The sequence below is a fragment of the Pseudomonas sp. 3296 genome (assembly GCF_031456615.1).
GTDB classification, from domain to species: Bacteria; Pseudomonadota; Gammaproteobacteria; order Pseudomonadales; family Pseudomonadaceae; genus Aquipseudomonas; species Aquipseudomonas mucoides.
Genome location: NZ_JAVDUY010000001.1, coordinates 1 through 454,281 on the forward strand (window position 1 = coordinate 1; position 454,281 = coordinate 454,281).

A 454,281-nucleotide genomic window follows, 5' to 3' on the forward strand; every position below is an offset into this window, starting at 1 on the left:
CCAAAAAGCCAGCGACCACTGTCCAGTAGGATCAGTGTAGAACGCAGTGTTTCTAATCCAATGGGCCGCGGAGCGCCGGGGAGGCGGTTTTTTAATATCGATTTTTCCCGTTCAAGGCGGGCAATCCGGGCTTCCAGTTCCTGGATTTTCTGCTGTTCCGGGGTCAGCGCTTTGCTCTGCGGAGTGACGCCTTGGCGCTCCTGCTGAACCTGATCAACCCAACGGCGCAGGGCCGACTCGCCGACGCCGAGTGAACGGCTGGCTTCGATGTAGCTGTAGTTTTGCTTCAGCACGAGGTCGGCAGCCTCGCGTTTGAACTCAGCAGAAAAGGAACGGCGTTGTTTGGTCATCTGACACCTCGATCGGGCGAGCATTCTCGCCTAAATGGGTGTCCGGTTTCATTAGACCACTACAGGTGCACCCCCTTGAAGACTGCCGCTTTATTGAACTTCGGTTATTGGAGCGTAATTATCCCTGAAAACCAAAAGGGGGCAATCAATTAGCCACCCCCCTTTCTCTAATATTCGACGAGTAAAATGACTTATTCTTTTAGGATTTTTCTCTTCTCGTGTTATTACAGCTTATCGGAAAAATCACTCCACCCGCCATTGCATCCACACGTACAACGCCCCCAGGCTGATGATTCAATTTCTGCATATTCTCGATCCACGTCGGAGGTGAGTTCCGGTTGTAGTGGTCAACGGGCGGGGCACTCCTACAACTCTCTTCAACTTTACGCTTATAAGCTTCGAAGTCGCCATTCATTTTAAAACTCCTTTCGTTTGTTGAGCCTCTATTATTTCTCTATTTTTTAACCTGATACACTGTCAGAAATAACAGGCACAAGAAACATCTTCTTATAACTAAACTCTTTTTCATTACTTAACTTGAGAACAGCAAGGGGAAAGAAAGGGCGAGACTGTTTCTCTGACGAGTTCCCACAAACCTATCCCAATGTCTGTGCTGTTGATGTACCTCGTCTCGCAACGTGAACTCAGGTCTCTCCAAGGTTTTTCGATACTTTGAGCTGCGACCGCTGCGCCTCCACAACGACAGCACCCGCCCCGCAGAGGGATCGTCCTAACCCCTTCGCCTCAACCTTATCCAACGCCTGATTCACCGCAGTGTTGACCAGCAGGGATTCGGTGTCGTACTTGGAGCCTGCTCGCGATGACGATGTGTCAGTCAGCATCCATGTTGGATGTGCAACCGCCATCGCGAGCAAGCTCGCTCCCACAGGATTTGTGTTTTTTCTGATGGGTATTCAGGGGGCTTCAATAATTTGTGTACCGTCGTTTTGGCCGTACCGCACCCATTTCAAGATCATCGCTGCCGCTGATTTACCGCATTGCCGGATCGGCCCGGCAGCATGCGCGTCAGGGTGTTGTCGCGTACCCAATAGTGATGAAACAGCCCCGCCGCCGCGTGCAAACCGATCAACCAGTAACCGGCGCTGCCGAGCAGTTCGTGCCAATGCCTGAACTGCCGGGCCAGATCAGGATCAACCGCCACCAATGACGGCAGGTAGAACCCGAAATAAGGCATCGGCTTGCCGCCGGCCGAGAGCATCAGCCAGGCCAGCAGCGGGGTGGCGATCATCAATCCGTACAATGCCAGATGCATAAGGTGCGAAATACCGGTCTGCCACAGGGGCAATGCCGGGGTGATGGGCGGACGAGGCGTGAGTCGCCCCAGCAGCCTCACCCAGACCAATATGAAAATGCTCAACCCGAACAGACCATGAAACCCCAGAAACAGGCCCTTCAACGCATGCCCGCGGGGGAGCATGCCTTTGAGCTCGATACTGGTGTAGACGCCGACAAACAAGCCCAGCATCAGCCAGTGCATGATCATCGACAGTTTTCCATAGCGAGGTGCAGCTGAGTCGCGAGTCATAAGGGGCCTCGTAAAGTTGTTGCCGGCTGGCGAGTCATTCGCCTTACCTGGGTCCGATGTGTCACCGAACTGACTGGCCGCACACTGCCTGCCAAGTCTTAAGGCAGTCTGAAGACCGGTGCCCTCCTCCTTTTTCCACCTTCAGATTCTCTTAAGCAATGCCTTCGATACTCTTCCTCAATTGACCCGTGGAGGCGTCTTCCCATGCCCGATTTTGAGTGGAACATCGCGCTCCCCCTGCGTTTCGGCCAATCCGAAACCGAACAGATGAGTTTGCACAGAGCGCTGCCGGACGAGCCCCGCCGCCCCCTCTTTGAAGACTTTATCCAGCAACGCTTTCGCAAGGCCCACGGTGCCGACATCCGTCATTTCATGCCCGAACTGTTCGGCATGAGCAACGCGGGGGGCGAACTTTGTGCGGTGGCCGGGATTCGTCTCGCGAGTCTTGGGCAGTTGTTTCTGGAGCGTTATCTGGACGAATCGATCGACCCGCTGATCAGCGCGGCCGCCGATTGCCCCGTGGACCGTGCCGGCATCGTCGAAGTCGGCAACCTGGCCGCCAGTGACACCGGCAGCGCACGGATGAGCATCATCGCCATCACCTACCTTCTGGCCATGGGTGGCCTGGAATGGGTGGCGTTCACCGGCAATGTCGGTCTGGTCAACAGCTTTCATCGCCTGGGCTTGAAACCCGTGACGCTGTGCGCCGCCGATCCCGAGCGGCTGGGTGATGAGCGCCACCACTGGGGCAGTTATTACGAAAGCAAGCCCTGGGTACACGTGGGCAACATCCGCGCCGGCTTCATTCATTTGCACAACAGCGGGATGTTCAGTCGCCTGGGGTTGCCAACGTCCAACGAGGAGTCCAGCCATGTCGCCTGAAACCGAACGGTTCAAACAGACCCTGCGCAACCATGCCGAACGCACGCCCGGTGCGATTGCCTTGTGGGGCGATCAGGTGAAGGTGGACTACGCCACGCTGTACGCCGAAGTGCTGACTCGCCAGCAGCGTCTGCGCGATGAACGCGTCAGGGTGCTTGCGCTGGCCCTGGACAATGGCGTGGACGCAATGCTCTGGGACCTGGCCGCGTTGTTCGAAGGCCTGACCTGCCTGACGTTGCCACCGTTTTTCAGCCCCGCCCAGCGCCGCCACTGCCTGGAACAGAGCCACGCCGAACGGGTAATTGCCGAGCCGCAGCTGGAGGCCGAACTGCAGGAGGCCGGCTACGAGAAAGCCGACGGGTTCTGGTGCCGGAGCTTCAAGGACCCGAACCGCCTGCCCGAGGGAACCGCCAAACTGACCTTCACCTCCGGCACCACGGGTACGCCCAAAGGCGTGTGCCTGAGCGCGGAGAGTATTTTGACGGTCGCTCGCGAACTGGATCAGGCCAGCAAACCCACCGACCCGCAACATCACCTGGCGTTGTTGCCCTTGGCGATCCTGCTGGAAAACCTCGGTTGTTATGCCGCGTTGTATGCCGGCGCAACCTTGAGCGTGCCCAGCCAGAAATCCCTCGGCATTCAAGGGGCCAGCGGAGTGGACGTGCCACAGCTGCTCGGTTGCCTGGCCGCCCGCGCCCCCGAGAGCCTGATCCTGGTGCCGCAGCTGTTACTAATGTTGGTCAGCGCCGCCGAGCAGAAAGCCTTCAACCCCGGCACGCTGGTTTTTGCCGCAGTGGGTGGCGCACGGGTGTCCGAGGAGTTGCTGCACCGTGCTAGACGTATCGGCCTGCCGGTTTACGAAGGCTACGGACTGTCGGAGTGCGCCTCGGTGGTGTGCCTCAATCGTCCCGGTGCTCGCCGTTCCGGCAGCGTGGGCCAGCCCCTGCCCCATGTAGAGATTCGCTTGGCCGAGGACGGCGAAGTGCTGGTCAAGGGTTCGACGTTGCTGGGCTATCTGGGCGAAGCACCGCCCTCCGATGATTGGTGGCCGACCGGTGATCTCGGCGAATTCGACCCCGAAGGTTTTCTCTACCTCAACGGGCGCAAGAAACATCAATTCGTCACCAGTTTCGGGCGCAACGTGAACCCGGAGTGGGTCGAGTCCGAATTGACCCAGCGCCGCCACATCGCCCAGGCCTTCGTCTACGGCGAAGCCCTGCCCTACAACCATGCGCTGCTCTGGCCCTCGCGCCCGGACTGCACCGACGACGAACTCGCCGCCACCGTCGCCCAGGCCAACGAAGCCTTACCCGACTACGCCCAGGTCCATCACTGGACCCGACTGGATCAACCCTTCACTCCCGCCAATGGCTTGCTCACTGCCAATGGCCGACTGCGCCGCGACGCCATCGTCGAGCGTTACCGGGCGCAATTGTCTGAACCTGCATTTTCCGAGGAATCCGCATCATGAGTTTTTTCGACCGGCTGCAAGAAGCCACGCAACAAGAACGCCATGCGCTGTTCAATCTGCCGATCATTGTCGACGCCCTCGAGGGCAAGGTCAGCCTGGAAAGCTACCGCGCCTTCCTGGCGCAAGCCTATTACCACGTACGCCACACCGTGCCGTTGATGATGGCCTGCGGCGCGCGTCTGCCATTGCGTCTGGAATGGCTGCGCAAAGCCGTTTGCGAATACATCGAGGATGAATACGGCCACGAACAATGGATCCTCAATGACATCGAGGCCTGCGGTGGCGACAAGGTTGCGGTGCGCGACGGTCATCCGAGCCTGCCCATCGAGTTGATGGTCAGTTTTCTCTACGACCTGATTGCCCGGGACAACCCGGTCGGCCTGTTCGGGATGGTCAACGTGCTGGAAGGCACCAGCATCGCCCTGGCCACTCACGCCGCCGGCAGTATTCGCGAGCGGCTGGACTTGCCGGAAAGTGCCTTCAGCTACCTCAGCTCCCATGGCTCCCTGGATATCGAGCACATGCAGACTTATCGCCGCCTGATGAACACCCTCGATGATCCGGCCGACCAGGCTGCGGTCATTCACGCGTCCAAAGTGGTGTACACGCTGTACACCGACATGTTCCGTGGCTTGCCACGCGACGGGGAGACATTGCATGCGCCTGTCTGAAGCTCGTGTAGTACTCACCGGCGCCAGCGGTGGCATCGGCCTGGCGATCGCAACCGCCCTGTGCGCCAGCGGTGCCCGAGTGCTGGCGGTCGCGCGGCAAGAGGCACCGTTGGCACCGTTGCTGGCGCGCTATCCGCAGCAGCTGTGCTGGATCGGCGCGGACCTGACCGTCCTCACCGATCGGCGCAAGGTGTTGGCTGCTGCCCAAGCCATTGGCGGGATCAACCTGTTGATCAACGCCGCCGGAATCAATCACTTCGCCATGCTCGAACAACTCGAGGACAGCGAAATCCACGCAATGATGGCGGTCAACATCAGCGCGCCGATCTGCCTGACCAAACTCTTGCTGCCGCTGCTCAAGGAAGCCGAAAGCGCGATGGTGGTGAACGTCGGCTCAACCTACGGTTCCATCGGCTACCCCGGCTATGCCAGCTATTGCGCCACCAAGTTTGCCCTGCGCGGGTTTTCCGAAGCCTTGCGCCGGGAACTGGCGGACACCCGCGTCAACGTGTTGTATGTCGCCCCGCGCGCCACCCGCACTCGTATGAACAGTCCGGCGGCGCAGGCCTTGAACGATGCGCTCAAGGCCAACGTCGATGATCCGCAAACGGTCGCGGCTGCCGTGATCCATGCCATCGCCGGTGATCACCGCGATTTGTACCTGGGCTGGCCGGAGCGTTTTTTCGTGCGCCTGAACAGCCTGCTGCCCCATCTGGTGGACAAGGGCTTGCGCAAGCAATTGCCGCTGATCCGTCGTCTGAGCGAAAAACCTGACAACGAGCACTTGAAACCATGAAAAAAGTCATCGCTTGCCTGCTACTCGGCGCCTTGAGCCAAAGTGTCTGGGCCCTCGACCCCGCCGACCAGCAACGCCTCAAGGGCATCCAGCAAAGCTGGGCGCACATTCAATACGAAGTGCCCGAAGCGCAACGCACTGCAGCGTTTGAACAACTGGCGGCCCAGGCGTCGGCGTTCACCCAGCAACGCCAGTCGGTGGCAGAAGCCTGGATCTGGTCCGGCATCGTCAAAAGCAGTTGGGCCGGTGCCCAGGGCGGCCTCGGTGCGCTGAGCAAGGTCAAGGCAGCAAAAGCCGATCTGGAAAAAGCCCTGACCCTGGACCCGAAAGCCTTGCAAGGCTCGGCCTATACAAGCCTGGGCGCACTGTATGACCGAGTGCCGGGCTGGCCCATCGGTTTTGGTGATTCGGACAAAGCTGAACAGTTGCTCAAACAGGCCTTGCAACTCAACCCGGACGGCATCGATAGTCTGTACTTCTGGGGCGATCACCTCTACCGTCAAAAGCGCTACAACGAAGCCAAAAGCGCGCTGCAGAAAGCGTTGCAGGCAGCGCCAAGGCCTGGACGGGAAACCGCCGACGCAGGGCGACGCAAAGAGATTGAAGCGTTGCTGGTGGACGTGAACAAGAAACTCGACTGACAGGAGTTCGTGTGCGCTTATTACTGATCGAGGACGACGTTGCCCTCGGCGAGGGCATCCATCAGGCCTTGGGCCGCGAGGGTTACACCGTCGATTGGCTACAGGATGGCGCCAGCGCCTTGCACGCGCTATTGAGCGAAACGTTTGACCTGGCCGTGCTCGACCTCGGTCTGCCGCGCATGAACGGGCTTGAGGTATTGCGGCGCTTGCGTGACAGCGGTTCCAACCTGCCGGTGCTGATCCTCACCGCGCGCGACGCGACTGAAGACCGCATTGCCGGGCTGGATGCCGGGGCCGACGATTACCTGATCAAGCCCTTTGACCTGGCAGAACTCAAGGCGCGCTTGCGGGCCTTGCTGCGCCGCAGTGTCGGGCGCGCGCAAATGCTGATCGAGCACGCCGGCATCAGCCTGAACCCTGGCACCCAGCAAGTCAGTTATCACGGCGAACCGGTAGCACTGACGCCCAAGGAATATCAGCTGCTGCACGAATTGCTCTCGCCGCCAGGCCGGGTCATGACCCGCGATCACCTGATGCAGTTGTTGTATGGCTGGAGCGAGGAAGCCGAAAGCAACACCCTGGAAGTGCATATCCACCACTTGCGCAAAAAATTCTCCACCGACCTGATCCGCACCATTCGCGGTGTCGGTTATCTGGTGGAGGAGCGTCGATGACGTCGATTCGACGCCGCAGCCTCACGCTCATCATTGGCCTGATGCTGGTCGGCGTCGCGGTGATCAGCCTGTTCAATCTGCACGACAGCAATCACGAAATCGCCGAAGTCTATGACGCCCAGCTCGCTCAAAACGCCCGGCTGTTGCAAGGCGTGATGCGCATGCCCTTGGCCAACAAGGAACACGCCGACCTGTATCAGGCCTTCAATAAAGCCTTGGGCGAAGCAGACCCCAGGGTCGACGGCCATCCTTATGAAAGCAAATTGGCGTTTCAGGTCTGGAATCGGCACGGCGAAGTGCTGGTGCACACAGCCAGCGCGCCCTCTTTCAGCACACCGCCAGCGACACCCGGTTTCAGTGATGTGATCGACCTGAACAACCGCCATTGGCGCGCGTTCCTGCTGGATGACAAACATAATGAGCTGAAAATCTGGGTCGGCGAACGGGACGACGTGCGCGCGGACCTGGTGGATCGGATCATGCGCCATACCTTGTGGCCCAATGTACTGGGCAGCTTGATTCTGGCGGTGCTGATCTGGATCGCTATTGGCTGGGGTCTCAAGCCCCTGGAAAACATGGCGGCGACGTTGCGGGCACGGCACAGCGGCTCGCTGGAACCGTTGCAACTGACCCCGCTGCCCAGTGAACTGGAGCCGATGCAAGCAGCGCTCAATCGCATGCTGGCGCAGATTCAGGAAGTGCTGGCCCGCGAACACCGCTTCATCGCCGATGCCGCCCACGAAATGCGCACGCCTTTGGCGGTGCTGCGGGTCCATGCGCAAAATCTGCTGGAGGCTGGCACCGAAGAAGAGCGCCGTGACTCGCTTGAGTTTCTGATCGCCGGCGTCGACCGCACCAGCCGCCTGGTCAACCAATTGCTGACCATGGCTCGCCTGGAACCCAAAGCCACGGCGCCGCTGCAGCACGGCATCGACCTGGCCGAAATTGTGCGCGGCAGCCTGGCTCAGCTGACGCCCTGGATACTGAGTAAAAATCTTGAGCTGGCCTTCGACGTCCAGGACCGCCCCTTCAAAGTGGTGGCCGACGCTGCCGCCATCGACATCGCACTGAACAACCTGATCAGCAACGCGGTAAATTTTTCCCCTGATAAAGGCGTGATCACCGTGCAGTTAGGTCAGGCCGATGGCTTCTATTTGCTGAGTGTCGAGGATCAGGGCCCTGGCATTGATGAAGCGGACCGCGAGCGGTTGTTCGAACGGTTTTACAGCCGCGGCAATGTACAAGGCGCGGGACTGGGGTTGACCATCGTCAACACGATCGCGACCCGGCTGGGCGGACACATCACGCTGGTCAACCGACCGGAAGGCGGGTTACGTGCGACGCTGGCTATTCCGGATAGCTCGCCACGCACGTCTTTACCGCACATGACACGGGAGTTGCCTCCCACCGTTTAAGTAAGGTCTCGCGAGTATGAGATGACGCAACCGATCGGCTTTGTACTCAATTAGGTGAATAGAGCCCACTCTAATCTGAGTTTGCGGCTGGAACCGCTCTCAACGAGCCTTAGTGCCGACCCGATGCGATGTGGAGCCGGCAGCTGCTCGCAATGACCGAGTCAAGTCGGACTTCTGTGTCATTTGCTCAGGTACTCGTCAAGCTTTACAGCGCTGGTTTGTCACTGCGCGCCTTGAGATTGGCTTTGAGCTGTTCGCTCATCGGCATATTCAGATTCATTCCTTTTGGAGGAATCGGTGATTGAAACCACTTGGTGTACAGCCTTGCGAATTCGCCCGACTCCATGAGGCGGGTGATGGTGCCATCGACCAATTGCTTGAATTCAGGATCATCTTTGCGAAGCATGCAGCCGTAGGGTTCGACTTGCAGCGCATCACCCACGACTTCGTACGAATCGGGATTTTTGGAGTTCGCCATGAGGCCAAACAGCAGAATATCGTCCATGGCAAACGCCACGACACGATCATTTTCAACCAGCGCCAAGGAGTCGTCATAGTCTTTGCCCAAGACGACCTGTATGTCTAGATTGTTGTCGGCACTGTATTGGCGGAGAACCTTCTCGTTCGTGCTGCCGACGGTGCTGGCGACCGTCTTCTTTGCGAGATCGGCGTAGTTCTTTATGCCGGAGGTCTTCTTGGTCAATAGGCGCGTGCCGGTGTAGAAATGACTAATTGCAAAAGCCACGTCCTTGCCACGCGCAGCGTTGTTGGTGGTGGATCCGCACTCCAGATCGTATGTGCCATTAACCAGCAACGGAATGCGGGTTTGCGAAGACACAGGAATGTAAGCCACTTCCAAGTTCGGCCTCTTGAGCTGCCTGCGCACATCATCAACGATGGCATCAGTTAAATCGACTGAGAAACCCACCGCTTCGGTAGGACCGATCAAGTAGCTGAAAGGTATCGATGCCTCCCGGTAAGACACGGTGATTTTGTTACTGTCGGCAATTTTTTCGAGTGTCTGCGAGTTGGCGGGAGATGCAAGGGCAGACAAGCCTGCGGCGAGGATTGTCGTTGCTACGAAATATGAGGTTTTCATCGGACACCCTTTAAAGTATGAAAAAGGCAAAAACATCTCAAAAACACACTGAAAACCGTAAAGGACGTGAGCACCCATTTCCGCCGTGTCTACGAAACGTTATTGCAAACACTACGCCCAGGTACGGTAGATACGTTGAGCCAGATCAGAAAACCGAGTCATGTGCGAAGTCGCGCGAACTCCATCGCGACGTTCAGGCGCAGAACAGGTAGTTTTTATTTTATTAATACCGCTCGGATTGCCGGCGCGTCAGCTTCAGACGTCACGCTGCCGATTGGAGTATTGGGGTTGGAAACGAGGGAAGATGTTTCGCTGACACTTAGGCGCATCTGAAGCCTGGGGCTTAACGTATCGATCGATAGGGCGCGCCGGGCGAAAAGCCGCGTAGCGCCGGGTTAGGCCAGACCTTGAATGTCTGCGCCCCAATCAGTCGAGTGAGAAACCTGAAACCCTCTCCAACTGCGTCTTTTTCCAAGGCCAGAATCTGTGGCGGCAGGTGCGTGATCTGATGAATCTCGACTTTTTTCATGCATCGACCGGTTGAATCCACAACCTTTTGCGGCCGTTGGCAAACCCCACTGAGTGCCCTCAATCCACTACAGATCCCGAGCCCAGGTCTGGCTGACGAGGTCTTTACCGAAGCTGTGTACCTGTTCCTCTTCGAGTAAATGGAAACCGGCTTTTTGATAGAGCTTTCGGGCTTCGGAAAGTGCGCTGATTGTCCAGAGCATCATGCTTTTGTAACCGGCGTCCCGTGCAAAACGGAGACTTTCTTCGAGCAATCGATTGCCGATGCCCATGCCTCTGGCACTTGCATCCACGTACAGCATCCGCAATTTGGCGGTCGTCTCGTCATGTCTGACGACAAAGACCGAACCGATGACCTTGTCATCTTTTTCCGCGATCCAGCATCGCTCGCAGGACGGATCGAATTCACGAAGGTATTTGGCGACTATTTCTGCAACCAGTGCTTCGAACTCCGAATTCCATCCGTATTCGCGGGCATAAAGTTCAGCTTGCTGCTGAACGACAATTCCCATATCACCTGGCTTGGGATCGCGTAGGAGGTAGGAGCGATCTCTGTCGCCCAATAGCGTCTGTATCCGTTTCATGGCTTGAGTCAATTGCTCTTGCTGTGGCTCAGGCAAGCCTTGCAGCATCACTACGACCTCTTCACGGGCGGCTTGCTCGAGCGAGGCCAGCGTGGCGCGACCAGAATCGGTTAGCTGGATTTGCGAGGCTCGGGCATCGCTTGCCGAGCGAGTCCTGGCAATCAAGCCTTTTTTCTCGAATCCACCGATGACCCGGCTGACGTAACCGGCGTCCAGGCCGAGCAACTGGCAGAGGTCTGAACTCTTCAGGCCAGCGCTGGCGCCCAATTCATAAAGGATGCGAGCCTCGGTCAACGAAAATTCGGCCTGAAGCAAATGCTCTTGCAGTGCGCCAATCTGGTGTGTGTAAAACCGGTTAAAGCGACGTACTGTTTCGGCGCGCTTAATAATGGCTGCGGACATGAGAATCCCAAAATAGTTGCTTAAGGCAATTATATGGTTGACTAAGGCAGTCATGTCAATCCTGCGATGGTCAGCTACGATGATCGCTTCTGGCCCTTATTTGCCTGTCACAACCGCAGCCGACTGCTGCTGGATGCGATGAGCCGCCCGAGGTTGTATTCCGAGATTGCTCATGAGCGATTTACCTGCGAGAGGTCGGCTGACTCATTTGCATTGCCCCACACGTCCTCAAACCTGAAATGGCTTTTAGCTGTCTGTGCCTGTCTCTCATCTCAAACATCACCGATTTTTTGAAATAACACCCCCCATGTATTGATTCAAATCGCGCAGATCTTTAATGCTCCATGAGTACGGCGATAGCTTTACACCGTTCTCTCGTAACGTTTTTGGAATTAAGTCTCCATTGGGACGAAGTATTATCGATGACACAATCACGCCCGGATAATCATTTAATCGTTTTTTGAAAGCGGAGGTTGTTAGATCAGGTGTAGGAGGATTGCTTTTATTAGCCAATGGCCCTGTAGCTTTGAGATCTATTCCGTGACACATGGCGCATCGCTGTAAATAGAGGTTTTTTCCATTAACATTTTCAGCGAAGGATAGTGATGTTTGAGCTAACGACAACCCCCCTAGAAAAGTGATGAATAATAGTTTCATGGTTTTTATCTTCCTTGATGGAATCAGCGTTGACTGGGTGCGATTGGTGGGTGCGCTCTGTGGCGAGCAATCAGTTTCCCGCCACAGAGGGGCCGTGCTTACTCCTTCACTTCAACCTTATCCAGCGCCTGATTCACCGCCAGTTCCCCCAGCATGACCACCTGCGTAATCCCCAGCAGCGTCTTGCGGTGTGAGTTCTCCAACAACGCCGCGAGATTGCTGAGCATGGTGGTCGCCGAGCCCAGTGATTCGCTGGCGTTGACCAGCAGGGATTCTGAGTCGCACTTGGGGTTGGCGAGGAACATCGGTTCAGGTTCGTGGGTGCTGGCCATGATCTGGGCGGCCGGGTTGAGGTAGTGGTCGAGGGCGCGTTCGGCCGCTTCGTGGAGTTTTTTCGAATCGATAGATTCGTAGGGCGATGCCGGATCGGTGTCGGGCGGGTTGGGTGTTGGTTTGAACATAGATGAAACTCCTGGAAGAACTATTGAGGAGCCATCACCCTTCGCTACCAAACGAATGGTGGTGACCATACACAGGTTGGTAGACCGGTCCAGGAACCCGGCGCTCCCGAGGGAGCCCTGCGCATGGGCACCATAAAAAACAGAGATTAAAACGATCTCTGTAAAAGGTGGCGCTATACGCCTGGACATACTGGGCTACCAAACCCGATCACTGTTTTTCAGTGACCCAGCCACGATAGAACCCGCGCCCCAGACGCACAAGCCGGCGGATTCTGTCTTACCCGTAGGCGATGGCGCAAGGCGTTGTAGCCTTTGGCTGGTAACAGGAGGCTTCGTTTAAACGGGCGGGAATTTCGTTGTTTAAGCGCCAGACAAATGAAATCCCTGTGGGCGCGAGCAAGCTCACTCCCACAGGGTTTTGTGTTTTGTTTGAGGGATCGGGGGGGCACAAACATGCCCTGCCCCCCTGCCCGGTCACTTCTTGTTGGCGGCCAGATAGTGCGCGACCAACGCATTGGCATGGCCATGGCCCATGCCGTGTTCATCTTTCAACCACGCCACGATTTCCATGTGCCTCTTGTCGCTCACTGTTCCGAGCAACGCCAGCCAGTGGCTAATCGGCTGCCCATACTTTTTCTCCATGGACGGGAAGTACGACGCCGGTCCTTTTACTTTTGTCTCTTCGGCCATGTTGCAAGCTCCCTTTATCACGACGGAGTGTCGGATAACGCTCCTTGTCGTCAGGCCATAGAGTGGCCGCGATTGGCTATCCCAGCAACAACCCCTGCTCCGCCTCACACAACCCCACCACATAGTCCCAAACCACCCGCAGCCGCACCGACTTGTGCAACTCGCGCCGGGTACTGATCCAGTAACTTCGCTCAATACTTTCGTCCGGCAACAACGGCACCAGGTCCGCATCTGCACTTGCCATGTAACAAGGCAACACCGCAATCCCCAACCCGGAGCGCGCTGCCTGTTGCTGGGCGATGACGCTGGTGCTGTGAAACACCACCCGTGGATTGCGGCAGAAGCTATTAAGGAACATCAATTCCTGGCTGAACAGCAAATCGTCGACATAGCCGATCCAGGCATGGCGCCCGAGGTCTTCGCGGCTGCGCAATGGCGGTGATCGGTCGAGATACGCCTGGCTGGCGTAGAGCCCCAGTCGATAGTCGGTGAGTTTGCGGGTGACCAGCATGTCGGCGGCCGGGCGTTCGAGGTGGATGCTGATTTCGGCTTCGCGGTTGAGGATGCTGACGAAGCGCGGCACCGCCACCAGTTCCACTTCCAGCCCCGGATAGCGCTCGAACAAGCCGTTCATGCGGCTGGCGAGAAACATAATGCCCAGCCCTTCCGTGACGCCGACGCGAATCTTGCCCAGCGGCGCGGTGGACTGGGTGATTTCTTCCTGGGCCAACAACGCGACGTTTTCCATGGCTTCGGCGTGCTTGAGCAGCGCTTCGCCGGCCGGGGTCATTTCGTAACCCTGGGCATGCTGAACGAACAGCGCCGTGCCGAGGCTCTTTTCGATGGCCTCGATGTGCCGCGCGACTGTGGCGTGGGTGGTGTTCAAACGACGGGCAGCGGTGAGCAAACGCCCGCTGCGCTGCAACTCGAGAAAATACCGCAGGTCATTCCAGTCGAACATGATCCGTCCTTGAGGCAATGCTGTTTAAAAACGCACAGCGGCTGCGCAAAAACTAACATTCTTTTGACGAAAGCGAACAACTAGGATGACCGACAACAAGAACAACAAGACGAGGTCAGGGATGAAGACTCTCCTGGATGAATTCGACTACATCGTGGTCGGCGCCGGGCCGGCCGGGTGTTTGCTGGCCAATCGACTGTCGGCCAACCCGCAACACCGGGTGCTGCTGCTCGAAGCCGGCGGCCGCGATAACTATGCGTGGATTCACATCCCCGTGGGTTACCTGTTTTGCATCGGCAACCCTCGCACCGACTGGTGTTTCAAGACCCAGGCGCAAGCCGGCCTGCAAGGTCGCGCCCTGAGTTACCCACGCGGCAAAGTGCTCGGCGGCTGTTCTTCCATCAACGGCATGATCTACATGCGTGGCCAGGCCGGCGACTACGACCGCTGGGCTGCCGATGGCAATCCGGGCTGGAGCTGGAACGACGTGTTGCCGTTGTTCAAAAAGAGCGAAAACCATTTTGCCGGCGACTCCGAGTTTCACGGCGCCAGCGGCGACTGGCGGGTCGAGCGGCAGCGGCTGTCGTGGCCGATTCTGGACGCCTTCCGCAACGCTGCCGAGCAAAGCGGCATTGCCAGCATTGATGATTTCAACCAGGGCGATAACGAAGGCTGCGGCTACTTTCAGGTCAACCAGAAGGCCGGGATCCGCTGGAACGCGGCCAAGGCATTTCTCAAACCGGTCCGCCATCGCGTCAATCTCACCGTGCTGACCGACGTCGAAGTGGACCGCGTGTTGCTGGAAAACGGTCGCGCTTCAGCGCTGATAACGCGCTGGCAAGGTCAGGCGAAAACCTTCAAGGCGCGCAAGGAAATCGTCTTGTGCGCCGGCTCTGTCGGCTCACCGGGCATCCTTCAGCGCTCGGGGATCGGTCCGCGTCCGCTGCTGCAAAAACTTGGGATCGGCGTCGCCCATGAGCTACCGGGGGTGGGCGGCAATCTGCAGGATCACCTGCAATTGCGATTGATCTACAAACTGGAAAATGCGCGAACGCTGAACCAGATCGCCGGCAGCGTGTGGGGCAAGATGGGCATGGGTTTGCGCTACCTTTATGACCGCAGCGGCCCGCTGTCCATGGCGCCGAGTCAACTGGGGGCCTTCGCCCGCTCGGGACCGGAACAGACCTCGGCGAATCTCGAATATCACGTGCAGCCCTTGTCGCTGGAGCGCTTCGGCGAGCCGTTGCACCCCTTCCCTGCTTTTACTGCCTCGGTTTGCGATCTGCGGCCGCAGAGCCGTGGCCGAGTAGACATCAGTTCTGCCAGCCCGCAGGACGCGCCAGTGATTCAACCCAACTATTTGAGTCACCCGGAAGATTTGCGCGTGGCGGCTAATGCCATTCGCCTGACCCGGCGCATCGTTGCTGCGCCGGCGCTGCATGCGTTCAAACCGGTCGAGTATTTGCCCGGTGACCGTTTGCAGACTGAAGAGGAATTGCACGAGGCGGCTGCACAAATCGGCACGACCATTTTCCATCCGGTGGGTACTTGCCGGATGGGTAATGACGCGGAAGCGGTGGTGGATGCCGAGTTGCGGGTCCGGGGTATTCCCGGTTTGCGTGTAGCTGATGCCTCGATCATGCCGCGCATTACCTCGGGCAATACCTGTTCGCCGACGTTGATGATTGCTGAAAAAGCCGCCCAGCTAATCCTCGAATCAACAGCCAACACCATTCCTGCAGGAGCGAGCCTGCTCGCAATGACTGACTGAGATTCAACATCTATGGTGACTGCTACACCGCTATCGTCGGAACGCCGCCCGGAGCCGGCTCACGCCTACAAGGGTAATGAGCTTGGCTTGTGAGCATTGAGCTCTACATGGAACACGCAACACCAGTGGAACAACAAAAACAATCACTGTGAGGGATACCGATATGTCAGAACATGTTCAGACCCTGGAAGCCGCGCCCGTCGCGGCGATCACCCACGACACCCGCAAAGTCATCTTCGCCTCGTCACTGGGGACGGTGTTCGAGTGGTACGACTTTTTCCTCTATGGCGCCCTCGCGGCGGTCATCAGCAAACAATTTTTCGCCGGGGTCAACGACACCACGGCGTTCATCTTTGCGCTGATGGCGTTCGCCGCAGGCTTCATCGTGCGGCCTTTCGGGGCGTTGGTGTTCGGTCGGTTGGGGGACATGATCGGTCGAAAATACACCTTCCTCGCAACCATCGTACTCATGGGCCTGGCGACGTTCTGCGTCGGCTTGCTGCCGACCTACGCGAGCATCGGCATCGCCGCGCCGATCATCCTCGTGGTGCTGCGCATGCTTCAGGGTCTGGCCCTGGGCGGTGAATATGGCGGTGCGGCCACCTATGTCGCTGAGCATGCACCGATAGGCAAACGCGGTTTCCACACCAGCTGGATTCAGTCCACGGCGACCCTCGGTTTGCTGCTCTCGCTGCTGGTGGTGCTCGGTTGCCGCTACTTCACTGGCGACCAGTTTGAAGTCTGGGGCTGGCGCATTCCGTTTCTGTTTTCCATCATTTTGCTGGGCATCTCGACCTGGATTCGCCTGAGCCTGCACGAGTCGCCGGCCTTCGTGAAAATGAAAGAGGAAGGCAAACTCTGCAAGTCGCCGCTGCGTGATTCCTTCGGCAAGTGGGAAAACCTAAAGGTCGTGTTGATTGCCCTGTTCAGCATCAACGCCGGGCAAGCGGTAACCTTTTACGCTGCGCAGTTTTACGTGCTGTTTTTCCTCACCCAATTCCTGAAGATGGACCCAGCAGTGGCCAATGGCTTGCTGATCGTCAGCGTGATCATCGGCGCGCCGTTCTTCATCTTTTTTGGTTGGCTGTCGGACAAGGTCGGGCGCAAACCGGTGCTGATGATCGGCCTGCTACTGGCCACCGCGCTGTATTTCCCGATCTTCAAATCCCTGGCGCATTACGCCAACCCAGCCATTGACCAGGCCAGCCGTCAGGCACCGATTACCGTATTGGCCGACCCGGCGACGTGTACGTTCCAGTTCGACCCGGTGGGCAAGGCGAAATTTGATAGCCCGTGCGACAAGGTCAAAACCTTCCTGGTCAAACAAGGCCTGCCTTACGCGAGCGCCGAAGCACCCGCAGGCAGTGGCGTACAGGTCAGTGTCGGTGATGTGAAAATCGACGGTTACGACGAAGCGGCCCTGCGTGGCGCGGTGACACTGGCCGGCTATCCGTCGCAGGCTGACATGCAGCAAATCAACAAGCCGATGATTGTGGCGCTGATCGTCGCGCTGATCATCATCAGCGCCATGTGCTACGGCCCGCTGGCGGCGCTGATGGTCGAACTGTTCCCGACACGCATCCGCTACACCTCGATGTCGCTGCCCTATCACATTGGCAATGGCTGGTTTGGCGGGTTCTTGCCGACCGTGTCGTTTGCGTTGGTGGTCTACACCGGCGACATCTTCTACGGGCTCTGGTACCCGGTGGTGATTACCGCGGTGAGCCTGGTGGTGGGGATGATCTGTTTGCGCGAGACCAAGAACGTCGATCTCGATAAAAACTGACCGGGCGTTGTGGCGAGGGCCTCCCTCGCCACACCCTTTGGCGAAACGATCCTCAGACCTCGGAATCGAGCAACTCGAATTTCACCTGATCCGGGTAGAACGCCACGTAATTGCGAATTTGATCGACGGATATTTTAGGGTTCTCATAGCTCCAGACCGCATTCGCGCCTTCATGCCCCGGGACTTGCAAGCTGAAATAAGTGGCATCGCCCTTGTAGGGGCAATAGCTGGTGTGGTCGGTGCGGGCGTAATACTTTTCGTCGATGTCCTCTCGCGGCACGTAGTAGACCGGCGGGTAATTGGCCTCCAACAGCACCAGGGCACGCGCGGACGCGGCGACCTGAATGCCATGAAACTTCACCAGCAGGCAGCCCGGCTGCTCGGCGATGGTGATGACAGGACTGGGACCGGAGCTTTTCATGGAATACGTTCCTCATGACGGTGATGAACCTGGGAGCGTGGCCCGCCCTTGATGGCGTGCGCAGTTGCCCCGAAACCTGAGACCACAACTGTCAGGTATAACCCAAAATTCGGCATCGCCACGGCCCCGCAGCCGAACGGGCCGTTTTGACCGCCGCAACCCGACGCAACAGCTTTGCTGTACATCCATACAGATAAAGATTGATCCGGCGCTCATCACCGGCCATTCTGTGCGCCTCTTGCACACTTGATGAACGATGGTGGTTATGCGGCTGTACCTCTGTGAAAAACCTTCCCAGGCCAAAGACATTGCAGCCGTGCTCGGCGCCAAGCGTCGGGGCGATGGCTGCTGGCTGGGAACAGACGTCACGGTGACCTGGTGCATCGGCCATTTGCTGGAAACGGCACCGCCGGACGCCTACGACGCGCGCTACAAACGCTGGGTACTGGCCGACCTGCCGATCATTCCCGAGAAATGGAAGATGACCGTCAAGCCGCGCACGGCCAGCCAGTACAAAGCCGTCAAACGCTTGCTCGGCGAGGCCGATGAGCTGGTGATCGCCACCGACGCCGACCGCGAAGGCGAGATGATCGCTCGCGAACTGGTCGAGCACTGCCGCTATCGCGGGCCGATTCGCCGGTTGTGGCTGTCGGCGCTGGACGATGCGTCGATCCGCAAGGCACTGTCTGCGCTGAAACCGGGGGTCGAAACATTCAGCCTTTATCATTCGGCGCTGGGCCGCTCCCGGGCCGACTGGCTGATTGGGATGAACATGAGCCGGTTGTTTACGTTGCTGGGCCGTCAGTCCGGTTATCAGGGCGTGTTGCCGGTAGGTCGGGTGCAGACGCCGACCTTGCGGCTGGTGGTGGACCGCGATCGCAGCATTGCCGATTTCGTCCCCGTGGCTTACTGGGCCATCGACGTGCAGCTGCTGCATGAGGGCACGGCGTTCACCGCTCAGTGGCGCGCGGCGTCCGACGCTTGTGATGATCAGGATCGCTGCCTGAATCAGGGCCTCGCGCAAAATGCGGCTCAAGCGCTTGCCAGCGCAGCGACTGCGCGCGTGATCAAGCTGCGCACCGAACGCATGCGTGAAGTCGCGCCGTTACCGTTCGATCTGGGCACCTTGCAGGAAGTCTGCTCGAAGAAACTCGGGCTCGGCGCCCAGGAAACCCTCGACATCGCCCAAGCACTCTACGAAACCCACAAAGTCATCACCTACCCGCGCAGTGATTGTGGTTTTCTGCCGTTGAGTCAGCACAGCGAGGCGCCGGGCATTCTCGCCGCGTTGCGTCAGGCCGACCCGTCCCTGAACGCGCTGAACGATTACCTGGAGCCGCAACGGCGCTCCCGGGCCTGGAACGATGCCAAGGTCACCGCGCACCACGGCATCATCCCGACGGCAGCGGCGAAGAATCTGGAACGGCTGGTGGGCAAGCAACGGGCGGTCTACACACTGATCCGCGCCCGTTATCTGGCGCAGTTCCTGCCCAATCATGAATACGACCGCACCCAGGCCGACTTCAACTGCGCCGGTGAAGCCCTGCGTGCCGTCGGCAAACAGATCGTCGAGCCCGGCTGGAAACGTGCCCTGCCGGAAGCCCTCGCCCCTGCCAAGGGCCGTGAGGCGCCTGCGCCACAAACATTACCGGCACTGGCCGAGGGACTGGATTGCGCAGTCGCCGATGTGAAGCTCAAGGACCTGTGGACGCAGCCACCCAAGCCGTTCACCGAAGGCGACCTGATCAAGGCCATGAAGAACGTGGCCAAACTGGTGGAAGACCCGCTGCTCAAACAGAAGCTCAAGGACACCACCGGCATCGGCACCGAGGCGACACGCGCCTCGATCATCCAGGGCTTGCTCGACCGTGGTTACCTGATCAAGAACGGCAAAGCGCTGGCCGCTACCCCGGCAGCTTTCAGCCTGATCGATGCGGTGCCGCGCGCGATTGCCGACCCCGGCACCACCGCGATCTGGGAACAGGCGCTGGACATGGTGCAGAGCGGCGAAATGAGCCTGGAAGAGTTCGTCACCAAACAGGCGGCGTGGATGAGCAAACAAGTCGCCCGTTGCGCCGGTTTGAGCCTGACCATCAGCGGCCCCGCCAGCCCGGCCGGGCGTGGTGCCGCACCGTGGAAGAAAAAACGCAAACCGGCGACACACAAACCCTCGACGGGCAGCAAACGCGCCGCGAAACCGACAAGCAAGGCTTGATGGCACTTCGAACGGACCGGGATGGTCTAGTGTTCTTCAAGCCCGGCGACTGCCTGTTCTGAAAAGACATCGCAGCCTCGTTTCACTCGACAGCTGCTACAGGAATTATATTTATGATTATCGTGCATCACCTGAACAACTCCCGCTCCCAGCGCATTCTCTGGCTGCTGGAAGAATTGGCGATTCCTTACGAGCTGAAACTGTATCAGCGCGATCCGAAAACCAATCTTGCCCCGCCGGAACTGAAAGCGATCAATGCGCTGGGTAAATCGCCGGTCATTGAAGACGGTAAGCAGAAGCTGATCGAGTCCGCAGCGATCATTGATTACCTGATCCGCCGTCATGGCCAGGGTCGCCTGCAACCCGATCCTTCCACCCCTGCCTACGACGAATACGTCCAGTGGCTGCACTTCGCCGAAGGCTCTGCGATGTTGCCGCTGATGCTGAACCTGTACGTCGGACGCCTCGGTGAAGCCGGGGCGCCGCTGCATCCACGCATCAACTCGGAAGTGGCGAACTATCTGGGCTACCTCGACACCGCACTGAGCCAGTCCGATTACCTGCTCGGTGACGAGTTCAGCGCCGCCGATATCCAGATGAGCTTCATCGGCGAGATCGCCCGGGCCCAAGGCAAACTGGCCAACTACCCGCATGTAGCGGCCTGGGTCCAACGCTTCCAGGGGCGCCCGGCTTACATTGCTGCGCTGAAGAAAGGTGGCCAGTATGACTTCGCGCCGCACTGAGTGATCCTGACAGGGACACGGATGGCCCTGCGTAACCTGGAGCGCCCCGCAATGCCTTCGATAGAACTGCACGCCGCCCAGCGTGACGACTTCGACACCCTCGAAAACCTGATGCAGTTCTACGTCTACGACTTCAGCGAATGGCTACCGCTGGAACTGGGTGAGCATGGTTTTTTCAACATCCGGCCCAAACTCGATTACTGGCGCAAGCCCGCGACCCGAGCGTTTATGATCCGGGTCGGCGGCGAGCTGGCCGGTTTCGTGACCGTGGATGACAACACCCATCTCGACGGGGCCGAGTACAACATCGGTTACTTTTTTGTCAGTCGGCGCTTCCGTGGCCAAGGTGTCGCGAAGTTTGTCATTTCCGCCCTCTTGAGGCAGTTCCCCGGTCAATGGCAGATTTTCCACATCGATGCGAACCCGCCTGCACGGGGGTTCTGGGCCAAAGTGATGCCTGATCTCACGGGCAATCAATTCACCCTGCATCAGCAGCCAGTAGACGGTTACCCCTGCACGTTCTACCGCTTCCAGAGCCCGCAGCCGTTGGCCTGAGGGGCGTGTCCCGGCCTCGTTTTTTCATTCCAATCCGTTTTGTCCGACAATATGTAGTGACTGAAAAAAATCACTACATAACGGTTGACGCCTCCGTTTTGCCCTTGCATGATGCAGACATCTCCCCGATCGGGAGTACAGCAACATGTTTGAGCAAGCTCGTCTGACCGCCGAGCTGTTTTTCCCGGATACACGCTGCCCACAAGGCAGATTGAAGAAGCTGACCTGGCCCGAACGTCCAGTACAAGGACGAGAAGCGCTGGCGATCAATCCTCATGAAGCTTGTGGCCGACCCTGAAAAGTCGGCAGTGGCCTCCAGGTATTCGCTGCTTCTCTTCGTTGTGACGCTAACGCGTAGCAGTTATTCAACACGACTACATGCAACAGACGCGAGACCCGTTGAATTCGACGGCCGACCGCTGACGTCCTGGTTTCGGTGCCAGGGATCAACTAACCGATGGGCTACTTGTATTAGCGAACCAACTTTGAAAGATCACCAAATGGTCAAGGGGCAAATTATGAATCTGAACAATCAACCTTCTATCGATGAACTGGCTCGTCTGTTCGCGGCGCAAAAAGACAGCCACGACAGCCACATTCTGTGGATCAGCAAATCGGGCCAGGTTCATATCGACTGCCTGTCGCCTCACGCTCATGAAGCGGAGTTCGACCAGAACAACCAGAACCTGCTCGCCCGACTGAAGATGTACCGTCGCGGCCAGGGCTATGTCGGCAAGAAAGCCGCGGCCGACAAGGACTTCATCGGTAATGTTCTGCAAACGCTGAAACAGGCATGGGCTTCGCTGCAGAACCAAAACGAAGTTCGGGTGATTGATCGGTTCTACTAACAAACTGACTCACTGATAAAAAAGGGCCTGCTCCCATTAAAGAGCAGGCCCTTTTTTGTGCCTGAGTGTTTTACAGCTCCAACACCAGATTCATAAACGCCACCGACGCCGCGCTGTGGTAGTTGTTTCTACGACGCAACAATGCCGCCCCGCGGGTTGGCGCCTCCCCCAACAATGGAATCTTGCACAGGGCACGCTCCTGGCTGGCGATGGCTTCCGGCAGGATGGTGGCAATTGCCGTGTGCCGAATGACTTCCAGCAAGGTGCTCACAGAATTGACCTCGATCACCACCTTCGGCGTGATCTGCTCCTGGGCAAAATACGCATTGATGCGGGTGCGGGTGATGAAGTCCGGGGTCAACAGCGCGAACTCCAGTTGAGCAAGTTCTTCAGCGGGCAATGCGCGCTGGCTGTCATACAACGGATGATCGCGCCCCACCATCACGCCCAACGTCTCGGTAAACGCCGGGATCGACTCAATGTCGGCATTTCTGACTTCATTGAACGCGATGGCGATGTCCAGCGAGTCATCCGCCAGCCCCGCTTCAATGTCATCCATCGACAGCTCGAAAATCTCCAGATGGATATTCGGAAACCGCGCCACGTAATCGCGCACCAGCGGCCCCACCAGATACGCCATGAACGTCGGCGTCATCGCCAGGCGCAAGGTGCCGCGGGACAAGTCCTTCACGTCATGCAGCGCACGCTTGCCGGCCTCCAATTCCACCAATACGCGACGAGCGCACTCGATGTAGGCCGCGCCGGCATCGGTCGGTTTGACCGTGCGCGAGGTGCGGTCGAACAGGCTTACGCCCAGGGTTTCTTCCAATTGCCGGATTTGCTGGGACAAGGTCGGCTGCGACACATGCAACGCCTCGGCGGCCCGGGTGAAGCCGCCGTAGTCGGCGACCGCCAGCAAATAGCGCAGATGTCGTAGCAGCATGGGCATTCCATCTATAGGCAGGGCTTATGCACAGCATTGTATATAGATCTTGGACGCTATGGATCAATCGGCAGAAGATGGCTTCACACCCAAGCAACACCACGCCGACAGGAGAATCACCATGCAACAGTCCCACGCCTACAACGACCCAAGCCTGGCCCTGACCACCTCGATCCTCGATGCCAAGGCCCGCAAGAATCTGTCCTGGCAGGACTTGACCGACGGCACCGGCCTGGGCCTGGCCTACGTCACCGCCGCCCTCCTCGGTCAGCATCCATTGCCCAAAGCTGCTGCCGAAGTGATCGGCGACAAGCTGGAACTGGACGCCGATGCGGTAGCCCGCCTGCAGATCATCCCCCTGCGCGGCAGCCTTTCCGGCGTCCCGACCGACCCGACCATTTACCGCTTCTACGAAATGATCCAGATCTACGGCACCACGCTCAAAGCCCTGGTTCATGAGCAGTTTGGCGACGGCATCATCAGCGCGATCAACTTCAAGCTCGACATGAAGAAAGTCGAAGACCCGGAAGGCGGCTCCCGCGCGGTGATCACCCTCGACGGCAAGTTCCTGCCACTGCGCCCGTTCTAAGTTGAGACCGGCCCGCACTACGGCGCGGGCCACCCCCACATCACGCATGAGGACATCCGCATGAAAGCGCTCATCGACGGTTTTTTGAAGTTCCAGAACGAAGCCTTTCCACAACGCACCGACCTGTTCAAACACCTGGCCACCACCCAGCATCCCGGCACGTTGTTCATCACCTGTTCCGACAGTCGTGTAGTGCCCGAATTACTGACCCAGCAAGAACCCGGTGAATTGTTCGTCATCCGCAACGCCGGCAACATCGTGCCCTCCTACAGCCCTCATCCGGGCGGTGTGTCGGCCACGGTTGAATACGCGGTCGCAGTGCTCGGTGTGACCGACATTGTGATCTGCGGCCATTCGGACTGCGGCGCCATGACCGCCATCGCCAAGTGCACATGCATGGATCACCTGCCGGCAGTCAGCGGCTGGTTGCAGCACGCCGAATCGGCGAAAGTCATCAACGAATCCCGCCCTCACACCAGTGATGCGGCGAAGATCAGTTCAATGGTCCGGGAAAACGTCATTGCGCAACTGGCCAACATCCAGACACACCCGAGCGTGCGCCTGGCGCAGGAAAAAGGCCTGTTGAATTTGCATGGCTGGGTCTACGACATCGAAACCGGTTCGATTGACGCCCTGGAGGCCAGCACCCGCACCTTCGTCTCGCTGGCGGAACATCCGACGACGTGCGCGGTGTACGGCAAAGCGGTCGCAGCCGCTTGATGATCAGCCCTTGCGCAGCGCTCCCGATCCCGGAAGCGCTGCTGACAGGGTCATTGGTCGTCTGACGAACGTGGCCGCTGCTCAGCGCTCTCCTCAGCGTTGGGCGCTTCGGGAAAACTGCCGGGTTTGAACACGTGTGTCAGTAATTCCCGGGCATCGACGTCGACCACACCTTGAACCGAGCGGGCCAGTGCCACCGCCTGTTCACATTGCCGATGGGTGTTGACCCGACCACTCAACGCCACGGTGCCCGCATGGGTTTTGACGTGAATGTGCATGGCGAGGGTGGGTTCGCCCATGGCCAGGGCCGACTTCACCCGGGCCGTCAGCCAGGTATCGTGAGCGACCGATTCCAAGTGATGGGAATATTGCTCGAAGGAACGGAGTTTCATGATGGATCCCTCTTTCAGAACGAAGGAGCAAACACCTTAATTATAGTGTGCCCCCTCGCCTGCGGTCGGATCCCTAGCGCTTGACCGACAGATCGGTCTGCGTCATGCGGCTGCGAATGGTGAACACACCGTCTCCCGAGAGAATCGCGCTGCGCGCAAACAGTCGACCACTCTCCCAGTTCGAAAGCCCCAACTCCGGCTTGTTCAAGGCGTACTGTCCGTCGACCCAACGCGTGATGCCATTGCCGACAAATGGCGCGTTGACCGCGTTGTAGAAGCGCTCATGCGCCGCGTCATCCTCACTGATCAACGACACCGTGAACTGCGGGCTATAGCGGTTGAACAAGGCAATCGCACGGTCCAGGTCATCGACGATCATCAGGCTGACTTCCGGGGTTTCTTCCCATTCCCACTCGCGGCCCAATTGCTCCTCCGGCAGTGGCTCGGCCATGGCTTCGGTGCGGTAGCCTTCGGCGCGGTACACCTCGACGCTCGCGCTCAACCATTGCGTCGACAAACACGCCTCGCTGCCCTCGACGATGTGCAATTTGCAGCCCTGGCCCCGTGCAGTGCCGGCCTGTTGCAACGCATCGAGAAACAGCGGCACCAGATCGGCGGCGCGGTCGCGCTGGATCAAGCAGACGTTGAGGGTGTTGCAGACCTTGCGGTCCAGGGAATTGCGCACCACGGCGGCGAAGCGCTTCGCGTCGGCGTGCTGGTCGGCGATCAGCCAGGCACCACCGGTGCCGTGCAGGCTGACGGCGGTGCCCGCTTGTTGGGCGATGCTGCCCAATTGGCTGACCGCACGCCCCGAACCCCGCGCCACGGCCAGGGACAGACGCCGGTCGGCGAACATCGCCCAACCGGCCGCGTGATTGACGCTTTCCACCAGCGACACCGCGCCGACCGGCAATCCGGCGTCGCTCAGCGCCGGGTTCAGCGCATGGGTGACGATGGCCTGGGCGGTGCCCAACGCATCGCTGCCGATGCGCAGCACTGCGGTGTTGCCTGTGCGCAAGACACCGGCGGCATCGGCGAACACGTTCGGTCGACCTTCGAAGACAAACGCGACGATGCCCAGCGGCGACACCACTTGCTCGACTTTCCAGCCGTCATGTTCGACGCAACTGATCACTTTGCCGCGCGTGGCCGACGCATCGCGCCACGCGCGAAGACCAGCGATCATGTCGCGGCGCATGCGTTCATCGGCCAGCAAGCGCGTGGTTGAGCGTCCACGGGCTTTGGCGCGCTCGATGTCAGCGAGGTTGGCGGCCGCGATCAAGCCCCAGCATTGCGGGGTTTCCAGACGCTGGGCAAACAGGTCGAAGAAGTGGCTGATCGCTTGATCCGACACCGCCGACATCGCGGTGAAGGCTGCTTCTGCGCGCTCTATCGCAACGCTGGCCGCTTGCTGGTCCGCCACCGGGATCAGCAACAATTCGCCGCTGACCTGTTCCACCAGCAGGTGGTCGCCGGGCTGGAAGCGTGCGGCCAGTTCGGGGCTGACGACCGTGACACGATTACCGGCAAAAGGAATCGGCGTACCAGCGACTAGACGTTCGAGCACAAGAGACATGAAGCGGTTTCACCATGCAGGGGGCGGCCGGAAAATGTATAGGAAATTTTCCGGAGCGTCATTAATCCTGCCCGTTAAAACACTGACCAGCCAATCCGCTGGCTCAGCAGTTCCAGCGCGGCCATCCCGGCCAGGGAATTGCCCGCGGCGTTCAGTTCCGGCGACCAGACGCACACCGTGAATTGCCCCGGCACCACGGCGACAATCCCGCCGCCAACCCCGCTCTTGCCCGGCAAACCCACGCGATAGGCAAAGTTGCCGGCCTCGTCGTACAGCCCGCTGGTGGCCATGATCGAGTTGACCTGTTGTGTCTGGCGCGCAGTGAGGATCTGTTCGCCGCTGTGCTTGCAGAACCCGTCGTTGGCCAAAAAGCAGAACGCCCGGGCCAGGTCGATACAATGCATGCGCAACGCGCAGTGGCTGAAGTAGCTGCGCAACACGGATTCGACATCGTTGTGAAAGTTGCCGAACGACTGCATCAGGTAGGCCATGGCGGCGTTGCGCGCGCGGTGCTGGTATTCGGACTCGGCGACTTTGCCATCGACCATGACCTGCGGATTGCCGGACAGCCGACGGACAAAATCACGCATCGACAACGCCGGGGCGGCAAAGCGCGATTGGTTGATGTCGCAGATCACCAGGGCGCCGGCATTGATGAAGGGATTACGCGGACGGCCGCGCTCGAATTCCAGCTGCACCAGCGAGTTGAAGGGCTGACCGGAAGGCTCGTGACCCAGACGTTCCCAGATCGCCTCACCGGAGTGTTCGATGGCCTGCACCAGGCTGAAGACCTTGGAAATACTCTGCACCGAGAACGGCGTCTCGGCATCGCCCGCGCAGTACAACTCACCGTCGTTGCTGTACACGGCAATGCCCAATTGATTGGCCGGCACGGTGCCGAGGGCAGGAATGTAGTCCGCCACCTTGCCCTGCCCGATCAGCGGCCGGACAGCGTCGAGGATCTCGTTCAACAGCGCTTGCATGCGAGGTTCCAAAGTCACGCCCCATGGGATTGCGGGGACACTGAGGCTAGACGCTGCGCGTCGGCCAGGAATCACAGCGGCCTCACCCCAATCCAAAGCCCAACGCAGCCCACTGCAGAAGTGAGCCTGCAGGGGATTTGCGGTGGCTGTGTATCACCGTGTGTACAGACCCGCCCCTGACACACCCCGCCCCTAAAACCCCGCCCCAACGACACATCGCAGATACACCTGCTTGGTCAACTACAGCTGTTGATTGGCCAAGCCGATCAAAGCACTCAACTCACTCAAATGTATGGAGCATCACCATGTTCAAGCTCTCCACTTCTTCCCTGACCCTCGGCCTGCTCATCGCTGGTGGCCTGGCTTTGTCGAACGTCGCTTCGGCCTCCGAATCCGAAGCGTTCAGCATGAAACAACTGGCCCACGGTTACAGCCAGGTCCAGGCCGACACCGCTGAAAAAACCGCCGAAGGCAAATGTGGCGAAGGCAAGTGCGGTGCCGCTGAGTAATCCCCTTGCGCGGGGCACACGATGCCCCGCATTCCTGACCTGACGGAGATCAAGCCCATGAACACTTCAATCTCTTCGGCCGTGAAAGGCCTGCACCTGAACCTCGACCGTGCCGGTAGCTGGCTCGCGCCCCTGACCTTGCGGTTGTTCATCGCCTGGGAATTCTTTGAGTCGGGCCTGGAAAAATGGAACGGCGAAAACTGGTTTGCCGACATCCAGGACCGCTTCCCGTTTCCGTTCGACCACGTACCGTCGACGCTGAACTGGGAACTGTCGATGTGGGCCGAGCTGATTTGTGCGCTCGCGATCCTGGTAGCACTTGGCACGCGGGTATCGGCGATCATCCTGACCGTGGTCACCATTGTCGCCACCGCCGCGGTTCACTGGCCGGCCGATTGGTCTACATTAAGTGAGCTTGCCCAGGGTTACGCCATCAGCAATAAAGGCCACGGCAACTTCAAACTGCCGGTGATCTACCTCGCCGCCCTCCTGCCCTTGCTGCTCTCGGGGGCCGGCAAGCTGAGCCTCGATACGCTGCTCGCGCGATTTTTCTGGCGCCGTCACAATCGCTGAAATGCTACCGTGACACGCTTCACCTTCCACCTCACTTGCGTAGACAGGAGCCACCATGAGCGTGACCACCCAATGGATCGAGATCGACAGCGACGACGGTAAATTTGGCGCTTACCTGGCCATTCCGCATACCCAGCGTGGCCCGGGGATCGTCTTGATCCAGGAGATCTTCGGCGTCAACGAGCATATCCGCTCCGTCGCCGAGCAATACGCCGCTGATGGTTATCTGGTGATCGCGCCGGACCTGTTCTGGCGCAACGGCCACCGCATCGAACTGAACTACGACGAAGCCGGCTGGAAACGCGCCGTCGAGTTGATGAACGCCACCGACATCACCAAGGCCCAGGCCGACATCAAACTGGCCATCGACACCCTCGATACCCAGCCGGGTCTGGATGGCGGCATCGCCTCCATCGGTTACTGCTTTGGCGGCCTGCTGTCATACCTCACCGCCACCAACGGGCTGGTGGATGTGGCCGTCGCCTACTACGGCGGCGGCATCCAGAATCACCTGGACCGCGCCGACGACATTGAAGTGCCTTTGCTGATGCACTTCGGTGAACAGGACAGCCACATTTCCCTCGAAGCCGTGGAGAAAATCGCCGAACGTTTCGACACCAACGACAACGTGGAAATTGTCGTGTACCCGGAAGCCGAACACGGCTTCAACTGCTCGCACCGCGACAGCTACAACCAGCGCGCAGCGGCTGAGGCGCATGGCAACACGTTGATCTTCCTGGCCCAGGAACTGTAGAACTGCCCTCCACGGAAAAGGCCCCTTCATCGATTGATGAAGGGGCCTTTTTTGTACCTCGCGTTTACCCGATCACACGGCTTCCGGTTGACCGGTGACCGCCAGTGCCGGCTGAGTATTGCGCTCATGAACATGGCGATGCGGTGTGCGGTCGATGTTCAGGCTGAGGATTTCCGGACGGCTGTAGTGACCGCGGCCATCCATTTGACGTTTACGAATCTCGATCTGGAACAGGTCGATGTCAGCAATCACCTCGCCTTCGCCTTCAGTCAGCGCGCCGACGACTTCACCTTGCGGGTCGATGATCGCCGTGTAGCAACCGCCCGAGATCGGGCCGATGGCGCAACCGGTGTCGGCCATGATTTGCGCTTGCTGTTCCGGGTACAACCAGGCGGTCGAGTTGACCACGAAGCACGCAGACTCCAGCGCATGCATGCGGATGCTGACTTCCATCTGCCGGGTGAACCGCTCACCGGCGAACGAACCGGGGTACATCGAGGCGTGGATCTGTTCGCCATCTTCGATCAAGGCATATCGGGCCAGCGGGTTGTAATGTTCCCAGCAGGCCAGTTGACCGATGCGGCCGACCGCGCTGTCGATGGCACGCAGGCCGGAGCCATCGCCCATGCCCCAGATCATGCGCTCGTGATAGGTCGGCGAAATCTTGCGACGCGCCTGAATCAGCGTACCGTCGGCATCAAACAGCAGCTGCGTGTTGTACAGCGTGCTGCCATCGCGTTCGTTGACGCCGATGGACACCACCATATTGGCTTCCCGGGCGGCTTTGCCGATTGCATCGGTGGTCGCCGACGGCACGACCACAGCCTGATCGAGCAACTTATAGTGCTCGGAACCCATTTCGAAAGGCGACTGCACAAAGGAAAAGTACGGGTAATACGGCACAACGGTTTCCGGGAAGACGGCGAACTGCACACCCTTCTCGCCGAGTTCGCGAATTTTGTTAACGACCTTCTCTACGGTGCCTTCACGGCTGTAGAGCACGGGTGCGATTTGGACGGCAGCGGCTTTGACGATGGTCATGGCGGTGATCTCACTGAGGGAATGGGCTTCAACGAGATCAAGATTACGACAATCATATTTTGTCTTGAATGTCGAATACACCACCTTTTAGGACGCGACTCGATTCGCCCGCTGGATGACCTGCGGCGGTTGGCCGAAGGCGCGGATAAAGGCCCGACGCATACGCTCCCGGTCACCAAAACCGGTCTCGGTGGCGACCACATCGATGGCATGACGGCCGGTTTCCATCATCAACCGTGCGGCTTCCACACGAAGGTTTTCGATGGCTTTGGCGGGCGATTGACCGGTTTCGGCATGGAACACCCGACTGAATTGCCGAGGGCTCAAATTCGCTGCGCCAGCCAACTCTTCCACCGACAACGCAGATTTCAGGTGCTGTTTGGCGTAGGTCAACGCCGCCTGAATGCGATCGGTCTTCGGCTCCAATTCCAACATCACTGAGAACTGCGATTGCCCACCCGCGCGGCGGTGATACACCACCAACTGCCGAGCCACCGTGCGCGCCACCCGGGCACCGAGGTCCTTTTCCACCAGCGCCAACGCGAGGTCGACACAGGCGCTCATGCCGGCGGACGTCCAGAGGTTGCCGTCGTTGATGAAGATACGGTCCTCTTCGACCAATACCTTTGGAAACGCCCGTTGCAAGGCCGGCGCATGACACCAGTGCGTGGTCGCCCGCCGACCATCGAGTAAACCCGCCTCGGCCAGCGCAATCGCACCGGTGCAGATCGACCCCAGCCGCCGGGTGGTTTCGCTGGCACGGCGCAAAAACGCCACCATGCCTGGCGACGTGGGCCGGATCAGGTTGTCGCCCATCACCAGCAGCGTATCGAACGCGCGTTGATCGAATGCCTGGGTTTCCACGCCGAATCCGGCGGAGGTCAGTACCGTGCCGCCGTGCTCGGACAACAGGGAAAGGCTGTACAGCGGCTCTTCGGCGATGTTGTTGGCCAGCTCGAAGGTGGCGCACATGGCGAGGCCGAGGACCTGGAAGCCGGGGTAGACGATGAGTCCGATATGGTGCATGGGCGGCTGATCCCTTTTGACCTTAATGGTGGCATAAGTAGGTTCAGGTCGGTTCATGGCACTGTATACCTGTCGAGGCCGCGCTTGGTCAACTCGAAAATCTTGTCCAACTTCGGCGCTGGTGTATTACCAGCATTACAACTTACCCGACGAATATAAAACCATCGCCTTAGTTACGGGCAACTCAATAAGAAATGTTCAACTGCCGATGGACTATTTCGAAATTTAATGTTGGATCCATAGCGCTGCTTGGCATTAAACACAAACAGACCACTCCCCTTAATCGACTCAATCATAGGTCCTTTTTCGCACCATTCAAACTTTTATCGCGCTCAATCCCACGTACTAGGCGCATCGGCATATCAACCGGTACAACTGCGCTTAACTCCTTAGGCACCTAGGTGGGCGGCACTACTACTTAAACCGTAGCAACGATGCGATTCAGGCCGTGGCAAACCCGATATTTTTTAGAGCTATACATAACATTGCACGTTCGGCCTACATCAAGAGGCGCAGGGCCATGGACAATAATAACAATTCAGGTACTAACCTGGCATTCTGGGTGCCCGGCAGTGCGGTTATCCTGAGTTTGGTGATATCGACATTCGCACTCACGCGCGAACCATTCCTTGAACCGCGACCTATTGGCGCGCAGTTTCAAGCGCAATTGCCGATTGAAGCACGTCTGTGGCAGGACCCGTTTGATGCACTTGAGAGGTATCGCAAGAAACTGTCTGCCACTAATAAAACGGAAGCGGATAAGTTATGCAGCCCCACAATTGCACTGGAAGGCGACACTTCCCCTGACATCATGGTGGCACTGGTTGAGGGTGGGCCGTACGCCGACGAAGTCGAACAGCGTCGACGCATTCGCTATGCGCTTCTGGCGGGGCTGAAAAACTCACACCGGGTGCCCGCCGAAGAGCAGTATATCCACTGCTTAAGAATTGCAGATGACTTTTCGATCCACGATCCTGGGGCGACTAATTTCGTGGATGTTCCTTATGAAAAATTCATATCGAATCCACTCGACCCTCAGGAAAAAGTTGAAGGCGTTCCCCCACCACCAAGTCAGACAATAGTTTTCTGGTTGAAACAAGATTTGCTGCGTTCGCTACCACTGCAAAACCTGGAAAAAATGCGCAGAATTTTGGCCTGCAAAACAGGCTCGACACTAGCCTGTGACACATATTCCGAAGAGCGCACCGTTCTGAAGGTTATCGGCCCCGCAACCTCAACTACCCTGAGTTACATGTATCAGGAGGAAGCCAATGGCAAGGCAACGCGCGATATTGAGATCTACTCGCCTTTGGCCACCGCAGACAATGAAATACTCAAGAAAAGTATCAAGTCTCCCGAGAAGGAGCCACCAAACAAACTGCCGATGAAGTTGCTGCGCACCGTCAGCGACGACGGCACCATGACGCAATTGATGCTGGAGGAACTAAAACTGCGTCATGTCGATCCAGCCACCGCCTTGCGCTGCAACAAAGGCAGCTTGCAGCGAGTCGGGTCGACTTGCGCTGAGACCAACTGGCCGCGTGCCGACCGTGTCGCCCTAATCTCTGAGTGGGACAGCTTCTATAGCCGAGCACTCATTGAGAGTTTCAAGGCTCAAGTAGCCGATGATGCCAACCTACGGGACGACAAAGAAAAGGCAGTAATCAATCAGTGGATATTGCGTTTCAGCTATTTACGCGGGCTGGACGGACGTCTGCCAGAGGAAGCCGCTAGCAATGATAAGACGGCGAATACCGACAGTAACAAAAACAACAAGGACGCGAACAAAATTGATCTCAGCCCACTGGAAAAAGCCGACGGCAATTCTCAACTCGATTACTTGCGGCGCCTGGCCGATCACATCGCCAACGAGGACGCGACCTACCGCCGGAACGGTGAAAGTGGTATCGGCGCCATCGGTATATTGGGCGTCGATGCTTACGACAAATTGTTGGTTTTGCAGGCGCTCAAGAGTCGAATGCCTTACAAGCTGTATTTTTCCACCGACCTCGACGCGCGCATGTTGCAACGCGGTCAGGCGGAAACAACCCGCAACCTGATACTCGCGGCACCCTATGGACTGACCCTGACACGCGCCTTACAACAAGATGTACCGCCGTTTCGAGACAGCTTGCAGAGTTCAGTGTTTGTCTCTGTCTTAGCCGCACTGGCGCCGCAATCTTTCGACGCCAAACGAGCGAAGTTCGACTACTCCAAATCGGAAATGCTCTCGCCGGGCATCTATGAAGTGGGCATTAGCGGCTTCATCCCGCTAGCCAGCCAGCTCACTGCTTTGCGCCCTGCCAGTTGCGAGGCGCCGACGCTACTCTCTCGGTCGGATCGAGGTGTACGCCCGCACGATCTTATGGCGTTGCGGTGCCTTCAGGACCCGTCGCCACCGCCCTACCCTGAAGCCTCTCAGTCAGCACGCGATCAATTCAAAAATACTCAATCATTCTTCTGGGCCGGGCCTCTGACGTTCACCCTGCTTTTGATTACGGCACTCATCGTCTGGTGGTGGATAGAAGTTCCGCAGCCCGCACCCGAGAACCCGCAAATTCTGGAAAACCCGCAAGACAACAAGCGCGAAACGGCGCTGGACTGGGTGCGAGGCATACCCATGACGCTGTATATGGTGGCGGCGCTCAGTGCCTTTATCGCCACCCGTTCCTGGCATGTGGAGTTCCTTTGGATCACGTTCGTTTTGATCCTGCTGGGGATTATCTCGTCGAACCTTACCCGCCGCTCCGACCGGCAATTAGCGTCTGTCAAAACCCCAGCCGGCACCGATATCAAAGGCCTGCCGACCGCCTCGGCCTGGTACATCGTGGTTCCGCTCGTCGTATTTGTCCTCGCTCTGATGTTGGCTTATCAGATGCGAAGCGCGTTGACAGAGAACGGGTTGGGAGAACCGATGTTCCTGTTTGAAGGTATCAGTGCCTGGCCAACCGTAGCGCTCCGACTGCTGGCAGCGCTGATATCACTTTCTGCATTGGCGTGGGGTTGGCGCAACTTGCGGGTCAACAGAACGGAGATCGAAGCCACCTACCATTTACACCTTCATATGCGTAAATATCAGATGAGCCTGTGGGGACAGGTTTTACACTTCTATCGCAGAAGCAAAAACATGAGCCTGCGTCGCTGGAGCAACGACCTGGGGCACTGCCTGCTGCAGATTTTTTTTCCATTGCAAAGTGCCAATGACGAGTGGTCAAAAAACTGTTCAAGCGCCCAGGCCACCTGCGTAGACGGGCGCAAAATGATATCCATTGCCCGCTTCTGGGGGGAACACTGTGTATGCGGTTCATTCGGTGCCCGAATGCTGCGGGCCTTACTGGTGACCTGGATTTTCCTTGTGGTTACCAGCGTGCTGTTTGTGGTGTGGCCAATGGAACGGATCCCCGTTCGCGGCGATTCAATCATATGGATGTTGACGTGGCTGGTGCCAACCGTGTTGTTCCAGTTACTGGTGTTCTGGGTGGTGGATGCCAACTTGCTGCTGACACGATTTATTCGCCACCTCAGCGACCATTATGCCGTCTGGCCCGGAACGTTACAGCTCGAACATAAGGAGATCTTTGGCGTACTCAAGCACCCTTGTATTGACGAGTGGATGGACTTGCAACTGATCGCCAAACGCACTTCGGCTGTCAACCGACTGATTTATGCGCCGACGGTGGTCATGTTGATTCTATTGGCGTCGCGCAGCACCGCATTCGATAACTGGCCGACACCCCCCAGTATTGTGATTACTTTCCTGCTGACGGCACTGATCCTGCTGGCGTCCGCATTATCTCTACGTCGCGCAGCCGAAAAAGCACGCACCGTTGCTTTGCGGCGTGTTGATGCCTATCTGCTGGAAACGCCAGAAACGACGCCGTATTACGACAAGTTTCAGATGATCCGCGACCGCATCGCCACGCTCAATACAGGCTCGTTCTCCCGCTACTCCGAAGACCCGCTGATTCGTGCGCTGTTGCTGTCGCTGACCGGCATCGGGGGTTCAGCCATTGTCGATGCCTTGAACTACGCCAAGTTCTGACCGCCGATAAGGGGGCGCTCCTTCGAACGCTCCCCGAACGGTCACAGCTGGTTGGCCACCGCCATATTCACAAATTGCGTATCAAACCGCAGCTTGATGTTGTTCTTGTCACCCAACGTCGAGCCATCGGCGAATTGCATGCCCACGGCATCGGCGCTGGTCGCCGCCTGGCCGAGCAAGCCCTTGGCAAAGGAGAAGGTGCGGACCTTGTCCATGGTGTGGCGGATCGCGTCGGAATTGGCGAATTCGAACGCCGTGCCCGGCGTGTAGAACAGCATGGTTTGCGTCAGTTGATCTTCGTAGCCTTTGAGGTCGGTGCCCGAACGTTCAGCCATCGAGGTGCGCGCGGCGATGGCTTGCCCGTTGTCGCCAGACATCAGTTGCAGCGTTTCGAACCAGGCACCGACCAGCGCCTTGCCCAGTTCCGGGTTGGCTTTCAGGGTCTCGGTGTTGACCGCCATCATGTCGATGATCTCGCCCGGGATTTCCTTGGAGGTGAACACTTCCACCGCCGTCGGCGACTGTTTCATCACCATGCTCAGTTGCGGGTTCCATAGCGCCGCAGCGGTCACGCCGGGGGTGGTGAATGACGCCACGGCATCGGCGTCCGAGGTGTTCATGATCTTGATGTCCCGCTGCGACAGGCCATGGATGTCCAGGGCCCGGGACATCAGGTAGTCGGAGACCGACAGCTCCACCAGGTTGACCTGTTGGCCCTTGATGTCGGCGAAGGTCTTGCCGTGTTTGAGCACGATGGCATCGTTGCCGTTGGAATAGTCGCCGAGGATCAGGCCGGTGGTGTCCACGCCGTTGGCACTCGGGATGGTCAGGGCGTCCATGTTGGTCATGCCGCAGGCGTCGAACGCGCCAGCCGCGTATTGGTTGATCGATTCGATGTAGTCGTTGAGCTGCACCAGTTCGATCTTGATCCCGTACTTCTTCGCCCACTTGTCGATGATCCCGTGTTCACTGGCGTAACCCCAGGGCATCCAGCCGGAATAGATCGACCACGCCACCTTGAACTCCTGCTTTTTGTCCGCCGCCGAAGCGCCGAACGCGAGACAGGAGACGGCCAGCAACACCGCTGAGAAACGGTAAAACACGCACGAGAATGCCTTCATGGAAACCTCACGGGTTATGAAATGAGTGACGCGTTGATGTCAAACGAGCGGCTGGGTGTAGCGGCTCAAGGTCGGGGATTCACGTTCGTACCATTGCGCGGCGCTGGCGGTGAATCCGGTGGTTTGTGCGTAACTGATGTCGGGTTCCAGGGTGTCGATGACGAACAGGCGTTCGCGGACAACGCCATCGACAGTGACTAATTGCGAGACGTGCTTGCCGTCGGCCAGCCGCTCGAAACCCTCCATTGAAATCAATGGCTGACCGACACGCCCGGCACAGGTGGAAAGCGACACTTTGTAGCCTGTTTCGAGAGAACCTTCGGCCACCGATGTCTCAAAGTTGAACGCACGCTTGAGCCATTGCGGGTCTTCACCATGGCGGGCGACCAGATCCCGCAGCGGCTCGCCATCGGCACGGGCATCCAGCGGTTCAGCCCGGCCCAGCACCAACGCCGCATGCTCACCGCAGACGATCAAACCACCGCCACGGTGCAGCACAAAACCGCTCAGCACGTCTCGTTCCTCAAGCAAACGCAAGCCGATCAACGCACCCGGCTTTGATACCTGGAGTCGCCAGTCCTCGACATAGGCACCACAGGGGGAAAACTCGATCATGCAGTTGCCGATACGCTTGAGCACGCCGGGCTCGGGCCAACGGTTATGCAACTGAAACGAGGTGTCGGTGTGCCAACTCAACACGTCGCCTTGCCATGAACACAACGCTTCCCAGCCTTCGTAATTGGCCAGGGTCTGCAGTTCTTCGGCACTGCATTCCAGCAGCGGTTTGGCCGGCACTTGTTGACCCTCCAGCGGCAAGCGCAGATCGATGGTGAAGTGGCGGCTTTGAAACCAGCAGACGTGGGTGCACACGTCGGTCAGGCCGTCAGCGAAACTGATCGACCGGCGTTTGTAGAAGCCGAGCATCCAGTCCGGTACGCCACCAGCGGCGGGTTGCGGATATTGGGTAACAAGATCCAGCAGATTCATTTCAAACCTCCCCCGCCATGGCGGCACGACCGAACGAAGACAACCCCTTGGCGCCATCGGGCAAGCTCAACTCGCCGGCGGCCAGTCGCTGTTTGAGGTAGCGGAAGGTCTGCAGGGTTTGCGCGTAGAGGTGATCGCCGCAGACGTGAGGCCCATAACGGCTGGGGGTTTGCGGGTCGAGCAACTGGGCGATGGGCGCTATGACCGTGTCGTAGTCACAGGCGCAAAACATAGGGAAGGCGTAGCGCTCCTGAGCGACTTTTCGCACCCGGTGAGCGGTGGCGACGTAGCGACCGTTGCTGAGCACTTCCATCATGTCGCCGATGTTGATCACAAACGCACCGTCCACTAACGGCACGTCGATCCACTGCCCTGCCCCGTTCAACACTTCGAGGCCCGGTGCGGTCGGCAGCAGAATGGTGAAGCATTCGTAATCGGTGTGCGCGCCGATGCCGGGACGATCCACCGGGGCATTCGGTGAGAAGGGATAGTGGATCAGGCGCAGTTGGCTCGGCGGGTTATTCACCCGTTGGCTGATGGCGTTTTCCGGCAGGCCCAGCGCCAGTGCGAAGCCGCGAAACAAGGTGAGGCTGAGGTTGAACACCGCGTCGTAGTAGGCCTTGATGTCGTCCTTGAAACCCGGCAAGACCGGCCAGCGATTGGGCCCGAGCATCGGCCGTCGCCCTAATGCCGGTGCGTAATCGAAGCCGACGTCGAAGGCTTCCTTGTGGTCGATAGTTCCTTCGACAAATTGCTCCTCGCCTTCGGGCACATAGCCGCTGTGGTTGCTCGACAGGCCGATGTAGTCCTGCATTTTTTGCTCGGTCGACTGGGCGAAATAGTCCGCTGCCCGTTGCTTGAGCCGATGGATGATCTGCGAGTCGATACCGTGCCCGGTCACATAGAGAAACCCGGCTTGCGATGCGGCGTCTCCCAAGGTGGTCGCGGCTTTCAAGCGTTCGGGTTCAAGGCTCGAAAACAGCCCGCTGATGTCGACGAGGGGCAAGGTTTCGAAAGCTGAATGAGGGGTAATTCGAGGCATGGGCGCCATAAGTAACCTCCTGATGATTAGTCAAAATGTCACCTGGTCGTCCAGATATCGCACAGCCGTGAGGCCTCCGGGTCGTCCCGGATCAATCGCACCGAAAAAGGTGCGCTGTGACAGGAGCAATGTGCATGCCACGTTTGCGCCCGACCTGCATCACAGCGCTATCTCATTGATTTGAAAGCACCGGTTTCCATACAGGGAAGCCGATGGCGCTCGGCGCGCGATGTAAAAAAAGCACCAGGATGGGGCAATGGACTTCCCCTCGTTCCGGCGCTTTAATCGCAGGCGGACTTCACAGCACAACAAGGGATCACCATGCTCGATATTTCCATGCAGGACCGCGCCGCACCGGATGGCGTGTGCTACGGCTGCGGCAGCCGCAATCCTCACGGGTTGCACGTCAAGAGCCACTGGCACGAGGACGGCGTCCACGTCGTCGCCGAGCATCTGCCCGAGGCCAAATACTGTGGCTGGCCGGATCTGGTGTATGGCGGCTTGATTGCAATGTTGGTGGATTGCCATTCGAACTGGACGGCCATGGCGTATCACTACCGGGCCGAAAACCGCGAGCCGGGCTCCCTGCCGCGCATCGACTGCGTCACCGGCAACCTGGGCATCAAGTTCATCAAACCGACGCCGATGGGCGTTGCGCTGACCTTGCGCGCCAGGGTTGAGGGCGAGGTCGGACGCAAGACCCGCGTCATCTGCGAGGTGTACGCCGACGGCGTGCTCACGGCGGTGGGCGACTCAGTGTTTGTCCGGGTCGATACCGGGCAACTGGCCGCCGCAGCGCATGGTCGCGAGGTTTAAGTGCTGTGAGCCTCAGGGTCGGCCGAGCTACTTCGCCGACCCGTCATGGGGCTTGTAGAACACGAACAAACCGATGCTCGCCGTTTTTATGTACTCCTTGGCCCAGACCGGTTTCACCGTCTTGTCGTGGAAATACATCGCGCCGCCGGTGCGATCCGGCAGCTGCTTGTTCAGCGCCTTGCGCGCGATTTCCTTGGCCAGCGCGTATTGGGTCTCTTCCTGAACCGAGTCCGATTTCCCGTCGCACCACCAGGAGAACTGGCAGCTCTTGGTTTCGGAACCTTGCTTGACCACTGCGCACACCGTATCGGGAAAACCCTCGTGGCCGAGGCGGTTCATCACCACGTTGGCCACCGCTTCCATGTCGGCCGTGTCCTTGCCTTTGGCTTCCCAGTAGATGGAGCGCGCCATGCAGGTAATGGCGTCGTCCAGCGGCGCCGTGCCGGCCGGGTCGACGGCCTGGACTTCGGACTGGGTGATGGCCTCGGACTTGGGCACCGGCACATTGCTGCTCTTCTCGGCAGCCTTCTGCTCAAGCACCTGCGCCTTGTCTTGCGCGACCTCCTTTTTTTGTTGTTGATCGTCCGCCATGGACTGACCGGCTAGTAGACACAGAGCGAGAAACGCGGCGATGTATTTGGCGGGCATGGTGCAAACACTCTGGAAGGTGTCGGATTAGGGTAGTAGCCAAATCATATCAACTACTACGCAACAAACTGCAAAAAGCCATTGCCTTGTACGGGGGGAGTTCGCGCATCATGGGCGCAGTCCGTCCAAGGGGGTTTCCATGCACGTCTTTTCATCCGCTATGCGCTTGTCGGTGTTGTCGTTGGGTCTGGTGCTTGCCGCAACGGCGATGGCGTCCGATGAAACGCAACTGGTCGATTCGATCAACGCCTTTCGCAGCCTGCCGCAGAGTTGCGCCGGTCAGGTCTCGCCGGAGTTGCCACCATTGACCAGCGATCCGCGCCTGATTTTGCCGGCCAGCGGACAGGTCGACTTGCAGCAGGCCATGGTGCGGGCGTCGTATCCGATGCTCCATGTGCAAGCGATATCCCTGACCGGCCCGCGTGATGCGCAAGCGGCAATGATGGCGATACAGGAAAGCTTTTGCCAAGTGGTGCTGAACCTGAAATTCGTCGACATCGGTGTCAGCCGCCAAGGCAACGACTGGCGCGTCGTGCTCGCCCGCCCGCTGTTGACCGCGCGCCTGGGTGATGCCGCCACCGAAGGCCAGAAGCTCTTGGTCGAACTCAACGCCGCGCGCAGTAAACCCCGTCAGTGCGGCGCCCAGCCATTTGCCGCGACCACGCCGCTGGCCTGGAACGCCACCCTCGCATCCGCCGCCGAAACCAACTCACGGGCCATGGCCAACGGCAACTATTTTGATCACAAGGACCGCGACGGCCGCACGCCGGGGGACCGCGCAGAACTGGCGGGTTACAACTTTCAGCAGATTGGCGAGAACATTGCCGCCGGCCAAGACACCGTGCGCAAGGTGGTCGACGGCTGGCTGGCCAGCCCCGGTCATTGCGCCAACCTGATGAACCCACAGTTCAAGGAACTCGGCGCGGCGTACGCGAACGATCCAAAAAGCGATGCCGGCATCTACTGGACGGCCATGTTCGGTACCCAATAAGGACGATGATCAGAGCGGTGATTCACCGCTCTTACAACGTTTGCTGGCTGTTGCCGATGGTCTTGGCTTTTTCGATGGCCCAGGCCACTGCGTCATCGAAGTCCAGCAAATGTGGGGACGGATGGTGGTCCTCTTCTATTACCGAGCCGTCTGGCCGGTACACCCCGATGAGCATTTTCAGGGAGCCGTCCCCCAGTATCTCGGCTGTGACCTTTATCGAGCATCCGTTGGAAAGCTTCTCCTTGTGATTCAAATGGCGTTCAGTCATCGCGCTCTCCCTCTCGTGGTGAGTGGATCGGGTCAGGCATCCTTCTGAGCGTAGTAGAAGTTCGCCCGGGAACATGGCCGGCCCCGGCCCGTTTCAACAGCGACGAACCTCCCAAGACAGCGGCGTAATGCCACCTATACTGCATTTCACCAACCCCGCCCGGGGCCTGCGCTACCCACAATAACAAGCAGAGGTGGAACATGGTCTGGCAGCAAATCTACGACCCCTTCGGTAACCCGGTCATTTCAACGCTCATGGCCGCCGTGCCGGTGGTGGTGATGTTGGCCTCCCTGGCGTTTTTCCACATCAAGGCACACATGGCCGCGCTGCTCGCGCTGGCGTCTGCGTTGCTCATCGCGATCTTTGCTTTCGGCATGCCGGCCAACATGGCGGGCTCGGCGGCGCTGTTCGGCGCGGCCAACGGCTTGCTACCGATCGGCTGGATCGTACTCAACATCATCTTCCTGCACCGACTGACCACCGAGAACGGCTCGTTCAAGGTGCTGCAGGATTCCCTGGCGCGCATCACCGACGACCGGCGCCTGCAATTGCTGCTCATCGCCTTCTGCTTCGGCGCGTTTTTCGAAGGCGCGGCCGGTTTTGGTACGCCCGTGGCGGTGACCGGTGCGATTCTGATCGGACTGGGCTTCTCCCCGTTGGCGGCGTCTGGCCTGGCCTTGATCGCTAACACGGCGCCGGTCGCGTTCGGCGCACTGGGCACACCGATCATTACGCTGGCCAAAGTGACCGGGCTGGACGAAATGGAACTGTCGATGATGGTCGGTCGACAACTGCCGTTTTTCTCGGTGCTCGTACCGTTCTGGTTGATCTGGGCCTTCGCCGGTTGGCGCAAGATGCTGGAGATCTGGCCGGCGATCCTCGTCGCAGGGGTCAGTTTCGCCGTGCCGCAATTCCTCGTGTCCAACTACCACGGCCCGATGCTGGTGGACGTGATCGCCGCGCTGATTTCCATGGCCTGCCTGACGGGTTTCCTCAAGGTCTGGAAACCGGCCACGGTACACACCTCGGCCGCCCTGACCGGGCGTGTCGACAACTCGAAAATCGATGCCGAACATGAGCAACCACCGGCGGCCGACGGGACCTTTTCCGGCGATGCGAAACCAGCGGTGATGCGCGCCTGGATGCCGTGGATCATCCTCACGATCTTCGTCTTCGCCTGGGGCACCCAGGGTTTCAAAAACATGTTCGATACCCGTCCGGCAATCGATCCGCAAACCCAGTCGGTCAAGCTCGACCCACAGGGTAAACCGCTGCGCGAAGCCAACCCTGTTTTCGCGCCAGTCCTGACCTTCACCACTTTGCACCTGCAAGTCGAGAAAGTGCCGCCGGTGGTGCCGGCACCGAAAACCGAAGAGGCGATTTACAAGTTCACCTGGTTCACCGCCACCGGCAGCGGCATCTTGCTGTCCGCCATCCTCGGCGGGCTGCTGATGGGCTACTCGATCCCACAACTGGCTCGCCAATACCTGCGAACGCTGTGGGTGGTGCGCTACTCACTGATCACCATCGCGGCGATGCTGGCACTGGGTTACCTCACGCGTTACTCGGGACTGGACGCGACCATGGGCCTGGCCTTCGCCGCAACCGGTATTTTCTACCCGATGTTCGGCACCCTCCTCGGCTGGCTCGGCGTGGCATTGACCGGCTCGGACACCGCGTCCAACGTGTTGTTCGGCGGCTTGCAACGAGTCACGTCAGAACAGCTCGGGATCAGCCCGGTGCTGATGGCGGCGGCGAACAGCTCTGGCGGGGTCATGGGCAAAATGGTCGACGCGCAGTCGATTGTGGTCGCGTCCACGGCAACGCGCTGGTACGGGCATGAAGGCGAGATTCTGCGCTACGTGTTTTTCCACTCGATCGTGCTGGCGATTCTGGTCGGCGGGCTGGTGACGTTGCAGGCGTATGTCGCGCCGTTCAGTCACATGGTGGTGGGTGGGCATTAGTCCCACGACACACCGTTTGCCACAACCCGGACGAATGGCCCGGGTTGTGGGTCAAACGCTGCTTTACTGATTCAGATCCTGAATACACGGAAAGCGCCTTGATGGAACGCCTTACCGCCAAAGACTTCGCCCCCGAATTGCTCGAACTCTACGACTACTACGTCCATGGCAAGATCAACCGCCGAGCATTTCTTGATCGTGCGGCGCTGTTCGCCTTGGGTGGATTGACTGCCAGCGCACTGCTGGCTTCCCTGAGCCCCAACTACGCGCTCGCCGAACAAGTGGAATTCACCGACCCGGACATCCTGCCCGAATACATCACCTACCCTTCGCCCAAGGGTCACGGCAACGTCCGCGCCTATCTGGTGCGCCCGACCAAGGTCAGCGGCAAAGTCCCGGCGGTGGTGGTCGTGCATGAAAACCGTGGGCTCAATCCCTACATCGAAGACGTCGCCCGCCGCGTCGCCAAAGCCGGGTTCATTGCCCTAGCCCCTGACGGTTTGAGTTCGGTGGGCGGTTATCCCGGCAACGATGACAAGGGCCGCGAACTGCAGGCGAAGGTCGATCCGGAAAAGCTCATGAATGATTTCTTCGCCGCCATCGAATGGCTGATGAAAAACGACACGAGCACCGGAAAAGTCGGCATCACCGGCTTCTGCTATGGCGGTGGTGTCGCCAACGCGGCGGCCGTGGCATATCCGGAACTGGCGGCGGCCGTGCCTTTTTATGGTCGCCAGCCAAAGGCTGAAGACGTGCCCAGGATCAAGGCGCCGTTGCTGCTGCATTACGGCGAACTGGACAAAGGCATCAATGAAGGATGGCCAGCCTATGAAGCGGCGTTGAAGGCCGCAGGCAAAACCTATGAAGCCTACATTTACCCCGGCTGCAATCACGGCTTTCATAACGACTCGACGCCCCGCTACGATGAAGCCGCCGCGAAACAGGCGTGGGACCGCACGGTGGCGTGGTTTCACAAGTACCTGGCTTAGGTATCAATTCCTTCGATCTTTTACATCACGAAGCCGAATTTTTTATTTGTCCCCGGCCTATTCAAGATGTCGCCATCTCGGATAAGTCGGACGACACCCTCATGAACCTGAATTTTGCCTTTGCCTGCTTCATCGTCGTGTCATTTGCGATTGCACTGGGTCATGGCTGAGCTCAGGCATCGACCTGAATCACTTCAATACCCCACCGCTGATAATCCTCAACGTTGCCCGACGCCACCTGTTGCTCGGTGATTAGCGTGTGGAGGCGATTGCACGGTGCAACCACAAACGGCTCCACCGCCCCCAGTTTGTCCGCCATGGTCACCGCCACTACGTGAGACGCGCTATTGAGCATCGCCTGTTTCACCGGCACCTCATCGAAATGCAGCGAGCTGATGCCGACTTCCGGGTGAATCGCGCACACCCCAGTGAATAACAGATCAGCCTTGATCCCCTCGATCAGCCTCAGGGTTTCATGGCCGCTGGCCGACATTGTCGCGGGATTAAGTTGCCCACCAGCAAGAATCACTTTGACGCGTTTGTAGTCGGCCAACGCGATAGCGATCATCGGCGACGCGGTAATTGCCGTGATGGCAATGTCCGCCGGCAGGGACCGCGCGATCTGCAACGTGGTGCTCCCTGAATCGAACAGCACAATCTGGCCATCCTTCACCCGGCGCGCGGCGAGTTGCGCCAGGCGCGTTTTCACCTCATCGGTTTCACCGACCCGGGTGAAGAAATCCTTGCCGGTGTCTTTAGGACGCGGCAACGCCCCGCCATGCACCCGTTGCACCAGTCCTGCGCTGGCGAGCTCTGACAGGTCACGGCGGATGGTGTCCTCGGACACGGCGAAATGCTGGCTCAACTCAGAAGCCATGACCTTGCCGTCGCGTTCAAGTATCAGGAGGATTTTCTGCCGGCGCACGGAAGGTAGCTCGGATACAGCGTGCTGATCTTGCATGTTTATGCCTGTTTTTGCGTGTTTTCGCGAGATTAGCCAAGCCACCGGAAAAACACAATCGAGTCGGCGATTGATTAGGTTTCTGGCAAACTTCCACGGCGCCTTCGTCCAGAGCAGCCATGCCCCATGCTTTTCGCCCTTGTCTCAAACGGTTCAATGCCCACGCCTGTCCACCCTGCGGTGACAGTTCCCTGCCCACCGAGGAAATGCTGCGCCGGCTGGACGCGACCCGGTTGCGCTACACGCCCGGTGACGGCTGGGGCTATTCCAACGTTGGTTACCTGTACGTGGCGAACATCATCGAACGCCTGAGCGGTCTTGCACTGGAAGAAGCGTTGACCCGAATGGTTTTTTCACCCCTCGGTTTATCAGGTATACGCCTCGCCACAACGCCTGCCGACCTGCAAGACGTGAACATGGGCACCGCGCCAGCGTACGACCCGGGCTGGGTTTATCACGGGCTGTTGGTTGGCCCGCTGGATCAAGCCGCTGTTTGCCTTGATCGTCTACTGACCGGCCAGACCCTGCCGCCGGCGTTACTGCGCGAGATGCAGACGGCTCGCACGCTTGGCGGGCCGATAGCCGGGCGTCCGTGGGTTGCGCCGGGTTACGCGCTTGGCCTGATGCAAGGCGCGGTCGAGGGTGGGCTAGTATTAAGCGGACACACCGGCGGCGGACCGGGCAGTGTGATCGCGGTTTATCGTTGCGGTGAAGGTGATCACACCGCGAGTTGCGCGGTGTTTGCCGAAGGTGGTGCCGAAGGAGCGGTCGAGGCAGAAGCCGTGAGTCGCTTGCTGAACGCCGTCATTCAATAGACCGAATAATCGGGCGCGCGACTAATGTTATAAGTCCACGCTTGGCAACCCGGCAGTGCCAAGCGGTAAACTTCCATGAAAAAGATCGCCCGACGAGGTGTACGCTAAAAACCTGCTTAAGAGCAGGTCCGACTATATGTCAGCGCAAAAGAACATATCGTTCAATTACAACACCGACTACGAAGCCACCACCAAAAAGAAGCAGAAACGTGCACTACCCGCTTCGCACAACCGTCATCAGCCGCCCAGACAAGATGCGCAACACTCGCGCCAGCGGATTTGTCGACATGGAAATACTGTTTGACGGAAAAACCTGACCCTGTTCGGCAAAAACGTTAACACGTATATGCAAGTGGAAGTGCTTGGCACCCTGGGTAATTTGATTGATGTACTCAGGAAAAAAATACGACCGGCCTTTATCCGGATCGCCCAAGGTGAGCGCCCCTGCTCCTGCCGCTATGTCATCACCTCAAAACCGGTGGAGGGTGGGCCGCCGTTCAGCATTCGATTGAGTGACCGGAGAACCGGGGCTGATAACAGATCGCGATAACTCCAAACACTTTTCCGGACTGCAATACCCAGCAAAAATACATGCAAACGCACGCACAAAAAATAGTGCACGCTTAAACCTCTCAGAAACTTATCAAACTTTGTTACATCAACTTAACAACTGACTCAACTCCATTACACCTATTTAAAGTATAAATATTTACGTGTGTTGACGGACTCGTAAAACGCGCCTCTTATTAATGTCTGAGCGAAAACCATCGACTCTCGCACTTGGCATAAGTGCGCCATCACGAAAAGGAAACTTATCATGCTCATTATCGACACCCCCTACAACACCACATCAAAACTGCGCAACCTGGCGAAAGAAAATGTACAAACCATTATTCGTTACTACAACTTCAGCAACTCGAGAACGTTCCCTGACAAGTGTTTGACGCTTATTGAGGCGCAATCAATTTGTGCACAAGGAATGAACATCGCCGTGGTATTCCAACAGCGACAAAACAACGCCGACGACTTTTCCGAAATCAAAGGTTATGAGGCGGGACGCAGAGCCTACCGCTATGCCCACAACGACATAGGCCAACCTGACGGGTCAGGCATCTATTTCTCCGTCGACTTTGATGCCAGCGCCAACGAAATCACCAGCAACATCGTCCCGTATTTCCAGGGAGTGCAGCGGGCGTTCAACGAGGTTTCCGGCGGCCAGCCAGCTTATCGGGTCGGTGTCTATGGCTCGGGCGCTACTGCCAGCGCGTTGTCCAAAAGCAACTTGTGCTCACTGATCTGGCTGGCGATGTCTTCCGGGTTTCGTGGCACGAAGGAGGCGATAAAGAATGGCGCCTATCACATTCAGCAAAAAGCCCCGGCGGCGAAACTGGGCGGCCTGGACCTCGACTTCAACCTGATCAACCCCCAACACACCGACGACTTCGGGGCGTTCGTGCTTGCGGTCGAATCGTCGACCGATACGCTACCTCCGGTTGCCGCCACTCACGAAGTGATAGCGCGCACAAGTCTAAGGCTGCGTGGTGGCCCAGGAACCGAGTACAGCGTAGTGAGTAGCTTGAAGCCCGGTCAGCAAGTGATCGCCAAACCGGCCAACACCGAGTGGTCGAGTATCGACCTTCAAGGTGATGGCCTGATCGATGGATTTGCCGCGTCGGCCTTTCTGAAAGAGTTGAACTGAACACCAGCCAAGGTTTAGTTACTCGCCACCTGCGCCACGTTGCCGGAGGTCATCAACGCCTTCAGCGAAGCATCAAACTGCTTCAGCGCATTCACCTGCAATTCGGTTTGCCGGTCGATCTGCGCAGCAATGTCCGGCGCCGCTTTGCCGTGCACCCAAACCGAAGGCATTTGTTGTGCGCGCGAGCCTTCGGCCTGGCCGATGTACTGCAGATTCGCATCGTAGAACTTGGCCATGAAACGCGCTTCGACCTGATTATTGCGCTTGGACACCAGGCGGCTGTAGGTGTCCAGCATCACCACCACGTCGGGGTGGGCTTGTACCAATGCGTCGAGGTTGTCGTAGACCGTCACAGAACCGAACTGTTTTTGCAGCGAGCCCATGAGCCAGTTGATCGCCAGTTTCGGATCGGAGCTGTTGACGAACGCGCTGCTGATGCGCGAATCCAGCTGCGGGTTCTTGGCGCCATTCACCGCCACCGCATGGTATTGCTCAAGGTATTGAAGGGTGTTGACGGTGTTTTCGCTGTAGAGCACGCCCACTGACTGGGCATGTTGCAGGCTGGCGGTGCTGTCCGCTACAGGGGGGAAATGGCAAGCCGGCTCAGCCGCGTAGGCCGGCACGGTGGCGGCGACGCTGCCGGTGAATACGGCGACAAAAGCCAGCAAGGTAGACATTCTCATCGCACAGGTTCCTTCAAAGGCGAATTCGGTATGTGGCTATCCTCCTCCCATGGCGGAAAAACAGAACTTGCATTCCTTGATGGTGATTATTGATTAAACCAATGGTGGGTCGATGGGCCTGGTCTACGCTGGTCTGATGTCCCTGTTTCCCCAACCACGGAGCCCAATCGTGCATCGGATTTCTACTACCGCCCTCGCATTAACGCTGCTCTTCACACTTTCAAATCCTGCCGCTGCGGACACCCCGGCCCTGAATGAAGCGCGCACCTTGGTCGCCAAAGCGCACATGGGCAGCAACCTCCCGGCCATCGCCCTGTCGACGGCGAAGGCAACGGTGTCCTGGTCGATGATTGCCGAGAAGCTGGGAGCTGATGACGCCAACCGCATCGTCTCCGAAGAAATCACCGCGTTGCTGCCCAAGTACCAGCCCGAATGGGACGAGAACCTGGCGCGGGCTTATGAGAAGTCATTCTCCGAAGAAGAACTGTCATCGCTCGTCGCTGATGGTCCGGCCTCGCAATACGTGGAAAAAGTAAAAGCCCAGCAAGCCACCGTCGGTGGAGAGATGCGCTCGACGTCGGAGCCGATTGTGGTGGCGCTGGTGACCGAGGCGCTGAAGGCAACCATGGAAAAACGCGTGCCGTAAAGCGGTCTACGCTGCTTCAGGTACGCCACTTCCCACGCGTACCTAGGGAGAGACCGCCATGCTACGCACCTTGCTGACCGCCTCATTGCTGCTTGCACTCAGCCTCCCGGCACTGGCCGGGATCACTCCGTTCCCCAGCGCTTTTCATACCCAGGACATCACGGTCGAGGGCGTCAAAATCCACGTGCGCGTCGGCGGCAAAGGGCCGGCCGTGGTAATGCTGCATGGTTTTGGTGACACCGGCGACATGTGGGCGCCACTGGCGGCGGACCTGGTCAAGGATCACACCGTGGTGGTGCCGGACTTGCGCGGGCTCGGGCTGTCGGCGATCCCGGAGAGCGGCTATGACAAGAAGACCCAGGCCGGCGACGTCCGTGGAGTGTTGGCGGCGCTGGGGATCGAGCATTCGGTAGTCATCGGCCATGACATCGGCACCATGGTCGCCTTCGCCTACGCCTCGCGTTATCCGCAACTGACCGATCGCCTGGTGGTGATGGATGCGCCGGTGCCCGGCATTCCGCCCTGGAACGACATCGTCCGCTCGCCGATGCTGTGGCATTTCGACTTTGGCGGACCGGACGCTGAGCGTCTGGTGGCGGGTCGTGAACGCATCTACCTGGACCGCTTCTGGAACGAATTTGCGGGCGACCGCAGCAAAGTCGATGAGGCCACCCGTCAGCATTACGCCAAGCTTTATGCCCGCCCCGGCGTGATGCACGCGGCCTTCGCGCAGTTCCGCAGCATTCGTCAGGACGCGGTGGACAACGAAGCGTCGATGAAGACACGGCTGACCATGCCGGTACTGGCCATCGGCGGTGAAAAATCTTTTGGGGCCAATGAAGCCATCGTGATGCGCAACGCCGCCGACAACGTCATCGAAGTGGTGATCCCGGGCGCCGGGCACTGGCTGATGGAGGAAGCGCCGGCGGCGACCATTCAAGCGATACGCGCTTTCATTGCGCCGTGACGGCGTCGGTTGATACGCCATTGTTACGTGGCTGATTCCGACGATCTTCACGCTGTTACCTTAGCGACCGTGTTGTCACTTCTGCGGGGCCTGGCCGGCCAATAGAGTAGTGCCTTCGGTGTGCAGGCACGGACGTTCGGCCCGGCTGCCCGCCGATCCCCCCATCACGGAAGAGGTGACATCATGAGTTTCGTCATTGTTGAAAAAAACCAGAGCAGCGTCCCTTCGGAAGCAGATCTGAGAAAGGCCATGGTCGAGTCCGGCGGCAAGCCGGGTGACGTGACCGGCGACAACGCCAGCCGAAAAATGACCTATACCGGCCTGGTCAATCACACGGTGTTCGAGAACAAGCTGATCGAGGTCGCCAAAGGCAAACGCACCAGCTGGAACTTCACCTTTGCTGACGCAACGGTGAGTGCGGCCGCGCACTGAGGCCACGGCGGGGCGGTCGAAAGGCCTCCCCGCTGTTTCATCGCTTGATACTCCGCCGTTACACGCGCTGTTACCTGCCGGGCTGGAACCGTGTTGATGAGCCCTCCGGCTGTAACGCCAAGACACTTCGCCGCCCCGCTCCGCCCGCCTACAGTGAAGCCGTCGATGTGCTCAATGAGCCATTGATTGCCCGACACACCACACCAAGGAATAGGGAAACCATGAGCAAATCCATTGCAGTAAGCGAGCATCAACAAACACTTCATGACAACGTGCAGGCCGCCATCAAATCGCTGCTGGCCGCTCCAACAGCCTTGAAAAGCACTGACTACGCCAAGGTCCTGACATCGACGCTGGCGGCCACTCAAAAATCGGTCAAAATCCAGATCGCCGCCGGCGACCTGACTACGCTGAAACAATCAGGCTATAAGTTGTGTTTCGCCAAGAAGGTCGGTAACGAAGCCTACAATGTGGTCTGGCAGTCCTATGTCCAATACCTGAGCAACAACACCTTCAGCTGGACCCCGCAGTATCAGCTGTTTGGTTCCAATACGTTCCAGGCCAACGTGCAAGTGGAAGTCTCGACCAACATCGTCACGATTGGTCTGGGTCAACAGTCAATACTCGACAATTCGGGGTTGATGGGCCCGGCGACGAGCGGCGGCCCTGACACGTCGATCACCCTGATCAACAATTACGGCAATATCCACCCTGGCGTCAGCCAATTGTCCACCGGCATCGATGGCAAGCAGGTCAGCACCCCGATCTACGTGGCCTCCAACCCAGTGGTCCTCGGCTCTACGGCGCTGACCCCGATCGAAACCCTATTGGTGTGGTTCGAACAGAACGTGCAGACCAGCACCATGTTCAGCACGTCGCGCTCACAATCCGTCGAAATCGACCTGACGTTCGACAACAATGCCACCCGCCTCTACTCCGGAGGCAGCTGGACCGTCGTGTAAAACCTGCAACCGGGGCAACCTCGCGGTTGCCCCGTCTACTCAAGCGTCACTGCCGCCACGGGCGAAATACCCCGTCAACGATTGGCAAATCGACTCCGCCAGATCCTCCTGCGTGGCGATGCCGTAAGGTCGATTGCGATCAAACTGTTCTGACCAGCGAATCCGCCCCTGTGCCACATCAATCAAGCGCACCGAAGCCCGAACCCGGGTCGACTCAACCCGCACACTGCCCTCCAGTGAATAATTGCCGCGCCCGGCCCGCACCAGGTCCGAGGCTTTGACGCTGCTGCGTGGCACCTTCATCAATACGTGATTGCCATGGCTTTGTGTCTGCTCGAACGATTCGAACAGCCTGCAGCTCAGCTCTTCACACAAGCCCCGGGCAAAGTCGTCGCCGTCGCGGGTGATGCAGGTGAACGGCTGAATCTGTAACACCGGGTGGCGCGCCGCGATCGCCTTGGGCCGAAGTCGTTGATAGGCGAGGCGATAACATCCAGCCGGAAGGCTCAGGTGTATCGGGTCTTGCTGACCGCTGGTGGCGTAATGCGCCGCAAGTTTGCGGCGCAATCGCCCCACCTGCACACGCACCACCGGATCGTCGCCAGTGCAGTAAATCGCCGGATCACGGCGAAACACCGCCAGGCCGATGGCGTGCTCAGTGAGCGCAGTGTTCGGATGTTGAAGGTCATGATCGACCAGGAAGCGCAGCAGATCGCCCATCCGCCTGGACTTGGCAAACACCGGGCTGGCCAACAGCTGCGCCAGCACCCGCTCCATTTCTTCACGATCAAGTGGCTCGGGAACACCCTCGGCACTTGAATTGCCAACGTGCTTGATTACCATTGCCTGCCTCCGTGCAGGTTATCGACAATCACTCGCCACCTCTTTTTGAGGTGGAATGGATACTGAAGTCGTACTCCTTGAACCTCTGCAATGCCCCCGCCGGGGAAGGCTCGGACGCTGCAAGGTCGAAGCTTAGCAGCCGTAACGCAACGGCGAGGAGATTGTGTCCGCTGCTACAGGGATCGCATCTGATATGTGGTTTTTTGCCGGTTCTGTCTCTGTACTGCCACCCGCGCCGGTCCGACAATGACCAGCGGACCACTACAGTTTGTTAAGATCCACGCGCATTTTTCGTCTGATACATCAGCCGCCCAAGATTTCACGTCGCGACACAGGATTTTCCCCCATGAATACGTTGTATACCCGTCGCACTGTCCTGCGCGGCATGAGCCTGTTGAGCCTCGGCCTGCTGGCCGGTTGTGATGACAGCAGCAAGCTGTCGTTCAAGTACGGCAAGGACCTCAGCGACAAGATCATGGGCCGGACCTTCAAGCTCAAGGACGTCGATGGCGAAACCCGGATGCTGACCAGCTATCGCGGGATGATGCCGATGATTTTCTTCGGTTTCACCCAATGCCCGGCCGTCTGCCCGACCACCCTGGCCCGCGCCGCCCAGGCGAAAAAACTGATGGGCCGCGATGGCGAAAAGCTCCAGGTGATCTTCATCACCCTCGACCCTGAACGCGATACGCCGCAGATGCTCGACAAGTACGTCAAATCCTTCGACCCGACGTTCGAAGCGCTGCACGGCACGCTGGAAGAAACCGCAGCCACCGCCAAGGAATTCGGCGTGTTCTTTGAAAAAGTCCCGAACGGTGACAGCTACACCCTCTCCCACACCGCGACCAGCTATGTCTTCGACTCCCGAGGCAATTTGCGCCTGGGCCTGTCCGCGTCCCTTACCGCCCAAGAGTGCGCAGAAGACCTGCTCACCGTCATGGAGGTCTGTTAATGACTGCACCATCCTTCCAACGCATCAAACAACTGGCCCTGGGCCTGTCGCTGATTGGCCTGGCGTTCCAGGCGTCGGCGCAAACCGAGGTTCACGACGCCTGGGTTCGCGCGACCGTTGCCGGCCAACCGTCGACCGGCGCCTTCATGACCGTGAAAGCTGACAGCGACAGCACCCTGCTGAGCGTTCAGTCCCCGGTGGCAAAAACGGTACAGATTCACCAAATGAGCATGAAAGACGATGTGATGAAAATGGGCAGGGTCGAATCCGTCGCGCTGCCGGCCGGCAAGCCTGTGACCCTGGATCCCCACGGCTACCACGTGATGCTGATTGACCTGACCGCCCAGGTGAAGGAAGGCGATAAAGTCCCGCTGACCCTGACCGTGAAAAACGCCAAGGGCGAGCAGGAAACCATCGAAGTGCAAGCCGAAGCGCGGGCTCTCGGCACGATGGATCACAGCAAGATGCATTAAGGCCCCGGCCTATGGTTGCAGCGGATCAAAAATCGAATTGAACCCTGCGGCCCATCGCGTTTTCGAAATCCTATAGCGCCCGACTTCGACGACGTCAGGCGCCATGGGAGAGGAAATCCCGATGAACACCCGACTTCTGCTTCTGCACGCCTGCCTGAGCCCCGCGCTGGCCATGGCTAAAAGCTGCCACCAGCAAGGACAAAAACTGCACCTCGCTGAACATCCCCGATAACGCGCAGGTCACGACGTACTACTGCTGTGCCGAACACCTGAGTCAGGCGAAGATTGACTGCGAATCGGGCGGCGGGCACTGGAAAGCGCAGTAGCCATTCGACACGCCTCCTGCCAAACCCGCTGCCCAGGCGGGTCCGGGCGCTCTGCCTCAGTTATTTATACTCAAATGCCAGCTTAATAATATTTTACCGATACCAGGGTGATCCCTAGTCTTGACCCCAAGAGATGGCAGGCCATTAGCGACCTGAATCCCACTTCGAAGGGTAAAGAGATGACCACAGAAAAAACAAAAACAGACACGCTGATCGTTGGCGCCGGTCAGGCTGGCGTGGCCATGAGTGAACACCTGAGCAAACTCGGCGTGCCGCACCTGGTGCTGGAGCGCAACCGCATTGCCGAGCGCTGGCGCACCGGGCGTTGGGATTCGCTGGTGGCCAACGGTCCAGCGTGGCACGACCGTTTTCCAGGCATGGAATTCGATGACCTGAGCCCCGACGGCTTTGCCCCGAAAGAACGTGTCGCCGACTACTTCGAAGCCTACGCCAAGAAATTCAACGCCCCGGTGCGCACCGGCGTGGACGTGCTGAGCGTCAAGCGCAATGTCGGCCGCCCAGGCTTCACCATTGAAACCTCCGACGGCGTGATCGAGGCCAACCGTGTGGTGGCGGCCACCGGGCCGTTCCAGAAACCGGTGATTCCACCCATCGCGCCAAAAGATCAGCCATTCATTCAGATCCACTCGGCCGATTACCGCAACCCCGAGCAACTGCCGGAAGGCGCTGTACTGGTGGTGGGTGCCGGTTCGTCGGGCGTGCAGATCGCCGATGAATTGCAGCGTTCGGGCAAGCAGGTCTACCTCTCGGTCGGTGCCCACGACCGCCCGCCTCGCGCTTATCGCAACCGGGATTTCTGCTGGTGGCTGGGCGTGCTCGGCGAGTGGGATCAGGCGGCGATGAAACCCGGCCGGGAACACGTGACCATCGCGGTCAGCGGTGCCCATGGCGGCAAGACTGTCGACTTCCGTGGCCTTGCCCATCGCGGCATGACCCTGGTCGGCCTGACCCAATCGTTCAATGGCGGCGTGGCGACGTTCCAGCCGAACCTGGCCGAGAACCTGGCGCGCGGTGACGAGAACTATCTCGCGCTGCTTAACGCTGCCGATGCCTACATCGAGCGCAACGGCCTGGACCTGCCGGAAGAACCTGAAGCACGCATTACTTTCCCTGATCCGGCGTGCGTGACGAATCCGATTCTTGAGCTCGACCTGGTCAAGGCCGGCGTGACTTCGATCATCTGGGCCACCGGTTTTGCCACCGATTACAGCTGGCTCAAAGTGAGTGCTTTCGACGACAACGGTAAGCCGCAGCATCAGCGCGGTGTGTCGAGCGAGCCAGGGGTCTATTTCCTCGGCCTGCCGTGGCAGTCGCGTCGTGGGTCTTCGTTCATCTGGGGCGTTTGGCACGACGCGAAATACGTGGCTGATCACATCGCCATCCAGCGGTCGTACCTCGACTACCACGATGCGGCGCAGCGTCAGGCTGAAGCCGTGCCGGTCGCCCATAAAACCACTGTCAGCGCTTAATACTTTTTTCAGGAGCTTCACATGGCCACGCCAACCCACACCCGAATTCGCATGTTCAACACCAAGCAAACCTACCCGAACCAGAGCCTGGACAATGATTTGTGCCAAGCCGTGCGGGCCGGTAATACCGTTTATGTTCGTGGCCAGGTCGGCACCGATTTCGAAGGCAACCTGGTCGGCCTGGGCGACCCGCGTGCGCAGGCCGAGCAGGCGATGCGCAACGTCAAACAGTTGCTGGAAGAGGCTGGCAGCGACCTGAGCCACATCGTAAAAACCACGACTTACCTGATTGATCCGCGGTATCGCGAGCCGGTTTATCAGGAAGTGGGCAAGTGGCTGAAGGGCGTGTTTCCGATTTCGACCGGGTTGGTGGTGTCTGCACTGGGGCAACCGCAGTGGTTGATGGAGATTGATGTGATTGCGGTGATTCCTGAGTAAGACCGAGTCGCGGCCTTCGCGAGCAGGCCCGCCCAGACACAGCAACAGCCAAGGGTTTAACCAAGGAGCAAAACCATGACCTTCTCCATCGCCGCCCGTTGCCCCGAAACCGGTCAGTTCGGCATCGCGATCAGTTCCTCCAGCATCGCTGTCGGCGCTCGTTGCCCCTGGCTGCTGCCGGGTGTCGGCGCAGTCTCGACGCAAAACATCACTCTGCCCTCACTCGGCCCCGAAACCCTCGCCCTGATGGAGCAAGGCCTCGCACCGGCCGAGGCGCTGGACACAGTCCTGACCCGCAACGGCTACAGCCAGTACCGGCAAATCACCGCCATCGACCACCTCGGCCGCACCGCACATTTCAGCGGCGCGCAGACCCTGGGCAATCACAACGCGGTGTCCGGTGAACACTGCGTGGCGGCCGGCAACATGCTCGCGGACCGCTCGGTAATCGAGGCGATGGTTGAAGCGTTCGAACATGGTGAAGGCCAGCTGGCCGACCGCTTGCTCGCTGCCATGAAAGCCGCGATTGCCGCCGGCGGTGAGGCCGGGCCGGTGCATTCGGCGGCGATGATCGTCGTGGGTGAACTGACGTGGCCGATCATCAACCTGCGGGTCGACTGGGCCGACGAAAACCCAATCGGTGAGCTCGAGAAACTGTGGGACGCCTATCGCCCACAAGTTCAGGACTACATCGACCGCGCCCTGGCCCCGGACAAATCCCCTGGCTACGGCGTCGCCGGTGACGACCGATGAGCCACAGCCGCGAGTTGTTGCAGACGCTGGTGGCGTTCGACACCACCAGCCGCGAGTCCAACCTGCAGCTGATCGAGTTCGTGCGCGACTACCTCGCGGGCTTCGATGTGCCGTGCGAGCTGGTCTACAACGAGCAACACAGCAAGGCCAATCTGTTCGCCACCCTCGGCCCGGCGGATGTGCCGGGCATCGTGCTGTCGGGGCACACCGACGTGGTGCCCGTCGACGGCCAGCCGTGGACCGTGGCGCCGTTCGAACTCACCGAGCGCGACGGCAAACTCTACGGTCGCGGAACGGCGGACATGAAAGGCTACATCGCCTGCGTGCTGGCCCTGGTGCCATCGCTGGTGCAGGCCACGCTACGCGTACCGGTGCACATCGCGCTTTCTTATGATGAAGAAGTCGGCTGCCTCGGTGTGCGTTCGCTGCTGACGGAACTGGAACAACGTCCGGTCAAACCGATGCTGTGCATCATTGGCGAACCGACCGAGCTGAAACCGGTGCTCGGGCATAAAGGCAAACTGGCGATGCGGTGTGATGTTCACGGGCAAGCGTGTCATTCGGCGTATGCGCCGCTGGGGGTCAACTCGATTGAATATGCCGCTGAGTTGATTGGTGAGCTGGGGCGGATTGGCAACCGGCTCAAAGCGCCGGAACTTCATGATGCGCGATTCGATCCGCCGTTCAGCACCGTGCAAACCGGGGTGATTTCGGGTGGCAAGGCGTTGAACATCGTCCCCGCCGATTGCCGCTTCGACTTCGAAATCCGTGCCCTGCCCTCGTTTGATCCCAATGATGTGGCGCAGGAACTGAAGGCCTATGCCGAGCAACAAGTGTTGCCGCGCATGCGGGCCGTGAGTGAACAGAGTGAGATCCGCTTCAGTGAGCTGTCGGCGTACCCCGGTCTGGCGACCGATGCGCACAGCGAAGCGGCGGAGTTGATTGCCGCTTTCTCCGGCTCCCGGGAATTCGGCACCGTAGCCTTCGGCACCGAAGGCGGCCTGTTCGACGCAGCAGGCATCCCCACCGTCGTCTGCGGCCCCGGCAGCATGGACCAAGGCCACAAACCTGATGAATTCGTCAGCCTTGAACAACTCACCGCTTGCGATGCGATGCTGCAACGGATGCTGCTGTCGATCAGCTAGCAAAGCATCCGAACACACCAGAAATCCCTGTGGGAGCGGGCTTGCCCGCGATGAGGGCCTGACAGTCAATATTAAGTTGGCTGACAGACTGCCATCGCGGGCAAGCCCGCTCCCACAGTATCGCATCCGTAACGCCCCCTATTCTCCTCAATTTTCCAGCGACCAACCGGCATACTTTTTTTAACGTCTATACCCACAATCTTACTAATTTATCTCTCCCCGCCCACCGCCCATCATCAACTCCAACAAGAAAAGCGCAGCCCTCGTGCAGCGCTCACCGAAGTACGTCCACGTACTCACATTGCCTTGGAGTTCGTCATGGTTACCGCTGCAACAACCTCCGCCCCGCTCATTGAAAAACACACCATCGGCTACGTGCCGCCCGAAGATCGTCACGGCAAAACCCGCGACCTGTTCACCCTCTGGTTCGGCGGCAACATCGCGCCACTGCCCATCGTTACCGGCGCCCTCGGCGTGCAAATGTTTCACCTGAACCTGGTGTGGGGCATCGTCGCCATCCTCGTCGGCCACCTGGTCGGCGGCGTGCTGATGGCCCTGCACTCGGCGCAAGGCCCGCAGATGGGTATTCCGCAAATGATCCAGAGCCGCGCCCAGTTCGGCTCCCTCGGCGCCCTGCTGGTGGTGCTGATCGCCGGCATCATGTACATCGGTTTCTTCGCCTCTAACATCGTCCTCGCCGGCAAATCCCTGCACGGCGTGGTCGACAGCGTGCCGGTGCCAGTCGGCATTGTCATCGGTGCCCTCGGTTCCGGCATCATCGGCATCATCGGCTACCGCTTCATCCACGTGCTCAACCGCATCGGCACCTGGGTGCTCGGCGCCGGCATCGTGCTGGGCTTCGGCTACATCTTCACCCACGTGCAGACCGCCGACTTCCTCACCCGCGGCAGCTTCAACATCTCCGGCTGGCTCGCCACCGTCTCCCTCGCCGCACTCTGGCAAATCGCCTTCGCACCCTACGTCTCCGACTACTCGCGCTACCTGCCCGCCAACGTGCCCGTGGCCGCAACGTTCTGGACCACGTATCTGGGCACCGTCCTCGGCTCCAGCCTCTCGTTCATCTTCGGCGCCGTCGCCGTGCTCGCCACACCGGTCGGCATGGACACCATGGATGCGGTCAAACTCGCCACCGGCTCCATCGGCCCGTTAATGCTCGTGCTGTTTTTGCTCAGCGTCATCAGCCACAACGCCCTCAACCTGTACGGCGCCGTGCTGTCGCTGATCACCCTGGTGCAAACCTTCGCCTACCGCTGGATCCCGACCGCCAAAAGCCGCGCCGTACTCTCGGTCATCGTCCTCGCCGCCTGCTGCTTCGCCGCCGTCGGCGCCTCGGCCAACTTCATCGGCCACTTCGTCGACATGGTGCTGGTGCTGCTCGTGGTGCTGGTGCCGTGGACCGCGATCAACCTGATCGACTTCTATGCGATTCACAAAGGTCAGTACGATATTGGTTCGATCTTCAAAGTCGATGGCGGGATCTATGGCCGCTACAACCCGCAGGCACTGTTGGCCTACGCGATTGGCATCGTGGTGCAGATCCCCTTCATGAACACGCCACTCTACGTCGGCCCCATCTCCGAACACATCAACGGCGCTGACTTGTCCTGGCTGGTAGGCCTACTCATCACCTCCCCGCTCTACTACTGGCTAGCCAACCGCGACACGGCCTACAAACGCCGGTTGTCGAGTGGGAAACTGGCCACCAGTCTGTAATTGGAACCCAATCCCCTGTGGGAGCGGCGGTGCGACGATTCGACTTGCTCGCGAAGAGGTCCTGACAGTCAACATCCCTATCGACTGCCATACCTTCGCGAGCAAACCCGTTTTCGCTTCACCCGCCCTTCCACAAAACCCGAAATTAAATGAACCCCGCCCACACCCACCCACCTAACTGAATGACTATCAGGAGGGTGACCAATGCAAACCGAAACCATCTGGATCGTACTCGCCGCAATTCTTGTGCTGGTCGAGATATGGGCAATCAACAAAGTGCGAAAAGCCGAAGGCAAATCCAGCAACAAACTCGTATGGATGGTGGTAATCGTGTTTGTACCGCTATTCGGGCTGATAGCGTGGGCACTGGCGGGACCGAAACACACCGATCACAACCCACACTCACCGCAGGCCAGACAATGAGGTTGGATACTGTGCGGTAAGGATTTTTGAACTGCGCAAACGCAAAGAACAAAGCCCCGATGATTCGGGGCTTTGTTGTTTCTGACTGGCTCAAAGCACAAATTGCTTTTGCAGGTATATCTGATATCTGCTTCAGGTCTCAACAGCGGTTGTTGATGGCTGCCCTTTACAATCACCGCTACCATCTCGGGCACTATCCCCCTACTGGAAAAGCGCGATGAAACAAAAATTCCTTATACGCTTGATGTTCGAATGGGGTGGCGGGGTGCTGTGGTGCGGGAACGAAACCGCACGCGAACAATTTTCGGTAGGCCCAATTGAAGATCAGCTACCGCTTACTGACGAAACCCGAACGTCTCTGAATGAATTGACACGCTGGCATGACACATCTCTAAATTGGGACTACCCACCAGATCCCGGCCCTTGGGAATCAGCGGAGTACACACGGTTCGATTCTGCGGCGCACGCCCTGCTCGCTATTATCCAAATCGAACTTGGATCTGATTTCGAAGTGGTTTATGAAAAGCTATGAATGAAGCCATGCCTCTCCGGTCAACGGCCTCCAGCTACGCTTAATCAGCACGCCACCGAAGCTGCTTTTCTTGGATTTTCACCTCCGAAAATCGTGTGGGAAATCACCCTCTGTGACGAGGGAACTTGCTCCCGATGGGAGGCGAAGCCGACCCAAACCCTGCCGAACCATTAAACAACACCCGCCCCTCGTAGCAGCTGGCGAAGCCTGCGTTCGGCTGCGCAGCAGCCGCAAATCCGGCGTGCACTGCCCACCTGAAACTAAACAAACTCTGAATACACGTCAGCTTCTCAACCAAACGCGGTTCACGCTATCAGCCACAAAATACGGATTTTGGTCCTACACCCCTGTTTGCAGACACCCAAATCGCCCCCTATATTCGACCCGTCGCTGACCGCAGTTAGCGATTGGGTTTCGCAGCCCTACAGAATAGAATCAGCCGGCACCGTCATAAGACACCCAGGCGAGCTTCGCCTGCGTCGCAGTTTATGGCGGCTGTGCGTGGGAGACTTTCGAGTCTGCCGGGTTTGATTCTTTCCTGGTCTGCGAACCCGCGCACAGTTGCCACCCATTTTGTATCGCAGCAAAAAGGTGGCAGTTCATTCCCTTCATAAAGAATCTTATCCAATGACAATGAACAATCCGCCTCGCCGCTTCACCCCCATGTCCCAATTCGCCACCGACTACCCCGTCCTGCTCATCGACAGCGATGCACCACTCCAAGAACTCCATAACTGCGTCAGCGAACGCCTCAGCGCCGTCCTCAAGTACCTCAACCTCATGGCCTGCACCAGCCTCCCCGACTACGCGGAAAACGACATTAACACCGTCACCAACATCGCCCGGATCATGATCCAGGATGTGAGTGATGTGTTTCGCGTGATTGAGCAGCGTGGGTTTGATACCTCCAAAGGCCAGTGATCGAATTTCAACCCCCAAAAAAAACCCGCGTTGATGCGGGTTTCTATTACTTGATCATGTGCTGTAGTTCCAGATCTTGAACTGGGGTGCTGGATTCAGAGGATTGTGACAGGCGACAATCGGCCAGAAGCAAACGGTCAACCTAGGTTTTCTTCTGGTCAAAGGAGGGGGTCGAAGTGTTATCGCATGCTGGGAGTAAAAAGTTGCTTGAAAGCGCCCTCCTCTTTAGCCACTCAGAGACGGGCTGAAGGAGATACAACTTGAAAGGCTAGCATCTGTACTTTAGCTGAATACTCAAATTTTTTATGATCAGCTGCATCTGCACAATCAGTCTATTTCTGAAGTGAGATTTTTCAGCTCTCGAGCGGCTAATGCGTTCAGTCGTAGGCATTGTTCTTCTCTCTGGTGCTGATCCAAGAATCCATGCATTAGCCGTTCGCCGGTTCGAGCGTCTACGATTAGAAGATAAAATATTTTACGGCTCTCGCCAGCCGTGGGCCGCTTCTGTACAACAAAGAAATTTCCATGACCCAAGCCTCCGCTTTGCACTAACAGTATCACTGCTAAATATGAGTTTAGGTTATCCCAAAAGGTAGGAAGTCGTCGGCTTCAATCGCTATGGACCAAAACCTGTCAGTCAAGAACCCGCGAAAACTCAGAGGTGACTTGATCTGCGCTAAGAATTTGGAGATCATAGGCATATTGCCACTACCGGCATAGGTGAGTTGACTTATAGCCCCGGAAGTTCTGAGCTATAGAGATAAACCTAACAAATCATAACTTTATAATTTGACATTAATACTAAGGAAGGAAAAATGTTCGCTGGATTTGATTTAACCGTAGATCTTGAAAATTTTGAAGCCTATGTAAACCATGGCAGATCTATTCAAAACGCACACAAAAAATCCTTTGAATCCAAATTAGATAGCTTTAAAGACGCTGATGGTGTTTTGGAAGCAGACAAGATTATTGAAGAATGGTTTCCACCGGTTGAAGATGCGCAAGTTTTTCTTTCGCATTCTCACAAGGATGAGGAGGGAATCATTGGTCTCTCTGGATGGCTTAATGCTAAATTAGGATTGAATTGCTTTATTGATTCATGCATATGGGGCTATTCAAATAAGTTATTGCGACTTATTGATAACGCTCATTGTTACAATGATGACAAGAGTTTTTATAATTACTCAGATCGAAACAGGTCTACTAGTCATGTCCATATGATGCTTTCTACGGCTCTGAGCAAGACGATGGACACCTGTGAAAGTATTTTTTTTGTCAACACTCCAAACTCCATTCAAGTTGACAAATACATCAAGGGGAAAAGTAATACAGATTCTCCATGGATATTTTCAGAAATAGCTATGACGAAACTATTACGTCGTAGAACCCGAGAGTCGCATAGACGTACTATGGCCATCGCGCTTGACTCTATAACAGGCAACCAATCATTTGAGTCAATAGAAGAAAGATCGTACATCAATTTTCCTGTGGATATTTCACATCTTAAATCAATTTCTGATATGGATCTGAGAAAATGGGCTAAACTTCAGTCCGAAACACCTAAGAAATACTCTCTAGACCATCTGTATGAGCAAAAATTTGGAGGAAACCTTCTTGGATAAGAAAATTGAATACCTGACATCTTTTCAAGGTGTTATTAATCGATGGCAGCGAATTCATTTCTTGGATAAAAGGTGAAAGACCTATTTGTAAATAATCCGCCCCTTTACTTTGTAGAGCAGGATAAAACCATGTCCAAGGAATGCTTCTTTAGCTTTCATTACAAACCCGACAACTGGCGCGTATCACAGGTAAAACAAATAGGCGCCATTAGTGAACAACCCCTACTCACCTCCAACAAATGGGAAGAGATAAAGCAAGAGGGGGATAAAGCCGTCGAAAAATGGATTGCCGACAACATGAAGGGTAAAGAGTGCTTAGTTGTACTTGTCGGTGAAAACACTGCGGGTCGACGCTGGATAAAACATGAGATTAAAAAGGCCTGGAAAGATGGACTAGGCATACTCGCTATTTACATTCACAACTTGAAAGATTCAAGCGGAGGTCAAGCAAAAAAAGGTTCAGATCCATTTGCCGGCCTCACTGTAGATGGAGAAACAGTTAAAGGCACGATTTACGACCCACCGTATTCCACTAGTACATATGTGTATGATCACATCAAAGAAAACATCGAAGAGTGGGTCAGCAAAGCGATTAAAGCCCGATAAAACGACCCCAATACTGCGCCTAAATTTTAGGCGCTTCTTAAAATTGGTTTTACACCCAAGGAGGTGTACTTGCCACGTAGAACGTTTTTCTCCTACCACTATGTACCTGACGTATGGCGTGCATGGAACGTCCGAAATAGTTGGGTCGTGAGAGACACAGAAGAAATAAGTAGGGGTTTTTTTGACAGTAGTGTTTTCGAGGCATCAAAAAAAGAAAGCGACGACGCACTTAAAAAATTTCTTCGCAATGGTTTAGAGAACACTTCAGTTACCTGCATTCTCGCAGGTACCGATACATGGAACAGACGGTGGGTTCGATACGAAATCGCACGCAGTATAATAAAAGGAAATGGCTTGCTTACTGTTTACATACATGGAGTGCAGAATGCAGCAAAACAAACATCAGTAAAGGGAGCCGACCCTCTAGCCCAAATGGGCCTATATAAAACTGAGCGAGGAATTTTTCTTGCCGAATGGAAAGGTGGAAAATGGATTCCTTACTCAGATTACACTCTCGCAATCCCAGAGAAAGATCTGCGATTTGCAGCACCCAAGTCCACTAGTGTCGTTCAACTCTCAAAACATTACATGAGTTATGACTTCACATCACAAAATGGTAGAAAGGACATTGGCGGCTGGATCGAAACTGCAGCAGGACTCGTCGGACGCTGACTTTAAACTTTTCCTTTTTAGCCTGACTAAAAATTTTGATCATTAGAAAAATGCAGAACAGAGAAAACAACTTAATTCTGGAAACATAAAATGACACAATGGGCATACCAAATAATTGTCATGGGAAGTCTGGACTCTCGTTTAGATCTATTGAAATGTGCAGTTCACGCTCGAGCCAAAGATCTGGGAATCAGTGAAGAAACTCTTATATTTCTAACATCATCTACTTTCAACTCATATGACAGAAAGAAACCGGCTATAGGTGTTTATTTTGGACACAAAGAAAAGTCCATGCCACCCTTTTTAAACAAACTAATGCAAGACTCAATAGTCATTGCCCCCATAGCGTCTGCTGCAGACGCAATAGAAGATGAAATACCAGAACAACTAAAGCACATAAACGTGTTAATACTTCCAGCAGATGGATCAAAATCATCCCGCCTTGTCTCGTTGATTTTCGAGACCTTCCGACTTCTCAGAAAAGATCGTGGAATTTTCATTAGCTATCGGCGCAAAGGCTCCCAACCCCTTGCAAATCGCATCTACGAGAATCTGGACAAACGAGGCTTTGATGTATTTATAGATGTTAGATCTGTACCTCCCGCCGTGGACTTTCAGGCCGAATTATGGCACCGAATGTCTGATGTTGACGTTATCGTTCTGATAGACACGCCGGGTTTTCGAGAAGGGCGCTGGACCAAAGCTGAATTAGCACAAGCAAATCTCCTAGGCATTCAAACCCTTCACCTTCTTTGGCCAGGACAATTAGAGGATAACTTCTATGCATTCAGCAGGTATATGAAGTTGGAGCCTGGTGATTTCAGTGGAACTACACCTGGACGAGGGGCCAGCATAAAAAAATCCACAATGGAACGAATTTGCGATAGAGCAGAGGATTTGAGAGCAGAAGCAATGGCCTTGAGACATGCACATCTTGTCGACAACTTTTGTGACGCGGCACGGGATCTTAAGTTAGTCCCTACTGTTCAACCCCAGCGTTGGATATCGTTAGAGACTCAAGGAAAAAATCTTGCGGTAGTTCCTGCGGTTGGTAGACCCACATCCGATCGTATCAATGCGATATTCGACTCAATTTCAGAGCAAAAAAAATCAAGCGAATCAATTTGGGTAATTTACGATAGTAGAGGGTTACACGACAATTGGGTCAAACATCTTCGATGGCTCGACTCACATTTACCTATTCGTACAGTTAGCATGGCTGATGCGCCAGCGGCATTGAAGGAGTGCCTGTCATGATCGAAATATTTTTGTCCGCTAGCGTACCGTTACCTGACCGTAATCGTGACTTCTTTGATACAGCGGATGTGTTTTTAATCCGAGAGGCAATTAGGGCATTGATTGAGGTTATTCTTCCAGTTGGCCGGATTACATTTGGTGGCCACCCGGCAATAACCCCCCTAATCTCGTTATACGTTGAACACTGCAAATTGGAAAAAGACAGGCTTACAATATTTCAAAGCTCCTTCTTTCAAGGTCAAATGCCCATAGAGAACAATGATTTTTGCGACGTCCGAGTCATTCCAGCAAAGAAAAACCACCTACAACTAAGTCTTGCCGCAATGCGGAAAGCAATGATTACCAGCCAAAAATTTCATGCAGCTGTTTTTATCGGCGGAATGGAGGGGGTTAAAGTGGAAGAAGCACTATTCAGGAAATATAATCCCGATGCAATTGTCCTACCGGTACCAGCAACTGGTGCCGCCGCAAGAATGCTTTTTAACGACGGAAAATATTTGCCGGAACTAGATAATGAAATATCATTTGCCAGTATGTTTAGGCGCAATCTGTTGCCAAAACCTTAATGAAACATTGGAAATGGCACCATTACCAATACAAATGTTTTTCTGTTGCAACACTAAGGTGGAGATTTGTTCAGAAATACTTTCTTCGCTTTCGAAAAACAAATCCGCCCACTTTTTATTATTGTGTTGACTCTCAACAAACTACCCAAAGAGAAAATCCATACGGAACCTCCGACCCCGAGCTGTCTTTGCAAAAATGGCTTTTTACGGACAATGTCGACGCAGAGCAAGAATAATGTCAATATGACTTCGCTCATACCCGTTTTTCTGCAAAAGAGATATTTTAATGCTGTCACTGTCGAAATTTGATGTTTTAATCACGCTGTTAGTGGTTATTTTATCCAGCCTCATTGTGGGACAATCTATTAACTTAGGCTGGGGACTTCCGCTGGGAACTACACTTACATGCTTTATTGCGGCTCTAGGCTTTGGAGTTACCATATATCAATCCTATGCAACAAGAAAACACAACAGACTATTGGTTAAGCCTCACCTAACATTCAATAGCCAGTTCAATAGTACAACTTTAGATGGTCACTACACCTACACTCTAAAAGTGAAAAATGTTGGATTGGGACCATCTATTATAGACAGATATCTAATAACTTTAGGTGACGCAATCGAGCTTGATGGACATACCGTATTCGAAAGATTTGTGACTTTAGTAAATGAGCACTTTCAAACCAAAGGTTTGGCGCACTGCGTGGCAGGCTTCCTTCATGATGAGCATGCAATAGAAAAAGGGGAAGAAAAAATACTTCTTGAGGTTAGCTTTCCAAAGAGCGACATGTCCTTTATCAAAGGAAGAGAAAAGGCGAAACTATTTACGAACCTAATTAACACAAAAATCCAGTATCGCTGCCATTATGGGAATAAATTCGAAATCTCCAAGAAGTTTACTTGAGTTAGAGCAAGACAAAAAATTAAAAAAGAGGAGGATCTATTTTAAGAAGGGGACGAAAAAAATAAATTCGCCCCCCCTTTTTATGCCTGAAGATAACGGTAACAGATATATCTTTAAAGAGGTCTGCCACCTTCCCTCTAGAATACTATTTTAAAAAAAACGCACAATCAACATCCTCAAATGTTTTCTTTTTAAAGCCAGGCACGTCTTTAAGCTGATCGTAGAATATTTTCCAATCATAGTTCGAATAAAATACAGGCTCAGAAAAATCCATTCCCTCAAGAAGATTGCGTCCATATTCGGAGGAGCAGTGTTCTGCAGACTCTACAATCTCTTGCTGGTAGTCAAACCCCTCTAACCCGCTGGGTTTGAACAGCATATTTTTAATCGAGCCCAAATCGCCTAACATATGATCTGGATTATATTTTTCATAAAGAAGATGCTTGCTCAAGTCCATGAACATCCTCCCTTTTATCGTTGGTAAAGCTAACACGGTTTGATCAGGTCTCTGAACTAGTCCTAACGCCGACAACATTGTGATGATTTCCCTCGTGGGACCATCAGACCGATAGCCGATGGAGCTTTTAAAAGTTGGCGTATGAATCAAACCATTTTTTATTATTTCATCGAGAACGGCGTACTTTAAACCAATTGGACCATTATGATTAGCAAAAACTCGAACATCCGACTTGATAAGCCTTCCAAAAACAGTTGCAAACAAAAGATCTTTGCATACAATCTCAGATATATAGTTAGACATCCACCTCTGCTCTTCTTGTTTGTCCGCGTCAAACTCAGATGGGAGGTAAATAATCTTTAATCCTTGAAGTAGAGGACTTAAAGCCTCATCCCCTCGATAATTTGAGATAATCTCAGAAATTTTCAATCGATGCTTGGTAGTGTCCTTAGCAAAATACACTTTTATGGGTGCATTTCGGTCATGGAGTAAGCTCATGAGGTCTTTGTGTACACCTTCCGAATGGGACCATAGCACTTGAGATACAAGCGGCCTCCTACAGTCTCTCTCGAGCACACACGCATAATCATATTTTTTTCGATCAGCTTCAAGGACACCGAAAAGCTTCGTTTTAGCATAAAAACTTAAAACGGAGTCAAGCTCCTCAGCAACAAACTGGTGTTCAGCGGATACCGGCATATTCTATTTCTCGCGCTTATACTGATAAAGAGGGTTAAACATATTGTTTTGAATACTATTCAACCCCCGTATTATTCAGTTCCGCAATCAAAAATTCGCCGGCGTATTCGCACTAATAATCTCAGCCTCATCCGCCCCAATATTCCGAAACCGATGCGGCAGCGTCGTCGGAAAGTAATACCCATCCCCGGCATTCAACACGCTAATCTGCCCATCAACCGTCAACTCAACCGTTCCCCGAGTAACCAACCCACACTCCTCCCCTTCCGAATGCACAATCGGCTCTTCCCCCGAACTCGCCCCAGGCGCGTATTGCTCGCGCAACAGGCGCATCTGTCGACTCGGCACCGAAGCGCCAATCAGCAGCAACCGCAGCCCATGACGGCCGAGATCTGGCTGTTCGTTGGCGCGGAACACGTATTGGTGCTCACGCGGCGGCTGATCAAAGGTAAAGAAGTCCGCCAAAGACATGGGAATGCCTTCAAGCAGTTTTTTGAGCGAGCTGACGGAAGGACTGACGCGATTCTGTTCGATCAGGGAGATGGTGGCATTGGTGACGCCGCTACGCCGGGCCAGCTCGCGCTGGGACAGTTTGTAGCTTTCGCGTACTAGTTTGAGTCGTGAGCCCGTGTCCATGACAGCCTTATGCGAAGAATACTTAAGGGTTATGGGGGTGGATGGCGGGCGACTTTTGGCCGCGAGAGTACCGCTTCCCTGTCCCGGAAATTTGAAAGGCGGGTATTAAATCACGTTTGGGGGTGTTGCTCAGCAGGTTCGATAACTGGTTAGTGAAAAAGCTGAGGGTGTACATGTCAGACCGTTTGGCAATGTGGGTTTTGGGGGTGTCAGGCGGCTTTGATGGTGGCTGATTTGCCGTCATCGCGGGCAAGCCCGACTCCCACATTTTGATCGGTGGTGGGAGCAGAGCCTGTGTCGGGGCTTAGATCCCGAACCGATCACGCAGTGCGTAGTACGCGGCGCCCATGGCGGTGAGCGGGGCCTGGAAGGTGCGGCCGCCGAGCATTGGCATGTGCGGAAGCGAGGCGAACGCGTCGAAGCGTTCGGCGTCGCCACGGATCATTTCCGAGATCAGTTTGCCGGCCAGGTGCGAGCAGGTGACGCCGTGGCCGCTGTAGCCTTGCATGTAGTAGGCGTTTTTCTCGATGCGGCCGAATTGTGGCATGCGCGACATGGTCAGCAGGAAGTTGCCGGTCCAGCGGTAGTCGATTTTCACGTCCTTCAGTTGCGGGAAGGTCTTGAGGATTTTCGGGCGGATCAGTTGCTCGATGTCGTCCGGTTCGCGTGCGCCGTAGACCACGCCGCCGCCGTACAGCAGGCGGTTGTCGGCAGTCAGGCGGTAGTAGTCGAGCAGGTAGTTGCAGTCTTCGACGCAGTAGTTGTTTTTGATCAGGCTGCGCGCAACCTTTTCGGACAACGGTTCGGTGACGACGATTTGCGAACCGCACGGCATGCTTTTGCTGGTCACGCGATTGTCGAGGCCTTGCGGCAGGTAGGCGTTGCCGGCGATCAGCAGGTATTTGGCGCGGACCACGCCTTTGGCGGTGCGCACGGTGATCGGTTCGCCGTAGGTGATTTCCACCGCCGCCGATTGTTCGTAGATCTTGCCGCCCAGGCCGATGATGGCCGAGGCTTCGCCGAGGGCCAGGTTCAGCGGGTGAATATGGCCGCCCTGCATGTCCAGCAAGCCGCCGACGTAGGCATCGGAACCGACTTCACGCTTGATGTCCGCCGCGTCGAGCATTTTCAGGTTTTTGTTGCCGTAGCGCTCCCAGCTCTTCTTCTGCTCGGCCAGGCCTTTGAGTTGTTTCTTGTTCATCGCGGCGAAGATGCCGCCCGGCTTGTAGTCGCACTGGATGTCGTAGTGCTGTATGCGCTGACGGATGATGTCGGCGCCTTCGAAGATCATGCTGCCAAGGATTTCAGCGGTCTTGTCGCCGTAGCGCTCTTCGATCACATCGACGTCGCGGCTGTAGGAGTTGACCAGTTGGCCGCCGTTGCGACCGCTGGCGCCGAACCCGACTTTGGCGGCTTCGAGGACGGTCACACTGTAGCCCGCTTCCGCGAGGAACAGGGCCGAGGACAAACCGGTGTAGCCGGCGCCGATGATGCAGACGTCGCATTCCACCAGCTCTTCAAGCACCGGGAATTCGCCGGTGAAGTTACGGGTGGCGGCGTAGTAGCTGTTTACATGTGTTGTTTGTTTCATAGGTTTCTCCGATGGCCGCTGGCATGTGCCGGCGACCGTCGCTTTTTTTATAGGTGTTAGAGCTTGATCCAGGTCGCTTTGAGTTCGGTGTATTTGTCGAACGCGTGCAGCGATTTGTCCCGACCGTTACCCGACTGCTTGTACCCACCGAACGGCGCGGTCATGTCGCCGCCGTCGTACTGGTTGACCCAGACGCTGCCGGCACGCAAGCCGCGAGCGAAGGTGTGGGCCTTGCTCAGGTTGCTGGTCCAGACACCGGCGGCGAGGCCGAAGATGCTGTCGTTGGCGATGGCCAGGGCTTCTTCAGCGGTGTCGAAGGTGATCAGCGACAGCACCGGGCCGAAGATTTCTTCGCGGGCGATGGTCATGGCGTTGGTCACGCCGTCGAAAATCGCCGGTTCCACGTACAGGCCGCCGGTGCTTTCGAGGGTGCGGCTGCCGCCGGCGATGAGTTGCGCGCCCTGGTCTTTGCCGACCTGGATGTAGCGCAACACGTTATCCAGTTGACGCTGGTCGACGACCGCGCCGACGGTGGTTTCCGGGTCCAGGGCGTGCCCCGGTTTCCAGGCTTGCAGCGCTTCCACCAGCAACGGAATGAACTGCTCGCGAATCGAACGCTCGACCAGCAAGCGTGAACCGGCGGTGCAGACTTCGCCCTGGTTGAAGGCAATCGCACCGGCGGCTGCTTGTGCGGCGGCGCGCAGGTCCGGCGCGTCGGCGAACACCACGTTCGGGCTCTTGCCGCCGGCTTCGAGCCAGACGCGTTTCATGTTGCTTTGCCCGGCGTAGATCATCAGTTGCTTGGCAATCGCGGTCGAGCCGGTGAAGGCCAGCACGTCGACGTCCATGTGCAACGCCAGCGCCTTGCCGACGGTGTGACCGTAGCCCGGCAGAACGTTGAACACGCCTTTTGGAATGCCGGCGTCCAGTGCCAGTTGCGCAATGCGAATGGCGGTGAGCGGCGACTTTTCCGATGGCTTGAGGATGAACGAGTTGCCGGCAGCCAGGGCGGGAGCGAACTTCCAGCTGGCCATGATCAACGGGAAGTTCCACGGCACGATGGCCGCGACCACGCCCGCAGGTTCGCGGGTGATGAGGCCGAGTTGGTCGTGCGGCGTGGCGGCGACTTCGTCGTAGATCTTGTCGATGGCTTCGGCGCTCCAGCGGATCGCGTTGGCGGTCGCTGGAATGTCGATGTTCATCGAGTCGTTGATCGGCTTGCCCATGTCGAGGGTTTCGAGCAGGGCCAGTTCTTCCTGGTTGGCCAGGATCAGGTCGGCGAAGCGGATCAGGGTGCGCTTGCGCTCGGCCGGAGCGAGGCTGGCCCAGATGCCGGATTCAAACGTGCGGCGCGCGACGGCGACGGCCGCATTGGCGTCGGCTTCGTCGGTGCTGGCGACGTTGGCCAGGAAACGGCCGTCGACCGGGCTCATGCACTCAAAGGTGTCGCCGCTGAGTGCCGGGCAGTATTGGCCGTCGATGAATGCACGGGCTTCGATGGTGAGGGACTGGAAGCGTTGTTCCCAGTCGCTGCGAGTGTTTGTCATGGTTGTGACTCGACGCAGGGGATTTGTTCGATTGGCGAGCAAACGCTCGCCCATCAAAATTTGGTAATCCGCTCCCCTGTAGGAGTGAGACCGGCTTGCCGGCGATAGCGGTGGATCAATCACCATCATTATTGAATGTGATGACGCCATCGCGAGCAGGCTCACTCCTACAGGGATTGGGGTAGGTCTTTAGACCGTGTGCAAGTACCAGTTGTACTCAAGGTCGGAGATAGAGTTCTCGAACTCGGCCAGCTCGCTTTCCTTGCACGCCACGAACACGTCGATGTACAGCGGGTCGATGTAACGGGCCATGACTTCGCTGTCGTCCAGCTCGCGCAGTGCATCGCGCAGGTTGTTCGGCAGGCTCTGCTCGTTCTGCTCGTAGCTGTTGCCTTCCACCGGGGCGCCCGGCTCGATCTGGTTGGTCAGGCCGTGGTGAATACCGGCCAGCACCGAGGCCATCAGCAGGTACGGGTTGGCGTCGGCACCGGCGACACGGTGTTCGATGCGCACCGAATCCGGCGAACCGGTTGGCACACGCACCGCCACGGTACGGTTGTCGATGCCCCAGCTCGGGGAGTTCGGCACGTAGAACTGCGCACCAAAACGACGGTACGAGTTGACGTTCGGGCAGAGGAACGCCATCTGCGCCGGCAGGGTCTCGAGCACACCGCCGATCGCGTGTCGCAGCGCGGCGTTCTGCTCGGGATCCTCGCTGGCAAAGATGTTGTTGCCTTCTTTGTCGAGAATCGAAATGTGCACGTGCAAACCGTTGCCCGCCTGACCCGGATACGGCTTGGCCATAAACGTGGTGTCCATCTCGTGGTCGTAGGCGATGTTCTTCACCAGACGCTTGAGCAGCACCGCGTAGTCGCAGGCCTTGATCGGGTCGTTGACGTGATGCAGGTTCACTTCGAACTGCGCCGGGGCGCTTTCCTTGACGATGGCGTCGGCAGGAATGCCCTGCTCTTTCGCGCCTTCGAGGATGTCTTGCAGACAGTCGACGTATTCGTCGAGGTCGTCGATCAGATACACCTGGGTCGACACCGGACGCTTGCCCGATACCGGCGAACGTGGCGATTGCGGACGACCGTTCACGTTGTCCTGGTCGATCAGATAAAACTCGAGTTCGAAGGCTGCGCAGATGGTCAGGCCCAGGTCATCGAACTTGCGCACGATATTGGCCAACACTTCTCGCGGGTCGGCAAAGAACGGCTGGCCTTCGAGTTCGTGCATGGTCATCAGCAACTGAGCGGTTGGGCGCTTCTGCCACGGCTCAATGCTCAGGGTACCGGGGATGGGGAAGCAGATTCGGTCAGAGTCGCCGATGTCCAGACCCAGGCCGGTGCTTTCCACCGTGGAACCGTTGATGTCCAGAGCAAACAGGGACGCCGGCAGGTTAATGCCTTTTTCGTAGACCTTATGAAGACTGGTGCGCTCGATGCGCTTGCCGCGCACCACGCCGTTCATATCCGCAATCAGAAGGTCGACGTACAAAACCTCAGGATATTTCTTAAGGAATGCGTTTGCTTCGTTGAGTTGAACGGCACGCAGAGGGACCGACATGATGCACCTATTTTTTAGCTGTTAATTATTATGTTCACTACCCTTTCACGAGCCCAGTCAACCCGAACGGCAAAGTGAAGTCAATAGCGAACACCAGAGCCTTCAACCTTTATTTTCGGGCCTTTTTAGGGGACGAGAGTGCCAGATCAGCCTTGAGCACCGCGTAAACGCTGAGGATCAGACGCGTGGCGTTTAGAATTTTTTACATGAGAGTTGTTAATTAAAATCAACAAGGCTAAGCTCCGGAAAAGCTCGTTCAAGTGTGAAACTTCGAGGTGATAAAAATGGCATTCAAGCCATTGATCGGCGTTACTGCATGCGTCAAACAGATTGGCCTGCACCCCTACCACATCAGCGGCGACAAGTACTTGCGTGCTGTCAGCGTCGCGGCGCTGGGGCTGCCTGTGGTCATACCTTCCCTGGGCGAATTGACTGAAATCGAGGATGTGCTCGCGCATCTCGACGGTCTGTTGCTGACCGGCTCTCCTTCGAATGTGGAACCTTTCCACTATCAAGGCCCGGCCAGCGCTCCCGGCACGGATCACGATCCGGCGCGGGACGCCACGACCCTTCCTTTATTACGTGCAGCCATTGCGGCCGGCGTGCCGGTGCTCGGCATCTGCCGGGGCTTCCAGGAAATGAACGTGGCGTTTGGTGGCAGCCTGCACCAGAAGGTCCACGAACTGCCGGGCATGCTCGATCACCGCGAGGCAGACAGTCCTGAGCTGGCGGTGCAATACGCACCGGCGCATGCGGTGACCGTGCAACCGGGCGGTGTGTTCGAAGCGCTGGAGTTGCCCGATGAGTTCAGGGTCAATTCGATTCACAGCCAGGGCATCGACAGACTCGCCCCCGGTCTGCGTGCCGAAGCGATTGCGCCGGACGGTTTGATCGAAGCGATCTCGGTGGAGCACAGCCCGACGTTTGCCGTCGGCGTGCAATGGCACCCGGAATGGCAAGTGCTCACCCATCCTCCTTATTTGAGTATTTTCCAGGCGTTCGGCGATGCGTGCCGGCGACGGGCCGCGCAGCGTAAAAGCCGCTGACTGAATAAACAAACAACCGATTACTGCCCCCGCGAGTCAGACGGGCGTGCCTTCGCGCGCCCGCCCCTCGCGACAGCAACACTGCGATAACAACAAGTACTACCAGGCAGCCAGGACGGCGGCGCCGAATAAGCCCAGGCGGTACGGGCCAGTGAATCCAACGCAACACCCCTACAGGGGGGGCACTGCCGAATTCACTGAAATCGTACGGCTCAGGCTTGCAATCAACTATTAAGTCAGGCCGCGTTGGCCCGACGACTGAAACCTGTTGGGAGTTTCACATGGCAAACGCCTCCAGCATTTACAGGAAGGCTCTTGAAGGTCACCAGACATCGAAAAAGGTGTTGGTGAAAGTCGACCGCGTCACCAAGAAATTCGACGAAACCTGCGCAGTAGATGATGTCTCACTCGAGATTCATCAAGGCGAGATCTTCGCCCTGCTCGGCGGTTCCGGTTCCGGCAAATCGACCCTGCTGCGCATGCTCGCAGGCTTCGAGCGCCCGACCGATGGGCGGATTTTCCTCGACGGCGTGGACATCACTGACATGCCGCCGTACGAGCGGCCGATCAACATGATGTTCCAGTCGTACGCCTTGTTCCCGCACATGACCGTGGCGCAGAACATTGCCTTCGGCCTCAAGCAGGACCGTTTGCCCGCCAGCGAAATCGACGCCCGCGTTGAAGAAATGCTGCGCCTGGTGCACATGACCCAATACGCCAAACGCAAGCCGCATCAACTGTCCGGCGGTCAGCGTCAGCGTGTGGCCCTCGCCCGCTCCCTGGCCAAGCGTCCCAAGCTGTTGCTGCTCGACGAACCGATGGGAGCGCTGGATAAAAAGCTGCGTTCGCAGATGCAACTGGAGCTGGTGGAAATCATCGAACGCGTCGGCGTGACGTGCGTGATGGTGACCCACGACCAGGAAGAGGCCATGACCATGGCCCAGCGCATCGCGATCATGCACCTGGGCTGGATTGCGCAAATCGGCAGCCCGGTCGACATCTATGAAGCACCGGTCAGCCGCATGGTCTGCGAGTTTATCGGCAACGTGAACGCCTTCGACGGCACCGTGGTGGAAGACCTTGAAGGTCACGCGATCATCCACAGTCCGGACCTCGAGCAGAAGATTTACGTCGGTCACGGCGTCAGCACTTCGGTGCAGGACAAGTCGATTACCTACGCCATCCGCCCGGAAAAAATGCTGGTCAGCACAGTCAAGCCCGAGAACCGCTACAACTGGTCCAAAGGCAAAGTGCATGACATCGCCTACCTCGGCGGTCACTCGGTGTTCTACGTCGAACTGCCAAGCGGCAAAGTCGTGCAGTCGTTCATGGCCAACGCCGAACGCCGTGGCGCGCGTCCGACCTGGGACGACACCGTGTACGTGTGGTGGGAAGACGACAGCGGCGTGGTACTGCGCTCATGAAAACACTCAATCAGCAGTTCATGCGGCTGATGCCGAGTGGTCGAAAGCTCGTCATCGGGGTTCCTTTCCTGTGGCTGTGCCTGTTTTTCCTGTTGCCGTTCTTCCTGGTGATGAAGATCAGCTTCTCGGAAGCGGCGCTGGCCATTCCTCCTTACTCGGAGATTTACACCTACGCCGAACAGAAGTTTCAGCTGTTCCTCAACGTCGGCAACTACCTGTTGCTGACCGACGATGAGCTGTACCTCTCGGCCTACCTCGGCTCGTTGAAGGTCGCGTTTTTCAGCACGCTGATGTGCCTGGTGATCGGTTTCCCGATGGCCTACGCCATTACCAAGGCCAACAAGGAAACGCAAAACGTCCTGATGCTGTTGATCATGATGCCGACCTGGACCGCGATCCTGATCCGCGTTTACGCGTGGATGGGCATCCTCAGCAACAACGGCCTGCTTAACGCGTTTTTGATGTGGACCGGGCTGACCGATCACCCGATCGAGATCCTCAACACCAACACCGCCGTCTATATCGGCGTGGTGTATGCGTATCTACCGTTCATGGTGTTGCCGCTGTACGCCAACCTGGTCAAGCACGATCAAAGCCTGCTGGAAGCGGGTTCGGATTTGGGTTCCAGCAACTTCAACAACTTCTGGAAAATCACCGTGCCGCTGGCCAAGAACGGCATCATCGCCGGTTGCATGCTGGTGTTCATTCCGGTGGTCGGTGAATTCGTGATCCCGGAACTGCTGGGCGGCCCGGAGACCCTGATGATCGGTCGCGTGCTGTGGCAAGAGTTCTTCAACAACCGCGATTGGCCGGTGGCGTCTGCCCTGGCGGTGGTGATGCTGTTGATCCTGATTGTGCCGATTCTGCTGTTCAACCGCAGCCAGGCCAAAGAGATGGAGGCACGGGGATGAAACGTTTCGGTTTTTCAAAAATGATGCTGGTGTTCGGCTTGTCGTTTATCTACCTGCCGATGCTGATCCTGGTGATCTACTCGTTCAACGCCTCGAAACTGGTGACGGTGTGGGGTGGCTGGTCGTTCAAGTGGTACGCCGGCCTGCTCGACAACACCCAACTGATGGGCTCGGTGGTGCGCTCGCTGGAAATCGCCTGCTACACGGCGGTGGCCGCGGTCGCACTCGGTACGCTGGCGGCGTTTGTCCTGACTCGCGTTACGCGTTTCAAGGGTCGCACGCTGTTTGGCGGCCTGGTAACGGCGCCGCTGGTGATGCCGGAAGTGATCACCGGTCTGTCGTTGTTGCTGCTGTTCGTGGCGATGGCGCAGTTGATTGGCTGGCCGCAGGAACGTGGCATCGTCACGATCTGGATCGCCCATACCACGTTCTGTGCGGCGTATGTAGCGGTGGTGGTGTCGGCGCGCTTGCGTGAGCTGGACCTGTCCATCGAAGAAGCGGCCATGGACCTTGGGGCCAAGCCATTCAAGGTGTTTTTCCTGATCACCATTCCGATGATCGCACCCTCGCTGGCAGCCGGCGGCATGATGTCGTTTGCCCTGTCGCTGGATGACCTGGTGTTGGCGAGCTTCGTGTCGGGACCGGGCTCGACGACGTTGCCGATGGAAGTGTTCTCGGCGGTGCGCCTGGGCGTGAAGCCCGAGATCAACGCCGTGGCCAGCCTGATTCTGCTCGCCGTTTCGATCGTGACCTTCATGGTCTGGTACTTCAGCCGCCGCGCTGAAGCCACCCGCAAACGTGCGATCCAGGAAGCGATGGACCAGACCGCCAGTGAATCGTGGCAGCAACCGAACAAGCAAATGGCTGGAGCAACGGCTTAAGACCGTTGTTGAGTTAACTGTGGCGAGGGCGCTTGCTCCCTCGCCACAGGTTTTGTGTTCTAAATAAAAAGAATGGAGTTGTACCGATGAAAATGTTTGGCAGGACTCTGCTGACACTGTCCTTATTGGGCGCGATGGCTACCGGCGCCCAGGCCAATGACAAGGTACTGCGCGTCTACAACTGGTCGGATTACATCGCCCCGGACACCGTCAAGAAGTTCGAAGACGAGACCGGCATCCGCGTGACCTACGATGTGTTCGACAGCAATGAAACCCTTGAGGCACGCCTGCTCGCAGGCAAATCCGGCTACGACATTGTTGTGCCGTCCAACAGTTTCCTGGCCAAGCAGATCAAGGCTGGCGTCTATCAGACGCTGGACAAATCGAAGCTGCCGAACTGGAAAAACCTCAACCCGGTCCTGCTGAAAAATGCGTCCGCCAGCGATCCGGATAACGCTCACGCCTTCCCGTACATGTGGGGCTCGATCGGCATCGGTTTCAACCCGGCCAAGGTCAAGGAAGTGCTCGGCGCCCATGCACCGACCAACTCCTGGGACTTGCTGTTCAAACCGGAAAACGCGGAAAAGCTGAAAGCCTGTGGCATCAGCTTCCTCGATTCGCCTACGGAAATGCTCCCCGCCGCCCTGCACTACCTGGGCTACCCGGTGAACTCGCAGGACAAAGGCCAGATCGCCGAAGCTGAAGCGCTGTTCATGAAGATTCGCCCGTCGGTGGCGTATTTCCATTCGTCGAAATACATCTCCGACCTGGCCAACGGCAACATCTGCGTGGCGGTCGGTTATTCCGGCGACGTCTTGCAAGCCAAGGCCCGCGCGCAGGAATCGGGCAACGCGGTGAAGATCGACTACAGCATCCCGAAAGAAGGCGCCGGCAGTTTCTATGACATGGTCGCCATTCCCCGGGACGCGGCGAACGTCGAGAACGCCTACCTGTTCATGAACTTCCTGATGCGCCCGGACATCATTGCCGAGATCACTAACAACATCGGCTACAGCAACGCCAACGCGGCGGCGACGCCGTTGGTGGATGAAGCGATTCGCGACGATCCGGGTTCGTATCCGCCGCAAGCCGTGATGGCGACGCTGTATGCGATTCCGGACATGCCGATCGGGATTCAGCGGGTGATGACCCGGGGCTGGACGCGGGTCAAGCTCGGGAAGTAATCGCTGAATGTAAGACCGCCATCGCAACACAAGACTCAACCGTTTTCCGTTCCCGCAGCGCCTTACCACCGCTGCACGCTCCCTGCAGCAGAACGGCCTCACCTGGCTTCCTCGGTTAAGGTGAATTTGGGCGCCCTCCTCGGGCGCCTTTTTTTAGTCGGGCACCAGCGGCCATTCGGCCAATGCCCGATAACGCCCCTTATGCGATTCAAACAGCACAAAACGATCCGCCCGCAGAAAAAAATCCGGCGGCGTCGCGGACTCAGGCACCGGCACCCGATAGTCACGCATCAAGGTCAAATGCGGCCGAAACTCCTTCGCCGTTTCCTCCAGCCCAAACGGCAACATCGCCTGCTCCAACGCATACACCAGCCGCAACAACTGCGGCGGCGCCTGCTCCGGCGCGAGCACCAACACCCCGGCCCTGCGCCACACATCCAGCCGATCAAGCAGCACCCTCAACGCCACACCCGGTACGTGAACCTTGGCGGCGGCCGTGCAGATCTCGCCGATCTGCGCCACGCCGACAGAACCCAAAAACAACAACGTCAGGTGAAAGTTAGCCGCCGGCACCGGCCGCCCGTTGCGCAGTTCAAGTGCGCCGCGCCACTGGGCAATCGCCTTGCGTTGTTCGGGCGGGCAGTTCAGCGCAAAAAACAGCCGTTTGAGCGGTTCATGGGATTCGTCGTTCATGCCTGGCACCTCCTGACATGCACGTTATAGTTGAACCAACCGAAAACAACGGGAGGGGGCCATGCGGCAGATCATCAGCAAAGAGCCATGGTGGGCGATGCCACCGCAACCGGGGCAGGATGAATCCGAGCTGGAATGGGGCTGGCTGGTTCACTATAGCGAAGGTGAGCCACGTTTCGAGTTCGTCAGGGAGCGGCCGACGGATGACGAAATCCGTCATCGCAAGAGTTGCCGGATCACCCCGAGCGCGGAGTGATCCGGTGGGGTTGTGTCAGGACTGATAGAGGATGTTGAAGCCGCCGAAGATCATGCGCTGACCATCGAACGGCATTGAATTGACGTCCGGTTGCATGCGCGGGTCGGCCATCATTTTTTGCATGCCGGCGTTACGGGTCGCTTTGTCTGGCCAGATGACCCAGGAAAACACCACGGTTTCGTCTTCCTTGAGTTTCACCGCCATCGGAAACGAAGTCACTTTGCCGTCCGGCACATCGTCGCCCCAGCACTCAACAATGCTCAAGGCACCGTTCTCCTTGAAAATCGCGCTGGTGAGCTCGGCGTGCTTTTTGAATTGCTCGCGCTTGGCGGTCGGTACGGCAATCACACAGCCATCGACATAAGACATGGTCATTCTCCTGCGGGGGGTTGAGGGTCGATCTGCTGGTTAGTCGATTGCGTCGGGCTCCAATCGACCTCACCGCCGGGCGAACCGACCGACGGTGGTGCGGCGGTTGCCGCCAGGTTGCCCTCGATCTGACCTGCCATGTAGAGCGTCCCCGCCATCACGCCGGTCGTCGGATTCTGCACCAGCTTCAGCCAGGCCTTGTCGAACGTGTTGCCCAGGCTGCTGCGAATCAGCGCCTCGCTGTCGGGGCGGTCGGCGGCCTGAATGAGCGCACGAATCCCGGCTACGCCGACGGTAATCAAGCCCCCGGCCAGCTTGCCGGCCGCTGCGGCCACGGCGCTGGCCGCCCCGCGCGGGGCCATTTCCGCCTCCATGCGCTGACTGGCGCGCTTGGCCACAGGCGCCATGGCGGTGTCGGTCGAGCCGACGCCCTTGTCGCCGCCAGCCTTGTGAATCTTGTCGATCAGTGCGGCGTACGCCGGCAGAGAGCTCAGCGGTTCCGTACGGACGACTTGGTAAAGCGAAGCATTGCGCGCGGGTGGCGGCCCGAGGGCGATAGCGGGGATTTTCTGGATTCGGCCATTGAGCTGGGCTATGGGAATGCCATGACGCTGGGAAATTTTCTGCAACTCTTCCTGAAGAATGTCCACGTAAAACGCCGTGGCCTGGCCGAGAATCGCATCGGGATCAATTTCTACCGCCACCGGCGCCAGCACGCGTTGCTGGTACTGTTCCAGCAAATACTCTGCCAGGCGCTTGGCAGAGGCATCCTGTTCGCCCTTGGCGCTGATGGTGTACCAGCTGACCTTCATCGACAGCCATTCCTGGGTCCAGTAGCTGCTGAACCAGGGGATGAAGTTTTCTTCGGTCAGTTGGTAGACGCGAGTGCGCCAGTAGTCCATGGCTCCGCGCGAGTAGATTCGGGTCTGTTCGGTGGCCGATTGAGAGGCTTCGACGATTTCGCGATCCACCTGGTGCCACGTGCTGTCGGACACCACTACAACCCGCTCCACCACGGGCGCACGCACAGGCATGGCGCACCCCGCCAACACCACCAACACGGCGACGATCAGCGAACGCAGGTTCAAGATCGCGGTTTCCTACAGTCGCCCTTGGGCAGAATGCCCGGAACTCAAAGGCCTATTGGTTTGAGTATAGGTAGCGCTGTTTGTTCGCCGGGGTGGGATGGCAGGTTTTAGAACCCCATCATTAATGTTGATATTCACCATCGCGACGAATGCCTTCCGCAATAAACCCCTCTGGCGCACGATCACTCCATCGCAACTCAACGCCCACATCGGAGGGCCACATCATGTTGATCCATCTCCTGACCTGCCTGGCCCTGACGGCCGTTTCGCTGACCCTGTTTTCCCGTTTCTTCCTGGACATCGGTCAGACCGAGGAGCAACCATCATGATCCACTCCGTGAGCCTTTCCGTGAGCTTCCCGGTGTTCGGCAACAACTACTACGCGCAGCAATTCGTGTCGCGCAAAGAGCTTTCACTGGTGTTTGACGAAAATTTCGAAGCGTTGCTGATGCCGGCAGCCGCCAACCACTTCAACAACGAAGTGGTCGGCCTCAACGATCAGTTCCGCTTTCTCAATGACGTGCTGGTTGAACACCTGCTGGAGATCGAACTGGCCCAACGTGCGCCCCGTTCGTCACGTCAGTTTACGTTCTAGGAAGCCACGGGCCGGCGTACGGCCCGCACCTTTGCGCTGTTGCCCCCGCCGCAGAAAAACAGCTTGCCACCGTCCGACTCAAGACCTGATACCCCCACGCCTGGTGGCATGTCGACAGCCTCCAGGACCTTGCCGGTGATCGGGTCGATCCGCCGCAACTCACTCTGATCCTCCTCCCACGTGCCGTGCCACAGATCGCCGTCCACCCAGGTCACGCCGGTGACAAAACGGTTGGACTCGATGGTGCGCAGAATGGCCCCGGTGTCGGGGTTGATCTGATGAATCCTGCGCGCCCGATACTGGCCAACCCACAGCGTGCCCTCCGCCCACGTCAGCCCCGAATCGGTGCCCGCGCCGGGCGCCGGAATCGTGGCCAGCACACGGCCGCTTTGGGGATCGATCTTGTTGATGTGTTCTCCGGCAATCTGGAACAGATGCTCGCCGTCAAACGCGGTTCCCGCGTCTGCGGTGATATCCAGCGAACGCAGCGGCTTGCCACTGTCCGGGTCGAGGGCGTTGAGTTTTTCGCCAGACGCGAACCAGATGTGCTGGCCGTCAAACGAGACGCCGTGAACGCTGTGGACGCCGGGAAACGGGCCGTATTCACGGATGATTTCAGCAGTTGAACGTTTCATGGTTGCATCCTCTTCACTGGGTGTGTGGAGTGGAGCCTAATCACCCGGCAACAAAGCCGTGAGTAACAAAGTCGTCGCGAATCCCGGCATCGGTGGCATCATCCAGCGACGTGCGCGGCCACGGCCAAACGCCTGCACTTTGCCGGCGACCGCCAGCGAATCAAGCGCCCGTTGCACACTGCGCTGACCCATGCCCAGCGCCATCGCCAGTGCCGAACTCGACCACGACTCGCCGTCCGCCAAAAACGCCAACAGCGCCGCGTGCTGTTCTTCAACCGGTCGCGCCAGCACAATGACGTCCGGCGACATCAGTGCAAAGCCGCGCTTCGTCGCGGTGATCGCGGCCAGTGGTCGAAGCGCCGCACGCAGCCGTCCGACTTCGACGCGCAATCGCGCGCGGTGGGAGTCGTCACTGAGTTTCAAGCGAAAAGCGTAGGCGATGAGTGCCTCGCGGGGAACATCGCGCGGCCAGGCTTCGGCCAGCATCCGGGCGAGGGAGAACAAAACCGGGCGCTTGGCCAGCGACACCGACATACCGGCGCCGCGCACCGTGTAACGACACGCGTCGACCACCAGCGATGTTGAGGTCAGCAGCGCTTCAATTTCATCCAGCAGCAACGGTCGCGCCTCGCCTCGGCTGATTAACCGGGCAGCGGGAGCGTTGAGGGCATGAGCGACGCTCTCGACTTCTGCGCTCAGCGCCGGGATCCCCGCCTCGCCCGCGAAGCGTTCGGCCCGTTCCAATGCAGACCGCGCCTTTTTGATCTCCATTCGGCGCATGGCGATGCCGGCCACCAACAATTCATGGGCGGCGCGCAAGGCTGGCGGCAAGGGCGCAGGGTCCAGCTGGGCGAGTCGATCCTCGACCTGATCGAGATGACCGATCAACAATAAACGCCGAATCTCCAGATAGCGCGCGTGAGCCGCGTTCACCCAATCGCCATGGGCTTCCAGCGTTGCCCGCGCGGCGTCGAGAGCCTTTTCCGGCCAGCTCAAATCGCGAGAGGCCAGGGCAATTTCGGCCTCCGCCACCACACAGCGGGCTCGGGCCATGGGCTCTTTGGGACCAAATGCGCGCGCGGCCCGTTTGACCAATGCCTTGGCCCGCTCCAGATCGCCGAGCTGCGCCATGGCGATACCGCGCAGTGCCAGCGCCGACGCATCTTCGCGCAGGGCCACCCGGTTCAACGCCCCGAGGGGATCACCCGCGGCCAATGCACGCGCGGCGGCGGTGATCAGTGAGTCCATGTGAATCGCGCCACGGTGGTCACTCCCTTCGTTGGATGTCCGCTGGTTAGTCTATCTCACGATTCTGAAACCCTGTGGCGAGTGCGTTTGCCGGCCTGCGTCCACTCGCGCGGGCTGACCCCGGTTTTTCGGCGAAACGCCCGGGCCAGTGCCGAGGGGCTTTCGTAGCCGACCTCATCGGCGATCAGCGCAATCGACTTGCCTTCGCGCAAGCGTTTCTGCGCCAGGCTGATGCGCCAGTTAACGAGATAGTCGACCGGTGTCTGCCCTACCACCCGACGAAAATGCTCGGCAAAGCTGGCGCGGGACATGTTCGCCGCCGCTGACAGTTCGGCCACAGTCCAGGACTTTTGCGGCGCGTCGTGCATCAGGCTCATGGCCCGTGCCAGTCGCAAATCGGCGAGGCCGGCCATCATGCCGGGGCTCTGTTCGCGGTCGCTGAGGATATGCCGCAGCAGCTGGATCACCAGTAATTCGAACAGTCGATCCATCATCGCTTCACGGCCACAGATGCCGCCGAAGGCTTCGCTGAATAGCCAATCCAGAGTACCGGCCATCGTCGGAATACTGTCGAGTTTGAGCAGCAGGAAATCCGGCAGCGCGGCCGCCAAGGCATTGCCGGCACCCCCGTCGAAATCCAGCGATGCGCACACCAGCTGGGCGCCCGAGGCTTCGCTGGCGAATAGACGGTGACGGTAGGGTCGCGGGAAAAATATCAGCGTCGGTTCGGTGAGCACCTGGTCGGGCTCATCGGCCAATTTCAGCGTCACTTCGCCGGCCTGCAACAGGTGAAGGTGGCCAGTGGACTGGTCACCATCAAACACCACGGAGCCGCAAAAATGCCCGCTGTAGAAGCTCCCGGCACTGACGCCGAAGTGGGTGAGTAACGTGGACAAGCGATCCATGGAACGGCTCCCGGGTGAACATCTGGACGATCTGTCGCATATCCTCGACGATTTGCACCCTAAAAGCCAGCGTCGCCCCATAGCATAGACCCCGTACCCAGCGCACACCGCGCTTGAATCGACGGAGCAATACCCATGAGCCGCATCACCGCCCTGAGCCTCGAACACGCTACTGACACCACCCGCCCACTGCTGGAAGGCGTACAGAAAAAAATCGGCTTTTTGCCGAATGTCTTCAAAACCCTGGCGCACGCCCCTGCGGTACTGGCGGCCTACCTGCAACAAAGCGCGACGCTGGGCAAAACATCCCTGAGCGCGACGGAAAAAGAAGTGGTGTTCCTGGCCACCTCGCAAGTCAACGGCTGCGATTACTGTCTGGCGGCGCACACGCTGTTTGCCGGTAAAGCCGGGCTGTCTGCGCAAGACATACTCAGTGCCCGACATGGCCAACTGAATGCCTACGCCACCCTCGCCCAACAAATTACCGAAAGCCGTGGCCACCTCAGCCTCGAACAACTCGACGCCGCACGGGCAGCCGGCATCACCGACGCCAAGATCGTCGAAGTAGTGGGCCACATCGCAGCACAAACCCTGACCAACTACCTCAACAACCTCGCCCTCACCGAGATTGACTTCCCCGCCATCGATGCGTAAGCGCGGCCACTAAATTCAGGAGTATCGACGATGAACAACGTGACGATCTACACCACCGACACCTGCCCCTATTGCCGCAACGCCAAGGCGCTGCTGGCCAGTAAAGGCATCGCGGCCGAGGAAATAAACGTCCAGTCCAGCCCCGGCAAGTTCGAGGAAATGCTCAGCCGCAGCGGTCGACGCAGCGTGCCGCAGATTTTCATCGGCGACACCCATGTTGGCGGCTTCGATGACCTGGCCAAGCTGGATCGTCAGGGCGGTTTGCTGTCGATGCTGGCCTGAAACCCGCTGCCCGTGCACGACCTGGAAGACGGGGCGTGCCGGGTATTCTCTAAATTCTTTATAGGTTGTACGATGACCGACGAGTCACCCTTCCCATAACAACAAGGAAACACCTATGAAGAACGTCAAATTACTGGTCGGTTTTCTATGCCTCTTCAGTGGCTACGTCGCCGCCGCCCCGGCGCTGGGCGAGAAAGAGGTCGCCAGCGCCGTCGACCATCTAACACAAGCCATGCTGCACAAGAACATTTCCGAACTTAAAGCCCTGACCGCCGAGAACCTGACCTACGGGCATTCCAGCGGCAAGGTTCAGGACAAGACTGACTTCATCGCCGACATCGAAACCGGCAAAAGCGCGTTCAAAACCCTGGAAATGCAAAACCAGACCATCAACGTCTCCGGCGATGTAGCACTGGTGCGCAATCATTTCTCGGCACAAGCGCTCAAGGGCACCGAAGTGATCCCGACCGAAATCGAGAACTTCCAGATTTGGCAGAAGAAGGATGGCAAATGGCTGCTGGTTGGCCGCCAGGCGTTCCGCATCTAACTTTCCATAGATAAAAAAATCCCGCTCAAGGTCGCTTGAGCGGGATTTTTCATTGGGACGCTATCAAGCCACCGGAATCATCGGATCCGCTGCGGCCAATGCGGCGGCACGATCAGCGGCCGGTGGGTAGATCCACACGGTGTTGATCTGCGTCTTCAGGTTTTTACCTTCCTGCTTGACCAGTTTGATTTGACGATCCCAACCCTCGGTATAGACCGCGCCCCAAGCGCCCAGGTCCAGGCACGTCACGTACTTGGGCTGGCTGTACGGCGTCGGGTCCACGCCCAGGATCTGCGCCGCCACGTTGTTACCGGCGTGACGCCCCAGCGAGATGGCGTGCTGGCAGGTCATCATCGCGAAGTTGCCGATGTCGTCACAGGCCGCGTAAGCCACATCACCCGTGGCAAAGATGTCGTCCTGGCCGATGACTTTCAGATGGCTGTCCACGTGCAGACGGCCTTGGCCATCACGCTCGGCAGGGATTTGCTCGGTCAGCGAGCTGGCGCGCACACCGGTGGTCCAGACCACGGTTTTGGCCTCGATGCGCTGGCCGTCGGCCAGGGTCACACCGTTCGCGTCGACCGCCGCCACCGACGACTTCACGCGCCATTTCACCCCCAGTTCAGTGCTCGCCTCGGCAATTGACTGGCTGATTTCAGCCCCCATCGAAGCCCCGACCTTCTCGCCACGGTCGATGATGATCACTTCAATGTCGGCGCCCTCACCGAGAATTGCCCGCAGACGCGCCGGCATTTCCGTCGCCGTTTCAATCCCGGTGAAACCGCCGCCAGCGACGACCACGGTATTGCGGGCTTTACTTTCTGGCTGGTTGGCCAGGGATTTGAGGTGGTTTTCCAGACGCACGGCGTGTTCGATCTGGTCCACATCAAAGGCATGCTCGGACACGCCCGGGGTGTTCGCCTGGGCCAGACGGCTGCCGGTCGCCAGAACGAGTTTGTCGTAGCTGAGGCTCTGGCGGGTGCCTGAAGCATCGGTGTAACCGACACTTTTCTGCTGCACGTCGATGGTCTCTGCGGCGCCCTTGACGAACTTCACACCGACCGCATCGAACAGCTCACCGAGCGGTGCAGCCAGTTGATGAGCATTCGGTTCGTAAAAGCGCGGACGCACGCGCAGCTCGGCCTGAGGCGCCAGTACCGTGACCTCTACGCCGTTGTGATCATGCAGGTCGAACAGGCGTGTAGCGCTCAACGCCGTCCACATGCCGCCGAAACCTGCGCCGATGACCAGAATGTGCTGTTTCATGGTTTTAACTCCGAGGATGACCAAAGACTGAACTCGTTGCCGAGCTGATAACGGCGACTATAGTGATCCGAGTTACAGTATGCAAGATCCTTTTTCCATGGTTGTCATCATCCACTTCGATACCTCGAAAACCCCGACAACAGCTTTTATCTATAAGCAACACAGGGCAGACAGGGACAAACATGCATTCTTGCCCGCCTCACCATCGGCTGATAACATTGGCGACTCATTCAGTCGGAGATCCCGATGTCTCTTTACAGTGCGGGCGTTGAATACGGCATTCATTGCCTGATTTTTCTGGTAGGCGATTACGGCGACAGCCGTGAGGCGAGCGTGCGCGACCTCGCCGAACTGCAAGGCGTGCCGCTGGATTACCTGGCGAAGATCTTCACCCGTCTGGCCAAGGCCAAACTGGTAGTGGCCACCGAAGGCGTGCGCGGCGGGTTCAAACTGGCGCGGCCGGCGGACGAAATCAGCGTGCTGGATATCGTCAACGCCATCGATGGCAAGAAACTGATCTTCGATTGCCGCGAGATTCGCGGGCGTTGCGCCTTGTTCGACGGCGCCCCACCGACATGGGCCCTCGACGGTCCTTGCTCGGTACACGCAGTGATGATGACCGCGCAAAAACGCATGGAAGAGGCGCTCGCCCAGCAGACCATTCTCGACCTCGCCAGAAGAGTCGGACGCAAGGCCCCGGCCGAATTCGGCGAGCAGTTGAACACCTGGATGAGTGATCGGCGGGAAAAGAAAACCGCCAGCAGTGTGGCGGTTGAGGACCCGCAGATCATCCCGACGACCGATCTCTCGGACTGACGATTCAGCTATGGGCAAAGCGGATTGGAGCGCTCTATGATTAGGGCCCATGACGACCCCTGTTTCGATCCGCACCCCCTGCCCGCCCGGCGCCTGCACCTGCGGGCGTGACCCGCTGCTGGAAACGCCGGGGGCGGACGTGCGCATCCTGTTTCTGACCCGCCCGGAAGAAAAGCGCCTGCTCGACCGCCTGGAAAACCTCCAGAGCCTGGCCGACCTCGAACGCCTGCAACAGCGGATGTTCGAGCAACTGGGCATCCGCGTCGAGATCACCCCCAGCTTCAATGAAGTGCGAACCATGCGCGGCATCGGCATCACCCTCGGCGAGCAGCCCGGGCTGTGCCGCAGAACCCGCCAGTCAATCCCCGCTGCCATTCGCCGTGGCCTTGAGAAGCGCCCGGAAATCGCCTACGACATCCTCAACGCCAACGATTTGTTGCGGGACGCCTGACTGTCGCGGCGCAATTCAGGAATCCAATGACCGAGCAACGCGATCACGGGGGTGTCACCACGGTGTAATACACCCCGTTGGCGCCATAGGCGGGTTGCAACCAGGCATTGCCGCATTGGTAGTACGTGTTCTGGGAAAAAGTCTGCAAATGACATCCGGGAGGCAGGCTGGCATAGGTTTGGCCCAAGGGCATGCTCGGCGGTCCTGAAGCAACCATCCCGGCGTTATAGCCAGCGCTAAAATCGTCGGCGTCGGCATTCTCGTCGGCCACCGTTCCTGCAGCCTCACCCACCGCCACGCCCGTCGCAACGGCGGCTGCCGGATTGACTCCGCCGCCGCAGTAATAACAGCCGCTGCTGGCGATCACAGCGGCGGGCGGATGATAGTAGGCCGTCCCGTAAGGAACTGACTGGTAAGCGCCTCCCCCATAAGCGGGGCCCCGGTAAGCCGTCGTGCCATAACCGTCGGCGTGGTCGCCATAAGCGTTGGCGCCATTTTCACCTTGTGCATGCCAGGCCCCCTCCCCGCCGGACGCTGTTCCACCTTCGGCCCCCGTGCCCGACCAGGACCCATCGCCACCGGACGCCGAGCCGCCGCGATCGGTTTCGCCACTCCAACTGCCATCGCCGCCCGAAGCCGAGCCGAATTCGCCGGATCGACTCCATGACCCCCCTCCGCCGTATCCCCCTCCAAAACGACCGGCGTGAGACCAGGCTACCGCCTCGTTACACACCAGCGCGGCGACTAGCAGCCCCGCGAACTTCAAGGTAGATCTGTTCATGATTCAACCTCCTCGTTCAGGGTTTTGTGACCGGCTCTTTAACGCCTTGCGGGGCACGAAGGCTGGGTGGCGGGGCAAACTTGATACGGTGCGCCGATTCGATCTGGTCGGGTTTGAAGAACGTCGCAGGCATCGCCGAACTGAGCTTCCAGTCACTGAAATCGACCTGATGCCGGGATCGGCTCGGGTCATCGAGAAACTCTGCCCGCAACCGGCGCGGGAGCTTGTCCTCGGTACCGATCCAGGCTTGGACGAACACGGTGTCGCTGGTGTAGGCAATCACATCAGTGGTGGTGTCGCCGACCACCGTGGACTGGCCGACGTAAAACGCCATACGCATGTCCCTGGACAAGTCTTTATACGGATCAGCAACGATCACGTCGGTAAACGGAAAATAGATGGCGGCGCGCTTATACGCAGCCTCCAGCGTTGCATCGATGGTCGGCGGCGCATCGACTTGTGCAAGCAGGTTGTCTTTTCGCTCATAGGCATAAGCTTGCTTGCCGTCGTAATAAAACTCGGTGGCCGGACCGTCGCCCGAAGTCAAGACACGCAGGCGATCCGGGCGCTGTTCATTGACCAGCGCCACCGTGCTGTAGGCCAGGGCCGGCCCCAGCCGGCTGGGCTTTTCGTAGGTGGTCACGGCTTTGAAACTCAGACCCTGAGTGCTGGTCAGCCGGGCGCTCATGGCCTTGAGAACATCCAGCGCTTTGGGCTCCAACTGCGCCGTCGGTGCATCGACGGCTGGTGTCTGGCCGGCATACAACGGGGGCGTGAACGCCGCGATGACAACGCTGATCGAGAGCCAGCGAACAGGCTGTTGGCGGGTGGGCATCGGATGTTCTCCGCAGAGAGAGGTCAGGCGTTGAACGCCTCGTGACGGATGTGACGTCGCCTATCAGCAAAGCCCAGTTTTATGGCATCCGCCATTCCATCGAAAAAATAGCGGGCCGAAACGAACGTAAACAATCAGCGAAGTCAACAATTGCTGGATATTTGGCAATTGCTACCTACGCTCTCCGCAGAGGTATATGGATTTCGAGAGCCGGTGAGCGCTGGCCGGCTGTTTCACGACCGAACATTGGGCTTCATCGATGGAGCACGCACCACCATGAACCTGTCCTGCAACCTGCTCCTTTGCACCGCATTGGCTGGGCTCCTGCTCGGCGGCTGCACCTCGAAAGTCACCGAGACGACGCAGTACTCCGGCTACCTGTCGAACTACAACAACCTGCAGGAAGTGGAGACGCCCAGCGGTGGAACGGCGATGCGCTGGGTGAGCCCGTCGTGGAACCCGAATGCGTACGACACCATTGCGTTCAGGACGCTGGAGTTTTATCCCGCGCCCAAACCCAATGAGCAGGTCAATCAGAAGACCCTGACCGACCTGCAGAACTACATGTCCAGCAAGGCCAAAAGCGTGCTGGGCCAGAAGTACCGCAGGGCGTCTAGCGCGGCCGCTGCACCGGCCGGGTCTCACCCGCTGGTCCTGCGTGCGGCAATCACGGGCGTCAGCGCTTCGAACGAAGGCATGAAGTGGTACGAGGTGATGCCGATCGCGGCCGTTATCGGCGCGACACAGGCCGTCACCGGCCACCGGGATCAAGATACTCATCTGTTTATCGAAGCCGAGTTTATTGACGCGAGAACCCATCAGCCCATGGTCAAAGTGGTGCGCAAGGTATTCGGCAGTCAACTGGAAAACGAGAGTCAGAAAATCACCGCCAAGGACTTTAAAGACGCAATCGACAAACTGAATGCTGATCTGCGGGCGTTCGTTCGCAGTTGAGTCCTGTTCCAAACCACTCCTGATAACGAGGATCGAAGCATGAAAACTGTCCTGTCCTGGATGACTGTCACATTAGCGATGGTGTTGATCAGTGCCTGTGCCGCCGTGGGATCAAGCGGTGGTGGTGCTGGTGAAATGGAGATTCGCTCAGGAAAGATCGAGCAGATAACCCTCACACAGATGCAGACCAATCACGACAGCGGTGTTGGCGCAGTGCTCGGTGGCCTGGGCGGGCTCGGCATCGGCAGCCTGATCGGGCGTGGCACCGGTCGCGATGTCGCCATGGTTGCTGGCGCGCTCGCCGGTGCGGTTGGCGGTAATTACGCCGAGAAGAAAAAGTACGATCAACCGGTCGAGGCGCAGCAGATCATCGTGCGGGTCAAAAGTGGCGTGCTGGTATCGGTGACCCAGCCGATCAATCCCTCCCTGGGTAAAGGCATGAACGTTTACATCGAAGGCTCAGGCAATGATGCCCGGGTGGTGCCGCAAGGCAGTTGATCTTCCCGGCTGAACACGAACAGGCTGGCGTCCAAAGCGTAACTTGATGACGCACATCAACACATTGCCGAATAAATCGCATTGTTGAGCCGGCCTGGACTGTTTTCGCATGTCCGTTTCTGGATATTTCACGATCCTTACCTACGCTGTTCGCGGGGGATCCAATATTTCAGTGAGGCCGGGGGGGCTTCTCTCCGAGTGCTAACGCCCTGCAAAGGAACTCGACATGAACCGGAAACAATTATCCTCCGTACTCGCCGTGCCTCTACTGTTGTCTGCGATGTCTATTGCCGGCATGTCTCACGCCGCCGATAAGCCACCCAACATTCTGGTGATCATGGGCGACGATATTGGCTGGTCCAACATCGGCGTCTACAACCAAGGGATGATGGCCGGTCGTACACCCAATCTCGACCAGCTCGCCAATGAGGGCATGCGCTTTACCGATTATTACGCCGAGGCCAGTTGCACGGCCGGGCGCGCCAACTTCATCACCGGTGAACTGCCGATCCGTACTGGCATGACCACCGTCGGCCAAGCCGGTTCGCCCATCGGTATTCCTGCCGAAGCCGTGACCATTGCGACCACCCTGAAAGCCATGGGTTATGCCACCGGCCAGTTCGGCAAGAACCACCTGGGCGACTTGAACGAATTCCTGCCCACCGTCCACGGTTTCGATGAGTTCTTCGGTTACCTCTACCACCTCGATGCCATGGAAGACCCGGCGCACCCCAACTATCCGCAGGAACTGCTGGACAAGGTCGGGCCGCGCAACATGGTCCACAGTTGGGCCACCACCACCGATGACACCACCGTGATGCCACGCTGGGGCAAGGTCGGCAAACAGAAAATCGAAGACGCCGGCACGTTGTATCCGGACCGGATGAAAACCGTCGACGAAGAGATTCGTGACAAGACCTTCAGCTTCATCGACAAGGCCAAGCAGGACAACAAACCGTTTTTCGTCTGGTTGAACCCGACCCGCATGCACATCGTTACCCACCTTTCCGACAAGTACGAAGGCATGCGCAATGCAGAAAACGGCTGGTCGGAACAGGAAGCCGGCATGGCTCAGCTCGATGACGTCGTTGGCGATGTCATGGCCAAGCTGAAAAAAGACGGGCTGGATGACAACACCATCGTTATTTTCACCACCGACAATGGTGCGGAAAACTTCACCTGGCCGGACGGCGGCACCACCCCGTTTGCGATGGGTAAAGGCACGGTGATGGAAGGCGGTTTCCGGGTACCGGCCATTATCCGCTGGCCGGGCAAAGTGCCGGCCAACCAGGTCGCCAACGGCATCATCTCGGGCATGGACTGGTTCCCGACCCTGGTCGCGGCAGCGGGCAACCCGAACATCACCGCAGAACTGCTCAAGGGCAAACAACTGGGCGATACCACCTACAAGGTGCACCTCGACGGCTACGACCAGACGCCGATGATTACCGGCAAAGGTCCGTCCAACCGGCATGAAATCTTCTACTTTGGAGAGAGCACCCTCGGTGCGGTGCGCATTGATGATTACAAATATCGTTTCATTGACCAGCCAAGTGCATGGCTGGGAGCAAAAGTTGCGGTGGACGTGCCGTACCTGACCAACCTGCGACTCGACCCGTTCGAGCGCATGGGCTGGGCGGACAATGGGGCCGCGCAAGGTTCGACGCAGTACTTTGACTGGTTCAAGTTCCAGTTCTGGCGTTTTGTGTTTGTCCAGCAACAGGTGGCCAAACTGGCTGAGACCGCCATCGAGTTCCCGCCGATGCAAAAAGGCGCGAGCTTCAACCTCGACTCGGTCAAAGCCAAGATCGAAGCGGCCCGGGCAGCCATGGGCAAGTAAACAGCCGAATCCAGGGTAGCTGGCGTCAGCTACCCTTGTTCGAAGGGATAATGCTGGGGGAAATCCATGACAACAAGAACAGTTGCTTTACCCACTTTCACCCTCCTTGCGCTGTGCTGCCAGCAAGCCTGGGCCGGGGGCATCATGCTCTACGAAATCGGCACGGATAACGCCGGCCTGGCCAACGCCGGCGCCGCCGCCCGCGCTCAAGGCCCCTCGACCATCGCCAATAACCCGGCGGGCATGAGTTACTTGCCGGGCACGCAGATCACGGGCGGTTTGCAAGTGCTTTACGGTGACCTGTCCTTCGATCGAGATTCCGGCACCAACACCCCCGGCAGCGGCAGCGGCAATGCCCTCGACCCGATTCCTGGCGGCAGCTTCTTTATCACCCATGAACTCGACGATCACTGGAGCATCGGTTTCGGCCAGTACGGCGATTTCGGTCTGGCGGTCAATTACGACAACGACTGGTCCGGCCGCTACTTCGCGCAAAATTCCAGCCTGCTGGGTTTGTCCCTGGTGCCCAGCGTGGCGTATCGCTTCAACGAGCAATGGTCGGTCGGTGTGGGCGTCAAGGCCATGTACGGCATGTTGCAGGCAGACACTGCCATCGACCGCTCCCCCTTGGGTCTCACCGACCGCACGGACGGCCAATACAAGTACAAGGATGGCACTTGGGGCTATGGCGCCAACGTCGGGGTGATCTACGCCCCGCAAGCCGGCACGCGCATTGGCCTGACTTACACCAGCCAGGTCGATCTGGACTTCGAAGATCGACTGAATGTGAAAGGCGATGGTCGTTTGCTGGATCGCATCAACAACACCAATACCAAACTCGACATAACGGTGCCGCAAACTGTCACCTTGAGTCTGTATCAACAACTGGATCGGCAATGGGCCTTGCTGGCCTCGGCCAACTGGCAGGACTGGTCGGAGTTCGGTGACATCGGGGTACAGGTCGACACCACGGCAGCAGGGGCGCAATCAAAAACGGTCGATGCCGGCTTCAAGGACACCTGGCACCTCTCCCTTGGCGCGCAATACCAGGCCACCGAACAATGGTTGTGGAACGTCGGCGTGGCGTACGACAGCAGTGCCGTTTCCGACAGCCATCGCAGCGTCATCGTGCCAATGAACGAAAGCTGGCGCATTGCGACAGGAGCCACCTATGCTCTTAACAAAGACACCGACGTCAATGTCAGTTGGGCCATGGTCTGGCTGGGTGACATGCCCGTCGAGCAGACCAAAACCGTTTCAGGCAATCGAATTTCCGGTCAATTCGACAACGCCTGGATACAAGCGCTGACCGGGAACATGACTTGGCGTTTTTGATGTGTAGTTAATGAAAAAAAAAATGACTCAAACCATGGAGTAAACACCACTATGAATCTGTCCCGAAACCTGTTCATCGGTGCTGCACTGACCGGCGTGTTGCTAAGCGGTTGTACTTCAAAAGTCACGGAGAAGGAGCAGTACTCCGGCTACCTGTCCAGTTACAACAACCTCAAAGAAGTCGAAACACCAAGCGGTGGCACGGCGATGCGCTGGGTGAGCCCGTCGTGGAACCCGAATGCGTATGACACCGTGGCGTTCAGCAAGTTGGAACTCTATCCAGCGCCGAAACCCAATGAACGAGTGAATCAGCAGACGCTGACCGATATCCAGAACTACATGACCAGCAAGGCCAAAGCCACGCTGGGCACCAAATATCGGATTGTGAGCAACTCGGCGTCGGCACCGGCCGGTTCCAGAACCTTGATCCTGCGTGCAGCCATCACCGGGGTCAGCGCCTCGAACGAAGGCATGAAGTGGTATGAAGTCGTTCCAATCGCTGCCGTCGTCGGCGCGACACAGGCGGCGACCGGTCACCGTGACCAGGACACCGAGCTGTACATCGAGGCTGAGTTTGTCGACGCCAATACCAATCAGACCGTAGGCCGGGTTGTGCGCAAGGTCTTTGGCACCACACTGGAAAACGAAAGCCAGAAAGTCACTGCCAAGGATTTCAAAGTGGCCATCGACAAGCTGAACTCCGACTTGTGGGCGTTCATCAATAAAAAATAACCGTTTATCAAGCAACAAAGAGAAACGACCAGCGCCCCATTAAAGGGGCGCTGGCATTTCAAACACCGATTATTTTTTCATCCCCACCCGCCTTCGCATCTCGGCCGTAATCGTCTGCCGGGTTTTCCTGAGGTCCGCCCATGGCTCATGGCCCACTTCGGCCAGGCGTTCATGCACGTTGTGCACGTTCCACTGATTGCCGCCCTTGAGTTCAGCCACCTCCTCGCGAAAGATCGGCACCGACACCGGCAACCCTTCACGGGTGCGCGCTGCGTAAGCGCAAATGGTGGTGGCGCCCAGACCGTTGCGCAGGTAATCGATGAAGATCCGCCCTACCCGGTTCTTCGGTCCCGACACCGCGGAAAACCGTTCCGGCAATAACTTGGCCATGTGGCTGACAATCGCATGGCTGAAGTCCTTCACCTCGTCCCAACCGAGCTTGCGGGTCAGCGGCACCACCAGGTGGATACCCTTGCCGCCGCTGGTTTTGAGAAACGCTTTCAATCCCAGCTCATCGAGCACCGACAACGTTAGCTGTGTCGCCTCGACCATGCTTTTCCATGGCAGTGCCGGGTCCGGGTCGAGGTCGAGCACGAAGCGGTCGGGCCGGTCGAGGTTGTCCGCGGTGGCATTCCAGGTGTGCAGTTCCACGGTGCTCATCTGCACGGCGCCGATCAGCGCTTGGGCGTTGTTGATGATCATCACCGGTTGGCCGGTGAGTTCCTTGTCCAGCGTGGTGATGCCCGCAATGGCCAGGCGCTCGGCGTTTTTCTGGAAAAACAGTTCACCACCGATCCCGTCCGGCGCACGCACCAGCGCCACGGGACGGTCCTTGAGCTCTGGCAATATCCATTCGGCAACACCGGCGTAATACTCGGCCAGTTGCACTTTGGTGGTGCCGCTGGAGGCGTCGATTACCCGGTCAGGATGAGTGATGCGCACCTTGCCCTCGCCCAGGCCGATCTGCGACGGCGCAGGTGAATCGGTTTTCTTTTTCGCCGCAGCGGAGTTTTTTTTCTCTGGGGTCTTCACCACGTTCGGGCGCTCCTCAGTGATGCTCTCAGCGGGTTTGTCATCGCGCAGGCCATGGAACACTGCATGGCGCACCGAGCCTTCCTTGGTCATCTCGGCGAAGGCCACTTCCGCCAATAGAGTGGGTTTGAGCCAGTGCACGCCCTTGGCCTCGAAACCGGTCGGTGGATTGACCACCGACGGTTTCTTCGCCAGCAACGGTTTCAGCTGCGCGTAGATGCGTTTGAGGGTCGTCTCGTTGAACCCGGTGCCGACCTTGCCGGCGTAACGCAACTTGCCGCTGTCACGATCATGCAAGCCGAGCAGCAATGCACCGAACGCGTTGCGCGAACCTTTCGGGTCGGTGTAGCCGACCACCACGAATTCCTGGCGGTGTTTGCACTTTAGCTTGATCCAGTCGCTGCTGCGCCGGGACACGTAAGGCGAACCCAGTCGTTTGCCGATCAGCCCTTCCATCTGCATCTGGCAGGCGCTGTTGAGCAAGGCCTCCGGCGCTTCGCCAAACGAATCCGAGAAGCGCAACAACGGGTCGTGATTGGCGTTGAGCACAGTCGCCAGCGCCACCCGGCGCTCTTCGACCGGCACCTCGCGCAGGTCCACGCCGTTGAGGTAAGGCAGGTCGAACAGGTAGTACAGGATGTTGGCGCTGGCACCGGCGTCGAAAGCATTTTGCAGCGCTTGAAAGTCCGGCACGCCTTGTTCGTTGGCCACCACCATTTCACCGTCGAGCCAGGCCGATTCGAGGCCAAGCGCCGCTAACGCTTGGGCTTGCCGAGGTAATTTGTGGGTCCAGTCGTGACCGTTGCGGGTGAATAGCTTGATGTCGTCGTGATCGATACGGGCCATGATTCGGTAGCCGTCGAACTTGATTTCATAACTCCACCGGCCGTCCGGGGCCTTCTCCACTAGCGTGGCCAGTTCGGGTTTAAGCTGGTCGGGCAGTGGGGCTTTGCGGGCGCCCGTGAGCGGCGCCGATTTTACTTTGGGTACAGCCCTGCGCGCGGGTTGCTTGACGGGTTGGGGGTTAGCTGCAGACTTCGGTTTTTTAGCGACGATGGCCCGGTCACTCAGCACGCTGTCGGGCTCGGCCGCGACCACGTCGTAATCGCTCTCGGGTTTGGCCGCGCTGTCCTGGTGTTTGATCAAAAACCACTGCTCCTGCTTGCCCGGCATGTGCGTGCGCACCAGGTTCCAGAGCCCGCCGAGCTTCTCGCCTTGCAGCTCGAACTTGAGCTTGCCCTTGGCGTAGGCCTTGGCCGGATCCTCCTGCGGGATCCACACGCCACGGTCCCAGACAATCACATCACCCGCGCCGTAGTGCCCTTCCGGGATACTGCCCTCGAAGGTCGCGTAGTCCAGCGGATGGTCCTCGACGTGGACCGCCAGGCGCTTGACCTTGGGGTCGAGCGACGGGCCTTTGGGCACTGCCCAGCTTTTCAGGGCGCCATCGAGCTCAAGGCGAAAGTCGTAATGCAGGTGTGAGGCGTCATGCTTCTGAATGCAGAATTGCAGCGCGTGATCTTTCGCGGCTTTTTTACCCCGGCGTTGGTTCGCGGCGGGTTCAGAGGTCGCCGAAAAATCGCGCATGCGGTTGTAGTCGTCGAGGTTCTTGTTCATGGCGCACCTGCTGCTGACTCAACAATTCCTCCGATACCGGGGCCGGCTCGCGTGACGGTCAGCGCCACCACCGCAATCCGTTCCACCCGTTGATAGCCCGGGGTCAGCAACTCTTCGCCGAACACGTCGGGATCGAGCTCGCGGTAAGTCCAGCCGAACATCGGCGACTCAAGGCGCGGGGTCAGCGCTTGCAGGAAAGGATCGTGGCCATCGATCATCGCCACCCCGGTGTACAACACCAGCGAACCACCGGGTGCCAATCGATTCAAGGCTTGCTCGACAATGCGCAGCGACAGTTGCGCACCGAACGCACCGCCGCCATGTCGGTATGCGCGCTCGGCCGGATCGGCCATGTAGGGCGGGTTGGCGACGATCAGGTCGAACTGACCGTCGACGTCTTGCAGCACATCGCTGGTCTCGACGCTGACATTGGCCACTTCGGCGAGCGCGGCATTGATCGTGGTCAGGCGCAGCGCCAACGGGTTGATGTCCACGGCCAGCACTTCGGCTTCCCGGCGTGCGCGGGCAATCACAATCGCGCCGACCCCTGCACCACAGCCGATGTCCACGGCGCGCCGGATCGGGGCGAAATTCTGTTGCAGATGGGCATGGATCAGTTGCGCAAACCGGTAGGTGTCTGGTCCGAAGAACACCGCGTCCGCCGCATCGGTGGGAAAGGCGGAGTGCACAAACAGCAGGTCATCCAGGTTCGACCAGCGCACCCGGCTTTTCAGATGACCGTTGCCTTCCTCGAGCACGCCAGCCCGTTGCAATTGAAGCTGCTCATCCGCCGACAACAGACCGGGCTCGAACGGCCGCGACCAACCGAACACATCGCGCAGGGTCTGAGCCTGTCGCCCGAAGGAACGATCAAGCACACGCTGATGCGTCAGCGGTGTCGGTGTGATGAATCGATAGCCGTCAGCCTGCAAGCGGCGTCCCAGTTGCAGTAACGCCAGGTCGGCAGCGCTCAGGTGTTCTTCCTGATTCATGCAAGGCTCCTTAGCGAAGGCTGGACTTGAGCTCGATAAAACGACGCGTGGCCAGCAGACCGGCGGGATGCGCGTGGCGCTGCGCCGACAGCCACGGGATCAGCACTTGCATCTGTTCGGCAGCGGGTCGTCCCCCCAGCGCGGACTGCAGGCTCTGAACATCCGGATCGCTGGCCGGCAATTGCGGTTCGACGTCGTCGTGTTGGCTGCGACGATAGGCCGGTGGTGGGCATTCGGGTGTCCAGTCGCCGGCAATCCAGTCGTGCAGCAGCTGTTTTTCATAAGGGCTGAACACCCCGAACATGGCCGCGCCGTCACCTTCGATCAACTGCCAGAAACGGCTGGTTTGCGGGTCCTGGTGACGCTTGATCCAGCCCTTGTTTTCCAGGGCGGCGAGGAAACCGGGCAACCGCTCGGGCGCCGATAACCACTGGTTGACGGTCTTGCCTTCAAATCGGCAGTAGTCGGAATGCATGTGCTGGCCAAACGGGCGTTTGCGTTCCAGCATGCCCAACAGTTCGCGGTAGAGGTCGAACGATTCGATGATCGCTCGACTCCCCTGCCCCAGATCATTCAGCCGATAGCCCAGCGCCACCCGCCGTAAAAACTCGTCACGATCACCTTCCAGCGGCATCAGTTGCGATATTGCCTGTACGGCTTTGTGCGCGTGGCCGGTGCTGGCGTTGTCGATGGTCACGTGGAGCGTGAAGTAAAACGGATCGATGCCGAGTTCGGCGAGTTCATAAGCGCTGATCAGCAGGTGCAGCGGCAGTTGTTCATAGCCCAGGTTATAGCCGATCACCTCGGGCAGGCATTCGTCGGCGCACTCACCCAACGCCAGCTGAATCGCGCCTTGCAGGTAATACTCGTCGGCGATGACGCCGCTGCCCTGCAAACCCAGATCGGCCAACAGCCTTTGATAAATCACCACATGGTTCTGCGCCGGGTTGCCGTCGCCCAACTCTTCCAGATAAGTGCAGATCAGTCCGTCGAAACGCGGATCGCGCCAGTGGTGCAGCAACCCGGACAGCCAGGCACCGTCGACCAGTTTGGTGGGGGCAACCGCTTGCAGGAAAAACAGGGCGTGAGCCTTGTTGCTGAAGAACTGCCGCCGGCCTCCTGCTTTGCGGGCTTTCAGGTACTCAGCATATTGGCGGGCCACTTCGGCAAAGCGTCGTTCGACGAAGTCTTGCAGGGCCGACAGGTCTTGCGGCATGTCCTGCGCAAGGTTCTCTGCATGCTGGAGTTGTGCGTGCACAAATGTGCGCGCAAGAGGCTGGGCATTATCGCTCAGCAGCAACTGCTCGTAGGTTTGCTTCAGGCTGCCAACGGCAGTCATTGCCTGCGCCTGGGCAGGCCGGGAGTGGAATCGTGTCAGGGCAGTCATGGGCGCATCTCTCGGTCTATGGCCAGTGGCAGGACGTTCAGCAACACGTCTCTACATCAGCAGAGCGACGGCGCCGGAAAAAAATTCAATCGGCGTTGAAATTGCCCGGACAGACGGGCCTGTGGCGCAGTTCTGAGGGTCGCGTCAGTGAATATACTCAGCAGGTGTGGGTTCATCCTTCGGAGAGCAATCATGCGAACGGTTCATGTCATCGAGTCGGCAACATCGCCGGCTCCGGTGAATGTCGTCGGCGAGAAAATCACGATCCTGGCGGGCGGTGATTTGAGCAAACCCTTTGAAATGCACATCCAGGAAGGTGTGCAAGGGGGCGGCCCGCCACCGCACTTTCATCCGTGGGACGAGGCGTTTTATGTAGTCGACGGGCAGGTTGAAGTGACGGTGGCGGGTGTGTCCAATACGGTTTCGGCCGGGGAGTATGTGCATATTCCCGGGGGGGTGATCCATGCTTACAAGAACATCAGCGCGACGGCGAAGATGATTGGTGTGGTGTCGGATCCGCGTGGTGGGCAGTTTTTTGCGGCGGTGGATCGGCTCAAAGTGCCTGAAGACCTGCCCCGGATACTTGAGATTGCCGAGTCGTATGGCGTGAAGTTTGTGGTCGGTTGACCGCGTTATCGTTCTTCGCGAACAGGCTCACTCCCACATTTGACCGCGTTCTATCTGAAGTACACGGTCAAATGTGGGAGTGAGCCTGCTCGCGAAAGCAATCTCATGAATAACACAGCTTTTGAGGCTGCCTTGTCAGGCAGCTCCACCCCTGGCCTGCTGCTCCAGATGCACCTGTAATTCAGGATCTATCTTCAGCGCCCCGGCCAGTTCATCCAGATAATTACGCTCAGCCTCCCCCTGGTCATTCACCAGCATCACACTCGCCAGGTACATCTCCGCCGCAATCGCCGGATCAGTCGCCGACACCGCCACTTCGTTGGCATCCAGCGGTCGGGCGACCTCTTCATCCAGCCATTGCTGAAGGTCCGGGTCATCGGTGTGTTTGCCGATTTCAGCGCTGATCATCCCCTTCTCGGCGTCATCAATCCGGCCATCGGCCTTCGCCGCCGCAATCAATGCGCGCAGCACCGCATGGCTGTGATCTTCGACTTCCGGACCGGACAACAGATCCACCGTGCGCGGTGCCTGTTGCGGGGCAGAGGCCTGACTGCGCTGCCAGGCCTGATACGCCTGAAAAGCCATCATCCCCAGCGACGCCAGCGCTGCATAGTTAGTGCCGCCACCGGAGCGAGTCTGGGTCGAACCACCCATCGGTGAACCGCCGCCGAGCAAACCACCGAGCAAGCCGCCCAGGCCGCCACCGCCAGCACTTGAGCCGACCCCGCCGCCCATCAGGCCACCCAGTAACCCGCCCAGTCCGCCGAGCGGGTCTTGCGACGACGCGCCACCGCCGCCCTGCTGAGTCATCGAGCCCTGGCCGGCCCGCAGTAATTGTTCGAGCAAATCGCTGGTGTTCATGACGACGTCCTCATCAAACGAAAGTGACCCGGTCAGGCAACGATAGACCTCGCCTGCCAATGCGCCACCACCGTTGGGCTGACGTCAAACCTGCTCGCCCCAATGAATACGCCGGTTTTTTCCGGGGTATTGGCTAAGATTTACAGACGGTGAACCTTATCGCCGAATTCCCGGTCGATACCTGCAACCCGATCCCGTTTGCCGACACCCCCCACTTGAAGGGGTGATAACAGGCTTGCTTCACTTTTTTGGAGAACGCCCCTGTGATTTCGACCCTACACATTGCCAGGCTCAAAGCATGGGGCGCCCATGGTTTTACCGCGACCGGCGTGGTAACCGCCTTTCTCGCCACCCTGGCGCTGCTGGAGAACCAACCGACCAATTGCCTGCTGTGGCTGGGCGTTGCACTGATCGTCGACGGGCTGGACGGCGCACTCGCGCGCAAGGTCAATGTGCAGTCGGTGCTGCCCAGTTTCGATGGCTCAATCCTGGACCTGGTGATCGACTACCTGACCTATGTGTTTATTCCGGCGCTGTTCATCTACCGCTACATCCCGCTGCCGGACTACACGCTGCTGCTGACCGTGTCGCTGATTCTGGTGTCGTCGCTGTTCTGTTTCTGCAACGTCAACATGAAGAGCAAAGACAATTACTTCCAGGGCTTCCCGGCCGCGTGGAACGTGGTTGCGCTGTGCCTGTACATCATCGCCCCGTCACCCTGGATCACCTTGCTTACGGTCATCGGCCTGGCCTTGCTGACCGTAACCCGGATGAAGTTCCTGCACCCGTTTCGCGTGCGCCGCTTCATGCCGATCAACATCGCCGTGACGGCGATCTGGCTGCTGTGCAGTCTGTCCCTGGTGATCAATCATCCGGTCATCAATCCGATGGTGATGGGGCTCTGGCTGCTGATGTCGGCTTACTTTCTGGGGATTTGCATCTGGCGCACGGCACTGGAGTGGTTTGACGGCTCGCGTCACTCGTAACCCGCCATGGCCATTCATATCGTTCGCCTCGGCTCACCTCGCACGCCCGATGAAGGCCTGCGCCTGGGTACGGTCCGCCGCCCGCCTCGCGGCGTACCGAAGGCCGAGTTTGCCAGCCGGGATTTTTATGACGTGTGGCAGCCGCTGCTGTCGCCCAGTGCGGAATTGGTGGCCGAGGCCAAAGCGGCCACCGACGACAAGGCCTGGGAAGCCTTCAGGCGCAAGTTCAAGGCTGAAATGAACCACCCCGCGCCGAGCCAGTTACTGGACCTGCTGGCCGCCCTCTCCCATCAAACCTCATTGGCTGTTGGTTGTTACTGCGAAGACGAAGCGCACTGCCACCGCTCGGTACTGCGCGAACTGCTGACGGCCCGAGGCGCCAGCCTCTCGTAAATCTCAAAAACACCACAATTCCCTGTAGGAGTGAGTCTGCTCGCGAAAGCAGTCTGTCAGCCACATCAATGTTGACTGTACCGCCGCCATCGCGAGCAGGCTCACTCCTACTTTTCATCTAAGCCAAATCAGCGTTTTGTGATGACTACTTCCAGGTATTCACTGGGCACCACCAGCGATTTTTCTCCCGCCCTGTTCATCCGGTTGATCAGTTCGGTCAGGTCACTCTCAAATGCCTTGGCACCTTCAGGAGGCAGCGCCGCGAAGGCCTTGTGGAGCGGGCCGTACCAGTTGCGAAAGACGTCGATGAAATGCGCCGCCGAGCGATAACGGAAGTTGAAGGTCCGTCGCGTCACCTGGACCAGGAAATTGCGCTCATCGAAGTGCGAGTGCAGCCAGGCTTCGGAGCCCCAGTTTGAGGGCGGTTGCGCGCCCGCTGGTGGCGGCAAATGGCGGCCCAGGGTCTTGAACATCTGGCCGACGAAACCTTCCGGCGTCCAGTTGGCCAAGCCGATTCGCCCGCCTGGGCGACAGACTCGCGCCAGCTCGGTGGCGGCTTTGGACTGGTCGGGCGTGAACATCACGCCGAAAGTCGACAACACGGCATCGAAGCTGGCGTCCTCGAATGGCAACGCTTCGGCGTCGGCTACCTGAAAGGTCACTTCCAGGCGTTCTGCCCGGGCCCGGTCCTCTCCACGTTCCAGCAAGGCGCCCACATAGTCAGTCGAGGTGACGTGACAACCTCGACGTGCCGCGGCGAGTGTCGCGTTGCCGTTGCCGGCGGCGACGTCCAGCACCCGCTCGTCACAGAGCAGGTCGCAGGCTTCGGCCAGCTGCTCGCCGACAATCTGCAACGTGGTGCCGATGATGGCGTAGTCGCCGCTGGCCCAGGAGGCCATCTGGCGGTTTTTCAGGGCAGTGAGATCAATCGGTGTACTCATGAAGTCTGCTCCGTACGGATGGCAACCGACCGCGGCCTATTCCGCCGTGGTGGGATCGATAATGGTTGCCACTTGGGAAATACGATTGGCCGGGAAACCACTGCGGGTGGCGTGTTCCTTGATGAGTGCTTCGCTGGGTGAGATGTACACGCAGTAGAGCTTGTCACCGGTGACGTAACTCTGAAGCCACTGCAACTCAGGCAATTCACGCAACACGTTGCAAGACTTTAGCGCGGCAGCTTTCAAATCCCGTTCTGACAGTGTTCCTGCGCCGGGGATCTCGCGTTCTATGACGAACTTAGGCATGGCAACCTCTCATTCTTGTTATTGATGACAGGGTCGTTAGTGGCCCTGTGAGTCAACTATCACCCCGGCGCACGCTCGCGTCCTGCCCGATCGTCGGCCAACCTTGTCCGATCGTCCGGAGGTTGGCCACCTTGCAGCGACAGGCTCACAATCAATGCGATCCATACACCGGAAAACCTCCATGGACGCTCTGTCCCAAACCTTGCGGGTCGTACGCCTGGTCGGCGCGATTTTCATCAATGCCCGGTTCACCGCGCCCTGGTGCTACCAGTCGCCCAGCGCCGACACGGCGGCGCCATTTCTGGAGCCCGGTGCCGAACGCGTGGTGATCTTCCACCTGATCACCGAGGGCGAGTGTTACGTCGAACTCGGGGATGATCCTCCGTTGCTGCTGACGGCTGGCGATGTGGTGGTGTTCCCGCAAGGTGATGCCCATCGCATGAGTTCCAAACCGGGACTTCCTCCAGCCAAAGGTGCGCGACTGGACGTGGTGCTGGCGCGCCGTCCCCGGCAATTGAGTTATGGCGGAGGCGGTGCGGTGACGCGCTTGGTGTGCGGTTATCTGGCGTGCGATACGCGACTGGCCGGCATGTTGCTGACCGGGCTGCCGGCGGTGGTCCGGGTCAACGTGCGTGGCTCGAACGCCGGCATGTGGCTGGAGTCTTCCGTTCGTTATGCCCTGGCGGAAGCCCGCTCGCCGAGGCCCGGTGGCGAAGGTGTGCTGGCGAAACTGGCCGAGGTGCTGTTCATCGAAGTGCTGCGCCTGCACATGAACGAACAGGGCGAAGGACGGACCGGTTGGCTGGCCGGGGTCGGTGACCGGATTGTCGGTGCCGCGTTGAACGCACTGCACAACAAACCCTGTCACGCCTGGACGCTGGATGAGCTGGCGCGTACGGCCGGTGCCTCACGATCGGTGTTGGCCGAGCGCTTTCAGCAGTTGGTGGGGAGTTCGCCAATGCAGTACCTGACGCAATGGCGGATGTTGCTGGCGGCCAACCTGTTGCGCAGCAGTAACAGCTCATTGATGCGCATTGCCGAAGAAGTGGGTTACCAGACCGATACCGCGTTCAGCCGGGCCTTCCGTCGTGAGTTCGGCGCACCACCGGCCGCGTGGCGGCGCAGTCAGGGAAAAAAACCAATGGCCCACGGCGCGGAGCCTGTGAGCCATTGATTTGATCGCTTACGCCGCCGGGGCTTTCGCCTCTTCCAACAGTTGCTGGATCATCCTCTCCTGCGTCTCGTAGCTGCCTTCGCCGAAGTGGGTGTAACGCACCTGGCCCTTGGCATCGATCAGGTAGTGAGCGGGCCAGTACTGGTTATCGAAGTTGCGCCAGATCGCGTAGTTGTTGTCGATGGCCACCGGGTAGGTGATGCCGAGCTTCTTCACCTGATCCTTGACGTTGTCGATGATGCGCTCGAAACCGTACTCCGGGGTGTGTACACCGATCACCACCAGGCCGTCCTTCTCGTATTTCTTCGCCCAGTCCTTCACATACGGCAGCGTGTGCTGGCAGTTGATGCAGTCGAAGGTCCAGAAATCCACCAGCACCACTTTGCCTTTCAGCGATTCGTGGGTCAGGGCCGGCGAGTTGATCCATTCGACGGCGCCGTTCAGCGACGGCATGGCGCCTTGGGCGTTATCCATCGACGAGTCCGCTTTGACCTTGCTGACGAAGTAGTCGACGACTTTCGGCACGGTTTCCAGCACGCCTTGTTCGAGGCTGCTGACGCCTTCGGACGAGGTGCCGGCGAGCAGGGTTTTGTCAGCGCCGGTGGAACTCACAGCCGCAGCCGCCAGCACCGCAACACCAGCCCCCTTGCGCAGCCAACCGGTGACCGGGATCGACGCTTTCAAGCGATTGACCAGGCCGCGACCGGCGAAGATCAAAGTCCCCAGGGACAGCGCGCTGCCCAGGCCGTACGCCAGCAGCAACAGACTGGTCTGCGCATTGGCGCCTTGCAGCATGGCGCCGGTGAGGATCACACCGAGGATCGGCCCGGCGCACGGTGCCCACAGCAGGCCGGTGGCCACACCGATCATCACCGAACTCAACGGGCCGGACATTTTGCGGGTGTCGGGGTCAAGGCGATTGCCCAGTGCCACGAACGGACGGGCCATCCAGTCACCGATCCGGGCCGATATCAGCGACAGGGCAAACAGCACCATCACGAACAGGGCGACATGGCGACCGGTGTTGTTGGCTTGCACCACCCACTCACTGCTGACCACAGCCAGGCTGGAGATCAGGGCGAACGTCAGGACCATGCCGCCGAGGGTCAGCAGGATGGAGGAACGGCTACGTTTGACCCCGGCGAACAGGAACGGAACGACCGGCAGAATGCAGGGACTGAGCACGGTCAATACGCCGCCCAGGAAAGCGATGAGAAACATAGGATCACCTTGAAATAATGAAGGGCGACACAACACACATCCCTGTAGGAGCGGGGGTTTTCAGGCAGTCTGGTTATCCAGTTGCTGACCCTGCGGAGTCCGGCTGCCGCCGTTCTCTGCAACCATCTGCCCCTGCGGCGTACGGCTAAAACCATCCTCGGCCAGAAAGGCGTTGGAATCCTTGTGCGCCACCGGCGTCAGCTGGAAGCAGGTGGCGCTGCCACAACTGTTCTGTTCAACAGCAGCATTGGCATGGGCGGCGGCGCCGGCGATGGAGAAGGCAATGGCGGTCAGGTAGCGGCTTACGTTGTTCATGGTGTTCTTCCTGTTTCAAAGGGGATGGGCACTGGGTGAGCGCAGCAATCAGTTGTCCGAGTTGCAGTTGTCAGCCACTTTGCGGTAGTCCAGAACCTGGGTTTTGTTCTGCGAATCCAGGTAAGTCAGCTGTGCATCCACCACGCCGCAGACCGGGGTCGCATCCTGCTTCAGCGACACGACCTTCTTGATGTCCAGATGGGTGCCGTAGGTGTAGGTTTTGGCTGTAACGTCTGCTTCGGCACGGGCCGACAAGGTGCAGATGTTCAGGGCAGCAAACAGGCAAGCGGCGTAGATGGCTTTAGTGTTCATGGCGGTTTCCTCAAGGCTTCAATGGGTCGGTCGTTCAATTGAGCCGAGGCGGTGTGGTTTGCCTCGATGGAACCTATTAGAAGCCCGCGAGGTATCTGGTCTGTGTCGAGAACAGACGCGTATAAATCGGTACGTATCAAAGCCGCCCCCTGATACACAGCGATACAAAACCCCTGAAAAACCGTGTTTTTGCGTCTGCGTGTATCCGCCGCCAAGCCAGATACACTGCAATACAAAGGGTGGCGGGCAAGCGGGCCAAGGCTCGATAGACTGCGCGACATCCCCCATTTACAGAGGCAAGGCCCCCATGGAACACGTCGATCACATTCTCATCGTCGACGATGACCGCGAGATCCGGGAACTGGTAGGCAACTACCTGAAGAAGAACGGCCTGCGCACCACAGTCGTCGCCGACGGCCGCCAAATGCGTGCCTTTCTTGAAACCACGCCGGTGGACCTGATCGTGCTCGACATCATGATGCCCGGCGACGACGGCCTGATGCTCTGCCGCGAATTGCGCGCCGGTAAACACAAGGCCACGCCCGTGTTGATGCTCACCGCGCGCAACGACGAAACCGACCGCATCATCGGCCTGGAAATGGGCGCCGATGATTACCTGGTCAAACCATTTGCCGCCCGCGAATTGCTCGCCCGCATCAACGCTGTGCTGCGCCGCACGCGCATGTTGCCGCCAAACCTGGTGGTGACCGAAAGCGGCCGGCTGCTGGCCTTCGGTCGCTGGCGCCTGGACACTTCCGCCCGGCACCTGCTGGACGAGGACGGCACCATGGTGGCGCTCAGTGGCGCCGAATACCGACTGCTGCGGGTCTTCCTCGATCACCCGCAACGGGTGCTCAATCGCGATCAATTGCTGAACCTGACCCAGGGCCGCGACGCTGACCTGTTCGACCGTTCCATCGACTTGCTGGTCAGCCGCTTGCGCCAGCGCTTGCTGGACGACGCCCGCGAACCGGCCTACATCAAAACCGTGCGCAGCGAGGGCTATGTGTTTTCGCTGGCAGTGGAAGTCATCGGTGCGCCCTCATGAACCTGGCAATTCTCTGGCCCCGTACCCTCGCTTCGCGGCTGTCGCTGATCTTCCTGATCGGCTTGATCCTCGCCCAGGCGCTGTCCTTCGGCGCGCAGTATTACGAGCGTTACGAAACCGCGAAAACCACCATGCTCGGCAACCTGGAGACCGACGTCTCGACCTCCATCGCCATCCTCGACCGCTTGCCGGCCACCGAACGGGCGAGCTGGCTGCAGCAACTGGAACGGCGCAACTACCGCTATTTGCTGGATGAAGGTTCGCCGGGCACCGCCATGCGCGACACGCCGATTGCTGTGACCTCAATCAAGGACGCCATCGGCAAGGACTACCCGATGACCGTGACCGACATCCCCGGCCCGATCAAACATTTCCAGGTCCACCTGAAACTGGCCGATGGCAGCCCGGTGACCATCGACGTACGACCGGCGATGGTGCCGCTGTCGCCGTGGCTGCCGTTTGTGTTGCTCGGTCAATTGGCGCTGCTGATCGCCTGCACCTGGCTGGCCGTGCGCATCGCCATCCGTCCGCTGACCCGCCTGGCCCAAGCCGTGGAAACCCTCGACCCCAATACCCACGCCGTGCACCTGGACGAACAAGGCCCGACCGAAGTCGCCCACGCGGCCAAGGCGTTCAATGCCATGCAGGCACGCATCGCCGCGTACCTCAAGGAACGTATGCAACTGCTGGCGGCGATTTCCCACGACCTGCAAACCCCGATCACCCGCATGAAACTGCGCGCCGAATTCATGGACGACTCGGTCGAAAAAGACAAACTGTGGAACGACCTCGGCGAGATGGAACACCTGGTGCGCGAAGGCGTGGCCTACGCGCGCAGCATTCACGGCTCGACCGAAGAAAGTCGGCGCACCGACATGGACTCATTCCTCGACAGCCTGGTGTTCGACTATCAGGACATGGGCAAAGACGTGCAACTGGGCGGCAAAAGTGAAGCCGTCATCGATACTCGCCCCCATGCATTGCGCCGGGTGTTGGTGAACCTCACCGACAATGCCCTGAAGTTCGCGGGTGCGGCCGAACTCAAGGTAGAAAGCAAAAACGGCAGCCTGTCGGTGAAAGTCATGGACCGCGGGCCGGGCATTGCCGAGGAAGAGCTGGCACAGGTGATGGAACCGTTTTACCGGGTGGAAAATTCACGCAACCGCAGCACCGGCGGCACCGGGCTTGGGCTGGCGATTGCCCAGCAACTGGCGTTGGCCATCGGTGGATCGCTGGTATTGAGTAATCGTGAGGGTGGGGGATTGTGTGCGGAGCTGAAGTTGCCGATTCGACCTGTCAGTCAGTAAACAGGCGCAGGGACACAGGAAAGCCTCTATATTGTGGGGCGCTGCCGGGCGATTTGCCCCTGCGGCGCATCATCATGAATAGGGATATCGGTAAATGGATGACAACAGAAGGCCCATCAAGACACGTTCGGCGGGCTGGGCAAAACGCATCACCGACCGGTTGGTGAAACGCGACATTTCCCCCAATCAGATCTCCGTCGCCAGCATGGCTTTTGCGCTCGCCGGGGCAGCGGCTCTGAATATCGATAACGGCCTCATCGGCTCGATCCTCTGCGTCCTCGGCATTCAGTTGCGCCTGCTGTGCAACCTGTTCGACGGCATGGTGGCCATCGAGGGCGGCAAGAAGTCCGACATCGGAAGCCTCTACAACGAATTCCCCGACCGCATTGCCGACAGCCTGCTGATCATCGGCCTCGGCTATGCCATCGGGCACGGCGACCTCGGATGGTTTGCCGCATTGGCCGCGGCGCTCACGGCGTATGTTCGCGTGTTTGGCGGTTCGCTGGGCCTCAAGCAGACCTTCATCGGCCCCATGGCCAAGCAGCATCGAATGGCCGTGATGACTGCCGGGCTGCTGCTGAATGCGTTCGAAGCCACGATGTATGGCACGCACTACGCACTGTTGATCGCGCTGGTGATCATCGCCGCCGGATCCGCCGCGACCTGTGTCACGCGAACCCTGGCCATCTCGCGTCAGCTCAAGGGGAATCTCCATGTGGATCAGTAATGCGCTGATTTCAGTGCTGCGTTTCCTGATCGGTGTCACCGCCCGCTGGGAAAGCCCGCCGGACCTGACCCGCCAGCGCATCTATTTTGCCAATCACACCAGCCACATGGACACGCTGGCCATTATCGCCGCCCTGCCCCCCGAAGCCCGGGTCAATGTGAAACCGGTGGCCGCCGCCGACTACTGGGGCAAAAACCGCTTTCTGCGCTACATCTCGCAGAAAGGCCTGAATGCCGTGCTGATCGACCGCAACCCGACACCGGGGACCAATGTGCTGGAGCCGATTTTCGATGTGGTGCGCGCCGGCCATTCGATCATCATCTTTCCGGAAGGCACGCGCTCCAACCAGGCCTTGCCCGGGGAATTCAAATCCGGTCTGTACCGATTGGCCGAGGCGTTCCCGGAAGTTGATCTGGTGCCCATCTACCTGGAAAACTTGCACCGCTCCATGCCCAAGGGCAAACACGTGCCGCTGCCGATCATCTGCACTATCCGCATCGGCGACCCGATGCCACGGTTCGTCGATGAGGAAAAACAGGTGTTTCTGCAACGGGCGCGTGACGCCATCGTGAGGTTGTCGGCATGACGCTCGAACAAAAGTTTTTGTGGTTCTTTGGCGCCATCGCCTGCCTGCTGGCGGTGGCTTCGATTATTGGTCGCGTGCTGGCTAAACGGGCGAAAACCGAGGGCTCGATCTCGACCATCGAAAACCTCAATCAGCGCGTGAATGCCTGGTGGGGGATGGTGATCATCTTCTTCGTCTCCTACCTGCTGGGCGGGAATGCGACGGTTATTCTATTCGGCTTCATTTCGCTGTTCGCCCTCAGGGAATTCATCACCCTGACGCCCACCCGCCCCGGCGACCATAACGCGCTGTTCTCGGCGTTTTTCATCCTGATCCCGCTGCAGTACGTGTTGATCGGCACGCACTGGTATTCGCTGTTCACCCTGTTGATTCCGGTGTACGCCTTCCTGCTGCTGCCGGCGATTGCGGTGCTGAGCCAGGACACCGACAGCTTTCTGGAGCGCGCGGCCAAGATTCAATGGGGGGTGATGATTTGCATCTACTGCATCAGCCACGCCCCGGCCCTGTTGCTGCTGGACCTGCAAGGGTTCACCGGGCAGAACGCGTTGTTGCTCTTCTATCTGGTCTTTGTCGTTCAGTTGAGTGACGTGTTGCAGTACGTGTTCGGCAAGCTCTTTGGCAAACACAAAGTCGCGCCGTTGGTGAGCCCGTCGAAAACCGTTGAAGGTTTGGTGGGTGGCGGCTTGTCGGCCACGCTGATCGGCGGGTGCATGTTCTGGATGACGCCGTTCAATTTCTGGCAGTCGTTGCTGATGTCGCTGGTGATTGTGGTGATGGGGTTTCTCGGTGGGCTGGTCATGTCAGCGATCAAACGCAGCCTGAGCGCCAAGGATTGGGGAACCATGATCAAAGGGCATGGCGGCATGCTCGACCGGATGGATTCAATCTGCTTCGCGGCACCGATCTTCTTTCACCTGACGCGGTACTTTTTCTCCGTGTAAGCCGCACCGCCAATGATCGTTCCCACGCTCCGCGGGGAACGATCATGCCACCCCCAAAACTCCTTCCCCATGCATCTGGCGCAACAACGCCGCGCCACTGTCCATGAATTCCGCCGACCCGCGCGCACCCGCCTCGACCGCCAGCTCTTCCAGCTGCGCCTGTCCATTCAGGTCGGGAAACGCCTCGATCCGCTGCAACAGCCGCCACGCCAACGGGCTCAGTTCGGAAAACTTCACACTCCAGTCTTCCGCCCGGCGCACCAGTAACAACGTCGGCTGAGCAGGTGCTGCCTCGGGTTGAAAATCCGGCCCCACCCCCTGCACCGGCCAGGCATACGCCAGCGGCCACGCCAGTGGCGAAACCTGTAACGGTCGCTCCAGGATCAACGCCGCATCGCTCGGCGCCAACGGCTCGGCATCGGACTGCTGCAGCGCCATCTCGACCCATTCGTAATGCGCCAACTCGACCATGAACGGCGGCCAGGTGCCCTTGCTCAATGCCTGCGGATCAGCCGCGAGAAAGCCGATAAATTCCTGGGCGATCTCGCCGAATTTCGGCGTCTGTGCACGGTGGTCCCGCAGGAAAATTCGCACCAGCGTGCGCCACTGCTCATCACCGATTATCTTGATCAGCACCGGGAACGTCCCGCTGAGCAACGTCGACAGGTTGGCGAAAATCAGGTCGCGATACACCTGTGCCCGCGCGGCATTCATTTCACCGGGCGGCGCGCAGTGCTCGGGATCGCGCAGGTAGCGGCCCAGGGTGGTTTGCTGTTCCAACAGGCTGGGCTTATCCACGGTTCACCCCCTCGGTTTGCAAGCGGCGAATGGTCTGCAATTCGGCCACCAGTTCAGAAAACGCCGGGAAGTTGAAATCCCGCTCCAGCAGCGTCGGTTGCGCGCCGAACCGGGCATACGCTTGCGCCAGCAACGACCAGACCACCGGTTTCACCGGGGCGCCGTGGGTGTCGATTTTCAAGGTGTCGGATTCGTCGAAATGCCCGGCCACGTGCATGCCCGCCACCCGGCCTGAATCGACATTGGCCAAAAAGGTCAGCGGATCGAAACCGTGGTTGATCGAATTGACATACACGTTGTTGACGTCGAGCAGCAGGTCGCAATCGGCCTCGCGCAACACCGCGTTGGTGAAAGTCACCTCATCCATGTCCTGCTGCGGCGCGGCGTAATAGGAAACGTTTTCCACCGCCAGGCGTCGGCCGAGAATGTCCTGGGCCTGACGGATACGCGCCGCCACGTGGTGCACCGCTTCTTCGGTAAAGGGCAGCGGCAGCAAGTCGTAGAGGTGACCGTCATCACTGCAATAACTCAAATGCTCGCTGTACAGCGGCACCTGGTGCTGGTCGAGGAACACCCGGACTTCCTGCAAAAAAACGACATCCAGCGGCGCTGGACCGCCGAGGGACAGCGACAAGCCGTGACAGGACAACGGAAAACGCTCGGCCAGGGCGCGCAGTGCATGGCCATGGGCGCCGCCGATGCCGATCCAGTTTTCCGGGGCGACTTCCAGAAAGTCGAAATCACCGGTACGGGCGGCCAAAAGGTCTTTCAATAAACCGCGACGCAGGCCGAGCCCGACGCTGGCCTGGGTGGGTGTGGAAGAGGTCTGCATGGTGTCGATCTCAATGATTGCCAAAACGGAATCACAGTTAATCGAAGCGCTGTATCGGGGCTGTGTTCGGTTGCGGCAGAAAATCTGGGTGGATGTATCAGCAGCGGGTCTGTACACACTTTGGTACAGACCCGTGAGTGGGCGTTATGCCAGGTCGTATTTCTCGCGCACCAGGTGACCGATGCCGATCCGGTCCAGCACGGTCATCGGGCACAGGAAGGTCACGCGCACGGTGCCGGGCAAGCGGCTGATGTCAATGGAGCCGGTAATGGTCGCGCGGTTAAGCACTTCGTCATACGCAAGGCCGGTGACCGACGCCGCGCGTTTCAGGCCGTTTTCCACGGCGACGTTGAGGTTTTCACCGCTGCCGATAAAGGTGATCGGGCCGCTCTGCTCGATCTCGTGTTGCCCCCAGCGCTCGCCCAGTTCGCGGACTTTCTGCCGTTGTTCGGCAGTCATCGGCCGGGCCATGGGCGGCAAGTCGTCAAGGTTTTGCAGGAGGATCGGGCCTTCCAGCGTCAGGTGCTTGATCACGTCCACCTGCACTTCGGTTTCCCCGGAGCAATCGGTGGCATGCCCGGCGATCTCGCCGTTGCCCTGCTGGGCATGCATGTCACCCATGTACACGCCGGCGCCCGGTACTTTCACCGGACAGATCAGCACGCAGCCTTCGCGGATCGAGTTGGTGTCCATGTGGCCGTCGGTTTTTGCGGCGTGCAGTTCTTCACGGGTCATGCCAAAACGGTGCGGAGCATTGATAAGGTATTGGCCGAAATCGGCGCAGTTGTGCGAGTCCGGCAAGTCACGGGACGGCGTGGTGCCGATGTTGCCGAGGAATGGGCGCATGTGCGCGGCGACGCCGGGGATGTCGGCGCGGGCCAGCGACAGGATCGAGTGCTGGGCGGCGAATTCCGGCAGTGCCGACATCTCGGACGCATTGCCCGCCAGTCGGTTGGCAACGTCCTGATTGACGGTCAGGCTGATCTGATTTTGCGCATCGAACACAATCACGTAGCCGTGGCTGAAGCGAAACGCGCTGACTTCGGCGCCGCAGTTATTGCAACGAATGGAGTTTTCGCCGATGCCTTCGACGTGGCTGGCCGGGTGGTCGGTGCCGCACTTGGAGCAGAATTTGGAGACGAATGGATCACCGTTGTAGCGCCCCTCGACAAAACTCATGACCCCGGACGACGTCGCCAAGGAGGTCACGCGCATGCTTTTGATCTTGATCGCCACCGCATCGCCGACTTCGGCACCGGCGATAGCCACTGGTTGCGTGACTTCGTGACCACCTTCGAAGGCCGGCGTGATCATCGGCCCCCAGCAGCCCGGTGGCGTGCCGGTGATCAGCGTGCCACCGTCGGCCAGCGGCCCGAGCATGGGCTGGCTTGGGCCGATGATGCCTTGGGTGTAATGGTCGACGCGCAGGCGATTGACGGGGTTGGTTTCAGACAGGAGCGTAGTCATCAGGGGGTTCCCTTCACGGAGTGAGAGAGAACAGTTCATCTCAGCTTTGTATCCGGGCTGTGTTCAGCAATGGCCGGGAATGAAGTGGAATGTATCGGGACAGCGGTCAGATACAGTGCGATACACAGCCCCCCCCTGTGGAAACCCGGATCCCTTATGGGAGCGGTGTCAGGGTGGGGAATGGGGCTTTCGTCGCTCCAGGACGTAGCACCCGGGCCACGAACTAAACTTAATTCACCCAGGACGTGCATCGGCGTCCTGTTCATTCCCACGACCACCGCCCAGAGGCGAATGCCTCGATCAATGCAGCCTCTGGACCGTGATCCTGCCAAAGGAGCACACGTGATGGACGAGGCCAGACTCAATGATTTCATGGGCAAACTGGTGAACGACATGGGCGGCGCGGCGATGCTCGCCAACGTCATCCTCGGCGAGGAACTCGGCCTGTACCGGGCCATGGCCGACAGTCAGCCGATCAGCCCTGAAACACTCGCCGATAAAACCGGCTGCAACCCCCGCCTGGTGCGTGAATGGCTCAGCGCCCACGCGGCTTCCGGTTACATGGAACACCGCGACGGCCAGTTCCGCTTGCCCGAAGAACAAGCCCTGGCCCTGGCCATCGAGGACTCACCTGTCTATATCGCCGGCGGCATCGGCGTGGTTGCGTCGTTTTTCCATGACAAGGACAAACTGGTCAACGCCATGCGCGGCGACGGCGCCCTGCCCTGGGGTGATCACCATCCGTGCATGTTCAGCGGCACCGAACGGTTTTTCCGCCCCGGCTACAAAGCGCACCTGATTGCCGAGTGGTTGCCGGCCCTTGAGGGCGTGGTGGCCAAACTGGAGGCTGGCGCGAAAGTCGCGGACATCGGCTGCGGGCATGGTGCGTCGACGGTGATCATGGCCCAGGCGTTCCCAAGCTCGCGGTTCGTCGGTTTCGACTACCACGCCCCTTCCGTCACCGTCGCCACCCAACGTGCCGAAGAAGGTGGCGTGGCCGGCCGGGCGCGGTTCTTTCAGGGCACCGCCAAGAGCTATCCTGGCGGCGACTATGACCTGATTTGCTACTTCGACTGCCTGCACGACATGGGCGACCCGGTGGGTGCGGCCAAACATGCCTATGAGTCGCTGAAACCGGACGGCACGGTGCTGTTGGTTGAGCCTTTCGCCAATGATTCGCTCGACGACAACATTAACCCGGTGGGCCGACTGTTCTACGCCGCCTCGACGTTCATTTGCACGCCGAACTCGCTGTCCCAGGAAGTCGGTCTCGGGCTCGGCGCCCAGGCCGGCGAAGCGCGGTTGCGCAAGGTGTTCACCGAGGCAGGGTTCAAGACATTCCGGCGCGCCACTGAAACACCGTTCAACCTGATTCTGGAAGCGCGTAAATAAACCTCAATCTTCACCCGGACAGCCGCGCTGTCCGGGTGATCGGTCTGCTACGCTGCACACTCTCAAGGCCCTTCCCGGAGTGTTGAACATGCTCGACAGCCTCCTGCGCGAACAACTCGAGCAGCTTCGGCAACTCATGGCTGAACAGCCGTTCGTGGTGCTGACCGGTGCCGGCATCAGTACCCCGTCAGGCATTCCGGACTACCGCGATAACCAGGGCGTGCGTCGCGGCCGGCAACCGATGATGTATCAGGAATTTCTCTCCGCCCCGCAATCGCGTCGACGTTATTGGGCACGGGCCATGCTCGGCTGGCCGCGTGTGCGTCTGGCGCAGCCGAATGTGGCGCACGAGGCGTTGGCCAATTTGCAAAGCAAGCAACAGATCAGCGGCCTGATCACCCAGAACGTCGACACCCTGCACGATCAGGCCGGCAGTCACGATGTGATCGAACTGCACGGCAGCCTGCACCGGGTGCTGTGCCTGGATTGCGGACTACACAGCGAGCGGGACGTCATTCAGCGATTGATGGAAGCGCACAATCCTTACCTGGCCGGGGTCGATGCGGTACAGGCGCCGGATGGCGACACCTTGCTGGATGCGGCATTCGAAGCGCGGTTTCAAGTGCCACAGTGCCCGCATTGCAAAGGCGAGCGGATGAAACCGGACGTGGTGTTTTTTGGCGAAAACGTGGCACAGGTGACGGCGGCCAAAGCGATGGCAGCGGTGGAAAAGGCGGCGGGGTTGCTGGTGGTGGGGTCTTCATTGATGGCGTACTCCGCGTTTCGGCTGTGCCGGGCGGTAGCGGATCAAGGGAAGCCGTTGATTGCGATGAATCTGGGCAAGACACGGGCGGATGACCTGCTGGATTTGAAGATTGAAGGCTCGTGCGAACAGCTTTTACCCCTGCTGGCCCAGCGCCTGAACACTTAACAACTGAAGAAGCTCGCTCCCTTTAGATTTGTGTTGGCTATCCAGCCGGTGATCAGTGCGTGGAGATGGGTTGGCCGAGTTCTTCCTTGAGGATATCGAACAACGCCTGCGCCGCCGCCGACAGCTCACCGCCAGGCTGGGTCAACACGCCGATGGCCCGCTCCACCACCGGATCGCGCAGGGGGATGCACTTCGCACCGAGCTCTTGCATCTGCCCCGCGCACAGCGCCGGCACCGCGCTCACGCCCAACCCGCTGGCAACCATCCGTCCCACCGTGGCCAACTGATGGCTTTCAAACTCCACTGGCAGTTTCATCCCCCGCGCCTGTAAGTGTTCCTCCAGCATCACCCGCACCGTCGACGGTCGCTGCAAGGTGATGAACGGCTCCTTGAGCAGCGTTTGCCAGTCGATATCATCATGCTCAACCAGCGGCGAATCCTTGGGCACAATCGCCACGAAACGGTCCATGTACAGCGGAGTAAACGCCAAAGACGAACTCTGCGTCGGCTCGAACGCCACGCCCAGCTCGACCTGGCGGTCGCGGACCATTTCCAGCACTTGCTCGTTGATCACGTCATTCACCGTGACGTTGACCTTGGGATAACGCGCGCGGAAGGTCTTGAGGATCGGCGGCAGCAGGTTGCCGGCAAACGACGGCATCGCGGCCAGGGTCACGCGGCCGCGCTGGAGGGTGAAGCGCTGGCGCAGTTCGTCCTCGGCATTGTCCCAATCGGCGATCAACCGGCGGGCCAGCGGCACCAGCGATTCGCCCTCGGCGGTCAGCGCCACGTTGCGCGTGTTGCGGGTGAACAAGCGCCCACCCAGGCCCTCCTCCAGCGCCTTGATCGTCAGGCTCAACGCCGATTGCGACAGGTGCAAGCGCTCGCAAGCCACGGCAAAACTCAGGCTCTGGGCCACTGCCAGGAAGGCGCGGATCTGCTTGACTGTCATGGCCGGTGGCTCCAACGTAATACGGATGATCGATTGGTGAGTTTTATCTATCAATCCACCTTAAAAATCAACTTAACAAATGAATACAACAGCGAGACACTCCCTCCCATTCGGCTAGCCAGCCGCCCACAAAGAATAAAAGAGGTGCATATGGCAGGTTTCGACAAGCGCGTGAGTTCCTACGAGGAAGCTCTGGCAGGTCTGGAAGACGGCATGACCGTGATCGCTGGCGGCTTCGGCCTGTGCGGGATCCCGGAAAACCTGATCAACGAGATCAAACGCAAAGGCACCCGCGACCTTACCGTGGTATCCAACAATTGCGGCGTCGACGGTTTCGGCCTCGGTGTGCTGCTGACCGACCGCCAGATCCGCAAAGTAGTGGCCTCCTACGTCGGCGAAAACAAGCTGTTCGAAGAGCAACTGCTCAAGGGCGAAATCGAAGTCGTCCTGACCCCCCAAGGCACCCTCGCTGAAAAAATGCGCGCAGGCGGCGCCGGCATCCCGGCATTCTTCACAGCCACCGGCGTTGGCACCCCGGTTGCCGACGGCAAGGAAGTCCGTGAATTCCATGGCCGCAAGTACCTGATGGAAGAGTCCATCACCGGTGACTTCGCCATTGTCAAAGGCTGGAAAGCCGACCATTTCGGTAACGTGATCTACCGCCACACCGCCCAGAACTTCAACCCGCTGGCCGCCACCGCCGGCAAGATCACCGTGGTCGAAGTCGAAGAAATCGTCGAACCCGGCGAGCTGGACCCGGCGCAGATCCACACCCCTGGCATCTACGTCGACCGGATCATCTGCGGCACGTTCGAGAAGCGCATCGAACAGCGCACCATCCGTAAGTGATCCCCTGCCCCCGGACCGAATGAAGGAATAACAACAATGGCACTTTCCCGCGAACAAATGGCTCAACGCGTCGCCCGCGAAATGCAGGACGGCTTCTACGTCAACCTGGGCATCGGCATTCCGACCCTGGTCGCCAACTACATCCCTGAAGGCATGGAAGTCATGCTGCAGTCGGAAAACGGCCTGCTGGGCATGGGGCCTTTTCCTACTGAAGAAACCATTGATGCCGACATGATCAACGCCGGCAAACAAACCGTGACCGCACGCACCGGCGCGTCGATCTTTTCCTCGGCCGAGTCGTTCGCGATGATCCGCGGTGGCCATGTCGATCTGACCGTGCTGGGCGCCTTCGAAGTCGACGTGCAAGGCAACATCGCCTCGTGGATGATTCCCGGCAAACTGGTCAAGGGCATGGGCGGCGCCATGGACCTGGTGGCGGGCGCAGACAACATCATCGTCATCATGACCCACGCCTCCAAGGACGGTGAGTCCAAGCTGCTGGACCACTGCAGCTTGCCGCTGACCGGCGCCGGTTGCATCAAGCGCGTATTGACTGACCTTGCCTACCTGGAAATCGAAAATGGCGCATTTGTCCTCAAGGAACGCGCACCTGGCGTCAGCGTCGAGGAAATCATCGCCAAAACTGCGGGTAAACTGATCGTCCCGGACCACGTTCCGGAAATGCAGTTCGCTGACCAGTGAGGAATCCTTCCATGCAAGACGTCGTCATTGTTGCCGCCACGCGTACCGCGATCGGCAGTTTCCAGGGCTCCCTGGCCAATGTTTCTGCCGTAGATCTGGGTGCTGCGGTCATCCGCCAGCTGCTGGCGCAAACCGGCCTGAACCCGACTGAAGTCGATGAAGTGATCATGGGCCAGGTCCTGACCGCCGGCGCCGGGCAAAACCCTGCGCGCCAGTCCGCGATCAAGGCCGGCCTGCCGTTCACCGTGCCGGCCATGACCCTGAACAAGGTCTGCGGTTCGGGCCTCAAAGCCCTGCACCTGGCCACCCAGGCCATTCGCTGTGGCGATGCCGACGTGATCATTGCCGGCGGCCAGGAAAACATGAGCCTGTCCAACTATGTGATGCCGGGTGCTCGCACCGGTCTGCGCATGGGTCACGCGCAAATCGTCGACACCATGATCAGCGACGGTCTGTGGGATGCGTTCAACGATTACCACATGGGCATCACCGCCGAGAACCTCGCCGAGAAATACAGTCTGACCCGCGAGCAACAGGACGCCTTCGCCGCCGCCTCCCAGCAAAAAGCCACGGCCGCCATCGAAGCCGGGCGTTTTGTCGATGAGATCACGCCGATCCTGATTCCTCAGCGCAAGGGCGATCCGCTGTCCTTCGCCACGGATGAACAGCCGCGCGCCGGCACCACCGCTGAAGCGTTGGGCAAGCTGAAACCGGCGTTCAAAAAGGACGGTTCGGTGACCGCCGGCAATGCTTCGTCATTGAACGACGGCGCCGCTGCCGTGATCCTGATGAGCGCCGACAAAGCCAAGGCCCTCGGCCTGCCAGTGTTGGCGACAATCGCCGCTTACGCCAACGCCGGCGTAGACCCGGCGATCATGGGCATCGGCCCGGTGTCGGCCACGCGTCGTTGCCTGAGCAAGGCCGGTTGGTCCATCGACCAACTCGACCTGATCGAAGCCAACGAAGCCTTCGCCGCGCAATCGCTGGCGGTGGCCAAGGACCTGGAATGGGACTTGAACAAGGTCAACGTCAACGGCGGTGCTATCGCTCTGGGTCACCCGATCGGTGCATCGGGCTGCCGTGTGCTGGTGACCTTGCTGCATGAAATGATCAAGCGCGACGCCAAGAAAGGCCTCGCCACCCTGTGCATCGGCGGTGGTCAGGGCGTGGCATTGGCGATCGAACGAGCGTAAAGCGTTCATCAGACTGCACGGGGACCCACGAAGATCCGCTGCAGCCTGGCAACACCCCCGACGCGATTCACATCGCGTCGGTTCTACCGCCTACCTTGCGTGTCAGGCAAATTTCACCAGATTCAAGGTCGGCAGCGGGCCGCCTGGAAACTGCGTCAATCGTGCGCCAACGCTCAATTCCCCCAGATCAATCCCGAAGAATCCCAACTGATCAATCAGCGCGGCCACTTGGGCTTTTGCCTGGGTGTCATCTCCCGAGAAAAACAGGGCTCTACGACCGCCCTCCGCCGCCGGATCGCGCTCAAGCAGACGCGCCTGAAGGTGATTGAACGCCTTGACTACCCGCGCACCGGGCACCCATTCAGCGAACACTTCGCTGGACATCCGCCCGTTCAGATCAACGGCCTTGAACGACGGCGCTTCAATCGAGTTGTTCGCATCAATGACAATCCGACCGCCGAAATCCGGCAGACCGCCCAACGCCGCCGGCAACTTCGACCAATTCACCGCGACCAGCACAATCGGCTGCGCGGCCGCTTCTTCACGGGTACCGGCACGCGCCGTCGGCCCGAGTTCTTCTACCAGCGAAGCCAGGGTTTCCGGGCCGCGACTGTTGGCGATGACCAATTTAATGCCTTGACGCGACAGGGCTCTGGCAAAGGCTGCGCCGATGGCACCGGCGCCGATGATTCCGATAGTGCTCATGAATATTCACTCCGAGGGGGGTTGTCGTTGGGGTGAATACTGCGCTTGCCATTAGCGCTTGATTAGCCGGTAATGCCTTGAATGATTTTCAAGCATCACTAGCAGGTGTCACTCATGGAAACCCTCGCCAACCTTGAATCCTTTGTGCGCAGCGCCGAAACCGGCAGCTTTTCCGCGGCGGCACGGTTACTGGCGCTGACGCCGGCCGCGGTCAGTCGTAACGTGGCGATGCTTGAGCGAAACATCGGTGTGCGGCTGTTCCAGCGCTCGACCCGCAAGCTGTCGCTGACCGAAGCCGGCGAGGGATTTCTGGCAAACATTGGCGGCAATCTGGAGGCGTTGCAGGCGGCGATCAATGCAGTGAGCAGCGACCGGGGCGAACCGGCCGGCGTGCTCAAAGTCAGCCTCGCACCGACGTTTGGTATCGGCCATGTGCTGCCATTGCTGCCGGCCTTCCTTGAGCGTTATCCATTGATCAAACCGGAATGGCACTTCGAAAACCGTCCCGTGGATTTGATTGCCGAAGGCTACGACGCGGCCATCGGCGGCGGCTTTGAACTGACACCTGGTGTGGTCTCGCGCACGCTGGCAGCAGCGGATGTGGTGGCGGTGGCGTCCCCCGTTTACATGGCGGGACGAGCGTTGCCGGACGATCCTACGCAGTTGTCCCGATTCAACGGCATCGTGATGCGCGGTAGCCGCACCGGGCGAATTCGGCAGTGGGTCATGCAGGATTGCGCAGGTCATGAAGTGCCGGTCAGTCTGAACGAAACCATTGTGCTCAATGACCCGGCGGCCATGCGTGAAGCGGCGCTGCTCGGTTTGGGTGTGACGTTGCTGGTGTTGCCGGACGTCAGCGGCCACCTCCAGCGTGGCGAACTGGTGCGCTTGCTACCCGACTGGCACGCGGACGCGGGACCGATTTCGCTGTACTACCCGAGCCGGACATTGATGCCGGCCAAGACCCGGGTGTTCATTGATTTTGTGGTTGAAGCATTTCGAAAGTAGAGCGCGATGAGGCCAGCCCAATCACCCCAGAAACTGCAGAATCAACCAGCTATTCGCCCCGCTGATCACCACAAACAACCCCCACGCCAGCACCCGAGTTGGCCAGCGATTCACAAACGTTCCCATCAAACGGCGATCGTTGGTCATGCGAATCAACGGGTACAACGCAAACGGCAACTGCAAACTCAACACCACCTGACTCAACACCAGCAACTTGCCAACCGCACTGTCGCCCATCAGCCAGACCCCGATGAACGCCGGAATCAGCGCCAGCCCACGGGTGATCAAGCGCCGTTGCCAGCACGGAATCCGCAGGTTCAGGAAACCCTCCATGATCACCTGCCCGGCGATGGTCCCGGTGAAAGTCGAACTCTGCCCCGACGCCAGCAGTGCCACGCCGAACAACACGCTGGCCAACGCCCCGCCCACCAGCGGGTCCAGCAAGTGATAGGCGTCCTGGATGTCCACCACATCGGTATGCCCGGTCTTGTGGAACGCGGCTGCCGCGAGGATCAGGATCGCCGCGTTCACCAGCAGCGCCAACGCCAGCGAGCCGATGGTGTCGATGCGCGCCAGGTTCACCGCGTCCTGCTTGCTGGCCAGGTCCTTGCCGATCAGTCGGGTCTGCACGATCGAGGTGTGCAGGTACAGGTTATGCGGCATCACCGTGGCCCCGAGAATGCCGATGGCCAGGTACAGCGGCGCGGCATCGCCAATCGCCGAGAGTGACGGCGTGAAGCCTCGCGCCACGTCTGGCCAGTAAGGTTTGATCAGCAGCAACTCGACGAAGAAACACACGCCGATGGTGCTCACCAGCACCAGCATGATTGCTTCCAGACGACGGAAACCGCGGTTTTGCAGGGCCAGCACCAGCAGCGTGTCGAACGCCGTCAGGGCAATGCCAAACGTCAGCGAGCACCCGAGTAATAGATGAAACGCCAACGCACAGCCAAGCACTTCGGCAAGGTCGGTGGCGATGATCGAGATTTCCGCCAGCACCCACTGCGTGCGTGCCGTGCGCGGGCTGTAGCGCTCGCGGGACAATTGCGCCAGATCGCGCCCGGTAGCGATGCCCAGGCGCGAACACAAACACTGCACCACCATCCCCGCCAAGCTCGCCAGCAGCACCACAAACAACAGGCTGTAGCCAAAGCGCGAGCCGGACTCGATGGCGGTCGCCCAGTTGCCCGGGTCCATGTAGCCGATGGATACCAGCAAGCCAGGACCCGCAAAACGCAGCATTCGTTTGAAGAATGAGGCGTGAGGATCAACGGCCACGCTGCCCGCCACTTCCGGCGGGCAAAACGGCGCAGTGGCAACTTTGGGCAAACTGAATTTCACACAAACATCCGTCGACAGGTCAAAAAGCGCAGCTTAGAGGTTTCAGGCCATGCGCCCAAGGGGCAAATACCCGGGTATCAGGCGCCGTGGCGGCGGAAGAACAAGGTCACCTGGCCCAACTCAACACCGAACTTGGTCATGGCTGAGCGATTGGCCATGGTGTTTTCGTCCAGCAAGTACATCCAGTCGTCGAAATGCACTTGGTAGACCTTGTCGTCCACCGGCAGGCTGAGTTCATAGCGCCAATGCAACGCGTTGCCGGCGACCTCACCGTGGGACTCGCCGACCACATCGCCGGCCGTACCGCGCCAACGGCCAGGGCCGTCTGGGTACAACGTCCAGACTCGGGTCTGCCTGGTGCCATCGCTGTAGGTAAAGGCTTCATGCATGATCAGGTTCTGGCCGTCCATTCGGCTGTTGATCAGCACATGAAAGCGCTTGATCACCTCGCCCGAGCGCTTCTGGAACATTCCCCAGCCATCCACTTGCCCGACGAAGAACCCGGGTAGATCGAGCTTGGGGTTCTGCTCGCTGTAGCGCTGCACATCGACGCCGCAACCGGCCAGGCAGACGCAAAACACCAGCAGCAGATTCTTCAGCATGTCATGCACCTCAAGGTTTGGCGCTGCCCAGCAACTGCTGGCGCAACTCGGGATTACGTGTACGTGGGTCGAGCCAGATATCGAAAAAGGCCCGGGCGAATTGCGGGTCCTTCACTTCGTGTTGCGGCTGCTGGCCGACAAAGAACCACGCGCCCTGCCCAGGCAAATAAACGCCGGTAATGCGGGTGCCGGCCTTTACATCGACAAACGACTGTTGCATCTGCACCTTCCAGCGCTCGAGTTGCTCAGTGCTGACCGAGGCGCCGGACAACCGCTTGATTTCATCGACACTGGCCTGTACCAGATCATCTCGGGAAATGCTGCGCTGATAGATCAGTTCCAGGGCAAACGGCTGGTCCGGCGACAAGGGCCGGCCCGCACTCCAGAGCCGAGCGTTGTAAACATCGAACCCGAACACCCGAAACTCGCCGGTGCCGATAATCTGCGCACCGGGCAATGCCTCCTGCCAATTGGCCAAGGCCTGGGTGCATGACAATCCCAGGAACAACACACCGTGATACAAGCACAACCGGAGTCTGTTCATCGCGTTTTTTTACCTTGGACACCTGCTAAAAACTTATACGCAAAGCATAGTTTTGTACAACTATTTGAGCCTAAAGCTTTGTATACAAAATCTCCTCATTCTTAGAGCAATTCAGCTTGCTCGATGCTAACGTTGCCGTCTCTCTCAGGAAGGAGACGTGTGCGTGCTGATGCTCAAACTGCTGGTGATTCCAGGATTTTTGTTGCTGATTTCTCTCGCCGGTAAACGCTGGGGGCCAAGCGTGGCCGGTTGGCTGTCCGGGCTGCCGGTGGTGGTCGGGCCGATTCTGTTCTTCCTCGCCATCGAGCAAGGCGAAGTGTTTGCCGCCCGGTCGGCGACGGCCGCGTTGTCGGCGATGTTCGCGATGATTGCCTTCTGTGTGACCTACGCCCAGGTTGCCCAGCGCGCCAATTGGCCGTTGGCGCTGCTGGTGTCACTGTCCGTCTGGGCCTTGGCGGCCGTCATCCTGTCGCTGATCCCGCCGTCCCTGGTGTTTTCGGTCATCGCCGCGGCGACAGCGCTGCTCGCTGCGCCTTACCTGTTCCCCAAGGTACAGCCGCTGGTGTCCGGCCCGGCGCCGAAGTCCGATAAATTGCTGCTGCGCATGATGGCCGGCGCCCTGCTCACCCTCGCGGTTACGTTGCTGGCGAGCACCGTCGGCGAACGCTGGAGCGGTTTGCTCGCGGTGTTCCCGGTATTGGGCAGCGTGATGGCGGTGTTTTCCCAGCAAACCCGGGGCCCGGCGTTTACCGCCGCACTCCTTCGAGCAACAGCGACCGGCATGTATTCGTTCGCGGCGTTTTGTCTGGTGTTGGCGTTGGCATTGCCGCACATGGGGCTGAGCGCGTTTGCCCTCGGCGTCGCGGTTTCAGTGGCGATGCTCGGGGTCACCCGGCAATTGTTGGCACGCCCGGTCAAGCCGACGACCGCGCCTGGACGATCCGCGATCAACCGCTAAGCTCCTTTACAGCTGCGGGCCAGGATGTCGCCCGATCACCGTGCTGAAGGACCAGACATGAATCACGCCACGCTCCAGGTGCGCACTGCCCGTTCAGCCACCGCCATCGGCGTTATTGCCATATTCCTCTGGTCCTGCCTCGCGTTGCTGACCACCCTCACCCAAGGCATTCCGGCCTTTGAGCTGATGACGCTCGGTTTCGGCGTGGCCTTCGCAGCGAGCGTGGTCATTCTGGGGCGACGCGGCATCGCCGGCTTCAGCAGCTGGCGACAACCCTGGGCCGTTTGGGCGACCGGGTTCAGCGGAATCTTCGTCTATCACGCGCTGTATTTTTTCGCACTCAAAGCCGCCCCGGCCGCCGAGGCCAGCCTGATCAACTACCTCTGGCCACTGTTGCTGGTGTTGTTGTCGGCGTTCTCGGCCGGAGAAAAGCTGCGCAAGCGTCAGATGCTCGGCGCGCTGCTGGGGCTTGCGGGCACGGCGTTCATCATGCAGCAACACACACCGACGGCGGGTGCAGCCATGCCGGTGGCCGGGTATCTCGCGGCGTTTGGCTGTGCGCTGATCTGGGCCGTTTATTCAGTGTTCAATCGACGCTTCAGCACAGTGCCCAGCAACACCATCGGCGGTGTCTGCGGCCTGGTGGCCATCGGCGGGCTGATCTGCCATCTGCTGTTTGAAACCACGGTCTGGCCGGATGCCGGTCAATGGGCCGCGATCCTCTGCCTTGGCCTGGGACCGGTGGGCCTGGCGTTTTTGGCCTGGGACCACGCCACCAAGCACGGCAGTCTGGCGACGTTGGGGGCGCTGTCCTACCTGGCGCCGCTGATTTCCACGCTGCTGTTGATCACCGTGGGCGACAGCCAGGCCGGTCCGATCCTGATCGTGCCCGCGCTGTTGATCATCGGTGGCGCGGTGGTTGCCACCACCCGATCCTCCGAGAAAGCTGTCGCAACACGTTCGATAACGTCGAACGAGTAAAGCAACAACCTCGTACGTCAATCGAACAGGTTTCCCTCAACATCAGCCTCAGTTCACAACCCACCCGACTGAGGCCTGCACCATGAAATTCTTTTTCCACCCTTCGCCGAATCCGATGAAAGTTGCCCTGCTGCTTGAAGAGCTGCAAACGCCTTACGAGTTGATCGGCGTCGACACCTTCAAGGGCGAGCAACACCTGCCAGCCTTTTTGGCGATCAACCCGAACGCCAAGGTTCCAGCACTCGTTGACGGTGATGCCACGGTATTTGACTCCCAGGCGATCCTGCTGCACCTGGCGCAAAAACATCAGCGTTTCCTGCCGACCAACGCTGCCGGCAATGCCGAACTGCTGTCGTGGCTGATGTTCATCGCCACCGGCCTGTCGCCGTTCTCGGGGCAAGCCGTGCATTTCCTGCACCACGCGCCGGAAGACCTGGCCTATGCGAAAAACCGTTACCTGAAAGAAGTGGAACGTCACTACCGCGTACTCGACCAGCGCCTGGCCGATCATCAATACCTCGCCGGCGATACCTACAGCATCGCCGACATGGCGCTCTGGGGCTGGGCCAACTACGCGCCGTACATCCTCGGCGAAAACGGCCTGGCGGCGTACCCGAACGTCAAGCGCCTGTTCGATGAAATCAGTGCCCGCCCGGCCGCTCAGCGTGCCCACGGTTTGAAAGAGAAACTGGTGCTCAAGGCCGAGTTCGACGAAGAAACCCGTCGCAACCTGTTCCCGCAGAACCAGGCCTGACGTTCCAGATAGCAGTTATCCGTCGCGCCGCTGGGTGTAAACCGTTGCCGCGCTGGAATGCTTCACAAACTCCATGGGATGATCGCCCTCAAAGCGCGATCATCCCTGGAGTTTTTTGCATGTCACTGTTGAGTAGAAAAGCCGTTGTCCTGTTGCTGACGGCGGTTGCCAGTCTGGGCGCGTTGAATGCACAGGCCGCCAAGGCCACGGCCACCACGCCTTCGTCCTCGCAGAAAGTCTCGATGCTGGGCGGCAAGTTCACCTTCTCCCTGCCCAAGGGCTTTATCGCCAACACGCTGCCAGCCAGCCCGTCTGGCGCCAGCGGCACCATGTACACCAACGAAACCACCAAGACCGTGGTGATCGCCGCTGAAAACAACCTGCCGGCAGACGTCACCGTCAAAGACAACGACAGTGCGTTCCTCGATGGCACGGCCGCCGATTTCGAAGCCGCACAACTCAAAGCCCTGCCGGACTTCAACAAGCTCAGCGAAAAAAGCCTGACGCAAAAAGCCTCAGGCCTGGGATTGCGTCAGGTTGACAGCACGGCCACCCAAGGTGGCGGCATGACCCTTAACACCACGCTGATGGCGGCGTCGGGTAACCGCATGGCGGTGGTTCAGGTGATTTCCCGTCCGGGTGACATGGCCGCGCACGAGACGTTGATCAAACAGATCGTCACCGGCAAATAAACCTCAGGGATTGAAGCGCTGCAGCCAAGCGTTCAAATCCTCAATCTCGGCCTCACTGATGTTGTGGCCGAGCCCTTCGTAGCCATGAAACTCAGGCTTGAGGGACAGGCTCTTCAGCAGGTTGTCGGCGTCTGTACCGTCCTTGTACGGCAGGCGGTTGTCCTCTTTGCCGTGACCGATGAAGATCGCCAGCTTCTGGCGACTTTCATCCGGTTTGAGCGCCGATTTGAGCACCGGCAGAATCCGCCCGCTCAACGCCGCAATCCCGCCGACTGCCTCGGGGTGACGCAACGCCACTTCGTAGGACATGATCGCGCCCTGGCTGAACCCCACCAGGAACACCTTCTGCGGTTCGGTGTGATATTTCTTCGCCGCTTGGGCGATGAAATCCAGCAGCACCTGGCCGCTGGACTTCAAATCGCCAGTCTTGCCGTTATAGGCGCCCTCGCCCTTCTTGGTAAACCACTGGTAGCTGCCCTCCTCCAGGGTCATTGGCGCGCGCACCGACAGGTAGGTGTAAGTCGCGGGCAGATCATCCTTGATGCCGAACAAGTCCTGCTCGTTGCTGCCGTAACCGTGGAGGAAAATCACCAGTGGCTGGTGTTGCGACTCGGGGTTGGCTTGTTCCAGATACTTGAGGGGCAGATCGGTTTGCAGCGGGGTTTGAGCGTGGACTGTGGCGGATGCCAGAAGCGTCAGCATGGCGAGAAATTTCAACATTTGCCTTCCTTTACAGGGAACAGGATTCGGGGGTGAGCCTAGCACTGTGAGCCTTGATACATCAGGTGTTGCTGGTGGCCCCATCGCGGGCAAGCCCGGCTCCTACAGGAATCTTTGTTGAATCACAGAGGTGTGTTCAACACTGATCCCCCGTGGGAGCCGGGCTTGCCCGCGATGAGGCCCTTGGAAGCACTAGAGATTGCGCAGTTAATCGTTAATCAGTTTCCCAACCCGAATCGGCTCGCGCCCCGCCACTTTCGCCTGCCACGTCCCCGGCTGCGTATACCGCCCGCGATCAATCGCAAACAACACGCCGCTGGTCCCGGCGCGCACGGTGGTCGCCCGGTCATTCAACGGGTCGACCACTTCAAACAGTGCATCGCCGCGCTCCACCCATTCACCGGCATTGCGCAGGAAACTCACCACTCCGTGATGCGGCGCGAACAGGTACTCGGTGCCTTCGAAGGGCATGCCTTCACAGCATTCGCTCGGTGCCGCCGGCCATTCGCCCTTGATGAATCCCTGCTCGGCCAGAAAACCGAGGATCGCCTCGCAGTTAGCCTGAGCCTGATCAACCCGCGTGTCGCCCATGCTGCCCAACTCCAGCGTCGTCGCCAGGTTGGCCGGGGGAATAGCGGCGTCAGGAAACGCCCGCGCCAGACGCAACCATGGCGAAGAACACGATTCGTCGAACGAGCTGCCGCCGGAATCTTCACACAACAACGCCACGCCAGCTTTCAGCCGCGCAGCCAGGGATTGCCACTGCGGCCAATGCTGTGGCAAGGCATAGATATGAATCGCCGCGTCGAAATCACAATGCAGATCAAGGGTGATATCGGCATCACACGCATGGCGCAACAGCAAGCGGTGCATGGCTTCCAGTTGCGAGGCCGGTGCCGGCAGCCCATCAAGTACCTGGCCCATGGTCTGGCGAATCAGGGCGATGTTGGCCTGCGCATCGTCGCCCAATCGGTCACCGATCAACGCGGCCACCGGTGCGCTGAGCTCGACAAACGAGCGGTTGAAGTTCTTGCCGCTGCCCAGTTCAAAGCGGCCCATGTGGCTGCCTTGCAGGTGCTGATCGAGGCCGATCGGGTTCGCCACCGGTACCAGTTCAATCACGCCTTGCAGTTGGCCTTGGGTTTCGAGTTCGGCCAGGCGTTTCTTCAACTCCCACGCGGTGCGCATGCCCGGCAGTTCGTCCGCATGCAGACTGGCCTGGATATAGACCTTGCGCGTGCCCGCGCCGTAGCGAAATACGCTGAGGGTTCGTTCGGTACCCAGGTGGCTCCAGGGCAGGGAATGGTCGGTGCGTTGCATGGATAAACTCCTGAAATCTGAACAGTGAGATCCCCCTGCTCTCTGTTGCTAGAAAGAATGCGCAAAAAAAAATGGCAACCGCGTCAACGGTTGCCACTTTTTTGAACGGCGCGATTACTCGCCGTAAACGTCAAACTTGAAGTACTTGTCCTGCACTTGCTTGTACTTGCCGTTGGCGCGGATTTCGGTGATCGCCGCGTTGAACTGCTCGGCCAGGGCGGTATCGCCCTTGCGCACGGCAATGCCGGCACCGCCACCGAAGTATTTCGGATCGTTGTATTCCGGGCCTACGAAGGCGAAACCTTTACCGGCGTCGGTTTTCAGGAAACCGTCGTCCAGGTTGACCGAATCGGCCAGCAGCGCGTCAACGCGGCCAGAGACCATGTCCAGGTTGGCTTCCTGCTGGGAACCGTAGCGAACCAGCTGAATCCCGGCCGGCACCAGCACTTCGGTGGCGAAGCGGTCGTGGGTACTGGCGCGCAGCACACCGACTTTCTTGCCTTTGAGATCGGTCAGCGGGTCCTTGACGTCAGTACCTTCCTTCATCACGAAGCGCGCTGGCGTGTGGTAGTACTTGATGGTGAAATCGACGTTCTTCTTGCGGTCGTCAGTGATGGTCATGGACGACAGGATCGCGTCGATTTTCTTCACTTTGAGTGCCGGGATCAGGCCGTCGAATTCCTGCTCGACCCACGTACACTTGACTTTCATCTGCTCACACAGCGCATCGCCGATGTCCACGTCGAAACCGGTCAGTTTGCCGTCGGGGGTTTTCATCGAGAATGGCGGGTAACCGGCTTCTATACCGATGCGGATCGGCTTGGCGTCATCGGCCACAGCGGTCAAGGACAACATCGACAGTGCCAGGGCACCGAACATCACTAGCTTTTTCATTTATTACTCCCGTGTGCGGAGACTTTTATTGGCAGCTTACGATTGGCTTTCGGCCGGTGAAAACCGAAGTGGTCGGCAGTCTAGAGTGGCTTCAAATGGGCAAATTGTGTTTAAGCGACAAATACTTACAGAAAAGTGGCTCGCGTAATGGAGTCCCTTGAAGTGTGCGCCACCGCAGTGCACAGACTGTAGGACAAGTCCTTTAATCAGACAAAACCTACACACAAAAACGACAGGGAATCCTGATGCCAACATTGAACCTGATCCAGCACCACCCCGCCGAAGGTCCGGGTGCGATTGCTGAATGGGCCACGTCCCGAGGCTTGACGCTGAACGTCTTTCGCGCCGACCTCGGCCAATTGCCGCCAGTGAGCGCGACACCGGTGATGGTGTTGGGTGGGCCCTATGAATCCAACGCCGGACCGCTCTGGCTGGAAGCCGAACGGCAGTGGCTGGCGGGCAGCCTGAATCAGGGCGCTCCGGTGTTTGCGATTTGCCTGGGGGCGCAGTTGTTGGCGTTGAGCCTGGGCGGACAGGTGCGGCGGATGGATCGAACCGAAACCGGCTGGACTGAGGTGACGTTCGCCGATGGCCAGCGGCTGAAGGTGCTGGAGTGGCACGAAGACGCAATTGATCTGCCGCCCGGCGCGCAATTGCTCGCCAGCAGCGCCCAATGCGAACAGCAGATGTATCGGGTGGGGCCGATGCGTGTGGGGTTGCAGTTCCATCCGGAGTGGAATGCCGAGTCGGTGGCGATGCTCAATGAGCACTTTGGTGAGGCATCACCGTTGCCTCGGGGTGAACAGGACAGCGCCGCCTACACCGCCGTATATGACTGGTTGCAGGCGACGCTGGATGGGTGGTGGACCGCTTCGTCCGCTATGCGCAATGGTTGATCAACATTCACACCCTATGGCGGTCGAGGCAGGCCGCTGCACCGCCACACTCAACTCAAACCCTTCGTCCAGCCACCCCGTCACTCCGCCGATCATTTCCTTGACCGGGTAACCCAGCGCCGCAAGCTTCACAGCGGCCTTGTTGGCGCCGTTGCAATGCGGGCCCGCGCAATACACCACGAACAAACTGCTTTTCGGGTAAGCCGCGAGACCTTCAGCGGTCAGTAATCGCCCCGCAATATTGATGGCGCCCGGCACATGACCGCGTTCGAACGCCAGCGGACCGCGAACGTCCACCAGCACAAAATCCACTTCGCCGGCCTGTTGGCTGGTGTGGACGTCGGAACAGTCGGTTTCGAAAGTCAGGCGGTTGCTGAAATGCATCAAGGCAATGGCCGAAGGAGCGGCGGGGATTTCGCGAACCAGGCTGGTCATGTTCTGTACTCCATAGTGTGTGGGCGTGAGAGGACTTTATCCGCCCGCCACTTGCCGCTACAGTGGCGCACAAGACACTCACCGGGAACTTTCCGCCAAATGCAGCCTAACCCTGGATTGGTCGCGATTCTGGCCTACGACGGCCTTTGTACTTTCGAGTTCGGCATTGCCGTGGAGATTTTCGGCCTGGCGCGGCCAGAGTTCGACTTCCCGTGGTACGAACACCGGATTGTCGCCGTGGACCAAGGCCCGATGCGCGCCATGGGCGGCATTCAGGTGCTGGCCGATGGTGGCATGGAGCTGCTCGAAGAAGCCCGGACCATCATCATTCCCGGCTGGCGCGACCGTCATGCGCCGGTGCCCGAACACTTGCTCGACGCCTTGCGCAAGGCCCATGCACGTGGGGCGCGATTGCTGTCGATCTGTTCCGGGGTGTTTGTGCTGGCGGCGACCGGTTTGCTCGACGGTCACGGCGCTACCACCCATTGGCGCTACACCACTGAACTGGCTGAACGTTTTCCGCACATTCTGGTGGACCCGCAGGTGTTGTATGTCGATGCCGGTCAATTGATTACCTCGGCCGGCAGCGCGGCGGGCATCGATGCCTGCCTGCACCTGGTGGCGCGGGATTTCGGTACGCAAGTGGCGAACACGGTGGCTCGACGGCTGGTGATGTCGCCGCAACGCACCGGCGGCCAGGCGCAGTTTATTCCGACACCGGTCAGCCCGACGCCACGCAGTGACGTGTCACGCGTCATGCAATGGGCACGGGAGCGCTTGCACCAGCCGCTGGAGGTTCGTGAACTGGCGAGCGAGGCGGCGATGAGTGAGCGGACGTTTCTGCGCCGGTTTACCGAAGCCACCGGGATGTCGCCCAAAGCCTGGTTGCAGCATGAGCGACTGGCGCGGGCCCGGGAGTTGCTGGAGGGCACCGGGCACAATACCGATCAGATTGCCGAGCAGTGCGGGTATCGGTCGGTGGAGAGTTTTCGGGTGGCGTTTCGGGGGGTAGTGGGGGTGCCGCCGTCGGTGTATCGGGAGCGGTTTGGGCGTGGGGGCATGGCTGGCATTTGAGCTGACCTTCAGGGCCCCACTGATTTCAAGGCTTGCGCAGCAGATAGGTATCCATAATCCACCCATTCGCCAATCGAGCCGCCTTGCGCACCCGCTCAATCTCATCCGCTACCTCTTCAAGCTTGCCGCTGATCAACCTCTCATCCGGCGTCCCCAAATAAGCACCCCAGTAAATCACGGTCTGCTGATCAGCCACCTGTCGGTAGGCATCTTGCGCATCCAGCATCACCACCACACTGTCCGCGTCACTCACCTGCCCCGCAGCCAAACGGCGCCCGGTGGTGATTTCAATCGAGCGACCAATGCGATTCAACGGCACCTTATGCCGCGCTGCCAGTGCCTGGACGCTGGTGATGCCGGGGATCACCTCGAACTCGAACACACAGCGCCCCGTCGCCAGGATCGCCTGCAAAATCCGGATCGTGCTGTCGTACAACGCCGGATCGCCCCACACCAGGAAACCGGCGCATTGCTCGTCAGTCATTTCCTCGTTGATCAGCCGTTCGAAGGTCAATTGCTTGGCCAGGTTGAGGTCTTCGACACTGCTCGTGTAGTCCACCTCACCGCGCTCACGCTCGGGGCTGTGGGCTTCGACGAAGCGATAGTCGTGATCGGTGATGTAGCGTTCGCAGATGTCGCGACGCAGGTTGATCAGTGAATCTTTGTCCTGGCCCTTGTCCATCAGGAAAAACACATCGACGAGATTCAACGCCTTCACAGCCTGCATCGTGATGTAGTCGGGATTGCCGGCGCCGATGCCGATGACCAACAGTTTTCTCATCACAGCACTCCTTGGGCATCAGTGCCGAGCAAGCGCAGGCGCCAGCGGCCGGTGAACCGCAACTCAATGGCTGACAAAGGTTCGACGTCAATCTGGTTGAACGCCGCCCCCTGCAATACCAGGGTGAGCGCAGCGCGAATGACAAACGGATGGGTGACCGCAACAACATGCCCCGGAGTGGCCTCAAGGGTGTGCAGCCACTGCGCCACGCGCTGACCCAGTTGCGCCACCGACTCACCGCCATGGGGCGCCGAGGTTGGGTCATCGAACCAGGCCTGGAGCGCCTCGGGCTGCGACGTTTGCAGGTCATCAATGCGCACGCCCTGCCACTGCCCGAAGTCGCAATCGCTCAATGCATCGATCACTTCAACTTCATCGCCAAACAGTGCGGCCGTTTGTCGGGTGCGCAATTCCGGAGCGCAGAGCAAACGCGGTATCCCTTTGAACGCATGACGACGCGAACCCTTCGCCGATTGCCAATCCAATTCCAGCGGTTCGTTCGTAGGAAAACGCGCCAATTTCTGTGCGACGGTTCGAGCGTGACAGATCAAGGTCAAACGGGTTGTTTGCACGGATTAACACCCTGGCGATGAAACGGAAACGGCAACGCGCCGACGATATTCGCCTGATTGTGCCGCAAGAAGCCCGATTAAGGGCGTTCGTTTCAGCCGGCCCACAGCGCTTGCCCGCCTGATGAACCAGTGTAATTCGGCAATCTCCGACACAGATTCCGGCGATTGCCTACAAGCGCTGTCGAATTCCATGTAGCTCCTTTAGCACGAGGTTTACGCACTGTTTTCGGGCTCAAAAAAGGCGTGGAAAAATTCACTAGACTTGTAGGCTCGGCTACATAAATACTGCTTTCGCAATTTTTGAAATGAAACCGACATCGCCATCCAGCAGGAGCCCGGATGCCCACCTTCAGAGACCTGATCACCGACGCTGGCCTGGAGCTGACGTCGTCGGAACGCAAGGTCACATGCGCCTTGCTGGCGCCGTACCGGCGTAACGGGCTCAGCCCTCTCTTGCAACCACGTCCTCACCTGCAACAAGTCCATCTGCACTGGCCCCGCCTCTTTACGCGCCCTCCCCGCGCCATAGCCTTGGGACTGACCTATTTTTTTTGCTCAACAAAACCGGCCTCCGTACGGTGCTGTCCGAGCCGAGCAACGGCTTGAAATAAGAAGGCCGGCGTCTGACAACAAATCAGCCGATCGCTGCTTCAACGCGTGGAAACCGACAGTGATAGTCAGGTTCGGAACACATCGCCGAACCCTTTGATACAGGAGTACATCCATGCTGGTCTTACGCCCAGTCGAGTTAACCGACCTGCCCCAGTTACAACAACTCGCGCGCGACAGCCTGGTGGGCGTCACGTCGTTGCCGGACGACACAGAACGCCTGCGCCTCAGGATTCTCGATTCCTGCGCCTCATTCGAAAAAGACGTTGAGGCACAGGGCCCGGAGAATTACTTCTTCGTGCTGGAGGACCTGACGACCCAACGCCTGGCAGGTTGTTCGGAGCTCCTGGCCACCGCCGGCTTCAACGAGCCGTTCTACAGCTTGCGCAACCGCCACTTCACCAGCGCCTCTCGGGAACTGAACATCGAACATGGCGTGCCGGCGCTGTCGCTGTGCCAGGACCTCAACGGTCACACCTTGCTGCGCGGCTTTCACATTGATACTACGCTGGTGCGCACTGCATTTTCGGAGTTGCTGTCACGGGCACGGCTATTGTTCATCGCCGCCCATCCGCAGCGCTTTGCCGACGCGGTCATCACCGAAATCGTCGGTTACAGCAGCGATGAGGGGCAATCTCCGTTCTGGGACGCGGTGGGCAAACACTTTTTCGACCTGCCTTACACTGAGGCCGAACGGCTGTGCGGACTGGAAACCCGGACCTTCCTCGCCGAACTGATGCCGCAGTACCCGATCTACGTGCCGATGCTGCCCCAGGCGGCCCAGGACTGCATTGGCCGGATTCACCCGGATGGCCAGGAGGCCTTCGATATTCTTGAGCGCGAAGGCTTTGAAACCAACAGCTACGTCGACCTGTTCGACGGTGGCCCGACCCTGTATGCGCGCACCTCGAACGTGCTCTCCATCGCCCAAAGCCAGACCCGCACGGTGAAACGGCGCTTATCCATCGATGCACGCGGTCGTTACCTGGTGAGCAACGATGCGCTCGAAGGCTTTCGCGCGATCGTCGTCGAACTGGATGTTGTAACCGGGCAACCGGTGGGGTTGAGCGCCGAGATGTGTCAGGCCTTGAACGTGACCGATGGCAGCCCGATCCGGCTGATCGCCTTGTGAGCATCACCCGGCCCCGTGCCCAACGACAGCGCCCGAACTGGCGCAAAGAAGGAGCTGCATCATGATTGTCCGCCCGGTTCGCGTCACCGACCTGCCCGCCTTGATGGATCTGGTGCAACAGGCCGGCCCCGGGTTCTCCACCCTGCCGGCCAACGAGGATCGCCTGGCACACCGGGTGCGCTGGGCCCAGCGGACATTCGCCGAACAGGTGGAGCGTGCAGATGCCGATTACCTGTTTGTGCTGGAGGATGACGATCAGCAAGTGGTCGGCGTCAGTGCAATGTCTGGCGCCGTGGGCCTGCGTGAACCCTGGTACAACTACCGGGTGGGGCTGACTGTCAGCGCTTCGCCGGATCTTGGGATCGCGCGGCAGATTCCGACCTTGTTCCTGAACAACGAAATGACCGGCCAATCGGAGCTGTGCTCGCTGTTCCTGCGTCACGATCAACGCCAGGGTACGAACGGCCGGCTACTGTCGCTGGGACGGCTGCTGTTCGTCGCCGAGTTCCCACAATTGTTCGGCGACAAACTCATCGCCGAACTGCGTGGCAGCGCCGACGAGCACGGCTGTTCACCGTTCTGGGACAGCCTTGGCCGACACTTCTTCAAAAAGGAATTCAGCTACGCCGACCACCTGTCGGGGCTGGGCAACAAATCCTTCATCGCCGAACTGATGCCACGCCAACCGCTTTACACCTGCCTGCTGACTGAGCAGGCCCAAGCGGTGATCGGCAAAGCGCATCCGAACACCGTACCGGCGATGAAGCTCCTGAATGCCGAGGGCTTTGCCCACCAGGGTTATATCGACATTTTCGACGCCGGGCCGGTGATCGAAGCGCCGGTGGCGAAAATCCGTAGCGTGCGCGACAGCCAGGCGCTGGTACTGGCCATTGGCACACCCGACGAACAGGCCCCGGTGTGGCTGATCCACAACCGCCGCCTGGAAAACTGCCGCATTACCGTGGCCAAGGCACGCCTGGTCGGCAACAGTTTGGTGGTCGACCGCCTCACCGCCAAACGCCTGCAACTGCAACCTGGCAATTCGGTGCGTGCGGTGCCTTTGTTGAAGCAACAGCAGCAGGCTGTGGCGGCGTAACAGTGTCGCCACGGTTTTAATAATCAATGTAAACCAAAATCCGCCATAGCGGATCAGCCCACCATAAATATCCATTAACAACTGACAACATCAACTAACAACTACTAAATTGCCTTTAGTGGTCGCCCTCCCCATACTAAAAACACAAACCGGCCACATTAAACGAGCCCACCACGCAACGCCCTATAGACAATTGATCTTACGCCCCGGTATTTCGCACAACCTCAAACCAGCTGATCGCCCCACCCCAAAGAACCGAAGCAGAATACTTCATGATCAAGACACTTTTAAACGCAACCTTATCACCCAATGAACTGATAACCACTTTAAAAACACTGGACACATCCGCTGAACTTCATAAGTTAGTCAGCGTGCTGCACAACACGTCTGAACACCCTCATGAAACATCTAAAAGCGCGACGATCATGAAGTCAACAAACACCCTCACCGGAACATTGACACTGTACTGCAACGACAGTGGAAACATCAGTCTCAAAGTACCTGATCGCGCACCGCCGTCACCGCAGCTGTACACCGTTCCAGGCAACAGCGTTTTGTTTGCCATCAACGACCAGTCATTTCCTGTCCAGCTCTATGGAGTAGAAGCCAACAATCTGATACTTGGAAAGCAGGTCATTGTCGACGCCAACAACCCGTTATTCATCGACGGCACGAAGGTCCTGTTCGACAGCAACCCCACGGGCGACGGGCACGCGACATTCATTGGGAGTATCAACCTGCCAGATAAAAGCGCAGATATCGGGGTATTTGATCGTGCCTCTCGACACAAAATCGCCTGGTTTCCCCATGACGATAGCGCCGCACGCTACCTGGTGAGCCTTGAATTACTTGAAGCGGCGCAGGATCCAGGGGCAGGCAAAGTGGCCGAAGAATTGATTTATCACTACCACCCCGCCGTCGCGTGGAAGGCATTTCAGGTCATTCATAAAATCGATCCGCAAGCCGCACTGCATTTCGTACCACTGTTGAGAAACCTGCAAAACAGTCGCCTGAATGTTTTACTCGAACAACAGAGTGAAGCAGCATGAAGCTGAATACATTTGTTGAGCGAATGGCGGCTTACGATCTAGAGCGAGACAAGCCACAAATAATAGAAGACTTACGTCAACTGAGTACCAACCGTACCTTGCTGAGCGAGCACCTTTACAACATTATTCAGCAAGAAGGTTTCAGCACACGCAACAGTATCTATAGCGCTTATGCTTTTGTTCTGTATTACAACGACCTGTTTACTGTTCGTTTGGGTTTTTGGTCACCGGTCTCTTCTCAAGACGAAAGTGAAACGTTCATCTACGATTTGAACCACACCCACGACTTTGAAATCTATGCCATGGGTTACAGCGGCGACGGCTATATAACCGTGACCCGAAAAATACTTGATGACACACCGATTCGCGTGAATGCAAGACCGATACTCGGCGAAGAGCGAGTACTTAAACTCGCACCCGGCGAGGTCCTGCACATGCTTCCACTACAGGAAATACACAAGCAGCTCCCCCCGAAAACAATGTCCGCTTCGTTGAGTTTACTGATCCATCCTCAACGATCGGTTAAAAACGAAGAAGCGTGGTGCTTCGACGAAAACTACATACCGACTTATCCCGGTATTGCTACGCAGGAAACAGCGTTCTTTGAAAAAACGCTGGCACTGCTTAATAGTGGTAGTCATTCGCTACCCGATAAAAACCAAAGGAAGAAAACATGAACAAGCCAACGAACAACTGGAATGAAACCCCGCTGCTGCGTGCAGGTACCAACGTGATCAACACTCCCGTCGAGACTACCAAGCAATCCCCGTGTGGCGAATTCGTGCTTCGCTATAACGTGGGTAACATCCATGAAATCAAGCAAATCTGGAACGTGACGGCTAACGGCTGAACGCGCCACCGTTAAACATGCCGCAAGCTGCAGACCGATCAGGTCTGCGGCCTTTTTCTGAACGCACCGACGAAAAAACCGGCATCCCTGTAAATTCGTCATCATTTGCCCCCCGCCCCCGTGATAGCCTTTTGTTCCTTCGGCGTTGACACTTTTGCTCAAGCCCTTCCATTCCAATTGCAGTGGTGGAACTCGTATGTCCAGGCTTTCCCATCAAGATTTGCGCCGTAACTTTCGCGAATTGTTCGCTTCCAACACCTGCTATCACACGGCTTCGGTCTTCGACCCGATGTCGGCCCGCATTGCCGCTGACCTGGGTTTTGAAGTGGGAATTCTGGGCGGCTCCGTCGCATCGTTGCAGGTGCTGGGCGCCCCCGACTTTGCGTTGATCACCCTCAGCGAGTTCGCCGAACAGGCCACGCGCATTGGCCGCGTCGCGCAACTACCGGTCATCGCCGACGCCGACCATGGCTACGGCAACGCGCTCAACGTGATGCGCACCATCGTCGAACTCGAACGCGCCGGCATCGCCGCCCTGACTATTGAAGACACCTTGCTGCCGGCGCAATTCGGCCGTAAATCCACCGACCTGATCGGGGTCGCAGAAGGCGTCGGCAAGATCCGCGCCGCGCTGGAAGCCCGGGTTGATTCGGAAATGGCGATCATCGCCCGCACCAACGCCGGCATTCTGCCGATCCAGGAAATCATCAGCCGCACCCAGCAATACCAAGCCGCCGGGGCGGACGGGATCTGCATGGTAGGCGTGCAGGACTTCGATCAACTGGAAAAAATCGCCGAACACCTGAGCGTGCCGCTGATGCTGGTCACCTACGGCAACCCGGCGCTGCGCGACGACAAACGCCTGGCTGAACTGGGCGTGCGGGTGACCATTGACGGGCATGGCGCTTACTTTGCGGCGATCAAGGCGACATACGACAGCTTGCGCGAGCAGCGGCAGATCTTTACCCAGGCGTCCGACTTGAGCGCCACGGAGCTGACGCATACGTACACGCAGCCTGAGGACTACATTCGTTGGGCCGAAGAGTTTATGCGTGTGAAGGAGTGACGGTTCAGGCGGTTTATTTGTATTGCCTGTTATTGCCCTTTCGCGAGCAAGCTCGGCTCCCACAGGGTATTGGACCGGCCTTCAGACGGGGTCGAGCAGTTCACGATAGGGCTTGCCATTGGTGCGGCAGATCACGCGATTGCGGCCCGTGGCCTTGGCTTCATACAACGCCTGATCCGCATCGTTGAGCCATAACGTCGCATCGGTGTGCGCCGAACTGAAAGCCGCCAGGCCAATACTCAAACTGACTTTCAACGCCGGACTCTGCTCGTAACCCAACGTGGCAAAGCGGTCGCGCAGAGCCTCCATCGTCGCAGCGGCGCTGTTCAACGGCATATCGGGCAGGATCACGCAGAACTCGTCGCCGCCATAGCGCCCGGCCACATCGGCGACACGCAGGTTCTGCTTGAGCATTTTGCTCAACTGGCGCAACACGATGTCCCCGGCGACGTGGCCGTAAGTGTCATTGATCGCTTTGAAATGATCGATGTCGATCAGCGCAATCGCCCCGCCCTGCTGCAGGCGTTGGCAGCGCTGGAATTCGACTTCGAGTTGATCCTTCCAGGCGCCATGGTTCAGCAGGCCGGTCAGGCTGTCGGTGCGGCTCAGGGCCAGCAACTCACGCTTTTGCAGACCCAGAGTAGTGGCCTGACGGAAGCAGATCCAGCCCAGCGCCATGGGATACAGAATCAGCAGCGGCATGCAGGCGAACATCTGCAACGGTGTTGTCGACGGAATGAACGCCGGGGTAAACGCCAGCCATCCAACCCCCATCCCGAGAATCTGCGCGACGGTGCCTACCAAGAGGAATCGCATGCCGCCGATGGCGACGTTGTTCATCGCCATCATCGACAACGTTGCAACGCTGGGCAGTGGATTGAACTGCATGGCCGCCACCCAAAAACCGCCGAGAAAGGCATCGACGAGGATGTTGCGGTGTTCGGCGTGAAACGGCACCTTGGCCCGACGTGCCCACTGATAAGCAACGTGCGGCCACACCACGCCATTGAACAGCATGAGTCCCCACACCCACGGTGCCGGGTCGAGTGGGTACATCGCCGCGCCCACGCACAACAGTCCCAAGGCCAGGCCCAGGGTTCGCGATGTATAAAGCCTCCTGGCCAATGAAAGACCTTTCCCCGCTTTTGCCATAGGGCCTCTGCGCCACTCAACGGAACCGGATAACACCGGGCTTGCAGGTGCGTTTGAAGTCTATCAGGGCGACGTTAAATAGCCATCACCGGTGAGCGGTCTGAATACCGGGGTATTGCCATGAGGCGAGTCCTCAATGTTTGGCTATACATGAAGGGAGGGTTCAATCAATAACTCCAAAAAAGGAGGCCCATGCAGACTTTTCAAGTGTTGATCATCGGCAGCGGTTTTGGCGGTCAGTGCGCGGCGATCAATTTGCTCAAGGCCGGCATCGACGATTTTCGCTTGCTGGAACGGCGGGACTTTTTTGGCGGCACCTGGTGCCAGAACACCTACCCCGGCGCCGCTGTGGATGTGCCCTCGCCCCTTTATTCGCTGTCCTTTGCGCCCTATCGCTGGACGCAAATGTTCGCCCAACAGGCGGAACTGCACCACTACACCCAGTACGTGGTGGAACACTTCGGCTTGCGCGACAGGGTCGAGCTGGAAGCCAATGTCGAACGCATCGAATGGGATGACGCCAGCAAACGCTGGGCCGTGCACACCGGCATCAAAGGCACGTTTTACGCGCAGTTTCTGATTAACGCGACAGGGCCGTTGAGCCAACCGGTCGTCCCGCACTTCGAAGGTATGGAACGCTTTCAGGGCAAGAGCTTTCACACCAACAACTGGGACCATTCCTACGATTACCGGCAAAAACGCGTGGCCATCGTCGGCAGCGGCGCCAGTGCCGCGCAGGTCATTCCGACGATTGCCCCGGACGTCGCGCACCTGCATGTGTTCCAGCGCACGGCGCACTGGGTATTGCCCAGGGCTGACCGCGCGTTTGGTCCTTTCCAGCGTTGGCTGCTGGGCCTGAAACCGGCCTACAAACTGCTGCGTTGGATGATCTACTGGCAGTTCGAAACCCGGGTGATTGCCTTCAAATACTCGAAACCGGCGATCCGCATGGTTCAGCATCAGGCCTTGCGCTTTCTCAAGCGCCAGGTGCCCGACCCCGAACTACGCCGAAAACTGACACCGGACTTCACCATCGGCTGCAAACGCGTGCTGGTCTCCAGCACCTACTACCCGGCGCTGAGCCGCCCCAACGTAACGTTGCACAGTCGCGAACAGGGCATCACTTCCATCGATGAAACCGGCATCGTCACTCAGGACGGCCAGCACATCGACCTCGACCTGATCGTCTGGTCCACCGGTTACGACGCCACTGACGGGGTGATTTCCTACCCCGTCACCGGCAAACACGGCACACGACTCAAGGACGTCTGGGCGCAGTACCCGCGGGCCTATCTGGGCACCAGCCTGCCGGACTTCCCGAACCTGTTTATCGTCACCGGCCCCAACACCGGCATTGGCCACACCTCGGCGCTGTTTATCATCGAATCGCAGATGAATTACATCCTCGACTGCATCCGTACGTTAAAAGCACAGGGTTTACGCAGTATTGAAGTACGCCCCGAAGCGGAACGTACCTACACTGAAATGATCCACAGGGAAATGGAGCGCACCGTTTGGAAGTCTGGAGGCTGTCACAGCTGGTATCAAAGCAAGAGCGGTCATGTGATCGCCATGTTTCCGGGGTTTAGTTTCAGCTATCACCGATTGACCCGGGCCTTGAAACCGGCCGACCACATTCTGTCCTGATCACGTTTAAGGAAGTCATCCGATGCTTCTATTGGTCGTCATTATCGCGGTTATCGTGGCCTGGAGCTGGTTGAGCTACCCGACCATCGGTTATTGGCTGTACGACTGGAACATGGCGATCGAGGCCAAGCTGTATCGGCTGCACAAGATCGTCGTGCCGATCAATGAAATGACCGTCTCGACCTGGCAAGGCGGGCCGTATGAGGCGTCCAGCAGTGTGCTGATGCTGCACGGCTACAGCGCCGACAAAAACCTGTGGTTGCGCTTCGCACGGCATTTTGTCGGCACGCATCGGGTGATCATTCCAGACATTGCCGGCCATGGCGAAACCGGCTTCAAGGCCGGTGGCGGCTATGACATTGCGTTGCAAGCCAAGCGGATGATCCAGCTGCTCGACGTCTGCGGAGTCGAGAAGGTGCATGTGATCGGCAACTCCATGGGCGGCTACATCGCGGCGTGGCTGGCGGCCACCTACCCGGACCGGATCGCCTCTGTGGCGCTGATCGACCCGGCCGGCGTCACTGCGCCCGAGGCCAGTGATCTGGAGCGACACCTGGCCAAGGGGCACAATCCTTTCCTGATTCATTCGCGGGAAGAGTTTCGGCGTTTCTACGCCATGACCATGGCCGAACCGCCATGGGTGCCCGGCGTGGTGCTGGACGCCGTTGCCCAGCGCTATGAGCAAAGCCGCGATGAGCTGGAAGAAATCTTCAACGACTTCCGCGCCAGCCCGCCGATGGAACCCAAACTGGCCGACATCAAATGCCCGGCGCTGCTGCTATGGGGACACAAGGACCGTTTGATCGACGTCAGCAGCGTGGCCGTCTGGAGCAAAGGCATCGTCGATCTGCGAGTGCATATCTGGGACCACGTCGGGCACATGCCGATGGTCGAACAGCCGGCCAATACCGCACGTCTGTATCGCGAGTTCCTGGGATCACTGCGCACCGAAAGCCGCTCGCACCTGTAACCCGGCCCTGTAGCAGCAGTCCTGGGGAGAATGAAGTCCGTAAGATTCTTCGTTTGTCGGCGCCGCTGAAGGCTGCGATCTTTTCGCACATCCTTTACGTCACCGCGCCGGGAATTTCTTTCATGAGCCAGTCACCCTTCGTCAGCCCTGACCTGATCCGTCAACGCTTCTCCAAAGCGATGTCCGACATGTACCGCGAAGAAGTGCCGCTGTACGGCGCACTCATGGAGCTGGTGGAGCAGACTAACCAATACGTGCTGGACAACGACCCGCAGATCGCCCGTCAGCTGAACAGCACCGGCGAAATCGAACGCCTGGATCTGGAACGTCACGGTGCAATCCGCGTCGGCACCGCCGCAGAACTGGCCACGCTCGCCCGTTTGTTCGCCGTGATGGGCATGCAACCGGTGGGTTATTACGACCTGACCCCGGCCGGCGTGCCGGTGCATTCCACGGCGTTTCGCGCGGTGCATGAAGACGCGTTGCAAGTCAGCCCGTTCCGCGTATTCACTTCATTGCTGCGTCTGGAGCTGATCGAAGACCTGGAACTGCGCGCCTTCGCCCAGTCGGTGCTGGACAAGCGCCAGATCTTCACCCCGACAGCGCTGGCCCTGATCGAACGCGCAGAAACCGAGGGCGGCCTTACCGAACAAGAAGCGCAGCAGTTCGTCGAACAGGCGCTGGAAACCTTCCGCTGGCACCACAGCGCCACGGTTACCGCCGAGCAATACCAGAAACTCAGCAACCAGCATCGCCTGATCGCCGACGTCGTGGCCTTCAAAGGCCCGCACATCAACCACCTGACCCCGCGTACGCTGGACATCGACATCGTTCAGGCGCAAATGCCTGCCCACGGCATCACCCCTAAAGCGGTGGTCGAAGGCCCGCCCCGCCGGCAGTGCCCGATCCTGCTGCGCCAGACCAGTTTCAAGGCGCTGGACGAGCCGGTTGGGTTCACCGATCAAGCTGAAACCCGTGGCAGCCACAGCGCGCGTTTCGGTGAAATCGAGCAGCGTGGTGCCGCGCTGACACCCAAGGGACGGGCGTTGTACGACCGTTTGCTCAACGCCGCTCGGGACGAGTTGAAAGACTTCCCCAATGAAGCCAATGCCGCACGCTACAACGCGCTGATGACGCAGCACTTTGGCGAATTCCCTGACACGTACGAAGGCATGCGCCGACAGGAACTGGCGTACTTTCGCTACTTCGTGACGGAAAAAGGCCTGGCGGCGGATGCGCTGGAATCATTGTCGCTGGAGGATTTGCTGGACGGCGGGTATCTGCGGGTCGAACCGCTGGTGTATGAGGACTTTCTGCCGGTGAGTGCGGCGGGGATTTTCCAGTCGAACCTGGGAGACGCGGCGCAAACCCACTATGGCGTGCATTCGAATCAGCAGGCGTTTGAACAGGCGCTGGGACGATTGACGATTGATGAGCTGGGGTTGTATGCCGAGACGCAGCGGCGCTCGATTGAAGAATGCTATGCCACGTTGGGGCACGCTATTTGAGACACACCACATGTAGCCGCTGGCGCAGCGTGCGCCAGCGGCTAGAGGTTTAGCGGAGCTTCGCCAACAATGCTTCGGCGCCTGCCTGCGAAGACGCCGGGTTCTGCCCAGTGATCAGCAACCCGTCCTCAACCACATAGCTCGCCCAGTCATCACCCTTGGAATAAATCCCGCCCTTCTCCTTCAGCATGTCTTCCACCAGAAACGGCACGACCTTTGTCAGTTGCACCGCTTCTTCCTCCGAGTTGGTAAACCCCGTCACGCGCTTGCCTTTGACCAACGGCTGTCCGTCCGTGCCTTTGACCCTACGCAACACACCCGGTGCATGGCAGACCGCCGCGACCGGTTTGCCGGCCTTGATAAACGCTTCGATCAGCGCAATCGAATAACTGTCTTCGGCCAAATCCCACAGCGGACCATGACCGCCGGGATAAAACACGGCGTCGTAATCCTCAGGTCTCACCGTGCTCAGCACCGCCGTAGACGCCAGCGCCGCTTGGGCGGCAGAGTCTTTGCGGAAACGATGGGTGGCTTCGGTTTGAAAGTCGGGCTCGTCGCTTTTCGGGTCCAGCGGTGGTTGGCCACCCTTGGGCGAGGCCAGGGTCAGCTGAGCACCGGCGTCCTTGAAGGCGAAATACGGAGCGGCGAATTCTTCCAGCCAGAAGCCGGTTTTCTTGCCTGTATCACCCAATTGATCGTGGGACGTTAAAACCATCAGGATTTTCATGTCGTTCTCACTCCGTTTCAGGGTTGTTCGGACGCTCGACGGCGCTGTTTTTATGGACCTTGCGGCCGGCCCATTCGTTGCACCGGATGTCAGGCGCCGTTGACGGGTGGCGCAAGGCCGTTATGCGCAAGAAGTTGCGCACTGATCCTTCAGAAATGTCCTGCCTTGCGGCTGATCGCCCGGCCTGGCAGGCCCTCCAGCCGAGTGCGCAAGAAGTTGCGCAGTGGTGTGCAAGTTCTTGCGCACATTCCTTTGGGTTCCAAGATGAAAATCTTTTCCTTCGTGATAAAACCAACTCAAACCACTGATTTATATAACGTTAACCGTTTATGGCACGGACCTTGATAACAGTCAGGCACCCACCGGGCGATACACGCCTCCCGGGCACCCTAAATTTTTAGCAAGGAGCACACCCATGGCTACACCAGCGTACATGTCCGTCACTGGCGAAAAACAAGGTCTGATCACCGCCGGCGCATTCACCGCCGACTCGGTTGGCAACACCTACCAGGAAGGTCACGAAGACCAGGTCATGGTTCAGGCTTTCAGCCACGACGTGATCATCCCGCGTGACCCGCAATCCGGTCAGCCAACCGGTCAGCGCGTTCACAAGCCAGTGGTGATCACCAAGGTCTATGACAAGTCCTCGCCACTGCTGCAAGCCGCTCTGACTTCCGGCGAGCGCATGAGCGAAATCGTTATCCAGTGGTACCGCACTTCGGCTCAAGGTACCCAAGAGCACTACTACACCACCAAACTGGAAGACGCCATCATCGTCGCCATCAACAACAAAATGCACAACTGCCAGGACCCATCGAACTCCCACTTCACGCACCTGGAAGAAGTGCAGTTCACCTACCGCAAAATCACCTGGACCCACGAAGTTTCCGGTACTTCGGGTTCCGATGACTGGCGTCTGCCGGTCGCCTAAATCAGGCCGACCGTCTCAAGCATCGGCCAGCTCTGCTGGTCGATGTTGTTTTCGCCCTTCCAGAATTTTTGCGTCTGCCGAGGCCTTTTCGGCCATTGGCGCACGCCGCAGCACTGCACGAGGAACAAGGGATGTTCGCGCCGGCCAATCAGACTCACTTTGCCCTGACCATCGAAGGTCTATCCAGCGATTTGCAGGTGCTGTCCTTGCAAGGCCGGGAGGCGATCAGCCAACCGTTCGTGTTTGAGGTGGAGCTGGTCAGTGAACAGCCGTCCCTGGACCTCGAAGCCCTGCTGCACAAACCGGCCTTTTTGCAGCTCTCGCCGGACGGCAGCGGCATTCACGGCCAGATCTACCGGGCCGCCCAGGGTGATTCCGGCAAACGCCTGACCCGCTACGCGGTGACCCTGCGCCCGCAATTGTCCTACCTGGCGCACCGCATCAACCAGCGCATCTTCCAGAACCTCAGCGTGCCGAAAATCATCGGCAAAGTCCTCGAAGAGCATGGTATCCAGAGCAACGCCTACGAATTCAACGTCGGGGCGATTTATCCCGAGCGCATCTACTGCGTTCAATACGATGAATCGGACCTGCAGTTCATCCAGCGCCTGTGCGAGGAAGAAGGTATCCACTACCACTTTCAGCACAGCGCCACCGCCCACAAACTGGTGTTCGGCGATGACCAGACGGTGTTCCCGAAACTCGCCCCCGTGGCCTACCAGCAAGACTCCGGCATGGTCGCCAACGACCCGGTGATCAAGCGCTTCGACCTGCGCCTGGAAACCCGCACCAGCCGTACCACCCGCCGCGACTACGACTTCGAAAAACCACGCCTCACCCTCGAAAGCGAAAACCGTGGCGACGCCCTGCCCGACCTCGAAGACTACGACTACCCCGGCCGCTTCCTCGACCGCGAACGCGGCAAGCACCTGGCCAAACGCGCCCTCGAACGTCACCGCAGCGACTTCCAGCTCGCCGAAGGCAAAAGCGATCAGCCGATACTGGTCAGCGGCCATTTCCTGGCCCTGACCCAGCACCCGAAAGCCAAATGGAACGACCTGTGGCTGCTCACCGAAATCCTCCACGAAGGCAAACAGCCGCAAGTGCTGGAAGAGTCGGTCACCAGCAGCACGACTAACCTCAAGGACGATTTCCATCAGGGTTATCGCAACCGCTTCCAGGCCACCCCGTGGGACGTGCCGAATCGCCCGCCGCTGCATCATCCCAAGCCCCGCATCCTCGGCAGCCAAAGCGCCGTGGTCACCGGACCTAAAGGTGAAGAGATCCACTGCGACCAGTACGGCCGCGTCAAAGTGCAATTCCACTGGGACCGCGAAGGCCAGGCCGATGACAAAACCAGCTGCTGGCTGCGCGTCTCCTCCGCCTGGGCCGGCGCCCACTACGGCGGCATCGCCATCCCGCGCATCGGCATGGAAGTGCTCGTCACCTTCCTCGAAGGCGACCCCGACCAACCGCTGATCAGCGGCTGCCTGTACCACAAGGAAAACGTCGTCCCCTACGACCTGCCGGCGAACAAAACCCGCAGCACCTTCAAGACCCTGAGCTCCCCTGGTGGCGGCGGTTACAACGAACTGCGCATCGAAGACAAAAAGGGCCAGGAACAAATCTTCCTGCACGCCCAGCGCGACTGGGACGAAAACGTCGAACACGACCAGAAAATCCGCGTCGGCAACGAACGCCACGACACCGTCGAGCAAAACAGCTACAGCGAATTCAAGGCCGAAGAACACCACACGGTGTATGCCGATCGCAAAGTCGAAGCCCGGGCGAATGACCACCTGACGGTGGGCGTGAATCAGCACATCAAGATCGGCACCGGGCAATTCATCGACGCGGGTCAGGAAATCCACCTGAGCAGCGGCATGAAAGTCGTGCTTGAAGCGGGCAGTGAGTTGACGCTGATCGGGGGTGGCAGCTTTATCAAGATCGATGCTGGCGGCGTGACCATGAGCGGGCCGGTGATCAACATGAACTCCGGGGGTGGGCCGGGTAGCGGGACGGGGGCTGCGCCGTTGTTGCCGGGGGTGTTGAAGCAGGCGGATGCGGATAAGGCCGGGCAACTATTGGTCCCTGCGCAACGGCAAGCTTTGATGCAGAAGAAGCCGATCTGCGCGATCTGCGAGAAGGCCAAACTGGAGGCGCAAAATGCTTAAGTCCGAGTGGCCGCTGGAAAATGGGTTGCCTCAAGGATTGCCGTGGAATGGCACGGTCGGTTTGCTGCTGGATGGCGTCAGCGTCGAAAAACTGCCCCAGCACCTTTATCAATGGTCGGACGATCCGATTTTTGAGCCGCTCTACCTCGGTACCCCGTGGGCTGAATTGGGTGACGTTTCGCCGTGTCTGGTTCAGATAAAAGCGCAGAACAATCCCATCCTCGCGAAATTTCTGGCTGAGTCCCGCCAGGAATGGGGCTACATGGTGTTCAGCGATCAACCCTGGGCACAAATGGTCGAGCACTTCCGCTGGCTGACCAGCGTCATGCATCCTCAGGGTGAAGAAGTCCTGCTGCGCGTCGCCGACCCTGCCGTGGCCCACGCATTGCTTAGCCACGCCGAGAGCATCAAGGACCCTACCCTGTTCGGTCCTTGCTCGCAGATCGTCTCCGCCGATGCGGCGCTGGGTTGCTGGCACATCAACCAGCAACCGGGCAAAGCAGCCGAGCCAAATCACAGCAAACGCTACCGCTTGAGCAACGAACAACTCAGCCAACTGGATGAAGTGAATTTTCGGAGCATCGTCCTGCGCCTCGACCAACACATGCACGAATACTTTCCGACCTATCAGGCACAATCGACGCCGTTGCAGCGCTGGGAACACCTGCACGCATTGGCATCGACCTCGTACGATCGCGGCTTCAACACCGAACTCGACATCACACTTTATGCCAACATTCACGGGTTTCTCGGTGAGCGAGCGCTGGAGGAGCATCCAGATCTGGATGCAATACTGAAGACCCCTTCGGAACAAACGCCCGCTCAGCGACTCGAACGGGTCGCTGATATTGCCCAGGAACGGGCTGAAACCCCGCTGAGGAGCCAAGGATGACAACGCCAACATTGACCGGCAAAAGCCCGAACAACGTTGCAAAAAGCCGGGACGACGGCAAGTGTGCCATGGGCGGCTGCTCGCTGATGAAGGCTAAAATCCAGCTCATCCCACTGCGTTACGGTCTAGTCGAACGACTAGACCCATCCAGCGCACTGGCGATGCCGTACAAAACCACTTCTCGCCCACTAGGCATTCGCTTGATGCGCGACGGCTGGCTCTACGTCATCGTCGACAAAAAACCTCAAGCCGTCATGCACGAATACCGAATCCAGAACGGCATCGTGACCCAACTGCTGTGGGAAAAAGGCGAAATCACCGCCAACAAACGCGAAAGCAACGTGGGCGAAGCCGTGCTGGTCTTCCCGCGTTTGAGCAAGCTCTATGTCAACTACTCCGAGGTGCAATGGACCGCCGCCAAATGCGCGCAGGTCAGCAAGCACAAGTCTGAACGTGAGTACTTCATGCAAAAGGTCGATCTCACCAATGCAGACCCTGAGAAAGGCGCAGCTAATCTACTGACTCCAAGTCAGGCGGAAAGGTGGATTGCGGAGATTGCAGAACAGCCGAGTAAAGGTCCAGCGCCGACGGGCGTCAAACCCGAAGAAAGCAAAGACTATCTCTGGGAGCAAGCATCGCACTTCAAAAAGACTCAGCTGGGCGCACTGAAAAAACAGGTCAAGGCAGAAAACGAGCGTGACCATCTGTATATGGTCATACAGGATGACATCGGTGTACTGCGCGACCTCGCCGAACATCAGGATTTGGTAACTGGATGGATCAGTGACTGGAGTGATGCGGAGGCAAACCAAAAGAAGTATGTATTTGGTTGCTACATCGAATCCTTATACACAGTCACCGGCGATACCATCCTGAATGCCGCCCAAGGCGACCCGCGTTTTGCCAAACTCAAGGACGAAACAAGCGAAGAACAACGGCAATCCATCGTCGACTACGTCAACGTTAAAAATCAAACCCAGTATTCAGGCGCTGGTACGCATCGTGGGGCTATTGCAGCTTCAAAGTCGCGGATGCGTACGAGTCTTGGACCTTTGCATTCCAAGTACGAAGACCTGATCGAGACTATCGAAGAAAATGCGGATGACGCGCTCGAGGGCGCAAAAATGGGACAACAGGGCATCAACGACCTGATTGATCGGCCCGCTATGGAAGCCTTTCTGAAACAGCAACGCGCCCAACTCAGTCGTTGGAACAAACGGCTGGACCTGATCAGTGACGATCGCGCAAATCTGATCAGTGAAGAACGCTTCCAACGCTCAGCCTGGTATTTCGATCCCAAATTTGGCGATCAACTCGACACAACTCTCGCTACTGAATATGCCTGTATGAGAGACATTTGCCGGACAGACAAAGCGACTGAAAAGCTTGCCGATCTGATCGAGAAACAGCCGGGTTTTACCGTACCAACCTTCTTCACATTGAGCTTGACTGATCAGAAGGACATGCACGCAAAGGTCACATCGTTCATCAAGTCCCTGCGCGATACCTATATGGCCAAGGACGACTATCAGGGTGCGCAGGCACTCAGCGGAAAATTTGGCAATTTGCTCACGCAGAATCTCGCAGCAGCAATGCAATTGAGTGAAAACGGCATTGTGCTCGGTCAGTTGCGCGACACGGCGTATGAGCCGGCAAAGCAATTGCGCCTGGCAGGAGCGCTGGATGAGGCAATGCAAGCGCTACGCAGTGGCCAGCCGCTAGATCCAGCAAAAGTATTGCGCCGAATTCCTGGCTCGGCCTGGATAGATGTTCTGCGAGCCTTCGGTAAGGGAGGTATTACGTTGGAGTTTGCCTCTGCGAATCAAATTGCCACGTTCAAAGCTGATATAGCCAAACTGACAGATCTGCGCCAGCAAATGACCTCGCTGAAAAATCAGATTCGGCAAACCCTGGCTGATGAACGTAAAGGAAGGTCACCAAAAGGCGGTTACAAAACCTTGGTATCTCGCCGCAAAGCCATTCAACAGACTGTCGCTCCCCTTGAAGGACGGATAGCTCAGGCCATGAGTCCTGTTGGTGACGGACCGGGCAAGGCTGCCTTCAAGATTAAAGGGCTTAACAATGCTCAGGTGCTTGAGTTTGAGCGGATGGCCGATGACTATCGGCTCAAGCGTCCTTCCAAGGGAATAAGCAAGGCGGTTTTCGCATCAGCTGGAGGGGATTTGTTTTCTTCAGCTGCAGCGGTTCTGCAAATCATCAGCTTTGCGACTGTTTATGGTGAATTTGCTAGAAAAAAAGAGGCGGATTTCTCCGATAAGTTGGCTGTAGCAAATGCTCTTTTTTCAATGTTTGGGGGGGCAATTGCCGCGGCCCAAGGAATTGCCATTACTGGCCTTTCTGTCGCAATTGAAAACTATGCGAGTGCCGCCGCTAAAATCGGATTAGCCTCCAAGTTAGGCAAAATTACAGGCGTATTGGGGCCGTTTTCATACCTTTTTGGCGCTATTGCCGCAGGCACCGGTTTGTACGGTGAAAAAGGGTCTGCCGCAAGGTGGACCGAAGCTTTACGGTCAGGCGATGGCGCCAAGCTAGCTGGGGCTAGCATGACGCTGGCTGGAGACTCCGGCCAACTAGTTGTCAATGGCTGGGCAACCGCACGAACAGTTCAATACACTTTTGAAGCTATGACGAATGTAAGCCAGGCGCGCGCTCTTGCATGGGTTACGGCTGGTGGTAAGTTGCTCAGCGTCGCCGCACGTGCCAACCTGATTGGCCTAGTCCTGACAGGACTCCAATTAGGTGGTGAATGGCTATACAACCGTAATAATAAGACCGAACTGGATAAATGGCTGCTTAAAGGTCCTTGGGGCAAGCAGAGCGAAAACCGAAGTCTTGCGGAGGAGCGTTTGATGTTAGCAAATATTACTGCCGCTCCACAGATAGCCCTACAACAAGTAAACAGCAAGCCAATGGCCGTCTTGAGCGTGCCGGGGATGACAGCCAATGATCTAGAAGATGTCAGTCTCGGCCTCAGTGCTTACTGGCTAACTAACCAACAGCGCAATGACTGGGAAGCGTGGAGCGAACCATTGCTGTATCAACTCAATCTGCTAGGTGCTCCGGGCGAACCTCTTAAGCTCGGCTTGGAAATATTCCAACACGAAGCTAACGCCCAGCATGGCCTTTCCGTCGTTTTACGCTACCACCCCGTAGCCGGTGATAAATCTTTCCGAGAGAAGCGATTCGAAACCACGACCCTAAACGCGCAGAATGGCAAGCTGCTTCAATCAGTATCTGTGTTAAGGACGCGTACCACGAATGCCCCTTGGTTGCTAGTAACTAGCGACTCCCTGTAGTGGCCTAAACCGCCTACATTTTTTCGGTTGAATTGCATGCCATCCAAACCTGAACAGCAAGTCGAACTTGACCTCAAAAATCACCGCCCCACGGCGGGTGAAACTCGACGTTTTGCCACAGGTGAAGCATTATTTTTCTCACCGCTGCCAGTTCCGACCGGGCAAATCCCAAAGGATCTCGGCGGAAGTTTTGTTGAAGTCAACGACACCTATCTGGACTTGGGTAGCAGCAATCTCACCAAGTCTTTCCAAGCACGATTAGCTGTGTCACTCCCAACAGTCGTAGTTATCGTTTGTCTATTTGTTCTCCCAACATTGATGGGCTTCGCAGCATTCATAAACCCATTCGGCAGAAGCTTCTGGTTTTACTTCAACGATTTTTTTGAGTTCGGAATATCACTAGCGCTCTGGTGTGGAGGGGGAGCAGCGCTGATTGGCCTGTACGCGATTATCAGCACCACAAGGAACAAAGCCCGCGCCAGACCCATCCGATTTAACCGTCAACGCCGAGAGGTCTGTTTCTTCCCGAATGGCTCCGACGAAGCCGTGATCCAGCCTTGGGAAGACACGGTTGCGTGGATCTCAGTCAGCACCGGATTCACTGGAGTAGGCGTAATCAGTAGCTACACCTTTGGCATGGCCCTAGATAATCCCAAGGCCGATACGGTGCACTTTCTCACACAGGAGGTCATGACTCCTGTTCATGGACTGGGCAAATGGGAAGCCATACGTGCCTACATGGAAAAAGGACCGGAGTTCTGCCCTGGTAAAGCACCCTACGAGGGTCGCCACACCTTCGATAAAGAACGACAAGACATGCACGAGGAATACCAGCACAACGAACGTTCCGCATTAGGAGTTGGTTGGTGGTACCTGACACACCTGATCACTTGGTGGCGCTTTCCATACTGGGTGGCGGAGTGGGACCATCGTTTCAGTATGAAGTCTCTACCTGATTCCATTGCTGAGTGGTCCAAACCTCTTCCGTCTGAACAATGGGCCAAACCAAGCCCAGCGCTTAAAGAGCAAAGCTCGAAAATCGAAAAAGCCTTTGCTCAAGGGCAGGATTTTATGACGTACTTCAAGGCAAACCTAAACGAAAGCAAGGCAGAAGAATCAACAAATAGCTGAGCTATATGATTGCCAAAAATCAGGTGGCCCGATAACCGTTAGATCAAGTCTGAGCTTTTACAAAACTGGAAGACGCCATCATCGTCGCCATCAACAACAAAATGCACAACTGCCAGGACCCGTCGAACTCGCACTTCACGCACCTGGAAGAAGTGCAATTCACCTACCGCAAAATCACCTGGACCCACGAAGTATCCGGTACTTCGGGTTCCGATGACTGGCGTCAGCCGGTCGCCTACGCGCAAAGAAGACTTGCAAGGTCAGTTGGCAACAGTGCAGCAGGCACGTGATTGGTATCAGCGTTATACGCCAAAAGTTTCGCTTGGGGGCAACTACCTGGAGAGCAACTGGAAACAGCTGCAAGCCAAAAAAGTACTCGAATTGAACGCCGAGATTGAATCACTGCGAACCAAGATCGCAGCGCAAGGAAAGGCCGAAGCCGGCGACAGTTCCACCAGCGCCAACAGCGCTGCGCCGGACATCAAGCATGGCAAGGGAAAAGCCACCGAAAGCCAAAAAGGTCGACAAGTAAAAACTAGCATTACCGTTATCGAAGTCATCTCGTTCAGCGACCCAAGCCGCCGGCACTACATACCGATGAGTTACCGGGAACAACTTGACTGGAAAGTGAAGGTCAGCACGAAGGTAATGCAGGGCAAGCCACTCGATAAAAACCTGGCTAAAGAGCTGTTCAAGGACATCAAGTCCGCCGTCAATGAAAGCCGAAAAACCAGCCCCCTTGGTAGTCTGGAAGCCAAGTTTACGAGCTGGACGAGCAAAGACGACAACCTGCTTAATGCCCTGCATAAAGAATGCTCCTGGACCTCCAATCAGGCAGACTCGGCGAAATACGCCGTCTCCGCCGAAGCCCACGCCTTCCGTTTCGCCGCCACCGCCAGCGCCGGCATCAACAGCTGGGAGCCCGGCAAAGGCAACATCGAAGTGGGCGTGAAAGGCAGTGCAGCGATCTCGCTGGCGGAAGGCTCTGTTGCGCTCAAGAGTTTCTTCCCCGATCAAGGCGGTTACGTGGTACGGATGCCTTACCGCAATGCCGAGGGCAAAGAAGTGGTGAGTGACATCGGCATTTTCCGCCTTGACGGCAAGGTCGAATTGTCGTGCTTCGCCGGGGCGACAGCCCAAGGCCAGGCTGGCGTCAAAGCGCAATATAAACCCAAAGAAGTTGAGGCGTCGGGGGCTACAGCGTTGCTCAGCACGCCGAGCATTGCGGTGGATAAAAAGCGCGGAGGCAGCGTAGGTTTGAAGGGCAACGCCTTCGCCGGTGTACAAGGTGGCGGCACAGTGACCGGAACGTTGAAGTGGCTTGATCCAGCCAAGCAAGGGGGCGGCAAAATTGTCGCGGGCCAGGCGAATGATAGTGGCAGTACAGACTGGGCGAGTCTGGTTGAGGTCAAGGCTGAAGGCAATGTGGCGCTTGGCGTTGGAGCAGGTTTTGATTTCAGCATTATCATTCGAAGTGATCGCTTGGAAATTAACTGCGAGGCCAGCCTGGTATTTGGTCCAGGGGCCGGTGGTGGTTTTGGAACGGCGGTCGATTTAGAGCAGGTCGGTAACCTGGCATATGTGTTTTGCAGTGCATTGTCGAAAGCGGATTTTCACTACCAGCTTGCGGTGACTCAGGATGCTTTCAATTACATGGCCAGGGGTCTATTCCAAATTGCAACTAATCCAGGGCAAGCAGCGGGCAAGGCATTTGAGGATGGATCCCGTAGCATGGGCCTTTGGTGGAAACAACGTGAGGCTACTAAACAGGAAGCACAAAATTTGGCGAGGTATCTGCTCAGAAACCAAGCCATTAACGTGAATGACAAAAAAATCCCGCTCAAGATGCTGCCACCAGAAACCATTGGACCGATGGTATATCTACTAACCGAAAGCTTTGTTGAAAGCTGGGCTGAAGACCAGCAAAAGGCAGTCGTATTATTGCTGTCTCATTTGCACAGCTGGCGGCACTTCTTCGAAGTATTAGAACACTGCTCGAAGGGTGGTGAAAAAGTCCTAGCCATGGATAGCCTGAGTCGTATCAATGCCCTACTAGATGGACAAGAACAACGCGAATTCAATAAGTTTATCGGAAGCTTAGCGGTCAACGACAATACTTCATCGCGTTCAGGTGGCATGCTGGCGTGGACGCCGGGTCCATCATGGCGCAAAGAAGATGTATTAGTCGCCGCACGACGCAGTAATCTGTTTGACGGCTTGGCTTGACTCTACAATTTAAATAATGGCGCCACTGGCGCCCTTATTATTTATCTAGCTATAGCGGTTTACCTGACTGAATAGCGCAGCGAAAACCAGTGCCTGGATAGTACGCTTTTTGGATAGGTTTATCTGGCCAACGCCGTACGATAGGAGCAGCAAATAAAGGGGCCTCTGGATAATTCGAGCCACGCTTTACTTTCTCTGTTCCCGTCGCAGGTCCTTGCGGATTCTCTAGAGGTGAGTTTTGATAATAATCTTTACCGTACCAGTCATTAACCCAGTCAGTAGCATTACCTGACAAATTGTATATACCTAAAGGATTTGGGGTGAATCTGTTAACAGCAAACGTCTCGCCTCCGCCTTCTACTGGAAAGTTTTTCCCATAGTCTAGACTACCGGTATCTGTAGGAAACAGCACATGCTCGCCACGGTTGCGGGCGGCATACTCCCATTGTGCTTCTGTGGGCAAGTCTATTGGATAACCGCTCAATTGGCCAACCCATTGACAGTAATCCTTGGCCTCCTGCCAGCTTTTTGTAGGAGCCGGTAAATTCGGCGCATACATATTTTGCAGATCCGCTCTGTCTCGGAATTTTATATCAAACACCGGCTTACCCTGCGCGGTAAAAAACAGGTCAAAATCACCTAAGTTAGTTTGAAACTTCGATAGATAATAGCCACTTAGTTTTACCGGATGAACAAAGTCGTCGTTACCATCTGGGCTGATATTGCACATCTGCTCAGGATCTTGCCCACAAGGCCAAGTACACACATCCTTTTCGTCGTACTCACAAATCCAACCGAAGTCTCCCATATCAAACTGACCACCCTCGACAAACACCATATTGTCGATGGACTGCACGACGGTGTTGAGTACCTTGCCGCGCAGTTCGCTGGATAGATCAGGGTACGTCTTCGCAATGGTGGCAGCGATGGCGGATACTTTCTCTGGCGCAAGACTCTTGCTATTTGGCAAAGGACCGGATTCCGCCTCGCAACCGACTAAAAACATCATGGCTGGCAGGGCAAGTACGAGCTGACGTAGCACTGGAAATATCCTTATAAAATGCGACAAAGGCCGAACATTAACATCCCCGCCCTTACAACAAAGTCCCACACAAAGCCTTTCAAAATGTCGGTAATTACCAGGACGTTTCATCAACCGCGAGCGCGGCAAATATTTAGCGAAGCGCAACCTGGATCGTCACCGCAGTGACTTCCAACTGGTCGAAGGTAAAGCGATCAGCCGTTGCTGGTCAGTGGCTACTTCCGAGCCCTGACCCAACACACGAAAATCAAGTGGAACGAACTGTGGCTGCTGACCGACGTCCTCCAAGGAGGCCTCCACTATCAATGGGACGCAGCGAACCGCCTCGCGCAAATCACCCTGCCCGGTGGTGCAACCCGTGCGTTCACCTCTAACGCTTACGGCAAAGTCACCGCCGAACGCGATGAACTGGGCCGCGTCACCCGTTACGAGTATGCGGATAACCTGCATCTGGTCAGCCGCAGCATCAACCCGGACGGCAGCCAACTGCGTTACCACTACGACAACTCGCGCCTGCTACTCAGCGAGATCGAAAACGAACGTGGCGAGCACTACCACCTCGGTTCCTACCCTAACGGCCTGATCCAGCAGGAAACCGGCTTCGACGGTCGCCGCACCGCCTACGAGTACGACCTCAACGGCCAACTGCTGAAGAAAACCGAATTTGGCGACGACGGCAGCGAACTGATTACCGAGTGCCAGCGCGACGCCGCTGGGCGCTTGCTGGTAAAAACCCTGGCCGATGGCGAAGAAATTCACTACAGCTACGATGCATTGTGTCGCCTGGTAAACGTCGACGACGGCCACTGGCCTCTCGCCTACGAATACGACCTGCAAGACCGCCTGATCACCGAACACCAGGGTTGGGGCACCACGCGTTACGAGTACGACAAACTCGGCCAACTGAGCCACTGCCGCCTCCCCGACGGCAGCAAACTCGACTACCGCCACCAATCCGGCGGTCGCCTGAGCAGCATCGACCTCAACGGCTCGCGCCTGACCCCGATGCCAATGGCAACCTTGCGGGCATCGACGACAGCCGCAAAGGCAATCGCAGCTACCACTACGACCCGCTCGACCGACTGATCAACGTCCGCGGCCCCCCCCCGGAAAGCTTTGCCCACGACCCGGCGGGCAACCTCCTGGGCCAGGGCAACCAGCCAACCGCAAACCTGGCCAACGTCAAAGGCAACCGCCTGCTCATGCAGGGCGACCGCCACTATGATTACGACGCCTACGGCAACCTGGCGTCGACCCAAACACCGCCAACCCCATCAGCCACGTCTTCACCATCCTCCCCAACATCGATACCGAAGCCCTGCTCAGCCACGCCTGCGAAACCCTCGCCTCCCTCAACGTCCTCACCACCGACCTGGCCTGCAAACTCGAAGGTTCACACCGCAGCCTGGCGCTATCAATCCAGCAACTGGCCGTAGTAGTAGGTGAATTGTTGGTAAACCGTGCGCTGGACAATCTAGACCCTCCTGACGACGCCTCCAAAGCCCCACAAAGCACCGAATCTTGAGAGAAGGAGGCCCAACCATGGCTCGATACATGCCCATCACTGGCATCGACTGCCTGATCCCTCGCCTGCGATACGGAAGCGCCCCTCGATGTGTTGCACGACACGGCGGCATACCGAATCCGCAGCGTGACTCAACTGGTGGAAACTCTATCCTTGGGTGATTCGCTCAAGGGCGACAACGCGCTACTTCAGGACTTCGCCCGGGTCATTGCAATTCGATTACACGACGGCTGCGATCTGCTGGACGTCATCGGCCGACGTTTACAAAAACAAGCCACATAAAAAAACGGGCGATCATACGATCGCCCGTTTTTTATATATATTCATTGCCAACACTTCAAAGGAAGGTGTCCGCCCAGTGCTATGGCCTCGGCATTCCATGCACTGGTAAAGAGCCGTGACACTGGGCGAACGGGGGCATTTTAATAGAAGTTTTCGAATATGTCCGCTTAGCGAACATGAAATTTTCAAACACAATGTTTAACAAAATGTCGGTTGCAATACTATTTAAACCGCCACCAAAACTCACCACCTAGAACATTAAAACTGATTGTTCTTGTACAAAAAACTTATACAAGAACAATCATTTTATAGAGTCAATACTCAGCTTTTAGGGGCGTGAGTATGCACTTGCAGGATGTCTGTGTAGATGAGGACAACGGTTTGACCGACTTTCAGGTCTTTGAGTTTGGCTTGAACTTCCGGTCTTACGACATCAACCGTTTTGGATTTACCCTTCGGACCTTCGAAGGTCACCTGGTTTTTCTTCAGGTCGATGTGGGTGATTTTCAGCTGAACTTCAACCTGGCGGTAAGCTTCACCAGCCGGTTTGGCGGAACCTGGCGCTGCGCGAACGTCGCCCGTGCGTTCGGCGGAACCTGGCAAGGCCTTCGAGACGTCGGTATCGAGGTAGGCCGCTTCAGCGTGGGTGACATTGATATCGACTTGATCGCCGGCTTTCAAGTTGCCAAGGTTTTTCGCTTTGTCGGTCAGTTGTACAGAAACTTCTTTACCTTCCGGCCCTTTGAGCACGACTTGATGGTTTGCGGCGTCGACCGAGACGACAGTGGCGGTGGTCTGATCCTCTAACACGACGCCAGCCAGCGGAATATCGGCAGCCATGGCGCCGAGGCTGACAGCGGACAGCAAGGTAGCGAGGGTGATGGCTTTGGTCAGTGCATGGAGTTTCATAGGCGATACATTCCTTGGTAATAAAGGGCAGCAGACCGCTCTGGCTCAGGTGTCAGCGCGATGTGTGCAGATGAGCATAGACGGTCTTCAAAGAGTTTTTGCAGTTTCTTGCCCCGTGGGCTCGTTGTGGTCGGTGCTTTTTCCACTTTCCTTGCGCCAAGTCAGCCAAGTGTCGCGCAAGGCATCACTTTCTCGTTCTTCGGGGCCGCCTCAGGCTTCAGGATCATCGACTTCCCGGGCGACGTTCACGGCCGGCGAGTCTTTGTGCGATTGTCCGGCTTTGGCCTTCAAGTCTTGCCACTGCTGGAGGTCGATGGCGCCCTGCCCCAGCAAGTCGTCGGCCACCCGCAGCAGTTCGGCGTAATGGGCGTCGGGGGATTGTTGCCAGTAGGCTTTGTCGTCGAACAGGCGTTGCCATGAAGCAAGGTCTGGCGGTTTGAGGTCGTCGCTCATGGTGGGCTCCAGTGAACGGGCTTGTTAACGTAGGAGGACGTCGATCAGCCGAGAGTTCCGCCTCAATAACCGGTCATTTCCAGATAGCCCTGCCCGCCATGGCTGCCGCTCAGTAGCACCGGCCCTTCCCAATACGGAATGCGTAAATCCATCCATGCGTTGGGGTTGAGGGCATTGAGGGTGATGTCGAGGTGCTTGCCGGGGATTTTGATCGACCAGCGTACGGGCATCTGACGGCCAGCTATCTTGGCGGTGTCTTGCGGTGTGAGGCGGATGTCGTCGGCGTGCAGCGGTTGAGTCTGCCCGTCGGCGTCAATCCAGGTGCCGGTGAGGTAAGGCTCGCCGTTCTTGTTGCGCATGCGGTAAAGCATTACTTGTTCACCGCTGTCGAGGTGCAGAGAGAACCAGTCCCAACCGGTCTGGTTGGCGGTCAGCGGCTGGCTGCTCCACTCGCGGTCGAGCCAGGCCGGGCCAGTGACTTGATAGATTTTACCCTCGATGTCCAGCGAGCCACTGGCCTGAAAAAACGGCTGGCTGTAGTAGTACGACGCCTGGCCCTGTTCGGATTTCTGGCTGAAACCTTTGTCGCCCTGAAGCACCGGCGGGCGTGTGGACATCAGCCGAAGTTGGTAACCGAAATCCTTGTCCCGCGCACTGAGTTGAACATCCGCTAAAGGATCAGAACCCTGACTGCTGAAACGCCAGTCATCGATCCAGGCATTCAACGGCGCCACGCTCACGCCCGCCTGACCGACGCCGCCACGGGCGTAGCGTTCGGCCGCGTGATGCACCGTCGCCGAGGTCACGGCCGCGTGCCCCAGCCAGATCGTCTGGTTGGCCCAGCCCGCCACTTCGGGCGCGGCTTTCAGGGCGCTGCGAAACAGCGTCCATTGCACGCCGAATTCGCGGCCCTGCGCGTCCTTGAGGTTGGCGGTGACGTACCACCACTCGATGCGAAAACCGTCATGGGGCCCGTGATCCGCCGGGAAGCTGAACACCCGACCGGGCACTACCGGGGTAAATGCTACCGCCTCGCCCCCGAGACCGGCGAAGCCTTTCTCGACAGGCGCGGGGTTGTCGCAGCCACTCAATAACATCAGCAGCAGCAAGCCGAGTTTAATTCTCATGAGCAAACGTCCTCAGCAGGTCCGCCGGTTGCGTGCGGTACAGCGAATACAACGGCCACGCCGACGCCAGCAACGTCGCGAACAACGCCAGCCCCATCAACTGCAGCAGTTGGACCGGAAACACGCGCAACGGCAGGCGCCAGCCAAACGCCTGGACGTTGATCACAGCATCGAGGCACCACGCCAGCGCGATCCCCAGCGGCAACGCCAGCACCAGCGTCAACACCGCCAGCAGCCAGGTTTGCCCGAGGTTGAGCAGCATCAATTGCCGGCGCGTCACACCCAGCGCCCACAGCGGCGCCAACTGCCCGAGGCGGCTTTGGCTTTGGGTCAGCAGGCTGATGAACAACGCCACGCCCGCCACACACAGGGTCAGGCTGTTGAGCGCAGCCGTGGCAGCGAACGTGCGTTCGAACACTTGCGTCGACCAGCCCTTGAGGCGCGCCTGATCGACAATGCGGTTGTCGTCGAGCGCGAAACGCGCCTGCAACGCGCTGACAAACGCCGGGATCAATGCCGGCTCAATGCGCAGATTAAAACGGTTGGGCGCCTGCTGTGGCCAGCCGTGCAGCAGGTGGTTGACGTTGACCAGCAAGTGGCCCTTGGGATTGCCGTAATCGGCGTAGATCCCGACGATACGCGGCGACCACGGGCCGCCCGGTGTGGGAATCGTCAGGTGATCACCGAGGCGCACCTTCAGGCGTCGGGCCAGTTGCTCGCTGAGCATCAGCGCGTCGTCCTTGGCCAGTCGATCCCACGGGTTGTCGCCCAAGGCTTCCAGCAGCGGCCAATGCTGACGATAGGTCGGGTGATCGATCACGCCAAAAATGTCCGCCGGCCAGCCCTGCAACTGGATCGACACCTGCCAGCTGGGCAGTACCGCCGAGAGTTGCGGTTGTTGTTTGAGCCAGGTGTTCAGCTCGCGGGACTGCGCCGGGGTTTGCGGATTGACGTAGAGCTCGGCGGTCAGGCGTTGTTCGAGCCAGTTGCTGAATGTCTCGCGGAAACCGGCGGTCATGCTGCCGGCGCCGATGTTGGCCGCCAATGCCAATAGCAGAGCCATCAACGCCAGGCTCAGGGCCGGTAGTTGCTGACGGCAATCGGCGATAAACCATTGGCCGAGCACCGAATGACTGCGCTGCATCACCAGGTTGAGCACGGCATTGAGCAATACCGGCAGCGCCAGTGCGGCACCGAGCAACAGCGCCGCCATCAGCACAAATCCGCTGGCCAGGCTGGCGCCCCAGATCAAAGCGCTAAGCGCAATCACCGCAGCCGTCGTCGCCATCCAACCCTGGCGCCGCAACCAGTGTGCGTGCGCCTGATGCCAGGCTTGGGGATCGGCCAGCGCCAGCAACGGCAAACGCGCCGCCCGCAGCAGGCTGTTGGCACCGGCCAGCAAGGCACCGAGCAAACTCAGGCCGACACCGCTGAGCCACCACCACGGGCTGAGGCTCAACTGCCCCGCCACTTCAGCGCCGTACAAACCGCGCAGGCTGGCGGCGACATCCGGCAACAGCACACTGGCCAACAGGTAGCCGCTGACCACACCGGCGAGGCCACCCACTAGCGCCAAACCGCCAAGTTCAACCGCCAGACAGATGATGAGCATGCGCGCGCTGACGCCACAGGCGCGCAGGGTTCTGAGCAGGCCTCGGCGTTGTTCCAGCGCCAGGCCGATGGCCGCGTGGACGATGAACAGGCCGACCACGAAGGACAGAAAGCCCAAGGCGTCGAGGTTCAGGTGAAAGCTCTCGGTCAGGCGCGCGAGATTGTTCTCCTCGCCGCTGGTCTTGAGCTGGAGTTGATCCTTGAACGCGTCGGGCAGCGCAGCGCTGTAATCTTTCGGCAACAGCAAGCGCGACAGTTGATCCGGCAGACCGAGAATCTGCTGGGCAAAGCCAATGTCCACCAGCAACACGCCGGGGGCCATGTCCGTTTGAGCGTGCAGCGGTGGCAGCGGCTCACCGCTCGAACTCAGCGGACGCTCACCTTCCTGCAACCCCAAGGTTTTCAGGGTCTGCGGCGAGATCCAGGTACTGCCCGGCGCACTGAAAAACTCGACAACCTGCTCAATCGGCAGCGCCTGCCCCGCCACCGATGAGCCGGCCGGCAGCGACACCGGTTCAATGCCCATCAACTGCAAGCGCTGCTCTTCATGGCCCTTGAGCGTCACCCGTCCTTGCAGCACTGGCGACACCGGCCAACCGGCACGGCGCAAGTCGACAAACAACGCCTGAGAAAACGTCCCGCCTCCCGGCGCACTGAGACTGGCTTGCGGTTCGCCGCCGATCAACTGACTGGCCCGCGCATAGCTTTCTCGCGCCTGACTGTTCAAAGCCTGCACGCCCGTGAGCAAACTGGTGGCGAGCCACAACCCCGTCAGCACGCTGAAAAATTGCACCGGGTGCTGCCGCCAATGGCTGAGCAGCGCCCACAATGTCTCGCGAAAAACCCGCACCTCAGCGCTCGTCCGTGCCAGCCAGGCGACCACCGTGCAACACCACTTTTTCCGCCAGCCGCGCCGCCACCCGTGGGCTGTGGGTGACCATCAATAACGTGGTGGACGTGTCGTCGAGCAATTCCAGGAGTAACTTCAACACTTCGTCGCTGGTGGCCTCATCGAGGCTGCCGGTGGGTTCGTCGGCCAGCAGCAATTTCGGCTGCGAGGCCAATGCGCGGCCCAGTGCGACGCGCTGCTGTTGGCCGCCGGACAGTTGCTCCGGATACCGCCGCAACAAATCGCTCAGCCCCAAGCGTTGCACCAGATGCGCCTGCCAGCGCGGGTCATGGCGCCCTGCCAACCGCGCCTGAAACGCCAGGTTGTCCTCGACCCGCAGGCTTCCGATCAGGTTGAACTGCTGGAACACCAGGCCGATTTCGGTGCGCCGCCAGTGGGCCAGTTGCCCTTCGTTCATCTGTTCCAGCCGCTGCTCACCGCTGCGTATGCTGCCCCGGTCGACCTTGTCGAGCCCGGCGATCAGGTGCAGCAACGTGCTTTTACCGCTGCCCGACTCGCCCATCAGCGCCAGGCTGCTGCCGGGTTTCAGGGTCAGGTCGACGCCTTGCAGCACCGGCAGCGGGCCTTGCGGGGTGGCGTAGCTTTTGAAGACGCCTTGGACCTGAAGCATGGGTAATTCCATGAAGAAACGTGAGGCAAGGATAGCGGCCCTGCATGGTTTTTGTCCGCTGACGATTGTCGCCCGCCCTGGCCGGGGCCCTACCCTCGGAGGCTGGTCTAACCATAACGATAAAAAACGGAGACGCCATGCCTCGTTTCACCTTGAGCCCTCGTGGCTTGCTCGCTTGCCTGATCACCGTGTGCCTGACGCAACCGGTTTACGCCGTCGATGAGCCTGCCAATGCCAGTGCGATCACCACTACTAACAATGCCGCCGTGCTGCAACACTTGCCCTTCAGTGACCGCACCGATTTCGAGTCGGTCAGCAAAGGCTTGATCGCGCCGTTCAAAGGCCGGGTCAAAGACGCCTCCGGCAAGGTCATCTGGGATATTGCGGCGTACGACTTTCTCGCCAAGGATCAGTCCCCGGCCTCGGTCAACCCGAGCTTGTGGCGCCTTGCCCAACTCAGCGCCCACGCAGGCCTGTTCGAGGTCAGTCCGAAGATTTATCAGGTGCGCGGCCTCGACGTAGCCAACATGACCATCATCGAAGGTGACGATGGCCTGATCATCATCGACCCGCTGACCATGGCCGAAACCGCCAAGGCGGCGCTGGCGCTTTACTACCAGAACCGTCCGCAGAAACCGGTGGTGGCGGTAATTTACAGCCACACCCACGTCGACCATTTCGGCGGCGTGCGCGGGGTGATCGACGAGGCCGACGTCAAGGCCGGCAAGGTCAAGGTGTTCGCGCCGTCCGGCTTCATGGAGCACGTGATGAGCGAGAACGTCTACGCCGGCAACGCCATGAGCCGCCGCGCGCAGTACCAGTTCGGCAGCCTGTTGCCCCGTGGCGAGAAAGGCCAGGTCGATTCCGGCATGGGCAAGAGCTTGCCCACCGGCGGCACCATCACGCTGATCGAACCCACTGACCTGATCAGCAAGGAACTGGAAACCCGCACCATCGCCGGCATCGAGGTGGAGTTCCAGCTGACGCCGGGCACCGAAGCGCCGTCAGAAATGAACCTCTACCTGCCGCAATTGCGCGCCCTGTGCATGGCGGAAAACGCCACGCAGATGATGCACAACATCCTCACCCCGCGTGGCGCGCAAGTGCGTGACGCCAAGGCCTGGGCGCAATACCTGGACAGCAGCCTGGCGCGTTACGGCGACAAGAGTGACGTGTTGTTCGCCCAGCACAACTGGCCGACCTGGGGCGGTGAACGGATTCGCACGTTTCTCGCCGATCAGCGTGACATGTACGCCTTCCTCAACGACCGCACCTTGCACCTGTTGAATCAGGGCCTGACGCCGATGGAAATCGCCGAGAACATGCAAAAGCTGCCCGGCGATCTCGACCAGAAGTGGTACACCCGGGGTTACTACGGATCGCTGAGCCACAACTCGCGAGCGGTGTATCAGCGTTACATGGGTTTCTACGACGGCAACCCGGCCAACCTCAATCCGCTGCCACCGGTGGAAACCGCCAAGCGAACGGTCGAGGCGATGGGTGGCGGCGCGGCGGTGGTCGAGAAAATACGCGCGGCGATGGCCAAGGGTGACTATCGCTGGGCTGCGCAATTGGGCAATCAGCTGATGTTCGCCGAACCGGACAACGCGCCGGGCCGTAGCGCTCAGGCCGATGCACTGGAGCAATTGGGTTATCAAAGCGAGAACGCGACCTGGCGCAACATGTACCTGACCGGGGCGATGGAATTACGCAACGGCGTGCCGCAGCATGCCGGCAGTTCGGTATCGGTGGACATGGTGCGGGCAATGACCCCGGACATGTTCTTCGACTACCTGTCGATTCGTCTCGACAGCGAAAAAGCCGTGGGTCATGACCTGACGTTGAACTGGACGTTTGAGGACCAGAACAAGGACTTCAACCTGACGTTGCGCAATGGCGTGCTGACCCACCGTAACGGGCTAAACCCGGCGGCGGATGCGAGTGTGAGTTTGAGCAAGGCGACGCTGGAACAGATCAGCCTCAAGCAACTGGACTTCCCGACGGCGATACAGAAAGGGTTGATCAAGTTGCAGGGGAACGGGAAGAAGCTTGGGGAGCTGCTGGGTAGCCTGGACAGCTTTAGTCCGCAGTTCAATATCGTGACGCCTTAAAACCGCAATTATGATCGTTCCCACGCTCTGCGTGGGAATGCAGCAAGGGACGCTCCGAGTCCCAACAGCGTGACGCAAAGCGCCACAGGAGGCATTCCCACGCAGAGCGTGGGAACGATCATTACACTGGAATCACTTCGACCGCGGGCATCTTCCAACGCTGCTCAATCACTTCCCGCCCCGGCCCATACAACCGCAACACCAGCGTAAACGCCCCGCTCGCCGGCGTCGGCAGCCAGTTGCTCTGATGTTGTGGCGCCGAAGGTTGCATCACCAGCGTCACCCCACCGTCCGTATCAACCAGTAACTGATCGCGACTGCTCAAGCAATATCGATCAATGGGATTCGCGACCAACTGCCGATCCGGCAAGTCATACAGCGTCAACGACCAGAACTCACTGGCGGGCGGCAGTTGCCCCGGCGCAAACCGCAGGCGATAACGCCGCCCGCCCTGTAATGACTGTCCCTGATTGTCCTGGCGGCTGCCGGTGTAGAACGCCTCTTCGACGCTGTTGCCGTAGATGCCGACGTTCGCGGCGACCGCTCGATTCAGGTAGTTGCCGTGCAGCGCTTCGCGGGTGCCAAACAGGCCCAGCGTGGTGCGCACCTGGCTCACCGCTGTTTGCAGTTGCACCTGAGCATTGGCGATGCCGGCGATCAACGCCTGCCGGGTTTCCATCGGCAACGCGGCGGCATCGAAACCCTGACCCGGCACAATGCCGATGCGGGCGAAGCGTGCGCGCAAGGCCTGCTCGGAGGGTTGGGTCGGGCAAAGTGTGAGGATCTGATTGAGCGCCGCGATGAACGAGGGCCCCAATCCGGTCTTGCTGTCCCACGCGGGCCAATCGATTGCGGGCGCCGCGAGCGGCGCCGGACTGGCGGTGTACTCATGCAACGGACGCAAACGGTATTGCTGCTGCAACGCGCGAACTGCCGGCAGGTCATCGGCGTTTTTCAGGCCGGTGCGCCCGAGCACCATGACAATTTCGGTCTCGCTGCGCAGCACGGCTTTGATGCCAGGCGGTGTCGAACCTTGCCAATCAGGCCCGGCGATCAGGTAATCCCCCGCTTCGCGCCCGGTGCTTAGCACACCAACGTAAGCGAAATTGTGCGTGTATTGATCCACCAATTGGTGCACGTAATAACGGTCGTCATCAACCGCCGGCACGCTCAACACTTGCGGTTCGCTGCGCAGGTCGAGCCAGGCCCAGGAGTACGGTGTGTCGTTGTTCGGCGTGACGATTTCGCGGTTCTTCGGGGTGTACAGCTCGCTGTAGTGACGGAAGCGATTGAAGCCGCCGACGTATTCCGGTGCAGCGGGATTGAGCAGCTGTTTTTCCAGGGTCTGGTAGTGCATGAGCATCGGATAGGCGTAGATCCATGCCTCCTGCGCGATGGCTCGAAGGTCATCGGATTCTGCGGCCAACAACCAGCGCGGCAACATCAGACTGGCTCCCAGAACACCCATGCTGCCCAGCACTCGACGACGGCTGAAGATCAGGTTCATGGCTCAACCCTCGCAATCGTCGGCAACTGATAGCTGCCATCCAAAGCGCCGGCCTTAGGCAGATACAGACGCAGCAACAGATTGAACGGGCCTTGGGGTGTCGGCAGCCAGTTGCCTTGTTGTTGCGTAGGCGCGGCGGATTGCAAGGTCAGCGTCAGCCCGCCATCAGCGTCGTAATGCAGATCGGGGCTGCGGTCGCCAAGGGCATAACGCTGAATCGGATTGGCCGCGAGCAATTGGGTTTTGCCGTCGTACAGGGTCAATGACCAGAAGGCATTCACCGGCGGTAATTGCCCGGCGGGAAAATGCAGACGATAAGCTTTGGTGCCATCCAGCGTCTGGCCCTGGGCATCGTGCAACGCCATTGGGTACACCGCTTCCACCGGGTCGTTGGCGTAAATGTAGCGCCAGGCGACCGCCGCACGGGTCAGGTCGTCATCGCCGAACTTGCCGACGTTGGTCGGTGAACGAAACCAGCCTTGCTGCTCCACCGAGACCTGGCTCGACGCCGTACGGACCTGTTCGCGGCCGGCCTCGGCACCTTGGGCAATCGCTTCGCTTAAATCCGCTGGCGGTTCGAATGCGGCGCCGGGTTCCACCCCGATGGCGGCGAATCGCTCAAGTTTCGCGCGTTCCGCCGGCGTCCATTCGTGCAGCGGCGCCAGGTTATTGAACGTGCTGAACAGCGCTTGGGCCGGGCCGTGTTTGGTGTCTTGATAGGCGGGCAATTGCAGCGGTGGCAACGCGTCGGGGGCTGCGCTTGCGATCACTTTGGACAAAGGTTGCAGCGCGTAGCCCATCAACACGTTTGCGGCGTCTTGCTGATCGGCTTCACCTTTGACTTCGGTGCGGCCGAGCAGGAATACCAGGCGACTCGGCGAGCGAATCACGCCGCTGAATCCCTTCGGCATCTCACCTTGCCAATCCGGCCCGGCGATCAGGAAGCGCCCCGCTTTGCTGCCGGTGGCACGGGTGCCGATGTAGTCGAGGTTGTCGGTGCGCATGTCGACCAGTTGAAAACTGTAGTAGCGCCCTTCCACGGCTGGCACGTCCAGCACCATGGGTTCGCCGCGCAAGTCGAGCAAGGCGCGGGAATAGAAAGTGTCGTTGTTGGGCGATACCACTTTGTTGTCCTGCGGGCCGAGCAATCGCGGCTCGCTGTAGAGCCGGTTGAATGGCAACTTCGCGGCGATGGCAGTGAGCACTTTGTCGTGCTCGACGGTGGCGTAGGCGAAGACATACGCCTCTTGCGCCAGCGCCTTGGCCTGAGGTGAATCGAGGGTGGCAGCATGAACGTTGCCCAGGCTGACGCCCAGGGCCAGAGCGGATATCCAATAACGCACGGCAGATCTCCTGATAGATTTTCAAAACAACGTTGTTCCCTTGTAGGAGCGAGCCTGCTCGCGATGAGGGGGCGTCAGCCGATGAATGTGTTGACTGACACACCGCTTTCGCGAGCAGGCGCGCGCCCACAATGAACTTGCGGGGACGCCTGATTACTTCGCCCAACGCCGCAGGTCCGAGGGGGTGTAGTCATCGGTCTTGGCTGCGAACCCGACCCGCATCGGTTCGGTCTCTTCGTTGGCCAGGCCACCGGCGTAGTAGCGGCCGGAAATCAGGTCATACGAGGTTTCCAGCACGTTGTAGGTGAAGCCGTGGTCGTACTGCTGAATCGCATGCAGCTCACCGCTGCGCCACAGTTCGCCGCGGCTGTCGTACTGGTCCGACTGCGCGATCTGCCAGCTGTCCTCGTCCACATAGAACCGGCGTTTGGCGTAGATGTGCCGGGCGCTCGGCTTGAGCGTGGCTTCTACCACCCACACCCGGTGCTTCTCGTAGCGCGCCAGGTCCTGATTGACGTGATTGGGCTTGATCACTTCGTCGTACTTGAGGCTGTGGCTGCCGATTTTGTAGCTGTTGTACGGGATGAACAGTTCCTGTTTGCCGATCAACTTCCAGTCAAAACGATCCGGCGCACCGTTGTAGCCGTCGATGTTGTCGGCGGTGATCAGGCCATTGCTGTAACGGGCGCTGTTGTCATAGGCGATCATCGGCGCGCGACGCACCCGGCGTTGGCCCGGCAGGTATTGCCACGCCGAACGCGGCTCGGCGACCTGGTCGATCGGCTCGTGCACCAGCACCGCTTCTCCGGACAAACGTGCCGGTTCCAGCACGCGACTCTTGAACATGAACAGAATGTTGGCACCCTGCTCCAGCCCGCCCACGGTGTCGGCGAAGTTGATCAGCGACTGGTTGCGCACGTAACTGGTGGCACCGTTTTCACGCACCAGCGCCGAGCTGCTGATGCGCTCATAACTGCCGCCGCGATAGCGGGTCATGTGGTTCCACATCACCTCCAGGCCTTCGGTGGGCAGCGGAAACGGAATGCCGCGCGCGTAATCGTGCAAGCCATTACCGCCATCGGCCATGCTGGTTTTAGCCACGTTGTCGCGGCTCTGCGCCAGGATGTCCTTGGGCAGGTTGGCGCTGCGGTGCGTCGGGTAGATGTTCATCTTGTAGCTGTCGGGAAAGCGCTTGAACAACGCGATCTGACCGGGACTGAGGAACTTCTGATACTGCGCGACATTCTTCGAATCGATGGTGAACAACGGCTTCTCGGCCGCATACGGGTCACTGTAGCCGCCCTTGCTGTCGACGGTGCCGGCGTTGCTCGCCAGGCCGCCGGTCCAGGCCGGAATGCTACCGTCGGCGTTGCCTGCCATTTCCGAACCCATGGGGGTCAGGGTTTTGCCCAGCGCGGCGGAATCGGTGCCTTTGGCCTGGGCCAGGCCGACGGTGCAGGCCAGCGCCAGCACGCATAATTGCATACGCATAACGGTTCTCCTTAGAAGTCTGCCTTGAAGCTGACGGATGCGAAATCGCGGTCATCGAGGGTGCTGTAGTCGTTGGAACCGAAGAAGGCGTTGTAGGCCAGTTCCACGCTGTAATCGTTCATATAGACGCCGGTCAGGCTCACGCCCAACGCTTGCTGGCCTTCCTGGAACGGCCCTTGGGGATCGTAGGAATAACCTGAGACGTCATGCCGCCAGTTGACCGCTGGAATCAGGTTGATGCCGGGCAGCACGTCGCTGTATTCGAGGCTGGCGCGCAGGCGGTAACCCCACGACCACTCGGTGGCGAAACCTTTGTCGGTGCAGTACTGATTGGTCACGCCCGAGGCCACGGTGTTGCACAGCGTGCCGTTGCGCGGTGCACTGCGGCCAAACGCGGCGTTGCGGCCCAGACGCTCATCGCCGAGGTCGTCGATGTGCACCACGCCAGCCTCGCCGAACAGGCTCAGGCGCGTGGCGCCCAGCACGTTGTCGAAGGCCTGGGTGGCCGAGCCGGTCGCTTGCCAGACACCTTTGCGCACCCAGCCGTCGTAGGTGCTGCCGCCATTGGTATTGAACCCTGGCGGTAACTGGACCCACGAACTGCCGCCCGCCCCGGAGATCACCGCCACGTTGATGTCCGGCGCATTGATCGCCAGAGGCATGTTCGGCCGATAGCTCAACTCACCGGCCAGGGAGATGCCGCTGTTGGGTTCGACACCGTTCAGGCTGATGCCATACAGGTGAATGTTTTCCGGAAACGCCGCCGCATAACTCGGCGCCTGGACGCCACCGGGGAAAGTCCCGGGCAGGCTGGTGTTCTTCGCGTTGAGGGTGAAATACGGCAGGCGCGAGTGATAGTTGATGTAGTAGATCGCCGCTTCGGCATCGTTCAGCGAATGGATGATGTTGCGCAAGGCGAAGCCGAACTGGCCGTTGTCCGACGGCGACTCATTACCTCGCGAAGTGGCGTACAACCCCGCGGCCTGCATCTGTTGATCAGTTTGCACCTGGCTCAGATACAGCGGCCCGCAGCCTTTCTGGATGGCGTCGCTGCTGGCGAAGAATGTGCCGCATCCATCGAGTACGCTTTCGCGCCAGTTGTACTGATAGAAACCTTCGAGGTTGAGGCTATCGGTCAGGCCGAAGCTGAAGGAAACCATCTCCACCGGCAACTGGCCTTCCTTGATCTCCACACCCGGGCGGTTGAACGCCGAGATGTCCAGCGGGTTGATCACGTTGATGCCGTTCTGGATCAACAACGATTCGCCCCATGACAACACCTGGTTGCCGACCTTCAGGTTCAACGGCCGATCGGCCACCTGGAAATCCTTCCAGACGTAGGCGTCGAGCGTCTTGAAGCCCTGGAACTTCGACAGGTCGTCCCAGCCCGAATCGTCGAAATCCTTGAAGCGGCCGTTACGGGTTTCGTAGGCGTGGTCGTACCAGTATTTGAAGCGAATGAACGCGCCCTGCCCCTGGCCATCGAGACTGAAATCGGTGAGGCCCTTGAAGTTCTGCGAGATGGGATCGCCCTTCTCGAAATTCAGCCGGTTGTCGTCGGCGCTGACGCTGGTGCCGTTGGCGTGCACGCCTTGGGCTTGTAACGCGTTGGCGCGGGTCATCAGGCTATGGTCGGGATTCTGCGTCGACCAACTGCTGCCCAGGGTCAGCGTGGTTTTGGTCGACAGGCTCCAGTCTTCGTTGATGTCAAAAGCAGTGGCCTGCGCGGGCCCGGTCAAGACAGCAAGAATCGCCAGCGCAAGCGGTTGCGGGCGGGGGTGGCCAAGCCGGTGAAGTCGGGGACGGACTCCGGCTGTGGCCGAGCTTTTTCTTATCATTATTAGGCTCCGGTCAGGATTACTCAGCCCGGACACGGTGCCCAACAATCAATCCCGACACGCAAGCGATGGCCGACAAAAAGTAATCATCACGACCACATCCCCTGCTACAAGGTTTCCGGTGTGGTTACAAGGAGAGCCGAAACTGTTTGGGGGTGATGCCGAACTGTTTGCGAAAGGCCCGGATGAAGTTGCTCGGCTGGCGGTAACCGAGGCGTTCGGCGATGCGTTCGATGGGTTGATCGCCGGACGTCAGCCAGTGCCGCGCCATGTCCAGGCTGTCGCTGCGGGTGGTCTGCGCCACTGTGGTTTGCCAGGTGCGCAGCATGCTTTGATGCAGGAACGGATTGGCCCCCAGCAATGGTTCATCGAGGCAAGCCAACGGCAATGTCAGGCACAGATGCGGCCCTTCTTGCACGTTGATGCCGACACTGCGCAACCACTCGCCGGCGGCTTGTTGAGGGGTCAGGCATACGTCGACAAACACTTCCCCCGGCGCTCGTCCTAGCCGTCGGGCGATGTTACGCACCAGGCTCAAAGTCGCCGCATCCAGACCAAAGAAGTGCGGCGGAAGGTCGGTCCCGCGCAGGTGCAAGCGGGCCTGCCCGCCAGCCTCCTCCAGCTCGGCGATCACGTAGTTGGTGACGCGCGGCAGGTACCCGGTGAAACAGGCAAGGCTGTCGCGCAGGGTCGCGGCGGAGTCCAGCAAAATGTTCAAACCCTGCAAGCAAGTGGTCGCCATTCCGTTAACCAGATCGCACCCAAATGTCGCGCCCGCGCCCTGACGCTCGCACTCGCCCCACAGCTTTTCGACCAGGTGCGCCGGGATGTGCAGCCCCTGCTCGTCAAGCCACGACTGGCTGATACCGGCCCGCTCCAGCAATTGGTCCGGGCACAGGCCGGATTGCTGGGCGTGACTGAGAATGGTGCGGGTGAAGGCGCTGGAAGCGAACGATTGATCAGGCATGACACGCTACGACGAGTAAACAGGGTTGTAGTTATGCCAGCGGTCGTGATATCGATCAAATGCATTAAAAGTATTCACAGAATGCAGGAGACGCATAATGGACTTACGCCAGCTTCGCCACCTCGTGGCCCTCGCCGACTACCGCAGTTTTGGTCGCGCCGCCGAAGCGATCAATCTCAGTCAACCGGCGTTCAGTCGCAGCATCCAGACCCTGGAAAGGGACCTCGATTGCGCGTTGGTGGAGCGCAGCAGCCGCGAGTTTCGCCTGACCGGCCAGGGTGAACTGGTGCTGCAACATGCCCGGCGCCTGCTCGCCGGCAGCCAGGCGTTACACAACGAACTGACGCAATACAACGGCCTGACCGGTGGCGAACTGCACTTCGGCAGCGGCCCTTACCCAGCGCAACTGTTGGTGCCCGAAGCGCTGGCCGAATTCATCCAGGCGCACCCGGCGATTCGTACCAGTTTCCACCTGGGCGACTGGGAGCAACTGGCGCTGTGGCTGCGCGAGCAGCAGATCGAATTTCTGGTGGCTGATGCCCGATACTTCACCGGCGATCCGCAGTATCAGGTGCAACCGCTGCGCCCCCGGCGCGGGCGCTTTTTCTGTCGCACCGGTCACCCGTTGGCCGCACGTGAAAACCTGTCGCTCCGTGCCCTGCTTGACTACGCCGTGGTCGGCACACGGATTCCGCCGATGATCCGCAAGATCCTCGCCGACGTGCAAGGCGAGCCGGACTTCAACCCCAGCGTCGAATGCGCGCAATTCGATGCGATTCGCCGGGTGGTCATGCATTCCGACGCCGTCGGCATCGCGACCATGGAAGCCCTCGCCGAACTGGCCGCTCAGGGGCACATCCACTTGCTCGATTTTGCCGACATCCCCCGCGACGACCCTGGCCTGCAATTGCACTACGGCATCGTCAGCCGACCGGGTCATTCCCTGACGCCAGCGGCGCAGGCGATGGTGGAAGCGATTCTCGCGGTGGATCAGCGGTTGCTTGCGGTGGACACCGCATAACCTGTAGGAGTGAGCCTGCTCGCGATGAGGCCATCACATTCAACATCATCGTTAACTGATACACCGATATCGCGAGCAGGCTCACTCCTACAGAGGTTCTGTGGTGTTTTTGAGTCAGGCACGGCGCGCAAACGCCAGCATCGCTCGCGGTTCACCCAGCGCGCGCAGCAGGCAATGCATCGCCTCCTCCCGGCTGCGTTCAAAGCGATAACGGCCCTCGATGTACAGCGCCAGTTTCAGCTCCACCGGTTCATCCAGCGGCAGCGGCACTTGCTGCAACCCCAGCGCCGTGGCAACACGGCTCGGCAGGCTCATGCCGAAGGGTTGCCGATCGGCGATCAGCTTCGCGGCCAGGGTGCTTTGCGTGTTCACCGCGATCGTTCGGCGCAGGCTTTTCAAACCGAGGTGCAGGTCCACCGGGCTGAGGCCATCGCGGCGGCTGGAGATCTGAATCTGCGGTTGCTCCAGATAGGCTGGCAGAGTCCGCGGCGGGTCCTTGAGCGCGGCGCCGTAGGCAAACACATAATGGTCGGATGGCAACACCTGCTTGTGCAAACCGGCGAGCCCGGCCAGCGGTTGGTCGATGTCGATAAGGATGTCGAGTTTGCCGCTGGCCAGTTCCTGCAGGGCGTCGCGACGGCGCGGCTGGAAGTAGCGCACCTGCCAGTCGGCCTGGGGTGATTCGAGCAAGGCATCGAGCAGCACCGGTTGCAGGCAATCCAGGCAACTGATGCGCAGCAACGGATTGTTCTGCCGCGCCGCCGGAATCATCCGTAACCCGTCGCGCAATGACTCCAGGGCTGCGCGCACAAAATCCGCGAGTCGGTGCGCGACCAGCGTCGGGGTCACGCCGAGACGACTCTTGATGAACAGCGGATCGCCGCACAATTCACGCAGGCGGCGCAGGGCATTGCTCATGGCCGGTTGCGACAGGCACATCACTTCAGCGGCGCGGGTTACGCTGCGTTGCTGGTAAATGGCATCGAAGGCGAGCAGCAGGTTCAGGTCGAGCTGGCGTAAATCAAGCATGGTCTTGCTCCGGCAAATCGCTTAACGTCGAGCAGCCTAACCAGAGTCCAGGAACACGCTGTGAGCCCTACATGACAAAAAGCGATCAGCCACTGCGCCATCAACCAACACCCAATGCGTTTTATGCGCCGACCTTGCTGCCAGCCATCGAAGAATTATTGGCCCGAGGCATTTCCCGGGAAACCATCGAAAAGTTGTTTCGCCGCAGCCTGTTCGAATTACGCACGCCGTTCATGCGCATCCCGCTGCTGCTCTCGCGGCGCTTCTGGGCCTTTGCCCTGGAGCAGAGCGGCGACCCGCTGGTGGGTCTGGCGGCGGGTCGACGTTTCGTTTCCACCGCCACCAATGGCCTGACCTACCTGTTCGACGTAGCGGCGTCGCTGGAAAGTGCCTGCGTGTATTTCGAGCGGTTTTTCCCGTTCTTCAATGGGCATTTCCAGGCGCAGATCATGCGCGATGAAACAGGCATCGAGTTACGCTTGCTCGACTGCGGCAGCCTGAAAGCCGGTGCGCCGACCACCGATTACATCCTCGTCAGTCTGTGCAGCATGCTGCGCCGAAAGTTTCTCGCCAGCGGACTGGAGCGTGACCCGGTTTTAGGCGTTGGTCTCGCCTGGCCAAAGACCGCCAATCCGCACGCTCACGAACAAGCGTTCCGCGCTCCGGTGCAATGGGCACAGGCGCATCATTCGATTCGCCTGGACCCGCAGCTGTTCGTGACCGCGCTGACACCAGGCAACCATGAACTGGAGCAGACGCTGGTGGACTTGCTCGAACAGACCCGGCGCAACAGTGAGCCGACGTTGCTGGAGCAAGTCAGCGACCATTTGATCGCCGACCTTGCCAGCGCCAACTGGCAACGGTTTTGTGCCGACCATCACTTGCTGGAACGCACCGCAGCACGTCGTCTGAAAGCGTTGGGCTGGAGTTTTTCGGAGTTGCTTGATGAGTACCGTCGCTGCCGGGCGGAAGATTTGTTGCAGGCAGCGGAGCTGGAATTGGTGGAGATTTCGGATCGGCTGGGGTACGGCGATGTGCAGAGCTTCAACCGCGCATGTTTGCGCTGGTTGGGGTGTGCGCCGGGGGTGTATCGGACGCGGTGGGCGCAGCCTTCGGATTTGCATTGAATGGGGCGACGCCTTCGCGAGCAGGCTCACTCCTACATTGGATTTGTGGCGTTCACCCCCCCCCTGTAGGAGTGAGCCTGCTCGCGATGAGGCCCGCCCAGACAACAACAAAACTTACTGCCCCACCGCCACACCCGTCGGCGCCTGCGACGGCGTCACAATGCTCTTCAAATCAATATGCTTCCACTCCGGCTTCGCCCCCAGCCGCGCATTGAACCGGTAGTTGAACGTAAATTCATCAGCCGTCGACACGCTCAACGGTTTTCCGTAAAGCGCCTCAACCCCCGCCAGGTCATACCCCATCAACTGCAACAGCGTCGGGAAGATGTTGTAGTGACTGGAGCGATCCTTGTTCGCGGCCAATTGCGCAGACCAGTCCAGGGTTTTCAACCTGCTGCCCTGAATCACCACCAGCGGCACCAATCCCTCTTCCTCCACCGGGTCACCGCCGCAATGGGTATTGAGCCCCGGATTGCCCCGCTCATGCAGGTCCTGCCCGTGGTCCGAGGTGTAGATCAACAGCGCATTGCTCAAGTCAGCCTGGGCGAACACCCGTGAGAAAAACTCCCCGACGTTCCACAGCAAGGTGTTCTTGTAGGCATTGCGGTACAGCAGCCAATCATCCGGCTGACCGTTAAACCCGTCACGCTTTCCGGTATCGGCCACTTCGACAAACTGCCCGCGCGGCAAGGTCGGACGGTACGCCATGAACCCGTCCGGGTATTTATCGTGAACCGGAAAATGCGCGCCGACCTTGTTGATCACCACCAATTCCGGCTTGCCGTCATTGAGCAGGTCAACCAGTTTGGCCGCCGCCGCCATGTCGCGATCACGCACGCTGGTCTGGTCGAATTGCACGAACTCGTCGATGTCCTTTTTCTCGGCGTCGTTCATCAGGTTCTGCAAATTACCGCCGGTACGCTGGGCATCGATGTAAACGGTGCGCAGGCCGGCCTTCCTGGCGTACTGCCAGATCGACGGCATCGTCGTGTTGATGCGCATGTAGTCGGCGCGAGTGCCGCCGTAGCGCAACGTGACGTTGGTGTCGGCGCTGCAGTTGGCAATCGAGGCGGCATACCCGTAGTTGAAAATATCGACACCCGCGCGCGGCTCCTTGAGGTTGCTGTGCACACCGAACGGCGCGTTGATGTCCAGGTAATTGCCGGAAATGCTCTCGTCGATGATCAACACGATGTCGTGACCCACCGGTTGATCGTTGCGCGCCAGGCTCACCGGCTCACGCGGGCCGACGGTGTTGTGCAGGGCTTCATAGGCAAACAGGTTCAGGTAGGCCAGCGGCGTGTACATGATCGGCAACCCCCGGGCGCCCTCGCCGGCCCGCACGAACAACACCGCGCTCAGCAGCAGCACCCCCAGCACCGGCGCTGCCACCATCAATGCACCGGGTAACGGCATGCGCCGACGCGGTTTGAGGCCGATGCCGAACAACAGCAGCATGCCGCCGAGCAGGCCACTGATGATTGCATCACGGTACTGGTAGATCGCTTCCTGGATGAAGCCGCCCGAATACACCAGCGACACGAAGCTGCTGTAGGTCAGGTAATCGGCCGTGACCCGCGTATAGACATCGAAAAACACCGCCGACACGAACATCACCAGGGCGAACAGATGGCGGACCAGCGTCTGCCGGATGTACGCCGTCATAAACAGCGCCACCGTCAGCGCGATAAACATGCCGCCAAAAAGAAGCACCGGAAAACCGATGCCCATCGCACTTAAACGTTCGAGGTAATAGTCGTAGTTCTTAACTAAATAGAGAACTAACAGTACTTCTTTGAGATATCGAATCATTCTCTTTAGGTACTCATGAAGGGCTTTTGGCCAATAGATTGTCGGCCATTTTTTGACACTAGCACCGGGCCATCAAAGCGCAAGAATTGTCGGACTTTTACACAAAGCGTCAAAAAAACGTTGACTCAAATCTGACACACTTGCGGGGAAAATTCCCCGGACTTTCAAGGCACTAGACCGTCCATCGTTTTCTTCAGGTCCTTAAAAACCCCTCAAAACCGCGACAAATCCAGCACCGACAAGCACTTGATGGCATTTGGCCCCCAAAATGGGGGTTTGGCTACCACAAGAGAATGTCATTTTGCTGACACGCTTTCCCAACGCTGGGCTATACCCCTTTTGACAGTCTTATTTTCGTTATCTCAACCGTCTTACGAGGCACGCCAATATGGACGTGAGCGTATTTGGTACGGGCTATGTTGGCCTGATACAAGCAGCGGCACTGGCCGATGTCGGACATCGCGTCCTGTGTGTCGACATTGATCCAAATAAAATAAAACAACTGCAACAAGCAGTGCCACCGATCAGCGAACCGGGGCTTTCCAGCACGCTGGAAGAGAACATCAAGGCCGGTCGGCTGCTGTTTACCACCCAGGCCAGCGATGCGGTCGAACACGCCGAGCTGATTTTCATCGCCGTGGGTACGCCCGCCGATGAAGACGGTTCTGCCGACCTCAGCCATGTGCTGAGCGTCGCTCGCCAGATCGCCAACCATATGGAGGCCGATCGCACCTTCATCATCAAGTCCACCGTGCCGGTCGGTACCGCGGACCAGGTGGCCGCCACCGCCAACGAAGAACTCAAGCGCCGTGGCAAGAGCGCGCTGAATGTGCGGGTGGTGTCCAACCCGGAGTTCCTCAAGGAAGGCAGCGCCCTGGCCGACTGCATGCGCCCGGACCGGATCATCGTCGGCACGCTCGACGATGAAGCCCGCAGCCAGATGAGCGAACTCTACGCGCCGTTCTGCCGCAACCATGAAAAGCTCATGTTCATGGACAACCGCAGCGCCGAGCTGACCAAGTACGCCGCCAACGCCATGCTCGCCACGCGCATCAGTTTCATGAATGAACTGGCCAACCTCACCGAACTGCTGGGGGCTGACATCGAAGCGGTGCGCCGGGGCATCGGTTCCGACCCGCGCATCGGTTACCACTTTATCTACCCAGGCTGCGGCTTCGGTGGCTCGTGCTTCCCCAAAGACCTGCGCGCCCTGCTGCACACGGCCGAACAAAACGGCATGCCGCTGCGCCTGTTGCGCAGTGTCACCGACGTCAACGACACCCAGCGCCATATTCTCTTCGGCAAGCTCAAGGCACAGTTCCCGAACGGCCTCGCCGGTAAATCCATCGCGATCTGGGGCCTGGCGTTCAAACCCAACACCGATGACATGCGTGAAGCGCCCAGCCGTTACCTGATGGAAGCCCTGTGGGCCGAAGGCGCGACGGTACAGGCCTATGATCCGGAAGCGATGTCCGAGTGCCGGCGTCTCTACGGCTATCGCAAAGACCTGCATTTGTGCGCCACCCGCGACGACACCCTGGAAGATGCCGACGCGCTGGTGATCTGCACCGAGTGGAAGAACTTCCGCGTGGTCGACTTCGACCTGCTGGCGAGCAAATTGCGTTCGCGGGTGATCGTCGACGGTCGTAACCTGTACAACCCGGAGCACGTCGCTGCAGCGGGCTTGCACTACAGCGGTATCGGTTTGCGACACATTGCACCCGAGGCGCCGCGCCCATGAAGATCCTCGTCACCGGAGCGGCCGGTTTTATTGGTGCCCATTGCGTGTTGCGGTTATTGCGCGATGGGCACCAGGTGTTCGGCCTCGATAACTTCAACGATTACTACGACCCGCAACTCAAGCGCGATCGCGTCGATTGGGTGAAGGAGCAGGTCGGCCATTTCCAGCTCGCAACGGTGGACCTGGCCGATACGTCGGCCATCGAAGCCCTGTTCGCCCGTGAAAAACCCGAAGTCGTGATCCACCTCGCCGCCCAGGCCGGGGTGCGTTACTCACTGGAGAATCCTCGGGCCTACCTCGACAGCAATTTGAGTGGCTTCCTCAATATTCTCGAAAGCTGCCGCCGGCACCCGGTTCAACACCTGATCTACGCCTCGTCCAGTTCGGTGTACGGCGCCAACCAGCACACGCCGTACTCAGTCCAGGACGGCGTCAATCACCCGCTCTCGCTGTATGCCGCGACCAAGAAAGCCAATGAACTGATGGCCCACAGCTACAGCCACCTGTTTGGCATTGCCTGCACCGGGCTGCGGTTTTTCACGGTGTACGGGCCATGGGGCCGGCCCGACATGTCGCCGATCCAGTTCGCCCGCGCCATCGCCGAGGGCCAGCCGCTGAAGCTGTTCAACTACGGCCAGCATCAGCGCGACTTCACTTACATCGACGACATCATCGAAAGCATCGCCCGTCTGATCGATCGCCCACCGCAGGCCAACGCTGAATGGGACCGCGAGCAACCGGACCCGGCCAGCAGCATGGCACCGTGGCGCATTTACAACATTGGCGGCCAGCACCCGGTGGAACTCAAGGACTACCTGGCGCTGCTGGAAAAACACCTTGGACAACAGGCCATCGTCGAGTTGCTGCCTTTGCAGCCGGGCGACGTCCTCAATACCTGCGCCGACGCCACTGACCTGGCGCGGGCTACCGGATTTCAGCCTTGTATCGAGCTGGATGAAGGACTCGGGCGTTTCATCGCCTGGTTCCGCGATTACTACCAACTGCCTATCGCCCACGCGCCGCTTGCGGCTGAATTTCAGCGGAGGACTCTATGACTGGACATGAAAAAGGTGTGCCCCTCAAACAAATGCGCAGGGACAAACGCCTCGATCCCGAGCACCGGATTCGCATGGATGCCGCGATTCACATGCAGGGGCGTGGCTGGATGACTGGCCGTGACGGCGGTCGACCCTGGACGTTGTCACGCACCAACCGGGTGGTCGCCTGCCTCGGTGCGTTGATGATTCTGGTGTTGATTTCGCCGGTGCTGCTGGGCCTGGCGCTGGCGATCAAGTTGAGCAGCCCGGGGCCGGTGATGTTCGTGCAGAAACGCACCGGCTACCGCGGTCGTGCCTTCGGCATGTACAAATTCCGCACCATGGTGGCCAACGCCGAGGAGCTCAAGGAGTCCCTGCGGCACCTGAACAAACACGGCGCCGACGCCATCGACTTCAAGATCGACAAGGACCCGCGCATCACCGGCATCGGCGGTTTCCTGCGGCGCAGCAGCCTGGATGAACTGCCGAACCTGTTCAATGTAGTAACTGGCGACATGCGCCTGGTGGGCCCACGGCCTACTTCGTTCAACGCCTACCGCTACAAGGATAACCACCTTGCACGCCTGAGCATCTACCCCGGCATGACCGGCCTGTGGCAGATCTCCGGGCGCAGCAATATCGACTTCGACCAGCGCGTTGAGTTGGATCTCAGCTATATCGCCGAGCAGAGCCTCTTGCTTGATCTGAAGATCCTGTTGAAAACCCCCTTCAAAGTATTCAGCGGCCACGGAGCGAGTTAAATGGACGGTTCATCAACCAAAAGCCTGAGCATCGCCAACCCGAGCGAGTCCAACCTGACTTCGACCGTGCTGGATCAAGATCTGCGGATCCTACTGCTGACCGCCGCCAACCCCGGTGCGGGCACCACCACCAGCGCGCTGGCACTGGCCAGTCAACTGGCCCAGATGAGCAGCGGCCAAGTGCTGCTGGTCGACGCCAGCCAGTCCTCGAACAACCTCACCCAGCAACTGGGGTTGACCAAGGAACGCGGCTTTCGCGACTTGATGTTCAACAACCAGAGCCCGCCGATGCTGCAGGACTGTGTGGTGAACGTCGCCAGCCTGCCCTTCGACATTTTGCCCAACGGCCGTTATGCCCGCGGCAATGAACACCTGACTGCCGAAAGCATGAGCCCGTTGCTCGATCAGCTCGGCAGCCAGTATCGCTTTGTGGTGATCGACGCCGACGCGGTGTATTCGGCCGCCGACACCCTGGTCATCAGCACGCAGGTGGACGGCGTGATCATGGTCGTGCGCGCGGAAGACACCCGCTGGGAAGTGGCACAAGCCGCGGTCCAGCGCCTGACCCAGGCCGGCGCGAAAATGGTCGGCAGCGTGTTCAACCGTCGCAAGTACTACATGCCGAAATGGCTGTACAAAAACCTGTAAGCACCCAGAAAAGGATGACGCCATGAACGCCAGAATGCTTGTCCTGCTGTTGCTGCCGCTTGCAGGTTGCACCAGCAATTCGACCGAAACCCAAATGCCGGTACAGATCCTCACGGCCTCTCCGGCCAACGCCCAGGCCACCGACATGCCCAAGGTCGAACAGACCTTGCGGCCACAGGACGTGCTGGACGTGATCTTCCACATCAGCACCAGCGGCTCGGACGCCTACCGCATCCAGTCCGGTGACCAGATCGGCCTGAACTTCACCGCCGCCAGCCAGCTCAACGGCAATCAACTGGTGTTGCCTGACGGCACCATCGAACTGCCAGGCGCCAACACCTCGGTGAAGATCGCCGGGCTGTCGAGCGAGCAGGCGCGTGAGGAAATCCAGCGGGCCTATCAGCGCAAACAGTTGTTCCAGCCCAACCGCAACCAGTTGACCGTGCAAGTGATCAGCCCGCTGAGCAACGAATCCAACCTCAAAAGTGCCCTGAACCACCCCGCGACCGGCATGAGCCGGGAGATCACCGTGGGCACCGACGGTTATGCCAGCTTCCCGGAAATCGGCGCCGTGCCACTGCAAGGCATGACCGTCAATCAACTGGAAACCTTTCTCAACAAACGCTACGCCGATCTGCCAGGACGGATGACCGTCGACGTGCTGCTCAAGTCCACCGCCGGCAACGAAATCTATGTGCTGGGCGAAGTCGGCCAACCGGGTTCCTACCCGATTCGCCGGCCGGTCTCGGTGCTTGAAGCGCTGACCCTGGCGCGTGGCAGCAATGCCAAGGCGCAGCTCGATTCGGTGGTGATCATGCGCCGCAACGGCAATCAGGTTAAGGCCGTGCGTTATGACGTGGAAAAAGCCCTGGCCGGCGACGCCTCGCAAATCGCCTACCTGCAACCCGACGACATGCTGTACGTGCCCAAGACCAAACTGGCCAGCGCCGGTGAGCTCGCGCGGCAACTGGCAGACGTCGTGTTGTTCCAGGGTGTGGGCTTCAGCTTCGGCTACCGCGTCGACAACAAAGACAGCAATAACAACAACTGACTCTCAGGTGACCTGACATGAATCCAAAGGAAAACTACCTGCACGAGTTCTTCAGGATCTTCTTCGCCAACAAGCAGTTGGTGAAGCGCGTATTCCTGGTCTTTGCAGTGATCGCCCTGGTCTTGCCGCTGGTGCTCAAACAGAGCTTCGACATCACCGCGCAAGTCATCGTGCAGTCGAAAAAACTCTCCCAGGGTGACGCCACCACGTCACTGACCGTGGACAACGCCACCTTCATTCCACCCTCGCTGGCGGACATGGAAACCGAGAGCAATATCCTGCGCTCCCCGGCCCTGATCCGGCAGACCATCAGCGAGTTGCGCGACAAGGGCGAGTACACCCCGGCCCCCGGCGTGTTCAATACACTGGTGCTGCAACCGATCAAACGCTTCATCACCTCGCCACTGCGTGAGTACGTGATCAACCCGGTGAAAACCGCGTTGGGCATGGAAACCGATCCGGTGCGCGACACCACGCTGGATACGTTGACCCAGGAAGCCATCGACAAACTGAAGATTGAAACCCTGCCGGGGTCCAACGTGATCTCGATCATCTACAGCTTCGGTGATCCGCATCAAGGCACGCAGTTTGTCGCGGCCTTGCTGCAAAACTACCTGGCCAGCCGTCAGGAACTGCAATCGATCGACCTGCCACAAACCTTCTACGAAACCAAGAAGCACCAATATCAGGTGCGCCTTGATGGCCTGGAAGGCACCCGACTGGCGTTGCTCGAAGGCGTCGGCTCGTCCGATCCGAAGGAAGAAATCACCTTCCGCCTCAATGCGATCAACACCGAGGAGCAAGCGCTCAACCTGTATCAGGACCGCCGCCTGCAAAGCCAACGCTGGCTCGACTATCTGAAAACCAGCCTGGCCGCCGCCAGCAATAACAAGCTCAACGACTACACCTTCCCCTACACCTTCACCACTACCGTGGATAACGTGGCGTTTGAAGATCGCGAGATCAAACAAATGGGTGAGGCACTGACCAATCAGGTCAGCCGCTACATGAACGACCTGGCGATCTTCCAGCCCAACAGTGAACCGATGCTGCTGACCCGTGAGCAGATCAGTCGCACCCGGCAGCAGTTTTTGAAAGTGGTGAGCAACCGGATTCAGGAACGCACCAACGACCTGGCAATTGTCAGCTCGGTGATCGACCAGAAGACCGCGCGCATTGCCGAGTTCAAGAACCGCATCCACCAGTTGCAGGAAACCCAGAGCAAACTGCGGCAGATGGACACCGAGATCGATGCCTTGCACGCCGCGTTCTCGACCTACGCCCAACGCTTTGCCGAAAGCAGCACCGCTCGTTCGCTGGACAACGACCTGTCCAACGCCCGTGTCCTGAGCCCACCATACGAACCGACCGAAGCGGCGTTTCCCAAGCCGTTCCTGATCATCCCGTTCGGCTTGCTCACCGGCCTGCTGCTGGCGATTGCCCTGGTCTACGTGCGTGAGTTCTTCGATCACCGCTTCAAGGCGCCTGCGCAAATCACCCACGAACTGGGCTTGCCGGTGCTGTTGGTGATCAACGATCAAAGCGTGGAGCCGATCAACCCACACAAGAACTGGTCCGTGCCACGCCTCGTGCATTGGGTGCGCAATTGAACGCGCCGCTCAACCCTGCCACCGCCCTGCCGATCATTCATTTGCTCAGCAGCGGTGGGTTCTATGGGGCTGAGCGGATGCTGCTCGACCACTGCCTGGCGACGCCGGGGCAGCACCAGGTGCTGTTTCTCGATGCGCCGCCAGCATTGATCGCCCGGTTTCGCGAGGCCGGGGTGGATTGCCGTGGTTGCGCCGGGCTGGGGGAGTTGCTCGCGCATTTACGTCAGCGCCGTGGGGAAAAACCGCTGATCAATACGCACAATTTCAAAGGCCTGTTGTTTGGCTGGGTCGGCGCGACGTTGTTGCGTGTGCCGCTGGTGATCACCCAGCACGGGTTCACCCCGCGCAGCCGCAAGCAGAAGTTCTACACCTGGCTGAGCCTGCAACTGTGCCGCACGGCTTCGGTGAATCGCGTGGTTTGCGTCGCCGAAAGCATCGCCACGCTGTGCCGACAGGCCAGTGTGCGGGCCGACAAGTTGCAGGTGATTCCCAATGGTTTGCCCGCCGCTGCCACGTTGTTGTCGCCCAACACTGATCGTCAGCGTTGGCTGGCCGGATACGTCGGGCGCCTGAGCAGTGAAAAAGGCCCGGACCTGTTTCTCGACGCGCTGATCCCGTTGTGTCAGCAACACCCGCAACTGGACGCCGTGATGCTCGGCGACGGTCCGGAACGGGAAACGCTGCTGGCACGGATCAACACCGCCGGTTTGCAAACGCGCATCACCTTGCCGGGTTATCAGACCGACATGGGGCGGTGGTGGCGCCAACTCGATGCGCTGGTGATCAGCTCGCGCACCGAAGGCACGCCGATGATTCTGCTTGAAGCGATGCAGGCCGGCGTGCCGGTGGTGGCGTTTGGCGTCGGCGGTATTCCCGATGTGCTGCAAGACCGGCACAACGGCTTGCTGGCAACCCCCGCCGACAGTGCCGCCCTCGCCCGCCAGATCGACACCTTGCTGATGGAACCGGCACTGGTTGCGCAATTGATCGACAACGCAAAACGTACCCAACTGGATCGTTACGACCTCAAGGCCCTGGCCGAACGCTGGTCGCAGCTTTATATCCGTACTGCACGGGAGGCACGCGCGTGATATTTCCGCTCTCGATCGTCAGTCTGCTCGGCCTGGTCTGCCTCGGTTTGCTGGCCAGTCCTTATCCTTTTCTGGCGCCGGGAGCGGTGCTGGGTCTGGTCGGTGTTGCATTGCTGTACCGCAAACCCACGTGGGGTCTGATCGGCATCGCGGCGCTGGTGCCGTTCGAAGGGTTCTTCAAGGACAGTTCGCTGTCGGGCACCAAGTTCCTCGGGGCTTCGCTGGCGGTGATCCTGATGCTGCAACTGGCCCTGCGGCAGATTCCTTCCGAGCGCTTGCGCAGTAATACCTGGCGCTACCTGATCTGGTTTCTGGTGCTGTACCTGCTCAGCCTGCTCAACACCGATGACATGGGCATGTCGTTGGGGCATCTGCGCGAGTTGAGTGTCGGCCTGATCCTGTTTGTAATTACCCTGCTGATTGGCCGCGAATTGAACCTGGACCTGTTCGCCAAACTGGTCACCGCCAGTGTCACGATGACCTGCGTGCTGGCGATGTTCTCCAGCAAATATCAGGACCAGGGACGCGCCGCCGGGTTGCTCGAAGACCCGAACGCCTTCGCCATGCTGATCGCCTTCGCCGTGCCGCTCGGCCTGTGGCTGGTGATCCGCAGCCCGAACCTGTTACATCGTCTGGTCTGGGGCGGTTGCTGCCTGCTGTTGCTCGGTGGCATGACCAAGACCGAATCGCGCTCCGGGCTGGTGGTGTTGTTTCTCAGCCTGATGATTGGAGCCTGGCACTACCGCACCGAGTTGACGCGTATCCGCCCACGGCACCTGGGGTTTGCCATGCTCGCCGTGGTGATCGTGATTCCCCTGGCCATTTATGCGATGCCCGCCGGTTACGTCGCCCGCATCCAGTCCCTGAGTATCTTGAGCGCAGGGGCCAAGAGTCAGGACGAATCCCTCGGCCGCCGTGCCTCGTACATCGTGGTCGGCAGCGCGATGATCCGCGAGAACCCGCTGCTCGGCTCCGGCCCCGGCACCTTCCCGCTGCACTACGCCACCACCGGTTACGCCAAGGCGTTTTCGGCCAACCGCAAAATCGGCGACCTGTACCGCCGCGCCCACAACACCTACCTGGAAATCTTCAGTGAACTGGGGATTCCCGCCGGCCTGTTGTTCGTCGGCATGCTCGCCCTCGGCTTGTACAACCTGATCCGCGCCCGGCGCATCTGGATGCAGCGAGCCAACCGGGAGCAAGCGGACTTGATGACGCACCTGGCAATGAGTTTTCTGTCGTTGACCCTGTTCCTGATGTTCCTCAGTGCGCCGAACCAGAAGTACGTGTGGATCATGCTCGCCCTGACCAGCGTACTGCGTGTGAAAGCCGAAGAAAGCCCGCCACGGGAGGCCAAGGCATGAGCCGAATCAGCATTGTGATTCCGATGTACAACGAAGCGCGCCACATCGCCCGCACCTTGCTCGCAGCGCAAAAAGCCGCCCACGCGGCCGGCCTCGATTGCGAGCTGATCGTGGTCGACAACGGCTCGCAGGATGAAGGCCCACAGATTGCCCGGCAGTTCGGTGCGCAGGTGCTGATGCAGCCAGGAATCCTGATCGGCGCCCTGCGCAATCGCGGCACAGCCATCGCCACCGGTGAGTGGCTGGCGTTTATCGACGCCGACGTGGAGATGCCCGAAGACTGGCTGACAAAACTCATCGCTCTGGAAAGCAAGGGGCAGGCCGATGTGTTCGGCCTGGATTTGCACACCCCGGCCGCAGCACCGTGGTACGCCACGGCCTGGCAACGTCGGACATTGCGCCCTGCGACGCAGAGCCTGCGCAAGGTGGATTGGCTGCCCAGTTCCAACCTGTTGATGCGTCGCAGCTGGTTCGACAAGGTCGATGGCTTCAGCGAAAGCCTGCGCACCGGCGAGGACAAGGATTTCACCCTGCGCTTGCACGAGGCCGGCGCGCGGATCCTCGCGGTCAATGAATGCGTGGCCCTGCATTGGGGTTATGAAATGAATTGGCGCGAATGGATGGGCAAGGAAATGTGGCGCCAGAGCAGCCACGTGCAACTGCTTCGCACCCATGGCGCGAGCCTGCGACTGCTGCGCTTTCCGCTGTTGTCGCTGGGGGCCTGGTTCCTCGATTTGCTGGCGATCTCTGCCCTGTGCGACGGCTTCCCGCATCACGCCGCGGTCATGGTGGGCATCACCACCGTGCCGGCGCTGATCATGAGCCTGCGCCAGAGCCGCAAACACCGCGACGTCGGCCTGACCCTGCAACTCTGGGGCCTGCACTGGGTGCGCCTGCACCTGGCCGGAGCAGCGCTCGTTCTCAGCCTGTGTCATTGGAATGCCAGGAGGCCCGCCCGTGGCTGAATTCATTTTCTGGTTGTGCCTGCTGCTCCCGGTTTACGCCTACCTCGGTTATCCCTTGTTGCTGACGCTGCTGTCGCCCATGTTCGCGGCGCGGCGTCATGGCGCGCCGGAGCCGATGAGCGTGAGCGTAGTGATTGCCGCGCATAACGAAGCGCGGCACATCGAACACAAGTTGCGCACCCTGCTCGCCCAGGATTATCAGCCGGCCTCGCTGCAGATCATTCTGGCCAGCGACGGTTCGACCGATGACACCGTGGCCTGCGCGCGCAATGTGATTGACCCGCGCATCACCGTGCTCGACCTGCCGCGCCAGGGCAAAGCCGCGACCCTGAATGCCGGCGTGGCGCTGAGCAACGGCGACATTCTGGTGTTCACCGACGCCGACAACCAATGGTCGCGCGACACCCTCGGCCATTTGCTCGCGCCGTTGAGCGATCCGCAGGTCGGCGCCTGTGCCGGGCACATGGTGATCCCCGTGACGGGCGGTGGCCTGAGCGTCGGCGACAGCCTGTATCGGCATTACGAAGGCTGGCTGCGCCGGGTCGAGAATCGCACCGGGTGCATGGTTTCCGCTGACGGCGCGTTGCTGGCTTTGCGTCGCGAGCTGTTCCAGAACGTGCCGGCGGAGGTCAACGACGACTTCTTCATCAGTACCTGCGCGCCGGTCGCGTTCAAACGCATCGTCTATGTGCCGGAGGCGCAAGTGATCGACCAGGGCGTCGATGAGGCCGACAAGCAATTCCGTCGCCGCCAGCGTGTCACCGTCGGCGGCCTGCAAAGCCTGGCGCAGCGCAGCGAGCTGCTCAATCCGCTCAAGCATGGCCTGTATTCGATTGCCTTGATCAGCCACAAGCTGATCCGGCGTCTGGCACCGATCCTGTTGTTGCCGTTGCTGCTGAGCAATTTCTGGCTATGGGACGACCACGGTTTTTATCGCCTGAGTCTGATCGCGCAACTGATCGGTTATGCCATTGCCATCGCCGGTCTGCTGGATTCGCAACACCGCTTGCCCAAGCCCTTTCGCCTCGCCGCGTACCTGCTGGTGACGCTGGCCGGTATGAGCATCGGCCTGTGGCAGTTCCTGCGCGGCCAACGGTACGCCCAGTGGAACCCCGAACAGAATCGTTGAAAGGATTGAGCCATGGCGATCAAACAACTCTTAAAGCGCACCAGTGGTTGGCTCTACCTCAACTCGCCGGTCGGACGTCATCAGCTGCAAGGCGCCGGGGTGATTTTGATGCTGCACCGGGTGCTGGCCGACGATCAGGCCGCCGCCCTGCCCCACCGCAATGAATTGTGCGTCGGGCCCAAGGCGTTCGAGCACTTGCTGGCGTGGCTGAAAAAACATTTTGACTGCGTGCCGTTGATGGAGATTCTGCACCCGGGAAAAGTCCGCTCGGACCGGCCGAAAATCACCCTGACCTTCGATGACGGCTGGCGTGACAATGCGGTGAATGCCTACCCGCTGCTGCAAAAATACCAGGTGCCGGCGAGTATTTTCCTCTCCACCGACTTCATCGGCAGCCGTCAGCGGTTCTGGTGGGAAAGCATCGGTGAAACCTTGTGGGGCAGCCACGGTGAACCCGCCCGAGTGCGCTTGATCGAGTCTCTGCAACAGGCCGGCCGGCCCTTGCCGGTGCCGTTCGCAGAGCTGAATGAGGAACGCCGCAGCCTGGCGTTGCTGCATTTTCTGCAAAGCCTGAAAAGCCTGAGCCCGATGACGTTGAACCAACTGACCGATGCCTGCCCGGACGAGTCGTTGCCCCAGGCGCTGGACTGGCATCAGGTGCGTTCGCTGGAAGCTTCCGGGTTGGTGCGTTTCGGCCCGCACGGTGCCAGTCACGCAATCCTTACCGGCCTCGACGATCAACGCTTGCACGAAGAGCTGAGCCGCAGCCGCGATGCCCTGCAACACGGTTGCAACCGGCCGTTGCCGGTCTATTGCTACCCCAACGGCGACAACGATGCGCGCGTGCGCGATCAGGTCGCCTTGCATGACTTCCCGTTTGCATTGGGCACCGGCACCGGGATTTATCGCGGCAGCGAAGACCCGTTGAACCTGCCGCGTTTCGGCGTCAGCCAACGCGTGGCGCGCAATCCACAACTGCTGTCATGGCGTTTGTATCGCGGGGCCCGCCCATGAGCCGTAGTCATTACCTCAAGCACCTCGCCCTGAGCATGGGCACCAAACTGGCGATGATTGCGCTGCGCTTGCTGCGCAACGTGTTACTGGCGCGAATTCTCGGCCCCAGCGAGCGCGGTTTGTTTGCCCTGCTCAGCACCCTGCCCGACCTGATCAGCGCCGCCACCAGCGGCGGGCTGAACTCGGCGGTCGGGTATCAAGCGGCCAAGCAGCGGCCGATGGGTCTGTTGCTAAGCCAAGTGTTGGTGTTCGGCTGTCTGCTGGCGGCAATGTTGACCTTGCTGGTGGTGGCGCTGGTGCGCGAATTCGGCAGCGAACTCGACATCACCACGCAACTGGGCCTGCTCGCCTGGCTGCTGTTGCTGGCGGTGCCGTTGACCGTGCTCAAAAGCGGGTTGCTGACACTGCACAACGCCTCGGGCGGCGTGGTCGCGTTCAACGCCTTGCGCCTGGTGGAATCCCTGGCGCCGCTGTTGCTGTTCCTCGCACTGTTCTGGATGTGGAAAGAATCGGCCCTGGAAGCTGCGCTGATCAGTTGGCTGGCGGGGATCAGCCTGGTGGTGCTGGCGGGGTGGGTCTGGCTCAAACGTGATCAGCCGCTGAAGTTGCAATGGGACCGCGCCAGCCAGAACGAACTGCTGCGCTACAGCGCTCGCAGCCATCCGGACCTGTTGTTCCAGCAAGTGATCCTGCGTTCCGATTACCTGTTCATCGGCGCCCTGCTCGGCAGTACCGCGCTCGGTCATTACGCCATGGCCAGCGCCGCCGCCGAGTTGCTGCTGATCGTGCCGGAAGCGGTCACCACGCCGCTGATGAAACGCCTGCTGCAACAGGAGGAAGGCATCGACAAGGTCACGCCGCTGGCGCTGCGCCTGACCGCGACGGTGATGCTCGGCGCCTGCCTGACCATGGCGGTGATCGGTGAATGGCTGATCGTCACGCTGTTCGGTGCGGCGTATCAACCGGCGTATCCGGCGTTGCTGGCATTGCTGCCGGGCCTGCTCGGCCTTTGCTATGCAAGCATCCTGCGCCTCGATCTGCTGGGCAAAAACCGCCCCGGCACCATTTCATTGTTGATGGGCCTCGGCGCCCTGCTGAATCTGGCGCTGAATCTGGTCATGATCCCGGCGTACGGCATCGTCGGCGCGGCAGCCGCATCGTCCATCGCTTATTTGGCGGTGACCATCGCGCTGCTGGTCATGTACTGCCGCTTGAGCGGTGTGTCGGTCTGGCAAACCCTGATCATTCTGCCCAGCGACGTGGCACCTATGCTGCTGATGTTGCAACGGAAATCGGCATGAGGTATTTCGCGCTGCTGATGAGCCTGGGTCTTTCCTTCGACGCCTACGCCGGGCCGATGCGCTGGGCGGACATTCGCGACGGCAGCCTGTACCTGCAACCGGAGCGTCCCGACACGCTGACGGTGCGCTGGACTCCGGCGTGGCAAGCGGATGCCAACGAAGAACAGCTGTACCTGCTCGACGGCAAAGGCAAGCTTCAGGCTGAACGCAAGATTGCCGCCAGTGAATTGAGCGGCACCCAGAGCTGGCCGTTGGCGCCGAATGCGGCCAGCTATCAACTGGAGATTGCGGGTTACAGCTTTCGCCGCTACAAGGTTGAACACGACGACAGTACCGTGGCGCTGTTCGCCCCGGCCAAGGTGCATTTCAGCGCCGAAACCCATGACGGCGACGAGTTGTTTTTCAAGGTCGCGCCAGGTGAACACGCGGTGCTGGCCGGTAAGTTCCACGGCGGCGTCAGCGTCCTGCAAGCGCAACGGGTGGGCGACGGCAAACAGGTGTCGGTGGCGCTAAAACCTTATCGGGCCTATTGGCAGTTCGACCAGGTCGAGTTACCGGTCACCTCAAACGAACAAGTGTGGCGCCTGCGCCTGCAAGGCAGCGGCAAAGTCGCGTTCTGGCTCGACGGCACCGCCAACCTGTTCGCGCAGGACCCGCAGCAGCTCAAACCGTTGCGCGAAGACGCAGGTGATGTGCACCTGACGCTGGGCAAAGACGTGCTCGGCCCGACACCAAACCTCGGCATCGCCCTGCCCTACGTGATGCCGCCGCCCTCCAGTTATGCGGTACTCGATGCGCTCAAGCCGCAAGCCGGCGCTTACTACACCTTTGTCGACGTCACCGCGAAAAAGCCGCAGTACGAAGATGCGTTCCGCCAGGTGTATCAGGACCGCTTCGGCATTTATCAGGACATCACGCTGTTGGCCGGCAGCCAGCGCCAGGCAGATTTGCGCGCCGACACCATGAGCAACGCGGGGCTCGACGCCTGGCTCGCCTCGACCCGCGCCCTCGGTGGCAAGGGCACGCACTACATCGGTTTTGCCGATGAACCCAATCTCAATTATTCGAGCTACGCCCAGTACCAAAGCATCTTCAACAGCATGGCCCGGCAAGTGCGCAGCAACCCGGACAATGCCAAGGCCGGTGTGCGTATCGCCATGCCGGCCAGCTCACGGTTGGTCAATGGCCCGTTTGCCGACAACGCCGCCGACAAACGCGGGATCGATTGGGCTCGGCGTTTGCTGGCGGAATCGGGCGATAACGTCGATGCCCTCGCTTGGCACGAATGGATGATTCGTGACTTGCTGGCGACCCGGGTCTACCGTGACAGCGTGCGCCGCGCCGCCGATCTGGTTGGCCTCGATGGCAAGGGCCGGCCACGCAAAGCCCTGTTGCTGGACCAGACCAACATGTCCAGCGGCTCCAGCCTGAGCCCCTACGATCAAGACACCCATTTCGCCTCGCTGTGGTGGGCGTCCGTGGTCATCAACTCGTCCCAGGACGGTTTGCTGGAAATGCTCAACTGGTTCCAGGCCGCCGATGAACCGAACTATCCCAAGGGCATGTTGAAAGTCCTCGGCGACGATCACTTCGAATTGAAACCGGTGGGCTTTGCCCAACAGTTCATTCAGCAACACTGGCTCGCCAGCGTGATACGGCTGGAGAACACCGCCTTTGAAGTCGATGCACTGGCCATGGCCACTGACGATCAACGCAGCCTGTTGGGGGTCAACAAAGGCAAGCGTTTGCAGCATGTGAGCCTGACTGGCACCACTTGCCCGCAGCTCAAAGGCTCATTGCGTTACTTCGGCGCGGACAACCGCAGCCGTGATGCGCCTTTCAACTGCCAGAACGGGCGCGTCAGCTTCGACTTGCCAGGGGAAACCCTGTTCGCTCTGAGCTGGAGCGCCTCATGAACATCCTGGATTGCTTTGTCGCGCCGGCCCTCGCCGCGCGATGCATTACTCCCAACACGGCCAACACCGTCAGGAGACATGACATGAATGTTTTGCACAAACTCAGAGAACAGATCAAACAGAAAGGCCTGAGCGCCACGTTCAAAAAAGTCTGGAAGCATTACGTGTTCTTCCACGAAGAACTGTTGTGGATGGAGCGCGACCTGGTCAGCCCGGTGCCGCCACACAAGCTGCGGCCGTACCCGCCATTGCGGGTGGAAACCATTACCGCGCAGAACGCCGTGGCGTTCACCCGCTACTTTGGTGACCGCGTAGAGACCATGGCCGAACTGGCCCGCGAGGGCTACACCGGGCACATGCACCTGGACGATAAAGGCGATGCAGTGGCGTTTATCTGGGGCGCGGCGCGCGACTATCACGACAAGCACTACTACGGCTGCTGGTTCCCGGTGAAGGAAGGCGAGTTCTTCGAATTCGGCGGCGAATTGACCCGTGCGTATTGGGGCACCACGCTCTCGGTGGACGTGCAACTGGAACTGTGGAAAGCCATGCAGGCGCAGGGCTGCAACAAGGTGGTGGATGTCTGCGAGTCCCACAACATTCCTGCCCTCAAGCTGCACATGCGCATGGGGTATCAGGAGCAAGGGCGGATCATGAACGTGTACAGCCTGTTCGGCTGGCGCTTCTTCCGCGAAACCCGTTACACAGGCTCGCGTCTGGATGCCTTGCGCAAACCGGCCCGTGAACCTGTCCCAGCCTCGGCGACCTGACCTTATGGCGGCACGATTGGAATGGCGCACATCACTGTGCGCCGCTGACTTCCCGGCAGCGGCTTACGAAGCGCTGCGTCTGCGGGTGACGGACCACACGCCGTTCAACACGCTGGCCTGGATGGCCGCGTCTGAACAGGCTTTGACTGCCGGGCAGCACCTGCACGTGCTGCTGGGCTGGCAAGGCAATGAGTTGCAGTTGTGCCTGCCGCTGGTGGCGTCCGTCGAGCGGTTCGCCGGGCTGCCGTTTCGGGTGCTGCATCATTTGGGTTATCCCCTCGCCGACCGCCTCGCCTTGCTCACGAACCTGGACGCCGAGGATATGCGCAAGGCCTTGGTCGAGATTCGTCGACGGCTGCCCCATGCCTTGCTGCAACTCAATGAACTCCCGGAACCCGTTGGCGAGGAAAGCGTGCTGACGCAATGGATGACCCACAGCTCGACCGGCGAACGCCGACTCAGTTGCCGGGTGCCGGTGCACCTGATCAGCGAGGCCGACCATCAGGAAGTGTCCGGCGACCCGCGCTACAAACTGCGGCGTGCGCGTAAACGCATCGCCGCGTGTGGTGCTCAGGTTCGACGGATCACCCCGGACGCCTTGACCATGGGCCCGTTGCTGCAGGCCATCAGCGAAGTCGAAGCGGTGAGCTGGAAAGGTGACGAAGGCGTCGGGATTTTCTCTGACGAGCGTCATCGACAATGGATGGACCGCGCCTTCACCGCCCTCGCCGAACAGGGGCTGGTGCGGGTGGTGGTGCTGGAACTGGACGGCCGTTGCATCAGCTACCGTCTCGGGTTGCTGGAGCAAGGTCGGCTGTACGACTACAACCTGGCCTTTCTGCCGCAATACGCCGATCTGGGCAGCGGCCGGGTGCTGCTTGAAGAATGGATTCGCTGGGGGCTGGACGAGAACTGGCGCTGGATCGATGCCTCGCGGGTCAGCCTGGAAAACTCCAGCCATCAACTGCACGAACGCATGACCGGACAGCTGGAGCACTGGCGCTGGAGTTTCTATTCCTGGCGACCCAGCGGTCTGGTATTGGGCCTGGCGTTGCGCTTCTGGCAGCGACTCAAACCGGCCTGGCAACAGTGGAAAGCCCGGCGTGCGGCAGCAGCGGTAAAACCCGCTCCGGTTGCCGCGCCAGTCGCCAAAGCCGTCGAGCCGGCAAAAACCATCATGGAGAGCGAACATGCCTCGCCAAGTCATAGTCAACGCTGACGATTTCGGCCTCAGTGCCTGCGAAAACGCGGTGATTCTCGGGGCCTTTCAGGCCGGGGTCATCAGTTCCGCCACGGCCATGGCCAACATGCCGGCCTTCGAAGCGGCGTGTGTCATGGCACGGCACCCGATGCTCGAAGGGCGGATCGGGCTGCACTTCAACCTCACCTACGGGCGGCCACTGAGCCAGTCGATTCTGGATCGCAGGACGTTCTGCGACAGCGCCGGCGTGTTCGACCTCAACCTGCCCCGCCACCGTCTGTGGCTCAGTCGGCGGGATCGTGCGGCGGTGCTCGAAGAACTCGAAGCGCAATGGCAGCGTTGCCTGGATAACGGTGTGCGCCCCAGTCATCTGGACTCCCATCAGCACGTACACAACATTTGGCCCATTGGTGAAATCGTTGCCCGTTTCGCTGCCCGTCAAGGGGTGCCCGTACGACTGGCGCGCAACCTGGGACAAAACCTGAGCCTGCCCAAGCGCGTATTCAAGGAGCTGCTCAATCGGCGTTTAAGCAATCTGGCCGGTGCCACCGCTGACTATGTGTGCACCCCGGTTGATCTGCGCAATGCGGCGCCACCGCTGGATGGGTTGCTGGAGATTGTCGCGCACCCCAATCAGCTCGGTGCCGATTTTGGCGATGCTTATCTGGATCAGGGCGAGTCGTTGAGTGCCCTGCTGGAACAGCGTTTGCCGGGTGTGGAGCGAGTCGCCTACACCGTGGTGGGCAAGTCGTTCAGTGAGCGTGCGGAGGCGGTAATGGAATAAAAGCCGCGCGTTTTTTGACGCCTGAAATTGTGTCTGAACTGTTACTCACACTGAAACAAAAAAGTTGGAAATGGCGACTCTGCGCTATGCCCACACTACTTTCATCCACGCAAGACCATTCCTTCGTCAAGGAGGGCTTCATGAACGCACTCGACAAGCTTCGCGAACGCATCAAACAAAAAGGTCTGAGCCGCACGTTCAACACACTGTGGCAGCGTTACGTGTTTTTCCATTGGGAACTGTTGTGGATGGAGCGCGACCTGGTCAGTCCCGTGCCGCCGCACAAACTGCGGCCCTACTCGGGCTTACGCAAGGTGATCATCACCCCGGAAAACACCACGGCATTTGCCAAGCATTTTGGTGACCGCGTCGGCACCATGGCCGAACTCGCTGCCGAAGGTCATACCGGGCACATGTACCTGGACGACGAAGGCCATGCCTGCGCGTTCATCTGGGGCAGCACCCGCGACTATCACGACCGTCACTATTACGGCTGCTGGTTCCCGGTCAAACCCGGTGAGTTCTTTGAATTCGGCGGCGAAATGACCCGCGCCTACTTCGGCACCAGCCTGTCGGTGGATGTCCAGGTCGCCCTGTGGGAAGCGATGCAGGCGCAAGGCTGCAACAAGGTGGTGGACGTCTGCGAAACCCGCAACATCCCGGCCCTGAAACTGCACATTCGAATGGGGTATCAAGAACAGGGGCGCGTGACTCACGTCTATTGCCTGTTCGGCCGGTGGCGCTTCTTCCGCCAATCCACCTACACCGGCTCACGCCTGGACCCACTGCGCAAACCGGGCCGGCCAGTGGTGACGAGTGCGGCGCAGGTTTGATGTTTGCTTGAGTGCAGCGGTGTCAGTGACACCGCTTTCGCGAGCAGGCTCACTCCTGCATTAGGGGACCTTCACCAGACATCAGTGACATCTGAACGACCTTCTGCCATGGTTCACAGCATTGTCCATTTGCAGTCTGTGATCACAGTACGCCAACAATGGGGGTCCGTCTCATGAGCAAAGCGTCCTACATTCCGCCCAAGGTCTGGAAAAACAACGCCCCGTCTGGCGGCGAATTCGCCAACATCAACCGGCCAACCGCCGGACCGACCCATGACAAGACCTTACCGGTCGGCAAGCACCCGTTGCAGTTGTACTCACTGGCCACGCCCAATGGAGTGAAGGTGACCATTCTGCTGGAGGAGTTGCTGGCGCTTGGGCATGTCGGCGCGGAATACGACGCCTGGCTGATCCGCATCAACGACGGTGATCAATTCTCCAGCGGCTTTGTCGAGATCAACCCGAACTCCAAGATCCCGGCATTACTGGACCATAGCGCGAAGCCGCCCATCCGCGTGTTCGAGTCCGGTTCGATCCTGCTGTATCTGGCGGAAAAATTCGGCGCTTTCCTGCCCACCGATGTGGCAGGACGCACCGAAACCTTGAACTGGCTGTTCTGGCAAATGGGCGCGGCGCCCTACCTGGGCGGCGGCTTCGGGCATTTCTATGCCTACGCGCCGGAAAAACTCGAGTACCCGATCAACCGCTTCACGATGGAGACCAAGCGGCAGCTGGATGTCCTCGATCGCCGACTGGCCGAAAGCCCCTACCTGGCGGGCGATCACTACACCATCGCCGATATTGCGGTCTGGCCTTGGTACGGCCAACTGGTGCGGGACAAGGTGTACTCGGCGGCCGAGTTTCTGTCTGCACACGAATACACCCACGTGCAACGCTGGGCGCAGGAGATTGCCAAGCGACCTGCGGTCCTGCGCGGGCAGCGCGTCAATCGTACGTGGGGCGATGAGGCGAGCCAGGTGCCCGAGCGGCATGAGGCTGATGATTTGAACCCGTGAAAAGCCGGGCTTTCGGGTTTGATGGCTGACAGATAAACCGTGTCGCGGCCATCGCGAGCAGGCTCACTCCTACAGGGGATTTTTTGCGGACACAAAATCTGTGCCTGATGAAGATCCAGTGTAGGAGTGAGCCTGCTCGCGATGGAGCCAAAAGCGGCACTACTTCTCTTGGCGCTTCACCACCAACGAAAAACACATCGGTAACTGCGCCGTCTGCCGCTCATACCGGTCATACAGCTCCTCCCGATTCGAGTGCGGGTACTCCTTGAAGTGGCTGATCTGCAATCCTGCATCGAGGGCACCGGTGAAGATGTCCCCCAGGGTGTGAACAAACCAGTAGGACGCCGCTGCCGGCTGTTCGACCTTGCCTTGGTACACAATCGGCTGATTCTGCACAAACGGTTCGCTGCGAAAATACGAGCTGTCCGGGCGATACGGATCGGCCGATTCGGGGTCGAACATTTCAAGGAACGGATGGGTTTCGTACACCACCAGCGCCCCGCCCGGCTTGAGGGTTTGCGCGACATGCTGCATGAACTCGCCGATGTCCGGCATCCAGTTCAACACGCCGATGGTGATCAGGGCCACGTCGAAACGCTGATGCAACGAGGTCGGCAAATGATGGATATCGGCTTCGATAAATTCGGGCTGATGGGGTGAGCGCGACGCCAACTCCCGCGCCTGATCGAGAAACGCTGCCGACTGATCGACGCCCACCACGCGGCGGGCACCCAGCGCATACAGCGAGAGACTTTCGCGGCCGTTGTTGCAGCCCAGTTGCACCACGTCCCCGCCATCGACGCCCACCTGTTCCAGCACGCCGGTCAGGGTCGCATCCAGACAGGAAAAATCCCTCTGACCCACGGCAGTCACCATCTCGTGCCATTCGCGGGTGTCTTTGTGGTGTCGGGCGGAGTCGTTCCACGCCTCGCGGTTGCTGGCGATGGCTTGTTCTTGTGTCGGCATTTCCATTGCACGCTCCAGATTCGGGTCTTGATGGATCGGCCCAAGTCTAGATCGGAGCGCTGAAAAAACCTGTTGGAATCTTGTAAATCGGGCATAACGAACGCCTGCCCGTACGACAGCTATAGTTAATGGCCTTGGGGAGTTGCGCGAAAATCGACTACACAGGTGTTGCCATGAAAAAAACCGATCTGATGCTGTTCACTGTCTGCCTGACACTGACGAGCGTCGCCCACGCAGGCGAGACCCTGCCGCTGACCACCGAATACAGCAGTGACTTCAACTATTACGGGGGCGACCAGCCCTTCGCCCACCCCGCGCCTCCCTCCGCGATCATGGTACCGCCAGGTTCATATACCTCGACCTCGCCAGGGGACTTCATACCGATTTCAAGCCAGCATGTGTTCCACGATTCACTTTTGCCGACAATCGCCAGTGCCCGAGTTCAGGTGTTCATTCGCACGTACGATGCCGATCTCAACGTGTACGTGAACGAGGAAGTCCTGAACCCGAGTTGCACACTCGAATGCCTCAGCCAACAAGGCCCGAGGTTGGAATAAGGCCTACCACTGGCGTTTATCCGGACGTGCCAGGCCAAGTTTTTCGATCCGGTAACGCAGCATGTCGCGGCTCAGGCCCAATAGCCGAGCGGACTTGGTGACGTTCCAGTCGGTCTTGTCGAGCATCTTGCGCACCATGTCACGCTCGACTTCCGGCAGGTTCATCGACTCCGTGCCGCTGTAGACCGGACGCGGTTCGTGGTGTTGCGGCTCATGCTGATACAACGGCGGGTCGTCCACCAGGCTCAGGCAGACGTTCAACTGGTGCGCGGCGATGGTATCGCTCTGGGCCAGCAGCACGGTTTGCTCGAGCATGTTGCGCAGCTCGCGCACGTTGCCTGGCCAGCTGTAGCTGAGCAGCAGCTCTTCGGCCTGATCGCTGAAATGCAGGTTCGGCTTGCCATAGCGTTTGCCGTGGATCGACAGGAAATGCCGGGCCAGCAGCAGGATGTCTTCGCCACGGGCATACAGGCGCGGCACCTTGATGGAAATGATCCGCAGACGGAAGAACAGGTCACGGCGGAACTTGCCCTGCTGGACCATTTGTTCGAGGTTGCAGTTGGTGGCGCTGATCACCCGCAGATCGACCTTGCGCTCCTTCACCGCGCCGACCCGGCGAATGGTCCGGTCTTCCAGCAGCTTGAGCAGTTTGGCTTGCAGCAGCAGGTCCATTTCACCGACTTCATCGAGAAACAGCGTGCCGCCATCGGCCGCTTCCACCAGGCCGGTCCGGCGGTCCTTGGCGTCGGTAAAGGCGCCCTTCTCGTGGCCGAACAGTTCCGACTCCACGAGGTTGGACGGGATCGATGCGCAGTTGAATTCAATGAACGGGCCTTTGCTGCGCGGGCCGTCGAAGTGCAGTGCCCGCGCCACCAGTTCCTTACCGGTGCCGGTCTCGCCTTCCACCAGCACCGGCGGCAGGTCGGCGTTGGCCATGCGGCGCTCGGCGTCGAGCAATTGGGCGATGGTGTTCTTCAGGTAGTTCATCGGCGCCGATTCGCCGATCAAGGCCTGCACGCCGGACTTCTGCGCCTCGCGTTCCTGATAGAACGACAACGTGCGCTCCATGCGATCCGTGGCCAGTGCCTTGTCGAGCAGCAGCTTGAGCTCGGGCAAGGCCACCGGTTTGGTGACGTAATGAAAAGCGCCCTCTTTCATCGCCACCACGGCATCTTCGACATTGCCGTAACCGGTCATCATGATCACTTTCAGATCCGGCGCGCTGATGCGCAGCTTCTGGATCAGATCGTGACCACTCATGCCCGGCAACGAGTTGTCGGTCAGCACCACGTCGGGGGCGACTTTACTCAATTGCTCCAGTGCATCTTCAGCAGAATGGCAGACCGTCACCTCGAAGTCTTTGCGCTCCAGGTAGGTCTGAATATTCTCGGCGAGGATTTCGTCATCCTCGACCAGCAATATGCTGTGCTCCATATTCCCCTCCCGTTGCCACTTTAAAATTGAGACAGACGCGGGTTCCCTCCTGCTCCTGGCTGGTCAGGTCGACCGAGCCTTCGAAACGCTCCATTATTCGTTTGACCAGGGCCAGGCCGACGCCCAGCCCGCCTTGTTTGGTGGTAAAGAACGGCTTGAAGACCATCTGTTGCTGCTGCTTGCTCATGCCTTTACCGGTGTCACTGAGGGTCATGCGCACATGGCCCGGTTGTGGCTGTTCGATGTCGACGGTCAAGTGGCCGCCCTTGGGCATGGCTTCGAGGGCGTTGGCAAACAGGCTATTGAGAATTTGCGTGAGCAGCACCTGTTGGCTGACGACCGGTGGGCAGGTTTGAGGTGTGAAGTGCACCTCCACGTTCGAACGCTTGATCAGCGCATCGAAGGCACTCAGGGTGTCATCGATGGCCAGCACCAGGTCGACCGTTTCGTAGTCATCATTCATGGGCCGCAGCGATACCAGCAATTCCCGCACCCAGCGCGACATGCGATCGACCTGGTTGATGATGTCACCGATGTTCTTCTGCGCACTCTGGCTGGCGATTTCCTGGGCCAGTTCGGCGCTGGAGCGAATGTTCGCCAGCGGATTGCGCAAACTGTGCGCCACCGCCGAAGACATTTCCCCCAGCGCGACGAAAGTCTCATTGGTAATCAGCTGCTTTTGCTGGCTCTGCAGCAACGTTGCAGCCCGGCGAACAATCCAGAACAACCCGAGGTAAATGACCAGGCCGCCAAGCACTGTCGCGATCCAGATTGCCTTGAAACCACGCTGGATGCGCTCCACAAGGTCCATCGGTTCCTTATAGATCTCGACCATGGCGATCACTTTGCTTTTGTCGGCATTGAACATCGGAATGTAGTTCTCAACGAACAGGTACTTGGGCTCGCGCAACAGCATCTGTTCGGGACGTTCCTCGTCGATCTGGTGATAGCTGGTAGAGACGGTTTCCTTCATTTCAAAGGACTCATCCAATTCTTCATCGCCTTCGACGCGCATGCCGATCATTTGTGGATTGGTCGACCAGACCACCGTGCGATCCAGGGCGTACACCACCGCCAGCAGCGTGTCCGGCAAGTGTTCGACATGATCGAGAAACTCTATGCGGGCGGCAGCACGGGCGCCTGGATTGACGTCTGAATAGGCGTTGTCATCGCGCGGATCGAGCATTTCGCCCATGGTTCTTGTCAGGGTGATGCCCGCATGGCGGATTTCCGCATCACCGATGGCCTGGATGAATTGCGCGGTCAGCATGGAGTCACGTTCGATGCTCTCATCGACGACAAAACGCGTGGACACATAGCCCAGACCCAGCGCCACGGCAGCGATGATCAGAAAGCTGCCCAGGGAAAACCAGCGCAGCAGATTGAACTGTCCCAACCGGTTTTGGCCCTTTGCTGGCGGCGTGACCGGCGCAGGTTCTTTTTGTTGTTCTATTGTCGGCATTAGGGGTGTCCTGGATGCTCGTATCTAGCCTGTTCAGCCATGTCACGGATCAGTGTAGGTCGCATTGAAGGTGCCTGATGACCCAATGATAGTATTTCGCCGCTATTGCGCCTGTGCTGCTTGCAAGGGCTGCTGGCGCTCGGTTTCTTCCTGCAAAAAATCCACAATCGACTGCGCGGATTTCTCATCCAGACGCAGGTTGGGCATCGGGATTTTGTCGAAGCGTTCAAACAGCTCCACGGCAATCGGGTCTTTCTCCTTGAGCATGCTGTCCGGCTCGCGAATCCAGCGGTTGAGCCAGGCCGGGTCGCGTTGACGGGTCACGCCGATCAAGTCCGGGCCGATGCTGCGCATGCCGAGGCCTTGCCCGTCCATCGGGCCCAGGCTGTGACAGGACGCGCAACGGGTGCGAAACAATTCTTCGCCGTTGCTCGGTGGGCGAATCTGCGGGGCGTTGGCGTAGCTTTCTTCAGCGCTGGCTTTTTTCCAGTTCTGCAAGGTGTTGGCCAACTGGTCGGCCAGAATCCACGGGTTCTCGAACGGTGAGGCTTTCATCCAGCGACCGGTGCTCTGGTTACCGACGATCAGGCTCAGGTTGTGGTCCTTGCTGCGTCCGTTGTCGACGCCTTCAATGAACAGCCCGAGTTTCTTGCGCAGCTCAGTGACGTCGGCAAATTCCCCGGTGAGGAATTTCCAGCCCGGCCCGACCTTGAAGCGCTGCGCATAGGCCTTGAGCACTTCGGGTGTATCGCTCAAGGGATCGATGCTGATGGAGTAGAAAAAGATGTCCTGGCCGACCCGGTCGCCGAGCAGCTTTTGCACCTGGCGCAGGCGCGCGGTCTCCAGTGGGCAAGAGTCGCTGCATGAGGTAAAGATGAAGTTGATCACCACCACCTTGTCCTTGATCAGGTCATCGAAAAAATGCACCTGCTGACCGTCCTGGTCAGTCAGCAGGGTGTTGGGGAAATAGTCGCCGCCCCAGGGTGTCGCCGATTCCGTCGGCGACAGCACACCCTCATGGGCCAGCAGTACCTGACTGACCAGCAGACAGGTGACCAGTACCAGAATCAGGTGCATGCCAAGGGCGCGGGAGCGCGGCGTGTGCACGTTCATGTCGGCTCCCTCGCGGCGTTTCATGGTTTGACGACCACTTTTGGGCCGAAGCCGTCGCCGGTACGGAAGGTAGGCAGCGCGGCGGAGTTGACGTAGCGCACACCATCCCAGCTCGGCAGCGGTGTGGGCATCAACTGAAATTGCCCGGGTTTCTCAATGTCCCAACGCAGCAGCATCGAGTTGTCTTCGTGCTGGGTGTTGTGACAGTGCTCCATGTAGGTCCCGGCGAATTCGCGGAAGTTGATCGCCATCTCGACGTTATCCAGGCCATCTTTTTCCGAGCCGATGCGGTACACATCCTTACGTGCCCATTTTTCCCATTCCGGTGGCGCCTTGCCGCCGCGACTGAGGATGATCCCCTCCTCGAAGTGCACATGCACCGGGTGACTCCAGCCCGTGCCGCCGGCCTTGATATTCCAGACCTCCAGGGTGCCGAAACCCGCAGCACCGGCATCGGTCGGACCGTTGGCCAAGTGAGTCGCCGTGTTCAAGCGCCTTGGGTCCATGTGGAAGCCGAAGCCGCCGTCGGTCTTGACCGTCCACGGAGCTTCATCGGTGCCGTCGGAACGGCCGAAGGTAAAGGTCCGGTGAAGTGCCTGGGCCAGCAGTGCCTTGTCGGCAGCGTTGTCGCGATGGATCTTCAGCGGGATCATCACCAGGCCTTCAGCTTTGCCCGGTTTGGCCGGTTCGTAGGCTGCAGGGTCCATCGCCAGGTCTTGACCGGTGTAGGCCTTGACGTTGAGTTGCAACACCTTGCCCACCGCAGGGTCGCCCTTGTCCCACATCGGCCCTTTGCTGGTTTGCTTGATCACCGCTTTGTAATTTTCAGAGAGCACGTCGGCCAGCGACACCGGTTCTTTCGGGCCTTTGCCATCGTCGTGGACCAGCAGGTTGACGAAGAAAATCTTGTCCCCCGGCTTGATCCCGTTCTTCGCGAAGTTGACGATGATGTCGAAGCGCTCGGCGATGCCCTGGGTGGGGAGAATCGCGTTGTGGTTCTGTTTATCGCCGTCGGCGTCGAGGTCCATGGAGCCATCGAACGGCACGCTGTGTTCCATGATGTTGCCGTCGTTGGCAATCATGTGGAACGGCACGCGGGCATAGGACACACCCGAACCTTTAGGCCCTTGGAACTCACCGCTGGTGCCCTTGATTTCACGCACCAGCGCCAATTTGTAGTAACGCGATACCGAACCGTTGAGCATGCGGAACCGATAGCTGCGGGCGCGCACATCCAGGGTCGGTTTCCACTGCCAGTTGACCAGCACCTGGTCACCGAGGAAGCCGTCGGTGTTGAAGGGGTTGAACCACAGCTGACCGTTCTGATCCCAGGCCTTGTCGGCGAACACCAGGTTGACGTCATAGTCGCGGTTACCCCACGGCAAGGCACTGCCGCTGGGGAAACGCAGGTTGACGCCATCGTTCACCGATTCGTTGCCACGGTCCAGGGCGCTGTAGTAGTTCATCATCGCCGCGTTGCCCTTGTAGACGTTCTGCGCGGTGAAATCGAGCATGTGGTCGTGGAACCAGTGGGTGCTCATGGTTTCGCGCCAGTCGCCACGGATCTTGATCGTGCCGTTCTCACAGGTCTTGCGGCTCGGGCTCATGTCGTTAGTCCACAGCGTTTCACCCGGCGAGCAAGGGAATGCCGCGCGAGGATCATGAGCGTCGGTGTTGATGGTGTCGTAACCGGCCAACTGGATCGGCCAGCGATAGTCGTAATACTGCCCGGGGAAGAAAAACGCGTTGGCATAACCATCGCTTTCCGCCGGGGCGTGACCGTTGTGTTCGTGGGTACTGATGGTGTGCAAGCCAAAGCCCATGTTGGCGGCGGGGTCGATTGGCAAGCCGTTGTAGTGACGCATCAGTACCGGTTGGCCGTAACGCACCATCAGCAATTTAGGCGGCAGCGTGCCGTCGAAGGTCCACACCGAGTTGTGGTTCTGCACCGGCATGTTCGGGTGGAAACGCGGATCGACGCCTTTTGAGGTGCCATCGGTGGCCGGCACACCGGCGACGTTGTGATACAGGCCACCGGGGCCGAACTCGCCCACGGCGTAGTGGTGCATTTGCAGGCTGTCACGCCAACCGCTGTTGAGCCTCGCCCCGGTTTGAACGGTTTTGTAGGCCATTTGTGGGTAGAACTCGTTCCAGCGCTGATGCGACCAGCCTTTTCCTGGTGGACGACCTTCAGCCGACGAGCCGATATGACGGTTGAGGAACACTTCGATCTGCGCCTGCCACGGGTTGCGATCCACCACGTTGGAATACTGGCTGGGGAACGGTGTCAGCCCCGGTTGACGCATGAAGGCGTCGAGCGCCGCGCTCGGTGGTGCACTGCGGGCGGCATTGGTCGGGTCCTGTTGTGGCAACGGGCCTACCGCTGCCGGCGGAAAACCCAGCGGCGCCGCGGGAGTAGTGGGGTCGAGTTTTTCCGGGCCGAACTCTTCGAACAGCACCAGTTGCTGAGTGAATGGCTGGGCGCCAAACAACGGGCTCGGCTTGCCATTGGTGGGGTAGTTGAAGCTGGTCTGCACCGCCGGCGGCAGGACATTTTCCTGCCGCGTGGTCATGCGGGTGCCTTTGACACCATCAGGTAGGTCGAAGGAATCTTCGTTGGCCTCCGGCATGGTCAAAATGGCATTCAACGCCGTGGCTTCGTCAGCCGGTTCGTCGTAGTAGGCCGAAGGGTCGGACGGTTCTGGCTGTCGCTCGTCATCAATCGGGCTGGCACGCAGATTCGCTGTGCCCAGCGTCATCGTCAGAAGGACGCCCAGAGGCGTCAACAGGCCAAACCACTTGAAGGGATAACGCGCTTTTGTGTCCATCACCAGCCGCCTCGAAGTCATGAAGGGGGTGATGGGGGTTTTGCAAGGAGCTCGCCAGATTTGTAACTGATTTATACGAAAGTATTAACACCCTAAAAAACAATGGCTTATCAACATCAATTTGCCATGCCTCGAAAAACGACTGGGTCCTGACACCCGCTAACGGGGAAAGTTCACACCCAGTTTCAGGGGAATCGTTTAAACGACAAACGGACGGTCGTGCCCTCGCCTTCACGGCTGTTCAGGGTCACCGCGCCACCGAAACGGTCCATGATGCGCTTCACCAGAACCAGCCCGACGCCCAAGCCACCTTGCTTGGTGGTGAAAAACGGCCGGAACGCCATGCTGCGCTGCTCCTCGTTCATGCCTTTGCCAGTGTCGCTGACGCTCACACAAATACCTTTGGTATCGGTCGGTTCCAGCAAAATCGTCAACGTGCCGCCCTTATCCATGCTTTCCAGCGCATTGGCCAGCAAGCTGTTGAGGATCTGCGTCAGCTGCACCTGCTGGCTCCACACCATCGGTGTTTCCTTCGGCTCGAACACTACGTGAACATTAGCCTTGGCGATCTGATGCTCGAAGGCGAGCAGGCTGTCATGCAAGCAGGCAACCAGGTTCACCGACTCTGCTTCGTCATTGAGCGGTCGCAAAGACTGCAGTAATTCCCGGACCCATTTCGACATGCGGTCCACCTGACCGATGATGTCGTTGATGTTCTTGTGGGCCGGGCCACTGTCAAACTCAAGGGCCAACTCGGCGCTGGAACGAATGGTCGCCAACGGGTTGCGCAAACTATGGGCAACCGCCGAAGACATTTCCCCGAGGGCGACAAGGGTTTCGTTGGTGATCAGTTGTTTTTGTTGCGTGGCCAACAGATTCGCCGCCTGCCGCACGATCCAGTACAAGCCCAGGTAGATCAACCCGCCACCCAGGGCCGTGGCCAGCCAGATCAAGGCCAGGCCGCGTTCCATACGCTCGATCAGGTCCTTGGGCTCCTTGTAGATTTCGACCATTGCGGTGACGTTGTTGCGGTCGGCGTCGAACAGCGGGATGTAATTCTCGATGAAGATGTAGTCCGGCTGCGTGACGAACTTCTGCTCCATGCGCGCCTTGTCCACGTTGTGATAGCTGGCGGACACCGGGGTCTTGGAGCCGAATGCCTGATCGAGGTCCTCGTCGGCATGGATCGTGGTGCCCATCAATTCAGGGTTGGTGGACCAGATCACCATGCGGTCCGGGGCGTAGATGTTGGCCAGGATCACATCGGGCAAATGCTGGATGTGATCGAGGAACTCACCCCGGGCACTGGCTCGGGCCTGCGGGTCGACATCGGGGAAATCCTTGTCTTTGCGCGGATCGAGCAACTCGCCCATGGTCCGCACGTGAGGAATGGACACATGGCGCACCTCGGCCGAGGCAATCGCTTCAATGAACTGTGAGGTCAGCAACGCATCACGCTGCACGCTCTCGGTAATCACAAAACGGGTGGACACTGCGCCCAACGCCACAGCCACCGTGCCGATCACCGCCATGCTGATCAGCGAAAACCAGCGCAGCAGGTTGAACGGCTGTTTGCGCGAACTCAGGCGAAAGTCGCCCTCTTCTTTGAGCAGGGCTGTGGCTTGAATAGTCATGGACGAGGTTCCCGGGTACTCCCTATAGGGTTATAGCCCACTGCCCGATGTTTGCCCGGCTTCGGGTTTTGTCCCCCACTTTCCCCGTTTGCCCCACTGCCCCCATAGCCCCCCAAAACTGGGGACAGTCGCCCGCTTCAACGTCCGGCACGATTTTGCTGCGCCAGTGCCACAGGCTTTCACTGCGGGCCTGAGGCGGCGGTTTTCAAAGATTGGTATGGAAGTTGCCGAAGCCCTCTCAACTGACCCACCCCCAGGGGGCAGGTCTTCTGATAGAGGGAATACTCATGCACCCTTTACTGTCCAAAACCACGATCGCCCTGATCGTGTCCGCTCTGGCCCAAGGCGCTGCGCAGGCGGCGCTGTTTGCAGTCGACACCGGACCTTACCTGCCCGCCAACGGCAATTTCGCCGCCTGGTATCAAGACACGCACGGTCGCACCCTTGATCTGTGCCTGTCCAAGGCCGTCAGTTCCAGGGTGGCCAGCACACCAGGCGCCCCGACCTACATGTGCTCGTTGATCCCCACACCGGGTGTTTTCGACGACACCCAACCGATGGTCTTCCCGACCAACTTTCCCGACGAAGCGTTCTGGGCGACCGGCGAAACCACCATCGTCGATGCAACCCGTGGCATCGACCTGACCTATGTCTCTGCGGTTGAAGCAGCCTTCAGCGGCGGCGACCCGGTGGAAGGCGACCAGATCAGCTTCGCACGTATCCGCATCCGTATCGATGTGCCCACGGCCGGGACCTACGTCGTGACGCACCCCTATGGCGTCGACGTGTTCACCGTCGATACTCCCGGGCGCAGGGCGATCAACATGACCAGGGACATCGGCATAGGCGCAGCGAAAACCTACGACGGCGCGCTCAAGGGTGATATCGGACCGTTCCTGCGCAGCGTCAACGGCCCTTACACCGAGACCAACCCGGTCACTGGTGCCGCCGAACAATTCGTTGGCGACCCGAACCTCACGGAAGCCGTCACCGGCAGTCCGTTCAACACCAACTACGTGCGCATCGAAGGCCCCAATGGACTGGACCTGCGCACCGACCTCTTTGCCGTCTCCGGCAAGCTGTCGACGGTGGTCCGGCCAACCCCGGTCATCGCCCAGCGCAGCACCTACTCACGGCATGCCGGTACCAGCGCACCGGTGGCTCAGCAAGACGTCTTCGTCATGGCTCCGCCCGCACCGGCGACGGTGACCCTGGACAGCAACAACCCGGTGTTGAACTTCACCGAAGCCGACAGTACCGGCCATTGGTACGCGCAGTCGTCGACCAATCCATCGTTGCCGAACACCCTGCAAGTGACCGCCGACAACCACCTGGCCATCGCCAGCAGCACGCCGACGACCCTGCCCATGCCCCTGAGTGACCTGGTGGTGATTTCCCGTGCCGAGTACAGCCTGAACAACGGCCAGATCACCATCGTCGCCTCGACCAGTGATGAAACCTCGCCACCGGTGCTCACCGCCACCTCGGGTACCGGGGCCGCCATCGGCGCGCTCAGTGGTGATGGTGCCGTGAAAAGCCTGGCCACCGGCATCTCGCCGATTCCGCCAGCCCAGGTTCGGGTGACGTCATCCAATGGCGGCAGCGACACCGAAGAAGTGGTCATCGTGCAATGAACGCTCACATGCCCAGATCCTCATCAGGAGGCATCATGAACAATTGGCCACGCCTGGCGCTCAACGCCCTGGGACTGACTCTATCGCTGTCCGGCAGTGCTTTCGCGCAACTCGCTGCCGTCGACCCCGGCCCCTATACCTTTGCCACCGGGAAATTCCCGATCTGGTACCAGGACAACAATCTGCTGTCGATGGAGCTGTGCCAGTCCAAAGCCGTCAGCTCGCGGGTAGGCGCCTCTGTACCGCCAGCCTACATGTGCACCCTGCTGCCGGCACCGGGCATTTTCGACGACACCCAGCCGATGGTGTTCCCGGATAACTGGCCAGACGAATCCTTCTGGTTCCTCGCCGAGACCACCATCCCCAACAACGCCGCAGGCTACGGGATGGACGCCTACGTCGCCGGGATAGAAGCGGCATTTGCCGGCGGGAACCCGCTCGACGGTGATCAGATCAGCTTCGCGCGGATCCGTATGAGGATCAACATTCCCGTCGCCGGCACCTACACCATCACCCACCCTTACGGCGTGGAAACGGTCAACGTCACCACCCCCGGCCGTCGTGCGATCAACATCACCAGAGACGTCGGCGTCGGTGCGCCAGGGGTCTTCAGCGGTGCGGTCAACGGTGCCATCGGGCCATTCCTGCGCAGCGTCAACGGCCCCTACACGGAAGTGAACCCGGAAACCGGCGCCGTCGAAACCTTCGTCGGCGATCCGAACCTCACCGAAGCCGTGACCGGCAGCCCCAACAACACCAACTTCGTGCGCATCCAGGGGCCCGCCGGGACTATCGAGACTAGCCTCTTCACCCTGTCCGGCAAAGTGCTCGACAGCCGCGCGCAAACACCGGTGGAAATCAGCCGCGCCACGTACCGGCGCACCGGCGGAACGGGAGGCAACAGCACCCGCGTCGAAGTCTTTGGCAAAGCCGACAACGGCTCGGCCCTGTGCTTCCGCGAAAGCATCGCCCTGGTCCCCGGCCCGCCTGTTTCGCCTTGTCAGACCACCATGGTCGGCGATAACAACGGCCAGTTCTTCGGCCAGCACCTCCTGGCCAATGGCGCCGTGCCTCCGGTCGTCGTGATCACCGCCACCAACCCGACCGGTTCGACCCGTCCGACCTCCGTGTCGAGCAAACTCAGCGATGTGGTGAAAATCCAGACCGCCCGCTACAACTGGAGCAATCACAGCCTGCTGATCGAAGCCACTTCCACCGACGAAGTGGGCATACCGGACATGGTCGCTCAGGGTTATGGGCGGCTGTCGAAAAACGGCACGCTGCAACGCCTGACCGTTCCGGATCTGCTGCAGCCACCGGCCACCGTGACGATCAAGTCGGCCGCGGGCGGCAGTGACACCGAGCCGGTCGTTGTAGTCGGTACCGCACCGGATACCGGTCAGAACCAGGCGCCGATCGGCGTTGCCGATGTGGGCAGCACCACCTTTGGCGTGCCGGTCACCCTCAACGTGCTGGCCAACGACAGCGACCCGGACGGCAACACACCACTGAGCGTCACGGCACTGGCACAACCGGCCGCTGGCCAGGGCACCGTGGCATTGGCCGTCAACAATGTGGTCTATACCCCGCCCGCCGTCGTCAATGCACCGTTGACCACGACCTTCACCTACAAGGTTCAAGACGCCAAGGGCCTGGCCTCGACCGATCCGGTGACCGTGACCGTCACGGTGGCGCCTAACCAGCCGCCGGTGGCTGTCAACGACAGCGTCTCGACCCAGGCTGCACCCGTCACGATCAACGTGTTGGCCAACGACACCGACCCTGAAGGCAACCTGCCGCTGGCCGTCGCCAGCCTCACCCAACCGGCAGCAGGACGCGGCACTGTTGCCATCAACGGCACGGCGATCACCTATACGCCTCCGGCTACGGTGCTGCTGCCTTTCACCACGACCTTCACCTACGTCGCCCGGGACAGCTTCGGCGCCCTGTCGGCACCGGCCACGGTCACCGTGCAGGTGTCGCCACCGCTGGTCCTTGAAGTCTTCAACGTGACGGCTGCCACGGTCACCGCCCGTGCCGGCAACCGCTTCACCTGGAACTTCGCCGGTACCTCGTCGACGATCGTCGGCAACACGGTCACCGTCCAGGTCACCACACCGGCCGGGCTGGTCACCCTGGGCTCCGCCACCGTGGCGATTACCGGACGCTGGACCCTGACGGTCACCAACACCACGGTCGCCCCATCGCTCAACCCGACGGCCACCATCCGTTCAACCCCGGGCTCGGTGCGCAACGTCTCCGTCACCGTGCAGTAAACGCTCGCCCCACCGACCGCAATGGCCGGTGGGGCAAGCCCTCAACCAAGGACTCAGCCATGAAAACGTCGACCGCCACCCTGCTCTGCCTGCTTCTGCTTTGCAGCAGCGCGGGTGTGCGCGCCGATGACTTGATGGACAACAACGACCTCGGTCCCGGTGGCGACCTGGGCGAGTTGCCCCCACCGGTTGGCCAGCACGCGCTGATCGACCAGAACGGCCAGGCCAACATCGCACTGGTGCAACAGAACGGCCAGTCGTTGCTCGGCAATATCGTCCAGTCGGGCAGCAATCAGGAGGCTTACATCCTGCAACAAGGCAACGACCTGATGGCCATGATCAACCAGCAAGGTTCCGGCAACGATGCCTCGATCACACAAACCGGCAGCCACAACCGTGCGCAGATTTCCCAGAACGGCAATAACAACGACGCCAGCATCGTCCAGGCCGGCACGGGGCTCTCCAGCGCCGTGACCCAGTCCGGGAACGGCATGAGCGTCTCCGTCAAACAATATCGCTAAAGCGCTGCACCACTTGGAGGTTCCATCATGTTCAAATTAATGCCCCTCACCGCCGCCATACTGGTCATCCTCAGTGCCCAGGCGATGGCCGACGACAGCACGTCCATCCAGAACCAGAACGGCGATGCCAACATCGCCAACGTGAAACAGACCACGGCCAGTTTCAGCACGTCCACCCAGCAACAGGCTGGATCGGGCAACGATGCGGCGACGTTGCAGGACAATGCCAGCAGTACCATCGAACAGACCCAGGTCGGTGACTACAACGCCGGTTATGGTGAGCAACTGTACGAAAACGGCAGCACCATCACCCAGCAGCAAGTCGGCACGTTCAACACCAGCCATGCCAGTCAGTCGATTGGCGTGGGCGCCAGCCAGGCACTGCAACAACAACTGGGCAACGGCAACTTCTCGTTTATCTATCAGGACAGTCAGGACGGCTCCACCGGCACGACCTTCCAGCAAGGCGACAACAACGAGGCCAACATCGAACAGATGCAGTTGGGCGTGGAAAACACTGCGTCCATCATCCAGCTCGGCAACACCAACTACGGCACCGCCGAGCAGGTGTTTCACGTGGGTGGCCAAATCAACATCAACCAGTCGGGCAACGATAACTATGCCTATGGCGATCAACGCAACGGACTGGGCGGCACGATAAGCATCAACCAGCTCGGCGATGGCAACGGCAGCGAAGTCTGGCAAGACAGCCAGACCGCCAGCCAGACCACCATCAATCAGATGGGGCAGACCAACGAAACCGTGGTCGACCAGAGCTTCGGCCAAAACAACGTGGCGACGGTGCTGCAAGTCGGCGACCTCAACGCGATCTATGCCGACCAGTTCGAATCCCTCGGCTCGACCGTCGCGCTGTATCAAGCGGGCACCGGCAACGTGCATTTCACCTACCAAAGCGGCAATAGCCATGTGCTCAACGCCAATTCGGTGGGGACTGGCAACAAGGTCTACGCCAGCAACTGGAAAGGTCCGCAATCGGGTGGTCAGTTTGGCAGCAACCAGCGTGCGACCGTCAATCAGGTGGGCACCAACAACGTCGCCAACTTCACCCAGAACGGCGCCGGCCACATCATGACTACCAACCAGTCCGGCACCGGCAACTCCACCAAGGTCAGCCAGGCTGATTCGTACAACGAGCTGTATTTCGACCAGAACGGCAGCGACAACATCCTCATCGCCGACCAGCGCGGCACCACCAACCTGGCCCAGGGCAGCAGCAACGGTACTGGCAACAGCACCGAGTTCGACCAGTCGGGCAGCGGCAACCAGGCCTACACCACACAGCTGTATGGCAGCGACAACATGATCACCGTCAAACAGGCGGACACCATGAACGTCGCCTATGTGACCCAGGGCGGCACCGGCAACATTGCCAGTGTTGATCAAAGCGGCGTAAGCCAGACGGCGACCGTGCAGCAGTTTGGTAGCGCCAACCAGGCAACCGTGTTGCAGCAATAATCGCAAGGCGTAAAAAACCGCGGCCTTTGGTGGAGGGTCGCGGTTTTTTTTGTGTGTGCCTGGTGGGGATGGGGTGGTGGTTAGGCCGCTATCGCGAGCAAGTCGAATCGTCGCACCGCCGCTCCCACATTTCGATCGGGGTTGGCCTGAAAAATTGGTGGAGGTCCTACAGCCGCGGCGGTTGTAGAGGAGGATTCCGACAGGTTGTGTCGGTTGTCGTGTCAGAAGGCCGGGAGATAGGCTTTGCCCGTCGCTGCAAATTCAGCGACCGGGTTTGGTCGCCCAGGTTTAGAATGGCGCACTTTTTGTGCTTGCTTCATGGCGAGCTGTGCGTGGGAGGGCTCCGGCCCTGCCGGGTTCCATTCCCTGGTCGACCAACCTGCGTACAGTTTGCCACCCCACTGCTTGGTCGCAGTCGTGGCGAACTCCCTATTTTCGAATGGAGCTTCACCATGATCAAAGAAACACCAAATCCCCCGGAAACCGACGACGTTTCCCCCTACGAATCCGTCGATTCCAAAAAATTCCACGACGCCGCCGAACGCGCGTTGAATCACTACCTCAACCCCGCGGCCCTTAAATCACCACCCACCCGCAAACCCAGCACCATGTTCATGCTTGCACCAGACCTCAAGGACGAAGACCTGCTGGCCCACACCTGTGAAACCCTGGCCCAGGCCAGCGTAATGGCCGGCGATTTTGCCAGTTATCTGGAAGGCCCACACCGCAACACCGCCATGGCCATCCAGCAAATCGTCATGCTCGCCGAACTGGCGGCGAACAGGATGATGGATAACCTCGAACTGCCCAAATCCTCGCCACATCGCTAATCCTCCGGCAGAAATCCATCCCCCTGTAGGAGTGAGCCTGCTCGCGATGACGGTGAGTCAGTCGGCTTCACTGTTGAATGTGAGTCCGCTATCGCGAGCAGGCTCACTCCTACATTTGGATTGGGTGCATCTGGTAGAGATTGGTCGGCTGTCAGGCCGCCATCGCTGGCAAGCCAGGCTCCTACAATTGATTGGCGTACAGCCCTTGCTCCTCACCACTCAACAGGCCGAGCGTTAGCTCGCCTGCAGCTTTTGATCTTGATTCACCCGCCCCTTCGGGAGGCTGAGTGGAGGTGTGCATTCGGGGAGTGGCGCGCAGCGCCGTTCGACGCAGTCGAACACGCTGCATGTAGGTCGTCGCGAAGCCAACCTGCGGGCTGTGTCCCCGGATGGATACCGGAGCGAAGGAACGCCGAGCCTAAGCGAGGGGCCGGACGCTCGGGGCGAGCCTTTTTGGTTCCTTTTGTGGCGTTTGACAAAAGGGACTCGCTGTAAGAGCGAAACCATAAGCGGCCTTTACCGCAGGAATGGATATGTACACTGAGGAAGAGAATGGTCGGCTATCAGGCCGCCTTCGCGTGCAGGCTCGCTCCCACAATTGAGACCGGGTACATCAGGGGAAAACCAGGTCGGCCCGAAGGCCGCCTCGGTTTACTCACTTTCAGGATCAACCTTGGACTGGGTCAGGTACCGGTCAAGCGTCGCATCGGCATCCGGCGTGTTATCACCTGCTACCTGCCACAAATGCCGCTCGATCCCCTGCGCCAGCAAATGCCCGACCGCCGCCTCGATCGCCGACAACACACACAACTGCGCCGGCTCGTTCGTGGTGTAGCCGACTTCCGCCTCGAGCAACTTCTTGAACTCGATAAACTTGAACACCCCGGCACTACGGCTCACCGAGTAGATCGTCTTGCTGGTCATCACGTTAGCCAACACCTGCCCACTGCGAACATCCACCGCTCGCAAGTTCACCGTGACCTGATCCACCCGGTACTCCCGGGAAATATCGATCCCCAGATAACGCGCCCCTTCCCCGCCACTGCGCACGTTGGTGTCATAGGCAATGATCCCGCCTTCAAGCATCATGTTCGCCGCTTGCAGCGGAGGCAATTCACCCTGGATATTCACCGGCGTATTGGGCTTTTTCTGCGAAGCGCGAATGATCTTGCGCTCGGTCAGCAAGTTCTGCAGCCCTTCGCGCTCCAGCACCACAAACCAGCCGCTGGCCTGCAACGCATCCATCAACATGCTCGCCGCGCCCTGGGTCACGCTGGTTGAAAACGAACTGGCCGGGGTCGGTTTGTATTGCCCGGTCTGGTCACGAAAACCGTACACCACCGCCATCAACCGGCCCTTGGGTCGAGGCATGGCCAGCAAGTCGTAATAGGTCGACGCCCGTGGTGTCAGGGTCGGGGTCTTGGTGTCCTGCTCGGCCGACATCGGCTCGCGCAAACCACACCCTTGTAAGGTTGCCAACATCAGCCCTAGCGCAATTATTTTTTTCATTTCCCTCACTCCCCATCGACCCAAAGCCCTTTAAGGGGCGAGGCCATTCACCTGGATTTCCGACACTTCGCCGGTCGCTCGGTCCGTCACTTCAATGGTCAGTGCACCGGAGTCGTCGACAACGTTGACAATAAAAGCGTCGGTAGAAAGGCTCCCCGAATTACCGGAGGAAATGTTGTCCAGCACTTGCCCCAGCAATCGCGATTGCAGCTGACTGGTGAATCGCTCCAGGGCTGTTGTCCCGGCCACGGCGGTACGGTTTTTCAGGTCCGGATCGTCATAGTCGTTCTGCGCCTGGGCGTTGTTGAGTAGCCAGGTGCCGTTCAACGGGTTGCCGCCAAACGAAGGGTTGATGGGCGTGTACACCAGCTCCGTGGCCTGGACCAGGCTGGCGCTGCCAAGCCCGAGCAGTAAAATGCCGGTGCACTGCAAGAACGTTTTCGTTTTCATAATTCGTCCCTCTCCAGGTCCGTGGTGTCTTGCAACAAGGCCTCCAGCTTCTGCTGGGCTATCTGTGCGCGAACCATGTCGGCTGCCTGGTAGGCGTCCTCCTGGAGGTCCACGGTGTTCGGCGGCAAGAAACGCCGATAAACCAGTCGCTGCCGATATTCCACGGTCACCAGGCTGCCCCAGCGAGCCGAAGGTCGTTCACGTACCACCAGGTTGAAATCCATCGGGCTGGTGGCGCGCAGACGCTCACTAAACGAGTAGTAAAAGTCGTGGCCGATGTGCGAGATCGTGTCATCGACAATGAAGCCGAGCATTTCCTCTTCTTCGCCGGCGCTGGCGAAAGACGCTACACACGTGAGGATCAGTACAGCGAGCCAGTGTCTGTTCATGGCGACAGCCCCTGAGGCCGTGCGGACTGGCTTTTCGGCGGGCCGGACGTACCGTCGAGAAAGGCCTTCTCGGCCACGAACTGCCAGTCTTTGTAGCTGGCCATGCCAGCGAAATCCGACCATTGGCTGGGGAAATCATTCTGCTTGAGCGGCGTATCCGTCGAGGGGCTGTTGAGGCCGGTGATGCGCCCGTCGAAACCGCGCATCAGCGTCCACTCGCCCCCGCCAATCGGGTCCGGGTACAGCTGGCGCAGATGATGTTTGGGCGAGGGAAAACGCTCGTCCTGCAGCAGGTCCGCCAGCTCTTTCGGGTACTGCGCCAGGCCTGGCGAACTGCGGTAGTAGCTGCGCAGTGCCTGGGCGTATTGGGTGCCGACCCACAGCAACTGACGCTCCCGATCGCGGCGCGAAGCGGTTGCCCACAACTCGCCGGCACTGGCCAGGCCCATGCCCATCACCATGATCAGAAACAGCACGCCCAGGTAGGTGAACCCCGCCTCGTCAGCCGGTTTACCACTCGGAATAAAGGCTGCCATCACGCGCCCTCCCTGTGGCTCCACTTTTGATATCGGCCACCCCGCCCGCCACGCCATCCGGCGGCGCGACCAGCACCCAGGTGTCTTTACGCTCGGCAATCGGGTCCATCGGCGCGTTGCGCAGGTAACGCTGTTCGATCAGTTGATCGAGGGAATCGGGGTAGCGTCCGGTGTCGCCGTAGTAGTGATCCAATGCTTCACGCATGGCCGACAGGCTCTGACGCAGTGTGGTTTCCTTCGACGTTTCGAGGCTGTTGAAATAACGCGGCAAGGCGATGGTCATCAGCGTCGCGATGATTGCCATCACCACCATCAGTTCCAATAAGGTAAAGCCCTTTTGCCGACGCATATGCTCACCACTCCCGGTAGGCGATGCCGTTGAGCCCCTTGCCCCGGGCCTTGGAGTAAACGTCAAAGACGTCTTCACCCTCCCGCGGGTTTTGAGCCGTGCTGTCGTAAGAGCGCAGGCCCCAGCCACCTTCGTCGTCACGCTTGACCGCCGTCAGCGGGTCATGGGGCACGCGGCGCAAGAAGTAGAACTTGGCACCCTTGGCGCTGCGCACATCGCGCACGCCTTCGACCAGCACTTGAAGATTGGGTGGATAGCCGCTGCTGTTCAGCGACTTCTCGATGTAGCCGGCGTCAAAGGCGCGCTTGTAGGCGTCGATGGCGTCGCGAATCTGGTACAGCGCGGTGCGCAAGTCCTGCTCTTTGCCCCGGCGCACCACGGTCTCGGTCAGCGGCGCGGCCATACCGGCCAGCAGGCCGATCAGGGCCAGCGTCACGACGACTTCGATCAAGGTAAAACCGCGTTGCGAGGCGTTCATGATCAAGGCTTCTCAACAGTGACTTGAGGGGTGGCGGAAGCCACCGGCCGGCCGACGCTCACTTCGGTGGTCACGCCAGGCACCGAGCGGTCGATGTGCTCGTTCTGAATCTGTGGCTCCATCCGGCGATCCGGCGCCTGGATGTGCATGCTGGTTTCGGTGCCGGTAGGGAATTCCATGTCCGACGGGCTCTGGTACGGCAGGTTGCGCACGATCCGTGGGGTGATCGACAGCACCAGCTCGGATTTGCCGACGGTGTCCTTGTTGCTGCCGAACAAGCGGCCAAGGCCCGGGATGTCGCCAAGACCGGGGATCTTGTTGCCCGTGGCGCCATGGTCGTTGCGCACCAGGCCGGCGAGGATCTGCGTTTCGCCGTCATGCAGACGCAGCGTGGTCTGGGCGTTGCGGGTGTCGACCTGAACCGGAATGGTGCCCTGGCGGGTCGGTTCCAGCGGCGTGGCGTTACTGACTTCCAGGGCGATTTTGATCGCCACTTCATTGTTCAAGTGCACGATCGGCTGCACTTCCAGCTTCAGACCGACGTCGAGGTAGGTGACGCTTTCGGTGATCACCGGCCCTTGGGTCGACGGCACCGAGGTCGCACTGATGATCGGCACGCGCTGACCAATGTGGATGCGCGCCTGTTCACGGTTGCTGACGCGAATCACCGGGCTGGCCAGGGTGTTGATGTCGTTGTCCTGGGCGTTGATCTTGGCTTGCGGCGACGGCGAGATGGAGATCCGACTTGAGTCGATACCTTTGAGTTGATCGAGGATCGTCACCGGCGAACCGTCGGTGTTGATCACGCCGAAGGTGTTCGGCCATTGCAGGCCAAGGTCGAGAATCCGTTGGCGGGCGACTTCCATCACTTCCACTTCCAGTACCACTTCCGGGTTGGACTGGTCTTGCGATTGCAGGAGCTTTTCGGCCATGCGCACAGCGTCTTCGGTGTCGCGCATGGTCAGGGTGTTGAGGCGCTCATCGACGAACACGTCACGGGTCTTGAGCATGGTCTTGATCATGTTCAGCGCGGTGTTGGAATCAATGCTGGTCAGGTAGAAGGTACGCATTACCAGCTCTTGATAGTCCTTGAGCTTTTGCGGCGAGTCCGGGTAGATCAGCAAGGTGTTTTCGTTCACCACTTTCTGGTGCAACTGGTTCTGTTGCAGCAGCAGTTCCACGGCGTCTTCGATGCGCACGTCACGCACGAAGATCGTGGCTTTCATGTCCGGGCGCAGGTCCTTGTCGAAGATGAAGTTCAGACCGGCCACCTGGGACAGCACTTCGAAAATGGTTTTCAGGTTGGCGTCGCGAAATTCCAGGGTCACCGGACGATCCAGACGAGTACGCAGTTGTGGGTACGGGACTACGTTGCGGCTCTGCACCAGGCGGATGTTGCCTTGCAGTTCCAGAGCACCTTCATTCTTGGGGTCGAGTTCGAGGATCTGTTTGACCTGGCGTTCGGCGCCGTAGATGTCGCCGCGACGCAGGTCGCCACGGGCCAGTTCGAGTTTTTCATCCATGCTGCGCAGGTAGTCGAGCTGGCTCAGCGCGTCCTGGGCGCGACGGTTGTGCGGCTCGATGTTCAGTACTCGACCGTAAGCCATGCGCGCCGAGGGGAAATCACGTTGGGCGCGGGCCATGTCGCCCTGGCTCAACAAATTCGTGACCGCCAGCGCGCGTCCGCTGTTGAGGGCCAGGTGCAGTTCGGTGTCGCGAGGGTCTTCACGCAACCCTTCTTCGATACGGGCCAGACCGGCTTCGTACTGCCCCGATTCGATCAGTTGGGAAGCTTCCTGATTCGCGAGCTGCGCCGAACTGCACGCGGCCAGCGCTGCAGCGATGCAGACACTCAACAGCAAACGGGATGTGTTCATTGCGCGCTCCCCACAGACAAGGTCTGGGACAAATGCAGAGGCAAGTAGACAAAACTGAGTTCCACATCGGAAATCCGCTCGATCCGCCAGGTTTCGTCGATCACATCCCCTTTGCGTACGACGTATATTTTTTCGCCGTTCTGCAAAAACACTTGCAGGTCGGAACGGTCATTGAGCTTGCCAATGAACTGGAAAGGCATCGGCGGTACGCTGGGGGCCTGTACCACCGGGGTCTGGTTGACGGGTTTTTCGGTGACGCTGGCCAGGGTCGGTGCGACCTTCCAGCTGCGGGCGGTGAACAGGTCACCGGACGGGCTGAGGTCCTTGATCACCGCCGGTTTGCCATTGGCTACGGCAGCCGGCAGCGTGCCGGTTTTGCTTTTGACCGGGGTGGTCGAGGCGGCGACAGACTCGTCGCCCTCATCGATTTTCTGGAAATATTGAGGGCCCCAGGCCAGTCCCGCGGCCACGCCGAAGAACGCCATCCAACCCAGTACGCGCTTGGTATTCATCATGACCTCGACAGGTAAAGGGTCATGCGGATCCGCCCGGTCAGGTCGGTGTCGGCGATCTTCTTGCGCTGGAACTCCACGTCTTCCACCACCACCGCTGGCAACTGGCCGAGCAAGGCGTGCAGGAAGCGCCGCAGTTGCGGATAGCTGCCGCGAACCGGCAGCAAGATCTGATAGCGGGCCAGGTGCGTCTTGGGGTCGATGCCCAGTGAATACTCACCGCGCGACAGGGTGATGTGTTCCTGGCTGGCCAGCGCGTAGATCTTGTCGATGGCCACGGTGGCCTGCGGTTGCGACGGCAATTTGCTGCGGAAGTCATCCAGTTGACGCTGCGGCACCACCGGGGGGGCGACGCTGCCGTCTTCAACCTTGGCCAGGTACTCGCCGGCTTCACGGGTCTGCTGGCTCAGCTGTTGCAGCGCTTGCCAGTCCGGCAGCAAACCGCCCAGGCCATACACCAGGCCGACCAGCAGCAGCGCCATGCCAGCCAGGCCCGGAATGCCCAGGCCTTGCAGGTATTCGTGGACGATCAACTTAGGGATTCGCATCACCGATCTCCCAACTGGCCGACAGGTTGAATTGCACCGGGTGTTCCGGCACGTTGGCGACGATTTCGTGGCTGAGCAGCGACACGTCGGACAGCTCGTCGCTGGCTTCCAGACGTTGGTGGAATTCGAGCATGGCTTCCAGATCCCGCGCCTCGGCACTGATGCGCACCTGGCCTTTGCGCGCATCCGGGGTCAGGGTCAGCAACGCGACGTTGTCGCGCGGCATGGCTTCGAGCATGGCGAACAGCCGTTCCCAAGGCCGGCGCAGCTGCTGGGAAACTTTGCGCATTTCGGCCAGGTTCTGTGCCTGCTCACGGGTTTCGGCCGGGGTCAGGGAAACCTTGCTGCCGTTGTCGCCGGTGAGTGCACGCTGGGCATGTTGCAGATGCCCTTGTTGTTGCGAGGCCTCTTCGTCGAGGTGTTGCTGGACGAAGAAACACACCAGCGCCAGCGCCACGCCACCGGCCAGCAAGCTCCAGCCCAATGGGCCGGAACGGCGACGCGGCTGGAAGTCGAGCATCAGCGGGCGCATGTCAGGCCACCGCCCGAGACATCACGTACAAACTGTCGCGTACGGCTGTCTGGTCTTCTTCAAGGGTGCGCAACTGCACGCCCGGCACGTCGGGATGCGAGTCGATGCGCGCCGGTGCGTGCAGGTAGACGCTGAGCGGCCGTTCGCTGGTGGAAGCCTGCAATTGGCTTTCACGGCCGATCAGTGCGGTCAGTGCAGCATCGCTGTCACTGCTGCCCACCGAACGCACCGCCGCCCACTTCCCTTCCCGTGCCAGCAGCAGCACGCTGCGCACCGGCTCGGCGACCACGAACAGAAAGTCGCCACCGTCAAAGCTCTTGTCGAAATGGTTAAACGCGGCCATCAGGTACGGCTGCACCGAACGCAGGCGCATACCGCGACCGCTGACCAGGTTGCGCAGGCGCGTCAGCAAGTCTTGCGGCAGTGCAGTGGCGATCCGGTCGTAACCTGCTGGCTCGGCCGACAGCACCATGCTCCAGGGCTGCGTTGGTACGCCATAAAGGTCTTCGAAGCACAGTTGAGCAAAGCCGAGCAGTTCGTCGGGGCTGCTGATTTCTTCGCTCCAGGGCACCAGGCAGAAACGGCTGAAGTGCCCGGAGATCACCACACACAGCTCCGCGCCGGCCTGCGCATGTTCGCCGAGCAAACGGTCAAGGGTTTCGAGGGCGACGGCCCAGGCATGGAAGCCTTCGTCGATGAAGCCGACGCTGCCCAGCCAAAGGGTGTCGCTGCCGCGGCGTTGGCCGAGGCCGACACCACTGGCGCCGAGCACGGCGATATACCGATCACGAGACAAAAGTGACACGATTGATCTCCTCGAGCGTGGTACGCCCCTGTTGCACCAGTTCCAGGGCCGACTCGCGCAACAGCCGCAAGCCACGTTTACAGGCGTGGGCCTTGATCTTCGAAATGGGTTGGCGCTCGACAATCATTTGCCGCAGTTCGTCGTCCAGGTGCAGCAGCTCGGCGATCGCACTGCGCCCGCGATACCCGGTGCCCCGGCAGTGGCCGCAGCCCTTGCCATGCACAAAGTGATAGTGGCCGACGTCTTTTGGATCGAGGCCCGAGGCAAGCAATTCGTCGTCGGTGGGGGTGACCGGCGCGCTGCAACTGGCGCAGACCAGGCGGATCAGCCGCTGCGCCAGCACCGCGTTGAGGGCCGACACCAGGCTGTAGGGATCGATTTCCATTTGGGTGAAACGGCCGATCACGTCGAAAACGTTGTTGGCGTGGATGGTGGTGAACACCAGGTGACCGGTGAGTGCCGATTGCACGGCGATTTGCGCGGTGTCCGGGTCGCGGATTTCACCGACCATGATCTTGTCCGGGTCATGGCGCAGGATCGAGCGCAACCCTCGGGCGAAGGTCAGGCCTTTCTTTTCATTGACCGGAATTTGCAGCACCCCCGGCAGTTGATATTCCACCGGGTCTTCGATGGTAATGATCTTGTCCACGCCGTGGTTGATCTCGGTGATCATCGCGTACAGCGTGGTGGTTTTGCCGCTGCCGGTCGGACCGGTCACCAGCACCATGCCGTAGGGTTCGGCGGCCAGGCGCCGCAATTGGCGCAGGGTTTCCTCTTCAAAACCCAGGGCCTGCAATTGCACGCCACTGACTTTGTCGGCCAGGTCCTGTTTGTCGAGGACCCGCAGCACTGCGTCTTCGCCGAAAATGCTCGGCATGATCGACACCCGGAAGTCAATCTGCCGGCCGCTGATGCCGATCTTGAAGCGACCGTCCTGGGGCACGCGTTTTTCGCCGATGTCCAGTTCAGCCATGACCTTGACCCGGGAAATGACCTGCTCGGCGAACTCGCTGCCCTGGATTTTGCTGATGTTGTTGAGCACGCCATCGATCCGGTACTTGATCACCAGACCGCTGCCGGTAGTGCCCAGGTGGATGTCACTGGCGTGCATTTTCAAGGCGTCGTAGAGGGTCGAGTTGACCAGTTTGACAACGACGCTGGCGTCTTCGCTGATGCTGGTCAGGGACAGGCTTTGCAGGTTGTCGATTTCAACGCCGGTGTCGGATTGGGCATTGAGCGATTCCACCGCATGGAAGCTTTCTTCGTGACGCGCCAGGTAGGCTTTCAGGTCGTCGGCATGCACCAGGTACAGCGGCGCACCGTGCAGGCAATCGTCGATCCAGGCCAGGCGCGCAGTATCGAAGGGGTCGGCAAACACGCCAATGACCGCGTCTTCGTGACGCAGCAGGATGAATTCGCGCTTGAGGCATTGGGCCAGGGTGACCCGGTCGAATACCGGGATGGCCTTGAACAGGCTGTCGGTGTCGAGCACCGGATAATGCAGGGTGGTGCCGAGGCACTGGATGAAGGGCATCGGGGCCAGTTCGCACAGCACCCCGAGGGCTTCCAGTACCCGTTCGCCGGTACTGGTGGCTCGAGCCCGGGCCTGGGCCAGTTGCTCACTGGAAAAACGAGACGGTACACAGTCCAGCAACGCCGGTTCGACGGCAAGGGATAGACGGTCCATGGCATGCTCTCCAACGCCCGGGGCTTTGAGCCCTGTCGGCGCGGCGAGTCATCGCGGCGGGTGCCGGAACGTCTGGTCGCGCCAATTACTCCCCGGTGAGCAGTTGTTCGTCGTCTGGCGCCATGGAGGCCGATGTACTTCGTCGGCGATCTGCAAGCACCCAACTCCCGTCGTACAACTGCAGCGGGAAACTCTCGGTCCTGCTCTGGCGTCGTTCGACGAATCCTTCGGAGGTGCTCACGCCCGTTCTGGGTTCGCGCTCCATCCCTAGAAGGTCACAGACTGCTCGGGCCAGTTCCGCCAATGGAAACGGTTTGAACAGGATATGGCTGACTCCCAGTTGCCGGGCCCGCTCACAGACTTCAGCGGTGGGGTGCCCGGTAATCAGCACAAAATGGCACTTCCTGTTCTGGCGGACAGCATCGAGCACCTCAAAGCCTTCCATATCGGGCAAGCGGTAATCGAACACCATCACATCGGGTGCAAATTTTTCGGCTTCGCCGATGGCCTTCGCACCGTCGTTCGCTACCAGGACATCCAGCCCTTGCGCCGCCAGATAATCCCGGAGGTTTTGTGCAAGCAGCTGTTCGTCTTCAACAACCAGTATTTTGTTCAACAAGGTGGACTCCTTGAAACCGCAGGTCCGATATTCGTGCCTGGGAGTACGCGCCTTAATTAGGCTAACGCACACTTCATGCCAGACTGAGTGCCGCTTTTTGGTCAACACATCGCGTTGATTTCCATGACAAAACCTTTTCGCTCGCAACCCCCGTCCCCCAAAGACGGGGAAGCGCCCGGATTTGCACTGAAGCTTTCCCCACATTTGGGGGACAAGCTTCAATCATCGTCAATCCGTTCGATTCGATTGTTTGATCGAAGCTGCGCCAGAACTTGCAAGCGTGCTTGAGCCTGTTGCTGTCGGGCAAGGTAAGCCCTGACCATTTCAAGCCCCTGCGTTTCTGAGACATCGGTTGCCTCCAAGTGGTTCTGGAGATAAATCAAATGCCAGCCCAACGGCGTACGCACCGGTTCGCTGACGGCCCCCGGCGTCAGGGCGAAGGCCACCGCTTCGAACTCGGGGAGCATGCGCCCACGAGGAAAATAGCCCAAGTCCCCGCCTTCGCTGGCCGAAGCATCTTCGGAGCCGGTCTTGGCGACACTGGCAAAGTCCTCGCCCTGGCTGATTTTCGCGCGCATCTCTACTAAGCGTAGCCGCGCCGCTTCAACTGTGGCGGCATCGGCGCCTTGCGACACTTTGACCAGGATGTGCCGGGCCTGGATTTCTTCGGGCCGGCTCATGTCGGCGCGGTGTTCTTCGTAAAACGCCCGGACCTGTTTTTCATCCGGTGTTCCACCTGCCTGCACGAGCTCGGCAAAGACCTGCTGGGCCGCCAGTTCACGGCGGGTGTATTCAGTGAAACTGGCTTCATCAAAACCGGCGTCCTGGAGCCGGCGGGCAAACACCTCGGGGCCGCCGATGGCTTGTCGGGTCTGGTCAACCTGGCGTTGCACGTCGGCATCGCTGATCACCACGCCGCGCTTGAGGGCTTCTTGCCACAACAGTTCCTTGTCGATCAAGGCGTCCAGCGCTTTCTGCCGCAGCTGCTTATAAGCCTTGGGGCTGCGAATGTTGCCCACCGCCCTGCCCTGATCCTCGAGGAATTCGGCGAAATAGCGCTCCAGGCGAAACTCGGAAATCTCCTCGCCATTGACCCGCGCGGCGGCCGGGCCGTTGTTGCACCACGCGACCGGGACCCACAGTGTCAGCAGCATCAGCGCAATGTTGAGTTTCATGATCGGCCTCCGGTCAGGGCATGGCAGCAATGGGTTTGTAGGGTGCAACCACAAAGAAGCGCTGGTCGGGCAATTCCACCGTAACGACGTGGGCACCGCTCAAGCCCAGACGGCGGCCCGGGCCGAAGTTGATCAACGGGGTCAACCCGGTCTCGAAATCATGCAAGCCTTCCAGGGCATTGATGAGCTTCTCGCGGCTGGCGTCGCGTCCGGCCTGCTTCATGCCTTCGCCGAGCAGCAGCATCGAGCTGTAGGCACCCACTTGCAGCACCGCGTGCTGACCGCCCAGCCCCTGGTTTTCGCGCAATTGCGTCAGCGCCAGGCGCCCGGCCAGTGTCCAGTCGCTGGGCACGAACGGGTAGGCCAAAAACAATCGTCGGGAAAACCCGCTGGGCATTTGCAACACGTCACCGGCCACCTGATTCGAGGCGGCGAACAGATAAGGCACCTGCCCCGCTTTTTGCAAACGCTCGGCCAGACGACTGAAACCTCTGCCACTGCCCAGGTAAAACACCGAGCGAGAACCCAGCGGCAGTTCGTCTTGTGCCTCGTCCCAGGCTTGCAACCGCACCTCTTGCCAGCCGTGATCCTGCAAGTATTGACCGAGGTCCTGCGCCGCCTGCCGCTGGCTCGGTTCGTCTGGAAAGGTAATCAGCGTCGGTCCCTTGAGCACACGCAAATTGGCGGTACCGTAGTCGGCCAGGGCGATCAACTGTTCGCGCAGCCCCGGCAACGGTTCAAAGATTTGCCGACTGGCCTGCGCCATGCCTTGTAACGAGAGCGGCCCGATCAGCGGAATCCCGGCCTGTTCCAGGCGCGCCGCCAGGTCCGCATCCAGCGCTGGCGCCAGCGGTGAGATCAGGGCGAACACTTGTTCCTGTTCGATCAGTTGCTCCAGTGCCCGCTCGGCACTGGCGCGGTCCGGGCCAGGGTCGAGGATGGTCAAACTCACTTGCCGACCATGAATGCCACCCGCCTGGTTAATGCGTTCCACGCTGCCCTTGAGTACCGCCGCCACCGTGGCGCCCTCATCGGCCAGCGGCCCTTGACTCGGCAATAAGGTGCCCAGGTGCAGACTGTCAGCGGTCAAACCGGGGTCGCGGTCATCGGCCACACGCTTGAGGTAGGCCGTGAGGTTGCGCTGGTCCTTCATCGACAGCACGAACCGCGGCATCGCCGGGTCGAGTCGGTTGTTCGCCGAATCGCGACCTTCGGCAATGGCTCGGGCCAACGCGCCCTCGGTGTAGGCCGGGTAGTTGCGGCCGTTGACTTGCTCCTGGCCATAGCGGCTGGAGAGCCGCGACCAACTGATGTCCGGCGGGCGCACCCCGCCTTCCGGCCGTCCCTGACCGTCGGCGCCATGGCAATTGGCGCACGGCAGGCTGCTGGCCGGCAAGATCATGTCGGCCGCGCCAACCCGCGCCATCACCGGTTCACCGCTCTCGGACAGCCCCTCGCGGTACAGGCGTTTGCCCGCACTTTCGCTGGGGGTGAGCGCTAGCGCATGGGCGGTGCAATGCATGCCGCCCAGCAGTAGCAGGCCGAGGACCAGGGACGTTTTCATGGCGCGTTCAACGACCGGCCACGGGCATGGTCAGCAACTGCAAGCGCTGAGCAATGGCGGCGGCCGGGGCATCGGGACGGATTTTGCTCCAGCGCTTGTTCGCCACGTCACCGACGATCAACTGCGTGGAATGCTGTTCGGGGGTTGGCACGATCTGGCCGATACGACTCAGGACAAGGTCCATCTGCGCCTTGTCGCCAGTGAGAAAAAACCAGTGGGGCCCATCGACGCCCTGTTTCAAGGTGTAAGCCTTGAGTACCGCCGGCGTATCGCGCAGCGGATCACTGGTAAGGGAGATAAAGGTGATGCCATCGGCCTTGTCGCCCAGCAACTCACGCACCTCCTTGAGCTTGCGGGTGATCAGCGGACAGGCATCGTTGCAGCTGGTGAAAATCACGTTCAGCAGCACCACGCGGTTTTGCAGCGCGTCACTGTAGAAGCGCAGGGTTTCGCCGTTCTGATCCTGCAACGGCGTGTCGGTGAACCAGGTTTTCGCATCATGCGTGCCGGTTGCCGGTTGCGCGGCGGCCACCGCCGGCGCGGGTTCTTCGTGCCCTTCGTGGGCAAATGCCATCAAGCTGACGGTGCAAAAGCACAGCGGGAAGAGGATCTGGGCGAGCACTCTCATGGCTGTTGCTCCATGGCAATGGCGGTGTGTTTGGCGTGGGCATTGCGCTGGCCACTGATTTTCTCGACTTCGCGGGTCAGCACGGTCGGGTCGGTGAAGCCGTAGTAGCGCGTCCAGTGACGGCTGTTGCCATCGCCGACGAGGATCAATGGCTGATGGTTCTTGAAGTCGCCACTGAACGACCCCAGGCCCTTGAGGGTTTCAGTGATCGACTGCGAACTGCCGGTGAGCCAGCTCCAGCCCGGACCGTTCTGGAAATTGCGGGCGTAGTCGTTCAGGCGTTTGGCATCGTCGCGCTGCGGGTCGACGCTGATCGACACCAACTGCACCTCGCCACCGACCCGCGCACCGAGTTGTTTTTGCACCTTGCCCATGATCGAGGACACCACCGGGCAGACCGTGGTGCAACTGGTGTAGATGAAGCTCATGACCACGATTTTGTTGCTGATCAGGTCCTTTTCCAGGCGCACTGATTTGCCGTTCTGGTCCACGAGTGCCACGTCGGCGAACTTGACCTGTGCGCTTTCGGACGTGGCGGGTTTGGCTGGCATGTCGTGCCCGGCGTGCTCGTCCGCCGAATGCGCCAGGGCCTGACCGATACCGGCCGCCAACAGGCAGAACGTCAGCCATCCACGGTGTGCGATACGGTTCATGTCGGTGCCCTCTTCAGTTCGCAGTGCCGGGCAGAACCCGGACGCTGGCAAAGGTCTTGTCGTCGAAACTCACACCCAGCGACGCTGCACGAACGTGCAAGTACCACGCGCCGTTCTGGTCCAGGGTCACCGGGGCTTCATAGATTCCGTTGCCCACGTCGAGGGCCGCTACTTCCTGCGCCCGTGACGTCGGCGCACGGAAGTAGCGCACCTGAACATCCTTGACCCCGCTGCGCCGGGTCTTCTGCTGGCCCTGGACGATGCGAAAGCGCACCACATAAGGACTGCCGAGGGTGGCCGTGGACTTGTCGAGCATGAACTCCACTTTGGGTACGCCGGGGTGTTGGGCGATTGCCGGGTCCGGCTCAACCAACGCGGTGAAGCAATGAATGATGTTCGGTTGATTGAGCAGGAACGCCACGTCGAAACGCCCGGCCGACGGCAACTTGATCCGCGCGCTGTACAGCCCCGGTTCGACCTCGCGCAAACTGCGGTCGATGACCATCGCCGCCCGCGCCACTTGCCCGCGATTGGGGTATCCGGACATCGGCGCGTTCATGCCTTCGGCGTAGAAGTAAGTGGTGTTGTCCACCGGGTTGACCACGAACACCGCGTTGTCGTCACGCGACACCGCCAGGCTCGACGCCAGCGGCAGATCACCGGCCAGCCGTGGTGCTTGCGGCCCCGCTTCGAAACCCTGGCTGATCGGCGTACGTCCCTGGCCCAGCGACGACAGGTTGATCATCGTGACCTTGGCCGACGCCAGACCGCGGACATACGCATAGGCCTTGGTGAACACCACTTGATAGGGCTCGGCCGACACGTCCAGTTCATGGATCAGCGAATCGGTGGCGGCGTCGATCACCGAGGCCTGGTTCTCCAGGGTGTTGAGCACAATGCCGAAGCGACCGTCAGCGCTGAAGCCCATCGGCCCCAGGCCCTGCTTCGCCTTGATCACCCGGCGCACCGCCAGGCTGGCGCTGTCGACGACGGTCACGGTGCCGTCCCGGCCATCGGCGACGTACACCGCCTGGGACAGCGGCGAGTACGCTACTGACAGCGGGTGCGAGCCGGTCTTGAGTTGCTTGCTGACGGTCAGGCTGGCGATGTCGATGATGCTCAAGGTGCCGTCGTCGCGGTTGGTGACGAAGGCAAAGCGGCTGTCCTTGCTGAAGGCGATTTCGTGATGCCCGGCCCCGGTGGCCAGGTGTTTGAGGGGCTTGAGGCTGCGGGTGTCGATCACCGTGACGCCGGACTCGTCGGCGGTTGACGCGTTGTTGCCGACCCACAACAGACGCTCATCCGGTTGCAGGGCCACGCGCACCGGGTTGCTGCCGGCGCTCACCGACTCCAGCAATTTGAATTGTTCACTGTCGATCACCGCCACTTCCCCCGCCGTTGGCATCGACAAAAACACCCGTTTGTTGTCCTTCGGGGTGACCCAATCCATCGGCGGTTGTTTTAGATCGATCCGGGCCATGGTGCTGGTGATGCCGCCCACCGACACCGACGGATCGACCACTGAAACACTGGCATCGCGGTTCATCACCAGCAGGAAGTAGCTGTTCAGATCCAGCAGCGGCCGCGCGCCAATGCTCGATTTGAGGAACACCCCGACCCGGGATTTGCAGCTTTGCTCGCGGCCCTGGGCCTGGTCGGCGGCAACGGTTTCGGGGTCGAGCCAGGCGCCAGGGTTGACGCCAGACAATGGCTGGCCCGAAGTGCTGTCCTTGACCCGGAACTTCACGTCGGCAAACTCGCCTTCGCGCAGTACACCGTCCTTGGCCAAAGGCTTGACCTCAAGCGCCACCGACACCCCGTCACGGGAGAGACTCTGGCCGCTCCAGGTGTTGGGCAGGGCGACTTCGCTGAGCATGCTCGGCGGCACGGTGCGCCACACGCCCAGGCTGATCAGCGCGACGCCTAAAACCAGCGCACCACTGGCGATTCTGATGGTCCTGTTCATCCCACTCTCCCCTTCAGATCAATTACTGCCCCACCGAGCCCCTGTGGGAGCGAGCTTGCTCCCACAGGGTTGATGTCGTTCCCATCCCCTCGGTCTACGGCGCCGGTGCCGGTTCGGGTTCGTTGGTCACCCGCAGCAACCCCCACAGCCCGGCGGTATTGCCGTAGCCGGCGTAGTCACGGAACAGGTAGTCGCCCGGTATCGCATTGCTGCCCCCGGCGCTCGGGTGCATGAAGCTGAAGTGCGCCGCCGGCAGGATGCTTTCGTGGGCGCCGATGTACATCGACATCGGGTTGTAGCCGAACCGCACCGACCCCACGCCCGGCGTCATCATCGGGTAACCGCCGGTGTCGCTCTTCTCCGACTGGAACGGGTTGACCGACCAGACGTGACCGTCCAGCTGGAACGTCGAACCACGGCTGCCACCGGTAGGCATCAGGATGTGGGTGCGGAACGGTTGCCCCGGCTTGGCATACAGCACCGGTGTCTGCGGATCGCCCCCCACCAGCGCGTTGCTGTAGGCCATGTGCGCGTTGGGCACGTCGCCGTAACCGTTGCCATCGGCGTGACCGAACGGCGCGTCCGGCGGCAGGCCGAAGCGGTACCACATCGGTTCGGTTTTATAGTTGATCGCCATGCTCGAGTTGTCCTGCGGATCGGTCGGCACACCCGCTTCCGAGGCAATGCCTTCCACCGGCCGGCCATTGGCCCAACGCATGTTGAGCGCCTTCTGCCAGACCATCGCGAAGTCGCGGTAGATGGTTTGCCCTGGCGCAGTGACCGTCGCATTGACCTTGCGCGCGTCCTCAACCCAGGTCGCACCGATCGGCAGGATGCTCATCGCGCCACCGAGGCCTTTTTGTGGCTGCTTGATCACGTCCGCCGGCGTGAAATTCAGCCCGCCGAATTCCACCGCCGTAGCGTTGATGTTGTCGACGCTGCGGCCCAGTTGCGTGATCGGCTTGCCTTCACGCTCCAGGTGTCCGGCGTAGTACTGATAAGTACGCGTCGGGTATGCACCGGTGTTGCCAACACGTGGCGGTACGGTCTGGATCGGGTTGGTGCCGACGTTGGTGCCGTCGGATTTGGTGATGTCGTACGCCAGCAGTTGAGCGTGCAAGCCCACCGTGCTGGACGGGCGCATCAGGTTGTTGCTGAAGGTGGTCGAACCTTCGCTACCGTTGCGGTCACGCTTGACCATGCCCATCACGGAAGCGGTCTGGACCAGGTCCGGCATCACGCTCGGCAAACGGTTTTCCAGCGTGATGTTGATGCAGTCACCGGCCGCCGCGCGCAGCACCAGCGGTTCGACAGGCACACCGGGTTTCAGCTTGCCGGTGATCGGGTCGAGGTCGGATTTGCGCACGTACAGAATCGCGGTCGGGTCATGCAGCGGGCCGCTTTGCCCGCCGATGGTGAAGGTCGTCCCATCCTGGGGATCGTTTACCGTGACCTGTGGAATGCTCACCGCTCGGGAGTTGTACACCAGCGTACCGCCCGCCGGATTCAACGGCCCGCCAACATGCTGGCCGAGGCCCGCCGGGTCCGCCATGGACAGGTTCAGCGGATTGCCAAGGATGTCGTTGGCCAGCGCCGCGACCACTTCATAGTTGCGTTGCACGGTGGGCCGGGTGCCGATGCCGTTCGGGTTGGCTCCATACCGCGGGCAGGCGCCATCGAAGGCCACGGTGTTGCGCATGCCCGCCGGTTTCGGGTTGTTCGGCAGCGCGAACAGGTCGTTGCGTTGCGCGGTGTAGTTGCGCATCACACCCCAGATTCCGCTCCAGTAACCTTCCAGGGAGGCGTCCATCGAGTACAGATAGTCCCCGGTGGTCGCCGCCGAACTGGACAACATCGAGACCGGTGCAATGAAGCCCATCTGCTCGGAGATCCCGATCATCTGCGACGAGCGCCAGCCGGAGTTGGAGCTGTTGCCGAAACCGGAACCGCTTTGCAGCCACTTCACGCCGTGCAGGGTCACGTTGTGCTCTTCTTCATGACCGCCGGCATGCACCCGCAGCCGCACGTTGTCACCGGTGTAGGTGCGCAGCATCGGCGTGAACGGGTCACCCGGTTCCGCGCCGCCCTTGTTGATGTGCGGCGGGAACAGCGTAGTGCCGCCGGTGGGGCCGGTGGCGGCAGTGACCAGGTTGGGCGCCAGGTTCATCGCCGGGATCGCCCGGTCGGTGCGGCTTTGCATGGCGTACGCCAGGTCGCCACCGAGGCCGTCGGCCTGCATGCCGCGCTTGCCGTCCGGGCCGACCTTGTTCGGGTCGTACACCCGCAGGGCCAGCGGTTCGTTGCGGTAATTGACCACGAACATGCCGGGGTCATCCACCGAGATGGCTTGCGGGCACGGCCGGCTTGGGCAGCCAGGCGACAGCCCGCCGCGGGCTTCAACCACCTGCTCAAGCAGGGTCTCGGCTTCCTTGCGCACCGGCGGGTTGATCGCGTAGCGGAAGCTGTCGGCGGTGGCCGGGAAGGATTGCGCATCCGGCACGCCATTCGGCCCGGCGCCCACGTACACACCGGCTTCATAGGCGTGCTGGAAGTCGCTGTATTCGAGGAAGAACTCACGGAAGCTGTCGTTCTTGCCGTCGCCGTCCAGGTCACCGGTAGAAATCACCGCTTGCCACGAGGTCGGCCCGCCGTCCTGCCGCGCACCGCTGTACAACGGCTCGCCGGTTTCGGCGTGGAACCAGGTGGAACCGGCCGGTTCTGCCAATACGGTGGCGTACAGCCCGATCTGTTGGTGCGTCGATGGGCCCAGGTGGTCGTGGGTGAAAATGGTCCCCAGGCCACGGTCGACGCCTTTGCTGTTGACCACCGGATCGACGAACCAGCGCTGCATCGCCGTACGCGCGCCCACCCAATCAGCCCGGCCATATTGACCAAAGAACGGATGCTGCTTGGCTACCGGGCAAGTCGGTGTGCCGTCACGCGGGTCGGTGCCCTCGCATTGGTTGAACAGACGGATTGCGTGGATGCGTTCTTGCACCGCGCCGGGGGAAAGCACGCCGTCTTCATAGTTCCAGCCGTTGGCCGAACCGTCAGCAGCGGTCAAGTCCCATTTCGGCAGGTGGATGTGCTGGCCGATCACGTCAGTCGGCGTACGCACCTGATAGTCATCCATCTCGTAGATCGCCGGCACGAGGTTGGTTTGCTGGTACTGCACACAGTCGAAGGTGTTCATGCGCATCACCAGCGGTTCTGGCGGACGCTGTTTGGTGATCACCGGCCAGGCGTCTTCCCACAGCGCCAGGATGCGCGCTTGCGGGAAGTGGTAGCCGACCTTGTTGTACACCGCGTCGAACTGGATGTTCGCGGCCTTATAGATGCGCGGACGGTCGGCGGTGAAGGTCGAGGAACCGGTAAACGACAGCCCGTCGACCCGTTCGCCGCTGTTGAACTCGCCGGTGCCGGCGCTGGCGGTCAGGCGTTTTTGCCGATCATCCATGCACGGTTCGTAGTACGGCGCACCCGCCATCGGCAACGCGCCGTTGGTGCGGAAGTTGCGCGCCACCACTTGATTGCCTGGCAGCACGGCGAAGCTCGGGTGGTCCTTTTGGGCGTGGAACGCCATGGCCGCCTGTTCCACTTCAGTGCCCTCTTCGGGCATATAAATCGGTTTGGCGCGGGTCACTTCCTTGGAGAAATCCAGCGACGTGGTGACGGTGTGCGCCTGACCACCCGAAGAGAACCCGTCCAGTGAATGCCGCCCCAGACCACCGTCCCAACCACCGGACTGCGCCGGATCGAGGTTGGCCCACAAGGCATTGCCGCTGGTTTTCAGGGATTGCGCCTTGGCGGCGTCGAGCATGTCCAGCGGCGGGGTTGGCGGGCGTTGGCCGACCGAACTTTCCATGCCGCCGATCCAGAACGGATAGCCCGGGTTTTTCAGGCTGCCGTCGGCATTGCGGTTGGCTTCACTGCGATCCACCAAGGCCAGGGAACCGATGGCTTGAGCACCACCGCTACCACCGTGATGTTCGCCGTCGTCGCCCTCCTCGTCATCGCCCTGACTGGCCACCAGGGTTTCGCTGATCTTCGGTACGACCGCGACTTTGCCCGGCATCGGCGCCATGGCTTTGCCCGGTAGCGGCACGACCGCAGGAATCGGCGTGCCGGCAATGATCTCGCCATCCGGCAAGGCCCGTGCGCCCGCCGCCGGTTTACCGCTGCGCAACGCGTAAGGTTCGCTGTGATAACCGTCGTTGCCCTGTTGGGAGACTTCGAGTCTGGTGCCTTCCTCGAACACATCGTGCACCCGCCACATGCTCCACATGCCTTGGGCAAAGTGCGGATAGAAGTGGCAGTGATAAATCGCATCGCCGGCCACGCGGTTGCGGTTGCCCGAACCACCGTTGGCGATTTCATAGGTGTAGCCGGCGCCCGGACCAATGCCTTGGGCGTCGACATAGTCGGAGTTATCGTCGTTGGGGTTGAACAGCCACTGATGGCCGTGCAGGTGGAAGATGTGCTGCTCGTGACCGTTGTGGGTGTTGCGGAATTTGACGAAGTCGCCGATGTAGCTGTGGTTGACGTTGGACGGCTCGGACGGATACAGCGCCATGGTCGCCTTGACCCCGACCTGATCGGCGCGTGGCGTTTCACCCGGAAGAATGTTTTCCAGGCCGACGTTGGCCGGTACGTCCACCAGCATCGCCACGTCCCCCACGGTGTGGGAACTGAGGAAGAATTCTTCATAGGCGCAGGACAGGCAATCGTGCATCGGCCCCACGCCCAGTCGGTTGGCCACCACCTCTGCGCCCATGCCACCGGAGCCGTAGTTGATCATGAATCCATCGCGGGTCGGCTCCAGCACGTGGGCCATCACCGGGTCCGCCCAGTACGCCGGGAATGCCTGGGTCGCAGCCACTTCATCCTGGAACTGCGAGGCGAAATCGCGGAACGGTTCCAGCCGGTTAGGCAGCGCCGGGTTGCGTTTGCCGATCGCTTCCAGCGGATACGTCGCGGGCGGGAAGCTGCCATCGGCGTTGCTGCCCATCACGATCGCATCGCTCTCGCTGGAGATGATTTCACTGCCATCGACCATGCTGATGATCGGCGTGCCGGCCTTGCCTTCACGGATCCACGGTTCGCGCTGCGGGTAGCGCGCCTGGTAATCGACAATCGGCTGGCCGGCCGGGGTGCGGCCGGTGCTGGCCAGGCGCATCTCTTCTTCGGTCAAGGTGTTGCGATAGGTACGGCCACCTTTGGGCACCACCACCACTTCACCGAACAGGCCGTTGGCGACGTTGCCCGCATCACCTTCACCCCCAAATGTGGCGCCACGGCTGCTGGCGGCAAACGCCCCCTCACGCTCGGCGTACAGGGTGTAGGACCGCGTGGCACCGGGCGGAATCAGCGTGTTGGCATTGCGTCCGGTGAAGGACGCGATGTCGTCAATGCTGTTGACCGCTTGCAGGCCGTTGACCTGGAAGCCGACATGGCGGTCAGTGACTTGCTCATCGACCTTGAACTGATCGGCATTACCGGTTGCCCCCCCTTCTGCGCCCTCGACTCCGGTCTCTTCGTGCTTGCCGGGGTTGGCCTGATACGCCAGCAAATTCTGCAGATTGATCGTCAGGCAATCACCGGCGGCTACACGCAGCACCAAGGGACGCGGACGCTTGTCGGGACGCAACGAGACTTTGCCCGGCACTGCCGCGCCCCCCTGGGCGAGGGGCATGTTGTGGTCGTCGACCACGTCGCGGCGCAGGGCGAACATCATGCCGTTGGCGTTCTGTGCGCCGAGGCGGTTGAACATCAGCGGCTGATCCAGTGCCACGACGTTCGCCACCAGATTGCGTTCGCAACGGGCGGCCGCCTCGGCCATCTCGATGCCAAACAAGGGCGCGAAAAACAACAGCAGATTAATCAGGTAATGAGCGTGGGGTATGCCGGACATGATCACGGACCTCGCATTGGGTGCTCACAAGGAACAATTCTCGACAAGTGCGTTGGAGCAATCCCCATGCCAAGAATAATTTCTTTATTTTTCATATAGTTACTTTGACGACTTGATAACTCGGGGGATATTCCCCACTAATTCCCCACTTTTCTGCCGGGGCCATCATTCCCCACTGTTGGGGCAAGCCGGCACGGGGTTTCGACTACAACGGCGCGTCCACGGCCAGGCCCTGCAAACGCCGGTATTGGCGCAGGACATCCGGCACGTAGCGCTGGGTTTCGGCGAACGGCGGGATCGCCCCGCCACGGCTGAGCACCGCTTGCGGGCCGGCGTTGTAGGCCGCTACCGCGAGGGCAATGTCGTTGTCGAACAGGGTCAGCAGACGCTTGAGGTATTTGGCGCCGCCCTGGATGTTGGCCTTCGGATCGTAGACATCCTTGACCCCCATCTCCCGCGCGGTGTCGGGCATCAACTGCATCAACCCGCCAGCGCCTTTGGCGGACGTTGCGTCGGCGTTGTAGCGGGACTCGGCGCGAATGACCGCGTGTAACAGCGCCTCCGGAACTTCATTGGCCTTGGCAGCCGCCGAGACCAGCTCGGCGTAGGGTTGCGCGGCGATCATCTGCGGTTGCTGGTCGAGGCTGACGACCGCTGCGGTGGGCTCGTGAATGACCCGTTCATAGGTGCGGCCGGGGCGGTGAACGTTGGACAAAACGTAGCTGCCCTTGGCGTCCACGGAAACGAAGACATCGGCCTGTGCGACGCTGGTCAATAGCAGGCATCCGAGCAATCCAGTGGTGAGTGTTTTCATTGTTCTACCTCCCCTGGCCGGCCCCGAAAATTGGGGGTAATGCCCCACTGGCCGATCGTTAATCAGCCATACGCAAGCACTGTGCCGTAAGCGTGAAAGGCCGTAGCACGGGAGGTTCAGAAGGTTGCCAGGGGCTTTGCATGGCAATTGCATAAGCCTTTATCGCGACCCTTCTGCCGACTGTGTGAGGTCATCATGAATCAACGTCTGTGCTGTGCCCCGCGTACGCAACGCGGGTTCACCCTGCTCGAACTGCTGGTGGTGCTGGTGGTGCTGGGGCTGTTGGCCGGCATCGTCGCGCCGAAGTATTTCGCCCAACTGGGCCGTTCCGAAGTCAAGGTCGCCAAGGCGCAAATCGAAGGCCTGGGCAAGGCGCTGGATTTGTATCGCCTGGAGGTCGGGCACTACCCGTCGACCGAACAGGGCTTGCAGGCGCTGGTCACCGCGCCGAGCGATGAAACCCACTGGACCGGACCTTACTTGCAGAAAAAATTGCCGCAGGACCCGTGGGGCCGTAACTACACCTACCGCTATCCCGGCGAAAACGGTGAGTACGATCTGCTGTCCATGGGCAAGGACGGGCAGCCCGGTGGCGAAGGCGAAAACGCCGAAGTCACCAGTTGGCAATGACGGGGGAAGACCATGCGCTTTCATCTCAAAGCCGTGGGCAAGGCCGGCGTGGTCTCGATGACGGTCGAGGCCCCCGGTCACAGCGAGGCTCGGCGCATCGTCGAAGACCAGGGGTTGCGGGTGGTCAGCCTGCATGCCGAACGGCACTGGCGCGCCTTGCGTCTGCAACACCGAGAGACCTTCAACCTGGTGTTGTTCAGCCAGGAACTGACTACCCTACTCAATGCAGGCCTGCCGCTGATCGATGCACTGGAAAGCCTGGCCGAAAAAGAAAGCGCGCCACAGGCCCGCAAAACCTTGAGTGAGCTGGTGCGCTTGCTGTACGAGGGCAAATCGTTCTCCCAGGCACTGGGTCAGTTGTCGGCCATATTCCCGCCGTTGTATGTGGCACTGGTGCAGTCCAGCGAGAAGACCGGCGCCGTGGGCGAAGCCCTGGGCCGCTATGTCAGCTATCGCCAGCGCATGGACGAGGTTCGGCAAAAAATCGTCAGCGCGTCGATCTATCCCATGCTGTTGCTGGTGGTGGGCGGTGGCGTGGTGTTGTTTTTGATGGGTTACGTAGTGCCGCGTTTCAGTCTGGTGTTTGAAGGCCTGGGGTCGAACCTGCCGTGGCTGTCGCAAGTGTTGATGACCAGCGGCATGTTCCTCCACGCGCATCAGGGCGAATTCTTCGGCGGGTTGCTGGCGATCATCGTTGCCCTCGCCTTCCTCCAGCGCCAACCGGCCTTTCGTCGGGGCGTGGACCGCCTGATCGAAAAACTCCCGGCGATCCATCAACGCATCTTCATGTATGAACTGGCGCGCTTTTACCGTTCGTTGGGGATTCTGCTGCAGGGCGGCATTCCCCTCGTCACCGCCATGGGCATGGTGCGTGGTTTGCTCACCGTGGCTTCGCGCACGCGCCTGGACGAAGCCTGCGAACGGGTGCGCGAGGGCCAATCGCTGTCGGCCGCGCTGGAGCTCAATCACCTCGTGACCCCGGTGTCATTGCGCTTGCTGCGCGCCGGCGAACAGTCCGGCAACCTCGGGCAAATGATGGAACGCAGCGCCGACTTCTACGACGAAGAAATCAGTCGCTGGCTCGAATGGTTTGTCAGGTTGTTCGAACCGCTGCTCATGACGTTTATCGGGTTGTTGATCGGGGTCATCGTGATCCTGATGTACATGCCGATTTTCGAGCTCGCCTCCAGCATTCACTAAGGCTCTGGAATGGGGGCGAGCACCACGTTGCGTTTTTTGTTGACGCTTCAACTGAATAAATCTGAACGCTGTGGTGTTCATCTACTGAATCGAGCAGCACGTTGCATTGTTCATCAACGTTCCAACCCTGAATAAGACGGAGAACGACATGCACATCAACAAGCTTTTACTGGCAGTAGCTATTGGCGCGGTCTTGTCGGCGTCCACCGTATTGATACCGGACAGTCTGTCCAGTATGTCGACTGCTCAGGCCAAGGATGGTGGTGGCGGCGGAGGGGGTGGTGGCGGCGGTGGCGGAGGTCATGGCGGCGGCGGCGGAGGCAATGGCGGCGGTGGCGGCGGTAATGGTGGCGGCGGCGGAGGCAATGGCGGCGGTGGCGGCGGTAATGGTGGCGGCGGCGGCAACAGCGGCGGTCACGGTGGAAGCGGCAGTGGCGGCAACAGTGGCAGCGGCGGTAATAGCGGCAGCAGTCACAGCGGCAGCGACCATGGCCCGGGCAATGCCGGCAACACAGCCTCCTCCAACTCCGGGCGCAGTGGCACGCACGCCGAACCTGGCGACGATCATGGCGTTCATGCCAACGGTGAAGTCGGCGATGACCATGGTGTTCATCGCTCCGGTGAAGTGTCCCACAACCAAAACGGCGTTCATCGCTCCGGTGAAGTGTCCCACAACCAAAATGGCGTTCATCGCTCGGGTGAGGTATCCCACAACCAAAATGGCGTTCATCGCTCGGGTGAGGTATCCCACAACCAAAATGGCGTTCATCGCGCCGGTGAAGTGGGCGACGACCGTGGCGTACACGCCAACGGCGAAGTCGGCGACGACCGTGGCGTCCATGCCAACGGCGAAGTCGGCGATGACCGTGGTGTCCATGTCAACGGCGATGACAAAAGGACCTGATAACCACTAAGCCCTGGTCATCCACACATCAACTGTGGGAGCGAGCCTGCTCCGGGCGGCGTTCCGACGATAGCCATCTGTCATTCAACATTGCTGTCGTCTGACACTCCGCCATCGCGAGAAGGCTCGCTCCTACAGGGGGAACTGTGTGTGAGGCTTAGAGCCCACCTTCAGATTGATCCAGTCGTTCGCGCAAAAACTCGATCAACGCCTGTACTGGGCGCGAGCTCTGGCGGTGCTGCGGATAGACGGCCGACAACTTCAGTGGCTCAGGCCGAAACGCGTCCAGCACCGGCACCAGCCTGCCGTCCTTCAAGGCTGCACCGACGATAAATGTCGGCAAGTAGGTAATCCCCATCCCGGCAATCGCCGCGTCCTTGAGCAACTCCCCGTTGTTGACCCGCATCCGGCCCGTGACATTGACGGTCAGCGGTTTGCCCTGCCCTTCGAAACGCCATTGCACCTGACGATTGTGGCCATACGGCAGGCAGTCATGGCCGTGCAGGTCTTCGGGTTTGAGCGGCGTGCCACGTTCGGCCAGGTACGTCGGGCTGGCGCAGTACACACGCTGGATCGAGGCGATGCGTCGGGCGATCAGCGTCGAGTCTTCGAGAATGCCGATGCGCAACGCCAGGTCATAGCCCTCACTGAGCAAGTCCACCGGGCGATCACTCAGGTCCACTTCCACGGTGACATCACGATATCGCTGCAAGAACACCGGCAACAGGCAGCCCAAATGCGCCACCGCAAACGACAGAGGTGCGCTGATGCGAATCGTGCCCCGTGGCTCGGTGGTCTGCCCGGCGATGCCCTGCTCCACCTGCTCGACTTCACCGAGCAGGCGCAAGGCCGACTCGTAATAACTCTGCCCCAGCGGCGTGACGTCCAGCCGCCGGGTCGAGCGATTGAGCAAGCGCACGCCCAGGCGCTCTTCCAGTTGCATCAAGCGCCGGCTGACGAACTGCTTGGACAGCCCCAATTGATCAGCCGCCGCGGTGAAGCTGCCCGAGTCCATGACCTGGCAAAAAATACGCATGTCTTCGAATGGGTTCATTGTCGCGCCCTGGTTGACAGTTAAACACTTTATAGCTGCTTTTTCGCCTGCAGGCATCCTATTAATCTGTGTCCACGGTGTTGCTCAGGGCCTGAACCACAGCCATCAGCAACCTGAAAACTCAGGTACTCAACGTCTAAAAACTTAAAAAGGATTTGCCCATGAACATCCTCAAAAAAACCCTGACCGTTTCCCTCCTCGCCCTCTGCGTCGGCAACGCATTTGCAGCCGGCAGCCCTGGCGTCGAACACAACACCCAAGCTTTCCTCGAAGCTCTCGCCGCCGGTGGTGGCAAGCCGCTTGAGCAACTGAGCCCAAAAGATGCCCGAGCGGTGCTGGCGGGTGCGCAGAGTTCGGTGAAGGTTGATCTGTCGGGTGTTGAAGTCAGTGACCGCGCAATCAGCGTCGATGGCCAGACCATCAACCTGAAAATCGTGCGTCCGGCCAAGGTCAAAGGGCAATTGCCGGTGTTCATGTTCTTCCACGGCGGCGGTTGGGTGTTGGGCGATTACCCGACTCACCAGCGTTTGATCCACGACCTGGTGGTCGGCTCCGGCGCTGTCGCGGTGTATGTCGACTACACACCGTCGCCGGAAGCGCACTACCCGACTGCGATCAATCAGGCCTACGCCGCTACCCGCTGGGTGGCCGAGCATGGCAAGGAGATCGGCGTCGATGGCAAGCGTCTGGCTGTAGCGGGCAACAGCGTCGGTGGCAACATGGCGGCGGTCGTGGCCTTGATGGCCAAGGAACAGAAAACCCCGGCGCTGCGCTTCCAGTTGTTGATGTGGCCAGTGACCAACGCTCGGTTCGACACCGGTTCGTACCAGCAATTTGCCGAAGGCCACTTCCTCACCAAAGGGATGATGAATTGGTTCTGGGACAACTACACCAGCGACAGTGCCGAGCGTGCGCAGATCCATGCCTCGCCGTTGCAAGCCAGCGCCGAACAGCTCAAAGGCTTGCCCGCTGCCCTGGTGCAAACCGCTGAGTTCGACGTGTTGCGTGACGAAGGTGAAGCCTATGCCCGTCACCTCGACGCCGCCGGCGTACCGGTCACCGCCGTGCGGTACAACGGCATGATTCACGACTTCGGCCTGCTCAACCCGCTGAGCCAGATTCCGGAAGTCAAAGCGGCGGTTCGCCAGGCTGCACTGGAACTCAAGACTCATCTGAACTGAGCCCCCTTGAAGGAGCCTGCCCTCGTGCAGGCTATTTCCTGTCTGCCCTTTTGAAAACGGAGTTGCCCCATGTCCTTTGTCCTGGGTCATCTGTTGTCGTGGAGCTCGGGGCCGATCAAGAAAGGGGGGTTCCTGAGCTGGCTGCAAACACGATAGGCAAAAAAATGCCCGCTCATTGCGGGCATTTTTTGTGCGGCGAGGCTTACTTCGACGTCAGCACCGAATAGCTGTTCATCAAATTGCGATAGTTCGGAATGCGCGGCGACAGCAGATTCGCCAGGCCTTCCATGTCGTTGCGCCAGTCACCTTGCAGCTCGCAGGCCACCGAGAACCAGTTCACCAGTTGCGCACCCGCGGCCGCCATACGTGCCCATGCCGCTTGTTGCACGGTTTCGTTGAAGGTCCCCGAGGCGTCGGTAACCACGAACACTTCAAACCCTTCCGCCAGCGCCGACAGCGTCGGGAAGGTCACGCAAACATCCGTTACCACACCGGCAATGATCAATTGCTTGCGACCCGTGGCTTTGACGGCTTTGACGAAGTCTTCGTTGTCCCAGGCGTTGATCTGGCCTGGACGCGGGATGTACGGCGCGTCCGGGAACAGCTCCTTGAGCTCCGGCACCATCGGGCCGTTCGGGCCATTTTCGAAACTGGTGGTGAGGATGGTCGGCAGCTTGAAGAACTTGGCCAGGTCCGCGAGGGCCAGGACGTTGTTCTTGAATTCGTTGGGCGAGAAATCCTGAACCAGCGAGATCAGACCAGTCTGGTGGTCGACCAGCAAGACAACGGCATCATCCTTGTTCAGGCGTTTGTACGGAACGTTGCTCATGTGAAACTCCTCGGTGGATGGGTATTACGTCGGGCGCCGACACAGTCCATCGGCGCTTTTTGTGATCGTCAGAACGCGAAGCACGAACAGCCAAAGGCGCCCCAGAAACCGGCAAAATCACTGACCGGCGCGTTCGACAAGCGCGCTTTTTCATGGCTGTGGGCATGCACGCCGCACGGCCCGCTGCAATGGTGAACCTGTGCCTGCATCGGCGAGGTCGGACGCCAGTGGCCCGGGACCTTGACCACCGGCGACCAGTCCGGCAGCACCGGTACGCTGGCCGGCCCGAGTTTTTCGAAGTCACCGGCGGCGTACACCACCTTGCCGCCGACCACGGTCAACACCGACTCGATCCACTTGATCGCTTCTTCGTCGACGCTGAAATAGTCCGCACTCAATGCCGCCACGTCCGCCAATTGACCGACCTTGATCATGCCTTTCTTGCCCTGCTCGGAAGAGAACCAGGCGCTGCCGTGGGTAAACAATTCCAGCGCGGTCTGCCGGGACAGGCCTTCGGCATGCAGCTCAAGCCCTCCCACTGTCCGGCCGCTGACCATCCAGTACAACGAGGTCCAGGGGTTGTAGCTGGACACTCGCGTGGCATCGGTGCCGGCACCGACTGGCACGCCTTCGGCCAGCATGCGCTTGATCGGCGGCGTCGCTTCGGCGGCTTTGGCACCGTAACGCTCGACAAAATATTCGCCCTGAAACGCCATGCGGTCCTGAATCGCGATACCCCCGCCCAGCGCCCTCACCCGCTCGATGTTCTGCGGGGTGATGGTTTCAGCGTGGTCGAAAAACCACGGCAAACCATTGAACGGAATGTCGCGGTTGACCTTCTCGAACACGTCGAGCATGCGACTGATCGATTCGTTGTAGGTGGCGTGCAAACGGAATGGCCAACGCTGTTCCACCAAGTGGCGCACTACCGGCTCGAGTTCGTCTTCCATGGTTTGCGGCAGGTCCGGACGCGGTTCGAGGAAGTCTTCGAAATCCGCCGCCGAGAACACCAGCATTTCCCCGGCGCCGTTATGCCGAAGGTAATCGTCGCCCTGGTGCAGGGTCACGCTGCTGGTCCAGTTTTTGAAGTCGGTGAGTTCTTCCTTGGGCTTCTGGGTGAACAGGTTGTAGGCGATACGGATGGTCAATTGCCGGTCCTTGGCCAACTGCTCGATCACCTGATAATCGTCCGGGTAATTCTGGAAACCACCACCGGCATCGATCGCGCTGGTGAGACCGAGACGATTGAGTTCGCGCATGAACTGGCGGGTCGAGTTGACCTGGTACTCCAGCGGCAACTTCGGCCCCTTGGCCAGCGTCGAGTACAAAATCATCGCGTTGGGCCGCGCGACCAGCATGCCGGTGGGCTCGCCGTTGCTATCGCGCACGATCTCGCCACCCGGTGGATTCGGCGTATTGCGGGTGTAGCCGGCGACGCGCAACGCGGCACGGTTGAGCAAGGCGCGGTCGTACAAATGCAGCACGAACACCGGAGTGTCCGGTGCCGCCTGGTTCAGTTCTTCGAGGGTCGGCATGCGCTTTTCGGCGAACTGGAATTCGTTCCAGCCACCAACCACGCGCACCCATTGCGGCGTTGGCGTGCGGTCGGCCTGATCCTTGAGCATGCGCAAGGCATCGGCCAGCGACGGCACCCCTTCCCAACGCAGTTCGAGGTTGTAATTGAGGCCGCCACGGATCAGGTGCAAGTGCGAGTCGTTGAGGCCGGGGATGACGCAGCGGCCCTTGAGATCGATGACCTGCGTGCCCGAACCGCGCAGGGCCATGGCCTCGGCATCGGTGCCGACCGCGACAAAACGGCCGTCGCTGATCGCCACGGCACTGGCGAGCGGGTTTTCACGGTCAACGGTATGAAATTGGCCATTGAACAGAATCAGATCGGCGTTCATCGCGTTTCCTTGGGCTGAGGGGAAGGAGATAACCAGGGCGCGAACAATCGGGTCGCCATGGGCATGAACAGGTACACCACCGACAGCACGATGGTGAGCGTGATCAGGAACGTCGCTACGACGTAATTGGAGAGAACGGCGTTGAGTTGTAGCAGCGGTCCCCAGATCAGCGGCACCAGCAAGGTGTGCGGCAGAATCACCAGCAAGGTCACCACGGCCTGCTTCCAGCGTGGTGGCGGTGGCGACGCGGCGTCGGCCTGGGGCGCGAACCAGAATTCATTGACCGGGTTGACCTCGGTCTGGTCGCCGTCGGCGAGCATCGGCGTCGCTTCGCGGACCAGTTCCAGGCGTTGCGGCGAATCGAGCCAGTGCTGCATCGCCTCGGTGGTGCAAAAGCGCAGCACGCAGGTGTACATGTCGAGCCCGGCGTTTTTGCCGCGCATCACGTCCACGCCCAGGTGCCCTTCCTGCTGCCCGGCGATGCTGACAATGTTGCGCAGCCAGGCTTCGTAAGGCACTTCAAAACCCGCCTTGACCCGGTGCTTGATGATCAAGGTCACGACTTCTTCAAAAGGTCTGGCTTCAGGCATAACGCAACGCTCCGGTGAATCGGACATTGAGCGCCAGCCGACCAGGCCCGGCGATGAAAATGCTGGTGAACAGGATCAACAACAACCAGCCGAATTGCCCTTCCTCGAGGCTCCATTGCGGATGCACCACCACCATCGCCACCAGCAACACACACAAGATCGGCAGGCACGCCAAACGCACCAGCAGTCCGACAATGATCAGCAACGGGCACAGCACCTCGGCGAAAATCGCCAGCATCAGCGTCAGGTTGGCGCCAAGGTGGAAAGGGTCTTCGATGACGTGCAGTTGAGCGCTGTAGTCAAGCAGCTTCGGCAAGCCGTGCACCCACAGCAGGAACAGACTGGCGCTGCCCCGCAGAAACAGCAGGCCCCAGTCCTGGACCCGTTCATCCCGTAGCGACGTGTTCATGGGCTACCTGCACAAATGAAAAACCACCGGCAACGATGTGCCGGGACGTTTTTCGATAGTGCCGGTGTGGGGACGGAAAAAATTGGATGGGTGTGCTCTTTTTGTGGAAGAGCACAGATCTACCAAGCGACGCAGGCTCATGCCCACAGGGGACCTGCATGACGGGCAGGATTGATCAAGGTATCGATAAACCGGCCCGGTTCAGGGAACGGCTCGAACAGTATATTCACGCGTGTCGAAGACCATCGCTGTCGCGTCATCTGCCATCTGATCCGTATTTACCCTGAAGCGAATGGCCAACCGGCTGCCATCCCTCAATAGCGATAGATAGCTGTACGCAATGGTGATGCTAAAGCCGTTGTTCGTGACCCAAGCACGATGCACCGAGTTGCGCGAGCCCGCCCAGGTCTGGAGATAGTGGCTGCCACCACTGGCGTTTTCACCCTCCAGATCCAGCCAGATGCGCTGCCCTTGGGCGATATGTGGCCAGCCACCAAAACTGAGGGTCGCGCCGGACGTGACGTCTTTCAGGTCCAGTACGGTCGTGCCGTTCGCCTGGGTAATCACCGGAGCAATGAGCTCGACGGCCGGGATCGACAGTACGTCAAGGGGAACGGGTTGAGAGGTCACCGGATCGGATGTCCCGCGGGTATAGGTGAACCTCAGCTCTACTTTTTTACCCAGGCTAAACGCGACCAATGAAACAGGCAGCGGTATTTCTCTGGGTCGAGTATTGCCGGCCAAAACGGCGTTTGTCGTGTGTGAGCCCGCAGGCAGCGTGCCGGGCGCGGCTGCCCAGTTCACAGTGATCAGATCGTCAGGCGCCATTTCATAATCCAGCACAGCGGTCAGTCTTTGCAAAGCCGCCAGGGGATCCAGATTGACGTGATCGGGCGCTTCCTTGATCGACAACTGCCGCCTTTGCAACCTCACGTTTATCCTCCACGAATTGGATACCGCGCCGTCGCCATACAAGGCTTTGGCCTTCAACTCGTGTAATCCGTCGGGCAGTCCAGTCACCTGATGCCTCCAGCGACCGGAATCGGCCGTGGCCGTGCCTTTTGGAATGTTGCCGGCAAAGATTTCCACCTCTTCACCCTCTGTAGCGGTACCTTCCAGGGTCACGCTGCCGTACTCGGTATCACCTCCATCAGCGATGTCCTGACCGAATGGATCTTTCACCGACAGGATCACCGGCGTCTTCGGTGCATCCGTTCTTACAATGTAGTTGCGCGGCGCAAAAATCAGCGCTTTGGTCTCATCATCGCTTCCATCCAGCGTCGCCATGAACTCCAGAATCAACGTGCTGCGATCCATGAGCCGTTTAAGCGGATCGGCAACAAAGTTTTTGGCATAGAAGCCGTGAAGGATCAATTGCTGATCGACAACCGTGCGAGGCCAGTACACGGCCTCGAAAGCACTGCCGTTGGCGTTGGTTCCCCTGAGCCGAAGCCAATGGTTTTGATTGTAGGCAATCAGGGGCCATCCATTTATTCGCAGCGTGAATTCGGTCAGGTCTTTCACATTCAGGACCAAGCCTTCACCTGCGTTGCCCGCCTGCGGGATGAACGGTCTGGGCATATCGCCTTGTGCCAGTGGCAGCACATACAAGATCAATGGCTCAGAGGTTCTGGGCTCCGGGTCGTCTTCACTGATGACGGTGTAGGTCAGCGTTACCGTTCGGCCCAGGTTGAAGGTCACCAGCGAATTGGGAAGTCGTAGCTCCGCAGGGCGAGTATTCCCGACCTCGACGAAGCCCGACGTATAAGAACCCTCGGCTGGCGTGCCCGGTGCCCCCTGCCATGTGACGCGGATCCTGTCCGTGGCCTGACTGTCGTAGTTCGCCACGACTGTCAGGTTATGCCTGACCGCCACCGGACTCAGGAGCGTGAAAACCGGGTTTTCCTTGATACGTGGAGGGGGCAAGTCATGGGTGGTTACGTCAGTCAGATTATTCATCATTCGCTCTCAGTGCGGGATCGACCTTGCCCTTGGGGTACGGGCCTATCTCACACTGGATCGGGAATAGTCGCCACTGTCAGAACTGACAGGTAGACAGTTTTTTCAGACGAGTGGCTCTGCCTTGAAACCGGCCATCATACCCACACAGTTTCCTGCAGGCGGGAATCTGCTCGCCCGTAAGCTGCCACGTTCAGGCTGGAATGGGCAAAGGCCCCGACATGAATTCACTGATTCGCGAGCGCAACCATCGCTCCGCCGGGTCGTTGTCATGCACCCCGCTCCAGGCTATCGACAATTGCGCCGCATCGATGGCAAACGGTGGGTCTTCAGCGCGCAACCCACAGCCTTCCACCAGCGCGCACGCGGCATAGTCCGGTACGGTGGCGATCATCTCGGTGCCGGCGAGCAATGCGCGCAAGCCGCTGAACTGCGGCACGCCCAACACCACGCGACGGCTACGTCCAAGCTTGGCCAGGTCGAGGTCGATGTTGCCGCTCAGGTCGCCGGAGAACGACACCATGGCGTGGGGCCGTTCGCAGTATTCATCCAGCGTCAGCGTGCCCGGACGCTTGTCCCCGCGCAGCACTTTGCAGGGAATATCGCGCAGTTTTTTGCGCTTGGCGTTCGCCGGCAGGTCGGTGGTGTAACTGACGCCCACAGAGATTTCCCCGGAGGCCAGCAACGCCGGCATCAGCAGGTAATTGGCGCGGCGCACCACGACCACAATCCCAGGTGCCTCTTCTTGCAGCTGCCGCAGCAACGGCGGAAACAAACCGAACTCGGCATCGTCCGACAGCCCGATACGAAACACATCACAACTGGTCGCCGGATCAAACTCCTTGGCCCGGCTGACGGCGCCCGAGATCGTGTCCATCGCCGGCTGCAGCTCCTTGAGAATCGCCAGTGCCCGCGCGGTCGGTTCCATGCCGCGCCCGTTGCGCAGCAACAACGGATCGTCAAACAAATCGCGCAACCGCCCCAGCGCCGCACTCACCGCCGGTTGGCCCATGAACAGTTTTTCCGCGACGCGGGTCAGGTTCTTTTCGAACATCAGCGCCTCGAAAATCACCAACAGGTTCATGTCGACGCGGCGCAGATCGTTACGGTTCATAGGCACGGTTCCTTTTGTGTGTTGAGCCAGGCACGAAACGCTGGGACTTTACTCGATCAGCGGTACTTTGGCCGCACGTTTGTAAGGCCCGTATTCGACCGGCACCCATTGGAAGTGCTTGCCCTCGGTTGCGATATGACCGATGCCCGGAAACGGCAAGTGTGCCGCCGACACCCAGGTCTTGCTGGAGGCAGCGTCACTGAACACCTTGGCCCGACTCTTGATCGCTTGCTGGCTGTTGACGTCAAAAGCGATCGACACGTCAGGGTGCTCGAATTGCACCGCTAGGTTATGCACCAGATCCCCCATGAACAGAATGCTCTGCCCTTCAGAGGTGAAGCGGTACGTCGTGCTGCCGGGAGTGTGTCCGCTCTCCAGCGTGGCATCGACCACACCTGGCACGGGCGATTGACCGGCCGCGAACGTCTTGAAGCGGCCCTGCGCAACGTAGGGCGCGGTGGAATCCTGGGCGATTTTGAAATAAGGCTTGGCGCCTTCGGGGGCCTTGGCGATGGCTTGAGGATCGAGCCAGTAATCAGCCTCGGCTTTTGCCGCGTAGACCGTGGCATTGGCAAACACCGGTTTTTGCTCGGCGTCGACCAGCCCGCAGACGTGGTCCAGGTGCAGGTGGGTCAACAGAATCGCATCGACTTGGGACGGCTCGTACCCGGCGGCTTTCATGTTGTCCGAGAGCATGCCGGCCGTTGCGCCGATGCACTGGCCAGCGCCGGTGTCCACCAGAATCAGTTGCTTGCCGGTGTTGACCAAAAACGCGTTGAACGCGGTTTGCACGCCAGGCGTTTCAATCGAGCGACGGGCCAGCAATGCGCGGATCTGACTTTGCGTCAGGCCCTTGAGCAGCTTCGGCGACAAGTCGTTGTAACCATCGAATAACGCCGTCACTTCGTAGCCGCCCACGGCCAGGCGAAAGTAGCCCGGCGCCTGTGTGCCGACTTGCGCCGGTGCCTGTGCCTGTGCCTGTGCCTGTGCCAAGCATGTACCGGATGCCAGCGCTACCGCGACCCCCAATGTGCAAACCAGAGAATGTTTCATGCCTTCACCCTTGATCGATAAAAAAAGCGGCCACGCCTAACGCACCCGGATGACGTCAATAGTGCAAGTACTGCGTCTGAAGAAATTGCAGCAATGTGCTGAGTTAGCGCCTTGGCCGGATTTTCGCGAGGACGGAATTAACAACGTTTAACTCGCCTGCCAACTCCCCGCGACGAAGAATGAAGCTCACCGACACGGACATTTGTCATGGCCCATTCTCAGCAAAACGTCGCCCGCGCGGCAGTCACTGAATCGCCAAAGAAGACCACCGGCGGCCTGAGCCCATGGCGCGAAAGCCTGGCTAAACAACTGATCCTCGAGCGTCTCGATGAAACCGTCGAGGTCACTGAACTGGCGCGGGCGTGCGCCCTCTCGCGCAGTCATTTCTCCCGCGCGTTCAAATGCAACACCGGTTATTCGCCTCAGGACTGGATACGTCTGCAACGCATTGCGCGGGCCAAGCAGCTGATCCGCGACACCGACTTGAGCCTCACGCAAATCAGCCTCGAATGCGGCTTCTGCGATCAGGCGCACTTCTGCCACATCTTCACCCGCAGCGAAGGCATCAATCCGTTTGCCTGGCGCTGCCGCACGGTACGCTCACACCCTCATCCACCCGCCTACACCGCTCAACTTCACGCGCAATAACGCCCAACGCGGAGTAGCAGCTGTCGAGCCCCGGCGAGGCTCGACAGCTGGTACAGGGGGCCGGGGCGCCTGTAGCAGCGAGTGTTAGCCGTTGAGGAACGCCAGCAAATCAGCGTTGAGTTGATCCTTGTGGGTATCCGTCAAGCCGTGCGGTGCGCCTGGGTAGATCTTGAGCGTAGAGCCTTTGACCCACTTTGCTGAAGCAACGCCAGCGGCTTGGAACGGCACCACCTGATCCGCGTCGCCGTGCACTACCAGGGTCGGGATGTCGAATTTCTTCAGGTCTTCGGTGAAGTCGGTTTCGGAGAAGGCCTTGATGCAGTCATAGGCGTTCTTGTGGCCGGCCATCATGCCCTGCATCCAGAACCAGTCGATCATGCCCTGGGACGGTTTCGCGCCCGGTTTGTTGAAGCCGAAGAACGGGCCACTGGCGAGATCGATGTACAGCTGCGAACGGTCGGCCAGGGACGCCTGGCGAATGCCATCGAACACTTCGATCGGCAGGCCGCCGGGGTTGGCTTCGGTCTTGAGCATCAGCGGCGGCACCGCGGAGATCAGCCCGGCCTTGGCCAACCGGCCCGTGCCATGGCGACCGATGTAGCGCGCCACTTCGCCGCCGCCGGTGGAGAAGCCGAACAACACCGCATCCTTGAGGTCCAGCAACTCAATCAGTTGCGCCAGATCGTCGGCGTAATGGTCCATGTCATTACCGGACCACGGTTGGCTGGAGCGCCCGTGCCCCCGGCGGTCATGAGCGATGACCCGGTAGCCTTTGGACGCCAGGAAAATCATCTGCGATTCCCAGCTGTCGGCATTCAACGGCCAGCCGTGGCTGAAAACAACGGGCTGTCCGGTGCCCCAGTCCTTGTAATAAATCTCGGTGCCGTCGCGGGTGGTGAACGTTGTCATGGGCTATCTCCTTTGCGAGTGTCGGGGGTGTACAAAACCGGTGAGTGGTTCATGCGTTCGGCCAGCCGCGCCACGCGCTCGCCCAAGTGCGCGGCGGTGCAGCGGTCTTCGGGTGGCGGGGCCAGTTCGGGGGGTTGTTCGACATTGGATTGGGACATGGCGCCGAGCGAGCTGCCCAGGCGATTCATCTGCCCATCGAACACGCCGGTGCCGGAGCGCGCGGGCAGCAGGTCGAGGCCAACCCAGATCATTGAATGCTGGGCCGCGAACACGGCCATTTGCAGCAAGGTGTTGAGCTTGTCGCCACACAGGCTGCCGGAGTTGGTGAACCCGGCGGCCAGTTTGTCGCGCCAGGGCTGGGCCAGGTAGAACGCCGAAGTGGCCTCCATGAAGCTTTTGAAGGGTGCCGAGGCGCTGCCCATGTAGGTCGGGGCGCCGAAGATGATGGCGTCGGCGTTGTGCAAGCGGTCCCAGTGGTCGTCCACTTCCTCCACCGGAATCAACAGGCAGATGCTGCCCAGATGCCGTTCCACCCCCTGGGCCACGGCTTGGGCCATGACACGGGTGTGCCCGTAGCCACTGTGATAGACCACCACCACATTGCTCATTCCGGTGTCCTCATGACAATAAATCCCTGCTTGACTTCAATACCAACCCCAACAGGTGTTGCGTACGGCGGCTGACCGATGGACGTTGAAGGATGAGAGTTTTGGGCGTAGACCAGACGCAGCACGAGTTAAACGTTGTTAATTTTCCCTGGCGCGCCAAAAGCCGTAACCCCGGCTTTGTTACCGTAAACACGGCACCGGCCCAGGGTGGCGGGGACAGACAGTCGCAGCGAACACCCGACAGTCACCTGCCACCCGGATTGCACTGATCTCAAAACCTGCGGAATATGCTCGAAAACCGCGTATTAGACGGATGCAAGCAGGAGCGACACGTTGACCCTTTCCCCCGAACAGGCTGTGCATTTCGGCCCCTACCGGATCTACCCCGGACAACGCCTGGTGATGGAGGCCGACCAGCCCCTGCGCCTGGGCCGACGTGCCATGGACATTCTGTTGATCCTGCTGGAGCACGCCGGGCAAGTGGTCAGCAAGCAGCAACTGATTGCGGCGGTCTGGCCCAAAAGCGTGGTGGAGGACATCAACCTGCGGGTGCACATGGCGGCGTTGCGTAAAGCCCTCGGCGATGGCCAGGCCGGCCAGCGCTACATCGTCACCGTGGCACAGCGCGGCTATAGCTTTGTCGCGCCCTATTCGCTGGAACGGATCGAGCAGCACCCCGAACTCGAAGGACCGGTGCCCAACGGCCATAACCTCCCCGTGCGCCGCACCCGGCTCATCGGGCGCCAATCCCTGGTCGATCATTTGGTGACACAACTGGCACGCCAGCGCTTCATCACACTCGTCGGCCCCGGCGGCATCGGCAAGACCACCGTGGCCCTGCGCGTCGCCGAACAGTTGATCGGGCGCTACCGGGACGGCATTCGCCTGCTGGACCTGGCACCGATCAACGACCCGCTGATGATCACCGCGCATTTGGCGACGCTGCTGGAGTTGTCCCTGCACGATGGCGACCCCGTGGGCGCACTGGCAACCTTCCTGCGCGACCGCCAGATGCTGCTGGTCATCGACAATTGCGAACACCTGGTCGACGCCATCGCCCTGCTCTGCGAAAGCACCCTGCGCGCCGCGCCCGAGGTGCACATTCTGGCCACCAGCCGCGAAAGCCTGCGGGCCGAAGGCGAGTTCGTCCAGCGCCTTGAGTCGCTGGATTGCCCACCGCCCATCGCCGTGCTGGATCGCGCACAGGCCATGACGTTTTCGGCGCTGCAATTGTTCGTCGAGCGAGCGATGGCCAGCCACGACAGCTTCGAACTGAGTGATTACGAGCTGCCACTATTGATCGACATCTGCCATCGCCTGGACGGCATTCCGCTGGCCATCGAACTGGCTGCCGCGCAAGTCGGCCACTTGGGTTTAAGCGGCGTGCTGGAGCAGCTGCAAGGCAGCTTTCGTCTGCTGACCCAAGGGTGTCAGCCGGCATTGGGTCGGCACCAGACGCTGCGCGCCACGCTCGACTGGAGCTACGAACTGCTGACGCCCTGCGAGCAAACCTGCCTGCGCCGGCTGAGCGTGTTCAGGGGCGGATTCACCCTGGAATCCGCAGCGGCGGTGATCGTTGGTGAACACATCGACCCCGGCAACGTGTTTGGTGCAATCACCCAACTGGTGGCCAAGTCGCTGCTGAATGTGGAAGTGGGCGACGAAGACGTGTTCTATCGCCTGCTCGACACCACACGCAGCTACGCCCTGGAAAAACTCGACCAGGCCGCCGACCTGCCGGACACGCGAGTCCGCCATGCCGAACGCTGCCTGGCGTTGATGCACCAGGCACGCAATGACTGGGAGCTCATCCCGACCGGTCGGTGGATCGAGCGGTACGCCCGGGGTCTGGAGGACATTCGCGCGGCGCTTGATTGGGGTTTGAACGGGCACGGCTCGCAATCACTGGCCATCCAGTTGGCCGCAACGTCCATGCCGCTGTGGCAGGAACTGTCGCTGCTCAAGGAACATGGCATTTATGTGCGCAAGGCGCTGGCACTGCTCGATGCCACACCCGAGCCCTGCCCTCAGCTGAAAATGAGCCTGAAACTGGCCCTCGGCAGCTCCTGCTACCACACCCAGGGCGGCACTGTGGAAACCATCGACGCCTTCGTCAGCGCCAGAACCCTGGCCAGACAGTGCGGTGACATGGCCGGTCAGTTGCGGGCGGTGTCCGGGCACATGGCGGTCAATCTAAGCTGCGGAAATTATCAACTGGCGCTGGAACAGAGCCTGCAGTTCGATCGACTGGGCGGGCATGACGACGCCGTGCTCGCGTTGAGCACCCACCGACTGCGCGTGCTCGCGTTGCACTTTGCCGGGGATCAGGGGCGGGCCCGGGTCAACGCCGAAGAAGTGATCCAGCGCATGGCCCACAGTGGTCACCTCAACCGCTTCACCCACGGTTTTGGCGTGCAATACGACCAAAGCGTTGCGTCCCTGACGATTCTGGCGCGCATCCTCTGGTTGCAGGGCCAACCGGAGCAGGCCTGGCGTACGGCCCGCCAGGCACTGGACATCGCGATTCAGATCAACCATGGCACCTCCATTTGTTACACCCTGGCCCTGGCCGGCTGCCTGATCGCCCACTACAACGGCGACACCCGCAGCGCTCGCGAGCTCCTGCGCCTGCTGCTGGAGCAAGCGCAAAAACATTCGGTGCTGTTGTTCTACACGTGGGCACGTCACTACGCGCAGGTGATCGACCAGGCAGAGGAGCACTTGCCGCCCCCAGCCAGCAGTGGGTTGATCAAGGACATCATGGTCACGCTGGACAGCGGTTTCGTCGATGACGCCTTGCTGCAACGCGCGGATACCGGCGTCGCCGGCTGGAGCACGGCAGAAATTCTACGGGCCAAAGCGAATGCGCTGCTGGAAGAGGATTGCCCGTTGAAAAACCAGGCGGCCGAGGCCGTGCTGATGCGGGCATTGAACGTGGCCAGAACCCAGGGCGCTCGCGCCTGGGAGCTGCGCAGCGCCACGTCCCTGGCCCGGCTCTGGCAGCGTCAGGGGCGCTATCGACAGGCCCATGAACTGCTGGCACCGATCTACCAGCAATTCACCGAAGGCTTTGCCACACCGGACCTGATGAACGTCCGCCGGTTACTCGACGAGTTGCAACGCCAGTTGCCCAGCTGACGTGGAGCGCCCTCGGCTGATAAAACGGGCGTAGCGCCTTTTAAAATCGCGCAACGCTGCGCTGTGCTCGAGTTTTTCCAACGCATACAGGCGAGTGGTGTTGAGGAAACGGTAGCGGGTCACACCGCAGCCCTGCTCCACCGACAACAATGATTTGAGTGCCAGGTGTTCTACCGCTTGCATCACACATCCGGGCGGCAGTGCCGAGCAATTGATCACTGCCATGGCGGCGTCCAGGGTGAAGGCCATTTTGAACACGGCCAGGCGCTGCAACACTGTTTGCTCCAATGGGCTCAGTTGGTCATAGCTCCAGTCCAGCGCGGCTTTCAGGGTTTGATGCCGGGGGACGGCCGTGCGCCGGCCCTGAGTCAGCAGCTGAAAACAATTGTCGAGCTGCGCTTGCAACCCCATCAGCGCCAGCGCATCAATTTGCGCGGCGGCCAATTCGATGGCCAGCGGCAAACCATCGAGCCTGCGGCAGATGTCGCCGACGGTGCCGAGGTCTTGTTCGCGCAGGGCAAAGCCTTGTTGACGGGCGCGTGCGCGACTGACGAACAGCTGTACGGCCGAATAGCCCATGACTTGCGCGACACTCTGCCCCTCGCAGATGGGCGGCACCGCCAGTGGCGGCAGACGTACCAGCGTTTCCCCTGCGGCCAACAATGGTTCGCGGCTGGTGGCCAGAATCGACAGCCGGGGCGCCGCAATCAGCAGGCTTTCAACCAGCGTTCGACAGCGCTGCAGCAGGTGCTCGCAGTTGTCGAGCACCAGTAACGCGTGGCGCCGCGCCAACGCCTCTAGGGCAGTCCCGACATCGGGTTCAAGGGTGCGCGTCAGGTGGTCAACGACTTGCGCGGGATCATCAATCGCCCCCAGATCAACCAGCCAGACGCCGTCCTGATAGTGTTGCAACAACAACTCGGCCACGCGCAACGCTACGGTAGTCTTACCGATGCCGCCGGGGCCAACCAGCGTCATCAAACGCCGCACCGGCAACTGCCGCACCAGACTGCCGACAATCGAGTCACGACCGGTCACCGGCGTGAGCCGTGCCGGCAGGTTGTGTTGAGCTTTTTGAATGGATTGAATCGACACAGGTGCACCTGCCGGCAGGTGCTGCACCGGGGCCACAAAGCTGTAGCCGCGCTGGGGAATGTTGACGATGTAGCGCTGACCGTTTTGCCCGTCGCCCAGGGCGCGACGTAGCGCAGCAATGTGCACGCGCAGGTTGATGTCCTCGACCACCGACGTCGGCCAGACCCGGGCAATCAGTTCGTCCTTGCTGACCACCGTCCCGGCGCGCTCGACCAGCACCTGCAAAATGTCCAGGGCCCGCCCGCCCATGCGCAGCGGCCGATCACCGTCCAGGATCAGCCGTTGCCGTTGGTGAAACGCGTAGGGGCCGAAATGCAGCACCGCTTCGCTGATCAAATCTGTGAGGCTGTTCATGCACGTTCGCGTGCTGAAAACCTGTCCCGGCTCTAAGTGCCACAACCCACCTTCGCACTCGCCTTCCAGGCTCCCGCACCTCCCTTGCAAAGAGTTCAGGGGTATCTTGGCAGCCCTGCGTGACGGTTCAACGGCCACGGAGGGAGCGTCCCGGCCATCAAGGTGCGCATGACGGACACAACACGCTAGCTGAACTGTTCACGGTACTGACTGGGTGTCAGGCCAAGCTTTTCGCCGAACAGGAAACGCATGTGGCGCACGCTGCCAAAGCCGCTTTTGAACGCCACCGTCTTGAGCGGCAGGTCACTGGTTTCCAGCAGGCTCCTGGCGCGGTCGATGCGCGCGTTTTGCAAAAACTCCATCGGTGTCATGTTCACCTCCCGTGCGAAAACCCGGGTGAAGTGCCGCGTACTCATGGTTGCCAGACCCGCCATGCGCTCGATGCAGAACGCTTCATCCAGGTGTTCCAGCACATAGTTTTGCACCCGGGTGATCGGCGTTTCGTGCGGGGCAACCGTGGCCATCAACGGGCTGAATTGCGCCTGCCCGCCCTGGCGCTTCATCACCACCAACAGCACTTTGGCCACGTCCTGCGCGACTTTTTTGCCATGGTCTTCGGCGACCACCGCCAGTGCCAGGTCGATGCCGGCGGTCACGCCGCCGGAGGTGATGAGGTTACGGTCCAGCACGTAAATCTGATCGGTCTCCACGGTGGCCTTGGGGAAGCCTTTGATCAGCCGTTCGGTGTAGTGCCAGTGAGTGGTCACGCGATAACCGTCGAGCAAACCGGCGTGCCCCAACACAAAAGCACCGGTGCAGATCGAACCGTATCGCCCGGCGCGATTCACCGCGCCCGAGAGCCAGTGGAGCAACGGCGGGTGTCTCTCGTTATAGGCACCGGGGCCGCCCGGCACCAGCAGCAGGTCGTAACCTTGAATCGCCTGATCAATGTGCAGATCGGCCTGGACGTTGACACCGTTGGAGGCACGCAATGCGCCGGGTTCGGTGCCGATGGTCGTGAGGACGTAGTGGTCAGCCGGGGCCAGGTAGCGGTTGGCGATGGAAAACACCTCCATGGGACCGGCCATGTCGAGCAGGAGGAAGCCGGGGAATAACACCATTGCCACGGTTTTCATGGGTTAGAAATCACTGAAGTCAAAAAAGAATACCGGCCAGACACCGGTCCCTGAGGAGTCAGCCTGCTCGCTATGGCGGCGTATCAGTTGATATCAATGTGGACTGACACACCGGGATCGCGAGCAGGCTCACTCCTACAGGGGGTTGTGTGTAAGGCGTTAAAAGGGTGCTGTGCATTATGGCCAATCGTGGCGACTGCGTCGGGAAAGAATGCGTGATCGTCCGCACATTACTGTCAACCTTATCAGGACAGTGTTTCAATTTTCATCTACTTATTGAACCCACCAGTAACCATTAACCTTCTCCTCACTCGGACGAATCAACGTCCCAACAGGAGATTTCATCATGCTGACCCTTCGCAAAGCTTCTGATCGCGGCGCGGCCAATCACGGTTGGTTGAAGTCGTTCCATACCTTTTCCTTCGCCAACTATCGCAACCCGAAAGAACAGGGTTTTTCCGACCTGCTGGTGATCAACGATGACCGCGTGGCGGCCGGTAAAGGCTTCGGCCAACACCCTCACCGCGACATGGAGATTTTCTCCTACGTGCTCGAAGGCGCGCTGGAACACAAGGACACGCTGGGCACCGGTTCGGTAATCCGCCCGGGCGACGTGCAGTTGATGAGCGCCGGCAGCGGCGTGGCCCACAGCGAGTACAACCACTCGGCGACACGTCCTGTGCATTTCCTGCAAATCTGGATTGTGCCGCAAGTCAGCGGCGCCAAACCGCGTTATCAGCAAGAACACTTCAGCACGCAAAAGAAACGCGGGCGCCTGCAACTGATCATCTCCCCCGACGGCGACAAGGGTTCGCTGAAAGTGCGACAGGATGCACGGGTGTACGCCGCGCTGATCGACGGCAAGGAAAGCGCTGCGCTGGAACTGGCCGCGAACCGTTATGCCTACGTGCACGTGGCCCGTGGCAGCGTTGAACTCAATGGCGTGCAGTTGCAGGAAGGTGATGGCGTGCGGGTTCGCGATGAACAGGTGCTGACGTTGAGCAACGGTGCGGATGCCGAAGTGCTGGTATTCGACCTGCGCCCGCAAGAGCTGCCTGAAATGCCGTAACTGTTAAACGCAAATCCCTGTAGCAGCTGGCGAAGCCTGCGTCCGGCTGCTACAGGTGTGTTATTCGCCGGTGCCGGAAAACACCGCGACAATTTCATCGATCACCGCCCGCACCCGCGCGGTGTGCCGCAAGTCGGCATGGGTCACCAGCCAGACGTCATACGGCAGCGGTCGTGTGCGTTCAGGCCAGAGCCTGACCAGCCCGTCCCGCTCCCCCATGTACACCGGAACTTCCCCCAATCCGATACCCGCCGCAATGGATCGACGCACCAGCAGACTGGAGCTCAGGCTCGACACAATCCGCCCGCGATGCAACGGCTCCGACACCAGCGTCATGTCCTTCTGGTTTTGCAGGTACGGCTGATACACCACCAGATCATGCCCCTCGAACGCCGAGCCCGGTGTCGGCACTCCGTTGGCGTCCACGTACGCCTTGGACGCAAAAAGGCCCACCGGCCAGCGAGCGATTCGTCGCGCGATCAGGTCCGGGGTGTCCGGCCGGGTATTGCGCACGGCGATGTCGACTTCACGTTTGGCCAGGCTGAGGAACTGCGTCGAGGCGTCCAGTTGCACGCGCACGTCGGGGTGCTGCTGATGCAGGCGCGCAATGGCCGGGATCAGGAAGTCGATGGCCATGGAATCGGTGGTGCTGACCCGGACGAGTCCGGTCAACCGATCGTCCAGCCCCTGGATCTGCCGCTCCAGTTCCAGCGCCGAGCGCTCCATTTTTTCCACGGCCGCCAGCGCCGCCTCGCCCACTGCGGTGAGTGCGTAGCCATCAGAGGTGCGCAGGAACAACGTGGCACTCAAGGACTTTTCCAGCGCCGTAATCCGCCGGCCCACCGTGGCCTGATCAACCCCCAGCACCCGCGCGGCGCCACGCAGTGTCGACTCTCGGCACACCGCGAGAAATACCCGTGCGTCATCCCAATTCATGTGGTTCTCCTGCTGATGCATATTCGCATCACAGTAGCGCAAAATCGCTGCGTTATTGCATCAAAAGATCGCGTTAGGCTGAAGGCCAGCGAATACCTCTCAGGATCCTGCTCATGCACAGCTCATCGACCCCCTCGCGAAGCGCCATTTGGCTGCCGATCTTCGCCGGCCTCAGCGCCAGTCTGGTCAGCATTGGCCTGGCGCGGTTTGCCTACACTCCGTTGATTCCAGCGTTGATCCAGGCCCACTGGTTTTCCGCCAGCGATGTGGTTTACCTCGGTGCCGCCAACCTGGTCGGCTATCTGATTGGCGCCCTGATCGGCCGCCCTGTCGCGCAACGCACCTCCAACAAAACCGCGCTGCGGCTGATGATGTTTGCCGTGACCTTGTCGTTCTTCGCCTGTGGCTTTCCCTTGTCGGTGAACTGGTTTTTCGGCTGGCGCCTGCTGTCGGGTGTTGCCGGTGGCGCGATCATGGTGCTGGTGGCCGCAACCGTGTTGCCCCACGTGCCGGCAGCGCGCCGAGGGTTGGCCAGCGGTGCGATTTTTCTCGGGATTGGCCTGGGCATTGCCGGATCGGGGACGATTGTTCCGCCGTTGCTGAGTCTTGGCTTGCAGCAGACCTGGTTCGGTCTTGGCCTGTTGTCCCTGGTGCTCACCGCTGCCAGTTGGTTTGGCTGGCCGTCAGAGGCGCACCACCCAGCCGTCGCGCCATCAATCGACGAGCCCAAGACCGGCACTGATCCACGGGTATACCTGCTGTTCGCACAATATGCGTTCATGGCCGCCGGACTGGTGCCCGCGATGGTGTTCCTGGTGGATTACGTCGCCCGTGGTCTCGGTGCCGGGCCGCACGTCGGCGCACTGATTTGGGTGATGTATGGCCTCGGCGCGATTGTCGGGCCGGTGAGTTATGGCTTTCTGGCGGATCAGTTCGGCGCGAAGGTCAGTATTCGGGTGGTGCTGGTGGTGCAAGCAATTGCCGTTGGCCTGTTGGCAATATCGAGTTCCTTTACGGCGCTGGCCTTACTGGCGGTGATTCTCGGCTCGTTCCCGCCGGGCATCGTCCCGTTGGCGCTGGCACGGGTTCACGAACTGATCGCGCAGCATCACCAGCAGCAAGTGGCCTGGAGCCGTGCGACGGTTTCGTTCGCCACCTTTCAGGCCATCGCCGGGTTTGCCTATTCGGCGCTGTTCAATGCCAGCGGCGGTCATCACGCCTTGTTGTTTGTCATCGCGGCCGGTGCGATTGTGGTTGCACTGCTGCTGGAACAGGGCATGCGTTTGCTCAACCGTCGTGATGATGTGCTGCCTGTTTTGAACTGAATCACCGCTCCCTCAATGCGGTCCCACTGTTATGACTTCTCTATCCCAGGACTTCGACATGACCTTGCCTCAAACCATGACCCTGATTGAAATCACCGAGCCCGGCGGCCCCGAGGTGTTGAAGCCACGCCAGGAGCCAGTGCCCACCCCGGCGGCGGGCGAAGTGCTGATTCGCGTGCACGCCGCCGGGATCAACCGCCCCGACGCGCTTCAACGGGCCGGCAAGTACCCGCTGAAACCCGGCATGAGTCCGTTCCCGGGGCTGGAAGTGGCTGGGGAAGTGGTGGCCATCGGCACCGGCGTCAGCGAATTTATCGTGGGCGACAAGGTCTGCGCACTGACCAACGGCGGCGGCTACGCACAGTATTGCGTGGCACCGGCCGGCCAGACGTTGCCGATCCCTGATGGCATGGATTGGGTGCACGCGGCGGCAGTCCCGGAAACCTTCTTCACGGTGTGGGCCAACCTGTTCGAGATGGGCGGCGCCAGCAAAGGCCAGCGCGCCCTGATCCACGGCGGCACCAGTGGCATCGGCACCACCGCGTTGATGTTGTGCCGCGAGTTCGGGGTCAAGGCATTCGCCACGGCGGGCAGCGAGGACAAGTGTGCGGTGATCCGCCAGTTGGGGGCCGAGCCGATCAACTACCGCGACCAGGATTTCGCCGAGGTCATCGCGCAAAAAACCGCCGGCAAAGGCGTAAACGTGATCCTCGACATCATGGGCGGTTCGTACCTGAATCCCAATATTGCGGCGCTGGGCATGGAGGGTCGACTGGTGATGCTGGGCTTTCTTGGTGGCGCTCACGCCAAAGATGTTGACTTGCTGGCGATCATGGCCAAGCGCGCGATCATCACCGGTTCCCTGTTGCGCTCACGCACCCGCGAAGAAAAGGCCTCGATTGCTGAACAGTTGCGTGAGTATGTCTGGCCGGTGCTTGCAGCCGGGCGTTGCCTGCCGATGATTGACAAGGTTTATGCGCTGGCCGATGTGGCGCAGGCTCATGCGCGGATGGAAGCCGGCGATCATGTTGGGAAGATTGTGTTGAAGGTGGATTGATCGGGATTTTTGCTTTGCCGGCGATGGGGCCAGAAAATTCACCACAAAATCTTATACGGTTGTCGAAATTCTTCCCGCCCCCACCACGCATCTGTTAAAACCCGTCCTTTCCCGCGAACCTTCCGGACCATCGCATGTTGTCGAATTGGTTGAGCCGCTTAGGCCGTCGCTGGCTGCCGCTGCTGTGCATGTCTGTGCTGATCGTCGGCCTGCCGGTGAGTTGTGGCGTGCTCAAATACAAGGAACGCGAACTGCTGTTTCGCATCGAGCCGGGCACCGCCGCTTGGTACCGCGGCCTGCCGAGCGATGTGCAGGAGTTCGACATTAAACCCGCCAGCTTCAGGGCCGGGCAAAACCTGCATGCCTGGTGGTGGCCAGCCGCGCGCCGGGATGCGCCGTCGATCCTCTACCTGCACGGTGTGCGCTGGAACCTCACGGGCCAGGCGTTTCGCATCGAGCAATTGCGCGCCATGGGTTACTCGGTGCTGGCCATCGACTACCGAGGGTTCGGCCAAAGCCAAGGTGACCTGCCCTCCGAAGCCAGTGTTTACGAAGACGCCCGAGCGGCCTGGGAGCGTTTCACCCAGATGCAACCGGACGCCAACAAGCGCCTGATCTACGGCCATTCCCTGGGTGGCGCGGTGGCCATCGACCTCGCGGCAGACCTGGCCGCGCAGGCGAAAAAGCACCATGACCCCGTGCCGGTGCGCGGGCTGGTGATCGAGTCCACATTCACCTCGCTGGGCGATGCCGTGGCGCAAGTGGCCGACAGCAACCTGCCGGTGAAATGGCTGCCGGTGCGTTGGCTGGTGTCGCAGAAATTCGATTCCATCGACAAGATCGTCGGCATCGACATGCCGCTGCTGGTGGTCCACGGCCTGGCCGACCCGTTCATGCCTTCACGCTTCAGCCAGCAATTATTCAATGCCGCCAATGAACCCAAGCGCCTGCTGCTGGTGCCCGGTGGCACGCACAACAACAGCATGAGCCTGGGTGGCAGTCAGTATCGCCAGGCGATCGATGGCTTGATGAAAGCCAAGCCTAGCGGTAACCCCGGGCTTGCAGGTTGAACAGCTGCGCGTAACGCCCGCCCGCCTCCACCAGGCTGTCGTGATCGCCACGCTCGAGGATCGTGCCCTGGTCCAGCACGATGATGTGGTCCGCATTGCGCACGCTGGAAAACCGGTGGGAAATCAGCAACGTCATGCGGCCTTCGGTGTGCTCGCTGAAATGCTCGAACACCGCCGCTTCCGCCGCCGGATCGAGGGCCGACGTCGGCTCATCGAGAATCAGGATATCGGCATTGCGGCGCATGTAGGCGCGCGATAACGCGATCTTTTGCCACTGCCCGCCGGACAATTCCTGCCCTCCGGCAAACCATCGTCCCAGCTGCGTGGCATACCCGCGATCCAGACGCTCGATGAACGGCGCGGCCATGCCTTGGGCCGCCGCGTCCTGCCAACGTTGTTCATCGTTGAACGCCAGGGTGTCGCCAACGCCGATGTTTTCGCCCACCGAGAATTGGTAGCGGATGTAATCCTGGAAGATCACGCCGATGCGCTGCCGCAGCGCGACCTCCTGCCATGTCTGCAAATCGCTGCCGTCGAGCAAAATGCGCCCTTGATCGGGGCGGTACAAACGGGTCAGCAACTTGATCAGTGTGGTCTTGCCCGAGCCGTTCTCCCCCACCAGCGCCAGGCTGCGCCCCGGCACCAGGTGCAGGTCAATGCTTTCCAATGCGGCATGACTCGCCCCCGGATACGTGAAGCCGACGTTCTCGAATCGCAGACCATCGCCGGGCACGGCACCTTCCGTGAGCGTCCCGGTATCGGCCACCACCGGTTCGGCCAGGTACTCGTAGAGGTTCGACAAGTAAAGACCGTCTTCATAGAGCCCGCTGATGGCACTCAAGCTGCTGCTGACCGCTGTTTGCCCCTGCTTGAACAACACCAGGTACATGGTCATTTGCCCCAGGGTGATATTGCCGTGAACGGCATCGACCACCACCCACGCATACGCCAGGTAGAACGCCGCCGTGCCGAGCAGGCCGAGGACAAACCCCCAGCCATCGCGACGCAACGTCAACCGGCGATCTTCGGCGTAGAGCCGCGCGAAAGTGTCGCGATAACGCTGCAACAACAGTGGCGCGAATCCGAACAGCTTGACCTCTTTGATGTACCCCTCGTGGGACAGCAGCGTCTCGATGTAATTCTGTTGCCGACTCTCCGGCGCCCGGCGGGTGAACAGCCGAAATGCATCCCCGGAAAAATGCGCCTCGGCGAAAAACACCGGCAACGCACCGACCACCAGCAACACCAACGCCCACGGCGAAAAGTGCACCAGCAACACGCCGAAGCTGATCAGCACAATCAGGTTCTGGATCAGCCCCAACGACTTCATCACCAACGCCAGCGGCCGGGTCGACGCCTCGCGCCGCACCCGCACCAGCTTGTCGTAAAACTCGGAATTCTCGAACTGCACCAACGACAACGTCTGCGCTTTCTCCAGAATCATCGTGTTGACCTTCTGCCCCAACTGCACGCGCAACAGCGACTGCTGAACCGACAGCGCCCGTTGGGTAGCGGACAACAACGCCAACACCCCCGCCTCCATCAACACATAACGCACCACCGGCCACAACGGCGCACTGCCCTGCTGCGCATGCAACTGCATGGCGCTGACCACCGCGTCGACGATGCGTTGACCGATCCAGGCGGCCAGCGCCGGGAGGACACCGGCAATCAGGGTGGCCAGGACCAGGCCGAGGAACAATCCACGGGAGGTGCCCCAGACCAGAAGCAAGGCGCGTCGGGCCTGGTCGAGCAAGGCGGTGAGGCGGCCAAAAGCAGGGATCACCCCGAGCACTCCACCTGAAACCGCGCCCGATACCGCCCCGGGCTCTCCCCCGTCCATTTCTTGAACGCCCGATGAAACGCGCTCGGTTCCTGAAAGCCCAGCCGTTCAGCGATGTCGCTGATGCTCGCCTTGCTCTGGCGTAATTGTTCAAACGCCACGCCGCGCCGTACTTCGTCCTTGATCTCCTGATACGAGCAGCCTTCGCGCTCGAGTTTGCGGCGGAAAGTGCTGGGGCTCAGGTGTTGTTCCAGGGCGAAATCCTGCAGGGTCGGCCATTCGCTGTAGTCGCTGTTGCGCAGGCGCTGGTGGACTTGCGAGGCCAGGCCGTGCTGGTTGCGGAAGCGGATTACCAGCCATTGCGGGGCCGTGCGCAGGAATACCTTGAGAGAGGCCAGGTCTTGCACCACCGGCAGGCGCAGGTAGTGGCTGGCGAATTCGATTTCGGTGCGCTCGGCGCCGAAGGTCAGGTTGGGGCCCCACAGCAGGCGGTCGTCGCTGAGGGACACGCGCTCATGGCGGAAGTCCGCGCGGTCGATGGGAATGCGCCGTCCGCCGAGCCAGCACAACAGGCTGATCATCAGCACCAGGAACGTCTCTTCGCCGAAACGGCTGACGTCGTCGTTTTGCGCGTGGGTGTCGAGGCTGATGATTGCGCGCTTGCCGCGCACGCTCAGGGTGCCACGGAAGTCGCGCAGGAACAGACCGAAATTGGCCAGGCACTGGCGCATGGCTTTGTGCAGGTCGGGTTCCTGGATCAAGGCGCGGCAGATCAAGGCGAAGCTGCCCGGCGGCATGCCGTGGGAGTCGAGCCGGAAAAACTCGTCGTTCAACTCGCGGATCTGAATCAGCCACAGCTCGGCGAACGCGCTGGCCGGCACCCGCGCCGTGGGATCAGCCATCAACGCCGGGTCGATACCAGCCTGTTCCAGCACAGCCGTCAGGCGCTGCGAATCTCCCCCCAGGGCGTGGATCATGGCTTGCACGAAATAAACGGCAACCGAGTCGTTTTCCCGCATGTGAACGTTTCGCTCCCTGACACTTGAATGGCAAAAAACACCAGCACCGTTGAACAGTTGCGGCATAGGACAACTGAACGGCCGGTTCTAGACTCGCGGCCAATAGTACGCCTTCGACCGTTGTGACGGCCAAGGTATCGCAAGGTATGAGTGGAAGGACGGCAAGATGAATCTGCAAAACATCGGCGTGATCGGCGCGGGCACCATGGGCAACGGGATTGCGCAGGTCTGTGCGCTGGCCGGCTTCACCGTGACCCTGATCGACATCTCCGAAAGCGCCCTGCAAAAAGCGCTGGCCACCGTCAGCAAAAACCTCGATCGCCAGGTCGCCAAGGCAACGCTGACCGAGGAACAGAAGCACGTCGCCCTCGACAGGATTCGCACCAGCACCCAATACGACAGCCTGAAAAACGCGCAACTGGTGATCGAAGCGGCCACCGAAAACCTTGACCTGAAACTGCGCGTGCTGCAACAGATTGCCGCACAGGTCAGTGCCGAGTGCGTGATCGCCTCCAACACCTCGTCGCTGTCGATTACCCAACTCGCCGCCAGCGTCAGCCAGCCTGAGCGTTTCATCGGCCTGCACTTCTTCAACCCGGTGCCGGTGATGGGCCTGATTGAAGTGATTCGCGGCCTGCAAACCAGCGACGCCACGCACGCCCTGGCCCTGGACATGGCGACCACCCTGGGGAAAACCGCGATCACCGCCGGCAACCGCCCGGGTTTCGTGGTCAACCGGATTCTGGTGCCGATGATCAACGAAGCCATTCTGGTGTTCCAGGAAGGACTGGCCAGTGCCGAAGACATCGACGCGGGCATGCGCCTGGGCTGCAACCAGCCAATCGGCCCTCTGGCCCTGGCCGACCTGATCGGTCTGGATACCTTGCTGGCCATCATGGAAGCCTTCTACGACGGCTTCAATGACAGCAAATACCGCCCGGCTCCGCTGCTCAAGGAAATGGTTGCCGCCGGTTATCTGGGTCGTAAAACAGGACGTGGCTTCCATGCCTATGCCTGAGCGTTGCTCGCGCTTTGCCGAGTACCGGGACAAAGTGCTGGAGTTGTTTGCCAGCAAGGGTTTCGGTCAGGTCGGCATGCGTGAGCTGGCGACGTGCCTGGGGCTTTCCTCGGGCTCGTTGTATCACCATTACCCGAGCAAGCAGCACTTGCTGCTCGACCTGATCGAGGAGTTCTACGAAGAGCTGCTGGCGACCCTGGATCGCCTCGATCAAAAGGGCCCGGCGAAACGCGACAAGCTGCAAAACCTGATCCGTGCGCATTTGAATCTGCACCGGGAAATGCCGTGGCATTTTCGTCTGGCGGAACGCGACAGTGGTTGCCTCAATGATGAGCAACAGGCGCGAGTCCGGCAATTGCGCGAGCAATACGAACATCGGCTGCTGCTGATGCTCGGCACCAAACCGCGGGTCGGTGAACAGGCGAGACGCGCCACAGCACACGCCATCGCCAACTTGCTCAACAGCGCCCCCAGCTGGTTGACGCAACATGAGTTGAATGACCATGAGCGCGATGAACTGCTGGAAAACATGGTCAGCGGGGCCATTGAGCGTCTACTGCGGCCTTCGGCGCCACGCGCAGTGGCGTGAGCACCTGATGCAAGGTCAGGTGCACAGGTGTCCAGGCCATAAAACACCGCACTTCAATAGAAAAATCATCTAAACGAATTTTGCCAAACCCTCCCTCTAACGCTTTGCTAATGGCGTCTATTCACTACGGAGCCGGCGGGTGATCCAACTTCGCCCGGCCTCCTGCGTTACCGGGAGCACAACATGAAAATCAATCCCTACCTGATCTTCAACGGCGACTGCAAAGCGGCGTTCACCTTCTATGAGAAAAGCCTGCCCGGCAAGATCGAGGCCATGATGACCTTCGGTGAAACCCCGGCCGGCGAGCACGTGCCGACAGACCTTCATAACCTGATCATTCACACACGTCTGGTGGTGGGCGATCAGGCCATCATGGGGTCCGACACCACACCGGATCGTCCCGTCGATGACATGGCCGGTTTTTCGGTTTCGCTGAACGTCGACAACATCGCTGAAGCGGAACGGGTCTTTAATGCCTTGTCGGAAGACGGCACCGTGCAAATGCCGCTGGAACAGACGTTTTGGGCGGCGCGTTTCGGCATGCTGGTGGACCGCTTTGGTGTGTCGTGGATGGTCAACTGCGAGAAGGATCAGTAACACCTTTTTTGCCTCAGGCCAGAAAGCCCAACCTGCGAACGTTGGACTTTCTGGCAACTCCCGGACCGTCTGCTACCGTCAACAAGCCACCCGCGTGGCAACGGTTTGTTCGGAGGACACCCGCTATGCCTGCCCATGCCCCTTGGTCCACCCGCTGCAAAATGTCGCTGCTGGCGGGAGGGCTCGTCGCCGCCCTGCTCGCGCTCAATGGCTGCGCCACCGTCGATGCCCAGACCACAGCTTATGTGGGGGTCGAACATCCGGCCCCGACACTGGCCAGTGAAGTGGTGGTGTTGCGCACCGAGCCCCTTCGCCCGCATGTTCGGTTGGGTGAAGTGCTGATCGATGCCAGCGTCGATCCAGCCCCGCCGATTACACAGGTTGAAGAAAAACTGCGGGAGGAATCCGCCAAGCTTGGCGGCGATGCCGTGGTCGTGGTTTACGACCATATCGGGACTGTCGGCGCGTATGTCAGCGGACCGCTGTGGAGCCGCGACATCGAAACGATTCAGGGCCGCAAGCTCAAAGGCATCGTGATCAAGTACAAGTAATCGCTCGGTGAGTGGAAGTGTTCAGCCCTTGACGCACACCACCTGGCGCAAGGTGTGCAGCACTTCCACCAGTTCGCGCTGGGCGTGCATCACGTCGTCGATGTTTTTGTAGGCCATCGTAGTACATAACATAAACATTGACTTACCATCACATAACTTCACCAAGATTGACCATTTTATTTGCATTTAAAACACATAACGCTATGATTGACCTATTTTGAGGTAATCATGGCTTATGTAAATCCGCGTCACCAGGGCCGCCTCATCCTAGTGGCTCATGTACCGAATGCCTTCGCAAAACTCTACGTATCTTATATACCGCCGGATGCTACGGTGACATTGCTCGCGGGGGCTGATTCGGCAAAAACCATCTACCAAACCAATCAATTAGCCACTAACGCCAACCTTGACGATCTATTTAATGTCCCTTTCCTGCTTCATAAAAATTGCACAACACCGTGGCATGAGGCGAACTCCTACTTACTGAACCTCGCTACGAATAAACATGCGATAACAAGACCTAGCGACGACATGCGCCGCAGAGCCGCCAAACTGCTTGACTACCTAATGTATTGTGAAGACAACGATTTGGACTGGTTGAACTTTACGGGTAGAGCCGTGCACCGCCCGACTTATAAATACTTCTTCTATTTAAGCAATAATGCTGAATACAGACGAAGTCCAAGTGTAATCAATCAGTACACTGGGGTCATCTACGATTTTTACAAATTCGTATCAAAACACTGGCACTCTATCAATATGGATCTTGTAGACTCCACCAGAAAAATTCAGTTCACTGTTGAGGCAGCAAACGGCAAAAAAATCATTGAAGCGAAAAAACGCAGCCAGACCCACAGGACGCCCACAACGAGTAAAGTTCCAATCGGATTCGTGAGAGAAGAAAGTGAAGATCTTAGACCACTTACAAACTCTGAATTGTTCGAGCTGCGCCAAGTTATTACCAGCAACGAGTGGTCAGCTCAAGAACGCCTGATTATCATGACAGCCCTCATGACCGGAGCACGAAAACAGACCGTTCTTACGTTGCGCATGAAGCATCTAGATGCATTTACACAAGACCGATTACGAACTGACGGGACATTTTCGGTCTGGGCAGGCCCCGGCACAGGTATCGACACGAAAAAAAACAAGCGGCAAGATCTCTATTTTCCGAAGCAACTAGCCGATGAATTAATCGTTCTGGCAAACAGCCCAATGGCAAAGGCTCGACGCGCGAAACTGCAGCGCAGTTTTACTGAAGCATATCCTCATCTAGAGCCTATTACGGAAGAGAATATGTATATATTCTTATCAGATCAAGGGAATTGCTATTATCTCGCCAAAGATGATTCTCGCTATCCAGCTGTCAAATCAAAACCTTCCGGTCAAGTTACAGACACAATAAAGCGCAAATTAATAAAAAAAACGTCGAGTATATTTCCAAAAGACTTTACGTACCACTGGCTTCGTGCAACATACGCATTTCAAGTTTACCAGCGTCTGCAACCCCTTGTCGAATCCGGCAACTACAACTCGGGCGATGTCATATCTTTTATTCAGGGCCGCATGCATCACGAACGCAGAGAAGTTACAGAGAATTACCTTAAGCTATTTAAAATGCACTCAAATAAATTAATTGCACAAGAAGCGTATGAAAATCATTTGTTTGGATTCAGCAGCTATGAGGATCTGGTTTTGAGGGATAGTGATGAATGATCATGGAGCAGTATTTTCATCACGGGAAACCGATGTCGTTAATGTCTCACAAAGCAATCACAAATATTTGCGACCTGAACGCATCAGGATACAACTTGATAAAAAAATCAGCGCCTTTCCACTCGACGTAGGAAGTTTTTCTTACGAAATGCGAGCAAGGAAAGACAGGACTGATTACCATAAGGACACGTGCACCAAAGTTGTTCTAAGTTCATTTTCGGAGCAGCGCAGAGAGCTTGTGAGATGCATCCTCGAATGTTTCTCGTATCAAAAAAGCCATTCAACAATTCTAAATATCTTTCGACACTACCGAACGATCTTCGATTGGTGCGACCAAAACGGTCACGCAGATGCCTTTGTGTATGCGGACGCTGTCGTGCCAGCATATCAACTGTTTACCCAACACCTCAATCATCGCATTAGTTTTAATGAGTTGAAACCCGCATCAGCAAGTAAACTTCAAGAAATATTCAGCCAACTTGCAAAGATACGCTTTCCTGCGTCCGCCCAAAATATCAGGAGGACTGCGATTCCAATTATTCGCAAAAATCCCCCTAGCGAAGTGCCACCATCCGAGAATAATTTCCACGCATATTTTAGCACCTGCCTCGCGGTCGCGCGGCAACTTAGTGAATTTGTTTTAAATAACGATAATTTCCCCTTTGTCTTTCAGCATCGAGGAATAGAGGTGGTTCACTTCCCGTCAACACGCGGACGCATTACAAGCCTCTCAAACAGGCTTGTACCTCTCTACAATCAAGCCGAGCGCCGAATTTCGACTATTGAAGAATACTTAAACTTATCGCCCAAGAGTACTCGCCAAACTGCGGCAAAAGGCGTTCGCGACTCGCAATTAAATCTTGACTCGGCCAACTCTAATCCACACCACTCATCGAGACTAGGACTGGCATCTCTCGCAACGCGCGCTTATAGTTGCGCCTTGCTGTGTATCATCGGAGCTTCGCCTTCGGAGTTCATTCAATTCGATTTCGAAGAAGCACTCGATATTGAAAGATCCCCGATGAAAAAAGAATTTTCGTCAGTTAAGCTCAGAGCCGGTGGAAAAAAAACACGCTATGCCATAGGAAGGAAAAATGGTCTGACTATTTTGCGCGAGTACATCAAACTGAGAGAGTGGATTCTTGATGGGAAAAAATTTGACAAATTATTTTTTGTTATTGATGGTACGGGACCAGTCAAAGCCAACGATAACCCCTATGAATTGATGGTGTTATTCACCTCGCTCTACTACCGAAGTGTACACTCTGTATACTTAGATCCAAACATCCCTAACATCACAGCAACGTCAATACGCAAATACAAAAGCTCAATCCTTCATCTCCTAGGCACATCCACTACTGATGTAGCGGACGTATTAAATCACACCGTTTCGACAAATATAAATCACTACTCAGAAGCCAGAATTGAGCAGCAACAAAACGAGTTTGGAAATTTCTGGCAATCAGTACGAAGAGCCGCAGAGTTAGTACTTGAGCGCTCTCACGATAGAGAGACAAACCTATTATCAACAGCGACTGGGCACTGTGACGACTTCAACAATCCTCGCCCTGAAAGCAGCACCGCAGCACCAGTAATTGAACCTAATTGTAGAGCGCAATATGGCTGCCTATACTGCGAAAACTATGTTTGTCACGCTGATGAAATCGATATGCATAAGCTCTTAAGCTTGCAGTACGTAATTAATGCCGTTCGCAATACAGCCCAAGATATCATCCACGCAGAGACACTCTATAAAGACCTATCTATCCGTATCGAGTTCATTCTGGAGGCGCTTAGCAAACGCTCTGAAGCTTCGACCAACCTGATCAAACGAATAAAGTATAAGGTTCATGAACTAGGCGAACTAACTGTCTTTTGGGAACTGCGACTACAACGCTATGAAAAGCTGGGAGTAGTGTTTTGAACATTCAAAGCGCACCTTTTCTTATAGCATATAAGAAAGGCAGTGTTGCACCGGATACTGCTGGAGCAACTCGCCCTAGCGCCAACTTTGTGCTATGTCGTGACAAATATGGCACGCCAACGGCTGTTTATGGCGCTGACGCGTGGGATTTTAATCCGTATCGACTTAGCGCTCACCCAGTGCAGATATTTAGATTCAATAAGATTTTTAAGGAGAATAAAAGCGAACAAAAAAATTTGACCGAGCAGGTTAAATACCTAATGTTTTGCTATATCTATCACGCTGCCGGCCACGGCCGTCTTGGCAAACTGTCTGTTAGTACAATTAAGCTGTACTACCATATTCTTGCGGATATGGCACGATTTTGCCACTCTCAAAAATTAAACTCACTTGTCGGAACATTATCGTTTGAGCAATTACTAACCACACCTAGTTATCTTGCTGCATTTGTTAGACACCAAGGAAATAGAAACAATTTCAAGTCATTATTCCCGGCAATGATGAGCAATTTAGCATTCGCAGGGGAGAAATGCCTGGGTTATAACGTACTGAACGTTTCGGACATCAGCTTTACCCACATAAAAAACAACAAACAACATCCAGTTATTCCGCTACGGATATACATCGAGATCATTAATCGATCTGCCGATATACTAGACGTGTTGCACAACAACGTCCAACGTATAGAGTCATTTATCCTTGCCTTTAAAGACACGACATATGGATACCCTAAAGTCACACAACAAAGACTAAAAATACCTAAAACGCAGTATCGCCCTAATTTTCAGCAAGCTCTTATTGACCATGGAATGAATAGTGTATTTCATGGTGATTTTGTCTGCCATAATAGAAAATCGCTATCTATGGCGTTATTGAGCATGCAATACGTGTTAAAAATTATTATCCACTTGTACACAGGCATGCGCGATCAGGAGGTTATGCGTCTGAAACACGACTGTACTATTCAGGTTGTTACAGAGCCTGAGACTAGAGATGACGATGGCGTACTGCGCGATCCAGAAAAAATGATTAGCATTCTTTCGACCACAACTAAATTTGAAGGCTATAAGAAAGAGGAATCGTGGCTTGCGACTAGTGAAGTACTGAGAGCAATTGAAGTTGCACAAGCACTTTGTCGAAGCCTTGCACAGCTATACGGAATCAAGAACCTGGACGACTGCCCACTATTTCTTAATCCGGCCGCCATATTTATACACCCGGGCGGCGCAACAAATATCAATCAAGTTAAAACACTGAGCAAGTACAGTGTGAATTCACAATGGCTCGACTCTTTAACAATACAACCCTCTGACCTGATTGAACTCGGCCAAACAGATCCCGCTCGTAATTTTTACGAAGAAAACAAGTTCTGTGCCGGTAGTCCCTGGCCATTGACCTCCCATCAATTCCGGCGATCGCTTGCCTTCTATGCAACCAGTTCCGGCTTCGTTTCACTTCCCAGTCTAAAATCACAATTCAAGCACCTAACTCTTGAAATGGCCCGCTACTATGCAAATAACTTTGACAAGCTCAAAACGATTTTTGGCTATTTCGACACTGAGAAAAAAGATTTTGTTTTACCGTCTACACATATCGCTCTCGAATTTCAAATGGGCATACCTATCGGGGTAGCTAATCAGCTAATTTCGGATTTACTTCTTCAGGATAAACCGTTATTTGGCGGAACAGGCTCCTATATAGAAAAGCAAAAAGCACAATTAGATAATGATGAAATTCTTATAGAGGATGTGCGACGCGACACTCTTCGTCGTGTAAACAACGGCGAGATTAGCTATCGCCCCACTACCTTAGGTGGTTGTACGAAAGTCGGACGCTGTGATTCGTTCATGATGGGCGACTTCACCGAATGTTTATCGTGCGAAGGAGCAATCATCCAATTTGAAAAAGTTGAAGAAGCTATTTCTGACACGTCTAAGGAAATTGTAAATTACGAAGTCAACTCGGGCGAGTATCAAATCACTAAGACCGAGCTTGACAGACTCAAGAAATTCAAAGCACGTATAATCGGCGCTACGGAGATTTAATATGACAAGCAGGGGCAGAGTAGGTGAAGGCGTTGCCGTGTGCGAGAAGGCCTTTATACGACTTCTGGAAGGAGGCGCTTTAGTCCCATCTCATTTTGGAATCGAACCCTACAAGATCACAGCGGGCGTTGTAAGTGTCGAAGCAGGATTTGACCGTGGATATTTGAAAAAAAGCCGCAATTCACACAAATCCTTAATTGCGCGAATTGACGCATTGCGCGAGCAAACTAAGCCTATCGAAAGAGTCAAAGCAGGAAAGCTGCAAATCCTTAAATTTAGCGCTATGGAAAACATGCTGCGGATAGCATGCGAACAGCGCGATGCAGTACTCGTACAAAATTTACAACTTTGGGAGCGTATTTCTGACCTTGAACTGGAGCTTTCGCAAAAGGATTCTTCAAACGTGACGCGACTTCGTTAACTGCGAGCGCGCGACACCTAAGCAGATTTTAATGTTTACAGCTTCTCTTTTGCGACGGGAAGCAACATTTGCTTGAGTTACAGGGTCTGCAGGAAGGTCGTCGGGCAAGAAAGGCATGCCCGGATTATACGGGTTAAGTCCAAACGGGGCGTCAGAACCCGATGCATATGGTTACCCCGGCAGAGATCAAACCTTCGAGCAGCGAGCTCAGCTCTTGGACACTCAATCCGATGGCTTCGTCGGTGGCGTTAGTCGACGCCTTTTGAACGGCTCGGACTCCAGGCGCTTGATCCAAAGCAGAAGCCGTTACGCCCCCAATAGAGGTTCTCCTCTCGGTTACGGTGGCGATTCAGAAATAAGAAAAGCATCAGGTCGAAGACAACGACTTTAATATCCAACTCGACCAAGGCAGCCAGACAGTCGATGGATTTTCGAAGTCAACAGGCTTGGGAGAGGTACACTTTTCCGAATTTGGTGTGGGGTCGTATCATGACGGGCTGGCTCCAGAAAGAAATCGGAGGCACAGCATCAGACTTAAATAGGCCGCTTTGAATGGGGCTCTTGATTTCTTACGATCGACCTCACAGTTTGGCAACGCCGTGCGGCACTATCGCCCTGATATGGCTGGCGCACCCGGTCACAAAATTGGCGCATTCGGGCGATCTTCTCAGGGGTAGATCCCTTATCTTTATTTTAACGCCGTCGACCACAGATCTATTTGAATCGCTCTAGTTGTCAAAAATAATTACTCAGCCTTTTTGATATCTATTCATTTTGCGTCAGCGTCTGTTCGGTGCTTAATTCAACCTCGGTCGCAGCATCCACGGACAAGCATTCCGAGCAATCAACGTCCGCGTGAATTTTTAGGACTTTTCCTACATTAATTTTTTTATCCGCTTGCTAGCGTGATCGAAGTTTTAAGTTTGCTCCGGCCACGAATGGCCAGAGAGCCTGTGTAGTCTTCTCTTTCAGCTTAAGGAAAAGCGTATGTTCGCGCCGGCCAATACTGCGCACTTCGCGTTACTGATTCCCTCTGTTCGCAACGACTTCAAGGTGCTTGCCTTTCACGGCACCGAAGCCATCAGCACCTTGTATGCGATCCAGGTTGAACTGGTCAGCGAGTCCCCTGATTTCGATCTGGAAAGCCTGCTCAGTCAGTCCGCATTCCTTCAGTTTGGCCTGAATGGTGAAGGCATTCATGGCCGTATTGAAGATGTGCTCGCGGGTGACGCCGGTAAGCGCCTGACCCGTTATCACCTGACCCTAGTGCCCGCGCTGCACTATTTGCAATTCAGCCACAACCAACGGATTTTCCAGCACCTGACGGTGCCACAAATCATCGCCCAGGTACTCAATGGCCACGGCATCCTGGCCGATGCCTATACCTTTCATGTCAGCACCAGTCCTGAGCGCGAATACTGTACTGAGTATGGGGAAAGCGACTTCGAATTCATCCAGAGGTTGTGTTCTGAAGATGGGATTTCCTGGCACCACCAGCATAACCAGGATGGTCATCAACTGGTGTTCACCGACGACCAGACCTATTTCCCCAAACTGGGAGGCACACCGTATCAGCAAGGTTCTGGCATGGTGGCGGACCATCCGGTAGTCAGTCAGTTTTCCATGCGTTTCAACAGCCGTACCAGCACGACCTCACGCCGAGGCTATGATTTAAAACGCCCGACTCTGTTGCTGGAGGGCAAGTTTACCGCCGAGTTCACTCCAGCACTCGAAGACTACCGTTACCCGGTCTTGATCGAAAATGAAAAGCTCGGCAAACAGATTGCCCGGCAGGCCCTGGAGCGGCACCGCGCCGACTACCAGTTGGCCGAGGGTAAAAGCGATCAACCCATCCTGCGCAGTGGCCACTTCTTTAATCTGACTGAACATCCACGTCAGCAGTGCAACGAGTTGTGGCTGTTGACCAGCGTGACGCACTCAGGCAAGCAACCGCAGGCCTTAGAGGAAGCGGTCACCAGCGACGTTAATCCCGAGGATGGCTTCACCCAAGGTTACCGCAATAGTTTCAGCGCGATTCCCTGGGAGGTGTTCTACCGCCCGCCGTTGGTGACGCGTAAAACGATGTTGGTCAGCCAGACGGCCCGCGTCACCGGCCCTGCGGGGGAAGAAATCTTTTGCGATGAATATGGGCGGGTGAAGGTCGAATTCCATTGGGACCGCGCCGAACTGGGCAGCGACAAGAGCAGTTGCTGGTTGCGCGTATCGTCTAGTTGGGCAGGAGAGAACTTCGGTGCGGTGACCATCCCGCGCATCGGCATGGAAGTGGTGGTGACCTACCTGGAAGGTAATCCTGACAACCCGTTAATCACGGGGTGCGTGCCTAATAAGGTCATGCCAGTGCCGTACCCATTGCCGGCGAACAAAACTAAAACCGTGTTGCGCAGCCACAGCTCGCCGCACAGTGGCGGTTACAACGAACTGTCGATTGAAGACCGGGCGGGGCAGGAAAAAATTTACCTGCGCGCCCAGCGTGACATCGAGCAATTTGTCCTCAATGACAGTGACGCCAAGATTGGTAACGACCGCAGTGAACAGATCACTCGCGATAGCCACAGCCTGATTGGCAATGACCGATCAGAACAGGTAGACCGCAACAGCTCCAGCCTGATCAAGGGCGACGAACTGCACACCACCCAAGGCCTGCGCAACACCGTGATCGGTGGCAACGAGCTGATCAGCATCAGCGGTAACAGCAGCACGATGGCAAGCGGGACGTTGGTGATTCAGGCAGGTCCCCACGCCCATGTCACCGCCGCCAATGTGGTGGTCGATGCCGGGATGAGCCTGACGCTCAAGGCCGGTGGCCAATACATCGTCATCACCCCTGGGGGCATCTTTAGCAGCGTACCCATCGTCCAGGGCGGGGCGCCCGTGGCGGGTATTGCACCGTTGCAGGCGCTAACTGCCGAAGCGCAGGCGATGATCGCGACGCCCGTGTCGCTCCTGGCTACCACCAAACAGCAAGCAACAGACTTTTGCCCGCTCTGTGAAGCCTGCCGCAATGGACAATGCAGCCTTGGAGCTGTCGCATGAACACACTGACACAATGGCTTAACGAGCAAACCAAACTGGGGCGACACCTGTACCTGGTGCTGGATTCTGACGGGCAACTCGACGAGCGCAATGCCCTGGCTGGCGAGTTGGTCGTCGAGCAGTACCGTAACCTGTACCTTGGCACGCCGGCTGATTCGCTGGCCGCCGTCGGGCCGTATATTTTCCAGCTGGATACGGCTGAACATCCTCCCCTCAAAGCGCTGTTCAGTTCGCCTGAGCGACATTGGGGCTGGCTTGCCAGTTCCGCAAGCGGTGATCTGGAGGCGTTGACCCGTCATTGGCAGGCGCGTTTGGTGACGGGCCAGCGACCGAATCAGGCGCTCTATCGTTTCCACGACAACCGGGTTCTGGCTCGTGCATTGGCTTACCTACAGCCGGAACAACGACCCGATTATCTCGGGCCGTTGATCAGCGTCTGTTATTGGCAGGCTGAGCAATGGGTCGTGACCGACAATCCCGTTCCCGGTGACCACCCGCTACCGCTCGATCCGGCGTGGGTAAGCATTCCCCAATCAGAGGCAACCACTGCTGGGGTGCAATTCGACAACACTCGCCGCTACCTGATGCGCGACCACACGGACGCCGTGGTCAGTCTGGCGAAACAACAGGACGTAGACACCTGGTTGCGCGGACAGCTCGATTGCGCGCGGACATGGGGTTGGCACAAGCCGGACCATATTCACTTTTTACTGACACAGAGTTTGCAAGCGCCGGGCTATGCTCCGCCCTCGTCCTGGACGCCCCGGCCCAGTGAAACTCCGGCAGCGCACTTCGAACGGGTATACCAGGAAAAACTGTATTGGCAGGGAGATGCCTCCGTATGAAACGTATCCTTCAAAGCCTGATCCTAGGCGGCTGTCTCGCGCTGACCGTAGGCTGTTCAACCGTGGGTAAGTCAGACACCTTTACCTTGACCGCCGATTTGCCGCCGAACTTTGCTTATGTCGCCCTGGTGACGTATGTCCCCGCGCCAAACCAAAGCTGTACGTTGGGTAAGCGTGACAATCCGAAGATTCAGTTCAACCGAGAGTGGCGTACCGAGTACAAACCCGATTCACAGATAAAAATGCACCGAACCAGCAAAGGCTGCGAGCTGGAGCTGTATCGCATTGAACTGGAGATCAATGCGACTTATGGCGAAGATCGCGGGGACTTTGGCGGTGACGTCGGGAACATCGCAGTACGCACAGAGCTGGACAGTCGCGACCAAGGCACTTTCAACGCGGCTGGGGTAAGCGAGTTTTCCGGTCAATGTCAGTGGTTATTCCGTACTGCGGGTGGACTGCGTCGCATCGTCAAAATCCTCGACTGCAAAAACACGGATGCCCAAGGCAATGTCACCAAAGGCCGTCCTTTTGCGGCGTACACGCTGGATCAACTGCCGGGTAAAACCGTAAAGCTGAAGATCAAGCTGGCCGATGAGGAAAAGCCCGGATGGGGAGATACTTGGGTCAAGGTGCCCGGTGGCTGGAAGCGCTGCATGGGCAAAGGCTTTGAAGATCAACATGCTTATTGCAATGGAAACTATAAGGACTTCAGCACCTTCCGCATGCCGGATGGGCGCGACACCTGCACCATCTACCCCGGCTGTACGGAAAACAAGGAAGTGACCCCATGAGCATTGTTCCTCTGCACGAAAGTGATAAGCCGTCGATGCTGGGCGACATTCACACCTGTCCCTTGCGCGGTCACTCAACCAGTTTTCAACTGGTGGATGAGTCGGGTGACGGCCAGCCCTATGCCGGGCTGGCCTATGAGATCACCGATTACGAAGATGTGGTCTACACCGGCAAGCTGGATGCCTCCGGGGCGGGTAAGGTAGAGCACCACTACTGCGGACCTGTAGTGCTTAAACTTAATCAACCCTATCAAGGGGGCGATGAGCTATACAAAGACTTAAAAAACAGACCCAGCTATCCACTACCAATTACCGAACTACAAGTGCGCGCCGAAAAAACCCGCTTTTTCAACAAGACGGGTGTGCGCACAAAGCTCAATCCTGCCCAAGACAAGACCAATGGGTATTGCCAGGTCGAGGTACGGGAGCTGGTGGAGCATGTGGCCCATTTACCGCCGCTGGCCGCACGTAACTTTCCGCCCAACGCCTATGTCCACGCTCTGTTCCGTCAGCCACCCAAGGCACCAAACCTCCCAAACGCGGGAATGGGCTCGGTCATCACCCCGACGGACAGGGCCGCGGCGCAATTGGGCTTCGCCCCTGAGCCACCCAAGGCGAAGGGGGTCGCCCTGCTACCAAGCAGGCACCATGTGCTGGAGGTGCGCCCGCTTCGCGCTTTGCGGCCCGTGCTCTCCATTGATAACGAATTTTGCGCGCTCAACCAGTACCAGTTGGCGGTGTTGGCCACCTTGAGTTACTGCGACTTTGGTCAGGACCCGAAAGCACACCCGGTAGAAACTGACAGCGTAAGTTTTCCATTGCCGCTCAGCAGCGGCAATTGGTTTGGTGAGGCTTTGTCCAAATTTGAGGAGCCGTGGCAGGTCGACGACAAGCAGACTGGGGACAAACCCTATTACCCGCTGTACGAAGAGGTGCCTTACTCCAAACGCCTGGAAATCGCGCCCTTCGACCCGGATCTGTACAAGGAAGTCAACAGTCCTCTCTTGCAGGCCAAGCAGGAAACCCCGGAGAGCCTCCATTCCTTTGATGACGCGGGTACTCTTGATGACGCGGGCAAGCTTGTCGGGACGGATACTCAGGTCTATGCAACCCATCACGATGAGCTGGTGTTGATTGCCGTGCGGGGGACTGCTGGTAACCCAGATGTTTATCGTGACCTTGATGCTGAACAAGTCCCTTTCAAAGAGGGGGGCGGCATGGTGCATCGGGGCTTTTATGATTCGGCGAAGGTGGCTTACGACTTTGCCACCAAGTACCTGGACAAATTTCACAGCGGGCAAAAAATCATCGTCACCGGGCATAGCCTGGGTGGGGCAGTGGCGATGATCCTGTCCCAGATGCTGCGCAAGCGGGAAGGTTACACTTATGACGTGCTGCTCTACACCTACGGGGCTCCACGCTCCGGCGATGCAGTCTTTGTCGAGAGCGCCAAGGGCCTGAAACACCATCGCACGGTCAACCATAACGACCCGGTCCCCAGTCTACCCGCGACGTGGATGAATACCTCGAAGCCGACCTACATCACTGGTGCGGTGTTGACGCTCGTCAATGCGCCCCTTGGATTAGCGTCCTTCTTCTCGGGTATCTACAACTTCACAGGCGCGTCCTACGCACACCACGGCACGCTACATCACTTTATGCCTGTCAGCTTCGAGGATGGGTATCAATCCGCCATTCTCTGGAATCCAAGCTGTAGCACCATCACCGATCAAGGGTATGCGAGTGCGCTGAAAGCAACCGATGGTTTGCCTGCTCGCGGGCCATTTCTGCGACAAGTCGCAGAGTTTTCCGATCACAAAATGGTCGTCAGCTACATTCCCCACTGCTGGGCAACCTTACGTCGCTGGCAGGAGTCCCAAGAGCTTGGCCGTTGGTTGATCACCCCGCGTGAGTTTGATTTCATTGAAAGGGCATTGGGCAATATCAATAAGCAACTGTTGGCCAAACAAGGCGAATCTGCGCGAGGCCGATCGACAGTACAAGACCGGGAAATTGCGGCCTTGGAAACGGAGAGCCGTAAAGTAGACGAAACCCTTGCTCGCCTGCGTAATTTGCGCCATACCAAGGCCAGCGTAGAGAAGGTCTACGGGGTAGCGGCCTCCCATGAGACCTTTACCGCGAGTCTGGGGCGTTGGAGAGCGCATGCCCTCAACATGGCTACCGAACAACTGGCAATGGCGCCGCCAGCGGCGATTGACCATGATCAGCAGATAGCAGCCATCACCGGTGGTTACGTCGTGGGTGCGCCGTTCAATCTGGATATTGATGCGTTGATTTAAAGTCTATGGTCACCGGCAGCTAGGCTGCCGGGTTGCTGTAAGCCCATAGACGTAATTCTCCCCCCAGCGCTTCCTTTCCCCGATTACCCAGATATTTCGATGATGAAACATGTCTTCTTGTTAATCGGAGCTGCGACGCCAATCGCTAGATGTAACGGCTCGCGTTTGAAAACATTCGGGCTCGCATTCAACGATATTTCTGGCTCACGTTATCTGCAACCAGCCAAAGCCATCGGCTCACATTAATTGCAAGTGAGCTTGCGTTAGACGGCGTGGGCTCGCATTTCATCGAGACGGGCTCACGCTATCTGCAAATGACCAGTGGAGGCTGTTTAGGATTACAGAGGAATGCCAGCCGCGAGCATTTTGTCACGCAGTTCGCTCGCCCGTTCGGGGTCCAACGTATTATTGAACAGCGCCTTGAACTCGTGCGCCTTGGCGCTGAATTGCTCCACCAGGTCCTTCATACGATAACCATTGCGCGTCAACGTGGGTTCCAAGTCATCGATATGTCGTGAGAGTACCGACTCGACGACATCCACCGACACCGGGCGCTCGCCGGTCTGGTATCCGGCTTCCAAAGCCAGCGTCAGGTGCAGCTGTACTTGCAGTGGTGTTCGCAGCTTGCTTGCGAGTAGATCAATGGCATCCTCCGTCAGGATTGACTCGCAGGCCTCTTCGGCTCCAGTGCAGGTGCGTAATAGCCACTCGATGTACTCGCGTTGCGCCCCAGTAATGCCGTCCAAAGAGAACACATCAGTTCGGGCGCCGATTTCCTCCATGTTGTCTTTGCGCAGGTCATTACGCAGCTTGGGGTGGCCCGCAAGCACTACCGACAGCAGTCCATCCACGTCTTCGGCTAGCTCCATCAGACGTTTCAAGCCAGTGAGGGTGTGCCCGTTCAAGTCATGTGCCTCATCGACGAACATAACGATGGGTTTCTTACCCTTTAAAATCATTTCTTGAAGCTGTCGGTCGCGGCGCTCGATCTTCTTGGGGATCTGGACCTGCTTTTCGGACGACAAATCGTAATAAAGGGCCTCGATCAACGTGGCCAGCTTGATGTTGTGCTTATCCACGGCGACAGATTTGGAGACGATTACTTTTTTTTCGTCTTGCAGCATCTTGGTCAACCTACGTAACAGAACGGTCTTACCGCTGCCGATCACACCACAGATCGCGACCAAACGACCTTCCTGCACTGCTCCGCGAACGTCTTTTATCAGATCCTTGTGGTGTTCAGTCTCATAGTAACCAGCCTGCTTGAACGGCACGGCCAACCCGAAATGCTGCATCACTTCAGCCCGCATGTTGAGTCCCCTTCTTATGTCGGAAGTATTCGCGTATGCGCTCCAAAACCACACGGCGCGTCAGCGTTTCAGCCAGTACCTGGTCGATGAATGTTTTGTCTTCAAGCGCAAGTTTGGCCAGCGGTTTGGCCAATTCTTCGGCGATGGCCAACTTGGCCGCGATCACCGTCGGATAGTGGTATTCGTGTGCATGCGGGTCGAACGGTTGACGTGGAATGTCCTTCGCTGACATGGCAGCATCCGTTAAGCGCACATCAGTGCCAGATAGCGCCGCAATCGGCAATCCAAGCTGGTCTGCCAGTAAACGAATGCGGTCTGCCCGCTCATCCGCCTTGGTTCGTTTGAATGCCCGATATCGGCGCAGCGGAATAGGCCCGTCTACCGGATAATAGGGGCCGAAGCGCTCCCCCTCATATTCGGCGTATAGCTCATCGTCGAACAGGCCCCACAACAAAATCGCATGGTCGCCGGCCATGCCTGGTTCAGCTCATACTGAGTACCGTCGATGGTGATGCGCGCATCAATACCAACCTTGCGCCGCTCCGGTTCGCGAGCGAAGCGACAAAATTGATCCCAGGTACACATCTCGCGCAGGCCATCGTCTGGCAGCATAGCGAGCCAGTCCGCCATGCGCGTGCGCGACTCTGACCGATGACGCTGCTGATTGTAGGTATGCACCAGATAGTGCGACAGCCATTCGTTCGCCTGCTGTTCAGTTTCCGGTTTGTGGAAATGGTACAGCGTCTCGTGCGCCTCCTTGACTGTGCGAAACGGACGTTCGACTTTACCTTTGGACCGAGCGGTTGTTCGTGTACCGTCCTTGCCGGCAGGTATGTGTGTCTGCCATTCAATCGCGAGTGCCTGCATCACGCTCTGGAACACACGGGATTTAGCGACAGGGCCATTATCCAGGTAGATCATGTTGGGTCGGCTCTGGAACGGATTCTCGGCGTCGGCCTTGGGTGCCATGGCATTGAACAGAAAACGCAGTGCTGTTTCGGCGTCTTCGCCGTAGATACAGTGGTACTCCTGATAAGCAGTACCGCTACGGTCATCGACTACGCTGAAAATCGCCAATGTAGGCTCGCCCTTACTAGGGTCGATCCAGCTTGGCTTGTCGATGCGTTTGAGATCCGACGGAGATATATCGAACTGCCAGCAATCATTGCTGTGTTCCGCCTGAAAACGCACAGCAGTAGGTTCCCGCGTTAAATGCGAATGATCCAAGTGCCAACGATCCAGATAGCGATTGACGGTCGGCTTGGTCAACAGCCCCTTGGGGGCTGTTACTAATCCTTGTTTCGTCTCAACCCCGAAATCCTCCAGCAGCTTAATCGCGTTGGCTGTGGACAGATGGCGGTTGTTCTTGTTGGTCGTGCGCAGTTTCAACGCCGCAATCAGATCGCAATAACGCTCTAACTCAGCTGTTGGAAGTATGCGTGGTTTACCGTGGTCGGCACGATGTACCGCGTGAGGTTTTTTGAAGGCATGCAGTGCGCGATAGACCGTGGTGGACGACACGCCATATAGCTCGGCAACGGCCAGCACTTGCCTGGCGCGCTCAGGGCTTTTGCGTGGTAAAAGATCCAGCCGCTGTCGCAGTTGCAACAGCGAATCTACTGGGATTTGCTTATGCTGCGCGAACGGCATCGCTGTCAGTCTTCGCGAGGTAGTTGTACAGCGTTTCGCGGCTAATGCCGAAATCGCGTGCAACCTGCACCTTGGTTTCGCCGGAAGCTACCCGCTGACGCAGTTCAGCAATCCGCTCAGGGGTTAGTGATTTTTTACGGCCCCGATAGACGCCGCGCTGCTTGGCTAGCGCTATCCCTTCGCGCTGCCGTTCACGAATCAAGGCTCGCTCGAATTCTGCGAAGGCCCCCATCACAGAAAGCATCAACGTGGCCATCGGCGAATCATCGCCGATAAACGTCAATGCCTCTTTAACGAACTCGATGCGTATACCGCGTTTAACCAATTCCTGGACGATACCGCGCAAGTCGTCAAGATTACGCGCTAAACGGTCCATGCTGTGCACGACGACGGTATCACCCTCGCGGACAAATGCGAGCAATGCATCGAGTTGCAGTCGCTGGATGTCCTTACCCGATGCCTTGTCGATGAAAGTACGATCAACCTGGACATGCTCCAACTGACGTTGAGTGTTTTGCTCCAACGTACTGACCCGGATGTAGCCGACTCGTTGCCCTTGCATTTTTCTCGTACCTCGTCTTTGTCAAGTTGAAATCTTAGACCCTGCTCCAGTCGTGTCAATTAATAGGCAGATCAACCCTAAATTTACGCTATTTGTCGAGATGCCTGACTGTCGATCAAGGGTATACTACAACTTGACATTAACGAAATGGGCACTTCCATCGAGACTCAATAGAAAGAAAAAATATTCGGTAGAGTCAACGAGTCGCTTGCCATTATTTTCCTGCGCGTGGATATCCGTTTAGCGTATTATCTTTAGATGCTCACCTCCTTCCAGATGTTTACGTATTTTTCGGAGCGCACTATGGTGAAACGACAGGACTATGCTGTATGACTATTTCGTTACAAAATATCAAATCGTTTATCGCTGAAGCGACGGCAATGAAAGTCGACCACATCTTGGATGACTCGGATTTATACGCCGACTTAGGTATTGATGGTGACGATTTTTTAGAACTGATTGAGATGTTCCGGACCAACTTTTCGGTCGATATGAGTGAATATCGGTGGTACTTCCATCACAGAGAAGAAGGGTTCCTTAATTTTGGAGCGCTGATATTTCCTCCTCCATACCGCCGAGTTAAACGTATGGTAATCACACCAAAAATATTGCACCACGCCGTTGAAACAGGTAGTTGGCCGTACCACTATCCGGCCCACTCATTGGATTTACGCAGGCTAGACATGTTGTTAAACCGAATGTGTCTCGGAATATTATTCCTATTCGGTATGGGCGCCTTAGTAATGACGGTCTTGTAAATCTGCCAGATATTTATCCGTTATTGTTACTCGGCGGCCAGCCGATGATCGGCGTATTGAACGCAGCACCTCCCGCCAGTTACAACTTTAGCCCCGTCGGCAGGCTCGCACCTCTGTGTTCGGCTTTTCTGGAGTCTAAAGGCTGCGCAGATGCTTAATACACAAGTGTCTCACTTGCATCCTTGAACGTAATAGATACCAACGCCCCCTGACTCAATATCTTCGACATAAATTTTGCTATGAGGAATCCGCTCGATAATTCGGGCGACGGGTATCCCAACTGTATAAATTTTACCGTCTTTTATAAAGTTTTGAGGGTCATCAAAATGCATAACATCACCGATTGAAGAGACAGGAGGACCCGCTTTCCACATGCAACTTTGAAGGTGCGCATCTGAAGAGGCATAAAGGTCGTTGAAATAATTGAAAACGGTCAGTAGCACAAAAACACCTATGGCGCAGCGGAAGCCCAACATTGAGTAGTTTTGCATATGCCATCTCCTTGTCTAGTTTGTCTCAATAATATCGTTCAGTTGGCGAACGCATTGATGACGCTTTCAGTTTTAAACAGCACCCTGACTTCACCATGTTCATTAACCCCACCTACTATTTTTCTCTCAACGGTATAGCTGCCACCGTCATCATTAGTGTTTTTGTCGTCAAATACTACTGCAACCTGTTCGCCTTGTGCGTAACCTTTCGTTTTTATAAGTAGTCCCACACTCTCTCCTGCGGTAGCACCTTTAATGTTTTTTGAAAAATCATTGTTCACCCACTGAACTGAAATTATTTCTTTTGCATTTTTTACCGGCGTTGAAGTTAAATGTTCTGTGGCCTCCGGGGCCGGATCAGGGTAAACCGCATTACTACATCCCAACATTAGAGAGCTTACAACACAACCTATCAGCAGATAACTACGTTCTTTCATATTAGTACCGAGTATTATATTGGTGATACTGATTAGATTGCGCAACTTGACGCCTAACAGAGCAGCTTATTTTTCTCTGTGCCCCACCAGCCGTTCCATCGTTGCCCTAATGGCGCCGAATTTGTCTTCACTGTCGTTGATGGCGGTGCAACTGTTGTCAACCACCTGGTGTTCGCTCACGCCGGGGTCCGAAAAAGTGAGTATTTCGCAATCGCAATGAAGGCGAAATTTCATCTTCTTGGCTTTTGTATCTCGCACTTCTGCAGTCCAGCACGAATCTGCACAACCACATGAGCGATAGGCGAGCACTTCGCCTCGCACAGGCCACTCCAGCTTGTGCTCTTCTCCTCCAGAGGCGTACGCACAGCTCCCTACAGCAGCCATGGCGATCGCGCAGATTACGGCACCATCCTTCAGGAGAGAGTAAATGCGGGCATAGCGATGATTCTGACGACCATCAGGGATCGCCCCGCCGGCCACGCCTTCCCGCAATTGAACGGTATCGCCGTCCTTCATTTTTTGCTCCATGTAGAGTGGGCGGTTCCTTCTGGGGGCGAAATGACACCCTAAGCAATTTCTCGTAAGACCACAGGGTAAAGGTTCACTCAATCAGAAGCGCTATGGAATGCATCAGCTGGGAGAAAGACCGCGTCTGACGCCGTGGTTGCCGCGCACTTTCATTGCCCTCGTTCCCCAACTGCTGGTTGCAGTTAATGTGAGCACGTAGTAATGGAGTGGAAGCATGCGTCGATGAATGCAAGCACAATTGCAGCTAACTTTAAGCAAAAATCGGAAGTTTGTGAGCATTATTGTCTTTGCCGCCCTTGATTTGCTGATTTCTTTTGCTTAATTATATAAAGCACGTCGTTAGCTGAAAACAGCGCATACGTCAAATTCTGGTGCGTGAAATAGGCAAAATTAACAAGCAAGCTTTCTTTTGGTGGGAACACTTTGTTTTTAAACTCAGTTGTCGACAGGGAGCCTTTGTTTTTAAATTTCAGAATACTTCCACCTATCGCCACATTGTAATATCCCATCCCGCCCCAGCTGTAAAACATACTGCAGCCGACCTGGTTTGCAGCGCAATACTTTTCATATTTTAGTTTTTGAAAATAAGATATCGTAATATTGCTTGGTGGAATATAGCGCCCGAAGAAACGTTCATTGCTGGTGAAATTTTCGAACAAGGTATTATTGAAGCCAGACAAAGGCCGTCCATACCCATCTTCAGTTAATGAGTTTCCATATAAAATGTACCATTCACCTGTACTTCTTAGGTAGTACACTTTGGCTATACGTTTTTTGTTTTTTCCTTCTGAGATATTTTCCCATGTTTCAACGTCATCCAGATATGCACTTTTCATGACTATATCGCTATAGTGCTCGCGGACCTTGTCTTCGCTCCAGTTTCGATCGGCATTAATTTCAATAAACGGTCTTTTTATATTGCTACCATTCAATGGCCAGGTCGTATAATATCCCAGCTCTTTATTCACCAAAAAATTATTGCCAACCCACTCTTCGTCACCCGTGGCATCAGCGATCAAGTAACTCATCACAAACTGATGAGTATCAATAATTTTTCCCGAAGAGTCCAATTTATAGAAGGAAGTTTGGCGATGGTCGTCGTCAATTTTTGCAGTCACTTTAATGATGACATTGTTTGTATCTTCGTCAAACTTGTGTTCAGTCGGGCCGGAGGAGTCTTTAAATTTTTCAACGGTAAAATTTCCGAACTCCGAAATTTCATCAATGCCCTTGTAATCTGCAAATTCGGCTGGTAGTGGTTCGGTTTTTTCGACGAAATCCACACTGTCGCAACTCGCCAATAGCGCACAAGCGAAAATAGTTAGAACTGTAGTAATGCATTTCACGACATGATCTCGCTTAATTGGCAATAAAAAATATTTTGGTTGTCGCTGGTTCAATCAAATTCAGTGAGTTACGATATATCTTACGTTTCTTTCGGAAGAATGATTAGGCTCACAAAAAATGAAAATAGGCTTCCGACAATAAAAACATGTATTGGGAAGAACCATGCGCTAATGGGCTTGCCTGAATCAGTTCCGTAGCCTGACTCCTCTCCAGTGCCGAATAATATGAGAGACCAAAGAGTTGCCGTGATGCCTGAGAAGAATGAGACAAAAAGCAGAGAAATAATTGTTTTATATAATTGCACATAGGAAAATAAAACACCGAGGAGCAACCCATAGACGCCATAAACCATTGTTATAGCGCCTGCTTCAGCTAGCGCATCGGTAATTAGAGTGTCTACAGACCTATATTCTACCCATCCCTGAATAAACCCATGAATAAGCCCAAGCATCGATGGGCAAAGCGCAAAACCAACAACGACTCTGGCACGCGGGTATGAGATCATTTTTTACTTCCTCTTTTTGTATCAAGCCAACTGGAAAAATTATAATTTTCTGTTTTTACTTACTCGGCGTATATGCGATGGGCAGTGTTCTCCGCGTCACACATACAAGGCCGCTCCGGTGAGGATTCTCAAATCCAGGTATGGCGGGCGTGGCCATGGCAGCTGACATCGAAACTGAAATGGCCTCAGTCAATTCCGCTGGTGACTGACCACGGCTGTCCGATAACCGCTGGGGAAAATTCGGGCCGCAGCCCTGTGCCGAACTCAGCGGCAAGCAGAGACTTAGGCAAAACAAATGGCGAGGCCAGTGAGGTAAAAACACTCGAACCTCGTTAAACGGGGTATCCCGGTCCTGCGATTTTCCCAGCCTCGTCGCCCCCACCTATGTTGCCGTAGCTATACGCTTACGCCACTTTCGCAAAGCGTAAGCTTCAAGGCTACCGAATCGATGAAAATGATCTTTACGTGTGTTCAACAAATACCGGTCAGTAGTACTTCTTATGAAGCTCATTTCGCTAACTTCCAACAGTCGAGCATGCAAACATTAATATGTAGTTTAATTACGGATGTTCTGGCTGCCAGAGTTTTTTAGGTATGCCAGTCAACACCTTATGTTCAAACAGACGTTGCTCAATATGATATTTTGAACCATCTTGGCGCTGATAGAGAACTTTGTCGTTAATCAGGAAAAGTCCACGCTCTTCATTTTCCGGCGTGGTCAAAGTGTTTCCGTAAAGTCGAGATATTGCGAAATAAACTGTAGTGCTTTTTTCATGTTCACTTTCACTTGGTCTCCTTGGCTTTTCCTCATCATAAATGCAGCCCTGCCCCCAGTAAGACGTATAGTTAATAAAGTACCTCCCGGCAGGAATCGCTAAGCCATAGGATTGAGTCACTTCAACAGTACTTACATCCCAGTACTCATCCGCTTCCGAGTCCGTCCCTGTCCCCGCGAGCGTGCCCAAGGTGCCTTTTACTACCGCAATAATCTCGCTACCCTTGCGCATTTGCTTGCTGAGTTTATCCAAGAGGTCGGAGTTCTCGTCAGGACAATCAGCCCAGGCACTAAAAGAAAGCATCATCAGAATAATATGCAGTGAATTTTTCATAGTTCTTCAATGAAATCCTGGCTAAAGCAATTGATTATTAAAATATTTTGTTTCGCTCAGCCAATCAAGTCCTGCAAACCAATAAGTGATTATGAAGTTAACGTTAATGCCATAACGATTTGCTATTTATCTGGCGGACTTCAAGAAGGGAAGCCTGTGCGGTAGCGCCGAAACACTAACCAGAGTGCCGATACCAGCATCACAATGCTGCCGACTGTGAGTGCTGCCCTATAAGGGCGCAATGCAGAGCGGGCAGCGCCTATCACCTGTGTCACGTAGCGTTTGTCAGCGCTCTCGAAGTCCGGTGAAGGGCATTGAGTACGGAAATCTCCTTCAAACCGCAAAGGCCCTTCGTTGACGTAGCGCTGATAAATGGCATTTTTCCCTTTAACGCTATAATCCCAGGTCGCGGCCTGACACAGCACAGCGGCAAACGCCTGACTGGTATGAGGTAAATTGTCGGCGGCGCGACCCGCCAACGCGGCGGCAACAAAACGATAGTGGAAACGGTGTTCGGGCTGGGCGGCGCTAGCCTGCTGACGCTTCACTTCGTCCTCGGTCATCAACGGTCCAACTTTGAGCTCAATTCCTTCAAGGCGGTAGCCGCCGTCGTACCAAGCGAAATCCGGGCCCATTTCGTAGCCGAGAATTTCCATTCCCCATTTACGCGCTGACTCGCCCGCACTGAACAGGGCAACGGCGCGCGTGGTCGGCCACCACGCCGCATCCGCCCGCTGACGCTGTTGCGCATACAGCCGTGCTTTGTTTTGTAGATCGGCATTGTCAAAGTACACCAGCGCTTCGTCGTAGCGCTCCTCGCGCAGTAATCGGCGGCCAAGCAGATCGCGCAATTGTGCGGGCATCGGCAACGGTACGTAGTTGTCCCGATCCTGCTGACTCAACGGCGGAGGCGCGGGGACTTGAGTGTCGACGTAATGCTTGAGTTCATCGACGGTCAGCACCCGTTCGGCCACCGTCGCGGCATCGAGCCAATAGATATCCTGGCTGCGGTACAGCAGATCGAACGTTTGCAGGTAGTCCCCACGTTGCAGGGCCAAAATTGCACTTTCACCCTCGACCCGGCATTTGGGTTGAAGTGTTTCGTAATCGAAATTTGGCGTTGGCGTTACACGAAATCCCCAGGACTCATCTTTTGGGAAAGCCTGGGCGGCCTTGGCATATGCTGCAGCCGCGCCGTTTTTGTCGCCATCGCGCAAGGCCAGTTTCGCCCGTACCCACCAGGCCAGACCGCCATCATCGGCGTGTTCAAGAAAGGCCTTGGCGCTGGCGTAGTTGCCGTGTTGATAATTCAACGCCGCCAGACGATCGGCATTATCCAGGCTACCGCGCGTACTGTCTTGCAGCAGTTTGATCAATTTCAGTTCATTTGATGGCTGTGTACCGAATGACCAGTCGAGTCGGCTGATCAACAAAGCCGTGACCAATTGTTGTACCCGTTTGCCCTTGAGCAGCAGGGCCAGTTGTTCCTCCGGCATCGCCCCCAAGTCGGCCATCAACAACCTCAATGAGGTGTAGCCGACCGGCGAACCGTGCTGGCTTTGCGTGGCATAGAGTTCGATGGCTCGGTTCCAGTCACCAGCGGCTCGGATCACCCGGGCCTCTTCGCCAAGGCTGGCGATCCCTAATTCCAACGGGTCGCTGAACCCATCGATGCTCATCTGCCGGGTTTGCTCAAAGGCTTTTTGGGATTGAGCCCGCAAATCGGGGTCGCCGCCCGCTTCGGAACTCATGGCAAATAACGCCCGCCCCAGCGAATAGGCTGCCCAGGTGCTGCGCAATGTGCGCTGATCGGCGGGCAGCGCGAGCACTTTCCGAAAGTATTTCGCTGCCAAAGCATGGTCTGCCGCATGGAACGCCACTGCACCGGCCAGATAAAGCGTGAGCTCGGCAGGTAAGAGCGCGCCTTTTTCTTCCACCTGGCGGGCATTGGGCAATCCTCGCAATTGCCTTACCAAGAGCTGTTGCTCTGCCGTCAAATCGGCCTGCTCTGCCTGATCTCTCTGTTCAGCGACATCGGGACTTAGCGTGTCGTCCGAGACGGATTTTTTGAGCCCAGCGATTGCTTGCCCGAGGCGGGTCACCTCAAGGTTGAAGTTGCCTGGTGGTAGTTCCTCCAGTGACAGGCTTCGGTTATCCAGCAGGCGCATTGGGAAATTCGGACCGCACGCTAGCACCGAGCCCAGCGGAAAGCAGAGACTCAGGCAAAACAAATGGCGCGGCCAGTGATGTAAAAACATTCGAACCTCGGTGATGGCAGCGGCCTAACATGTGATTATCGTCCGGATTTTATGGCCTATCCCAGAGTGCGTTCATACCCTGCGGCCAAAGTCACTGAAAGTATGTAGGAAGTTTCTGAATCAACTCTCGGAAGGAAGCGCCCAACAAATTAATTCGCGGAAATGGGCTGCGAGCATGGCTGGAAAAATCCTGAAAACAAGAATCGCTGACGCGATCCCACTACTTCAGATTTGACCAATAATGAGCAGTCTGTTTTTACTCGATAATTTGCGCGCGCAGGATAAAAGATCGCCCCCTGAGAATCGCTACCGAATGTGTCAGGCAAGAGACCGGTCACGCCAGATGCTGGAGCCACAGAGCAATAAATACTTTGCGCGTGCGCACTCCAGCTAGGCGCAGGGTGCGGATGACCGTCAGCCCCTCCAACCGCTGCCAGTACGTTGCGCGATCTGATCGACGAACTGCTTGGCGAATGGTTTCAAACCGCTATGAATGGTCGGAAAACTTTAGCGTACGATTTTTTCCGAATTCTGCGAGCTCCCCAAGCAGGACGTGTAAACCGACCCCCCTGAAAATTAGCGGCCGGAGATATCTGTAGGGGGCTTTATCGGCGAAGGGTGGGGGACTTATCTAAACGGGTTGGTGAGGTGCTCTACGGATACGATATCCATTGCTGCTAGTTCGATGGCAGCTATTCGGAGGATGTCTGCGGCTCAAGCTCTTAGAAGTGACAATGGATGGCTCGGGGAAATCCCAATGAGGGTTTCAGGGATGAATCCACCTCCGTGCAGGCTTCAACGGTGACCAACGAAATGCGTGTGGCATGCCCCTCGATTTTTATTTGCAGATAGCGTGAGTCCGTCGCGATGAAATGCGAGCCCACGTCGTCGAATGCAAGCTCATTTGCAATTAATGTGAGCCGATGGCTTGGGCTGGTTTCAGTTAATGTGAGCCAGAAATGGAGCGGAATGCGAGCCCGCGTGTTTTCAAACGCGAGCCGTTACAGCTAGATCCCATAAGAAATTCATTCTCTATGTCCGACGTCCATGCTCCACCCGACAACCGTCAGTGCCTGTCCGTTGAACTCCACGAGCAAGCGGAAGCCTTTATCCATAACCTCAGAAGCCGATTGGGTGTCCAGAATGCGGTCATCCACGCTTTCCTTTGGAGACCAGCCAAAACCTGCACGGTGAACTTTTCTTGTAAGTCGTCCGTAAAGAGTGAGAAACCCGAATTTTGGTGTCAACCGTAGAAGGTAAAAGTGTCAATCAGAGAGTGCGCAGCCTACAGAATTAGTCAATCAGTAAGCGTTTTCATGGCAGAAATAATTGACATGCCATTTTCCTCTGAAATCCCCGTATTTAGCCGCTTATAGGTGATGTCAATGTCATAGCTAAACATGTTGCGATCGGGATTTCATCGATCACCGCCGCATCCTTGCGACACTCCACGTGGGCGGTGGCGCGGACCTGGTCGTCGACGGTGAACAGACTTTTCGCCTTGGTGCGGCTCATGGTGCGGCCGGCGCCGTGGCTGCAGGAACAGAACGACTGCTCATTGCCGAGCCCGCGAACGATGAAACTTTTTGCGCCCATCGACCCGGGAATGATCCCCAACTCGCCCTTCTTCGCCGACACCGCACCTTTGCGGGTGACCAGGATGTCCTCGCCGAAGTGCCGCTCTTTTTGCACGTAGTTGTGGTGACAGTTCACCGCTTCCAGCGCCGCCTCGAAGGGTTTCCTGATCACTTGCCGGGTCGCTCGAATCACCGATTGCATCATCAGCGCACGGTTCTGTCTGGCAAAATCCTGCGCCCAACCTACGGCTTCGACGTAATCGTCAAAGTGCCGACTGCCTTCCTTGAAATAGGCCAGGTCACGGTCCGGCAAGTTGGCGAGGTGCTGCCGCATGTCGGCCTGGGCCAGTTGGATGAACAGGTTTCCGATGGCATTGCCGACCCCGCGAGAACCACTGTGCAGCATGAACCAGACCCGGTCGGTCTCATCCAGGCACACTTCAATAAAGTGGTTACCGCTGCCCAGGGTGCCCAAATGCCCACGGTTGTTGGTGTGGGCCAGTTTCGGGTACTTGTCGGTGATCACCTTGAACCGTGAGGCCAACGCCGACCAGGCATGATCGGCCTGTTTCGGAACACGGTCCCAAGCGCCTTTGTCCCGAATGCCACGTCCCAGCGTGCGGCCATGGGGCACCGCTTTCTCGATGGCGGCGCGCAAACCGTGCAGGTTGTCGGGCAAATCCGCAGCGGTCAGTGTGGTGCAAGCGGCGATCATGCCGCAGCCTATATCGACGCCGACGGCCGCCGGGATGATCGCGCCCACGGTCGGAATCACGCTGCCGATGGTCGAGCCCTTGCCCAGGTGCACGTCAGGCATCACCGCCAGATGCTTGAAGATGAACGGCATCTTCGCGGTGTTGATCAATTGCTGCCGGGCTTCGTTTTCGACCGGGACGCCTTCGGTCCAGAGCTTGATCGGTTTGCCGTTGGCGACGTCCAGCCGTTGGTAGGTCGGGGTTCGCATGATGTTCGAGCGTGTCTCAACTGCCTGCACCGCCATGTGCTTCCTCAAAGAAATAGTCTTTCCAGCTGTCTGCCTTGTTTTTCAGCACCCCTAGCGTCTGCAATTGCTCGGCATAGATATAGGTTCGCTGTGGCACCACGGTGAAATCGATTTCCGGGTCGGCGACGATTTTCTCAACCAATGGCAAGGATAGTTTCGATTGCTCCACGCGGATATAGGTCTGGGCCGCTGCGGGCTTGTCAGCCTTGATAATCTGCTCGGCCTCGGCCAGCGCTGCGTAAAACGCTTTGTAGGTTTTCGGGTTTTCGTCGTGGAATTTTTCCGTGGTGTACAGCACGTTGAATGTGGCCTGGCCACCCAGTACGTCGTATGAACTCAGCACCTTGTGCACGTTGGGACTTTGCAGTTCCTGGTACTGGAACGGCGGGCTGGAGAAATGTGAGTTGATCTCTGAACCGCCGGCGATCAGCGCCGACGTTGCATCGGGGTGCGCCAGGCTGATCGAGATATCGTCAAACTTCTTGAAGTTGTCCACACCAAACTGTTTGGCCGTTTCGATCTGCAAGGTGCGCGACTGGAAACCTACCCCCGCCGCCGGCACCGCGATTCGGTCCTTTTCGGTAAAGTCCTTGAGGCTTTTCACATTCGGATTATTGGTCAGCAGGTAATTGGGCATCGACCCCAGCGAAGCAATGGCCTTGACGTTTTGCTTGCCCTTGGTCCGGTCCCAGATCGTCAGCATCGGCGGCACGCCGGCCGACACAACATCCAGCGCCCCGGCCAGCAGCGCTTCGTTCATGGCGGTGGCCCCGGAGATGCTGTTCCAGTCGACCTTGATGTCGAGGCCCTGTTCCTTGCCGTGTTTTTCGATGAGCTGCTGGTCGCGCACCACATCCAGAATCAGGTAGCCGATACCAAATTGCTGGGCAATGCTGATTTTGCCTTCGGCCTGAACCACCGGGCTGAGTAATGCGCTCAGCGCCACCACGGAAGTCGCCAACAGGGTCAATGCGGAGCGCTTGAAAGATGTCGTCATGAAAACCTCAAGGATGAATGAAACGCCCATACCGATAAATTAATGAATGGCACAAAGTGCGTGTTGGCTGGGAGGTTCAGAGCTTGGCGATCGAGACTTCGGTGGATTTAACGAAGGCAATCACTTCGCTGCCCACTTTCAGTTCAAGGTCGCGTACCGAACGGGTGGTGATCACTGAGGTGACGATGCCGGAGGCGGTTTGCACGTCGATTTCGGACACCACTTCGCCTTGGACGATTTCCTTGATGACGCCCTTGAACTGGTTCCGGACGTTAATCGCTTTGATGGTCATGATGAGGCTTCCTGTCTGATGTCGGGCCAATGCGCACAAATGTGCAGGCCTCCAAAGTGCACCCATCAGGAAAGCAACAAAAGGAATATATAATTATCTATTTATTCTTTTTAGTTATATCAAACCCACTCTCGCGCCCTGCTTTCAGGCGAAACAGACAACCTTGGCCACTAGATTGCCATCCCCCTTGATTTCACTCAAAATTGACAGTTAACGCTTCAATAATGGACGCCATGAAGCGCCCTTCCCTATTTCAATCTCTCTCGATGGGCAACAACGCCCCTCGACGAAATCACTCAAGGATTTACATGGAAACCGCACTGCCACCGAAGAAAATCTCCGGTCTTATCACGCGCATCATGGGCGGCATCAGTGCACTGCTGGCGGCTATGTGGGGGTTGATCACCTATGTGTTTCCAGACCCTACCGTGTTCGGGCTGAGCTTTCTGAACTGGAAAAACGTGATCCTGTTCATGAGCGCCTTTGTTTTTCTGTCGGTCATTTTTCTGGGCTGGTACGCCAGCCGCCTCCCACAGATGCTCAAAGGTGCAATGCTGGTAATCCTCTCGGCGGGCCTGGCGGTGATTTTTTTCGCATTGGGTGGTGAATACGCAAAACCGAGTTTCGACTTCGCCCGTAATCAGCAGAAATTCATCGAGAACGGCGGTGCCAATATGTTGGGCAAACGCATCGAGGTGATTGACGGTGTGCGCATCGAACTGTTGGGCTGCGAAAAAATCGGGCGTTCGCCCAACTGTGATTTCGAGCTGACGAACACCCGTCTGGACGGTGAATTTCATTTCAACTCCGACACAAGCCTGTTCGAAGAAACCGGAGGGGCGCTGAACATCGACAAGATGCAGGTAGGCTCGTCAAAGTTCATGAACCGCGAAACCTTCCCGGTGGTGCGCGGGGTACCGACGCGGGTGAGATTGGCGTTTGAGCAAGGACGCGGTGATTTGCAGAACTCCCCTGCGCTCAAACTGAGCCTGCGGACCAATCACGGCGATGACAGCGTCGTGAAATTCAACGACGTAGAAATCAAGTAAGCGACGTTACAGAGCATTTGCACCACCGTATGCGCAGTCGACCGGCGCATACGGTCGGTTATACCGCTGCAATTTTCATAAACTCTCCGATGACATGCCCAGAAACTTTCTGGTCCTTTCAACCATTCGTCGCCTGGTAAATCGTGTCGCGCAATGCACGAGACGCTCTGGCGCAGGGATTGCACAGGCCGGTCGTAGCCGCTCGGAAACGACGTAATTCTGACGCGACGACAATCCACTCAACACTTAAGGACCCCAGCGCAACGCCTGGTGAGTCACCGGAGATTTAACGTGTCAACCCTCAGTGAAATCGCAGCGAACCACGCGAGAATGGCTAAATTACAGGCACAAGAGTCGACCGGATTGAGTGAGCGGCACGTTCAAATTGTGGGCAGCTTCGAAGTACCCGTCATGGAAGAACAACAGCACATCCCCTTGCACTTGATCGCTGGTGTGCAGGACAACCACCTCGCCCAGGCTGCGGGTTACTTGCTCTGAGTGAGCTTTTGCACCAAGGAGTGGCACGCACTGGTGGGTGACCACTCCTTGCGCATGTGCTTTACGGTGAGTCGCTATTGCGAAAGCATCGATCGTTGCGATGATCGTTCCCTCGCTCTGCGTGGGAACGATTATTCAGCGGCGCTAATCCGAAGCCTGAGCCCGCAATCGCCGCCCCACTACATCCAGCACATCACAGCCATCGCGCAATGGGATGGCGCACAGCAGCGCAAAGTCGCTGAGGATGAAGGATTCGCACTCGAGCGAACCGCGCATCGACATGTTTTCCAGTACCTGGGTGACGGTGCGAATTCGGTAGTTGGCGGCTTCGTATAAAACGTCGAGCGGTGCGTGGGTGTCGACGAACAGCGTGGGCATGTCGGTGCAGTTGCTGGTGAGGGCCATGAAGCGGTTGTTGGGGTGGGGGATTGGTTTTTCGTAGGGTGGATCGGGGTGAAGGGTTTTCATTTTTTCAGACCTTTGGCGGATAAATTTAAGCTACCAACGGCCTTCCTACGGGCTTGGGTGGCAGCCGTACGCGGGAGTAGGAAACTGAGGATCCACCAAACTCAGCCACGCCGAAGCGTGTCCCGCGCACAGCCGCCGCGAACGATCTTACGGACACTAAGTAAGTGCCGCAATCACACGACAGCGCCGACGCGCGGTGAAAATCCAAGGGTTCCTACACCCTGCCACTGCATTTGCAGCGACAGCCAAAGACTATCCATGGATCTCACTTCGCACCAGTTCATCAAAGCCGCTACAAGTTGAAGGAAACTTCCGACGACCTTGCCCAGAAATTTCGCCCTCGCGCAGCGTTTTGAGCGCGCGAGACTTTGCGGCGGATCAATCAGGAAAGCAGTCAGAGAAGTAGGAAAACGGCGTAGGCCAAATCCTTAAATAACACCGCAAAATCAACAATTACCCCAAACGAAAACGTGGTGTGAGATCTCCCCCACGCCACGTTCTTTCATCTACCCAACGAACCTGATAACCGTCAGCCCGCCTCACTCTCCCGAATCAGCTTCTTGTTGATCTTCCCGACACTGGTCTTGGGAATTTCAGCCACGAACTTGAACTGCTTCGGAATAGCCCATTTGTTGATACGCCCACACTCGACAAACGTCTGCAGGTGCGTCTCGAGGATTTGCTTGTCGAGGTACTGACCCGGCTCGCACACCACCATCGCCATGGGCCGTTCGCCCCACTGCTCATCGACGATGCCGACGACCGCGACAGACATCACCGCCGCGTGTTCGCTGATCAGGCTCTCCAGTTCCAGCGAGCTGATCCACTCGCCCCCGGTCTTGATCACATCCTTGATGCGGTCCTTGATTTCCACGCCGCCCATCGAGTCGATGGAAGCCATGTCGCCCGTGTGCATCCAGCCGTCGAGCCAGAGCTCGGCGCCCTTTGCCGGTTCTTTCAAATAACCCTGGGTCAGCCAAGGCGCGCGGACCACGATTTCGCCAAGAGACTCACCGTCATGCACCACATCGTTGCCGCTGGCATCGATGATTTTCAGGTCAACCATGGGCACCGGTGTGCCGGTCTTCATGCGGGTCGCCAGTTGATCTTGCATGGGTTGCTTGAGCACGTCGTCACGCAGGTAACTCAGGCACAGCAACGGGCACGTTTCCGACATGCCGTAACCGCTGTGCACCACCATGCCTTTGGCGCTGGCTTCGCTGGCGATACCGAGGGTCAGCGCGCTGCCGCCGAGGAGCATTTTCCAGCCCTCGAAACGGGTCTGTTTCCCAGCCTCGCAGTTCAGGATCATTTGCAGAATGGTCGGTACGCAATGGGAGAAAGTGACCTTCTCCTCGCGATACAGCCGGACCAGGCTGTTGGGTTCGTAGCGGCCCGGATAAACCTGCTTCAGCCCCATCAGCGTGGCGACATACGGCACGCCCCACGCATGCACGTGAAACATTGGCGTGATCGGCATGTACACGTCATCGGAACGCAGCAGCGGCTGGCCTTGATACACGCCCAGGGTGCCGACGGCATTCAGGGTGTGCAGGACCAGTTGGCGATGGGTGAAATACACGCCTTTCGGGTCGCCGGTGGTGCCCGTGGTGTAGAACAGGGTCGCCACCGAATTCTCGTCGAAATCGGGGAAGTCGTACTGGTCCGATGCCAGGGACAGCAACTGCTCATATTCACCCAACACCGGCAACGAGGTGCTGGCGGCGTTGTCATCGGTGAGTTGGAGATAGCCTTTGACGGTGGTCAACCGATCCTGGACCTGCTCGAGCAACGGCAGGAAATCATCATGCACCAGCACCAGATCGTCTTCGGCGTGGTTCATGGTGAACAGCACCTGATCCGGCGACAGACGAATGTTCACCGTGTGCAGCACCGCGCCAATCATCGGCACGGCGAAGAAGCATTCCAGGTAGCGATGACTGTCCCAGTCCAGCAGTGCCACGGTGTCCCCGGCTTTCACGCCGGCGGCCGTCAAGGCGTTGGCCAGTTTGCGGATGCGTTTGTTGAGCGTCAGGTAGTCGTAGCGCAGTTTGTCGGCGTAGACGATTTCGCGACCCGGCTCGTAGCGCGCACCGGACAGCAACAATTGCTTGATCAGCAACGGATAGGCGTAGGCGCCATCGGCGGGCGGGATTATTTTTGTCGCCATCATGTTTGGGTTCCTGGTCCTTATGTTATTGGCTCAGAGCCCCTCGATGCACTCAGTTGCAATCGACTCCCGACGCGGAGTCGGGGGTCGCGGGGGCCTGGCGATCAGAACTGCGCGGCGTCCAGCTCGTAGAGGCACTCGCTGCCGGCCTTGACCGATGCGCTCAATGAATGGATGCGTGGCAGCAGGCGGGCAAAGTAAAAGCGTGCGGTGGCCAGTTTGCTGACGTAGAAGTCGTCCTCGGCCTGCTTGCCGATGGCGGTCTTGGCCATCAGTGCCCACATGTAGGCGTAGGCGACGTAGCCGAAGGTTTGCAGGTACTCGACCGAGGCTGCGCCGATTTCATTCGGGTTGTTTTTCGCCCGGTCGAGCACCCACGCGGTCAATTCGTCGAGGACGTCCACGGCAGCGTTCAACGGCTTGCTGAACTCACCGAATTCGGCGTTGGCATTGGCGGCGAAGTGGCGAACCTCGGAGGCGAACAAGCGGTAAAGCGCCCCGCCGCTGCCGACGATCTTGCGCCCGACCAGGTCCAGCGACTGGATACCGTTGGTGCCTTCGTAGATCTGGGTGATGCGCACGTCACGCACCAACTGCTCCTGGCCCCACTCGCGGATGTAGCCGTGGCCGCCGAAAATCATCTGACCGTGCAATGTGGTTTCGAGGCCCATGTCGGTGAGAAACGCCTTGGCCACCGGGGTCAACAACGAGACCAATTCCTGTGCCCGACTGCGCGTGGTGGCGTCTTCACTGTACTTGGCCGTGTCCAGTTGCAGGGCCACGTAGCTGGAGAACGCACGGCCGCCTTCGTTCAAGGCTTTCATGGTCAACAACATGCGTCGCACGTCCGGGTGGACGATGATCGGGTCGGCGGCTTTGTCCTTGTTCTGCGCGCCGGTTGGCGCGCGGCTTTGCAGACGGTCACGGGCGTACTCGACGGCGTTCTGGTACGAGCGCTCGCCCAGGGACAGGCCCTGAATGCCGACGCCCAGACGCTCGTAGTTCATCATCGTGAACATCGCCGCCAGGCCCTTGTTCGGCGCGTCGACGATCCAGCCAGTGGCGCCGTCGAAGTTCATCACGCAGGTGGCGGAGGCCTTGATGCCCATCTTGTGTTCTATGGACCCGCAGGACAGCGCGTTGCGCTCGCCCAGGGAACCGTCATCGTTGACCAGCACCTTGGGCACCAGGAACAGGGAAATGCCCTTCGGACCGGCCGGCGCATCCGGCAGTCGGGCCAGTACCAGGTGGATGATGTTTTCGGTCAGGTCGTGCTCACCGCCGGTGATAAAAATCTTGCTGCCGCTGACTTTATAGCTGCCGTCGGCCTGAGGCTCGGCGCGGGTGCGAATCAAGCCCAGGTCAGTGCCGGCATGGGCCTCGGTCAGGCACATCGAACCGGTCCAGGTGCCGGCGTACATGTTCGGCAAATAACGCTGCTTGAGCTCTTCACTGGCGTGGGCATTGATCGACAGGCACGCGCCGGCCGTCAGCATCGGGTACAGGCCAAAGGACAGGCCGGCCGAGTTGACCATCTCTTCGACCTGCGCCGAAATCGCCTTGGGCATGCCCATGCCGCCGAATTGCGGATCGCCGCCCACACCGACCCAACCGCCCTCGGCGAACGCCTGGTACGCGGCAACAAAACCGTCGGGCGCGATGACTTCGCCGTTGTTCCAGGTGCAGCCTTGTTCGTCGCCATTGCGGTTCAGCGGTGCGATCACTTCACCGGTGATCTTGCCGGCCTCTTCCAGGATCGCGGCAGCCGTCTCTTCATCAATCACATCGGCCAGGCCAGGCAATGTCGCCCACAGGCTGGACACCTCAAAGACTTCATTGAGGACGAAGCGCATGTCGCGCAAGGGAGCTTTGTATTCGGACATAGTGACTTACTCTGGTGTGCTCAAAGCATGAGGAACAGGTGAAGTGTGCGAAGTGCTGGCCTCTTCGGCCGGCGCCAGCGGTGCGTCCTCGACAGGACGCGTCTCCAGCGTTTTTTCGCGCAACAGGAAATACGACAGGGCCGGAATCAGGATCAGCGCGCCGAGCATGTTCCACAGGAACATGAAGGTCAGCAGGATGCCCATGTCGGCCTGGAACTTGATCGGTGACCAAACCCAGCACACCACGCCGGCGGCGAGGGTGATACCGACCAGGCCGACCACGCGACCGGTGAACGACACGGCGTTACGGTACGACTGGGACAGCGACAGGCCCTGGCGCTGGAAGTGCAACTGGACGCTGAGCAGGTACAACGCGTAGTCGACGCCGATGCCGACGCCCAACGCGATCACCGGCAAGGTCGCGACTTTCACGCCGATGCCCATCGCCACCATCAAGGCTTCGCAAAGGATCGAGGTCAGCACCAGTGGCAGCAGCGCCACCAGCGTCGCGCGCCAGCTGCGGAAGGTAATCAGGCAGAACAGCGTCACCGCCGCGTACACGTACAGCAGCATGGTGTGATTGGCCTCACGCACCACGATGTTGGTCGCGGCCTCGATCCCGGCACTGCCTGCAGCGAGCAGGAACTGGCGATCGTCGGTGCTGTTTTCCTTGGCGAACTTGTCAGCGATGGCGACCACTTCGTCCAGGGTTTCAGCCTTGTGGTCCTTGAGGAAGGCGATCACCGGCATCAGCGAGCAATTGTTGTTAAACAGTTCCGGCGAATTGACCGAGGCCTGTTGCGCGGCGTAGTTGAGCACGTCCTGGTTGCGCTGGATGCTGTTGAGTTTGGGGTTGCCCTCGTAGGTGCCGGCAGTGATCTGGCGCACGGCGTTGACCAGCGAGGTGGTCGCGCGAACGCCCGGGTTTTGTTGCAGCTCCCAAGCGAGACGGTCGGCCAACACCAGCGTCTTGTAGTTCAGGCAGCCTTCCGGCGCGGTCTTGATCATCACCGCGAAGAGGTCGCTGGACAGCGCGTAATGCTGGGTGATGTAGGCGTTGTCACGGTTGTAGCGCGAGTCGGCACGCAGCTCCGGCGCCCCGCTTTCCAGGTCGCCGATTTTCAGGTGCAGGCTGACCATGAAGCCGCCGACGCCCATCAGCACCGCGACCAACACGGCGCCCGTGGCCCACTTGCGGGTGGTGAAACGGTCGAGCAAATCCCAGAGTCGGCCAAAGCCTTTGTGCTTTTCAGCGCGTGTGTCGATTTTCAGTGCGCGTTCGGCGGCTTTGGCACCGACGCCGACGTACGACAGCGCCACCGGCATCAGCAGCAGCGAGGTGAAGATCAATACGGCGACACCGATGCTGGCGGTGATCGCCAGGTCCTGGATCACTGGAATGTCGATCAGCATCAGCACGGCGAAACCCACGGCGTCGGCCAGCAGCGCGGTGACCCCGGCAATGAACAGACGGCGGAAGGTGTAGCGCGCGGCGATCAGTTTATGGGTGCCGCGAGCGATGTCCTGCATGATGCCGTTCATCTTCTGCGCGGCGTGGGACACGCCGATGGCGAAGATCAGGAACGGCACCAGCACCGAGTATGGATCGATGGCGTAGCCCAGCCAGGCGACGATGCCCAACTGCCAGACCACCGCAATCAGCGAGCAGCCAACCACCAGCAAGGTACTGCGCACGCAGCGAGTGTAGGCGTAGATGATCACCAGCGACGTGATCACGGCCAGGCCGAAAAACATCATCACCTGAATCAAACCGTCGATCAGGTCGCCCATCAATTTGGCGAAGCCGATCACCCGGACTTTGTAGTGCCCCTTCCCTTCGACGCCGGACTTGCGCGCGGCGCTGTCACCGGCGTATTCGATCTTGTCGCGCAACTGCTCTTCGAGCATCTGCGAGAATTCGTGGTAGTTGATGCGTTGACCGCCGGCGGCGGCCTTGTCCAGCAGCGGCACGATCAGCATGCTGGATTTGAAGTCGCTGGCGACCAGGCTGCCGACGATCCCGGCACGGGAAATGTTCTGGCGCAGCTGCTCGATTTGCTCAGGCTTGCCCTGGTAGGTGTCGGGCATCACCGGGCCACCCTGGAAGCCTTCTTCGGTGACTTCGGTCCAGCGTACCGCGGGGCTCCACAGCGATTTCATCCAGGCCCGATCAACGCCTTCGGTGAGGAACAGCTGATCGTTGACCTGCTTGAGCACGTCCAGGTATTCAGGGTCGAAAATGTCGCCCTGGGTGTTTTCCACCACCACCCGCACCGAGTTACCGAGGCCGCGCAGCGACGCGCGGTTTTCCAGGAAATTCTGGATGTAAGGCTGGCTCTGCGGAATCATTTTTTCGAAGCTGGGACGCAGCTCCAGACGGGTGGCCGCCATGTAGCCCAGCACCACGGTGGCGAGCGCCATCAGCAGCATGAACAGCGGGCGGTAGTTGAAGACCAGGCGTTCCAGCAGGTTGCCGGAGCGACGGTCGAAATCGCGCACGTCGCGGATCACCGGCATGGCTTCTTGTTGTTTTATGTTGCCCATGTCTGGGTTCTCGCTTTAAGGGTTCGAGGTCTTAACGACGGACAGCGCCAGTGCGCCACGGCTGCCAGCCACGACCAACGAGCCGTCGGAGGCCTCGGTGGCGCCAGCAATCGGCGTCGGTACAGGCTGCTGAACCAGGTGCAGTTGCGCGCCAGAACCCTGACTGACCAGCATCTGCCCACCCTGGGTGAACAAGCGATAGTCGCCACGGTTATCGATCAGGCCGGCGGTGACGCTGATGTGCAGGCCGGTGTCCAGCGCGGTCCAGTTCTGGCCGCCATCGGTGCTGCGCAATACGTTGCCGCGCAAGCCGTAGACCAGCACTTCGCCTGGCTTGCCGAGCACGCCGAAAAAGCTGCCCTGATAAGGCGTTTGCACTTCAGCGAAACGCTGGCTGGCGTCGTCCCATTTGAGCAACAGCCCCTGCTCGCCGGCGATGTACAACGCATCCCCCGTGGAGGCGATGGCGTTCAGGTGAAAGCCTTGCGGGTTGTCGGTGCGGTCCTGAAACGGGGTCCAGGTCTGGCCGCCGTCTTCAGTGCGCAGGATCAGGTTGAACACGCCGACCACATAGCCGACCTGCTCGTTGGCGAACCAGACGTCGAGCAAGGGTTTATCGGCGCCCTGCTCTGCCAGTCGCTGGCCTTCGACGGCCCAGTGTGACCATTGTTCGTTATCCGGTTCGGCACTGGCCAACGTACCGTAATGCCTGACCAGCAATTCACCGATCTGACGGCCATCCAATTGCTTGCGCCAGGTCACGCCAGCGTCATCGCTGTGCAACACCACGCCGTCATTACCGACCGCCCAGCCTTCCCTGGCCGATGGAAAATTCACCGCACTGAGATCGGCACTCACTGGCACGGCTGCTTGCTGCCAGTGTTTACCGCTGTCATCGGAATAGAGAATGTGCCCACGCTGCCCGACGGCAACCAATCGGTCGCCCGCACGGGTCATGCCGGTCAACGGACTGCTGACCGCCAGCGGACTGACTTTGGCAGGCAGGTCCAGCACATCGACGTAACCGGCCGCCTGGGTGACGCCCTGCGACATGACAAGCAGGGCGCCGAGCGTTAACTGCAGGTACTTTTTGTACGAACACATACCGCGTCCTCTTGGGAAAACCGCGTCAGGGACTGCAAGCGTGCAGCCCGACGTTGAAAACCGGCGCCGCGACGATCGGCGAGCACCGACCGTCGCCGGTCACACGGCTTGCGGGCCGTGGACCGATGAACGCCTTGTTGCGGTTTGCTTAGCGAATGCCGGCGCCCGCCAGGGACTCCGACGACCACTGCGCCTTGGAGAGCGGATCGATGTACTTGATGCCGCCGTAAGGGCCGACTACACCGTTGATGTTGTAGGAACCGCCCACCAGGTCGTAAATCATGAACGGCGTGGAGTCAGGCACCTGCTTGTCATAGCTCTGGCTGAGGAAGGCAAAGGAACCACGGTAGAGCTGACCACGGGCGTCATATTGGTCCGAGGCCAAAGCTGTCCAGCTGTCTTCGTCGAGGTAGAAGCGACGTTTGGCGTAGATGTGGCGTGCACCGGCCTTGAGGGTGCCTTCGACGACCCACACGCGGTGTTTTTCCCAGCGCACATAATCGGATGCCAGGTGATTAGGCGTGGTGATCGACTTCGGGTCCTGCACGTAGGTCAGCTTGTAGGTGTTGTACGGCACGATCATTTCTTGCTTGCCGACCAGCTTCCAGTCGTAGCGATCCAGCGCACCGTTGAACACGAACACATCATCGTAAGTACCGGCGCCGGCGGTGCCGGGGTTAGGCGTGTCGTAGGCCAGGTTCGGAGCCAGCTTCACGCGGCGCTGGCCAGGCAAGTACTGCCAGGCACGACGCGGTTGTTGCAGCGGGTTGGCGGCGTCCTTGAGCATCACCGCTTCGCCGGCACGACGCGCCGGGCCGGTGTATTGCAGCTTCATCTGGTAGTACACGTCGGCACTGCTGATCGGCTGCGCCAGGTTTTCGTAGATCGGATAGGAGATGAATGCCTGCCCGGTGGTCGCCAGGCTTGGAACGCCCGCGGAGTCAACGTTCCAGGAGTCGTACTTGGAGTTGATGCTCACGCCCTGATAGCGCAACAGGAAGTTCCACATCGCCTCGTTACCCGATTGCGGAATCGGGAACGGTACGCCCGGCAGCACGTTGTCGATGGCCAGGCCACCTTCAAGGGACTTGGCGCCGGTGGCGTTTTTCACGCCGTTGTCGAGGATCGCTTTAGGCAGCGAAACGGTACGGTGAGTCGGGTACACCTCGACCTTGAACGTCGGGAAACGCTTGGCCAGTTCCGCGGTGGTTGCGGTGAGCTGAGCCTTGTACTGATCGACGTTTTTACCGTCGATCACCAGCAACGGTTTTTCATTGGCAAACGGATCCGGGCGCATGCTGTCGCCGGCCTTGAAGCTGGCGGGTGGCGTGGTCAGGCCGCCGTCATAGGCCGGGATGGAACCATCGGCATTCCCGGCTTTTTCAGCGCCGACGAGGGTCAGGCTGCTGCCCAGTTTGGTCGCGTCTTGAGCAGATACAGCAGCGTGTGCCTGGGCGGCAACAACCATCGCCAGCGAGGCAGCCAACACGGTTTGTACACATTTCATGTTGAGGTTCTCCTGCTTACGTCGAGTAAGCGAGTGATGAATCAAAAGGTGGTTTTCATTGTCAGGTACACAGCACCACGATCCTCAGTCGTGGCACCGCCACCGGAAAAGGACGAGTAGCCACCGGCGTAGCACGCATAGTTTTCGTTACCACTAAAGGCGTTTGGAGTAGAGCCGTCGCCCCCCGTCGGGCCGGTACTCACGCCGCTTTTATTGCACTTCTCGGTCTGGCCGAAAGAGTCCACATACTTCAGGTCGACAAAGTATTTGTTGTACACGACGGCACCCACGCCGAAGGCATAGTTGCCGGTGTCCTTGGCACCGCCACCGGACACCGGTGACACGCCGTCGATGCCGACGTTGACGGACATTGGCGCATTGAGGTCAACGCCCGGGAACACCTGGTACCAGGTCGGTGTGAAGTTGACCGCGATGCCCCAGTTGTCACGGGTCGGTTTGTCGATACCGCGATAGCTGTCCTCACCCTTGTAGAGCGCCTTGTTTTTGTCATCGATGCTCAACAGGTTGCTGTAATACAGTTCGCCAAGCACTGTCGCCTGATCGAACACCGGCGTTTTAGGCAGGGTCATCAGACCGTTCAACGTCCAGTGCAACGTCTCGCCGGTGGCGCTCATGCTGTCGCCGCGGCTCGGGGTGTCGTAGATCACGCCCGTGGCATCGGTGCGCGCCGGCAACAGGCCGAGGCCTTTACCCAGGCCCAACGGACTGGTGGAGCTGACGATTGCCGGGATACTGGCCAGCGGCATGTTGTGACGGATGTTCAGGTCGGAACCCACACTCACGCCGCCGACGTCCTTGGACAGGCTCAGGCCGAAAATTTTGATGTCGTCGGCGTAGGCCAGTTGATAAGTGGCGGTGTTCAACGAGTTGAGCGTGTTGACCACGGCAGGCACTTGCCCTGCTGGTCGGGTGCCATTCGGGTTGGCCGACGAGATGCCTCGTGCATCCAGCCAGGCTTGCGGCAGGATTTCCGACGTCTCGCGGTAGTAGACGCCGAGCGTCCCGTCCAGCCAGGCCGGCGACCACTTGGCCATGACGCCCCAATCACCGCTGCTGTGCGGCGTCAGGTCATGCCCACGCACCACGTTGGTCAAACCGTTGCACGGCGCCAGGCCGCAACCCAGCGGGCTGCCCGGAACCACGGCGTTGGTGTTGCCCAGCAAAAACGATTGCGCGCCGAAACCCACCAGATCGGAACCACCGTAGTAGGTGCCGGCTTCAGGCAAGCGAGCCGCGTCCCAGTCCAGGAAGTACTGTGCGCCGATGGTCAACTCAGGGTTAACGGTGAAGGTCGTCGACAGTTGGTTACGCGGTACGAACAGTTCCTTGGCTTCAGTGCCAGGCGACGCCGCCAGCTTGGCGAGGTCGAGGCCGGACTGGCCGTAGCTGATCGAATGCACCGGGTTGAGAATGGTCTCGCCCCAGAACACGTTGTGCTGACCGGCCTTCATACTGAGCAACGACTCCTCGCCCACTTCGGTGCTGTAGAACACGAATGCATCGAGGATTTCGCCGGACGGACCGGTGTAATAACGCTGGGCATAGTTGCTCAGGTGCGAGCTGCCAAAACCGACGTTGTCGTTGGTGACGGCGGCCAGGCGCGGGTCGTTGGCGACCAGGCCGGAGCGTGCATCGTTGCCATTGACGAACGGGTTGGAGTTGGAGCCGGTGTTTTCGTACGCCTTGTCGTACCAGCTGGCGGCACTGACACGGAAGCCCATGGCGTTTTTGTAGACCACGTCCATCTCGGTCAACAGGTCGATACGGTTGGTGATGTTGGTGCCAGCCTTGCGGAAGTTGTAGTCGCCATCGTTGTTGTTTGGCGTCCCCAACATGCGCTTGTCGGCGCTTTCGGTGCGCACACCGTAGTTGTACTTGATGGTGTTATCGATGCGCGCGGTCCAGTCCGGATTACCGGTATCCAGTTCAACCGCCCGGGCGGTCGGCATGGACGCGGCCAGAATGGCTGAGGCCAGCAATGTGTAGCGCGAAACCGTGAACCCGTGACTCTTATTGTTGTGCATTGCGTTGTCTCCGCCTTTTGTATTTGTTTTAAGCGCAGCCGCCCTCACGCATTCCCTTGTTCCAGGGTTTTGCGTTGCTCAGGAGTGAGGGCAAATGCCGGTTGGCTCGCGGCCAATCGGCGCCTGAATTAACGATCCAGCTCGAGAATGAAAGCTTCGGCTTCTGGCCAGTGGCCAAATCCTGCAGCCGGGTTCAGATGACCGACTGCACCCAGGTTGCGCAGCTCTGCACCCCAGCCTCGAGCCATGCGATTGACGGCTTCGAGACTGGCCAGGTGATCATTGGTGCTGCCAATCACCAGGCTTGGGAACGGCAGCGGACCTTCGGGTAGCGGATTCCAGCCATGGGACCGCAGCGATTCGGAAGAAGGGTAGCCTTGCGGCCAGGTGGCATCGAGGTCCGGTGGCGCGGCCAGCAGCGCGCCCTTGATCGGACGGCTGTGCAACGCGGCCCAGTGCGCGACCATCAATACGCCGGCACTGTGGGCGACCAGAATCACCGGCCCGTCGATTTGCTCCAGCTCATGCTGGATCGCACGGACCCGTGCAGCGCAGTCGAGTTTGTCGGTTTCAAGCGGTGGGACGCTGCGTACCTTGGCAAGCCTGGCTTCAAGCAACGTCTGCCAATGCTCGGCCACGTGCTCACGCAAGCCCGGTACGATTAAAACGGTTGCAGCAGTTTGCAGTTTGTCCACGTCAGCACCTACGCTTTCTCGATGACTCGACTGACTCATAGGTCAGACGTTTTTGTAGTGCTGACATTAAAGAGCGCCCACCCCGGACGCTTTACATTAGACGTCAGTCGCTTTTCTTTTCATGACAAATTTGGGGGCGTCGACGTGAGGTGTCCGCTGGTCGAAAACCACGGCAGGTTTGCCCAAGGCCACTGTAATCAATACGTGGACGGATTTATCGCGCTCAGAAGGCTACGTTTAGAGGGAGAACCGGGTGCCTGACTACACTCAACCAACAACTTTCCATTTCATGACGTGCTGGATATAGTCGCCACGCTTATTTCCACCCTAACCGGCCCAGGGAAGACCCACGCATGACCAAGCTTGTTCGCGCCGCCGTCTTGACCAACTACCTGGAGGTCACTAATTACCTGGGTTTCAACCCGCGTGATGTATTGGCTGCCAACGGCTTGAGCAGGGCTCAACTGCTAGCACCGGAACACCGGATCCCTATCGATTCCGCCGTGCGCGTGCTGGAAGAATCTGCCGTCGCCAGTGGTTGCCAGAGCTTCGGCCTGAGCATGGCCGAGTCACGCCAGCTCTCGGATTTCGGCGTGGTCAGCCTGCTGCTCACGCACCAGCGCACACTGCGCGAGGCCTTGCAGGTCGTGGTGCATTACCGTCACTTGATGAATGACTCGCTGGCCATTTTCATAGAAGAGGCCGGCAAGATGGTGATCATTCGCGAAGAGGTCGTGACCGACACGCCGATGCCTTCACGGCAAGCCAACGAACTGGCCATCGGCGTAATGTTCCGTTTGTGCGCCGCCCTGCTCGGCGCGCACTGGCACCCCTACAGCGTCAACTTCACGCACCAGCCTCCGGACAACCTGCAACTGCATCGTCGCCTGTTTGGCTGCACCGTGGAGTTCGGCAGCGAGTTCAATGGCATTGTCTGCCCCAATGCCAGCCTGGACGTGACCAACCCCCACGCCGACCCGGCCATGGCACGTTACGCTCAGGGCTACCTCGACTCGTTGCTGAGCCATGAAGGCGAGTCGTTGCTGTTCGAGGTGCGCAAGGCCATTTACCTGCTGCTGCCCATGGGCCGCGCCACCATCGAGCAAATCGCCCAGACCCAGGGAATGAACGTACGGACGCTGCAACGACGCCTCAAAGACGATGGCTGCGCCTTCAACGACCTGATCAACGAGGTGCGCCGCGATCTGGTCCTGCGTTACCTGGAGAATCCGAATTATTCGCTGGGGCGCATCGCCGACATGCTCGGGTACTCGATGGCGAGCTCTTTCACGCGTTGGTTCATCACCCAGTTCGGCATGCCACCGGCGGCGTGGCGCGCACAAAAGCAAGGCAGCGCCAAATCTGTCCCGGGTCATAACGAATCCTGAGGCCGCCAAACCCCTGAGTCCCCCCCCCCGGGAATTCGGGGTATTAAACATCGCCCGAAAACGCCTGTTTAAAACCCTTCCAGGTTACTTCCGGAAAGCCACAAGACCTTGCGCCGTTGCCTACGGCTACGCCAGAATCCGCCGGCTTGTGCGCCTTGGTCCGGGTCTTTATCGTTTCCGGGTCGCTGACAATTCAGCGATCGGGTTTAGCAGCTCGGACAAAGATCAAGGCACGTCAGTGCCGCCTCTGATCAACCGACACTGTTTCGTCAGTTGCTCTGCGTTATGGCGGCTATGCGTGGGGCACTTCGGTGCGCCGGGTTCCTTGATCCCTGGTCTGCTAACCCGCGTACAGCCGCCACCCACTTCGTTTAGCAGCGATGGATGCTGGCTCCCATGATCAAGGAGTTTCACCATGTTCAAAATCACGCCCAACCCGCCAGAAACCGACGACGTTTCCCCTTACGAAACCCCCGACTCCAAAAAACTCAACGAAGCCGCCGACCGCGCCCTCGATTACTACCTCAAACCGGTCATTCCCAAAGACACCCCGCGCAGACCCAGTACAATCTACTTCGTTGGCCCCGACACCGACAACGAAACCCTGCTGGTCAACGCCTGTGAGACATTGGCGTCAGCGAGTGTGATGTTGAGTGATTTCGCGGGGCAACTGAACGGTACACAGCGCCACACCCTGCTGGGCATTCAAAACTCTGTGATGCTCGGAGAAATGGCGGTGAACCGGATGCTGGATAACGTCGATCCGCACAGCTAACGCTGATCTTTAACGAGGCTCAATCCTGAGATAGCGAACAGTCCTGGCGACATTCAGGACTCGTCCTACAGCCACGATCAACCTCGTTCGTTAACGTCGCACAGCTCCTTTTTCCGGAGCTGTCGACGGACGAATGCAAGGAAGATCAATGGCCGGTAACAAGGAAGTTCCCAGGGTTAAAAACCCACCCTCCGGTGATGGTCATCACATCACCTACCGTTTCATGACGGCCACCGAACTGGCCGAGCGCGAGGCGCGACAAAGCGCCTACGACACCATGCTCGCCCGGTAGCAGGCTTTTGAAGATCGGCTTCAAGCCTCTACGAAAAAGCCGGAAATCGCTCGCGCAGGATGCGTCTTCGCCAAATCCTGCAACCTTCCAGACGCCATCATTAATTACTCGAGTCCTTCGGGTGTGGTCCCGACCGATAGCCTCAAGGATTACGGAAAAATTGCGTGGCTCGGCGCTCGTGACGTAGACGACGCCGGGCTGCTGAATCTCGAAACCATCAGTGGCAGTACCGTCTCCCTCGGCATTGGGCGGCTCGCCCTTAGCGCCCCAACTCTTGCTGCCCCGGTTCTAGGCCTTGGCGCTGCCGGAGCCGCGACATTGGCCGGTGTCGTCGCCTTGTTCTGGACGCCGAGCCTGGGTGATAGCGCGCTCTATACCGAAGACCAACTGCGTACCCTCAAACAGGCCAGAACCCGCGTTAGGCTTCAGGTCGAGCAACAGGCTGACGGCAGCCTCAAGGGCTACGGGTTTTACACCGGCAAAAACCGTGATTGGGAAATGGTCGATGTTGTGCAGTTCACACTGCGCGGCAGTCAGCAGGTGGCGGATCTTGGGGATGGCGTCGAGCTGATCTGGACACCGGCCGTGGATGGCTCGGACATCCTCGGCATTCCTGCGCTGGAAACGGCACCACAGGCGCCGCATATCTGGGTGTACCCGCCGACGCCGGCGGCGGCCAGCATCATAGTGAATCCGGTGTATCCGCCGGAGTACAAGGATTTCATTCTGGTGTTCCCGGTGGGGTCGGGGGTGAAGCCGGTTTACATTGTGGTGAGTGTTTCTGATCACAATTACCATCCGGCACCGACAGGCCTTACTGCTTTTCCTGACGCGACGAAGTCAAATCGTAAAACACCCATAAAAGGCGGTGGCAGACTTAGGAAGCGATGGAAAAACCCAAAAGGGATAATTTTCGAATGGGACTCGCAGCACGGAGCTGTCGAGATGTACGACAAACGTGGTCGTCATCTCGGTGAATATGATCCAACTACGGGCGAGCAGACCAAACCCGCAGATAAGACCAGGAGTGTGGAACCATGATTTACGTCATAGAAGCATTTGATAAAAAAACCGAGCTCATCGCATTCGAAGAAAAATTGCCGAGTGGCTACGATAACGAGCTGAAAGCGATTATGGGATGGACGGCGGACCAACAAGGCTGGGAGGGATATAACCTCACTGCCGAGCAGCTTGGTGCGCTGGAAGGAATACTCGGCAAAAAAATTTATGATCCAGCCTATCTATTCCAGCTGACCTGCAACGCCTAGATACAGCCGCGCTCAGTTCTCAAGCCAAATCCCCCCGGCCTAATTACCTGATCGGGATTTTCTTTAACCCGTCCCTTTTAGATAGCGCTGCTGCTAAAAGCATTGAGCCAACTGTGTAACCGCAGCCCTGTGGCGAGGGAGCTTGCTCCCTCGCCACAATAGCTACCTCATCACAAACTGTTTTCGAACCAACGAAAAAAGCGGCGACTGCTTATACAGTCGCCGCGAAAAGCCGGCGTTTGTGACACCGACCGAGAGCCGCACAGTGCTGAGGAGTCAAACCCGGTGCGGCCCTGCCATCAAACGGATGTTGATCGGGCTCAGAACCCCCAGCGCAGCAACAGCAGCACCAGGACGACAAGGAACACCGTCTCCCCCACCATCAGGAGAATGGGCTTGATGCCGACGGAGGCCAGCTCCTTGAGCTGAGTCTTCATGCCCAGAGCACTGATGGACACCACCAGGCACCAACGCGACAGGTCATTGACCGTGCCTTGCACGACGGGCGCAATCCATCCCGTGCTGTTGATGCACGCCAGCAGCAGAAAGCCGACGGCGAACCACGGCAGCAGCGGCGGTCGCTTGCCGCCCGTTTCGGCGCCTTGCATGCGCGTGACCATGGCCGCACAGACGATAACGGGCAGGAGCATGGCGACTCGCATCAGCTTGACCACGGTGGCCGTGTCACCCGTTTCGGTCGACATGCTGTAACCGGCACCCACCACTTGGGCCACATCGTGGATGGTGGCGCCGAGGAAAATGCCCGCCATTTGCGGTGACAATGAAAACCAGTTGGCAATCATGGGATAAACAATCATCGCCATCGTCGAAAGGGCCGACACGCCAATGACGGTAAACAGTGTGGCGCGTTCTTTCTGCGGATGATTGGGCAAGGCTGCCGCCAGTGCCAGCGCTGCCGAAGCGCCACAGATCGCCGTCGCGCCACCGGTGAGCATGCCGAACAAACGCTGGAAACCCAGCATCTTGGCCGCAATCACCGAAACGCCAATGGTCACCACCACCAGCGTCACTACCAGCGCTACGGGCTTCCAGCCCAGACCGGCAATCTGCTCAAGGGTAATGCGCATGCCCAGCAGGGCCACGCCGAGGCGCAACACGGTGCGCGCGGTAAATTCGATACCGGCCTTGCACACGCCCTCCCCGGCCAGGAAGTTCAGCGCCATGCCCAGCAGCAAGGCGAACAGCATCACCGGTGCACCGTAGTGCTCGGACAAAAACGAAGCGGCGGCGGCCACGATCAGACTGACGATAAAACCCGGGGCCAGTTCGCGTGTTCGGCTATGGATACGGGTGAGAGCAATGGCGCTCATGGCGCGGACTCCTCAGAAGCGATAACGATAAAAGCCTGGCCGTCGACGAGCTCGACCGGGTAATTGTTGACCTTGAGCTGGGTGGAATTGAGCAGGTAACCACTGCGCAGATCGAAGCGCAGGCCATGGGCGCAGCATTGAATCACCCGGCCATCGAGGCGCCCGCCGCACAGCGAAGCGCCCTGGTGCGGGCAACTGTCATCGATGGCAAACACGTCGCCGTCGACGTTGAACAGCGCCAGGCTTTTGTTCTCGAATTCGAACAGCGCACGACCACCCGCCTGCGGGAGCTTTGCGGCAGGCACCGGGACACGACGCGTCATGACGGGGTCTGCATGCGCTGGCGTTCCAGCGCTTCGTACATGACGCTCAACATCACCTCGGCAGGCTGCGCGCCGACCAGCGTTAATTGACGGTCGAACAGAAAGCTCGGTACACCGCTGGAGGCCCCGACCTCGTTACCGACAAAGGGACCGGATTCATCTCTCAGGTAGTCCCTCACCGCGTCGGCGTCGTAACCGCACGATTGGGCGATGGTGATCAACGTCTCGCGGCGACCGATGTCCTCGCCGTTCTGGAAGTAAGCGGCGAACAGACGCTCGAGCAGCTGATCGCGCTGAGCCGTGCTACCCCGTGAGTTGGCATGCGCCAACAGACGATGGGCATCCGCAGTGTTGGGCATGGTGGTGATGCGACTCAAGTCGACGTCTACCCCGACCGCTTTCGCCGCCTGCTGCACCTGGGCCTGACGCATGGCGACCGCTTCGGCGCTGCCCAGACGGTTGAGGTAGAACTCGGCGAACGGTTCACCCTGTACCGGCAGGTGAGGCAACAACTGCACCCCGTGCCAAACCGTGGTGACCAGCACATCCGGTTGCTGCGCGTGCAGCAACGCTTGTGCGCGCTCCAGTTGGCGTTTACCGATCAAGCACCAAGGGCAGATGAAATCGAAAAACACATCTATACGTAAACGAACACTCACACCTTCACCTCTACCACAGCTTCACTGACAGAATCGTTGACACGCTCACCCGCCAACCGGGCGATATCCTTGTGGTAATGACACTTGGCAAAAAAGAACACCGCCGCTGCCGCGATACTCACCAGCGGTACCAGTTGGAAGGCCGCGTGCAAACCAATCAGGTCGGACACCTTGCCGGTGATGAACGGCCCCGGCGCCAGGCCGAGCAAATTGTTGGCCAGTGTCAGCGTGGCAAACGCCGTACCGTGCACCGAATAGTGGGTCAGGTTGGCAACCATCGCCCCGGCCGGGCCGGTTGTGCCGGCGGCAATCAACATGCCCAGGCAAATCAACAGCAATTGCGCAGGTCCCGGCGGCAAGGCGAACGCTGCCGACAGCAGCAGGCAACTGCCCAGGCAATAAGCGATGGCCAAAGCGACCTTGCGTTCGGCCGACTGACGACACATGCGATCACTGAGCATGCCGCACAGGATCATCCCGGCGCCGCTGCACAGGACGATGATCGCTGCGACACCGCCCGCCTTGTCCGGCGCCATGTCGTAATAGCGATTGAGGTAGCTGGGCATCCACACAATCACGGTGCCGCCCACGAACAGTTGCAAGCCACTGCCGATGTAAGCCGCAATCACCGAAGGGCTGGAGCACAGCGTGCGCAATGGACGCTTGACCACCGCGGCGACTTTTTTGCCGGCCTGGGCGGCGCGTTGCGGGGCAATGCGCGCTTCCTTGACGATGATCGGGTAAAGCACCGCCAGCAGCAGACCAAACAGAGCCATGCCGGCAAACGACCAGCGCCAGCCGAGCTTGGCCGCGATCGCGCCGCCCAGGGCCATGCCCAACACCGAGCCGAACATCCCGCCCGCCATAAAGGCACTGGCCAGGGTGGCCCGCATGTGTTTCGGGAACACCGAAATCACCACGGCAATACCGACGCTGCCATAGGCAGCCTCACCGACACCTACCATGAAGCGGGCGATAAACATTTGTTGGTAGTCCTGCGCCAGCGCACAACCCAGCGTGGCCAGACTCCACAGCAGCGCCATTAGCGCCAGGCTTTTAACCCGACCGAAGCGGTCAGCCATCAACGACAGCGGAAACGTCAGCAGGCCAACCATCAAGGCCACCACGCCGCTGAGCAAACCCAACTGACCGTCCGTCAGGGCCCACTCGCCCTTGAGCATCGGGAATACCGCGTTCAGCACTTGGCGGGACATGTAATCGGAAATCAACAAGCCGAACGTCAGTGCGAAGACGATCCAGGCATATTTGCGCGCAACGCCGACACCACTGATGTCGTCATCGTCGGCGGCGATTGGGTGAAAGGCCATGCAGCCTCCTCGAAACATTATTTTATTGTTGTTATCGAGCGTGTTTCACTGCAGCGAGCGAGGGGTCTACCCCCCTCGCTCCCGCTGTCGGTCAGCCGCGTTGCGGCACACCTTTTTGCCCAGCCTTGCGGTTGGGGGCCATGCCGTTGGCCAACAGGGTTTCTTCGATAGTGTCGTACTTCACACCGATGCGATAAATCTCGCGGGCTTCTTTGCCGGTAGCGATGTCGCGACCCAGTTCATGGGCAATGCGCACGGTCTGCTTGATCTGAGCAACCGAACCAAAACGCTCGCCCTTGTGATCAATGATAGTGTCTTCGTTGCCCACACGCGGGTGCATACCCATGGCCATCGACATGGTGTTGAACGGCAGCACGTTCTTGAGCAGCGACTCGGAGGTCAGGGTGCAGCCGTCCGGTACGCGGTGGATGAAGTTGAAGAAGTTGAATGGATTCGGGCCGTCGAAACCGCCGCCGATACCGATCCAGGTCAGGTTCAATGGACCTTTGTAGAGACCCTTGCGCACCATGCGCTGCAGAGTTTCCAATGCGTGCATGCCGGTCAGCTGGAAGTGCGGCTGGATGTCATTGTCCATCAGACGCTTGAGGTGCTCGATAACCCAGGCCGGGCCGGCCGGTACGGTCATTTCGCTGTAGGCCGCCTGGTAGGCAGGGTTGGCCAGGGAAGTGCCTTCCAGGTATTCCGGATACAGCAATTCCATGATGTTCATCTGGGTGGTGTTGATCGCCACCGTGACCTGATCCGGTTTTGGCGTCAGCTCGGCCAGCATGTGGCGGGTATCGTCGGACAACCACAGCGCGGCTTCGCCATCGCTTTCCGGTGCGAAGGAAATCGAACCGCCGACCTGGATAATCATGTCCGGCACCGCTTCACGGACGCCGGCAATCAATTCGTTGAACTTGGACAGGCGCTTGGAACCCTTGCCGTCCAGTTCACGCACGTGCAGGTGCAGCACGGTAGCGCCGGCTTCATAGCACTCGACCGCTTTCTGGACTTGTTCGTCCATGGTCAGCGGGATGTCTTCCGGGAAATCTTCGGGCATCCACTCAGGGCCGTACGGGGCCACGGTGATGACCACTTTTTCCATGTTTTCCGGGTGCAGGGAATCGTCGAAGAATTGCATGAGTTACTCCAGTTTTTATGATTGTCCGCCTGCCGGTCATGCCTGGCAGGCGCGTCTACGAGTGAGAATTCAGAGGGGGCGATCAGAACGTCTTGTCACCAATGATCCCGGCGCGTTCCATCTTGCGATGGCACGGCGGGTAATCCATGACGGCGTAATGCTGGGTGCTGCGGTTGTCCCAGATGGCGATGCTGTTCGGCTTCCAGCGCCAGCGAACCTGATACTCAGGGATGTACGCCTGGCTGATCAGGTAACGCAGCAACTCGCCGGCGCCGGGGTTGGCGTCCTGGCCGAAGCGCACCCTTTCTGGGGTGTGGTAGTTGCTGAAGTGGGTGGTGAAAGCATTGACGAACAACACCTTCTCGCCGGTTTCCGGGTGGGTACGCACCACCGGGTGTTCGGCGTCCGGGTACATCGCTTTGAGCGCCAGGCGTTTTTCAATCGGCATGGCGGCACCGAAGCTCGCTTCGATGCTGTGGCGGGCACGCAGGTCGGCGATCTTGACTTTCACGTCTTCCGGCAAGTTCGCATAGGCCAGGACCATGTTGGCCCACATGGTGTCGCCGCCCACAGGCGGGCACTCTACGCAACGCAGTACACAGCCCATCGGCGGGGCTTCGCGCCAGGTGGCGTCGGTATGCCAGGCGTTCTCGTAGCGATCCATTGGCTGGTCCGGATTTTTGTAGATGCGCACCAGCCCCGGATGATCCGGGTCGCTGCCGGCCACCGGGTGATCCTCCAGCTCGCCGAAACGACGGGCAAAGGCCACGTGGTCGGCGCGGCTGATGTCCTGATCGCGCAGGAACACCACCCGATGCTTGAGCAACTGGGCACGAATCTCGGCAAACAGACCGTCGTCATGCACCGCGTCGGCGAGGTTGACGCCGATCAGTTCGGCGCCAATGCTGCAGGTCAATTGTTCGACTTTCATGGCTGGCAGCTCCTTAAATGACGAAAATCGACGAACCAGTGGTCTTGCGTGACTCCAGGTCGCGATGGGCCTGGACAGCGTCTTGCAAGGCGTAGTGCTGGTTGATTTCGATCTTGATGCGACCGTTGCCGACATGGTCGAACAACTCGCCTGCCAGCTCGGCTTTTTCCGCCGGATCGGCGATGTAGTCGGCCAGGGCCGGGCGCGTCATGTACAGCGAGCCTTTCATCGCCAGCAGCGCTGGATTGAACGGCGGAATCGGACCGGATGCAGTCCCGACACACACCATCAGGCCACGACGCTTGAGTGAGTCCAGCGAGCCCTCGAAGGTGGTCTTGCCAACGCTGTCGAACACCACGTTGACACCCACGCCGTCGGTCATTTCACGAACGCGTTGGGCGACGTCTTCATGGCTGTAGTTGATGACCTGGCTGCAACCGTGAGCCAGGGCAATTTCACCCTTGGCCTCGGTGGATACGGTGCCGATGACGTTCACGCCGAGCAACTTGGCCCACTGCGAAACGATCAGGCCGACACCACCGGCAGCGGCGTGCAGCAAAATAGTGTCACCCGCCTTGAAGTCGTAGATGCGGCGCATCAGGTACGACGAGGTCAGGCCGCGCATGGTCATGGCGGCGGCGGTTTCGAAGCTGATGGTTTCCGGCAACTTGATCAGCGGTGCGGCCGCGATCAGACGCTCGGTGCTGTAGGCACCCAGGGTATTGAGAAAACCGGTGTAGGTGACGCGATCCCCCACTTGCACATTGGTCACGCCTTCCCCGACGGCCTGAACCACACCGGAAGCCTCAACCCCCATTCCGTTGGGCATAGGGATCGGGTAGGTGCCATTGCGAAAGTAGGTGTCGGCATAGTTCAAGCCGACCGCCACATGACGAAGACGAACCTGGCCTGGACCGGGATCGCCGACTTCCACGTCTTCATAGCGAAGGACTTCGGGACCACCGGTTTCGTAGAAGCGTACGGCTTTGGCCATGATTTCTTATTCTCCAATCTGCAATGTTGGCTTACTGCGTCGAAATGCGCTGATTGGACTGTAGGATGCCGCCCTGGGAACCGCTTCTCATCAGACGACAATGGCTTTTCATTTCATGACACACGCCTTGAGGAAAGATTCGGGTTGAGGGCCGGAGATGCGCCGGCGGCCATGTTTAATTCTTTTTGAGGGTTATTGATTCGGATTATGCAGTCAGTGCGGGCAGCATGCGCCCCGCTTTGCCGGAACCTGAATGACAACTTTCATCACTTGAGAACAGAACACATGAGCATGTCGAATAAATGGATTGCGGGTATCGCCTTGAGCTGCGTGTTTCAGGTCGGCTGCGTCTCGAAAGTGGCGCAGCAAGAGCAGTATTCGGGCTTCCTGGCCAATTATCAGGGGCTGGAAGAACAAACGACGCCGAGCGAACAGAAAGTACTGCGCTGGGTGTCGCCCGGGTTTGATCCTCACGCCTATTCCACTGTCGTGTTCAAGGAAGTAGAGCTGTATCCGGCGCCGAAACCGACCGAACGCGTCAACTTGAAAACCCTTCAAGACGTGCAGACGATGGCCAGCAACAGTATCAAGACCGCCCTGGCCCCCTCCTACACCATTGTCTCGAATGCAAAACAGGCACCGGCCGCTTCGCGGACCTTGATCTTGCAGGCGGCGATTACCCATGTCAGCGCCAACAACGAGGGCATGCATTGGTATGAGGCCGTTCCGATCGGCGGGATTATCGGCGCCACGCAAGCCGCTACCGGTCATCGCGATCAGACCGCGGAAATGTTTATTGAAGCCGATCTGATCGACGCCAACACCGGTTTGGCAGTCGCCAAGGTGGTACGCAAGGTGTTCGGCGCGACGTTGAAAAACGCCAGCCAGCCTATCGCTGCCAATGACTTCAAGGTCGCACTTAAAGACGTGACGAACGACATGCACGCACTGCTGACCAAGTAGTAACCCCTGCGAGATACCCCATTGCGAGTAGACGCGCATGGGGTTTCAGCCTCTGGCCTGAACACATCGTCAGGCCACGAAACGACGTTTTACGAGAGTCCGGCTTGATGAAAATACTGACGTTTACCTTATCGGCCCTGGCATTGCTCGCCAGTTCGCAGGCATCGGCGGTGACAGTGGTGCCACTGAAGAGCCAAACTTCCCAGACGATCCAGCAAGACACCAGCGCCTGCCAATCACAGGCCAATGCGCAATTCCCGATACAAAACACAACGCCATCGGGTGGTCGGGTAAAAGGCGCGACCAAAGCGGCGGTCGTCGGTGCCACTGCCGCGGAGGTTCGAGGCCGGCAACACGAAAACATCTACGACCAGGTCGACGACGATATCAAGCAAGACTATCGCCAGAACAATGCGCGCAGCGCCGCCGCAGCCGGTGTGGTGATCGGGGGCTCACGACAACGCCAGGAGCGCCGTCAGGACGCGGCCGCCACCGACCAAAGCATCACCGCCAACAACTCCGTATACAGCAGCTGCCTGCAACAGCGTGGCTACAACGTTTTACCTTGATCCAGGCGCTCCTTGAGGGAGCGCTGGCCTGCCTGAAAAACCTGCCTCGCAGTTTTCGGCTAGCGCCGATGCCCCGTATCGAGCATTATTACTGCCCTCGATAGAAACTCCGTGGGCCACCCTTGCTTGATTCCAGTGATGCTTTTTTTGCGCTACCCCCGCCTTCTCTAAGGGCTCCCTCCGCACCTTCCGCGCTTGTCCGCTTGTAGCCGTTCAGTTCCCTGACCCGTATGGATCGCGTCAAAACCAGCCCATCCAAACCGTCTGTATACTCAGCCAGAACCGCCGAACGGAGGACTCCCATGCGCTACGCCTTCAAGTTGAAAAATGGTGCCATGGCCCTTTTCGACCCCGATACCGCCTTGCTTTCCATCACGACGCCCCATGGCGATGTTCAAAGTTCCACGATCGGCCGGGCTGAATCCCGTCTGCTGGACCTGCTGCTGATGGAACCCGGCCAGACCAAAAGCCGCGATGAGATCATCGACTACACCTGGAATGACCGCGTCGTCGCCTCCGGCAGCTTGAATCAGGCCGTTTTTTCCCTTAGAAACCTGCTTAATGACAGTCGGGATCATGAGATTCTGATGACGGTTCCCCGTCGAGGTTATTGTTTCAACCGTCAGTATGTCGTCGATGCCCAGACGGATTTGCCGGTGCCTGCAGAGGAAGCCGTGCAACCTATTGCGCCGGTTATCGAGGAGCTTGCGCCAGCCGACAATGAGCCTGTCCCGCTACGGACAGGCAAAACCACCCAATCGACTTACATGACGAAGGCTCTGTCAGTCGGTTATGTCCTGACCTTGGGCGTCTGCGCATTTGCTGGTTTCCACTCTGGCTTCCACTCTGGTTTCGATACGCGGAATGTAGAGGTTTCAAGCATCAGACAGAACGACCTGACTATCCATGCAGTCGGTAATAGCGTCGCTGAAGCTGAATCACTGAGGGATCTTTCAGCTAAACAGGTGCAACAGGCTTCTCTGAACTTGAAAGGTCAGGTCTGGCTGAACTTGTTTAAATCAAACTATTCCGTTTCATGCGTTCGCCCGGATGAAAGCACTGTAAATTTGCAATTAAACAGTGATCAAAAAGACCTCGCATTGATGATCCGCCAATGCCTGGAGACAACCCTATGAAGTCAATACCGCCCATTGCGCACTGGACAGTGCTGGCAATCATCAACGCCGTATGCATTTTCTCCCTGGTTTATTCGCCATCCTATTACATGGAAAATATCAGTTATCAAACCATCACCCGTCAATGGCTGGAAGATCTCAATCAACTCAATACCGAAGAGTATCTGACCATCGGCCACGGTCGACTGACGCAAACCACCCTGGAAAGCCTGAACGGAAAAATTCGTAACGCCACTCTGACGGCGGACATCATTCGCGAAAGCAATCATCACGTTCAGATAAAAATAAATAACGTCAAACTTAGCCAGGATACAGAACTGTTTGCTATTGAAAAGACACCTGATCTTTTTTTCAGACGACAATATGTCCTGCAAGAAGGCGCCGTTCTAAATTACGAATTGATTCCTACCAACGATAAAAACACCGTGTGTTTTTATGTGCACGATCTTGGCCGTCTACGTTGCATGAATCACTGAGTCTGCGAAGCCGGGTCAACAATAAAAATAATAATTACTCATTTGTATCAAGCGTTCCTCCCCTTCAAAGTCCCTCCTCTACAGTTTTCGGAGCCGTATCTGCTGTCGCTCAGCACAACAACGGCTCCTGGCTTATCCCGACACATACATTTTTTGCGAGCCGTCATACCGATGATGACCAAGATGCTGGCAGTCCTGTCTCTAGCGGCATTGCCCTTTCATTCAGTGGCACACGATGAATACTCCAACGGCAGCACGGAGATTGACTTCTACTCAATAGAATTGAGTCCGAATGAAAAACTGAAATTGTCGCACCTTCAGATTTACTCCGAGAATGAATCTCATGACGAGGGAGGAGCAAACGACAACGCCCTACCGTCTCCGCCACAACGCCTTATCAATGACGACCCTGCCCTGATCCTGCTTTGATATTTGTTCTGCGCTTGACTGCCCGCCCCTGAGCAATATGAGTTTTTGATTTTAATTAGCATCGCCGGCGCCTGATCATCCACAGACCAGGCCGTGAGCATCATGCGGCTGACACCAGGCTCTGACTGAAAAATCACTAACAAGGAAGCACGTCAATGCAGCTAAAAAACTTCGCAACCGTTTCGTTTGGTGTATTGCTTTCTCTCAAGGCCATGGCCTATGACAAGGACGTTTATAGTGCCGAGATGACGCGTGTTGAAAGCAACAAGAAGTCGCTGGACGACGAACACTCTCGTTACAAGATTTGCACAGACTATCGAGTCGACGATTTTTTTGCCTTTGATGCCGCCGCGATCGGCCCGGCCAGTGAAACATCGGCCATTTTTGGGTCGAAGATAGCGCCGTGTAAACTTCAGAGCCTGGTGGATACCCCCCTGAGCGACGCGTACGTTTTTGCCGCGGCGCTGGAGCTTATGCCGGCATCGCCTGGCACCGTCCATTTAGCTGAAGAGCCTTCAATTCCATGAACATCCCTGATGAAGTCTTTCATGTAACCGCTACTCCTGCGGATAACGCCAATAGAACCATTGGCCGATGGGAGATTAACCTCATCACCTCAGAACATGAGGCGAACATTCGACAGCACAAACTCATGCATAGCCCCCGAGTGCAATGCAGTCGGCTGGAGTTTGATTCGGCTGTCACGATGATCAGCTCTGTGCCTCATGGCTGTGTCAGCTTTGCCATTTCACAGACGTCCGTTGGCCGTCCCCTCGTCAATGATCATGAACTGCGCCCCAACGAAATCATCGCGCTGCACAGCGATGAACCCGTGCGTTACACCTGCGAGCCGAATGAAACGCTGTTCACCCTGACGACGACGCTGGAACATTATGCCCAGTGCCTGGAAAATCATCCCGCGATCGACGTCCTGGCCAATCGAAAGGAACAGCGTTTTCAGGTGGCCAACTTCAAATTAATACAGTCTGCCATTCAAGCCATCAGCGCTTACGCAACTGACGTCAAAACCCCTTCTTTAAAACAGCGTGACAGCTCGAAAGCTTCAGGCATTGAAAGTGCACTGCTGACTTCGCTGTTGCGGGCACTCACGCCGGTTGGGCGCTCCGCGCTTAAAACCCCGACCCGAAGAAGGGTTGCGATAGAGGCCATCGAATACATCCACGCCAATGCAAAAAAAGCGCTGTGCATGAAAGCGCTGGTCAAACAACTCAGAACGACGACTCGCACCTTGCATCATGGTTTCGTCGAAACGTTCGGCGTGACGCCGATTGCCTACATTAGAAATGTAAGGCTCGCCAATGTTCGCCGAGACTTGATCCGCAACACCTGGCCAACGGTCACCGAAACAGCAATGTATTGGAACTTCCACCACCTGAGCAGGTTTTCCAAGGCGTATCACGATGCTTATGGGGAAGTGCCTTCGGAAACCGCCCGGCGCCACTCATCCAAACTGCAACTTCGATAAGCGCCAGATCCAAAAATAACAATCATTAATTTTTCTCCGCTCCCCCAAATGGCCAACATTGCTTATTTCTCAGCCGAAGGGACCCGCATGCGCTATCGATTGAATTCATTACCGCTCAAACAGAAGATCTTCTTTTGCCTGGCCGCGTACCTATGTGGCGTCGCGTTAGCCTGGCTGATTGACGGCTTATAACCCATACAAAATATCAATCATTGATTTCTATCAATCTTCGCGATCACTCAAATTCTTAGCGTTCACCTCACCACCGACAACCTGTAGAAGGACTTCACCTCACATGTTATTTCGAAACCTTGGCTTCGTTTCGCTGCTTTCGCTACTGTCTTTTCAGGCATTCGCGGATGACAAAGGTTTGTATCTTGGCGCCGGCGTCAGCAGCATTGAGACCGACAAATCCCAGCTGAGCGATGACGACACCAGCTATAAGGTTTTTGCAGGCTATCGCCTCAACAGTTATCTCGCGTTCGAAGGTGCTTTTGTTGATCTCGGCCAATTCGAAGACAAGGATCTTGATTTCGATGGCAAGTCAGTTCAGGCCGCGGCCCATATCGGCTTTCCGATAGGCGATCGCGTGCGAGTGTTCGGTAGTGTCGGTGCTCACGCTTGGGATGCTGACGGTAATGCCAGCGATGACGACACGGGCGTGGACCTGACCTACGGGGCCGGCGTTGAATTTGATGTATTTCGCAACATTGGTATCCGTGCCGAATATGAAGTACTGGAAGTTGGTGAAATCGATCTGAATCAAACAACGGCCTCTGCTTACATTCTCTGGTAATGCGCAGTTGAATCGAGCGGCCCTGTGGGTCGCTCGATTCAACCCCTGGAAACCCTCTTCCCGACCAAGAAGCCGATGATCGACTACGACCTTTTAAGTGACGCCGAGCGAGAGGCAATCAACGCCGCCATTCAGGCCCCGGGATTGCCACTTCAAACAGCCTTGATCGTCGACGATGACGACGCCACACGCGAGTTGCTGGCCGAAATTCTCCAGGTCAATGGCATCGCGTGTGTGACGGCTGGCAGTGTCGCCGAGGCTCTGTGTTTGTTGGAAATCGACAGTTCAATCGGGCTGGTGATTACTGACTTGCAGATGCAACCGCTGGGTGGCTTGGCGTTGATCCGCGCGATCCGAAACTCCGAATGGGCGGATCTGCCCGTTGTGATCGTTTCCGGAGATGCAGAGGTTCGAGATGCCATCGAGGCCATGCATTTGAATGTGGTCGACTTTCTGTTGAAGCCGATCGATGCGTACGAGCTGATCAACCTGGTTCAGTTCGAACTGGGTTTTAAGTGAACGGGTTCACACCGAGTCACTCCTCATCTCCCCTGCTACGCTGATGACTCAACGGAGGTATGGGAACACCGCGACAAAGACGAGACCGCCTGAGGGTCGAACATCCGTAGATCAACCTCAACAGATGACTCTATGAAAGACACCATTCGCTACGCCGAATACTTGCATAAGATCGGAGCAGGTCGCCGCGAAATACCCATGCGTGAACTGGTCTGCGCACCGGTCCGCGATGCCGATGGCCACTGGCAGGCCGCCCCTCACAAAGCAGTGAAATTACGTGGTGGCGAGATCGCCGCCATCCTCAAGCCTTATCTCAACGTCCGTTTTATGGAGCAGCTTAGCGCCGTGGTGCCGCTGGCCCTGTACCTGGTGCTGTTTCAGATCATCATCCTGCGCCAGTTGGTTGAAGACTCGGTGCTTGTCACGGCAGGCCTGTTCGCCGTCATCGTCGGACTGATGCTGTTCATGGAAGGCCTGAAACTTGGCCTGATGCCTTTCGGCGAAATCATCGGCAGCAACCTTCCGCGCAAGTTATCCCTGCCGGTGGTGTTGCTGGTGACCTTGCTGCTGGGCATCGGGGTGACGTTCGCCGAGCCCGCTATCGGTGCGCTGCGCGCCGCCGGGCAGAACGTTTCGGCAGAGCGCGCGCCCTACCTCTGGGCGATCCTCAATCAGTGGACCAGCGCACTGGTTCTGGTGGTGGGGGCCAGCGTCGGCCTGGCCGCTGTCATCGGCACGCTGCGCTTCCTCTACGGCTGGAGCCTGAAGCCGCTGATCTATTTATCACTGGCGCCCGTTCTGCTGCTGACGGTGTACATGAGCAGTGATCCTGAGCTGGCAAAGATTATCGGCCTGGCCTGGGATGCCGGCGCAGTCACCACCGGACCGGTCACTGTCCCGCTGGTGCTGGCGTTGGGCATCGGCATTGCAGCGGCTGCCGGCAAGGGTGGTTCCGGGCTGTCCGGATTCGGTATTGTCACCCTCGCCTCATTGTTTCCCGTGATCGGCGTCATGCTGCTGGGCCTGTACGTCGCAGCCATCTCTTCGCCGGCAGACATCATCGCCGCGGCGCAGGCGGCGGCCAGCGCCGGACAACTGGCGGCTGACTGGCACACCGTCAGCCCCGGACTGGAGATCGTTTCCGGGCTGCGGGCCATCGTGCCGCTGGTGATATTCCTGCTGATCGTCCTGAAACTGCTGCTACGCCAAAGCCTGCCACGGCGCGGCGAGATTTTCCTCGGCATCGCCCTGACTGTGGTGGGCATGTGCCTGTTTAATCTCGGTCTGACCTATGGCCTGTCCAAGCTGGGAGGCAGTGCCGGCTCGCTGATTCCAGCGGCCTTCATGCAGACGCCGGGTTCGGACGACTCCCCGCTCTACCGGTATGAGGTGGGGTTGGTACTGGCCCTGGTTTTCGCCTGGGTGCTCGGGTATGGGGCGACCGTCGCCGAACCCGCGCTGAATGCGCTCGGCGTCACCGCCGAGACACTGACCAACGGTTTTATCCGCAAGCGCGGCCTTATCCGTGCTGTATCGATAGGTGTCGCCTGCGGCATTGCCGTGGGTGTGGCCAAGTTGGTGTTCGGCCTGCCACTGGTCTGGCTGGTGGTGCCGCCCTACCTGTTCGCGGTGGTACTGACGTTTTTTTCGACCGAAGAATTCGTCAACGTGGCCTGGGATAGCGCGGGTGTCACCACGGGGCCAATCACCGTTCCGCTCGTTCTGGCCATGGGCCTGGGACTGGGCAATGCCACCAACGCCGTCGAGGGTTTCGGCATACTTTGCATGGCCTCCGTCGGCCCGGTCATCAGCGTCATGCTCCTCGGACAGTGGGCGCGTTTCCAATTGTGGAGGCAGACAAAGGCCGCCGCGGAACAACCTGCGAAGCAATTAATGGGCACGGGAGAAGCAGGATGAGAGCTGAAGGAATTACCTACCTCACTGACGTTGCACTGATCACCTGCATCGTCCCCGTCGGGCGCGCAGATCTGGTGATCCGTGCGGCCCAGGGCATGGGCGCGCCAGGTGCCATCGTCTACCACGCCAACGGGATCGGCCCCCGTGAGCGACTCGGCCTGCTCAGCATCGCAATCGATGCGGAGAAGGAAGTGGTGAGCCTGCTGGTCGCTGCCGACTACCAGGATGCGGTACTCGAGGCGATCTATCACGCGGCCAATTTGAACGTTCCCGGAGCTGGAATGATCTATGCGACCCCCGTGGAAAAAGTGGCGACGTACATCCCCCGCGAGATGCTGAAACAGGAGAATGCCTCGTGAGTCTGGCGGTCGCAGGTGTACCGGGTGGGGCTGCAAAACTCATTACCTGCGTGTTGCCCGACGATGGCACCGAGCGCACGCTGCTGCAGTTATTGCGAGAGACACATGGCATTACCCGCGCGGACAGCGTCAATTGCCGAGGCGTGGCCATACTGCAGGCCGCCAAAGCACCCCGCGACGAAGTGCCAGAGGCGGTGCTCACCCGGGTAGTCAATGTGGTGGTGGAAGTAGCCCAGGCTGAAGAGGTGTTCGACTTCATTTGTGTAAACGCCAGGCTGACCGAGCCTGGCAGAGGGTTGATGTACATGACGGCGTTAAATTTCGCTACGGCAATGGCGATGCCTGAGGGAGTAACGGAAGAGCAAGGAGCGATACCCATTCGCTCGGAGCGACAATAACCCCCCAATCGATCAACGATCAGGGTGTTGGGAAGCGAGAGCCAGAACAGGCTCCCGCTGTTCGCAGTCCATTTCAGCGCTTGAGTTTGCGCTTGTTGCGGTATTGGTCGATGACCACTGCGACCACGATGATCAAGCCCTTGATGATGTCCTGGATGTAAGCATCGACGCCGACGAACGTAAACCCGCTGGCCATCACGCCAAGAATCAGTGCGCCGATGACCGTGCCGGTGATGCGTCCAACCCCGCCCGCCAGGCTGGTCCCGCCGATGACCGCTGCGGCAATCGCGTCCAGCTCATAGGACATGCCCATCCCGGCCTGCCCAGTGGCTGCACGGGCCGACGCCACCACGCCCGCCAGTCCTGCCAGCAACCCGGCGATGCTGTAGACGATGACCAGATGGCGTTTGACGTTAATACCGGACGTCCGCGCCGCCTGCATGTTGCCGCCGATGGCATAGGTGTATTTACCGTACTTGGTGTAGCGCAGTGCGATGTGGAAGATCACCGCCACTACCAGAAAAATGATCACTGGCATCGCGCCGTGACCAATGGCCGTGTAGGAATCCGATAGCATGCTCACCGGCTGGCCTTCGGTGTAATAGCGCGCCAGGCCACGGGCAGAGACCATCATGCCCAAGGTGGCAATGAACGGTGGAATCCCGGTGATGGCAATGATGCTGCCGTTGATGGCCCCCGCCAGCAGTCCGACACCGAGCCCGACAATCACGGGGATCCACACCGGCAAGTCAGTCAGCGACGGGAATACCGCCCGAGTAAAATCAGAGGTCTGCGCCAGGCTGGCCGCGATCATCGCTGACAAAGCCAGCACCGAACCAGACGACAGGTCGATGCCGGTGGTGATGATGACCTGGGTCACGCCAATCGCCAGCAGACCGATGATCGACACTTGCAGGATCATCAATACCAGCCGCTGGGAGTTCATGAGGAAGCTCTGGTCGCGCACGATCCAGCCGAAAATCTCGAACACCAGGCCGATGCCAATCAGCACAAGGAAGATGCTCAGCTCAGTCGGAAAGCGCCGGCGACTTTTGACCGGTGCGGTTGCCGGTTTGTTTTCCAGTATCGCGTTCATAACCACTCACCCCTTTATCGCATCATCGGCGGCGGCCGAAGCCTCCACCGGCATCCATTAATGAACCGCGGACATACCCGAGGCCAGTTGCATAACTCGTTCCTGAGTCGCTTCGCTGCGGTCGAGCGTTCCCATCAGGTCACCCTCGTGCATGACCATCACCCGGTCACTCATGCCGAGTACCTCGGGCAGCTCTGAGGAAATCATGATGACCGCCATGCCTTCGCTCGCAAGGTAGGAAATAAGGCGGTAAATCTCGGCCTTGGCGCCGACATCGATACCGCGGGTCGGCTCGTCGAGAATCAGGATTCGTGGGTTGGTCATCAGCCAGCGCGCCAACAAGGCTTTCTGCTGATTACCACCGGACAAGGTATCGATGCACTGCTCCAGCGACGGGGTTTTGACCCGCAGCTTCTTGCACATGTCTTCGCATAAAACCCGCAAGGCTTTTTGCTGGATGAAGCCGTGGCCGACGTAGTGCGGCAACACCGCCATTTCCATGTTTTCCAGCACCGACAGGCACGGGAACAGGCCGCTGAGCTTGCGATCTTCGGTCAGTAACGCGAAGCCCTTCTCGATCGCCATGTGTGGATCGCTGATGCGCACCACTTCGCCGTCGAGACGAATCTCGCCACCGTCGCTCGGGGTGATGCCGAAAATCGCTTCGGCCACGTTGGTTCGCCCTGAGCCCATCAACCCGGCGATGCCGAGGATCTCGCCGGCATGCAGATCGAAGGACACATCCTTGAAAATGCCGTCCAGTTTCAGATCGCGAACCGACAGCAGCAGATCGCCAATCGGCTTTTCACGCACCGGAAACAACTGGCTCAGCTCGCGGCCGACCATCATCGAAATCAGGCTGTCGCCGTCCATGCTGTCGGCCCGTTGCAGGCCGATGTAGGCACCGTCACGGAACACCGCCACTTCATCGGCGATGCTGAACACTTCGTTCATTTTGTGGGTGATGTAGATGATGCCTTTGCCTTGGCTTTTGAGGTCGGCAATGATCGAAAAGAGGTGGGCGACTTCCTTGTCGGTGATGGCCGAAGTCGGTTCGTCCATGATCAGGACGTCGGAGTCGTAGGACACCGCTTTGGCGATTTCGACCATCTGCCGCTCGGCGATGCTCAAGTTGCCGACCAACTCTTCCGGATCGAGGTTGATCCGCAGGCGTTCCAGCAGTTTCGCCGTGCAGCGGTGCATTTCACGGTGGTCGATCATGTGGAAACCGTTGAGTTGCTCACGGCCGATCCAGATGTTCTCGGCGATGCTCATGTGCGGCATCAAGTTGAGTTCCTGGTGGATCATCGCGATCCCGGCCTGGAGCGCAGCCAGTGGCGTTTCGAAGACCACCGGTTTGCCTCTCAGGCGCAGTTCACCAGCGTCCGGCTGATAGATGCCGGCAATGATTTTCATCAGGGTGGATTTGCCCGCGCCGTTTTCGCCCATCAGGGCCAAGACAGAACCGGGGCGTACCCGAAGCTGCACATCGGACAAGGCCACCACACCGGGAAACCCCTTGCTGACGTTGATGATCTCCAGCAGGTACGGCTCATCGACAGGTGTTGCAGCTGGCTGGATACCCACCAACGGGGTGCTCGAAGCAGTCGCTGAAGCGAACATGATCAGGTACTCCATCAGCAAGGTCGCGGTCGCAACCTTGCGTATTTATTGTTGTTATTGAGCGGACGAGCTATTTGAACGTGTCGACGTTTTGCGGGGTGATCAAGCGGTATGGCACCCACACGGCCTGTTCAACCGGCTCGTTTTTGGCCATTTTCACGGCGGTGTCGATCGAACCGTCGGCCTGACCCTTGGCGTCCTGGAACACCGAGACGGCCATGTTGCCTTTCTTGATCGCGTTCAGACCGTCCGGCGTTCCGTCGACACCGGCGATCAGCACACTGCCTTTCTCGACGCCGGCCTGTTGCAGGGCCATCGCAGCACCAATGGCCATTTCATCGTTGTTGGCGATGACCGCGTCAAACTTGCGACCCTGGGTCAGCCAGTCGTTCACCAGGGTCATGCCCTTGTCTCCCAACCAGATGCCGGTCTGCTCTTGTTCGATCTTGATGTTCGGGTATTTGGCCAGTACGTCTTTGACGCCCTTGGTGCGGTTGGTGGTGGAGTTATTTGCGAGGTCGCCCAGCAGAATCACGATGTCACCCTTGCCGCCCATCTTGTCAGCCAGGTACTGCATCTGCATTTCACCGGCCTCCAGGTCGTTGGAGGCGACAGTCACGACGCCTTTGGGCAGCTTCAGATCATCGGGGCGGCGGTTGACATAGACCAGCGGGATGCCGGCCTTGACGGCGGCTTCGGTGATTTTCTTGGTGGCGGCGGTATCCACCGGGTTGACCACGATGGCATCAACCTTCTGGCTGATGAAACTTTCTACCTGACTCAGTTGCTTCACCACGTCGCTGCGGGCGTCTTCGAATTGCAGCTGCACGCCCTCGGGATAGGACTTGGCTTTTTTGTCCATGGATTCGCGCAGGTAGGTCAGCCAGGTGTCATCGAATTGGGACATGCTGACGCCGATTTTCATATCGGCGAGCGCCGCGCCAGTGGCGAACATCAGGGACAAGGCAAGTGAGGCGAAACGGATCTTGGTCTTCATGAAAAGTCTTTCTCCACATTCTTGTTGGTTTTATGGATGAGGCGTGACGATTTCAGTAAGCAGGCAAGCGGGAAAAGGGTTGAAGCAGGTGGCGAGGCAGGTCGCTGGAAATGACTCTATTAGAATATAATTTCTATATCAACTCATTTTAGAATTTTATTCTGATTTTATTCCGTGGCTCTTGAACGGGCTCAATTCCACCACTTGATGCCGCTCGGCGCTCAGTCGCGCAGCGTCTAGCACGCGGGTGGTCGCCAGTGCATCACGGGCATCCACAGGCAGTGGGCCACCGCTCTGCAACGCGGTTTGTAGCTGTAAATAGAACTGATTCCAGCAACCACGCTCGGACGGAACCCGTTCGCGCCGTTCGTCCTGTTCAAACCAGCCCCAGCGGCGATGCTCTTCAACGCCCCAGCGTTCACCTTCGGATTTCGGCGAGAGCCCGGCGAGCGCCGATGCTTCTTGCCCGTCCAGGCCATCGACGCTGTAACAGCCTTGGCTGCCGGTCACCCGAAAACGCGGGCCGGGGGTGTTTTGCAGGCAGCTACCGCCCAGGTGTGAGGTCACGCCACTGGCATGGGTCAGGGACATAAAGAAGCCGTTATCGAAGGCCTGGCCTTTTTCCAGGTAATCCAGCTCGGCGTAGACCCGTGTCACCGGGCCGAACAACAGCAACGCCTGATCCACCAGATGGCTGCCCAGATCACGCAGGAAACCACCGCCACTGCCGTTGTTCACCGCCTGCGGCGAGTAACGCTCGATCCGCGATTCGAAACGGGTGACCTGGCCCAATGCACCGGATTCGATGAGTTTGCGCACGGTCAGGAAGTCCGAATCCCAGCGACGGTTCTGGTAGACGCTGAGCTGCACACCCTGGCGCTCGGCCATGGTGATCAGGGTTTGAGCTTGCTGCGCATCGGCGGCGAACGGTTTGTCGCTGACCACCGCCACCCCGTGTTCGATGCCATCGAGCACCAGTGCCGGACGCCCCTTGAGCGGCGTGGACACCACCAGCACATCGATCCCGGCCTCCACCAGTTGGCCGATGCTGTCGAACGCCAGCACCCCTGGGTGCTCGGCCGCCAGCAATTGTCGGCGTTCCGGTGAACGGGTGACCACACCCACGAACGTCGCCGCCGGCAAACTGCTGATCAGCGGAGCATGGAAAAACCGGCCGCCATGGCCGTAACCGACAAGTCCGATACGCATATTGTTCTCCTGATAATCGTTCCCACGCTCTGCGTGGGAACGATCATTACCGAGGGTTAGCCGTAGAAGTGTGGGCGGTCAGGGAGGGCAACTTTGACGATGGCCCCGCTGTTCTGTGCTTCGATGCACGCGTCTGCTGCGACGGCAGCGGCGAAGCCATCCCACGCTGACGGGCCACCGACCTGCCCGGCCCGCACACCGTCGATGAACGCCTGCAACTCAACGTCGTATGCGGCAATGAACCGATCCTTCCAGTCCATCAAAATCGCGTTGGACAACTTCGCCCCGCTGCGCAACTGAACCTGCGACGGCTCCGGCAGTTTGGCGATGCCGGTCTCCCCCACCACTTCGCACTGGATGTCGTAGCCGTATTGGCAATTAACGAACACTTCCACGTCGATGCGCGTGCCCTTGGCGGTTTCCAGCAGCACGATCTGCGGGTCTTTCAAATGCGCGAGGGCCTTGCTGCTCTTGCGCGGGAACACCACTTGCACCGACACGTAGTCGTCATCGAGCAACCAGCGCAACACGTCCAGTTCATGGATCAGCGTGTCGGTGATCGCCATGTCGGTCTTGTAGTTTTCCCCCACGGTCGGGTTGCGGTGCGCGCAGTGCAACATCAATGGCTCACCAATCTGACCGCTGTCGATCACTGATTTGAGTGCCCGATAGCCTTCGTCATACGGACGCATGAACCCGACTTGCACCAAGCGTTTGCCATAGGCCACTTCGGCCTCGACGATTTTGCGGCAGCCTTCAGCGGTGACCGCCAGCGGCTTCTCGCAGAACACCGGCTTACCCGCCGCAATCGCCGCCAGCACGAACGCTTCGTGGCTCGGGCCCCAGGAGGTAACGAGGATCGCTTCGACTTCCGGCGCCTGGATCAGCGCGTGGCCGTCGGGATAAACCTCGGCGGTCAGCTTCAAGTCGGAAACGACCTTCGCGGCTTGCTGCAAGTTGATGTCGGTCACCGCAACGACCTGGCTGTTGAGCAAGGTCTGGCTACAACGACGAATGTGGTCCTGGCCAATGGCCCCGGTGCCGATGACGCCAAGCTTCAAAGACATTTAATGACTCCTAGATTTGTTGTTGTTCGTTCAGGGCAATCAGTACTGACGGGCCTTGGCCAGTCGTTCATTCAGGGTCTTGGCCACCGCATCGGTGCGGGCACTGGTGGAGACTTGCGCCACGCCGACCCGCCACCACGACAGGTAGCCGTGAATCATGGTTTTGGGCAGAACCTTGATGTCGATCAGCGTCGACACCGTCTGCAAGCGCGCATCGGCCAATGCGGCTTGCAGTTCTTCGACCGTGTTCACTTTGTAGGTCTTGCAGCCATAGGCCGCCGCGCTCATGGCGAAATCCACCGGCACGAAGCCACCGTCGAGCTTGCCGGTTTCAGGGTTGCGGAACCGGAATTCGGTGCCGAAGCTGTCCATGCCGTTGCCCATCTGCAGGTTGTTGATGCAACCGAAGGTCATGTTGTCCAGCAACACCACGTTGATCTTGCGTCGCTCCTGAATCGAGGTCGCCAGCTCCGAGTGCAGCATCATGTAAGAGCCGTCGCCGACCAGCGCATAGACCTCGCGATCCGGCTCGGCGAGCTTCACGCCCAGTGCGGCGTTGACCTCGTAACCCATGCAGGAATAGCCGTACTCGACGTGATAGGTGTTCACCCCCTTGCTGCGCCAGCTGCGCTGCAAGTCTCCGGGCAGACTGCCAGCGGCGGCGACGATCACGGCGTCATCGGCGAGCGTTTCATTGAGCACGCCGAGGACGCGGCTCTGGGTCAGGCAGGAACCGGTCAGTTCGATGAATTCGCGCAGCACCGCCGGGTCCATGTGGTCGTTGATTTCCGGGATGAAGTCTTTGCTCTGGTATTCGGCCTGATAGAGACGGTCGACTTCTTCGTCCAGTTGCACCTTGGCCTGACGCGGTTGATCGCCCCACGCAGAACGGTAATCACCCAAGGCTTCAGCCAACGCTTGCAAGCCGACTTTGGCATCCGCCAAGAGTTGCACGCCGTCGAGCTTCAAGGCATCGCAGGGGCTGATGTTGAGGTTGAGAAATTGCACCTCCGGATGCTGGAACAGGGATTTCGACGCGGTGGTGAAATCGCTGTAGCGGGTGCCGACACCGATGATCAGGTCCGCATCCCTGGCCAACAGATTCGCCGCCAGACAGCCGGTTTCACCAATCCCGCCAACGTTCAGCGGGTGGCTGGACACCACCGCACTTTTGCCGGCCTGGGTTTCGGCGAAAGGAATATCGAAGCGCTCGGCAAACGCCTGCAACGCTGCATTGGCACCGGAGTAACGAACCCCGCCGCCGCAAATGATCAGCGGCTTGTGCTTGCCTTTGAACAGCGCCAGCGCATCACCGAGCATCGCTTCAGTCGCCGGCCGACGTTCGATGCGGTGCACGCGCTTTTGCAGGAAGTAATCAGGATAGTCGTAGGCCTCGGCCTGCACATCTTGTGGCAAGGCCAGGGTCACCGCGCCGGCTTCGGCGGGGTCGGTGAGCACGCGCATGGCGTGGATCGCCGCCGTCATGAGTTGCTCGGGACGGTTGATGCGGTCCCAGTATTTGCTCACGGCCTTGAACGCGTCGTTGGTGCTGATGCTCAGGTCGTGGAACTGCTCGATCTGTTGCAGCACCGGGTCCGGCTGACGGCAGGCGTAGACATCGCCGGGTAGCAGCAACAACGGAATGCGGTTAGCCGTGGCCGTGGCGGCAGCGGTCAGCATGTTGGCCGCGCCGGGGCCGACCGATGACGAACAAGCGTAGATCTTGCGCCGCAGGTGTTGCTTGGCAAAACCGATGGCGGCGTGGGCCATGCCTTGCTCGTTGCGGCCCTGATGGACGATCAGGTCACCACTGTCCTGCTCCAGGGCCTGGCCCAGTCCCAGCACGTTGCCGTGACCGAAAATGGTAAAGATCCCGGCGACGAATTTGCTTTGAACCCCGTCGACCTCGATGTACTGGTTATCGAGGAATTTCACCAGGGCCTGGGCCATGGTCAGTCTTGTTGTGGTCATAACTGATCCTTCAATAAACGAAGAAACCCTGTGGGAGTGAGCCAGCTCGCGAAGGCGGCGGCACAGTCAATATCGATGTCGCCTGACACAGCGCTTTCGCGAGCAGGCTCGCTCCCTCATTTGATCCGCGTTGGCCTCAGGCCAGGGATTTTTGCAGGTGATCCATGCTTGCCCCAATCGCCTGCCGGATATCCGCCAGGCCATGGACGCTGTCGGCAAACGGTTCGAACGACAGATAGCCGCTGTAACCGCTACTGAGCAAAGCGTCGATTTGCGCCGCGTTGCCAAGAATGTCGCCCTCGCCCACCAGCACCCGATGACCGTCTCGAATGGTCGCCAACGGGGCCTCGGCATCCTCGACGCCGGAGATGTGCACCAGCCCGGTCAGCTCGGGGAAGCATTCATGTTCGCCAGCCAAGTGGTGATGAAAGGTGTCATGCACCAGACGGAACACATCCAGCCCGCCGATGGCCTTGATCGCGTCCACCGCTGTGCGCTTGCGGCGCAGCGAGCACTCTTCGAAACCCAGCGGCTCGATGAAACCGACAATGCCGTGTTCACGCAGGATCGGCGCCAGTTCAGTCAACGCCGTGCGCAAACCTGAAGCACGTACGGCCTCGTTACGCGGGTCGGCACGGTCGTTGAGCGGGCACATGACCAACCCTTGCGCGCCGCAATCACGGGCATAAGCGGCCAGCTTCAAGGCCTGTGCGCGGCGCTCGTCATTCCACACATCAAACGGATACAACGCGTTGATCGACAGCACGGTAACGCCTTGGGCCGCGCACAACTCACGGACGCGCTCGGGGGCCGTGCCGTCCTCGATCTCGACCCCTTTAAGGTCGTTGCGAATTTCGATGGCGTCGGCCTTGAGGGCCACCGCCAACTCGATGAATGCCGGCAGGGACAAACGTGGGGCGACCATACGGTTCAGGGCGAAACGCAGGGGTTTGCTCATTGTTGTTATTCTCCGCACAGGTGTATCAACTGGCCGTCGGCATACTGAATTCAGGGCCCTTGGCGATGCTGTCAGGCCAGCGCTGCATCACACTTTTGTAGCGGCTGTAGAAGCGGATGCCCTCTTCGCCATAAGCGTGGTGATCGCCGAACAGCGAGCGTTTCCAGCCGCCGAACGAGTGCCAGGCCATCGGCACCGGAATCGGCACGTTGATGCCGACCATGCCGACCTTGATCGTGCGGGCGAAGGCCCGGGCGATGCCGCCGTCGCGGGTGAAACAGGACACGCCGTTGCCAAACTCGTGGGCGTTGATCAACGCGACGGCGCTGGCGAAATCCGGCACCCGTACGATACCCAGCACCGGTCCGAAAATTTCCTGTTGGTAGATGCTCATCTCGGTCGTGACGTTGTCAAACAGCGTCGCACCGACGAAGAAGCCGTTCTCGGCGCCCGGCACCTTGAAGTGGCGACCGTCGACGATCAGCTGTGCGCCCTGGGCTACGCCTTCGTCGATGAAACCTTCGACTTTGGCCTTGTGCTCGGCCGTCACCAACGGTCCCATGTCGCTGTCGCCCTTCAGACCGTTGCCGACCTTGAGCTGATCGATACGCGGCAGCAGTTTGGCAATCAGCTGGTCGCCGACATCGCCCACCGCCACGGCAATCGAAATCGCCATGCAGCGCTCGCCGGCCGAGCCGTAAGCCGCACCGATCAAGGCATCCGCCGCTTGATCCAGATCCGCGTCCGGCATGACGATCATGTGATTCTTCGCCCCGCCCAGCGCCTGCACGCGCTTGCCGCGGGAGGTGGCTTGCTGGTGGATGTACTCGGCAATCGGCGTCGAGCCGACAAAGGAAATCGCCTCGATGTCCGGGTGTTGCAGCAACGCGTCGACGGCGGTCTTGTCGCCCTGGACCACGTTGAACACACCGTCCGGCAACCCGGCTTCGCTCAACAGACGGGCCATCAGCACACTGGCGGACGGGTCGCGCTCGGACGGCTTGAGGATGAAGCAGTTACCGGTGATCAGCGCCAGCGGGATCATCCACAGCGGCACCATCACCGGGAAGTTGAACGGCGTCACGCCAGCGCACACACCCAGCGGCTGACGCAGGTTCCAGTTATCGATGCCACCACCGATGTTGTCGCTGAAATCGGTTTTCAGCAGGTTCGGCGCACCGCAGGCGTACTCGACGATTTCGATGCCCCGGGTGACTTCGCCCTTGGCGTCCGAAAACACCTTGCCGTGTTCGCGGCTGATGATTTCTGCCAGCTCATCGTGATGTTGGTCGAGCAATTCCTTGAACTTGAACATCACCCGCGAACGGCGCAGGGACGATTGTTCGGACCAGGCCGGAAAGGCTTTCAGGGCCGAGGCGACGGCTTCGTCTACGGTCTTCTGGCTGGCCAGCCCGACGCGCGCCTGGACGCTGCCGGTGGCCGGGTTGAAGACGTTGTTGAACCGTTCGCTGCTGCTGTCTTGCACTTGACCGTGGATGTAATGGCCGATGATCGGGGCGTTGCTCATTGATCGTGTTCTCCGTGCAGAAGTTGGAATTCAGGCTGTCGGGTTCAGAAATCCAGCAGCCAGCTGTGCTGCGGATCGTTATGGAACTGCCAGACACGTTTCGGTCCGGCCATCACGTTCAGGTAATACGACTCATAGCCGTACGGAACGCTGACCGGGTGGTACCCCTTCGGCACAACCACCAGGTCGCTGTTTTCCACGGCCATGGCCTGATCGATGCTGCGATCATCGGTGTACACCCGCTGAAATACGAAGCCCTGGGGCGGGTTGATCTGGTGGTAATAGGTTTCTTCGAGAAAACTCTGGTGCGGCAAATCGTCGGTGTCGTGCTTGTGCGGCGGGTAGCTCGAGGAGTGACCCGACGGCGTACGCACTTCCACCACCAGCAGCGAATGGGCCGGTTCGGTGTCCGGCAGAATGTCGCAGACGTAACGGGTGTTGGCGTCCTTGCCGCGCACGCTGCGCTTCATGGTGTCGGGTTTGATCAGCCTTGGGCCGAAGTCGTTGCTTGCTGAACCGGGCGCGGCGCACACGGCGATTTGCACGTCGCTGAGCGCGACCACTTGCGCCTGACTGCCCGGTGGCAAGTACGCGGCGAAGGGGGATTTGTCTTCGAACACTGACTGACGGTCGCCGATGTTGTCCCAGTCGAACGCGCCCTGCCCCGGCGCTTCGCCCTTGATGCTGACCCGGCCGCTGAGCAGCACCAGGCACAATTCCTTATCAGCGGCCGACACCGGCAGGGTTTCGCCGGGGCTCAAGCGGTAAGCGGCGAAGCCGACGTATTCCAGCTCACCTTTACCCAGCTCGACCATGGTCCGGCCACTGACATTGCTTTTGACCAGCAGGCTCATCAGGCAATCCTCTCGTCGAGCAGAGTGTGCAGGGTGTCGTAGCCTTTTTTGGCGTAGGCATAACTCGGCGCCACCGCTGGATCCTGCTCGGCTTCGACCACCAGCCAGCCGTGGTAGTCGGCGGCCAGCAGTACGTCGAGCAAAGCGCCAAAATCGATATCGCCATCGCCGGGCACAGTGAACGTGCCGTTGATGATGCAGTCCGGGAAGCTCCACAGGTTGTTGCGCGCCAACTGCACCACTGGCTTGCGCACGTCCTTGAAATGCACGTGGCAGATGCGTTTGATGTGTTTGCGCAGCACCTGCAAGGGTTCGCCACCGCCCATGTAGCAATGCCCCGAATCGAACAGCAGACCGACTTCACTGCCGGTCAGCGCCATCAGTTTGTCGATGTCGGTCGGGGATTCGACGTAGGCACCCATGTGGTGGTGATAGGCCAGGCGCACGCCTTGGGCCAGGGTGAAACGTGCCAGTTCGGTGAGCTTGTCGGCGTATTCCTGCCAGGCGCGCTCGGTGTGGAACTGCGGGCGTTCGACCAACGGGATATGCTGGCCTTGAATGGAGTCAGCGACTTCGCCGTATACCAGCACCTTGGCGCCGTTCTTCGCCAACAACTCGACATGGCTGCCGATGGCGTCGATTTCTTCGGCCACCGAGCGACGGGCCAGACGACTGGAATACCAGCCGGACACCAGCGCCAGGTCGTAAGGGCGCAGTACATCGCCGACACCCTTGGCGTCCTTGGGGAATTTGCCGTTGAGTTCAAAACCTTCGTAGCCGATTTCCTTGCCTTCGCTCAACGCGGTGCTCAGCGGCGTCTCGCCACCGAGGGACGGCAGGTCGTCGTTGCTCCAGGAGATCGGGTTGATGCCAATTCGAATAGCGGGCATGGCTGCACCTTTTATTGTTGTCTGAATGAGATCTCTGCAAACCGGCCCTGTTCTGCGCGTCAGGCACGGGCTGTGCGCCAGGCATCGATCAGTTCAACGAACGTGCCCTGCACTTGACGGATCAGCGTTTCATCGTCGATTTCACCGGCCATCCACGCGCGGCTCGGCTCCTGGAAAATCGTTCGGCCGACGGCAAAACCACGGCAAGTCTGGCTCTTGCTGGCCTGTTGAAACCCTTCGGCCAATGCTGCGGCCGGCGCATTCAAGCCCAGCAGCACCACGCCTCGGCAGTACGGATCACGCTCCTGAATCAGCTCGTCGAGTTGCTGCCACTGCTCGGCACTCTGCGCTTCGATCTTCCACCACGCCGGGTAAATGCCCAGGTTGTAAAGGCGTTTGAGGGCGCGATACAACACATGCGGATGGGTTGACGGGTGATCATTGGGCGGGATGATTTCCAGCAGCAGTTCATGACCGCTGACCTGGGAGGCCTGATACAAACCCTTGATCTGTGCTTCCTGCTCCAGTCGCAGCATCGGCTCGTCGTCAGGGTGGAATTGCACCAGGCACTTGATGATTTGTTCCTGCGGCCAGGCGATCAGGTTGCTGCCGATGGAACGACCATGTTCGAAAGCCAATGGCCGCGAGCCTTGCACTTCAACCGGGCGAGCCACCCACCAGCCGCGACCGGTGGCGGCGTTGAGCGAGTCCTGGCCAAAGCGTTGGTCAGCCAGCAGCCCGACATCGGCCTCGATGCCTTGCTTGCGCAAATCGGCTTCGACTCGCTCCACGGCCTTGACAAACAGTTGCTTGAGTTCGCCGATAGCGCTCAGCTCGCGCCCGCCCTTGTGCGCCAGTTCCACCAGTTGCCTACGATGATCGAAGGCGAAAATAAACAACTGCTTCCACTGTCTGCGCGGCACGCTGACATGATGCAGACGTTGCAACACTTCATCCTGATCAGGCCGGGTTATCGGCACCGGACTGTTGAACAAATAGTCGAGTTCGGCGCGGGTCGGCATGGCCGGGGCGCAAGCATGGCGGGAGACCACCAGACCACCACAGGCATTGGCCAACTGGCAGCAGCGCTCATCGCTGGCATCCTCCAGCCAACCGGCAAGAAAGCCCGACATGAAGGCATCGCCGGCGCCCAATACATTGAGCACTTCCACTCGTACACCCGGATAAATGGCGCCGTCTTCGAGACGTTCCGGGATCACCCCGTGAATCACCGTACAACCTTGCGGGCCGAGCTTGACCACCAAGGTCGCAGTGCTCAGCCGCCGGACATTGCGTAATGCCGTGAGCAAGTCCTCGGACCCGCCAGCAATCAGAAACTCTTCTTCAGTGCCGACGATCAGGTCAAAACGCGGGAGGATTTGCTGTACGTGCTGACTGACGTTCTGGTCGGCGACGAAACGGGTTTCGCCGTCAGCTTTACCCGCCAAGCCCCAAAGCACCGGGCGATAGTCGATGTCCAGCACCCGTTTGACGTTGTGCTTTTCGGCGTAATCCAGCGCCTGGATGCTCGCCTTGTACACGCCGTCTGTGGAGAAATGGGTGCCGGTGATCAACAGGGCTTTGCTGGATGCGATGAAGGCTTCGCGGATGTCTTCGGCCCGCAGCGCCATGTCGGCGCAGTTTTCGCGGTAAAAGACCAAGGGAAACGTTTCGCGATCCTTGAGCCCCAGAAGGACCATAGCAGTCAGGCGCTCCGGATCGACCTTGATGCCGCTGACGTCGCAACCTTCGCGAGCCAGCGATTCCACCAAAAAGCGACCCATGTGATCGTCACCCACCCGGCTCAGCATCGCCGATTTCACACCCAGGCGCGCCGTGCCAAAAGCGATGTTGGCGGACGATCCACCGAGGTATTTGGCGAAGCTGCTTACATCCTCCAACCGCGCCCCGACTTGCTGCGCATAGAGGTCGACGCCAACGCGCCCCAGACAAATCAGATCCAACCGACGTCCACTGGCAAAACGAGTCTGGCCCATGCTGGCTCCTGTTATTTTTATCAGCCTGTATTCGAGGCGATGGCCGCGCCGAACACTCTTGGTGGATGCAGACTAGAACGTACGGGACCGAATAATCAATAATTATTCTATATATTTTTTACATGGAATATTTTTTCCAATAAACTTTAATACGAGCGTTCCAGAGGCAGTGCATCGATTCAGCAAGCATCACACGACCGCAAGCTCATGATTTTGTTCGGGCCTACCCTGTAGACTGCGCGCAGCCAACCTATTGTCAGGGGACGAGGTGAACAATCGTCCCTATAAGAACAAGCCTGAAGGATTCCCTATGTCCCGCACCGATCAGCCGGCAACGACCGAGAGCACGCCCGAAGGCGATTTCGCCAGCCCCCCGATCAATGCCGAGCGTCTGCTGCAGCTGATCACCAATGAATACGACAGCCTGCCGCGCCAGCTCAAACGCATCGCCAGTTACATGAGTCAGCAAAGCGACCGGATCATGGTCGACCGCATCAGCGACATCGCCCGCGAGTGCGAAGTGCACCCGTCGGCCATCGTGCGGTTTTCCCAGCGTTTCGGCTTCAGCGGCTTCAGTGAAATGCAGGCGTTGTTCCGTGAGGCGTATACCCACAAAACCACGCCGGTGCAGAACTACCAGCAGCGCATTCGCAGCATGATCGCCAACAAATCGCAGAAAGCCAGCGGCGGCGACCTGGCGCGCGAGTGCATCGATGCGACCCTTTCGGGCATCGAACGACTGGGGCTGGAACTCGATGATCAGGCCTTCGACAAGGCCGTGGACATGGTGGTGAATGCCGACAACATCTACGTGGTCGGCGTGCGCCGTTCGTTCGCGGTAGCCGATTACCTGGTCTATAACCTGCAACACACCAACAAGCGAATCCACCTGGTCTCGGGACTCGGCGGCAGCTACCGCGAGCAAATGCGCAGCGTGCGCGCCAATGACCTGGTGATCGCCATCAGCTTCACGCCGTACGGCAAGGAGACGCAGCACTGCCTGCGCATCGCCCAGCATCAACAGGCGAAAACCCTGATCATCACCGACAGCAATCTCTCTCCCCTGGCCAAGCGCGCCAACACTCTTCTGCTCGTCAACGAAGGCAGTTCGTTTGCGTTCCGTTCATTGAGTGCGACTCTGTGCCTGTGCCAGGCGCTGTTTATCGCCGTGGCCTATCGACTGGAGTTGAAGGTCGACGATATTCACGAGCAGGTCGGATTCGACGACTGACCGAGACGTTGACGTTTGGCTCCGCGCGCAGCGGCTCGAGGCAGAACCGAACCCACTGCGCCAATAACTGGCTGCGATCCAGCCGCCTGATGTAAATATTATTTTCATAAATTGATAAAAAGGAATAAATATTCTATTAATTGGATCTCTGAAAACAAGAATCCAAAGGATCTGTCATGCGCGAACTCGGAATCGGACTTATCGGCACGGGATTCATGGGCCGCGCCCATGCCTTGGCGTTTCGTAACGTCAGTGCGGCATTCGAACTGCCCTTCACGCTTCGCCTCACCGCCCTGGCCGACGCCGACCCCGTTCGTGCGCAAGCATGCGCCACCGCCTGGAGCTTTGAGCACGCCTATGACGACTGGCAGCAATTAGTCGACGATCCCAAGGTCAACCTGATCGCCATCACCACGCCCAACCACCTGCACTACCCGATGGCAATGTCCGCTATTCGCGCCGGCAAGGCGGTGTACTGCGAAAAGCCGCTGGCGGTGAACCTTGAACAAGCCAATGCCATGCACCTGGCAGCCAAGAATGCAGGCGTCGTTACGCGTGTCGGCTACAACTACCAGCACAACCCGATCATCGGCCTGGCAAGGGAACTGATACTGAACGGCAGTCTCGGCGAGATCATCAGTTTTCAAGGCGAATTCAGCGAAGACTTCATGGCCGATCCAGCATCCCCTTGGTCGTGGCGCTGTGAGGCCGAACATGCCGGCGGGGCCCTGGCCGATCTGGGCAGCCACTTGCTCGCCATGGCGCGTTATCTGCTCGGCACTGTCGAAGCGGTGTGCGCCGACTCCCAGACCGTGCATCGTCAGCGCCCGGCCACCGCCGGTAGCCTGGAACTGCGTCACATTGCGGTGGATGATGAGACACATGCCCTGCTGCGCTTTTCCAGCGGCGTGCGCGGTACCTTCAGCAGCAGTTGGCTCAAGCACGGTTACAAGAATCATCTGAGCTTCGAGATCAGTGGTACGCAAGGCACCCTTGCGTTCGATCAGGAACGTTTGAATGAGTTACGCCTGTGCCGCGCCGGGCAAGACGGATTCCAGCGTTTATTGGCCGGCCCAAACCTGCCCGGTTACGCAGCGTTCAGTCCAGCGCCAGGGCATCAGCTGGGCTACAACGAACTGAAGACGCTAGAAGTACATGAACTGATCATGGCGTTGGCCGGGCACGGACAAGCCGGCACTGATTTCGAGCAAGCCTTTGAAGTGGAGCGACTGGCGACGGCGATTCGACTGGCGGCTCGGGAGCAGCGCTGGGTCAGTATCAGCGAGCTGTGATCGCTGAAAAGGCTGCGCTAAATGGCGGCAGCTTTTCTATCAGGAGGGGACACTGAAAGTAAAAAAGGGCCGCGAGATAAAATCTCGCGACCCTTTAAATATATGGTCGGGACGGAGTGATTCGAACACTCGACCCCTAGCACCCCATGCTAGTGCGCTACCGGACTGCGCTACGCCCCGACTAGGCGGTGAAACTCGCCCCTCTTCTCGAAGGACGCTCAAGAATATATCGCAAGCTTTTGAAAACTGGAAGTATTCAAACGCAGGAAATTATTTCTTGAGGACCACCAACACATCTTCCAGCTCGGCAATCATCTGCCGAATCATTTGTTTGTATTGGGTGGTGTCGTCTTTGGCTTCATCGCCGGACAAGCGCAAGCGCGCGCCGCCGATGGTGAACCCTTGATCGTAAAGAAGCGCGCGGATCTGCCGGATCATCAGCACGTCTTGTCGCTGATAATACCGGCGGTTCCCGCGGCGTTTGACGGGGTTGAGTTGAGGAAACTCCTGCTCCCAATAGCGCAGCACGTGCGGTTTTACGGCACACAGCTCGCTGACTTCACCGATGGTGAAGTAGCGTTTGCCTGGGATGACGGGGAGCTCGTCGTTATGACTTGGTTCCAGCATAAGCCTCAACTCGGGCCTTCAACTTCTGCCCTGGACGAAAGGTGACCACACGGCGCGCCGTGATCGGGATTTCTTCCCCCGTTTTCGGATTGCGGCCAGGCCGCTGGCGTTTGTCCCGAAGGTCGAAATTGCCGAAACCGGACAATTTGACTTGTTCGTTGTCTTCAAGAGCGTGCCTGATTTCTTCAAAAAACAGTTCGACCAATTCCTTGGCCTCCCGTTTATTCAGGCCCAGCTCTTCATACAGACGTTCCGCCATCTCAGCTTTCGTCAGAGCCCCCATACGTCACTTCCTTAACGTGGCGTTCAACCTTTGTTCGAGCGAGGTGAGGATGTTTTGCGTCGTGGTATTCACCTCATCGTCATTAAGAGTGCGCGATGGATGCTGCCAGGTCAAGCCGACTGCGAGGCTTTTTCTATCAGGATCAATGCCTTTACCCTGATACACGTCAAATAGCCTGAGGTCCGTCAGCCATTCCCCTGCATTTTCACGGATTACGTCCAGTACTGCGCTGGCTGCGACGTCTTTTTCGGCAATCAGTGCAAGGTCACGACGCACTTCAGGAAAGCGCGATAACTCTTGGAATTTTGGCATTTTACCCAACGCCACTTCCGCCAGAACCAGCTCGAATACGAACACCGGACGGTCGAGGCCGAGGGTTTTCGACAATTCGGGGTGGATGGCGCCGACAAAACCGACCAGACGGCCTTCACGTTCGATACGCGCGGTTTGACCCGGGTGCAGCGCTGGGTGTTTGCCCGGCACGAAAGTGAAAGAGTTCAGCGCACCGGCAAAGCCCAGCACCGCTTCCACATCAGCCTTGACGTCAAAGAAGTCCACGACATCGCGACCCTGCGCCCAGCCTTCCGGCAGACGGCTACCGCACACCACACCGGCGAGCATTGGCTCTTGCTTCAGGCCTTCGAGTTGACCGACGAAGCGCAGACCGCTTTCGAACAGACGGACGCGGTCCTGTTGACGATTCAGGTTGTGCTGAAGCGCCTTGACCAGGCCTGGCCACAAGGACGAGCGCATGGCCGCCATGTCGTTCGAAATCGGGTTGGCCAGCAGCAGTGGTTCCACACCCGGATTAAACAGTTCGAATTGTTTCGGATCGATGAAGCTGTAGGTGATCGCTTCCTGGTAACCACGGGCGACCAGCAGGCGACGCAGCTCAGGCAGATCGCTGCGCGCTTCGGCCTTGGCTTGTGGCGCCAGGCGAGCTTGCGGGTAGCGAACCGGCAGACGGTTGTAACCGTACAGACGGGCCAGCTCTTCGATCAGATCGACTTCCAGGCTGATGTCGAAGCGGTGGCTTGGCACTTCAACGCGCCACTGCCCTGCCCCGTCGGCGGAAACGGTCAGGCCCAAAGCGTTGAGCAGACGCTCGACTTCGGCTGAATCCATTTCCATGCCCAGCATTTGGGTGATGCGCTGTGCGCGCAACGTCACCGGAGCAATCTTCGGCAGATGCTGTTCGCTGACGGTTTCGATGATCGGGCCGGCTTCACCGCCAGTGATCTCCAGCAGCAGGCCAGTGGCGCGCTCCATGGCTTCACGGGCCAGTTGCCAGTCCACGCCACGCTCGTAGCGGTGCGAGGCGTCGGTGTGCAGGCCGTAGGAACGGGCCTTGCCAGCGACAGCGATCTGATCGAAGAACGCGCTTTCAAGGAAAATATCGCGAGTGGTCGCGGTGTTCACACCACTGTGCTCGCCACCCATGACGCCGGCGATAGCCAAGGCGCGGGTGTGGTCGGCAATCACCAGCGTATCGCTACGCAGGGTGACTTCCTGACCGTCGAGCAGCACCAGCTTCTCGCCTTCTTCGGCCATGCGCACGCGAATGCCGCCATTGATTTCGGCGAGATCGAAGGCGTGCAGCGGTTGACCCAGCTCCAGCATCACGTAGTTGGTGATGTCGACAGCCGCGTCGATGCTGCGCACTTCGGAACGACGCAGGCGCTCAACCATCCACAACGGCGTAGGCTTGGACAGGTCGACGTTACGAATCACACGCCCCAGGTAACGCGGGCAAGCGGCTGGCGCCAGCACTTCAACCGAACGCACTTCGTCGTGCACGGCTGGAACGGTGGCAACAACCGGGCGAGTGACGGTGGCGGCGTACAGCGCGCCGACTTCACGGGCCAGACCGGCCAGGGACAGGCAGTCGCCGCGGTTCGGGGTCAGGTCAACCTCGATGCTGGCGTCGTTCAGGCTCAGGTATTCGCGAATGTCCTGACCGACCGGTGCATCGACCGGTAATTCCATCAGGCCATCGTTGCCTTCGCCCACTTGCAGCTCGGCTTGCGAGCACAGCATGCCGTTGGACTCAACGCCACGCAGCTTGGCTTTTTTGATTTTGAAGTCGCCCGGCAGCTCGGCACCGATCATGGCAAACGGGATCTTCAGGCCCGGGCGCACGTTTGGCGCGCCGCAGACGACCTGGAAGGTCTCCGAGCCATTGCTGACCTGGCACACACGCAGCTTGTCAGCGTCCGGGTGCTGCTCGGTGCTCAGCACCTCGCCCACGACCACACCGCTGAAAACACCGGCGGCCGGCGTAACGCTATCGACCTCAAGACCGGCCATCGACAGACGAGCAACCAGCTCGTCGCGACTTACCTGCGGGCTTACCCAGCCACGCAGCCATTGTTCACTGAATTTCATCCTGCTCTCCTAAGAATTCGTTACGACTAGCGAAATTGCGCGAGGAACCGCAAGTCGTTGTCGAAGAACAGACGCAAGTCGTTCACGCCGTAACGCAGCATGGCCAGACGCTCAACGCCCATGCCGAAGGCAAAGCCCGAAAACTCTTCCGGGTCGATCCCGGACATACGCAACACGTTCGGGTGAACCATGCCGCAGCCCATCACTTCCAGCCAGCCAGTCTGCTTGCAGACGCGGCAGCCTTTACCGCTGCACATCACGCATTCCATGTCGACTTCAGCGGATGGCTCGGTGAACGGGAAGTACGAAGGACGGAAACGCACGGCCAGTTCTTTTTCGAAGAACACGCGCAGGAATTCTTCGATGGTCCCTTTCAGGTCGGCGAAGTTGATATCGCGATCGACCAGCAGGCCTTCGACCTGGTGGAACATCGGCGAATGGGTAATATCGGAGTCGCTACGGTACACACGGCCTGGGCAGACGATGCGGATCGGCGGCTGTTTCGATTCCATGGTGCGGACCTGTACCGGCGAGGTATGGGTGCGCAGCAACATGTTGGCATTGAAATAGAAGGTGTCATGCATCGACCGGGCGGGGTGGTGGCCTGGGATGTTGAGCGCTTCAAAGTTGTGATAATCGTCTTCGACCTCAGGGCCTTCGGCAATGCCGTAGCCAATGTGGGTGAAGAACTGTTCGATACGTTCCAGAGTCCGGGTAACCGGATGCAGACCACCGGAAGTCTGGCCGCGGCCAGGCAGGGTCACGTCAATGGACTCGGCAGACAGTTTGGCTGCCAGGTCGGCCTCTTCAAACAGTGCCTTGCGAGCATTGAGAACCTCTGTGACACGCTCCTTGGCAACGTTGATCAGGGCGCCGACTTGCGGACGCTCTTCTGCCGGCAAATTCCCCAGGGTCTTCATCACCTGAGTCAATTCACCCTTTTTGCCAAGGTAGTGAACCCGGATTTGCTCCAGGGCATTGATATCTTCAGCGCTTTGCACAGCCTCTAGTGCTTGAGAGACGAGCGCGTCCAGGTTTTCCATGTACAGACTCCAGATACAAAATAGGGGAAGAGCTTGAAGGCTCTTCCCCTATTTATGACGTTTAACACCTGGCCCCACAGAGATGAGGCCGGGTGACTGTCGGGGGTACTTAAGCCAAGGTGGCTTTAGCTTTCTCGACAATCGCAGCAAACGCCGCTTTTTCGTTCACTGCCAGATCAGCCAGAACCTTACGGTCGATCTCGATGGACGCTTTTTTCAGGCCGGCGATGAAACGGCTGTAGGACAGACCGTTGATACGTGCACCAGCGTTGATACGAGCGATCCACAGAGCGCGGAACTGACGTTTTTTCTGACGACGGTCACGGTAGGCGTATTGGCCTGCCTTGATTACCGCTTGCTTGGCAACACGGAATACGCGCGAGCGAGCGCCGTAGTAGCCTTTAGCAAGTTTCAGAATTTTTTTGTGACGTTTACGGGCAATGACGCCACGCTTTACACGAGCCATGAGTTACTTCCTCTATTCTTGACTAAATTAACGAAGGCGCAGCATGCGCTCGACTTTTGCCACGTCACACGGTGCCAGCAAGCTGCTACCGCGCAGTTGACGCTTACGCTTGGTCGACATTTTAGTCAGGATGTGGCTCTTGAAAGCGTGCTTGTGCTTGATACCGTTAGCAGTTTTCAGAAACCGCTTAGCAGCACCACTTTTAGTTTTCATTTTTGGCATGTTCGGATACTCCGCATTCAGTTGATAAACATAATCAGAAGGCCTGCCGTGCCCTGTTGATTACTTCTTCTTTTTCGGGGCGATGACCATGATCAGCTGGCGTCCTTCCATCTTAGGATGCTGTTCGACCGAACCGTACTCGAGCAAGTCACCTTCAACTCGCTTGAGGAGTTCCATCCCCAGCTCCTGGTGGGCCATCTCACGGCCGCGGAATCGCAAGGATACCTTGGCCCTGTCCCCATCACTCAGGAAACGTACCAGGTTGCGCAGTTTTACCTGGTAATCCCCTTCCTCCGTCCCTGGACGAAACTTGATTTCTTTAACCTGGATCTGCTTCTGGTTTTTCTTGGCCGCAGCAATCTGCTTCTTCTTCTCGAAGATCGACTTGCCGTAGTCCATCAGCTTGCAAACAGGGGGTACTGCATCGGCGGAAATTTCCACCAAATCGAGCTTGGCTTCTTCAGCCTTAAGAAGCGCGTCTTCAATTGACACAATCCCAAGCTGCTCGCCTTCAGCCCCAATTAACCGAACCTCGCGTGCCGAGATATTCTCGTTGATCGGGGCTTTCGGTGCAGCTCGTTTATCTTGTCTCATTTCACGCTTAATAATAATTACTCCGAATCTGGGCGACCACGCCGGGAAACCGCTTGCGCGAGAAACTCAGCGAACTGGGCGACGGGCATCGAGCCCAGGTCAGCACCTTCACGAGTACGCACAGCGACAGTCTGCATCTCGACTTCCCGATCTCCGATAACCAAGAGATAGGGAACCTTGAGCAAAGTATGCTCGCGGATTTTAAAGCCGATCTTTTCATTTCTCAAGTCAGACTTGGCACGAAATCCGCTTTCGTTGAGAGTTTTTTCAACTTCAGCAGCAAAATCGGCTTGTTTATCAGTGATATTCATAATCACTGCCTGGGTCGGAGCCAGCCACGCAGGGAATGCACCCTCGTAGTGCTCGATCAGGATTCCGACGAAACGTTCGAAGGAGCCCAGGATCGCCCGGTGCAACATTACCGGGTGCTTGCGACTGTTGTCTTCGGAGACGTATTCGGCTCCCAGACGGACAGGCAGGTTAAAATCGAGCTGAAGGGTACCACACTGCCAGACACGGCCAAGGCAATCTTTCAGCGAGAACTCGATCTTCGGACCGTAGAACGCACCTTCGCCTGGCTGCAAATCGTACGGCAGGCCCGCGCTATCAAGGGCTGCAGCCAAAGCCGCTTCGGCGCGATCCCACAATTCGTCGGAACCTACGCGTTTTTCCGGACGAGTGGACAGCTTCATCTCGACGTCTTTGAAGCCGAAGTCGGCATAAACGTCCATGGTCAGCTTTATGAACGCAGCGGATTCAGCCTGCATCTGCTCTTCAGTGCAGAAGATGTGGGCGTCATCCTGAGTGAACGCACGCACACGCATGATGCCGTGCAACGCACCCGATGGCTCGTTACGGTGGCAAGCACCGAATTCGGCCAGACGCATCGGCAACTCGCGGTAGCTTTTAAGGCCCTGATTGAACACTTGCACGTGGCAAGGGCAGTTCATTGGCTTGATGGCGTAGTCGCGGTTTTCCGACTGGGTGGTGAACATGTTGTCGGCGTAGTTGGCCCAGTGCCCGGATTTCTCCCACAAGCTGCGGTCAACGACCTGAGGCGTCTTGATCTCCAGGTAGCCGTTGTCGCGCTGAACCTTGCGCATGTACTGCTCGAGGACCTGGTACAGCGTCCAGCCGTTCGGGTGCCAGAACACCATGCCCGGCGACTCTTCCTGGGTGTGGAACAGGCCCAGGCGCTTGCCGATCTTGCGGTGATCGCGCTTTTCAGCTTCTTCGATGCGCTGGATGTAAGCCGCCAGCTGCTTCTTGTCCGCCCAGGCAGTGCCGTAAACGCGCTGCAATTGCTCGTTCTTGGCATCGCCACGCCAGTAGGCGCCGGACAACTTGGTCAGCTTGAAGGATTTCAAGAAACGCGTGTTCGGCACGTGCGGGCCGCGGCACATGTCGACGTATTCTTCGTGATAGTACAAACCCATGGCCTGCTCGTTCGGCATGTCCTCGACCAGGCGCAGTTTGTAGTCTTCGCCACGGGCCTTGAACACCTCAATCACTTCGGCGCGCGGAGTGACTTTCTTGATCACGTCGTAATCTTTCTCGATCAGCTGCTGCATGCGCTGTTCGATGGCGGCCAGGTCGTCCGGAGTAAAAGGACGCTCGAAGGCGATGTCGTAATAGAAGCCTTCGTCAATGACCGGCCCGATCACCATTTTGGCGGTCGGGTACAACTGCTTGACCGCGTGGCCAACCAGGTGGGCGCAAGAGTGGCGAATGATCTCCAGCCCCTCTTCATCCTTTGGCGTAATGATTTGCAGTGTGGAATCGCTGTCGATGATGTCGCTGGCGTCGACCAGCTTGCCATTGACCTTGCCGGCCACGGTGGCTTTGGCCAAGCCAGCACCAATGGATGCGGCGACCTCGGCTACGGAAACCGGGTGATCGAATGAACGTTGACTGCCGTCGGGAAGAGTAATAGTTGGCATGGCGCCTCCTCTCCTAGTGGTGACCCCTACCAAAGGTCACGTGGGTTGGGATGAGCCAGTACAAGATCCGATCCAGGCCATTCAATGACGAACGCCTGCCTTACAGCGGCAGGAGCCTTGCGGCCAACCGGAAAACCGAACCAGAGTGACTGGGATTCAAATCAGGGTTATTCGCGCATTTACCGCCACCGGGACTGAAGGTCATCCGGAGCTTGCAAACGCCCGAGCCAGACATGCTAGCACAGATGAACGGTCGTCGACGCCTGCGTACTCGGACAATGAAGATTTCCACACTTTTACGCGCAGAGTGAACTTGAGATGTACGGGCCACCTCAAATAGGCTGAGAATCGCTACAGATTATCGACCCCAAGGAGTTCCTGACATGCGTCTTACCCGTCTTTTTACCGTCGCCGCCCCGCTAGCCCTGCTGCTGCCACTGAGCGCACATGCCGCATGGCCGGCTGGCGTGAAAGACCAGTACATGAGCGACTGCACCAAAGCTGCCAGCCAAAAATTGAATCCAGCCGAAGCGAAGAAGCACTGCGCATGCGGTGCCGACGTTCTCGATAAAAAATTCACTACCCAGGAAATCACTCAGCTGATGGACAAAAACAATCCACCTGGCCCTGAGTTGAGCCAGCGTGCTCTGAAAGAAATCTCGGCGTGCAGAGTCCAGAAATAAGGTTTTGCAGTGCAGCTTTTGATGGATTAGCAGGTCAAAACCAGCCAAAAAAGAGCTGATTTACATAATTTACGCAGGTTTTATGGCTTTTTTTACTGCCCTGTTTTTTAGCACAAAGCCGCTTAAACCGGGGCTTCCAGCCATTCTACGCGACGAAAAGCATGCTATATGAGGGCAAACAGCGCGTCCGGGGGGCTCCCAAAGCTAACATTTCGACTATGATACTCCGGTGTGCCCAGTTGGCCTGAGCAGCACAGCACTACTGAAAATATATGTTTCTTGGAGATACACCATGTCTAATCGCCAAACCGGCACCGTTAAATGGTTCAACGATGAAAAAGGCTTCGGCTTCATCACTCCTCAAGGTGGCGGTGACGACCTGTTCGTACACTTCAAAGCTATCGAAAGCGACGGTTTCAAAAGCCTGAAAGAAGGCCAAACCGTTTCCTTCGTGGCTGAGAAAGGCCAAAAGGGTATGCAAGCTGCACAAGTTCGCCCAGAGTAAGTTTCTGGCGCACTAAAAAAACCCCGTCCATGTGACGGGGTTTTTTATGGGAGAAACAAAAGCCTGGTGCAATCAGCCGCAGTTGACGCGAGTGACCACCCGATTGGCATCGGTGTTGAGGTTCAGGCGATCAGAGCGGTACTCCAGGGTCACCATGTCGTTGGGCGACAAGAACCGTGCATTCTGTGCGCCTGCGCGAGTGCGCGCCTGCTCCAGCAGTTCGGGCGAAGCCACTTTGCCAACAGTGAATTGCGCAGCCTTTGCTTCGCAGCGGCTATGACCCGTGTCAGTCGTCGTTACAGGGTCAGTTGCCGACTCGGATGACGGACTGCTGCAACCTGCCAGCAGAGTGACGGCAAACACAGTCCCCAATGACGCGAGCTTCCAAGGCATGAAGCCTCCTTTTCAATTATTAAGCAGAGATCGTGCGACCGCCATTTCGGCGTTAGGTTTCAAGGCGAATGCCCCACCCGACCCTCGATTCGCACATGCGCCGAGTGTGCCTGAGCATCGCCCTGCCCTTCAGCACTCAATCGTGACTGAATATGAACAGCGCTCAATAAACGTCAATGTAGTCGTACGGCGGGTTCGGCCAGTTGTCTTTCAACGCGTTGAAAATCTGCATGACCCAGACTTCGTCACTGGCTGCGACTAATCCGACGTAGCCCGAGCCTTTTGCCCAAGTCTCCAGCCGAAATCGCAGCCCTGCGATGTCAGTGCCGCCGACGACACCCGACGAGATGTAGGCAATGCCGCCTTGGGTGACCCGCAGCTGAGTGTGTTCATCGTCACTGGCGGACGCCAACAACTGGCGCACAGCCTCAAGGGTCAAACCGTCAGGGGTATTCAAATCGATCTGCACAGCGCGGTCCTTGAAAATTCATCAAAGACCAAGTGTCGCATAGCCCTCCTCCCATGCCTAAGTCGGAGTGCCAAACGCCGCGCAAAATGGTTAACTCGACTTTCAGACTTCCCCGACTTCACGAGCGCCATCATGACCACCGTAAGCATCGACGCCGACATCAAAGCCAAGTGGCAGGACGGACATAGCTCCTACAGCCCAAGCAGTACGGAAGAGCTCGCCATTATCGGTATCGATCTATTGGTCCGGGACCTTGGAACCGAGGCCGCACAATCGTTCATCGAGCAAATCTTCGAAAAACACCTGGCGGACCAAAAAGCCGCCGTAGAGGCAGGACGGGCGTAAAACCCGCAGGCTGGCACCTGCGGGCGTGCGGTTTATTTCAAACGGGCCAGACGCTGAGTCAGCAAGTCGAAGAAGCCCTGAGCATCGCCACTCTCAACCCAGAACGCATTTTTCGGCGCGTTCAGGCCGCCATACCAGTCGACAATCGTTTGACCAAAGGTCGGACCTTCGCGGCTATCAACGACCACGTTGACCGAGCGACCGCTGAACAGCTCAGGCTTGAGCAGGTAGGCGATGACGGTGGCGTCATGCACCGGGCCACCGGGAATTCCGTAGTGCTCCATGTCATCCTTGATATATCCATTGAGAATGTCACCCACCAACTTGCTGGCATTGTTGTTGATCGCCGCGATCTGCTTCAGGCGCGATTCGCTGGTGAGGATCTTGTGGGTCACATCCAGCGGTAGATAAGTCAGTTTCACGCCACTTTTCAACACGATTTCGCCGGCCTGCGGATCGGCGAACAGGTTGAACTCGGCCACCGGCGTAATGTTGCCACCGTTGAAGTGCGCACCGCCCATGATCACCACTTCCTTAATACCCTGAACGATTTCAGGCTCCTGGATCAGCGCCAGCGCCAGGTTGGTCTGCGGGCCGAGCATGGCGATCGTGATGCTGTGGGGTTTGGCCGTTTTCAAGGTGTCGATCAGGTAATTGACCGCACTGCCTTCAGCCAGGCCCTTCTTGGGTTCATGCACGGCGACGCCTGACAGCCCCTCCTTGCCATGAATGTTCTCCGCATAGATCGGCGTGCGCATCAGCGGCTTCGGCGCACCGGCATAAACCGGCACGTCTTCGCGCCCTGCCCACTCCCGGGCCAGTCGAGCATTACGCGATGTCTTGTCCAGACGCACGTTGCCGGCCACGGTAGTCACTGCACGAATGTTCAGCTCATCGGGCGACGCCAGGGCAAACAGCAAAGCGACCACGTCGTCGGTTCCCGGATCGGTGTCGATGATCAAGTCGATCTTTTCCGCCGACTGGGCGCTCGTTGCAGTAATCAGGGACAAAAGCAGCAGACTCCGAAGCAGATGGTGCAGTTTCATAGCATAGCGGGGCATATCGCACTCCTTGTGCGCAGGAAAAATCCAATGTGTACAACGCGCTAGAACGTCACCCCCGACACCAGCACAATGTTGCAGTACGGCGCACACTCACCTGTACGAACAATCGCCCGCGCCTGTCGGGTGAGGACCTTGAACTGGTCATGACTGAGCAACTCGCGCGAACCCAGAGCGCCTTCAGCGTTCAACTCGTCCAGAACACTCAATGCAGGTGGCTGCTTGTCGAGAATCTCGCGAGCCAGCACATGGCTTTCGACCTGCATTTCGCTCAGCACAACTTTCAATGTACTGACAAAGTCCGGAATCCCCTGGGTCAGCGCCAGATCGATCAGTTCGACACCTGGCGGCACCGGCAGACCGGCATCACCGATCACGACCCTATCGCCATGACCCAGCGAGGCAATCAGCCGCGACAACGCGACATTGAGCAATGGTGTTTTTTTCATGGTGCTTTAAATGCCTGTACGTCGGACAAGGTCGGAATCGAGGGTTGCGCGCCTGCACGGGTGACCGAAAGGGCTGCGGCAACCTGACCGAAGCGGATCGCCTCAGCTTCACTGCTGCCAGACGCTAATGCGGCGGCAAATCCACCCACGAAGGTATCTCCGGCGGCGGTGGTATCGACGGCTTTGACCTTCGGTGCCGGGAAATGCTCCAGGCGTGCCCCGTCGGCGAACAGCGAGCCTTCGGCGCCTAAGGTAATGATCACTTTACCCACGCCCATGGCGATCAATCGGGTCGCGGCGGTTTCCGCCGACTCCAGGGAATCCACCGACAACCCCGTCAAAGCAGAGGCTTCGCTTTCATTGGGGATCAGGTAATCGATGGCGGCAAACCAGTCGGCCGGCAATGGGCGACTGGCAGGCGCAGGGTTGAGAATGATAGTCTTGCCCAGCTCACGACCCCGCTTTAGTGCATGGCCCACCGTTGCATCCGGTACTTCCAGCTGACAAATAATCACATCCGCCGCCTGCAACACGGCGTCAAAACGGTCGATGACTTGCGGTGTCAGCGATCCGTTGGCACCCGCAACAATGACAATAGCGTTCTGACTGTCGTCATCGACCACGATCAACGCGACGCCACTGGAATCCTCAACGGTACTGACAGCCTGACAATCGATGCCCTCGACCAACAGGGCTTCGCGCAGTTCTGTGCCATAGGCATCGTTGCCCACACAACCGACCATCGATACCTCGGCGCCCAATCGGGCTGCTGCGACGGCCTGATTGGCGCCCTTGCCACCGGAAACGGTGGCAAACGACTGCCCGATCAGCGTTTCACCACCACGCGGCAGCCTTGGCGCCCGGGTTACCAGGTCCATGTTCAGACTGCCTATCACCACTACTTTTGCTGGCATACATTGCTACTCATTAATTCTTTATCTGCAGTGCTTTTGGTTTAGCGGCGCGGTGTTTCAACGAAACTGGGCAAACACGCCGGCGAGCGGCGCTGTCGACTCTCGCAGCACAATGCTGGGCGTCACGATGCGCTGATCGGTGGCCATGTCCGGCGTGGCGATCCTGCGCAAAAGCACCTCAGCCGCCATCTCACCGAGCTGCAGTATCGACTGCCCCACGGTGGTCAGCGCCGGATAGACATAACGGCTCATCTGGATATCGTCGAAGCCGATCACCGACAGCTCGCTCGGTACGCGAACATTGCGTTCGGCGGCCGCTCGCAGCACGCCGATACCGATCATGTCGTTACCGGCAAAGATCGCACTGGGCGGATTGCGCTCCAACAAAATCGCTGCCGCGTTGTAACCGCCGGTGCTGGTGAAGTCGCTTTCCAGCATGCGCTTGCGATTGACGTCGACGCCCGCCTCTTGCAAGGCACGGCAATAACCCGCCAGACGCATTTGCGCCACACTGGTACCTGCCGGACCGCCGATCATGGCGATGTCCCGATGCCCCAGTTCCAGTAGATGCCGAGTGGCCAGATACGCGCCGTATTCGTGATCAATGCGCACCAGATCGGCATTCACACCTTCCAGCCCGCGGTCGACGATGACCATCGGCGTGCGTACACCGGCGAGACCTTCCGCCAGCCCCGCATCGCCACCGGCCGACGCCACGATCAAACCGTCGATGCGCTTTTCGAGCAATACGCGAAGGTAGCTGCGCTGCTTGTCCGGGTTGTCGTCGGAGTTGCAGAGAATGACGCAATACCCCTTACGCTCGCAGTAATCCTCGATGCCTCGCGCCAGTTCGGCGAAGTACGGGTTGAGGCTGTTGGGCACCAGCAACCCGATGGTCGCGGTGGTTTTGGCTTTCAACGAACGGGCTACGGCGCTCGGCACGTAGTCCAGCGTCTTGATCGCCTCTTCGACCTTGATCCGCACCTCCTGACTGACCGGCCGGGTCTTGTTCACCACATGTGACACGGTGGTGTAGGAAATGCCCGCGAGTGCGGCTACATCCTTGATCGTTGCCATGATTCAGGTCCGCCGGCTTGCGCGTTGACTGCGATAAGTATCCAGCACCACCGCCACCACGATCACCGCGCCGGTGATGATGCGTTTGGTGGGCTCGGTCGCGCCGATTTGCGCGAGGCCCGCTGCCAACACGGAAATGATCAGGACGCCGAAAAAGGTGCTGATCACCGAACCACGGCCACCCATCAAGCTGGTGCCACCGATGACGACAGCGGCGATGACCTGCAACTCCAGCCCGGAGCCAGCATTGGGATCCGCCGCCTCGAGCCTGGAAATCTGAAACAACGCGGCAATACCGGCCAGCAGCCCCATCAAGCTGAACACCAGAATCTTGTAGGGTTTTGGATTGATCCCCGCCAGACGCACCGCTTCTTCATTGGTGCCAATGCCGATCAGGTAGCGACCGAACACCGTACGAGTCAACACGGCCTGCGCGATGAAGATTATCAGCAAGGCAATGATGAACGATGGCGAGATGCCGAAGGCAATCGGGTTGGACAGCCAGGCGAAGGCATCACCGATATAAGCGGTGCGCGACCCGGTCATCTGATACGCCACGCCCCGGGCCATTTCCAGCACGCCCAGAGAGACGATGAATGACGGAATCCGCCAGGCCACGGTGATCGAACCGGTAATGGTCCCGGCCAATGCCGCCGCCGCCATGCCGAGCAATGCGGCGGGCAGGACGCTCCAGCCCCAGCCGAGAATGGCCACGCTGACCGTTGATGCCGCCAGCGCCAACACCGAACCGACCGAGAGGTCGATGCCACCGATAATCAACACGAAGGTCATGCCGACCGCCAGCACCATCAGATCGGGAATCTGGTTGGCCAGGGTGCTGAACGTGTCATAAGAAAGAAAGTGGCTGCTCAATACCGAGAACAGCGCAATCATCGCCAGCAAGGCACCGGCCAGGCCCAGATAGGTGCCCAGGCCGTAGAAGTTGCCACTACGTTTGCCGGCAGAAGATGCAGTTTTCATGGAAGGTCCCTAGGCGCCGCTTCATTGAGCAGCGCATCACGTTTTTGGTAGCCGGCAAAAGCGGCGGCAAGCAAGTCATCCTGGGTCCAGCTGTCGCGCTCGAACGTGTCGATCAGGCGCCCCGCCGACAGCACACCGATCCGGTCGCAGATCAGCATCAGCTCGCGCAGATCGCTGGACACCACCACCAGCGCCTTGCCCTGGCGGGTCAGCTCGCCGAGTAACGCATAAATGTCGAATTTGGCGCCGACATCGATGCCACGGGTGGGCTCGTCAAACAACATCACCGAGCAATCACGCTCGAGCCAGCGGCCGATCACGACCTTTTGCTGGTTGCCACCGGACAGTTCGGAGACCAATTGTGTCGGGCTCGAACTGCGGATGCGCATGGCGTCGATCTGACGCCGAGCCAAAGACATCTCGTCGCCGTTGTTGACGAAACCGCCACTGGAAATCACCGGCATGTTGCCCAAGGCAATGTTGGCGCTGATCGATTGGGTCAGCAGCAAGCCTTCGCCTTTGCGGTCTTCCGTGATCAGGGCGATGCCGTGACCCACTGCATCGGCCGGCGAGCGGATACTCACCACCTGAGCCGGAGACCCGAGCGCGACCGTGCCGCTGTCCGCAGTGTCGGCGCCGAAGATCAGGCGCAGCAACTCGGTGCGCCCTGCTCCGATCAATCCGGAGATCCCATAGATTTCGCCAGCACGCACTTCGAAGGACACATCGCGAACCTTGTCCGAACGACTCAGGCCCTTGACCGTCAACGCGGGAGCGCCGATCTTGCGCGGCCCCATGTCCATGTGTTCGCCGAGCTCACGACCGACCATCAACGTGACCAGTTGCTCGCTGTTGTAATTGGCCATCGGCTCGACGCAGACCAGGTTGCCGTCGCGCAACACCGCAATGCGCTGAGCGACCCTCGCCAGTTCTTCAAGGCGATGGGAGATATAGATGATCGACACGCCACGGGATTGCAGGCGGGTGATCTGCTCGAACAACATTTCGACTTCACGAGCCGTCAGCATGGCCGTCGGTTCGTCGAGGATCAGCACATGGCAGTCGCCGATCAGGTTGCGGGCAATCTCGACCATTTGCTGGTGGCCGATGCCGAGGTCGCCGACCAGCGTGTCCGGGTCGATCGCGTCGAGGCCGACCTGGGCCATGGCCTCGATCGCCGCTTTGCGCAACTGCTTGCGACTGATCCAGCCACCGTTGCTGGGCAAGTTGTCGAGAAACAGGTTTTCCGCCACCGACAGGGTCGGCAACAGATTGAGTTCTTGCATGACCATGCGGATGCCCAGGTCTTCAGCCTGGGTCCGGCTGCCGGGACGGTAATCCTGCCCCTGGAATTGCATCTGGCCGGTGGTCGGCGTGACCAGCCCGCCGATGATCTTCGACAGCGTACTTTTGCCGGCGCCATTCTCACCGGTCAGTGCCAACACTTCACCGCGGATCAGCGTCAGGTCGATGCCGGTCAGTACCGGCTGAGCGTAGGTCTTACCGATACCGCTGACCGTGAGGACAGCGTTCGGAGCGCAAACGGACATAAAACTCTCCCTGTGCCCGCCCGGACGGGCGAGCACCAGTGTGTCGCCAGAAGGCTTACTGGGTGACCAGTTCTACCGGGGTTTCGATCACGCCGTTGGTGCCGCTGTCGACCTTCTCGCCCTTGATAATTTTCAGCGCAGTCTCGATACCGAACACGGCTTGTCGGGCTGCAAACTGGTCGGCGGTGGCCAGGACGCGACCATCCTTGAGCATCGGCTTGATCGCATTAATGTTGTCGTAACCGACTACTTGCACCTTGCCAGCCTTGCCCGCTGCACGCACGGCGGAAACGGCACCGACGGCCATGCTGTCGTTGCCGGCCAGCAGGGCTTTGACATCCGGGTATTCGCTGAGGATCGAGGCGGCAACCTTGTTGCCCTTGTCGATCTCCCAGTCACCGGACTGCAACGAAACGACTTTGATCTGCGCCGCTTCCATTGCATCTTTGAAACCCGCGGTGCGGGCCTGGGCATTGGTGGTGGTGGACACGCCTTCGATGATGCCGACTTCGTCACCGGCCTTCAGTTTCTTGGCCAGGTACTCGCCGACCAGACGCGCGCCTTTGCGGTTATCCGGACCTACGAACGGCACCATCATGTTCTTGCTTTTGAGGACGGTCGGGTCGAGTTGATTGTCGATGTTGATCACGGTGATGCCGGCATCGATGGCTTTCTTGATCACCGGAACCATGGCCTTGGAATCCGCCGGCGCGATGACCAGGGCATTGACCTTGGCGAGGATCATTTGCTCGACGATGCGCGTCTGGCCAGCGGTGTCCGTTTCGTCCTTGATGCCGTTGGAGATCAGGTCGAATTCGCCAGAGTGGTCTTTTTGATAAGCTTTGGCGCCGTCTTCCATGGTCAGGAAGAATTCATTGGCCAGGGATTTCATGACCAGTGCGACTTTGGGTTTTTCAGGAGATTCGGCGAAGGCCGATGAGATGGGCAGCGCGGCGGATGCGACAGCCAGCATAGCGACAGCAAGAAGACGTCCAGCGAATGGCAGCTTCATGGGTTCACTCCGATCTTATGATTATTGTGAGCAATGCTTGCGCTGGGGTAATGCCTGGACTCCGATCGTCGACGGAATGAACTACCGACAAGCCCGCGCAAACGTTTGCGTAGACCGAACTATGCGAACCCTGCTGCTATTTGTCAACGACCTGTTTTGTGTCTCCGTTGGCAAAAACCGACCTGCCACGTCAGGCAACGGTGCTGATCAGGCCGCCTGTGCTGGAGTCCTTGGCCAATTCTTTCACTAGATTGCCTGCCACTTGTGACAGCGCGCCGTTGGTGTCCGCGATTTGCCCCTGGATCGACATTACCGCCGTGGCCTTGGCTTCCGGGGTCGGATAAGACGCTGCCTGTGCGGCCGCCAGTTGTTGCTGTTGCTCACGCAGTTGCTGTTGCAGTTCCTGCATGCGCTTGAGCAGCACCTGCACCGCAATACTTTGGGTGCTGCCGCCCTTGGACTTGGCTTTGTCCTGAGCACCGCCACCGGTTCGAACCTGGTTGTCGCTGCCCTCTTCCTTCCCCCGCACCCGAGTCGCGGTGTCAGCCGTCGCTTCGCTCAAGGCATTGATCGTCGACGGGGACTTGCCGCCGATGGTGACCGCGCCCGCATTTGGAAAACCAACAGAAAATGACATGGGAACTCCTGTAAGAAAAAAAACCTTAACGGGGCATCGACCGACGTCAGGGTTTCTTTAGCATTGATTCCTGATTTGGCAAGGAGACCTTCTCTACAAACGTCGTAGGCATTTTCGGAGAGCCGAACGTAAACGCTCAACCTATTCGGAAACCCGGACGCATTCATGTTTAACCTCCACCAGGGCAAAGATAATTTCATTTATAAATCAATTGGTTAAAACTTTTTCTCGTTCAACGTCTGGCTGGTACAGATCCTGCTCTTCACCTACACCCCCGGCGTTCAGATCTGCCGGGGGCGTATCTAGATGAACTTGCATCAGCACCGTCTGACTACTAGAGAGAAAATAATGAAATCTGCCTTCAACACTTTTATTCCGGGCGCTTTGGCCCTCCTGCTGCTACTCCCTACCGCCCTTCAGGCAAAAGAAGTCGAAACCCAACAGAAACTGGCGAACGTGGTCATCCTGGCCACAGGCGGCACCATCGCCGGTGCCGGTGCGAGCGCTGCTAACAGCGCGACGTATCAAGCGGCAAAAGTGGGCATCGACCAGTTGATTGCCGGGGTTCCAGAACTCAGCCAATTGGCTAACGTTCGTGGCGAGCAAGTCATGCAGATCGCCTCGGAAAGCATCACCAACGACAACCTGCTTCAACTGGGCCGTCGCGTGGCCGAACTGGCGGACAGCAAAGACGTCGATGGCATCGTGATCACCCACGGCACCGACACCCTGGAAGAAACCGCCTACTTCCTGAACCTGGTGGAGAAGACCGACAAGCCGATCATCGTCGTCGGCTCCATGCGCCCAGGCACCGCAATGTCAGCCGACGGCATGCTCAACCTGTACAACGCCGTCGCCGTCGCCAGCAGCAAAGAAGCGCGCGGCAAGGGCGTCCTCGTGACCATGAACGATGAAATCCAGTCGGGTCGCGACGTCAGCAAAATGATCAACATCAAGACCGAGGCGTTTAAAAGTGCCTGGGGTCCGCTGGGCATGGTGGTCGAAGGTAAGTCCTACTGGTTCCGTCTGCCGGCCAAGCGCCACACCATGGACTCGGAATTCGACATCAAAACCATCAAGAGCCTGCCTGACGTAGAAATCGCCTATTCCTACGGCAACGTGAGCGACACGGCGTACAAGGCGCTGGCTCAGTCCGGGGCCAAGGCGATCATCCACGCTGGTACCGGCAACGGCTCGGTTTCCTCGCGGGTCGTTCCGACCTTGCAAGCCCTGCGCAAGGATGGCGTGCAAATCATTCGTTCGTCCCACGTCAACGCCGGCGGATTCGTACTGCGCAATGCCGAACAGCCTGATGACAAATACGACTGGGTGGTCGCGCATGACTTGAACCCGCAAAAAGCCCGCATCCTGGCCATGGTCGCACTGACCAAGACCAACGACAGCAAAGAGCTGCAACGGATGTTCTGGGAGTACTGATTCGCCCTCGCCCGACCGGTTCAGGTCAGGCACGTTCTTGACCACTCGTCAGCGTTGACGAGTGGTTAACACCCTTGGCAAAACTCCGATAAAAGTTTTCTCCTCTTCCTACAGCAAACGGAAAAAACCGCTGTCAGATTATTTTCTTGAATTTTAAGCAGTTGCGAAAATGCTTACAGTTAAATACTGTATGCACGTACAGCTTACTAAGGATAATCCTGTGGCCACCCCCTCTGCTCCTCCTGACACCTATGCACGCATGGGTCTGCGCGTTCAGAAAATCATCAATTCCCCCACCGCTCAAAAAGCCAAAGCAGCATTGATCTTTCGCCTGCCGGATGAACCAGTGCATGAGTGGGAACAATTGCTCGAAGAAATCGACGAGAACGACAACGTCACCCTCGCCTATCGCGACGATGGCGGTGTGCAGATTTTCTGGGTTGTGCCGAAGGAAGATTGAGTCAATGAGTGTCCGTTGGCTTGCTTTGCTGGTTTTATTCATCTCCCTCGGGGCCCAGGCTGGCGCCCCACGCACCTTCAGCGAAGCCAAAAAAGTCGCCTGGAAACTGTATGCACCGCAATCCACCGAGTTCTATTGCGGCTGCAAATACACCGGCAACAAAGTGAACTTGGCCGCCTGTGGTTATGTGCCGCGCAAAAACGCCAAGCGCGCGTCCCGCATCGAGTGGGAGCATATTGTCCCGGCGTGGCAGATCGGTCATCAACGCCAGTGCTGGCAGGCGGGTGGGCGCAAGAACTGCACCCGTTACGATCCGGTATTCCAGAAGGCCGAAGCCGATTTGCACAACCTGGTGCCAAGCATTGGCGAGGTGAACGGTGACCGCAACAACTTCAGTTTTGGCTGGCTGCCGGTGCAGACCGGTCAGTATGGCTCATGCCTGACCCAGGTCGATTTCAAGGCCAAGAAGGTCATGCCCCGCCCTTCCATTCGCGGCATGATCGCCCGGACTTATTTCTACATGAGCAAGCAATACGGTTTGAGCCTGTCGAAACAAGACCGCCAACTATACGAAGCCTGGAACAAAACTTATCCAGTTGAAGCCTGGGAACGTCAGCGTAACCAGAGCGTAGCGTGCGTCATGGGTCGCGGTAACGAGTTTGTCGGGCCGGTGAACATGAAAGCCTGCGGCTGACTTCCCGCTGGAAAGTAAAAAGGCCTCGGCATAAAACCTGAGGCCTTTTGCCTTTTCAGCCACTGCGTTACTGGGCCGCAGGACGCTCGATCACCAGTAATTCGACATTCTGTTTCTTGGCCCGCGCCAGTGCTGCAGCCACTTCTGCCTGCTTGGCCTCGGTCTCGGCTTTCGAACTGAATGGCCCCATCAAAATGCGCGTCTTGCCGTTTTCCATGATGACGTTGGAGACGAAGCTGTGTTCAATCAGCCAGCCACTCAGATCGCTCACTGCCTGGGGTGTTTCGCCTCGAACTTCGAGGTCCCATTGCGGCCCGTTTGTCGCGGCGGGGGCGGAAACGACCGCCGGCTTCGTTTTTTGAGCGTCAACACCCTTCCCTTCACCGCAGCCAGCCAGCGCCAATACAGCGATTACCAAGACCATTTTGCGCACAACGGTTCCCTCTGAATGCCGAAAGCGGCGATTTTAACATTCATGAATACTTCTCGAGTGCCGCAAAATGGGCACAAAACAACGAGATTGATGGTTGCGGCCTCTGTATAGTTACGCCTTGGGAATTAATGCAGCATCTGCGCGTCAGAAAGAGGCACCCAAACCGTGAGACTTCGCACTAATCTATACATACCACCGACCTCTGCACTGTTCGAATCAGGTGCCCTACAAAGCAATCAAGGAGAAGACCATGCTGATACTCACCCGCAAAGTCGGTGAAAGCATAAATATCGGTGACGACATTACGATCACCATTCTGGGCGTGAGCGGCCAGCAAGTCAGGATCGGCATCAACGCTCCGAAAGACGTTGCAGTGCACCGCGAAGAGATATATCAGCGCATTCAGGCTGGCCTCACCGCACCAGACAAGCCACAAACCCCCTGAATCCTGTTGCAGTCAGTAGCCAGCCCGTTCGCCCTGAACACCGGCTGGCTAAAGATTCGAGCGCCGCAATGCCCGCCGGCTCGCTCCCCCTCTCCCGCAAAAACTTCAAGCCGATACTACCGGCATATCTCATGCCATGGCTGTCAGACGTTTCCGAATAATCCCGAGGAAGTACGTGACCGCTCTCGGTTAACCAAAGGTTACCCCACGCGCCATCCCCGTCGCCGCGATGACCATCAGCAACACCAGCAAGCCTTCGATATGACTGAAACGAGCAAACAGTTTTGCCCGAGCGGTATCGATCGTCGCGCCACGCCCAAGTGCAATCCGCCATTTGATCAGCGTCACCATCGGGGCAACTTCAAGCAGCAGGATCAGCACAAAAAGCGTCATCTTGAGGTGGAACAGTGGCTGATGAAGGTAGTAATCGGTGCCTTTTTCGTACCCGCCAAACGCCCGCATCCCGCCGGTGATCAGGAGGATGACCGCAGAAATCCCCCACAGGTTATCGGCCACCAGCACGCGCCGAGCTTCCCCTGTCCCGGCGGCCAGGCGACTGAATGCCGTGCCGCGGTTCAAAACGGCCCAGAATGCCAGCGCAATGGCCAGCAGGTGAATTGCCGCAAGAGACCAATGAACCAGCATCGATGTACCCCCATCAGACCGAGTTTGAGTTTGGCCAGACAGTAGTAGCCCAAAAGACCGGGATTTGCCCGGGTTTGGGCGGGTGTCCGAAGGGGCAGGATAAATTTCAGGCAAAAAAAATCCCAAGCAGCTGATGGAAGCTTGGGACTTAAAAATGCATAAACCGTGGTGGTGAACGCGGGGCGATAATATCCCAGCAACCCACTTGTAACAATATATTTTTGACCACCGGCCGGTTAAAAAAAAATCGTAAGCCCTTAAATATCCACACTTTTTTTATGGAGCATGAGCATGGCTTTGGCGAAACCAAGTCATCGCAAACGAAACCAACCGGACTGAAAACAGCACCAGAAACATTACGTCACAGACGGTCTAGACTCCACCACACAAGAGCGAAAGGCTTCTGAAAGCACACGCTTTTGACAGCTAGCCCCCCCTTTCACCTGAGTACACAAGCCATGTGTGAATCATGTGATTCAAAACCGCTTCAAACCGCGGGTAGTCGCCGTAAGTTCCTGAAGTATGCTGGCTTCGGAGCCGGTGCCCTGCTATTGGCTGGCACCCTGCCTGACCATCTCCTCCAGGCCGCCGAGAAAACGGCGCCGCCCCCAAAACCGCAAAACTCAATCAGCCCCGACATGGCCCTTCAACGATTAATGGAGGGAAACGAGCGGTATGTTTCCGGCACCTCCAAGACTCATGACTTCAAGGCCGAACGAGAAGCCCTGGTCACAGGCCAGAACCCGTTCGTGTCGGTACTCAGTTGTTCTGACTCTCGTATCGCCCCCGAGTACGCTTTTGACACTGCCCGGGGAGATCTTTTCGCCATACGCGTTGCTGGCAACTTCGTCACTGATGAGGGCTTGGCCAGCCTTGAATATGCTGTGGCGGTGCTTGGTTCACCACTGATCCTCGTGCTCGGGCATGAAGACTGCGGTGCGATTAACGCAGGTATCAAGGCGGTAAAAGATCACACCGTTTTTCCTGGCCACATCCCGAAACTGACTGAGGCACTCAAGGGCTCTATCGAGACGGTACTCAAGGAGCCGGGGAGTCTTCCCGCTAATGCGGTAGCGCAAAATGTTAAAGACTCGGTCAAGCGACTAAAAAATGCTTCTCCCCTGCTGACAGACGCCCTCAGCAAAGGCACGCTGAAAGTAGTGGGCGGCGTTTATCGCCTGGCAACCGGGAAAGTAGACCTGATCGCCTGATTCCAACACCAGTCATTGGCATAGCCAGACATGAAAAGCCCAGCGCAATGGCTGGGCTCTGGTTATCTTCTGTTTTCCATCATCTTGTCTGCGAGCGCCTTGGCTCTTTCGATCAACAGGTTCTGCCTGTCTTCGTGAGTAGCCCCACCTACGACCGGGGCCGTCAGGTTGCTCTCCGCAATCAATGCAGCGCAGAAAAACTGATCCCAAACAGTTTTAGTCCCTGACGTCTGTTTGTTCGTTTGGTCGGCGATCATATGCGGCTCCTTTTGATGAGGTAGCACCGCCAGTTTACGCCTCATTGCTGCAAACCGCCCTTTACCTGGATCGAATCACGATCGTCGACGCGAGCATATCGCCAAGACGTTTGCGCGAACCAAAGAAAATAAAGATCCAGTCAAGAATACTCAGGAACGGTGTGGTGATATTGCGCACAAAGGATTGATAAAGATTGCAGTCTAGGTAGCTACGCTCATCTACGACCGACATGCCCAGCCATTTTTTGCCAACGCTTTGACCATTGGGCATAGCGTCGGAAAACAGGTAATAACCCGTACCCGCGCCCAGCGCCAGGATGGCGACCACGGTGGGAGGCAGACCTACGAAGTCGCCCGTTCGCCCCACAAACAAGAACAGAAAGAACGTGATGAGCGAGTCGATCATTTGCCCACCCCACCGACGTCCCAGACCCGCCAGGTTTTTTGGCTTTTGATATTCGTTTTGAGTACTACTGACATCCATGCGTCGTCGCCTGTTCGTGGTTGGTTACAGGCTCATCGGCAGCTGATTAGCAACATTTAATGGCGCATTGAGATTTGAGGCGACACGAGGGAAAGCTCTAACGAGCTGGATTGTTTGTAAAAATTGTAATATCACGAACAACAAAAAAGGGCCCACCTTTCGGTGAGCCCTTCTAGACCGCCCAGCAGAGCGGATTTTGTTTGGTAGGCGCGATTGGACTCGAACCAACGACCCCCACCATGTCAAGGTCTGCTTGAGCAAGCTGCAAGCCTTGGTGCTCAAGGGTTTCACAGAACGCCCATTCACATTATGAGGCGTCAAAAATGGCCAATTTCCGCTTACTTCCGTCCGGCAACTGGAACGCTCAGGTACGGGTAAAGGGTAAATCTCCACAGTCGAAAACCTTCAGCACCAGAGTTGAAGCAGAGTCATGGGCGAACCAGCTCGAAGCTGTGACGATGGATCGCAAGCACCACACCATTTACACGCTGGGCATGACCTACTGCGAAACGATGCTCAAGGGCAAAGGCAGTTACGACCACGCACTGAAAATCGTGGAACATCTGGGCAGGCACTTCACGCAGCCCATTCACGAAATCACCCCGCAGATGATCAACGACTTCAAGATCATGCGATTGAAGACGGTGAAGCCATCGACGTGTAGGACGCAGCTTGCATTCATGTCGCGGTTCTACCGTTTCGCCAAACGCGGCTTGCTGATGGACATTCACAACCCAGTGAGTGACATCGCGCTTCCAAAACCCGACCGGTCTTCTGACAAAGTGATCCGTGCGAGTGAGCTTGAGCGACTGCTGGCGAAACTGTCACCAACCATGAAGCTCATTGTTGAGTTGGCGTATGAGACCGCCATGCGGCGCTCTGAAATCCTAAAGCTGACGAAAGACTGCCTGCACCTCAAAGAACGCATTGCCGATGTGATCGACGGGAAGAACGGCACACGATCAGTTCCCCTCACCCACCGAGCTGTGGAGATACTAGAGCTAGCCCAATTGTGGGCCACTGTGGAACGCTATCCAAATGGAGTGCTATTCGCTATCACTCCACACGCCGTGTCTCAGGCTGTACGTCTTGCACGTGTAAAAGCTGGGCTTGATAGCAGCGTCAGACTGCACCAGCTCAGGCACACCAGAATCACCAACGTCGCTAAGAAGGGATTCAACAATGCACAAATCATGATCGTCTCAGGACACAGGGATACTCGATCCGTAGCGCGTTACTCTCACCTGAACGTCAGGGATGTGTTGCACCTCATCGACTGATGTACCGATGACCAGTTGGGGGCGGAATATGGCAACGCCACCCGCCTCCACTGGCTTTCAGCCCATCCTAGATAAAATTAAACTTACCACTTGGCACACATATTGCTTGACAAAGCCGGTTCCCGTGATACAATTGGTTATAGATGGAGATAAAATCTTTCTCCAACAAATTCTTCTGTCTAGCTCCATGCTGGCAGACTCGCCGGGTTTAATTCCTTTTTCCCGGCACCTATTCAAGATTTCCACACTTCCATTTGTGGATTCCTCAGCCAGCTTCTTACTTGCATTTGAAGCTCAGCGTTCCAGCTAGTGAACGGCACTACTAGCAACTCATTCTCCTACTGCCGCCTTACAGTGAAATGTCCAATACGGGTTAACTGCTTCCCGTGATTGGAGTTTCAATTAAGGCAACTACATTGTTATGGGATTGTCATGGACGAGATGACAGAAAGAATCGGGCCATTTATGGCCCATTTTTTCGTCCAACAAAAAGAAAACACCACTAACCAAACTAATAACCAATTCACTATGGAGGCCAGCCCATGCGACCTGTTACCCGAAATTGTGAGTGCTGCGGCGCTCCATTTATTGCACTAACCGCGAAAGGCAAGACTTGTTCAAGACGCTGCCAACGCAATCTAACAAGAAAGAAAAAGAAGGAAACCAACAATGCCAGCAAAAACTGAAGTCTGTAACTACTGCTTACGCTCTTACACAGCCCACACTTGCAGAAGCCAATATTGCTGTGAAGCTTGCCAGAAGGCAGCAGCGAGACTTCGCAAAAGACAACTGGATAATCCAGCAAATCAAATCCCACAACACTACTAAGGAAATCGTCCATGACTCCCGCAACAAGCATAACAATAAATATCAACATCAACATCAACATTAAACCGTCTCTCATCCTTGGAAAGTCTAGCGAACAACTGGCAGCAGAGTACAGAGAACGAGCTTCTGAAGAGCAACATTCGCTAGAACAACCAGAATAACCCTATCACACAAAAGAGATAACCCCATGCAAGCTTTTCTAGTAACAATTTTGATGTCTTCCAGCGTATTTGTAACCCTTTCGCTGATAGCTGTCGATGCAATCAAACCCAATAAAATTCACACAGGAGATACAAAATGACAAGTTTTAATCAAGCAACTCTGGACGCTCTCAAAGCAGAAGCCACTAACACATACAAAATCCGTACTGACGGATATGATGCCTATGCAACTACTTGCCCAAAGACTCTACGAGCCATTCCGGGCTGGGTTATCGGTGCTGAAGTTGCTGTGGTCGTAGTTGGACCATATGAAATTATCCCGACTTACATTGAATACGCAGCGAAGGGCTTCACATATCATCCAACTGGAACAATGGCGACTGGCGCTGGTCAGCGAATCCACTTCTATAAACCGGAAAGCCCGAAGATGGTAGACGGCAAAGAAGTTAGGATTGAAGGCGTACCTTACCAGTGCGACGACATCATTAAGATTCATGATGAAGTTGAGGCGAAGTATCGTGCTGAATGTGCTGCTACCGACAAAGCAGCGAGCGAAGCTGAAGAAGCTCGTATCTACGCAGAAGCTCTTGCTGAAATTCAACAAGAAGAAGCCGCCGCACTAGCTGATAAAGCCGCAGTTCGTGCTGCACAGATTGAAGCTCGTATTGCTGAGAAGTCTCAAACCAAACCAGCAACCAAACGAACTGCAAAGTAAAGCTGTAATAACTACGGGGGCAATACCCCCAACATCTTTCAATATCTCGTCCATACAAACCCACCTACTTATTAAGGAGCACTACCCATGCAAGCAATCCAATTGAAGCAACAACAATCCGAATTACTGGCCTTCATCTTTGCCATTTGTTCTGATGACCCAAACCAAAAATTTATTGGTGAACTTGGAGCATTCGAGCTTATGAAAAAACTCGATGAATCTACGCTTAACCTAGCAATTGAAATGTACACAATCCTCAAGACCAAAAGTCAAACTCCTACTAAAGGAAACGATTAATGACACTATCAATTAAAAGACAATGCGGGAGACATCTGGCAGCCTTGTTTGAAACTGGCAAGCATTATTCAGTTTATATGGTCGGACCAAAAGTCCACCTTCGCAACTTCACAAAGTTTCTCCCACGCTTCCTAAAGCAACGAATGGGGAATCGTCCAAAGTATCACATCTTCTGGTTCGCAACTACAGAAGGACTGTGCGTTGCTATCTCTGCCAATATCGCTGTACGTCGTATTATCGATAACTTCTATCAAGAAGCGGTGAAACTGAAGTACGTCGAAGGTGCATATCAACTGTACATTGGCGGCAATAAAACAAAGCTAACTACAACGCTCGCAGCTCTAATGCTGGAATACCAATCGCAAGCGGGTATTCGTACACTGGGTGGAAGTGTTGTTAGCGCTACAGCAGATCAGACAGCAGCACGCATGCTAGTACAGCAAGGTAATCCACTATGAGCACTCATGAAGAAATCGCACGGCTAACGGGCAAGCTAATCTTCCAAGTTGATAGCGCCCCACTCCAACGCTTCCAAGCTTTGATGAAACAAAGCACACAACACATGGCCAAGTTGGGGATGGAATACAACAAGCTTGCTGCTGCCATGAACAAAACTTTGAAGGTGAAAGTTGATACGACTGCACTGGACAAAGCCAAGGGTAAACTTGACCGTGCATTGAGCCGTGAGCACAGAGCTGAAGTTGCTTTGGCAAACCAGAAACGTACAACCTTTGCAGCAGAACTATCCCAACAGAAGTTGACGTACGCAGGAACGAAGCAACAAGCCAACTTGGTATCCGGCCTTCTAAAGAGCCAACAGGAAGGCGCTGTAGTCGCTGCCAAGGCCCATGCAAGTCAAATGCGTAGCAATGGAGTAACCAAGCAACAACTCGCCTCACAGAACGCTCTAACAGCCTCTCTGACCAAGCAAGCACGACTAGACGCCATTGCTGCCAAGACTCGTGCAACAACTCTCAAAGCTAACAACCAGCATTTGATGTCGATGACCAAGATGCAGCGCGTGCAGCAGGTAATTAACCAAGCGAACGCTACAGCACAGCAGCGAGCCACAAAGCACACAGCTCAACTCGCAAGCCTCAAGCAAACGAACGCCAACAAGTCTACAAACCAAGCTCAGAAAGATCAGAGATTTCAGTGGGCTCAAGCGCGTCAACAACAGTGGCAAGCCAACCAGAACGCAAGAAACGCTCAGAGCAACCAGAGTAGATTTGGTGGAATGGGCGGACTCCTAGCCCTTGGTGGAATCGGTGGCGTAATTGGTGGATTGACTCTTGCCATTAGCGGCCTTTCCAATCGAATTCAGGAGAGACAGGAAGGCGTGCAAGAGGCACAGGGCTTTAACAACACATTCAGCTCTATCAGCAAGAATCCTGAAATCGTCAAGTCTTACAGAGACTCTTTCATTAAATCCCAGAACCAGAATGGAGGTGCGGTTGACACTGACACAGCCAAAGACTTCAGAACTCTTGCGATCAACATGGCCGCTGCTGGTAAGACACTGGATGAAATCACCAACACTTGGAACGTGCGTCAACAAGCGTTCTCTGTAGCTGGCACAACGAAAGACGATAACAGGGAGTTGAATAAACAGCTTGGTCAACTCGCCTCAGATGGTACTGGCTCTAAGGCAGACGCAGACATTATCAATAATCGTATGCCCATGATTGTTCCATTCGTTGTTAAAGCGTACATGAAAGAGAACAAGATTGATGATTTCCAAATAGGTCTAAAGTCTTTTAACAAAGATTTGAAAGCCGGCAAGGGTATCAAAAACTCTTGGTATGAGGATGCATTCAAAAACCTTGTTGCCGATAACGCACCAACACTTGAACGTAACCGCAACAGTGTAGCTACTGCTCAACAGAGAGCGGATAACCAAGTTTACCTTAATACTAACAACATCAACTCCAATGCTGAACTATCTCAAGTAATGAAGGATCGCATTCAAGCTGAACGAGACTTGAATGAAGCAATGCAACCGCTCAAAACTTCCCTTGCTAACTTCGACATTGCACTGACGAATGCTCTGACTGGCACTCTCCGCATGATGACTGGCAAGAATGCGGATGGTACAGAGAAGACAGATCAAGAGAAGACACAGGCAAGTATGACAACAGCGGATATGCCTGTAAGTTTGGGAATGGTTGGAACGCACGACTATTCGAATATTGATGGCAACTCACAACATCAAGGCGGTCCTGTTGGAGAGTTCTGGAACTGGGTGCTTGGCGTAGAAGACCAACGAGATAGTTACAAGAAGCAAGCTAAAAGCATGTCACTTACTCCTGACATCTGGAACCAGAAAGAGGCGCCATACCCTCAAGCTGTAATGCCCGGATTCTTGCCACAACTTGGACTCAATATGGAGAATTGGCAGAAGCAAGCAGAAGGTTTTAGTCGAGTGCAGGAAGCTAACAAGGCTGCCGAACCTGCTAACCAACCTCCAGTTGGAGTAATGGCACGAACCACCAACAACATTGCCCCAGTCGTCAATATCGAAGGCTCTAAGATCAATATTGAATTTCACGGCGGAGCCACTGAAGCTGATAGTGCATTGCTCTTGACCAAAATGACTCAAGAGCTTGATAAGCGGGATGCCAAGCTTCCACAACTTGTAGATCAGGCTGTTGGCAACATCATTGGCCAAGCTCGCTCCATGCAATCGCAAGTTAGACAATAAACGGGGCTCTAACTAGCGCCCTCCCCCCAAAGGAGACAACCATATGGCCGATATGAAAATCGGGATGGGTTGGCTCGGGACAATCTTTTTCTTAATCGCTTTAATCTTCGGACTTTCCCTCTTCAGTATCTCGCTGGTATTCAATGGCGACTCCGATACGTTAAAAAAATCCACAGCCTACACAGATCAACGAATAATTGAACAAAAGGTATATGTGGACCATCGCACACTTGAACTCCGAGAAGAGTACATGGGTATCGCTCAACGCCAAGACACATCCAACCGTTACCTGATTCTCTTAACTTGTACAGCCAAGAAGACAATGAGCGAATGCAAGCAAGAGCAAAGAGAACTCGACCAACTCCAACAAGAAAGCCAGCAACTACATAATGAATAATCCAACCAACAGGAGAAACAAAAATGAATATCCGCAAGCAATTACTGCAAAACCACTTCCCTAAAGAAGTAACAGAAGCAATCTTGAAATCTGCTGAAGGGCTCACAGCCGAACAATTCTTGTCATTTACAAATTTGTAATGGCAGAGAAAACAAGTCTTACCGAGATTTATAACAAAGCTCTCCAAAAAGAGGCCGAAGTTACTCAACCAATCGACTACACACGTGCAATCCTTGAAGCGAAATATGGAAAGAAGTAATGCCTAAGCCAATCCTTTCGCTAAAGAAGAAGCCACAGACTGAAGAAGTCCCAACCAATCCACCCATGATAATTGAAATCAATATCTGGGATTACATACCAGAAGAGGAATTCGTTCCACGTCAACGCAAACGTCGCAAAGACAGGCATATTGAACAATATCGTAAAGATTCTAGATGGCAATGAGAGAATACAACACATACGACAAGTATGGGCTCCTACAAGGGCTTCTGGACGCTCTTGGCAAGCATACCAGCGCTATCCCACTACAAATGCGCTTAGACATCGCCAAGGGCGTTATAGACGCCCTCCCAGAGCACTCCGAAGATATCCATATCCCTGATATTCCACGAGTGACACAACGAGAACGTTACAGGCAACAAGCCCCTGTAACAATCTCTCCAACAATAGTTCCAACCCTCTCCCCGCTCGGTGCATTCATAGCACACTAAAGCCACTTCCCTGTGGCTATCCTCCGGCAATACTTCCCTGACTTTCCCCACATCACACAAAAGCTCGTGGCACGTCCCGTATTGCCTTCTACCGTCCTAGAAGGAACCAATTACAATGCAACGCTTCAACAACCCAATTACCGAAACTGAATCTTTCCACCATTTGGATGTGTACTTTAGTCTTGAGCATATCAAATGTACCTCTGATGAAAAATGGAGAATCATCCCTGACTTCTCGCGCTATCAAGCATCTACTAGCGGGCGTATCCGCGACGCTTACACTATGGAATTCATCAAACAAAACTTCTGTTCCAAACAACATTACAACCGTGTAACTCTTACAGGTGATGACGGCAAACGCGGCCCACAGTTTGTTCATCGACTAGTTGCCAAAGCATTCGCAAGTCTTCCACTAACCAATGGAGATGGTTGGTATATCGACCATATCAATCATAACGGTGAAGACAACCGCCCTTGCAACCTTCGTGCAATCTCTGCAACAGCTAACGCCAACAACAAACGCAACCAAACTCGATATTGGTACGAAGAACTTCTAATGACAGTTCCGTTGATCTTTGCACGACGTTATGGCGTTAGGGTCACGCTGGAAGGAAAGACTCTCCCAGCATATAGTCGACTACTTCGATTCTTGAAGAAGTTTCCAGACTTTACATTCGATGCCGCCCTTCTGATTACTGAAGAAGGACATCCGCAGTATACCCACCCTGAATTCATCATCGCCTAACTAACCAATTGACAAAACCCCAACTTTCTGGCAGGCTTTACCCCTCACTTCAAGCACTCAACCGCATCCAACGCCCACAGGCGATCTAGGAGCGCGGTGTTCTCGTGCTTGAGATTTGACCAACAGCCATCCAGCGAGGTGACGGCTACCAGAAAACTGACACAGGAGAAGAACAATGACAGAAGCATTTATCAAATTCCCCAAGGCCCTCATGGCCGCTACGCATTACATCAGCCTGACCACAGGCGAAGAAGTGCGATTCACCCCGTCGAACAAGATTCTGTGGCTTCACATTAAGGATCGATACTATTTCTTCACCAGCTTGGGCAACGAGTGGTTCGACAACCAAGAAGCCATCGCCACAGCTACAGATAGCAACGTCAGTACGGTGAAGCGGTTCTTGGCCCAACTAGCCGAGCACGGCTACCTCAAGACCTCGAAGAAAAAGGTTGGGGGATGCACATTCTCGAATAGTTACATTGTCGTCCAAGACCTTGTGCTGCCTGCCGCTGGAAAGCGCAGGGCGACACCTGCGAGCCCGACTGTGCAACTACATCCCAAGCCAACACTGGCTTATAGCGCCGCCGATTCTGATGACGATGACACACCAGTCTGGGAATGGAAGTATCAAGTTGCTTGATGCGGCAGCTCAAATTGAACCCCCCAGACAGCTCAAATTGAGCTATGCCGGTAGGTCAAATTGAGCTACTAATAAGAATGATATAATTAAGAATGAAATATAAATAAAGAGACAAAGCGACAGCTTTAAGGCTTAGCACACTGAAATAGTATCACATAATTTCTTTATAAATTATTAACAAAATAAATAAGGACTACCTCCGTCAAGCTAGCTTGACAGCGATGATTAAATCTTGAGCTCACGCTCAACGATTAGCACGAATAAGGCGAGAGCCTTGAGAGTATTTCTTCTTTCATAGTATTAAATAATTTCTTAATTAATTACTAATAAATAAATATGGTAATACTTCTCTAAATGGCTTCATGTCGTATGCTGTCGCATACCAGATATATCCTGCTCGTGTGCTAATAACCGTCTAACAACCTGATCCCATCCAAGACAAACCCTTTCTCCAAGACAGTTTCCACACTGAACGTACGCGCCACCAGAGTAGCGAACCCCCGTATTTATTGGCTTTTATTGTCTTTGTGCTTGGCCTGATCCTTCCACCCGCATCAAAAAATAGCTTTGTGCAAAAACAGTACAATATTGAATTCCCACCTGATTGCATTCAGATACCGTCGATCCGTGCAACCACCTTTCAACGAATACGACGAATGGTATCGAATCAGCATTTATCATTTGCAGGAATGCTCGTTCTCTCAATTGACAAATATGGGTTTCAGTCTGACAATGGAGCCTCAGTCAGCCAGTAAGCCAAGGATCAGAAAATGAAAGTAGTTGCTTACATTCGAGTTTCCACCAAGGGTCAGGGCGAAAGCGGTCTTGGTTTGGAAGCTCAACGCGACTACATCACTCGTGCTGCTCAACAGAATGGTTGGGAGATCGTTGGCGAGTTCGTAGACGTGGTATCTGGCAAGCTGGCTATTGAAGAACGTCCTGAAGGATTCAAAGCACTGGCTCTGTGCAAGGAGCAGAAAGCACAACTGGTAGTTGCCAAGCTGGATCGCTTGTCTCGTTCGGTGCTTCACATTGCACAACTCATGGAGCAGATAGACTTCAAAGTGGCGACGATGCCACAGGCTGATAAATTCCAACTCCACCTCTTCGCAGCACTGGCGCAGCAGGAACGAGAGTTCATTGCCAACCGTACCAAGGAAGCTCTGGCAGCCCTTCAGAGTCGTGCTGATGCTGGTGATGCTGTCGCAGTACAGAAGGTGAAGAATCGTTCTGATGCACTAGCCAAAGGCCGTGCTGTTGCTGACATTACAGTTGCCAATGAGCAGCGAATGAAGAACGTCAACGCGCATCAAGCGACCCTACAACCACACCTGCTCGCCTGCCTTTACAACAAAGTGAATACGCTTCAGTCAGTAGCCGATTGCCTCAACACCAAAGGCTTGCGTACCCCTCGTGGTAGCGAGTTCACACCTACGGCAGTACGTCGCCTGATGCTCGCATTCAACGTCTCGTTCTAGGCTGTGAGAGCTTCCAGCGGCCTAGGGTTATTTACGAATTCCGCAGCTTTCTATTTGAGCCCATCACTTCTTGCTAAGCACCTGGGACACGACGACCGTTTTCAGAATGGAGGGGGGTGCCTTCCAAACTCGGGGCCATTATTTTTGGCGGGAATTTGGGAAATCGAATCAGAAGTGCTATTCCAAAAAATACGGATTTGGGAAATCGCAGTAGACGAATTAGTAGCGCAATGCCACCGTATCGAATACAAAGCGAATCGAACTGCATGGAGCAAAACAGTTGAAAGTCATTCTGTACCTTTGGATGTGTACCAACACCTTCGTCCCCGGCCAGACCGATAGCACCGGCTGTATGACGCCCATGATTGACCAGAAGGTTTATGAGTCGGTGGAGTCTTGTACTTATGAGGCAATCCAGCGCCAAGCTGTGGCGGGATTCACTACGATGAAGCAACAGCCAACACCGCAAGGAAGGATGCTGAACGCCATGGACTATCGGTGCGTAGAGTGGGACGGGGAATCCGCAAAAATCCATCCAGAAAATACATTCCAATCCGATTGGGCAAAGAGCGGAATACGGTTAATTCGGCAATAGAATTCAACCGGGAGCAATGCCATCGTGCATTTCCTAATGGAAGATGGTGAGAAGGGTGTTGAATGCCACACGGTTTCTTACAGATGTTTATGAGCCCCACACAACCATGGACGAACCAATGACTAATAACAACGAAACGATGGCTGATGCACTGGAACTGCTCCTACTGAACCAACATGCAATCGCTGCGGGACTTGAGGAAGTGGCGCTGTGGATCGAGGCACGCGGCTCTGTCGATACGCACGACAACATCACCACCGCATTGGGAACGTTAGATTTGAATGCAGACGCGATAACCACAGCCATAGAGAAGCTGCGTCAAAATCACCAGTAGCTAAAAACCAGATAGGTAGACGTGAAAAGCCCCGCCGAAGCGGGGCTATGCATCACACCAAGACTTTCAAGGCTATCACTGCCTCCACTCTGTTGGCTGCTGCTCTCCCGGCATTACCAACGCCTCATAATTCGAGATGCCCGCAGCACGCGCCGCAGCCGCCACCGTTGCTCTCGTAAAACTGACCGCACTGTCTATCGTGTTACCTGGAAGGAACCACGCGGTCCACAAGGTCGTGAGCTTGTGCTTTGCGTAGTTTTGCCCCCTGAGATACTCGTTAAACTTAGCTCTCGCGGTTTGGCTCACGCTGCCATTCAAGTCAACCGTTACGGTTACATAAATAGTCATGATTACTCACCCCGCGCTTGGTTGGATTGGGAGACAACAGACGCAGCAAGGGCTTTCGTTTCCTCACTGTATTTGTCGCTCTGGAGAACCTTGCCCGCAACCGTTTCCATTTCAGCACTTGTCTGCTTTGTGGAGTGGGTTTGAGCTAATGTCGAAGCGGCGAGGCGTTTTGCAATCGCGGATGAGTTTGAGTTGCTGAGGGTTTCGGAGGCCAATTTGGCCACCTTGGATGACGTCTTCTTACTATTGATGCTCATACGGTGATACTCCCAATTTTAGGTTTGTGTCAGCCCGTATGGAGTACCGACCAGCAGAGAGCTGTTGACGATCCCGTCAATGTTTGGCTCAATGCTAGACCCCCTAGGGCTAACGTAGTCACTACTGTTTAGCTTTGGTTGGTGCGGGTGGTTGTGGTCGGTCTCGACAACTTAAATCACAACCATTCGCAGACTTTTCTAAGTACCTCATTCGAGGTCAGCAGCTAACGGTAAAACCCTATATGTAGGGGTTTTGCTCCGCTTACGCCCAGCATATTGCGTTTTGCGTGACGATTGCAACGTACTACCTGTGGATAAACCAGTGCGTAAATGCATCTAAAAAACGGAACCGACCTGCAAGCCCCGTGCCGACTGGCCCGGTACGTTTAAAGTTTTTTTTCAGAGGGTGCGTGATCGCCGTACTGGTACACCATTTTCCCCGCCTCCTTGTCACCCTCCCGCCGGTATAAATCGCTCAGCGTCCAACGTAACCGCTCATGCTCAACCTTGAGCGTGCCTAGCTCCCTACACGTCTGACGGTACATCGATATCAGCCCGGATAACTCCTTGTGTGCGCTCCGAAGATTCCGGCGAGTCAGCTCAAGCTCCGAGCACAACAAGTCGCATTGATGCTGTAACAGCTCTTCATGTGAGGGCAAGCCAAGCTCAAACCCTGCTTCATCGATTAGGTCGTCTTTCATTTGGGTAGCGCCATATACTGTACACGCATACAGTACAGTTTGAAAAACGGTCGCTCAAGCGGGAGAAGACAGGTGGTGGAGAAGACGTGGATATAGAGGAAGGATTGCGCATCAGAAGCGGCTAATTTAGTCGTTCACATTGCCCAGTGTGAACGGAGCCTATATTTTGTGAACGTTCTGAAGAAATCCAAGACAACAAAAAAGGGCCCACCTTTCGGTGAGCCCTTCTAGACCGCCCAGCAGAGCGGATTTTGTTTGGTAGGCGCGATTGGACTCGAACCAACGACCCCCACCATGTCAAGGTGGTGCTCTAACCAACTGAGCTACGTGCCTGCTGTGAGGCGGCATTCTACGGAATTCCGGAGGGGTGTCAACACCTTTTTTCGAGCTAACCCTATGAATATGCAAAATATTTAATTTTGCGGCGATGAAGAAGATTTTCCGGTGGCTGGCGGTCGATTTTTAACTCGGGTAGGATCAAGGCACTCGTAAAATATATTAAACAGAGGCAGCAGGATGGCGAACACTCCCTACCCAGAATCCTATTACGCCGCATCGGCCAATGCGGTTCCGCCGCGCCCGGCCTTGCAGGGTGAAGTAGAGACTGATGTCTGCGTTATCGGTGCCGGTTACACCGGTCTGTCCTCTGCCCTGTTTCTGCTGGAGAACGGTTTCAAGGTAACGGTTCTGGAGGCGGCCAAGGTTGGTTTTGGCGCGTCGGGTCGTAACGGCGGCCAGATCGTCAACAGCTATAGCCGCGATATCGATGTGATCGAGCGCAGCGTTGGTCCCAAGCAAGCGCAGTTGCTGGGACAGATGGCGTTCGAGGGTGGGCGGATCATTCGTGAGCGGGTCGCCAAATATAATATCCAGTGCGACCTGAAGGACGGTGGCGTGTTCGCAGCCATCACGGCCAAGCAGATGGGTCATCTGGAATCGCAGAAGCGCCTGTGGGAGCGTTTCGGTCATACGCAGCTTGAGCTAATGGATCAACGTCGTATCCGTGAAGTGGTGAATTGCGATCAGTATGTCGGGGGCATGCTAGACATGAGCGGTGGGCACATTCATCCGCTCAACCTGGCATTGGGTGAAGCCGCAGCCGTTGAGTCGCTGGGCGGCACTATCTATGAACAGTCGCCAGCGGTGCGCATCGAGCGCGGCGCGAATCCGGTGGTGCATACGCCACAGGGCAAGGTCAGGGCCAAGTTCATCATCGTGGCGGGCAATGCTTACCTCGGCAACCTGGTGCCGGAGCTGGCAGCCAAATCGATGCCTTGCGGGACTCAGGTGATTACCACCGAACCGCTGGGCGAGGAATTGGCGAACAACCTGCTACCGCAGGATTACTGCGTCGAGGACTGCAATTACCTGCTCGACTATTACCGCCTGACGAGTGACAAGCGACTGATCTTCGGCGGCGGCGTGGTGTATGGCGCGCGGGATCCGGCGAACATTGAGGCGATCATTCGGCCGAAGATGCTCAAGGCGTTCCCGCAACTCAAGGACGTGAAAATTGACTACGCCTGGACCGGCAACTTCCTGCTGACTCTGTCGCGTCTTCCACAGGTCGGACGGATCGGTGACAACATCTACTATTCCCAAGGCTGCAGCGGCCATGGCGTGACGTATACGCACCTGGCGGGCAAAGTGCTGGCCGAGGCGCTGCGAGGTCAAGCGGAGCGTTTTGATGCGTTTGCTGACCTGCCGCACTACCCGTTCCCTGGCGGACAATTGCTGCGCACACCGTTTGCGGCGCTGGGCGCCTGGTACTACGGGCTGCGGGACAAATTCGGATACTGATACAAAAAAGGGGCCGCTGAATGCGGCCCCTTTTTTGTAGGAGGGTGTTTACAGCTTGTCCCGTGCGATGCCGCTGCGGATCCGCAGGATATCGGCGAGTACCGCAAGGGCGATTTCAGCTGGTGTCTTGCTGCCCAGGTTCAAACCGATCGGCGCATGAATCCGCGCCAGCTCGGCCTCCCCCAGACCACCAATCCTGCGCAACCGTTCGAAGCGCTTTTGCGATGTCTGCATGGATCCCATCACACCGATGTAAAACGCTTCGGTACGCACAGCTTCCATCATCGCCAGGTCATCGATGCGAGGATCGTGGGTCAACGCCACCACCGCCGTGTCGCTGTGGCAGCCGCCGTCAGCAATGAACATCGAGGGCAACTGACGACGAATCTCAACGTTTTCCAGCACCACGCCTTCCAGCACCTCATCGCGCGGATCGCAAAGAATGACTTCAAAACCCAACCCGACGGCGAATTCTGCGCACGCCTGAGCGACCGAGGAATACCCGGCCAGCAACAAGCGCTGGGCCGCACCGATCCGCACGCGCACCCGATCGATCTCACGCTCGATGCGCACGCCCTGTTCGCGATCATCGAACAGGCTGCGCGCACCGCTGGCCAGATCGATTTCGCGGATCAGCCGACGCTGACCCATCAGCGCCGACTCCAGTTCTCGCAAATGCGCCTGAACCTCACAAACCGGCTCAAGCTTCTCCACCAGCACATCGAGCACACCGCCACAGGGCAAGCTCACCCGAGAGCGCGGATCATCGCCCTCGCCATAACGAACAACGCTGACCGCCTCCAGAAACGCCCCTTCGGCGACTCGCTCGAGAAAATCCTCCTCGACACAGCCGCCCGACAGCGATCCGATCCATTGCCCGCCAGCGTTCACCGCCAGCAGCGAACCCGGCGCACGCGGCGCCGAGCCGTAGGTGGCGAGCACCGTGCACAGCCAGACGCGCTGGCCGGCCGACGACCATTGCAGCGCCCGGCGCACGACTTGCAGATCGAGATGCTGCATATCAGTGCGCCTTGTGCTCGAGCGGCGGCGCATCAGCCCGCAACTTCTGCACGTCATTCACCGCCAGATCATCCGGCTGACCACCCCAGCCCTGACGCAGGTAGTTCAGCAAATCAGTCAGTTGCTCGTGACTGAGCTTCTCGGCGAACCCAGGCATTGGCTGCATATGCTCAAACCCGGCAAACTTCTGTTCGCCAATACCGTCATCGATCACCCGCACCAGGTTGCGTGGATCTTCCAGGCGCAGCGTGGTGTTGCCGCGCATGGCCACCGCGATGTGCGGCTTGCCTTCGCCACCCACCGCGTGGCAACCGGCGCAGACGTTCAGGTATTCCTGACGGCCGCGCTGGGCGCTTGCGGTGAGCTTGTCCAAGGGCGCATCTGTCAGCACCTTCGCTTCCGGCGGTTGATCACCGAGCAGGAAGGTCGCCATCGCCGCGAGATCCGGGTCATTGAGGCCTTGGGTGCTGTTGTGGAACACCGGGAACATCTCGTTGAACATCGTGCCCTGGGCGCTCATGCCGTGCTTGAGGAACGAGCTCAGGTCTTGATGGTTCCAGCCGCGAGCCGCCAGGTCATTGGCCAACAGGCTCGGCGCCAGATAGCCATTGAGCAGGCCGCCGGTCAGGCGCTTGTCCTGTTGCATCGCACCCGGCAAACCGCGCGGGGTGTGGCATTCGCCGCAGTGGCCAAGCACGTCGACCATGTACTGGCCGCGCTTGAAGGCGTCGCTTTTACCCTCGGTGGACGAAAGCTTCACGTCCTTGCCGTAGAGCATGTTCCAGCCCATCAGGCCCAGGCGCACGTTGAACGGAAAGCTCAGACTGGTGACTGGCGCTGCACGCTCGATCGGCTCGACGGTTTTCAGGTAGGCGTGAATCGCGTCCGAGTCGTCACGCGGAATCAAGTGATACGAGGTGTACGGCATCGCCGGGTACAGGTTGGCGCCGTCACGGCGCTTGCCTTCAGTCAGCGCGGCGAAGAATTCGTCATCGTTATAGAGGCCGATGCCGTGCTCTTTGCTCGGGGTGATGTTGGTGCCGTAGATCGTACCGAACGGCGAGACAATCGGCAGACCGCCCGCGTACGGTGCGCCACCCGGAGCGGTGTGGCAGGCCATGCAGTCAGCGGCGCGGGCGAGGTATTCGCCGCGCTTGACCTGATCTTCCGCGTGCGCCAGCAACACCGGCGCGGCCAGGCCGACCGCCAATGCCAGACGGGAAAGTAGTTGCTTCATGCTTAACCCTCCTTGACCAGGCCGAGATCGGTCAGCACGTTACGTGTCGCGCTGTAATAACGCACGTAGCCCGTGCAGCGGCAGATGTGGTGACCGAGGCTGTCCTCGATGACTTTTTCCAGCTGGCTTTTGACAATCGGCTGACGCTGCAACTTCTCCACCAGCACGGTCGCGGCATTCACGAACCCCGGTGCACAGTAGCTGCACTGGAAAGCGAATTCGTCGACGAAGCGCTGCTGGATCGGGTTCAGCTCAGTGACTTTGCCTTCCTCGTCGCGTTTCGCATGGCCTTCGATGGTGCGTACTTTCTTGCCTTCGAAATAGTGCGCGCCAGTGATGCAGGTGCGTACTTCTTCGCTGGTGCCATCCGGGTTGTCGACGATCACAACGCAAGCGTGGCAGATGCCCTGACCGCAGCCCAAACGCGAGCCGGTAAGGTTTTTGTATTCGTGCAGGTAATCGATCATCGGCAGGTCATCAGGGATGTCCACCGGGCCGACGGATTGACCGTTGAGGGTCAGTTGAAGCGGACGGTTAGCCATTGAGGGCCTCCTTGATACGTGCAGAAGTGATAGGCAGGTCGCGAACCCGTTTGCCGATGGCGTGTGCCACGGCGTTACCGATGGCGCCGACCACCGGGATCATCACCACTTCGGCAATGCCCTTCGAAGGATCGCTCGGCGACAGCGGCGGCAGGATTTCAGCCGTCTGCTTCCAGACCGCCACGTGGCGCGCCATCGGCAAGCGGTAACGGTTGAAGTTCCAGTCACCCTCCCCCGGCCCGCCTTCGTACAGCGGCATCTCTTCCATCAGCGCATGGCCGATACCCATGGCAATCCCGCCTTCGATCTGGCCCTTGACCAGTTCTTCCACCAGCACTCGACCGCACTCGACCCACGAGTGATGGTTGAGCACTTGCACTTCGGCCGAACCCTTGTTGACTTTCACTTCCACCAGCGTCGCGACCGGGCTGTAGTAAGTCACTGCCGCATTGTTCAACTGGGTGTCCGGGTAGTGCACGTTCTGGCGATCCAGCAAGTGGAAACCGGCGCTGTTCATTTGCGCTTTTTTCACGCTCGGCGCACCGTCGCCGTACTTGACCGCCAGGCCGTCGAGCGGCAGACGTTCACGCACGCCGTCGATGCTGAACTCGGCCTCGGCCCAGCTCCAGCGGTTGAAACCGTGCACGGTCGCGCCGGTGACCAGACCCTTCTCGTGAGCGTGCTTGGCCAACTGCTCAAAGCTCAGCGGCTGCATGCCGTTGGCGGTGAGTTTGCCGTCGACCCAATGCGCATCTTCGCGACGCACCACGTAAGGGTTTGCCGAACCGCCGTAAGGGCCCTGGCTCCAGATCTGCAACGCCGCCGGCCACAAGCCGTGGTTGAACAGCACGCGCGCCGCTTCACGGGTGGCGTGGCTGAAGTAGTAGGCGGAGTTGGTGGCCGACGACGCCGAGGCGATCTTGCCGACCCAGCGCGGATTGCGCAGCAAGCTGTCCTGTTCGGCCTGACTCATGATGTAAGGGTTGCCGCCGCTGATCAGCTGCAACTCTTTCCACTCGGTCTCGCCGGTCTTCACTTCCGTCGCCGCGATGCCAAGGAAATCGGCCACGACCAAGGCTTGCGAGGTCGACATACCGGTGCCGATTTCGATACCGATGTGGCGCAGGGTGATGTGCCCCTGAGCGGTGAACTCGATGCTCGCCATCGGCGCTTCAGAGCCCGTGCCGAAGTCTTTTTGGCAGATGGCGAAACCGACGCCATACCAGTTGTCCGGATCCTGCGCTTCGCGCTGCTTTTTGATTGCGTCGCGGTTTTTCCAGACGTCGTGAACGGCGGCCTTGTCGAGAATCTCGTGCAAGCGCAACGCACCCGCCGGCACCGCGCCCTGGGTATTTTTCATGCCCGAGACCATGGCATTTTTCTTGCGCAGGTCGATGGCGTCGATGCCGAGGCGACCGGCAATTTCGTCGACCATCATCTCGGTGGACGCCATGCTTTGCAGCGTGCCGTAACCACGCATCGAGCCGGCTTCAACGGCGCGGGAATGGTAGGCCGTGACCTGCAAATCGTTCTGCGGCATGTAGTAGATCGACTGCGCTGCCGTGGCGCCAACGGCGGCCACGGAGGGGCTGTAGTTGACCCGGCCACCGCCGTCGACGCTCATTTCTGCGCGGAAAATCTTGAAGCTGTGATCGGTTTTGTCCACGGCCAATTGATAGCGGATGTCGAACGGGTGACGCTTGATGCCGCTCTGGAATTGCTCATAGCGGTCGTTGGCCAGACGCACGGGCACACCGGCGCCATACAGCGCCGCGAGGGCGGCGTAGTAGACGAAAATGTTGTGGTCTTTGGAACCGTAACCCACGGTGTAACCCGGGTGCATGTTCAGGTTCGCCAGGCCGAAGCGCGACGGCGCGATCATCTTCGCAGTCTCGGTGGCCGCTTCCAGTGGGCACTGGGTCGCCACCACGAAATGCAGAGTCTTGGTCGCCGGATCGTACCAGCCGTTGCCGTTGTCCGGCTCCATCGCGGCAGGTTCGATCGACGGGGTTTTGTAGCGCTCGTCGAACACCAGCCAGTTATCCGGCGGCGTGTCGATTTGCTGCTTCATTCGATCGGCGTAGAACAATCCGCGTTCGGTCAGGTTACCGTGCAGGTTCGGCTGGGAATTCCACACCGGGCGACGGTTTTTCAGCATCGGGAACAGGATCGAATCCTTGAGGCTGGCAAATTCGTCTTCGTCTGCCGAGGTCGCCCCGCCTACACGCACATAGCGGAAGCTGCCGTAGGGATCGCCTTCGTAGAACGGCACTTGGGCGCCGTAACGAATCGCTTTGTCATTGAATTTGAGCTTGGCCTTGGCCTGGCGGAAACGCTCGAAGTCGTTCCAGATCAGGATGGCCACCGGGTGACCGATGAACATCGGCACCTTGCCTTCCGGCAACAGCGGATCCGGCGCGTGCTCTTCCGGAAAGACGATGCCGTCTTTCTCCAGGTCAGCGGCGGTGACGATGCGGTCAGGCTGCAACTCGGCGCCGAGCCACGACAGGTCCATGCCCGCGTAGATGCGGTCGGCCTTGACGGTTTTCAGCAACATGGCGTGGCCTTGCTGCTGCGGCCAGCCTGGCATGTCCTTGGCACGAATATCGCGGGCAAAGACTTTGCTGCCACAGACCTTCGACAAGGCATCGTTACGCGTGCGCGCCCTGCCGTTGTTGCCGAGCCATTGCTCGGACGGCACGGTCACGCTGTTTTCCATCAAGGCGGCGAGCGCCTGACTGCTGAGCGGCGTGAGCGTCACGCTCACACCTGCCACCAGCCCGCCCTGAAGGAACGAGCGCCGGGATATTTCACGGTTGGACATGGATCATCCTCTGGGCGGTTATAGACCCGCCCTTCTGGTTATGTTCTGGAAATCTCGAGTCGTGCAGAAGCCCTTTTTGACGAAACGAAGGGCTGAAATGACAGTGCAAAGCTGACCGAAAGGTTAAGTTTATAGGCTTATGCGCCTGCGGCAAACAGCCCCACACAAAAAAACTGACCAGTGAATCAAAATACTGCGTTTTCAATGCACAGAATTGAACAGGCAAGCGAATGCAACGCCAAGGTCAGCCCGGCCGGACGGCGTCGTCGCGACAACCTTTGAGGCAGCATAGAAGAAGGCGGGCAGGATGGCCCGGCAAGGGAGACCGCAAGAGGAGAAAAAGCCAAATTCCAGACACAAAAAACCCCGGTCTTACGACCAGGGTCTTTGCTATCGACTCGAAGTAACTCTGGCAAAACCAGCAGCTTTCTTCGTAGCTCCAAGGCGTTCAGTGGGCCTTGTAGCAGATATGGCGCAGCGGACGGGACTCGAACCCGCGACCCCCGGCGTGACAGGCCGGTATTCTAACCGACTGAACTACCGCTGCGTATCGCTTTGGACTTTCATCCAAGTAACTCGTCTGATTGAAAACTCAGAAGCTTTTCAATCTCGAACCAGATAAATCTGACTCGGAAAATATGGCGCAGCGGACGGGACTCGAACCCGCGACCCCCGGCGTGACAGGCCGGTATTCTAACCGACTGAACTACCGCTGCGCGTCGGTGGAGGCATTTCAGCCTACCTCTTGCTTTCGCAAGTACCTCGGAAGTGGTGGGTGATGACGGGATCGAACCGCCGACATTCTGCTTGTAAGGCAGACGCTCTCCCAGCTGAGCTAATCACCCGTTTGCATCTCCGAGGCCGCGAAATTTACGCAGGTACCGATCCTAAGTCAATAGCAGGATTGAAGTTTTTCTGAAAAAGACAAAACCGTGTCATTCCGCATCTGGTTCGCAAACCGCCAGACCGCTTTCGCGAGCAGGCTCGCTCCTACGGTGGACCGCAGTTCTGCCAATGCCTCAGCACTATTCGCTGTAAATCATCTTCTTGGTCATGCCACCGTCAACCACAAATTCCTGGCCCGTGACGAACCCGGCATTCTTCGACAGCAACCAGGCCACCATCGCCGCCACGTCTTCGACCGCCCCTACCCTGCCTGCCGGATGCTGGGCATGATCGGCATCGGTCAGTGGCTCGGCACGCCGCACAGAAGGATCCCGGGTGTCGATCCAACCCGGACTGACCGCATTCACACGGATTTCCGGCCCAAGGCTGATGGCCAACGCGTGAGTCAGCGCCAACAGTCCGCCTTTGCTGGCCGCGTAAGCCTCTGTGTCGGGTTCCGACTGCCCGGCGCGGGTCGAGGCCAGATTGACGATCGCGCCGCTGTGCGCGCGCAGATACGGCGCACAGTGCTTGGCCAACAGCATCGGCCCGCTGAGGTTTACCGCCAACACACGATTCCAGTAAGCCAGATCGAGGCTTTCAAGGGTGATATTGTGCGGATCGGCCACCGCGGCGTTGCATACCAGTGCATCCAAGCGCCCGAACTGCCCCAGCACCTCGGCAACCCCGAGCGCCACCTGCCCTTCGTTCGAAACATCCATGGCGATAAACCAGGCATTGTCGCCCAGCACTTTCGCCACTTTCGAACCGCGCACCCGATCCAGGTCGCTCAGCACCACCTGCCAGCCTTCGCTGATCAGCCAGGCCGAGATCCCCAGACCGATGCCGCGCGCCGCACCAGTGACCAGCGCCACACGTCCATTGGCCCCGGAGGTCGGCGTGGACAACTCGATCACAAGGCCGCCAACCCGCGCGCCAGGTCGGCTTGCAGGTCAGTCACGTCTTCCAGGCCGACCGCAATGCGGATCAGGCTGTCACGAATGCCCGCGGCTTCACGCTCTTGCGGCGCCAGACGGCCGTGGGAGGTGGTGCTCGGGTGAGTAATGGTGGTTTTGGTATCACCGAGGTTAGCCGTGATCGAAATCAGACGGGTCGCATCGATAAAGCGCCAGGCACCCTCTTTGCCGCCCTTGACCTCAAAGCTGACCACCGCGCCAAAACCTTTCTGCTGGCGCTGGGCGAGTTCGTGCTGCGGGTGGCTTTTCAGGCCGGCGTAATGGACTTTCTCGATGCCGTCCTGCTGCTCCAGCCACTCGGCCAGTTCCTGGGCATTGGCGCAATGCGCCTTCATCCGCAGGTTCAGGGTTTCGAGGCCCTTGAGGAAGATCCAGGCATTGAACGGGCTCAGGGTTGGCCCCGCGGTGCGCAGGAAACCGACGACTTCTTTCATCTGCTCGCTGCGACCAGCGACGACACCCCCCATGCAACGGCCCTGGCCGTCGATGAATTTGGTCGCCGAGTGCACGACAATGTCCGCGCCCATCTTCAACGGTTGCTGCAACGCTGGCGTGCAGAAGCAGTTGTCGACCACCAGCATCGCGCCCTTGGCGTGAGCGATTTCCGCCAGCGCGGCGATATCCACCAGCTCGGCCAACGGATTGGATGGCGACTCGACAAACAGCAATTTGGTGTTGGTCTTGATCGCCGCATCCCAACCGGACAAGTCCGCCAGAGGCACGTAATCGACTTCGATACCGAAGCGCTTGAAGTACTTTTCAAACAGACTGATGGTCGAACCGAACACACTGCGTGAAACCAGCACATGATCACCGGCGCTGCACAGACTCATCACCACCGCCATGATCGCGGCCATGCCGGTGGCGGTGGCCACGGCTTGCTCGGCGCTTTCCAGCGCGGCGATGCGCTCTTCGAACGCTCGCACGGTCGGGTTGGTGTAGCGCGAGTAAACGTTGCCCGGCACTTCACCGGCAAAGCGTGCCGCCGCGTCGGCAGCGGTACGGAAGACGTAGCTGGAAGTGAAGAACATCGGATCACCGTGTTCGCCTTCCGGCGTGCGGTGCTGACCGGCGCGTACGGCCAGGGTATCGAACGCTACGCCATCGAGGTCGCTGTCCAGCCGACCGGCATCCCAATCCTGACTCATGCTGTCACTCCTTGCCTTGCTCGCTTGGTAGATACAAAACCGGCCCCTCAGGGCCGGTAGTTACTCAGTTGTTGTACAGATCGATGATCGCGCTGACTGCCTGCGTCTTGACCTTGGAGGCATCGTTACGTGCCTGCTCGATCTTGTTCAGGTAAGCCTCGTCGACGTCGCCGGTGACGTATTGGCCATCGAACACCGCGCAATCAAACTTCTCGATCTTGATCTTGCCGCCACCGACCGCTTCGATCAAGTCAGGCAAGTCCTGATAGATCAACCAGTCAGCACCGATCAGGTCCGCAACGTCCTGGGTCGAACGGTTGTGGGCGATCAGCTCGTGAGCGCTCGGCATGTCGATGCCGTAGACGTTCGGGTAACGAACGGCCGGTGCGGCAGAGCAGAAGTAGACGTTTTTGGCGCCAGCTTCGCGAGCCATCTGGATGATCTGCTTGCACGTCGTGCCGCGAACGATCGAGTCGTCCACCAGCATTACGTTCTTGCCGCGGAATTCCAGCTCGATCGCGTTGAGTTTCTGGCGTACGGATTTTTTCCGTGCAGCCTGGCCCGGCATGATGAAGGTCCGGCCGATGTAGCGGTTCTTCACGAAGCCTTCGCGGAACTTGACGCCCAAGTGGTTCGCCAGTTCCAGAGCTGCGGTGCGGCTGGTGTCCGGGATCGGGATGACCACGTCGATGTCGTGTTCAGGACGTTCGCGCAGGATTTTCTCGGCGAGTTTCTCACCCATGCGCAGGCGTGCCTTATAGACCGAAACGCCGTCGATGATCGAGTCCGGACGCGCCAGGTACACGTGTTCGAAGATGCACGGGGTCAGGGACGGGTTGGTCGCGCACTGACGGGTGTGCAGCTTGCCGTCTTCAGTGATGTAGACCGCTTCACCCGGTGCCAGGTCGCGAATCAGGGTGAAACCGAGCACGTCCAGAGAGACGCTTTCGGAGGCGATCATGTACTCGACGCCTTCGTCGGTGTGGCGCTGACCGAAGACGATCGGGCGGATGCCGTGCGGGTCACGGAAACCGACGATGCCGTAACCGGTCACCATCGCCACGACCGCGTAGCCACCAACGCAACGGTTGTGCACGTCAGTCACTGCGGCGAACACGTCTTCTTCGGTTGGCTGCAACTTGCCGCGCTGGGCCAGCTCGTGAGCGAACACGTTCAGCAGGACTTCCGAGTCGGAGTTGGTGTTGACGTGGCGCAGGTCAGATTCGTAAATCTCCTTGGCCAGTTGTTCAACGTTGGTCAGGTTACCGTTGTGCGCCAACGTGATGCCGTAAGGCGAGTTGACGTAGAAAGGCTGAGCTTCAGCCGACGTCGAGCTGCCTGCGGTCGGGTAACGCACATGGCCAATGCCCATGTGGCCGACCAGGCGCTGCATGTGACGCTGATGGAACACGTCACGTACCAGGCCGTTGTCCTTGCGCAGGAATAACCGGCCATCATGGCTGGTCACGATACCGGCAGCGTCCTGGCCGCGGTGCTGGAGGACGGTTAGCGCGTCATACAGCGCCTGATTGACGTTCGACTTACCGACGATACCGACGATGCCACACATGCGACGCAACCCCTACTTAATGGATCTGAACTGAACAACACTCACTGAGGCGTTTTGGCCATCGGCAAGAGTTGATCCTTGAACGGTATCTCAGCGGGTACGCTGATACCGCTGGCAAGCCACTGACTGCTCCACCCGAGAATCAGGTTTTTGGACCAGTCTGCGACCAATAGAAATTTTGGCACGAGCTGTGACTCTTTCCACCACCCGTCCTGCTGTACCGGCCCCAGGCTCAACAGCCCGACCGCCACGACCACCAGCAACACGCCACGCGCGGCGCCGAAGGCCATGCCGAGGAATCGATCGGTCCCGGATAGCCCAGTGACGCGAACCAACTCGCCGATAAGATAATTGACCATTGCGCCTACGATTAACGTGGCGACAAACATGATGGCACAGCCCGTGATCACACGAGCCGAAGGTGTTTGAATGTATCCGGCGAGGTACTCGGACAATGAACCACCGAACATCCAGGCAACGGCTCCTGCGATGATCCAGGTCACCAGCGACAGTGCTTCTTTGACGAAGCCGCGGCTCAGACTGATCAATGCGGAGATGGCGACGATTGCAACGATCGCCCAGTCAACCCAGGTAAATGGCACAGTGCAGCCTACAGACGGATAAGGCGGCGCATTTTAGCAGAGCGCATGGCTATCGGTAAGCTGCGATTGTCAGTGCTTTTCAAATCGGGGTGATAGTTTTAAACCGCACCCAACCCTGTAGCCGCTGGCGAAGCCTGCGTTTGGGTGCGCCGCCGCCATAAAATCAGGTGATTGGGTGCGCCAGACAGACCGCGGAGGCAGGGTTTACGGCCGCTTCGCACCCGGACACAGCCTCGCGGGCTCGACAGCGGCCATACAGATTGAGGTGTCGGTTTTAGCCGCGTTCTGGCTGGAATCGCACGACAAAGCCCTTGAGCTTCTTCTGGCGATCCAGCAAATCACGCAGACGGTCGGCTTCGGCGCGCTCGATCAGCGGCCCGACAAACACCCTGTTTTTGCCGTCAGAGGATCGAATGTAAGCATTGTAGCCCTGACTGCGCAGGTCTTTCTGCAGGCTTTCGGCGTTTTCTCGGCTCGACAGACTGGCCACTTGCACCGACCAACTGACCGACAGGCCATTGGCATCGATGCGACTTTGAGTGGTATCCGGTTTAGTCGGCGCCGCCGCGATCGGCTGGGCCGGTGGCGTCGTAGCCTTGGCGGCTGGCGCAGGCGCGACCGGTTTGGCAGCAGGCGCCGGGGCTACAGGGACAGCCGGCGCAATCGCTGCCGTCGGCGCCTCTTGCTGAGCGATTTCATCATCGCTCGGCACCGGCTCTTGAGGCAGCGCTTGCGGCTCAGGCACCACGACTGGCTCGACCTGCACTTGCGGCACCGCCGGGGCATGCGGCGCAGTGGGAGCGTCGACCACCACCTGACGCTGCTCATCCTGACGGGAAAACAGCATCGGCAGGAAAATCACCGCCAGCGCCACCAGCACCAGCGCGCCAACCATGCGTTGTTTGTAGGCCTTATCCAGCAATGCCATTTGCCGCTTCCTCCGTGGAGCGCCGGGCCAGCCATTCAAGGGCCTCGGCGACACAATAAAATGATCCAAACAGCAGAATCTCGTCGTCGCTCGTCGCCAGCGCGCTCTGCCCTTCCAGGGCGGCCGCCACGCTGCCATAGGACGTTACCGACGCGCCAACGTTCTGCAACGCTGCCTGCAAATCGGCAACCGGTCGCGCTCGCGGGGAATCCAGCGGCGCAACGGCCCAGTGCTGGACACTAGCATTCAATTCACCGACAACACCATCCAGATCCTTGTCAGCCAGCAAACCGAACACCGCCAGGCGCTTGCCGACCGGTGGACGGCTGGCCAGACGCCGCGCCAGATATTCGGCGGCATGCGGGTTATGCCCCACATCCAGCAGCAGGTTCAAACGCTTGCCCTGCCAGTCGAACTGACGGCGGTCGAGACGACCCACCACCCGCGTCGCTTTCAGCGCATCAATAATCTGTGAGTCCACCCACGGCAAACCGAGCAGCAGATAGGCCTGCAACGCCAACGCCGCGTTTTCCATTGGCAGATCAAGCAACGGCAGATCGCGCAGTTCGACCGCACGCCCTTGAGCATCCAGGCCGCGCCATTGCCAGTTGTGATCGGTGATGCCGAGGTCAAAATCGCGCCCACGCAGGAAAAACGGGCAATTGAGCTCGCGCGCCTTATCCAGCAGAGGTTGTGGAGGATTCAGATCGCCACAGAGCGCAGGCGCACCCTGACGGAAAATGCCGGCCTTCTCAAAGGCCACGGACTCACGGGTATCACCCAGATAGTCCGCATGGTCGACGCCGATGCTGGTGACCAGCGCCATGTCGGCATCGACCACGTTGACCGTATCCAGACGCCCGCCCAGACCGACTTCCAGCACCACCGCATCAAGCCCGGCCCGTTGAAACAACCAGAATGCCGCCAGGGTGCCCATCTCGAAGTAGGTCAGGGAGGTGTCGCCACGACCGGCTTCGACAGCCGCAAAGGCTTGGCACAGCTCGGCGTCAGTGGCTTCGACGCCATTGACCTGCACCCGCTCGTTGTAGCGCAGCAGGTGCGGAGAATTGTAGACACCCACGTTCAGGCCTTGCGCCCGCAGCAATGAAGCCACGAATGCGCAGGTAGAACCCTTGCCGTTGGTGCCGGTAACCGTGATCACCCGCGGCGCCGGCTTGCCCAGCCCCATGCGGGACGCTACCTGTTGCGAGCGCTCCAGCCCCATATCGATGGCCGAAGGGTGCAACTGCTCAAGGTAGGCGAGCCACTCGCCAAGGGTACGCTCGGTCATATGTTCGCAGGTACCGGCGGTACAACGATCGGCTCGATTGGCGCAGCGACGAATTTCGGCGTCGGCAGGCCCATCATTTGTGCCAGCAGATTACCCAGGCGCGGACGCAGCTCCTGACGGTGAATGATCATGTCGATGGCGCCGTGCTCCAGCAGGAATTCGCTGCGCTGGAAGCCTTCCGGCAGCTTTTCACGCACGGTTTGCTCGATCACGCGCGGACCGGCAAAGCCGATCAGGGCTTTCGGCTCACCGACGATCACGTCGCCAAGCATCGCCAGGCTAGCGGAAACACCGCCGTAGACCGGGTCGGTCAGTACGGAGATGAACGGAATGCCTTCTTCACGCAGACGCGCCAGTACCGCCGAGGTCTTGGCCATTTGCATCAGGGAGATCAGGGCTTCCTGCATTCGCGCACCACCGGAAGCGGCGAAGCAGATCATCGGACATTTGTTTTCCAGGGCGTAGTTGGCGGCGCGAACAAAACGCTCACCGACGATGGCACCCATCGAACCACCCATGAAGGAAAATTCGAATGCCGACACGACAACCGGCATGCCCAGCAAGGTGCCGCTCATGGAGATCAGTGCGTCTTTTTCGCCCGTCTGCTTCTGGGCGGCGGTCAAGCGATCCTTGTACTTCTTGCCGTCGCGGAATTTCAGACGGTCAACCGGCTCCAGGTCAGCACCCAGTTCGGCACGGCCTTCAGCGTCGAGGAAGATATCAATGCGGGCGCGGGCGCCGATACGCATGTGGTGGTTGCACTTGGGGCAAACGTCCAGGGTCTTTTCCAGTTCCGGACGATACAGCACAGCCTCGCAAGACGGGCATTTGTGCCACAAACCTTCAGGCACCGAGCTCTTCTTGACCTCGGAACGCATGATCGAAGGGATCAGTTTGTCTACTAACCAGTTGCTCATGCTTTCTTTCTCCAGTACCGGCGGCCCGAACGCTCTGGTTCGCAGCCCCGCGTATGCCCTTGAGCTAAATTCATGTGTGTGGCGATGGTCGGTGGATGGCCGGGTCAGCGAAACGCGACCTGCGTACAACCCATCAACCCTCAGCCGTGCCTGCTTTGTGCAGCGCAGTGCATTTTGGGACGGCGGCAGTCTGCCAGCCGTCACATCCTCTATGTACTACCGCGTACCGCTTTGATGAACGCCTGAATCTTTGCGTAATCCTTGATGCCCTTGCTCGCCTCTACCCCACCGCTGACGTCCACCGCATAAGGCCGGACCCGGGCAATCGCCCCGGCGACGTTATCCGGGGTCAGACCGCCCGCCAGAATGATCGGCTTGTTCAAGCCTTGCGGTATCAGAGACCAGTCGAATGCTTCACCGGTTCCGCCCGGCACGCCCTCAACGTAGGCGTCGAGCAGGATTCCGCTCGCACTGGGGAATGCATCGCAGGCTGCCGCGATGTCGTCTCCGGCCTTGACCCGCAACGCCTTGATGTACGGACGGTGCCAGCCTTCGCAATCGGCGGCCGTTTCGTCACCATGGAACTGCAACAGGTCGAGCGGTACTGCATCGAGTAATTCGCCCAGCTCGCAGCGGCTGGCGTTGACGAACAACCCCACGGTGGTGACGAACGGCGGCAGCGCCTTGATGATGTCGCGCGCCTGCTGGAACGTCACGGCCCGCGGGCTCTTGGCGTAGAACACAAATCCGATGGCATCGGCCCCGGCCTCGACTGCCGCCAACGCATCTTCTATGCGGGTAATCCCGCAAATCTTGCTGCGAACGGCTGACATGTCGATAAATCCTCAGGGCAATTCCGGGAAAGTCCCGGATGGTAACAAATGCATTCGAGGGCGTCAGCCGTCAAGTTCCGTGAAACCGGTCAGGAAATGTGGGCCGATGTAACGCTCGGGCAATTCGAACTCGTCGCGGTACTCGACCTGCACCAGATACAGGCCAAACGGATGTGCGGTGACCCCGCCAGATCGGCGAATGCGGCTTTCCAGCACTTCCTTCATCCACTCCACCGGGCGCTCGCCGGCACCGATGGTCATCAGCACGCCGGCAATGTTGCGCACCATGTGGTGCAGGAACGCGCTGGCACGGATATCCAGCACGATCATCTTGCCGTGACGGGTGACGCGCAGGTGATGCAATTCCTTGATCGGCGATTTGGCTTGGCACTGACCGGCGCGGAACGCACTGAAATCATGGGTGCCGACCAGGTACTGCGCGGCCTCGGCCATGCGCTGGACGTCCAGCGGACGGTGGTTCCAGGTGATTTCTTCGTTGAGGTGCGCCGGGCGGATCTGATCGTTGTAAATCACGTAGCGATAACGCCGGGCAATGGCCTTGAACCGCGCATGGAAATGCGCCGGCATGACCTTGGCCCAACTGACGCTGACGTCGTGGGGCAAGTTGATGTTGGCGCCCATGACCCAGGCCTTCATCGACCGCTCGACCTGGGTATCGAAATGCACCACCTGACCACAGGCATGCACGCCTGCGTCCGTTCTCCCGGCACACAGCAGCGACACCGGTGAGTCGGCGACTTTGGACAAGGCTTTCTCAAGGGTTTCCTGCACCGTGAGCACACCGGAGGCCTGGCGCTGCCAGCCGCGATAACGCGAGCCTTTGTATTCAACGCCCAATGCGATCCGGTAAAAGCCGTCGGCCGCCATTTCCGCAGCCGGATTATCTATATTTGCCAAGGGGTACAGCCTGCTGATTTGCGCAAAGGCGGGCATTATAAGGCCGTCGGACCGAGACGCCAGAGTGGCTTCATCATCGACGGCGAATGTCAGGGCCTCATCACGAGCAAGCTCGCCCCCACAGGAGTTCTGTGAACAGCGCAAATCCACTGTGTGAGCGAGCCTGGCCGGGCGGCGTTCCGACGATGGCAAAAGACCAGACACCCGCTGGCTCCCCACTCAAACAAAAACGGCAGCCTCAATGGGCTGCCGTTTTATTTACTGCTGAGGGGCACTCAAGCCAGACGCGAAAGCATTTCCTTGGCTTCGCTCTTCTGCCCGGCATCGCCCTCGGTCACCACCTCATTGAGGATGTCCCGAGCGCCATCGTTGTCGCCCATGTCGATGTAGGCCTGGGCCAGATCGAGTTTGGTAGCGACTTCATCCGTACCGGAGAGGAAGTCGAAGTCTGGCTCATCCGCCGCCGAAGCCAGGGCATCTTCTGCGGTGAAGCGCGGCTCGCCAATGCTCTGGGACAGACGATCCAGTTCGGCGTTGACGTCATCAAGTTCTGCTTCAAAGTCATCGGGAACATCAGCGATGGCAGGCTTGGCCGGAGCCGCGTCCATTTCATCCGCCAGCGACAGGTCAAAATCGGCAGGCAATTCCAGATCATCCTGAGGCACTTCAGGCGCGACCGGAAAATCTTTCACGCCTTCGTCCAGATCCAACAGGAAGTCGTCTTCTGCGAGCATGGCCGGCGTCGGATCTGCACTCAGGTCCATGTCCAGATCGAAGTCCGACAGGTCGTCGAGGTTGTCCTTGATGTCGGTTTGCTGCTGCAGCACCGATTCAAAGCTCAAATCGTCATCCAGCGGGAATTCGTCCAGCTCGGTCGACGCGTCTGCTTCAGGCGCAACCACAGCCGGGGAAGCGGCTTCCAGGTCGTCCAGGCTCAGGTCGAACGCACTGTCGAAGTCATCATCGGCTGCGACTGCAGGCGCTTGCGGCTCGTCCAGCAGCAGGTCCTTGACGTACTGCGCATCCAGCTCCGCAGCGATAGCGGCTGCAGCCAGGCCACTGGCGGCAACCACGGCCATGGCCGGGAAGCGGGTCTTGAGTTTTTCGACCTGGGCGAAGTTGTCGCCATTAGCGACCAGTTGGCGCTCCTGACCCACAAATGCATCACGGTCGCCTTGCTGACCATACACTTCCATCAGCTTCAAACGCAGGTCACTGCGCTGCGGCTCTTGCTTGATACCGTCTTCCAGCAACGCGGCAGCCTGGTTCAGACGACCCGCAGCAATGTGCGACTGAGCCTTGGTCAGCACGTCGTCATCACGTTCGCCGGCAGGTGACACCAGAGGTGCTGCAATCGGCGTAGTCATCACAACCGGTGCAACCACGGGTGCTGGCGCCGGCTTAGGAGCCGGTGCTGGCGTCGGCGCAGTGGCGAGCTTCACGCTAGGCGGCGGCACTTCCAGGCCTTCGAAGCTGCTTTCCGGCAGGTCGTTGTCGAAGGACATGTTCTGTTCTTCAGACAACGCACGGGCCATGCGCAGATGTTTCTCGGCTTCTTGCTGGGCTTTGCGGCGTCGCGCCAGCAACAGCAGCAAGAGTGCCAACACCACCGCACCGCCACCGATCAGCCCCAGCAGGATCGGATTGGTCAGCAGTTCGTTGAACTTCTGGTCGTCGGAGACCGCTGGTGTCGGCTCGATTGCCGGCTCGGCAGGTGCCGGTGTCACTTCAGGGGCAGCCGCCGGAGCCGGCGCCACCTCAGTCGTTGCCGGCGCAGGGTTGGCTGCCAACTCAGCCGACATGGCCGGAGCGGTCTCAGTCGCCGCAGCAGCAGGTGCACCCGCCGCGCCTTCTGCCTGCATCTTGGCCAGCTGATTATTCTTCAGTTCGATCAGTTTTTGCAGCTTGTCCAACTGGCTTTGCAGATCGGTCATGCGGCTTTTCAGTTCAGCGTTGTCACGATGGGTCGTGTCGAGGCTTTCCTGGGTCACAGCCAATTTGTTGCTCAGGTTCTTGGCATCGCCCGCGACACCTTTACCACCGGCCTTGCTGGATTCGGCAGAGACCAGGCTTAGCTTGTCCTTGGCAGGTTCTGCACTACCGGCGTCAGCACGACCGCGCTTGGTGGCATCGAGTTGTTGCTGCCCGGTGCCGGGTTTCGCCACATAACGACGCCCCTGGCGCCACGCGGTGTTCTGCGCGGCCACTTCAGCGATTGCCTTTGATTGCGGCAGCGTGGTGGCTTGCGCCTGATCCGGCATGCGCAGCACCTGGCCGGTTTTCAGCCGATTGATGTTGCCGTCGATAAATGCATCCGGGTTCAGTGCCTGAATGGCCAGCATGGTTTGCTGAACCGAACCACCGTTACGCGCCTTCGCAGCGATTTCCCACAGGGTATCGCGCGGGGTAGTGGTGTATTGAGTCGGTTTGGTGGCACCCGTCACCGGCGCAGTAACGTTTGAAGTTGGCGCTGACTGCGCAGCCGCTTCAGCGGTCTGCGGCGAGAATTTGGACGGATCGAGCAGTACGCTGTAATCGCGCAGCAGGCGACCGTTAGGCCACATGACCTGAACCAGGAATTTCACCATCGGTTCGGACAGAGGCTTGCTGGAAGTCACACGCAGGATGCTTTTGCCGCTGGCGTTAAGCACAGGGGTGAAGGTCAGGTCATTAAGAGAGGCCTGACGATCGACACCGGCCTTGGCGAAATCTTCAGGCGAGGCCAGGCTCGGCACCACTTCGGCGGCCGTAAGATCCTTGACGTCGAGCAGCTCGATTTCCGCCTCCAGGGGTTGGTTCAGCGTCGACTTCAGGGTCAACTCCCCGAGCCCGAGGGCATGCGCCATACCGGATGACAGCGCCGAGGCGGCCGCAATTGCTAACACCAGTTTGCGAACTTGAACCATAGCCTCATCCTTTGTTTGAACATTCCTCGGCCAGCGAGAAGGTATTGATAGTCGCTGCCGTAAGGCATTGCGCGCGGCGTCGAAGTGTCATCGCGCGCGATCATTTCTTGCCTGCCCCGCAAAGCCCCGTCGGGGGGCTTTCCTTCAGCAGTGCAGCCAAGCATAGCGCCCGGCTAGAATCATTCTGTGAATTGTTGCCAAGTATCTTTTACAGCTGGTCTTTTATCAACAATTCAGCCACCTGCACAGCATTGAGCGCGGTGCCTTTGCGTACGTTATCTGACGTCAGCCACAAATTAAGTTCCGACAGGTCGTCGACACCGCTGCGAACCCGACCGACGTACACCACGTCCTGCCCTACCGCATCGCCCACTGCGGTCGGATAATCGCCGGCTTCAACCAGCTCGATACCGGGTGCATCTTCCAGCGCTGCGTTGACTTTCGCCAGGTCGACAGCGCTCCCTGACTGCAAGGTCACGCTAAAGCTATCGCCAAAAAACACCGGGGCTTGAATGCAAGTGACGGAAATCTTTAATTGAGGCCGCGCAATCACCTGACGCAACTCACGCACCAGACGTTTTTCCAGCAGCGTATGACCTTGTTCGTCCGGCTTGCCGACCTGAGCCAACAGGTTGAAGGCCATTTGCCGATCGAAGAATGTCGGCTCCAGCGGACGCACGTTGAGCAGCTCGGCGGTTTGCCGGGCCAGCTCTTTCACTGCTTCACGTCCTTGGGCAGAGACCGCCAGGCTGGCGGTGACGTTGACCCGCTGCAGGTCAATGACCGCAAGCAACGGCGCCAGCACCACGGCCAGGGTGGTGGCCGACGGACTTGGGCTGCTGACCAGGAAGGGCTTTTTCAACGTCGCGAGGATTTCGGCATTGGCTTCCGGCACCACTTGTGGCGCCTGATCGGCCGGCAAAGCGCCGGACAAGTCGATCACCGAGCAACCGGCTTCGGTTGCACGCGAGGCGAAACTGAGCGTCACCGCCGGGCCGGCGGCGAAGAACACCAATTGGACTTTGCTGAAATCGAACTCGTCGACTTCCCGCACCCGCACGTTCTTGCCGCGAAACGGCACCGAATGACCGGCCGATTCGCTGCTGGCAAGCAGGTGCAAGTCGCCGACCGGGAAATCGCGCTCTTCAAGAATCTGCACGAGCGTTTCGCCGACAGTACCGGTGGCGCCGACTACGGCGATATCAAAGGACTGGCTCATGGTTCTACCTCAGGCGAAACGGGGGGAGCGGCACTTTACCGGGTGGGTGGCGTGCAGGCAATTCGGCTGGGATCTGCGGTGGCAGAACCGGCCCCTTCGCGAGCAGGCTCGCTCCCACATTAGACCGCGATCAACTCTCGGAGCGAGCCTGCTCGCGAAGGGGCCGGCATAAACAACCCATAAACATCAGATTGCCGGAATAAAAAAACCCGCACCTCTTTCAAGGCACGGGTTCTTTCATTGCATCAGTCGATCAACGCTCAAGCAGAATCCGCAGCATGCGACGCAGCGGCTCGGCCGCGCCCCACAGCAGTTGGTCGCCGACGGTGAAAGCACCGACGAACTGCGAACCCATATTCAGCTTGCGCAGACGGCCCACCGGCACGTTCAGGGTGCCAGTGACTTTCGTCGGGCTCAGTTCCTGAATGCTGATATCGCGGTTGTTCGGCACCAGTTTGACCCAAGGGTTGTGCTGACTGATCAGCCCTTCGATGTCGGCAATCGGCACGTCTTTGTTCAGTTTGATGGTCAGCGCCTGGCTGTGGCAACGCATGGCGCCGATGCGCACGCAGATGCCGTCGACCGGAATCGGGCTCTTGAAGCGACCCAGGATCTTGTTGGTTTCGGCCTGGGCCTTCCACTCTTCGCGGCTCTGACCGTTCGGCAGTTCCTTGTCGATCCACGGAATCAGGCTGCCGGCCAGTGGTACGCCGAAGTTTTCGGTCGGGTACGCTTCGCTGCGCATGGCTTCGGCCACACGACGGTCGATGTCGAGGATCGCGCTGGCCGGGTCGGCCAGTTGATCGGCGACAGCGGCGTGGGTCGCGCCCATCTGCTTGATCAGTTCACGCATGTTCTGCGCGCCGGCACCAGAAGCCGCCTGATAAGTCATGGCGCTCATCCACTCGACCAGACCGGCTTCGAACAGACCGCCCAACCCCATCAGCATCAGGCTGACAGTGCAGTTGCCGCCGATGTAGTTCTTGGTGCCTGCATCCAGCTGCTGGTCGATGACCTTGCGGTTGACCGGGTCTAGGACGATGACCGCGTCATCCTGCATGCGCAGGCTGGAAGCGGCGTCGATCCAGTAACCCTGCCAGCCGGCTTCACGCAGCTTTGGGAACACTTCGCTGGTGTAGTCGCCACCCTGGCAGGTCAGAATCACGTCGAGGGTTTTCAGCTCTTCAATGCTGTAAGCGTCCTTGAGCGGAGCAATGTCCTTGCCCACGGACGGGCCTTGGCCACCGACATTGGAAGTGGTGAAAAACACCGGCTCGATAAGATCGAAATCCTGCTCTTCCAGCATCCGCTGCATGAGCACGGAACCGACCATACCGCGCCAACCGATCAGACCTACACGTTTCATCGCAACTACACCTTCTTAAAAAGTGGGCCGCTGCTTTGTATTGAATTTCGCAGCGGGCCCGAGAGATTACAGATTCCGCAGCGCGGCGACTACTGCGTCACCCATTTCCTGCGTACCGACTTTAGTGCAACCTGCCGACCAGATGTCACCCGTGCGCAGGCCTTGGTCCAGTACCAGGCTCACGGCTTTCTCGATGGCATCGGCTGCAGCCTGCTGGTTGAAGCTGTAACGCAACATCATTGACACCGACAAAATGGTCGCCAACGGGTTGGCGATGCCCTTGCCGGCGATGTCCGGCGCCGAACCGTGGCACGGCTCGTACATGCCCTTGTTGTTGGTGTCCAGGGACGCCGACGGCAGCATACCGATGGAACCGGTGAGCATCGAGGCCTGGTCGGACAGGATGTCGCCGAACATGTTGTCGGTGACGATCACGTCGAACTGCTTCGGTGCTCGCACCAGCTGCATGGCAGCGTTGTCGACGTACATGTGGCTCAATTCGACTTGCGGGTAATCCTTGGCCACTTCCTCGACGACTTCACGCCACAGCTGGCTGGACGCCAATACGTTGGCCTTGTCCACCGAGCAGAGCTTTTTGCCGCGCACCATGGCCATGTCGAAGCCGACGCGGGCGATGCGGCGAATTTCGCTTTCGCTGTACGGCAGGGTGTCGTAGGACTGACGCTCGCCGTTTTCCAGGGTGCGGGTGCCGCGTGGTGCGCCGAAGTAGATGCCGCCGGTCAGTTCGCGAACGATCAGGATATCCAGCCCGGAAACGATTTCCGGCTTCAGGCTGGAAGCCTCGGCCAGTTGCGGGTACAGGATCGCCGGACGCAGGTTGCCGAACAGGCCCAGTTGCGCACGGATTTTCAACAGACCGCGCTCAGGGCGGATGTCACGCTCGATGGTGTCCCACTTCGGGCCGCCCACGGCACCCAGCAGCACAGCGTCGGCGACGCGGGCGCGCTCCAGGGTTTCGTCGGCCAATGGCACGCCGTGCTTGTCGATGGCAGCGCCGCCGATCACGTCGTGGCTCAGCTCGAAGCCCAGGGAGAACTTGTCGCTGGCCAATTCCAGCACCTTGACCGCTTCGGCCATGATTTCCGGGCCAATACCGTCACCTGGGAGAATCAGAATCTGCTTGCTCATGCTTTCCTCATGTCATCAGTCGGTGCGCCCTTGGGCACACCCGGAAAAATTCTATCGTTCGGCCATCAGTACCAGCACATCGGTACTGAACGAGCCATCAGCCTCAATCTCAAAGTATTCGCGCACTTCGTTGCCCATCGACTGCTGCAACTCGCGGATGGCGGCGCGCATCACTTCAGGCGTGCGCATGCGCTCAACCCAGGAGCTGTACTCCAGTCGCAGCCGTTGGCGCATGGTGCTGCGGGTATGCAACCCCGCTTCGCTGACCTGGCGCAACCACTCGCCGGCGGAATAATCGCGCACATGGCTGGTGTCGCGCAGCACTTCGACGCTTTGCAGGTAAGTGTCGAACAACGGGCTGCCCGGCGACAACACGTCAACGAACGCGGCCACACCGCCCGGCTTCAGCACCCGACGCACTTCCCGCAGCGCCAGGCCGAGATCGCTCCAATGGTGCGCCGAATAACGGCTGAACACGAAGTCGAACTCACCATCGGCGAACGGCAGGCACTCGGCGGCACCGAGGACCGTCGATACGTTGCTCAAGCCACGATCAACGGCAGCACCGGCGACCACGTCGAGCATTTGCTGCGACAGGTCGTAGGCCACCACTTCCTTGACCAGCGAAGCCACGTGAAAACTCACGTGACCGGCACCGCAACCCAGGTCCAGCACCCGAGCATCGCCCTGCCCGGCCAGCTCGGCCTGTAGCAGCGCAAATTCGGCGCCTTGAGCGTGAACGGCGCTGCTCAGGTAGGCCGAGGCCTGTTCGCCGAATTGCTTTTGGACTACCTGGGTGTGCTGGGCGGTGCTGGTCATGGGGACTTCCTTTTTGGGGTGAGTCTTGGAGTGCCTGTCTGCCCTCATCGCGAGCAAGCTCGGCTCCTACAAGAGCGACACCGAACCTGTTGGAGCCGGCCTTGCCCGCGATGACGGTATTACGCCTTACGCAAAATCAAGCGTCGCGAAACAACCAAGGCTGGCTCGCCCGGTGCTTGGCTTCAAACGTTGCAATCGCTTCATGGTCCTGCAACGTCAGTCCGATATCGTCCAGACCGTTCAACAGGCAATGCTTGCGGAACGCGTCGATCTCAAAGTTATGCACCTTGCCATCCGGACGGGTCACGGTCTGGGCTTGCAGGTCCACCTGCAACTGGTAGCCCGGATTCGCTTCGACCTGCTGGAACAGTTCATCAACCTCAGCGTCGCTCAAGATGATCGGCAGCAAGCCGTTCTTGAAACTGTTGTTGAAGAAGATATCGGCGTAGCTCGGCGCGATAATGCTGCGGAAACCGTACTCTTCCAGCGCCCACGGCGCGTGTTCACGGCTGGAGCCGCAACCGAAGTTCTCACGGGCCAGCAATACACTGGCGCCTTGATAACGTTCGGCGTTGAGCACGAAGTCCTTGTTCAGCGGACGCTTGGAGTTGTCCTGATACGGCTGCCCGACATCCAGGTAACGCCATTCATCGAACAGGTTCGGACCGAAACCGGTGCGCTTGATCGACTTCAAGAACTGCTTCGGGATGATCTGATCGGTGTCGACGTTGGCACGATCCAAAGGCGCGACAAGACCAGTGTGCTGGGTAAAAGCTTTCATGCTGCGCTCCTTTAGATCAATTCACGGACGTCGACGAAACGACCGTTTACAGCAGCGGCGGCGGCCATTGCCGGGCTGACGAGGTGAGTACGACCACCAGCGCCCTGACGGCCTTCGAAGTTGCGGTTGGACGTCGACGCGCAATGCTCGCCCGACTCTAAACGGTCGGGGTTCATCGCCAGGCACATCGAGCAACCCGGCTCGCGCCATTCAAAACCGGCCTCGAGGAAAATCTTGTCCAGACCTTCGGCTTCGGCCTGCGCCTTCACCAGACCCGAGCCCGGCACGACGATGGCTTGCTTGATGGTCGACGCGACTTTGCGGCCCTTGGCGATGACGGCTGCGGCGCGCAAGTCTTCGATCCGAGAGTTGGTGCAGGAGCCAATGAACACGCGGTCCAGTTGAATGTCAGTGATCGCCTGATTGGCGGTCAAACCCATGTACTTCAAGGCGCGCACGATCGAATCACGTTTGACCAGGTCCATTTCCTTCGCCGGGTCCGGCACGTTCTGATCCACGGCCAGGACCATTTCAGGCGAGGTGCCCCAGCTGACTTGTGGCTTGATCTGGGTCGCGTCGAGTTCAACGATGGTGTCGAACTTCGCATCCGCATCAGACACCAGGTCTTTCCACGCTTCGACAGCCAAGTCCCATTCCGCGCCTTTCGGGGCGAATGGACGGCCCTTCACGTAGGCCACGGTTTTTTCGTCAGCAGCCACCAGACCTACGCGAGCGCCGGCCTCGATGGACATGTTGCAAATGGTCATGCGGCCTTCAACGGACAAGTCGCGAATTGCGCTACCGGCGAATTCGATGGCGTGGCCGTTACCGCCGGCGGTGCCGATCTTGCCGATCACGGCGAGGACGATGTCCTTGGCGGTCACACCGAACGGCAATTTGCCTTCGACCGACACCAGCATGTTCTTCATTTTCTTGGCGACCAGGCACTGAGTGGCGAGCACGTGCTCGACCTCGGAAGTGCCGATACCGTGAGCCAAGGCGCCGAAAGCACCGTGGGTCGAGGTGTGGGAGTCGCCGCAGACCACGGTCATGCCCGGCAAGGTAGCGCCCTGCTCCGGGCCGATGACGTGGACGATGCCTTGGCGAATGTCGTTCATCTTGAATTCGACGATACCGTATTCATCGCAGTTGTCGTCGAGGGTCTGAACCTGCAAACGCGAGACCTGGTCGACAATCGCTTCGATGCCGCCCTTGCGCTCCGGAGTGGTCGGTACGTTGTGGTCCGGGGTCGCGATGTTGGCATCGATGCGCCAAGGCTTGCGCCCGGCCAGACGCAGGCCTTCGAAGGCTTGCGGCGAGGTCACTTCGTGGATGATGTGACGATCGATATAAATCAGCGCAGAGCCATCGTCGCGCTGTTTGACCAAATGCGAATCCCAGAGCTTGTCGTAGAGCGTTTTGCCGGCCATCAGACGGTTTCCTCATCAGCTTGTTTCTATGCCCCGGGCCGTTCGTATAACCCTTTGGCTTGTGAGGTCGATCCTAGGGGGTTACATTAAATAACTCAAATTCATATTTTTTATGCTTTGGATAACCAACTGGAATACAGCAATGGATCTAGCCAACCTCAATGCTTTTATCGCCATTGCCGAGACCGGCAGCTTCTCCGGCGCGGGCGAGCGGCTGCACCTGACACAACCCGCCATCAGCAAACGCATCGCCGGGCTGGAGCAGCAATTGAAGGTGCGCCTGTTTGATCGCCTCGGCCGTGAAGTCGGCCTGACCGAGGCCGGTCGCGCCCTGCTGCCTCGGGCCTATCAGATTTTGAATGTGCTGGACGACACCCGGCGCGCCCTGACCAATCTGACCGGCGAAGTGACCGGCCGCCTGACCTTGGCGACCAGTCACCACATCGGCCTGCACCGTTTGCCACCCTTATTAAGGGAGTTCACACGACGTTACCCACAAGTGGCGCTGGATATTCAGTTCCTCGATTCGGAAGTGGCCTACGAAGAAATCCTCCATGGCCGCGCGGAACTGGCGGTGATTACCTTGGCGCCGGAGCCCCATTCATTGGTCAAGGCGACACCGGTGTGGGACGACCCGCTCGATTTCGTGGTCGCCCCGGAGCATTCGCTTATCAGCAACGGCCCGGTCACCCTGGCCGACATTGCCCTGCACCCTGCCGTCTTCCCCGGCGGCAACACCTTTACTCATCACATCGTGCAGCGTTTATTTGAGGCTCAGGGCCTGACCCCGAACATCGCCATGAGCACGAATTATCTGGAAACGATCAAGATGATGGTCTCGATCGGCCTGGCCTGGAGCGTGTTGCCACGCACGATGCTCGATGATCAGGTTGCGCGAATACCTTTGCCGGGCATACAACTGACTCGCCAGCTAGGCTATATCTTGCATACCGAAAGGACGCTATCGAATGCGGCAAGGGCTTTTATGGCTTTGCTGGATGCACAACTCGATTTGCCAGGGACTCATGGCTAACGTGTGCTACGCCTATATAGCCGCGAAACCCTGCGCTTAACGCTCATTTCCGCCCAAGGCCTGCTGCCAATGCCGAAATCTGTTGACCGTGTTCCGCCGATGCCGCGTATCCAGGCGCTTGACCCAAAAAGGTCCGAGCTGAGCTGGGAAAGCGCGCCACAATTGCTCGCTGCCCTCAACGGCGCTCGGCTGGGGGCCTGGTATTGGGACATCGAACGTGGGCAGATCAGCTGGTCGCGGGGGACTCAGGCGCTGTTTGGTTTCGATCCGCACGTGCCATTGCCCGAGGACCTGGAATACCTCGATTTGCTGCCGCCGGAAGACCGGGCGAAAACCGTCCGCGCGTTCCATGCGGTGATTGCCGGAGCGCCGCTTGAGCAAGCGATGCATCACCGCATTCGCTGGCCCGACGGCAGCCTGCACTGGCTGGAAATCAGCGGCAGCCTGCTGCCGGATAAACACGGACGACCACGCATGATCGGAGTGATTCGCGAAATTACCCACCAGCGCCAGCGCGAACAAGCCTTGAGCAGTTCGGAAAAACGCTTCGCCACGCTGTTTCACCTGTGCCCGAACATGGTGTTGCTGACCCGCCAGGAAGACGGCCTGATCACCGAAGCCAACCAGTATTTCGAAAGCCTGTTCGGCTGGCCCGTGCAAAACGCGATAGGCCGCACCACGCTGGAACTGGGTCTGTGGGTGCACCCGGAGCAACGGGCCAAACTGGTCACGGCCACCAAGGCCAAAGGCGAGTTGATCAGCATGGAGGTGCAGTTTCGCGCCAGCAACGGGCAGGTCCTCGATGGCATCCTCAGCGCGCAAAAGGTCGAACTTGAGGGCCAGCCATATCTGCTCAGCACCTTCCTCGACACCACCGAGCGCAAAATCGCTGAACAAGCCCTCAAGGACAGCCAGGAACGTCTCGACCTCGCCCTAGACTCGGCGCAACTCGGCACCTGGGACTGGCACATCCCCAGCGGCATGCTCTACGGCTCGGCGCGGGCCGCCCAGTTGCATGGACTGGAAGCCAAGCCCTTCCATGAATCCTTCGAGGAGTTTTTCGAAGGCGTGCCCGGCGAAGAGCGCGACACCATGCGCGACGCCTACCGCAGCCTGCGTGAAGGCCCGGCCGGCAATTATCAGCTGACTTACCGCGTGCAACTGCCGGACGGCAGTTCGCGCTACCTGGAAAGCCGCGCCCGCCTCTATCGCGATGAAAACGGCTTTCCGCTGCGCATGGCCGGCACCCTACTGGACATTACCGATCAGGTAGAGCGCGAACAACGACTGGTGGCCTCCGAAGAAAAATTCGCCACACTGTTCCAGGTCAGTCCGGACCCGATTTGCGTAACCCGCCAGGACACCGGCCAGTTCATCGAGATCAACTCCAGCTTCACCCAGACCTTTGGCTGGAGCGCCGCCGAAGTAATTGGCCGCAGCGCCGACGAGATCGGCCTATGGGACGCCTCGGCGAAAAGCCTGCAACGGATCGAACAGGTCATCCGCGAACAAGGCCTGAACAATGTCGCCATCGTCGCCCAGCACAAGGACGGGCAATCGCTGACCTGCGTGATTTCCAGCCGCCAGATCAACGTCGATAACCAACTCTGCATCGTCACCACCTTGCGCGACATCACCCAGCAACAACGCTCCGAAGCGGCGCTCAAGGCCAGTGAAGAGAAGTTCGCCAAGGCGTTCCACTCCAGCCCCGACGCCATCACCATTACCGAACGCGATACCGGGCGATATCTGGAGGTCAACGACGGATTCTGCCGCCTGACCGGTTATCGTGCGCAGGAAGTGATCGGTCGAACGGTGTATCAAGTAGGCATCTGGGCCGAAGAGAAACAACGCTCAGCGTTGCTTGCCGAGCTACAACTCAAGGGTCGCGTGCACCACCAGGAAATGCTCGGGCGCAATAAACGGGGAGAGTTGCTGACCGTCGAAGTCTCGGTCGAGCCGATCACCCTCAACGAAACCGCCTGCCTGTTGCTGACCGCCCGTGACGTCAGCCTGCTGAAAAACGCCGAAGCGCAAATCCGTCATCTGGCCTACCACGACCCCTTGACCAACCTGCCCAACCGCGCGCTGCTGATGGATCGCCTGAGCCAGCAGATCGCCCTGCTCAAGCGCCACAACCTGCGCGGTGCGCTGTTGTTCCTCGACCTCGATCACTTCAAGCACATCAACGACTCCCTCGGCCATCCGGTCGGCGATACCGTGCTGAAAATCATCACCGCGCGGCTGGAAGCCAGCGTGCGCATGGAAGACACCGTGGCGCGGCTGGGCGGTGACGAATTTGTGGTGTTGCTCAGCGGCCTGGAAGGTTCGCGCAACGAAGTCAGCGCCCAGGTCCGGGAACTGGCCGACACTTTGCGAGAGCTGTTGTCGGAACCGATGTTCCTTGATGGCCAGCGCCTCCAAGTGACGCCGAGCATCGGCATCGCGCTGATTCCCGACCACGGTTCGACCCCGACTGACCTGCTCAAACGTGCCGATATCGCGCTGTACCGCGCCAAAGACTCTGGCCGCAATACCACGCAGATGTATCACAACACCATGCAGAAGGCCGCCAGCGAACGCCTGCGCATGGAGACCGACCTGCGCCTGGCCCTTTCCCGGGGCGAATTCCATGTGCACTACCAACCGCAGATCGACGCCCGGGGTAATCGCATTGTCGGCGCCGAAGCGCTGGTGCGCTGGAATCACCCGGAACTCGGCGCGCAATCACCCGCCGAGTTCATCAAGGTGCTGGAAGACAGTGGTCTGATTCTCGAAGTCGGCACCTGGATTCTTGACGAGGCTTGCGGGGCCTTCAAACAACTGGTCGCTAAAGGGCTGGTGAACCCGCTCAGTTTCAGCCTGTGCGTGAACATCAGTCCGAGGCAATTTCGCCAAACCGACTTCGTCGAACGCATCGAACACAGCCTCAGCAGCCACGGCCTGCCCTGCTCGCTGCTGAAACTGGAAATCACCGAAGGCATCGTCATCCAGAACCTGGAAGACACCATCAGCAAAATGCGCCGCCTGAAAAAACTCGGCGTGAGTTTCGCGATGGACGACTTCGGCACCGGCTACTCCTCGCTGACCTACCTCAAGCGTTTGCCGGTCGACACATTGAAGATCGATCAGTCGTTTATCCGTGACGCCACGACTGATCCGAACGACGCGGAGATCATCCGCGCGATTGTCGCCATGGCGCGGAGTCTGGAGCTGAAAGTGATTGCCGAAGGGGTAGAGACGGCGGAGCAACTGGAGTTTTTGCAGGGCTTGGGTTGCCATTTCTATCAGGGGTATTTACACAGCCGGCCGTTGCCGGTGGAAGAGTTTCAAAAACTCCTGAAATAACCCGGCCTGCTACGGGGTATGTGTGATGTTTGGACACAAAAAAGGGCGCCGCGAGGGCGCCCTTTTCGTTGCTCTGGCTTAGTGCTGCAGAGCGGGTTTTTGCGTCCCGTTGATCGGGATGCGTTTGGCTTTCGCCTCTTCTGGAACGATGCGCACCAGGTCGATGCTCAACAGACCGTTACGCAGGTCAGCGGCCTTGATCTCGATGTGGTCCGCCAGGCGGAACGACAGCTTGAACGCACGCTGGGCGATGCCTTGGTGCAGGAAGGTCACGCTTTCGTTCGCTTCGCGTTTGCCACCACTGATGGTCAGCACACCTTTCTCCACTTGCAGGTCCAGGTCTTCTTCCTGGAAACCGGCTGCGGCGACGACGATGCGGTATTGATCATCGCCGTGTTTTTCCACGTTGTAAGGTGGGTAGGTGCTGCCTGGCTCGTTGCGCAGGGCGGTTTCGAACAGGTCGTTGAAACGGTCGAAGCCTACCGAGGAACGGAACAGTGGGGCCAGGGAAAATGCAGTAGTCATGATTCAAATCTCCTGAAAACAATCAGCAAGGTTTTTTGTATCCGCGACCCGAATTCGGCATCGCGTAACCCTTAGATAGGGACCGCTGATAGCATTTCAAGAGACTTTTTTTAGATTTTTTTACGCCGCTTCGGCGACTGTCAGACCGAGCAAACGGGAAACCTGATCCAGCTCAGTTTCACGCCGCAGCACGGTAAACAGCTCCACTGCTTCCGGATAATTGCGCGTCAGCATCGCCAACCATTGCTTCAAGCGACCCGGCGATTGACGGGGTGTCATCTGCGCCTTGGCTTGCAGCCAGAAGTCCTGGAGCAGCGGCAGCAGCTCGGCCCAGGTCATCTCGACCACGTCTTCACCGGCACGCGCTGCCGCGATTTGCCGGGCCAGGTCCGGGCGCGAGACCAGGCCACGGCCGAGCATGATGTCTTCCACGCCGCTGATCTCGCGGCAACGACGCCAGTCTTCGACGCTCCAGATGTCGCCATTGGCAAACACCGGCACCTTGACCACCTCTTGAACACGAGGAATCCACTCCCAATGCGCTGGCGGTTTGTAGCCATCGGTCTTGGTCCGCGCATGCACCACGATGTGTGCTGCGCCGCCTTCAGCCAAGGCGGTGGCGCACACCAGCGAACCGTCGGGACTGTCAAAACCGAGGCGCATCTTGGCGGTCACCGGGATGTGCGCAGGCACCGCTCGACGCACGTGCTCGACGATTTCGTTGAGCAGTTCAGGCTCTTTGAGCAATACCGCACCACCGCGAGACTTGTTGACGGTCTTGGCCGGGCAACCGAAGTTCAGGTCGATGACTTCAGAGCCCAACTCGCAGGCCAGCGCGGCGTTTTCCGCCAGGCACACAGGATCAGAACCGAGCAGCTGCACACGCAGAGGCACGCCGGACGCGGTACGGGCGCCGGTCAACAGTTCGGGGCCGAACTTGTGGTAGTAGGCAGGCGTGAGCAACTGATCGTTGATCCGGATGAACTCGGTCACGCACCAATCGATACCGCCCACACGGGTCAGCACGTCCCGCAGGATGTTGTCGACCAACCCCTCCATGGGCGCCAAAGCAATTTGCATGAAAAACACACTCGACGAAAAACGTGCGGCAGTTTACTGGATTGCGCGGGGAATCTGCAGAACATCGCAAATCCCCTTGTGGGAGCGGGGCTTGCTCGCTCCCACATCAGGTGTTGGTCGTATCCAACATCTGTAGCGCCGGGCCGTAGCCTTCGATGAACTCGGTCGGCATGCGTTTTGGCTTGCCGGTCGACAGTTCGATGCAGACGAACGTGGTTTGCGCGCGCAGCAACGTGGTGTTGTCGCGCGGACGCTTCAACTGGAAGTGTCGAGTCATTTTCAGGCGCTGATCCCAATCGACAATCCAGGTCGCCAGCTGCAACTCGTCATCTTCGTAGGCGGCGGCCAGGTAATCGATCTCGTGCCGCACGACCGCCATCGCCCGGTCCAGTCGCCGATATTCGACCAGATCAAGGCCCAGACGCTGCGAGTGGCGCCAGGCGCAACGCTCGAGCCATGTCACGTACACTGCATTATTGGCGTGACCCAGCCCGTCGATGTCCTCGGCGCCCACTTGCAGATCAATGATAAATGGCGTTGCCCTATCCCAGCTCATGCCCCACTCCCGGTCAGATAATGTCGACCGGGGCAGTGTAACGGATGCTTACGCCGATTGGCGCGAATGCAGGCTGCGACCGGCCAGGAGTGATAACACGCCATCAATGACCCGGGGATCGGCCAGCACTTTCTGATGCCCCCCTTCTTCGAGACGCAACAAGCGGCTGTCAAACCAGGCTTCGTGGATCAGTTGTGATTCCTTGACCGACACAAAGCGGTCATCTTCGGCATGGACGATCAGGCCTGGCATGTCGAGCTGATAGTGCGCTACGTCCAGCGCCGCTGCGCGCATGCCGACGTCTTTCTCGACCTGACGGATGAAAGCGGAACGCGCCTTGGGCGGCAGTCGCACATACTTGGCAAAGCCGCGCAGCACGCCGAGAATCCGCGCCGGAGCGGCAATGGTGACCAGGGTTTCGGTGCGCAAACCCAATTGCACGGCGAGCATGGCACTGGCGCCACCCATCGAGTGACCAATGACCGCTTGCAGCGGCGGCAATTCGGCGGCGGCTTCAAGCATGGCACGGGCAAACAGCACGACATTCGCTTCTTCGCCCGGTGAACGACCATGGGCCGGACCGTCGAGGGCGACCACGCTGTAACCGGCATCGACAAGCGCAGTGATAATGCTGGCGAATTGCGTCGGCCGCCCTTCCCACCCGTGCATCAACAACACGGCAGGGCCTTGGCCCCAGCGCAGCGCCGAGAGCCCAAAGCGCAGCGTGATACGTTCGGACTTCGCCAGCAGCGGCAACTCCCAATCACGCGGAGGCAGTGCTCGCGGGCTCATGAATGCCAGTCGCATTCTGCTCGCGACCAGCTGTGGTGCGAACCAGCCCAAGGTGCCATTAACGCCACGAACCCACTTCAACGTGCTCATCGCTCTCACTCCTCAGGCCAATGCCTTCAGGTCACAGCACCGCCGACTTGGCGGCGCGCAGCAATCGATCGGACAACTCTCCTGGCCCCAGCGCGCGGGCCAGCGCCAAACCACCCACCATCAACGCCATGTCAGCCAAGGCTTTGTCGGTGTCTTCCGGGCTGGCCGCCAACTGCGCGACCATCATTTCCACATGCTCATTCAGTGCGACACGAAACGCATCCGGCAGCCTTCCCAACTCACCGACAGACGCCGGGATCGGACACGCCGATTCGGAGGAATCACGGTGTTTACGTGACAGATAAAACGCTGCCACCAACGCGCGACGCTCTTCGCCGGTCAACTCGGCATCCATGTCGGCGATCAGGCCTCGGCGGTGACCGAGCAATTGCTGGAACGCTTCCAGCATCATTGCGTCCTTGCTTTCGAAGTGCGCATAGAAGCCGCCGACGGTCAGGCCGGCTGCGCCCATCACTTCGCCAACGCTCGGTTCTGCCGGGCCGCGCTGGATCAGCGCTGCACTGGCAGCCTTAAGGATGCGTTCACGGGTTTGAGCTTTTTTATCGTTCATCGTTGCCTCCGAATATTACGACTAGAATATTATTCTCATAATAATTTTTCGCAAGTCGTGGATGTGACCGCTGGTCTGAAGAACAGTTTGAAAGAAATTGGGGGATTTGGCCAAACGCCAGACAAACAAAAGGGCCATTCAATAATTGAATGACCCTTATAAAATCCCGCAGAGCGGGTAATCGTGGCGTCCCCTAGGGGACTCGAACCCCTGTTACCGCCGTGAAAGGGCGGTGTCCTAGGCCACTAGACGAAGGGGACGCAAAACCTTCTATACAACTGATCAGTGCTGAGTGCTGATCGATTCAATGCCTGCGTGGCCAGACCTTGAACTGTAAAATTGGTGGAGCTAAACGGGATCGAACCGTTGACCTCTTGCATGCCATGCAAGCGCTCTCCCAGCTGAGCTATAGCCCCGGATTTTTCGCCTCGCGGCGGAGCGACATCTTGCAACATCGCTTCTGTAAAACTGGCGTCCCCTAGGGGACTCGAACCCCTGTTACCGCCGTGAAAGGGCGGTGTCCTAGGCCACTAGACGAAGGGGACGCAAACCCTTCTATACAACAGATCAACGCTGAGTGTTGATCGCTTCAAGGCCGGTGTGGCCAGACCTTGAAGTGTAAATTGGTGGAGCTAGACGGGATCGAACCGTCGACCTCTTGCATGCCATGCAAGCGCTCTCCCAGCTGAGCTATAGCCCCTCATCGCTGAGGACGGGGCGAATCTTAATGGCGGATCGAAAAGCTGTCAAACTTATTTTTAAAATATTTCAAACTTTTTTGCCGACATAACAATCACTTACCGCCCTCCCCCCGGAAAATCGGGGGGAGCGCCGAAGATTGCGATCAAATGATCGAAGCCTCCGGCGGTTGCCGCAGGGTCAAACGTCCTCAGGCGATGTTGCCCAAGAGTTTTTCCCATTCCTTGTTTTCTTTCTTCGACACGCCGCCCAGCAGGTCAATCGCCTGGCGCAGACGGAAACGAGTCAGGTCCGGACCAAGGATTTCCATCGCATCCAGCACCGACACCGAGCTCGCCTGCCCCGTGATCGCAGCAAACATCAACGGCATGGCGTCACGCAGCTTCAGCTCCAGCGATTCAACCACCGCCTGAATCGTCGCGGTGATGCTGTCCTTTTCCCACTGACGCAGGCTTTCCAGTTTCCACAGGATCAACTGCATCAACTGCCGAACCTGATCGCCCGAGAGCTTTTTGGATTCGAACAATTTGGCATCCGGATTCACACCACCGGCAAAGAAGAACCCGGCCAGCGGTGCGACCTGGCTGAAGGTTTCAACGCGACCTTGTACGTGCGGCGCGATCTTCATCATGTATTCAGGGTTCAGCGCCCAGGTCTGCAGGCGCGAAGCGAACTCTTCCACCGGCAGGTCACGCAGCCACTGGCCGTTAAGCCACGACAGCTTCTCGATGTCGAAAATCGGCCCGCCCAGCGACACACGGCTCAGGTCGAAGTTGTCGACCATTTCCTGCAACGAAAACTTCTCGCGCTCGTCCGGCATCGACCAGCCCATGCGCCCCAGGTAGTTGAGCATCGCTTCCGGCATGAAGCCCATGCGCTCGTAGAACGTCACCGAAGTCGGGTTCTTGCGCTTGGACAGCTTGCTCTTGTCCGGGTTACGCAACAGCGGCATGTAGCACAGTTCCGGCTGTTCCCAGCCGAAGTACTCGTAAAGCAGGATCAGTTTCGGCGCCGACGGCAGCCACTCTTCGCCGCGCAGGACGTGGGTGATCCCCATCAGGTGGTCGTCGACCACGTTGGCCAGGAAGTACGTCGGCAAGCCGTCGGTCTTCATCAGCACCTGCATGTCCATGCGATCCCACGGGATCTCGACGTCGCCACGCAGCATGTCCGGCACCACGCACACGCCTTCGCTCGGCACTTTCATGCGAATCACGTGAGGTTCGCCAGCGGCCAGGCGGCGCGCGACTTCTTCCTTGGACAGCAACAGCGCACGACCGTCATAACGCGGGGTTTCGCCGCGAGCCATTTGCTCGGCGCGCATCTGGTCCAGTTCTTCGGCGGTGCAGAAGCAGGGGAAGGCATGACCCATTTCAACCAGTTGCTGGCAATACTTCTGGTAGATATCGCCGCGCTCGCTCTGCCGGTATGGACCGTGCGGGCCACCGACGTCCGGGCCTTCGCTCCAGTCGATACCCAACCAGCGCAGGGCGTCGAAAATCTGCTGTTCGGACTCGCGGGTCGAACGCAATTGGTCGGTGTCTTCGATCCGCAGGATGAACTCACCGCCATGCTGCTTGGCAAAGCAGTAGTTGAACAAAGCGATGTAAGCGGTACCTACGTGGGGGTCCCCGGTAGGCGATGGCGCGATGCGCGTGCGGACGGTGGTCATGGCAAGTCTCGAAATGAAGATAAAACAAAGGGCGAATGGTAACAGGCGATACCCGCCCGGCTCCAGTGAGCAGGGCATTTAAGCCAACTTTGCGCCTACAACGCGCGTATGCCCTGGCGAATGGCCGAATATAAGCCGATGGCATTTACCGCTTGTCGGCTGTATGACAGATTCACCAGCTGATAACTTTCCTTACAATTTCTCGACTACAGTCTGCCCCATGCCTGCCCAACTCAAGCGTCGCCTGTTTATTTTCCTGTTGATTGTCCTGCTGATTGCCGGGGGCTTCTTTGCCCAGTGGTTCTTCAAGGGACGGTTTTATGAAAGCACCGACAACGCCTATGTCCAGGGCGAGATCACCCGTGTCTCGAGCCAGTTGGGCGCACGCATCGATCAAGTGCTGGTGCACGACAACGAGCACGTCGAGAAAGGCCAGTTGCTGATCAAGCTCGAAGGTGCCGATTTCGACCTCGCCGTCGACCGCGCCAACGCGACCCTCGCCACCCGCCAGGCCGAACGCCTGCAAGCGCAAAGCAAACTGACCCAGCAATCCAGCCTGATCGCTGCCAGCGAAGCGCAAGTGGCATCCAGCCAGGCCAGCCTCGGCCGCTCGCTCATCGATTTGACCCGCGCCCAGACCTTGCGCAAACCCGGCTTCATCTCGGAAGAACGGGTGACCACCCTGTCCGCCGACAACCACATCGCCCGCTCGCAAGTGGCCAAGGCCCAGGCCGACGCTCAGGGCCAACGCCAGCAGGTCAACGCCTTGAATGCCGAAATCAAGCGCCTCGACGCGCAGATCGCCAACGCCAAGGCCGACCTGGCGCAAGCCGAACTGAACCTGACCCGCAGCGAAATCCACGCACCGATCAGCGGCCTGATTGGTCAGCGCGCCGCCCGCGAGGGCCAAGTGGTGCAGGCCGGCGCGTATTTGCTGTCGATCGTCCCGGACCAGGACATCTGGATTCAGGCCAACTTCAAGGAAACCCAGATTGGCCACATGCAGCCAGGCCAAAGTGCCGAGCTGACCTTCGACGCCTACAGCGACACGCCGATCAAGGCCCGCGTCGACAGCCTGTTCGCCGCGTCGGGCGCGCAGTTCAGCCTGTTGCCACCGGACAATGCCACGGGCAACTTCACCAAAGTCGTACAACGGATTCCGGTAAAACTGACGTTCGACGCGGACAATCCGCTGCGCGGCAAGATCCGCCCGGGCATGTCAGTCACCGCCAAAGTGAACATCAAAGACGCCCCTGACGATGGCCGGTGATCAACTGATTCGCCCGGCCGGCGAACCGACCCGACGGGACTGGATCGCGGTCATGAGCGTGATGCTCGGCGCCTTCATGGCCGTGCTTGATATCCAGATCACCAACTCGTCGCTCAAGGATATTCAGGGCGCCCTGTCGGCCACCCTGGAAGAAGGCTCGTGGATTTCCACCTCGTACCTGGTAGCGGAAATCATCATGATTCCGCTGACCGCCTGGCTGGTGCAGTTGCTGTCGGCGCGGCGACTGGCGGTGTGGGTGTCATTGGGTTTCCTCGCCTCCTCGCTGCTGTGCTCCATGGCGTGGAGCCTGGAAAGCATGATCGTCTTTCGCGCCCTGCAGGGCTTCACCGGCGGCGCGCTGATCCCGCTGGCATTCACCCTGACGCTGATCAAACTCCCGGAACATCACCGCGCCAAAGGCATGGCCATGTTCGCCATGACTGCCACCTTCGCGCCCTCGATCGGCCCGACGCTGGGCGGCTGGCTGACCGAGAATTGGGGTTGGGAATACATCTTCTACATCAACGTGCCACCAGGCCTGATCATGATTGCGGGCCTGATGTACGGCCTGGAGAAGAAGGAAGCGCACTGGGAATTACTGAAAAGCACCGATTACATGGGCATTCTCACCCTCGGCGTCGGGCTCGGTTGTTTGCAGGTATTTCTGGAGGAAGGCCATCGCAAGGACTGGCTGGAGTCGAACCTGATCGTGACCCTGGGCAGCATTGCGCTGATCAGCCTGATCACCTTTGTGATCGTGCAGTTTTCCAAACCCAACCCGCTGATCAACCTCGGCATCCTGGGCAACCGCAACTTTGGCCTGTCGAGTATTTCCAGCCTGGGGATGGGGGTCGGGTTGTATGGCTCGATTTACCTGTTGCCGCTGTACCTGGCGCAGATTCAGAACTACAACGCCCTGCAGATCGGCGAAGTGATCATGTGGATGGGCGTGCCGCAGCTGTTTCTGATTCCGCTGGTGCCAAAATTGATGAAGTACATTTCGCCGAAATGGCTGTGCACGCTGGGATTTGGACTGTTCGGGCTGGCGAGTTTTTCATCGGGGGTGCTGAACCCGGACTTCGCCGGACCGCAGTTCAATCAGATCCAGATCATCCGCGCGCTCGGTCAGCCATTGATCATGGTCACCATTTCGCTGATCGCCACCGCATACATTCTGCCGCAGGACGCGGGTTCGGCGTCGAGCCTGTTCAACATCCTGCGCAACCTCGGCGGCGCGATTGGCATCGCCCTCCTCGCCACCCTGCTGGATGCGCGAACCAAGACCTACTTTGATTATTTGCGTGAAGCCATCGTGCCGAGCAATCCGCAGGTGGCCGAGCGACTGGCGTCGATGGCTGACCGACTGGGCAATGAGACGGCGGCGCTGGGGAAAATCAGTGAGATTGCGCATCAGCAGGCGTCAATCATGGCCTACAACGATGCGTTTCACTTTGTCGGGATTGCGTTGGGGGTGAGCATGCTGGCGATCTTGTTGACCAAGAAATTGCCGGAGGGGATTAAGGCTGGGGAAGCACACTGAGACCGAGGCGCAAGCATCGCGAGCAAGCTCGGCTCCTACCGCAGGAACCGAGCTTGATCGCGATGGCGGCATGACAGGCGCTGCAAATATCAGACAGTGATCAACCGCTCCCGCAACTTGCCAATCTCATCGCGCATCTGCGCCGCCGCTTCAAACTCCAGATCACGCGCCAACGCGTACATCTTCTCTTCCAGGGCTTTAATCCGCTTGGCGATTTCACCCGGCGAGCGCAATTGCGCTTCGTACTTGGCGCTCTCTTCGGCAGCCTTGGCCATGCCTTTGCGCTTCTTGCTGCGCGAGCCCGGCACGGTAGCGCCTTCCATGATATCGGCGACGTCCTTGAACACACCCTTGGGCGTGATGCCGTTGGCCAGATTGAAGGCGATCTGCTTGTCGCGACGACGCTCGGTTTCGCCGATCGCCCGCTCCATGGAGCCGGTAATGCGGTCGGCGTAGAGAATCGCCCGACCGTTGAGGTTACGCGCCGCCCGGCCGATGGTCTGGATCAACGAGCGCTCGGAACGCAGGAAGCCTTCCTTGTCCGCATCGAGAATCGCCACCAGCGACACTTCCGGCATGTCCAGGCCTTCACGCAGCAGGTTGATCCCCACCAGCACATCGAACGTACCGAGGCGCAAATCCCGAATGATTTCGACCCGCTCCACGGTGTCGATGTCCGAGTGCAGGTAACGCACGCGAACGCCGTGATCGGCCAGGTAATCAGTCAAGTCTTCGGACATGCGCTTGGTCAGGGTCGTGACCAGCACCCGCTCTTCGAGCGCAACGCGTTTGCCGATTTCCGAGAGTAAGTCATCAACTTGGGTCAGCGCCGGGCGGATTTCGATCTGAGGATCGACCAGCCCCGTCGGACGCACCAGTTGCTCAACGACACGCCCCGCATGTTCCGCCTCGTAATTGCCGGGCGTCGCCGAGACAAAAATCGTCTGCGGGCTGATGCTTTCGAACTCGTCGAAACGCATCGGCCGGTTATCCAGCGCCGACGGCAGACGGAAACCGTATTCCACCAGCGTCTCTTTACGTGAACGGTCGCCCTTATACATGGCGCCGACCTGGGGCACGCTGACGTGGGATTCGTCGATCACCAGCAAGGCGTCGGCTGGCAAGTAGTCGAACAACGTGGGTGGCGCCTGGCCCGATTCACGGCCGGACAGGTAGCGCGAGTAGTTTTCGATACCGTTGCAATAACCCAGCTCTAGGATCATCTCCAGGTCGAAGCGCGTGCGCTGCTCCAGACGCTGGGCCTCAACAAGCTTGTTGTTGGTGCGCAGGTAATCCAGACGCTCCTGCAACTCGACCTTGATCCCTTCGACGGCACCGAGCAGGGTTTCTCGTGGCGTCACGTAGTGGCTTTTCGGATAGAACGTGAAACGTGGCAGCTTGCGGATCACTTCGCCGGTCAGTGGATCGAAGGCGGACAGGCTCTCGACCTCGTCATCGAACAGTTCGATGCGGATCGCTTCAAAATCGGATTCCGCCGGATGAATATCGATCACATCGCCACGCACCCGAAAGGTCGCACGGGCGAAGTCCATGTCATTGCGGGTGTATTGCAGGTCCGCCAGGCGACGCAGCAAGGCACGCTGATCGAGTTTGTCGCCGCGATCCACGTGCAACACCATCTTCAAATAGGTTTCCGGGCTGCCCAGACCGTAGATGCACGACACGGTGGTGACGATGATCGCGTCTTTGCGCTCCAGCAACGCCTTGGTCGCGGACAGGCGCATCTGCTCGATGTGGTCGTTGATCGAGGCATCCTTCTCGATGAAGGTGTCGGACGACGGTACGTAGGCTTCGGGCTGGTAGTAGTCGTAGTAGGAAACGAAGTATTCGACGGCGTTGTTCGGGAAGAACGCCTTGAACTCGCCGTACAGCTGCGCGGCCAGGGTCTTGTTCGGCGCCAGCACCAGGGTCGGACGCTGCACTTGCGCGATCACGTTGGCGATGCTGAAGGTCTTGCCGGAACCGGTCACACCGAGCAACGTCTGGTGCGCCAGCCCGGCTTCGATACCCTCGACCATCAGGCGGATGGCTTCCGGCTGATCGCCGGCGGGCTCGAAGCGGGTGACTAGCTGGAATTCAGACATTCAATACCCCTGGGGTCGCGCCTGACCGGTCAAACCGGACAGCAACGAGAAAGACCGCAAACGACCGACGTCGCCCGAGGAAAAAACTGGATTGTGCTCAATGTGGAGTCGATTGCCTGCTCTTTCAAGGCAAACGTCCTACATCCCGTGAATCCTTTGACGACGGCAATCGACTAACGGTCGAAAAATAATCGGAAAAACTTAGCGGAAAAGCCGAAACGTCTGTCGCCATCGGTCGCTGATGGCCTCTATACTAGCTCCCCGTTTGTGCACCGCTCTAGTGCATTCGGCTGGAGCGCCACACGTCCCTCCACACTCCATTCAGAGCCGCCGCAAAAATGAGCCTGTTCTCCGCTGTCGAAATGGCACCACGCGATCCAATCCTGGGCCTCAACGAAGCATTCAACGCCGATACCCGTACCAACAAGGTCAACCTGGGAGTCGGTGTTTACTGCAACGAGGAGGGGAAAATTCCACTCCTGCGCGCCGTTGTCGAAGCCGAGACGATTCGCGTCGCTCAACACGCTTCCCGTGGCTACTTGCCAATCGACGGTATCGCCGCCTACGACCAGGCCGTGCAGAAACTGCTGTTCGGCAATGACTCGCCACTGATCGCCGCTGGCCGCGTCATCACCACCCAGGCTGTGGGCGGTACCGGTGCACTGAAAATCGGCGCCGACTTCCTCAAGCAACTGCTGCCGAACGCTGTCGTGGCGATCAGCGACCCGAGCTGGGAAAACCACCGCGCCCTGTTCGAAACCGCTGGTTTCCCGGTGCAGAACTACCGCTATTACGACGCCGCGACCCACGACGTAAACCGCGTCGGCCTGTTGGAAGACTTGAACGCCCTGCCCTCCGGCTCGATCGTTGTGCTGCACGCCTGCTGCCACAACCCGACCGGCGTGGACCTGAGCCCGGCGGACTGGAACAACGTGCTGGAAGTGGTTAAAGCCAAAGGCCACGTACCGTTCCTAGACATGGCTTACCAGGGCTTTGGCGACGGCATCGACGAAGACGCCGCCGCTGTGCGCCTGTTCGCTGAATCGGGCCTGACCTTCTTTGTGTCCAGCTCGTTCTCCAAATCGTTTTCGCTGTACGGCGAGCGCGTTGGCGCCCTGTCGATCGTCAGCGAATCGAAAGAAGAAAGCGCGCGCGTGCTGTCGCAAGTCAAACGCGTGATCCGCACCAACTACTCCAACCCGCCAACCCACGGTGCAAGCATCGTCGCCGCGGTATTGAACAGCCCGGTCCTGCGCGCCCAGTGGGAAGAAGAACTGGCTGAAATGCGCCTGCGGATTCGCGGCATGCGCATTCAGATGGTCGACACCCTGGCTAAAAACGCCCCGCAGCGCGATTTCAGCTTCGTCGGCCGTCAGCGTGGCATGTTCTCTTACTCCGGCCTGACGGTTGAGCAAGTCACCCGCCTGCGCACCGAGTTCGGCATCTACGCCCTGGACACCGGCCGCATCTGCGTGGCGGCGTTGAACCAGAGCAATATCGACGTGGTGACCAAGGCCATCGTTGCGGTGATCTGAGTCGTTCGGTGATATGAAAAACGGGAAGCCGATGGGCTTCCCGTTTTTTATTTGTCGCAGATAATTCCCGTTAACGGGAGCGAGCCCTCTAGACTCCCCACCATTGAAACTGTGGGAGTGAGCCTGCTCGCGATAGCGGACTGTCAGGCGACAATAGATGTTGAATGTGAAGGCCTCATCGCGAGCAGGCTCACTCCTACAGGTTTTGTGTACACCCAGGAATTTTACGAGAACCCACATGAAAAACGATGACCTACGCGCAGACCGCGATGAGCTGGACGACTTCGTCCCGCGCACCCCGGCCAAACGCGGGAATAACCTGGTATTGCAAGTCGCTGCGGGCGTATTTCTCGGCGGCCTGGCCTTGTGGCTGGTGCAACTGGCCGCCGCGACGCTCTACGCCAAAATGATGCTCGGCACCTTCACATTCGGCGGTTAAGCCAGTTCGGTGGCACGCTGGCTGGCGGCGTCGTCATAGGCGACATAAAGCGACTCGGCAATCTGACTCTTGATCGCCTTGGCACTTTCCAGGCCCAAAACAAAACCCTCGGCCTTGCCACCGGCACGGTTCAAATCCTCGGCCGTGCCGGCCTGCGTGATTGCGTCGAGCAGTTTTTCGGCGTGAGGGCCGACACCTTTGGGCAAGCTGATCTGAGCGATGCTCATGCGAACACCCCGTTGGTGTGAGGTGCAAGGATTGAATGATTCATGGCGCGTACCTGTTTCGGCGAATGGCCGGCAGCGCGTGTGACCACTTCCGGGGCTGCCATGGTAGACCTCTGGAACGATTCTGGTAACCGCTCATGGTCGATAAACCACCGGCTGTCCCGACGAATCGCTCAAGTTGCTATCAGATGCTTGACTTCTCTTTTTGAATCAGTAACATAGGCGCCATTCCGCGATAGCTCAGTTGGTAGAGCAAGTGACTGTTAATCACTGGGTCCCTGGTTCGAGTCCAGGTCGTGGAGCCATCTGGATACACAAAAAAGGTCAGCGTTTAGCTGGCCTTTTTTTGTGCCTGTTTATTGGATTATCCAACTCGCCCCTCCGCTCCGCCCTTCCCCGCAACGCGATTAATAACCCCTCGCAGTCACTCTGAAAATAAGCAACCAACACCAAATAAAACAGTGGCTGATGCGGCTGCTGCCTTGCAAAAAGATGGCCTACTGCTATCGTCAAAAACAGCAATATTTTGTATTAGTTCCAAAGCAATATGACCTGTGCCAGCGCTGGCCAAGGCTTTGAATTTGAAACGATTCAACTGCAAGCACAGGGACAGACACTTCGCTATCGGTGACACATTTAGCCGCTCGAATGGAGCGATTTGAATAAGGACCAGCCCTTGTCTTCATATGACTTTGACCGCAGTTATTCCTCCGTTCGACCTGATTTCACTTCATTGATTTGGCCCGTCCTGGCCATTGCCTCTGGCGGGGCTGTTTCGCTTCTGGTTTTGGCCGGTTTGACGGCACTGCCGATGACGGCCGCACTGATCCTGCTCGCCAGTGGCGGCGCTGCCGGCGCCTGGATTGTCCGCAGCCAGCGCAAGCTGTTTGACCAAGCACTGAGCCACGCCCATGCCAACAGCCTGAGCCAACACCAGGCCGCCAGTGCCGCGTCCGCAGCCAACGGTCTGGAAGCCGTATGCCGGGAAGCCATGCCGATCTGGACCCAGCAGATAGAGAACTCCCGCAGCCAGACCGAGCAGGCCATCGTCACGCTGAGCCAGCGTTTCTCTGGCATCTACAGCAAGCTGGAAGAAGCCGTGCAGACTTCGCAACAAGCGGCGGATGGACTGGCCGGCGATGCCCAGAGCGGCGCAGTGGTGGTACTCGCTCAGAGCGAAACGGAACTGACGCAGGTGGTCAATTCCCTCAAGGCCACGCAACTGAGTCGCGACCAGATGCTGGAGCAAGTCCGCAGCCTCACCGATTACACCGGCGAACTGCTCAGCATGTCTAAAGAGGTTGCGGCGATTGCTGCGCAAACCAACCTCCTGGCACTGAACGCCGCAATTGAAGCCGCACGAGCAGGTGAAGCCGGGCGTGGTTTCGCTGTAGTGGCCGATGCCGTGCGCAGTTTGTCGAGCCTCTCCAGCGACACCGGGAAAAAGATGTCGGCCACCGTCGGCATCATCAACAGCGCCATCACCCGCCTGGTCGAAGTCGCCGACGACACTGCAGCGAATGACCAGCACTCGGTCTCCGCCTCCGAAGCCAGCATTCAACATGTGCTGGACCGTTTTCACAGCATTACCCAGCGCCTGTCGGGTTCTACCGAGTTACTCCAGCAAGAGAGCGTCGGCATCCGTGACGAAATCAGCGAGGTCCTGATCGGCCTGCAGTTCCAGGATCGCGTCAGCCAGATCCTCTCCCATGTTCGCGACAACATGCAGGCCTTGCACCAGCACCTGCAGAACGGCCAGCGCAATCCGGATCAGTTGGAACAGATCGATGCCCGAGCCTGGTTGGCGAGCATGGAGTTGACCTATGCCACCGATGAGCAGCGACAAATCCATCACGGACACAGTTCCAGCGCCGCCAAGGAACAGGAAATCACTTTCTTCTAGCAGGAGAGCAGCATGGCTAAAACCGTAATGGTCGTCGACGATTCCAGCAGCGTACGCCAGGTGGTCAGCATTGCCTTGAAGGGGGCCGGCTACGACGTGATCGAGGCCAGCGATGGCAAGGATGCGCTGACCAAGCTGAACGGACAGAAGATCCACCTGATGATCAGCGATGTGAACATGCCCAACATGGATGGCATCACACTGGTCAAGGAGGTGAAGAAGCTGGCCAATTACAAATTCACCCCGATCATCATGCTGACCACCGAATCCCAGGAAGCGAAGAAACAGGAAGGCCAGGCTGCCGGGGCCAGGGCCTGGGTGGTCAAGCCTTTCCAGCCGGCGCAGATGCTGGCCGCCGTCGCCAAACTCATCCTGCCTTGATCGACCGAATCCGGAGGCGAGCATGAACATCCGCGTAGCCACACTGAATGGCCTGTGCCAGCTGCATATCGAAGGCGGGATGAACATCTATACCGCGGCCGAGTTCAAGGCACAGCTCTTGCCCCACCTGGCCGAGCCCGGTGAGCTGGAAATCGACCTGTCCCAGGTCAGCGAAATGGACGGCGCCGGCATGCAGCAATTGTTACTGGCCAAACGCGAAGCCACACGCATCGGCACGACCTTGCGCCTCGCAGGGCACAGCCGCGCTGTGTTGGAAGTCTTCGACCTGTGCAACCTCGCCGCGTTCTTTGGCGATCCCCTGGTTATTTCCAACTCGGCCGCTAGTTGACCTCAGCGTAAAAGGAATTCAGCGTGAGTATAAATCTCGATCAAGCCCTGCAGACCTTCATCGCCGAAGCCCGCGAACTGCTGCAGGATATGGAAGAGTCGTTGCTGCGACTGGAGAGCGAACCGGGCGACAGCGACACCCTGGGCGCCATCTTCCGCGCCGCGCACACCATCAAGGGCTCGGCCGGGCTGTTCGGTCTGGAGCCGGTCGTTGGCTTCACCCATATCGTCGAAGACGTGCTTGATCGCGTACGTGACGGCGCAGTTGGCATAAACAGCGAACTGGTCGCCCTGCTGCTGGAATGCGGCGACCATATGCTGGAACTGGTCAACGTGGTTGCCGCCCAAGGTGGTCAGTTGGATACCCCGGCGCAGACTCGGGAAAGCGGCCTGCGCCAACGCCTGAACACCTACCAGGGCCGTTCACTGGCGCTGGAGCTGGAGCCAGCCGCCACCGCCGTTACGTCGTTCAATACCGATTATCTGACCGAGGTGTGCGCGGATGACAGCGTGGCCTCCGACCTCTGGCACATCTCCCTGCGCTTTGGCCTGGACGTGCTGCGCAACGGCATGGATCCGCTGTCGTTCCTGCGCTATCTCAACAGTCAGGGCGAGATCGTCCGCATCACCACCCTGGCCGACGGCATGCCGCAGGCCGATGCCATGGATGCCGAAGCCTGTTACCTGGGCTTCGAGATTGACTACCAGTCCACGGCGGACAAAGCGGCCATCGCCGAAGCCTTCGACTTTGTGCGAGACGATTGCCTGATCCACATCCTCCCGCCGCACAGCAAGATCGCCGAATACATCGAGCTCATTGATCGACTGCCGGAAGATGCGGCCCGTCTGGGAGAGCTGCTGGTCAGCAGCGGCGCCCTGACCCCGCCAGAACTGGAAAAAGCCCTGCACGAACAACGCGCCCCTGTTGAATCAAGCCACCCGACCGCTCCTCTGGGCGAAATCCTCGTCGAGCAGCGCTCGGTGACGCCCGCACTGGTGCAGGCCGCCCTGAACAAGCAAAGCCAGATCCAGGAGAGCAAGAGCAAAGAGAACCGCTACGTTCGCGTGGATGCGGACAAGCTGGACGAGTTGATCAACCTGGTCGGCGAACTGGTGATCGCAGGAGCCGGCGCCAACTTGCTGGCTCAGCGCAGCCACAACGACGCGCTGCAGGAAGCCAGTTCCCGGGTCTCAGGCCTGGTCGAGGAAATCCGCGACAGCGCCCTGCGCCTGCGCATGGTGCCAATCGGCGACACCTTCAACCGCTTTCAGCGCGTGGTGCGCGATGTCAGCCTCGAACTGGGCAAGGACATCGATCTGCAGATCAGCGGTGCCGACACCGAGCTGGACAAGACCGTGGTGGAAAAAATTGGCGATCCGTTGATGCACTTGCTGCGCAACGCTATGGATCACGGCATTGAATCGCCCGAGGTTCGCCAGGCGGCAGGTAAATCGCTAACGGGTACTCTGAGCCTCAACGCCTACCACGACTCCGGCAGCATCGTCATCGAGATCGTCGATGACGGCGCCGGACTCGACCGCGAACGCATCCTGCACAAGGCCCGCGAGCGCGGCTTGCTCTCCGCCACCGCCACACCATCCGACCAGGACATCTACAACCTGATTTTCGAGCCGGGTTTCTCTACTGCGGCGACCGTCACCAACCTCTCCGGCCGAGGCGTCGGCATGGACGTGGTCAAGCGCAACATCACCGCCCTGCGCGGCAGCGTCGACCTCGACAGCCAGGCGGGCCGGGGCACCCGGGTGCGCATCCGCCTGCCGCTGACCCTGGCGATCATCGATGGCTTTTTGGTGGGCGTCGGTCAGGCCACTTACGTGGTGCCTCTGGACATGGTGCAGGAGTGCCTTGAGTTGACCGAAGAAGATCGCCAAGCCACCCGCGAGCGCAGCTACCTGAATTTGCGTGGCGAAGTGCTGCCGCTGGTGTACCTGCGTGAACAGTTCAATGCCGAAGGCAGCCCGGGCCGACGCGAGAACGTGGTGGTGGTGCGTTGCGGCGAGCAGAAAGCCGGTTTGGTGGTGGACGAACTGCAAGGTGAATTCCAGACCGTGATCAAACCGCTGGGCAAGCTGTTCAGCGCCCTGCGCGGCATCGGTGGCTCGACCATTTTGGGCAGCGGTGAGGTGGCATTGATTCTCGATGTACCGAACTTGCTGCAACAGGTCACCCAACAGCAGGCACACAACAACCTGCAACCGGCGTTGGCTGAAGCCTGAATACCGACGTAAAAAACACAATTGATGAACGTGCAAAGCGCTGATTCAAGGGGAACTGACGCGTGTCGAACAAGGCGCGCATGACTGACCTGCTCAATAACATCTGAAGCGATGCAACAGGCCACCGAATAAAAAACTGAACTTCATTGGGAGTTGTCATGAATCAGGCTAATCAATCAATGGTCACCCGTTTTATTAATCGATTCAGCTATAACCAGGAAGAACGCCTTAAAGAGCAAGCGCTGTTATCGGATTTGAAAGGGCAAATCGACGCTATCAATAAGGCACAGGCCGTCATTGAGTTTTCACTCGATGGCAGGATCTTGCACGCCAACGACAACTTCTTGAACACAGTCGGCTACACCCTGGCCGAGATCAAGGGGCAACATCACAGTATGTTTGCCGACCCCGAATACCGCGCCTCTACCGAATATCGTCTGTTCTGGGAAAAACTCGGGCGCGGTGAGTTCGATGCCGGTGAGTACAAACGCATCGGTAAGGGCGGCAGGGAAATCTGGATACAAGCCTCTTACAACCCGATCATGGACATGAACGGCAAACCCTTCAAAGTCGTCAAGTATGCGACTGACATCACCCAGAGCAAGTTGCAGGCAGCCGATTTCGCCGGCCAGCTCAGCGCCATCAGCAAGGCACAAGCAGTGATCGAGTTCTCGCTCGACGGCAAAGTTCTGCACGCCAACGACAACTTCCTGAACACGCTCGGCTACACCCTCGCCGAGATCAAGGGGCAACATCACAGCATGTTTGCCGACCCGGTCTACCGCGCCTCTCCGGAATACCGCGTGTTCTGGGACAAACTCGGACGCGGGGAATTCGATGCCGGCGAATACAAGCGCATCGGCAAAGGTGGCAAGGAAATCTGGATTCAAGCCTCCTACAACCCGATCATGGACATGAACGGCCAGCCCTTCAAAGTCGTTAAATACGCCACCGACGTGACGGCGCAGGTCAATGCCAACAACATGCTGGTGCAAGCGGTAGAGCAAGCCCAGCACGTGACCTCGGCGGCGAAGGATGGCGATCTGAGTCAACGCATCCCCCTGGAAGGCAAGAGCGGCCCGATCCTGGTGCTGTGCGCAGGCGTCAACACGCTGATGGAAACCACAGGGGTTATTTTCGCTGACGTGGGACGCCTGTTTGGCGCCATGTCGAAGGGCGACCTGGGACAACGCATCACCCGCGACTACTCGGGTGTCTTTGGCCAGGTCAAAGACGATGCGAATGCCAGCTGTGACGCCCTCTCGAACGTCATCGAGGATGTCAGTCGTGTCTTCAGCGGGCTTGCCAATGGCGACCTCGGACAGCGCATCACCCGAGAATCGACCGGTATCTTCACTCAGGTCAAAGACGATGCGAATTCCACGGCGGAGAAGCTGACCACGATTATCGAGGATGTCAGCGCCGCGGCGGACGCGTTGGTCACCGCCTCCGAACAGGTCAGTGCCACCGCCCAGTCCATGAGTCAGGCCACCAGTGAGCAAGCGGCCAGCGTCGAGGAAACCAGCGCGTCGATCGAGCAGATGAGCGCGAGCATCAATCAGAACACCGAAAACGCCAAGGTCACCGACGGCATGGCCAGCAAGGCTTCCAAAGAAGCCACCGAGGGTGGCGATTCGGTACAACAGACGGTCGCCGCGATGAAACAGATCGCCCAGCGCATCGGCATCATCGACGACATTGCCTACCAGACCAACCTGTTGGCGCTCAACGCCGCCATCGAGGCGGCGCGGGCGGGCGAGCATGGCAAGGGCTTTGCCGTCGTCGCCGCCGAGGTGCGCAAGCTCGCCGAGCGCAGTCAGGTGGCGGCCCAGGAGATCGGCCAGTTGTCCTCCAGCAGCGTGGAGATGGCCGAGAAGGCCGGCAAATTGCTCAACGAAATGCTGCCCTCGATCAACAAGACCTCAGACCTTGTTCAGGAGATCAGCGCAGCGTCGGAAGAACAATCTTCCGGGGTGGCGCAGATCAACACGGCCATGAACCAGCTAAACCAGATCACCCAGCAGAATGCCTCCAGCAGTGAGGAACTGGCCGCCACCGCCGAGGAGATGAGCAGCCAGGCCGAGCAACTGCAACAGGCGATGAGCTTCTTTGCCCGGGAGTCCGATGTCAGCGAGAACCTGCACAAGGCCGTCGCGCACAGGACGCTGGCGCCGGGCAAAAAATCGCCACAACCTCCCAAGCACCTGCCCCACCGGGCGGCCACTCACTACGCGACCAGCAGCGTCGCAGAAGCCGAATTCACTCGGTTTTAACGGGAGGTCATCATGGGTACTCTGATTACTACCAATCGACCCGAGGCCCTTCACCAGGAAGAAGCGCAGTACCTGACCTTCCTCCTGGGCGGCGAGATGTTTGCCATCGGCATTCTCGGGATCAAGGAGATCCTCGAGTACGGCAACATCACCAGCGTGCCGATGATGCCCGCCTTCGTCCGTGGGGTGATCAACCTGCGTGGCGCGGTGGTGCCGGTGGTGGACTTGTCGGCACGGTTCGGCCGGCAAAAATCCGATATTACCCGGCGTTCGTGCATCGTCATTATCGAGGCCGACTCGGACGCCGGCACTCAGGATGTGGGGCTGATGGTGGATGCGGTCTCGGCGGTCCTGGAAATCCCCGCCGGCGAGATCGAACCGGCACCCAGTTTCGGTGCGCGGATACGTTCCGACTTCATCAGTGGCATGGCCAAGGTAGCGGGCAAGTTCGTCATCGTCCTCAATGCCGACCGCGTGTTGTCGGTTGACGAGATGGCGAGGTTATCCGAGGTCGGCGCACTGGCGGACGCCGCGTCGGGCTAGCGGCCACCCGCTGATCATCGATTCTGGTCGAGGCGCCTGGTGCGCCTCGGCCTTGATCGATTGTGCATTGCAACGTCGTTCCTGGACCTGGCAAGGATGTTTGATCGTGAATGCAGAAGCGCTCAAGGATAGCGAGTTCAAGCAGTTCCAAAGCTGGCTGTATCGTGCCGCCGGCATCAGCCTCAGCCCCGCAAAAAAAGCACTGGTTGCCGGGCGCTTGTCCAAACGGTTGAAGCACCATCAACTGAACAGCTACGGCGACTATTTCCAGATGATCATGGGCCATGGGGCCACTGCGGAACTGCAGATAGCCCTGGACTTGCTCACCACCAACGAAACCTATTTCTTCCGCGAACCCAAGCATTTCGACTTCTTGCGCCAGCAGGTTTTACCCAAGGCCGCTCCGGGCAAAACCTTCCGTCTGTGGAGCGCCGCCAGCTCTTCCGGCGAGGAACCCTACAGCCTGGCCATGACCCTGGCCGATGGCCTGGGCAGTACCCCTTGGGAAATCATCGGTTCCGACATCAGCAGCCAGGTGTTGGCCAAGGCCCGCACGGGGCACTACCCGATCGAGCGCGCCAGCCACATTGCACAACCCTTGTTGACCAAACATTGCCTGAAAGGGACCGGTAGCCAGGAGGGTACGTTCCTGATCGAGCGAAGCCTGCGCAGCCGGGTGCACTTCATGCCAATCAACCTCAACGAAAAACTGCCGGATATCGGCGACTTCGAGGTGATTTTCCTGCGCAATGTGATGATCTATTTCGATCAGGAAACCAAGCGCAAGGTGGTCGCGCGCATGCTGCCACGGCTCAAACCCGGCGGCTATTTCATCGTCAGCCATTCGGAAAGCCTGAACGGCATCACCGATGCCTTGAAGCTGATCTCACCCTCGATTTACCGCAAGCCATGAACAGGCCCCTCGGCGGCAACGAGATTTTCCTGCAGCCCGGCGAGTTCTATTTCGGCGATACGAGCACACGTATCCGCACCCTGCTGGGCTCCTGCGTCGCCATTACCCTGTGGCACCCGGCACGCGTGATCGGTGGCATGTGTCACTACATGCTGCCGAACCGGCAGAAGCCCGGTGGGCCACTCGACGGCAAATATGCCGACGAGGCCATGGCGCTTTTTCTGCTAGAGATGGCCCGCCACCACACGCGGCCCGAGGATTACCAGGTCAAGCTGTTCGGCGGCGGCACCATGTTTCCCGGCTACAGCGAGGAAAACAGCGTCGCCCACAACAATATCAACGCCGCCCGGCTATTGGTCACGCGCCACCATTTGCGTCTGAGCGCCGAGGATTTAGGGCGCAACGGGCATCGCGACGTGATCTTTGATATCAGCAGCGGCCATGTCTGGGTCTGCCATCAAGACTTGAACGAGAGCTCAAAGCGCTTATGAAAAAAATCAAGGTTCTGCTGGTCGACGACTCTGCCGTGGTACGCCAGGTGGTGCTCGCGTTGCTGGAGCGCGAGCCGGATATCCAGGTGATTGGCGCCGCCTCCGACCCCCTCTTCGCCATGGACAAAATGGCCAAAGAATGGCCCGACGTGATTGTGCTGGACGTGGAAATGCCGCGCATGGACGGCATCACCTTCCTGAAAAAAATCATGGCCGAGCGCCCCACTCCGGTGGTGATCTGCTCAACGCTCACGGAACGAGGCGCGGAAACCACGCTCCAGGCCCTTGCCGCCGGCGCGGTAGAAATCATCACCAAGCCCAAGGTCGGACTGAAAGGTTTCCTCGAACAATCCTCCGCCGAGCTGGTGGCGGCGGTCAGGGCCGCCGCGCAGGCCAACGTCAAACAACTGGTCAGGAACGCGGCAGCGCATACGCCAGTGGGCGCCAAATTGAATGCCGATGCCATTCTGCCGCCCTCCAGCGGCCAGGCCATGGCGCAGACCACGGAGCGGATTGTCGCCATCGGCACCTCCACCGGAGGCACCCAGGCACTGGAGCTGGTACTGACCGCGCTGCCACGGGTTTCCCCGGGCATCGTCATCGTGCAGCACATGCCGGAAAAATTTACCGCCTCGTTTGCTGCGCGCTTGAACACGCTGTCGCAGATAGAAGTACGCGAAGCGAAGAACAACGACCGGGTGATTCCCGGCCTGGCCCTCATTGCCCCCGGCGGCAAGCACATGCTGGTCAAGCGCAGCGGCGCCTACTATCACGTCGAGGTCGTCGATGGCCCACTCGTCAACCGTCATCGCCCGTCCGTGGACGTGCTGTTTCGGTCGGTGGCCAAGTTCGCCGGAAAAAATGCCACCGGCATCATCATGACCGGCATGGGTGATGACGGTGCCCGTGGCTTGAAGGAATTACATGAGACCGGTGCACGCACCTACGCTCAGGATGAAGCCAGCTGCGTGGTGTTTGGCATGCCCAAAGAGGCGATCAAACTGGGTGGAGTGGACCGGGTGATCGCCCTGGACGACATTCCCAGAGCGATCACCAATGGCAGGTAACGCGCATTGTTGACAGAGCATTTACTGCTGCAAGATGAACGTGCTCAGGGTGTGCAGATCGTCCGGGCTTAGCTGCGCGAAAGGCGGCATCGGAATGTCCCCCCATTTGCCGGTACCGCCGTGCTGAATGCTCGACGTGACCTTGGCCAGCGCCTGCGGATCGTTGGCGTATTTGGCTGCCACCTCGTGATAGGCCGGGCCTACAATCTTGTGATCGATGGCGTGGCAGGACAAACAGGCGTTGCCCTGGAGCAATGCCATGGCATCGACTTTGGCCACGGGCGCCACCGGAGATTGACCCACCGTCGGGTTCGAAGCTGCCTGCACCTCGGCATCGTTCGCATGTGCACTGCCGTAAGTGACCGCCAGGTAAGCGCCGATAATGCTCACATCCTGATCGCTGATCGGCGCCCCGTACACGTGCTGCATCTTGCTCGCCTCTCCAGTCCACTGCGCCAGGGTCATGCCGGGAGGCTGGAAGTTGATGTAATCAGCGGAATGGCAGGTGGAGCATTTCTGTTGGGCCAGTTGATAACCTGGCAGCGCATTGGGTTTGAGCACTGCCGTTTCGGGCGGCAAGGTGATCGAGAGCGGCGCGGCGCCAGCCAGGCCAATCCAGCCAACCTGAGCCGCGCACAGCAAAGTGGTCATGCGTTTCATGAGTTTCATGCAGGCCCCTCAGGCGACAGTCACGTGGCTGGTTTCTACGACGTGGCGGCGGTAGCCCCCCGGGTTCCAGTCGGCTTGCAGCGGCTGCGTCTCGCCCGCACTGTTACTGGCTCGGACCATCAACTGCGTGGCGCCCTTGCTGGTAAAGGTAATCGGCAGCGTCCACTCCCGGAAGGAGAAACGGCCAAGGTCCTGACCCAGGTCGGCTTCGCGCCAGTTTTTCCCGCCGTCGATGGAAATTTCCACCTTGTTGACGCCTGCACCGCCGTCGAACGCGATGCCCTTGAGCACCACGCTTTTTTTCAGCGGCAACACATCGCCATGTTTGACGCTGGTGATGAAGCTGCGCACCGGCAGTTTGGAAATCGGCTTGGTTTGCGCCGCCGTGGTGCCGGGGGCGATGCAGAAGCAATCGTTGTCGGGTACGCGGTAACCTTTGGCCATGAAAAAACCGTCGTAGGTATGGTCGACGACTTCGATCTCGCTCAGGTGCTTGACCCAGTACGTGCCGAAATATCCCGGCACCACCAGACGTATCGGGTAACCGTTGAGGAATGGCAGATCCGTGCCATTCATCGACCAGGCGATCATCGGCTCGCCGTCCATGGCATGACTGATTTCCAGCGCCTTGATGAATTCCGGCGTACTCGGCAGCACGGGCTTATCGAGCCCACGGAAGGTCACTTGTCTGGCGTCGTCTTTCACACCGGCCTTTTCCAGAACCGCCCTGAGCGGGACGCCCACCCAGCGGGCATTGCCCATAGAGCCGTTGCCCAATTGAGCGCCGAACACGCGCGGCATCGAGAAGCCACGGCTGTTACCCGAACACTGATTGACGGCCACCACTTCTACCGGATCGGCGAGGGCTTTCAGCTCCGCCAGGGACAGTGAAAGCACCGTGTTGACCGAGCCCTTGATCGTCAGACGGTACGTATCCGGATCAATGCTGGTAGGAAAATTGGCCAAGTGATAACGCACGAAAAAGGCGTCATTGGGGGTGAGAGGCCCTTCATTGAAAACCGGGAATGGCGTCTCAAGGTGCGGCGGGCGGGTGGTCACCAGGGTCAACGGGCGCTTTTGCGGGTATTGCACCAGCGGCCGTGGGCCAGCCGCGAAGGTGACTTCTTCGGCGGCTTCGTCAGCTGGCCCGGTTTGCTCGGCAGCCTTGGCAAGACTTGCCAACGGAGAAGCCGCAAAAGCCAGGACGAAGGTATCGCGTAGCACGCGCCGGCGGCTCGGCTTGCTGTTGTCTATAAAACTGAACTTCATTCTGCGCTCTCTATAATTGTTTTACTGAGATGCAACTGACCGCTCTCCCCCGCCAGGCTTGATGTGTAAACGGGGATTCGCAGGGAAAACCAGTATCGTCAGGAGTACGTCGACCGCTTTTCATTTGACGTCAGTGACTTCACATTTGACGACAGGCTTGGGTGGTCAGCACCGTCGCCAGAGCGTAGTTCAGGCAATAAAAAAGGCGTCCCGAAGGACGCCTTATTCATAGTTTCATGTCTTGAGTGTTGTCAGACATGCTCACTGCTTTTCGTATGTGCGGCACGCGGTTCGCCATGTCCATGGTCCGCCTCCACCACCGGGATTTCTTTCCCGTCGCAGTCATGCAGCTTGCCTTCGCTGAAGTAATCCCCTTCACGCAACGCTGCCAGATCCTGATAACGAAGCACTCGCTCAGTACCGGCCGCGAACACCGACTGCTGATCCGAGTTACCGGCCGTGAGGTGGTTGAAGGTCAGGTTCAGCACGATGGCCATGATCGCCGACGAGCTGATGCCTGAGTGGAAAATGGTCGCGAACCAGCTAGGGAAGTGATCGTAGAAGTTTGGTGCAGCAATAGGAATCATGCCGAAACCGATGGACGTGGCGACGATGATCAGGTTGACGTTGTTGCGGTAATCAACCTTGGACAGCGTGCGAATACCACTGGCCGCCACGGTGCCGAACAGCACAATACCGGCGCCGCCGAGGACCGACGTCGGCACTGCGGCGATGACCCGCCCCATGAAGGGCAGCAAGCCGAGGATCACCAAAAACAAACCGCCCGTGGCAACCACGAAGCGGCTCTTGATCCCGGTCACGGCCACCAGCCCGACGTTCTGGGCGAAAGCGCTTTGGGTGAACGAACCGAAGATCGGCGCGATCATGCTCGACAGCATGTCGGCGCGCAGGCCATTGCCCAGACGCTTGGAGTCGACTTTGGTGCCGATGATTTCGCCGACGGCGAGGATGTCCGCCGAGGTTTCCACCAACGTCACCATGACCACGATGCACATCGACAGGATGGCAGCGAAGTGGAAGGTCGGCATGCCGAAATGGAACGGCGTCGGGAAGCCGAACATCGGGCCCTGAGTGACAGACGAGAAGTCTGCCATGCCGAGGAACACCGCGATGACTGTGCCAATGACCATCGCCAGCAGAATCGACAACCGGGAGATGGTCGCGCTGCCGATCTTGCTCAACAGCAGGACCAGCACCAGCGTCACCGCCGCCAGACCGATGTTCGCCATGCTGCCGAAGTCCGGCGCATGGCTATTGCCGCCCATGGCCCAGCGTGCCGCCACCGGCATCAACGTCAGGCCGATGGTGGTGATCACAATGCCCGTGACCAGCGGCGGGAAGAACTTGGTGATGCGCGAGAACACCGGCGTGATCAACAAGCCAATCAACGACGCGGCAATCACCGCCCCGAGAATCGACTGAAACCCGCCCTCCCCGCCACTGCTGACAATCGCCACCATGGTCGCGACGCCAGAAAACGACACGCCCTGTACCAGCGGCAACTGACAACCGAAAAACGGCAAACCAAGGGTCTGCAGTAACGTCGCCAGCCCCCCTGCAAACAATGAAGCAGCAATCAACAAACCGATGTCCGCCGGCGAAAGCCCGGCCGCCTGACCAATGATCAAAGGCACCGCAACGATACCGCCGTACATGGTCAGAACATGTTGCAGGCCGTAAGCCATATTCGCGCCGATCCCAAGGTTTTCATCCTCGGGCCGTTGGTGTGAAACATGGGGCGTTTTCATAGTTGGGGGGTTCCCTGGTTTTTGTTATGCGCACACTGTATGCAAGACTCAGGACAAATGTCTATAGAGTTGTATACAACTCATCAGTCAGATTATGGACAGGTGTCCATTCCGGCCTTATCTGTGCGGCTTGCTGGCTCCTCAAAATTTTTGAAATACTTCTTTTCTTGTTATAGCCCCCAGTAAAGGCAAAACCCGAATCACCATCATGCTGGATGATGCCGTCATAGAGACGGCTCGCTCTCTCGCCGAGAGCGAGGGGTTTGGTTATCAGACGGTGATCAACAACACCTTGCGTCAGGCGTTACTCAATCAGCGGGAAACACCCGTTGAGCTTGATCAGCGCACGGCTGTGGGGAATGCCCGGCATTTCAAGGAAGGGATAACCCCTGGCGAACTGAAGAACCTCGAGAAAAAATTAACCGAAGTGCTCAGTGAAATTCATCGGGTGATGGCGCCTTGAATACACCGCTGTGAGGTCTCAAAGAAAACTGGCTCAGCTTGGGCGAATCAATCGCTCAAGCACGGTCCTTAATACCTCGTGTTGCGGCATCCGAATCCCGAACTCGTCCTGCAGTACCCCGATCAACTCATCCACATCCGCCACCTGCCGCCGTTCGCTTTCGCGACCGACCCGGTGTATCGCAAAACTGCCGTTGTTCAGCGTACGGCGCCATCCGTCTCCGGTCCGGGCGACCATCAACTGCCGCGCAAACGACGATTCGGGATGGGTGGAGACGTACCAGTTACCGAGGGTGTAATCGATATCTTCCTGGCGCTGCAGGTCAAAAATGTACATCGGTCGCCACTCACCGCCGACGTTGGCCCGCAGGGTGTAGCCGTCTTCATGGCGTTCAATGCGATACGGTTCATGGGGGCTGAGTTGTTCAGCATCGGTATCGAGTATCAGGGGTGCGGTGGGGACCATGCCGCCGAAGCCGACGTCAGTGATGTAGCGCACGCCGTCCAGCGTAACCAGGCTCAAGCGGTGCGTGCGCGCAGTCCACGCGCCTTCGGGTTGGCCCATTACGACACGGCCGGTAATGCCGCGAGCGTCGAAGCCCAGTTCCTGGAGCAAGGCCAGAAACAGGTTGTTGAGTTCATAGCAATAACCACCGCGACCGTCGAACAGGACTTTCTGCTCGATGGACGGCAGGTCAATCAGCACCGGCTCGCCCGACAACGTGGTGAGGTTTTCGAACGCGAAGGCCCCGGTGTGGCGCAGTTGCAGCAGACGCAGGGTTTCCAGGGTCGGCGCCGGTGGGGCGTCGAAGCCCAGGCGCTGTAGATACAACGCAAGGTGGGTCAGGCGTGGCTCGCTCATTGCTCAGTCCTTATGCATGGGCCGCGGATCTCTCCGCCGATGGCCGCCATGTATAAGGGATAAAGCGCTGCCACTGACAATTGATTTAGCCAATCAATCCACTGGCCGATATCAATGTCGCTTGCGCGAACTCACACGAATCCACGTCGGCGCGTGATCACTGGCATGCGGCTCATTGCGCACCCAGGCATCGACACCCGCCTCTTGCAGATAAGGACTCAGCGCCGGGTTCAGCAACAGGTGATCGATACGCAGCCCGGAATTGGTCTGCCAGTGTTGGCGGAAATAATCCCAGAAAGTGTAAAGCCGATCCTCGGGATACAAATGACGCAAAGAGTCCGTCCAGCCCTGATCCAGCAAGCGTTGATAACACGCGCGGCTTTGTGGTTGCAGCAACGCATCCTTGAGCCAGGAGCGTGTGTTGTAGATGTCCAGGTCGGTGGGCACCACATTGTAATCACCGGCCAGCACCACCGGGTGCTCGCTGCTCTGCAGATCCTTGGCATAAGCGATCAGCCGTTCGAACCATGCCAGTTTGTAATCGAATTTCGGCCCCGGCTGCGGGTTGCCATTGGGCAGATACAGACACCCCACCAGCACGCCGTGCACTGCCGCTTCCAGATAGCGACTGTGGGTGTCCATGTCGTCACCCGGCAAACCGCGTCGACTTTCCAGCGGTTGTGCATCCCGCGCCAGAATCGCTACCCCGTTCCACGACGCCTGCCCCTGCCAGAGGGCGCCATAGCCGGCCGCTTCAAGCTCGGCAACCGGAAACGCCGAGTCAACCGACTTGAGCTCCTGCAGACACGCGATGTCCGGTTTTTCCCGTTCCAGCCACGCCAACACGTTGGGCAGGCGTGCGCGCAGGCCGTTGACATTGAAGGTAGCGATTTTCAGGTTTTTCATGGTCCGAGGCTCGCAACGGATTGGCGGTATCCGGTTGTGACCCGATTGCGTGGCGACAGTTGCCGTGACCTGCGCAGCAGGCGATTAAAGGTCTCAATAGCGCACTTGCCAATCGAAAAACCAGGCATCCCCTCAGGCAATTTTGCGGCTGGGTGCGCAACAGGAAGGCATCGTGAGCCACGAACGGATCATGAGCACTGACCACTCGTCATCCAACCGGCACCAACCATCCCGCCCTTGGCACCAACATCAGGTAACGACTCATCTTTTGGAGACGGACCATGATGACCAAAAAAATCATGCCGCTGCTACTCGCTGGCTTGTTGGGCGTCGCCTGCGCAGCCACGTTTGCAGCGTCCAACGACGGCGCCGGCTCGACCGGCTCCCAGTCCGGGACCAGCAGCGGCTCGAACATGTCGACCGACCACACTCCCGGTACGCCGCCGGCCGGAAGTAACACGGACTCGGGCGGCGGCACCGGGACTAATGGCGGCGCCAGTGGTTCGGGCTCCGGCGCAGGCGGCGGAACCGGGGCGGCAGGTGGCGGAACCGGAGGTGCCGGGGGTGGAACGGGCAGCTGAACGAATAAAAGCAGGCCATGAAGCGATTCATGGCCTGCTTTCGTTACCAGCCCATCACAAACGCTTGACCGCAGGCGGGTTCCACTTGCCGTTCAACGCCTCGGGTTTCGGGCCGTACAAGCGCATGGTCAAATTGAACGAGCCTTTGGGAGCGGGCAGCCAATTGGCCTCAAGGTCCTTACCGGGGCTTTCGTTCTGGAAGTAAAGATCCACAGAATTGTCGGCATTGGTCTTGAACGGCATCCAGCTGCTGACCGCAAAACGATTGAGTGAATTGCCCACCTGGAACCCTTCCGGATCGTACAAGGTGATCGACCAGAAAGCGTTCACCGGAGGCACTTGATCTTTATCGAAATGCAGCACGTACTTGTTGGCCCCATCCAGTGGCTTGCCCTGCTCATCCCCCATGTTCAGCGGGTAGATCGCATCCTCGGGCAAGTTCGCTCCCAACCCGACCTGCGCCACGATCGCGCGTTTAAGGTAGTAGTTGCCATAGACGCCCATGGTGTCGGTGTTCATCGACCAGCCATTGACGACGCGAGCAAGCGTTGCCACTTTCCACTTCATCAGCGTTTGCGCTTCTCCAGGCACGGTCTGCAGCGCGGCTTTCACGGCCGGGTCCAGCGCCTCGAAGTTGAATGATTTGCCCACTTCAATACCGATGCGTTGCATCTGCGCCATGATTGGCTGGTCGGTGAGATGAGGCGGATGTAATTTCAGTAGCTCGGCCGCATAGGCAAAATAATTGGCTGCCGACATCGTATCGATCTGAATCTTCGGCGGCGTTTTCATGTCCACCGACGGGTCGATTTTCACAGTAACCGGTTCGGCTTTTTTACCCAGCTGCGACAACGGCGTCACCGTGTAGCCCGCCTGAATGCTGTGCACTGCCGCGTAGTCCGCTTCGCCGTCGGTCTTGGTACGACCGATGATCCAGACGAAAGGTGTCGGCGCCGGCAAATGGCTCAATCCGGTCGGAACCGTTCCGGTCCAGCCCGGCGGGGTTACCAGAAACTGACTGGCCTGCGTGCCGGTCGTGCGCCAACCGGGCGAGGCAAAAACGTCGCTCCACATGTCGAGCATCGGCAGCAGATAAAAACGCCCCGCCGTGTCCGGCGCGGAAATCACCAGCGGCTCCTTGGTCAAGTCGAGCCAGGCAATGGAATACAGCGTGTCGAAGTTCGAGCGCACCACCCCTTTGAAATTCGCGGGCGGGTACTGCGGCACGCTCACGAACATGTTCATCGGGCCTTTACCAAACTCCTTGCCGGGTTCGATATTGGTGAACTGCTTGCGGGTGATGTCCATGGTCAGCAGCGGATAAAAATACAGGTAGGCCTCTACGCCAATGGCATGCGCTTCTTCGGGCGTTACTTTCGTTTGAGCCTGACTGGCCAGTGGGAAAACGGCAGCAGCCGCAAGGGTTAGAGCAACGGCTGTCAATGCTTGAGTAATCAACATTTAGGCGATCGTCCATTCGTTGGGGAGCGCTGCCGGGCTCGGCAGGGCTAACGGAACTCTAGACGATTGATTAAGCAAGAACTGACAGGCGGACGGCCGGTTGGGAGGGGTGTTGCAGGACTGAAACAACAAGCCGGGCGATTCAACGATCCGAGCGCGCCAGCGCCTCCATCCCCCCTTCCATCGACAACACGCAGGACCGGTTACGCCCCGAATGCTTGGCCTGATACAACGCCGCATCGGCGCGCTCGATGAACACTTCAATACTGTCGCGCCCGGTCGGTATAAACGCGTAACAGCCCAGACTGACCGTCACATAGCCCGTGGGTGAGCCACTGTGGGTGATGTTCTTGTCCATGACGCTGCGGCGGATTTGTTCGGCAATTGCCAACGCGCCATGAATGTCGGTGTTGGGCAGCAACACGGCGAACTCTTCACCGCCATAACGCACCGCAAGATCGGCCTTGCGATGGCAGCAACCCTTCAACGCTCGCGCCACCTCGGCCAGGCAATGGTCACCGGCGACATGGCCGTAGGTGTCGTTGTAGCGTTTGAAGAAATCGATATCGAGCATGACCAGGCTCAATGAACTTAACTGCCGGGCACCGCGCGCGAACTCGATGTCCAGCGCCCGCTCGAACAATCGACGGTTGGCCAGGCCGGTCAGGCTGTCGTGAGTGGCAATCAGCTCCAGGGCTTCTTGCGCCTTGCGTAAATCGGCCTCGATCCGCTCACCGTCCCGCACCTGATGAATGAACACCCAGCCAAACAGCCCAACGCCCAGGATCACCAGCGCCACGATGACGCTGGATTGGATCGCCGTGTCGTACCAGACTTTCAGCACTGCGTCCCGCGAGGACGCTGCGGAAACCACCAGTGGATAACCGTCCAGTTGACGATAGCCATACAGACGGACGATGCCGTCCACCACCGAACCGATCATCGCGGTGCCGGCCGGTGCGTTGGGCAGCAGGTTCTGGAAGATCTCGCCCTTGGCCAATGATGTGTTGATCAGCGACTCTACAAACGGCCGTCGCGCCAACAGTGTTCCATCGGTCAGGGCCAAAAACATCGAGCCCTTGTCATCGATGTTGAAGCTTTTGAAGAATTGATCGAAGTACGCCATCTTGATGCCAGCCAGCAATACCCCCTGAAACTTGCCGTTCTTGTCGTTGATGCGCTTGGACACCGGAATGATCCACTCGCCATTCTTGCGACTGCGAATGGCCTGCCCGATGTGCGCGACCGACGACACGTTCTGCTGGTGAAACTTGAAGTAGTCACGATCGGCCACCCCCGCCCCCCGGGGCAGGTCCTCGAACGACGTCACCACCCACTGCCCCTGCTTGTCGAACAGGAAAATCCCGTGCAACTGGTCCAGTGCCAGCACCCTGCGGGCAAAGGTTTTCTGCAAGCGCGGCAATTGAGCAACGCCATAACCGTCGGCTTGAATCCAGTCCACCAGGCTGGTCAGCACCAGGTCGGCTTTCATGAAGGTGTCTTCAGCCTGCTGCGCCATGGCCCGGGTCAGGTTCGACGACGCCACTTGCGCTTCATCCAGATCGTGGCGGCGCGACTGCTCCAGTTGCAGGTACAACAAACCACAGAGACACAGGCACACCGTCGCGATGAACAGCACCGATGCTGTCAGCAGCGGTAACCGTTTCAACGCGCCGCCGGGGGCGTGATGCGGGTCGTGAAGGGGGATAGGCAAAAGCTCGTCCTGTAAGGGTAAGGCGTGGGCGAAGGCCCAAAACCCTTATTTTTTGTGAGCTTAGTCTACGCCGTGGTGAGGGGCAATTGTGCTTTGGACAGACGCCGCATCGAATGTGTGCGAGCACTCTCGGCTGACCGGGTTGCAGCGCGGGCTGGTGGAGTGTGTGCGGGGGGAATTGACGGTCCTGCCGGACTGAAAAAATTTGTCACGTTTGTATTGCAGGCATGACCCAAGGCAAGACCCGGATGACGCTGAAGGAGCTACGATTACTCTTACATCATGACAAGGATTCGAAATGAGTAAGGCAGACGAGCTCGCCACGAAGTTGAAACAAACCGGGTCTACCCGTGCCGATCAGGCGATCGACAGCTGGCCTAGCCAGGTTTATGACCTGTATCGCCAGATCGAGGTTTGGTTGCATCCGCTGACCGAGGTGGGTTTGGTCCTGCGGCGTAACCCCACTCATGTCATCGAGAGCCGTCAGGACGGGGAAACGTTCGACTATGCCATCGACCAACTGATAATCGAAGGTAATCGCCACACCCTGACGTTCGACCCGGTCGCCCGCTTCACCACGGATGGCGAGGGGCGCATCGAGATTCACTCCAAAGGTAAAGAACTCGCCCTGTTGCGCACTGTGGATGAGCACGGCGAGACGCATTGGTGGCTGCAGACGATTGAGCAGTCCGGTGAACAAGCCGATGCGGTGGCATTAACAGAACACATCTTGCTGACGGCAGTGCAAGACGGCCTGGAACTCTAGACCAGCGCGACATAAGGGGTCCAAGCCTAACGTCCCCCTTCTTATTGCACACCCGGCCCCGACGCCACCACCGAACCCGCCGCCGCACGCAAATCCAGCGCCGGCACTGGCGCCGGCCGGTTCAGCGCCTGCAACACCGGCGCGTCATAACCATACACATCAGGCTTGAACGCCACTCGCCCGTCACTCTCCAGGTCCACCGTCCAGTACGCCAGCAACACCGGCACTTTCACGGGAAGCCGGATGTTCTCGGTCTTGCCGTTGGCCAATTGTTTTTGAATGCCGGCGCTGTTCCATTTCACCGGGTCGTTGAACAGCAGCTCCACCAGTTGCAGCGGGTTTTCGACCCGAATGCAGCCCGAGCTGGTTGCGCGGACAGTCTTGGCAAACAACTCGCGGTGCGGCGTGTCGTGGAGGTAAATAGCATAGTCGTTGGGGAAGCGGATCACGACCTGGCCCAGCGAGCTATCAGGCCCGGCATCCTGACGCAGGGTCAGTCCGCGTGCATTGCTCCAGTCAACGGTCGACGGATCGAGCACATTGCCTGCTCGATCCAGTACACGTATCCGGTTGCTGGCCAGGTAGCCTGGATTGGCCTGAATTTTTGGTATCACGTCTTCCTTGAGGATCGTCGGCGGGACCGTCCAGGTCGGGTTAAAGGTGATGTAGGTAATTTGCGCCTGAAAAATCGGGGTATTGCGCGCCGTTTTACCCACCTGCACCCGGGATCGCCAGATTGGTTGGCCGTCGCGGTACATCGCCACCTTATAGCCGGCGATATCGACGATAACGAACGTGCCCTGCAGTTTATAAAGCAGCCAGCGCGCCCGCTCCATGTTCACCCGCACCTGGTCGATGCGCGCCTCAACCGGCACATTCAATGCCGCCAGGGTGGTCGCCCCCGCCATACCATCCGCACCAAGGTACTGCTCGGTCTGATACTTTTTCACCGCCGCGGTGACGGCGCCGTCGTACTTCGTACCGCGGATCAATCGCGGATCGAGAAAACCTGCCGCGACCATCCTCGCGCGCAATTGTGCGACAGCAGGCTCGTCCATGCCGGGTTTGAGCGAATGGTCCACCACCACTTTGGGCCAGCCACCCCGATCCCGAATACCGCGCAGTTGCGCCAACGCCTGACGCAAGCTGACGTACACCGCCTCTTGTGGCGGCGCCTGGGCGAAAGCACTCGCCACGTCGTGATTGTCGAGCGCAGCGAAGAAGGCATTGATGTCGTTACGGGGATCGACGCCGTTCGAATCAAAATTCCAGTGATTGTCCAGCCGTGAAGGGTCAACCTTGCCGCGCCGTAATTGCAGCAGCGCGCTAATAAAGGTGTGCGTGGTGGCGATATCAAACGCTGCGCGCTGCTCAGTCGAGGCAGTCAGGGTTTGCACCGAGGGTTGAGTCCGGACAATTTCATCCACATGAAAATCCGCCGGGTTCAAACCGTCGGCCTGGAGGTTGTTCAAACTTTTGATCAACTGAGCGACATCGCTGTCGTTGGTCCACGCCGCGCGATAGGCACGATGGGTATAAAAATCCATGACCAGACGACTGACATCCAGCCGCCGATAGCGCTTTGAAGTGAGCAAGGGCGGGAATGCGGTTTTCAATGGCGCAAGCGACGCCTGAATCGTTTGAGCGACGTTGTCGTCCGCTGCGGCGTCCATCACGGTGCTCGGTGCAGTTACCGACTCAATCGGCGAAGTTTCGGCGACTGCTGCACCGCTGATCAGAAAGCCCATAAAAAATACGCGGCTTATGACGAATAACCTTGTTAATTGCACCATGGATAATCCTTAATCTCCCGCATTCACTCGCTAGCTTCCGACGCACTGCTAGACTCGAACTTAACATGATGAGACATCTATATGGCGCTACTACGTTTTGGCCTTCCATTGGCGGCCCTGCTACTGACTGCAATGTCCGTACCGTCAGCCTACGCCGATTCGCTGGCCGCCGCCCTCGTCAAAGCAGCGCCGGGTGCCGACGCAAAAGTCATTAACCTGGCCGTCCGCGCTTCACAATGCAGCATCGCTCAAGGCGCAGCCCCTGTCCAAAGGCTTGCGATCATCGACTATTCCCTGCCCTCCACCGAACAACGGTTGTGGGTATTTGACCTTAAAAAACGCAAGTTGCTGTTCCATGAACTGGTGGCCCACGGTCGAAACAGCGGCGAGAACATGGCCGTCAACTTTTCCAATCAAAACGAAAGTTTCGCCACCAGTCTCGGCTTGTACCGGACACAGTCCAGTTATGTCGGGCAAAACGGTTACTCGCTGCGCATGGAAGGCCTGGAGCCCGGTTTC

421 protein-coding genes, 11 tRNA genes and 14 pseudogenes (1 of these 446 only partly in view) are annotated in these 454,281 nt (G+C 58.5%); 217 read left to right on the forward strand and 229 right to left on the reverse strand.

From position 1 onward, the window contains the following. Positions 1-350 (reverse strand): transposase (locus J2X66_RS00005; protein ID WP_310259200.1); only part of this gene is annotated, 350 nt, incomplete at its 3' end. Positions 351-1,323: 973 nt separating this feature from the next. Further along, entirely contained in the window at positions 1,324-1,896 is a 573-nt protein-coding gene (locus J2X66_RS00010; RefSeq protein ID WP_310259202.1) for a cytochrome b, read from the reverse strand. Between the two features lie 204 nt (positions 1,897-2,100). Between J2X66_RS00010 and J2X66_RS00015 the strand changes: the two genes are divergently transcribed. Genes J2X66_RS00015 through J2X66_RS00045 form a run of 7 tightly spaced genes read left to right on the forward strand, consistent with a single transcriptional unit; the run spans position 2,101 to position 8,446 of the window. After that, positions 2,101-2,778: a thermostable hemolysin gene (locus tag J2X66_RS00015; RefSeq protein WP_310259205.1), complete on the forward strand. Its 678-nt coding sequence runs from the start codon at positions 2,101-2,103 to the stop codon at positions 2,776-2,778. Further along, on the forward strand, positions 2,768-4,249 hold the full coding sequence (locus tag J2X66_RS00020) for an AMP-binding protein (RefSeq protein ID WP_310259209.1): 1,482 nt from the start codon (positions 2,768-2,770) through the stop codon (positions 4,247-4,249). Before J2X66_RS00015 ends, J2X66_RS00020 begins: the two co-directional genes overlap by 11 nt. Continuing rightward, positions 4,246-4,920, forward strand: a complete 675-nt coding sequence (locus J2X66_RS00025) for an iron-containing redox enzyme family protein (protein WP_310259211.1) — start codon at positions 4,246-4,248, stop codon at positions 4,918-4,920. Before J2X66_RS00020 ends, J2X66_RS00025 begins: the two co-directional genes overlap by 4 nt. Then, positions 4,907-5,716 carry an SDR family oxidoreductase gene (locus J2X66_RS00030; protein ID WP_059181038.1) on the forward strand — a complete coding sequence of 270 codons (810 nt, stop codon included), beginning with the start codon at positions 4,907-4,909 and terminating at the stop codon, positions 5,714-5,716. Before J2X66_RS00025 ends, J2X66_RS00030 begins: the two co-directional genes overlap by 14 nt. Then, a complete protein-coding gene (locus J2X66_RS00035) occupies positions 5,713-6,357 on the forward strand; it encodes a tetratricopeptide repeat protein (protein WP_310259216.1) in 645 nt (214 codons plus the stop codon). The genes J2X66_RS00030 and J2X66_RS00035 overlap by 4 nt, the downstream gene beginning before the upstream one ends. Before the next feature lie 11 nt (positions 6,358-6,368). Next, positions 6,369-7,031 carry a response regulator gene (locus J2X66_RS00040; RefSeq protein ID WP_310259219.1) on the forward strand — a complete coding sequence of 221 codons (663 nt, stop codon included), beginning with the start codon at positions 6,369-6,371 and terminating at the stop codon, positions 7,029-7,031. Then, positions 7,028-8,446, forward strand: a complete 1,419-nt coding sequence (locus J2X66_RS00045; protein ID WP_310259221.1) for an ATP-binding protein — start codon at positions 7,028-7,030, stop codon at positions 8,444-8,446. The genes J2X66_RS00040 and J2X66_RS00045 overlap by 4 nt, the downstream gene beginning before the upstream one ends. A 205-nt stretch (positions 8,447-8,651) precedes the next feature. Here the strand turns inward: J2X66_RS00045 and J2X66_RS00050 are convergent, their stop codons facing one another. From J2X66_RS00050 to J2X66_RS00080, 7 genes and pseudogenes are all read right to left on the reverse strand, one after another. Continuing rightward, on the reverse strand, positions 8,652-9,545 hold the full coding sequence (locus tag J2X66_RS00050; RefSeq protein WP_310259224.1) for a transporter substrate-binding domain-containing protein: 894 nt from the start codon (positions 9,543-9,545) through the stop codon (positions 8,652-8,654). 424 nt (positions 9,546-9,969) lie between these two features. Then, a pseudogene (locus J2X66_RS00055) lies at positions 9,970-10,074 on the reverse strand (GNAT family N-acetyltransferase); the annotation flags it as partial. A gap of 67 nt (positions 10,075-10,141) precedes the next feature. Beyond that, positions 10,142-11,059, reverse strand: coding sequence for a bifunctional helix-turn-helix transcriptional regulator/GNAT family N-acetyltransferase (locus tag J2X66_RS00060; protein WP_310261401.1), 918 nt, complete (start codon positions 11,057-11,059; stop codon positions 10,142-10,144). 279 nt (positions 11,060-11,338) lie between these two features. Next, on the reverse strand, positions 11,339-11,716 hold the full coding sequence (locus J2X66_RS00065; protein ID WP_310259227.1) for a c-type cytochrome: 378 nt from the start codon (positions 11,714-11,716) through the stop codon (positions 11,339-11,341). Between the two features lie 98 nt (positions 11,717-11,814). Continuing rightward, the gene (locus J2X66_RS00070; protein ID WP_310259231.1) at positions 11,815-12,177 is read right to left on the reverse strand and encodes a DUF6124 family protein; all 363 of its coding nucleotides are present in this window, start codon (positions 12,175-12,177) and stop codon (positions 11,815-11,817) included. A 474-nt stretch (positions 12,178-12,651) separates the two neighbouring features. Further along, on the reverse strand, positions 12,652-12,867 hold the full coding sequence (locus tag J2X66_RS00075; RefSeq protein WP_310259234.1) for a DUF4287 domain-containing protein: 216 nt from the start codon (positions 12,865-12,867) through the stop codon (positions 12,652-12,654). Positions 12,868-12,943: 76 nt separating this feature from the next. Next, complete coding sequence (locus J2X66_RS00080) at positions 12,944-13,828, reverse strand: LysR family transcriptional regulator (RefSeq protein WP_310259237.1); 885 nt, start codon at positions 13,826-13,828, stop codon at positions 12,944-12,946. Positions 13,829-13,949: 121 nt separating this feature from the next. On the opposite strand from J2X66_RS00080, the gene J2X66_RS00085 reads away from it, so the two are divergent. Together J2X66_RS00085 and J2X66_RS00090 are read left to right on the forward strand one after the other, a co-directional pair. Then, positions 13,950-15,599 (forward strand): GMC family oxidoreductase N-terminal domain-containing protein, encoded by a 1,650-nt coding sequence (locus J2X66_RS00085; RefSeq protein WP_310259240.1) that lies wholly within the window; start codon positions 13,950-13,952, stop codon positions 15,597-15,599. 163 nt (positions 15,600-15,762) lie between these two features. After that, a complete protein-coding gene (locus J2X66_RS00090; RefSeq protein ID WP_027925330.1) occupies positions 15,763-17,385 on the forward strand; it encodes an MFS transporter in 1,623 nt (540 codons plus the stop codon). A 52-nt stretch (positions 17,386-17,437) separates the two neighbouring features. Here J2X66_RS00090 and J2X66_RS00095 read toward each other — a convergent pair whose 3' ends face one another. Next, complete coding sequence (locus J2X66_RS00095; protein WP_123435845.1) at positions 17,438-17,806, reverse strand: DUF427 domain-containing protein; 369 nt, start codon at positions 17,804-17,806, stop codon at positions 17,438-17,440. Between the two features lie 265 nt (positions 17,807-18,071). Here J2X66_RS00095 and J2X66_RS00100 point away from each other — a divergent pair, with 265 nt between their 5' ends. The 5 genes from J2X66_RS00100 (at position 18,072) to J2X66_RS00120 (ending at position 22,167) form a co-directional block, all read left to right on the forward strand. Beyond that, positions 18,072-20,021, forward strand: coding sequence for a DNA topoisomerase III (locus J2X66_RS00100; RefSeq protein WP_310259250.1), 1,950 nt, complete (start codon positions 18,072-18,074; stop codon positions 20,019-20,021). Positions 20,022-20,134: 113 nt separating this feature from the next. Next, a complete protein-coding gene (locus tag J2X66_RS00105; protein ID WP_310259253.1) occupies positions 20,135-20,764 on the forward strand; it encodes a glutathione S-transferase in 630 nt (209 codons plus the stop codon). A 51-nt stretch (positions 20,765-20,815) separates the two neighbouring features. Further along, entirely contained in the window at positions 20,816-21,319 is a 504-nt protein-coding gene (locus J2X66_RS00110; RefSeq protein ID WP_310259256.1) for a GNAT family N-acetyltransferase, read from the forward strand. A gap of 145 nt (positions 21,320-21,464) precedes the next feature. Then, entirely contained in the window at positions 21,465-21,617 is a 153-nt protein-coding gene (locus J2X66_RS00115) for a hypothetical protein (protein ID WP_007946257.1), read from the forward strand. Between the two features lie 220 nt (positions 21,618-21,837). Continuing rightward, positions 21,838-22,167: a hypothetical protein gene (locus tag J2X66_RS00120; RefSeq protein ID WP_027925325.1), complete on the forward strand. Its 330-nt coding sequence runs from the start codon at positions 21,838-21,840 to the stop codon at positions 22,165-22,167. A gap of 70 nt (positions 22,168-22,237) precedes the next feature. On the opposite strand, the gene cynR is transcribed toward J2X66_RS00120, so the two are convergent. Further along, positions 22,238-23,110, reverse strand: a complete 873-nt coding sequence (gene cynR / locus J2X66_RS00125) for a transcriptional regulator CynR (protein ID WP_310259264.1) — start codon at positions 23,108-23,110, stop codon at positions 22,238-22,240. 121 nt (positions 23,111-23,231) lie between these two features. On the opposite strand from cynR, the gene cynS reads away from it, so the two are divergent. Next, positions 23,232-23,699, forward strand: a complete 468-nt coding sequence (gene cynS, locus J2X66_RS00130; RefSeq protein WP_027925323.1) for a cyanase — start codon at positions 23,232-23,234, stop codon at positions 23,697-23,699. A 60-nt stretch (positions 23,700-23,759) separates the two neighbouring features. Beyond that, complete coding sequence (locus J2X66_RS00135) at positions 23,760-24,419, forward strand: carbonic anhydrase (protein ID WP_310259269.1); 660 nt, start codon at positions 23,760-23,762, stop codon at positions 24,417-24,419. Between the two features lie 50 nt (positions 24,420-24,469). Here J2X66_RS00135 and J2X66_RS00140 read toward each other — a convergent pair whose 3' ends face one another. The 3 genes from J2X66_RS00140 to glsB form a co-directional block, all read right to left on the reverse strand. After that, complete coding sequence (locus J2X66_RS00140; RefSeq protein WP_310259272.1) at positions 24,470-24,811, reverse strand: BON domain-containing protein; 342 nt, start codon at positions 24,809-24,811, stop codon at positions 24,470-24,472. 73 nt (positions 24,812-24,884) lie between these two features. Continuing rightward, the gene (locus J2X66_RS00145) at positions 24,885-26,387 is read right to left on the reverse strand and encodes an aldehyde dehydrogenase family protein (protein ID WP_310259275.1); all 1,503 of its coding nucleotides are present in this window, start codon (positions 26,385-26,387) and stop codon (positions 24,885-24,887) included. 74 nt (positions 26,388-26,461) lie between these two features. Then, entirely contained in the window at positions 26,462-27,370 is a 909-nt protein-coding gene (gene glsB, locus J2X66_RS00150; protein ID WP_310259278.1) for a glutaminase B, read from the reverse strand. A gap of 305 nt (positions 27,371-27,675) precedes the next feature. Between glsB and J2X66_RS00155 the strand changes: the two genes are divergently transcribed. Genes J2X66_RS00155 through J2X66_RS00165 form a run of 3 tightly spaced genes read left to right on the forward strand, consistent with a single transcriptional unit; the run spans position 27,676 to position 29,206 of the window. After that, positions 27,676-27,879 carry a hypothetical protein gene (locus J2X66_RS00155; protein ID WP_310259281.1) on the forward strand — a complete coding sequence of 68 codons (204 nt, stop codon included), beginning with the start codon at positions 27,676-27,678 and terminating at the stop codon, positions 27,877-27,879. A gap of 57 nt (positions 27,880-27,936) precedes the next feature. Continuing rightward, positions 27,937-28,452, forward strand: a complete 516-nt coding sequence (locus J2X66_RS00160) for a DoxX family protein (RefSeq protein ID WP_310259283.1) — start codon at positions 27,937-27,939, stop codon at positions 28,450-28,452. Positions 28,453-28,507: 55 nt separating this feature from the next. Continuing rightward, on the forward strand, positions 28,508-29,206 hold the full coding sequence (locus tag J2X66_RS00165) for a dienelactone hydrolase family protein (RefSeq protein ID WP_310259286.1): 699 nt from the start codon (positions 28,508-28,510) through the stop codon (positions 29,204-29,206). A gap of 72 nt (positions 29,207-29,278) precedes the next feature. On the opposite strand, the gene J2X66_RS00170 is transcribed toward J2X66_RS00165, so the two are convergent. After that, positions 29,279-30,247, reverse strand: a complete 969-nt coding sequence (locus J2X66_RS00170; protein ID WP_310259289.1) for a nitrilase-related carbon-nitrogen hydrolase — start codon at positions 30,245-30,247, stop codon at positions 29,279-29,281. Between the two features lie 87 nt (positions 30,248-30,334). Further along, the gene (locus J2X66_RS00175) at positions 30,335-31,273 is read right to left on the reverse strand and encodes a GlxA family transcriptional regulator (RefSeq protein ID WP_310259291.1); all 939 of its coding nucleotides are present in this window, start codon (positions 31,271-31,273) and stop codon (positions 30,335-30,337) included. Positions 31,274-31,793: 520 nt separating this feature from the next. Here J2X66_RS00175 and J2X66_RS00180 point away from each other — a divergent pair. Then, positions 31,794-35,315, forward strand: a complete 3,522-nt coding sequence (locus tag J2X66_RS00180; RefSeq protein ID WP_310259294.1) for a hypothetical protein — start codon at positions 31,794-31,796, stop codon at positions 35,313-35,315. A 41-nt stretch (positions 35,316-35,356) separates the two neighbouring features. Here the strand turns inward: J2X66_RS00180 and J2X66_RS00185 are convergent, their stop codons facing one another. Genes J2X66_RS00185 through J2X66_RS00195 form a run of 3 tightly spaced genes read right to left on the reverse strand, consistent with a single transcriptional unit; the run spans position 35,357 to position 38,465 of the window. After that, entirely contained in the window at positions 35,357-36,436 is a 1,080-nt protein-coding gene (locus J2X66_RS00185) for a putative urea ABC transporter substrate-binding protein (protein WP_310259298.1), read from the reverse strand. Positions 36,437-36,475: 39 nt separating this feature from the next. Continuing rightward, a complete protein-coding gene (locus tag J2X66_RS00190; protein ID WP_310259300.1) occupies positions 36,476-37,423 on the reverse strand; it encodes a hypothetical protein in 948 nt (315 codons plus the stop codon). A 1-nt stretch (position 37,424) separates the two neighbouring features. After that, positions 37,425-38,465: a 2OG-Fe(II) oxygenase family protein gene (locus J2X66_RS00195; protein WP_310261405.1), complete on the reverse strand. Its 1,041-nt coding sequence runs from the start codon at positions 38,463-38,465 to the stop codon at positions 37,425-37,427. 321 nt (positions 38,466-38,786) lie between these two features. Between J2X66_RS00195 and J2X66_RS00200 the strand changes: the two genes are divergently transcribed. Next, positions 38,787-39,281: a PaaI family thioesterase gene (locus J2X66_RS00200; protein ID WP_310259303.1), complete on the forward strand. Its 495-nt coding sequence runs from the start codon at positions 38,787-38,789 to the stop codon at positions 39,279-39,281. Between the two features lie 27 nt (positions 39,282-39,308). Here J2X66_RS00200 and J2X66_RS00205 read toward each other — a convergent pair whose 3' ends face one another. After that, the gene (locus tag J2X66_RS00205) at positions 39,309-39,929 is read right to left on the reverse strand and encodes a cell wall hydrolase (RefSeq protein ID WP_310259305.1); all 621 of its coding nucleotides are present in this window, start codon (positions 39,927-39,929) and stop codon (positions 39,309-39,311) included. A gap of 139 nt (positions 39,930-40,068) precedes the next feature. Here J2X66_RS00205 and J2X66_RS00210 point away from each other — a divergent pair, with 139 nt between their 5' ends. After that, positions 40,069-40,920, forward strand: a complete 852-nt coding sequence (locus tag J2X66_RS00210; RefSeq protein ID WP_310259308.1) for a CAP domain-containing protein — start codon at positions 40,069-40,071, stop codon at positions 40,918-40,920. A 31-nt stretch (positions 40,921-40,951) separates the two neighbouring features. Here J2X66_RS00210 and J2X66_RS00215 read toward each other — a convergent pair whose 3' ends face one another. Then, positions 40,952-41,188 carry a hypothetical protein gene (locus J2X66_RS00215; RefSeq protein ID WP_310259311.1) on the reverse strand — a complete coding sequence of 79 codons (237 nt, stop codon included), beginning with the start codon at positions 41,186-41,188 and terminating at the stop codon, positions 40,952-40,954. A gap of 200 nt (positions 41,189-41,388) precedes the next feature. Between J2X66_RS00215 and J2X66_RS00220 the strand changes: the two genes are divergently transcribed. Both J2X66_RS00220 and yghX read left to right on the forward strand, forming a co-directional pair. Beyond that, positions 41,389-43,152, forward strand: coding sequence for an L-lactate permease (locus J2X66_RS00220; RefSeq protein ID WP_310259314.1), 1,764 nt, complete (start codon positions 41,389-41,391; stop codon positions 43,150-43,152). Between the two features lie 101 nt (positions 43,153-43,253). After that, the gene (yghX, locus tag J2X66_RS00225) at positions 43,254-44,141 is read left to right on the forward strand and encodes a YghX family hydrolase (RefSeq protein WP_310259317.1); all 888 of its coding nucleotides are present in this window, start codon (positions 43,254-43,256) and stop codon (positions 44,139-44,141) included. Positions 44,142-44,313: 172 nt separating this feature from the next. On the opposite strand, the gene J2X66_RS00230 is transcribed toward yghX, so the two are convergent. Then, complete coding sequence (locus J2X66_RS00230; RefSeq protein WP_310259320.1) at positions 44,314-45,102, reverse strand: DeoR/GlpR family DNA-binding transcription regulator; 789 nt, start codon at positions 45,100-45,102, stop codon at positions 44,314-44,316. 119 nt (positions 45,103-45,221) lie between these two features. Between J2X66_RS00230 and J2X66_RS00235 the strand changes: the two genes are divergently transcribed. Beyond that, a complete protein-coding gene (locus J2X66_RS00235) occupies positions 45,222-45,917 on the forward strand; it encodes a serine hydrolase domain-containing protein (protein WP_310259322.1) in 696 nt (231 codons plus the stop codon). Positions 45,918-46,734: 817 nt separating this feature from the next. Further along, positions 46,735-47,616, forward strand: a complete 882-nt coding sequence (locus tag J2X66_RS00240; RefSeq protein WP_310259323.1) for a glycoside hydrolase domain-containing protein — start codon at positions 46,735-46,737, stop codon at positions 47,614-47,616. A gap of 14 nt (positions 47,617-47,630) precedes the next feature. On the opposite strand, the gene J2X66_RS00245 is transcribed toward J2X66_RS00240, so the two are convergent. Then, a complete protein-coding gene (locus J2X66_RS00245; protein ID WP_310259326.1) occupies positions 47,631-48,299 on the reverse strand; it encodes an ATPase in 669 nt (222 codons plus the stop codon). A gap of 169 nt (positions 48,300-48,468) precedes the next feature. Between J2X66_RS00245 and J2X66_RS00250 the strand changes: the two genes are divergently transcribed. The 4 genes from J2X66_RS00250 (at position 48,469) to J2X66_RS00265 (ending at position 51,306) form a co-directional block, all read left to right on the forward strand. Beyond that, positions 48,469-48,945, forward strand: a complete 477-nt coding sequence (locus J2X66_RS00250; protein ID WP_310259328.1) for a hypothetical protein — start codon at positions 48,469-48,471, stop codon at positions 48,943-48,945. 58 nt (positions 48,946-49,003) lie between these two features. Further along, on the forward strand, positions 49,004-49,912 hold the full coding sequence (locus J2X66_RS00255; RefSeq protein WP_310259331.1) for an alpha/beta hydrolase: 909 nt from the start codon (positions 49,004-49,006) through the stop codon (positions 49,910-49,912). Between the two features lie 183 nt (positions 49,913-50,095). Further along, positions 50,096-50,344, forward strand: coding sequence for a hypothetical protein (locus tag J2X66_RS00260; RefSeq protein WP_310259334.1), 249 nt, complete (start codon positions 50,096-50,098; stop codon positions 50,342-50,344). Positions 50,345-50,565: 221 nt separating this feature from the next. Further along, positions 50,566-51,306: a hypothetical protein gene (locus J2X66_RS00265; protein ID WP_310259337.1), complete on the forward strand. Its 741-nt coding sequence runs from the start codon at positions 50,566-50,568 to the stop codon at positions 51,304-51,306. Positions 51,307-51,345: 39 nt separating this feature from the next. Here J2X66_RS00265 and J2X66_RS00270 read toward each other — a convergent pair whose 3' ends face one another. After that, on the reverse strand, positions 51,346-52,149 hold the full coding sequence (locus tag J2X66_RS00270; protein ID WP_310259340.1) for a hypothetical protein: 804 nt from the start codon (positions 52,147-52,149) through the stop codon (positions 51,346-51,348). A gap of 346 nt (positions 52,150-52,495) precedes the next feature. Between J2X66_RS00270 and J2X66_RS00275 the strand changes: the two genes are divergently transcribed. The 16 genes from J2X66_RS00275 to J2X66_RS00350 all read left to right on the forward strand — a co-directional run bounded on the left by J2X66_RS00275 (position 52,496) and on the right by J2X66_RS00350 (position 66,963). After that, entirely contained in the window at positions 52,496-53,101 is a 606-nt protein-coding gene (locus J2X66_RS00275; protein ID WP_310259343.1) for an SCO family protein, read from the forward strand. Next, entirely contained in the window at positions 53,101-53,574 is a 474-nt protein-coding gene (locus J2X66_RS00280) for a copper chaperone PCu(A)C (RefSeq protein WP_310259346.1), read from the forward strand. Before J2X66_RS00275 ends, J2X66_RS00280 begins: the two co-directional genes overlap by 1 nt. A gap of 469 nt (positions 53,575-54,043) precedes the next feature. Beyond that, on the forward strand, positions 54,044-55,390 hold the full coding sequence (locus tag J2X66_RS00285) for a flavin-containing monooxygenase (RefSeq protein ID WP_405046761.1): 1,347 nt from the start codon (positions 54,044-54,046) through the stop codon (positions 55,388-55,390). Between the two features lie 21 nt (positions 55,391-55,411). Further along, entirely contained in the window at positions 55,412-55,828 is a 417-nt protein-coding gene (locus J2X66_RS00290; RefSeq protein WP_310259354.1) for a RidA family protein, read from the forward strand. A gap of 75 nt (positions 55,829-55,903) precedes the next feature. Further along, positions 55,904-56,581: a DUF1028 domain-containing protein gene (locus tag J2X66_RS00295; protein ID WP_310259357.1), complete on the forward strand. Its 678-nt coding sequence runs from the start codon at positions 55,904-55,906 to the stop codon at positions 56,579-56,581. Next, positions 56,578-57,726, forward strand: coding sequence for an acetylornithine deacetylase (gene argE, locus J2X66_RS00300; protein WP_310259360.1), 1,149 nt, complete (start codon positions 56,578-56,580; stop codon positions 57,724-57,726). The genes J2X66_RS00295 and argE overlap by 4 nt, the downstream gene beginning before the upstream one ends. 318 nt (positions 57,727-58,044) lie before the next feature. Next, positions 58,045-59,460, forward strand: a complete 1,416-nt coding sequence (locus tag J2X66_RS00305) for a cytosine permease (protein ID WP_310259363.1) — start codon at positions 58,045-58,047, stop codon at positions 59,458-59,460. Positions 59,461-59,664: 204 nt separating this feature from the next. Further along, a complete protein-coding gene (locus J2X66_RS00310) occupies positions 59,665-59,883 on the forward strand; it encodes a PLD nuclease N-terminal domain-containing protein (RefSeq protein ID WP_310259366.1) in 219 nt (72 codons plus the stop codon). 217 nt (positions 59,884-60,100) lie between these two features. Beyond that, entirely contained in the window at positions 60,101-60,415 is a 315-nt protein-coding gene (locus J2X66_RS00315; protein ID WP_310259368.1) for a hypothetical protein, read from the forward strand. A gap of 627 nt (positions 60,416-61,042) precedes the next feature. Next, a complete protein-coding gene (locus J2X66_RS00320) occupies positions 61,043-61,336 on the forward strand; it encodes a fructose-bisphosphate aldolase (protein WP_310259372.1) in 294 nt (97 codons plus the stop codon). An 815-nt stretch (positions 61,337-62,151) separates the two neighbouring features. Beyond that, complete coding sequence (locus tag J2X66_RS00325; RefSeq protein ID WP_310259374.1) at positions 62,152-62,958, forward strand: hypothetical protein; 807 nt, start codon at positions 62,152-62,154, stop codon at positions 62,956-62,958. 72 nt (positions 62,959-63,030) lie between these two features. Next, positions 63,031-63,564 (forward strand): TIR domain-containing protein, encoded by a 534-nt coding sequence (locus J2X66_RS00330; RefSeq protein ID WP_310259377.1) that lies wholly within the window; start codon positions 63,031-63,033, stop codon positions 63,562-63,564. Positions 63,565-63,633: 69 nt separating this feature from the next. Beyond that, on the forward strand, positions 63,634-64,236 hold the full coding sequence (locus J2X66_RS00335) for a TIR domain-containing protein (protein WP_310259380.1): 603 nt from the start codon (positions 63,634-63,636) through the stop codon (positions 64,234-64,236). A gap of 90 nt (positions 64,237-64,326) precedes the next feature. Next, positions 64,327-65,493: a toll/interleukin-1 receptor domain-containing protein gene (locus J2X66_RS00340; protein WP_310259383.1), complete on the forward strand. Its 1,167-nt coding sequence runs from the start codon at positions 64,327-64,329 to the stop codon at positions 65,491-65,493. After that, positions 65,490-66,059, forward strand: coding sequence for a hypothetical protein (locus tag J2X66_RS00345; RefSeq protein WP_310259386.1), 570 nt, complete (start codon positions 65,490-65,492; stop codon positions 66,057-66,059). Before J2X66_RS00340 ends, J2X66_RS00345 begins: the two co-directional genes overlap by 4 nt. A gap of 286 nt (positions 66,060-66,345) precedes the next feature. Beyond that, complete coding sequence (locus tag J2X66_RS00350) at positions 66,346-66,963, forward strand: hypothetical protein (RefSeq protein WP_310259388.1); 618 nt, start codon at positions 66,346-66,348, stop codon at positions 66,961-66,963. A 145-nt stretch (positions 66,964-67,108) separates the two neighbouring features. Here J2X66_RS00350 and J2X66_RS00355 read toward each other — a convergent pair whose 3' ends face one another. The 5 genes from J2X66_RS00355 to J2X66_RS00375 all read right to left on the reverse strand — a co-directional run bounded on the left by J2X66_RS00355 (position 67,109) and on the right by J2X66_RS00375 (position 73,459). Further along, the gene (locus J2X66_RS00355) at positions 67,109-68,119 is read right to left on the reverse strand and encodes a hypothetical protein (RefSeq protein ID WP_310259391.1); all 1,011 of its coding nucleotides are present in this window, start codon (positions 68,117-68,119) and stop codon (positions 67,109-67,111) included. An 87-nt stretch (positions 68,120-68,206) separates the two neighbouring features. Beyond that, the gene (locus J2X66_RS00360) at positions 68,207-68,755 is read right to left on the reverse strand and encodes a cupin domain-containing protein (protein WP_007895886.1); all 549 of its coding nucleotides are present in this window, start codon (positions 68,753-68,755) and stop codon (positions 68,207-68,209) included. A gap of 304 nt (positions 68,756-69,059) precedes the next feature. Then, positions 69,060-70,346 (reverse strand): FAD-binding oxidoreductase, encoded by a 1,287-nt coding sequence (locus J2X66_RS00365; protein WP_310259404.1) that lies wholly within the window; start codon positions 70,344-70,346, stop codon positions 69,060-69,062. 56 nt (positions 70,347-70,402) lie between these two features. Next, complete coding sequence (locus J2X66_RS00370) at positions 70,403-71,893, reverse strand: aldehyde dehydrogenase (protein WP_310259407.1); 1,491 nt, start codon at positions 71,891-71,893, stop codon at positions 70,403-70,405. A 189-nt stretch (positions 71,894-72,082) separates the two neighbouring features. Next, on the reverse strand, positions 72,083-73,459 hold the full coding sequence (locus J2X66_RS00375; protein ID WP_123436074.1) for a glutamine synthetase family protein: 1,377 nt from the start codon (positions 73,457-73,459) through the stop codon (positions 72,083-72,085). Positions 73,460-73,743: 284 nt separating this feature from the next. Here J2X66_RS00375 and J2X66_RS00380 point away from each other — a divergent pair, with 284 nt between their 5' ends. The 5 genes from J2X66_RS00380 (at position 73,744) to J2X66_RS00400 (ending at position 78,905) form a co-directional block, all read left to right on the forward strand. Further along, complete coding sequence (locus tag J2X66_RS00380; protein ID WP_310259411.1) at positions 73,744-74,505, forward strand: gamma-glutamyl-gamma-aminobutyrate hydrolase family protein; 762 nt, start codon at positions 73,744-73,746, stop codon at positions 74,503-74,505. Between the two features lie 281 nt (positions 74,506-74,786). Next, positions 74,787-75,929, forward strand: coding sequence for a polyamine ABC transporter ATP-binding protein (gene potA / locus J2X66_RS00385; protein WP_310259413.1), 1,143 nt, complete (start codon positions 74,787-74,789; stop codon positions 75,927-75,929). Between the two features lie 29 nt (positions 75,930-75,958). Then, positions 75,959-76,840, forward strand: coding sequence for an ABC transporter permease subunit (locus J2X66_RS00390; protein ID WP_170219144.1), 882 nt, complete (start codon positions 75,959-75,961; stop codon positions 76,838-76,840). Next, positions 76,837-77,721 (forward strand): ABC transporter permease subunit, encoded by an 885-nt coding sequence (locus J2X66_RS00395; protein ID WP_027925277.1) that lies wholly within the window; start codon positions 76,837-76,839, stop codon positions 77,719-77,721. Before J2X66_RS00390 ends, J2X66_RS00395 begins: the two co-directional genes overlap by 4 nt. A gap of 86 nt (positions 77,722-77,807) precedes the next feature. Beyond that, positions 77,808-78,905 (forward strand): polyamine ABC transporter substrate-binding protein, encoded by a 1,098-nt coding sequence (locus J2X66_RS00400; RefSeq protein ID WP_310259416.1) that lies wholly within the window; start codon positions 77,808-77,810, stop codon positions 78,903-78,905. Positions 78,906-79,058: 153 nt separating this feature from the next. Here J2X66_RS00400 and thpR read toward each other — a convergent pair whose 3' ends face one another. After that, positions 79,059-79,598: an RNA 2',3'-cyclic phosphodiesterase gene (gene thpR / locus J2X66_RS00405; protein ID WP_310259419.1), complete on the reverse strand. Its 540-nt coding sequence runs from the start codon at positions 79,596-79,598 to the stop codon at positions 79,059-79,061. Positions 79,599-79,659: 61 nt separating this feature from the next. Here thpR and J2X66_RS00410 point away from each other — a divergent pair, with 61 nt between their 5' ends. Beyond that, positions 79,660-79,854: a hypothetical protein gene (locus tag J2X66_RS00410; RefSeq protein WP_027925274.1), complete on the forward strand. Its 195-nt coding sequence runs from the start codon at positions 79,660-79,662 to the stop codon at positions 79,852-79,854. Between the two features lie 15 nt (positions 79,855-79,869). Here J2X66_RS00410 and J2X66_RS00415 read toward each other — a convergent pair whose 3' ends face one another. Both J2X66_RS00415 and J2X66_RS00420 read right to left on the reverse strand, forming a co-directional pair. Further along, a complete protein-coding gene (locus J2X66_RS00415; RefSeq protein WP_310259423.1) occupies positions 79,870-80,223 on the reverse strand; it encodes a DUF1428 domain-containing protein in 354 nt (117 codons plus the stop codon). Between the two features lie 2 nt (positions 80,224-80,225). Continuing rightward, positions 80,226-81,311, reverse strand: a complete 1,086-nt coding sequence (locus J2X66_RS00420) for a hypothetical protein (protein WP_310259426.1) — start codon at positions 81,309-81,311, stop codon at positions 80,226-80,228. 325 nt (positions 81,312-81,636) lie between these two features. Between J2X66_RS00420 and J2X66_RS00425 the strand changes: the two genes are divergently transcribed. Next, the gene (locus J2X66_RS00425; RefSeq protein WP_310259429.1) at positions 81,637-81,906 is read left to right on the forward strand and encodes a hypothetical protein; all 270 of its coding nucleotides are present in this window, start codon (positions 81,637-81,639) and stop codon (positions 81,904-81,906) included. Here the strand turns inward: J2X66_RS00425 and J2X66_RS00430 are convergent. Genes J2X66_RS00430 through J2X66_RS00440 form a run of 3 tightly spaced genes read right to left on the reverse strand, consistent with a single transcriptional unit; the run spans position 81,903 to position 84,694 of the window. Further along, entirely contained in the window at positions 81,903-82,541 is a 639-nt protein-coding gene (locus J2X66_RS00430) for a glutaminyl-peptide cyclotransferase (protein ID WP_310259432.1), read from the reverse strand. The two genes, J2X66_RS00425 and J2X66_RS00430, sit on opposite strands and share 4 nt — an antisense overlap. A gap of 36 nt (positions 82,542-82,577) precedes the next feature. Next, positions 82,578-83,789 carry a helix-turn-helix domain-containing protein gene (locus J2X66_RS00435; protein ID WP_310259435.1) on the reverse strand — a complete coding sequence of 404 codons (1,212 nt, stop codon included), beginning with the start codon at positions 83,787-83,789 and terminating at the stop codon, positions 82,578-82,580. A gap of 56 nt (positions 83,790-83,845) precedes the next feature. Beyond that, positions 83,846-84,694, reverse strand: coding sequence for an AraC family transcriptional regulator (locus J2X66_RS00440; RefSeq protein ID WP_310259437.1), 849 nt, complete (start codon positions 84,692-84,694; stop codon positions 83,846-83,848). 135 nt (positions 84,695-84,829) lie between these two features. Between J2X66_RS00440 and J2X66_RS00445 the strand changes: the two genes are divergently transcribed. From J2X66_RS00445 to J2X66_RS00455, 3 genes are all read left to right on the forward strand, one after another. Beyond that, entirely contained in the window at positions 84,830-85,348 is a 519-nt protein-coding gene (locus J2X66_RS00445; RefSeq protein WP_310259439.1) for a carboxymuconolactone decarboxylase family protein, read from the forward strand. Between the two features lie 30 nt (positions 85,349-85,378). Then, entirely contained in the window at positions 85,379-85,630 is a 252-nt protein-coding gene (grxC, locus tag J2X66_RS00450) for a glutaredoxin 3 (protein ID WP_140668959.1), read from the forward strand. A gap of 115 nt (positions 85,631-85,745) precedes the next feature. Next, on the forward strand, positions 85,746-86,177 hold the full coding sequence (locus tag J2X66_RS00455; RefSeq protein ID WP_310259445.1) for a nuclear transport factor 2 family protein: 432 nt from the start codon (positions 85,746-85,748) through the stop codon (positions 86,175-86,177). Positions 86,178-86,240: 63 nt separating this feature from the next. Here J2X66_RS00455 and J2X66_RS00460 read toward each other — a convergent pair whose 3' ends face one another. After that, positions 86,241-87,443 carry an NAD(P)/FAD-dependent oxidoreductase gene (locus tag J2X66_RS00460; RefSeq protein WP_310259448.1) on the reverse strand — a complete coding sequence of 401 codons (1,203 nt, stop codon included), beginning with the start codon at positions 87,441-87,443 and terminating at the stop codon, positions 86,241-86,243. 246 nt (positions 87,444-87,689) lie between these two features. On the opposite strand from J2X66_RS00460, the gene J2X66_RS00465 reads away from it, so the two are divergent. Together J2X66_RS00465 and J2X66_RS00470 are read left to right on the forward strand one after the other, a co-directional pair. Then, positions 87,690-88,259 (forward strand): Rrf2 family transcriptional regulator, encoded by a 570-nt coding sequence (locus J2X66_RS00465; RefSeq protein WP_310259450.1) that lies wholly within the window; start codon positions 87,690-87,692, stop codon positions 88,257-88,259. Positions 88,260-88,308: 49 nt separating this feature from the next. Next, complete coding sequence (locus tag J2X66_RS00470) at positions 88,309-88,710, forward strand: hypothetical protein (RefSeq protein WP_310259453.1); 402 nt, start codon at positions 88,309-88,311, stop codon at positions 88,708-88,710. A gap of 43 nt (positions 88,711-88,753) precedes the next feature. Here the strand turns inward: J2X66_RS00470 and J2X66_RS00475 are convergent, their stop codons facing one another. Together J2X66_RS00475 and J2X66_RS00480 are read right to left on the reverse strand one after the other, a co-directional pair. Continuing rightward, complete coding sequence (locus J2X66_RS00475) at positions 88,754-89,491, reverse strand: hypothetical protein (RefSeq protein ID WP_310259455.1); 738 nt, start codon at positions 89,489-89,491, stop codon at positions 88,754-88,756. 16 nt (positions 89,492-89,507) lie between these two features. After that, entirely contained in the window at positions 89,508-90,326 is an 819-nt protein-coding gene (locus tag J2X66_RS00480) for a DUF2092 domain-containing protein (RefSeq protein ID WP_310259458.1), read from the reverse strand. A gap of 276 nt (positions 90,327-90,602) precedes the next feature. Here J2X66_RS00480 and J2X66_RS00485 point away from each other — a divergent pair, with 276 nt between their 5' ends. From J2X66_RS00485 to J2X66_RS00505, 5 genes are all read left to right on the forward strand, one after another. After that, complete coding sequence (locus J2X66_RS00485) at positions 90,603-91,280, forward strand: DUF3313 domain-containing protein (protein ID WP_310259461.1); 678 nt, start codon at positions 90,603-90,605, stop codon at positions 91,278-91,280. A 39-nt stretch (positions 91,281-91,319) separates the two neighbouring features. Continuing rightward, positions 91,320-91,778, forward strand: a complete 459-nt coding sequence (locus tag J2X66_RS00490) for a glycine zipper 2TM domain-containing protein (RefSeq protein ID WP_310259464.1) — start codon at positions 91,320-91,322, stop codon at positions 91,776-91,778. Positions 91,779-92,004: 226 nt separating this feature from the next. Then, positions 92,005-93,618, forward strand: coding sequence for an arylsulfatase (locus J2X66_RS00495; RefSeq protein WP_310259467.1), 1,614 nt, complete (start codon positions 92,005-92,007; stop codon positions 93,616-93,618). A gap of 66 nt (positions 93,619-93,684) precedes the next feature. Beyond that, positions 93,685-94,953 carry an outer membrane protein transport protein gene (locus J2X66_RS00500; protein WP_310259470.1) on the forward strand — a complete coding sequence of 423 codons (1,269 nt, stop codon included), beginning with the start codon at positions 93,685-93,687 and terminating at the stop codon, positions 94,951-94,953. 51 nt (positions 94,954-95,004) lie between these two features. Then, a complete protein-coding gene (locus J2X66_RS00505; RefSeq protein WP_310259473.1) occupies positions 95,005-95,685 on the forward strand; it encodes a DUF3313 domain-containing protein in 681 nt (226 codons plus the stop codon). A 69-nt stretch (positions 95,686-95,754) separates the two neighbouring features. Here the strand turns inward: J2X66_RS00505 and ligD are convergent, their stop codons facing one another. Genes ligD through J2X66_RS00520 form a run of 3 tightly spaced genes read right to left on the reverse strand, consistent with a single transcriptional unit; the run spans position 95,755 to position 100,713 of the window. Then, positions 95,755-98,334 (reverse strand): DNA ligase D, encoded by a 2,580-nt coding sequence (ligD, locus tag J2X66_RS00510; RefSeq protein ID WP_310259477.1) that lies wholly within the window; start codon positions 98,332-98,334, stop codon positions 95,755-95,757. Further along, on the reverse strand, positions 98,331-99,326 hold the full coding sequence (locus tag J2X66_RS00515) for a class I SAM-dependent methyltransferase (RefSeq protein WP_310259480.1): 996 nt from the start codon (positions 99,324-99,326) through the stop codon (positions 98,331-98,333). The genes ligD and J2X66_RS00515 overlap by 4 nt, the downstream gene beginning before the upstream one ends. A gap of 10 nt (positions 99,327-99,336) precedes the next feature. Continuing rightward, a complete protein-coding gene (locus tag J2X66_RS00520; RefSeq protein ID WP_310259483.1) occupies positions 99,337-100,713 on the reverse strand; it encodes an iron-containing redox enzyme family protein in 1,377 nt (458 codons plus the stop codon). A gap of 192 nt (positions 100,714-100,905) precedes the next feature. On the opposite strand from J2X66_RS00520, the gene J2X66_RS00525 reads away from it, so the two are divergent. Next, a complete protein-coding gene (locus J2X66_RS00525; protein WP_310259486.1) occupies positions 100,906-101,340 on the forward strand; it encodes a cupin domain-containing protein in 435 nt (144 codons plus the stop codon). 135 nt (positions 101,341-101,475) lie between these two features. On the opposite strand, the gene J2X66_RS00530 is transcribed toward J2X66_RS00525, so the two are convergent. Continuing rightward, positions 101,476-102,201, reverse strand: a complete 726-nt coding sequence (locus J2X66_RS00530; RefSeq protein ID WP_310259489.1) for a tellurite resistance TerB family protein — start codon at positions 102,199-102,201, stop codon at positions 101,476-101,478. Positions 102,202-102,464: 263 nt separating this feature from the next. On the opposite strand from J2X66_RS00530, the gene pcsA reads away from it, so the two are divergent. Further along, positions 102,465-103,187, forward strand: a complete 723-nt coding sequence (gene pcsA / locus J2X66_RS00535) for a phosphatidylcholine synthase (protein ID WP_310259492.1) — start codon at positions 102,465-102,467, stop codon at positions 103,185-103,187. A gap of 6 nt (positions 103,188-103,193) precedes the next feature. Then, positions 103,194-103,580: a DUF488 domain-containing protein gene (locus J2X66_RS00540; protein ID WP_027925248.1), complete on the forward strand. Its 387-nt coding sequence runs from the start codon at positions 103,194-103,196 to the stop codon at positions 103,578-103,580. A gap of 128 nt (positions 103,581-103,708) precedes the next feature. On the opposite strand, the gene J2X66_RS00545 is transcribed toward J2X66_RS00540, so the two are convergent. Next, entirely contained in the window at positions 103,709-104,521 is an 813-nt protein-coding gene (locus J2X66_RS00545) for a class I SAM-dependent methyltransferase (protein ID WP_310259498.1), read from the reverse strand. Positions 104,522-104,557: 36 nt separating this feature from the next. Further along, the gene (locus tag J2X66_RS00550; RefSeq protein ID WP_310259501.1) at positions 104,558-104,827 is read right to left on the reverse strand and encodes a DUF4242 domain-containing protein; all 270 of its coding nucleotides are present in this window, start codon (positions 104,825-104,827) and stop codon (positions 104,558-104,560) included. 181 nt (positions 104,828-105,008) lie between these two features. Between J2X66_RS00550 and J2X66_RS00555 the strand changes: the two genes are divergently transcribed. Continuing rightward, positions 105,009-106,001, forward strand: a complete 993-nt coding sequence (locus J2X66_RS00555; RefSeq protein WP_310259504.1) for an AraC family transcriptional regulator — start codon at positions 105,009-105,011, stop codon at positions 105,999-106,001. 9 nt (positions 106,002-106,010) lie between these two features. Here J2X66_RS00555 and J2X66_RS00560 read toward each other — a convergent pair whose 3' ends face one another. From J2X66_RS00560 to J2X66_RS00570, 3 genes are read right to left on the reverse strand one after another with little or no spacing between them, the layout of a single operon-like run. Beyond that, positions 106,011-107,222, reverse strand: a complete 1,212-nt coding sequence (locus J2X66_RS00560; protein ID WP_310259507.1) for a cytochrome c biogenesis protein DipZ — start codon at positions 107,220-107,222, stop codon at positions 106,011-106,013. 60 nt (positions 107,223-107,282) lie between these two features. After that, complete coding sequence (locus J2X66_RS00565; protein ID WP_027925243.1) at positions 107,283-107,537, reverse strand: hypothetical protein; 255 nt, start codon at positions 107,535-107,537, stop codon at positions 107,283-107,285. Positions 107,538-107,585: 48 nt separating this feature from the next. Next, positions 107,586-107,849 carry a DUF2790 domain-containing protein gene (locus tag J2X66_RS00570; protein WP_027925242.1) on the reverse strand — a complete coding sequence of 88 codons (264 nt, stop codon included), beginning with the start codon at positions 107,847-107,849 and terminating at the stop codon, positions 107,586-107,588. Between the two features lie 307 nt (positions 107,850-108,156). On the opposite strand from J2X66_RS00570, the gene J2X66_RS00575 reads away from it, so the two are divergent. The 5 genes from J2X66_RS00575 (at position 108,157) to J2X66_RS00595 (ending at position 112,458) form a co-directional block, all read left to right on the forward strand. After that, positions 108,157-108,897, forward strand: coding sequence for a response regulator (locus tag J2X66_RS00575; RefSeq protein WP_027925241.1), 741 nt, complete (start codon positions 108,157-108,159; stop codon positions 108,895-108,897). Then, positions 108,894-110,204, forward strand: a complete 1,311-nt coding sequence (locus tag J2X66_RS00580; protein ID WP_310259514.1) for an ATP-binding protein — start codon at positions 108,894-108,896, stop codon at positions 110,202-110,204. Before J2X66_RS00575 ends, J2X66_RS00580 begins: the two co-directional genes overlap by 4 nt. A gap of 94 nt (positions 110,205-110,298) precedes the next feature. Further along, positions 110,299-110,931, forward strand: coding sequence for a CDP-alcohol phosphatidyltransferase family protein (locus J2X66_RS00585; protein WP_310259517.1), 633 nt, complete (start codon positions 110,299-110,301; stop codon positions 110,929-110,931). Further along, positions 110,918-111,517: a lysophospholipid acyltransferase family protein gene (locus J2X66_RS00590; RefSeq protein ID WP_310259519.1), complete on the forward strand. Its 600-nt coding sequence runs from the start codon at positions 110,918-110,920 to the stop codon at positions 111,515-111,517. The genes J2X66_RS00585 and J2X66_RS00590 overlap by 14 nt, the downstream gene beginning before the upstream one ends. Further along, positions 111,514-112,458, forward strand: a complete 945-nt coding sequence (locus tag J2X66_RS00595) for a phosphatidate cytidylyltransferase (protein ID WP_027925237.1) — start codon at positions 111,514-111,516, stop codon at positions 112,456-112,458. The genes J2X66_RS00590 and J2X66_RS00595 overlap by 4 nt, the downstream gene beginning before the upstream one ends. Positions 112,459-112,500: 42 nt before the next feature. On the opposite strand, the gene J2X66_RS00600 is transcribed toward J2X66_RS00595, so the two are convergent. The 3 genes from J2X66_RS00600 to J2X66_RS00610 all read right to left on the reverse strand — a co-directional run bounded on the left by J2X66_RS00600 (position 112,501) and on the right by J2X66_RS00610 (position 115,555). After that, positions 112,501-113,256, reverse strand: a complete 756-nt coding sequence (locus tag J2X66_RS00600) for a putative DNA-binding domain-containing protein (RefSeq protein WP_310259523.1) — start codon at positions 113,254-113,256, stop codon at positions 112,501-112,503. Continuing rightward, positions 113,249-114,088, reverse strand: a complete 840-nt coding sequence (locus tag J2X66_RS00605) for a DUF692 domain-containing protein (RefSeq protein ID WP_310259526.1) — start codon at positions 114,086-114,088, stop codon at positions 113,249-113,251. Before J2X66_RS00605 ends, J2X66_RS00600 begins: the two co-directional genes overlap by 8 nt. Positions 114,089-114,232: 144 nt before the next feature. Further along, positions 114,233-115,555: an acetamidase/formamidase family protein gene (locus J2X66_RS00610; protein ID WP_310259527.1), complete on the reverse strand. Its 1,323-nt coding sequence runs from the start codon at positions 115,553-115,555 to the stop codon at positions 114,233-114,235. A 345-nt stretch (positions 115,556-115,900) separates the two neighbouring features. Between J2X66_RS00610 and J2X66_RS00615 the strand changes: the two genes are divergently transcribed. Together J2X66_RS00615 and J2X66_RS00620 are read left to right on the forward strand one after the other, a co-directional pair. Beyond that, positions 115,901-116,947 (forward strand): class I SAM-dependent methyltransferase, encoded by a 1,047-nt coding sequence (locus J2X66_RS00615; RefSeq protein WP_310259530.1) that lies wholly within the window; start codon positions 115,901-115,903, stop codon positions 116,945-116,947. An 88-nt stretch (positions 116,948-117,035) separates the two neighbouring features. Beyond that, complete coding sequence (locus J2X66_RS00620) at positions 117,036-117,878, forward strand: NAD-dependent protein deacetylase (protein WP_310259532.1); 843 nt, start codon at positions 117,036-117,038, stop codon at positions 117,876-117,878. Between the two features lie 52 nt (positions 117,879-117,930). On the opposite strand, the gene J2X66_RS00625 is transcribed toward J2X66_RS00620, so the two are convergent. Then, positions 117,931-118,830 (reverse strand): LysR substrate-binding domain-containing protein, encoded by a 900-nt coding sequence (locus tag J2X66_RS00625; RefSeq protein ID WP_310259535.1) that lies wholly within the window; start codon positions 118,828-118,830, stop codon positions 117,931-117,933. 150 nt (positions 118,831-118,980) lie between these two features. Here J2X66_RS00625 and J2X66_RS00630 point away from each other — a divergent pair, with 150 nt between their 5' ends. Genes J2X66_RS00630 through J2X66_RS00640 form a run of 3 tightly spaced genes read left to right on the forward strand, consistent with a single transcriptional unit; the run spans position 118,981 to position 121,574 of the window. Next, entirely contained in the window at positions 118,981-119,679 is a 699-nt protein-coding gene (locus tag J2X66_RS00630) for a CoA transferase subunit A (protein ID WP_310259538.1), read from the forward strand. 36 nt (positions 119,680-119,715) lie between these two features. Continuing rightward, a complete protein-coding gene (locus J2X66_RS00635) occupies positions 119,716-120,381 on the forward strand; it encodes a CoA transferase subunit B (protein ID WP_310259541.1) in 666 nt (221 codons plus the stop codon). Between the two features lie 11 nt (positions 120,382-120,392). Beyond that, the gene (locus tag J2X66_RS00640) at positions 120,393-121,574 is read left to right on the forward strand and encodes an acetyl-CoA C-acetyltransferase (RefSeq protein ID WP_310259544.1); all 1,182 of its coding nucleotides are present in this window, start codon (positions 120,393-120,395) and stop codon (positions 121,572-121,574) included. A gap of 102 nt (positions 121,575-121,676) precedes the next feature. Here the strand turns inward: J2X66_RS00640 and J2X66_RS00645 are convergent, their stop codons facing one another. Then, a complete protein-coding gene (locus J2X66_RS00645; protein ID WP_310259546.1) occupies positions 121,677-122,279 on the reverse strand; it encodes an NAD(P)-binding domain-containing protein in 603 nt (200 codons plus the stop codon). A 114-nt stretch (positions 122,280-122,393) separates the two neighbouring features. Here J2X66_RS00645 and J2X66_RS00650 point away from each other — a divergent pair, with 114 nt between their 5' ends. Then, positions 122,394-123,287, forward strand: coding sequence for a LysR family transcriptional regulator (locus tag J2X66_RS00650; RefSeq protein ID WP_310259550.1), 894 nt, complete (start codon positions 122,394-122,396; stop codon positions 123,285-123,287). Positions 123,288-123,308: 21 nt separating this feature from the next. Here the strand turns inward: J2X66_RS00650 and J2X66_RS00655 are convergent, their stop codons facing one another. The 3 genes from J2X66_RS00655 to J2X66_RS00665 form a co-directional block, all read right to left on the reverse strand. Continuing rightward, entirely contained in the window at positions 123,309-124,628 is a 1,320-nt protein-coding gene (locus J2X66_RS00655; RefSeq protein ID WP_310259553.1) for an Nramp family divalent metal transporter, read from the reverse strand. 77 nt (positions 124,629-124,705) lie between these two features. Then, complete coding sequence (locus tag J2X66_RS00660; protein WP_310259556.1) at positions 124,706-125,230, reverse strand: DUF3833 domain-containing protein; 525 nt, start codon at positions 125,228-125,230, stop codon at positions 124,706-124,708. 10 nt (positions 125,231-125,240) lie between these two features. Continuing rightward, positions 125,241-125,774: a chalcone isomerase family protein gene (locus tag J2X66_RS00665; protein WP_310259559.1), complete on the reverse strand. Its 534-nt coding sequence runs from the start codon at positions 125,772-125,774 to the stop codon at positions 125,241-125,243. A 163-nt stretch (positions 125,775-125,937) separates the two neighbouring features. On the opposite strand from J2X66_RS00665, the gene J2X66_RS00670 reads away from it, so the two are divergent. From J2X66_RS00670 to J2X66_RS00685, 4 genes are all read left to right on the forward strand, one after another. Beyond that, positions 125,938-126,732, forward strand: a complete 795-nt coding sequence (locus J2X66_RS00670; RefSeq protein ID WP_310259562.1) for a hypothetical protein — start codon at positions 125,938-125,940, stop codon at positions 126,730-126,732. Between the two features lie 57 nt (positions 126,733-126,789). After that, a complete protein-coding gene (locus J2X66_RS00675) occupies positions 126,790-127,713 on the forward strand; it encodes a DMT family transporter (RefSeq protein ID WP_310259564.1) in 924 nt (307 codons plus the stop codon). An 82-nt stretch (positions 127,714-127,795) separates the two neighbouring features. Continuing rightward, positions 127,796-128,467, forward strand: a complete 672-nt coding sequence (locus J2X66_RS00680) for a glutathione S-transferase N-terminal domain-containing protein (RefSeq protein WP_310259567.1) — start codon at positions 127,796-127,798, stop codon at positions 128,465-128,467. Positions 128,468-128,586: 119 nt separating this feature from the next. Further along, positions 128,587-129,159, forward strand: coding sequence for a hypothetical protein (locus J2X66_RS00685; protein WP_310259570.1), 573 nt, complete (start codon positions 128,587-128,589; stop codon positions 129,157-129,159). 3 nt (positions 129,160-129,162) lie between these two features. Here J2X66_RS00685 and J2X66_RS00690 read toward each other — a convergent pair whose 3' ends face one another. The 3 genes from J2X66_RS00690 to J2X66_RS00700 form a co-directional block, all read right to left on the reverse strand. Beyond that, positions 129,163-129,879 (reverse strand): alpha/beta hydrolase-fold protein, encoded by a 717-nt coding sequence (locus tag J2X66_RS00690; protein ID WP_310259573.1) that lies wholly within the window; start codon positions 129,877-129,879, stop codon positions 129,163-129,165. A 207-nt stretch (positions 129,880-130,086) separates the two neighbouring features. After that, positions 130,087-131,199, reverse strand: a complete 1,113-nt coding sequence (locus tag J2X66_RS00695) for a M14 family metallopeptidase (RefSeq protein ID WP_310259577.1) — start codon at positions 131,197-131,199, stop codon at positions 130,087-130,089. A 114-nt stretch (positions 131,200-131,313) separates the two neighbouring features. Beyond that, on the reverse strand, positions 131,314-132,093 hold the full coding sequence (locus tag J2X66_RS00700) for an ABC transporter substrate-binding protein (protein ID WP_310259580.1): 780 nt from the start codon (positions 132,091-132,093) through the stop codon (positions 131,314-131,316). A 245-nt stretch (positions 132,094-132,338) separates the two neighbouring features. Here J2X66_RS00700 and J2X66_RS00705 point away from each other — a divergent pair, with 245 nt between their 5' ends. Continuing rightward, the gene (locus tag J2X66_RS00705) at positions 132,339-132,989 is read left to right on the forward strand and encodes a type 1 glutamine amidotransferase (RefSeq protein WP_310259583.1); all 651 of its coding nucleotides are present in this window, start codon (positions 132,339-132,341) and stop codon (positions 132,987-132,989) included. Here the strand turns inward: J2X66_RS00705 and J2X66_RS00710 are convergent, their stop codons facing one another. Next, entirely contained in the window at positions 132,990-133,424 is a 435-nt protein-coding gene (locus J2X66_RS00710) for a rhodanese-like domain-containing protein (RefSeq protein WP_027925217.1), read from the reverse strand. It lies immediately after the preceding gene. 99 nt (positions 133,425-133,523) lie between these two features. Between J2X66_RS00710 and ftrA the strand changes: the two genes are divergently transcribed. Continuing rightward, complete coding sequence (gene ftrA / locus J2X66_RS00715; protein WP_310259586.1) at positions 133,524-134,498, forward strand: transcriptional regulator FtrA; 975 nt, start codon at positions 133,524-133,526, stop codon at positions 134,496-134,498. A 25-nt stretch (positions 134,499-134,523) separates the two neighbouring features. Here the strand turns inward: ftrA and cobF are convergent, their stop codons facing one another. Both cobF and J2X66_RS00725 read right to left on the reverse strand, forming a co-directional pair. Next, entirely contained in the window at positions 134,524-135,279 is a 756-nt protein-coding gene (gene cobF / locus J2X66_RS00720) for a precorrin-6A synthase (deacetylating) (RefSeq protein WP_310259590.1), read from the reverse strand. Continuing rightward, a complete protein-coding gene (locus tag J2X66_RS00725; RefSeq protein WP_310259593.1) occupies positions 135,279-135,851 on the reverse strand; it encodes a histidine phosphatase family protein in 573 nt (190 codons plus the stop codon). The genes cobF and J2X66_RS00725 overlap by 1 nt, the downstream gene beginning before the upstream one ends. A gap of 724 nt (positions 135,852-136,575) precedes the next feature. On the opposite strand from J2X66_RS00725, the gene J2X66_RS00735 reads away from it, so the two are divergent. The 6 genes from J2X66_RS00735 to J2X66_RS00760 all read left to right on the forward strand — a co-directional run bounded on the left by J2X66_RS00735 (position 136,576) and on the right by J2X66_RS00760 (position 141,653). Further along, entirely contained in the window at positions 136,576-137,592 is a 1,017-nt protein-coding gene (locus J2X66_RS00735) for an arginine N-succinyltransferase (protein ID WP_310259597.1), read from the forward strand. 61 nt (positions 137,593-137,653) lie between these two features. Continuing rightward, positions 137,654-138,688: an arginine N-succinyltransferase gene (gene astA / locus J2X66_RS00740; protein ID WP_310259600.1), complete on the forward strand. Its 1,035-nt coding sequence runs from the start codon at positions 137,654-137,656 to the stop codon at positions 138,686-138,688. 272 nt (positions 138,689-138,960) lie between these two features. Beyond that, a complete protein-coding gene (locus tag J2X66_RS00745; protein WP_310259602.1) occupies positions 138,961-139,737 on the forward strand; it encodes a hypothetical protein in 777 nt (258 codons plus the stop codon). Continuing rightward, complete coding sequence (locus J2X66_RS00750) at positions 139,734-140,414, forward strand: hypothetical protein (protein WP_027925209.1); 681 nt, start codon at positions 139,734-139,736, stop codon at positions 140,412-140,414. Before J2X66_RS00745 ends, J2X66_RS00750 begins: the two co-directional genes overlap by 4 nt. Further along, a complete protein-coding gene (locus tag J2X66_RS00755; RefSeq protein ID WP_172825910.1) occupies positions 140,411-140,587 on the forward strand; it encodes a hypothetical protein in 177 nt (58 codons plus the stop codon). Before J2X66_RS00750 ends, J2X66_RS00755 begins: the two co-directional genes overlap by 4 nt. 196 nt (positions 140,588-140,783) lie before the next feature. Further along, positions 140,784-141,653, forward strand: coding sequence for an oxaloacetate decarboxylase (locus J2X66_RS00760; RefSeq protein WP_027925208.1), 870 nt, complete (start codon positions 140,784-140,786; stop codon positions 141,651-141,653). A gap of 81 nt (positions 141,654-141,734) precedes the next feature. Here the strand turns inward: J2X66_RS00760 and J2X66_RS00765 are convergent, their stop codons facing one another. After that, positions 141,735-142,805, reverse strand: a complete 1,071-nt coding sequence (locus J2X66_RS00765; RefSeq protein ID WP_310259609.1) for a diguanylate cyclase — start codon at positions 142,803-142,805, stop codon at positions 141,735-141,737. Between the two features lie 192 nt (positions 142,806-142,997). Between J2X66_RS00765 and J2X66_RS00770 the strand changes: the two genes are divergently transcribed. The 3 genes from J2X66_RS00770 (at position 142,998) to J2X66_RS00780 (ending at position 146,930) form a co-directional block, all read left to right on the forward strand. Then, a complete protein-coding gene (locus J2X66_RS00770) occupies positions 142,998-144,452 on the forward strand; it encodes an NAD(P)/FAD-dependent oxidoreductase (RefSeq protein WP_310259611.1) in 1,455 nt (484 codons plus the stop codon). A gap of 22 nt (positions 144,453-144,474) precedes the next feature. Next, positions 144,475-145,422, forward strand: coding sequence for an alpha/beta fold hydrolase (locus J2X66_RS00775; protein WP_310259614.1), 948 nt, complete (start codon positions 144,475-144,477; stop codon positions 145,420-145,422). A gap of 122 nt (positions 145,423-145,544) precedes the next feature. Next, positions 145,545-146,930: a VOC family protein gene (locus tag J2X66_RS00780; RefSeq protein WP_310259618.1), complete on the forward strand. Its 1,386-nt coding sequence runs from the start codon at positions 145,545-145,547 to the stop codon at positions 146,928-146,930. 49 nt (positions 146,931-146,979) lie between these two features. On the opposite strand, the gene J2X66_RS00785 is transcribed toward J2X66_RS00780, so the two are convergent. Further along, positions 146,980-147,657 (reverse strand): type 1 glutamine amidotransferase domain-containing protein, encoded by a 678-nt coding sequence (locus J2X66_RS00785; RefSeq protein ID WP_310259622.1) that lies wholly within the window; start codon positions 147,655-147,657, stop codon positions 146,980-146,982. A 415-nt stretch (positions 147,658-148,072) separates the two neighbouring features. Between J2X66_RS00785 and J2X66_RS00790 the strand changes: the two genes are divergently transcribed. From J2X66_RS00790 to J2X66_RS00820, 7 genes and pseudogenes are all read left to right on the forward strand, one after another. After that, positions 148,073-148,588 carry an Hcp family type VI secretion system effector gene (locus J2X66_RS00790; RefSeq protein WP_007948242.1) on the forward strand — a complete coding sequence of 172 codons (516 nt, stop codon included), beginning with the start codon at positions 148,073-148,075 and terminating at the stop codon, positions 148,586-148,588. 131 nt (positions 148,589-148,719) lie between these two features. Continuing rightward, on the forward strand, positions 148,720-150,762 hold the full coding sequence (tssI, locus tag J2X66_RS00795) for a type VI secretion system tip protein TssI/VgrG (RefSeq protein WP_310259636.1): 2,043 nt from the start codon (positions 148,720-148,722) through the stop codon (positions 150,760-150,762). Next, entirely contained in the window at positions 150,755-151,654 is a 900-nt protein-coding gene (locus J2X66_RS00800; protein ID WP_310259639.1) for a DUF4123 domain-containing protein, read from the forward strand. The genes tssI and J2X66_RS00800 overlap by 8 nt, the downstream gene beginning before the upstream one ends. Continuing rightward, entirely contained in the window at positions 151,651-154,971 is a 3,321-nt protein-coding gene (locus tag J2X66_RS00805; RefSeq protein ID WP_310259642.1) for a toxin VasX, read from the forward strand. Before J2X66_RS00800 ends, J2X66_RS00805 begins: the two co-directional genes overlap by 4 nt. A 36-nt stretch (positions 154,972-155,007) precedes the next feature. Beyond that, on the forward strand, positions 155,008-156,102 hold the full coding sequence (locus J2X66_RS00810) for a DUF6708 domain-containing protein (protein WP_310259644.1): 1,095 nt from the start codon (positions 155,008-155,010) through the stop codon (positions 156,100-156,102). Positions 156,103-156,161: 59 nt separating this feature from the next. Then, positions 156,162-156,392: pseudogene (locus J2X66_RS00815) on the forward strand (type VI secretion system tube protein Hcp); the annotation flags it as partial. Beyond that, positions 156,316-158,328, forward strand: coding sequence for a LysM domain-containing protein (locus tag J2X66_RS00820; RefSeq protein WP_310259647.1), 2,013 nt, complete (start codon positions 156,316-156,318; stop codon positions 158,326-158,328). The pseudogene J2X66_RS00815 and the gene J2X66_RS00820, both read left to right, overlap by 77 nt. 49 nt (positions 158,329-158,377) lie before the next feature. Here J2X66_RS00820 and J2X66_RS00825 read toward each other — a convergent pair whose 3' ends face one another. Beyond that, a complete protein-coding gene (locus J2X66_RS00825) occupies positions 158,378-159,370 on the reverse strand; it encodes an SUMF1/EgtB/PvdO family nonheme iron enzyme (protein WP_310259649.1) in 993 nt (330 codons plus the stop codon). A 97-nt stretch (positions 159,371-159,467) separates the two neighbouring features. Here J2X66_RS00825 and J2X66_RS30160 point away from each other — a divergent pair. The 4 pseudogenes from J2X66_RS30160 to J2X66_RS00840 all read left to right on the forward strand — a co-directional run. Beyond that, positions 159,468-159,664 (forward strand): annotated as a pseudogene (locus J2X66_RS30160) (hypothetical protein); the annotation flags it as partial. A 3-nt stretch (positions 159,665-159,667) separates the two neighbouring features. Further along, positions 159,668-160,617: pseudogene (locus J2X66_RS00830) on the forward strand (type IV secretion protein Rhs); the annotation flags it as partial. Positions 160,618-160,622: 5 nt separating this feature from the next. After that, positions 160,623-160,895: pseudogene (locus J2X66_RS00835) on the forward strand (DUF6124 family protein); the annotation flags it as partial. A gap of 17 nt (positions 160,896-160,912) precedes the next feature. Next, positions 160,913-161,177: pseudogene (locus J2X66_RS00840) on the forward strand (hypothetical protein). Positions 161,178-161,498: 321 nt separating this feature from the next. Here J2X66_RS00840 and J2X66_RS00845 read toward each other — a convergent pair. The 5 genes from J2X66_RS00845 to J2X66_RS00865 form a co-directional block, all read right to left on the reverse strand. Further along, positions 161,499-162,086, reverse strand: a complete 588-nt coding sequence (locus J2X66_RS00845; protein ID WP_310259652.1) for a hypothetical protein — start codon at positions 162,084-162,086, stop codon at positions 161,499-161,501. 210 nt (positions 162,087-162,296) lie between these two features. Then, complete coding sequence (locus J2X66_RS00850; protein ID WP_310259656.1) at positions 162,297-162,539, reverse strand: hypothetical protein; 243 nt, start codon at positions 162,537-162,539, stop codon at positions 162,297-162,299. Between the two features lie 62 nt (positions 162,540-162,601). Further along, entirely contained in the window at positions 162,602-163,666 is a 1,065-nt protein-coding gene (locus J2X66_RS00855) for a lipocalin-like domain-containing protein (protein WP_310259659.1), read from the reverse strand. Beyond that, positions 163,656-166,127 carry an FtsX-like permease family protein gene (locus tag J2X66_RS00860; RefSeq protein ID WP_310259661.1) on the reverse strand — a complete coding sequence of 824 codons (2,472 nt, stop codon included), beginning with the start codon at positions 166,125-166,127 and terminating at the stop codon, positions 163,656-163,658. The genes J2X66_RS00855 and J2X66_RS00860 overlap by 11 nt, the downstream gene beginning before the upstream one ends. Position 166,128: 1 nt before the next feature. Next, entirely contained in the window at positions 166,129-166,797 is a 669-nt protein-coding gene (locus J2X66_RS00865) for an ABC transporter ATP-binding protein (protein ID WP_310259663.1), read from the reverse strand. A gap of 137 nt (positions 166,798-166,934) precedes the next feature. Here J2X66_RS00865 and J2X66_RS00870 point away from each other — a divergent pair, with 137 nt between their 5' ends. After that, positions 166,935-168,908 carry an alkyl sulfatase dimerization domain-containing protein gene (locus J2X66_RS00870; protein WP_310259666.1) on the forward strand — a complete coding sequence of 658 codons (1,974 nt, stop codon included), beginning with the start codon at positions 166,935-166,937 and terminating at the stop codon, positions 168,906-168,908. A gap of 121 nt (positions 168,909-169,029) precedes the next feature. Here J2X66_RS00870 and J2X66_RS00875 read toward each other — a convergent pair whose 3' ends face one another. From J2X66_RS00875 to J2X66_RS00895, 5 genes are all read right to left on the reverse strand, one after another. After that, positions 169,030-170,415, reverse strand: a complete 1,386-nt coding sequence (locus tag J2X66_RS00875; RefSeq protein ID WP_310259668.1) for a DUF1254 domain-containing protein — start codon at positions 170,413-170,415, stop codon at positions 169,030-169,032. After that, positions 170,412-171,758 (reverse strand): DUF1254 domain-containing protein, encoded by a 1,347-nt coding sequence (locus J2X66_RS00880; protein ID WP_310259671.1) that lies wholly within the window; start codon positions 171,756-171,758, stop codon positions 170,412-170,414. Before J2X66_RS00880 ends, J2X66_RS00875 begins: the two co-directional genes overlap by 4 nt. A gap of 153 nt (positions 171,759-171,911) precedes the next feature. Further along, complete coding sequence (locus J2X66_RS00885; RefSeq protein ID WP_310259674.1) at positions 171,912-173,249, reverse strand: DUF1329 domain-containing protein; 1,338 nt, start codon at positions 173,247-173,249, stop codon at positions 171,912-171,914. A gap of 11 nt (positions 173,250-173,260) precedes the next feature. Beyond that, positions 173,261-175,087 carry a DUF1302 domain-containing protein gene (locus J2X66_RS00890; protein WP_310259677.1) on the reverse strand — a complete coding sequence of 609 codons (1,827 nt, stop codon included), beginning with the start codon at positions 175,085-175,087 and terminating at the stop codon, positions 173,261-173,263. A 127-nt stretch (positions 175,088-175,214) separates the two neighbouring features. Beyond that, positions 175,215-176,054 (reverse strand): AraC family transcriptional regulator ligand-binding domain-containing protein, encoded by an 840-nt coding sequence (locus tag J2X66_RS00895; protein WP_310259680.1) that lies wholly within the window; start codon positions 176,052-176,054, stop codon positions 175,215-175,217. A 97-nt stretch (positions 176,055-176,151) separates the two neighbouring features. On the opposite strand from J2X66_RS00895, the gene J2X66_RS00900 reads away from it, so the two are divergent. Then, positions 176,152-177,075 carry a LysR family transcriptional regulator gene (locus J2X66_RS00900; RefSeq protein ID WP_310259683.1) on the forward strand — a complete coding sequence of 308 codons (924 nt, stop codon included), beginning with the start codon at positions 176,152-176,154 and terminating at the stop codon, positions 177,073-177,075. 114 nt (positions 177,076-177,189) lie between these two features. Here J2X66_RS00900 and J2X66_RS00905 read toward each other — a convergent pair whose 3' ends face one another. Beyond that, positions 177,190-178,104: a LysR family transcriptional regulator gene (locus tag J2X66_RS00905; RefSeq protein WP_310259686.1), complete on the reverse strand. Its 915-nt coding sequence runs from the start codon at positions 178,102-178,104 to the stop codon at positions 177,190-177,192. 71 nt (positions 178,105-178,175) lie between these two features. On the opposite strand from J2X66_RS00905, the gene J2X66_RS00910 reads away from it, so the two are divergent. Continuing rightward, positions 178,176-179,231 (forward strand): AraC family transcriptional regulator ligand-binding domain-containing protein, encoded by a 1,056-nt coding sequence (locus tag J2X66_RS00910; RefSeq protein WP_310259689.1) that lies wholly within the window; start codon positions 178,176-178,178, stop codon positions 179,229-179,231. Between the two features lie 114 nt (positions 179,232-179,345). Here the strand turns inward: J2X66_RS00910 and J2X66_RS00915 are convergent, their stop codons facing one another. Continuing rightward, complete coding sequence (locus J2X66_RS00915; RefSeq protein WP_310259692.1) at positions 179,346-181,043, reverse strand: sulfatase-like hydrolase/transferase; 1,698 nt, start codon at positions 181,041-181,043, stop codon at positions 179,346-179,348. A 388-nt stretch (positions 181,044-181,431) separates the two neighbouring features. Between J2X66_RS00915 and J2X66_RS00920 the strand changes: the two genes are divergently transcribed. The 18 genes from J2X66_RS00920 (at position 181,432) to yghU (ending at position 201,275) form a co-directional block, all read left to right on the forward strand. Next, on the forward strand, positions 181,432-182,784 hold the full coding sequence (locus J2X66_RS00920) for a UDP-glucose/GDP-mannose dehydrogenase family protein (protein ID WP_310259696.1): 1,353 nt from the start codon (positions 181,432-181,434) through the stop codon (positions 182,782-182,784). Then, the gene (locus tag J2X66_RS00925; RefSeq protein WP_310259699.1) at positions 182,781-183,839 is read left to right on the forward strand and encodes an NAD-dependent epimerase; all 1,059 of its coding nucleotides are present in this window, start codon (positions 182,781-182,783) and stop codon (positions 183,837-183,839) included. Before J2X66_RS00920 ends, J2X66_RS00925 begins: the two co-directional genes overlap by 4 nt. Then, entirely contained in the window at positions 183,836-184,582 is a 747-nt protein-coding gene (locus J2X66_RS00930) for a sugar transferase (RefSeq protein WP_310259701.1), read from the forward strand. Before J2X66_RS00925 ends, J2X66_RS00930 begins: the two co-directional genes overlap by 4 nt. Then, the gene (locus tag J2X66_RS00935) at positions 184,583-185,230 is read left to right on the forward strand and encodes a CpsD/CapB family tyrosine-protein kinase (RefSeq protein ID WP_027921356.1); all 648 of its coding nucleotides are present in this window, start codon (positions 184,583-184,585) and stop codon (positions 185,228-185,230) included. Positions 185,231-185,252: 22 nt separating this feature from the next. Further along, on the forward strand, positions 185,253-186,281 hold the full coding sequence (locus tag J2X66_RS00940; RefSeq protein WP_310259705.1) for a polysaccharide biosynthesis/export family protein: 1,029 nt from the start codon (positions 185,253-185,255) through the stop codon (positions 186,279-186,281). A gap of 17 nt (positions 186,282-186,298) precedes the next feature. Beyond that, positions 186,299-187,891, forward strand: a complete 1,593-nt coding sequence (locus J2X66_RS00945; protein ID WP_310259707.1) for a Wzz/FepE/Etk N-terminal domain-containing protein — start codon at positions 186,299-186,301, stop codon at positions 187,889-187,891. Then, complete coding sequence (locus J2X66_RS00950; RefSeq protein WP_310259710.1) at positions 187,888-188,982, forward strand: glycosyltransferase family 4 protein; 1,095 nt, start codon at positions 187,888-187,890, stop codon at positions 188,980-188,982. Before J2X66_RS00945 ends, J2X66_RS00950 begins: the two co-directional genes overlap by 4 nt. Then, positions 188,979-190,346 carry an O-antigen ligase family protein gene (locus J2X66_RS00955; RefSeq protein WP_310259714.1) on the forward strand — a complete coding sequence of 456 codons (1,368 nt, stop codon included), beginning with the start codon at positions 188,979-188,981 and terminating at the stop codon, positions 190,344-190,346. Before J2X66_RS00950 ends, J2X66_RS00955 begins: the two co-directional genes overlap by 4 nt. Continuing rightward, on the forward strand, positions 190,343-191,311 hold the full coding sequence (locus J2X66_RS00960; protein ID WP_310259717.1) for a glycosyltransferase: 969 nt from the start codon (positions 190,343-190,345) through the stop codon (positions 191,309-191,311). The genes J2X66_RS00955 and J2X66_RS00960 overlap by 4 nt, the downstream gene beginning before the upstream one ends. After that, entirely contained in the window at positions 191,304-192,440 is a 1,137-nt protein-coding gene (locus tag J2X66_RS00965) for a glycosyltransferase (protein WP_310259719.1), read from the forward strand. The genes J2X66_RS00960 and J2X66_RS00965 overlap by 8 nt, the downstream gene beginning before the upstream one ends. 12 nt (positions 192,441-192,452) lie before the next feature. After that, positions 192,453-193,454 carry a polysaccharide deacetylase family protein gene (locus J2X66_RS00970; protein WP_310259722.1) on the forward strand — a complete coding sequence of 334 codons (1,002 nt, stop codon included), beginning with the start codon at positions 192,453-192,455 and terminating at the stop codon, positions 193,452-193,454. Continuing rightward, complete coding sequence (locus J2X66_RS00975; RefSeq protein WP_310259725.1) at positions 193,451-194,755, forward strand: oligosaccharide flippase family protein; 1,305 nt, start codon at positions 193,451-193,453, stop codon at positions 194,753-194,755. Before J2X66_RS00970 ends, J2X66_RS00975 begins: the two co-directional genes overlap by 4 nt. After that, entirely contained in the window at positions 194,752-196,671 is a 1,920-nt protein-coding gene (locus J2X66_RS00980; protein ID WP_310259728.1) for a hypothetical protein, read from the forward strand. Before J2X66_RS00975 ends, J2X66_RS00980 begins: the two co-directional genes overlap by 4 nt. Before the next feature lie 83 nt (positions 196,672-196,754). Then, entirely contained in the window at positions 196,755-197,441 is a 687-nt protein-coding gene (locus J2X66_RS00985) for an N-acetyltransferase (protein ID WP_310259730.1), read from the forward strand. Between the two features lie 4 nt (positions 197,442-197,445). Then, a complete protein-coding gene (locus tag J2X66_RS00990; RefSeq protein ID WP_310259734.1) occupies positions 197,446-198,660 on the forward strand; it encodes a GNAT family N-acetyltransferase in 1,215 nt (404 codons plus the stop codon). Then, positions 198,632-199,426, forward strand: coding sequence for a ChbG/HpnK family deacetylase (locus tag J2X66_RS00995; protein WP_310259736.1), 795 nt, complete (start codon positions 198,632-198,634; stop codon positions 199,424-199,426). Before J2X66_RS00990 ends, J2X66_RS00995 begins: the two co-directional genes overlap by 29 nt. 140 nt (positions 199,427-199,566) lie before the next feature. Beyond that, positions 199,567-200,259 carry an N-acetyltransferase gene (locus tag J2X66_RS01000; protein WP_310259739.1) on the forward strand — a complete coding sequence of 231 codons (693 nt, stop codon included), beginning with the start codon at positions 199,567-199,569 and terminating at the stop codon, positions 200,257-200,259. Positions 200,260-200,432: 173 nt separating this feature from the next. Continuing rightward, entirely contained in the window at positions 200,433-201,275 is an 843-nt protein-coding gene (gene yghU / locus J2X66_RS01005; RefSeq protein WP_310259741.1) for a glutathione-dependent disulfide-bond oxidoreductase, read from the forward strand. Between the two features lie 159 nt (positions 201,276-201,434). Here yghU and J2X66_RS01010 read toward each other — a convergent pair whose 3' ends face one another. After that, on the reverse strand, positions 201,435-202,247 hold the full coding sequence (locus tag J2X66_RS01010; RefSeq protein WP_310259744.1) for a methyltransferase domain-containing protein: 813 nt from the start codon (positions 202,245-202,247) through the stop codon (positions 201,435-201,437). Positions 202,248-202,414: 167 nt separating this feature from the next. Here J2X66_RS01010 and J2X66_RS01015 point away from each other — a divergent pair, with 167 nt between their 5' ends. After that, the gene (locus J2X66_RS01015; protein WP_310259747.1) at positions 202,415-202,798 is read left to right on the forward strand and encodes a hypothetical protein; all 384 of its coding nucleotides are present in this window, start codon (positions 202,415-202,417) and stop codon (positions 202,796-202,798) included. Between the two features lie 3 nt (positions 202,799-202,801). On the opposite strand, the gene J2X66_RS01020 is transcribed toward J2X66_RS01015, so the two are convergent. The 5 genes from J2X66_RS01020 to J2X66_RS01040 form a co-directional block, all read right to left on the reverse strand. Then, positions 202,802-204,232, reverse strand: a complete 1,431-nt coding sequence (locus J2X66_RS01020; RefSeq protein WP_310259750.1) for a sigma-54 dependent transcriptional regulator — start codon at positions 204,230-204,232, stop codon at positions 202,802-202,804. Further along, positions 204,201-205,694, reverse strand: coding sequence for a HAMP domain-containing sensor histidine kinase (locus tag J2X66_RS01025; RefSeq protein WP_310259754.1), 1,494 nt, complete (start codon positions 205,692-205,694; stop codon positions 204,201-204,203). Before J2X66_RS01025 ends, J2X66_RS01020 begins: the two co-directional genes overlap by 32 nt. Before the next feature lie 102 nt (positions 205,695-205,796). Beyond that, positions 205,797-206,807: an SCO family protein gene (locus J2X66_RS01030; protein WP_310259757.1), complete on the reverse strand. Its 1,011-nt coding sequence runs from the start codon at positions 206,805-206,807 to the stop codon at positions 205,797-205,799. 20 nt (positions 206,808-206,827) lie between these two features. Beyond that, positions 206,828-209,635, reverse strand: a complete 2,808-nt coding sequence (locus J2X66_RS01035; RefSeq protein ID WP_310259760.1) for a multicopper oxidase domain-containing protein — start codon at positions 209,633-209,635, stop codon at positions 206,828-206,830. 185 nt (positions 209,636-209,820) lie between these two features. Then, positions 209,821-211,269, reverse strand: coding sequence for an ATP-binding protein (locus J2X66_RS01040; RefSeq protein WP_310259763.1), 1,449 nt, complete (start codon positions 211,267-211,269; stop codon positions 209,821-209,823). A 287-nt stretch (positions 211,270-211,556) separates the two neighbouring features. Here J2X66_RS01040 and J2X66_RS01045 point away from each other — a divergent pair, with 287 nt between their 5' ends. The 5 genes from J2X66_RS01045 (at position 211,557) to J2X66_RS01065 (ending at position 218,006) form a co-directional block, all read left to right on the forward strand. Then, on the forward strand, positions 211,557-212,903 hold the full coding sequence (locus J2X66_RS01045) for a hypothetical protein (RefSeq protein WP_310259767.1): 1,347 nt from the start codon (positions 211,557-211,559) through the stop codon (positions 212,901-212,903). A 35-nt stretch (positions 212,904-212,938) separates the two neighbouring features. Beyond that, positions 212,939-215,179 (forward strand): Ig-like domain-containing protein, encoded by a 2,241-nt coding sequence (locus J2X66_RS01050; RefSeq protein ID WP_310259769.1) that lies wholly within the window; start codon positions 212,939-212,941, stop codon positions 215,177-215,179. 59 nt (positions 215,180-215,238) lie between these two features. Continuing rightward, entirely contained in the window at positions 215,239-215,700 is a 462-nt protein-coding gene (locus tag J2X66_RS01055; RefSeq protein ID WP_310259771.1) for a curlin, read from the forward strand. Positions 215,701-215,727: 27 nt separating this feature from the next. Beyond that, positions 215,728-217,176, forward strand: a complete 1,449-nt coding sequence (locus J2X66_RS01060; protein WP_310259774.1) for a curlin — start codon at positions 215,728-215,730, stop codon at positions 217,174-217,176. A gap of 452 nt (positions 217,177-217,628) precedes the next feature. Next, the gene (locus tag J2X66_RS01065) at positions 217,629-218,006 is read left to right on the forward strand and encodes a DUF6124 family protein (RefSeq protein ID WP_310259777.1); all 378 of its coding nucleotides are present in this window, start codon (positions 217,629-217,631) and stop codon (positions 218,004-218,006) included. Between the two features lie 651 nt (positions 218,007-218,657). Here J2X66_RS01065 and J2X66_RS01070 read toward each other — a convergent pair. From J2X66_RS01070 to J2X66_RS01165, 20 genes are all read right to left on the reverse strand, one after another. After that, the gene (locus tag J2X66_RS01070; RefSeq protein ID WP_027921382.1) at positions 218,658-219,515 is read right to left on the reverse strand and encodes a CsgG/HfaB family protein; all 858 of its coding nucleotides are present in this window, start codon (positions 219,513-219,515) and stop codon (positions 218,658-218,660) included. Between the two features lie 30 nt (positions 219,516-219,545). Beyond that, on the reverse strand, positions 219,546-219,965 hold the full coding sequence (locus J2X66_RS01075; RefSeq protein WP_310259783.1) for a curli assembly protein CsgF: 420 nt from the start codon (positions 219,963-219,965) through the stop codon (positions 219,546-219,548). Continuing rightward, entirely contained in the window at positions 219,962-220,354 is a 393-nt protein-coding gene (gene csgE / locus J2X66_RS01080) for a curli production assembly/transport protein CsgE (RefSeq protein WP_310259786.1), read from the reverse strand. Before csgE ends, J2X66_RS01075 begins: the two co-directional genes overlap by 4 nt. Then, positions 220,351-220,890 (reverse strand): type II secretion system protein, encoded by a 540-nt coding sequence (locus J2X66_RS01085; protein ID WP_027921385.1) that lies wholly within the window; start codon positions 220,888-220,890, stop codon positions 220,351-220,353. Before J2X66_RS01085 ends, csgE begins: the two co-directional genes overlap by 4 nt. After that, positions 220,865-221,239, reverse strand: coding sequence for a type II secretion system protein (locus tag J2X66_RS01090; protein WP_027921386.1), 375 nt, complete (start codon positions 221,237-221,239; stop codon positions 220,865-220,867). The genes J2X66_RS01085 and J2X66_RS01090 overlap by 26 nt, the downstream gene beginning before the upstream one ends. A gap of 4 nt (positions 221,240-221,243) precedes the next feature. Then, positions 221,244-221,717: a type II secretion system protein gene (locus J2X66_RS01095; RefSeq protein WP_027921387.1), complete on the reverse strand. Its 474-nt coding sequence runs from the start codon at positions 221,715-221,717 to the stop codon at positions 221,244-221,246. 2 nt (positions 221,718-221,719) lie between these two features. Further along, positions 221,720-223,594: a secretin N-terminal domain-containing protein gene (locus J2X66_RS01100; protein WP_310259792.1), complete on the reverse strand. Its 1,875-nt coding sequence runs from the start codon at positions 223,592-223,594 to the stop codon at positions 221,720-221,722. Beyond that, positions 223,591-224,106 (reverse strand): hypothetical protein, encoded by a 516-nt coding sequence (locus J2X66_RS01105; RefSeq protein ID WP_310259796.1) that lies wholly within the window; start codon positions 224,104-224,106, stop codon positions 223,591-223,593. Before J2X66_RS01105 ends, J2X66_RS01100 begins: the two co-directional genes overlap by 4 nt. Continuing rightward, positions 224,106-224,654 (reverse strand): GspMb/PilO family protein, encoded by a 549-nt coding sequence (locus J2X66_RS01110; RefSeq protein WP_310259799.1) that lies wholly within the window; start codon positions 224,652-224,654, stop codon positions 224,106-224,108. Before J2X66_RS01110 ends, J2X66_RS01105 begins: the two co-directional genes overlap by 1 nt. Continuing rightward, positions 224,641-225,186, reverse strand: coding sequence for a PilN domain-containing protein (locus J2X66_RS01115; protein ID WP_310259803.1), 546 nt, complete (start codon positions 225,184-225,186; stop codon positions 224,641-224,643). Before J2X66_RS01115 ends, J2X66_RS01110 begins: the two co-directional genes overlap by 14 nt. A gap of 1 nt (position 225,187) precedes the next feature. Further along, positions 225,188-225,991: a hypothetical protein gene (locus J2X66_RS01120; RefSeq protein WP_310259806.1), complete on the reverse strand. Its 804-nt coding sequence runs from the start codon at positions 225,989-225,991 to the stop codon at positions 225,188-225,190. After that, the gene (locus J2X66_RS01125; RefSeq protein ID WP_310259809.1) at positions 225,972-227,678 is read right to left on the reverse strand and encodes a GspE/PulE family protein; all 1,707 of its coding nucleotides are present in this window, start codon (positions 227,676-227,678) and stop codon (positions 225,972-225,974) included. The genes J2X66_RS01120 and J2X66_RS01125 overlap by 20 nt, the downstream gene beginning before the upstream one ends. 85 nt (positions 227,679-227,763) lie before the next feature. Continuing rightward, the gene (locus J2X66_RS01130) at positions 227,764-228,297 is read right to left on the reverse strand and encodes a response regulator (protein WP_310259811.1); all 534 of its coding nucleotides are present in this window, start codon (positions 228,295-228,297) and stop codon (positions 227,764-227,766) included. Between the two features lie 218 nt (positions 228,298-228,515). Beyond that, positions 228,516-229,472 carry a peptidylprolyl isomerase gene (locus J2X66_RS01135; RefSeq protein WP_310259813.1) on the reverse strand — a complete coding sequence of 319 codons (957 nt, stop codon included), beginning with the start codon at positions 229,470-229,472 and terminating at the stop codon, positions 228,516-228,518. A gap of 13 nt (positions 229,473-229,485) precedes the next feature. Beyond that, a complete protein-coding gene (locus J2X66_RS01140; protein ID WP_310259816.1) occupies positions 229,486-231,036 on the reverse strand; it encodes an ABC transporter substrate-binding protein in 1,551 nt (516 codons plus the stop codon). Between the two features lie 7 nt (positions 231,037-231,043). Next, a complete protein-coding gene (locus tag J2X66_RS01145; RefSeq protein WP_310259819.1) occupies positions 231,044-231,664 on the reverse strand; it encodes an SCO family protein in 621 nt (206 codons plus the stop codon). Continuing rightward, a complete protein-coding gene (locus J2X66_RS01150; RefSeq protein WP_310259823.1) occupies positions 231,661-232,317 on the reverse strand; it encodes an SCO family protein in 657 nt (218 codons plus the stop codon). The genes J2X66_RS01145 and J2X66_RS01150 overlap by 4 nt, the downstream gene beginning before the upstream one ends. Before the next feature lie 13 nt (positions 232,318-232,330). Beyond that, positions 232,331-234,283, reverse strand: coding sequence for a YncE family protein (locus tag J2X66_RS01155; protein ID WP_310259826.1), 1,953 nt, complete (start codon positions 234,281-234,283; stop codon positions 232,331-232,333). A 94-nt stretch (positions 234,284-234,377) separates the two neighbouring features. Continuing rightward, positions 234,378-240,194 carry a manganese-oxidizing multicopper oxidase MnxG gene (gene mnxG, locus J2X66_RS01160; protein WP_310259829.1) on the reverse strand — a complete coding sequence of 1,939 codons (5,817 nt, stop codon included), beginning with the start codon at positions 240,192-240,194 and terminating at the stop codon, positions 234,378-234,380. A gap of 205 nt (positions 240,195-240,399) precedes the next feature. Continuing rightward, on the reverse strand, positions 240,400-241,008 hold the full coding sequence (locus J2X66_RS01165; RefSeq protein WP_027921401.1) for a lytic transglycosylase domain-containing protein: 609 nt from the start codon (positions 241,006-241,008) through the stop codon (positions 240,400-240,402). A gap of 195 nt (positions 241,009-241,203) precedes the next feature. Between J2X66_RS01165 and gspG the strand changes: the two genes are divergently transcribed. The 3 genes from gspG to J2X66_RS01180 all read left to right on the forward strand — a co-directional run bounded on the left by gspG (position 241,204) and on the right by J2X66_RS01180 (position 243,742). Further along, positions 241,204-241,638 carry a type II secretion system major pseudopilin GspG gene (gene gspG, locus J2X66_RS01170; protein ID WP_059181132.1) on the forward strand — a complete coding sequence of 145 codons (435 nt, stop codon included), beginning with the start codon at positions 241,204-241,206 and terminating at the stop codon, positions 241,636-241,638. Positions 241,639-241,650: 12 nt separating this feature from the next. Further along, entirely contained in the window at positions 241,651-242,838 is a 1,188-nt protein-coding gene (locus tag J2X66_RS01175; RefSeq protein ID WP_310259837.1) for a type II secretion system F family protein, read from the forward strand. Between the two features lie 148 nt (positions 242,839-242,986). Next, on the forward strand, positions 242,987-243,742 hold the full coding sequence (locus tag J2X66_RS01180; protein ID WP_310259840.1) for a hypothetical protein: 756 nt from the start codon (positions 242,987-242,989) through the stop codon (positions 243,740-243,742). 157 nt (positions 243,743-243,899) lie between these two features. On the opposite strand, the gene J2X66_RS01185 is transcribed toward J2X66_RS01180, so the two are convergent. Further along, positions 243,900-244,796: a LysR family transcriptional regulator gene (locus tag J2X66_RS01185; protein ID WP_310259843.1), complete on the reverse strand. Its 897-nt coding sequence runs from the start codon at positions 244,794-244,796 to the stop codon at positions 243,900-243,902. Positions 244,797-244,957: 161 nt separating this feature from the next. Here J2X66_RS01185 and J2X66_RS01190 point away from each other — a divergent pair, with 161 nt between their 5' ends. Continuing rightward, positions 244,958-245,977, forward strand: a complete 1,020-nt coding sequence (locus J2X66_RS01190) for an alpha/beta hydrolase (protein WP_310259846.1) — start codon at positions 244,958-244,960, stop codon at positions 245,975-245,977. A gap of 202 nt (positions 245,978-246,179) precedes the next feature. Here the strand turns inward: J2X66_RS01190 and ycaC are convergent, their stop codons facing one another. The 7 genes from ycaC to J2X66_RS01225 form a co-directional block, all read right to left on the reverse strand. Then, the gene (ycaC, locus tag J2X66_RS01195; RefSeq protein WP_123434523.1) at positions 246,180-246,806 is read right to left on the reverse strand and encodes an isochorismate family cysteine hydrolase YcaC; all 627 of its coding nucleotides are present in this window, start codon (positions 246,804-246,806) and stop codon (positions 246,180-246,182) included. 68 nt (positions 246,807-246,874) lie between these two features. Beyond that, the gene (locus tag J2X66_RS01200) at positions 246,875-248,713 is read right to left on the reverse strand and encodes an amidohydrolase (RefSeq protein ID WP_310259853.1); all 1,839 of its coding nucleotides are present in this window, start codon (positions 248,711-248,713) and stop codon (positions 246,875-246,877) included. Continuing rightward, on the reverse strand, positions 248,710-249,303 hold the full coding sequence (locus J2X66_RS01205; protein ID WP_310259856.1) for an antibiotic biosynthesis monooxygenase: 594 nt from the start codon (positions 249,301-249,303) through the stop codon (positions 248,710-248,712). The genes J2X66_RS01200 and J2X66_RS01205 overlap by 4 nt, the downstream gene beginning before the upstream one ends. Continuing rightward, entirely contained in the window at positions 249,296-249,712 is a 417-nt protein-coding gene (locus J2X66_RS01210; RefSeq protein WP_027921409.1) for a DoxX family protein, read from the reverse strand. Before J2X66_RS01210 ends, J2X66_RS01205 begins: the two co-directional genes overlap by 8 nt. Positions 249,713-249,913: 201 nt before the next feature. Further along, positions 249,914-251,671: a hypothetical protein gene (locus J2X66_RS01215; RefSeq protein ID WP_310259860.1), complete on the reverse strand. Its 1,758-nt coding sequence runs from the start codon at positions 251,669-251,671 to the stop codon at positions 249,914-249,916. A 193-nt stretch (positions 251,672-251,864) separates the two neighbouring features. Continuing rightward, positions 251,865-252,785, reverse strand: a complete 921-nt coding sequence (locus tag J2X66_RS01220) for a LysR substrate-binding domain-containing protein (protein WP_310259864.1) — start codon at positions 252,783-252,785, stop codon at positions 251,865-251,867. Positions 252,786-252,833: 48 nt separating this feature from the next. Next, complete coding sequence (locus tag J2X66_RS01225) at positions 252,834-253,838, reverse strand: MBL fold metallo-hydrolase (RefSeq protein WP_310259867.1); 1,005 nt, start codon at positions 253,836-253,838, stop codon at positions 252,834-252,836. 207 nt (positions 253,839-254,045) lie between these two features. On the opposite strand from J2X66_RS01225, the gene J2X66_RS01230 reads away from it, so the two are divergent. Next, complete coding sequence (locus tag J2X66_RS01230) at positions 254,046-254,486, forward strand: helix-turn-helix transcriptional regulator (protein ID WP_310259870.1); 441 nt, start codon at positions 254,046-254,048, stop codon at positions 254,484-254,486. Between the two features lie 84 nt (positions 254,487-254,570). Here J2X66_RS01230 and J2X66_RS01235 read toward each other — a convergent pair whose 3' ends face one another. Beyond that, positions 254,571-255,395, reverse strand: a complete 825-nt coding sequence (locus J2X66_RS01235; protein WP_310259872.1) for an alpha/beta hydrolase — start codon at positions 255,393-255,395, stop codon at positions 254,571-254,573. After that, a complete protein-coding gene (locus J2X66_RS01240; protein ID WP_310259875.1) occupies positions 255,392-256,003 on the reverse strand; it encodes a flavodoxin family protein in 612 nt (203 codons plus the stop codon). Before J2X66_RS01240 ends, J2X66_RS01235 begins: the two co-directional genes overlap by 4 nt. Before the next feature lie 333 nt (positions 256,004-256,336). Between J2X66_RS01240 and J2X66_RS01245 the strand changes: the two genes are divergently transcribed. Then, positions 256,337-259,141 (forward strand): winged helix-turn-helix domain-containing protein, encoded by a 2,805-nt coding sequence (locus J2X66_RS01245; protein WP_310259878.1) that lies wholly within the window; start codon positions 256,337-256,339, stop codon positions 259,139-259,141. On the opposite strand, the gene J2X66_RS01250 is transcribed toward J2X66_RS01245, so the two are convergent. Continuing rightward, the gene (locus J2X66_RS01250) at positions 259,106-260,590 is read right to left on the reverse strand and encodes a winged helix-turn-helix domain-containing protein (RefSeq protein ID WP_310259881.1); all 1,485 of its coding nucleotides are present in this window, start codon (positions 260,588-260,590) and stop codon (positions 259,106-259,108) included. The two genes, J2X66_RS01245 and J2X66_RS01250, sit on opposite strands and share 36 nt — an antisense overlap. Positions 260,591-260,775: 185 nt before the next feature. Next, positions 260,776-261,726, reverse strand: coding sequence for a GlxA family transcriptional regulator (locus J2X66_RS01255; protein ID WP_310259884.1), 951 nt, complete (start codon positions 261,724-261,726; stop codon positions 260,776-260,778). Between the two features lie 346 nt (positions 261,727-262,072). Between J2X66_RS01255 and J2X66_RS01260 the strand changes: the two genes are divergently transcribed. Then, positions 262,073-262,795 carry a pirin family protein gene (locus tag J2X66_RS01260; protein ID WP_310259886.1) on the forward strand — a complete coding sequence of 241 codons (723 nt, stop codon included), beginning with the start codon at positions 262,073-262,075 and terminating at the stop codon, positions 262,793-262,795. Positions 262,796-262,855: 60 nt separating this feature from the next. On the opposite strand, the gene J2X66_RS01265 is transcribed toward J2X66_RS01260, so the two are convergent. Further along, the gene (locus J2X66_RS01265; RefSeq protein WP_310259889.1) at positions 262,856-263,731 is read right to left on the reverse strand and encodes a LysR family transcriptional regulator; all 876 of its coding nucleotides are present in this window, start codon (positions 263,729-263,731) and stop codon (positions 262,856-262,858) included. Between the two features lie 113 nt (positions 263,732-263,844). Between J2X66_RS01265 and J2X66_RS01270 the strand changes: the two genes are divergently transcribed. The 3 genes from J2X66_RS01270 (at position 263,845) to J2X66_RS01280 (ending at position 267,183) form a co-directional block, all read left to right on the forward strand. Then, on the forward strand, positions 263,845-265,056 hold the full coding sequence (locus tag J2X66_RS01270; protein WP_310259892.1) for a YbfB/YjiJ family MFS transporter: 1,212 nt from the start codon (positions 263,845-263,847) through the stop codon (positions 265,054-265,056). A gap of 58 nt (positions 265,057-265,114) precedes the next feature. After that, on the forward strand, positions 265,115-266,113 hold the full coding sequence (locus J2X66_RS01275; RefSeq protein ID WP_310259895.1) for an NAD(P)H-quinone oxidoreductase: 999 nt from the start codon (positions 265,115-265,117) through the stop codon (positions 266,111-266,113). 134 nt (positions 266,114-266,247) lie between these two features. Then, positions 266,248-267,183 carry an alpha/beta hydrolase gene (locus J2X66_RS01280; protein WP_310259898.1) on the forward strand — a complete coding sequence of 312 codons (936 nt, stop codon included), beginning with the start codon at positions 266,248-266,250 and terminating at the stop codon, positions 267,181-267,183. Here the strand turns inward: J2X66_RS01280 and J2X66_RS01285 are convergent. Both J2X66_RS01285 and J2X66_RS01290 read right to left on the reverse strand, forming a co-directional pair. After that, complete coding sequence (locus J2X66_RS01285; protein WP_310261409.1) at positions 267,155-268,966, reverse strand: ABC transporter ATP-binding protein; 1,812 nt, start codon at positions 268,964-268,966, stop codon at positions 267,155-267,157. The genes J2X66_RS01280 and J2X66_RS01285 overlap by 29 nt on opposite strands. Beyond that, the gene (locus J2X66_RS01290; RefSeq protein WP_310259901.1) at positions 268,966-269,985 is read right to left on the reverse strand and encodes an AraC family transcriptional regulator; all 1,020 of its coding nucleotides are present in this window, start codon (positions 269,983-269,985) and stop codon (positions 268,966-268,968) included. The genes J2X66_RS01285 and J2X66_RS01290 overlap by 1 nt, the downstream gene beginning before the upstream one ends. 166 nt (positions 269,986-270,151) lie before the next feature. On the opposite strand from J2X66_RS01290, the gene J2X66_RS01295 reads away from it, so the two are divergent. The 4 genes from J2X66_RS01295 (at position 270,152) to J2X66_RS01310 (ending at position 272,740) form a co-directional block, all read left to right on the forward strand. Beyond that, positions 270,152-271,003 carry a 3-hydroxybutyryl-CoA dehydrogenase gene (locus tag J2X66_RS01295; RefSeq protein WP_027921426.1) on the forward strand — a complete coding sequence of 284 codons (852 nt, stop codon included), beginning with the start codon at positions 270,152-270,154 and terminating at the stop codon, positions 271,001-271,003. Next, positions 270,990-271,592, forward strand: a complete 603-nt coding sequence (locus J2X66_RS01300; RefSeq protein ID WP_310259904.1) for a TetR/AcrR family transcriptional regulator — start codon at positions 270,990-270,992, stop codon at positions 271,590-271,592. Before J2X66_RS01295 ends, J2X66_RS01300 begins: the two co-directional genes overlap by 14 nt. 183 nt (positions 271,593-271,775) lie before the next feature. Next, positions 271,776-272,189, forward strand: a complete 414-nt coding sequence (locus tag J2X66_RS01305) for a VOC family protein (protein ID WP_310259907.1) — start codon at positions 271,776-271,778, stop codon at positions 272,187-272,189. A 125-nt stretch (positions 272,190-272,314) separates the two neighbouring features. After that, positions 272,315-272,740, forward strand: coding sequence for a hypothetical protein (locus tag J2X66_RS01310; RefSeq protein WP_310259909.1), 426 nt, complete (start codon positions 272,315-272,317; stop codon positions 272,738-272,740). A 21-nt stretch (positions 272,741-272,761) separates the two neighbouring features. Here J2X66_RS01310 and J2X66_RS01315 read toward each other — a convergent pair. Continuing rightward, positions 272,762-272,857, reverse strand: a pseudogene (locus J2X66_RS01315) (RtcB family protein); the annotation flags it as partial. Between the two features lie 111 nt (positions 272,858-272,968). Here J2X66_RS01315 and J2X66_RS01320 point away from each other — a divergent pair. The 4 genes from J2X66_RS01320 to J2X66_RS01335 are packed head-to-tail and all read left to right on the forward strand — an operon-like array spanning position 272,969 to position 278,846. Continuing rightward, positions 272,969-274,456, forward strand: coding sequence for a site-specific integrase (locus tag J2X66_RS01320; protein ID WP_310259914.1), 1,488 nt, complete (start codon positions 272,969-272,971; stop codon positions 274,454-274,456). After that, positions 274,449-276,380: a hypothetical protein gene (locus J2X66_RS01325; RefSeq protein WP_310259917.1), complete on the forward strand. Its 1,932-nt coding sequence runs from the start codon at positions 274,449-274,451 to the stop codon at positions 276,378-276,380. Before J2X66_RS01320 ends, J2X66_RS01325 begins: the two co-directional genes overlap by 8 nt. Then, on the forward strand, positions 276,377-278,425 hold the full coding sequence (locus J2X66_RS01330) for an integrase (protein WP_310259920.1): 2,049 nt from the start codon (positions 276,377-276,379) through the stop codon (positions 278,423-278,425). Before J2X66_RS01325 ends, J2X66_RS01330 begins: the two co-directional genes overlap by 4 nt. Before the next feature lies 1 nt (position 278,426). Next, positions 278,427-278,846 carry a hypothetical protein gene (locus tag J2X66_RS01335; RefSeq protein WP_310259922.1) on the forward strand — a complete coding sequence of 140 codons (420 nt, stop codon included), beginning with the start codon at positions 278,427-278,429 and terminating at the stop codon, positions 278,844-278,846. 248 nt (positions 278,847-279,094) lie between these two features. Here the strand turns inward: J2X66_RS01335 and tnpB are convergent, their stop codons facing one another. Continuing rightward, a complete protein-coding gene (tnpB, locus tag J2X66_RS01340) occupies positions 279,095-279,271 on the reverse strand; it encodes an IS66 family insertion sequence element accessory protein TnpB (protein WP_310261412.1) in 177 nt (58 codons plus the stop codon). Between the two features lie 562 nt (positions 279,272-279,833). Between tnpB and J2X66_RS01345 the strand changes: the two genes are divergently transcribed. Genes J2X66_RS01345 through J2X66_RS01360 form a run of 4 tightly spaced genes read left to right on the forward strand, consistent with a single transcriptional unit; the run spans position 279,834 to position 285,839 of the window. Beyond that, positions 279,834-281,900, forward strand: coding sequence for a type VI secretion system tip protein VgrG (locus J2X66_RS01345; RefSeq protein ID WP_310259925.1), 2,067 nt, complete (start codon positions 279,834-279,836; stop codon positions 281,898-281,900). Next, positions 281,897-282,745: a DUF4123 domain-containing protein gene (locus J2X66_RS01350; protein ID WP_310259928.1), complete on the forward strand. Its 849-nt coding sequence runs from the start codon at positions 281,897-281,899 to the stop codon at positions 282,743-282,745. Before J2X66_RS01345 ends, J2X66_RS01350 begins: the two co-directional genes overlap by 4 nt. Then, positions 282,742-283,539, forward strand: a complete 798-nt coding sequence (locus J2X66_RS01355) for a hypothetical protein (protein WP_310259932.1) — start codon at positions 282,742-282,744, stop codon at positions 283,537-283,539. The genes J2X66_RS01350 and J2X66_RS01355 overlap by 4 nt, the downstream gene beginning before the upstream one ends. After that, positions 283,536-285,839 (forward strand): lipase family protein, encoded by a 2,304-nt coding sequence (locus J2X66_RS01360; RefSeq protein WP_310259936.1) that lies wholly within the window; start codon positions 283,536-283,538, stop codon positions 285,837-285,839. The genes J2X66_RS01355 and J2X66_RS01360 overlap by 4 nt, the downstream gene beginning before the upstream one ends. A gap of 338 nt (positions 285,840-286,177) precedes the next feature. On the opposite strand, the gene J2X66_RS01365 is transcribed toward J2X66_RS01360, so the two are convergent. The 3 genes and pseudogenes from J2X66_RS01365 to J2X66_RS01375 form a co-directional block, all read right to left on the reverse strand. Beyond that, on the reverse strand, positions 286,178-287,149 hold the full coding sequence (locus tag J2X66_RS01365) for an AAA family ATPase (protein WP_310259939.1): 972 nt from the start codon (positions 287,147-287,149) through the stop codon (positions 286,178-286,180). Further along, a pseudogene (locus J2X66_RS01370) lies at positions 287,139-288,775 on the reverse strand (IS481 family transposase). The gene J2X66_RS01365 and the pseudogene J2X66_RS01370 overlap by 11 nt, the downstream one beginning before the upstream one ends. 4 nt (positions 288,776-288,779) lie before the next feature. Beyond that, positions 288,780-289,361 (reverse strand): recombinase family protein, encoded by a 582-nt coding sequence (locus J2X66_RS01375; protein ID WP_310259941.1) that lies wholly within the window; start codon positions 289,359-289,361, stop codon positions 288,780-288,782. A gap of 329 nt (positions 289,362-289,690) precedes the next feature. Here J2X66_RS01375 and J2X66_RS01380 point away from each other — a divergent pair, with 329 nt between their 5' ends. Beyond that, the gene (locus J2X66_RS01380; protein WP_310259944.1) at positions 289,691-290,119 is read left to right on the forward strand and encodes a DUF1493 family protein; all 429 of its coding nucleotides are present in this window, start codon (positions 289,691-289,693) and stop codon (positions 290,117-290,119) included. A 170-nt stretch (positions 290,120-290,289) separates the two neighbouring features. On the opposite strand, the gene J2X66_RS01385 is transcribed toward J2X66_RS01380, so the two are convergent. The 10 genes and pseudogenes from J2X66_RS01385 to J2X66_RS01430 all read right to left on the reverse strand — a co-directional run bounded on the left by J2X66_RS01385 (position 290,290) and on the right by J2X66_RS01430 (position 300,663). Next, the gene (locus J2X66_RS01385) at positions 290,290-290,610 is read right to left on the reverse strand and encodes a hypothetical protein (RefSeq protein WP_310259945.1); all 321 of its coding nucleotides are present in this window, start codon (positions 290,608-290,610) and stop codon (positions 290,290-290,292) included. A gap of 38 nt (positions 290,611-290,648) precedes the next feature. Then, positions 290,649-291,047, reverse strand: coding sequence for a hypothetical protein (locus tag J2X66_RS01390; RefSeq protein ID WP_310259948.1), 399 nt, complete (start codon positions 291,045-291,047; stop codon positions 290,649-290,651). Positions 291,048-291,113: 66 nt separating this feature from the next. Next, positions 291,114-291,563, reverse strand: a complete 450-nt coding sequence (locus J2X66_RS01395) for a hypothetical protein (RefSeq protein ID WP_310259951.1) — start codon at positions 291,561-291,563, stop codon at positions 291,114-291,116. A 290-nt stretch (positions 291,564-291,853) separates the two neighbouring features. Then, positions 291,854-292,921 (reverse strand): hypothetical protein, encoded by a 1,068-nt coding sequence (locus J2X66_RS01400; RefSeq protein WP_310259954.1) that lies wholly within the window; start codon positions 292,919-292,921, stop codon positions 291,854-291,856. Between the two features lie 80 nt (positions 292,922-293,001). Further along, on the reverse strand, positions 293,002-293,427 hold the full coding sequence (locus tag J2X66_RS01405) for a hypothetical protein (protein WP_310259957.1): 426 nt from the start codon (positions 293,425-293,427) through the stop codon (positions 293,002-293,004). A 560-nt stretch (positions 293,428-293,987) separates the two neighbouring features. Next, entirely contained in the window at positions 293,988-294,536 is a 549-nt protein-coding gene (locus J2X66_RS01410; protein WP_310259960.1) for a hypothetical protein, read from the reverse strand. A 140-nt stretch (positions 294,537-294,676) separates the two neighbouring features. Then, on the reverse strand, positions 294,677-296,794 hold the full coding sequence (locus J2X66_RS01415; RefSeq protein ID WP_310259963.1) for a hypothetical protein: 2,118 nt from the start codon (positions 296,792-296,794) through the stop codon (positions 294,677-294,679). Between the two features lie 1,404 nt (positions 296,795-298,198). Then, positions 298,199-299,335 (reverse strand): annotated as a pseudogene (locus tag J2X66_RS01420) (RtcB family protein); the annotation flags it as partial. A gap of 16 nt (positions 299,336-299,351) precedes the next feature. After that, a complete protein-coding gene (locus tag J2X66_RS01425; RefSeq protein WP_310259966.1) occupies positions 299,352-300,371 on the reverse strand; it encodes an ABC transporter substrate-binding protein in 1,020 nt (339 codons plus the stop codon). Between the two features lie 76 nt (positions 300,372-300,447). Next, positions 300,448-300,663 (reverse strand): molybdopterin-binding protein, encoded by a 216-nt coding sequence (locus J2X66_RS01430; protein ID WP_027921432.1) that lies wholly within the window; start codon positions 300,661-300,663, stop codon positions 300,448-300,450. 308 nt (positions 300,664-300,971) lie between these two features. Here J2X66_RS01430 and J2X66_RS01435 point away from each other — a divergent pair, with 308 nt between their 5' ends. Next, a complete protein-coding gene (locus tag J2X66_RS01435; protein ID WP_027921433.1) occupies positions 300,972-301,712 on the forward strand; it encodes a hypothetical protein in 741 nt (246 codons plus the stop codon). A gap of 291 nt (positions 301,713-302,003) precedes the next feature. Next, a complete protein-coding gene (locus J2X66_RS01440; RefSeq protein WP_310259971.1) occupies positions 302,004-302,210 on the forward strand; it encodes a hypothetical protein in 207 nt (68 codons plus the stop codon). 144 nt (positions 302,211-302,354) lie between these two features. Here the strand turns inward: J2X66_RS01440 and J2X66_RS01445 are convergent, their stop codons facing one another. From J2X66_RS01445 to J2X66_RS01480, 8 genes are all read right to left on the reverse strand, one after another. Next, the gene (locus J2X66_RS01445) at positions 302,355-302,678 is read right to left on the reverse strand and encodes a hypothetical protein (protein ID WP_310259974.1); all 324 of its coding nucleotides are present in this window, start codon (positions 302,676-302,678) and stop codon (positions 302,355-302,357) included. Positions 302,679-303,207: 529 nt separating this feature from the next. Beyond that, the gene (locus tag J2X66_RS01450) at positions 303,208-304,851 is read right to left on the reverse strand and encodes a fatty acid--CoA ligase (RefSeq protein WP_310259978.1); all 1,644 of its coding nucleotides are present in this window, start codon (positions 304,849-304,851) and stop codon (positions 303,208-303,210) included. A gap of 101 nt (positions 304,852-304,952) precedes the next feature. After that, positions 304,953-306,731, reverse strand: coding sequence for an acyl-CoA dehydrogenase C-terminal domain-containing protein (locus J2X66_RS01455; RefSeq protein WP_310259980.1), 1,779 nt, complete (start codon positions 306,729-306,731; stop codon positions 304,953-304,955). Between the two features lie 6 nt (positions 306,732-306,737). Next, positions 306,738-309,275, reverse strand: a complete 2,538-nt coding sequence (locus J2X66_RS01460) for an MMPL family transporter (RefSeq protein ID WP_310259982.1) — start codon at positions 309,273-309,275, stop codon at positions 306,738-306,740. Positions 309,276-309,290: 15 nt separating this feature from the next. Further along, on the reverse strand, positions 309,291-310,379 hold the full coding sequence (locus J2X66_RS01465) for a YCF48-related protein (protein ID WP_310259986.1): 1,089 nt from the start codon (positions 310,377-310,379) through the stop codon (positions 309,291-309,293). Between the two features lie 148 nt (positions 310,380-310,527). Continuing rightward, positions 310,528-311,886, reverse strand: a complete 1,359-nt coding sequence (locus tag J2X66_RS01470) for a DUF1329 domain-containing protein (RefSeq protein ID WP_310259988.1) — start codon at positions 311,884-311,886, stop codon at positions 310,528-310,530. A gap of 41 nt (positions 311,887-311,927) precedes the next feature. Then, a complete protein-coding gene (locus J2X66_RS01475) occupies positions 311,928-313,931 on the reverse strand; it encodes a DUF1302 domain-containing protein (RefSeq protein ID WP_310259991.1) in 2,004 nt (667 codons plus the stop codon). Between the two features lie 128 nt (positions 313,932-314,059). Continuing rightward, positions 314,060-314,626 (reverse strand): alpha/beta hydrolase, encoded by a 567-nt coding sequence (locus tag J2X66_RS01480; RefSeq protein ID WP_059181160.1) that lies wholly within the window; start codon positions 314,624-314,626, stop codon positions 314,060-314,062. 353 nt (positions 314,627-314,979) lie between these two features. Between J2X66_RS01480 and J2X66_RS01485 the strand changes: the two genes are divergently transcribed. From J2X66_RS01485 to J2X66_RS01500, 4 genes and pseudogenes are all read left to right on the forward strand, one after another. Next, positions 314,980-316,014 (forward strand): AraC family transcriptional regulator, encoded by a 1,035-nt coding sequence (locus tag J2X66_RS01485; protein ID WP_310259995.1) that lies wholly within the window; start codon positions 314,980-314,982, stop codon positions 316,012-316,014. Between the two features lie 415 nt (positions 316,015-316,429). Continuing rightward, entirely contained in the window at positions 316,430-316,789 is a 360-nt protein-coding gene (locus J2X66_RS01490; protein WP_027921444.1) for a DUF6124 family protein, read from the forward strand. Between the two features lie 148 nt (positions 316,790-316,937). Then, positions 316,938-318,122: pseudogene (locus tag J2X66_RS01495) on the forward strand (colicin E3/pyocin S6 family cytotoxin). Continuing rightward, positions 318,119-318,349, forward strand: coding sequence for a hypothetical protein (locus J2X66_RS01500; protein ID WP_027921446.1), 231 nt, complete (start codon positions 318,119-318,121; stop codon positions 318,347-318,349). The pseudogene J2X66_RS01495 and the gene J2X66_RS01500 overlap by 4 nt, the downstream one beginning before the upstream one ends. 320 nt (positions 318,350-318,669) lie before the next feature. Here J2X66_RS01500 and J2X66_RS01505 read toward each other — a convergent pair whose 3' ends face one another. The 7 genes from J2X66_RS01505 to J2X66_RS01535 form a co-directional block, all read right to left on the reverse strand. Further along, positions 318,670-319,680 carry a putative sulfate exporter family transporter gene (locus J2X66_RS01505; RefSeq protein ID WP_310259998.1) on the reverse strand — a complete coding sequence of 337 codons (1,011 nt, stop codon included), beginning with the start codon at positions 319,678-319,680 and terminating at the stop codon, positions 318,670-318,672. After that, on the reverse strand, positions 319,677-320,003 hold the full coding sequence (locus tag J2X66_RS01510; RefSeq protein ID WP_310260000.1) for a Rieske 2Fe-2S domain-containing protein: 327 nt from the start codon (positions 320,001-320,003) through the stop codon (positions 319,677-319,679). Before J2X66_RS01510 ends, J2X66_RS01505 begins: the two co-directional genes overlap by 4 nt. Further along, a complete protein-coding gene (locus J2X66_RS01515; RefSeq protein ID WP_310260002.1) occupies positions 320,000-320,662 on the reverse strand; it encodes a DsbA family oxidoreductase in 663 nt (220 codons plus the stop codon). The genes J2X66_RS01510 and J2X66_RS01515 overlap by 4 nt, the downstream gene beginning before the upstream one ends. Continuing rightward, a complete protein-coding gene (locus J2X66_RS01520; protein ID WP_310260004.1) occupies positions 320,659-321,990 on the reverse strand; it encodes an MFS transporter in 1,332 nt (443 codons plus the stop codon). Before J2X66_RS01520 ends, J2X66_RS01515 begins: the two co-directional genes overlap by 4 nt. A gap of 91 nt (positions 321,991-322,081) precedes the next feature. Next, the gene (locus J2X66_RS01525) at positions 322,082-323,134 is read right to left on the reverse strand and encodes a 3-keto-5-aminohexanoate cleavage protein (protein WP_310260006.1); all 1,053 of its coding nucleotides are present in this window, start codon (positions 323,132-323,134) and stop codon (positions 322,082-322,084) included. 82 nt (positions 323,135-323,216) lie between these two features. Next, the gene (locus tag J2X66_RS01530; RefSeq protein WP_027921452.1) at positions 323,217-324,065 is read right to left on the reverse strand and encodes a TauD/TfdA family dioxygenase; all 849 of its coding nucleotides are present in this window, start codon (positions 324,063-324,065) and stop codon (positions 323,217-323,219) included. A gap of 13 nt (positions 324,066-324,078) precedes the next feature. Further along, the gene (locus J2X66_RS01535) at positions 324,079-325,059 is read right to left on the reverse strand and encodes a quinone oxidoreductase (RefSeq protein WP_310260009.1); all 981 of its coding nucleotides are present in this window, start codon (positions 325,057-325,059) and stop codon (positions 324,079-324,081) included. 285 nt (positions 325,060-325,344) lie between these two features. On the opposite strand from J2X66_RS01535, the gene J2X66_RS01540 reads away from it, so the two are divergent. From J2X66_RS01540 to J2X66_RS01590, 11 genes are all read left to right on the forward strand, one after another. Further along, positions 325,345-326,022, forward strand: a complete 678-nt coding sequence (locus J2X66_RS01540) for a DUF3313 domain-containing protein (protein ID WP_310260012.1) — start codon at positions 325,345-325,347, stop codon at positions 326,020-326,022. Between the two features lie 107 nt (positions 326,023-326,129). Next, a complete protein-coding gene (locus tag J2X66_RS01545) occupies positions 326,130-326,591 on the forward strand; it encodes a hypothetical protein (RefSeq protein ID WP_310260015.1) in 462 nt (153 codons plus the stop codon). Positions 326,592-326,893: 302 nt separating this feature from the next. Further along, on the forward strand, positions 326,894-327,727 hold the full coding sequence (locus tag J2X66_RS01550; protein WP_310260018.1) for a winged helix-turn-helix domain-containing protein: 834 nt from the start codon (positions 326,894-326,896) through the stop codon (positions 327,725-327,727). Continuing rightward, entirely contained in the window at positions 327,724-328,203 is a 480-nt protein-coding gene (locus tag J2X66_RS01555; RefSeq protein ID WP_310260020.1) for a hypothetical protein, read from the forward strand. The genes J2X66_RS01550 and J2X66_RS01555 overlap by 4 nt, the downstream gene beginning before the upstream one ends. A gap of 584 nt (positions 328,204-328,787) precedes the next feature. Further along, entirely contained in the window at positions 328,788-329,159 is a 372-nt protein-coding gene (locus tag J2X66_RS01560) for a hypothetical protein (RefSeq protein ID WP_310260023.1), read from the forward strand. After that, a complete protein-coding gene (locus J2X66_RS01565) occupies positions 329,156-330,118 on the forward strand; it encodes a helix-turn-helix domain-containing protein (RefSeq protein ID WP_310260026.1) in 963 nt (320 codons plus the stop codon). The genes J2X66_RS01560 and J2X66_RS01565 overlap by 4 nt, the downstream gene beginning before the upstream one ends. 295 nt (positions 330,119-330,413) lie before the next feature. Then, a complete protein-coding gene (locus tag J2X66_RS01570; protein WP_310260029.1) occupies positions 330,414-330,914 on the forward strand; it encodes an outer membrane beta-barrel protein in 501 nt (166 codons plus the stop codon). 75 nt (positions 330,915-330,989) lie between these two features. Continuing rightward, positions 330,990-331,433 (forward strand): response regulator, encoded by a 444-nt coding sequence (locus tag J2X66_RS01575; protein WP_310261414.1) that lies wholly within the window; start codon positions 330,990-330,992, stop codon positions 331,431-331,433. Between the two features lie 132 nt (positions 331,434-331,565). Further along, positions 331,566-333,350 carry a DUF1538 domain-containing protein gene (locus J2X66_RS01580; RefSeq protein ID WP_310260032.1) on the forward strand — a complete coding sequence of 595 codons (1,785 nt, stop codon included), beginning with the start codon at positions 331,566-331,568 and terminating at the stop codon, positions 333,348-333,350. Then, positions 333,347-333,709, forward strand: coding sequence for a P-II family nitrogen regulator (locus J2X66_RS01585; protein WP_310260035.1), 363 nt, complete (start codon positions 333,347-333,349; stop codon positions 333,707-333,709). Before J2X66_RS01580 ends, J2X66_RS01585 begins: the two co-directional genes overlap by 4 nt. Beyond that, on the forward strand, positions 333,706-334,107 hold the full coding sequence (locus tag J2X66_RS01590) for a hypothetical protein (protein ID WP_310260037.1): 402 nt from the start codon (positions 333,706-333,708) through the stop codon (positions 334,105-334,107). The genes J2X66_RS01585 and J2X66_RS01590 overlap by 4 nt, the downstream gene beginning before the upstream one ends. A gap of 73 nt (positions 334,108-334,180) precedes the next feature. Here J2X66_RS01590 and J2X66_RS01595 read toward each other — a convergent pair whose 3' ends face one another. The 11 genes from J2X66_RS01595 to iolC form a co-directional block, all read right to left on the reverse strand. Next, positions 334,181-335,203 (reverse strand): ABC transporter permease, encoded by a 1,023-nt coding sequence (locus J2X66_RS01595; protein ID WP_310260040.1) that lies wholly within the window; start codon positions 335,201-335,203, stop codon positions 334,181-334,183. A gap of 57 nt (positions 335,204-335,260) precedes the next feature. Further along, positions 335,261-336,826 (reverse strand): sugar ABC transporter ATP-binding protein, encoded by a 1,566-nt coding sequence (locus J2X66_RS01600; protein ID WP_310260043.1) that lies wholly within the window; start codon positions 336,824-336,826, stop codon positions 335,261-335,263. A 70-nt stretch (positions 336,827-336,896) separates the two neighbouring features. Beyond that, positions 336,897-337,823, reverse strand: a complete 927-nt coding sequence (locus tag J2X66_RS01605; protein WP_310260045.1) for a sugar ABC transporter substrate-binding protein — start codon at positions 337,821-337,823, stop codon at positions 336,897-336,899. 156 nt (positions 337,824-337,979) lie between these two features. Next, positions 337,980-339,032, reverse strand: a complete 1,053-nt coding sequence (locus J2X66_RS01610) for a Gfo/Idh/MocA family oxidoreductase (protein WP_310260048.1) — start codon at positions 339,030-339,032, stop codon at positions 337,980-337,982. Positions 339,033-339,088: 56 nt separating this feature from the next. Beyond that, entirely contained in the window at positions 339,089-340,099 is a 1,011-nt protein-coding gene (locus tag J2X66_RS01615; protein ID WP_310260051.1) for a Gfo/Idh/MocA family oxidoreductase, read from the reverse strand. Between the two features lie 39 nt (positions 340,100-340,138). Beyond that, on the reverse strand, positions 340,139-342,070 hold the full coding sequence (gene iolD, locus J2X66_RS01620) for a 3D-(3,5/4)-trihydroxycyclohexane-1,2-dione acylhydrolase (decyclizing) (protein WP_310260054.1): 1,932 nt from the start codon (positions 342,068-342,070) through the stop codon (positions 340,139-340,141). A gap of 136 nt (positions 342,071-342,206) precedes the next feature. After that, positions 342,207-343,028, reverse strand: a complete 822-nt coding sequence (locus tag J2X66_RS01625; protein ID WP_310260057.1) for a TIM barrel protein — start codon at positions 343,026-343,028, stop codon at positions 342,207-342,209. Between the two features lie 25 nt (positions 343,029-343,053). Beyond that, positions 343,054-344,556, reverse strand: a complete 1,503-nt coding sequence (locus J2X66_RS01630; RefSeq protein ID WP_310260060.1) for a CoA-acylating methylmalonate-semialdehyde dehydrogenase — start codon at positions 344,554-344,556, stop codon at positions 343,054-343,056. Positions 344,557-344,600: 44 nt separating this feature from the next. Then, on the reverse strand, positions 344,601-345,410 hold the full coding sequence (iolB, locus tag J2X66_RS01635; protein WP_310260063.1) for a 5-deoxy-glucuronate isomerase: 810 nt from the start codon (positions 345,408-345,410) through the stop codon (positions 344,601-344,603). After that, positions 345,410-346,300: a myo-inosose-2 dehydratase gene (gene iolE / locus J2X66_RS01640; protein WP_310260068.1), complete on the reverse strand. Its 891-nt coding sequence runs from the start codon at positions 346,298-346,300 to the stop codon at positions 345,410-345,412. Before iolE ends, iolB begins: the two co-directional genes overlap by 1 nt. Positions 346,301-346,359: 59 nt before the next feature. Beyond that, positions 346,360-348,297, reverse strand: coding sequence for a 5-dehydro-2-deoxygluconokinase (gene iolC / locus J2X66_RS01645; RefSeq protein WP_310260071.1), 1,938 nt, complete (start codon positions 348,295-348,297; stop codon positions 346,360-346,362). A gap of 310 nt (positions 348,298-348,607) precedes the next feature. Between iolC and J2X66_RS01650 the strand changes: the two genes are divergently transcribed. Together J2X66_RS01650 and J2X66_RS01655 are read left to right on the forward strand one after the other, a co-directional pair. After that, on the forward strand, positions 348,608-349,528 hold the full coding sequence (locus tag J2X66_RS01650; RefSeq protein WP_310260074.1) for a MurR/RpiR family transcriptional regulator: 921 nt from the start codon (positions 348,608-348,610) through the stop codon (positions 349,526-349,528). 176 nt (positions 349,529-349,704) lie between these two features. Further along, positions 349,705-350,820, forward strand: coding sequence for a Gfo/Idh/MocA family oxidoreductase (locus J2X66_RS01655; protein ID WP_310260076.1), 1,116 nt, complete (start codon positions 349,705-349,707; stop codon positions 350,818-350,820). Positions 350,821-350,923: 103 nt separating this feature from the next. Here J2X66_RS01655 and J2X66_RS01660 read toward each other — a convergent pair. The 9 genes from J2X66_RS01660 to thrS form a co-directional block, all read right to left on the reverse strand. Further along, positions 350,924-351,000, reverse strand: a tRNA-Pro gene (locus J2X66_RS01660). Positions 351,001-351,090: 90 nt separating this feature from the next. Continuing rightward, positions 351,091-351,447 (reverse strand): MerR family transcriptional regulator, encoded by a 357-nt coding sequence (locus J2X66_RS01665; protein WP_003179985.1) that lies wholly within the window; start codon positions 351,445-351,447, stop codon positions 351,091-351,093. Continuing rightward, entirely contained in the window at positions 351,428-351,730 is a 303-nt protein-coding gene (gene ihfA / locus J2X66_RS01670) for an integration host factor subunit alpha (protein ID WP_002553164.1), read from the reverse strand. Before ihfA ends, J2X66_RS01665 begins: the two co-directional genes overlap by 20 nt. Positions 351,731-351,733: 3 nt before the next feature. Continuing rightward, positions 351,734-354,115: a phenylalanine--tRNA ligase subunit beta gene (gene pheT, locus J2X66_RS01675; RefSeq protein ID WP_310260079.1), complete on the reverse strand. Its 2,382-nt coding sequence runs from the start codon at positions 354,113-354,115 to the stop codon at positions 351,734-351,736. 26 nt (positions 354,116-354,141) lie between these two features. Continuing rightward, positions 354,142-355,158, reverse strand: coding sequence for a phenylalanine--tRNA ligase subunit alpha (gene pheS / locus J2X66_RS01680; protein ID WP_007905876.1), 1,017 nt, complete (start codon positions 355,156-355,158; stop codon positions 354,142-354,144). Positions 355,159-355,267: 109 nt separating this feature from the next. Beyond that, the gene (rplT, locus tag J2X66_RS01685) at positions 355,268-355,624 is read right to left on the reverse strand and encodes a 50S ribosomal protein L20 (RefSeq protein ID WP_007905879.1); all 357 of its coding nucleotides are present in this window, start codon (positions 355,622-355,624) and stop codon (positions 355,268-355,270) included. Positions 355,625-355,651: 27 nt separating this feature from the next. Beyond that, positions 355,652-355,846: a 50S ribosomal protein L35 gene (gene rpmI / locus J2X66_RS01690; protein WP_008145659.1), complete on the reverse strand. Its 195-nt coding sequence runs from the start codon at positions 355,844-355,846 to the stop codon at positions 355,652-355,654. 60 nt (positions 355,847-355,906) lie between these two features. Beyond that, entirely contained in the window at positions 355,907-356,458 is a 552-nt protein-coding gene (infC, locus tag J2X66_RS01695; RefSeq protein ID WP_172435341.1) for a translation initiation factor IF-3, read from the reverse strand. Further along, positions 356,458-358,380: a threonine--tRNA ligase gene (thrS, locus tag J2X66_RS01700; RefSeq protein WP_010455934.1), complete on the reverse strand. Its 1,923-nt coding sequence runs from the start codon at positions 358,378-358,380 to the stop codon at positions 356,458-356,460. Before thrS ends, infC begins: the two co-directional genes overlap by 1 nt. A gap of 383 nt (positions 358,381-358,763) precedes the next feature. On the opposite strand from thrS, the gene J2X66_RS01705 reads away from it, so the two are divergent. Next, entirely contained in the window at positions 358,764-359,063 is a 300-nt protein-coding gene (locus tag J2X66_RS01705; RefSeq protein WP_310260084.1) for a hypothetical protein, read from the forward strand. Positions 359,064-359,355: 292 nt separating this feature from the next. Beyond that, a complete protein-coding gene (locus J2X66_RS01710) occupies positions 359,356-359,568 on the forward strand; it encodes a cold-shock protein (protein WP_003179963.1) in 213 nt (70 codons plus the stop codon). A gap of 72 nt (positions 359,569-359,640) precedes the next feature. Here the strand turns inward: J2X66_RS01710 and J2X66_RS01715 are convergent, their stop codons facing one another. Both J2X66_RS01715 and J2X66_RS01720 read right to left on the reverse strand, forming a co-directional pair. Further along, positions 359,641-359,961, reverse strand: coding sequence for an I78 family peptidase inhibitor (locus J2X66_RS01715; RefSeq protein WP_027921554.1), 321 nt, complete (start codon positions 359,959-359,961; stop codon positions 359,641-359,643). A 163-nt stretch (positions 359,962-360,124) separates the two neighbouring features. Further along, positions 360,125-360,430, reverse strand: a complete 306-nt coding sequence (locus J2X66_RS01720; protein WP_310260088.1) for a hypothetical protein — start codon at positions 360,428-360,430, stop codon at positions 360,125-360,127. 132 nt (positions 360,431-360,562) lie between these two features. Here J2X66_RS01720 and J2X66_RS01725 point away from each other — a divergent pair, with 132 nt between their 5' ends. Beyond that, positions 360,563-360,775, forward strand: a complete 213-nt coding sequence (locus J2X66_RS01725; protein ID WP_027921556.1) for a hypothetical protein — start codon at positions 360,563-360,565, stop codon at positions 360,773-360,775. Positions 360,776-360,807: 32 nt separating this feature from the next. Here the strand turns inward: J2X66_RS01725 and J2X66_RS01730 are convergent, their stop codons facing one another. The 8 genes from J2X66_RS01730 to J2X66_RS01765 form a co-directional block, all read right to left on the reverse strand. After that, entirely contained in the window at positions 360,808-361,836 is a 1,029-nt protein-coding gene (locus J2X66_RS01730; protein WP_310260092.1) for a nucleoside hydrolase, read from the reverse strand. A 44-nt stretch (positions 361,837-361,880) separates the two neighbouring features. Next, positions 361,881-362,285 (reverse strand): D-ribose pyranase, encoded by a 405-nt coding sequence (gene rbsD, locus J2X66_RS01735; protein ID WP_310260095.1) that lies wholly within the window; start codon positions 362,283-362,285, stop codon positions 361,881-361,883. Further along, complete coding sequence (gene rbsK / locus J2X66_RS01740; protein ID WP_310260096.1) at positions 362,282-363,199, reverse strand: ribokinase; 918 nt, start codon at positions 363,197-363,199, stop codon at positions 362,282-362,284. The genes rbsD and rbsK overlap by 4 nt, the downstream gene beginning before the upstream one ends. A gap of 57 nt (positions 363,200-363,256) precedes the next feature. Further along, positions 363,257-364,276 carry a LacI family DNA-binding transcriptional regulator gene (locus J2X66_RS01745; RefSeq protein ID WP_310260099.1) on the reverse strand — a complete coding sequence of 340 codons (1,020 nt, stop codon included), beginning with the start codon at positions 364,274-364,276 and terminating at the stop codon, positions 363,257-363,259. A 3-nt stretch (positions 364,277-364,279) separates the two neighbouring features. Beyond that, positions 364,280-365,257, reverse strand: coding sequence for an ABC transporter permease (locus J2X66_RS01750; RefSeq protein ID WP_027921561.1), 978 nt, complete (start codon positions 365,255-365,257; stop codon positions 364,280-364,282). Beyond that, positions 365,254-366,807 (reverse strand): sugar ABC transporter ATP-binding protein, encoded by a 1,554-nt coding sequence (locus J2X66_RS01755; protein WP_310260103.1) that lies wholly within the window; start codon positions 366,805-366,807, stop codon positions 365,254-365,256. Before J2X66_RS01755 ends, J2X66_RS01750 begins: the two co-directional genes overlap by 4 nt. A 55-nt stretch (positions 366,808-366,862) precedes the next feature. Beyond that, the gene (locus J2X66_RS01760; protein ID WP_310260106.1) at positions 366,863-367,819 is read right to left on the reverse strand and encodes a sugar ABC transporter substrate-binding protein; all 957 of its coding nucleotides are present in this window, start codon (positions 367,817-367,819) and stop codon (positions 366,863-366,865) included. Between the two features lie 190 nt (positions 367,820-368,009). Then, positions 368,010-368,456, reverse strand: coding sequence for a hypothetical protein (locus J2X66_RS01765; RefSeq protein WP_310260108.1), 447 nt, complete (start codon positions 368,454-368,456; stop codon positions 368,010-368,012). Between the two features lie 348 nt (positions 368,457-368,804). Between J2X66_RS01765 and J2X66_RS01770 the strand changes: the two genes are divergently transcribed. The 3 genes from J2X66_RS01770 (at position 368,805) to J2X66_RS01780 (ending at position 371,047) form a co-directional block, all read left to right on the forward strand. Further along, positions 368,805-369,893: an asparaginase gene (locus J2X66_RS01770; RefSeq protein WP_027921565.1), complete on the forward strand. Its 1,089-nt coding sequence runs from the start codon at positions 368,805-368,807 to the stop codon at positions 369,891-369,893. 169 nt (positions 369,894-370,062) lie between these two features. After that, on the forward strand, positions 370,063-370,353 hold the full coding sequence (locus tag J2X66_RS01775) for a DUF1654 domain-containing protein (RefSeq protein ID WP_310260112.1): 291 nt from the start codon (positions 370,063-370,065) through the stop codon (positions 370,351-370,353). Between the two features lie 4 nt (positions 370,354-370,357). Continuing rightward, positions 370,358-371,047 carry an endonuclease gene (locus tag J2X66_RS01780; RefSeq protein ID WP_059181191.1) on the forward strand — a complete coding sequence of 230 codons (690 nt, stop codon included), beginning with the start codon at positions 370,358-370,360 and terminating at the stop codon, positions 371,045-371,047. A gap of 67 nt (positions 371,048-371,114) precedes the next feature. Here J2X66_RS01780 and J2X66_RS01785 read toward each other — a convergent pair whose 3' ends face one another. Continuing rightward, the gene (locus tag J2X66_RS01785) at positions 371,115-371,480 is read right to left on the reverse strand and encodes an SPOR domain-containing protein (protein WP_310260116.1); all 366 of its coding nucleotides are present in this window, start codon (positions 371,478-371,480) and stop codon (positions 371,115-371,117) included. Positions 371,481-371,730: 250 nt separating this feature from the next. On the opposite strand from J2X66_RS01785, the gene csrA reads away from it, so the two are divergent. Beyond that, positions 371,731-371,925, forward strand: a complete 195-nt coding sequence (gene csrA / locus J2X66_RS01790; RefSeq protein WP_007938114.1) for a carbon storage regulator CsrA — start codon at positions 371,731-371,733, stop codon at positions 371,923-371,925. 189 nt (positions 371,926-372,114) lie between these two features. Here the strand turns inward: csrA and J2X66_RS01795 are convergent, their stop codons facing one another. Beyond that, a complete protein-coding gene (locus J2X66_RS01795; RefSeq protein ID WP_310260119.1) occupies positions 372,115-372,570 on the reverse strand; it encodes a DUF2214 family protein in 456 nt (151 codons plus the stop codon). Between the two features lie 458 nt (positions 372,571-373,028). On the opposite strand from J2X66_RS01795, the gene J2X66_RS01800 reads away from it, so the two are divergent. Then, positions 373,029-373,781, forward strand: a complete 753-nt coding sequence (locus J2X66_RS01800) for a carbonic anhydrase (protein ID WP_310260122.1) — start codon at positions 373,029-373,031, stop codon at positions 373,779-373,781. 62 nt (positions 373,782-373,843) lie between these two features. Here J2X66_RS01800 and J2X66_RS01805 read toward each other — a convergent pair whose 3' ends face one another. The 3 genes from J2X66_RS01805 to J2X66_RS01815 form a co-directional block, all read right to left on the reverse strand. Next, complete coding sequence (locus J2X66_RS01805; RefSeq protein WP_310260126.1) at positions 373,844-374,038, reverse strand: hypothetical protein; 195 nt, start codon at positions 374,036-374,038, stop codon at positions 373,844-373,846. Positions 374,039-374,099: 61 nt separating this feature from the next. Next, positions 374,100-374,522 carry an RDD family protein gene (locus tag J2X66_RS01810; RefSeq protein WP_310260129.1) on the reverse strand — a complete coding sequence of 141 codons (423 nt, stop codon included), beginning with the start codon at positions 374,520-374,522 and terminating at the stop codon, positions 374,100-374,102. 201 nt (positions 374,523-374,723) lie between these two features. Then, positions 374,724-374,794 (reverse strand) — tRNA-Val (locus J2X66_RS01815). A gap of 51 nt (positions 374,795-374,845) precedes the next feature. On the opposite strand from J2X66_RS01815, the gene J2X66_RS01820 reads away from it, so the two are divergent. The 13 genes from J2X66_RS01820 (at position 374,846) to J2X66_RS01880 (ending at position 385,403) form a co-directional block, all read left to right on the forward strand. Next, positions 374,846-375,802 (forward strand): site-specific integrase, encoded by a 957-nt coding sequence (locus tag J2X66_RS01820; RefSeq protein ID WP_310260131.1) that lies wholly within the window; start codon positions 374,846-374,848, stop codon positions 375,800-375,802. Positions 375,803-376,415: 613 nt separating this feature from the next. Beyond that, positions 376,416-376,694: a hypothetical protein gene (locus J2X66_RS01825; protein ID WP_310260135.1), complete on the forward strand. Its 279-nt coding sequence runs from the start codon at positions 376,416-376,418 to the stop codon at positions 376,692-376,694. A gap of 233 nt (positions 376,695-376,927) precedes the next feature. Further along, positions 376,928-377,506: a hypothetical protein gene (locus J2X66_RS01830; RefSeq protein ID WP_310260137.1), complete on the forward strand. Its 579-nt coding sequence runs from the start codon at positions 376,928-376,930 to the stop codon at positions 377,504-377,506. An 87-nt stretch (positions 377,507-377,593) separates the two neighbouring features. Further along, on the forward strand, positions 377,594-377,803 hold the full coding sequence (locus J2X66_RS01835; RefSeq protein WP_310260139.1) for a hypothetical protein: 210 nt from the start codon (positions 377,594-377,596) through the stop codon (positions 377,801-377,803). Continuing rightward, positions 377,803-378,261, forward strand: a complete 459-nt coding sequence (locus tag J2X66_RS01840; protein ID WP_310260142.1) for a hypothetical protein — start codon at positions 377,803-377,805, stop codon at positions 378,259-378,261. The genes J2X66_RS01835 and J2X66_RS01840 overlap by 1 nt, the downstream gene beginning before the upstream one ends. Further along, positions 378,258-380,504 (forward strand): hypothetical protein, encoded by a 2,247-nt coding sequence (locus J2X66_RS01845; RefSeq protein WP_310260145.1) that lies wholly within the window; start codon positions 378,258-378,260, stop codon positions 380,502-380,504. Before J2X66_RS01840 ends, J2X66_RS01845 begins: the two co-directional genes overlap by 4 nt. 43 nt (positions 380,505-380,547) lie before the next feature. Then, positions 380,548-380,901 carry a hypothetical protein gene (locus J2X66_RS01850; protein WP_310260149.1) on the forward strand — a complete coding sequence of 118 codons (354 nt, stop codon included), beginning with the start codon at positions 380,548-380,550 and terminating at the stop codon, positions 380,899-380,901. A gap of 258 nt (positions 380,902-381,159) precedes the next feature. After that, positions 381,160-381,345: a hypothetical protein gene (locus tag J2X66_RS01855; protein ID WP_310260152.1), complete on the forward strand. Its 186-nt coding sequence runs from the start codon at positions 381,160-381,162 to the stop codon at positions 381,343-381,345. Between the two features lie 381 nt (positions 381,346-381,726). Then, the gene (locus J2X66_RS01860) at positions 381,727-382,356 is read left to right on the forward strand and encodes an HNH endonuclease (RefSeq protein WP_310260154.1); all 630 of its coding nucleotides are present in this window, start codon (positions 381,727-381,729) and stop codon (positions 382,354-382,356) included. A gap of 175 nt (positions 382,357-382,531) precedes the next feature. After that, on the forward strand, positions 382,532-382,996 hold the full coding sequence (locus J2X66_RS01865; RefSeq protein WP_310260157.1) for a DUF6945 domain-containing protein: 465 nt from the start codon (positions 382,532-382,534) through the stop codon (positions 382,994-382,996). A 770-nt stretch (positions 382,997-383,766) separates the two neighbouring features. Continuing rightward, positions 383,767-384,474, forward strand: a complete 708-nt coding sequence (locus tag J2X66_RS01870) for a recombinase family protein (RefSeq protein WP_310260160.1) — start codon at positions 383,767-383,769, stop codon at positions 384,472-384,474. A gap of 280 nt (positions 384,475-384,754) precedes the next feature. After that, positions 384,755-385,069: a hypothetical protein gene (locus tag J2X66_RS01875; protein ID WP_310260162.1), complete on the forward strand. Its 315-nt coding sequence runs from the start codon at positions 384,755-384,757 to the stop codon at positions 385,067-385,069. 118 nt (positions 385,070-385,187) lie between these two features. Further along, positions 385,188-385,403: a hypothetical protein gene (locus J2X66_RS01880; RefSeq protein WP_310260165.1), complete on the forward strand. Its 216-nt coding sequence runs from the start codon at positions 385,188-385,190 to the stop codon at positions 385,401-385,403. A 75-nt stretch (positions 385,404-385,478) separates the two neighbouring features. Here the strand turns inward: J2X66_RS01880 and J2X66_RS01885 are convergent, their stop codons facing one another. The 3 genes from J2X66_RS01885 to J2X66_RS01895 all read right to left on the reverse strand — a co-directional run bounded on the left by J2X66_RS01885 (position 385,479) and on the right by J2X66_RS01895 (position 387,042). Beyond that, the gene (locus tag J2X66_RS01885; protein ID WP_310260168.1) at positions 385,479-385,751 is read right to left on the reverse strand and encodes a hypothetical protein; all 273 of its coding nucleotides are present in this window, start codon (positions 385,749-385,751) and stop codon (positions 385,479-385,481) included. 2 nt (positions 385,752-385,753) lie between these two features. Further along, positions 385,754-386,008 (reverse strand): hypothetical protein, encoded by a 255-nt coding sequence (locus J2X66_RS01890; protein WP_310260171.1) that lies wholly within the window; start codon positions 386,006-386,008, stop codon positions 385,754-385,756. A 957-nt stretch (positions 386,009-386,965) separates the two neighbouring features. Continuing rightward, positions 386,966-387,042, reverse strand: a tRNA-Val gene (locus J2X66_RS01895). A gap of 183 nt (positions 387,043-387,225) precedes the next feature. Between J2X66_RS01895 and J2X66_RS01900 the strand changes: the two genes are divergently transcribed. Beyond that, positions 387,226-388,509: an FAD-binding oxidoreductase gene (locus J2X66_RS01900; protein ID WP_310260174.1), complete on the forward strand. Its 1,284-nt coding sequence runs from the start codon at positions 387,226-387,228 to the stop codon at positions 388,507-388,509. Between the two features lie 48 nt (positions 388,510-388,557). On the opposite strand, the gene J2X66_RS01905 is transcribed toward J2X66_RS01900, so the two are convergent. The 23 genes from J2X66_RS01905 to leuC all read right to left on the reverse strand — a co-directional run bounded on the left by J2X66_RS01905 (position 388,558) and on the right by leuC (position 413,871). Continuing rightward, the gene (locus tag J2X66_RS01905; protein ID WP_310260177.1) at positions 388,558-389,529 is read right to left on the reverse strand and encodes an XdhC family protein; all 972 of its coding nucleotides are present in this window, start codon (positions 389,527-389,529) and stop codon (positions 388,558-388,560) included. A gap of 1 nt (position 389,530) precedes the next feature. After that, complete coding sequence (locus tag J2X66_RS01910) at positions 389,531-390,766, reverse strand: cytochrome c (protein WP_310260180.1); 1,236 nt, start codon at positions 390,764-390,766, stop codon at positions 389,531-389,533. A gap of 2 nt (positions 390,767-390,768) precedes the next feature. After that, on the reverse strand, positions 390,769-391,308 hold the full coding sequence (locus J2X66_RS01915; RefSeq protein WP_046026867.1) for a (2Fe-2S)-binding protein: 540 nt from the start codon (positions 391,306-391,308) through the stop codon (positions 390,769-390,771). Beyond that, entirely contained in the window at positions 391,301-394,132 is a 2,832-nt protein-coding gene (locus J2X66_RS01920; RefSeq protein WP_310260183.1) for a xanthine dehydrogenase family protein molybdopterin-binding subunit, read from the reverse strand. The genes J2X66_RS01915 and J2X66_RS01920 overlap by 8 nt, the downstream gene beginning before the upstream one ends. 470 nt (positions 394,133-394,602) lie before the next feature. Beyond that, positions 394,603-394,679, reverse strand: a tRNA-Asp gene (locus J2X66_RS01925). Between the two features lie 92 nt (positions 394,680-394,771). After that, a tRNA-Asp gene (locus tag J2X66_RS01930) sits at positions 394,772-394,848 on the reverse strand. A gap of 53 nt (positions 394,849-394,901) precedes the next feature. Continuing rightward, a tRNA-Val gene (locus tag J2X66_RS01935) sits at positions 394,902-394,977 on the reverse strand. Positions 394,978-395,157: 180 nt separating this feature from the next. Beyond that, a complete protein-coding gene (locus J2X66_RS01940) occupies positions 395,158-395,934 on the reverse strand; it encodes an SDR family oxidoreductase (RefSeq protein ID WP_310260186.1) in 777 nt (258 codons plus the stop codon). After that, complete coding sequence (locus J2X66_RS01945) at positions 395,931-397,142, reverse strand: O-succinylhomoserine sulfhydrylase (protein ID WP_310260189.1); 1,212 nt, start codon at positions 397,140-397,142, stop codon at positions 395,931-395,933. Before J2X66_RS01945 ends, J2X66_RS01940 begins: the two co-directional genes overlap by 4 nt. Positions 397,143-397,206: 64 nt before the next feature. Continuing rightward, positions 397,207-398,712, reverse strand: a complete 1,506-nt coding sequence (gene purF / locus J2X66_RS01950) for an amidophosphoribosyltransferase (protein ID WP_010456022.1) — start codon at positions 398,710-398,712, stop codon at positions 397,207-397,209. Between the two features lie 41 nt (positions 398,713-398,753). After that, positions 398,754-399,314, reverse strand: a complete 561-nt coding sequence (locus tag J2X66_RS01955; protein WP_310260195.1) for a CvpA family protein — start codon at positions 399,312-399,314, stop codon at positions 398,754-398,756. Between the two features lie 274 nt (positions 399,315-399,588). Next, the gene (locus tag J2X66_RS01960; RefSeq protein ID WP_310260198.1) at positions 399,589-400,242 is read right to left on the reverse strand and encodes an SPOR domain-containing protein; all 654 of its coding nucleotides are present in this window, start codon (positions 400,240-400,242) and stop codon (positions 399,589-399,591) included. Continuing rightward, positions 400,226-401,533, reverse strand: a complete 1,308-nt coding sequence (folC, locus tag J2X66_RS01965; RefSeq protein ID WP_310260202.1) for a bifunctional tetrahydrofolate synthase/dihydrofolate synthase — start codon at positions 401,531-401,533, stop codon at positions 400,226-400,228. The genes J2X66_RS01960 and folC overlap by 17 nt, the downstream gene beginning before the upstream one ends. Further along, complete coding sequence (gene accD, locus J2X66_RS01970; RefSeq protein ID WP_027921583.1) at positions 401,530-402,450, reverse strand: acetyl-CoA carboxylase, carboxyltransferase subunit beta; 921 nt, start codon at positions 402,448-402,450, stop codon at positions 401,530-401,532. The genes folC and accD overlap by 4 nt, the downstream gene beginning before the upstream one ends. A 209-nt stretch (positions 402,451-402,659) precedes the next feature. After that, a complete protein-coding gene (locus tag J2X66_RS01975; RefSeq protein WP_310260205.1) occupies positions 402,660-403,283 on the reverse strand; it encodes a phosphoribosylanthranilate isomerase in 624 nt (207 codons plus the stop codon). A 63-nt stretch (positions 403,284-403,346) separates the two neighbouring features. Then, positions 403,347-404,171 (reverse strand): tRNA pseudouridine(38-40) synthase TruA, encoded by an 825-nt coding sequence (gene truA, locus J2X66_RS01980; RefSeq protein WP_027921585.1) that lies wholly within the window; start codon positions 404,169-404,171, stop codon positions 403,347-403,349. 305 nt (positions 404,172-404,476) lie between these two features. Further along, complete coding sequence (locus J2X66_RS01985; protein ID WP_310260208.1) at positions 404,477-407,107, reverse strand: FimV/HubP family polar landmark protein; 2,631 nt, start codon at positions 407,105-407,107, stop codon at positions 404,477-404,479. Positions 407,108-407,315: 208 nt separating this feature from the next. Further along, positions 407,316-408,326, reverse strand: a complete 1,011-nt coding sequence (locus J2X66_RS01990; protein ID WP_310260211.1) for an aspartate-semialdehyde dehydrogenase — start codon at positions 408,324-408,326, stop codon at positions 407,316-407,318. A gap of 253 nt (positions 408,327-408,579) precedes the next feature. Beyond that, positions 408,580-409,692, reverse strand: coding sequence for an aspartate-semialdehyde dehydrogenase (gene asd / locus J2X66_RS01995; RefSeq protein ID WP_027921588.1), 1,113 nt, complete (start codon positions 409,690-409,692; stop codon positions 408,580-408,582). Positions 409,693-409,758: 66 nt separating this feature from the next. After that, positions 409,759-410,841 (reverse strand): 3-isopropylmalate dehydrogenase, encoded by a 1,083-nt coding sequence (leuB, locus tag J2X66_RS02000; protein WP_310260214.1) that lies wholly within the window; start codon positions 410,839-410,841, stop codon positions 409,759-409,761. A gap of 51 nt (positions 410,842-410,892) precedes the next feature. Next, on the reverse strand, positions 410,893-411,660 hold the full coding sequence (locus tag J2X66_RS02005; RefSeq protein ID WP_310260216.1) for a methyltransferase domain-containing protein: 768 nt from the start codon (positions 411,658-411,660) through the stop codon (positions 410,893-410,895). 136 nt (positions 411,661-411,796) lie between these two features. After that, the gene (leuD, locus tag J2X66_RS02010) at positions 411,797-412,441 is read right to left on the reverse strand and encodes a 3-isopropylmalate dehydratase small subunit (protein ID WP_027921591.1); all 645 of its coding nucleotides are present in this window, start codon (positions 412,439-412,441) and stop codon (positions 411,797-411,799) included. Positions 412,442-412,452: 11 nt separating this feature from the next. Beyond that, complete coding sequence (leuC, locus tag J2X66_RS02015) at positions 412,453-413,871, reverse strand: 3-isopropylmalate dehydratase large subunit (RefSeq protein ID WP_027921592.1); 1,419 nt, start codon at positions 413,869-413,871, stop codon at positions 412,453-412,455. A gap of 142 nt (positions 413,872-414,013) precedes the next feature. On the opposite strand from leuC, the gene J2X66_RS02020 reads away from it, so the two are divergent. Both J2X66_RS02020 and J2X66_RS02025 read left to right on the forward strand, forming a co-directional pair. Further along, positions 414,014-414,904: a LysR family transcriptional regulator gene (locus tag J2X66_RS02020; RefSeq protein WP_310260224.1), complete on the forward strand. Its 891-nt coding sequence runs from the start codon at positions 414,014-414,016 to the stop codon at positions 414,902-414,904. Between the two features lie 69 nt (positions 414,905-414,973). Continuing rightward, positions 414,974-418,252, forward strand: coding sequence for a PAS domain S-box protein (locus tag J2X66_RS02025; RefSeq protein WP_310260226.1), 3,279 nt, complete (start codon positions 414,974-414,976; stop codon positions 418,250-418,252). A 78-nt stretch (positions 418,253-418,330) separates the two neighbouring features. On the opposite strand, the gene J2X66_RS02030 is transcribed toward J2X66_RS02025, so the two are convergent. The 10 genes from J2X66_RS02030 to gltX all read right to left on the reverse strand — a co-directional run bounded on the left by J2X66_RS02030 (position 418,331) and on the right by gltX (position 424,237). Then, positions 418,331-418,777, reverse strand: a complete 447-nt coding sequence (locus tag J2X66_RS02030) for an Hsp20 family protein (RefSeq protein WP_007943514.1) — start codon at positions 418,775-418,777, stop codon at positions 418,331-418,333. A 120-nt stretch (positions 418,778-418,897) separates the two neighbouring features. After that, a complete protein-coding gene (locus J2X66_RS02035; RefSeq protein WP_310260229.1) occupies positions 418,898-419,857 on the reverse strand; it encodes a tRNA-dihydrouridine synthase in 960 nt (319 codons plus the stop codon). Positions 419,858-419,963: 106 nt separating this feature from the next. Beyond that, positions 419,964-420,413 carry a thioesterase family protein gene (locus J2X66_RS02040; RefSeq protein WP_310260233.1) on the reverse strand — a complete coding sequence of 150 codons (450 nt, stop codon included), beginning with the start codon at positions 420,411-420,413 and terminating at the stop codon, positions 419,964-419,966. 48 nt (positions 420,414-420,461) lie between these two features. Continuing rightward, complete coding sequence (locus tag J2X66_RS02045; protein ID WP_310260236.1) at positions 420,462-421,295, reverse strand: alpha/beta fold hydrolase; 834 nt, start codon at positions 421,293-421,295, stop codon at positions 420,462-420,464. Positions 421,296-421,326: 31 nt separating this feature from the next. Then, a complete protein-coding gene (locus J2X66_RS02050; RefSeq protein WP_310260239.1) occupies positions 421,327-421,866 on the reverse strand; it encodes a TetR/AcrR family transcriptional regulator in 540 nt (179 codons plus the stop codon). 184 nt (positions 421,867-422,050) lie between these two features. Continuing rightward, positions 422,051-422,126, reverse strand: a tRNA-Glu gene (locus J2X66_RS02055). A gap of 80 nt (positions 422,127-422,206) precedes the next feature. Beyond that, positions 422,207-422,282: transfer RNA gene (locus tag J2X66_RS02060), tRNA-Ala, on the reverse strand. Positions 422,283-422,335: 53 nt separating this feature from the next. Further along, positions 422,336-422,411 (reverse strand) — tRNA-Glu (locus J2X66_RS02065). 79 nt (positions 422,412-422,490) lie between these two features. Continuing rightward, positions 422,491-422,566, reverse strand: a tRNA-Ala gene (locus tag J2X66_RS02070). 189 nt (positions 422,567-422,755) lie between these two features. Continuing rightward, positions 422,756-424,237 carry a glutamate--tRNA ligase gene (gltX, locus tag J2X66_RS02075; RefSeq protein ID WP_008037650.1) on the reverse strand — a complete coding sequence of 494 codons (1,482 nt, stop codon included), beginning with the start codon at positions 424,235-424,237 and terminating at the stop codon, positions 422,756-422,758. 220 nt (positions 424,238-424,457) lie between these two features. Here gltX and J2X66_RS02080 point away from each other — a divergent pair, with 220 nt between their 5' ends. Both J2X66_RS02080 and J2X66_RS02085 read left to right on the forward strand, forming a co-directional pair. Next, a complete protein-coding gene (locus J2X66_RS02080) occupies positions 424,458-425,507 on the forward strand; it encodes an HlyD family secretion protein (protein WP_310260243.1) in 1,050 nt (349 codons plus the stop codon). Further along, positions 425,497-427,047, forward strand: coding sequence for an MDR family MFS transporter (locus J2X66_RS02085; protein WP_310260245.1), 1,551 nt, complete (start codon positions 425,497-425,499; stop codon positions 427,045-427,047). The genes J2X66_RS02080 and J2X66_RS02085 overlap by 11 nt, the downstream gene beginning before the upstream one ends. 89 nt (positions 427,048-427,136) lie before the next feature. Here J2X66_RS02085 and uvrB read toward each other — a convergent pair whose 3' ends face one another. Continuing rightward, positions 427,137-429,152 (reverse strand): excinuclease ABC subunit UvrB, encoded by a 2,016-nt coding sequence (gene uvrB / locus J2X66_RS02090; protein ID WP_027921602.1) that lies wholly within the window; start codon positions 429,150-429,152, stop codon positions 427,137-427,139. A 338-nt stretch (positions 429,153-429,490) separates the two neighbouring features. Here uvrB and J2X66_RS02095 point away from each other — a divergent pair, with 338 nt between their 5' ends. After that, positions 429,491-430,687 (forward strand): amino acid aminotransferase, encoded by a 1,197-nt coding sequence (locus tag J2X66_RS02095; protein WP_310260249.1) that lies wholly within the window; start codon positions 429,491-429,493, stop codon positions 430,685-430,687. 238 nt (positions 430,688-430,925) lie between these two features. Further along, positions 430,926-431,126 (forward strand): hypothetical protein, encoded by a 201-nt coding sequence (locus J2X66_RS02100; protein WP_027921604.1) that lies wholly within the window; start codon positions 430,926-430,928, stop codon positions 431,124-431,126. On the opposite strand, the gene J2X66_RS02105 is transcribed toward J2X66_RS02100, so the two are convergent. After that, entirely contained in the window at positions 431,123-431,353 is a 231-nt protein-coding gene (locus J2X66_RS02105) for a hypothetical protein (RefSeq protein WP_310260255.1), read from the reverse strand. The genes J2X66_RS02100 and J2X66_RS02105 overlap by 4 nt on opposite strands. Before the next feature lie 229 nt (positions 431,354-431,582). On the opposite strand from J2X66_RS02105, the gene J2X66_RS02110 reads away from it, so the two are divergent. The 11 genes and pseudogenes from J2X66_RS02110 (at position 431,583) to J2X66_RS02160 (ending at position 441,510) form a co-directional block, all read left to right on the forward strand. After that, positions 431,583-431,658 (forward strand) — tRNA-Asn (locus J2X66_RS02110). Between the two features lie 932 nt (positions 431,659-432,590). Then, on the forward strand, positions 432,591-433,256 hold the full coding sequence (locus J2X66_RS30165) for a methyl-accepting chemotaxis protein (protein ID WP_371258929.1): 666 nt from the start codon (positions 432,591-432,593) through the stop codon (positions 433,254-433,256). 12 nt (positions 433,257-433,268) lie between these two features. Next, positions 433,269-433,637 (forward strand): response regulator, encoded by a 369-nt coding sequence (locus tag J2X66_RS02120; RefSeq protein WP_027921610.1) that lies wholly within the window; start codon positions 433,269-433,271, stop codon positions 433,635-433,637. A gap of 22 nt (positions 433,638-433,659) precedes the next feature. Then, positions 433,660-433,986 (forward strand): STAS domain-containing protein, encoded by a 327-nt coding sequence (locus J2X66_RS02125; protein WP_310260258.1) that lies wholly within the window; start codon positions 433,660-433,662, stop codon positions 433,984-433,986. Between the two features lie 23 nt (positions 433,987-434,009). Beyond that, positions 434,010-436,223 (forward strand): chemotaxis protein CheA, encoded by a 2,214-nt coding sequence (locus tag J2X66_RS02130; protein WP_310260261.1) that lies wholly within the window; start codon positions 434,010-434,012, stop codon positions 436,221-436,223. 179 nt (positions 436,224-436,402) lie between these two features. Beyond that, positions 436,403-437,200, forward strand: a pseudogene (locus tag J2X66_RS02135) (PAS domain-containing protein); the annotation flags it as partial. Positions 437,201-437,635: 435 nt separating this feature from the next. Then, positions 437,636-438,496: pseudogene (locus J2X66_RS02140) on the forward strand (methyl-accepting chemotaxis protein); the annotation flags it as partial. A 12-nt stretch (positions 438,497-438,508) separates the two neighbouring features. After that, positions 438,509-439,039: a chemotaxis protein CheW gene (locus tag J2X66_RS02145; RefSeq protein WP_310260264.1), complete on the forward strand. Its 531-nt coding sequence runs from the start codon at positions 438,509-438,511 to the stop codon at positions 439,037-439,039. A gap of 106 nt (positions 439,040-439,145) precedes the next feature. Next, positions 439,146-439,952 (forward strand): CheR family methyltransferase, encoded by an 807-nt coding sequence (locus tag J2X66_RS02150; protein ID WP_405046759.1) that lies wholly within the window; start codon positions 439,146-439,148, stop codon positions 439,950-439,952. Continuing rightward, positions 439,949-440,468, forward strand: a pseudogene (locus tag J2X66_RS02155) (chemotaxis protein CheD); the annotation flags it as partial. The gene J2X66_RS02150 and the pseudogene J2X66_RS02155, both read left to right, overlap by 4 nt. After that, positions 440,440-441,510, forward strand: coding sequence for a chemotaxis response regulator protein-glutamate methylesterase (locus J2X66_RS02160; RefSeq protein WP_310260267.1), 1,071 nt, complete (start codon positions 440,440-440,442; stop codon positions 441,508-441,510). The pseudogene J2X66_RS02155 and the gene J2X66_RS02160, both read left to right, overlap by 29 nt. 21 nt (positions 441,511-441,531) lie before the next feature. Here the strand turns inward: J2X66_RS02160 and J2X66_RS02165 are convergent, their stop codons facing one another. The 3 genes from J2X66_RS02165 to J2X66_RS02175 form a co-directional block, all read right to left on the reverse strand. Beyond that, complete coding sequence (locus tag J2X66_RS02165) at positions 441,532-442,179, reverse strand: c-type cytochrome (RefSeq protein WP_310260271.1); 648 nt, start codon at positions 442,177-442,179, stop codon at positions 441,532-441,534. Between the two features lie 9 nt (positions 442,180-442,188). Beyond that, positions 442,189-443,448: a molybdopterin-dependent oxidoreductase gene (locus tag J2X66_RS02170; protein WP_310260274.1), complete on the reverse strand. Its 1,260-nt coding sequence runs from the start codon at positions 443,446-443,448 to the stop codon at positions 442,189-442,191. A 251-nt stretch (positions 443,449-443,699) separates the two neighbouring features. Next, positions 443,700-445,217, reverse strand: a complete 1,518-nt coding sequence (locus J2X66_RS02175) for a nucleobase:cation symporter-2 family protein (RefSeq protein WP_310260278.1) — start codon at positions 445,215-445,217, stop codon at positions 443,700-443,702. 172 nt (positions 445,218-445,389) lie between these two features. Between J2X66_RS02175 and J2X66_RS02180 the strand changes: the two genes are divergently transcribed. Further along, positions 445,390-445,680, forward strand: a complete 291-nt coding sequence (locus J2X66_RS02180; RefSeq protein WP_310261423.1) for a BrnA antitoxin family protein — start codon at positions 445,390-445,392, stop codon at positions 445,678-445,680. A gap of 33 nt (positions 445,681-445,713) precedes the next feature. Here the strand turns inward: J2X66_RS02180 and J2X66_RS02185 are convergent, their stop codons facing one another. Both J2X66_RS02185 and J2X66_RS02190 read right to left on the reverse strand, forming a co-directional pair. Then, a complete protein-coding gene (locus J2X66_RS02185; RefSeq protein WP_310260280.1) occupies positions 445,714-446,541 on the reverse strand; it encodes an arylamine N-acetyltransferase in 828 nt (275 codons plus the stop codon). A gap of 111 nt (positions 446,542-446,652) precedes the next feature. Then, positions 446,653-447,447 carry an exodeoxyribonuclease III gene (locus tag J2X66_RS02190; RefSeq protein ID WP_310260284.1) on the reverse strand — a complete coding sequence of 265 codons (795 nt, stop codon included), beginning with the start codon at positions 447,445-447,447 and terminating at the stop codon, positions 446,653-446,655. 118 nt (positions 447,448-447,565) lie between these two features. Between J2X66_RS02190 and J2X66_RS02195 the strand changes: the two are divergent. Then, positions 447,566-447,640, forward strand: a pseudogene (locus tag J2X66_RS02195) (GNAT family N-acetyltransferase); the annotation flags it as partial. Between the two features lie 15 nt (positions 447,641-447,655). On the opposite strand, the gene J2X66_RS02200 reads toward J2X66_RS02195, so the two are convergent. Next, positions 447,656-447,862 (reverse strand): hypothetical protein, encoded by a 207-nt coding sequence (locus J2X66_RS02200; protein WP_310261458.1) that lies wholly within the window; start codon positions 447,860-447,862, stop codon positions 447,656-447,658. Here J2X66_RS02200 and J2X66_RS02205 point away from each other — a divergent pair. Beyond that, positions 447,771-448,028 (forward strand): hypothetical protein, encoded by a 258-nt coding sequence (locus tag J2X66_RS02205; protein ID WP_310261426.1) that lies wholly within the window; start codon positions 447,771-447,773, stop codon positions 448,026-448,028. The two genes, J2X66_RS02200 and J2X66_RS02205, sit on opposite strands and share 92 nt — an antisense overlap. Positions 448,029-448,082: 54 nt before the next feature. Here J2X66_RS02205 and J2X66_RS02210 read toward each other — a convergent pair whose 3' ends face one another. Both J2X66_RS02210 and J2X66_RS02215 read right to left on the reverse strand, forming a co-directional pair. Further along, positions 448,083-449,489: a DUF1254 domain-containing protein gene (locus J2X66_RS02210; protein WP_310260288.1), complete on the reverse strand. Its 1,407-nt coding sequence runs from the start codon at positions 449,487-449,489 to the stop codon at positions 448,083-448,085. 142 nt (positions 449,490-449,631) lie between these two features. Next, positions 449,632-451,203, reverse strand: a complete 1,572-nt coding sequence (locus tag J2X66_RS02215) for a diguanylate cyclase (protein ID WP_310260291.1) — start codon at positions 451,201-451,203, stop codon at positions 449,632-449,634. Between the two features lie 298 nt (positions 451,204-451,501). On the opposite strand from J2X66_RS02215, the gene J2X66_RS02220 reads away from it, so the two are divergent. Continuing rightward, positions 451,502-451,969, forward strand: a complete 468-nt coding sequence (locus J2X66_RS02220; protein ID WP_310260294.1) for a hypothetical protein — start codon at positions 451,502-451,504, stop codon at positions 451,967-451,969. 41 nt (positions 451,970-452,010) lie between these two features. Here J2X66_RS02220 and J2X66_RS02225 read toward each other — a convergent pair whose 3' ends face one another. Next, on the reverse strand, positions 452,011-453,762 hold the full coding sequence (locus tag J2X66_RS02225) for a L,D-transpeptidase family protein (RefSeq protein WP_310260297.1): 1,752 nt from the start codon (positions 453,760-453,762) through the stop codon (positions 452,011-452,013). Between the two features lie 81 nt (positions 453,763-453,843). On the opposite strand from J2X66_RS02225, the gene J2X66_RS02230 reads away from it, so the two are divergent. Beyond that, on the forward strand, positions 453,844-454,281 hold the 5' portion of the coding sequence (locus J2X66_RS02230) for a murein L,D-transpeptidase catalytic domain family protein (RefSeq protein WP_310260299.1). It continues 267 nt past the right edge of the window; the window shows 438 of its 705 coding nt (coding positions 1-438); its start codon is at positions 453,844-453,846; its stop codon lies off the right edge, out of view.

What these genes read in the sequence shown, in the direction of transcription:
- J2X66_RS00570 (WP_027925242.1), bottom strand. Translation starts at nt 107,849, where the DNA reads ATGAACACTAAAGCCATCTACGCCGCTTGCCTGTTTGCTGCCCTGAAC.
- J2X66_RS00515 (WP_310259480.1), bottom strand. Translation starts at nt 99,326, where the DNA reads ATGAATCAGGAAGAACACCTGAGCGCTGCCGACCTGGCGTTACTGCAA.
- J2X66_RS00565 (WP_027925243.1), bottom strand. Translation starts at nt 107,537, where the DNA reads ATGAACAACGTAAGCCGCTACCTGACCGCCATTGCCTTCTCCATCGCC.
- J2X66_RS00340 (WP_310259383.1), top strand. Translation starts at nt 64,327, where the DNA reads ATGACACAATGGGCATACCAAATAATTGTCATGGGAAGTCTGGACTCT.
- J2X66_RS00865 (WP_310259663.1), bottom strand. Translation starts at nt 166,797, where the DNA reads ATGCTTCAGGTCCAAGGCGTCTTCAAAAGCTACGCCACCCCGCAAGGC.
- truA (WP_027921585.1), bottom strand. Translation starts at nt 404,171, where the DNA reads ATGGCGGCCGACGGCTTTTACCGGATCGCATTGGGCGTTGAATACAAA.
- J2X66_RS00260 (WP_310259334.1), top strand. Translation starts at nt 50,096, where the DNA reads ATGAGTTTCGTCATTGTTGAAAAAAACCAGAGCAGCGTCCCTTCGGAA.
- J2X66_RS00430 (WP_310259432.1), bottom strand. Translation starts at nt 82,541, where the DNA reads ATGAAACGTTCAACTGCTGAAATCATCCGTGAATACGGCCCGTTTCCC.
- J2X66_RS01100 (WP_310259792.1), bottom strand. Translation starts at nt 223,594, where the DNA reads ATGAACACATCCCGTTTGCTGTTGAGTGTCTGCATCGCTGCAGCGCTG.
- J2X66_RS01180 (WP_310259840.1), top strand. Translation starts at nt 242,987, where the DNA reads ATGCACATCAACAAGCTTTTACTGGCAGTAGCTATTGGCGCGGTCTTG.
- J2X66_RS01230 (WP_310259870.1), top strand. Translation starts at nt 254,046, where the DNA reads ATGGCCCATTCTCAGCAAAACGTCGCCCGCGCGGCAGTCACTGAATCG.
- J2X66_RS01540 (WP_310260012.1), top strand. Translation starts at nt 325,345, where the DNA reads ATGAGCATGTCGAATAAATGGATTGCGGGTATCGCCTTGAGCTGCGTG.
- J2X66_RS01280 (WP_310259898.1), top strand. Translation starts at nt 266,248, where the DNA reads ATGTTGTCGAATTGGTTGAGCCGCTTAGGCCGTCGCTGGCTGCCGCTG.
- pheT (WP_310260079.1), bottom strand. Translation starts at nt 354,115, where the DNA reads ATGAAATTCAGTGAACAATGGCTGCGTGGCTGGGTAAGCCCGCAGGTA.
- J2X66_RS00760 (WP_027925208.1), top strand. Translation starts at nt 140,784, where the DNA reads ATGTCCAGGCTTTCCCATCAAGATTTGCGCCGTAACTTTCGCGAATTG.
- J2X66_RS00970 (WP_310259722.1), top strand. Translation starts at nt 192,453, where the DNA reads ATGGCGATCAAACAACTCTTAAAGCGCACCAGTGGTTGGCTCTACCTC.
- J2X66_RS02145 (WP_310260264.1), top strand. Translation starts at nt 438,509, where the DNA reads ATGGGTACTCTGATTACTACCAATCGACCCGAGGCCCTTCACCAGGAA.
- J2X66_RS01760 (WP_310260106.1), bottom strand. Translation starts at nt 367,819, where the DNA reads ATGAAGCTGCCATTCGCTGGACGTCTTCTTGCTGTCGCTATGCTGGCT.
- J2X66_RS00710 (WP_027925217.1), bottom strand. Translation starts at nt 133,424, where the DNA reads ATGACCAGCCTGGTTCGCGAAATCCCCGCCGCTCCTTCGGCCATTGCC.
- J2X66_RS01850 (WP_310260149.1), top strand. Translation starts at nt 380,548, where the DNA reads ATGGCCGATATGAAAATCGGGATGGGTTGGCTCGGGACAATCTTTTTC.
- J2X66_RS01575 (WP_310261414.1), top strand. Translation starts at nt 330,990, where the DNA reads ATGATCGACTACGACCTTTTAAGTGACGCCGAGCGAGAGGCAATCAAC.
- iolD (WP_310260054.1), bottom strand. Translation starts at nt 342,070, where the DNA reads ATGACCACAACAAGACTGACCATGGCCCAGGCCCTGGTGAAATTCCTC.
- J2X66_RS01520 (WP_310260004.1), bottom strand. Translation starts at nt 321,990, where the DNA reads ATGGCCTTTCACCCAATCGCCGCCGACGATGACGACATCAGTGGTGTC.
- J2X66_RS00675 (WP_310259564.1), top strand. Translation starts at nt 126,790, where the DNA reads ATGAATCACGCCACGCTCCAGGTGCGCACTGCCCGTTCAGCCACCGCC.
- J2X66_RS01755 (WP_310260103.1), bottom strand. Translation starts at nt 366,807, where the DNA reads ATGTCCGTTTGCGCTCCGAACGCTGTCCTCACGGTCAGCGGTATCGGT.
- J2X66_RS01975 (WP_310260205.1), bottom strand. Translation starts at nt 403,283, where the DNA reads ATGTCAGCCGTTCGCAGCAAGATTTGCGGGATTACCCGCATAGAAGAT.
- J2X66_RS00905 (WP_310259686.1), bottom strand. Translation starts at nt 178,104, where the DNA reads ATGCTTGATTTACGCCAGCTCGACCTGAACCTGCTGCTCGCCTTCGAT.
- J2X66_RS01915 (WP_046026867.1), bottom strand. Translation starts at nt 391,308, where the DNA reads ATGGCTAACCGTCCGCTTCAACTGACCCTCAACGGTCAATCCGTCGGC.
- J2X66_RS00520 (WP_310259483.1), bottom strand. Translation starts at nt 100,713, where the DNA reads ATGACTGCCCTGACACGATTCCACTCCCGGCCTGCCCAGGCGCAGGCA.
- J2X66_RS01150 (WP_310259823.1), bottom strand. Translation starts at nt 232,317, where the DNA reads ATGAACCGTATCGCACACCGTGGATGGCTGACGTTCTGCCTGTTGGCG.
- J2X66_RS00885 (WP_310259674.1), bottom strand. Translation starts at nt 173,249, where the DNA reads ATGCGTATGCAATTATGCGTGCTGGCGCTGGCCTGCACCGTCGGCCTG.
- J2X66_RS01610 (WP_310260048.1), bottom strand. Translation starts at nt 339,032, where the DNA reads ATGCGTATCGGACTTGTCGGTTACGGCCATGGCGGCCGGTTTTTCCAT.
- J2X66_RS02005 (WP_310260216.1), bottom strand. Translation starts at nt 411,660, where the DNA reads ATGACCAGCACCGCCCAGCACACCCAGGTAGTCCAAAAGCAATTCGGC.
- J2X66_RS00910 (WP_310259689.1), top strand. Translation starts at nt 178,176, where the DNA reads ATGACAAAAAGCGATCAGCCACTGCGCCATCAACCAACACCCAATGCG.
- J2X66_RS01820 (WP_310260131.1), top strand. Translation starts at nt 374,846, where the DNA reads ATGGCCAATTTCCGCTTACTTCCGTCCGGCAACTGGAACGCTCAGGTA.
- J2X66_RS01425 (WP_310259966.1), bottom strand. Translation starts at nt 300,371, where the DNA reads ATGACGACATCTTTCAAGCGCTCCGCATTGACCCTGTTGGCGACTTCC.
- J2X66_RS01830 (WP_310260137.1), top strand. Translation starts at nt 376,928, where the DNA reads ATGACAAGTTTTAATCAAGCAACTCTGGACGCTCTCAAAGCAGAAGCC.
- astA (WP_310259600.1), top strand. Translation starts at nt 137,654, where the DNA reads ATGATTGTCCGCCCGGTTCGCGTCACCGACCTGCCCGCCTTGATGGAT.
- J2X66_RS01365 (WP_310259939.1), bottom strand. Translation starts at nt 287,149, where the DNA reads ATGCGGGCTGAAGTGATGCAGCATTTCGGGTTGGCCGTGCCGTTCAAG.
- J2X66_RS02165 (WP_310260271.1), bottom strand. Translation starts at nt 442,179, where the DNA reads ATGAAACTCATGAAACGCATGACCACTTTGCTGTGCGCGGCTCAGGTT.
- J2X66_RS00935 (WP_027921356.1), top strand. Translation starts at nt 184,583, where the DNA reads ATGGACGGTTCATCAACCAAAAGCCTGAGCATCGCCAACCCGAGCGAG.
- J2X66_RS00400 (WP_310259416.1), top strand. Translation starts at nt 77,808, where the DNA reads ATGAAAATGTTTGGCAGGACTCTGCTGACACTGTCCTTATTGGGCGCG.
- J2X66_RS01270 (WP_310259892.1), top strand. Translation starts at nt 263,845, where the DNA reads ATGCACAGCTCATCGACCCCCTCGCGAAGCGCCATTTGGCTGCCGATC.
- J2X66_RS00435 (WP_310259435.1), bottom strand. Translation starts at nt 83,789, where the DNA reads ATGGACTCACTGATCACCGCCGCCGCGCGTGCATTGGCCGCGGGTGAT.
- J2X66_RS00235 (WP_310259322.1), top strand. Translation starts at nt 45,222, where the DNA reads ATGCCCCATGCTTTTCGCCCTTGTCTCAAACGGTTCAATGCCCACGCC.
- J2X66_RS00770 (WP_310259611.1), top strand. Translation starts at nt 142,998, where the DNA reads ATGCAGACTTTTCAAGTGTTGATCATCGGCAGCGGTTTTGGCGGTCAG.
- J2X66_RS00210 (WP_310259308.1), top strand. Translation starts at nt 40,069, where the DNA reads ATGCACGTCTTTTCATCCGCTATGCGCTTGTCGGTGTTGTCGTTGGGT.
- J2X66_RS00015 (WP_310259205.1), top strand. Translation starts at nt 2,101, where the DNA reads ATGCCCGATTTTGAGTGGAACATCGCGCTCCCCCTGCGTTTCGGCCAA.
- J2X66_RS00140 (WP_310259272.1), bottom strand. Translation starts at nt 24,811, where the DNA reads ATGAAACTCCGTTCCTTCGAGCAATATTCCCATCACTTGGAATCGGTC.
- J2X66_RS01990 (WP_310260211.1), bottom strand. Translation starts at nt 408,326, where the DNA reads ATGAGCCAGTCCTTTGATATCGCCGTAGTCGGCGCCACCGGTACTGTC.
- J2X66_RS01065 (WP_310259777.1), top strand. Translation starts at nt 217,629, where the DNA reads ATGATCAAAGAAACACCAAATCCCCCGGAAACCGACGACGTTTCCCCC.
- J2X66_RS00375 (WP_123436074.1), bottom strand. Translation starts at nt 73,459, where the DNA reads ATGTCGGTCCCTCTGCGTGCCGTTCAACTCAACGAAGCAAACGCATTC.
- J2X66_RS00355 (WP_310259391.1), bottom strand. Translation starts at nt 68,119, where the DNA reads ATGCCGGTATCCGCTGAACACCAGTTTGTTGCTGAGGAGCTTGACTCC.
- J2X66_RS00525 (WP_310259486.1), top strand. Translation starts at nt 100,906, where the DNA reads ATGCGAACGGTTCATGTCATCGAGTCGGCAACATCGCCGGCTCCGGTG.
- J2X66_RS01060 (WP_310259774.1), top strand. Translation starts at nt 215,728, where the DNA reads ATGTTCAAATTAATGCCCCTCACCGCCGCCATACTGGTCATCCTCAGT.
- J2X66_RS00220 (WP_310259314.1), top strand. Translation starts at nt 41,389, where the DNA reads ATGGTCTGGCAGCAAATCTACGACCCCTTCGGTAACCCGGTCATTTCA.
- J2X66_RS00185 (WP_310259298.1), bottom strand. Translation starts at nt 36,436, where the DNA reads ATGAAGGCATTCTCGTGCGTGTTTTACCGTTTCTCAGCGGTGTTGCTG.
- J2X66_RS01650 (WP_310260074.1), top strand. Translation starts at nt 348,608, where the DNA reads ATGTCCCGCACCGATCAGCCGGCAACGACCGAGAGCACGCCCGAAGGC.
- J2X66_RS02040 (WP_310260233.1), bottom strand. Translation starts at nt 420,413, where the DNA reads ATGAGCTGGGATAGGGCAACGCCATTTATCATTGATCTGCAAGTGGGC.
- J2X66_RS00550 (WP_310259501.1), bottom strand. Translation starts at nt 104,827, where the DNA reads ATGCCTAAGTTCGTCATAGAACGCGAGATCCCCGGCGCAGGAACACTG.
- J2X66_RS01350 (WP_310259928.1), top strand. Translation starts at nt 281,897, where the DNA reads ATGAACACACTGACACAATGGCTTAACGAGCAAACCAAACTGGGGCGA.
- J2X66_RS00200 (WP_310259303.1), top strand. Translation starts at nt 38,787, where the DNA reads ATGCTCGATATTTCCATGCAGGACCGCGCCGCACCGGATGGCGTGTGC.
- J2X66_RS00755 (WP_172825910.1), top strand. Translation starts at nt 140,411, where the DNA reads ATGAACAAGCCAACGAACAACTGGAATGAAACCCCGCTGCTGCGTGCA.
- J2X66_RS00145 (WP_310259275.1), bottom strand. Translation starts at nt 26,387, where the DNA reads ATGTCTCTTGTGCTCGAACGTCTAGTCGCTGGTACGCCGATTCCTTTT.
- J2X66_RS00095 (WP_123435845.1), bottom strand. Translation starts at nt 17,806, where the DNA reads ATGAAAAGCTCCGGTCCCAGTCCTGTCATCACCATCGCCGAGCAGCCG.
- J2X66_RS00480 (WP_310259458.1), bottom strand. Translation starts at nt 90,326, where the DNA reads ATGCCCACCCGCCAACAGCCTGTTCGCTGGCTCTCGATCAGCGTTGTC.
- J2X66_RS01255 (WP_310259884.1), bottom strand. Translation starts at nt 261,726, where the DNA reads ATGAAAACCGTGGCAATGGTGTTATTCCCCGGCTTCCTCCTGCTCGAC.
- J2X66_RS00575 (WP_027925241.1), top strand. Translation starts at nt 108,157, where the DNA reads ATGGAACACGTCGATCACATTCTCATCGTCGACGATGACCGCGAGATC.
- uvrB (WP_027921602.1), bottom strand. Translation starts at nt 429,152, where the DNA reads ATGTCTGAATTCCAGCTAGTCACCCGCTTCGAGCCCGCCGGCGATCAG.
- J2X66_RS01865 (WP_310260157.1), top strand. Translation starts at nt 382,532, where the DNA reads ATGACAGAAGCATTTATCAAATTCCCCAAGGCCCTCATGGCCGCTACG.
- thpR (WP_310259419.1), bottom strand. Translation starts at nt 79,598, where the DNA reads ATGAACGACGAATCCCATGAACCGCTCAAACGGCTGTTTTTTGCGCTG.
- J2X66_RS00560 (WP_310259507.1), bottom strand. Translation starts at nt 107,222, where the DNA reads ATGTTTCTCATCGCTTTCCTGGGCGGCGTATTGACCGTGCTCAGTCCC.
- J2X66_RS00660 (WP_310259556.1), bottom strand. Translation starts at nt 125,230, where the DNA reads ATGCTGAAGAATCTGCTGCTGGTGTTTTGCGTCTGCCTGGCCGGTTGC.
- J2X66_RS00665 (WP_310259559.1), bottom strand. Translation starts at nt 125,774, where the DNA reads ATGAACAGACTCCGGTTGTGCTTGTATCACGGTGTGTTGTTCCTGGGA.
- J2X66_RS00645 (WP_310259546.1), bottom strand. Translation starts at nt 122,279, where the DNA reads ATGAGCACTATCGGAATCATCGGCGCCGGTGCCATCGGCGCAGCCTTT.
- J2X66_RS01870 (WP_310260160.1), top strand. Translation starts at nt 383,767, where the DNA reads ATGAAAGTAGTTGCTTACATTCGAGTTTCCACCAAGGGTCAGGGCGAA.
- J2X66_RS01860 (WP_310260154.1), top strand. Translation starts at nt 381,727, where the DNA reads ATGCAACGCTTCAACAACCCAATTACCGAAACTGAATCTTTCCACCAT.
- J2X66_RS01395 (WP_310259951.1), bottom strand. Translation starts at nt 291,563, where the DNA reads ATGAAGGACGGCGATACCGTTCAATTGCGGGAAGGCGTGGCCGGCGGG.
- rplT (WP_007905879.1), bottom strand. Translation starts at nt 355,624, where the DNA reads ATGGCTCGTGTAAAGCGTGGCGTCATTGCCCGTAAACGTCACAAAAAA.
- J2X66_RS00790 (WP_007948242.1), top strand. Translation starts at nt 148,073, where the DNA reads ATGGCTACACCAGCGTACATGTCCGTCACTGGCGAAAAACAAGGTCTG.
- J2X66_RS01250 (WP_310259881.1), bottom strand. Translation starts at nt 260,590, where the DNA reads ATGAACAGCCTCACAGATTTGATCAGCGAAGCGGTGCTGCATTTCGGC.
- J2X66_RS01775 (WP_310260112.1), top strand. Translation starts at nt 370,063, where the DNA reads ATGCTTACAGTTAAATACTGTATGCACGTACAGCTTACTAAGGATAAT.
- rbsK (WP_310260096.1), bottom strand. Translation starts at nt 363,199, where the DNA reads ATGCCAGCAAAAGTAGTGGTGATAGGCAGTCTGAACATGGACCTGGTA.
- J2X66_RS01475 (WP_310259991.1), bottom strand. Translation starts at nt 313,931, where the DNA reads ATGCACAACAATAAGAGTCACGGGTTCACGGTTTCGCGCTACACATTG.
- J2X66_RS01565 (WP_310260026.1), top strand. Translation starts at nt 329,156, where the DNA reads ATGAACATCCCTGATGAAGTCTTTCATGTAACCGCTACTCCTGCGGAT.
- J2X66_RS01300 (WP_310259904.1), top strand. Translation starts at nt 270,990, where the DNA reads ATGCCTATGCCTGAGCGTTGCTCGCGCTTTGCCGAGTACCGGGACAAA.
- J2X66_RS00310 (WP_310259366.1), top strand. Translation starts at nt 59,665, where the DNA reads ATGCAAACCGAAACCATCTGGATCGTACTCGCCGCAATTCTTGTGCTG.
- J2X66_RS00295 (WP_310259357.1), top strand. Translation starts at nt 55,904, where the DNA reads ATGACCTTCTCCATCGCCGCCCGTTGCCCCGAAACCGGTCAGTTCGGC.
- J2X66_RS01770 (WP_027921565.1), top strand. Translation starts at nt 368,805, where the DNA reads ATGAAATCTGCCTTCAACACTTTTATTCCGGGCGCTTTGGCCCTCCTG.
- J2X66_RS00850 (WP_310259656.1), bottom strand. Translation starts at nt 162,539, where the DNA reads ATGAGCGACGACCTCAAACCGCCAGACCTTGCTTCATGGCAACGCCTG.
- J2X66_RS00075 (WP_310259234.1), bottom strand. Translation starts at nt 12,867, where the DNA reads ATGGCCGAAGAGACAAAAGTAAAAGGACCGGCGTCGTACTTCCCGTCC.
- J2X66_RS00350 (WP_310259388.1), top strand. Translation starts at nt 66,346, where the DNA reads ATGCTGTCACTGTCGAAATTTGATGTTTTAATCACGCTGTTAGTGGTT.
- J2X66_RS01625 (WP_310260057.1), bottom strand. Translation starts at nt 343,028, where the DNA reads ATGAGCAAACCCCTGCGTTTCGCCCTGAACCGTATGGTCGCCCCACGT.
- J2X66_RS01295 (WP_027921426.1), top strand. Translation starts at nt 270,152, where the DNA reads ATGAATCTGCAAAACATCGGCGTGATCGGCGCGGGCACCATGGGCAAC.
- J2X66_RS00135 (WP_310259269.1), top strand. Translation starts at nt 23,760, where the DNA reads ATGAAAGCGCTCATCGACGGTTTTTTGAAGTTCCAGAACGAAGCCTTT.
- J2X66_RS01360 (WP_310259936.1), top strand. Translation starts at nt 283,536, where the DNA reads ATGAGCATTGTTCCTCTGCACGAAAGTGATAAGCCGTCGATGCTGGGC.
- J2X66_RS01490 (WP_027921444.1), top strand. Translation starts at nt 316,430, where the DNA reads ATGTTCAAAATCACGCCCAACCCGCCAGAAACCGACGACGTTTCCCCT.
- J2X66_RS01335 (WP_310259922.1), top strand. Translation starts at nt 278,427, where the DNA reads ATGACAAGCAGGGGCAGAGTAGGTGAAGGCGTTGCCGTGTGCGAGAAG.
- J2X66_RS00460 (WP_310259448.1), bottom strand. Translation starts at nt 87,443, where the DNA reads ATGAAACAGCACATTCTGGTCATCGGCGCAGGTTTCGGCGGCATGTGG.
- cynS (WP_027925323.1), top strand. Translation starts at nt 23,232, where the DNA reads ATGCAACAGTCCCACGCCTACAACGACCCAAGCCTGGCCCTGACCACC.
- J2X66_RS01750 (WP_027921561.1), bottom strand. Translation starts at nt 365,257, where the DNA reads ATGAAAACTGCATCTTCTGCCGGCAAACGTAGTGGCAACTTCTACGGC.
- J2X66_RS01880 (WP_310260165.1), top strand. Translation starts at nt 385,188, where the DNA reads ATGACTAATAACAACGAAACGATGGCTGATGCACTGGAACTGCTCCTA.
- J2X66_RS02085 (WP_310260245.1), top strand. Translation starts at nt 425,497, where the DNA reads ATGGCCGGTGATCAACTGATTCGCCCGGCCGGCGAACCGACCCGACGG.
- J2X66_RS01505 (WP_310259998.1), bottom strand. Translation starts at nt 319,680, where the DNA reads ATGAGCGCCATTGCTCTCACCCGTATCCATAGCCGAACACGCGAACTG.
- J2X66_RS01035 (WP_310259760.1), bottom strand. Translation starts at nt 209,635, where the DNA reads ATGGACACAAAAGCGCGTTATCCCTTCAAGTGGTTTGGCCTGTTGACG.
- ycaC (WP_123434523.1), bottom strand. Translation starts at nt 246,806, where the DNA reads ATGAGCAACGTTCCGTACAAACGCCTGAACAAGGATGATGCCGTTGTC.
- J2X66_RS00475 (WP_310259455.1), bottom strand. Translation starts at nt 89,491, where the DNA reads ATGAACAGATCTACCTTGAAGTTCGCGGGGCTGCTAGTCGCCGCGCTG.
- J2X66_RS00985 (WP_310259730.1), top strand. Translation starts at nt 196,755, where the DNA reads ATGAATGTTTTGCACAAACTCAGAGAACAGATCAAACAGAAAGGCCTG.
- J2X66_RS00205 (WP_310259305.1), bottom strand. Translation starts at nt 39,929, where the DNA reads ATGCCCGCCAAATACATCGCCGCGTTTCTCGCTCTGTGTCTACTAGCC.
- J2X66_RS01010 (WP_310259744.1), bottom strand. Translation starts at nt 202,247, where the DNA reads ATGGAAATGCCGACACAAGAACAAGCCATCGCCAGCAACCGCGAGGCG.
- J2X66_RS00155 (WP_310259281.1), top strand. Translation starts at nt 27,676, where the DNA reads ATGTTCAAGCTCTCCACTTCTTCCCTGACCCTCGGCCTGCTCATCGCT.
- J2X66_RS00455 (WP_310259445.1), top strand. Translation starts at nt 85,746, where the DNA reads ATGAAGAACGTCAAATTACTGGTCGGTTTTCTATGCCTCTTCAGTGGC.
- J2X66_RS02170 (WP_310260274.1), bottom strand. Translation starts at nt 443,448, where the DNA reads ATGAAGTTCAGTTTTATAGACAACAGCAAGCCGAGCCGCCGGCGCGTG.
- J2X66_RS00030 (WP_059181038.1), top strand. Translation starts at nt 4,907, where the DNA reads ATGCGCCTGTCTGAAGCTCGTGTAGTACTCACCGGCGCCAGCGGTGGC.
- J2X66_RS01220 (WP_310259864.1), bottom strand. Translation starts at nt 252,785, where the DNA reads ATGAACCGTAACGATCTGCGCCGCGTCGACATGAACCTGTTGGTGATT.
- J2X66_RS01600 (WP_310260043.1), bottom strand. Translation starts at nt 336,826, where the DNA reads ATGTTCGCTTCAGCGACTGCTTCGAGCACCCCGTTGGTGGGTATCCAG.
- J2X66_RS00365 (WP_310259404.1), bottom strand. Translation starts at nt 70,346, where the DNA reads ATGAAACAAACAACACATGTAAACAGCTACTACGCCGCCACCCGTAAC.
- J2X66_RS01460 (WP_310259982.1), bottom strand. Translation starts at nt 309,275, where the DNA reads ATGGGCAACATAAAACAACAAGAAGCCATGCCGGTGATCCGCGACGTG.
- J2X66_RS00070 (WP_310259231.1), bottom strand. Translation starts at nt 12,177, where the DNA reads ATGTTCAAACCAACACCCAACCCGCCCGACACCGATCCGGCATCGCCC.
- J2X66_RS01085 (WP_027921385.1), bottom strand. Translation starts at nt 220,890, where the DNA reads ATGGCAGCCTTTATTCCGAGTGGTAAACCGGCTGACGAGGCGGGGTTC.
- J2X66_RS00500 (WP_310259470.1), top strand. Translation starts at nt 93,685, where the DNA reads ATGACAACAAGAACAGTTGCTTTACCCACTTTCACCCTCCTTGCGCTG.
- leuC (WP_027921592.1), bottom strand. Translation starts at nt 413,871, where the DNA reads ATGGCCGGCAAAACGCTCTACGACAAGCTCTGGGATTCGCATTTGGTC.
- J2X66_RS01570 (WP_310260029.1), top strand. Translation starts at nt 330,414, where the DNA reads ATGTTATTTCGAAACCTTGGCTTCGTTTCGCTGCTTTCGCTACTGTCT.
- J2X66_RS00900 (WP_310259683.1), top strand. Translation starts at nt 176,152, where the DNA reads ATGGACTTACGCCAGCTTCGCCACCTCGTGGCCCTCGCCGACTACCGC.
- J2X66_RS01225 (WP_310259867.1), bottom strand. Translation starts at nt 253,838, where the DNA reads ATGAAACATTCTCTGGTTTGCACATTGGGGGTCGCGGTAGCGCTGGCA.
- J2X66_RS01030 (WP_310259757.1), bottom strand. Translation starts at nt 206,807, where the DNA reads ATGAACGTGCACACGCCGCGCTCCCGCGCCCTTGGCATGCACCTGATT.
- J2X66_RS01235 (WP_310259872.1), bottom strand. Translation starts at nt 255,395, where the DNA reads ATGACAACGTTCACCACCCGCGACGGCACCGAGATTTATTACAAGGAC.
- J2X66_RS02210 (WP_310260288.1), bottom strand. Translation starts at nt 449,489, where the DNA reads ATGTTGATTACTCAAGCATTGACAGCCGTTGCTCTAACCCTTGCGGCT.
- ligD (WP_310259477.1), bottom strand. Translation starts at nt 98,334, where the DNA reads ATGAACAAGAACCTCGACGACTACAACCGCATGCGCGATTTTTCGGCG.
- J2X66_RS00100 (WP_310259250.1), top strand. Translation starts at nt 18,072, where the DNA reads ATGCGGCTGTACCTCTGTGAAAAACCTTCCCAGGCCAAAGACATTGCA.
- asd (WP_027921588.1), bottom strand. Translation starts at nt 409,692, where the DNA reads ATGAAACGTGTAGGTCTGATCGGTTGGCGCGGTATGGTCGGTTCCGTG.
- J2X66_RS01470 (WP_310259988.1), bottom strand. Translation starts at nt 311,886, where the DNA reads ATGAAATGTGTACAAACCGTGTTGGCTGCCTCGCTGGCGATGGTTGTT.
- accD (WP_027921583.1), bottom strand. Translation starts at nt 402,450, where the DNA reads ATGAGCAACTGGTTAGTAGACAAACTGATCCCTTCGATCATGCGTTCC.
- J2X66_RS00650 (WP_310259550.1), top strand. Translation starts at nt 122,394, where the DNA reads ATGGAAACCCTCGCCAACCTTGAATCCTTTGTGCGCAGCGCCGAAACC.
- J2X66_RS01510 (WP_310260000.1), bottom strand. Translation starts at nt 320,003, where the DNA reads ATGACGCGTCGTGTCCCGGTGCCTGCCGCAAAGCTCCCGCAGGCGGGT.
- J2X66_RS01800 (WP_310260122.1), top strand. Translation starts at nt 373,029, where the DNA reads ATGTGTGAATCATGTGATTCAAAACCGCTTCAAACCGCGGGTAGTCGC.
- J2X66_RS01020 (WP_310259750.1), bottom strand. Translation starts at nt 204,232, where the DNA reads ATGGAGCACAGCATATTGCTGGTCGAGGATGACGAAATCCTCGCCGAG.
- J2X66_RS01275 (WP_310259895.1), top strand. Translation starts at nt 265,115, where the DNA reads ATGACCTTGCCTCAAACCATGACCCTGATTGAAATCACCGAGCCCGGC.
- J2X66_RS00870 (WP_310259666.1), top strand. Translation starts at nt 166,935, where the DNA reads ATGCCTCGTTTCACCTTGAGCCCTCGTGGCTTGCTCGCTTGCCTGATC.
- J2X66_RS00690 (WP_310259573.1), bottom strand. Translation starts at nt 129,879, where the DNA reads ATGTTGAAATTTCTCGCCATGCTGACGCTTCTGGCATCCGCCACAGTC.
- J2X66_RS00315 (WP_310259368.1), top strand. Translation starts at nt 60,101, where the DNA reads ATGAAACAAAAATTCCTTATACGCTTGATGTTCGAATGGGGTGGCGGG.
- J2X66_RS00035 (WP_310259216.1), top strand. Translation starts at nt 5,713, where the DNA reads ATGAAAAAAGTCATCGCTTGCCTGCTACTCGGCGCCTTGAGCCAAAGT.
- J2X66_RS02020 (WP_310260224.1), top strand. Translation starts at nt 414,014, where the DNA reads ATGGATCTAGCCAACCTCAATGCTTTTATCGCCATTGCCGAGACCGGC.
- J2X66_RS02190 (WP_310260284.1), bottom strand. Translation starts at nt 447,447, where the DNA reads ATGAAAAACCTGAAAATCGCTACCTTCAATGTCAACGGCCTGCGCGCA.
- J2X66_RS01305 (WP_310259907.1), top strand. Translation starts at nt 271,776, where the DNA reads ATGAAAATCAATCCCTACCTGATCTTCAACGGCGACTGCAAAGCGGCG.
- J2X66_RS00775 (WP_310259614.1), top strand. Translation starts at nt 144,475, where the DNA reads ATGCTTCTATTGGTCGTCATTATCGCGGTTATCGTGGCCTGGAGCTGG.
- J2X66_RS01465 (WP_310259986.1), bottom strand. Translation starts at nt 310,379, where the DNA reads ATGTGTTCGTACAAAAAGTACCTGCAGTTAACGCTCGGCGCCCTGCTT.
- J2X66_RS00370 (WP_310259407.1), bottom strand. Translation starts at nt 71,893, where the DNA reads ATGACAAACACTCGCAGCGACTGGGAACAACGCTTCCAGTCCCTCACC.
- cynR (WP_310259264.1), bottom strand. Translation starts at nt 23,110, where the DNA reads ATGCTGCTACGACATCTGCGCTATTTGCTGGCGGTCGCCGACTACGGC.
- J2X66_RS01665 (WP_003179985.1), bottom strand. Translation starts at nt 351,447, where the DNA reads ATGCTGGAACCAAGTCATAACGACGAGCTCCCCGTCATCCCAGGCAAA.
- folC (WP_310260202.1), bottom strand. Translation starts at nt 401,533, where the DNA reads ATGACCGAGCGTACCCTTGGCGAGTGGCTCGCCTACCTTGAGCAGTTG.
- J2X66_RS00470 (WP_310259453.1), top strand. Translation starts at nt 88,309, where the DNA reads ATGACGACCCCTGTTTCGATCCGCACCCCCTGCCCGCCCGGCGCCTGC.
- J2X66_RS01000 (WP_310259739.1), top strand. Translation starts at nt 199,567, where the DNA reads ATGAACGCACTCGACAAGCTTCGCGAACGCATCAAACAAAAAGGTCTG.
- J2X66_RS01430 (WP_027921432.1), bottom strand. Translation starts at nt 300,663, where the DNA reads ATGACCATCAAAGCGATTAACGTCCGGAACCAGTTCAAGGGCGTCATC.
- J2X66_RS00610 (WP_310259527.1), bottom strand. Translation starts at nt 115,555, where the DNA reads ATGACTACGCTCCTGTCTGAAACCAACCCCGTCAATCGCCTGCGCGTC.
- J2X66_RS00290 (WP_310259354.1), top strand. Translation starts at nt 55,412, where the DNA reads ATGGCCACGCCAACCCACACCCGAATTCGCATGTTCAACACCAAGCAA.
- J2X66_RS01710 (WP_003179963.1), top strand. Translation starts at nt 359,356, where the DNA reads ATGTCTAATCGCCAAACCGGCACCGTTAAATGGTTCAACGATGAAAAA.
- J2X66_RS01380 (WP_310259944.1), top strand. Translation starts at nt 289,691, where the DNA reads ATGACTATTTCGTTACAAAATATCAAATCGTTTATCGCTGAAGCGACG.
- J2X66_RS01200 (WP_310259853.1), bottom strand. Translation starts at nt 248,713, where the DNA reads ATGAACGCCGATCTGATTCTGTTCAATGGCCAATTTCATACCGTTGAC.
- J2X66_RS00170 (WP_310259289.1), bottom strand. Translation starts at nt 30,247, where the DNA reads ATGACCATCGTCAAAGCCGCTGCCGTCCAAATCGCACCCGTGCTCTAC.
- J2X66_RS01190 (WP_310259846.1), top strand. Translation starts at nt 244,958, where the DNA reads ATGAACATCCTCAAAAAAACCCTGACCGTTTCCCTCCTCGCCCTCTGC.
- J2X66_RS02050 (WP_310260239.1), bottom strand. Translation starts at nt 421,866, where the DNA reads ATGAACGATAAAAAAGCTCAAACCCGTGAACGCATCCTTAAGGCTGCC.
- J2X66_RS00620 (WP_310259532.1), top strand. Translation starts at nt 117,036, where the DNA reads ATGCTCGACAGCCTCCTGCGCGAACAACTCGAGCAGCTTCGGCAACTC.
- J2X66_RS01265 (WP_310259889.1), bottom strand. Translation starts at nt 263,731, where the DNA reads ATGAATTGGGATGACGCACGGGTATTTCTCGCGGTGTGCCGAGAGTCG.
- J2X66_RS01900 (WP_310260174.1), top strand. Translation starts at nt 387,226, where the DNA reads ATGGCGAACACTCCCTACCCAGAATCCTATTACGCCGCATCGGCCAAT.
- J2X66_RS00215 (WP_310259311.1), bottom strand. Translation starts at nt 41,188, where the DNA reads ATGACTGAACGCCATTTGAATCACAAGGAGAAGCTTTCCAACGGATGC.
- J2X66_RS01090 (WP_027921386.1), bottom strand. Translation starts at nt 221,239, where the DNA reads ATGCGTCGGCAAAAGGGCTTTACCTTATTGGAACTGATGGTGGTGATG.
- mnxG (WP_310259829.1), bottom strand. Translation starts at nt 240,194, where the DNA reads ATGTCCGGCATACCCCACGCTCATTACCTGATTAATCTGCTGTTGTTT.
- J2X66_RS01630 (WP_310260060.1), bottom strand. Translation starts at nt 344,556, where the DNA reads ATGAGCAACGCCCCGATCATCGGCCATTACATCCACGGTCAAGTGCAA.
- cobF (WP_310259590.1), bottom strand. Translation starts at nt 135,279, where the DNA reads ATGAGAAAACTGTTGGTCATCGGCATCGGCGCCGGCAATCCCGACTAC.
- J2X66_RS01450 (WP_310259978.1), bottom strand. Translation starts at nt 304,851, where the DNA reads ATGATGGCGACAAAAATAATCCCGCCCGCCGATGGCGCCTACGCCTAT.
- J2X66_RS01890 (WP_310260171.1), bottom strand. Translation starts at nt 386,008, where the DNA reads ATGAGCATCAATAGTAAGAAGACGTCATCCAAGGTGGCCAAATTGGCC.
- J2X66_RS01605 (WP_310260045.1), bottom strand. Translation starts at nt 337,823, where the DNA reads ATGAAGACCAAGATCCGTTTCGCCTCACTTGCCTTGTCCCTGATGTTC.
- J2X66_RS02175 (WP_310260278.1), bottom strand. Translation starts at nt 445,217, where the DNA reads ATGAAAACGCCCCATGTTTCACACCAACGGCCCGAGGATGAAAACCTT.
- J2X66_RS00855 (WP_310259659.1), bottom strand. Translation starts at nt 163,666, where the DNA reads ATGAGAATTAAACTCGGCTTGCTGCTGCTGATGTTATTGAGTGGCTGC.
- J2X66_RS02125 (WP_310260258.1), top strand. Translation starts at nt 433,660, where the DNA reads ATGAACATCCGCGTAGCCACACTGAATGGCCTGTGCCAGCTGCATATC.
- potA (WP_310259413.1), top strand. Translation starts at nt 74,787, where the DNA reads ATGGCAAACGCCTCCAGCATTTACAGGAAGGCTCTTGAAGGTCACCAG.
- J2X66_RS01135 (WP_310259813.1), bottom strand. Translation starts at nt 229,472, where the DNA reads ATGAAACTCAACATTGCGCTGATGCTGCTGACACTGTGGGTCCCGGTC.
- iolC (WP_310260071.1), bottom strand. Translation starts at nt 348,297, where the DNA reads ATGGGCCAGACTCGTTTTGCCAGTGGACGTCGGTTGGATCTGATTTGT.
- J2X66_RS00175 (WP_310259291.1), bottom strand. Translation starts at nt 31,273, where the DNA reads ATGCACCATATCGGACTCATCGTCTACCCCGGCTTCCAGGTCCTCGGC.
- J2X66_RS01385 (WP_310259945.1), bottom strand. Translation starts at nt 290,610, where the DNA reads ATGCAAAACTACTCAATGTTGGGCTTCCGCTGCGCCATAGGTGTTTTT.
- J2X66_RS01730 (WP_310260092.1), bottom strand. Translation starts at nt 361,836, where the DNA reads ATGCCCCGCTATGCTATGAAACTGCACCATCTGCTTCGGAGTCTGCTG.
- J2X66_RS01810 (WP_310260129.1), bottom strand. Translation starts at nt 374,522, where the DNA reads ATGGATGTCAGTAGTACTCAAAACGAATATCAAAAGCCAAAAAACCTG.
- J2X66_RS01055 (WP_310259771.1), top strand. Translation starts at nt 215,239, where the DNA reads ATGAAAACGTCGACCGCCACCCTGCTCTGCCTGCTTCTGCTTTGCAGC.
- J2X66_RS01835 (WP_310260139.1), top strand. Translation starts at nt 377,594, where the DNA reads ATGCAAGCAATCCAATTGAAGCAACAACAATCCGAATTACTGGCCTTC.
- J2X66_RS01840 (WP_310260142.1), top strand. Translation starts at nt 377,803, where the DNA reads ATGACACTATCAATTAAAAGACAATGCGGGAGACATCTGGCAGCCTTG.
- J2X66_RS00120 (WP_027925325.1), top strand. Translation starts at nt 21,838, where the DNA reads ATGAATCTGAACAATCAACCTTCTATCGATGAACTGGCTCGTCTGTTC.
- J2X66_RS00595 (WP_027925237.1), top strand. Translation starts at nt 111,514, where the DNA reads ATGACGCTCGAACAAAAGTTTTTGTGGTTCTTTGGCGCCATCGCCTGC.
- J2X66_RS01040 (WP_310259763.1), bottom strand. Translation starts at nt 211,269, where the DNA reads ATGACTATTCAAGCCACAGCCCTGCTCAAAGAAGAGGGCGACTTTCGC.
- J2X66_RS01075 (WP_310259783.1), bottom strand. Translation starts at nt 219,965, where the DNA reads ATGAAAACGAAAACGTTCTTGCAGTGCACCGGCATTTTACTGCTCGGG.
- J2X66_RS02160 (WP_310260267.1), top strand. Translation starts at nt 440,440, where the DNA reads ATGAAAAAAATCAAGGTTCTGCTGGTCGACGACTCTGCCGTGGTACGC.
- J2X66_RS00080 (WP_310259237.1), bottom strand. Translation starts at nt 13,828, where the DNA reads ATGTTCGACTGGAATGACCTGCGGTATTTTCTCGAGTTGCAGCGCAGC.
- J2X66_RS01325 (WP_310259917.1), top strand. Translation starts at nt 274,449, where the DNA reads ATGAATGATCATGGAGCAGTATTTTCATCACGGGAAACCGATGTCGTT.
- J2X66_RS01585 (WP_310260035.1), top strand. Translation starts at nt 333,347, where the DNA reads ATGAGAGCTGAAGGAATTACCTACCTCACTGACGTTGCACTGATCACC.
- J2X66_RS01985 (WP_310260208.1), bottom strand. Translation starts at nt 407,107, where the DNA reads ATGGTTCAAGTTCGCAAACTGGTGTTAGCAATTGCGGCCGCCTCGGCG.
- J2X66_RS00065 (WP_310259227.1), bottom strand. Translation starts at nt 11,716, where the DNA reads ATGAAACTATTATTCATCACTTTTCTAGGGGGGTTGTCGTTAGCTCAA.
- J2X66_RS01050 (WP_310259769.1), top strand. Translation starts at nt 212,939, where the DNA reads ATGAACAATTGGCCACGCCTGGCGCTCAACGCCCTGGGACTGACTCTA.
- J2X66_RS02185 (WP_310260280.1), bottom strand. Translation starts at nt 446,541, where the DNA reads ATGAGCGAGCCACGCCTGACCCACCTTGCGTTGTATCTACAGCGCCTG.
- J2X66_RS00810 (WP_310259644.1), top strand. Translation starts at nt 155,008, where the DNA reads ATGCCATCCAAACCTGAACAGCAAGTCGAACTTGACCTCAAAAATCAC.
- J2X66_RS00540 (WP_027925248.1), top strand. Translation starts at nt 103,194, where the DNA reads ATGGCCATTCATATCGTTCGCCTCGGCTCACCTCGCACGCCCGATGAA.
- argE (WP_310259360.1), top strand. Translation starts at nt 56,578, where the DNA reads ATGAGCCACAGCCGCGAGTTGTTGCAGACGCTGGTGGCGTTCGACACC.
- J2X66_RS00680 (WP_310259567.1), top strand. Translation starts at nt 127,796, where the DNA reads ATGAAATTCTTTTTCCACCCTTCGCCGAATCCGATGAAAGTTGCCCTG.
- J2X66_RS00615 (WP_310259530.1), top strand. Translation starts at nt 115,901, where the DNA reads ATGGACGAGGCCAGACTCAATGATTTCATGGGCAAACTGGTGAACGAC.
- J2X66_RS01115 (WP_310259803.1), bottom strand. Translation starts at nt 225,186, where the DNA reads ATGCGCCCGCTGATGCTCGACTTCCAGCCGCGTCGCCGTTCCGGCCCA.
- pheS (WP_007905876.1), bottom strand. Translation starts at nt 355,158, where the DNA reads ATGGAAAACCTGGACGCGCTCGTCTCTCAAGCACTAGAGGCTGTGCAA.
- J2X66_RS00045 (WP_310259221.1), top strand. Translation starts at nt 7,028, where the DNA reads ATGACGTCGATTCGACGCCGCAGCCTCACGCTCATCATTGGCCTGATG.
- csrA (WP_007938114.1), top strand. Translation starts at nt 371,731, where the DNA reads ATGCTGATACTCACCCGCAAAGTCGGTGAAAGCATAAATATCGGTGAC.
- J2X66_RS02200 (WP_310261458.1), bottom strand. Translation starts at nt 447,862, where the DNA reads ATGTTCGAGCCGCTGCTGGTCCCGGACTGGGAGCCGGTCGAGCCGGCG.
- J2X66_RS00630 (WP_310259538.1), top strand. Translation starts at nt 118,981, where the DNA reads ATGGCAGGTTTCGACAAGCGCGTGAGTTCCTACGAGGAAGCTCTGGCA.
- J2X66_RS01155 (WP_310259826.1), bottom strand. Translation starts at nt 234,283, where the DNA reads ATGAACAGGACCATCAGAATCGCCAGTGGTGCGCTGGTTTTAGGCGTC.
- J2X66_RS00160 (WP_310259283.1), top strand. Translation starts at nt 27,937, where the DNA reads ATGAACACTTCAATCTCTTCGGCCGTGAAAGGCCTGCACCTGAACCTC.
- J2X66_RS00890 (WP_310259677.1), bottom strand. Translation starts at nt 175,087, where the DNA reads ATGATAAGAAAAAGCTCGGCCACAGCCGGAGTCCGTCCCCGACTTCAC.
- J2X66_RS00750 (WP_027925209.1), top strand. Translation starts at nt 139,734, where the DNA reads ATGAAGCTGAATACATTTGTTGAGCGAATGGCGGCTTACGATCTAGAG.
- J2X66_RS01310 (WP_310259909.1), top strand. Translation starts at nt 272,315, where the DNA reads ATGCCTGCCCATGCCCCTTGGTCCACCCGCTGCAAAATGTCGCTGCTG.
- J2X66_RS01105 (WP_310259796.1), bottom strand. Translation starts at nt 224,106, where the DNA reads ATGAATACCAAGCGCGTACTGGGTTGGATGGCGTTCTTCGGCGTGGCC.
- glsB (WP_310259278.1), bottom strand. Translation starts at nt 27,370, where the DNA reads ATGCAAGCGCTGTTGAACGAGATCCTCGACGCTGTCCGGCCGCTGATC.
- J2X66_RS00345 (WP_310259386.1), top strand. Translation starts at nt 65,490, where the DNA reads ATGATCGAAATATTTTTGTCCGCTAGCGTACCGTTACCTGACCGTAAT.
- gspG (WP_059181132.1), top strand. Translation starts at nt 241,204, where the DNA reads ATGAATCAACGTCTGTGCTGTGCCCCGCGTACGCAACGCGGGTTCACC.
- J2X66_RS00820 (WP_310259647.1), top strand. Translation starts at nt 156,316, where the DNA reads ATGACTGGCGTCAGCCGGTCGCCTACGCGCAAAGAAGACTTGCAAGGT.
- J2X66_RS00940 (WP_310259705.1), top strand. Translation starts at nt 185,253, where the DNA reads ATGAACGCCAGAATGCTTGTCCTGCTGTTGCTGCCGCTTGCAGGTTGC.
- J2X66_RS02025 (WP_310260226.1), top strand. Translation starts at nt 414,974, where the DNA reads ATGCCGAAATCTGTTGACCGTGTTCCGCCGATGCCGCGTATCCAGGCG.
- J2X66_RS00415 (WP_310259423.1), bottom strand. Translation starts at nt 80,223, where the DNA reads ATGTCTTATGTCGATGGCTGTGTGATTGCCGTACCGACCGCCAAGCGC.
- J2X66_RS01580 (WP_310260032.1), top strand. Translation starts at nt 331,566, where the DNA reads ATGAAAGACACCATTCGCTACGCCGAATACTTGCATAAGATCGGAGCA.
- J2X66_RS00545 (WP_310259498.1), bottom strand. Translation starts at nt 104,521, where the DNA reads ATGAGTACACCGATTGATCTCACTGCCCTGAAAAACCGCCAGATGGCC.
- J2X66_RS00085 (WP_310259240.1), top strand. Translation starts at nt 13,950, where the DNA reads ATGAAGACTCTCCTGGATGAATTCGACTACATCGTGGTCGGCGCCGGG.
- J2X66_RS01070 (WP_027921382.1), bottom strand. Translation starts at nt 219,515, where the DNA reads ATGAAAAAAATAATTGCGCTAGGGCTGATGTTGGCAACCTTACAAGGG.
- J2X66_RS01260 (WP_310259886.1), top strand. Translation starts at nt 262,073, where the DNA reads ATGCTGACCCTTCGCAAAGCTTCTGATCGCGGCGCGGCCAATCACGGT.
- J2X66_RS01185 (WP_310259843.1), bottom strand. Translation starts at nt 244,796, where the DNA reads ATGAACCCATTCGAAGACATGCGTATTTTTTGCCAGGTCATGGACTCG.
- J2X66_RS02225 (WP_310260297.1), bottom strand. Translation starts at nt 453,762, where the DNA reads ATGGTGCAATTAACAAGGTTATTCGTCATAAGCCGCGTATTTTTTATG.
- J2X66_RS01715 (WP_027921554.1), bottom strand. Translation starts at nt 359,961, where the DNA reads ATGCCTTGGAAGCTCGCGTCATTGGGGACTGTGTTTGCCGTCACTCTG.
- J2X66_RS01210 (WP_027921409.1), bottom strand. Translation starts at nt 249,712, where the DNA reads ATGAACACGTCGCTACGGGATGAACGGGTCCAGGACTGGGGCCTGCTG.
- J2X66_RS00895 (WP_310259680.1), bottom strand. Translation starts at nt 176,054, where the DNA reads ATGCCTGATCAATCGTTCGCTTCCAGCGCCTTCACCCGCACCATTCTC.
- J2X66_RS00110 (WP_310259256.1), top strand. Translation starts at nt 20,816, where the DNA reads ATGCCTTCGATAGAACTGCACGCCGCCCAGCGTGACGACTTCGACACC.
- J2X66_RS01805 (WP_310260126.1), bottom strand. Translation starts at nt 374,038, where the DNA reads ATGATCGCCGACCAAACGAACAAACAGACGTCAGGGACTAAAACTGTT.
- J2X66_RS00090 (WP_027925330.1), top strand. Translation starts at nt 15,763, where the DNA reads ATGTCAGAACATGTTCAGACCCTGGAAGCCGCGCCCGTCGCGGCGATC.
- J2X66_RS00685 (WP_310259570.1), top strand. Translation starts at nt 128,587, where the DNA reads ATGTCACTGTTGAGTAGAAAAGCCGTTGTCCTGTTGCTGACGGCGGTT.
- thrS (WP_010455934.1), bottom strand. Translation starts at nt 358,380, where the DNA reads ATGCCAACTATTACTCTTCCCGACGGCAGTCAACGTTCATTCGATCAC.
- J2X66_RS00115 (WP_007946257.1), top strand. Translation starts at nt 21,465, where the DNA reads ATGTTTGAGCAAGCTCGTCTGACCGCCGAGCTGTTTTTCCCGGATACA.
- J2X66_RS01320 (WP_310259914.1), top strand. Translation starts at nt 272,969, where the DNA reads ATGGCTTATGTAAATCCGCGTCACCAGGGCCGCCTCATCCTAGTGGCT.
- J2X66_RS01215 (WP_310259860.1), bottom strand. Translation starts at nt 251,671, where the DNA reads ATGAATAATCTGACTGACGTAACCACCCATGACTTGCCCCCTCCACGT.
- J2X66_RS00495 (WP_310259467.1), top strand. Translation starts at nt 92,005, where the DNA reads ATGAACCGGAAACAATTATCCTCCGTACTCGCCGTGCCTCTACTGTTG.
- J2X66_RS00255 (WP_310259331.1), top strand. Translation starts at nt 49,004, where the DNA reads ATGCTACGCACCTTGCTGACCGCCTCATTGCTGCTTGCACTCAGCCTC.
- J2X66_RS00325 (WP_310259374.1), top strand. Translation starts at nt 62,152, where the DNA reads ATGTTCGCTGGATTTGATTTAACCGTAGATCTTGAAAATTTTGAAGCC.
- J2X66_RS01435 (WP_027921433.1), top strand. Translation starts at nt 300,972, where the DNA reads ATGGAAACCGCACTGCCACCGAAGAAAATCTCCGGTCTTATCACGCGC.
- J2X66_RS00465 (WP_310259450.1), top strand. Translation starts at nt 87,690, where the DNA reads ATGTCTCTTTACAGTGCGGGCGTTGAATACGGCATTCATTGCCTGATT.
- J2X66_RS00705 (WP_310259583.1), top strand. Translation starts at nt 132,339, where the DNA reads ATGCCAACATTGAACCTGATCCAGCACCACCCCGCCGAAGGTCCGGGT.
- grxC (WP_140668959.1), top strand. Translation starts at nt 85,379, where the DNA reads ATGAACAACGTGACGATCTACACCACCGACACCTGCCCCTATTGCCGC.
- J2X66_RS00010 (WP_310259202.1), bottom strand. Translation starts at nt 1,896, where the DNA reads ATGACTCGCGACTCAGCTGCACCTCGCTATGGAAAACTGTCGATGATC.
- J2X66_RS01945 (WP_310260189.1), bottom strand. Translation starts at nt 397,142, where the DNA reads ATGAGTCAGGATTGGGATGCCGGTCGGCTGGACAGCGACCTCGATGGC.
- J2X66_RS01960 (WP_310260198.1), bottom strand. Translation starts at nt 400,242, where the DNA reads ATGGCATTGCTGGATAAGGCCTACAAACAACGCATGGTTGGCGCGCTG.
- gltX (WP_008037650.1), bottom strand. Translation starts at nt 424,237, where the DNA reads ATGACCACCGTCCGCACGCGCATCGCGCCATCGCCTACCGGGGACCCC.
- J2X66_RS00320 (WP_310259372.1), top strand. Translation starts at nt 61,043, where the DNA reads ATGACAATGAACAATCCGCCTCGCCGCTTCACCCCCATGTCCCAATTC.
- J2X66_RS02120 (WP_027921610.1), top strand. Translation starts at nt 433,269, where the DNA reads ATGGCTAAAACCGTAATGGTCGTCGACGATTCCAGCAGCGTACGCCAG.
- J2X66_RS01845 (WP_310260145.1), top strand. Translation starts at nt 378,258, where the DNA reads ATGAGCACTCATGAAGAAATCGCACGGCTAACGGGCAAGCTAATCTTC.
- J2X66_RS00845 (WP_310259652.1), bottom strand. Translation starts at nt 162,086, where the DNA reads ATGAAACTCCATGCACTGACCAAAGCCATCACCCTCGCTACCTTGCTG.
- J2X66_RS01290 (WP_310259901.1), bottom strand. Translation starts at nt 269,985, where the DNA reads ATGCGGGAAAACGACTCGGTTGCCGTTTATTTCGTGCAAGCCATGATC.
- J2X66_RS01145 (WP_310259819.1), bottom strand. Translation starts at nt 231,664, where the DNA reads ATGAGAGTGCTCGCCCAGATCCTCTTCCCGCTGTGCTTTTGCACCGTC.
- J2X66_RS01405 (WP_310259957.1), bottom strand. Translation starts at nt 293,427, where the DNA reads ATGATCTCATACCCGCGTGCCAGAGTCGTTGTTGGTTTTGCGCTTTGC.
- J2X66_RS01525 (WP_310260006.1), bottom strand. Translation starts at nt 323,134, where the DNA reads ATGCAATTCTTCGACGATTCCCTGCACCCGGAAAACATGGAAAAAGTG.
- J2X66_RS02095 (WP_310260249.1), top strand. Translation starts at nt 429,491, where the DNA reads ATGAGCCTGTTCTCCGCTGTCGAAATGGCACCACGCGATCCAATCCTG.
- J2X66_RS01885 (WP_310260168.1), bottom strand. Translation starts at nt 385,751, where the DNA reads ATGACTATTTATGTAACCGTAACGGTTGACTTGAATGGCAGCGTGAGC.
- J2X66_RS00050 (WP_310259224.1), bottom strand. Translation starts at nt 9,545, where the DNA reads ATGAAAACCTCATATTTCGTAGCAACGACAATCCTCGCCGCAGGCTTG.
- J2X66_RS01355 (WP_310259932.1), top strand. Translation starts at nt 282,742, where the DNA reads ATGAAACGTATCCTTCAAAGCCTGATCCTAGGCGGCTGTCTCGCGCTG.
- J2X66_RS00485 (WP_310259461.1), top strand. Translation starts at nt 90,603, where the DNA reads ATGAACCTGTCCTGCAACCTGCTCCTTTGCACCGCATTGGCTGGGCTC.
- J2X66_RS02035 (WP_310260229.1), bottom strand. Translation starts at nt 419,857, where the DNA reads ATGCAAATTGCTTTGGCGCCCATGGAGGGGTTGGTCGACAACATCCTG.
- J2X66_RS02045 (WP_310260236.1), bottom strand. Translation starts at nt 421,295, where the DNA reads ATGAGCACGTTGAAGTGGGTTCGTGGCGTTAATGGCACCTTGGGCTGG.
- J2X66_RS01555 (WP_310260020.1), top strand. Translation starts at nt 327,724, where the DNA reads ATGAAGTCAATACCGCCCATTGCGCACTGGACAGTGCTGGCAATCATC.
- yghX (WP_310259317.1), top strand. Translation starts at nt 43,254, where the DNA reads ATGGAACGCCTTACCGCCAAAGACTTCGCCCCCGAATTGCTCGAACTC.
- J2X66_RS00925 (WP_310259699.1), top strand. Translation starts at nt 182,781, where the DNA reads ATGAAGATCCTCGTCACCGGAGCGGCCGGTTTTATTGGTGCCCATTGC.
- J2X66_RS01045 (WP_310259767.1), top strand. Translation starts at nt 211,557, where the DNA reads ATGCACCCTTTACTGTCCAAAACCACGATCGCCCTGATCGTGTCCGCT.
- purF (WP_010456022.1), bottom strand. Translation starts at nt 398,712, where the DNA reads ATGTGTGGCATCGTCGGTATCGTCGGTAAGTCGAACGTCAATCAGGCG.
- csgE (WP_310259786.1), bottom strand. Translation starts at nt 220,354, where the DNA reads ATGAACAGACACTGGCTCGCTGTACTGATCCTCACGTGTGTAGCGTCT.
- J2X66_RS02220 (WP_310260294.1), top strand. Translation starts at nt 451,502, where the DNA reads ATGAGTAAGGCAGACGAGCTCGCCACGAAGTTGAAACAAACCGGGTCT.
- J2X66_RS00105 (WP_310259253.1), top strand. Translation starts at nt 20,135, where the DNA reads ATGATTATCGTGCATCACCTGAACAACTCCCGCTCCCAGCGCATTCTC.
- J2X66_RS01920 (WP_310260183.1), bottom strand. Translation starts at nt 394,132, where the DNA reads ATGTCCAACCGTGAAATATCCCGGCGCTCGTTCCTTCAGGGCGGGCTG.
- J2X66_RS00700 (WP_310259580.1), bottom strand. Translation starts at nt 132,093, where the DNA reads ATGAAAAAGCTAGTGATGTTCGGTGCCCTGGCACTGTCGATGTTGTCC.
- J2X66_RS01655 (WP_310260076.1), top strand. Translation starts at nt 349,705, where the DNA reads ATGCGCGAACTCGGAATCGGACTTATCGGCACGGGATTCATGGGCCGC.
- J2X66_RS01025 (WP_310259754.1), bottom strand. Translation starts at nt 205,694, where the DNA reads ATGCCGACAATAGAACAACAAAAAGAACCTGCGCCGGTCACGCCGCCA.
- J2X66_RS00555 (WP_310259504.1), top strand. Translation starts at nt 105,009, where the DNA reads ATGGACGCTCTGTCCCAAACCTTGCGGGTCGTACGCCTGGTCGGCGCG.
- J2X66_RS00780 (WP_310259618.1), top strand. Translation starts at nt 145,545, where the DNA reads ATGAGCCAGTCACCCTTCGTCAGCCCTGACCTGATCCGTCAACGCTTC.
- leuD (WP_027921591.1), bottom strand. Translation starts at nt 412,441, where the DNA reads ATGAAAGCTTTTACCCAGCACACTGGTCTTGTCGCGCCTTTGGATCGT.
- J2X66_RS01175 (WP_310259837.1), top strand. Translation starts at nt 241,651, where the DNA reads ATGCGCTTTCATCTCAAAGCCGTGGGCAAGGCCGGCGTGGTCTCGATG.
- J2X66_RS00915 (WP_310259692.1), bottom strand. Translation starts at nt 181,043, where the DNA reads ATGATTCGATATCTCAAAGAAGTACTGTTAGTTCTCTATTTAGTTAAG.
- J2X66_RS01765 (WP_310260108.1), bottom strand. Translation starts at nt 368,456, where the DNA reads ATGTCATTTTCTGTTGGTTTTCCAAATGCGGGCGCGGTCACCATCGGC.
- J2X66_RS30165 (WP_371258929.1), top strand. Translation starts at nt 432,591, where the DNA reads ATGCTGGAGCAAGTCCGCAGCCTCACCGATTACACCGGCGAACTGCTC.
- J2X66_RS01910 (WP_310260180.1), bottom strand. Translation starts at nt 390,766, where the DNA reads ATGAAGCAACTACTTTCCCGTCTGGCATTGGCGGTCGGCCTGGCCGCG.
- J2X66_RS01375 (WP_310259941.1), bottom strand. Translation starts at nt 289,361, where the DNA reads ATGCAAGGGCAACGAGTCGGCTACATCCGGGTCAGTACGTTGGAGCAA.
- J2X66_RS02105 (WP_310260255.1), bottom strand. Translation starts at nt 431,353, where the DNA reads ATGAGCATCGCTCAGATCAGCTTGCCCAAAGGTGTCGGCCCTCACGCC.
- J2X66_RS01545 (WP_310260015.1), top strand. Translation starts at nt 326,130, where the DNA reads ATGAAAATACTGACGTTTACCTTATCGGCCCTGGCATTGCTCGCCAGT.
- J2X66_RS00230 (WP_310259320.1), bottom strand. Translation starts at nt 45,102, where the DNA reads ATGCAAGATCAGCACGCTGTATCCGAGCTACCTTCCGTGCGCCGGCAG.
- leuB (WP_310260214.1), bottom strand. Translation starts at nt 410,841, where the DNA reads ATGAGCAAGCAGATTCTGATTCTCCCAGGTGACGGTATTGGCCCGGAA.
- J2X66_RS01530 (WP_027921452.1), bottom strand. Translation starts at nt 324,065, where the DNA reads ATGAAAGTCGAACAATTGACCTGCAGCATTGGCGCCGAACTGATCGGC.
- J2X66_RS01745 (WP_310260099.1), bottom strand. Translation starts at nt 364,276, where the DNA reads ATGGCAACGATCAAGGATGTAGCCGCACTCGCGGGCATTTCCTACACC.
- J2X66_RS00800 (WP_310259639.1), top strand. Translation starts at nt 150,755, where the DNA reads ATGCTTAAGTCCGAGTGGCCGCTGGAAAATGGGTTGCCTCAAGGATTG.
- J2X66_RS01485 (WP_310259995.1), top strand. Translation starts at nt 314,980, where the DNA reads ATGACCAAGCTTGTTCGCGCCGCCGTCTTGACCAACTACCTGGAGGTC.
- J2X66_RS01855 (WP_310260152.1), top strand. Translation starts at nt 381,160, where the DNA reads ATGCCTAAGCCAATCCTTTCGCTAAAGAAGAAGCCACAGACTGAAGAA.
- J2X66_RS00580 (WP_310259514.1), top strand. Translation starts at nt 108,894, where the DNA reads ATGAACCTGGCAATTCTCTGGCCCCGTACCCTCGCTTCGCGGCTGTCG.
- J2X66_RS01390 (WP_310259948.1), bottom strand. Translation starts at nt 291,047, where the DNA reads ATGAAAGAACGTAGTTATCTGCTGATAGGTTGTGTTGTAAGCTCTCTA.
- J2X66_RS01205 (WP_310259856.1), bottom strand. Translation starts at nt 249,303, where the DNA reads ATGCCTGAAGCCAGACCTTTTGAAGAAGTCGTGACCTTGATCATCAAG.
- J2X66_RS00735 (WP_310259597.1), top strand. Translation starts at nt 136,576, where the DNA reads ATGCTGGTCTTACGCCCAGTCGAGTTAACCGACCTGCCCCAGTTACAA.
- J2X66_RS00930 (WP_310259701.1), top strand. Translation starts at nt 183,836, where the DNA reads ATGACTGGACATGAAAAAGGTGTGCCCCTCAAACAAATGCGCAGGGAC.
- J2X66_RS00180 (WP_310259294.1), top strand. Translation starts at nt 31,794, where the DNA reads ATGGACAATAATAACAATTCAGGTACTAACCTGGCATTCTGGGTGCCC.
- J2X66_RS00920 (WP_310259696.1), top strand. Translation starts at nt 181,432, where the DNA reads ATGGACGTGAGCGTATTTGGTACGGGCTATGTTGGCCTGATACAAGCA.
- J2X66_RS02030 (WP_007943514.1), bottom strand. Translation starts at nt 418,777, where the DNA reads ATGACTACTGCATTTTCCCTGGCCCCACTGTTCCGTTCCTCGGTAGGC.
- rbsD (WP_310260095.1), bottom strand. Translation starts at nt 362,285, where the DNA reads ATGAAAAAAACACCATTGCTCAATGTCGCGTTGTCGCGGCTGATTGCC.
- J2X66_RS00785 (WP_310259622.1), bottom strand. Translation starts at nt 147,657, where the DNA reads ATGAAAATCCTGATGGTTTTAACGTCCCACGATCAATTGGGTGATACA.
- J2X66_RS00240 (WP_310259323.1), top strand. Translation starts at nt 46,735, where the DNA reads ATGCTCATTATCGACACCCCCTACAACACCACATCAAAACTGCGCAAC.
- ftrA (WP_310259586.1), top strand. Translation starts at nt 133,524, where the DNA reads ATGCAGCCTAACCCTGGATTGGTCGCGATTCTGGCCTACGACGGCCTT.
- J2X66_RS01550 (WP_310260018.1), top strand. Translation starts at nt 326,894, where the DNA reads ATGCGCTACGCCTTCAAGTTGAAAAATGGTGCCATGGCCCTTTTCGAC.
- J2X66_RS00060 (WP_310261401.1), bottom strand. Translation starts at nt 11,059, where the DNA reads ATGTCCGCAGCCATTATTAAGCGCGCCGAAACAGTACGTCGCTTTAAC.
- J2X66_RS01905 (WP_310260177.1), bottom strand. Translation starts at nt 389,529, where the DNA reads ATGCAGCATCTCGATCTGCAAGTCGTGCGCCGGGCGCTGCAATGGTCG.
- J2X66_RS00425 (WP_310259429.1), top strand. Translation starts at nt 81,637, where the DNA reads ATGATCCACTCCGTGAGCCTTTCCGTGAGCTTCCCGGTGTTCGGCAAC.
- J2X66_RS00505 (WP_310259473.1), top strand. Translation starts at nt 95,005, where the DNA reads ATGAATCTGTCCCGAAACCTGTTCATCGGTGCTGCACTGACCGGCGTG.
- J2X66_RS00190 (WP_310259300.1), bottom strand. Translation starts at nt 37,423, where the DNA reads ATGAATCTGCTGGATCTTGTTACCCAATATCCGCAACCCGCCGCTGGT.
- J2X66_RS01615 (WP_310260051.1), bottom strand. Translation starts at nt 340,099, where the DNA reads ATGTCTTTGAAGCTTGGCGTCATCGGCACCGGGGCCATTGGCCAGGAC.
- J2X66_RS00195 (WP_310261405.1), bottom strand. Translation starts at nt 38,465, where the DNA reads ATGCCTCGAATTACCCCTCATTCAGCTTTCGAAACCTTGCCCCTCGTC.
- J2X66_RS00765 (WP_310259609.1), bottom strand. Translation starts at nt 142,805, where the DNA reads ATGGCAAAAGCGGGGAAAGGTCTTTCATTGGCCAGGAGGCTTTATACA.
- iolE (WP_310260068.1), bottom strand. Translation starts at nt 346,300, where the DNA reads ATGCCCGCTATTCGAATTGGCATCAACCCGATCTCCTGGAGCAACGAC.
- J2X66_RS01410 (WP_310259960.1), bottom strand. Translation starts at nt 294,536, where the DNA reads ATGAAAAATTCACTGCATATTATTCTGATGATGCTTTCTTTTAGTGCC.
- J2X66_RS00410 (WP_027925274.1), top strand. Translation starts at nt 79,660, where the DNA reads ATGCGGCAGATCATCAGCAAAGAGCCATGGTGGGCGATGCCACCGCAA.
- J2X66_RS00395 (WP_027925277.1), top strand. Translation starts at nt 76,837, where the DNA reads ATGAAACGTTTCGGTTTTTCAAAAATGATGCTGGTGTTCGGCTTGTCG.
- J2X66_RS01535 (WP_310260009.1), bottom strand. Translation starts at nt 325,059, where the DNA reads ATGGCCAAAGCCGTACGCTTCTACGAAACCGGTGGTCCCGAAGTCCTT.
- tssI (WP_310259636.1), top strand. Translation starts at nt 148,720, where the DNA reads ATGTTCGCGCCGGCCAATCAGACTCACTTTGCCCTGACCATCGAAGGT.
- J2X66_RS01345 (WP_310259925.1), top strand. Translation starts at nt 279,834, where the DNA reads ATGTTCGCGCCGGCCAATACTGCGCACTTCGCGTTACTGATTCCCTCT.
- J2X66_RS00635 (WP_310259541.1), top strand. Translation starts at nt 119,716, where the DNA reads ATGGCACTTTCCCGCGAACAAATGGCTCAACGCGTCGCCCGCGAAATG.
- J2X66_RS00980 (WP_310259728.1), top strand. Translation starts at nt 194,752, where the DNA reads ATGAGGTATTTCGCGCTGCTGATGAGCCTGGGTCTTTCCTTCGACGCC.
- J2X66_RS00995 (WP_310259736.1), top strand. Translation starts at nt 198,632, where the DNA reads ATGCCTCGCCAAGTCATAGTCAACGCTGACGATTTCGGCCTCAGTGCC.
- J2X66_RS01560 (WP_310260023.1), top strand. Translation starts at nt 328,788, where the DNA reads ATGCAGCTAAAAAACTTCGCAACCGTTTCGTTTGGTGTATTGCTTTCT.
- J2X66_RS00270 (WP_310259340.1), bottom strand. Translation starts at nt 52,149, where the DNA reads ATGGTAATCAAGCACGTTGGCAATTCAAGTGCCGAGGGTGTTCCCGAG.
- J2X66_RS00265 (WP_310259337.1), top strand. Translation starts at nt 50,566, where the DNA reads ATGAGCAAATCCATTGCAGTAAGCGAGCATCAACAAACACTTCATGAC.
- J2X66_RS00445 (WP_310259439.1), top strand. Translation starts at nt 84,830, where the DNA reads ATGAGCCGCATCACCGCCCTGAGCCTCGAACACGCTACTGACACCACC.
- J2X66_RS00025 (WP_310259211.1), top strand. Translation starts at nt 4,246, where the DNA reads ATGAGTTTTTTCGACCGGCTGCAAGAAGCCACGCAACAAGAACGCCAT.
- J2X66_RS01110 (WP_310259799.1), bottom strand. Translation starts at nt 224,654, where the DNA reads ATGCGAATCCCTAAGTTGATCGTCCACGAATACCTGCAAGGCCTGGGC.
- J2X66_RS00625 (WP_310259535.1), bottom strand. Translation starts at nt 118,830, where the DNA reads ATGACAGTCAAGCAGATCCGCGCCTTCCTGGCAGTGGCCCAGAGCCTG.
- J2X66_RS01165 (WP_027921401.1), bottom strand. Translation starts at nt 241,008, where the DNA reads ATGAAAACACTCACCACTGGATTGCTCGGATGCCTGCTATTGACCAGC.
- J2X66_RS01240 (WP_310259875.1), bottom strand. Translation starts at nt 256,003, where the DNA reads ATGAGCAATGTGGTGGTGGTCTATCACAGTGGCTACGGGCACACCCGT.
- J2X66_RS01455 (WP_310259980.1), bottom strand. Translation starts at nt 306,731, where the DNA reads ATGTCCGAATACAAAGCTCCCTTGCGCGACATGCGCTTCGTCCTCAAT.
- J2X66_RS01500 (WP_027921446.1), top strand. Translation starts at nt 318,119, where the DNA reads ATGATTTACGTCATAGAAGCATTTGATAAAAAAACCGAGCTCATCGCA.
- J2X66_RS00490 (WP_310259464.1), top strand. Translation starts at nt 91,320, where the DNA reads ATGAAAACTGTCCTGTCCTGGATGACTGTCACATTAGCGATGGTGTTG.
- J2X66_RS00245 (WP_310259326.1), bottom strand. Translation starts at nt 48,299, where the DNA reads ATGAGAATGTCTACCTTGCTGGCTTTTGTCGCCGTATTCACCGGCAGC.
- yghU (WP_310259741.1), top strand. Translation starts at nt 200,433, where the DNA reads ATGAGCAAAGCGTCCTACATTCCGCCCAAGGTCTGGAAAAACAACGCC.
- J2X66_RS00305 (WP_310259363.1), top strand. Translation starts at nt 58,045, where the DNA reads ATGGTTACCGCTGCAACAACCTCCGCCCCGCTCATTGAAAAACACACC.
- J2X66_RS01445 (WP_310259974.1), bottom strand. Translation starts at nt 302,678, where the DNA reads ATGAAAACCCTTCACCCCGATCCACCCTACGAAAAACCAATCCCCCAC.
- J2X66_RS01795 (WP_310260119.1), bottom strand. Translation starts at nt 372,570, where the DNA reads ATGCTGGTTCATTGGTCTCTTGCGGCAATTCACCTGCTGGCCATTGCG.
- rpmI (WP_008145659.1), bottom strand. Translation starts at nt 355,846, where the DNA reads ATGCCAAAAATGAAAACTAAAAGTGGTGCTGCTAAGCGGTTTCTGAAA.
- J2X66_RS00805 (WP_310259642.1), top strand. Translation starts at nt 151,651, where the DNA reads ATGACAACGCCAACATTGACCGGCAAAAGCCCGAACAACGTTGCAAAA.
- J2X66_RS00275 (WP_310259343.1), top strand. Translation starts at nt 52,496, where the DNA reads ATGAATACGTTGTATACCCGTCGCACTGTCCTGCGCGGCATGAGCCTG.
- J2X66_RS00165 (WP_310259286.1), top strand. Translation starts at nt 28,508, where the DNA reads ATGAGCGTGACCACCCAATGGATCGAGATCGACAGCGACGACGGTAAA.
- J2X66_RS01595 (WP_310260040.1), bottom strand. Translation starts at nt 335,203, where the DNA reads ATGAACGCGATACTGGAAAACAAACCGGCAACCGCACCGGTCAAAAGT.
- J2X66_RS00695 (WP_310259577.1), bottom strand. Translation starts at nt 131,199, where the DNA reads ATGCAACGCACCGACCATTCCCTGCCCTGGAGCCACCTGGGTACCGAA.
- J2X66_RS01705 (WP_310260084.1), top strand. Translation starts at nt 358,764, where the DNA reads ATGCGTCTTACCCGTCTTTTTACCGTCGCCGCCCCGCTAGCCCTGCTG.
- J2X66_RS00960 (WP_310259717.1), top strand. Translation starts at nt 190,343, where the DNA reads ATGAGCCGAATCAGCATTGTGATTCCGATGTACAACGAAGCGCGCCAC.
- J2X66_RS00280 (WP_310259346.1), top strand. Translation starts at nt 53,101, where the DNA reads ATGACTGCACCATCCTTCCAACGCATCAAACAACTGGCCCTGGGCCTG.
- J2X66_RS00360 (WP_007895886.1), bottom strand. Translation starts at nt 68,755, where the DNA reads ATGGACACGGGCTCACGACTCAAACTAGTACGCGAAAGCTACAAACTG.
- J2X66_RS00380 (WP_310259411.1), top strand. Translation starts at nt 73,744, where the DNA reads ATGGCATTCAAGCCATTGATCGGCGTTACTGCATGCGTCAAACAGATT.
- J2X66_RS01125 (WP_310259809.1), bottom strand. Translation starts at nt 227,678, where the DNA reads ATGGACCGTCTATCCCTTGCCGTCGAACCGGCGTTGCTGGACTGTGTA.
- J2X66_RS01415 (WP_310259963.1), bottom strand. Translation starts at nt 296,794, where the DNA reads ATGTTTTTACATCACTGGCCGCGCCATTTGTTTTGCCTGAGTCTCTGC.
- J2X66_RS01095 (WP_027921387.1), bottom strand. Translation starts at nt 221,717, where the DNA reads ATGAACGCCTCGCAACGCGGTTTTACCTTGATCGAAGTCGTCGTGACG.
- J2X66_RS00020 (WP_310259209.1), top strand. Translation starts at nt 2,768, where the DNA reads ATGTCGCCTGAAACCGAACGGTTCAAACAGACCCTGCGCAACCATGCC.
- iolB (WP_310260063.1), bottom strand. Translation starts at nt 345,410, where the DNA reads ATGAGCCTGCTGGTCAAAAGCAATGTCAGTGGCCGGACCATGGTCGAG.
- J2X66_RS00745 (WP_310259602.1), top strand. Translation starts at nt 138,961, where the DNA reads ATGATCAAGACACTTTTAAACGCAACCTTATCACCCAATGAACTGATA.
- J2X66_RS00975 (WP_310259725.1), top strand. Translation starts at nt 193,451, where the DNA reads ATGAGCCGTAGTCATTACCTCAAGCACCTCGCCCTGAGCATGGGCACC.
- J2X66_RS00390 (WP_170219144.1), top strand. Translation starts at nt 75,959, where the DNA reads ATGCCGAGTGGTCGAAAGCTCGTCATCGGGGTTCCTTTCCTGTGGCTG.
- J2X66_RS02100 (WP_027921604.1), top strand. Translation starts at nt 430,926, where the DNA reads ATGAAAAACGATGACCTACGCGCAGACCGCGATGAGCTGGACGACTTC.
- J2X66_RS01780 (WP_059181191.1), top strand. Translation starts at nt 370,358, where the DNA reads ATGAGTGTCCGTTGGCTTGCTTTGCTGGTTTTATTCATCTCCCTCGGG.
- J2X66_RS00640 (WP_310259544.1), top strand. Translation starts at nt 120,393, where the DNA reads ATGCAAGACGTCGTCATTGTTGCCGCCACGCGTACCGCGATCGGCAGT.
- J2X66_RS00530 (WP_310259489.1), bottom strand. Translation starts at nt 102,201, where the DNA reads ATGAACACCAGCGATTTGCTCGAACAATTACTGCGGGCCGGCCAGGGC.
- J2X66_RS00945 (WP_310259707.1), top strand. Translation starts at nt 186,299, where the DNA reads ATGAATCCAAAGGAAAACTACCTGCACGAGTTCTTCAGGATCTTCTTC.
- J2X66_RS00590 (WP_310259519.1), top strand. Translation starts at nt 110,918, where the DNA reads ATGTGGATCAGTAATGCGCTGATTTCAGTGCTGCGTTTCCTGATCGGT.
- J2X66_RS01015 (WP_310259747.1), top strand. Translation starts at nt 202,415, where the DNA reads ATGAAAAAAACCGATCTGATGCTGTTCACTGTCTGCCTGACACTGACG.
- J2X66_RS02080 (WP_310260243.1), top strand. Translation starts at nt 424,458, where the DNA reads ATGCCTGCCCAACTCAAGCGTCGCCTGTTTATTTTCCTGTTGATTGTC.
- J2X66_RS01140 (WP_310259816.1), bottom strand. Translation starts at nt 231,036, where the DNA reads ATGAAAACGTCCCTGGTCCTCGGCCTGCTACTGCTGGGCGGCATGCAT.
- J2X66_RS00990 (WP_310259734.1), top strand. Translation starts at nt 197,446, where the DNA reads ATGGCGGCACGATTGGAATGGCGCACATCACTGTGCGCCGCTGACTTC.
- J2X66_RS00585 (WP_310259517.1), top strand. Translation starts at nt 110,299, where the DNA reads ATGGATGACAACAGAAGGCCCATCAAGACACGTTCGGCGGGCTGGGCA.
- J2X66_RS01725 (WP_027921556.1), top strand. Translation starts at nt 360,563, where the DNA reads ATGACCACCGTAAGCATCGACGCCGACATCAAAGCCAAGTGGCAGGAC.
- J2X66_RS00440 (WP_310259437.1), bottom strand. Translation starts at nt 84,694, where the DNA reads ATGGATCGCTTGTCCACGTTACTCACCCACTTCGGCGTCAGTGCCGGG.
- J2X66_RS00875 (WP_310259668.1), bottom strand. Translation starts at nt 170,415, where the DNA reads ATGAACCTGATCTTCAGCCGTCGTCGAGTGCTGGGCAGCATGGGTGTT.
- ihfA (WP_002553164.1), bottom strand. Translation starts at nt 351,730, where the DNA reads ATGGGGGCTCTGACGAAAGCTGAGATGGCGGAACGTCTGTATGAAGAG.
- J2X66_RS00605 (WP_310259526.1), bottom strand. Translation starts at nt 114,088, where the DNA reads ATGCAGACCTCTTCCACACCCACCCAGGCCAGCGTCGGGCTCGGCCTG.